This window comes from Granulicella mallensis MP5ACTX8, assembly GCF_000178955.2.
Classification (GTDB): Bacteria; Acidobacteriota; Terriglobia; order Terriglobales; family Acidobacteriaceae; genus Granulicella; species Granulicella mallensis.
Map to the genome: position 1 here is coordinate 5,176,162 of NC_016631.1, position 461,373 is coordinate 5,637,534.

Below are 461,373 nucleotides of genomic sequence, written 5' to 3' on the forward strand. Positions count from 1 at the left end.
TCGTGGGTGCTGACAAAAGTGCTGGTGCATCTACCGTAGCCCTCTACAGAGAGGGATTCGACGCAGACTCCCGAGCACGGCCAGTTTGTGCCGTATCGAGTCTTTACCAAAGATGACGCACAAAAGCCCGCCAAGCGCGGGCTTTTGTGCGTTTAGACATGAACGAAAGCGGCCTGAAGAATCCTCTGTTGGATGCGTTGCGCAGGGTGGCATACTACGTCGTTGGTCCGAATCTTAGTAGTGGTCTGGATATTCCTCTGGATTGAAGCCCCGAATCTTACATGCATAGTTAGTTTCGAAACGTTGCAACTCCCAAAGAGCACGCGGTTGTTTCAGCGCTCCATTCAGTCGCGCAAGCATTTGACACGTCTGCTTATTAGAAAGATGCGCTTGCGATGCCTTCTCAACATAGAGAACGGTAATCTCCAATCCATCACTTGCCGGAGACTTCCATGCAGGCAGGAGTGGCTTTCGCTGTCCGAATTCTTGCCAGGCTAGTTGGAATTGGCCCAAGCCGTGAACTAACGACCTCATTTCGGGCAACGATATGTATACCATTCTCCCAGCGTCAGTCATCGGGGCCTTATTCAGATAAGGATCGCTCTCATCTACAACTTGAAACACCAATGGGGCATGCAGAAAATCGGCATTCAACGGTTGGTAGAAGAGCCTGACTATTACCGAGTGATCTACCTCCAAATTGAATGATCGAGATTCAACCTTTGCATGTTGTGCTCCTTGTATTCTCCCCGACGTGAAGACCAAGACAAGAAGAACAAGGAAGCAATTTTTTGAGCTTCGAGTGATTAAGCAGGTTTTCCAATTCAGGTTTATCATGGACCAATTCTCCAAGTCGGGCTACCAGTTCTAAGAACTCTTAACGACAGATCGAAGGCTTCCCAGGATAGGCCTCTCACTCAAAACGAATCTTCGCCATCATGCCTTTGTCTTCATGCTTGAGAAGATGACAGTGGAAGACTGAGATGCCCCGGATGATCGGGTCCGTGAAATCCATGAGGAGATCGAGAGATTGGCCCGGATCGAGATTGACCGTGTCCATCCACTTCGGATCACGGATGAGGGATCCGTTCTTTCCGTAAACGAGAAAATGCACCTGATGAATGTGGAACGGGTGGATCTCGTGCGTACGGTTTACAACTCGCCAACGGACATAATTGCCCGTCTTCACCGTGACCATCGGATCATCGGAAGGCGTGTATTTCTTGTCATTGATGTAGAAGCCCTTCTTGTCTTCCGTAAAATTCACGACAAAAGCGGCATCATGCTTCTCCAATTCCTGGATGGCGTGCGAGGAAAGAGGTCTGTAAATAGTCTTCTGAGAGTCAGCCACGCTCTGTTTGCTGCGTGTTGATGTATCTTGCCGCCCGGCCGGGTCTAGATCGGCAATCACCATCGCCGGGTTCGGATCTCCGTCCGGACCAGTATTGACACAAAGGCTCCGCAGAGACGCCTTGGCCCCGAAGGCAGGACCGGTCACGATCGCTTCGAGTCGCCCTGCTGGAGCCAGGAGAACATGCCGGACAGACTCCGTCGGATGATCGGGATTGTGATAGCCAAGAGGCATTCCGTCCAGTGCCACCAGGGTCATATCTTCCGAGTCGATCATGAGGTCTGCATAGAGATCGGGGGAGGCGTTGACAATGCGCCAGAACTGTTTCTCCCCAGGTGCGATCGCGATCCTGGGCCGAACTGTCCCATTGACAGTAAAGATTCTTCCGGGCGCGCCGGGCGCCTCCCCACAAATTGTTCGCGGAATATCAACCGAGGCTTCGAGGCGTTTCGTGGCTTCATCCCCCTGGTGAAGCTCAGCGTCGCGCAGGATGAGTATCTGTTCTTTGAGCCCGCGAAGCCTGGGGACATACCGCTCAATGCCTTCGACAACGATGGCCCCCGACATGCCGTCGAGATCCTGCTGGTAGCTCTCACCATGAGGATGAGTGTGGTACCAATAAAGCCCGGACGGCTGATCGAGCGGTATATCTACCGTGTAGTGAAGTGATTCGCCAGGCATCGCCATCATCGACAGGACATCGTCCTGCGGAGATTCGGGGGATACATGCAGGCCGTGAAAATGAAGATTGGTCATGTTTCTGCATGGGCCGTCTACACAAACTTCGCCCGACGAAACCTGCATCCGGTTCAAGTACGTTATACGGAGCTTTTGACCGGGCGATACGCGAATCACTGGAGGGACTTCACGCCCTTCGAAGGAGAACGCACCGCGCCCTGAGGTAGGGTCGTTCACCGCGCGCAGCACAAGCGGTGTTCGCGCCTCAGGAGGCTCCGATAACGGAGTTCCAATGGGAGGCATCGTCGTCTGAGCCGATAGAACCTCGACGCCGAGGGTAGAAACAAATGCGAGTAGCCCTGCTGTTCGCAGGAGGCGGCTGAGCCAATGCGTTTTCATCGTACCCTTTCCGCGATCAAATCGCATTGGCCTGCGAGTTTTTTTGCCTCGCTACTGAAAAAGAAATGCCAATGACTCGCAGAATCAAGTTTAAAACAACGCAAGCGCAATTCCGCATAACTTCAAGGACGCTCAGGCGTCCAATGGAGGTAAGTCTCTGCCTGTGCGTCCGAAGAATTACTTTGAGGAACTCTGCGTGCGACGGATTTTGTGCGGCATCCTTCTTTTCTGCTCCGGTACATTTACTTTGGCTGCGCAGGCTCCTCAACAGGTTGCCGTAGCCAGTCTGGCCGTAAGCTCCAAGACGATGGGAACTCTCTCGGGCACCGTCGCCGATCCGACCGGCGCCGTCATTCCCGGAGCGGCGATCCATGTGGAGCAGCACAGATCCACGAACTCGAAGATTCCAAACGTCGTCTCGGACGCGGTGGGCAACTATAGTATTGCGCTCCCGCCGGGCACCTATGACATTACGGTAGTGGCTGACGGCTTTACACCGTTTCGTTCGGCGGTCACGATCTCCCGTGCGGGCTCGGTCACCCATCTGAATGCCGAGTTGGTGATCGCCACCGAGTCTGAACAGGTCAGCGTGTTCGCTAACCAAAACTCCACCAGCGCCGACGGCAACAAGAGCGCGATGGTATTTGGAGAGGCGGAACTCGCCACGATGTCGGACGACGATGCCACCTTCCAGGAGCAGATCGAAGCGATGGCCGGATCCAATCCATCACTCCCTGGCTCGGTATATGTGGACGGATTCTCCGGCGGCGCGATTCCGCCCAAAGATTCCATTCGTGAGATCCGCATCAACCAAAACCCTTACTCCGCGCAGTACGGCGAGATCGGTTTTGGCCGCGTGGAGGTCTTTACCAAGCCGGGAAGCGACAAAATTCACGGCCAGGTCATGGCCTTTTCGACCGACAATGCGTTCAATACCCGGAACCCCATCACCGGCACCCAGCCACCCTATTACACGTTGACTCTGCGCGGCAACGTGAGTGGCCCTATCGGGAAGAAGACATCGTTTTTCGTCGATGGCGTCTATAACAAGCAGCAGAACAACTCGGTCATTAATGCAGCCGCTACGCCTACCAGCGACTCCCCCTTTGTGACCGCCATCGCCAGCCCTACGGTCAATGGCGACATCACGATCCGTTTGGATCGGCAGGTGACGGCCAACAATATCTTGACCGGCCGTTATGAGGTCAATCATGTGGCGCTGACCAACGGCCTGACGGCTCCGTTTACAAACTTCAACGCCCCGGCGCCGGTTGCCGTGCAGCAGACCCTGCAGACCCAGGCCTTCAATAGTTCGGCCACCACGCAGACCTTACAGCTTTCCGACACGCAGAATATCGGCAAGAACAAGATTCTCGAGACCCGTTTTCAATACATCCGGGCACGCAACGGCCAGACCCCGGTCTCCACCGATCCCACGCTGGTGGTTCAGGGCTACTTCAACGGCGGCGGCAGTGCCGCGCAGTCTTCCCGGGACAGCACAGACCGCACCGAGTTTCAGGAGTACTTCTCCATGCAGCACGGTGCGCACTTCATCCGTCTGGGCGGCCGCTATCGGACCATTCGCGACGCCAACTACAGCAACGCCGGCTATAACGGGCAGTACACCTACACGCCGGGCACCAATAACACGATCACCGCACTGGATAACTTCCATAGCGGGACGCTGAGCCAGTTCAACATCACGACCGGCACTCCCTCCGCCGTGGTCTTTACGGGAGACCTTGGGATCTACGCCGAGGACGAGTGGAAGATACGCAAGAATGTCACGCTCAACTACGGCTTCCGCGCGGAGAGCCAGTCCGCTATTCCGGACCACTTCGATCCAGCGCCGCGCGTGGGCGTGGCCTGGGCTATCGGACAAACCGACAAGAAACCACCGATTGTTACGCTGCGATCGGGGTTTGGGCTGTTTTACGACCGCTTCCAGTACAGCAATATCCTTACGGCCATTCGCCAGCAAACCGGCACCCTGCAGCAATCGTATGTGTTCAACAATCCGCCGTCGGCCTGCATCACGGACCCGGTGCCGTCGTGCGCGGGAGGGGCGGCACAGCAACCGACGCTCTACAGGATCGATCCCCATCTTCGTTCGGAGTACGATGTCATCGACGGGATCAGCGCGGACCGCGATATCGGAAAGATTGGCTCCGTATCCCTCAACTACCTGCACATCCAGAGCGACCGCCAATGGATCTCGCGGAACATCAATGCACCACTTCCAGGCACATTTATCTATGGGCAGCCGGATAGCGGCGTTCGTCCGCTCGGTGGAACACAGAACATCTACCAGTTTTCATCCAATGGTTCTACCGTTAACAATCTAGTGTTCGGCAATGCACAGCTACATCCCACCAAGAAGATCAATATCTTTGCATTTACCGGATACTTCAAAAGGAACAGCGACACGGGTGGGGCGACAAGCTTTCCGACGAACCAGTACCATCTTGCCGCCGATTACGGCCGGGCCGCTTCGCCTACCTTCCAGGTATTCGTCGGCGGGAACTTCAATCTTCCGTTTGGTGTCGACCTCGGTGTGTTGGCAGCCTACTTTAACCGCCAGCCCTTCAATATCACCACCGGCACAGACCTCAACGGGGACAGCCAATTCAACGACCGTCCCAGCTTCGCTACCGCCGCCAGTCCGGCAGCTTCCGTCTACAAAACGGCCTTTGGCACCTTCAATGCCAATCCTCAGCCTGGGGAGACCATCATTCCTATCAACTACGGCAAAGGCCCCCGCTTCGTCTATACCGGATTGCGCCTGGATAAAAGCTTTCACTTCGGCAAGGCACCTGCCGCACCTCCCGCGCCGCCGGCCAAACCTGGACCTGACGGCAAGCTCCCGCCGCCACCACCGCCTCCCCCCAAGCCTTATGCCCTTAAATTCCGCGCCGAAGCGGATAACGTGCTCAATCACACCAACTACGGACCGCCAGTGGGCACCCTGGGGCCGCAGTTCGGCGAAAGCCTCTCCCTGAACAATGCCTTCGGTGGCAGCCCGAATGCCAATCGCCTTATCTACTTCGCTACCATCTTCACTTTCTAACGGCGTAAGCGAAGCTGAATCGCTTTGGAAGGTATCGCCCGGTCCTGATCACCACTAGGGAGTGTCATCAAACTATTTTGGGAGCGAAGTTGAGCTATGCAAGCAGTTTGATGAGACACGAGTCGGAAGGGCAGGGTTTCAACCCTGCCGCACAGGCCGGGGCCAAAGTGTCTTTCCACTCTGCCGAAGGCTGAAGCGGAGGCGCAGCCGGAGCGACTGAATTGCTTTCCTTGATTGCGGCAAAACGGGTGGCGACATCCTCGAATGTGTTCCCGGTGGTTCTTGTGTGGTCTGGGTCGCACGAAGGAAGGCAATTTAGTCGTTGCGCCCTGCGGGCTTCACTTCGGCCTTCGGCAGAATGGAAAGGGCCTCTAAACGCTGCTTTTCGGCACGGTTGAAACCGTGCCCTTCCGATCTGTGTCTCAACAAACTGACTGCACCGTTCGAGCATCCTCCAAGTGCAGTTTGATGACACGCCCCTAGCAGGGCTGGACGACGGCGAAAGTTGTCCCAGAGCCTTCGCAGCTCCTCTCCCTGCCCTTTCTGCCCTTCCCGCTCGAAATCCCAACCTTCGCCTCTTCTACGCGTTAGGCACTTCATTTATGATTCTTTTTGGATAAAAATGATTGTAATTACATCTTTATGTCATAATTTTGCAACTTTGGTTGACATTTGTACTCCCAAATTTCTATCCTCAGCCACTAAGATGGGTTCGGCCAGCTACCTGATAGAGCTCCCCGAAAGAACCCGCTACATCACCTTTTGCTCTCCCCTGCATGGGAAGAGCTCCCCGTTTGCCAGTACCAAGTGAGGATTTTGCATGAAGAAGAAGTTGTTCCAATATTTGGCCGGATGCGTCCTGGCTTTGCTCGTTGGCCTGCCCGCCGCCTTCGCCCAGACTGTGACAGGATCGATCAGCGGCACCGTGTTCGATCCGAGCGGCGCTGCCGTACCCGGAGCCAGTGTGACCGCCATCAACGCTGGCACAGGAGTCCGCACCCCTACCACCAGCAACGCCGACGGAGTGTACGCGATCCGCTTCCTCCCCATCGGCCCCTACACCCTCGAAGTCCAGGCCAAAGGCTTCGCAAAGTTCAGCATTCCGCAGTTCACCCTCGAGATCAATCAGAACGCCAAGTTGGACGCCCATGTAAACCTGGGCACCAGCACCTCGGTTGAAGTGCAGGAGGATGTTGCCCCCATCCTCGATACCACGGATGCGACGCTCGGACTTTCGCTCGACGCAACCGCGATCAATACCATCCCGCTCAACGGACGCAACTTCTCCTCACTCACACTCTTCCAGCCTGGCGCGGTGAGCACCGCACCGACCGGGCTGACCGGCAACAACGCCATCCAGCGCAACGCCTTCAATAGCGGCGTGGTGACGATCAACGGCAATCGCGCCCAGGACAATACCTACACGCTCGACGGCATCAGCATCGACGAGACCCAGAACAACCTGATCGGCTACAACCCCTCGCCCGACGCCCTGCAGGAGGTTCGGGTCATCTCCGCGAACGCCCCTGCCCAGTATGGCAACGTAAACGGCGGCGACATCGTCTCCGTGCTCAAGAGCGGCACCAACCAGTTCCACGGCAGCCTGTATGACTACGTTGAGGACCAGAACTTCACGGCGAACACCTGGAGCAACAACTTCCAGGGCGTCGCGAAGACTGCCTATACGCAGAACCTCTTCGGCGCGACCCTGGGCGGCCCCATTCTCAAGGACAAGCTCTTCTTCTTTATCGACTACACGGGAACCCGGAACCATGGCGGAGGCCCTGGCGCGGCCAGCGTGCTCTCAGCTGCAGAGCGCCAAGGTAACTTCTCGGCGGCCGCACTGAAGTACCAGATTGTAGACCCGCAGAATGGCTACAAGCCCTTTCCGGGAGGTATCGTCCCGATCACCAATCCGGTCGTGCAATATCTGATCAACAACCCACAGTTCTATCCACTGCCGAACCATACTCCAACCGACGGACTGGATCAGAATAACTTTATCGGCCCCATGAGTGACTTCGTTACCAACGATCAGGGCGACGTCAAGATACAGTACAACCTGCGGGCGGCGGACCAGATCACCGCCTTCTACTCACAAGGTGTCGCTACCGGTGGAAGCGTCGCCCCATTGCCTATCACCTTTCCCATTGCTAACTCTTATCCTGACAAAATAGGCGGCGTCACCTGGACGCATACCTTCTCTCCGAACATTGTGAACGAAGCGCGGTTCGGCTTCACTCGTATCCGGTGGGACTCGAATATTCCTACGGACTCGACCGGCGCCTTCGGCCTGCAGGGAGACCATGTGGTCGGCATTCCGACACCGGCCCCGCAGCAGTTTGTCGGGTTTACGTTTCAAAGCACCAGCGAGATTACCAGTGTCGGCGATCCTGCTGCGCCACAGCAGTTGCGTGACAACACCTTCAGCCTCCACGATGACCTGACCATTCAGCGCGGCCGCCACCTCTTCACCGTCGGAGCGCAGCTACTGCGCTACCAACAGAACTTCACGCAGTTCGGCGGCGGCGGCCAGTTGGGAACCTACAACTTCACCGGCCAGAATACCGCTCCGGTGAATGCGGCCCTCCTCTATTCTCCTGCGGACTGGGTCACCGATCGTGCCAATGGCCAGTCCATCAGCCTCTCCAATGGCTTCTTTGGCGAGCGGCAGGTTCGCCTCGCGGGTTATGTCCAGGACGACTGGAAGATTACCGATAAGCTGACCCTGAATCTCGGGATACGGTACGAGTACGACTCCCCCTTCACCGAAGTACACGACCGGATCGCGAACGTGATCCTGAGCGGTCCTCAGCAGGGCCTCGTCGAGTACGCAGGCAGTGTGCCCGCAGGCGCTCCGGCGGGTTCCTTCACCTGCAGCAACGCCGCTTGCTACCAGCCGACGTATACCGAATTTCAGCCACGAATCGGCTTTGCCTATCAGGTGAATCCCCGGATCGTCTTTCGCGGCGGCTATGGCACCACCAGCTTCCTCGAAGGCAGCAGCAGCCTGGCGGCCAATGCTCCCTTCACTACGGCTTTCTCGATCAACTCTACCGCTCCTGTAAGCCAGACCAATCCAGGCAACTTCTTTGCCGAGACCAATGGGTTCCAGGTAGGCGCGCCGGGCCAGATGAACAACGCAAGCTATACGGCCTATAACCAGAACTACCGCCAGGCCTACGTTCAGGAGTTCAACTTTAACAACGAGATTCAACTGAACAACAGCACCTCCATTCAGTTCGGATACGTCGGTGAACTTAGCCAACGGCTGATCGACTATCGCAACGGCAACCAGCTCACCCCGACACAGGCAGCCTCACTGACTGCTCTGGGCCTTAATAGCGGATCGCCCGCCGCCTCTATCCCCGTTGCAGACCGGGCTCCCCTCTTCAACCTCGTTGGAGAGAATGGCACGGTCGAGACGTTCGATACCGAGGGCGTTGCTAGTTACAACGCGTTGCAGATCACGATGCGTCATCGGGTCAGCAAGGGCTTTCAAGCGACCATCAACTACACCTGGGCAAAGTCTCTGACGGACACCAACGGAAACTTCGGCGCGGCAGATTCGTCGGGTCCCAATGCCATCCAAGACGGTTACAACATCCATGGCGATTACGGTCCGTCTGAACTGGATGTCCGGCATAACCTCGCTGCCAACGGCTCCTACAAAATTCCCTTCGGAAGAGGAGAGATTTTCGGCTCCCACACCAACAGGGCGCTCGATTTGGTCGCCGGCGGATGGACTCTCTCGTCGACGGCAATCGCCTTCTCCGGCCTTCCTGTTACGATCACCGCGAACGACAACAGCAATACCGGCAACTACAACAACAACAGCTCTCGAGCGAACCAGTATCGTCCGCTGAAGATCGTCAACCGCAGCGTTGCACATTGGTTCGGCACCGACCCATCCGCAACACCCTGCGAAACCACCGACAACGGCATCTGTGCCTACGGAGCAGCGGCACCTAACACCTTCGGTACAGCTCATGTCGGCACGGAGCGGGCTCCAGGCTTCGAGCAGATCGACAGCTCACTCTTCAAGGACTTCCACATCACCTCGGCCCAGGCGATCAGCTTTCGCGTGGATGCTTTCAACATCTTCAACTTTGTCAGCTACGATAACCCCTCCAACAGTGTGAGCAACGCTAACTTCGGCCAGATCACCAGCAGCAAGAACGGGCCGCGTACGGTACAGTTCGCACTGCACTACGCGTTCTAGCTGTTTCGAATCTTTACAAAGAACGACGCACAAACGCCCGCAAGTCGCGGGCGTTTGTGCGTTTGGGTGGTTCTGCGACAGGGTTTTAGGACTTTGGAGGCCTTGAATCCAGGGCCTTCTAATTTAGTCTCAAAACTTACCCTTTGCGGGATATCACGGTAGACAGATGCACGTGCTAGCTAGCTTGTCCCGCTCGTATCTCGTCTGGGTAATAGAACGCCTGTATCGCCTTAATCTGTCCGTCTACGATGTGAATTCGGTCGCAAACGTGATCCACTCCGTTGACTGTCTCCATATCAAAGACGGTCGCAACATAATCTCCTTCGACGATATGCTGCTTTAACTGAATACCCTTAACCATAGGGAGAATATGGGTGAGAAATCCAAATACCGTTGGCCGCCCCGTCAACTTTGGCATGCGAGGGCCTTCAAATATTACGTCTTCGGCAAAGGGCACCTTTGACAAGTCTTTTGTTAAAAAACAATCCAAATAAGCTTCAACCGCAGCGACCTTCTGTTCTCTCGACATGGATTCTCCCCGTTCACACATGATCTCAGACACGATAACTTAGAACCAATCATCCGGGTTTTCGGACAAGTAATCGTATTGACGCGTGTCCCGAGACTTACCCTTTTCGGGACGTTACAGTTTTGGGTTTGAGCCGCCAGTTTCCATCCTCACCAAGCTCTATGGATCGTTGCGTGTACAACTTTCGACTTGACGACCAGCCTGCAGCCTAGGGATAGGGCACTAGGTAGTGCCTGACGAATCGACGATCTTTTTCAGGTCTGTCCATCCAAGAGCGACCTCACAAAGCGAGGCACCGCCAATCTCAATCTGCTTGCTCTCCAACCGTTGCGCACCGGCCTTCTCGTAGAAGTGAACCGCTGGATTTTGTTCAAGCACCCACACAAGCATGTTGGTGAAGTCTTTCGCCAGCAATGACGCGGCGAGTACGCCGACTAGCTCTCGACCGATCCCCTTTCCCTGCGCCGCCTGGAGCAGGTAGATCGCATACATCTCAGCCTGATAGTCGCCCAACGCCTCACGAAGAGGCCCCCCGCTGGCGAAACCCACGACGACTCCCTCGACCTCGGCGACATAAACAGAGATATCGCGCTGAAGCCATTCCTGCCATAAGGGGATGCGTTCGACCTCGTTCAAAGAGGCGAGGTACTCTGCGGGTACAAGTCCGGCATAGGTTGTAAGCCAGCTTTGTACATGCACGTGCGCTATCGCCGCCGCATCTTTTACTTCGGCATTCCTGACTAAAGCCATACACACCTCTATCTGATATTTCTTGTGTGCGGTAGAGTTTAGCCTAGAATTGGTCATTCCCTATGAGTTGGCTGATGGAAGCTCACGATGATGAACTCACGAAATTCGAGGCGAGCGGCGCCGCTCCGCTTCCGGCGACGGACGAGCTGGGTTCTATCGACAACAACGGCGCCCGGATTTGGTACAGCGCTTACGGTATCGGCTCACCTGTAGTCCTGTTGCATGGCGGCCTGGGACACAGTGGCAATTGGGGATATCAAGTTCCCGCTCTGATCGCGAACGGCTATCGTGTCCTTGTGATCGACAGCCGAGGCCACGGCCGCAGCACTCGCGATGAACAGCCATACTCCTATGAATTAATGGCCTCCGACGTTCTGGCGGTGATGAACGAATTGCATTTGGATCAGGCCGTCCTGGTGGGTTGGAGTGACGGCGCGTGCACTGCGCTAATCCTTGCGGCGAACGATCCTGCACGCGTTGCAGGGGTCTTCTTTTTCGCCTGCAACATGGACCCGACCGGTGTTAAGCAATTTGAACCCACGTCGGCACTGGACCGCTGCTTCGCGCGCCACACCGCAGACTACAAACAGCTTTCAGCGACACCGGAACAGTTCCAACAGTTTGTGGAAGATGTCAGCCTGATGCAGCGGACACAACCGAATTACTCCGCGCAGGATCTTGCGAAGATCCATGTGCCCGTCAGGATCGTGCAAAGCGAGAGCGACGAATTCATCCGACGCGAGCATGCAGAGTACCTGGCCCGCACCATTCCGGATGCGTCCTTCCTCCTTCTCCATGGAGTGAGCCACTTCGCTCCGTTGCAGCGTCCGGAGGAGTTCAATGCGGCGATGCTTGCCTTCATAGACGAAATCTATAGCCGCAAACTGTGAGAACGGTTCTCGATACGAGACCGAGGCAATCGCTTTTGTGATCGCAAGACCATAGGGCTGGAGACTGGCACGGCATCCGCTGACTATCTCCAGCTTTACGTCGCTACGTTCAGAAAGTTTTTCGGATCTCCTTCACTCCGAGATTGAGCCGCCGTCGCAGAAGGAGCCGCAACGTTCCACCGTCCTTGTACCCAACTTCCGCGGCGACATCTTCGACACTTGCGTTGCTGGTCTTCAAGAGATGCACCGCGCGTTCAACGCGCAGACTTTGGAAGTACGACATCGGAGATTTTCCTAAGACACTTTGCAGCCGCCGGGTAAGCGTCCTTTTGCTTGCACCTACGGCTTTCGCAGCACAGTTGAGGGAAAACCCACGTCTGAGCCTGGCACGCGCCCAGAGTTCGAAGAGTTGTACCACCGGGTCGGAGTGCACCAGGTGATCCGTAAGAGCATAAGCAGTCTGAGAAGGTCTGGAATCGACGATGAGATATCTCGCTGTGAGCGAGGCAAGCTCGGGGCTGACACCCCGTATCAGCCATAAGGCCAGATCCATATGGCCAAGAGCAGCTCCGGCGGTTACAACGTTTCCTGACTTGACCACCATGTCCGATTCATCCAGCAATACCTGGGGGTATCGTTCACGAAACATGGGTGCCAGCCACCAGGTGGTAGTTGCGCGCTGCTGGTCGAGCAGACCCGACTCAGCCAGCACAAAGGTTCCAGCACAGGCAGCGCTCAGAGTTACCCCGTCGTTGGCCCACTTTCGAAATGCCTTCGCAGCATCTCGGATGTCAGGCCTGCCTAGAGCTGCCTTCAGAGTATCGGGTGTCTTGCAGGCGATTGCCGGGATGATCACGCATTCAGGCGCTTGTCTTCCAACTGGCTGAATCGGAACCTTCAGTCCGTGTGCGGTTCGAACCGTCTTTCGCATGCCAACGATCTTGACTTCGAACCGTGGAACAACGAGTCCCGTCATCTCAATCAATTCATTCGCGGTTTGTAATCCATCAAGGATGGCCGCCAGCCCCAGATCGAAGACGCCATCGAGTGCAAGCACATAAACACGCATGGCACATATGATACGAAATCTGGCAGTTTTGCCAATGGTTAAATCGCCCATCAGCGCCTAGATTGAGACAGAGCCATTTATGGCTCGAGGAGCGATCAAATGATTACAGTTGGCCTTTTTGTCCGCTTGGAAGCAAAACCGGGCAAAGAAGAGGAGCTCGCTGCGTTCTTGATGCAGGGGCTCAAGCTTGCGAACCGGGAGACAACGACTCCCGTGTGGTTTGCGTTTCGACTCGATGGCGGAAGCTTTGCCATCTTCGATGCTTTCGCAGATGAAACTGGACGGCAAGCTCATCTCAATGGACCTATTGCCAAGGCGCTCATGGAGTACGCGCCTGACCTACTTGCAGAGCCCCCGACAATTCAGCAGTTAGACGTAATGGGTGCCAAGCTCTCCTAGCTATCCGCCCCAACCGGATTCTTACAGCTCTGCGCAAGTCATTAGCTGTGCTCATCAGATCAATTTCAAGTTCGGGAAGAAAGAGAGAAATATGTCAGTAAATGTTCTTTATACGACGCAGGCTACTGCGGTCGGCGGTCGTGACGGTCGCGCTACGACTAAGGACGGAAGTCTTGATGTAAAGCTAACGATTCCTAAAGAGCTGGGTGGTCCCGGTGGCCCAGGCAACAATCCTGAACAGTTGTTCGCAGCCGGATACGCTGCCTGCTTCCTTGGCGCCATGAAGGCTGTTTCCTCGCAAGGAGGGCCGAAGGTTCCTCAGGATACTGCTGTAACAGCTTCTGTCGGTATTGGCCCGAGATCAGAGGGTGGCTTCGGCCTTGTAGTCGGACTCTCTATATCTCTCCCCGGATTGTCCTCCGCCGACGCCCATGCCCTCGTCGAGAAAGCGCATCAGGTTTGCCCCTACTCCAACGCTACCCGGAACAATCTCGACGTAAAGCTTGAAGTGATTTAGTAACAGCAATCGGCTGATGCTTGTTCGTTGGAACAACCTGGTCGCCGGGACAACAAGGAGATGTGAAATTTCATACACCACAAAACAACATTCGCTGGGCAAGAGCCATAACCGCATGATTCCTCTTGCGCTGGTCGCTCTGGTGGCAACCACTTTTGGATTCAACGCGGCGACTCGCGCTCAGGATGCTCCAGCAGCTTCGGGCGCCCAGGGGCAGGTTCAATCGACCGGGAAGAACTCAGCACAGGAGGGTAACTCAATGGAAGCAATCGGATTGTTAGTCCTGCTCGAAGTACGTCCAGGCAAGGAGGCCGATGCAGAAGCATTTCTGAAATCGGCTCAGCCTCTCGCGCTCAATGAAAACGGGACTCTCAAATGGTATGCGATCAAACTTGGACCGGGAAAGTTCGGCATCTTCGACACCTTTGCCAATGAAGCCGGCCGCAATGCTCACCTGACCGGCGAGATCGCAAAGGCGCTCGGCGCGCGGGCTAACGAATTGTTCGCGACTCCTCCGCAGATCGAAAAAGTGGAGATCCTTGCAAGCACACCTTTGAAGAAGTAGGCTTCCGCGTGATTTCGTTCCCCCGAATTCGCACGGGGATGCCGAGAAACTCAACAACATCCAATCACCGGCCAGGATCAACAAATGCTTGATCGCCGGAATAACCAGGAGATATGAAATGAATCAATATTCGCTACGGCGTCTCGTCTATGCCGCTTTGCTGGCCGCACTGGCAACACCACTCACAGTCCAAGCCCAGGCGAAAGCCGCCCCTCCGATTGACGGTATTATCGGAAAGCTTCAGTCATTCGATGGCAAGTCGCTCGATGTTGCAACAAGTGCAGGCGTGGTCCATGTCGTGGTCAAGGGGCACCTCACAACCTATAAACAAATACCCTCCGATTTGAGCCATGTAGCAACGGCTCCTTATATCGGCGTTGCATCGGCTGAGCAGGACGGCAAGCAAGTCGCGAAGCAGATCTTCATCTTTCCCGCGGAGCTGCGTGGAGCTGCGGAAGGTAGCGTCCTGACAGACCCTCCGGGGGCAACCTCTCACAGCAGAATGACCAACGGCACAATCTCTCGCCCTGCGGCATCGCACTCACGCATGACGAACGGAACGGTCCAGAATAGCAACGGTACAACGCTGGTGGTGAACTACCAGGACGGCTCCCAAACGATCTCCATACCGCCTGGTGTCCCGGTCACATTAGTCGCCCCGCAACAGGTTGCTTTCACTCCCGGCGATGTCGTCTACGCCACGACGAAGAAGCTCTCGGACAGAACACTTGTCACGGACAAGATCTTTCAGTTCGTTCCTGCGGCAGCGTCTCACTAAGCCATGCAGTTGAGGCTTCAGAAGGTGAACCCTTCGGCATCCCTTCCTCATGAACCGAGTTCCGCGAGCACGCCTTTGGTACAACCAGGCGTGCTCGTGGTTAAACGGCACCATGTTCTGGTGCGCTGCAGCCACTGGTTGAATATCCCGCTCCTTCTTGGACTTATTCTGAGCGGCATTTCCATTTACTGGTCGTCGCCGATCTATCAACACAAGCCAGACCCGAATACGGGAAACTTCGACGTGGCAGCAGATATCGGAATCTGGATTTGCGCCCACGTCCACGGCCAACACCACTACGCCAGTCCGCCCGATTGGATTTACAACCATATGAGTCTCGGACCGGGCATGTTAGCGCTAGCTCTGCGCATTCATTGGCTGTGTGCTTACCTGTTCATGCTGAACGGCACAGTGTACGTTGCAGGGCTTGCGCTGGGAGGAGGATGGCGTTCCCTGCTGCCTCGCCGGACCGACCTGTTTGATGCGCTCAGGATGCTTCGATACTACCTCGGCGTTCCCTTCGCGAAACTCACACACCGCGAATGGCTGCATCCCCATTTCAGTACAAAGTACAACGCTCTCCAGCGTGCAGCGTACTTTTCTATTCCGGTCGCCGGATTTCTTTCAGTTGCTACTGGCTGGGCGATTCATAAGCCCATGCAACTCCATTGGCTGGCTGCGCTATTTGGAGGCTTTGACGTAGCGCGTGTGTGGCACTTCTGGCTCATGTGGCTCTTTATTTTCTTTGTTGTGCCACATGTAATTTTAGTTCTCGCCGACGGATGGGATACGCTGCGCGCCATGATCGTAGGTTGGTCAACCAAAGTAGATCGTTCGGAGGTGATCGAAAATGAATCATGATGAGGAGAACGGCAATTCATTAGAGCCGGAAGATATTCCCTCGGTGGGTACTGAATCGAAACAGGAGACGACAGAGTTACCAGAAGCTAGCCCTGAAGATGCGAACCCTTCCGTCCCCATGTCCATTGAAAAGCCCGAGATCGTTGAAGCGATCGAACAATCCGTTAATGCAGAAGAATCGCCCTCGTCATCCGTAGAATCTGTGCCGCTCACGGATGAAGTGGTTCCACCTATTGCAGTAGAACCTGTCCTCGTGAAGACGCACCAAAGTTTCCTTGAAGAGCAGCCTCTCCCTGTCATTGTGATGGCTCCCCGAGTTCTGCGCTATCGAACCCGGCGTGAAGTTTTGGGGTTTGGAATCGGCGCGGTGGCTGCGGCGATAGGCGCTGGTCTTCTCCTGCCACAAGCTACGCTCAATCGCATGGGTATACGTCGAGATATGAACTTTCGTGGGAAGGAGTGGCTACTAAACAAAGCATTGCGGATCGACGATGACGTGGCTGAAGCACTCTACTCAGGAAATCGCAGGGTACCGACCTATACAAAATCTCAAACTACCCCGATTAAGAATAACTACAACGGAGGCACTCCTGACCCTGGATATATATCGGGATGGAATCTAACTTTGGAAGGGCTCGCTTCCGGCTTGATCGTCTCTCTCGATATTCGGAATCTCATGAATCGCTTCTCGGTGCATGAGCAAATTACGCGGCTGGTTTGCGTTGAAGGCTGGAGTGCGATCGCGTGGTGGGCGGGTTTGAAGTTCGACGATCTACTTCATGCCTACCCGCCGAAATCGCAGGCAAATTGGGCTCGTGTGGAGTCATCTGTCAATGTCGACGCCGCCGGGAATTCCGATCCCTACTTTGTCTCTATCGACCTGGCGACGGCACGCCATCCGCAGACGTTGCTCGTCACACACCATAATGGTCAGCCCCTTACCCTAGAGCACGGAGCACCGCTCCGTCTCCTGGCACCTGTAAAACTCGGCTTGAAGAACGTGAAGGCCATTACCCGGATTACCTATTCGGCGGAGGAGCCAAGAGACTACTGGACTTCCTATGGATATGCCTCCTACGACGGAATCTAATTTACCGTCCGCTTCCCGTTCGAAGAACGCGTAGGAATTATCACGAAAGAGATTCGTCTCTATACTGGCATGTGGAGGCAGAACGCACATGGATGCAGATGATTTGAGGATTGTGGAAGCCGTGGCAAGAATCGGCAGCATGAACCGGGCGGCTGCCGAACTGAACATGGTGCAATCAAATGTCACCGCCCGAATTCGTCTCCTGGAGGAAGAGCTCGGCGTTCAACTATTCGTCAGGCACAGCCGCGGTGTGGAACCGAGTGCAGCTGGCCTGCGCCTCCTTTCTTACGGGGAGCAAATACATTCTCTGTTCCAGCAAGCCATCACAGCAGTCAAAGAAGATGGAACTCCAAAGGGCAAACTGAGTATCGGAATGATGGAGACCACTGCCGGACTGCGGCTGCCCGCACTCGTAGCCCAATACGCGCAGGAATATCCGAGGGTCGAGTTGGCCATCATGACAGGTACTACGTCGTCTCTGATCCAGCAGGTGGCGGATAACGAATTGGATGGTGCTTTTGTGGCCGGGCCTATTCATCATCAAGAACTGAGCGAGGAACCACTCTTTTTCGAAGACCTTGTCCTCGTAAGTTCTTTATCCATAAGGAACTTCGATGACCTCGCCAAAATTGAAAATCTCAAAGCCATTGTGTTTCGACAGGGTTGTTCTTACCGTCAGAGGCTCAGCTCTATCCTCGATGGGCTGGATATTCGTCATGTGGTGATGGAATTTTCCTCTCTCGATGCAATCATTACCTGCATCACTGCAGGCGTTGGGATAACGCTGCTACCGAAGACGCTGGCGGAGAGACTTTGGATCGATCAGTCCGTCACGATGCATGAGCTCCCAGCGGATCAGACGCGAGTAGAGACTGTATTTGTGAGACGACATGATCGTTATCCGACAAGCGCACTCAACGCCTTCCTGAAGATGACCCGCGAGATCTCGGATGTTGCGATCCTCGATCGACAATTGCACGCTATCGGCTAAAGCGATAGCGGGTATCAGAACAAATCGGGCCTCATAGTAATCTTCTTTCGCATCTATATTGCAGCTTGAACGCAGCAGGTAGCCGTACCAACATGCGGCATCACCAACATCGAGGAAACATCCTGATGTTGCAGCTGCGGCGCTGGCAGCATTGATTTCGATAGGAGCAATTATGGCAAGCAAAGGAACAGTGATCGTAACGGGTGGCTCACAGGGTATCGGAGCTGCCGTGGTCCAATCTTTTTTGGATCGTGGATATTCCGTCGTCGCAACTTCGCGAAAGATTACCCAGGCTGGACTAAACCCATCTCCGAACCTAGCACTGGTAGATGGAGACATCGGCCAGGCTGCTACGGCTCAAAAAGTAGTCGACACCGCGGTTCAGAAGTTTGGCTCGATTGATGCCCTCGTCAACAACGCCGGCATCTTCTTCGCAAAGCCTTTCACCGATTACACCGCCGACGATTTCCATGCTCTCGTCGCGACGAATCTCGAAGGCTACATCTACATCACACAGCTCGCGGTCAAGCAGATGCTCGTCCAGAAGTCAGGTGGAAGCGTCGTGGCCATCACGTCATCGCTGGTTGAAAATCCCAACAGCAGTTTGCCGGTATCCGTGCCGATGATCACGAAGGGCGGTCTCGAGGCCATCACACGCAACCTGGCCTCGGAGTATTCGAAGGAGCACATCCGCTTCAATGCGGTCGCGCCCGGTAGCGTCGACACGCCTCTTCACAAAGACAATCCGAAGGATTTCCTGAAGACCTTGTCGCCGATGGGTACAATCGCCACTTCGGAGGAGATCGCAAACGCAGTGATCTATCTCACCGAATCGCGTCAGATCACTGGGGAGGTGCTGCACGTGGACGGCGGTGCGCACAACGGCAAATGGTAAGCCTAGGCAGTCCGCAACCGGCCAGCGCGGAGCGCCGGTTGCTGGACCTTGGAATTGTGCTCCCGAAGGCTCCCCACCCGCTTGGTGCCTACGTCGAGTCAGTCCAGTCTGGCCGTCTCCTCTTCCTCAGTGGAATGTTGCCGGTCAAGAATGGCAAGCTTCAATTCGTTGGACGGCTTGGTAAAGAGCTCGACGAATCTGCTGGCCGGGATGCATTGCGAACTTCAACCCTGAATGCTCTTTCTGCAGCGAAGGCGCACGTAGGGTCGCTGGACCGTGTGACGAGGGTTGTCAGCGTGAAGGTCTACATCGCAACAGATGGAGACTTTTACAACCAGCCTATCGTTGCGGACGCAGCATCGGAGATTCTCCGCGATGTATTTGGAGAAGACAAGATGTCCGTGCGGTCCGTATTAGGAGTGGCCGCCTTGCCTCTCGGTGCGCCGGTCATGCTTGAGGTAACGTTCGAGGTCGAGTAACGAGAAGGCGGGAGCTAAGCTCCCGCCTTCTTTGATATGCGCGATTGATGCATGCCAGGCTCTTCCGTCCAACGATGCCTTCTCATCGAACAGCACGTAACAACTGCTCCAGTGGCTGAAGAACGATGAAATCCACATAGCCCTCGTCCGGCGTTGCAGCTCGCTGAAGCAGTTGCTCGGCCATCGCGACATCCGGTGCTGACAGGTGTTCGTGGTGCTGACGTGCCTCCAACTCTTCCAGCCCCAGATGACCCAGCGCAATCAATTCGTGGCGACGTTCAGTCACTTTCTTCAGCTCTGGGTTAGACTCCGTGAGCTGATCCAGCGCAGGACCGGTATTCACCCATGATTGGAAGTCCCTGCGAAGCGTACTCGCTGCCTGATTTATTGCAGCATCATCGGTGCTATGCAGGAAAGCGTCCACTGTCCGGTCAAACTCATGCTCGAATGGGGGATCAAACACCACTGCATCCACGAGACCCACCAGTGGTGTATCGCGGGTAGGCTTCTGGCGCTGAAGCCTTACGATGAAGTCTTCCGGCTGCAGCGTCGCAGCGAGAGTCTCCAGCTCGGGTGAAGACAGCGATCGGGAGATGTGCCGCAAGAGCCGTTGTGGGTTGGACAAGTGCTCCAGTCCCATGGCGTCGAGTCGCAGCGATTCGATACGAAGGCGGCGATACATATCCTCCACATCGCTGACCTGTGGTGGTGACCACATCCGTTCGGCAAAGGCGATTGTCCTTGGCCAGACGCGGGAGTCGATCGTCTGCGCATTCACCTCTTCGCCCCACATGCAGGCTTCACCACCGAGCATCCCCTGCCCGGTAGGCAGCTTTGCTGCGTAGATCTCCGCACTGCTGGAGTGGTGATCGAGATAGTAGGGTTGGGAGTAGATCGTCTGCCTGTTCTGCGTGGCCGCCGCTGCGAACGATGTCGCACCACGGCGATTCTGCACAACGAAGCCGGAGAGCAGGTCCGGAGACAGAGCTTCATCCCAACCGATCATCTTCCTTCCGTGCCTGTTCAGAATCCGCTGCACTCGCCGGCTGAACTCCGCCTGCAGTTCGCTGGGCTTTGCATAGCCATGAGCCTTCATGTAGGCAGCGATACGAGGGTTGCTCTTCCATGCGACTCCGTTGGTCTCATCACCTCCGATATGGACGTACTGATCGGGAAAGATGTGCGTCATCTCTTCAAAGAATCTATCGAGAAACTCGTACGTCGACTCACGTGTAGGATCCATCGCAGCAGCGAAGATGTGATAACTGTGTTCGGCGTGAAACGGTCCCGGCGCACTGGCCAGTTGGGGATAGCCTGCCATCCAGCTCATCGAGTGGCCCGGCATATCGAACTCCGGGACGATGCGTATGCCACGCGCAGCGGCGTATGCGACGACGGCTCGCATTTGATCCTGTGTATAGAACTCACCATCGGAACCATCGGCAGTCAATCGCGGAAAGACTCTGCTCTCGATGCGGAAGCCCTGAAAGTCTGTCAGGTGAAGGTGCAGCACGTTCATCTTCACCGCCGCCATTGCGTCGAGAGTACGCAACAGAACGGGGACCGGAAGAAAATGGCGTGATGGGTCCAACAGCAGACCGCGCCAGGGAAAGCGCGGTGTATCCACGATATGAACCGGTGGCAGAAACCAGCCGCTGCCGTTCGATTGCAGCAACTGCAGCAGGGTCTCCATGCCGTGATAGGCACCGAATATTGTGTTCGCTTCAATCGTCGCCCGATGGCTGTCAACGTTGAGGCTGTAGCTCTCATCCATGCCCAGGGTCGGTTGCGAAGCGGAGGCGTCTGCAACATGGATGACGATGGAAGCGGCATCATGATTTGGTACCAACGGTGTCGTCAACTCAATGCCTGTGGTGCTTTGCAGTCTCACGATGAAGCGCGATGTGGCAGCACTAAGCGGACCGCTTGCAGCAGCTTGCAGAAACACCGACGTTGTCTGAGAGAAAGAGAGGCCTGGATCTGCAGACACCTGCAGCTCACGGGGCTGTGGGACAAGGGCGTTCACGAAGGGGGCTTGAGCCGCACTGCTCGAGCATGCAACAACATGACAGAGGAACGCGAGAAGAGCGATGCTACGAAGCATTTCATTTCCTTGTGATTTTGCGGGCCGCGAAGTTTGCCACTACTGATAGTTGGCGTTCCAGACACGAGCCCTGTAGATAGCAGCGCCAGGGCGGGTGCGGACATCGTGCGGAGAGCTAAACTCCACGACGTCGGTGCACCATGTGTCCTGCGTGCAGGAGGAATGGGGGCGAGTCTCGATGAGCTGTCCCGTCGCTGCCTGCTTGCTGATGCTCTTGATGCCTACGGTATTTTGCAGGACGGTCGCGGTGCCAGTCTGCTTGTTGTAGACGTAGACCACATGACCGGCGCTGATGTAGAGATTGTTGATGTCGCCGTAGACCGGCTGCAGATCATGACCGCCTCCGCTGGGTAATAACGTGGTGGCCACAACACTCAGCGCCGGAGCAGCATCCGTTCCACCAACTCTGAGCTGGACGAGTTTGTTGCCGCCCAATGCCCACAGCACATTCCGCGATGGGTCCCACAGCACATTATGAGCGTCTGGCAGATCGTACTGCGCGAACACCTCGGACGATGCACCCTGCGAGGCTGCGTAGACGCGAACCCATCCTCCATTGCTGGCAGCGCCTGCGACGTTGCCGTTCGGCAACAGCTCAATGCCATGAACATTTGAGCTCGTACCGGCGTTGATCGACCACTTGCGAATCTTGCCGGGATAGGACACCACGGCCATCATGCCATCGCTGTCACTGACGGCCATCCACTGGCCACCCCACAACGAGTTGTTGCGTAGCTTAGCCTCTGTCGGCAGCCCCCAGCCGGAGCCGCTGATCCCGCTGTCTGAAGGATCCCAACTCCACAGGACCGCCTTGGGATTGTCTGCTCCCCAATCGACTTGCGCATAGTTCATCAGCAGAATATGCGGGCCGGACTTGGTTTGATCGGTGAGAGCAATGGGATCAGGATGAGACGCAGAGGCGCCTGGGGCGGTGGTCTGCCCCAAGGCTCCTGTAGGTCCGATCAGAACCGCCGCCAGGAATAGGAATGCGATTTGCTTGTTCATGGTTCTCCCTGTGCCGGGCTGCGATTCCAATGGAAGGTTAGAATTGCAACTTCAACTCAAATTGCAGAGAGCGCGGCCCTCCGTGCTGATAGAGCGAAGACAAGCCTCCAAGCGACGCGCTGGAAAGAGTGCCTGTTGCCTGTCCCATAATCGGGTTATTGCATGCCTGTCCGGCGACGGTGGCGCCACAGGTGACATTGAGCGCGCCAAAGTTCGGATGGTTGAAGACGTTGAATGCCTCTGCGCGGAATTGAAGGTGGGACTGCTTATAGATAGGAAACACACGCTGAATCGCCACGTCCGATTCATTCTCCCCAAACCCGCGGAGAAAATTGCGCGGTGAGTTTCCAATTCCAAGCTGGGCCGTTGTCGGTGCTGAGAACACCGCAGGATTGAATTGCTTGCCACCGGGAATTCCGGTCTGATGGATATAGGGATTTTTGCCGTTCCAGTTCAGCCGCGTCGAAAGTACATCGCCGGTAGCAGGATCAAAGAATGTGGTCCCTAGCAATTGAACGGGAAAGGCAGTTCGCGCAACGAACCAGAGGTCCGCGCTCCAATTGCCCAGAACCGCTCTCTCCCAAAGGTTCGAATAGTGAGTAGGAAGGTTGTAGACCAGGGCCGTAGTGAAGTTATGGCGAACATCGTGGTCAGAGTTCCCTCTTTGGATCTCGTCCAGATAGCCAGGGCCAATACCATTTTCTGCCGTGCTGGCGGTATCGATCGCATGTGCCCAGGTGTAGCTCGCCAGGACCTGGAGACCGTGTGCCATCTGACGATTGTATTGAAGCTGAAGTGCGTTGTAGCTTGAGCTCCCTCCATTTTGGTACTGCTCGATGTAGCTGAAGTTAGGATTTGAAGGCGCTAAGTCGTACTCCAGGTACGCCGTAAGATTGCGCCCTTGCGTTCCAACGTATCCAATGCTCAGAGTCTGTGCGGACCCAAACGCCTGTTCGAGCGTGGCGCTCCACTGGATCGTTGAGGGTGGAACAAAATGAGGGTCGATGACCCACGACAAGGTATAAGGCGGAATCGGCTTGATGGTAGGTTGCAGGATTGTGCTTGCTGGAGTCGGAAACTTTGTCTTACTCAACGCCAGGTGGTTGCCGGTTCCCAGGCCTCCGAGTGTGCCATTGAAGACAGACTGGCCGGTATCGTAAAAGAGTCCAACGCCACCACGTAATACGGTCTCATGACCAGGCCGATTAAAGAGCGTTGTAGCTATACCGAATCTGGGTCCAAAATCCGTATAGGTTGTCTTGTATAAAGGCGTGCCCAGAGGAGCCAGTTGCACCGAAGATGGATTCGTGACGTACCCGGTGTACGTATACTGCTGCGCGCCGGAGACCTCGACTGGTGGATTCAGATCCCAGCGAAGTCCCGAAGAAAGACTTATTCTCGGAGTGATACGCCACTCGTCCTGAAAGAAGAGCCCAAGGTTCTTGGCTATCGGATCTTCTCTCGAATAAGTGATAACGGAGACAGAATCCTCGATACCGTTGAGGACATTGGCCGCGCTATCGATGTAGTTGAAGATCTCCGGGCTTGCCGACAGAGCACCGTCCCCAAAATACGTAGTGGTCTGGCGGTAATTCGCGCCGGCCTTGAAGAGATGCTTCCCATGCGCCCATGTGACTGTATCAACAGCATTCGGCTGAAACTGGCGAGTACCATCGTTGGCGTAGTACAAAAGCGGCCTGATCGTAATCGACGTCTCTTTTGGAAAGTACAGTTGAAATTCGGTCAGTCCACCCGCGGGCGGTAGTCCCTGCATGGTCTGGATATTCGGCGATTGTTGCCCTGTTACCGGAACCGATCCTTCGACGGGCTGCCCTGTCGAGGTAAAGGCGTAATACGATGGCGAGTACTGCAACCGCAGCTCATTACTGATGAAGTTGTGAAGGACGCTATCCACACCCAGAAGATACGTTCTGGTGCGCTGGACGGTTACGTCGGTGCTAGTGCCGTAGTTCACTCCTGCGCTGCTGCTCTCCGTGTCGCTATAGCGAGCAAACACTCGCATCCAAGTCCACGGCTGAAAGTCGACGCGCGCGCTAAGAGAATCGATGGTGCTTGGCGTGGTGGTTGTAATAAGAGCCGGCGACAAGCCATCGCCGTAGTCGATGCACTGCGCATCCTGCTGGATCGAGCAGTTCGGCAGAGGAAATCCATTCAAGATGGGCTTGAGTACTTCCGCAGCGTTCGCCCGCAGGTTTTTCCAGCGAGCGTCCGAATAAGTCGCCGTGTTGAAGGTGCCGTTGGTTGGCACGTATTTAATCATGGCGGCCGATGGCTGGTTCAGGCGAAGCCCTTCATAGGAGAAAAAGAAGAACGCCCGATCTTTACCCGAAATCAGGTAAGGAATACTCAATGGCCCACCTACTGTTCCACCGAAATCATTCTGCCGTTCCTGAGGCTTTGGCAGAGGCGTCGCGGCATAGGTATTGAACCAGTTGTTGGCGTCAAAGGCATAGTTCCGCACGTAATCAAAGGCTGTGCCGTGATAGTCGTTCGTGCCGGAGCGTGAGGTGAAGCTGACCTGGGCTCCTGCTCCCCGCCCAAACTCAGCAGAGTAGGTGGAGGTCGAGATACGAAACTCCTGCAACGCATCCACGGAGACAATGGCCTGTGTCGTTCCGAGCGTGGTAGCGCTCGATGTCGACCCGGTGTTGGCTGACGTTGACCCTTGCCCACTGTTCGGCGAGTTCATGGCGCTGGCGCCATCCATATTGAAGCTGTTGGAATCCGTGCGCTGTCCGTTGACGCTGAACTCGCCGCTGGTGTCCGATCCCTGAGGGGTTGCCGTGACTGTGCCGGGTGACAGCAGGATCAGCGACTGAAAGCTCCTGCCGTTCAGCGGTATATTCTCAACGAACTGACGATCGACCACGGTGCTTACCGTGCCATCCGTTGTGTTGATCGCGGCACTGCTTCCGTTGACCGTTACTGTTTCGGACTTGCCTCCAATATGCAGTTCAAAGTCCAGCACCGCATTCTGGTCGACATTCAAAGTAAGGGAACGGCTGACGGCACTGCTGAAGCCGACCGCGTCGACGAAGATCTTATAGAGACTGGGGTTGAGCCCCGTCACGATATATTCGCCCGCATTATTCGTACGAGCTTTGCGCTCGGTATTGGTTCGCAGGTCGATCACACGAACAGCTGCCTTTGGAATGACGGCTCCGGTACTGTCGGAGACCCGCCCCTGAACCTGCGCGCTCTGTCCGTAGGCAAGCGTGGCGAAACTGGCGAAGGCAAAGAAGACAAGAAGGGCATAAATGTTGCGAAACATTTTCATTTGCTCCTGAAATTGTGGCGGCTGTTGTTAGTTGTTATCTTTTCGGAATGCTGTAGATGTATCTGCCAGGTGCAGGCGGATTCGCTCGCCGACATCGAGGATCTCTCTGGCAATCTCCGGCGCAGACCGAGTTAGCCCTGTCTCGTTGCTCACCATTTCAAGACAAAGTTGCCTGTATCGGCGAAGTTGTTCATCGATGCCACGGCCTGAACGATCGGGTTCTGAAATCTCAGGAACGGGACTCGAGCTGGCAAATCCTAACGACAATAGAATTTGCTGATTGGCATAGATACCCGCAGTGATCGTTCCTCTATAGTTGCGGGACAGTGTTTCCAGTTGCGTCTGCTCATTCACCGGAAGCGGATTCACTTCTCGAAAACGAGACTGCAACTCGGAGAGATGAACTCCTGCCTGGACGATGCGGAGACTTCCATCCAGCAAGTTATCCGAAGCAGGCACCAGTTGATCCATCGACAGATTTTTCTTGCGAAGATACTGCTCCAGGGGTGAAGGCTGCTCCTGAATGGGAGATCGTGGCTGCCCATCTCCAGACACGGCACTCGGCAGCGGACGAGGCCCGATCTCTTCCGCGCTCAAGATCGAAGCGTGCACGTTTGGAATAAGCGCTAAGCGGGATAAGAGCTCCCTCTTGCGAGCATTCGTGTCGACGACTCCTTTGACCTCCATGCCTTCAGCCGTGCGCGCGAGGCTGATCGGCTCACCGGCATCTGCCTGCAGTTGATTCAGAACTGTCCGCGCCCCCAACTCCGCCTCATCCAATTCAGAATCGGCGAGCCCACGAGGCAGATGAATCGCAGCGTGCATGGCTGGCAGATCACTTGCCGCAGTCGTTACAACTGGCTCAAACCAGCTCGGATCAGCCGCGCTCCAAGGCATTACGTTGTAATCCAATTCAGCGATCTCTACATTGCCGGTATCTCGGAAGGAGATGGTCCGTTCAACAGGATGAAAATCGGCAGCACGAACGGTAAGCGATTCCTTCGTGACGTCGCCACTGTCAATCGTTGTGGTCAACATAAGCAGAGTGCTGCCTGCCGTCTGCACACTATCCCTAGTAACTCGTGAATGCTTATACCAATCCTGATAGGCAGCTGCAGATAAAGGAGCATCCCAGTTCACACCTGCCTTTGCCAGTCTCGCCTGGAGCATCGTAGTTTGACGGTCAAGTGGCTGCAGCTTTGGTTTCCGGCGACCGCTTGTATCGCGGTGAATGACTCGTTCGATCGTCTGCGAGGCGGTCCGAATACGAACCTTCTGAGCAATGACCTTCGATTCTCCTGTGGAGACGGCGATCTGGTCCGCTGTCTCAGCACGTTGCAGGAATAGATTTGCTGACATCGGTGGTGTGCTCTTGTGCCATAGCCAGAGGCAAACACACGCGCCGAGAGTAAGGAATACGGCACTTGCAAGAAATGGGTTCATATTGCCGATGAAGAGTCTGCGATATTGCCGCTGCAGCCAGACGGAGAAACTGCTTGTCCAGCGTCGAAACTGCCGTTCAGAGTGACGAACAATCGGAATGAATCCCCCATTCGATACGGAGCCTGTTTCAAATAGCGCAGGAGCGTTTGCGCTCTCGAACGCTATATCCGTCTCCGGCATCTCAGCCATCACTGGGTCGAGGTACAGGACGTGGACGATAAGATCGTCCGGGCCAAAGGTGACGGTAAGGATAAGAGAACGTCGGTCACTGAGAGAGATCGTTTCGACCTGCTTCATTCTGTCGGAGCGATCCGGGCTCTCCAAGGGGAGGCAAGCCAGGCAGTACAACTGCTCGCTCTGTACTTCGATAAGCGATGGTTCTTCCTTGTTTGCCAGTCTCAAGCGAAGTTCATTAACCTCCGCGGTAACTCTCTGCGAAGAACGCACCTCACCATCCACGACGATCTCCAGGCTGGAAGGGCGATGCTCGAAGAGTTCGCGGGCTCGACGCTCCATCTTGCGCAGAGTGGGGCTATTTCTCGTCAGCTTCTTGCGTGCACTTGGCCCTCTGGAACCACTTACTCCTCCAGGGCCGGACATACTGTCACGGTCGATGCCATCTTCAGGAGAGCGTTCGGCCAGCGAGGGTAAGTCGAGAATTTTATTCACTCGCTCAAGACAGCTTCTGCAACTTACCAGATGACTTAGTTCCTGAGCAGTTAACTTCGCAGAGCCATTCAGAGCGCCATACCGTCGCTCAAGCACAGCACGCTCCAGGCATCTTCCTTCAACGGCACTGAAGACCGCCTCCTGCAGTTCATGGAACAGGAGATGAGTGCTATCTCCTTTCTTCGAGAAGAAGAGAGGAAGATTGCCAGAGGGCACAATGCAACGAATGGCTTCCGGCCTTTCCAGAGAGAGCCGCGCTTCGTTTCGCGCCGTCTGTAAAAGCATGTCGACCGAGGAGCGTCCGGCCTGGAGTATCCTCATCACCTCGGAGGGGTAGTAGCCGTGGAAAAATCGCAGAATCAGGACACTGGCTGAGCGAACCGTGCTCTTCCGCTCACAGGCATAGCGACAGATCTTTCGGAGATGATCGTGGACAAATAACAGTTCACCGCGATCAGCAACGGCGAGGCCATGTTCTATCGAGTCGTAATCGACGATCGATAAATTGTTGAGCGGATTGCGCCCGCTCTGGCGCACTCGGACGAGATAAAGATTGCGAAGCACACGGAACAGATATCCCTCAGGCTGCTCCATCTCATCAATCGGTCGTGTAATCCGAGTGATGCGCAGATAAAAATCCTGGACCAGGTCCTCTGCCTCGGAGCGATCGTTGTGTGTGATTTGAGCGGCCCACTCCAGCAAACGAGGGTAATAGTCGAAGAACACATCTTCGTTGGTTCTCCGAACCGGGTTGGAGTGAGAGAAGGGCATAGTTTGTCGCTCTATCTAACAAAAGGGTCGTTAGCAGGCGAATCTCAGGATGCGTGCCCTGATATTCGCCTGTTCTTAACAATGGGTCTCTTGGCCCCTCTGTCAGTAAAAGCCCGCAAGTTGGGGCTCTTATGCGCTTCACTATCAGATCTGAGCTTGTGGCGCAGGTTTGGAGATTACCAATATGCCAGAGGCAATGCTCAGCGGCGTTGCTGCCTTGAGCGAGCCTTGAATTCCTGCCTTCAGCTATTACGCTCCAGGCATCGTCAAGCCTTGCTTCACCTCATAGAGCCCGGTCGCATAGCGTTTTGTGTGGTCGACGATCAGCGTGCGTCCGTCTGGAGAGACCGAGAAGCCGGCGATCCCCGACGCTGAGAGTGGAGGAAGATCGCGCAGGTGAGCAACGACATGGGCGCGTCTTGTGGTGGGATCTATCTCAAAGATGTCCGAGACAGCGAGATCGCTCTCTGACACCGCTACGTATACGTGATTGCCCGCGATCGCGATCGTGTCCGTGAAGGTCGCGCGTCCGGCCACCTGAAAGATCTGCTCGGTAGAGCCATCGACAAGGCTTCTGCGCGAGAGCGAGAGCTGCGCCCCCTGCTCGATAAAGTAGAGCCACCGCCCATCGGCCGAGGGAAGAAAGCTGGCCACGGCCTCTACAAACAGAGGCTCGGGACGACCAGTGCCGTCAACCCGCATGCGCCAGATACTGGAAGTGCCGTCCTCATTCGAGGAAAAGAACAGATACGCTCCATCGGCGCTGTAGACGGGATTGAAGTCGCGTTTGCGCGTCGTTGTCAGCGTACGGATCGAGTGCGAGGCGAGGTCGCACACCATCAGGTTCGTAGCGCCATATTTGCGAAAACTGAATGCAATCGAGCGGCCATCAGGGGACCAGGACGGCGGAAAGACCAGGCCCTCACCGTGAAAGTGCGTCAGTTGTACGGGAGCATCCGATCCTGTGCGATACAGCCAAACCTCTCCCCAGCCGCTGCGTGTGCTGACGAAAGCGACGGAGTGGCCATCGGGCGAGTAGACCGGTGAGGAGTCGGTCTTGTCCGACGGGAGCGGCGTATGCGCGCCGCCGCCTGTGGCCAGTGGCTGCTCGATCAGCTCCGTAATCAACTGCCTGTGCTCGAAGACCAGCGTGCCGGTGGGTGAAATCGATGGATTGATCGCGTCGAAGTCCGCCGGTGTCACCGGCTGCGGCGTGCCTCCATCCCTGGTGATTCTCCACAGGCCATAAGGTGTGGTCTCGTTCCGCTGGGTGCCGTAGAGGATCGAGCGGCCATGATCGATCCAGGCGAGGCCGCGCACTCCGTCGGTGTCGAAGGTCAACCGCGTCGCGGGCTTTACCTGCTCGCCCTTGACCGAAACCATGTAGAGATCGCCCAGGCCGCCGCGCCGGAAGGCGATCCATGAACCGTCAGGCGAAAACTTTGCGTCGATGTCTCCACTCGAACCGATCGGCGGAGAGGTGACTGAGGTACGCTCGCCGGTCGCTACCGAGATCAGCACGATGCGCATTGGGTTTCCCGCGACAGGCTGTTCGGTGGTGAGCAGGAATCGACCATCGGACGACCAGTCGAGCGCGGGATGGTCGTCGCCGATCGGCCAGTAGGAGACGAATTTCCCCACGGTGTTCAGGGTCTTTGCCGCGAGATTGAAGCGGACGACCTCGAAGTGCGACATATCGACGCGGCGCGTGAAGGCTATCTCACGACCATCGGGAGACCAGACAGGCCGTGTCTCGGCGAGCGAGCCCTCCGTCAGGCGCACCGGCGAGGCGTCGCCATGCACATCCTGTATATAGATATGCGACTGATCTTCGCCGTGCGGGATCATCGCCACCGCCAGCCACCTGCCGTCAGGAGACCAGGCGGAGTCGGTCGTGTTCCCGGTGAAGAGATCGACGGGACTCAACGCGTTGAAGGAGGCGGCGTTGACGTGCGGCTGTCCCCGCCAGATCCACGCGACCGAGAAGCCCGCCAGCGCCACTACGGCAAGGATGGCTCCAATTAACAGATGCCGGTTGCGTGATGCGGCCGCAGGAGGTGGGACGCCCATTGCGAAGCTTCGCGATTGTTGTGCGACAGCGCGCTCCACCGCAGGCGCGATATGCTCGCCTGCAAATTGCTCCTCCCAACCGGAGAACTCGGTCCTGCGCGTCGGCAGGGTGCGCAGAATCTGCGGCACATAGCCGCCCTTGGGCAGCTCGATCCTGATCGGGTCGCCCGCGCCCTCCGTGCGGTAGTACTGATCCAGCTTCTCGCGTACTCGCCGGGCATGCACGCGTACGATCGGGTCGCTCTTCGGATCGTAGTCGGCGGCGCGCAGAAAGACCTCGACGGCGATCGTGGTCTCCTTGAGATCGGAGACCTCTCCACGCAACGCTCTTCCGACGCAGAACTCAAGGAACTGCCTCGACCGCGCAGCACTGGCAAAGATCGACGACTTCAGGATACGGCCCATCTGAGCGTCAACTTCACCGTTTCGGATCATAACCAGAGGTTAATCATCGGACGTTAACATTCGTTGAAGGGCTTATCCCCGCATGTAACCCCTTCTTACGGGCCGATACGACGCATTTCGCGACGGAAGCTGCCAGATTGAAGGCCATGAGTGCCCACATCTCTCCTTCCATGAAACCGCTGCAGTCCTTCCACCACTCTCGCCCAAGGGTCGCGTCCTTTCTCTTCGGTCTGTGTGTCGCGCTGTGTTGCGTCCTGTCGAGTGGAGTGGCCTTCGCCCAGAGCAGCTCCGTCAACGGCCACATCATGGACAGCTCCGGCGTCCCCGTCGAAGGGGCGACCGTCGCGATCACCAGCACCACCACCAGCGAAACCCGGTCGGTCGCCACCAACCATGATGGCTACTTCCTCTTCCCGCCCCTCGCGCCGGGCAGCTACGTGCTGCACACCTCGGCCCCGAGCTTCGCCAGGTTCACCCTTGAGAACATCAAGCTCGAGGTCGGCGGCTCCCGCTCGGTCGATGTCACACTCCAGCCCGAGAGCCAGTCGCAAACGGTCGAGGTAAACGCCACCGCTCCGGAACTCATCACCGACAATCCCGATCGCGGCAACGTCATCGAGAGCGAGTTCGTGCAGAACACCCCGCTCAATATCCGCAACCCGCTACAACTGGTGAACTTCGCGCAGGGCGTCACCGCCTACAGCTCCGACTCCGGCAACAATGACCAGAGCGAGGCCCTGACCAACACCTTCCGGATTAACGGCGGCAAGATCGCCACCACCGAGAGTCTGCTCGACGGCGCGGCCAACACCACGCTCTACGACTACAACGCCATCGCCGACGTCCCGCAAGTCGACGCCATCCAGGAGTTCAAGGTCCTCACCACCGCCTACGCACCCGAGTGGGGCCGCACCAGCGGAGGCATCGTCACCTTCGCCACCAAGTCCGGCACCAACCAACTCCACGGCAGCGCCTTTGAGTACCTGCGCAACAGCGCACTCGACGCCAACAGCTACAACTCCGACGCCGCAGGGCTAAAGAAACCACACTTCCAGCGCAACCAGTTCGGCTACGCACTCGGTGGCCCGGTCGTGCTGCCGCATCTCTACAACGGCACCAAGCGCACCTTCTTCTTCTCTACCTTCGAAGGCCTGCGCCAAAGCCAGGCAGGCAGCTTCCTGGGCACCGTACCCACCATGCTTGAACGCAAGGGCGACTTCTCCCAGACGCGCGATGCGAACGGCAACCCGATCGTGATCTACGATCCGCGCTCGACGATGCTCGACCCCACCGCGCCTGCCGGCACCACGCGCTACATCCGTACGCCCTTCCAGGGCAACGTCATCCCCACGCAGTATCTCGACTCAACCGGGCTCAACATCCTCGCGAACTACCCCATGCCGAACCAGCCAGGACAGGGGCTCAGCTCGGTCAACAACTACTTTTCGAACGCGACCACGGCGAGCAACCAGAACGTCGTGAACCTGCGCATCGACCACCGCATCAACGATGCGCACTCCTTCTTCGCCCGCTTCGACTGGTTTCAGCGTGACAATATCAATCCCGACCCCTACGGCAATGGCCTCTCTTACGAGCCCGGTAATCAGCGGCTTCCCGGATACAACATCATGGGCGATCACACCTGGGTGTTGAGCCCGAACCTTGTCTTCGAGCACCACTTCGCCTATGCCCACCAGGAGTCAAACCGCGTGCCGGAGTCGCTCGGCTATAACCCGACCAAACTCGGCTTCAACGGCAATGTCGTCGCAGGCCTCACCGCGCTCAGCTTTCCTGAAGTTGCAGCGACCCGTATCAGCAGCATCGGCCCCGAGGGTGGGCTCGAGACAGACTTCGGCACCGTCTACCAGTACGCAGCCTCGCTCGCGCAGTTGAAGGGCAAACACTCGCTCAAGTACGGATTCGACTTCCGCTACTTCCCTACGGGATTGAACATCGCGCAGGAGGTCACGGTGACAGCGAACAGCAACTTCACCGGCGGGCCGAACCCGCAGGCTGTCGGCGGCGATTCAGGCTCGGGTATCGCGGATCTTCTGCTCGGCACAGGCACCGTGAGCAGCGGCTACTCCCCGGGCTTCCACTATAGCCATCCGTACTATGCCTTCTACGCGCAGGACGACTATCACCTCACACCGAAGCTGACCCTCACCTATGGTTTGCGCTACAACCTCGAGCTGCCCGATCAGGAGAGCAAGAATCAGTACGTCTTCCTCGATCTCAACTCCTCGTCACCACTCAACGCAAAGGTCTCCTCGCTGGGCAGCCTCACCGGAGGCCCCGGCTTCGTCGGCACAAACGGCCTGGGCTCGCGCCTGCAGACGACGCAGAAGCTGAACTTCGATCCGCGCCTGGGCTTTGCGTATCGCTGGAACGACCAGACGGTTGTGCGTGGTGGCTTCGGCATCTTCCATGCGCCGCCTGTGGACCTTGCCAACTCCAGCGCGGGCTTTGCCGCCGTCACTACGTCGAATCCCGCACTGGCTAACGGCGTCGCGCCGCAGTTCAACCAGGCCAACCCCTTCCCCAACGGCCTCACCCAGCCGACCGGCAACTCGCTCGGCCTCGACACGCTGCTCGGCCAGAACATCACGGGTGTTCCGCGCCAGCAGAAGATCAGCTACAGCGAGCAGTGGTCGTTCGATATTCAACGGCAGCTTCCCGGCAACTTCGTCGTTACGCTCGGCTACGTTGGTAACAATGGCCTGCACCTGTACTCGCCGGTCAACTACAACCAGCTCCCCGATGCCGACCTCGCACTCGGCTCGCAGCTGCTCACTACCGTGCCGAATCCGTTCTACGGAGTCATCACGGATCCCACCTCGCTGCTCAGCGCGCCGACCGTGCAGTACGGCCAGTTGCTGCGTCCGCATCCGCAGTTTCAGAACATGACGGCAAGCTCGAGCGTTGGCCAGTCGTCCTATCACGCGCTACAGCTCTCGGTGGAACACCGCTTCTCGCAGGGACTCGCGCTGCTGTTCACCTACACCCACAGCAAGATGTTCGACGATGTGGGCGACTATCTCGTCACCGCGCAGGCGCAGGACAACAACTGCATTCCCTGCGAACGCTCGATCTCCCAGCAGGACCTGCCTAACGTTATCCGTCTCAGCGGCCAGTACGAACTTCCCTTCGGACATGGCAAGCCGATGGTCAACCAAGGCTGGGCCAGCCAGGTCGTCGGCGGCTTTACGGTGGGCGCGTTCTTCACCTATGACGACGGCTCGCCGATCACCGTCAGCAGTCCTAACTTCTCCAACTCCTTCGGCGGCGGCACGTCGATGCGGCCCGACGTTACCGGTATATCGACGCATGTACCCGAAGGCCGCACGATGAAGAACGGCAGCCTCTACTTCAACCCCGCCGCCTTTACGGCCACACCCTCGTTCCAGTTCGGCAATGCACCGCGGTACCTTGCCGATGTGCGTGCGCCGGGAACAAAGAACTTCGACATGCTCGCGGCCAAGAAGCTCTACTTCACGAAGCGCTACAGCCTCGACTTCCGCATGGAGTTCTTCAACGCCTTCAATCGCGTCCAGTTTGCGGGACCGAACACAAGCATCGCGTCGTCTAGCTTCGGTCAGATCTTCCTGAGCCAGGCCAACACGCCGCGCGAGATCCAGGCAGGACTTCGCCTGAGCTTCTAGTGAAACGCAGCCGTCCGGCGCCGACACCCTTCGGCCGCCGGACGGCTTACTTCTCTCCCAAAGCACCCGTACGAAAACTGCACCTGCGCGCCGTGGCTGCGAGACTGCAGCTCCAACCGACAATCCCACAACCCCATAGAGGAACCCCATGTTGAAACAAAGTATTCTTGCCCTCTTCTTCGCGGCCGCTACATTCGCGCACGCCGACATCACCCATCTCGATTGCACCCAGACCGGACCCGACGAGTACAAACTTAGCTACACGCTCACCGGCAACACCCATGCGGTCGAGATCTTCGCCAGCACCGACGCCCAGCAACCCACCGGTGCTGCACTCCTCAAGACTAGTGAGTCTACCGTCACACTCCATGCAGGCAAGCCCGGCGAGCGCGTCTTCTTTTTTCTGAAAGCCAATAGCGGCGAGCAGCGCGAGGTCTCCATTCGCCACCTGCCTCTCGAAGGCACGCCGAACTTCCGCGACCTCGGCGGCTACGAGACGACCGACGACCGATTCGTGCGCTGGGGTCTGCTATACCGCTCGGGCGTGCTGACCTATCTCACGCCCGCCGATTATAGCTATCTCGGCCACGCGGGCATCCGCGTCATCTGCGACTTCCGCACACCCGAGGAAAACGCAGCCGCGCCCGAGACCTGGATCCCCAACGACACCGCCAAGCACATGGCCCTGCCTATCGGTACCGATGACAAGAACCACAACACCAATGCCGCGATGCAGCAGATGCTCGCCACCAACCCCACGCCCGCGCAGCTTCGCGATTGGATGACGAAGACCTACGCGAACTTCGCCTTCTCAGCCGCCCCCGAGTATGCCAAAGTCTTCGCTGAGCTCAGGAACGAACGCCTCCCCCTGCTCTACCACTGCACCGCAGGCAAGGATCGCACCGGCGTCTTCAGCGCATTTGTTCTGCTCACCCTCGGCGTTCCCGAGCAGACCGTCCTCGACGACTATGCCCTGACCAATCGCTATCTCAGCGAAGCCAATCCCGCCGCGATCAAGAAGATGACCGCAGCAAGCGGAAGCAGCGCCAGCTTCATGGCGAAGCTGACTCCCGAGCAGCAGAAGGCCATGATGGCAGCCGACCCTGAGTATCTTCGCGCCACGCTTCGCGCTATCGATGCAAAGTATGGCTCCTTCGATAACTATCGCCGCACAGAGCTGCACGTCTCCGATGCGGATGTCCAGACGCTGCGTAAGCGTCTGTTAAGCAACTAGCCGCTGTCCCAATCCCTGTAAAGACAAGCCGATGAATCGCCTTTCCAGAGGCGGTTCATCGGCTTGTCTCTGGCTGTGGCGAGACGAGTAACTTCCACGTGACGCCAAGTGGGAGCCACGAATATAGCGATGAGCAGAAGGAGTACGAAAGTGTTCGACATCGACCTTCTGTTACCTGAGATACTGTGATGCCATGTCTATCGCTTGAACCGCTTGGCTTCGGATGTACGATAAGTTGCACGCATAAGGACCGGAATGCCGATCAAGGCTTACTACAACGAACCCATATCTAGCTTCTTAAAGGATGACGCTAACCGCATCCTCGGTATTCTGACGGCGGAACATCATCATGCCTTGGAGGAACAACAACGTTGGGCTTGGCTGCAACAAATTTCGATCCTCGAAGCTGCCCTCACCGACCAACAGGATGGAAGAATCTTTCTAGAGTTCTACATTCCAAGAATGGGCAAGCGCGCAGATGCTTTGTTGATAGCGAAAAACATCGTTTTCGTGATCGAGTTCAAAGCAGGAGCAAGCGAACATACGTCAACAGCCTTTGATCAAGTGGAAGATTACGCTCTCGATCTAAAAAACTTTCACGAAGGCAGCCATCGTGTTCCAATCGTTCCGGTACTTGTCTCAACCAATGCTGAATCTCGCCCCATATCTGAACTCAAATTTGCCGATGACCTCGTCGCTTCACCTGTCGGGACAAACAAGGCCGATTTAAGTTCTCTCATTCATAAGATTTGTGCTGAGTACATCTTTCCAACGCTTGATATTGACGTGTGGATGGCTAAGGGCTACAGGCCAACACCAACTATCGTTGAGGCAGCAGAGATCCTCTATCGCACCCATAGTGTGACTGACATCTCGCGATCGGATGCTGGCGCGAAGAATCTGCAGGAGACGAGTGCCAGTGTCAGCAAAATTATTGATCAAGCTCGTCAGAACCGTACTAAATCCATTTGTTTCGTGACTGGCGTCCCCGGCTCGGGCAAGACGCTAGCCGGATTGAATATCGCAACACGGCGCTCAGACGAACATCGTGACGAGCACGCCGTTTTTCTGTCTGGCAATGGCCCACTTGTTGATGTTCTTCGAGAGGCACTTATACGTGACAGAGCTACGCGTGAGCATATTCCGAAAAAGACAGCAGAACGCGAGGTACGCAGCTTTATCCAAAATATTCATCACTTTCGAGATGATTACGTTGGCAATAATGATATCCCCGTTGAAAAGGTCGTTGTCTTCGACGAAGCGCAACGAGCGTGGACCCGCAAACAGGCGGCCAGTTTCATGCAGAGAAAGCGAGGACAGGCTGATTTCAATATGTCAGAGCCGGAGTTCCTCATCAGTGTTATGGATCGACATCCAGACTGGTGTGCCGTCGTGTGCCTTGTTGGAGGCGGTCAGGAGATCAATATAGGAGAGGCTGGCATATCAGAGTGGATCAGTGCAATTGAAACCCTATTTCCCACTTGGGAGGTCCATGTCTCGCCGCGTATAGCGCTTCCAGAGTACGGTTCCCCAATAGAGATAGAGAAGTTTCTTGCGTCGCCACGAGTTCGCGTAGACGAACACCTTCATCTTGCCGTTTCGATGCGGTCGTTCCGAGCAGAAGCGCTGTCAGATTTGGTCGGTCACATCATAGATAATGAGCCAGAATCTGCGAGAGCCGCATTCAAACGTATAGAGACGGTCTATCCCATCTACTTGACCAGGAATCTCGATGTCGCAAAAACTTGGTTGCGGAGTCAGGCCCGAGGGACGGAACGCTTCGGACTAGTTGCATCCTCAGGGGCCCAACGTCTCCGGCCCGAAGGGATACACATAAAAACAGAGATTGAGCCGGCAAATTGGTTTTTGAATGGCAGCACAGATGTCCGATCCTCGTATTACCTAGAGGATGTGGCAAGCGAGTTTGCGGTCCAGGGTCTTGAATTAGATTGGGTTGGTGTGTGCTGGGATGGAGACTTCCACCACAAGAATGAAACCTGGGTCTGTCAGAACTTCAAAGGTACAAAATGGCAATCCGTTAATGACGAGTCCAGGCGACTTTACCTAAAGAATGCTTATCGCGTGGTTTTGACGAGAGCTCGGCAGGGGATGATCCTTTTTATTCCAAAAGGCGATATATCTGACCCCACGCGCCCTCCGTCTTTTTACGACGGTACATTTGATTATCTTCGTTCGTGTGGGATTAACACCCTCGATTAAACGACAATTTCCCATAGAACCGTTCTATCTGTAAACAACAATGGATAGATAGTGGCGAAGACAGAGCATTTACACCAAACATCATGCCTTCATTTACTCTTTTGTGAAGGCAGAGCAATATTAGGTTCCTATAGAAACGATGCGCAAAAGCCCGCAACCAGGGGCTTTTGCGCATCTGAGCCAAAGGCCGTAAAGCTAGCCAAACGGTTCGGTTTCTGCTGGACTATCAAATTGCTAAGTGTCGAGTTTATATGCCGATATCACCTAGTAGAAGTGAACAATCGCCGCCTGAGCTGCCGGCAGTGTAAACGTGTATGTACCATTCGTCAGAGTTGCTGGCGAACCGTACCCTCCCGTCCACGTTCCGTCCGAGTTCATCGGTGCGCCACCGAACGTGATACCGCTTAGTGCGGTCACATCGTTGTTCGCCTGCTTCAGCACAATCACCTGGGCATGCGTGAAGCTGCCGCCAGGAGTAATGGTCGCCGTCACGTTGACCGCTCCCGAGCCGAACGTCTTGTTGATGACGTGAACCGTCTCTCCGCCGTTGGTCTCCAGCAGTCCATAGGCAGATACATTGGCATTGCTCGGGTTCGACACCGTCGTACTTACCGGCTGGCCCTGGCTACCGTAGTGAAATGCCCACAGGCCGTATCCCGGAGGCTCCAGCGTATAGGACGACGCCACGCCTACCGGTGAGATCGCGTTATACGATCCAGCATTCGATCCGATCGGCCCTGTGTGCAGGTTCATCCCCGAAAGATTCGTGTTGTAGGCCATGTAGCAGAAGTAGTCCAGCGCCCATAGCGTCGCAGCATAGGAGTTTGTCACGCCATTGTTCGAACCGCCGAACGCACTGTTCGTCTCTTCAATGCGGACCTTGTAGCCGTTATTGCTCGCATTGTCGTTAAACGAGTTGTAGAAGCTCTGATACTGCGAGTCCAGTGAGGCCGCCAGCAGCTTCGCATCGCCGGCGCCGACCGATCCAAAGCTCGCGGCATTGCCCGCTGGATAGTAGTGGGTTGTAACGTCCCCAATCGTGCTCTTCAGCGAGCCCTGGTACGTAGCATCGTTGATAAAGTCCGTGGAGAACGTGCAGCAACCTGCTGTCGAGGGTCCCGTGGAGAGAATGCCGCTGTTGATCTGTCGGAAGGCGCTGCTGAACCCGTCATACCGCGACTGCCATGTCGACTGCGAGATAGAGCTGCCGGAGACATCTTCACTGTTGTCCGGTTCATTGCCTACTTCAATGTTCGTGGGATAGCTGTAGCTATGCGCCACATGCTGGTCGTTATAAAGTCCGGACACATACGACACGCTTGTGCTCTGGTCGTAGAACAGTTTTACCGGCACCGTCCATATCAGGTCCGCTCCGATCAGGTTCACAAACGCATCTACATTCGCACCGTCCTGCGCCGAGGCATAAGGCTGCCGCTCCGAGGAGTTTCCGCCGATGCGAATATTGCCCACGCCGATCTTTTGCACCATCGCGCTGTAAGCCGTCGCGTTTCCGCTCAGCCACGCCGCCCCGTTGTTATTGCCGGCTTCAATCGAGCTCATCTCCAGCGACAGCCCTAAAAAGTCGTTCGGGATCGCACGCCGAAGCTGTGTCGAATCCAGGTTGATCGAGATACTGGCCGAGCTCTGCCCAAACAGCGGCGCGGCAAGCAATATTGCTACTGCGATAAGGCCGCCATAGCATGCGCGGGACATCCTACTTAAAACCCACAAACTCTTCTTCTGCATAAAAGACTCCAGGATGGGCAAATTTGTTCGCAGTTCAGTCAATTGGGTTTACAGAGATATAGACATGACCAAACCTTGAGCGCGAGCATCCTAGCCCTCTAGAAAAGCGGTTGTCTAGATATTTTTCGAAGAATCTCAAATATTCTTTTGTTGAGTCCAGGAGAGTCTTCTCATTTTTGTGACGTCAGTGCCTTCGGTTTGTATCCGATTCAGGTCGCTGCCAGTAGAGACTCAGGAGGTACACAGGTCACAAGCATGAGTCTCACGCTGCAGGAAGGGCCCGTTAAAATCAGAAGGGGCAAGGACAGGAAACCAATCGCTGGCTTCCTGCCCCTGCCCTTCAGATATCTTCGATCCGTTCAGGTTAGAGCTGTGATGTTGTCGTGGCATTGAACTTCATGCCGACGGTTGACTCCAGGTTTCCGATGGCACTGTCGATCACGGCGAAGATTGTTGCACGGTTGCTGGCATTACTGAGGTCGAGCGAGGCGCTGCTTGAAACACCATGTTGCGATAGCGCGGAGTTGAATGCGGTCTGCGCCTGCGCGGCAGTGAAGAACTGTGCCGCGCTGGTGCCATTCGAATGAGCCAGCGTCTGGAACACATCAGAGAAAACACCTTCCAGCGTGCTTACACCAAAGATGATGTGATTGGTGGGTGTGACCACTGTGGATGGGCTCGTGGTCGGAACCGGATTGTCGTACATCTGATCCAGGTAGTAGTGGACCTGGTAAGGATACTGCGCATAGGTGTTCGAATTTCCCCAGACAGAACTATACGAGTTCACCGATGCCACCGTTGACTCCGTCGCGGTTGCGCCTTCGGTACTGTATTGGGGGACCAGGGTACCGTAGTATCCCTGGTTATAGGCGGCGTTGAGGATCACGTCGAGGAAGCTGTTCGGTAAGGTGACGAAGTTGGCCAGCGCTTCGTCGTACTCCGGCTCCCAGGGAGTCGTCCAACCGTACTGGCCTTTGCCGGTCACGTTCAACGCCACCATATCGTTATAGTGGAAGAACGCCGGCAGCATGGGGCCGTAGTACTTATTGTTGAACGATGGCGGCGTTACCTTCGAATACTGAGTCGCGGCATTAGCCATGGCGTAGCCAATATTCTTCTGGACTGCGATGTAATTGATGAGCGAGTGACCAGCAGGAGTGTAGCTGCCTGCGACCAGGTCCACAGCATAGTTATTGATCTGATAAGGACCGCCCTGGCCTTCATCCATCACGGCCTGCTGATCTGACGAGGGGTCGATGAGGCTGCTGCTGGACTCGTAGTCTTCAGTGGCGATGTTCTGCTGCAAAAGCTGCGCCATGATAGATCCATACAGATAGTCCTTATTGAATTGAATGCCTGGAACGGCTGCATATTCCTGAACCAGATGGCCATACATTACGCCTGCGATCATGTTCGACATGATGAGGTCCGTATAGTTCCCTCCGTTCAGGGTTAAAGTCTCTTCCGCGCTGCCATCACCCAGCAGAAGGTGGAAGCCAATCGTGCCGGTAGTGGTTTGCGCTGAAGCTGCGGCGGTCGTGGTGAGGAAAAGGACCACGGTGGAAAGTGACATGGCAAGTTTGCATCTCATCGAAGAATCCTCCTTGCAGATTTTTGGATCAGGGGCAGGTTCTGTACATCCTTTGCGCTTCTCCTCAGTACAAGCATGCATAGCGACTTCGGAGAGAACGAAAGACTTTTACAGCAGGAGTGGTGAGTGAAAGTGATGATGAGGTGGAATCTTAACACGTCAAATGAGCCTTTAGCCGTGTTTCAGAAAACTTTTTTTTGAATCCTAAATAAGAAACATCAAGAGGAGCCACCACCAAAAAGCACAGATCCTTTCGCAAAGGACTGAGGACCAAGGGCAAACGGTTGTAACCCCGGTGTGCCTTTTCGCGTCAGATGTGCAGCTTCAAAGAGGTGATAGGCATGGTACGGCTCATTCTTGGCATCGCAATGGTTCTGTTTTCGAACGTCGTCCTGCTGTCGGCACAGGGAACGGCATCGGCTGACACGGCGTCCCGGCCAAAGGTCATACTCGTAGAACTCTTCACCTCGGAAGGCTGTTCGAGCTGCCCGCCCGCGGACAATCTGCTCCGTGCGATCAACGGAACTCAACCCAGCGCAGGCCAGATCATCGTCGGGATCAGTGAACACGTTACCTACTGGAACTCGCTCGGGTGGTCCGATCCGTTCTCCTCGGACCTCTATACAGACCGGCAGAACAGGTATGGCTCGAGGTTCGGGCTCGATAGTGTGTACACCCCGCAGATGGTCGTAAACGGCACGGAGCAGTTTGTCGGCAGCGACCAAAGCAGCCTCGCAAGCGCCATCCGCAAGGAGCAGAATCGTACAGATCCGGTGGATCTGCGCATTCTTTCTGCAAACCGTTTGGGCGGTGCGCTGATGGTGGACTTCTCCGCAAAGGGCGATGCCTCGCTCCAGGGCTCAGAGATCTTTGCCGTTCTTACCGACGATGCCGATCAATCGATCGTGCCTCGCGGCGAGAACTCCGGCCGTACCTTGTCGCATGTTGCCGTGGCGCGCACGCTTCTGCGTGTGGCCAAGCTACAGGAAGCGCCACAACAGACCGTGCAGATTGCCTTGCCGACCTCGTTCCATGGGATGACGGGGCATCATCTCATCCTGTTTGCCCAGGCACCGGGAAGCGGCAAAGTACTCGGCGCTGATTCTAAGCCACTTTGAGGTGGCAATTGACCTTGTGCCGGCTGTAGTGGAATCCTTGCGACATCCGCCGCTATACGCCGGTAGAGACAGAGGATGTTTGTGACATTCAGGATCTTGCGAACGGCACGAGCTCTCGGTCTTTTGTGGGTCATGGCAATGTCCATTGGCAATTCTGACGCGCTAGGCAATGGCCCTCATCAGCCGGCGATCGCGTTCTCACAGTCTCTGGCTGTCGGCAGCGCAACACTGCAAATTGATTTCTCCGACGGCCCGCTCGACCTGCCGCGGAGTGAAATCGTTCAGCGCATTCAGACCGCAGCCCAGGCAGTAGCCACCTACTATGGCCGCTTCCCTGCCCCACGCACTCGCATCCTTGTCATCCCTGTAGCGGGTCAGCATGGTGTACTGCAGGGAACGACCTGGGGCAACAGGTCAGGCTTTTCAGCCTTTCTGCGTCTTCGCATCGGCCAATCGACAACCCGCGAGGAGCTTGCCTCCGACTGGGTCATTACCCATGAACTCGTTCACACGGCTCTGCCGTCGTTGCCGGACGATCAGCACTGGCTCGAAGAAGGGATCGCCAGCTATGTCGAACCTATCGCCCGCGTGCAGGCCGGCCAACTTTCCGCTACCCGAATCTGGGCCGACATGATGCAGGGTATGCCCAACGGAGAACCCGAGCCGCATGATCGAGGACTCGACGTAACCCATACCTGGGGTCGAACCTACTGGGGCGGAGCTATGTTCTGCCTTATGGCCGATGTTGAGATCCGCAAACAGACCGGCAACCGGCGTGGATTGCAAGATGCTCTACGCGCCATCGTCGCTGCCGGAGGTTCTATCGACAAGGAGTGGCCGCTGCCGCATGTTCTCGACATTGGCGATCAGGCTACAGGCACCCACGTGCTGGAGCAGATGTACGCCCGGTGGAGTGTAACCCCGGTTCCCGTCGATCTTCCCCAGCTTTGGACCCAGCTTGGCGTCCGTTCCACTACCCATGGCGTTACCTTCGATGCCTCAGCTCCGCTGGCTGCCATCCGAGATGCCATCACCACCCATTTGCCACCTAAGTCCTTATAAATGAGAATCATAGGGCGGAACTCCCAGGGGTAGATTTTCCACGCACTCAAGGCTTGCTGAAAAAATAAACCCTGTAACCTATTTCGTATTCCGTACTCCAACGTGCAGTATGGATACGCGACGATTAAGCTTCGACGCTGGCAATCCATTCGGCTCGTCATCGCGTTCTGTCAGTACGGCAGTTTTTTGCGTTTCTTTATTAACGTCCTGTGCACATCGTGCGCGGCCCAACCCATAGAAAGGTTCCTCTCATGAAGAACTCCACAAAGTCGCTTGCTCTGGCCGCTGCAGTTGCCGGCCTCCTCGGTGGCACCTCCGTTCGTATGAATGCGCAGCCGACCTCCGCAACCACCTCCGTTTCGGCCGGCGTTCTCCTCGCGCAGACCACCCCCGACCCCACCAAGCATTCCTGCAAGGGCAAGAATGACTGCAAGGGTCAGGGTGGCGGCAAGCACCCCGGCAAGAACTCCTGCAAGGGTAAGGGTGATTGCGCAACCGACGGTTCCAAGGGACCCAAGGCCTAGTTTTTCTCCTATATCCGGGGGCCTGAAGGATCTCCTTCAGGCCCTGTTCCCTTTCAGGCCTCATAGCACCAGGAGTATGCAATGCCAGCCAATCGGTTTAATGGGTTCACAGATTATGGGGTAGGAATTGGCTTGCGGGTGCCGCACTACGATCACATTTTCTCCGAGAAGCCTGTCGTCGACTGGTTCGAGATCATCTCTGAGAACTACATGGTGGATGGAGGCAGACCTCTCAAGGTGCTCGACCAGATCCTGGAGCAGTATCGCGTCGTTCAGCACGGTGTCTCCATGTATTTCGGCTCCGCCCAGGCACTGGATCGCGAACACCTCAAACGGCTGAAGGAGCTGACCAAGCGCACCAAAACACCGTGGCTCTCCGATCATCTTTGCTGGGGCAGCGTGGATGGCCGCTATACCCACGACCTGCTTCCTCTGCCGTACACGTTCGAAGCCGTACGCAACACCGCGGCGCGCATTCGCGAGGTGCAGGACTTCCTCGAGATCCCCATCGCCGTAGAGAACGTCAGCAGCTACGCCGAGTTCCACGAGTCGCAAATGACCGAGTGGGAGTTTCTGAACGAGGTGGTTCATGCCGCCGACTGCGGCATCCTGCTCGATGTGAATAACATCTACGTGTCGTCGCAGAACCACAACTTCGACCCCATGGAGTACGTGAACGCCGTCGCTGCCGACCGCGTGGCGCAGATCCACATCGCCGGCCACTCGAAGTTCGAGAAGTACACGCTCGATACCCACGACCACCCCGTGCTCGATCCCGTGTGGCGCATGTACGCCCGCGCCATCGAACGCGTTGGAGTAACCGCCACGCTGCTGGAGTGGGACGATAACATTCCTTCGTTCGACGAAGTCCATAACGAAGCCCTGAAGGCAAACCTCTATCTCAACGAGCAGCAGACGCCTCCTGCGGCGCTGCCTGAGATGCAGCGTGACGAGGTCCGTGCATGAACCTGCTCGAACTCCAGCGGCGCATGTCAGAGGATGTTCGGCGGCCTCTGACGGAAGACTTCGAGATGCAGCAGAAGCTCGAAGACGGCCGCTCCATGAGCGAGCTTGCAGCAAGCTACGTCAAGCCGAACGACCGCCTGACCTCATTTGAGCGCCTCGAGATCTACAACCGGCAATACTGGTTCCGCGTCATTGGTGCAGTCTCGGAGGACTTCCCTGCGCTCGCAGCCGTGCTGGGAACCAAGCGCTTCGATGCGATGGTGCTCGCTTATCTCAAAGAGAATCCCTCCACCTCCTTCACGTTGCGGAACCTGGGCGGGCGGCTACCTCTCTGGCTGCAGGAGCATCCGGAGGTCTCGCCGCGACGGCATGTGCTGCTGCTCGATATCGCACGATTGGAGTGGGCGTACGTCGAGAGCTTCGACCGCGCGGCCGTCGCGCCACTGACGCAGGAAGACTTCGCAGGACTCGATGGCGACTCCAAACTCTGGCTCCAGCCACATCTGCAACTCCTCGACCTTCAATATCCGGTCGACGAACTGGTTCTGGCTGTGCACAAGGAGACGCCGGAGTCTGACATCATGAGCAACGCCGTCATGGAGCGAAAGCAGACCTCCAGACTGCGGCTGCCGGGCTTGCGGCGTGCAAGAACGTATCTCGCCGTCCATCGCTTCGATAACTCGGTCTACTATCGCCGCATCGAACGCGAGGCCTACCTTCTTCTCTCAGCGTTGCAAAGACATCAAACGCTTGAAGCGGCCATCGAAACGGCTTTTACGGGCAGCAAGCTGAAGCCTGAAGAGCAGGCGGGGAAGATTCAGCAGTGCTTTGCACACGCAGCAGAGCTTGGCTGGTTCTGCCAACAGCCGCCGGACTATATAGGCCTGCAGTGAAGCTTGGCTGGCGTCTGCCCGTGCTACCGCTGTAACCGTTCAGGAAGGCCGAAGTTCCGGTCCGGCAGGATGCCATTGGCGGACCAGTGGTCCCCCTGGTCCGCTCACCGGATCGGAGGCAGGAAAAGCAACCGTCTTCATCCGCTCGGAGCTTGATGCGTCGGGCGCCTTGCGGCAGATATCCCACACCTCACCAGGAGGGTACGCCCCGATCACGAGGAAGTCGGGACTGGCCTCAAGACGGCAGTGCCCTGTGCCTGCGGGGAGCACCGCGACATCCCCTGCCTTGACGACCAGTTCGTGCCCGCCTTCTCCGCCAAGCACCAATCGGCACCATCCCCCGGCGAAGCCAAGCACCTCATGCGCCGTGGAGTGGTAGTGGTGGAAGTCGTACACTCCGTTCCTCCACTGCGGCGGCCAGCCGTTCCGCAAGAACGCAGCCTCCATCGCGGAAGCCATGTCCACTCCACCTGCCGCGAAGACACCCCGATAGAGCAACACCGGCAGATGCTCGTTGTTAGGCATCCACCCATTCTTTGAGAGGTGCAAGCTCTCTGGAACAGTCTCCGAGGCGAAGGCAGGAGTTCCCATTCCAACGCCAGCCGCCGCCAGCAACGTGTTGAACTGTCGTCTGTCCATGCTGTTCTCCCTTCTTCTCCAGAGAGTACACCGCCTGTCGATCGCCAGGCTTCATTGTCCGGAGACTATCGAGAGAGCTGCTGTTCATACCGTCGAACGGCTCAACTGTCCCTTCTTCATCTCTTTGTCCAGATGCTTAGAGATGCTCTTTGCGATGGCATGCACCACGTTCAAGCTGTCGGAATCCCGGCGATTGCTCTTCTTCAGATTCGTATCAATCACAGTCTCTCCATGCCGATCAACGAGTTTCACCTCAAACGCAATCTTTGTGGTGCCAAGGAACATTCCCAGTGGCCCGGTAGAGGCGCGTAATGCCTGATTTCCCTTTTGGAAGTTCACTACAGCCACTTGCAAGGTGAAGGCCGTGCAACCTGGTCCGGCTGCGATATCGCCAGCGCGGAAGTAGGTCTGCGAGGTTTGTGTACGACGCAATTCCGTGAGGAGGTGCTCGTAGAAGAGCACTCGATACTCAGCGGGTATCTCCATTCCATGGATATCGATAGGCTCAACGAGAATCGTATCCGGTTTTACTCCAGCAACCGAACAGGTTTGCGGCTGAACCGCAGCAAGCGGGGCTGTTTCAGCAAGGATTTTTTTCTGTAGCTCCGCCGCTTGCTTCGTGGGCAATTCAAAGATAGCTCCGTGGTACCCCTCATGCTCATCGCGATACTCCACGGTGAGAAGATCGACTGATTTCTGCGAGAATGCCCCCAGGGCTGCGCCTCCTCCATAGGGAATTACTTTGCGAGCGATCTGACCCGTGGTTCCTCCCTTTTCCGCCCTCTCATCTCCCGTGAAGACCGCCGTGATTCGATTGGTGGCAATGAGCGCACGAACATCGGTGTTGCTGAACATGAGCGCATCGGGCGTCAGGCTCAAATCGCCCTTCGTGTTGGACTTAACGTCCGGCAGCCCCGCCAGATGAATAACGCCAGCCGTGTTCGAGGAAACCACACCAGCCACTTCCGGAGACTGTGCGCTTCCGATAGTCGGTACTGACATGCAGAGGGATAACGACAGCCAAACACCGGCTCTTTTGAAATATTGCAAAAGGAACATCCTTTCAGATCGTTGCTAAAAATATTGGATACCAGGCCAGCTGGCAGAGTCTTCGATGGTGAAGCTTCCAGAGAAGACACCATAGGATCAAGAAAGTTACTGCTCGCGTAGCTCTCTAGCAATCTGACGTTAGCCGCAACGCAATCGATGTCGAGAATTGTCGTGAGCTATCAAAACCTTTTGGCTGAGTTCTGAAGTACAGCCCACCAATCATCGAAAACGACAGTTCTCGACAAAAATATTTCGAGAGCAGGAGAGACAATAGATAGGTGACAGGTCTAACACCACAGATGCCCGTGCAGCCCTCTCGCCTGCTGTTGATCGACGATGACCGATCCCTGGCCGCATTGATCACCGAATACTGCGGGTCGGGAGGGTTCTCGATCACAGCCGCCGACACCGGCGAAGACGGCATACGCCTGGCTCAACAACAGTATTTTCTTCTGATCATCCTCGATGTCATGCTTCCGGGAATCGACGGCTTTGAGGTGCTGCGGCGGATTCGATACTCCTCGAACACGCCTATTCTCATGCTGACGACGCGCGGCGCAGCAAAGGACCGCATCCACGGCCTCGAAAGCGGCGCCGATGACTATCTCCCCAAACCCTTTCAGCCCGAGGAGTTACTGGCCCGGATACAGTCCATCTTGAGACGAGTTCATCCCAGAGAAAATCTCGCTTCCTTTACGTTGGGAGATCTCACGGTAAATAATCTGGAGCGTTCCATCACCCTGGAGGACCGTCCGCTCGATCTCACAGGCGCGGAGTTCCACCTGCTCAAGGTACTTCTTAGCCAGCCAGGCATGGCCTTTTCACGCGAGGAGCTCGTACACCGCATCTTCGGAAGAGAGCCGAGCGGTCTCGACCGCAGCGTCGATAATCTCGTCAACAACCTGCGCAAAAAATTAGGAGCCCACGCCAACGGCAAGGATAGATTCAAGAGCATCCGCAATGTCGGTTACTGCTACATCTGCGGAAACGATGGGGCTACCGCGCCTTGAAGATCTTCATACGTATCTTCGTCATCTTTTGGCTCGTAACCATCGCCATGATCGCGATCTCGCCGTTCCTGCTCTCATCCTCCTCTCTGCCGGATGACAGACTGCGGACGCTTCCGCTGACGGACCTGCAAACCTGCGCTAAAAGCGTTCTCGATCGATATCTGCAGGCCGGGTCCCAGGAACTGCAACAGCAGAAGGCTGCGTGTTACTCCGGAGTATTGCTGGGGCCCCATGGCGTTCCAGTCGCTGGGTTCACAGGGAGAAAGTTGTCTTCCATGGAGATCCACCTGGTAGTGGACGTCGAAGGCAGCAGGAGCGTGATGACGAGATCGCTGTTCTCCAAGACCTATGTCGCGCTGCCCGCCGATCCGGACTCCACAACACCGTATATCTACCTGGCAACGGTCCCCCTGTCCAAGCGTGCTATCGTCGCTTCGCAACTGAATAAACTGGGCCGCCTTCTGGTGGTATCGGGTCTCTTTTCGTGCCTTGTTGCCGCCTATTTTGTGCGGCCCATTGCCCGGCTCAGCCATGTAGCGGAACAGTTTGGCAAGGGCGATCTCAAGACAAGGGCCCATCCCTCGCTATCGGAACGCAAGGATGAGATCGGAGAGCTGGGAAAGACGTTCAATCAAATGGCGGAGAGCATCGAGTCGCTGGTCGAGCGCTACAGGAGCTTTCTCGCTCACGCCTCGCACGAATTAGGCTCACCACTGACGCGCCTCAACATCGCACTGGCCCTGGCCAAGCGAAAGGCCGGCCCGCAACTGGAGCATGAGCTTGGGCGCATCGGCTACGAAGCAGACCGCCTCAACGGCCTGGTACAGGAACTCTTGTTGCTCGCGCGGCTTGAGAGCGGCAACGAACTTACCCGGGACATCGAGCTCTTTGATATCGCTGCGCTGGTAGATGAAGCGTGCGCGGATGTCAGTTATGAGGCGAAGGAGTTCGGCAAGTCCATTCTTATCGTGAGAGGCGAGCCTTTCCAAATGCAGGGCTACCGCGACCTGCTGCGGAGGGCCCTCGATAATGTACTCCGGAACGGATTGCGATTCGCTCAAGCCGAAGGTTGTGTTCAGGTCTCGTACTTCCAAAGTTCAGGATCGGCAACAGGTACGATCCTGATCCAGGACGACGGTCCAGGTATCCCTCCCGGGCAGGAAGAGGCTATCTTCGAGCCTTTCTTTACGCTCCCCAACAAGAACTCTGAAGCGATCGCAGGCGGTTCCGGTCTTGGGCTCGCCATCGCCCGGCAGGCCGTGCTCGCGAACCGGGGAGTGATCTCCGCACAGCAGCTTTCAGGGAAAGGCCTGACCCTCTCGATCGAACTGCCGACGGCAGGGGAGACACCGTCTCCGCCCAGAGCAACAGCTTAACCCGCACTCGACATTTCTCGACACGCAACGACAAAGTTTTGCGGCATGCTTGGAATGAGTATCGTGCAGGGCTGTAAAAAACGTCCTGCAAACCGAACCGTTCGGTTCCGCCATGCGGGAGGTGTGCTTGTATACGATTTCGGGGTTCCTGTACCGTAACAGGATGTCGAAGTCGAAAAAGGCAGTATCAGCACCTCCAAAGGAGAGATCAGAAGCCCTGACCGATCATCTGCTGGATGTTGCAGGGAAGTTTTTTCTTGAAAAGGGTTTCGAGGGCGCCAGTGTCAGCCAGATTGCACGACATGCTCATGCATCGAAAGAGACTTTCTACAGCCGCTTTCCGAATAAAGAAGAGCTCTTCCGCGCAGTCATCCGGCGACGCACAGACATCATGGCAGCCGAACTCGGCACGGTCCTGGTCCCTCATGCGCTCCCTGCAAAGGCGCTCACTTCCTTTGGAGAGTTCATGTTAGATCTCGTGCTCTCGGAGGAGACGATCGCCTTGCGCCGCACCCTTTCCATGCAGTGGCGGCAGTTTCCCGAACTTACCAGGATCTTCTATGAGCTGGGCCCAACACGAACCATTGGCTCGCTTGCCAAATATCTTGAAGAACAGGTGTCTCACGGAAGGTTGCGCAAGTTGAACTCGCAGATAGCCGCCCGCCAGTTTATGGACCTGCTTGCATCTGAGATGGTCATGCGGGCATCGCTTGGAATCTTTCCCAAACCCACAAAAAGCGAAAAGCGCAGGAAAGTGAAGAATACCGTCGAGTTCTTTCTCCGTGGATATGGAGTTTGATATCGGCGTTTCATGGGAAATAAACGGATAGGTTAAGGCCGCTTTCCCTATCCAAATTGGAAATATTTGAATCCGATTCCGCTCCAGTTCAATCCTAGGAGTACCGAACGGTTCGGTTTTGTATTGAAACAAGAGATCAGGGAGACAAGCTGTGGCACAGGGCGAGAACGAATCCATCCACGAAAGCACAGGGGAACGTGCCCCAGCAGGACAAGAGGCTGCGCAGGACACCTCGCTCGCACCGCGCCGCCGGAAGCCATGGTTCCTGCTTGTCGCACTGGTGCTCGTAGCCGCCATCGTGGTCCTGATAGCGCGGAAGCCGAAAGACACCCAGTCATCCGCCACAGCAGGACCGCAGATTGCAACGATCAAAGCGGCTACGGCTCACCTCGGAGACATCGGCTACTACGTCGATGCCCTGGGGACAGTGACGCCGGTCGCCACGGTCAACCTCTACAGCCAGGTCAACGGCACAGTGACCGACGTGCACTACACCGAAGGCCAGATGGTGCATCGTGGCGACCCCTTGATCGATATTGACCCACGTCCCTATGAAGCCCAACTAGAGGAAGCCGAAGGAACCCTGCAGCATGACCGCAGCGTACTGGCACAGGCGGAGATGGACCTGGCCCGCTATGACAAGGCCGCGACACAACAGGCCATTGCCCAACAAACCTATGACGACCAGAAGCTTGCAGTCGAGCAGTATCGCGGTACGGTAAGAAACGATATCGGCCAGGTGCAGGCGGCACAGGTGCAGTTGAGCTATTGCCATCTGACCTCTCCCATCAATGGGAGGATTGGCCTTCGCCTGATCGATCGCGGCAATACTGTGTTTTCGGGGGCGTCTAATCCTCTGGTCATCATCACGCAACTGCAGCCCGTTACGGTCGTCTTCGATGTGGCTGAAGATAATCTCGGCCAGGTTCGCGATCAGATCCTCCATCGCAAGGCGCTCCCTGTTGACGCCTTCGATCGATCGCAGGAGACAAAACTGGCCAGCGGCAAACTGCTGACCCTCGACAACCAGATCGATACCACCACGGGCACCGTACGATTCCGCGCTCAATTCGATAACACCGGCCTCACTCTCTATCCCAACCAGTTCGTGAATGCGCGTCTGCTGGTAAAGACGCTAAAGAACGCGGTGCTTGTTCCCTCCGCGGCAGTGCAGCGAAATGGGACGCAGGCCTTTGTCTATGTCGTCACCGGAAACACGGTGAAGATACAGGCGGTCACAGAGCTGACCACCGAAGGCGACGTCTCTGCTGTGACTGGAATCGATGCGGGCACGGTCGTTCCTGTGACCGGCTTCGACAAGCTCCAAAGTGGTTCGACCGTGACGATCCAAAGCATGCAGGCCTTTGACTCCGGCCAGCAACGGCTGGAGAGGACGCAGGACAAGTCAGGGAGCACGCTGTGAGCCCTTCACGCCTCTTTATTCAGCGGCCCGTAGCCACGGCACTGTTGATGGCAGCGGTTCTAGTGGTGGGACTTGCCGCCTACTCGAGCCTGCCGGTCTCAGCACTGCCACAGGCGGACTATCCCACCATCCAGGTGCAGACCTTCTATCCGGGAGCCAGCCCGGAGGTTATGTCCTCCGCGGTTACCGCGCCGCTTGAGCGCCAGTTCGGACAGGTGGCTGGTCTTACGCAGATGACCTCGACCAGCTCTGACGGCAGCTCCGTCATCGTGCTGCAGTTCGCGCTCACTCTCAATATCGATGTGGCAGAACAAGAGGTGCAGGCGGCCATCAATGCTGCGCAGGGCTATCTGCCAACAGACCTGCCCGTACCGCCTGTCTACAGCAAGTCGAATCCCGCAGACGCACCGGTGCTGACGCTTGCGCTTACCTCCGAGACCATGCCGCTCTCGAAGGTGGAAGACCTCGTCGATACCAGGCTCGCACCCAAGATCTCCCAGTTGAGCGGTGTTGGATTGGTTACGATCAGCGGCGGCCAAAAGCCTGCCGTGCGTATCCAGGCAAACCCGGTCGCTCTCGCTTCGTACGGCATCAACCTCGAAGACCTTCGTACAGCTCTTACCGATACCAGCGTCAACAGCGCAAAGGGCACCTTCGATGGCCCGGCACAGAACTTCCAGATCAACGCAAACGACCAGTTGCTTTCGAGCGATGGCTATCGCGATGTCATCGTCGCCTATAAAGATGGCGCGCCAGTCATGCTGACCGATGTTGCGAAGATCACCGACGGCGTGGAGAACACCAAGCTTGCCGCCTGGATGAACGAGACACCCGCCGTCATCCTGAACATCCAACGACAACCCGGCGCCAACACCATTGCAGTGGTTCAGGAGATAGAGCAGCTATTGCCGAAGCTGCAGGCCAGCCTGCCGGTCTCCATCAAGCTGCATGTGCTTACCGATCGCACCACCACCATCCGTGCATCGGTCAAGGATGTCGAATTCGAGCTGATGCTCACGATCGCGCTGGTCGTGATGGTCATCTTCGTCTTTCTCAGAAACATTGCAGCTACCATCATTCCCGCGGTTGCCGTGCCTCTCTCCCTGGTCGGCACGCTGGCAGCGATGCATCTGCTGGGCTACAGCCTGAACAACCTCACGCTGATGGCCTTTACCATCTCGACCGGCTTCGTCGTCGATGACGCTATCGTGATGATCGAGAACATCTCGCGCTATCTCGAAGACGGCATGGCTCCGATGGAAGCAGCCCTGAAGGGAGCCGAGCAGATCGGCTTCACCATCGTCTCTCTGACGATCTCGCTCATCGCCGTGCTGATTCCCCTGCTCTTCATGGGCGACATCGTTGGACGGCTCTTCCGCGAGTTCGCCGTCACGCTCAGCATTACCATCCTCATCTCTGCCCTCGTCTCGCTCACGCTCACTCCCATGATGAGCTCGCGGATGCTTCACCACACGCCGCCGTCAGAGCAGAACCGCTTCTATCGCTGGACAGAAGATCTCTTCGACCGCATCATCGCTGCCTACGGTCGTAGCCTGCGGTGGGTGTTACGGCACGAGACCCTTGCCCTGCTGGTAGCTGCAGCGATGCTTTTGATCACGGTCTTTCAGTACATCGAGATCCCCAAAGGCTTCTTCCCGACACAGGACACCGGCATCATTCAGGGCATTACGCAAGCGCCGGAGTCTATCTCCTTCACAGCCATGTCGCAGAAGCAGCAGCAGCTAAGCCATGCGATCCTCCAGGACCCGGCGGTTGCAAGCCTGTCTTCCTTCATCGGTGCCGATGGAACGAATACCACACTCAACAGCGGCCGCATCCAGATCAATCTCAAACCTGTCGAGGAAAGACATCTCACCTCAAGCCAGGTGATTGCAAGGCTACAGAAGAGCATTCAGCAGATACCGGGGATTCAGCTCTATATGGAGCCGGTACAGGACCTCACCGTCGACGACCGCGTCAGCCGCACGCAATATCAATACACCCTGGAAGACCCGAACGTTGAGGAACTGAACGCCTGGACCACGAAGCTGGTCACGGAACTGCGGAAGCTACCGCAGATTACCGATGTTGCAACCGACCAGCAGACCAACGGTGTGAGCGCGCAGCTCTCCATCGACCGTGCCACCGCATCGCGTCTGAACATCACACCCGACCAGATCGACTCCACTCTCTACGACGCATTCGGCCAGCGGCAGATCAGCACACTCTACACGCAGTCCAATCAGTATCACGTCATTCTCGAAGCTCTGCCTGACTTCCAAAAGAACCCTTCCAAGCTGAACGATATCTACATCCAGGGCTCCAACAGCTCCAACTCTTCCTCTACGGCACAGAGCACCTCGGGTCGCACTTCGGCTGGCGGCAACGCTACCGTAGCCACTTTGTCTCCTTCTTCCAATCAGGGGCTGTCGGCCTCCGCTCCGAGCACAGTGCTTTCCAACACCAGTGGAACCAGTACGACCCTCTCCAGCACCGGCAATAGCCTCTCTTCCATCGGCTCTACGAATAGCAACACCAGCCTGGCTGCGACCACGCCGACCACCGTACTCTCTTCCTCCGGATCGGGATCGTCATCCTCTACCTCTTCTTCGAGCCAGGGCTCTGGAAGCTCCTCGTCCAGCTCTTCTCCCTCGTCCTCAACGCCTGTTCCACTCTCTGCCGTCAGCCGCTTCGCCACGATCAAAGCACCGCTTACCGTGGCGCATCAGGGACAGTTTCCAGTCGTAACCATCTCCTTCAACGTTGCTCCTGGAGCGGCTCTCGGACAAGCAGTCGATGCCGTCGAGAAGACCCAGAGCGATCTGCACATGCCGGCCAGCGTGCAGACCAGCTTCCAGGGAACGGCCGCAGCCTACAAAGCCATCGGCTCGAATGAAGCCATCCTGATCCTTGCTGCACTGGTGGCCGTTTATATCGTTCTCGGCATCCTGTACGAAAGCTTCATCCATCCGATCACCATTCTCTCCACGCTGCCTTCCGCAGGAGTCGGTGCCCTGCTGGCTTTGCGTCTCTTCCATCAGGACTTCGACATCATCGCGGTCATTGGGATCATTCTTCTTATCGGCATCGTGAAGAAGAACGGCATCATGGTCGTAGACTTCGCGCTCGAAGCAGAACGCACGCGCGGCAAGAGTTCGGTTGAAGCTATCTTTGAGGCCTCGCAGCTTCGCTTCCGCCCCATCCTGATGACCACGCTCTGCGCGCTCTTCGCGGGCATACCGCTGGCCTTCGGCTCCGGGATCGGCTCGGAGCTGCGGCGTCCGCTCGGCATTGCCATGGTCGGCGGCTTGCTGGTCAGCCAGATTCTCACCCTCTACACGACGCCGGTCATCTACGTCTTCTTCGATCGCCTCGCACAACGGTTCGGACACCGGACTCAGACGGCCTTCGATCGTCCGGCCACAGCGGAGCAGCTATGAACATCTCTGCTCCATTTATTCGGCGGCCCGTCGCCACGACTTTGTTCGCCGTTGCCATTACGATTGCCGGTCTCATCGCCTTCCAGGCTTTGCCTGTGTCCTCGCTACCCCAGGTAGACTTCGCGACGATCACGGTGGCTACATCGCTCCCCGGAGCAAGCCCGGAGGTCATGGCCTCGTCGGTCGCGACGCCGCTCGAGCGGCAGTTCGGCCATATCGCGGGCATCACGCAGATGACCTCGTCGAGCACGCTGAGCATCTCGTCCATCACGTTGCAGTTCGATCTCACGCGAGACGTCGATGGCGCCGCACGCGATGTAGAAGCCGCGATCAACGCGGCGCGCACCTATCTGCCGACAAACCTTCCTGCCAATCCGACGTACAGAAAAGTAAACTCGGCAGCGGCTCCGATCATGGTGCTCAGCCTCACCTCGGATACAGCGGATCAGGGCGCGATGTACGATACCGCCTCCTCGATCATCGAGCAGAAGCTCTCACAGCTACAGGGGGTAGGCCAGGTACAGGTGGTCGGAAGCTCGCTTCCCGCTGTGCGAGTGGATCTCGATCCGCAGCAGCTCAACAGCTATGGGATCGGCACGCAGGATGTCGCCCATGCAATCTCTCTACAGAACTCCAATCGTCCGAAGGGGCAGTTCAGCGACGAGTTCACCACTGCCGACATTACGGCAAACGATCAGATCTCCAAGGCGAAGGACTACGCTCCGCTCGTCGTAGGCAGCAACAACGGAAGAGTCGTGCGGCTGCGCGATGTCGCCCGCGTCTTCGATTCCGTACAGACGATTCGCTCCGCGGGCTTCGTCAATGGAAAGCCCTGCGTCATCCTGCTCGTCTTCCGGCTGCCGAATGCGAACGTCATCGACACCGTCGATCGCATCAAGAAAGAGCTGCCGTCAATTCGCGCGTCCATTCCCGCGAGCGACCAGCTTTCCATCAACACCGATCTCACCACAACCATCCGCGCCTCCGTCAACGATGTCGAGCGAACGCTCCTCCTCTCCGTCGTGCTGGTCGTGGCCGTCGTCTTCGTATTTCTGCGCAGTCCCCGCGCCATCCTGATTCCCGGAGTCGCCGTAGCCGTCTCGCTCATCGGCACCTTCGCGGTCATGTATCTCTTCGGCTACACCATCGACAACCTGTCGCTGATGGCGCTCACGATCTCCACCGGCTTCGTTGTCGATGATGCCATCGTCGTCATGGAGAACATCACCCGCTTCATCGAGGAAGGGATGCCACCGATGAAGGCGGCGTTCAAGGGGGCACAGGAGGTCGGCTTCACTGTGCTCTCCATGAGTCTCTCGCTCATGGCGGTCTTCGTCCCCATTCTCTTTATGGGCGGAATCGTAGGCCGACTCTTCCACGAGTTCGCATTTACGCTCGACACCTCTATCGCTGTCTCAATGGTGATCTCGCTGACGGTCACGCCCATGATGTGCGCGTACCTGTTGAAGCCCGCGAAGGGGCAGAAGCATGGGCACCTCTATCGCCTCAGTGAACGCGGCTTCGATCTCTTGCTGGAAGGCTATCGCCGCAGCCTCACCTGGACACTTCAACACCCGGCGCTGGTCGTTCTGACCTTCGTTCTAACTCTGGTCCTCAACGTCGTGCTCGTAGTGCGCGTGCCCAAGGGCTTCTTCCCTCTGCAGGACACAGGCATCCTGCTGGGAGGAATTCAGGGCTCGCAGGATGCGTCGTTCCAGTCGATGCGGTCTTCCCTCCTCGATGTGCAGCGCATCATCTCGAAAGACCCAGCCGTGAGCAGCGTTGCCGGGTTTACCGGTGGACAAGGCGGGCCTGGTGGCGGCGCCAGTAACACTGGCTTCGTCTTTGTGAGCCTCAAACCACTCGCAGACCGCAATAACGTCAGCGCCGCGTCGGTCCTGGATCGTCTGCGTCCAAAGCTCGGCGCACTGCCCGGAGCGTCCACCTTCCTGCAGCCTGGGCAGGATCTCTCCGTCGGCGGCCGCCAGAGCAACGCAGCCTATCAGTATCAACTCTCCGCCGATACTGTCGATGCGTTGTCCACGTGGGCTCCGATTCTCTATTCCGAGATGCGCAAGATGCCGCAGCTGAAAGACGTGACGACCGACCAGCAGAACAACGGTCTTCAGATGCTGTTGAACTACGATCGCCCGACGGCAGCGCGATTCGGCATTACACCGCAGCTTATCGATAACGCCCTCTACTTCGAGTTTGGCGAGTCGCAGGTCTCCACCATCTACACCTCCCTGAATCAGTACTACGTGGTCATGGAGGCCGCGCCGCAGTTCTATCGCAATCCCTCCACGCTCGATTCGACGTACCTGCACGTCTCAGGACCAGGCGCGGTACCGCTTAACGCCTTCACCCACAAGAAGATCTCCACCTCAGCGCTGGCTATCAATCACTCGTCGTTTTTTCCGTCGGTTACGATCTCGTTCAACCTCGCTTCCGGAGTTTCGCTCGGACAAGCGACAGCTCTCATCGCCCAGATGCAGCAACGCGTGGGCGCTCCGGCCACAGTACGCAGTCAGTTTGCAGGCACGGCGGAGACCTTCCAGAAATCGCTCTCGACGGAGCCACTGCTCATCATCACGGCTCTGCTCGCCATCTATATCGTTCTCGGTGTTTTGTATGAGAGCCTCATCCACCCCATCACGATTCTCACTACGCTCCCTTCGGCCAGCGTAGGCGCGATCTTTGCGCTTATCGTCTTTCACAGCGAACTCGACATCATCTCGCTCATCGGAATCTTTCTGCTCATCGGAATCGTGAAGAAGAACGCCATCATGATGATCGACTTCGCGCTGCAGGCCGAGCGCGAGGAGGGCAAGAGCACGCGCGACTCCATCTTTGAAGCCTGCATGCTGCGCTTCCGGCCCATTCTCATGACCACGCTGGCCGCGCTCTTCGGTGCCCTGCCGCTGGCTCTCGGTCACGGAACCGGATCGGAGCTGCGCCGTCCGCTGGGCGTTGCTATCGCCGGCGGCCTGGCCTTCAGCCAACTACTCACGCTGTACACCACACCGGTGATCTATCTCTACTTCGACCGGATGAGCCAGCGTTTCAAACAGCGTCGCAACCATCAGCTCGGCACGACACAGAACCCCGCTGCCATTTAGAGGAAATAAAACCAATGGCTTCCCCTTTTCGTTTCGTATCAACTCCTCGACGCCGCACCATCACCGCAGCTATCGCCGGAACCATACTGCTTCTGCAGGGCTGCAGGGTTGGCCCCAAGTACATTCCACCTGTGGTCCAGGCTCCTCCTGCATTCAAAGAAGTCGCACCGCAGGTAGCTGCGGACGGCAGCACCTGGAAACCTGCCACACCGCAGGACGCAACTCTGCGCGGCAAGTGGTGGGAGATCTATCAGGAGCCTGAACTCAACGCGCTTGAAGACAAGCTGAATATTTCCAACCAGAACATCGCGCAGTCTTTTCAGAACTTCATGGCGGCGCGTGCGCAGGTGCGGCAGGCCCGGGCCAGCTACTCGCCGACGGTTACCACCACGCCTGCCTACACACGGGCCCGCGCCTCAGCGAATGAAGGCAGCCAGGGGCTCAGCAATGTGAATCTCAACAGCAACGACTTCAACCTTCCCTTCGATGTGTCGTGGGAGCCCGACGTCTGGGGACGCATTCGGAACACTGTCCGCGAGTATGCCAACGCGGCCCAGGTCAGCGCCGCCGACCTCGCCAATGAACGGCTCACGGAGCAGGCGAATCTTGCCGTCGACTACTTCGAGATTCGCGGCCAGGACGAACTGATCGCGCTCTATCAGCAATCCATCGAAGCCGAGCGCCAGAGCCTCAAGCTGACACAGGTCCTGCGAACGACCGGTATCGACGACGATCAGGCCATTGCCCAGGCAGAGCTCAACCTCCGGACAGCCGAGGCAACAGCGACCAATCTCGGGGTCGCGCGAGCCCAGTATGAGCACGCCATCGCCCTGTTGCTTGGCGAGCCCGCATCGACGTTCTCCATACCGGTGCGCTCACTTACGACAGAGGTTCCCGCCATTCCGGTAGGCGTGCCTTCGGAGCTTTTGCAGCGTCGTCCTGACATTGCCGCAGCCGAACGCACCATGTCGCAGGCGAACGCTCTCATCGGCGTGGAGACGGCAGCCTTCTACCCTAGCTTCAGCCTCTCCGCGGAAGGCGGCCTGCAGAGTTCCACCATAGGAAACTGGTTTGCGTGGCCCAGCCGTTTCTTCTCCGTTGGCCCGTCTGCATCGCAGACGCTGTTTGATGCAGGCCTGCGCCGCGCCACCATTGCACAGTACCAGGCGCAGTACGACGGCGACGTCGCTGCTTATCGACAGACAGTGCTCACCGCGTTTCAGCAGACCGAGGACTACCTTGCTTCCCTGCGCATCCTCACGCAGCAGAGGCAACAACAACAGCAGGCGATCACCGCAGCACAGCGGTACTACGATCTAGCCGATGTCCGGTATCGCACCGGGGTCGATACCTACCTGAATGTCTTCACCGCGCAGACGACCTTGCTCAGCAATCAGCAGACCGCGGTCACGCTGCACGTACAGCAGGTGACGAGCAGTGTTCAGCTCATAGAAGCCCTTGGCGGAGGCTGGGATGTAAGTCAGCTTCCCTCTGAAAAATCAGTTGCAGCCAAGAAGATGTAAACGCCCTTCAAGCGAGAGGTAGATCGAACCATGGCAAGCGTCTCTTCACGAGCAAGAGCATTCCGCATCGCTTCGTGGATCACAGCCCTGAATGTCCTGATAGCCAGCGGATTTTCTATCGCAGGACTCCTTCGCCCTGAGTCCATTCTGCCCGCCGGTTATGTCCCTACAAATGCGTCGTTGATCTTTGCGCTGTACGCGGCCGCCCGCACGATCCCGCTGGCGTGTGTCGTATTCGTAGCCATCTACAAACGCTGGATATCGGCGCTTGTCGTCCTCGGTAGTCTTGCAGGGGGTGTTCAGTTTCTCGATTCCATCGTCGGTCTCGTGCAGCAAGATCCTGGAAAGACCTATGGGCCCTTTGTCATCGCTCTTTTTCAGTTGTATGCCGTGATCCGGCTGGTGCGTTCGAACTGAGACAAACCTTTATCTGCACTCTTCAGGACAATCCGGCCTCGCTGGACAGTCAAAGCGTGATCGTGCGATCTTGTCTACGCTATTTTCTTGATCCTTCTCATGACGCGAATAGGCCACAGCCAGGTTGACCGGTTTAAAGTGGTGGGCCTCTTGAGGAATTGAGGAAAGTGGCAAAGAAAACCGCTCGACTCCATCTGACAGAGGTCTCATGACACACCAGAGTTGCAAGTTCATGGCGCACATCCATCGCCCCTCCTCCTTTGTGAACGGAATATCGTTCGGAACCGGAAAACGCCGGAGCTTTTCCTCCGCGCTTCTTCTGGGTCTCACGCTCAGCGCACTTCCTCTTTTGACCAGTCGAGGATCGGCGCAGGCCACACCCAACTTCGGCCCGAACGTCTCCATCATCACGCCCGATATGTCGAGCGCGACGATTCAGAGCAAGCTGGATTCTCTTTCGCAGGAGGCCCAGTTCAGCACGAATCGCCATGCGGTGTTGTTCATGCCGGGAACCTATAGCGTCCAGGCGCAGGTAGGCTACTACGAGTCCGTCTCCGGTCTGGGCGAGTCGCCGAATGACGTCACCATCAACGGCTCCATCGAACAGAATGAGGTGGACGAGTTTGGCGCGCTCACCACCATCTTCTGGCGCTCGATTGAGAACATGACGGAAAACTCGCCGACGACGCTGCAATGGGGCGTCTCGCAGGGCATATCCTTCCGGAGGATGCAGGTCAACGGAGCGATGGAGCTGACCAACGCCGCCTGCAACTTTTCGAGCGGCGGCTTCATCTCGGACACCGTAGTTACAGGAAATCTCAACTCCTGCTCGCAGCAGCAGTGGTACACACGCAACAGCCGCATCGGAAGCTGGAGCGGAAGTAACTGGAACATGGTCTTCTCCGGGGTAGAAGGTGCCCCGTTCTCAAACTATCCGAGCAATACGTTCACCGTGCTTCCAACCACTCCGGTAAGCCGTGAGAAGCCCTTCCTGTATGTGGACAAGTGGAACAGGTTCAACGTCTTCGTGCCGACGCTGCAAGAAGGCTCGTCCGGAATCACCTGGTCCCATGGCCTCGAGCATGGATACTCCCTCTCCATTGATGATTTCTTTATTGCGCAACCTTCGACTCCCGTCGCGCAGATCAATAGAGCGTTGGCCGAGGGCAAGAATCTGATCCTGACTCCCGGCATCTATCCGCTTCAAGGATCGATCAACATCACGAGGCCGAACACGGTCGTGCTGGGCCTGGGCTACCCGACACTGGTTCCCCAGACAGGAACCGCAGCCATCACAGTCGCCGACGTCGACGGAGTGCGGCTTGCAGCCCTGCTGATCGATGCAGGGCCCGTCAACTCCCCTGTCTTGATGCAGGTTGGAGCCTCCGAAAGTTGGTTCGGGAATCAGAACGGATGGAGACCCTCGCACCATTTGAACCCGACGTCTCTTAACGACGTCTTCTTCCGCATTGGCGGAGGCACGCCGGGCACTGCGACCACCACGCTCCAGATCGATAGCAACGACGTCATCCTGGACAACATCTGGGCGTGGCGCGCGGACCACGGAAACGGTGTCGGATGGACCGTCAACGTGGCCGAACATGGTGTGATTGTTAACGGAGACAACGTCACCGCGCTGGGCCTCGCCGTCGAACACTACGAGCAGGCCCAGGTGCAGTGGAACGGCGAACGCGGCGAAACGATCTTCTACCAGAGCGAGCTGCCCTACGACCCGCCTAGCCAGAGCGCCTGGATGGATGGCAGCGCGAATGGTTACCCCTCCTATGTGGTTGCTCCGCAGGTCAAGAACCATACGGCGTACGGCATGGGCGTTTATTCGTTCTTCAACCAGGGCGTCGATATCGTCGAAGACAGCGGGATCTCGGTGCCGAATACGCCCGGCGTTACGGTGACGCATGCCGTCTCCGTCTTCCTGCCGGGAAGCGGCTCCATCACCCATGTGGTGGACGAGGCTGGCGGCTCGGTACAGAGCGGCACCCAGACAAGCTTTCTGCCGTTCTATCAGGGCGCGCCCTGCACCTTCGGCTGCCCGATAGCGCCGACTGCTCCGGGAGATCTAAAGGCTGCCGTAGTGTCTTCCAATCAGATCGATCTTTCCTGGAGACCAAGCTTTAGTCCGGGTGTCCGCTACAGCGTATTTCGAGGCATGTCTTCCGGCTTCGCACCCTCGGCGAGCGACCTGGTCTACTCGGGCGTGATTGGAACTTCGTACACGGATAACGCAGTCAACCCTGGGACGACTTACTACTACGTCGTCGAAGCGACGAACGACAGTGGCACGTCGGGCGCCTCCAATGAGGCAACCGCCGCGATCCCCAGCACCGGTGGAATCATCAGCCAGGATGTGATCAACATCAGCGCAGGCGGCCCGGCCAACGGAAGTTGGGTTGCAGACGAAGACTTTACAGGCGGCACGGCTACCAGCACAGGAGCAACGGTCAACACCTCGCTCGTCGCGAATCCCGCACCGCAATCCGTATACCAGCACAACCGCTTCGGTCCTATGACCTATACGATTCCGGGGCTGACACCTAACGCGAAGTATGTCGTGGACCTGCACTTTGCAGAGACCTTCTGGACCTCGCCTGGGCAGCGCGAATTCAACGTGTTGATTAATGGCAAGGAGGTGCTGAGAAACTTCGACATCATCGCCTATGCCGGCAAGATCGACACCGCGGTCGTGCAGTCGCTGTCTGCGATCGCCGACTCCACCGGAACAATCACGATCCAGTTCACGGTGGGCGCAGCGGATAATCCGCAGATCAATGGCATCGAGATCGGACTTCTGTGCAAGACAAACTGCGCGGCTGCTCCAGCCGCTCCGAAGAAGCTGACCGCAACTGAAGCCTCCACGAAGCAGATCAACCTCACATGGTCCGCGAGTGCTACTCCGGGAGTTACCTACAGCGTGTTTCGCAGCCAGGAGCCTGGGTTCGCGACCACGGCTGCAAGTGAACTGGCTTCGGGACTGACGGGAACGACCTACTCGGATACCAGTGCGAATCCAGCGACAACCTACTACTACGCCGTCGCTGCCTTGAACCAGGCGGGACTTTCAGTTGCCACGAATGAAGCCAGCATCACGACTCTGACCGCTGGTGGCGCCATCGCCTCCGACGTTCTGGATATCAATGCCGGTGGAGCGGCAGTGGGCTCCTGGGCAGCCGATAAAGACTTCTCCGGTGGCACGGCGACAAGCACCAGTGCCGCAGTCAATACCTCGAAGATTCCCAACCCCGCCCCTGAAGCGGTCTACCAGACGAATCGCTTTGGTCCGATGACGTATACGATTCCCGGCCTAACACCGGGAGCCAGCTACATCGTGGATCTGCACTTCGCCGAGACGTTCTGGACAGCTCCGGGACAACGACAGTTCAATGTCCTGATCAATGGCAGTCAGGTCCTGACGAACTACGATATCTTTGCGTCGGCGGGCGGGGAGTTTATCGCGACAGTGCAGTCGTTCGCAGTGACGGCGGACAACACCGGAACCCTTACGATTCAGTTCGTCGTCGGGGCTGCGGACAATCCCCAGATCAACGGGATCGAGGTTGGAAAAGCAAAGTAGTACGGATAGAGAAAGCCGTTTGCATCGCGGGGTAGCCACTTGTCATTCTCAAGTGGCTACCCCGCACTTTCTTAGCGTTGACCTTACGGATGGGGCAGGCTTACCGCATACAGATACCAGGCCGCATGCGGCAGCCACTGTTCCGTCCAGCGCCAGTCTTCGTCCTTACCTGTCACGGCAAAGCCTTCGTTGTAGGCGATGCCGTCTTCATCGTTCGTCGCTGACGTGACGCCGTTAATGACCGACCCGGGAGCGCTTGTGTACTTATAGGACTTGAAGAACATATACGCGGTATCGCCGTGACCACTGCCCATCAGCATGCTCACATCAAATGGGTTCCGGCCTTCGATCCAGTGCAGTTGATTCCACGCATAGTCCTGTAACTGCTTTTGAAAGCCAGGATCGTCCGCGAAGAACGGTGCGGCCATGCGTGCGGCAGCGGCGAGTGAAGCGAGCCGTGCGTTCTCGCCCTGCCACCATGGAGCGGCCTCCGTGTCATGCGGGAAGAAGTAGGCGCTGCGCACCTTGCCATCCCCCATGCGCACCAGTTGCCGCGCATAGCCGAACGGATTGTTCTTCTCCGCAGTGATGCTCAGCTCAAAGTGCAGCGACCGCTTTACCGCCGCGTAGACCTTCTGCTGCATCGCGGGAGACGCGGTCTCCGCATACTCCAGAAGGCTCACCACCGGCAGCCCGGCATCGGACGGATGAAAGAACGGACGCGATCCGTCGTCGGCGCGCCATGGGTCCTGATATCCCGCGATCGTTGTCAGACGGCCCATCAGCTGTTCGGCACGGCCATCGGCAGCGGCTTGATACTTCGGCAGCTTCGTCGCGCGATAGAGCTCGGTCGCGGCCATGAGCGCGCAGTAGTCGTCGAGGATGTTCTCTTTGCCATCGTTCAACAGCTCTCGATTGTGCGCGGATAGAAACTCGAACGCACTCTCCGCTGTCTTCAGATACTCGGCGCGGGAGATGTCGCCTTCCTCGGGCATGGTGCTGGCGAGCGCCAAAGCGGCAATCGCCATGCCTCCTCCGGCCCGGAAGCTTGCCTCGTAGGCATGCGGGCCGTTGGCGGTCTGAATCTGCTCGGTAGAGTCCGATGCGTTCTTCTTGATCTGCGTCCTCCAGTTCGGGTTTCCGATCTCCCGGTCCTTCGCCAGCTTCTCTTTGCCCGGCTCAGTAATGCTCTCGTAGAACGAGCCGTCCGGCCGCTTGATCCGCACCAGGTAGTCGGCTCCGAATAGGCCTTCGTCCAACAGACGACGCTCGTATTCACTGAAGTTATCGTCGTGCCGCGCCTGCAGCACAAGGTAGCTCTTCAACAGCGTCCAGGCCACCAGCGGCACCTGCTGCGGATTGAAGTACGACGTCAGATTCTGATGCGAGAGATGGATGCCGTAGTCGCCGGTCGCGTCATACCAGCCGCCATGAAGATCGACGAACCCGGAACCGCCCGGAACCTTCAAGCGCCGATCCGCCTTGTCGAACAGGCCGCTGGAGCGCTGCCCCTTGAAGTAGTACACGACATTCGAAAGCGTCTCGCGCTCCAGCAGGTTGTCCTCGATCGCAAAGGGACACGAGCTCACCTCACCTGCCGCAGTCTTCGTCCGGACCTCGTAGTGCCCGGTCGTATGCCACGCGGAGAAGTCAGCCGTCCAGAACACTCGGCCTCCCCAGTGATCTACTTCCCCGCTGGGCGTAAGGTCCGCCGTCAGCACCGTTTTGCCCGTCGCAGCATCCACCAGTGAGAACTGCCGTGGGTGGTCCTGTTCCGCCCCCAGAATCAACGCCTGCTTGACCGAAGCGGTCTCGTAGCCGACCTGGTCCACCAGTACCCGCGGCTGGACCTGCGTCTGAGCGGCACCCGCCAGAGCGAACGAAAACAGGCAGCAGCCCACGAATAACTTGACGCCATAACGATCCATCTTCATGCGTTCTCTCACAATCAGCAGATTCCTCTCGACATGCGCAGCGATTATCGACAATGATGGTATGACTTTATACTGAACTTGCTTAACGAACATAACTAAGGGAGCAAACGCTTGTCTATGAATGAAAGACGCCGCGATTTCCCAAGCTTCTGGTCTCCCCTACGCCTGACGGTTCTAGGTGCGCTGACCCTGCTTAATGGCTTCCACGCCATCGCCGAACCGAAGGTTCCTCCCCAAAAGGCCATCGTCGCTTATGTCTTTCTCAAGGACCGCACACTGCAGCCGAACGAGATTGCCGTCAACAAGCTCACGCGCATCAACTATGCCTTTGCGAATATCCGGGGCGGCCGTATCGTCAACGGCTTCAAGAACGACGACCAGAACCTGGCGGATCTGGTAGCGCTGAAGCAGCAGAACCCCTCGTTGACGGTGCTCGTCTCCGTAGGCGGTTGGGAATGGTCCGACAGCTTCTCCGACATGGTTCTTACCAAGGCCTCCCGTCGTGAGTTCATCGCCAGCGTGACTGACTATGTCCAGCGCCACCAGCTCGACGGCCTGGACATCGACTGGGAGTATCCCGGCATGGCGGGATCTACGAATCACTTTCGGCCGGAAGATACGCGCAACTTCACACTGCTGCTGAAAGAACTACGCGCGAGTTTCAAGCATCAGGAGCGCAAGCTGCATCGGCAACTCTATCTCACGATCGCCGCTGGAGCCTCATCGGGCTACATCGCGAACACCGAGATGGATAAGGTGCAGCAGTATATCGACACCGTCAACCTTATGGCCTATGACTACTACGGGTCAGAGAAGACGACCGGCAATCATGCGCCGCTCTTCACTGACCCGAACGATCCTCAAAAGATCTCCGCCGATCGCTCCGTCCACGAGTTCGAGCAGGCGGGAGTACCGGCGGAGAAGATCGTCCTCGGCGTTCCCTTCTATGGACATCGGTGGGGCGATGTCGCCGACGTGCAGCATGGTCTCTTTCAGGCCGGGACTCCGCTGCCGCAAGGCTACACACAGTACAGCATCGTCTCGACAACGTTGCTGAACAACGGCTTCGACCGCTACTGGGATAAGGCTGCTTCTGTGCCCTACCTCTACAGCCCAAGCCAGAAGATCTTCGTGTCCTATGAAGACACCGAATCGCTCGCGTTGAAGGCGCGCTACGTGATGGACCAACACCTTGGCGGCATTATGTTCTGGGATTACGATGGCGATCCCTCGGGAACACTGCTCGATACTGTCCACACAGGTTTGACCCAACCTACAGCGGATAAAGCACCATGACCACTGCGCAACCGGTATTTGCAAGCGAAGCTCCGCGCACAACACGCGTGGCCTCGATCGATATCTTCCGCGGCCTCACCATGGCCATCATGATCTTCGTGAACGATCTCGATGGCGTCCAGGGCTTGCCCTGGTGGACGCATCACGCGAAGGCCAATATCGACGTGATGACTTATGTCGACATGGTCTTCCCGTTCTTTCTCTTCATCATTGGGCTCTCCATGCCGCTCGCGATCCGGCAGCGACTAAAGAAGAACCCCTCCATACCCCAGCTCTGGCTGCATGTGCTCATCCGCTCCGTCAGCCTGGTTGCCCTGGGTGTGATCCTCGCCAATGCCGGCAAGGGCAGCGCCGCGCTGATGCATATGTCTCCCTATGCCTGGACGCTTCTTGCGCTTCTCGGAATGGCGCTCTTTCTCAGTGTCTATCCCAGCAATGGCCGCCATGCGAATCTGCACAAATGGCTGCGCCTGGGAGGTCTTGCGCTGGCGCTTGTCATGTTCGCGATCTTCCGCCGCCTCACGCACGACGGCCACGTCGCCTGGCTTAGCTTTTCCTACCTGGAGATTCTCGGCCTCATCGGATGCACCTACTTCGCCGTGTCACTCCTTTACATTCCAACGCGCCGCTGGCCGTGGGCCTCTCTCGCGTGGTTCATCGTACTGGTGGCCTTCAGCAGTCTCTGCAGCGCAAAGATCATCGTCTTTGAGCACGGTTTCCCACTCTACATATGGCCCTTCGGCGACGGCACGATGGCCTTCGTCACGATGGCCGGTATCGTCACATCAGTCGTCTTCATCGGCGAAGAGCGCTGGCAGACGCTGCGCAATAAACTCCTGCTGGGCTCGGCCTTCGGCGTTGCGGCTCTTATCGCGGGGTACTTTCTGACGCCGCTCGGCATCTCCAAGATTCGCGACACGCCGACCTGGGGACTCTACAGCGTGGGAGCGGCTGTGCTGCTGTTCACTGCACTCTTCTGGCTGTGCGACGTGAAGAAGCAAACCTCCTGGGCAGCCCTCGTACACCCCGCCGGAGCGAACACGCTGCTTACCTACCTGCTGCCGGATGTATGGTACTTCCTTACCGCGCTGCTGGGTTTCAAATGGTTTGAGCTGCATCTCAACTCCGGTTTGCCGGGGGCTCTGCGCTCGGCAGTCTTTACGGCGCTTATGCTGGCGATTGCGGGAGTTCTGCTGCGGATGCGGGTTCGGCTGCAACTTTAGATAGTTGTATCTAGTCATGCAAGGCATGATTGGATGATCTGCGGATTATTGAGTTCCATCTCGATCTACTTTTGCTCGTTTCTGGCGGTCGTAGGGGATGAATTTTAGCTCCTTCAGGCGTCGATTTGGCACCAAATAAGTGCAAAACTCCTTCTTTGTTTTTAGCTTGCCGTCACTCGTCCACACCGAGGCGAAACTGTCTGCCAGCATTCGATCAGCAGTGCCGTACCTTCGGAGGGTGATGCCGCAGCTAAACTAAGCAAAGAGGATTGCAACTGAAAGGAAACTACATGACACGTCGTAACTGGATGCTCAGATTTTGTTCCTTGCTTCTGTTTCCCGCAGGCTTGCTCGCCCAGAGCACTGCATCCGCTGCCCCAGCCTCTCCTCAGAACCAGCCAACGCAAAAGGTCCTGATCCACGTTGGCACGAACAACTCTGAGAACTGGCAGGCCGCGCTGAAGAAGGCAAACGACCTGATGGCATCGAGCGCAAAGCCCTACGATACCTATGTCGAGATCCTGGCGACGGGCGATGGCCTGAAGCTGATCGACAAAGACAACCCAATGACGAACGAGATCTCGAAGTCGCTGGATAAGGACGTCAGCTTCGTCGCATGTCACGCGTCGATGAAGACGAATCATATGGAAGATAGTCAGCTTGCAGCTGGAGTAGGTACGGTACCCTCCGGCGGGCGCGAAATAGCCGCACGCAAGGCCCAAGGTTGGACCGTCCTCGAAGATAAGTCCATCAAGTAAAACTCCACGCGCCCTGACACTATTCAATTACTCATGGTGGCTAGAGGCTGTTATGAACTTGGATCAAGTTAGCGACTTCTCGAACGGTTCCTTTGTTTCGAAATCGGAGAGATGGGGGACGAAGCGAGCCGGGTATCCGAGTGAAGCATCTCGCAAAAAGCGCGAGATGCTTCACACTGGACCATGAATTTGTGGGGGCTAAACAGAAAACGCTATGGGTACCAGGTAACCAAGAATGAGACTTCCCAGGTCAAAAATGTACATTCCGATAGAAGATGCAGTAGGTCTCCAGATACCAGGACCCGACGAAGAGAAGAAACATCACGCCTGACGCCCACCAGAACAGCTGCATCGGCAATGTAGCCGCAAGCCGCGCACTGTTTGCCGATGGCTTTTGCGCCGACTCCCCAAAGATCAACCCGCTTGCGAGTGCGATTCCGCCGGACAGTGCCAGCAACTCAAGAGAGTCCCAGATTCTCTCGTGAAGTCCGCTTGGCGGACCAAGAAAAGCCGTATGGAAGACAGCACACAGGGAGAGCAGGCACAACATCAAGGAGATCGGTTTGGCCACCTCTTTCAACACTATGCTGGCCTCCTTGCGCCCTCAGTTTACGCCCCCTGAAACGCTGCGTACAACTTCACATGAAGCGGCAGGGGCACCTTCTCCGAAGTGCGGGGATTTCGGTTTAGGAAGATACTTATGAACGTATCGTTAACATGTATTCCAGTCAACGTAATCTTTACGGACTGCTCATTTCGTTTGCGAGTGCAACCGCCACGACCCCGCTAAAACGCCGAAAACAAGCTGGTATTGCCAACTTCAAGCAGCTCAGGGGCTTGGCAAGGCATAGAGGCTTATTAACGACTATTGACAAAGAATCGGCATCGCGGGATACTCGTCTATATTCAATGGGTGATCCGGAGCCTCTCATGCAGGTCAATCTAGCAGGTGCAGAGGAAGGTCCAGATCGCCAAATGGGGCTCTTCGGAGCCTGCACCTCTAACATGCTCAATATGATAGGGGTGGGGCCGTTCCTGAGCATCCCCCTCGTCCTGATCGCTGTACATGGCTCGAAGGTTCTGCTCGCCTGGGTTCTGGGCGCGGTGATCTCGCTGTGCGATGGCCTTGTATGGGCGGAACTCGGCTCTGCCATGCCCTTTTCCGGAGGGCCTTACTTTTACCTTCGGTATGCCTTCGGAGAGAAAACCTACGGCAAGGCGGCAAGCTTTCTTGTTCTCTGGTCGTCTGTACTTACTGCCCCTCTTCTGATCGCCTCGGGCGCAGTGGGCTTTGCCCAGTACCTTCGATATCTCTGGCCCACCCTCCACGATGGGGGGCTTTCCCTCGTAGCGATGGCGGTCTGCCTCATCAACGTGATCCTGCTCTATCGCAGGATCACGACGATCAGCGCCATCTCCATCGGGCTCTGGTTACTGGTCGTCGGAACGATTATCTGGATCATCGTGAGTGGAGCGACACACGTTCCGTTCGCCCTCAAAGAACAGTTCAGCGGTGGGTATCCAGTCATGGACGGAGCCTTCTGGAAGGGTGTGGGCGCCGCAACCCTGATCGCTGTCTACGATTACGCCGGCTACTATAACGTCTGCCTGATCGGGGGCGAATTGAAGCGTCCCGAACGCACGATCCCCTACTCGATCATCGGTTCTATCTTCCTGGTGGCTATTCTTTACATCGCCATGAACCTTGCCATCATCGGCGTACTGCCGGTTCAACAGAGTATGCACTCCAGTGCGATCGTAGCGGACTACATGCAGGCGGTTTACAACGTCAGGTATGCCAGGATCGCGGATGTGCTCATCCTGGTCGCAGCCTTTGCCTCCGTGTTCGCAATCCTGCTCGGCTTCTCGCGCATTCCCTTTGCGGCTGCAAAGCAAGGAGAGTTCTTCAGCATCTTTGCGAAGGAACACCCGACGAAGAACTTCCCGCATATGTCGTTGCTGATCCTCGGAGTTCTCTCTGCCTGTGCCTGCTTGCTCAGCCTTAGTACGCTCATCAGCCTGGTCATCGTTATCCAGACGATGGTCCAGTTTCTTGCCCAGTGCGTCGCGGTGGTTCTATTGCGCAGGAGCCACGCCGGCAAGAATAATCTTACCTTTCGCATGCCGCTCTATCCGTTGCCGGTAGTCATCGCTTTTATAGGATGGCTCCTTATTCTGGCTTCCAGCGGTGTAAGAAATATCCTTCTCGCCCTCGCCATCACGCTCGCGGGAATAGCTGCTTTTCTCTATAAATCACGCCAGGAACAAAGCTGGCCTTTTGAAACCTTATGACTAAATGCTGGAATATCGCCGTTGTCGGCGAAGTATATGTAGACCATATCTTTACCGATTTTGACCACGTCCCGCTGCCTGGGGAAGAGGTCTTCGCAGAGCAGTATCGCCGCGAGGCCGGAGGCGGCACCGTCAACACAGCCTGCGCCCTGGCTCGCCTTGGCCACAACTCCTCCATCTTCGGAGTGTTTGGGGAAGATGAAGAGGCGTGGCTTCGCTTGAGACTAAGTTCGTTTGGAGTGCATGCTGAGCACGCTGCCTCCTCTGAGCTCCCAAATGCACTCACTGTAAGCATGTCGACGACCTCGGACCGCAGCTTCTTGAGCTATGCCGGGGCCAATCGAATTCTGGAAAAGTATGTAGCTCTGCCTGAAACGATCGCCGCTCTTTCCATGGCTCAGCACGTTCATTTCGCCATGCCGCTCGAAGTTGAACTTGCAAAGGTATTGCTGCCTTCCCTGCGTGCCGCCGGCTGCACCCTATCGATCGATCCGGGCTGGCGTAAGGATTGGTTCCTAAGCTCTGGAAGCCTTGATATATTACGCATGGTCGACCTATTTTTACCGAACGAGAGCGAAGCCCAATTGCTGACCGGACACAAGAAACCAGAACAGATGTTGCGTTCCTGTGCCGCATTGGGACTGCACCACACAGTCATTAAGCTGGGGCCTCGTGGAGCTGTCACTTTTCAGAACGACCGGCTATACACGATGGTGCCGCCAGATGTTCAAGTGATCGATACCACCGGGGCGGGCGATGCTTTTGATGCCGGCTTTATCGATGCCTGGCTATCCGGGGCCGATATCGAAGAGCAGCTGCGGAGGGCCTGCATCTGCGGCTCCCTCTCCACCCGTGCCCGCGGCGCTCTTACCGCTCTGCCTTTCCGTGAGGAGATGCGGGACTTTGTACAGGAAAAATCTATCTTCTAAGCTCGTGGAGAATGAATGTCGAACCTACCGATGGACCCTGCGTTCGCATCGCTTGCCAAGCACCCGAGGGAGGTTCTCCGGGATGCAAACGTTGCGCGTGAAGCACTCTCTGCTGCGCGGCAGGGCTCTAAGTCGTGGGCATCAGAGTTAGATCTTGCGGTAGAAGACCTGGATGTTCCTTCTTCCAACAGCGAAGAGAAGCAGGTCCCGATACGTATCTATCGCCCAAAAGCCGCAGGGGGCGCACTGCCCGTACTGCTCTACCTTCATGGGGGTGGGTTTTATTGCGGAGACCTCTTCTCTGAGGAGCGGCAATGCGCCCATTATGCACACAACGCGCAGTGTGCCGTTGTGTGCGTTGCTTACCGGCTCTCTCCTGAAAACCCCTTCCCCGCCGCGCTTACAGACTGTTACCGCGTACTAGAGTTTCTCTGGAACGAGAGCCAGGACCTGAATCTGGATCGCGACCTTCTTGCTGTAGGAGGCTCCAGTGCGGGAGCGAATCTCGCCGCCGCCATCGCTCTGCTCGCGCGTGATCGCAAGGGGCCCAGGATCTGCTTCCAAATGCTGTTGATTCCTGCGCTGGATGACCGTCTCGAGACGCCGTCCGCACGTCAATTTACCGATGTTCCTGACTTTGCGAGACCCGAAGCAGAGGGCATGTGGCGTTGGTACCTTGGCCAAAACGTGCAGGAGGTTTCGCCTTACGCGGCTCCGGCGCGCGCTGAAGATCTATCTGACCTGCCCGCAGCGTACGTACTCTGCGCCGGTCTTGATCCCCTTCGAGATGAAGGCCTCCATTACGCACGGCGCCTGACAGAGGCCGGAGTAGCTGTGGAACTCCACCTGGTTCCCTCCATTCCTCATGGTTTCGCCAGTATTCCTTCTGCGGAGGTCTCAAAGCGCCTATTAAACGAGCAGGTAGACATCCTGCGTAATGTATTTCTCCCCAAATGAAACAGTTTATGAGACTATGTAGGAATTCCATTCCAGAGTAGGCCTACATGGATGTCCCTGCCCGCATCTTTGGTTAGACAAGATTGCTACTGCCAGGTTCAATCAAGGCAGTTCAAGGTTTGTCATTCGCTTTTGTTTCCTTCAACGGAAATAGATAAGCTAGATTACCCATAAGAGCTGATGGCGGAAGTTTTAGAATTTTTCTAGGATCGTTCGAGGCAGCAGGATGAGTAAGAGTCGGATATTGATAGGCAGTCCAGCATTAATGCGCCAGACAAATGCGCGCACAATTTTGATGTTGTTGAAGAAATTGGACCACTGTTCGCGTGCGGACCTTGTTCGCGAAACGGGCATGAGCGCTCCAACGGTTGCGAATGTCGTCTCCGATCTCAACGACCTCGGATTGATTGAATGGATTGGCGAAGGTACATCCAGCGGAGGCCGCCGGCCGGACAATCTTCGTTTCAAAGCTGACTATGGCTGCCTTGCAGGAGTCGATATCACTGCGGATGCGCTTCGCATTCTGGTTACTGACCTGAACGGCACGCTCATCGAGGAACAGTACGAATCTCTGCCAAAGGACTCCCGCAATCCAATTGCTGTGATCGAGATATTACGTGGGTCGCTAAAAGCAATCATGCAGAGACATAGTCTGGCCTGGAAGAAGTTACTTGCCATGACGGTCGGCGTGGCCGGAATTATCAACGTTCGAGATGGCGTTGTGATCTCCGTTAGCAATTTAAACGCCTGGAGAGATCTTCCTCTCCTGGATATGCTGAAAAAACAATTTTCGTGTGCCCTGTTCGTGGAGAACGATACCAATCTCGCAGCGATTGGGGAGCACTTTCGCGGTGTTGCTCAATCGGAAGAAAGCTTCATCTTCGTCACCGTAGGATCGGGCGTCGGTGCGGGAATATTTGTCAATGGCCAGATCGTGCATGGATCGAGTTGGTCGGCTGGAGAAATTGGCTATCTCCGCATCCCCAATGTCTCGGGCATGCCACCTTCTTTGTATGAATTCGGTGGCCTCGAGCAAGTGGTAGGTGGTCCCGGCATTTTAAGAAGCTGGAATGCGGCCGGAAACAAATCGGGCGCGACGATCAAAGTACGCAAAGCGAGCGATGTGCTGGACCTCGCGCTGGAAGGCAACTCGGCTGCACAGAAACTGGTCTTGCAGCGAGCTCGCCTGCTCAAAGACGTGGTTCTCAATCTCGCTCTCACCTTGAATCCCAGCCTCTTTGTATTCGGAGGCGAACTGGGAGCTCATGCGGCGTTACTGGAGCCGACAGTGGAGATGCTGCGCAAGAGTGAGATTGCGGTAGCCGAGGTATTGCCAAGCAGCCTCGGGAAATCGGCCGTCGTATGGGGCGCCGTGGCTATGGCGATGCGGGATTCCGAGCAGAAACTATATCGCTACTAGATCCATCGCTGGCACAGAGTCAGACTGTAAACCTCTATCTGATTGGTTTTGCGTTGCCTGGTTTCGATAGACGATAAAACGTCCGGCCAGGCAGCGTTGCAACAGGCGTCAATACCCTGCAATCCCTGCAACATCTTGCGATAGCAGGAGATATCTCCGTATCCTTTTTAAAATTTGTTTCGCAAACACAGATGCAGACAATGCTGAACAAGGTATTGTTAAAATACTGTTGACCATCCTTGATTCTAATGATACGTTCCTAAGTATCTTTTGTACCCAATCTTTCGCGTCACATTTCGAGTGAACGTCGTATGCAGAACCTTTGCGGCTCACTCTCTTTCAGGCTCGCATTTCATTCTGTTCTATCGACGTACCGATGGAGGTTTCGAATGTAACGATGTCGAACCGCTTTCCGCCTGTGCTTATTGGCTGGTTTGTTATCCGCACTATAGGTTGCTACATCGATCCTCCCTCCTATCCTGTCCGCTCAAAGCATGATCGCAAGTTCGCTCTCAGGTTTACCCAGACCAATCTGGCACGCCCATCATCGAGTTTCCAAACTCTCAACCACGGGTGGAGAATCTAGCCCCCAAAATTCAAGGAGATTCAAATGAAGCGCACTATCATCTCCCTATTTCTGTTTTGTGGCTTACTCGTTCTATCACTTCCCAGGGCCGCCTCAGCCCAGACCGCATGCGCTGCAGCATGGAGCGCCACGGCGGTCTACACCGCAGGCATGACAGCAAGCCTGAGCGGCGAGAACTACGTCGCCAACTGGTGGACACAAGGCAACAGTCCGGCAACCAACAGCGGCGGAGCCGGTACGGGTCAGCCTTGGACCGCGACAGGAGCCTGTTCGAGCTCGACCTGTTCGACGGTGCCGGCTATACCGACTGGATTAGCATCTTCGGGAACGACTAGTTCCGGCACAAGCCTGAGCTGGGGAGCGGTGACTGCTCCTACAGGCTGCACCGTTAGCTACAAAGTGCTGCAAGGTGGAGCTTCGATTGCGACCCCAAGCACAAACTCCGATGCCGTAACGGGCCTCTCTCCCTCGACAACATACAGCTTCGCCGTGGAAGCCTCGGACGCTGCGGGCACATCAGCCGCGAGTTCGGCAGTGAGTGTGAAGACCCTGGCTAGCTCCTGCGCGACCGCGCCGAGCGCCCCAACAGGATTGACAGCCTCTGGCACGACGGGTTCCACCACCAATTTGACCTGGACCGCAGTTACGCCTCCTACTGGCTGCACTGTCAGTTATTCCATCTCAGGTGGACCTTCGACCTTAACCTCGACCACAGCGTCGGATACCGTAAGCGGCTTGACCCCTTCGACCGCCTATACCTTCACTGTCGTAGCCAAGGACAGCGCCGGTACATCGACTGGAGCCACGGTGCATGTAACGACAACCGCCGTCGTCAGCCAGTCGTTTGTTGGAGGGTGGTTTGAAGAGTGGGGCACCTACTATGCCAACTCGAACGTTGCGGACCTGCAAAACAGTGGAGGAGTCAACGCTCTTACCCATCTCATCTATGCCTTTGCCAAGCCTGCTGCGAACGGCAGCAATGTGACTTGCGCAATTGCCGACTCCTATGCCGATTACCAGAAGGTCGTCCCCCAGGTAACTGGTGCTACTCCCGCCGTGGCTCCGCTGCAGGGCAACTTTGGCGCGCTCGCGCAACTCAAGCAGCTCCATCCCAACCTGAAGGTGCTGATCTCCATCGGTGGATGGAACCCACCCACCTACAATCAGCTCTTCGACCAGGCATCCAGCACGGCTGCTCAGCGCCAGGCCTTTGTCAGCTCGTGCGTCAACATGTTCATCCAGGGCAATATCGCCTCGGGTGTTTCCACCGGCACTCTCTTCGATGGCTTCGACATCGATTGGGAGTTCCCGAACGCAAACGATACGGCCAACTTCACAGCGTTGATGACCGAATTCCGCAACGAGCTGAACACGCTGACGACAACCACCGGCAAGACCTATCAGCTACTCGCCGATCTGCCTGCTGGTCCGTCAACACCGGGCGCGGCTGCGGACTCGGGCAACGACGGCGGTTATGACACGATCAATATCGCGGGTCTGTCCGCGGTGTTGGACTACATCAATGTCGACGGCTATAACTACTCCGGCGACTTTTCAAGCGCCACCAATGACGCGTCTCCGCTGTTCGACGAAGCTGCAAGCCCGCTTTTTGGAACAGGTGAGACGATTCAATCCACCGTACAGTACTATCTTGCTCACGGCGCAGCGCCGGCCAAGTACACCATGGGCTTCCCACTCTATGGTGCTGGCTGGGCGGGGGGTCTGACCTCAGCCAACAGCGGCATGTATCAGAACGCAACCGGAGTGACAGATCCGACCGGCGCTCTGACTACGAACGGAACAGCTCCGGTTCCTAACCTCAACGGAGTAGGAAACTGCTCGACAGGTGATAACCAGGGAAGTCCGGCAGCAGGATGCGACTACATCCTGACCGACGGTCTGGCAACCTATCAGACGATTGAGAACCTGTTGAATCACGGATTCACTTCCAGCTACGACGCTACCCGCTGCGTAGTTCGTATGTATAACCCAACCACCAACACGGCATTCAGCTACGACAATCCTGAGTCGGTGCAGTGCAAGGTGAACTACATCAAAGCCAATGGTTTGGGCGGAGGCTATGTCTGGGCGTTGAAAGACGACGACACCAGCTCATCCCTGACCAAAGCCCTTGGAACAGACCTTAACCCGTAAGAACGTTATGCCGTTCAGGAGAAGTCGTCCTGGCCGGTGAAAATAGCTCCTAATGAGTTCGACCTTCAGATCGCAACAGATCGCGATCTGAAGGTCGGACTAAACCACAGACAAAGCTGAGCAATTCGAAAACCACGCTCCTGCGCCGCGAGCAGCAATATTTATGGAGAGCCTCATGATCAAAGCTAGTTCCGCTTTTTGTACAGAAGTTGCGTTCGTTCCGAACGTTTCGGCGAAGAGAGCGAGTTTCACAAAAAAACGCCCCTATCTGCTTCTTCTGTTAATGACGATTTTGTTTTTGTTCTCTCCGCTGACGCGCGGACAGGAGTTAGCAGGAACTTTTTCGGGCACGGTAACGGACAGCACCGGCGCAGTGATTCAGAACGCCAATATCACCATCACTCAGAACGGAGTGAATGGAGAACCTCGCATAGTCCAGTCCAATAGCTCAGGAAACTACACAGCCAGCAACCTGCCTGCCGGCACCTATACGATTACTGTGACAGATCCAAACTTCGAGACATTTGCGGACCGTAACGTCGTTCTGAATGTGGCGCAAAAGCGCACAATCAATGTGCAACTGAAGCCCGGATCACAAAGTCAGACTGTGACGGTCGAGGATCACCCGGTGTCTGTCGACACCGAAAGCAGCTCTCAGGCTGGAACCATCTCTGGAACCCAGGTACGCGAGCTGGAGCTGGTCAATCGCAACTTTCAACAGTTGGTCACGCTGCAGCCAGGCGTTGTAAACCAACTGCCGGATCAGCCTGGCTTCGGAAGCCTTAACAGTACGTCTACAATCTCCGTCAACGGTGCGCGTACAGGTGCTAATAATTGGTCGGTCGATGGCGCGGATATCAACGACAGCGGCTCGAACACCACGCTGCTTAACACCCCCAGCATCGATGCTATCCAGGAGTTCACGCTGGAACGCAGCTCCTACGATGCCAGCTTCGGACGCAGCGGAGGCGGCCAGGTTCTGGTGTCGACCCGGTCCGGCACCAGTTCATTCCATGGCGATGTCTATGAATTTGTGCGAACGGAAAATACCAATGCAAACTCCTACTTCAACAATCTGACCGGCCTCCCTCGCTCCCCTGATCACTACAACAATTACGGCTTTACTTTGGGCGGGCCGCTCTATATTCCGCATGTCTACAACACAGGCAAGAATAAGACCTTCTTCTTCTGGTCGGAAGAATGGCGCAAGATCTCTACACCTACAACAAACAATGTACCGGGTGCGACCGCGGCTGAATTAAGCGGCACATTTTTCTCACCGACTGCACTGAATGCACCCGCGGGCTGCGTCACCAGCTATACGCCCTACATCGCACCGACCGCGCAGGGCGGTGTCGGTTCGGGTGGTGTCGGCACCATCAATATCAACAACCCCAACTGCATCAGTAAGAATGCCCAGGTATATCTGTCGCAGATCATCAGCAAGTTCCCGGCAAATTTCACTACGGTCAACGCTCAGACTGGATTTGCCGAAGGAAGCAACATCACGTCTTACACCGTTTTGAATAACTTTCGCCAGGACCTGGTTCGTATAGACCATTACTTCAGTGACAGGCTGCATTTCTTTGCGCGCGGCATGGAAGATTCCGCTCCCAGCAATAGTCCTACCGGTCTGTTTGGTGGCGCTAACTACCCAGGCGTCTTGAATGTGCCTATCAATGCTCCAGGCTACAACGTTGTGGGTAACCTGACCTGGACAATCTCTCCAAAGATGGTGAACGAACTGGAGTTTGCGTACTCCCAGGGAGGCATCAAAGGTGGATTGAATGGTGCTGGAAATTCACCCAGCGTCCTTGCCTCGCTGACCAACCAGCAGGCCTATCCCGACCCCTACGGACGTATTCCAGGCGTGACGCTGCTGGATTCCTCGGTTACCGGCGTATCGCAAGGCAATGCTCCATACAACGAGCGCAATCTGGACCGCAACATCTTTGACAACTTTACGGTAACCTTGGGCAATCACACGCTGCATGCCGGTGTTACTGTCCAACAGATGTTGAAGACCGAGAACGGCGGCGGCGGAAATCCAAACTTCCAATTCAATACATGGGGAGATTTTCTGCTGGGCAATGTGGCACTGTACACACAGGGCAGCCGCGATATCGTTCCAGACCTTCAATTCTGGAACACGGAAGCCTATATCCAGGACGACTGGAAAGCGACCCACAACTTGAATGTGAATCTAGGCCTTCGCTGGACACGATTCCCTTCGCCCGGAGATGTAAACGATACACTCACCAACTTTGATCCGACGGTGTACGACCCGAAGAAAGCGCCGCTTCTCGATGGCAATGGAAACTTTGTGGCCGGGCAGGCTTTCACGTCGGCAAATTATGCCAATGGAATGATCTTTCCCACGGGCTCTGCTTGCGCAGCCGCTCAGGCCATCACCTCTCAGGCCTCCTGCTCTCCCTATGGCGGCATCGTGAACCCAAACAATAACTGGAACTTTGCGCCCCGCGTGGGCTTTGCCTACGATCTCTACGGGAACGGGAAGACTGTTTTGCGCGGCGGGTTCGGCATATTCTTCGATCGCACCCTGGACGGCATCTGGGAACAGAACGCGTTCAGCGATCCACCGCTGGTGCAAACGACGACGATCAGCAACACGTCATTTGATAATCCTTTGGGTACTGGTGCTGCGGTGCCTGCTCTTGGACCAAATGCTCTTACGACAACGGGCGATCCCACCTTCAAGGTTCCCTCCTACACCGACTACAACCTTTCACTGCAACAACAACTGGCTCCCACGACCGTGCTTGAAATTGCCTATGTGGGTTCGGTCTCTCGTCACCTGCTGGGAGAGCTGGATTTGAATATGCCCACGCTAGCTACCCGTGAAGAAAATCCGTTAGCTCCTCTCAACAACATCCGTCCCTATCTGGGGTATTCGGATTTCCATACCCGGCTTCCCGTCTTCACCTCCAACTACAACTCGCTACAGGTACAGTTGACTCACAAGTCGCGAGACCTAAACTTAGGTATCGCCTATACCTGGTCTAAAAATCTGTCGGATCAAGCCAATGATCGCGGCACAGCCAATACCTATACCTACGATCCGAAACTGGACTACGGACCTTCTTCCATCAATGAACCGCAGATCTTTATCGCCAACTTCGTCTATAAGGAACCCTTCCTCCGTGAGCAACATGGATTGCTTGGGCACGTATTGGGCGGCTGGGAGATTTCGGGTATTACCAACTTCCAATCCGGACTGTCCACCACACTCTCTCAGAACACCGATCCCTTCGCTTGCACCCCTCCAGGCAATAACAACCCCGCAGGCACTGCCACTCCCCTCTGCGCGGCCACCAATGCAGGAGGACCCTATCCCGGCGGTTTGGGCATGGTAAATCCAAATGCAGATATTCTGCCTCGTCCCGATCAGATAGCTCCAGTCCACTTAACCAAGACAAAGGCTCAATGGTTCACAACGAGTTCTTTCATACCGGCAGAGGGCCATTTCGGCACTGCTCCGGTTGGCGGCTTCCTGAGCCCGGGACTGGAAAAGATTGATCTGGGCTTGCTGAAGAACTTCAAAATCACACAGCGAGCCAATCTTCAAATGCGCGCTGAGACCTTCAACGTCTTCAACCACACCAACTTCTCGACCCTGGACACGGGCATTGCGGATGGAACCTTTGGACAAGCCACAGCCGCTCATTCGCCGCGTATCATGCAGTTCAGCGGAAAGCTCTACTTCTAACCCCTAACCGAAACAGTAAGGACAAGGCCGGAGCGCAAGCTTCGGCCTTCCTTTATCTCCAGGGCCTGTCATCAAACTTTTTTCCGTGCTAATCCAACTGCAAACGCCAAGTGTGCCAATTGACGCAAAGGAAACTCCGAGCAAACTTGGCGTCCTTCGCGCACTTGGCGTTTGCAGTTCGAGGACCCACCCTGGCTCTATACAATTCTCTTTTCCAAGCATTGCCATACGATTCCACAATCAAGAAGGTGCCATGTTCCGTTCAGATATGAGACGTACGAGTTGCGCAGTCTTTATGTTCTCTTTCATGTTGCTCGCCGGCAACTCAGCGAAGGCCCAGACACCACTCCCCCTCATTCCTCTTCCTGCAACGGCAGTGGAGGGAACCGGCAGTCTGTCCGTCGATCATGGATTGCAGGTTGTCTTGGAGGGCTACACGGAACCGCGCCTTGAACGGGCGCGTGCGCGATTCCTAGACACCTTGTCCCGAGAGATCGGAACTTCCGGCGTACCTCCCCAGACTGTTGCAGGCGGAAAGCTCATCATCAAGACGGCTGGACCGAGTGCACCCGTACAACAACTTGGCGAAGATGAGTCGTACCATCTGGAGATCACCACCACAGGAGCACACCTCACTGCTCCGACTCCCCTTGGCGTACTACATGGGTTACAGACATTTCTGCAACTGGTCCACAGCACTCCTGAAGGCTACGCGGTTACAGGCGTAACGATCGACGACAAGCCGCGCTTTCCCTGGCGCGGACTCATGATCGATACAGGGCGTCACTTCATGCCGCTCGATGTCCTCCGGCAGAACCTCGATGGTATGGAGGCCGTGAAGATGAATGTCTTTCACTGGCACCTCTCCGAAGACCAGGGCTTTCGAGTAGAGAGCAAGACCTTTCCCCTGCTCCAGGAGAAAGGTTCAGACGGTCTGTACTATACGCAGGACCAGGTTCGAGGCATCCTCGAGTACGCTCATGACCGCGGCATTCGCGTCGTCCCGGAGTTCGATATGCCAGGCCATGCAACCGCATGGTTCGTCGGCTATCCCAACCTCGCGAGCGGCAGCGGGCCCTACAAGATTGAGCGTCATTGGGGGATCTTCGATCCGGCGATGGACCCTACCCGTGAGAGCACCTACCAGTTTCTTGATCAGCTCCTCGGAGAGATGACGGCCCTCTTCCCCGACGCCTATTTCCATATAGGAGGCGATGAGTGTAACGGCAAGGAGTGGGATGCCAATCCCCGCATCAAGCAGTACATGCAGACCCACCACATCAAGGATGACGCCGGTCTGCAAGCGTATTTCACCAGCAGAGTGCAGCAGCTCGTTACGAAGCGTCACAAGATTACGGTAGGTTGGGATGAGTTGCTGCAACCGGATACGCCTCGCGATGTCGTGATCCAATCATGGCGCGGTCAGGATTCCCTGGCAGAAGCTGCACGGCGCGGCTATCGTGGGCTTTTATCGGCAGGCTACTACATCGATCTGAACCAATCGGCAGCGGACCATTATGCGGTAGATCCTCTCGTGAACGGCAAGGCCAAGTTATCCCCTGCGGAGGAAGCCAATATTCTCGGTGGTGAAGCGACCATGTGGACGGAGTACGCCACTCCTGAAAACATAACCGGCAAAATCTGGCCGCGAACCGCCGCCATCGCAGAGCGACTCTGGTCGGCTCAGAGCGTGAAGGATGCCGACTCCATGTACCGGCGTATCGATACGCTCTCGCAAAATTTCGCTTACTACGGCTTGCCCTATCAGGGTGTCAGAGAGCAGATGTTGAGGAGGTTGAATAGCTATAGCGATCCGAAGGCACTACAGATTCTTGCAAGCGTAGTGCAGCCTCCCAGGGACTATGCTCGAGAAGAGCTGCGAGCCTACGATGCCTTCTATCCCTTGAATCGACTCGTCGACACGGTTCCCCCCGAAAGCAACAAGGCACGGGAGTTCAATGAACTTGCCGCGCGAATCGCCGCAGGAAAGGCCGCCCCAGAAGACTGGCGGAAGGCGCGTCAATGGCTGGCGTTGTGGCGCGACAACGATGCAGCTCTCCAGCCCTCCCTGCCGAAATCTACCTTGACGGCTGAGTTAGCACCGCTGTCTCACAACCTCTCGCAGGCCGCCACCATCGGCTTACTCGCTCTCGATGCCCTGCAAAATAATGCGCCTGTTAGCGCCGAAATGCAAAAACAACAACTGGCTGAACTCAAAGAGCTTGAAAAACCACAGGCTATCCTGCTAAACAGGATCGTCCCAGGCGTGGAGGTGCTGGTAAGCGCAGCCAAGGCCCAATAATCTCTCAGGATGGTGACATGATCTCTCGGCAACGGAAGTGTCTTTGGCCTGCAGTCATCGGACTGCTTATTCTCCAGGCCGTACAGGCGCTCTACATCGTCCATCGCGAATCGCTCACCTTCGACGAAGACAACCACATGTTCGCCGGTTACATGATGTGGAAGGCGGGTGACTACGGTCTCAATCCCGAGCACCCGCCGCTCGTAAAGCTCCTCGCAACTCTTCCCATACTGCATGAGCCCCTTTGGATTCCACCGCAGCAGGGCCGCGATTTCAAAACCGAGGCCTACCTCAGCGGCCGCGACTGGCTGGCTCGCAATGACGGAGCGAGCCAGCGGCTCGTCTTCCGCATGCGAGTCGGCGCGGAACTGCTCGCACTCCTCCTCGCCCTCACTGTTTTCCTTGCGGCACGCGAATGGTTTGGAGATACCGTAGGCCTCGTCGCACTCCTTCTGCTCGTATTCGATCCCAACATCCTGGCGCACTCCGCGCTCGTCACTACAGACGTCGGCGTCTCGCTCTTCTTTCTGGCTTCGATCTTCACCTTCTATCGCTACATCACTCGCCCCACTCTTGTTCGTCTGGGACTCACCGGGATCGCTGTCGGTCTGCTGCTCGCGACCAAGCATTCAGGCATCCTCATCGCACCCATGCTTCTGCTGCTCATCGCATGGGAAATCTTCATTGCGCCGAAGCCTGAGCGTGCCCGCACAGCACTAAGGCTGGCGGGGGCCTTGGCTGCCATCACGGTCATCAGCGTAGTGGTACTGTGGAGCTTCTATGGCTTCCGCTATGCGGCTCGTCCGGCGGGCTTGCAGCTCAGCACGTCGCTGCGCAACTACACAGCGCCGCTCAGCCACTTTCAGGCCGCCGCGGTCCTCACCATCGCGCGCCTTCATCTCCTGCCCGAGTCCTACCTGATAGGTCTCGTCGATGTGAAGCGCATGGCAGAGTTCTATCCCACGTTTATCTTCGGGAAGGTCTACGCGCACGGTCAGTGGTGGTACTTTCCCGCCGTCATCCTCATCAAGACGACGCTTGGGCTTCTCGTATTGCTGGCTCTCGCTACATTCGCCGCACTTACCGGCAAGCTGGAAAAGCGCCGCGAGTTGACCTACATCCTGATTCCCGCGCTGGTCTATCTCGCTATCGCCATCGCCGCCGGCATGAACATCGGAGCACGTCATCTTCTGCCGATGTACGTACTGCTGACGATCTTCGCCGCGGCTGGCGTTGTTACTCTCGCCCGTATCAATCGAGGCTGGGCCGTGGTCTGCACGCTGCTCGTCGCAGCGCACATCGTCTCCTCGCTGATGGTCTTCCCCAACCAGCTGGCCTACGCCAACGAGGCCGTGGGAGGACCGAAGAACCTTCACAACCTGCTAAGTGATGCGAACGTCGACTGGGCGCAGCAGCTCCTGCAGGTCAAACAGTGGCAGGACCGTCATCCTTCAGAAGACTGCTGGTTCGCCTACTTCGCGCGACCGGAGATTGATCCGGCAACCTACGGCATCCACTGCCATGCACTACCCACCATCGATACTTCCTGGCTTGGAGGCTCGGAGATCGTGCCTCCAACGATCAACGGAACCGTACTGATCAGCGCCGGAGACCTTAGCGGCTGCGAGTGGCCCAGCGGCAAACTCAATCCCTATCAGAGCTTCCAATCCCGGCGGCCTGACGAGTCCATCGACGAGGCGGTCTACGTCTATCGCGGAACGTTCGATATGTCCTTTGCCGCAGCCATGAGCCGAGCCCAGCAGAGCCACACTCTCCTCAGGCATCACCAGCCCGAGGAGGCCTTCGCGCTTGCTCACGAAGCAGTAGCCATTCAGCCCACAAATCTCTTCGCTCAGACGGCATTGGGAGATGCAGCCTCCGAGCTCGGCAAGAAGCCCGAAGCGGTGAGCGCCTGGCAGGTGGCAATCGTGGCTGCCCAGGAGCTCGAACAGGATGCTCAAGAGAGCTACATTCCCGATCTGCAGAAGAAGACCAGGCGAGCCGCGCAGTAACTCCGCAACTCTTATTCTTGAAGCTGCCGGAAGCTCGCTTCTAATTTTGCCGTCAACTCCGCCGGTTCTATTCCCTCGGCGGAGAGGGCTTGCCCTACACGGACCACCAAGCGCCCTGAACGGAACCATCCCGTCTTCCCGGCCCGGAGCTCATGCAACCCGATCAAGGCTACCGGCACAATTGGCGCACGCGAGTCTTGGGACAGCAGCCCGATCCCCGGGCGAAAAGGTTGCAGCTTTCCATCCTTGCTCCGGGTTCCCTCCGGAAAGATCAACACTGAATAGCCCCGATCCATCGCCTCTCCCGCATGCGCAAAACTTCTCCGAAACCCTCGCAGGCGAGGCAGCGGAAAGACATTGAACAGTGCCGTGACCAACAGGTACGCCATCGGCGCCAACAGATCGCGTAAGGCACTCCGTTGATTTCGCGCGTAACGAAAATCCATCAGCATCTCGCCTGACATGGCAATCGCCATCCGGCGGCGCAGGCAGCCCGGCAACGCATACAGAACCAACGCCGCGTCGTACGAAGTCACATGATTGGCAATCACCAATACAGGCGTTGGCGGCAATTCATTCGCCACCCTCTCTACTCGCGGCGCAACCAGCAACCAAACCAACGGCCGCATCACCCCTTCAACAAAGGCCACTCGCATCGCCTGCGCCGGCCAACTCCACGGCCATCGAGGATACGCATCTTTCTCCTCCTGTGACGTCGATGCACCTGTCGCAAGCATAGACGGCGCAGCAGGACGATCCTCCGTAACAAAACCGGACCGTACCTGTGATTCCGCAGCAATGCTTCCCTCTACCATCGAGCGCAACTCGCCCAGGGTTTGCACTGCGGCAATCGCATCGTCGGCCGACTCCACACCGAACTCCCGCTCAAGCGTTGATTGCAACTGCACACGTCCGAGGCTGTCCAGATGCAGGTCCTCCGATAGCCGCAGATCATCGGAGCTGGCAGGAGGATGCTCGCCGGTTACTGCAGCAATCAGATTCAGCAGCACATCTTGCGCTGTTGAAGCCGAAGCAGCATCTCCGTTCTGACGCTCCACAATCGTTGCGCGAGCCCACTGCGCCACCTTCCTCCGCAATAGCTTCCCTGTAGAGGTATAAGGAAACTGCGTCTCCGGCCACTTGAGCACGCGTCGAATCTTCTGATAGTCGGCCAGTCCGTGATTCGCCTGACTGGCGGCAACCTGCAACTCCTGATCGTTGCCCCGGAAAAGCGTCACCGCGACCGGCTCCATTCCCACCGCCGTCTGGCATGGCACGACGACACACCCATAGACTCCGGGCTGCTTCGTCATCGCCTCTTCCAGATCGGTGGGATGCACATTCAAGCCCGCACTGGTGACGATCACGTCGCCCTTTCGGCCCGTAAATCTCAACCCGCCGGAGGCTTCCTGCACGGCCAGATCTCCCGTGGCCAACCACTCTCCATCGCGAAGTCGCATCGCTCCGTTCTGCCAGGTTGTCATGGCCAGCATGTCGCCCCGCACCAGGATCTCTCCCTCTTTGCTGAGACGCACCTCACGCCCCGGAAGAGCTTTGCCGATCGTCCCTCGATTCATGTGGAAGGGATGATTCAGCGTGACCAGCGCGGCCGTCTCCGTCATGCCATAGCCCTGGATGAGAGCAAAGCCCAGATCACGCCAGAAGCTCTCCAGCTCCTGCGGCAGAGACGCGCCACCGGAGATTGCCGCCCAGAACTTCCACCCCAGGGTGCTATGCACCTGACGGAATCGCCACCAGCGCTTCCAGATCGATAATCCTTTGGCTTGCTCCAACTCTATGGCTAACCGGGCAAAGCGCCCGAGTAGATGCGCTCGCAGCAACTGCAACACCCGAGGCACCGCCACCAGCACAGAGATGTGTTCCCGCTGGATAAGTCCGATCATGCGTGCGGCATCGAACTGATCGACGAAGTGCACCTCCACCGCCAGAAGCGTGGGTACCCACAAACCCATGAACTCCCCGAAGACATGACTCAGCGGAAGACTATGCAGGAATCGCAGGGGATGCACCCAACGCTCATATCTTCGATACTTCGCAATCTCATCTTCTATCGGCTGCAGGCTCGCCAATACATTGCGATGCGTGTGAACGATGCCCTTAGGCTCCGATGTCGTACCGGAGGTAAAGATGATCTGGAACGGTGCCTGGGCCGTAACGGCTTCGCTCACTGTAAACAAGGGCTCCGGTGGCAGTTGTGCCGCAAGTGCCGAGAGCGGTAGCTGCGGCAAGTCCATGCCCAGCGATTGCAGCAGGCCGGAGTCACCCACGATCAAGCGTGGAGTAACATCCGCCACCACACGCTGGGCGAACTCAACTGACCCCGCCGCATCCAGCGGCACCACGATAACCCCGCGCAGCAAGCAGCCAAAGAAGGCTCCGATCCACTCCGCGGAGTTCTCGCCCCACAACACGACACGCTCACCGGCAACGATCTGGCGGCGTTCCAACTCCGCTGCGAAACAGCCGGCTAATCTTGCCAGTTCGCCATACGTCGTCGCGTAACGCCGGTTGCCGCGATGCCGCACGACCGCGGTCTCCGTGGTGTGCCGGCGAAAGTCTTCAACGAGACTGGCCAGGTTCGGGCGCATGCCTTCATGATAGCGACCCTCAGAGCGGCGCCGCACGCAATCTTCCGCAACTATCCATCGGCATACCTCTCTCTGCGAACAGATAACCTGCCGATACGTTCAAGCTTTTACTTCTGTACTTACTTACAAGAACCTGCCAGTCATGCATCGCAGGCCGGTATTACAACTTATTAATAAAACCATAAAAAGATTAAATTCCGGGCAATTACCAAAATAGACAAACGTTAGTCTTACAAAATTGTATTGACACAAGAATTACTGACTGTTACTGTTTCCGCTTACCAGACACAGAGTGCAAATGTTTGCAACGAAACCTGGAGATCGTTTCGCTCTACGAAACTCTGCAGCACTGAATCTTCTCTGGCTTTACTTGAGGATCTTGCCCCCGCACCTGAAATAACAGTAAAGATGAGGCCGCCCACTTTCGAATAACAACGAAGTGTTGGTAGCCGATCCATAATCCCGCACCATCGGGAGGATGATTTCCGTTCCAGTCCGAACAAATACCAGGCCCCGAAGGCTTTCGAATCGGGCTCTATGAAGCCGCGTCGAAAAAACCGCCCTATCTCCTGGCCAAACAACGCACATCCCAACTAACGATAAGAAGGAGACAACATGTCACGCATCCGCATGGCCGCAGGTTCCTTTGTTGAGTTACTCGGTCAACGCTGCTTCATCTCCCGGTTCTTTCTCTTCCTCGCAATGGCCTTACTGACTCCCCTCTCTTTACTGCACGCGCAAACCGTCTACGAAGGCAACGCCAGTGCCAACGCCCTCGAAGGCACGGCTGTGTCAGAAGCCTGTTCCGGATGTCTGAACGGTACGCGTATAGGCAACATTGGAAACGGCAATGCCAACTATCTCCGGATCAAGAACATCAGCGTTCCTACTACCGGCACCTACACGGTTACGCTGTACTACACAGAAGGCACCGACGGCGGAGCCCGCTCCTTCACCATCCAAATCAATAATGGCGCAGGGCCGACTCTGACCAACCTGACTGGCAGCAGTTGGACAGCTCCTGCGGCACCGGTTACCTTTCAGGCGAACTTCACGGCCGGCAGTGGTAACTCTGTTGGATTTTTCAATGCGACAGGCTCCGCCCCCGATGTCGATCACATCGAAGTAAGTGGCGGTGGTGGTGGTGGCAGCACGACCAAAATCGTCGCACCGTACGTGGATATGGGGAATGGCGCTCCCTTCAACGACGTCCCTTCCATGGCGGCCAGTGCCGGTCTCAAATACATAACACTTGCCTTCATCATTGCGGACGGATCCAGCTGCAAGGCTGCGTGGGACGACGGCACCCCTATCACCTCGGAAAACACCTATGCCGGCTATATCCAGAGCCTGCGGAATGCCGGTGGCGATGGCATCATCTCCTTCGGTGGCGAGGGTGGCGATGAACTCGCGGACGTTTGCACTTCCACCAGCGCCCTCCAGGCGCAATATCAAGCTGTCATTACCAAGTACAACGTCACCAGGATCGACTTTGATATCGAGCAGGACGACGGAGATGCGATCGACAATACAGCAGCCATCGACCGTCGTAACCAGGTGCTGGCTGCCTTGCAGGCTGCGAATCCGAACCTGATCGTCAGCTACACGATCCCGGTCGATCCAGGGGGACTCGAGTCCAATGCGCTGAACGTCCTGCAGAGTGCGCTGAAGTTCGGAGTGAAGGTTTCCATCGTCAACATCATGACAATGGATTACGGGGTACGCGGTGAAGAGGGAACCTTTGCCGTCGACTCTTCGAACGGCACGCTCTCTCAACTGGAGCAGATTGGTATGAATGCTCAGCTGGGCATTACACCCCAGATCGGCTACAACGATCCGACACCCGGACTATCTCCATTGGAAGTCTTCACCCTCGCAGATGCACAAACCGTGGCCACCTATGCCAACGGCAACAGCAAGGTGGGTCTGATCTCCTTCTGGGCGCTGGAACGCGATCAGGCTTGCCCAAACGGAGAAACAGGACTGCAGCAGGGACAAGCACCGAACACCTGTAGTGGCTTGTCACAGAGTCCCTATGAGTTCTCGAATATCTTCGAGCAATTCTGACGGCACAATCCACTTGTTTCACAGCGTTGCCTGCGTGATGTTCTCTTCTTAGGAACATCGCAAAACTACCAGGCCGTTGAAGACTCCTACTCTTCAACGGCCCACAACGGCACAACCGGATCGTCCAGTCCATACAGCGCGAGACAGAGCTGTATTCGCTCATCCTGCTGTGCAGAAGAGGTTACTTAGATGAACAGAATTACAGCAGCACACCGTACATCTCGTTTACTAGTCCGCATGGCCCTTCGCTTGGCGGCCTGTCTTCTCGTCATTCTTGCCTGTTCTCACTCCGCACTGGCGCAGCTCAGCATGCTGCACACCAGCGGCCGCTCAATCGTGAATGCAAACGGAAATATCGTTCAACTGAAGGGCGTCAACCTGGGTGGATTTATGGTGATGGAACCCTGGATGTGCCCCGCCGACAGCGGCGGCCTTCCTGACACCTACAGCATCATCTCCGAACTCGACAGCCGCTTCGGTGTTGCCGAAGAACAGGCCCTCATCAGAGGCTACCAACAGGCCTGGATCACCTCGGCCGATTTTGCCAACATTAAGGCGGCTGGATTTAATGCCGTGCGCGTGCCCGTCTGGTGGGGGAACTTCTATCCCATTGCGAACGTCTCCAACGCCAGTTGGAGAGCGGATGCGTTCACCGAGCTCGATTGGGTCGTCAGTCAGGCCGCAGCACAGGGCATCTATGTGATCATCGACATGCATGGAGTAGTAGGCGGACAAAGCACTTCGGACGATACCGGCCAGCAAAATCAAAACCAGTATTGGACCAACGGCAACGACCAGGGCAATACCGCCTTTATGTGGTGGCAGATTGCCAACCACTACAAAGGAAATCCAACGATCGCAGGCTACGATCTGATCAATGAGCCCATGAACGCGCCCAGCAATAGCGCCGTGATCAGCGCCAATGCCGGCTTATATAACTCCGTCCGCTCCATCGATCCTTCGCACATCATCATCATCGAAGGAACCTGGGGTAACTGGGACTGGAGCATGCTGCCCAACCCTTCGACAGAAGGATGGACCAACGTCGTCTATGAGATGCACGAGTATCAGTGGAACGCTTCTCAGTCTGTCGTAGCGCAGGGATCAGTCAACCAGGTCAATGATTTCAATAACCACTCCAGCTACAACGTGCCGGGCTATATCGGCGAATGGAATGACTTTCAATATAGTTCGTCTGTCTGGCAGGGTTCCGTAAGCGACTATAACAACGGCGGTGAAAGCTGGACCTTCTGGGCCTACAAGGCCACCAGTGGACTCAACCCCAATGGCTGGGGTCTTTACAATCCTACCCACTGGGCCACGACTCCCAACGTCTCCACCGATTCAGCAGCAACGATTCTTGCCGACTGGCAACAGTGGACCACCGCCAATAGCTTTGCGTTTAATAGCTCGCTTGGCTTCAACTAATCACTAGATAGTTTCGCATTCAGCGATCTACTCCCGGCCTGTGGAGGCCAGGAGTAGATCGCTGATACTTGCAAGATCCTATTATTTGATCGAGAGACTCAGTGGATGAATTGGTTGTGGTGATTCTCACCACGTTGAAAAGGATTCTCGCCTCCCTCCTGAGCCCCGACGATCTCTCTTAGTTGCTCCATCGCATTGCGAATGAGAATCGCTGTTTCTACAAAGGCCTCCGGCGAGAGCGTAACCGTGACGGGACCGATGCTCAGGTGGATGGAGTTGCATTCACAGAGCTGGACATGGCCCAGACCTGGATATTTCGCCAAGATTACGTTGATTTCATCCATAACTTTCTCCTTGAACGGCTTGGAACGGGTGATTCGATGCGAGCGCAATTCGAAGACTTCGGCAGAGCGCGCGTCACACGCCGCGTTTTGCGTAATACTCGGCGACCTGTTTTTTATTGAACTCAAACGGAATGTGGCTGGAGTTCGGAATAAATAGAACAATTCCCTTGCTTGGAGTACCAGGGTTTTGAAGCTGCAGGTAGCTGGGCAAAGGCAGGCGGGGTGACTCAAGCGAAGACTGAATAGCCTCCAGTTGCGCTGCCTTCTCCGAGAGCCAGACGACCTCACCAGGACGAAGCACCATGGAGCCGATCGTCTGGCGACGGCCATTCACCAGGATGTGACCATGCGATACCAACTGCCGGGCCGCGGCGATGCTGCGCCCAAACCCAAGCCGAAAGACAACGTTATCGAGTCTGCGTTCCAGTAATCCGATCAGACTTTCGATCCAGTTGGAGGCGCTGAGGCTTCGCGCCTTGCGCACAAAGCGGCGCAACTGCTCCTCGCGCAGCCCATAGTGAAAGAGCAGCTTCTGCTTCTCACGAAGCTGCAACCCAAACTGGGTCATGGTTGGTCTCTGTGCCCTGCCGTGCTGACCGGGCGGATAGTTCCTCTTGGCGAGCGCCCCGGGCTTTCCCAGACCTGGCAACTCGATCCCCAGCGAACGCTGGAGTTTGAACTTCTTTCGTCCACGCATGCAACCGTCTCCTTGTGGATGCAGGCTGCGGGACCGTCCCGAAGAGAGTCACGCCCAGCCTTCATCATCGATCTCCGAAGTTGCCGTGGCGCTTCGCCAAAAGACTCCACGGCAACTCGTTCTTGAATGCAGACTATTTCAGTCCTATATCAAGACCAACCCTCTTTCAGTGAGGTGCGATTTTTGGGATTGAATGGGGAGGAATGCAGGGCAAAGCGTATGGAGCTCACTGAGAGTGAACACTTTTCAGACGCACGAAGGCCCTTGCGGCACTCCTATGGGCGAAGGCATACGCCATAAAGACCTGGCACAAAAGCTAAGCCCCGAAGGGGCGACACTATCACAGCCCAGGGTGAAACCCTGGGTAACTATGCCCAAAAAGAGGTGAGCCCTAAAAGGGCGATCTATCTCGTTGGGCCGATAGAACGCCCTTCCAGGGCTCACCTTCTTTTCGCTGCGGACCCAGGGTTTCACCCTGGGCTGTGATGATGTCGCCCCTTCGGGGCTTAGTTCGATATCAGAGCGTCTGGCTCTCCACGTTCGCGAGGGTCGTATCTTTCGCCGCGCGGCTCCAGAGAATGCGTAGATCCGTAACTTTGCGCAGGTTAAAGTTCGCAGCACCCGGCGCAGTAACCGCAAAGAAGTCCGCACGATGCACGTCTTCCAGCCAGAAGGCCGGACGCGGATCGGGATTCTGAGGAGCGACTTCGACATGCGACATCTCAAGATTTTTGAGGTGGCGGATGAAGAAGCCATTCGACGGCGTAGGTCCGAAGCGCAGCAACTCAGGGTAGGCATCTTCAATCTCAGGAACCTGCAGGCCGTGCCAGTCAGGCATAGGCTTGGAAGTATCGCCCCAACCCGTAAGCGCGTCGGTGGGCAGGCCCTTGTGACCGAAGTAACAGTTCGAGAGCTTCACATCTTCAATGAGATTTTCGGGAATACCGGAGAGAATCGACGCCGTGGACGCCAGCGAGTTATGCGAGACGAGATTGGAGATCGCTACGCGCCGCAGCGTGCCAGGACGCATCGTATCCTTCGGCCCGCGATTGCGGCGGTTGAGGCGAAGGAAGAGCGGCGCATCGACCGTATCGCGCAGCGTGATATTCGAGATCGCAATGTCTTCGAGCAGCGCACCGTCAGAGGTCTCCAACGAAATGCCCTTGGAGCCTTCGCAGACGCAGTTCGAAATGGTGATATTGCGGAAGCCGCCGTTGGACTCCGTACCGCACTTGATGCGGCCGTTGCGCGAGACCTTCATCTCCGCCGCAAACTTCTTCCACGTACCGGCGACGACAGAGCCGAGTTCGTACGTCCCGCTGACAAAACAGTTCGCGATGGTCACGTTGTCCGTAGAGCGGGCGTAGCCGAGCGCGTAGCTGGACTTCGGACAGATCGCGTCGTCCCACGGCGAGTTGACCGTGCAGTTGCTGACTCGCACATTCCTGCAGCAGTCGATGTCGAAGCCGTCGCGATCGGTATCGATCAGCAGGTTGTCGAGCGTGAGGTTATCGACACCCGTAGCGAGCAGAGCGAAGTGGCCACCCTTGAGGACCGAGAAATCGCGCAGGAGAACGTTGTGGCAGTTCTTGAGCGCGATCGCCTTGTTGCCGACACCAGCCTGTTCAGCGTCGAAGAGAAGGCCACGGCCACGCGGCGAGTTCTGGTCGAGCTGGGCCTGGCGTGAGCGCGTGCCGCAAGAGAGACCAGAGCCGTGAATCAACCCTGGGCCCAGGATGGAGAAGTTGTCAATGTTCTCGCCGTAGAAGAGCGAGTTGCGCCAATGGTTGTGGCCATAGTCCTGGAAGTCCTCCCAGGGCTTGTTGGGCTCGGCAGGATCATAGGTGCCGCCGTTATAGCCGGTGGTCTCGCCGGGCTTGGGAGAATCGGCGGCGAGGATAGTGCAGCCGCGCGAGAGATACAGGTCGACCCTGCTACGCAGATGGATCGTGAAGCACATGTAAGTTCCTGCGGGAAAGAGCAGCGTGCCTCCACCGGCCGCGGCCACGGCTTCAATGGCCTTGTTGATCGCCGGGGTGTCGACGGTCTTGCCGTCGCCCGTCGCGCCATAGGTGCGAACGTTGAAGACCGCCTCTGCAGCAGCAGGTGCGGGCGATTCGGCCAAAGCGATATGGCCGATGGTGGAGGCGAGGGCGAGCGGCGAGAGCTTGAGTAAATCGCGACGATCCATGATGCAGAGAATGGTACCGCATTCGAGACACAATCTGTCAGACAGCATGTGTGTGGGGTAATTTGAGCTCAGAGAGTATCTGTGATCGCGAACGCATGGCAGAGGACATGATCATGCGTGAAATGGGCGGCTAACACGACATCGGCAGCATTGCCTGCCCCGTGCAGCTCGACCACAAGAGGGCATCCTGGGACTCGCCAGAAAAAACTGTTTCAGCGCGTACAAGATGACACGCTCCAGGTAGATGCTCGAACTCCGCATTGCACAACACAAGACAACACGATTGAGATAATCCGGTGACAAAGGAATGACAGATAGGGAGACACGAGAACGGTAAGCTAAGCGGTGTCGAAAATGTTGTTCCCTGGAGATACGATGAAATCATTTCGCACGCTCTTCGCCAGAGATCTGGATTCCATCTCTCTCAAGAGTGAAATGGAGACTTACGGATATGTCTTCATCCGAGACCTGATACCGAAAGGTGAGCTGGAGCTTCTACTCAGCGATATGATCAGCATTGCATCGGACGAGGGCTGGATGATCGAGGGGTCCGCTCCATCGGAGCGCATCGCGAATCCCGCCATGGCGTGCTACGATCCGGAGCCGAAATATAAGCAGGCCGCAAATCGCGCGTTCAGCCTGGAGCGGCTCCACGCGTTGATGCATCATCCGGTATTGACCGATGTGATGAAGCGGCTTGTAGGGCCGCGCCTTTTGGTTCATCCCAAGCCGATTGCACGGATGATTTTCCCCAACTACGCAGGTGCCCTTTTGCAGGCGCATCAGGACCACTCGGGAATTGCAGGAAGCTCCGAAAGCTACACAGTGTGGACGCCGATGCACGATTGCCTGCAGGGACAGGGAACGCTCGAGATCATGGAAGGTTCGCACCTTTTTGGGCTTCAACACACCGAGGGATACATCAACCGGGAAACAGCCCAGGGAGACGATTGGGTAGGGGGGCAGATCAATGCAGGAGATGTAGCGATCTTTCACAGCTTGACGGTGCATAGCTCCACGCTGAGTACCTCCAACCAGCTCCGTTTTTCGGTGGATTGCCGATTTCAAAGCTATGACGAAGCTGTCTCACCGCTCGAGATCGTGTTTCGCAACCAGGCTAAAGGCGGACGAAACTGGGAATCCACCTATGCGGACTGGAAGCGTGACGATTTGAGATATTATTGGCGCGATTTGCCTTTGCGTCTAAAGCCTTCGGTGGCCGAGCTAACCGCACAGGCCGAGAAGGCTGACAGTCCTGAAAAGCGACTCCGCTACACGACGTTGGTGGAAATGATTGAGCGAGAGATTCCCATGCTGGTGCACTGAGCGGACCTGGACGAGTGGGAAGTCCGGAAAATCGCCATAACATACAAATACACTCATTCTCAATTGGCGTGACAGGACAACACACTGATTGAGGTGCGAAACCGGAATCTATTTCGGGTTCCGTAACGGGTCGTCGGCCCGACCGTAGAAGTTAAGCGCGGGATCCGCCACACGCCCCTTTGGTTTCATAGCCCGAAGGGCGGAGCAGATGATCGTTCGGCGTCGAACTACCAATAAGTACTGTTGCAGAAGAGATTTCCTCTCAAAGACTCTGATGCAAATCAATTACACAATCGCATGCAAACGCCTATAGCGGCAAAGCCGCCCCCAGGGGAGCGGCCTCGTGAACGTCGATGTTGTTACTTAGTAGCGGCGATAGTCGTGGCGATAACCATAGCGTCCGCGGTAGAAGTCCTCATGGCCGTGCCAGCCGTAGTAACGGGGGCCAACGTAGACGGGGTAACCGTAAGCAGGTCGCGCCACTACATAGCGCGGGCCACCGAACCGCACGCCAACGACGACACGCTGGGCCTGGGCGGCAGGAGCTGCCGCGATGAGAACCGCACCCGCCAGAGCTGTTGCGGCAAGGACTTTGACTGCGCTCGACTTCATGGACGAAAGCTTCGAGGTAACGTTGGATAACTTCATAACCTGCCTCCTGTACTGCGTTTACAACCGCCGTGCATTTAGATAAACGCAGGTCTGTGTGCCGGGTTGCGCGCAACTTTTCGGGATGGCTGGGTTGAGCCTGCCTTTGTTTGTTTTTGTCTTTCTAGTTTTTGCTTTTCTGGTTTGTCATTCCGAGCGCAGCGAGTGAATCTGCTTCCTCCCGTTTTTTGTTCGTAGTGCCCAGAAGGCCTGCCAATCGTTACTGGATAGGATCGTTTGCCACATAGCGTTTGTAGCGACACAACCGAAGAACGGGAGGAAGCAGATTCGCTCGCTGCGCTCGGAATGACAGACAAGAAATGCAAAGGCAAAGACAGTACCGTTGCCGGCTCGACTAACGGCTGAAGTTATAGCGCAACCCAGCCTGCACCAATCGCGGAGCAGCCAACGTCAGGATCGGTGTACGGCCCGCGTCAATGCTGCGGTTCAAAAGATTCTGCGCGCCCGCAAAGATCGACAGACCATGCGAAAGCGAGCGGTCTGCAGAGAGATCGAAACGAGCCTCGGGATGCAGCAGAAACTGGTTCTCCGCGTCGTCGAACTCCTGCCCCGTATAGCTGGCGATGAGGTGGAAATTAGCTATGTGAGGCACGGCATAGTTCGCAGTTGCGGTAACGGATTCGCGTGGGACCTCCGGAATCCATTTGCCGGTGAGGTTGTTCTGTTCAGGGCTGTTGGAATTGAAAGCAGTCACCGTCGCGACTGCGAGCTGATAACCGAAGGTAGCGTCAAAGCCATGCCAGTGCTCAGACTGCGCTTCAAGCATCAGGCCACGGCTGCGAATCTGGCCGAGGTTCTGGCGCTGCAGGGTCTGTGTCGTTGCGGTCTGGCTCAGTTGAACCGCCGAGATCGGCCGATTGACCTCGGTCCAGAAGTACGTGGAGCGCAGGGTCCCGAGGTGTCCCAGCGTGAGATTACCGCCGAACTCAAAACCGGTAGCCCGCTCGGCAAGCAGTGACGAGTTCGCCAGGGTTGTCTGCTGACCGACCTGGCTGGTGCGATAGAGCTCGTTCAGAGTCGGCCCACGAAACGCGCGGAAGGCCGTCGCCGTCAACGCGATGCCATGCGGAAGCTGCCGCACCAGCCCGAGGCGCGGGCTCGCGACCAGCTCGTCGATCTCCGGCAGCGGTGTGGTCACCGGAGAGTTTGAGACTCTCTGCTGTGCGTCGAAGGTACGAAACGAGTCGACGCGCACCGAACCGGAGAGCGACCAGTTGCGAGGCTGCCAGACAGCATCCACATAACCGCCCGTCTCGCGCTGGCGAGCGCTGGTGCTGGTGGTGGTCGTAGGAAGGGAGTTTACTACGCCGGTTTCGTCGTCGGTTCCTCGAATGTCGCGCAGGTCGAGCCCCAGCGCCGCTGTCACTGCACGCGGCAACGCTCGCGAGCCCTGCAAGGCAAAGCCAAACTCGTCGGTAGGAACCCGCTGCAGCTTAGTGAGCTTCTCAGAGTTGCGATCAGCGGCAACGGAGGAGAAGCCCTGGCGATAGCCCTCGCGCGAACCGTACAGGCGCAATACGCCATGCCCCAGGCTGGAGTCGGCATCGGCACCGCCGACATAGCGCCACAGGCGAGCGGCATTGGTCTGCAGGGGTGTTCCGTTGATACGCGCTTCGTTCATCACGTTCCCGCGCAGAAAGGCGCTGACACCATGCAACTCAGCAGGAGTTCGCAGTTCCAGACGGCCACTCTCGCTGATGACATTCGTAGGGGTATCGACAGAGCCGCGTAGCGCAGGAGCGGTCGTAATGTAGCCGCCGTTATCGACCATGCTAAAGGCGGCCAGTGTGTCGAGGAAGTGCGTCGCGCTGGTAAGCAGCGCGTCTCCTACTCCTGTGTTCTCAGTCGCGCCCGAAGCGTCTGCTGAGAAGTTGAAAACATGTCCCGGGAGCGGCTCCACAGGAACAACATCGATCACGCCGCCGATGGCGCTTGAGCCATACAGATCCGCAGAGCCTCCCCGCAACAACTGCACCTGCTGGATAGCCAGGACCGGAGTCTCGTTCCAATGCACCCAGCCACCGAAGGGATCAGTGAGGGGAGTCTGGTCGCTGACGACCAGCGTGCGACTTGCGCCTGTGCTTCCAAGCCCTCTCAAGCTGAGTCCCTGCGAAGTAGGATTTGCAGTCCACGAACTTGTGCGGCGAAAGAGTTGGAAGCCTGCGACCGAATGCAGACTGTCATCGAGCGCGAGACCAGGAGCCTGTTCGAGCTGCTGCTGCGAGAGTAGCGCCGTACTGGTGGCGGAGTCGTTGATGCCCTCAAGCCCACGATCGGCGGTGACCGTGATCGACTGCGTGACCGGAGGTATTGTCTGAGGTGTGGTCGATTGCTGGGCTCCCGCATGGAGAGCGGTAAGGATAGACACAGCAACCAGTAGACGACGCATATTTACAGGCTCCATCACAAATCCACTTTGTTTGATTCACCACAATTTTGTCATCCTGCGTAGCCTGACTCACGATGTAAGTAGGGACACGAGTGACGGCTAGGACACAGGCCCAAGCCCCGAAGGGCCGTCCCATCACAGCCCAGGGTGAAACCCTGGGTTAGAGACCGGTAGAGATGCAAAGCCCTGAAAGGGCGATCTATCGGTGGCTGCACGATGGATCGCCCTTTCAGGGCTCCGCATTCTTTTCTTCCCATAACCCAGGGTTTCACCCTGGGCTATGATGGAGCGCCCCTTCGGGGCTTGGATCCGTGCCGAATCAATACCCCTTCGACTCCACGGCTCTATCGAGGGTGCTTACGCCCTACCGTCCCGACTGCGCCGCTTCCACGGCAGCGCCGACGCGCAGCATGGTTCCCTCATCGAAGTGACGGCCAAGGATCTGCACACCGATCGGCAGTCCAGCCTGTGTCGTCCCACACGGCACACTCATACCGCAGATCCCCGCCAGCGATGCCGCCACCGAGTAGATGTCCTCGAGGTACATCTGGATCGGATCGTCGGTCTTCTCACCTAGCTTGAATGCGGGGGTCGGCGTTACCGGGCAGACAATGGCATCGACCTGCGTGAAAGCGCTGAGGAAGTCACGCGTCAGCAAGGTGCGTACCTGCTGCGCCTTGCGATAGTAGGCATCGTAGTAGCCCGCCGAGAGTGCATAGGTGCCAAGCAGAATGCGCCGTTTGACCTCGGCGCCGAAGCCCTCATCGCGCGACTTGCGGAACATCGCGGCGAGCGTATTGGCATCCTCCGCACGCAGACCGTAGCGAACGCCGTCGAAGCGCGACAGGTTGGAGCTGGCCTCCGCCGTCGCAATCACGTAGTAGGTCGGCACGGCATAGCGCGTGTGCGGCAGCGAGACCTTGTGGATGCTGCAACCGGCAGCGCGCAGATCGTCGAGAGACTTCTCGATGGCGGCACGAATCTCCGGATCGAGACCCTCGCCAAAGTACTCCTCGGGTACACCGATGCGCAGACCCGCGACCGGCTTAGCAGCCTCGGCGGTATAGTTCGCGACAGGCTGGGGGGAGGACGTAGCATCCAGCGGATCGGGGCCTGCCAGTACATCAAGCATCGTCGCAGCGTCCGCAACGGAGCGCGTGAAGGGGCCGACGCGATCGAGCGAGGAGGCAAAAGCAATAAGGCCGTAGCGCGAGACGCGGCCATACGTCGGCAGCACGCCAACGACACCGCAGAAGGCCGCCGGCTGACGAATGGAGCCGCCCGTATCCGTCCCCAGAGAAGCGACACACAGACCTGCGGCAACCGCTGCCGCAGAGCCGCCCGACGATCCGCCGGGAACGCGGTCGAGAGCGCGCGGATTGTGAACCGGCCCATAGGCCGAGTTCTCGTTCGATGAGCCCATCGCGAACTCGTCGCAGTTCAGCTTGCCAAGCAGCACAGCGCCCGCCGCTTCAAGCTTGGCGACGCAGGTGGCGTCGTAGGGGGGATGATAGCCCTTCAGGATGAGTGACCCGGCTGTCGCCGGAGCGCCGCGCATCGTCAGCACATCCTTGATGCCGATGGGAACACCGGCCAGAGGGCCAAGAGCCGTCCCGGCCTTCGCCGCGGCGTCTACGCGCTCGGCCTGGGCCATCGCCCGTTCGCGGCTCAGCGCGAGATAGCTGTTGATCGCTGGGTCGACGGTGGCGATACGCTCATAGTGCTCGGCGGCCAGCGATGCGGCGGAGACGCGGCCCTCGACGACAGCCGTGCGGGCCGCGGAGAGCGAAAGGGTTTCGAGTTGCAGTATTTCAGCCATGTTGTGCGTGGCTCTCCTTGGTGCTTTGGGAACTGTTGATGCGTTGGAAGCTGTCTAATTTTTACTGCAGTTAGCGCTCAATGACCTTCGGAACCTTGAAGAAACGGCCGTCGGTCTCAGGAGCCTCAGCCATGACGAGGGCGCGGTCGATCGAAGGCTTCACCACATCGGGCCGCAACGATTCACCGTTCATCGCCGGGAGCGCGCCGAGCATCTCGGCCACCTGCGCCATCGGCGGAACGTCGTGGGTATCAAGCTCATTCAACTCCGCAATATGCCCAAGGATCGCGTTCAGATCGCGCGCCATGCGCGGAAGCTCCTCGGCGGTGAGTTCTAGATTGGCAAGGTCGGCGACGTGCCGCACTTCGTCCAGTGTTACTCCTGCAACCTCGGGGGTCGCTGCCTGGCTCATCGTTTACTCCTTCGGGGATTTTGGGGGTGCCGTGCGAGGCCATGGCCGCACACTTCCCTCTCTTCGAAGTGTATCCCGTTGAAGCGTACTGCGGCGATGCGGGCCAGGTCGTTGGCCAGCGCCGAGCGCATATGCAGGAACTGCTTCATCCACTCGGAGCCCGCCACCCGCACATGCAGAACGCGCTCCGCGTCGAGATGCAGGACCTCGCCATGACCGGCCAGCGCAGCACCACAGGCCACAGGCCACGCCGCGGCGAGACGGTCTTCATCCGGCAGCTCCCGCAGGCTGCGGCCCAGCGATCCACGCAGGATATCGCGCATATTCTGCATCAGCGAGCCTCCACTGTGACACCGCCGCAACGAGCGGTAAGGGCCTCGCAGGCTGCGGCGACCTGATCCACCGTAATGCGCTCGATGACGTCCGTAGGCTGGCCCTTGAACTCGAAGCCAAGGTGCAGATAGCCACCGCTTCCATCAGCAGGCTGAACGTTGGCGCAGCAGCGTCCTCGTGCTCCCCAGCGATGTTCGGCTGTCGGTCCGTTCAGAGACACCGTCGGCGCACCCGCAATTGCGGCCAGGTGCATGACACCTGTGTTCACGCTCACAACCAGCCGGGAACGGCGCAGCAGACGTGTCAGCGAAAGAAAACCATCGGGGCTGACAAACGGCACAGCGCGCAGACCGGCAGCCTCTAAACGCTCAAGAAGCGGCGTCATGCGCGGTTTGTCGGAGGGAGCTCCGGTTATAACGAACAAGGTTTCCGGCCGCACCAGACGCCGGGCAAGCTCAACCCAGCGGTCCTCCGGCCACTCGCGCAGCGCGGAGTTCTGCCCCGAAGCCCAGGGATGAAACACCACGAGGTCGCGCTCCTCTGCCAACGGCGCAGGACCCACTTCAGGAATCACGACAGCAGGAGCATGCGGATCAAGTACCGGCGGGACGACACCACTCCCCGCTAATAAAGCCCGAAGATTGTCGACCTCATGGCGATCCGCTGTATGGCTGACGACACGGTCATATCCACGGCTGCGATACTGCCCCGGCGAGTGGAAGCCGACTGTAAACTGTGCTCCCGAGAGCATGGTGTAAAACGCCGTCAGGCGCTGCCAGCTAGTGAAGTCCAGCAGCACGTCGAACCGCTGCGCGCGAATGCGGCGGATGGTCTCAGGCGGCTTGGTGAGATCGATGAGGACGCGCTTGTCCGCTCCTGGAATGATCTCAGCGGCAGCAAGGTTCTGCTGCATGCAAAGATGCACGATGTGCGCCTCCGGCAAAGCTGCCCGAAGGTCCTGCAGGGGGCCGGAGAAGAGCAGCGTATCGCCCAGCGCAGGCGAACAAATTACGCCAATACGCTGGGGATTGGCAGGCCGCTGGGTGCGACGGCGGCGAAAGCTGGCCAGGAGATTCAGCAGCGGTGTGCCGACCCAGAGGTCGAGTTGGCGATTTCGCTGGTTGCCACGCTGCATAGCTTGATTCTAGTGGGTGATGCGGAGAGGGGTTCACTCTTGCGGTGAACCCGCTTCTAATAAGCGCCGTCCTGCTTCAGGACCGTGGAGAACGTCTTGAAGAGAATCTTGATATCTCCCAAGAAGGTCCAATCGTGAACATAGCGGCTGTCGAGTTGAAGCCGCTGCTGATAGGTCGTGCTGCTGCGTCCGGACACCTGCCACAGTCCTGTAATGCCGGGTTTAACGAGGCAGTAGTCGACAAAGTGCTTGCCGTATTTTTCGACCTCGGCTGCAACGATGGGACGAGGTCCCACCAGACTCATGCTTCCGGTGAAAACGTTCCACAACTGTGGAATCTCGTCCAGGCTGGTGCGGCGCAGAAAATTGCCGATCTGGGTGACGCGAGGATCGTTCTGGAGCTTGCGGGCCTTGAGCCACTCCTCGCGGGCGTCAGGATTCTCCTGAAGATAGGCTTCCAACACCTCTGCCGAGTCGACGCACATCGTGCGGAACTTCCACATGGAGAAGAAGCCGCCCTGGGCGCGGATACGGCGATGCGAGAAGAAGATCGGTCCTGGCGAGGTAAACCTGACGATGCTGGCAACGATACCGACGATCAGCAGCAGAATAGGCGAGAAAAGCAGCACCAGAAAGATGTCCAACCCACGCTTGAGCACACTATAGCGGAAGGTGCCCTGTGGCCCTTGCTCGAACCTAGAGACCCTGCCGGTCGTGCCGGAGCTGATGTCCGGGAATGAGAATATCCGGCCATTCATGGCGGAGGTTTCGGATTTGTAGGAATACATCTCTAACGCCATACGCTTCTTCTTCTCCCGGGGCCCTGTCCGGCTCTATCGCCGAACTTCAGACCAAATCTTTCAACGGCGGCTGCGATCTTTACGTCGCTCTCGTGCTTGAAGCTCCGTTGGTACGGCTTTGCAAATCTATCGGCCACGTCCACGACGATAATCGCCCGAAGAGGCTTATCCAATTGGACTGCGCTTTGTGTAAATGGTTGCACTTTGACATCTGCTGGCCATAAAGCCGAGCAAAATGCGGTACATCCATTCACAACCTGTAGCTTTTGTATTCAATACGAGGCTACAGCAAAGAAGGTTGCAGGCAACCTCTACGGGCCGCTTTCTTTGGGATAGGATGCGCGTTGGTAAGAGAGGGCTGTATGGAGCCCATGAATGACCGTTTAAAGAGTATCCGCTGTTTGAAGGTTAAAAGCGCTTGAACACCGGTGTGCGACTACGCCTGATCGATTAGCCACTGCTCTACTTCGGCAAGTGATTCCACTACCTGATGCAGCCCATCACACGGTGCATTCTCCGTTCCGCGCAGCAGAAACGCCTGTTTCAGCCCCGCGGCATTCGCCGCCGCGATGTCCGAGCAACGATCGCCGACCAGAACCGACTGCGAAAGATCGACCCACTCTTCACTGGACGCGCGCCGCAACATTCCGGCGCCGGGTTTACGGTCTTCGTGCTCGCGCTTGTACTCCCCGACACCGTGGACCGGGTGATAGGGGCAGTGATATACCGCGTTGAGCGTAATGCCGTCGCGGGCAAGTTCTGCGCGCATCCACGTCATCAGGTCTTCGAACTGAAGAGGCGTATAGTAGCCGCGCGCAATGCCCGACTGGTTCGTCACCACAATCAACTTGTAGCCCAGCGTCTGCGCCGTGCGGCAGAGCGGGACGATGCCCTCGACCCAGCGAACATCCTCAGGACGATACAGGTAGCCGACCTCATGGTTGATCACGCCATCGCGGTCGAGAAACAGCGCACGCACTTTGGCAGGTGAGGTCATGGGCGCGCTCCTTCAAGTTGAACCAGGGCTGGCACGGGCGTGTGTTTGGGAGTGCGAACGCGCGGTAGCAACTCGCGGCCTTCGCGTCTGGCAACGAGCAGCGCCTCCACCTCTCCGAGCGCCATCGCAGGCGTGATCTGGCGGACGCAACCGTTGTGCTCGCAGGGAGCATAGTCGCGGCCGTCATAGCAGGGCCGGCAGGCAAAGCCTTCTCCACCCCACAGCGCGACACAGTTGGTACGCTGCGGCAGGCGTCCGCGCGGGTCGGTGGGACCGAAGATAGCAACCACCGCCGTGCTCGTGATGCCCGCAAGATGCAGCGGCCCTGTATCGTGCGTCACGGTGACATCAATCTCGTTGAAGGCCCCGATCTGCTGCACCAGAGACATCGTCGCAATGCAGTTGGTAACCTCAAGAGAGGTGAAGGCATCCGACACCCAGCGATCATCCATGCCACCGCAGAGAACGACCTCGCATCCCTTTGCCAGCAGAAGCTTCGCGAGTTCGACGTAGCTTTCAAGCGGCCAGCGACGCAGGGCGTCATCGCGCATCATGTTGCGGGCTCCCCCGGGAACAAGCGCGATCCTGGGCTTGTCTCCCTTCGGTGGGAGAACGTTCTGCGCCGGACCGGAAACAACAATCGGAGCCAGTTGACTTGGTGTCTCCCCGTCTTTGCGGCCCAGCAGAATGCGGGCGTACTCATCCGTATGATGGCGCCCTGGAAGAAGCTGTGTAGCGCGTTCGGTTCTCGAGAGCATCACCTTGCGCGGCGCACGCACCGGGAGTGTCAGCAACTTGTAGCGAGCGTCGTAATACAGCGTCGCGCAGACGTCATACTTGCGTCCTGCAAGCAGCCGCCATACCGTCATCATCACCCGCAGCCCTTTGGTTTTGCCGCTGTGCAGCAGCGCCTTTTCATCAACGGGAATCACATGGATCCACGGATAGAGCTGCAGAATGGGAGCGACTACCGTGTTGCAAACCCAATCGACGGCATAGCCCTCCCGGTGCATGGCATACGCACCCGGAATCGCCATGACGACATCGCCAATCGCGCCGAGCTTAACGATCAGAAGGCGCGGCATCGGTTACTTCCCCGTCTCATCGGCCGGCCATTGCGGGTCGCGCAAAAAGACCGACTGGTTGCGCAACACCGTGATGTACGCGAGATAGCGCATGAACAGCTCATACTTATGCGGGCCGAGCACGCGCAAGGCAACCTTCAGCAGCTTGTGTACAGCTTCAACGCGGCGATCGTGCGGATTGAACTCTTTCCACGTCGACTTCGCCTGAGCGACAGTGCCCTGCACCAGCTTCTGCTCTTTCGCAAACCCTGCAAACTTCGACTTCGCGTCAAAGGGATTTTCCGCAGGAAAACGTGCCTGGTGCTTCGCATACATGCGCCGCGCCAGCAGCGTAACCGTCGTCCCATCCGAGAAAGAGTCGAAGCCATAGGGGAGCGACTCCGCGGCACCATTTTTATTGGCGATCACCGCAGCCTTGTAGTCGGCAAAGAGCCGATGCAGATCGGGGCGCGAGGCCAGCGTAAAGCGGTCGGTATGTTTCGACAGCACCTCGGGGTCGCTCACCACGATGCCGCTGAAGTGGAAGAAGCGCAGAGGAACGCGTCCACTGACGGAACTCGTGACGTGATACCCCTCCGGGCTCTCGTCCAACGTGCGTTCATGCAGGTTCCAGTAGGCCATGTTGCATCCGGAATCGCGCAGGATGCAGACGCCGCCGAACAGGCTGGGAGCGAGGTTCATCCACTTCTGGTCGACGAACAGACCTGTTCGGCCCTCGCTGTATCCAAGCTCCAGGCAGCGCTCTTCCCACCACGTCAGCAGGTTCCAGCTCTCCTCGCAACGGCGCACGGCGATAAAGCCCAGGTTGTACGAACCATTGAAGAGCAGGTCCTGCTCGCTGGGTGAGCGTCCGTCGAAGACCGGCGTCGTAATATGCGGCGTCAGCACTGCGGACGCTCCGTTGGAGAGCGCGTCGAAGACCGGATCGAGGGCGGTATAGCAGAAGATATCCGGGTCAATGTAAGCCAGCGCGTCCAGGTCATAGCGCTCGATCAGGTGCTTCATAAACGTCGGCTTGACGTTCGTATTCAGCTCGAGAATCCCATACTTCATGGCCTCGGCGTGGACATCCCGCAGACCGATCTCGTGGAGCATGACCGTGGTAAAGGCATCGCCCTGAAAGGGTGAAGGATCGTGGAGGTTCGCAACGATCAACACGAAAAAACGCTGGCCCGGATGCTGCGCGAGGTACGACGCTGTAAGAGTTCGCGCATAGGCAAGATAATTCGGAGAGACAATCGTGCAGGCAGCACGAGACGGCAGCATCATGCGGTCAGTCTATCAAGCGTAACGGTTAGGAGAATGGGCGTGTTTATCTGCATGTGCTCATTGAGATGGTCTCGTAAGGGCACGGGTTACCCGTGCCCTTAACGAGCCCCCTCCATGAGGGGCTCAGCACGTGAAACAACTTACGTGATCGCTTCCCACGCACGGCTCGCCTCATTCCATCGTCGGACAGGCCGCGCTGGCGTTCCGACAACCACCGTCCCTGCAGGAACCATGCCGGTTACTACTGAATTCGCACCAATGATCGCGCCATCGCCGATCGTTGCTCCCGCAAGCACGGCTACCCCATCGCCGATCCAGACATTGCGGCCAATCGATACAACACCCGTCGAATGCAACCTGCGCTTTGACGGGACCGTATCCGGCCCAGACTGGCCTTCGCCCCTATAAACTCCATGCGAATGGTCCGTAACGATCACGCGGCTGCCGATCAGTGTTCCAGAGCCTATCGTGATGCTGTTGATGCAGGTAATGTGCACGTTGTCCGAAAAGCTCACCTCATCACCAAGAGTCAGCACCGGTGAAAGCCGTTCCCCCGCATACTCCACCACGGCCTCCAACCAGAGACCGTCCCCCGCATTGAAGTTCCGGCCGATGCGCATATGCGAGAGGCCGGACAGATGAGGATGGCGTCCATTGCGAAAACCCGGAGCCCGCAACTTGCGCGCGGTAAAGCTGTCGCGGAAACGATGGGCAGCCGCCCGCGCCAGACGGGGGAGAAGCTGCGCCCAGCCGTCCTCACGCGCAAGCTCGAACACGCGGCTCAAAGAGAGGGCTCCTCGAATCTGTGGCGATGACCTGGCTTTTCGATGAGCTCAATCACAAAGCGCAGAGGAGACATCCAGAACTGGACCCTTCGGCCTTCATAAGCCAGCGCCGGCTGCGGGTCGCCGGCCGGATAACAGCCCTGCTCGCGCAGATGTGCCGCCGAGGCTTCAAGATCGGGAGTCAGATAGGCCAGGTGATTCAGAATGTGTTTGCCTGTGCGCAACGCGTTAGCAATCGGCGTGCTCTCTCCCAGCGGGGCAATGAGTTCATAGGTGAGTTGCCCCCGCGGTGCCGTGCCAAACTGCACCGAGACGCAAAGGCCGGGATCGTCGACGACCGGCGTCCAGCGGGTAATGCCCAGTGTCTGCTGCAGAAAGTTACGTCCCACCGGGATGTCCTGCACGATGAGACCGAGGTGATCGAGTTCGAGCACACTGCCGTTCACAACAGACTGTTCCCCCTCCGCGGCTTGCAGAGGGCTCTCGACGATGGAGGTCAACAGGGTCATCAGTAAACCGTCTCTGCGAGGATACGCTGCAGGTAGGTGGCATAGGTACTCTTGCCCAGCTTCGCCGCCAGCGATTCAAGCTCCGCAGCCGTAATATACCCGAGACGGTAAGCGATCTCCTCGGGACATGCAATTTTGAGCCCCTGGCGACGCTCGATGGTCTGAATAAAGTTAGCGGCATCCAGCAGTGAGTTGTGTGTCCCTGTATCGAGCCATGCCATGCCGCGTCCCAGAAGCTCGGTACGAAGCTGTCCGTTGCGGAGATACCACAGGTTCACGTCGGTAATCTCAAGCTCGCCACGAGGCGAGGGCTGCAGCGACTCCGCTACGCTGACTACCTGTGCATCGTAGAAGTAGATTCCCGTAACCGCATAACGCGACTTCGGCTTCAGGGGCTTTTCTTCCAGAGAGATTGCCTTGCCCTCCTTATCGAACTCCACCACGCCATAGCGTTCGGGATCGCCCACAGCATAGGCGAACACCGTCGCACCGGAGGTCTGTGCAGCGGCCTTGCGCAGGCTCCGTGCAAAGTCGTGGCCGTAGAAGAGGTTATCTCCCAGAACCAGGCAGCAGCCTTCGCCGGCAAGAAACTCCTTGCCGATCAGAAACGCCTGCGCCAGGCCGTCAGGCGAGGGTTGCACGGCATATTGCAGGTGAATCCCCCACTGTTCCCCCGTGCCCAGCAGCTGCTCGAAGCGCGGCGTGTCCTCGGGTGTCGAGATTATGAGAATGTCGCGAATCCCCGCCAGCAACAGCACTGAGAGAGGGTAGTAGATCATTGGCTTGTCATAAACAGGAAGCAGTTGCTTACTGATGGCCTGTGTCACCGGATACAACCGCGTACCGGATCCACCGGCGAGAATCATTCCCTTCATCCATCTGCCTCCACTGCAGAACACTCCCCCGTTAGACGCGCGGACGGCACAGTTATGCTGTACCCAGCAGCAATCTATCTGGCAGAAAAGAGAGATTAATTAAGGCAGAAACTCAGAGGTCAGCGCGAGCGAAAGCGCACGTAAAGCGCGGCTCCCGCAGCACCAACAAGGCCCAGCACCGCAGTCGGGCACTCCGGCGAATCCACACAGCCACCTACACCCGAAGCATGCGCAAACGCTGGAAGGAGAAACAACAGACCGAAAGAGGCGAACCGTAGAGCTATCTTCATAAGAATGGGACACCGATCAGAGACAGATTTGCAAACGTTCTGCTCTGGCACAAAAGCATACGTGCCTTGGCGAGAGAGCACAAGCAAGGTGATTTTACCGAATCCCTCTCGCCTTCCCGATCAAACCGCTATGAAAACAGAGAATGACCGCACAGCAACCGGCAAGGCCCCTGCTCCTAATAAGATAAGTCGATGAAGCGCATTGCAATCGTCGGCGGAGGAATCGCCGGCCTCACCGCCGCCTATGAGCTCGAACTCGCCCGCAAACGTGGGGCGGAGATCGACTGGCATCTCTATGAAGCCGGCGACCGTCTCGGCGGAATCGTCGAAACCACGCAGTCTCAGGGCTTCGTCCTTGAAGGCGGCCCCGATGGCTGGGTCTCGGAAAAGCCCTGGGCTCGCGAACTGGCCCTCGAACTCGGCCTCGGCTCAGAGCTGATCTCCAGCAACGACGCCACTCGCAAGACCTACATCCTGATCGACGGCAAGCTCCAACCGATGCCCGATGGCATGCGCATGATGGTTCCCGAAGACCTCAGCACGCTCGAAGGCTCGCCTCTCTTCTCGGATACGGCCCGCAAAGCCTATGCTGCCGAGTTGGAACGAGCTTCGGAACTCCGCGCCAAGACTCCGGAACAGGACGAGTCCGTTGCCAGCTTCATCCTCCGCCACTTCGGCGAGGAGGTCCTCACCAAAATCGGCGCTCCCCTGCTCAGCGGAGTCTTTGGCGGTGACGTAAAGACCCTGAGCGTCCGCGCCGTGATGCCCAACTTCGTCAGCATGGAACGCGAATACGGCTCCCTCATCGCAGCCCTGCAGGCCAAAGCAAAGACACGTGGCAGCCGTCCGGTGCCATCGCTCTTTACAACCCTCCGCAACGGCCTCGGCACTCTCATCGACGCCCTCGTCGCCCAGCTGCCGCCCGAACGGCTGAACCTTAGCCGCTCAGCTCTATCGATCAAGCGACAGGGCAAACGCTGGCTGCTCCGCACCTCCGCCTTCGCCACCGAGGGGCGCACCAGCAAGAAGCACTTTCATCACGTTCTCTTCGCCACCCCCATCGACGCAACCCGCGCCCTGCTCGCGCCGCTCGATGCTGAAGCCGCGGCACTCATCCCCACCGATGCCAGCTCCGCCGTGCTCGCCGCGCTGTGTTGGCCTGCTGCCGCCGCGAGCACCTTCTCGATTCTGCAGGGCTTCGGCTTCCTCGTGCCCCAGGCACACTCCACCGGCGAGCCACAACTCCTCGCCGGCACCTTCGTCGATCAGAAGTTCCCGGACCGTGCGCCAGCCGGAGCCCGCGTCATCCGCGTCTTCTTTGGAGGGCCGAGCGCCGATACGCTCTCCCCCCAATCCGACGAAACGATCGCCGCCGCAGCCTTCGCCCAGCTCGCCAAAATCCTCGGCCCACTCCCCGCATCGGATGCGGCACTCACCACCGTGCGCCGCTGGCCGCGCAGCCTGCCGCAGTATGAGGTCGGCCACCTCGAACGCATGGTTCAACTCGACCAGCACATCGCGAAACTCGGCGACCTGACACTGCTGGGCAACGGCTACCGGGGCGTAGGCCTGCCCGATCTCATCCGCGACGCCCGCGCTGCAGCTCGTGAGCTGATCCCAACAGCGTGAGGGACCTCTATCAGCAGAGAGCGACGAGGGTTTAGCTACGAATACCTCTTAGCTAAACCCTCGTGGCTCTCTGCTGAACCAACCCCGAACCACCATAACTGCGAGGAAACACGCGACAGGCGTAAACTAACCCTATGGGCATTACCCGCCAGCAAGCTCTCGACTGTTTCGCCTCCGACGATCTCATTGGCATCGGCATGGAGGCCGATGCGGTCCGCCGCCGCCTCCATCCGGAGGGCGTGGTCAGCTACATCATCGACCGCAACATCAACTACACCAACTTCTGCACCGAGTACTGCACTTTCTGCGCCTTCTATCGGCCCCTGAAGGGCAAGCTCGCGGCTGAAGGCTACATCCTCGACTTCGACACGATCTATGACAAAATCCGCGAGACAGTCGAGATGGGCGGCACCGGGGTCTTGATGCAGGGGGGCATCCATCCCGACCTCAAGATCGACTGGTTCGAATCGCTCTTCACGGGCATCAAGCAGCGCTTCCCTTCCATCTGGCTGCACTGCCTCTCGGCCTCCGAGATCCTGGCGATCGCCGAGTACTCTGAGATCTCGCTGCGCGACACCATTGCGCGTCTTCGCGACGCCGGGCTCGACAGCATTCCCGGTGGGGGCGCAGAGATTCTTGACGATGAGGTCCGCAAACGCATCGCGCGGCTGAAGTGCAGAACGGAAGATTGGGTTGCCGTTCACCGCACCGCACACTCGCTCGGCATGAGGACTACAGCAACCATGATGTTCGGCGTCGGCGAGACGATGGAGCATCGTGTCAATCACTTCGAAGTGGTTCGCCAGCTTCAGGAAGAGACCGGTGGCTTCACCGCATTCATCCCCTGGAGCTTTCAGCCCAACAACACCGCTCTCGGCGGCCGCGGCTGGGATGAGGCTACCTCGGTCGAATACCTCAAGACCCTCGCCATCAGCCGCATGTATCTCGACAACATCGAAAACGTGCAAAGCTCATGGGTCACCCAGGGCCTGAAGGTTCTGCAGATGGGTCTTCGCTTCGGCGGCAACGATGTCGGCTCCGTAATGCTTGAAGAGAACGTGGTTCGCGCTGCGGGCACCTCGAATTGCACGACGGAAGAGGAGCTTCGCCGCATCATTCGCGACGCAGGCTTCAAGCCCGTGCAGCGCGATACGCTCTATCGGACGATGTTTCTGAACTAGGAACATCGTCCTAAGCTGTCTTCAACCCCGCTTCAATAATCGCGGCTGAAATCTTCTCGTCCGCCACTCCTTGCTTTCGCAGACTCTCTGTCAGCGCCTGCACCTGCGATCCCTCAAGCCGTTCCAAGTCTTCTCGCAGTCCCTGCGAGATATACGCCTTGATCAATCCCTGATATCCAGAGAATCCGAGACTCGGCGCAATCTCTTTCAGCGATTCGATCACGCTCTCCGGAATCCGGAGACTAATCGAAGTCATGACTCTCGGTGTCCGCATCCTTTCGTGCATACGCTCTTTAGCCGTCTTCATAAGCCTTCGTCTCCTGTTTGGTCGCTAAACGCGCCGACACAATCCGCACTTGATCTTCATCACGCTCAACGTGGACAACGTAGAGCAACTTCTTTGATTTGCTCAGGCCGATCACAGCAGTACGTCTTTCGTCATCGACCGTGGCATCAACATACATGGAGTAATCGTCAAAGAATGCTTCACACGCCGTCTCGAAACGGATTCCATGTTTCGCGCGATTCTCGACCGCCTTCAGTCCATCCCAAATGAACGTCTGATCGCGATATAGGAAGAGAACGTCCATCGAGAAATGTATATCAAATGTATATACTTAAATTCAAGCACACGTCCCAATAGCGGTTATGCGGTGCCCTTAGGAAAGACCTCATGAAGATAGAGCGGCTGGACCACCTCGTCCTCACGGTTGCCAGCATCCCCGCGACTACCGCCTTCTACACTCGCGTCCTCGGATTTGAAGCCGTCGAAGCTAACGGTCGTTGGAGCCTCAAGTTCGGCCAACAAAAGATCAACCTCCACCAGGTAGAGCATACCTTCGACCCCAAGGCGGCGAACCCCACACCCGGCTCCGGAGATCTCTGCTTCATCACTGGCGATCAGCCAGAACAGACCCTCCACCACCTGAAATCGCTTGGCGTGACCATCGAGGAAGGCCCCATAGAGCGTCATGGAGCCCTCGGCAGGATGATCTCCCTCTACTTCCGTGATCCCGACGGCAACCTCCTCGAGATTGCGAGGTATCTCTAAGCCTCCTCGCGTAAAATCAATGCGATACCCTGACGCAGAGCGCGATGCAAAGATCCATGACTCGCTTAGCGTCTGTACCTCGCTCGGCCCGGAGTTCCTTTCTGATCAGTCATCTCAAAGCGTTTGCGTTTTTCCTCGCCAGTCCCCATGGCCTGGGCTATTACTGGCGTTCCCACTACACGAGCCAGATCTATAACTTCCATGGGGAGTACCGCTGGAACGTCTTCGACGTCGCCCTGCTCATCCCGTACTTCATCGTGATGATCATCCTGGCGTTCTATGGCATCCATCGCTATCAGCTCGTCTGGCTCTATTACCGCAACCGCCGCAATGCCTCTCACTCCACCGAGCCGGTCGCCCGCTTCGAGGAGTCCGAGCTGCCCTTTGTCACCATTCAGCTCCCGATCTATAACGAGCAGTTCGTCATCGACCGCCTGATCGACGCCTGCTGCCGCCTCGACTATCCGCGCGACCGCTTCGAGATCCAGCTCCTCGACGACTCCACCGACGAGACCACCGGCGTCGCACGAGGCATCGTCGCCCGCTATGCCGCCGGGACGGAAGGCCTCGAACCACAGCCAGTCCATTACCTCCACCGCACCAATCGCTACGGCTATAAGGCCGGGGCCCTGGAAGAAGGTCTGAAGGTAGCCAAAGGCGAGCTGATCGCCATCTTCGACGCCGACTTCGTGCCGCCGCCTCAATGGTTGATGCAGGTGATCCATCACTTCGCCGAACCCGGCATCGGCATGGTGCAGACGCGCTGGACGCACCTCAATCGCAACTACTCGTTCCTCACCCAGGTCGAGGCCATCCTGCTCGACGGCCATTTTGTGCTCGAACATGGCGGCCGCTCCCGCGCAGGAGTCTTCTTCAATTTCAACGGCACGGCCGGAATGTGGCGTCGCGGGGCCATTGAAGAAGCCGGTGGCTGGCAGCACGATACGCTCACCGAGGACACGGATCTCAGCTATCGGGCACAGCTCAAAGGCTGGAAGTTCAAGTACTTGCAGGACGTCGAATGCCCCGCCGAACTGCCCATCGAGATGACCGCCTTCAAGACCCAGCAGGCACGCTGGGCCAAGGGCCTCATCCAGACCAGCAAGAAGATTCTGCCTACGATCTTCCGCTCGGACGCTCCGTTCCACACCAAGCTCGAGGCCTTCTACCATCTCACCGCCAACATCAGCTATCCGTTGATGATCGTGCTTTCCACCCTGCTGATGCCTGCCATGATCATTCGTTCCTGGCAGGGTCCCTTGCAGATGATCCTGATCGACCTGCCGCTGTTCATGGCCTCGACGATGTCGGTTTCGAGCTTCTACCTGGTTAGCCAGAAAGAACTCTTTCCGCGCACCTGGTACAAGACGTTTCTCTACCTTCCCTTCCTGATGTCTCTGGGAGTCGGTCTCACGATCACCAACACCAAGGCCGTACTCGAAGCGCTCTTCGGCATCAAGAGCGCGTTCGCGCGTACCCCGAAGTATCGCGTTGAGAAAAAAGGCGAGAAGTCACAGGCGAGGAAGTATCGGAAGCGGCTGGGCATCATCCCCTGGATCGAGCTGGCGATCGGCTGCTACTTCGCCGGGACGGTCTGGTATGCCTTCAGCACGGAAAACTACTTCACGGTGCCGTTTCTTCTGCTCTTCGTTCTGGGCTACTGGTACACCGGCCTGCTGAGCCTCTTCCAGGGACTCTTTGAACGCAGGGGCACACAGGGCAGCGAGATCCACGAGAAACCCTATCCCGTGGGGATTTAGACCATAAGCACGGACTATGATTCGGACTAGAGCGGCTACAAGTTCAGGTAGTGTTTAACGAACCGGCGACACGGCTAATCACCTATTTTGTTCCCCACGGAATCGTCATCCTGAGCGGAGCGCCTCGCGTTTTTTGCGAGGTGCGAAGTCGAAGGACCCCGAGGGACTTGGTCTCACCCGAGATGCTAAGACCTTTTCCAGCACAAAAGTCCAGGCTCGAGCGCTCGAAGTAGAAAGGGGCAAAGGACATAGACAAGATGGTAAGCCTCGGGGTCCTTCGACTCCGCGTCCCAAAGGCAGGCACGCTCCGTTCAGGATGACGATTCTGTGGGAGTTCAGGTGATCTCTCTAACCTTCTACAAAGGACCACTTAGGTAGTGGCCACACGCAAGCAAAAGGCCCGCTTTCGAGGGCCTTTCTAGCTCATCAACTCAGTATCCGTTAGAAGCGGACGCCGAACTTGATCGGGAAATAGCTCGTGTGGTTGCTGTTCGCCGGATAATCGTTCGCTACATCGACATTGGCTGCGGAGACGGTATTGACCGTCACACCAGCACGCTGCGAGTTATCAACGAACACATACCGAACCTCGCCGTAGAACCGTTCATTCGAAAAACGCGAGAACTTGTAAGTTACTCCCAGGCCAGCATTGAAGCCGGGTGCGTTCGAGGTGTAGTGGTCGATGGTCTGGTTCGCGGAGTAGGCATAGCAACCATAGAACGGATCGCAGTACTCGCCGATCGCCGGGATCGTGAAGTCGGCGGTCTTATGGTAGAAACCAACACCGGCAACGGCATAAGCGCCTAAGCCCTCACCCGAGTAGAACGTATAGGTGGGATCGATCGAGAAAGACCACACATGGCTGCTGCCATCCAGGTTGGTAAGAGGTGCAATGGGGCCAACCGAGGGGTCCGGGTTCTGGTTGTAGAGATTGATATAGGTGTTATAGATCGTCGTCTGATTGGCGAGCGTACGACCCTGGAAGCCGAAGTTATCCCAATCGAACTCGATCGGAAGCGCAAAATGCTTGCTGAACTGGGGACCGCCGCCGACCTGGAAGCTGTAGCTCGGGGTCAGGTAGGTATGAGTATTGCCAGTCGGCACAGTAAGACCGGCGCCGCCGTAGAAAGTGAACTTATTCGAGCCATCCGCGTTCGTATTGCCGCCACGATAGCGAGGACGGCCATAGCGCTGGTGTCCGCCACCATATTGGGGATCGACAAAGTTGAAGGGAGCAGTGGAGTTATCCGCCACTTCATTGATCTCCGCGCTGCTGCTCGAAAACAGCGCGTCACTGCTGGTTCCGGCTACCGGAACGTCCAGATTTAATGTTGGCTTCGCCTGAAGATTGTTTTGCACAGGGGCCACGTTGGACTGGGTGGCAGTCCGGGCGACTGAAGAATCGCTGGACTGGCTGGTCTGCGCGCTCATCACGGCAACACTTGCGCCGAGAATCGCCGACAGCGCCACAGTGCGGCGCACAAAACCTGAGGGTCTAGTAAAGGTAAACAACATCTTTTGAACTCCTTGCCGTAAAACGGGAACCGAATGCTGGATCAAACCCAAGCCTTCGCGAATTGTTGCGAACGCCGCATCCCTTTCGATTCCATTTCCACGTAGGACGATCATAATGCCGAATAGGATGCAGGATATTTAGGAATCAATCCGTATGTGCCTGCCTCGATAAGGGGACAAATCATGGGCATTCCTTCAAATTTGCGCAACTCTATGCGAAAAATGCCGTCTAATACAGTAAGTCTTCGTGTGTCCAAATTCCGCTGCTCAGTAAGCGCGAGTAACTTCGTCAGGATGGTGTCTGCTTGTCTTTTTCCCCGCATGTCTGGTCTATGCCACGGGCTTTTTGCGCCTGTGCTTTTGGTTTAGCCGGACTCGCCCTCCTACCCCTGACTTCCTCCGCCCAGCAAACTCCCTCCAATGTGCTGATTGCGACCCTTACGCCAGTGACTCATCCTGCGCTTCCGAATGCGCCCTCCGCGTTGCTGTTTTCGCCCACCGCAACAGGCATCTCTCCGGATACATTGGATACCGACGACTCCTCTTCCAACAACGATCCAGATTCCGCGGACAATCAGGATCTGAAAGATCCGCACCAACGGACACAGGACAACTCGCCCGACACCAAGAAAAAACCTGTTCCCCCAGTCGAACTCGACGCCAATGGCAATCCGATCCCGCTCAATCTCCGCCAACCGCAGCGCATTCTCGGGTTCATGCCGAACTTTCGTTCTGTTTCAGGCGGCGCCGTAGCCCATCCTCCCGGTTGGAAGTACAACTTCCAGGTGGCCACCCATCAGTCGTTCGATTACTCCTCCTTTATCTTCCTCGGCATCACATCCCTTTCAGCCGAAGGCCTGAACTCTCATCCTGTCCTGGGCAAAGGTGTCGATGGCTTCTATGCCTACACCTGGCGCGGCTTGCTAGACAAGACGGACGGCACCTATCTCTCCGCCTGGTTTCTTCCCAGCCTGCTGCATGAGGACACGCGCTACTATGCGATGGGCCGTGGCCACAGTATTCCCATCCGTGCCCTCTACGTCATCAGCCGGCAGGCCGTAGCCCAGACATACGGAGGCAAGCAGACCCCCAATATCGCCGGCCTCGGCGGCAAGGTGCTCACCCAGGTCATCTCGCGCGAGTACTATCCTGCGGGAGCTACCAGCTTCGGCGTTCTCGCCACGAAGTTCGCCTACGCCTCCATGCGTGACATCGCCTTCACCTCCATCCGCGAGTTCTATCCCGACATCGCCGCCCACTACGTTCGCACGCACAATGAAAAGGTCGCACGCCAGGCCGCGCGCGATGCCCAGGCAGCAGGCGTCCATGGAAATCCGTAATCATGCGTCTGGCTAGTAAGAATCCTTGCCACAAGCCGCGCGTCTAAACTGGACACAATATGTCCATAGCCTCAAACATCGAACGGCTCCGTAACGAAGTAGCGGACGCCTGCGCCCGTGCGAATCGTCGTGCAGAAGACGTCGCCCTGATGGCCGTCAGCAAGATGCACCCCGCCGAGGCCATCCTCGAAGCCCACGCCGCAGGTCAGCGCCTGTTTGGCGAAAACCGCGTGCAGGAAGCCCAAGCCAAGTCTGCGCAAATTGCGCAGCTCGAAGGTCTCGACCTACACCTCATCGGTCCCCTGCAGAACAACAAGACAGCTAAGGCCGCCGAGATCTTCCACGCTATCGACGCGGTCGACTCGCTGAAGACCGCGGAGCGCCTCAACTCCGCCGCGCAGGCCCTCGGCAAGACCTTGCCGCTGCTCATCGAGGTCAAGCTCTCCCACGAAGAGACCAAACATGGTCTCGCTCCTGAAGAACTCCCAGCGTTTCTGGACGGGCTGCAACCATTCAGCTTTCTAAAACCCCAGGGATTGATGACCGTTCCCCCGTGGAGCGACGATCCCGAAACGGCACGCCCCTATTTCCAGCATCTGCGCAGGCTGCGCGACGAGAACGTTGCCCAGCATCCAAACCTCACACAGCTCTCCATGGGGATGTCCCACGATTTTCGCGTAGCTATTGAAGAGGGTTCCACCACAGTGCGCATCGGCACCGCGATCTTCGGCAAACGGAGCTACGTGTGATTCTCGCGCTGCGGGATACGCCCGGTGGCTGTTCCCTGCCGGTACGAGTTCATCCGGGGGCCAAACAGAATGCCGTTACCGGCACACACGACGGCTCCCTCAAGATCTCGCTGACCACACCGCCCACCGACGGACGCGCCAACACCGCACTGATCGCCTTCTTGAGCGACCGCCTCAACATCCCGCGAGCCCATATCGAACTCCTCACCGGCGCAACCAGCCGGAGCAAGACGCTACGCATAGCGGGACTAACTTCCGCAGAGGTCGAAGCTCGTTTACTCACCGATCTCGCTTAGCTTTTGCTCCGCTTCCAGAGCAGTGCAATCAGGACCAGGGTCGCTGCGATTCCCCCCGCAAAAAGTCCCGCCATCGCGCTGCCAAGCCGGACCTGCAGAGCATAGATTCCACCCGGCGCTGAGTGGGCGATGACGGTCTTCGCCGTCAGCAATCCCACGCCAACGAAGACCGCCACCACGACCGATGCCTTCCATACATACTGCATAAGGCGAGTCTACCGCCTCCGCCTCTTACTTCCCGACGACCGTCGCCGTCGGTGCCACGGTCAGGTTCTCACCCTCGTCCGCTTTGACCTTCACGTTGTCGAACGCAACCTTCGCATAGGCGATCTTCAGCCCAGTCTTCGCTTGCAGATCGACATTCTTCAACGACAGCCCTTCCACAGGCGACTCCGGCAAACCTACGATCGTTCCCGCAGACCCGCTCCCGGTCGCATGCACATTCTCGATCGCGATATCGTGAAAGCGCGGCGTCAGGCGTCCCATCGGCATAGACGGAACCTCACCGTCCGGTGCTGCCTTCGGGTAATACTCCGTGATCAGGATCGCTGTCTTCACGTCGACCATGTCGATGTCCTTGAATGAGATATTGCTCACATCGTTGCCCCGGTCGCGATTGGCCTTGATACGAATTCCCTGGTCCGTGCCCTTGAAATGGATCCGCTCGGCGTGAACGTTCTGCACGCCGCCTGCGATCTCACTGCCGATAGAGAGCCCGTGGCCGTTCTCGAACGTGCAGTCGGTGATCGTAATGTTCTTCGATGGGGCATCCGGTCCGGGCGAGTTGATAGCACCAGACTTGATCGCGACGTTGTCATCGCCAACCGAGGAGAACACATGATCGATCACAATATTGCTCGAGCTGAAGGGATCAATCGCGTCGGTGTTTGGCGAATGCGGAGCGAGGATCTTGAGGTTGCGGAAGACAAGATCGTCCGCGTAGTACGGCACGATCTGCCAGAAGCCCGCATTCTGCACGGTGATTCCCTCGACTCGGATGTGCTTCGAGTGGTCGAAGACCAGGCCCATCGGCCGCGGATGATCGTTGCCCAGCACGCCGGCTTCCTTCACAGCATGCACATACTCCCACCAGATATGTCCGTTGCCGTCGATCGTTCCGCCGCCGGTGATGGTGATGTTCTCCGCGTTCACCGAGCCCACCAGGGGCTGCACCGTCGGTTGCCGCGCAAACGTCACCTTGGGATAGTCTTCACGGTCGGGCGAGCCAAGCAGTGTCGCACCCTCAGCGATGTCCAGCGTAATATTCGACTTCAGTGAGATGGGTCCGCTCAAAAAAATACCGCCGCTGAGCTTCACCACGCCACCCTTTTTATAGCCTGCACAGGTATCGATAGCCTTTTGGATGGCCACCGTATCCTTAGTCGTGCCATCGCCCTTAGCACCAAACGCACGTACATCGCAGGTCTTCGCCACGCCCCATGCCTGCGGCACAACCGCCAGTGCCACCACTCCCATCAATGCTGCAAAACGCATTGCGCATTCCTCCGCAGAAACCTGTCAGACAGCCACGGAAGCCATCTTACACGTAGTCTCTGAACTTGGCTATTAGGAATCGTCACCTCAGCGTGAAACCATTTCGTTTAGATAGGACCTGCATGACGTACAATTGCGCCACGAATAGAGGACGCATGCCCTACGAAATAGAAACAGAAGAACTCCCCCTGGAGTTTGAGGACGAGTCAGGCGACGAAGATGTCCCGATGTCGTACGACATAGCGACCTATCCATCGGACTTCACACTGTCTGGCATATCGCAGATGTGGAAAGACGGAGATATTTCGATTCCAGATTTTCAACGAGAGTTCGTATGGAATATAAAACAGGCTTCACTTCTAATTGACTCTTTTTTACGAGGACTTCCAGTACCCCCTGTTTTCTTCTATATCGGCGACGACAACAAAAATCTGGTGATCGATGGACAGCAGAGAATTCTGAGTGTTGTCTACTTCATTGAAGGTTATTTCGGTCCCGAAGGGATTCAAGGAAAGCGTCAGGTTTTCCGCTTAAAAGGCCTCGGGGAGAAGAGCCCTTTTTGGAATAGGAGGTTTGTCGACCTCGGTAGTACCGACCAGCGCAAGCTAAAACAAGCAGTTTTGCGTGCGGTAAACATCAAACAGCTCTCACCGGTAGGTAATAGCACTAGCGCTTATCACATATTCGAACGATTGAACACTGGCGGGACGCCGCTTACATCGCAAGAGATTAGAAATTGCGTGTTCATGGGATTCTTTAGCAATCAATTAAAAGCTGCCAATAAGGATAAGAACTGGCGGCTTATCTTGGGTAAGGCTCAAATTGATCGTCACCAAAAGGACACCGAAATACTACTTCGAGTTTTCGCTTTGGTCGGAAATGTGGACTCCTATGAGAAGCCAATGAAGGAATTTCTCAACAAGGCGATGAAGGAAAACCAATCAGGGGATTCTGCCAGAGTTAAACGGTTCATGAATCGCCTACCAGATGTTCTCGAAATGATAATAAAAGCACATGGCCCTAAGCCTTTCCACATTAGAGGTCCCCTAAATGCTTCAGCCCTTGATTCCGTTTTGTGTGTCTTATTTGAAAACTACGGAAAGATCACCCAAAACCATTTCAAGACAGGCTACTTGCAGTTATTAAAGGACAAGACCTTTCAACGCTACACGCAGAAGGGCACAACCGACGCGAAGACCGTCCAAGACCGAGTCGCACTTGTGCGCAAATACCTAATGCCATAATGCCGATTATCATTCGATTTGATCATGCAGATGAGATTATCGCGCATTTTGCTGCGCTAGTAACACCCACACTTGATCCGTTACTCAGCATAAAATACGCTGGTTTTGTCGCAGTAGCAGCCGTTACAGTTTATGAAATGGCGATTAAAGATATCTTTATGGATTTCGCCACCAAAAAGCATCCCGTTTTAGGATCTATTACCCGCGAAACATTTGATAGGATCAATGGCCGCGTGAAGTACAAGGTGATTAAAGAGGAGTATGTACCCTTATTTGGAAATAAATATTCGACCAAGTTTGCAAAGAAAATTCAACAACGCTCAAGTGAGTTTTTAAGATTGAACAGGCGAGATATTATCTCGTCGTATAACAATATCGTAGTGTGGCGGAATGAATTTGCACATGCAGGACGAGTCCCGGTTACTGCCACTTTCCAAGAAGTGGTTAGATCGTATGAAGATGGCAAAGAAGTCATCAAGTGTTTGAATTCAACGATGGTTCGATGACTACTATTCCAAACCGAGTTCCAAAAGAAAACAAATTCAATGCCGCTTACAGATATAAAAGAGCAACTTCCTCGTTATGGTCGAAAAGAAATCAGAAAAGCACACATCGTCTTAGGAAGGTCCAACTTTATCCCTACTTAATCGTCCCTGGCGGCTTGGACGTGATGTCTTAGACCACTCGATTGATTCCCCGCACCTCACTCACGATGCGGCGGGAGATAGCTCGTAGCACCTCATACGGCAGCGCAGCCCAGTCGGCGGTCATGCCGTCTTCGCTTTCCACCGCGCGGATCGCGCAGGTGTAAGCATTGGTACGCTGATCGCCCATGACGCCAACCAACTTCACCGGCAGAAGCACTGCGAAGCTCTGCCATACCTTGCGGTAGAGTTCCGCTCGTTTGATCTCTTAGACACAGATTGCGTCTGCTTCCTGCAGGATGGCCACTCGCTTCGGCGCGATCTCGCCCAAAATACGCACCGCGAGGCGAGGGCCGGAAAGGGCTGGCGTTCGAGGATCTCCTCCGGCATATCCAGATCACGGTCGTGGCGAAATCGCCCACCTTAGCCACAAACACATCACTGGCAAGCCCTGCACAGTTTTGGCAGCACCGAAAAAGCAATTCAGTCGCTCCGGCTACGCCTTCGCTCCAGCCTTCGGCAGACTGGAAAGAACCTGCACCCTGCTTTTACGGCCTGGCTGAAGCCAGGCCCTTCAGGTTCTTGCCACGAGAAGCTATTTACACAGCCCAAGCTTCTACCCGAAATAACGATTAGATGACACGCCCCAGCTATCTCAGGCACATGTAGTTCGGGAAGTGCGACGACACGACTCTTATGCTGATGCAGAAATGGACACTTTTAATTATACTATTTTGTATTTTCAAGTATCACGCGAGGTTGCATGCGAAAGTTCGCTACTCCGATATTCTTTCTCTGCTCTTTTCTGCAAGCGTTTCCATTGGCTCATGCTGCGGCTGCTCCGCAAAAGGTTCAGCTCAAGGCTGTCCCTCTGCCATTCAGTAGTGTGCGGCTGACAGGCGGCCCACTGAAGAGGGCGCAAGACCTCGACGCCCAGTACCTCCTCGATCTTCAGCCCGAGCGCATGCTTGCCCGTCTGCGCCAGCGCGCCAATCTCGCCCCGAAGGCGGAAGGGTACGGTGGCTGGGACGGTGACGGCCGGCAGCTCACCGGACATATCGCAGGGCACTATCTCTCCGCTATCAGCATGATGTATGCGACCACAGGGGATGTGCGCTTCAAGAACCGCGCTGACGATTTCGTTACGGAGTTGCAGAACATCCAGAACGCGCAGGGAGACGGCTACATCGGCGCGCTGCTGGATGCAAAGGGTGTAGATGGCAAGGTTCGGTTTCAGGATCTGAGCAAGGGTGAGATCCACTCCGGAGGCTTCGATCTGAATGGCTTGTGGTCCCCCTGGTACGTCGAGCACAAACTCTTTGCCGGATTGCGCGATGCGTACCACCTCACGGGGAACCGCAAAGCGCTCGATGTCGAAATCAAGTTCGCCGGATGGGCAGAGACCATCGTGGGCCACCTCAGCGACGAGCAGCTTCAGCGCATGCTGGCAACCGAGTTCGGCGGCATGAACGAGGTGCTCGCGGATCTTTACGCCGACACCAACGATCCGCGCTGGCTTAAGCTTTCCGACAAGTTCGAACATCACGCCATCGTCGATCCTCTGTCGAGAGGGCAGGACATCCTTGCCGGCAAGCACGCCAACACGCAGATCCCGAAGATGATCGGAGAACTCGCGCGCTACGTCTACACAGGGGATGAAACCGACGGGAAGGCAGCGATGTTCTTCTTCGACGAGGTGTCCGAGCACCACAGCTTCGCCACCGGCGGAGATGGCAAGAATGAATATTTCGGACAGCCCGACAAGATGAATGACATGATCGACGGGCGCACCGCCGAGAGCTGCGCCGCCTACAACATGATCAAGATGGCGCGGGATCTTTTCTCGCTTGATCCTCAGGCCCGTTATGCAGACTTTATCGAACGCGCGGATCTCAACGCGATTCTCGGCGGACAGGATCCCGAAGACGGACGCGTCAGTTACATGGTTCCGGTCGGACGCGGCGTGCAGCACGAATATCAGGACAAGTTCGAAAGCTTTACCTGCTGTGTCGGATCGCAGATGGAGACCCACGCCTTTCATGCCTACGGGATTTACAGCGAATCCGGCAACAAGCTCTGGGTCAGCCAGTATGATCCGACCACGGTCGATTGGGCATCGCAAGGCATGAAGCTCGAGATGGTGACAAACCTGCCGATGGGCGATTCGGCGGCCTTGAAGATTACCTCCGGTAAGACAAAGGTGTTCACGATTGCGCTGCGGCGTCCGTACTGGGTCGGTGCCGGCTTTTCGGTGAAGGTGAACGGTGAGACATTGCAGAACACCTCCACGCCCGATACGTACATCGAGATCAACCGCAAATGGAAAGTGGGCGATACGGTCGAAATTGTGCTGCCCAAAACTCTGCGGAAAGAAGCTCTGCCAGACAATCCGAACCGTATGGCGATCATGTGGGGACCGCTGGTGCTGGCAGGCGACCTTGGGCCGGAGGTGAGCCGCAGACATTCCGGCGGCCAGGGCGGAGTTGCTCCCGAGCCTGCTCCCGCGCTCATCACAGCGGAGCAAAATGTCGATGGCTGGTTGAAGCCGGTTGCCGGCAAGGATGGAGTCTTCCGCACCGCCAACGTCGGGCTGAAGCAGAATATCGAATTTGCCCCGTTCTACGAGATGCCGCGCCGCCGGTACGCGATCTATTGGGACGTGTTTACACCTACCGATTGGGCCAATAAATCCGCCGCCTATCAAGCCGAAGAGGCGAGTGAGAAAAAGTTGACGGCGGCAACCATCGGCTTTGCTCAGCCTGGGCAAATGCAGTCAGAACGCGATTTTGCGGAAAAAGACGAAGAGAGCTCACCGGTACAGTTGCAGGGCCGTTACGGACGTCAAGGGAACAACTGGTTCTCGTACGACTTGCCGGTCGATCCCGCTTCTCCTGCGACCCTGGTCGTAACCTACAGCAACGATGCGCGAGGGCGCAAAGGCGGCTTCGACGTCCTGGTGGATGGCACGAAGGTCGGTGAGCAGTCGATGGAAAGACGAACCCCGGAGCAGGATATTCGCTTTTTTGACGTAAAGTATCCACTTCCGCTGAACATCGTGAAGGGCAAGCAGAAGATCACAGTGCGCTTCCAGGCGAAAGAAGGAGAGGCGATTCCCGGCGTCTTCGGCATCCGCACCGTGCGCGTTGAGGGTGCGCAATAGGGCGGTCTCCCCATAGGTATAGAGGGGGCAAAGTTACCCATACCTTGTCATCTCGACCGAAGTGCGGGGTCCCAGAGAACGTTCTTTGTTCTCTGGGGTGCAAGCATGATGGCTTTATGTCATGCGCAGTGGAGAGACCTGCAGTTTGCTCGCGCAGGCAATATCGTTCGTACGAGCAAACTGCAGGTCTCTCCACTCCGGCGGCAAAGAACGCCGCCTCCGGTCGAGATGACAATTTTGCAGGAAATCCGAAAAATAAACCCTCTACACCTATGGGGGAACGGCTCTAACCGATTACTCCCACTCAATCGTCCCTGGCGGCTTCGACGTAATGTCATAGACCACGCGGTTAATCCCCCGCACCTCGCTCACGATGCGGCTGGAGATGGCACGCAGCACCTCATACGGCAGAGCGGCCCAATCGGCGGTCATGCCGTCCTCGCTCTCCACCGCGCGGATCGCGCAGGTGGAGGCGTAGGTGCGTTGGTCGCCCATAACGCCAACCGATTTCACCGGCAGCAGCACCGCAAAGCTCTGCCATACCTTACGGTAGAGTCCCGCTCGCTTGATCTCCTCAACACAGATTGCGTCTGCTTCCTGCAGGATGGCCACACGCTCCGGCGTGACCTCGCCAAGAATGCGCACCGCGAGGCCGGGGCCCGGGAAGGGTTGGCGCTCGAGGATCTCCTCCGGCATATCAAGATCGCGGCCGATGCGGCGGACCTCATCCTTGAAGAGATCGCGCAGCGGCTCGATCAGCTTGAGCTTCATGTCTTCCGGCAGGCCACCAACGTTGTGGTGGCTCTTGATCACGTGCGAAGGCCCATGAACACTGGCCGATTCGATCACGTCAGGATAGAGCGTCCCCTGCACCAACCAGGCAATCTCCTCGCCCGAGGACTTCTCCGCTTCAAATATCTTCTTGGCTTCATCGTCGAACACCGAGATGAACTCGTTGCCGATGATCTTGCGCTTCTTCTCGGGGTCAGTCACACCCGCCAACTTGCCAAGGAACCGCTCGCTCGCATCGACCGCAACGACGTTCAGCTTCAGCTCCTCGCGCATGGTCTTCTGTACCTTCGCAAACTCGTCCTTGCGCAGCACGCCGTTGTTCACAAAGATGCATGTCAGTCTGTCGCCAATCGCGCGCGCCACCAGAACCGCCGCAACGCTCGAATCCACACCGCCGCTGAGACCGCAGATAGCATGCCCTGTCTCGCCGACCTGCTCGCGAATCTTCGCGACAGTGGTGGCGATGAAGTGCTCGGGGGTCCAGTCCTGCTTCGCGCCGCAGATGTCTACGGCGAAGTTCTTCAGCAGAGCCATGCCCTGTTTGGTGTGTGCGACCTCGGGATGGAACTGTACCGCCCACATCTTGCGCGACTCATCGGCGATGCTCGCTACGGCGTTGGCTGTACGCGCTGTCACGCGAAAGCCCGGCGCAAGCGTCTCGGCGTGATCGCCATGCGACATCCAGACTTCCAGCTTCTCCGGCAGGCCATGAAATAACGCCGTGGGATCGACAAGTTCGACCTCGGCGTGGCCATACTCGCGGGCCGCAGCAGGAACGACCTTGCCGCCGAGATGATGGGTCATGAACTGGAGTCCGTAGCAGATGCCCAGCACCGGCAGGCCGGTTTCGAGCACCTTGGGATCGGCCTTGGGGGCGGTGTCGTCGTACACGCTCGACGGGCCACCGGAGAGCACGATGCCCTTCGGCTGGAGAGCCAGCACCTTGTCGAGAGGCGTTGTGCAGGGCAGCACGACGGAGAAGACGTTGAACTCGCGGATGCGACGCGCGATCAGTTGGGTGTATTGCGATCCAAAATCGAGGATGACGATGGTTGAAGTTTGAGGAGTGTCCACAGATCTAGTCTAAATCTATGGGTCTGCCCCCTTAGAGCACTTCATACACCCGGCAAAGCGAAATATAAGCCGCCGTACGCACCACATGGAAGTAGTCTGACGCCAGCAGATAGAGCACGCCGACGCCCATGCTCCAGTGCACCAGGAAATCCTGTGTCGCCACGCTCTCAAACGGCAGCGGACATGCCGAAAAGACCAGCGCCAGCACCAGCAGCGCGATCCTGATGATCCCCATCACCAGGTTGATCTCGACCAGCTTGCCCCGCAGAGGCCCCAGCTTCCATGCCTGCCGCAGGCTCTCCATCGCACCGATACCACGAATCATCGCAAGCACCGGCGCAATATCGAGCAGCCATCCGGTAGCGGCCCAGGCGACAAACAGCGCCAGGCTCCCGCAGATCAACATCGCAGCGTAGAGCACCAGGTTCGGCTCGCCTCCGTGGGTTACCGGCCCCGTGACCGCCGTCTGTCCCGCAAACTGAACGCCCCAGTACCAGACTCCATACACCGCCAGCAGCACAACGATGCGCAGGCTGCCCAGGATCAGCAGCGTTCCCGGCTTCGGCACCAGTTGCGGATCAAGGCGACGCAGCACATGCGTTCTTCCGAACGCAGCCACCACCGCCCAGGCTATCAACGCGAGCGGCACGAGCCAGAGTGCGACATGCAGAATAGCCGGCAGCAGAGCGCTCGCTACCAGGCTCAGGGTCTGCGCCGCGTCCACCGGCTTGAAGACCGTCATCGCCTCAAGTGCGCGGGTATCCACCGGCACAACGCGCTCGATGCGCATAGCCTCCCAGGCCACCAGCGCAACGACCGGAATCCCGACAAGCCAGCGCCAAAGCACTTCAAAGCCCGTGAGCGATGGCCGCTTCCACACTGCGGCCATCACGCCAACGAACGACTGCGTTCCCCGTACCGGTACGTGATGACCTGCAGTTTCCCGCACTACTTCACCACCAGGTTCACCATGCGGCCCTTGACCACAATGGTCTTGACCACCGTCTTACCCACGAGACGCGCGGCAACCTTTTCGTCCGCCAGGGCAGCCGCTTTGATCGTCTCTTCGTCGCTCTCCGCGGCGACCTTCACCACGTTCGCGAGCTTGCCGTTGATCTGCACGGGAATCTCAATCTCGCTCTCGCGTGCGAGTTCCGCGTCAGCCTCCGGCCAGGGCTGCCGGAACAGCACGCCTTCGCCGCCCATCTGCTCCCACAGCTCCGCCGCCATGAAGGGCGCGAACGGGGCGAGCATCAACACCAGCTTATGGAAGACCTCCGCAATCGTACCCACAGAGATATCGCCCGCATCCATCGCCGCTTCAGCGGTGGAGATCTCGTTGACCAGGATCATGATCGCGGCGATGCAGGTGTTGAAGTGCCAGCGCCCACTGAAGTCCTCGGTGATCTTGGCGATCGTCTGATGCAGCGTGCGCAGCAGCGCAGCGCCGGCAGGCGTCTGGGCCGCGAGCGCCGAAGGGGCAATCTCATCGCCGTGGGCGTTCTTCTCCAGCTCGCGCACCACAGGCGCGAACTTAGAAGTCAGCCTGTAGACACGCGCCAGAAAGCGGCTGATGCCTGCAACGCCCTCTTCCTGCCACTCCAGATCGCGGTCCGGCGGCGCGGCGAAGAGCGCGTACATGCGCGTCGCATCGGCGCCATAGCGCGAAATCATCTCGTCGGGCGAAACCACGTTGCCCTTCGACTTGGACATCTTCGCGCCGTCCTTGATCACCATGCCCTGCGTAAACAGGCGCTCCGCTGGCTCGGCATTCTTGATCAGTCCGAGATCGCGCATCACCTTCGTCCAGAAGCGCGAGTAGATCAGGTGCAGAATGGCGTGCTCCACACCGCCAATGTATTGGTCGATCGGAAACCAGTAGTTCGCCTTGTCGGAGTCGAAGGGCGCGTTCGAGTTCCGTGCATCGGTGTAGCGATAGAAGTACCAGCTCGAATCGACGAAGGTATCCATCGTGTCGGTCTCACGCCGCGCAGGACCACCGCACACCGGGCAGGTGGTGTTGACGAACTCCGGCACCTTCGCGAGCGGCGAGCCGCCCTCCTGCGTGATCTCGATCTTCTCCGGCAGCAGCACCGGCAACGCGCTCTCCGGCAGAGCAACGACACCCTGGGGCTTCACGCCCTCATGTCCGTTGATGCAATACACCATCGGGATCGGCGTGCCCCAGTAGCGCTGACGGCTGACACCCCAATCCTTCAGGCGGAACGTCGTGGTCTTCTGGCCGAAACCATGCTCCTCGGCGTAGCGAGCCATCTTGTCCTGAGCCTCGAGCGAAGCCTCACCGGTCCACTCGCCGGAGTCGACCAGCACGGCCTCTTCCTTACCGGTATAGGGCAACGCAATCTCTTCGGTGCCGGAAACACTCGGCGCGACGACACGCTTGATCGGCAGGCCGTACTTCTGCGCGAACTCAAAGTCGCGCTCGTCGTGGCCCGGAACGCTCATGATCGCGCCCGTGCCGTAGTCCGCAAGAATATAGTTCGCCACCCAGATCGGCAGCGTCTCGCCGTTGAACGGATTGATCGCATGCCTGCCCGTAGAGACGCCGTGCTTCTCGATGTTGCCGATATCACCGGTCTCGCGCGCGATCTTCTGCTGCGCAATCATCTCCTCGACAGACTGCTGCAATGCAGCATCATTCAGCGCCCATTGCTTGACCAGCGGGTGCTCCGGCGCAAGCTGGATCGATGTCGCGCCGAAAATGGTATCCACACGGGTCGTAAACACTCGAATCTTTCCTGCTGACTCGCTGACCGCAAAGTCGACGTGCGTGCCTTCGCTCCGCCCGATCCAGTTGCGCTGCATGGTGCGCACCTTCTCGGGCCAGCCGGGCAGCTTGTCCAGGCCGTCCAGCAGCTCATCGGCATACTTCGTGATCCGCAGAAACCACTGCTCCAGCTCGCGCTGTTCCACGAGCGTGTCCTCGTGACGCCAGCAGCAACCGCCGATAACCTGCTCGTTCGCCAGCACGGTCGCGCACTTAGGGCACCAGTTCACCTTGCTCGACTTTCGGTAGGCGAGGTCGTTTTCGACCATCTTCAGGAAGATCCACTGATTCCAGCGATAGTACTCGGGCAGGCAGGTGGCGACCTCGGTACCGGCCCAGTCGTAGCTGAGGCCGATGCGGCGCATCTGCACCTTCATCTGCTCGATGTTCTTGAGGGTCCACTCGCGCGGCGGCGTGTTGTTCTTGAGCGCAGCGTTCTCTGCCGGCAGGCCGAAGGCGTCCCAGCCCATTGGGTGCAGCACGTTGTAGCCGCGCATCCACATAAAGCGCGCGAGCGCATCGCCGATGGAGTAGTTGCGCACATGCCCCATGTGCAGTTGGCCGCTGGGGTAGGGCAGCATCTCGAGGCAATAAAACTTGGGCTTGCCGCTGGAGTGCGGCTCCGCTGCGTAAAGCGAAGGATCGGCGTCCCACCGCGCCTGCCACCTGGGTTCGATCTCTGCGGGATTGTACCGGTTCTGGTTCTCGTTCTTCTCAATCTCTGGCATACACCTTTGATTGTAAAGAACCGGAGCACTACTGAGCTGTAGAAGCAGTTATAACGTCAGCCGGGTGGTCTTCTATCTTGTATCCCTCGGGAGGAGCGAATACAGCAGGGTTCGGCTCGTTCTGGTCCAGTTCTTCTATCTCGTAAGTCGTCTTTCCGTGTCTTGGATCGTCACTGACAGTCATCATCACAAGTCCGAGCTTGTTCGACCGCCAGATTTCGTTTGTCGTCACCAGTTGAAGCTGATTGCCTTCCTCTCCTGGAGGAATCGTCCGCGTCGTCCGCGATCCATGTACTTCCACACCTGCAATGATTTTGGAGCCCAAATCCTCCGTTTTGTACTCGTTTCTTGGAGGTTGCTGCCTCTCAGCAGCTTTACGTTGAGCGGCAAGCTCTTCCGGTGTTAACGGCTTGCGTGGCGTTGTTGACGCATGGAATACCTTAACAACCTTAGGCATATCATCTGTTCCAACGTTCCAGTTCATCGTGGTCTTCATCGCAGGATCGAAAACGCTCACATAAAGCTGAGCACGCGGCTCTCCATTCTCATCCCGCACGCAGCGTTGTCCCATTTCGGACATCCATTTCCCTGCCCCATCACGCGCCAAGTGGGTCCGCATGAAACCACCAACGATGTTGCCATCTGGAAGTCGCTGTTCAAATGTCGTCTTTGCAGTTGCGGTGTAGGCAACTCTACCCCAAGGGCCGTAGCCGCTCGCACTGCCAACACCCATAGAGCATGCAGGTTCCGAACTCTGCGCTTTCGCCGCCACGCCCAGAGCCATCCCAACAGCCGCTGCGGCCATCGTCCAACGACAAAGCTTCATGCGCATCGTCATTCCCTCTCGGCTGGATCCTTAGCTAATTCCTCAACGGTCAAGCGCAATCAAGGTAATCAATCCGATACGAGAGAATCAATCAATCTTCTGAAGTCTTTTAAATTTCCATGCGGCAGGGCCTAGTTCTTCATCAAACGACGTCCCCTTACCCCGCCGACAATGCCCGTAATGCCATCACATTGCGCGTCTCATCACCGGGTTCGTCCACGGGTGTCTCCGCGATAAACGCCGCATGTGCGAAACGCTCATCATGCAATAGCCGCCGAAACGCCGCTGCCCCAATCGTGCCTTCGCCAATATGCTCATGCCGGTCGAGCTTTGAGCCCATCGCCGCCTTCGCGTCGTTGCAGTGCCAGACCCGCACTGCGTCGAAGCCGACGGTCTCGCCGATCTGCTGCATCGTTGCGTCGTAGCCCTCGGGAGACACAATGTCATAGCCAGCGACGTGCACGTGGCATGTATCAAGGCACACCGCGACCGGAGCACACGCCTTGAGCCGCTCCACCAACTCGGCGACCTGCTCCAGGCTGCCGCCCAGCGAAAACTCCGCGCCGGCCGTGTTCTCGATCAGGATGCGGAAGTTCTTGTCCTGCCAGGCCAGCCCCTCGATAGCCTGCTCGATCGACTGCGCGGCCAGCCGCAAGCCCTCGTCGCGAGTCAGCCCCTTCCAGCTTCCCGGATGCAGCACCAGGAACTCCGCTCCCAGCGCCAGCGCACGCTCCACTTCGCCGCGAAAACCACCGATGGAGTTCGTCCGCACGCTTTCGGTCTGCGAGCACAGGTTGATCAGGTAGCTGGCGTGGATCGCCACCGGGTTTACGTCGAGCTTTGCACGCAGCTCCTGCATCTTCAGCGCGTCTTCAGGCTTTACAGGCGCGGACTTCCACTGCCTGGGACTCGCGCTGAAGATCTGAAATGTGTTCGCGCCCGCCGCAGCCGCGCGCTCTACCGCCGTCCATACCCCGCCCGAGGTCCCTACATGCACACCAATTCGCTTCTTTGCCATGTAAGAAAGCCTAGAGCAAATCTCCTGTTAGTGGGTAGTTGAATCGGGCTTGCGGTTTCCATCCGGAAAGCCTGCTCCATCCCCTGACCTATGGGTTTCTGGCCGTTTACAATAAAAGGAACATGAGTGAACATGCTTCGAAGTACACACGCAACCAGCCTTACACCTCTAAAGTCCTGGTAAACGATCGGCTGACCGGCCCCGAGTCGGAAAAAGAGACCATCCACATTGAACTGGCCCTCGAAGAGGGCATGACCTACACGCCGGGCGACGCCGTCGGAATTATCCCGACGAACCGCGAACAGGCTGTAGAAGGCGTCCTGAAGGCGCTTGGCTTCGACGGCACGGAGCGCGTACTGGACCACTACAAGGTCGAGATTTCACTGCATGACGCGCTGACAACGCGCCTCGGCATCGGCAAACTGGGCCGCGGAAACCTGAACCAGTACGCCAAGCTGTGTGGCGAGAATGTTCCTGCCGGCCTGAAGGCCCTGATGGGCCAGGAAAACAAGGCCATCGCCGAGGAGTACGTCTGGGGACGCGAGTTCATCGACCTCGCAACCGAGTTTCCGGGCATCGTAAAGCAGCCCCAGGAGCTGTTCAATGTTCTGCAGCGCCTGACGCCGCGCATGTATTCGATTGCCTCCAGCCAGGCAGCGCATCCCGACCAGGTGCACACGACCGTGCGCGTCGTCCGCTACAACGCCCACCATGCCGACCGGCAGGGCGTGTGCTCGGGCCACCTGGGCGAGCGCGCTCCCGTAAACAGCACCATGCCGATCTTCCTGCACGAGAACAACGCCTTCCGCCTGCCCGAAGACACCAACGCTCCGGTCATCATGATCGGTCCGGGCACAGGCATCGCGCCGTTCCGCGCGTTCCTGGAGCATCGCCAGGCCCTCGGCGAAAAGGGCGATATGTGGCTCTTCTTCGGCGAGCAGCGGTCGGTATCGGACTACCTGTATAAGGAGCAGTTCCTCGGCATGCAGAAGGACGGCCTGCTGACGCGGCTCGACACGGCCTTCTCGCGCGATCAGGGCAAGAAAGTCTACGTGCAGGACCGCATGCAGGAGAAGGCTGCGGAACTCTACGCCTGGCTGGAACGCGGCGCCTACTTCTATGTCTGCGGCGATGCGAGCCGCATGGCCAAGGATGTCGAGAACGCACTGCTGGATGTAATCGCGAAGGGCTCGAACGGAACCCTGGAGCACGCGACGGAGTATCTCGGGGAGATGAAGAAGGCGAAGCGGTATCAGCGCGACGTCTACTAAATCGTTCTTTGCACAAAGTAAACAAAGGCCGCCAGGAGATTCTGGCGGCCTTTGTGTCGTGGATGATGTTCGAAAACTAGCCCCGCCTGCTCATCGAAGTCCGTTTGCGAGTGCCCTTCTCCTGCTCCGGCTCCTGCTGGTCCGCACCCGGAATCGGCGGTGCAGGCAGATGAGTCGCAGAGTACCGGGCCTTCGTCAGATCGTCCTTCGTATCGGGCAGCACAGGAGACTTTGCGCTGGCCTGGTCGAAACGGAAGGCTGAGGTCATATCGCCAAAGGTCTCCCTGCGCCAGTCGGAGATGTTCGGCTCTCTTACGCCGGTGAACTTCTCCAGGAACTGAACGACCGAGGTGTGATCGAAGTTCTGGCTGCACACCCAGCCTCCGGTCGTCCACGGCGAAACGATGATGCAGGGAACGCGGAAGCCGCCGCCGATGGGCAGGCCGTTTACGAACTCGTTCGCAGTGCCCTTGGGTGGGATCGGGGGCTGCACATGATCGAACTGGCCGTCGTTCTCGTCGTAATTCAGAATGAAGGCCGTCTTCGCCCACACATCAGGATTAGCAGCGATGGCATCGATGATGCTGGCAACAAATGCCGCACCCTCTGCAGGCAGATGGTCCGGGTGCTCCGACGCGATATGCGGCGGGCAGACCCAGGAGACCGCAGGCAGTTGGTCGTGCAGGCAGTCATACTCGAACTCGCCCGGCGTAACAGCCACCAATCCCTTGGTGTAGAGCGGCGAATCCTTGTGCGCGTCCTGGAACTTTCTGAAGTTGTGCAGCATGTTGAAGCCGACACCGTGGGTCGCATCTTCATTCGCATACTGATAGACCTTCCAGCTCACGCCGGCCTCTTCCAACCGCTCGGCATAGGTCGTCCAGGTAAAGCCGCCCTCGGGAGCCTTGTTCATGATGATCGGTCCGCCATGACGGCCATCGGGATCGATTGTGCCCGTATACCAGTACATCCGGTTCGGCCACGTGGGGCCCATCACGGAGCAGTGATAGGAGTCGCAGATCGTGAAGGCTTCCGCCAGCGCGTATTGGAACGGAATGTCTTCCCGCTTGTAGTACCCCATGCAGTACGGGCCATGCGCTCCATCGGCAGCGCGATGAGCGGGCAGCCATTGGTTCATTCTTCCGCCGTTCCAGGCCTGGTGCTGCACAACCCAGCCGTGATTGGTCGAAGGAACCTTCTGCGCATTGGTCGACTGCGTGTCGAGATGGAAGGGCAGCATATAACCCTTGGGATTGACGGTGTCCGGCTGATAGAACACAGACTTCCCGGTAGACAACTGGAGCGCATGGGGATCGTTGAATCCGCGAACACCGGCCAGCATGCCGAAGTAATGGTCGAAGGAGCGGTTCTCCTGCATCAGCACAACAACGTGCTTGATGTCCTTCATCGATCCGTTCTTCGGAGGCCCCTGGGCGAGCAACTTCTGCACATTGGGCGGCATGAGAGACGAAGCAGCAGCCACAGACGCAAGCTGGGCTGCGCCTTTCAGCAAGCGGCGCCGGGTTACTTTCGAGGGTACGGAGTTGGACGGAAGATTTGTATCCATAACGATGTGCTCTTGGAGCTCCTTTTTGAACGCTAAAAAACGTTGACGTCGTTGGCCCGGGACAACAGGAAACCAATCTTTTTACGCCGTTTGTGGAAGGTTTTTATCAGGCCATGCTTCTCTCATAGTTGAGCAAGAGCCTGTATTTTTCTCAGATTGCCAGGTCAGCACCCTGGCGATGTCGCCTATGAAGAGACGACGCTGAGGGATTATTTTTCCCTTGAACGTCAGCTTGTTTACTGAAAATTCATGCGCTTTGAAGTTCCAGAGAACGGCGCAAACTATTGCGGCACTTCTCGCCATAGTTTGTTTTGAAGGGGAGGGGCTTCAGCCCCTCCGTTAGAAGTCTCTGTGTGCAGTGGCTTTAGCCACTGAGGGAACGATGCGAGAGCAAGCCTGTGCTCTTCCGCGTGCACGAGTCTTGCCTAACACCTGCGAGGATCTCCCTGTGTTGGAAGAGGGCAAGCTTCGATTTGCAGGCCTAAGGGATTCCAGTGGAGGGATTGCTAGCTGGATAGGCAGCATTCCCTCTGCGGCTAAAGCCGCTTTAGATGTGTTCCTAACGGCGGGGCTGAAGCCCGCCCCTTCAAAGCAAGAAGCTGGCTAGACCTGGAACAAGGTTGGATAACAGCCCCTGACATCACCACGTATACGTCGCGGCCGCGTTCGCTCCGAGGCTGGTACTAACGGCTTTGCCCTCAAAACGGATATTGAAGGTTTTGGCCTCCGCTCCCGGATTGGCAACGATCAACACATGCTTCCCCGCCGGAGTACGAAAGGCAACATGCGGAGGAACCTCGGCAGAAGCAGGACTGGAAGCGATCCGAGTAGAACCCACCGGAATAAACTTCGACGCCTGCCCGACCGTATAGAAAGCCAGATTTCTCGTCACCTTGTCGCCATCGAGGGTGATAGCGCCTTCGCAGACCGGGCAACCGCCATTGCTGGTGTGTGGACCAAACTGCGGATCGGCCGCTAGGTTCCAGAGCAGGACATTGCGGCTCCAGTTTTCAGTCGCGCCGATCACAACACGTGACACAGGCTTGGCAATCTGGAGAGTTGGGTCAGACTTCTGATCGATGATCATCTGCTCTGTAAAGTAGAGGTTCTTTTGCGGAGCCGCGTCGTGGACCGTCGTCATCGCATCGATGGTGCCGCCATAAAGATGAAAGCCCGAACCATCGACGTACTGGCTGGCCTCCGGGTCCTTGAGGATCGAGGTGGCGTACTCCGGCTTGTCGCAGTTGTGGTCATAGAGCACGATCTTCGTGGCTAGGTTGCTTTTGCGAAGCTGCGGACCGAAGGCCTGCCGGATGAACTGCGCCTGCTCTTCAGACGACATGTACATACTCGGCGTGTTCTTTGGATTCAACGGTTCATTCTGGATCGTGATCGCAGCGATCGTAATTCCCTGGGAGCGCATCGCCTCGATGTACTTCACCAGGTAGCGGCTATAAACCTCATAGTACTCCGGCTTGAGAGAGCCGCCTTTCGGATCGTCATTCGTCTTCATCCAGGAAGGAGCGCTCCAGGGCGAAGCAAGGATAGAGATCCTGGGGTTGATCGCGAGAATCTCCTTCAGAACGGGGATGACGTCCTTCAAGTCGGGCCCCAGATTGAAGTGCTCCAGGGACAGATCCTTCTCCCCCTGCGGCAGATCGTCATACGTAAAGACGTGGTCGTTCATGTCGGAGGATCCGATGCTCACCCGGAGATAACTCACTCCAATCGCATTCCCCTTCACGCCAAAGAGTTCATGGAGAAGGCTGGTGCGCGCCTTCGGGGTCATGCGCATGATCAACTCGGCGCTTCCTCCCGTCAGAGCGAAACCAAAACCATCCATCGTCTGAAAGGTCTTTGCATCGTCCACCTCAATGGTGGGTCCCGCTCCGGAGGCATCTTTGAAACGGAGTTGCCCTGGCTGTTTCGCCAGCAGAGAGGTGCGATCCGGCGTCGTCAGCCATTGCGTGACCTTTGGATTGGAGGCATAAGCAGGCAGAGCAAGCGCTCCCAACAAAAGGACCGAACTGGCCGCAATCCGGGGAAAAGAGGGGGAAATAGCTTGAAAGATGCGCATGATGAATTGCTCCTGATTTCGCCGAACACTTTCGATTATTGAAGATAAACGCTTGTCTAAACGAGATCCATCGCTGGTCGCGTTGCCGGAGAAGAATAACGAGTTGCAGGAAGGATGCGCAAGTCGCCCTGAAGGAGAAGGGCCCCCGCAAAAGAACCACGCTAAGAACCTGTCCGAACCCGCTACAACCGCCCTGACAGGGTTTAGACTGGGCGGTAATGCCACGTTCAACCAAATCACCAAGCATCCCGGCTCGTGTAAGCCTCAAGACGCTTGCCGATTTCCTGGATCTAAGCCCCGCAACCATCTCCTTCGTCCTGAACAATGTTCCGGGGCGTTCCATTCCGCAGATCACGCGCAATCGCGTTCACGCCGCCGCCAAGAAGTTCGGATACCAGCCGAGTTTTGTGGCCCGGTCCCTGCAGGGAATGAAGAGCCAGACCATCGGCGTGCTGCTGCCGGTCTTCGGCGAGGGTTATCACACGCAGGTGCTGGCAGGCGCTGGAGACTCCCTGATCGACAAGGGCTACTTCTTCTTCACGGCGCATCATCGCCATCGGGAAGACCTGGTGCTGGAGTATCCCAACCTGATGGCGGCGCGAGGCATCGAAGGCATCCTGGCCATCGATACCCATCTCAAGAAATCACCGCAATGCCCGACCGTGGCCATTGCGAGCCATCATGCCCTGCCCGGTGTCACGAATGTCGTCCTGAACCACCAGCGTGCGGCGGAGCTGGCGCTGCAACACCTTTATCAACTCGGTCACCGCAAGATCGCCTTCATGCGTGGTCAAAACGTCAGCTCAGACTCGGATGCCCGCTGGAAGGCAACGGTCAAAGTAGCACGCAGCATGGGACTGACCGTCTCGTCCGACCTGACCGTCAAACTGGATCAGGACCTCGACACACCGGAGCTGGGTTATCCGGGCATTCGGAACCTGTTGCGCCACACCAGCAACTTCACCGCCATGCTCTGCTTCAACGACGTCGCCGCCATTGGAACACTGCGAGCCCTCTTCGATACGGGTTTGCGCGTTCCGCACGATGTCTCCATCCTGGGCTTCGACGATATCCCCGCCGCGGCATTCAACGTACCCAGCATCTCGACGATTCGGCAACCGCTACAGGAGTTCGGCCGCACAGCCGCGCAGTTGCTCTTGAGAAAGATCGCCGGCGAACGGGTTCCTTCCATTGTCACGATTGAGCCTGAACTGATCGTTCGTGAGTCGACAGGACCGGCTCCAAAGAAATCAGCTGCGGCGCGATCTCATCCCGGGAAGAAATGAACTCGTCTCCTGAGCCGAAGCTCCTTAGCTGGCTTTCGATCCGCAAGCGGTTGCCTCTGTACCTTGCCTTCGCGGCAACAGGGTTTTCCTGCGCCCTTCCCGGCGCGCTCATGCCGTGGCTGCTTGCCCGCTGGTCGCTTCAAGACTCTCAAGTGGGACTACTGCTGGGCCTTTTCTTCGTAGGAGGAACCAGCGGTGCCCTGCTCTCACGCGGGTCGCTGCGCTGGTCGATCTTTCGCGGAACCCTCTGCACCTCGATCGGAGCAGCCCTTCTGCCCTTTGCCTCCGGCAGGACTGCCAATGGAGCGATCCTGCTCTTCGGCCTGGGCCTGGGAATCACCATGACCTCCATCAGCCTCCTTCAGGCGAGGCGATGGACCGAGACGCTCCCGGCTGAGATGACCCGGCTGAACCTGCTGTGGGCTATCGGAGCCTGCACCGCCCCTTGGATCATCCTGCACGAGGGCATTCGCAATACAGCCAATGCAAAAAACGTCTTGCTGCTTCTGGCCGCCGCGTTCGCCGCCTTCGGGGTCTGGGTAGCCGCCTTCGAACGAGATGAGCCTCGTCCCACGCCATCGCAGGCCGCGGCTGGATCTCTAAAACTGGCAGGGTTTGCAGCACCTCTGTCCCTGCTGGTGCTCGTGCTCTGCGCAACAGGCGTGGAGGCTTCGTCGGCTGGCTGGCTGGCGACCTACTCGCAACGCAGCGGGGACAGCCTTCGCGTCACGATAGGCGCACCTACCTGCTTTTGGATCGGCCTGCTGACAAGCCGGCTGGTCCATTCGAGCGCCGCTATTGGACGGGCCACAAAACGGTTTCTGCTGACATGGAACCTGCTGGCGATGGCCACGGCCCTCGCAGCCTTGATTCTCTTCCGCAACGGTCCGGTACTGTTGTCGGCAGCTTTCGCGATCGGCTTCGCCGCCGGCCCCATCTATCCTCTGCTGCTCGCCCTGGTGTTTGAGCACGACAGTGGCAATACCGTCTACGTCATCGGAGGCATCGGTTCCGCTTTACTGCCATTGTTGACGGGGGCAGTCTCCAGCAGAACGGGATCGTTGCGCCTGGGAATTGCAGTGCCCTGCGTTGCTGCCGTGATCATGGCGACGACAGGTTGGAGTATTGTCCAAAGAACTTACGGCGCAACACAGAGAGATTGACCTACCTACGTGTCCCACACGACTCCTCCCTTAAGCTTCTTCATCGACCGTTTAAGCAAATCTAATATCATCACCAATAGCAATAAAAGCCGTAGTCTGCGCCTCCTTAAGAAATGACAAAACCCACCGAAGAGACAAGTGCAACATCCTTGCTGCGCAATCACTATCCTGCACTCGATGGGTTCCGCGGGCTTGCGGTACTGATGGTATTCCTCATCCACTTTGGATCCATGGTGCTTCCTTATAGCTGGCTTTCATTCGGCTGGGTAGGCGTGGATTTTTTCTTTGTACTCTCTGGCTTTCTCATCACTGGAGGTCTCGTCGATACGCTTGGAAGTCCAGGAGCTCTGAAGCGTTTCTACATCAAGCGCGTGCTGCGTATCTTTCCTCTGTACTATGCGCTATGGATCGTTGTCTTCCTACTCCACTGGCCGCTGAATCTCATCCAGTTCCAGCCTCGGCTATGGCACTGGCCCATCTACCTGGGCAACCTCGTCTCACCTCGCCATGCAGCCTCTCTCTGGTCCATATCTACTCTGACGCTTACCCGCTTGCCCCATTGGCAATTCGAGATCCTCCACTTCTGGTCACTTTGCGTGGAAGAGCAGTTCTATATGGTATGGCCTCTTACTTTACTTATTCTGCGCGACAAAAATTTACGGATGGCCGCCTGTGTATTAGGGGTAACAGCATCGCTGGCAAGCCGCATATTTTTCTGGCATTTCGACCCTGTCGGTATCGCACAAAACGAGTGGGCTTACCATCAGACCGCCACACATATTGATGGCCTTTTGATCGGCTCTTTCATCGCCATGTTAATCCGCAACGCAGAGATCTCTCGTATTGCGATTCTGCGATTGAATGCCGCACTGCTCATCGGGCCAGGTCTGATCATCACTTGGTATACCGTGCGTTGCTGGCGCATTGCCACAATCAATCATGAACAGCTTTCAGCTAATCTAGGCTCGCATTGGACCGCCGTCCCAGCTTTGACGATTATTCCCTTATTTGCAACCGGCATCCTGCTCTCGTGCCTGAGGGATAATCATCCCATCAGCCGCATCCTGATGTTTCGCCCTCTCCAAGCTCTCGGCGAGATCAGCTATGGGTTTTACATCATTCACGATCTGCCGCAGTTGATCCTCGCCAGGGCATATCCAAGGCTGCGCACTTGGCATGTAGCTAATCTCGCCGTCATTGCATGGTTCTTCATTGCATACGGACTGGCATGGCTCAGCTTTCGCTATTTCGAAACTCCATTCCTTCGACTCAAGAATAGATTTGGCCTGCATACCGTCCCGTTTCCCAGAGATCAAAGCTCAGCGGCAATATCTGACTCGACGAGGCGGCTCCCCGGGGAGAAGCTATCGCAGTCGACATACGACGCCGAATGCACTCCTCCGGCTGCTAAATGATGGTGCAGACGGCACCATCGACTCAATCATTGAGCTAGAAATTTGGTATCTCACGATAGCGGTTCGCCTCCCGCTGCTCATACTTCTTCTCAGCACGAGCAGCGAGTCGAGAACCAAGGCGCATCATCGGGTGCTCGATTACATGATAGGCAATGAACGGTAGCACCACTAACGGAACAAGCTCGCCCAGTAAACGCACTGGCAGACTGCATCCACGCAATAGATATAACCCTATGACAATCGCGAATGGGTGCGTTATGTAGATGCCATAGGAGTATCGTGCAATGATCCGGCTTGGCGCTAACACAACCTCTGACTTCATTTGCTTAAAGAGAGGCAAAGCTAACGCAATCACAAGACAGAAGTACCATCCTTTATGAAAGTTGCAATGGTATAGAAACAACAGCCATATCGTCAGCAGGAAAAACGGCAAAAGCCAACCTGGCGCACTCGGCTTCCAACGCCCAAACGCAACATAGGACATGATGCCTGGAAGGAAGTATCCAATCGCAACGGCAAAGTTATTCTGGTCAGCCGGCACATAGCGACACTGCAGCAGCACCAGGCCCCAGATCAATAGCAGCGGCCATAAAGAGAAGTTGCGTCTTACAAAAAAATAGAGCGGTGGAAGAAGGAGATACATCTGCACTTCATAGGGCAGGGTCCACAGTACAGAGAGCACAGAAGGGGCATGAATAACATTCTGCAGCAGTGCCATCTGCACCAGAATGCCGATAGCTCCTCCCGGATGTGTATACAGAAAAAAGTTGGCTGGCGTACCGCCGACAGGCGCATGTAAAAGCACCGTCACCAAGATAGCTGCTATCGCTAAAGGGTAGATGCGAAACCAACGACGTATGTAGAAATCCAACGTGTGCGGCTTTCGTTCCAAAGACCACATCAACACCAGCGCAGTCAGCACGAAGAAGACAAAAACACCAAGCACCCCCATGTACGCTACCGGAAACGGACCAATCTGTTTGATCCCAAGCGCGAGCAAGGTGTGCTCTACAACCACTGAAATCACCGCGACAGATCGGACAAAATCCAGGTTGGGCAGGTCTCGCATTTTTTCAATTATAGGGGCTGTAACCTCCTACATCATCGATCTCCTTCAATCACAACACCGCTATACTACGGACGAGCTATCGCTAGACATTCGTCCACTCCCACTACGCAAGAGGAACCTCTGAGCGCTGATTCGATGATCGTAACCGGCAACCCCACTCACACACGACTGGAGAACCGCGCTTACTGTTCTTGTCCTTGCTTCACTTGGCATCAATGCCATGTTGCTCGGCATCATCGGAGAGTATCTGGGTCGGATGTATCTCCAGATGAAGAATCGATCGCTGAGCATTGTGGAGCGGGAACTACACAATGAGATCTGAAGCCGGAGAGGCCTTGCATTCGATGGATGAGGCCGGAGTGAAACGGCAGAGCGCGTGGCAGGGTATACCGCCGATAGTGCTTCGCTGCCTGTTACTGATGGTTGTTGCAGTGGCGGTCTGCGTGGCTACGGAGGCCGTGTGCCGATACGTGCTGCATCTTGGAGATCCTGTCTATAGGTGGCCATTACGCAGAGAGAACGTGCGCTTTCCAGACTTGGTGAACTTTTACCCGCGTTTTAAGTATCTACATACGGAGGCTTTTTTTACATGGACGGGAGCGACCCCCTTCATGTATCCGGCTACGGCGACAATACCGTACGAATGCTTCTATGCCTTCGCTCCACACATTGTCGCGGCATACCTAAGCTTTGCGTTTGGATCACTAACAGTAGCAGCAGCATTATTCACGCGGGCGCTCTTTCGACGCGGTGTGCGGTTGTCCGCTGCAGCAGCATTGGTCCTCTTGGGTTTGCTGTGTTGTTATCCTGTATGGTTTGCGCTGGGCCAGGCTAACCTTGAAATCGTCGTATGGGCATTAATTGCAGGCGGCATCGCATTCTTTTTAACTGGCAAAGGCTATGGGGCTGCGGTGTGTTTTGGGCTCACAGCATCCTTGAAGATTTACCCGGTGCTGTTTCTTGTCCTGCTTCTGGTTCGGCGGCAATATCGGCAAGCGATTGCCGGTGTAGTGGCTGCCGCTGTTTTTTCAGCAGGCGCGCTGATATTTGTAGGCCCTACCTTCGCAGCAGCTTCAAAGGGCATTCAACACGGCCTGGATCTATTTCGACAGCTTTACATGCTAACCGTGCGAAACGAGACAGGCGTCGATCACTCCTTATTCGCGCTATTTAAGCGGATATTCTGGCGGCATGCCATCGATCTACACTGGGCAAGCGGAACTCTGACGCTCTATCTTGGCCTGATGGCGCTGCTAACGCTGGGACTGCTGGTTGGCAGAGTATGGCGGCAACCAGTACTCAATCAGATCGTATTCTGCACGGTGGTCTGCGTTCTGTTTCCGCCAACCTCCTTTGAATACACCCTGTTGCATGTATTGACAGTGTTCGGAGCTTTGATTCTGCTGGCAGTCGACACGTATCGGACTGGGCAGCGGATTCCGGGATTAACGGCGATGTTACTTTGCTGTGCCGCGACTCTGGTATTTCTTCCTGAGGTCATCCACCACGGAAAACAGTGGGACGGACAGTTGAAGTGCCTGCTGCTCGTCGCCCTGCTGGTGCTGACATTGCGTTACCCGTTGCAGGCGAGGCCGACCGCTGAGCCCTCCGGCATGGTTACAAGAGGGTAAGAGACAAAGAGCTAAGAGAAAGAGTTTCAGTACGATGGCTAGGGCCTGTCATCAAATTGTTATTTCGGGTTGAAAATTGAGCTGTGCAAATTGCATCATGAGGCAAGAGCCGGAAGGGCCCGGCTTCAGCCGGGCCGAACAAGTAAGTGGTCAGATCCCTTCCACTCTGCCGAAGGCTGGAGCGAAGGCGTAGCCGGAGCGACTAAATTGCTTTCCTTGATGTTGCCAAGACTGTACAGGGCTCACCGGGGATGCCTTCGTGGCGTGGTCGGCCTGTTTCGCCACGACCAAAGAAAGCAATTCAGTCGTTGCGGCTACGCCTTCACTCCGGCCTTCGGCAGAGCGGTAGGCTCCTTCGGAGCGACTTTTACGGCATAGCTGAAGCTATGCCCTTCCGATTCAGTGCCTCAACAAGCTGGTTACACAGTTCGATTTCGTACCAGAAGCAATTTGATGACACGCCCTAGGCGTATGGCAAAACCAGAGGAAACGGCAGGAACCCATCCGAGGAAAGGAATCGAATTCGTCCCCTCCAGATTGCCGGGTTGCTCTGTCGTGCAATTTCCAGTAGTGCATGACCATCGAGGCATACATGTCACATAAAACTTAAGAGAGCAGGCGAACGGGGACCAGGTAGTGTCTGATGAATCGGGGACAACAACGCATCACCTATTTTGTTCCCCCACAGAGACGTCATCCTGAGCGTAGCGCCTCGCGTTTTTTGCGAGGCGCGTCCGTTCGACTACGCTCAGGACCGAAGGACCCCGAAGAACTTGATCTCGCTTAGGATGTCGGACCCTTTTCCAGCACGAGAGTCAGGCTCGAGCGCTCGGGGTAGAAAAGCTCCAAAGGGCATAGGCAAGAGGTCAACCCTCGGGGTCCTTCGACTCCGCGTCCCCAAAAGCTGGGACGCTCCGCTCAGCGACTGTCTTGTTTTGTCAAGAGCTGAGTATTTTATGCGGTGATGGATTGTTGGGAAGAGGGGTTCCGTTGAGAGTGGAGGAACTGGGATCGAACTTCGCGGGCTTTTGCGTTGAGTCGAACGAGCAGTTTATGAGCTAAGGCGATGCGTATGACTTTGGGAGGCTTTCCCGCGTTGGCGAGCCGTTCTCGGAAGGCGATGAAGTCGGGTTCGTAGCGGCCAACGACGCTGGCAACGATGAACAGGATCTCGCGGATAGAGGAACGACCTCCGCGCACCCTGCGTTTGCCCTGGTGCTTACCGCTGTCGTTGGCCAGCGGGGCAACACCGGCCAGCTTGGAGATGGTTTTGTTAGACAGGGTTCCGATCTCGGGCATCTCGGCCATGAGGCGCGCTACGGTGCGGTCGGCCACGCCCTTGATGGTGCGGAAGGCCTGATCGAGTTGGCTCCAGAGCGGGTCGGCAGCTAGTAACGCCGCGATGGCTGCGGCCAGTTCACGGATCTGGCGGTTGATTACGGCCAGCAGTTCGGTGAACGAGGCCTGCACGGCAGGGTCGGTGATCAGGCGCTGCTGGTTGCGCTGAGCGGTGTGAACCTCGGTGAGCTGGCGCAGGCGTGTCACCAGCGCGCGCAGGTGATGCTGGCTGGCCGGCGACAGGCACATCGGCTGGGAGTTCTTCACTTCCGCGAACCAGGCGATCATACCTGCGTCGATCGCATCGGTCTTCTCGGCTCTCCCCATGCTGAGCGCGAACTGACGGACCGCGCGCGGGTTGAGGATGGTCACAGCCAGCCCCTGTTCTGAGAGCAACGCGAAGCTCTGCTTTTCGTAGCCCCCGGTGGCCTCCATCGCCACCAGATCTACCTGGTGCAACCGGCAGAACGCAACCAACTCACTGATGCCTTCCACCGTATTGGCAAAACTGGCTGCTGCACCCTCTCGGCCTATCCGTACCGCCAAAGAGGCTGAGGATATATCCACTCCACAAATCATGCGTGTCACGGTAACCTGCCTTGTATGTGCGACTGAAATCATGCGACTGTTCGGTCGTGCGCGACTTGGGCAGCGGTCCCGGGGCTGAGCGTCGGTCAATAGACCACAGGATGAACGGGTGCCGTCCGCCCGTGGGGGAACCAATACATCGGTTCCCCCCTCTACGACAGTCTCCTACAAACACTGTCGCTCACTTATAGATACAAGGATGACGCTTCTGTGGAGAGACATAAAACAAAAACTATGAATGCAGCGATCTTGGTTTCGCTCGAAACCACGATCTCCTATTCTCCGATTCGTCAGACACTACCTAGTACGATGACTGGCAAACTAACAGTTTGCTAATAGGCACAGCAGTAGAGACAATAAGCCAATGCCTAACATTGAAGATTTGGCTGCCTTAAAACCTGATTCCACGGCAGTCATTCCGTTACAGGACGTCGGCAATGAGGGATTGTCCCCTATAGTGAATCGGAGCCCTGTAACAGGCAATACCGTGCACACCAGGCCAGAGAATCGCGCTTACTTCCCAGCGCTTGACGGCATACGCGCGCTTGCCTTTGTCATGGTTCTCGGCCAGCATTATGCCGCCACCCCCTGGGGCTGGACCGGTGTCGATATCTTTTTCGTGCTCTCCGGATTTTTGATCACCGGCATCCTCTTCGACTCGCGTGACGATCCCCATCGCGTGCGGAACTTCTATATTCGACGCACACTCCGCATCTTTCCCCTCTACTATGGCATCTTCCTTGTGCTGCTTCTTTCAACACCACTCATCCACTGGAGCTGGTCGCGAAGCTGGATCGCCTGGCCGCTCTATCTTGGAAACTATCTGCGCTTCCTGCATCCCTATATCCTCGGAACACCCTGGCAGCGCATCGCCGATGCCCAGATCTCCGGAACAAATGCGCACGGTATCACCGTATACATGGGGCACTTCTGGTCTTTGTGCGTGGAAGAACAGTTTTATCTCTTCTGGCCGTGGGTGATCTTTTTCGTCCGTAGCCGACGCACCCTGCTCTGGATCTGCGGCTGCAGTGTCCTGCTGATGCCGCTTGTGCGCATCTGGGCAAATACGGTACTACCTCAGAACATGCTCGATGTAGAGATCCTTTATCGGGCCACTCCGTTTCGCATCGACGCCCTGCTGCTTGGCGGACTCGTCGCCCTCTGGTATCGCGGCACGCAGCGCGATGCCATGCTAAAGATCTCTCACTGGCTCTTCTGGCTATGCGCGGCAATCTCCGCAGTATATTTAGCACTCACCCTTCACCGTCACGGGGACTACATTTACCCGGCGTGGAAGTTCACCTGGGGCCTCAGCTTTATCGACCTCTTCGCCGCGTCCGCTCTTGTCGTCGCATTGCAACCAGGTTCTGTGCTCTATCGCCTGTTCAAGTTGCGTCCTTTGCGTTGGCTGGGCCGCATCAGTTATGGCGCTTATGTGTTTCACGATCTATTCCATGGAGCACTCCTGGAATTACTCAACCGCATCCATCTCTTCCAGTACCTATACGGCGCACAGGAGCATCCGAGATCCGCTACCGCGCTCATCGCCCTCGCTCTTACCTGCGTACTCGCATGGCTCAGCTTCCGGTTCTTTGAAACGCCCTTCCTGAATCTCAAGGAACGCTGGACGATACGAACATCCTGACTACCGTGCCATACCCAGGTCTTCTGTTCGGCATCTATCTATTTCATGCCGTCCTCTTCTCCGCAAAACGAACATTTTAAAGAACCAATCGAGGACATCGTCCTCGTGCATGCCGAATGCCATATTCTCTACTTTCTGCGGAACAGCTCACTATCCCACAGGAGGTCGCAAACATTTAGATGAGCCGAACCTATTCGCTATCTTTGCCTGCTCTGGGGCTTGTCCTGTTTTCCGCCTTCACCCTTCACGCTCAAACTCCCGCAACAGGAGAAGGCTGGCCCACCTATGGCGGCGATCCGGGCGGTCAGCGCTACTCCAGTGCGGCCCAGATCACGCGGAAGAATGTCGCAAAGCTGCATCCCGTCTGGACGTATCACACCCACGCGCTCGAGACCTCCAATCTTTCGGGAAGCAAAAGCAACTTTGAAGCCACACCGATCCTCTTCAACGAGACCCTGTACCTCACCACGGCCTTCGATCGCATCATCGCGCTCGACCCGGCAACAGGCGCGGAACGCTGGACCTACGATCCTCATATTCCTGACGATCTCGTCACAGGCAACTACACCTCGCGCGGCGTTGCTGCCTGGCAGAGTCCCGTAAGCAACGACTCTTCCTGCGCCGGTCGAATCTTCGTGGCCACACTCGACGCACGCCTGATCGCCGTCGATGCTGCCACCGGCAAACCTTGCGCCGATTTCGGCGACAACGGCGTGGTCAATCTCAAGACCAACATCCCCACCCTGACGAATTACAGGTCCTTCGGGAATACCTCGCCACCCACCGTCATCGGCGATGTCGTGGTCGTGGGCTCAGCCGTTCCTGATAACCAGGCGGTTGAGGTCGAGCCCGGTGTCGTTCGCGGCTACGATGTGCGCACGGGCCGCCTGCTCTGGGGCTGGGACCCGCTTCCCTGGGCGACGCAGCAGCATCCACGCACAGGCGCCGGCAATGCCTGGGCCGTCATCGCTGCCGATCCGGCGCACAATCTCGTCTTCGTCCCCACCGGCGCTCCCTCGCCCGACTTCTACGGAGGTCTGCGCCCCGGCGACAATAAAGACGCCAACTCCATCGTCGCGCTCGACGCCCGCACCGGCAAAAAGGTCTGGGCCTTCCAGTTGGTGCATCACGATATCTGGGACTACGACGTCGCCGCCGAACCTCTGCTCTTCGACTTCCAGGGCCACATCCCCGCCCTCGCCGTCTCGGCCAAGATCGGCAGCGTCTTCGTTCTCAACCGCCTCACCGGCGAGCCGCTCTACCCTGTCGAAGAACGCCCTGTTCCCGCCAGCGATATTCCCGACGAACGGATCTCCCCGACCCAGCCTTTCTCTTCGCTGCCCCCGATGAACCCGCTCACCATCGACCCTAAAAAGCTCAAAGGCCATAATGCGCAGAGCAAAGCAGTCTGTTCCGCCAAACTTCGTAGCCTGCGTTATGACGGCATCTTTACGCCACCTAGCATAGGCGGCACTTTGCAGTATCCCGGCAGCCTCGGCGGCATCAACTGGGCTTCCATGTCCTTCGATCCGGAGACGGGGATACTCTACGCCAACACCAATGGGTCGGCCTACGAGATTCGGCTCATCGACCGCCTGCACTATCCTCCCGATAGCCATGCCAATCCGGCACAGTCCGCTGAGGCCAATCCCAAGGGATCTACGAATTACAGCTATCAGCGCAGCCATAATATGGTGAACAGTCCCGACGCTGTTGGCGAAATCTCAGCCAATGCCGGGGCTCCCTATCTCATCTACCGCCGGGTGCTGCAGGACAACGACGGCCGCCCCTGCACACCGACTCCCTGGGGCGCCACCAGCGCGCTAAATCTCAATACTGGTAAGTTCCTCTGGCGCAAACCGCTCGGCACGCTCGATCCTGGCCGGCATACCGGCACCGTCAACTTCGGAGCCCCCATCGTTACCGCCGGAGGGCTGCTCTTCACCGCAGGCACATCCGAGCCGCTTCTCCGCGCAATCGATAAAGCCACGGGCAAAGAGGTCTGGACCGGCAAGCTGCCGGTTCCTGCGCAATCCACGCCGATGACCTACATGTTCCACGGACGCCAGTATGTCGTGATCTCAGCCGGAGGGCATGGGGGACTGGGAACTCCGCTGGGCGATTCGGTGGTCGCTTTCGCTCTGCAATAAGTGAGCTAAGGAATCGCAATCACTCGGCGCTCAGGCGAGCACGGCGAACGGTCTTGATCGGCGCCTTGGCTGTGGCAGGGATCGCCAGGCGCTCGCGGAACTCGGGCCGTGAAAATCCGAGTCCTGCCAATGCTCCCGAGACCTCAAAGGCACTTTGAAAGCGATCCTCTCGCTTGGTTGCCAGCAGTTTTTCGAGCAGGTGCTTGATGGCTTTGTCCTGTGTCACGGCAGGAGGGAGCTTCCAGTCTCCCTTAAGATGCTTTCGATCAATCTCATCCAGCGTTTCCGCATGGAACAGTGGTAGCCCCGTGAGCATCTCCGCCAGGATGGCTCCGAGCGAGTAGAGGTCGCTGCGAAAGTCCGGGGTTTCGCCGCGCAATTGTTCGGGGCTGGTGTACAGCGGAGTGCCACCGCGAAAAGAGCGCTCGCGGCCACAGGCCTCCGAGTGCGAGATTCCGAAATCGAGCAGGCGGTAGAGTCCGAAGATATCGAGCCGGATATTGGCAGGAGTCAGGTCGCAGTGGACGATGCCCTCGGTCTCCGCAAAGCTGAGCAAACTACTGATTTGTGCGGCAAAATCGAGAGTCTCTGCACGCGACAGAGGACCGTTTCGCTGCAGCAGCTTATCGACGTCCTCGCCTTCGATATAAGGCATGGTCATGAAGAACAGACCGTCCAGTTCCCCGAAATCAAAGACCGGCACAGCGTTCGGATGGCCTCCGAGCCGCGCGGCATGAGCGGCCTCCGCACGAAAGCTGCGGATGATGCCCGGCTTGCCGGCAAGGCGCGGATGCAGCACCTTCGCGACGAACAGGCCTTTATGCAAACGATGGCGCAGCTGGAAGATCGTTGCCATTCCGCCGATGGCGAGGGGGCGCAGCACCTCGAAGCGGCCGCCAAAGATGATCTGCAGCCGAGACGCAATATCGGTAAGGTCAGCGCCGTTATCCACGTTCAATGGCGCAGCCTTTGCCTGGCTTATCCCTAAGGCGATCACGACAGCCGGTGTCTCCTATTCTGCGTTTCTGGATTCAGCGCAAAGGTATCATGCGTGACTCCGAGAAGCGGCTTTACCTGGATCGGTGCGAATCCTTCGCTGTGCTGCTGCTCGATCCAGCCCAAGGCCTCCGGCTGCATGATGTGCAGGGCTTCGCGGTTGTACAAACGTCCATCCATCATCGCAACGATCTTGTGCAGGGCATGCTCCACCGTGTTCTCGGCCCGATGCCGCTCCCAGAGACAAACAAAACCCGTTTCCGGATGAACATTAGGATGCTGAAAGGCAGTGTCCACGTAGAGCTCCAGCGGTACTGCGGGAAAGTATGACGGATAAAGCACCCGCAGGCGGTGCACGGTCGCCGGAGCCTCGTGTACGGCGCGAGCCAGACGGGCGGGAGTTTCGCGCAGCGTCACACGAAACAGTTTGTCCTCCGCCGAGATATCGGTAAGCCTGCCGGGGTTCAACTGCGCGAGCCCCTGCAGCAGATCCCACTCCGCCTGCAGTCTTCGCTCGGAACCGGTCACAGCTTACCCATTGGTGGCTGCGGTCGAGACGCGCAGCACGTCGTTGGGACGCACTCCCTGCTGAGAAAGAGGCGCAGCAAAGTCGAGGCTCGATCCGTTCCAGATCACCTCGGGCTCACCATCGCCCTTCAGCACATTGCCGCGTTCGCGCAGGTCGAAGAGGATCTCCTCCAGCACCATGTTGAGGGTCTCTCCCTCGTCGATATCGACGTTGTACTTCGTCTCGCCGCTGATTGTTTCGAAGTAGATCTGATACTTGGGCATGGCCGACTTATTCACCTTCAAGGGATTAGGCGCAGCAGACTTATACGCCGTGGGTTTTAGCAGCTTGTGTCACCGTCATGGTAAGCGATTCCGGTAAATCGGGGAGTGCTTTTCCGCAACGCTGGCACTCTCCGTTATTGAAGTCCCAGCACTCCCGGCACTGCGGACGCCGGCAGTGAGGGCAGATCCGCAGATCCACCTGCTCGGCGGAGCCGAGACACATCTGGCAGCGGCCATACGTAATACGAGGCCCCGCAGCCTTCGTCCACCACTTTTCACCCGTGGGCAGAACCGGGACGCGCTGTTCCAGGCACAAGGTGCAACGCCTGTGCTCGAAGCTCCAGCAGGTCTCCTCGCAGACCTTCAGGTGGCAGCGGGGGCACTGAAAGCTCAAGGCCTGCACGCCCATTCTGCGATTGCACAGCGCACAGCGTATCCGGGTGCGCAGCAGCACGAACATTGTCACGCCACTGCCTGCGCCGGCGAGCAGAAAGCTGAACCACTCGGCGAAGTCGCTGCGAAACGTGAACTCCGCCAGCAAAACACTGAGCAGTACAACGCCCGCGCACACCAGCGGAGGCAGCCAGGGACGGCCCGAAGGAAGATCGAAGTGCATCCACAGCAGCGTGATACCGGCGCTCAGAAGCAGTGCAGCTGGCAGCGCAACGGCGCCACCACCAAGGCAAGCGCCAAACTGGACCGAGCCAAGCAAAATCATCACACCGGCAAGCAGCGCAAAACGTTCAAGCGACCGGTTCATCAACGTCCTTCCTTCTCATCATGGGAGCAAAAACACGGCGGAACAGGTATAGATGCTGTTTCGTTAATCCTAGCTGCCGCGGCGTAAAATCCGCCGCAAAATCTTCATCTCCCACACTATCGATGATCCTGGTGGGTTCATAGCTGCCGATGGTGCCGCACTGCGCGCAGACCGCTTTACGGCGAAGCCGGGCGACGCGCAGATTCGGCGTGCTCTGGTGGCCGCACACACGGCAGCGTGCCTCCAGGCAATGCGGCCAAAGTAACTGTACCCGCATATTGTTTCTATGGAGCGAATCCCGAATAGGTTGATCGTAACCCAGTGGAAGCCACTCGCCCTCAGGCAGATCGTGCCAGGGACAGGCCACACTTCGGGGCAGCTTCAAATCCTTCTGTATCCATGATTGTGCCGTAAGATCCCACTCGATACGCGAAGAGAAGGAAGTTTTTAAACAATGTTTATCTGCGGAGAAAGACTGAATTAACTCAAGCATGGCGGCGGCGGTCTCTCGCACGGCATCGGGCGCGCCAGTCATGGCAGGAGCTTCCGCAGGAAGGCCGCATCCCAAAGAGGTTGAGAGGGCATAGGATAGCAGCTCGGCGCGCCTGATTTCGGAGATTCCACAAAGATAACAGGCAGCATCGTGCGAGGGAGAAAACCAGGACACCCGTCCGGCAGGAATCCCCTCTCCCCTCACGCCGCCATCCAGCATCGGCAGGTTCAGCACACGGGCGGCAAGGGCAGTCTCGACTCGAGCCAAAGTACTGTCAGTACAGGAGATAACGAGATCGCACAAAGCCAATCGGCCTAGACCGGTATCCGCAATCTCTGCCGCAAAACTCTCCCAGGTCAGGCTATACTTTTGCCGGGCCCAATCGACAAGTAACTCTGTTTTGTAGTGGGTGAAGGCTTCATGCTCCTCTTCGGCAACGATGTCTCGATACAACGAACTAAGAGCCACATTGTGCGGCTCAAGCCGGTCTGGATCGATGAGCAAAACGTTGGAGAAGGAGTTTTCAGCCAGCAGCCTGCTCAGCTCGGAGCCAAGTGTCCCTGCACCGACCACAGCAAGACGCAGGTCTTTCAAGCGTTCTCCGATAGAAGTGCAGTAACGATGCTGCGGAAACTTTCCCCATTAATATTAATTGACATTTCTTGCATACAACTTCATGCCTTCTTGATTACTCCAATACACTTTACACACAACTCAGAACGGTACCGGCCAGGAGCCGTCTCGTATCTGCTGTTGAATTAATGCTATTTTCCGATTGGCAAGATGAGTATTTATCGTGGGCTTTATTTCTCGACGTTGATCGGTACGCTGGGTGGGCTTCTGGCATCACTATGCGCTGTTCTGCTTTCGATCCCGATGGCAGATACAGGACTGCGCTGGTTGCCGGACACTGTGAGCCTCATGGCCTTCGGGCCTGTGGTTGGCGTGCTCCTCTATCTTCATTTTGACCGCGTTCTGCTGGGCAGGATTCGCGGCTCCTCTATCGGATTCGGACTACTCCTCGGCGTGCTCTCCGGCGCTGCCGCCTCGGCGCTTGCCTTTGAGCTGCGGAACGGCATCTCCTCTACCTCTCCCACGCTCTATCGTGTGACGGTCTGGGCCTTCTGCTTCTCTCTCATCGGTCTGGGCCTCGGCCTTCGCTGGATGCAGACGAATCGCGGACGCATCCTTCACACCTATGCGGGCAGCCTTGCCGGCGGCCTGCTGGGCGGGCTGGCCTTCATCCTCTTCACACCTCACCTGTCGGCCGGAATCTCCATGTGCAGCCTGATCCTCGCAGGTGCGGGAACGGGCTTCGGAAGCGGAATCGCCCCGGTCCTGGTGCGCGAAGGCATCATGCGCTTCATCAGCTCCGGCGACGCGCGGGCACAGAACAAGCTCGGCAAGAACAAGACCCTGTGGGATCTCGCCATGGGTGAGTCCTACGTTCTCGGCAGTGCTCCAACAGCACAGAGCGGAAGCCGTTTTCAGCAGGGTGCCGATATCTGCATTCCCGATTCTTCCGTCGCTCCGCGCCATGCCGTTGTCTTTCATAAGGATGGCCGCTACTTCATCGCACGGCATCCAGATGCGTCCGGTCCCGAAGGCATAGCGAAGTACGTTCTGCGCATCAAAGGAAAGACGGTGGTCAGCTCACAGGAGCTGCATCCCACTGATGATCTTCTGATTGGCCGCACCGCTCTACGCTTCGAAAGCAGAAAGCAAGGGGAATAGCGTGAAGATCATTCAACATCTTGCCGTTCTCACCTGCGCTGCCGCGGCCATCGCCTCTGCCCAGCAACCTGTGAAGCCGTCCCGGCTGCTGCTGACCTCCCAACCCAAGTTGGTGGACTGCGCTCCCGTCATGCAGTCTCCGTGCATGTCGGCCGCTGTTACACCGGGCGATGCCGAGGGCAAGCCCGCTCCGGTCACCCTGCCTGCGGCGTCACAACTTGCGGGGGCTTTCACCATGCAAAGCGCCTCCGGTGAGGCTAAGCCGTTCTATGCCAGCGCTGGAAGCGGCCCCGATGCCGGCCAGCACACCAACGTCGTCCTGATGATCGTCGATATCAGCGGCAGCATGAACCAGCCGATGGCCGGTGGCAGCACTCGATTCCAATCGCTTAAAAGCGCTATTGCGCAGTTCCTCGCAGGAATGCAGGAAGGCTCGGACCGCGTCGCCATCGTCCCCTTCGAGAGCCACAACGTCGTTTCAACGATTCGATCCGCAGTCTTCACAACGCATCGGGCCGATGCCCTGGCGCAGTTGAATGCGCTTCCCGCCCCCGGCCCCAAGAACAACACCGCGCTCTACCAGGCCGTCTTCTCCGGCGTTGATTCCATGAAGGGCGAGCTCGCTTCCCTGCAGCACGAGGGCGCTACCCTCGCGGAACTGCAGCCCCACCTGATCGTCATGACCGACGGCAAGAACGAAGTGGCCCCCGGCGACGATCCTCAACTCTTGAACGGCGACCTTGGCCTACAGCAGGCCGTGGCCCAGGTCCAGACTTCGAACCTGGACACCATCGGCATCGGTTTCGGCGATAAGAACGACATCGATGCAGGCGCCCTGCAGAAGCTCACCAAACGGTTCTTCTATGCCTCGGACGCCAATCAACTGCTCGCGGCGCTGCATGTCAGCCGTTCGGCGGTCAGCCATTCGATTCAGATCACCTGGCCGCTGTCCGAGGCCAATCGCGTTGCCCTGATGGGCCGCGACCAGATCTGGACGCCGAGCATGCAGCTGGAAGACGGCTCGGTCCTGACCGGCGACCCGCTTCGCCTCATCGTCCCGGCTACCAACGCCCCCGCGTACGACCGTGCAGCCTCACCCCAGGAGCTGGAAGCGCTGATCGCCACCCATCCGCCAGCGAATTCCGGATGGTCGAGCGTTCTCGTCCACCTATTGCTCTATCTGGGTGCGTCAGCTATCTTGCTCATACTGTGGTTTTGGGTGCCGCGATTGATCTGGGGAGAACAATATTCTAGTTCTGTCCCTGACCGCTCACGGCGCTGGAGCAGCGATCGTTCAGGTGTCACCTCCGCCTCCGGCGTGCAGGTACGTTCGACCTCGAACCTTCCCGCAGGTTTCACCCCGGAGCTCGAATCTGCCAGCCCGCTACAACGTTCTGCTGCCCAGACGACGCAGGTTTTACCGCGTAGCGAAGCTTCCCGCACACGTCTTACTTTCGATCAGAATTAGCTGAAATAGGAGCCCTCTATGCCTCTGGTAAAAGTTGTTCGTAAAGGAGTTACCCCCGCGGTTCGAAAGGTTCCCACCTCGACGGCCGCCGCGATGCTGCCGATGACGCTGAATCGCGTTGGTGGCGAAGCCGTCTCCGAGACGGAAGACCTGGTGAAGGTAGAGGACCTCGGCGATGCGTTCCGGAAGTTCGAGCCCAAGCTCAGCTTTCGTGGCTACGCCGGCCCCGAGGAGACAGAGTTCCGCTCCGAGTTAGAGTTCCGCTCCATCAAGGACTTCGATCCCGAGAACCTGCAGAAGCGGCAGGAGGTCAAGGATGCAGAGGGTAATTCTCACTTCCTGCGCAACGACCTGGCCGATCTGAAGCAGAACATCGACCTGCTCTACCGGTTGAAAGACCGCTGGAAGCTGCCGGCAGTACGCCGCGCCTGGAGCAATGCCGCCCAGCGCGAGGAGATCGTCAATGCTCTCGGCAAGCTGCGCTCCGAACTCGAACGTGTTGCGGAAGGGGAGAAGTAAACCATGGCTGAGACCACGACATTGAACCGCACCACCGAGCAGATCCTGGGCAACAGCCCCGCACGTGAGTTGCTTCAGGACATCTTCGCCGATCTTCATCCCGGCCTGACCAACGAAAAGCGCGACCTGGCCAGCATCTTCTCCGCCCAGTCGGCCAAGGAGTTCCTCGGCCAGCTCACGAACTTCGAGCAACTGATCAGCGCCGACGACAGCTACGAGCAGACCGTCAAGAAGCTGCAGGGCCAGATCGACAGCGCCGAAGGCATCCGCGATCAACTCCTGTCGCAGATCTTCGACCAGATCCGCACGCTGGAACTCTCGTACCGCCAGATCCAGCTCTTCTTTGAGAACTCCAAGGTGGGCGACGGCAAGATTCGCAAGCCCGTCGAGCTCTTCATCCTCAACGCCGACCCGAAGGCGATGCAGGATATCTTCTCCATGAATATCGCCGCGCTGGAGCACTTCATCGTGCAGCGCAACGATAACTTCAACTTCCGCGACGACATCTGCAACCTGGTGATTCCGGGTTATTATCCGCAGCCTATCCGCGAGAAGTTCGAACAGATCGCCAATGCCTGGGGCATGCTCCTGATCGGCGACCTGGACGATGAGACCTCCTTCAAGAACGTCGAGCGTAACTTCCTGCCCGGCGGCAAGTATGAGTTCCTGAAGCGGCCCGAAGACCAGGCTGCCTCGGACGTCTGTCTGATGGGTTATCTGCAGTTGCGCGCCCCTCACTGGTTCGAAAAGGACAGTGACGCCAGCGAAGGGCTCTACAGCCCTCCGTCGATGGTCTTTGCAGGTGCGGTTGCACGCGCGGACGATGCGCAGGGCATGGCGCAGGGTCCGGTCGGCTCCCGCTTCGGCCGGGTCCATGGCGCGGCCAAAGCTCGCATCGAGCCGCTCATCGGCCAGATGGAGCACCTCTCCATGGAACGCCAGCTGATCCCGATCATTCGCGATGCGGACAACCACCTCTGCTTCTACGGTTGCCGTACGCAGGCCGACGATCCGTACGGCGTGCTCAAGTTCTTTACCTCCTACCGCATCCTGCGGTACCTGGAACGCTGCTGCCGCCACTACCTGCTGCAGGTCGCGGGCCAAGTGCTGACGCGCGACTTCATGGACCAGCAGATCGAGACTCCTCTGAAGCGTCTGCTGGACGAGCAGGTAGAGCAGGGCACGATTCTGGGCTATGACCTGTTCGTCGACAAGGATTCCAACAAACGCATGCAGGGCATCTGCGACATCACGCTGAACGTGATGCCTACCGGACCTGCTGAAACCTTCGTGCTCAAGATCGATGTACCGGAGTTCAGCCGCCCGGAACCCGCAAAGAACTAGACCCCCCGCTGAGGTGTATTGGGATGAATCAGGTTCGATTTCAAATTGGTGTGCCGCGCGCTGGATCGGCCGCACATCAGGCAGAACAGGAAGACCATGGGACCAACCCCGGACGGATCGTTCGTCCGGTGGCTGGCTCCGCCGCCCGGGCAGCAGAAGAAGAAAAAGCTGCCGGCGGCCGCACGACGCAAACCAGCGCCGGATTTTCATTGCGTGGTCAGAATGGAACGGTAGTTCGTAATGCGGCCGTCACCCCGGCTGCATTGAACCACCGGGCCGGGGCGCAGACGCCCCCGGCCGAAGCGCTTGCGCAGCCCGCACGACCGGCATCGCAACAGGCGTCCGAAACGCTGCCCTCCAACCCTAGAAGCAGCAACGCCGAACCCCCTCTCGCTGGTCCGCTGCAGCTTGCCGCGAGCCGGTTTCAAACGCTGGTGCAATCGCTCTTTTCTCCGGGCGATAAGACCGGTAAGCCCTAAACTGCCCAACGCCATAACCCAACCCTCACCCTAAGGAGCTTCCCCTATGGCAAATCCATACCGCACAACCGTCACCATCGATGGCCAGAAGTTTCAGGCAGTGACAACCAGCGTAAAGTTCAACACCGCAAAAGATCGTTCGGGCACGGCCCAGATGGGCTCGCTCTCCACGAAGATTCGCGTGTGGGCCGATCTTCACGACGACACCAACCTCCCCTTCTCCACGGTGAAGCACTTGTTCGATCTCTCGAACGTGGTGACCCGCGACAAGATCAAGCCCATCAAGATCGAGTTCTGGAAGGACGATTCGCAGCAGGACGCCCTGCTCTCCTACAGCTTCAATGGCTGGATCCGCCGCTTCGAAACTTCGAACCCGCTCGACTTCCTTCCGAAGGCACAGTCCGTCAACACGGAAGATGCCCTGGCCGAGGGAGCAGCACCCAGCCTGAACCACATGCTGGTGCTCGACATCGAGCCTGCGCTGAATCAGCAGAACTTCCAGGCTGTTCAGATGAGCAACTAGCCAGGCGCTGCTCTCGCATTGTTCTGATCACGCCCGACGTCGGGCCCACCGAAAGGACTGATTTTTTATGGCAAATCCCTCACGCAGCACCTGCACGATCGATGGACAGAAGTTCGACTGCCTCTCCATCTCGGTCGCGTTCAGCACCGATAAAGACCGCTCCGGCATGCCCCAGATGGGCTCGCTGGCAACCGACATTCGTGTGTACGTCGACTTCCATGACGACACGAACATCCCCTTCTCCACGATGAGCAATCTCTTCAACCTGTCCAACGTCGTCACCAAGGACAAGGTCAAGGCGATCAAGCTCGAGTTCTGGAAGGACGATGCCCATCAGGACTCGCTGGCCGCCTACAGCTTCAATGGCTGGATCAGCGGCTTCCACACGCTCAATCCTTACCAGAGCGATGACCAGCTCGCGGACGAGAGCCATGCCGGTGTAAACCACATCCTGGTGCTCGACCTGGAAGCGCAGATGAACCAGCAGAACTTCCAGAACATCTCGCTGAGCAACTAACGTTTTGCCTTCGGGGCCCGGGACGATACGTCCCGGGCTTTGAAGTTCTTTTCGAGTACACGGAGCTACCGAGTGCAATCCATCGCCTTTCCGATGCGGCTTCAGGAAAACGGACTGTTGCTCCGCGACGACAAGATAGCTTCCCTCATCGCGCTGCTCCAGATGATGGCACGCACCCCTGCCGGCTCATGGACCGCATGTCCGACGTTTGGCCTGCGCGACCTCTTCGAGAACAGCCGGCAACGTGCCGATGTGGCACGGCTTGCCGCCTTACGCATTAACGAGACCTTTGAAGACCTTGGAATCGATGGCTATACGGTGACCGAAATCGTGCGTGAGATCAGTCCGGGCCGTGAGACCGATACGTACTCCATCACACTTGAAAACACCGCGAACACAGAGACATTCACCACGTATGTGGCACACGAGCAGTAGCGCAAAACCGCGCGGGAAGGAGGAAGACGATGAGCAGCCATACCCCAAACGTTCTTGAGATCGACCGCAAGCTCCGCGACGACTTCCGTCGCCGCGTAAAGGACTTCGGCGTCAGCACCGAGACGACCGATCCCCTGCTCGCCGTACTCTTCCGCACCGTGGCTCAGCAGATCGATCAGGTCTACAGCGACACCGCGCAGCTTCGCCAATCGCTGCTGCATGAGCTGATGAGCGGCCTGCAGGTGCAGCAATATCTTGCGACGCCCGCACAGGCGGCGGTCCGGCTGATCAACGATCTCAGCGAGCCGCGCGTGCTGCGCGCAGGCACGGAGCTGAACGCTGTCGCCTCCACCGGCGAACGGCTCTCCTTCGGCCTCGACGCGACCTTTGAAGTCTCGCAGGCGCGCATCGCGCTTGCCCTCAGCTATCAGGACCAGTCCCTGCGCCTGCTGACCGGCGTGGAGATGAGCGATACCATCCAGGCGATGCGGCCTTCGTCCGATCCGGTCCCCGTGGGTCTGGGGCCGCAGCCGGCGCTGTATATCGCCGTTGAAAACCTGCCGCCCGGACTACTCAACCGTCACAGTCTTTTCTTTGAGCTGAGCCCCGGCACCTACCCCGTGCAGCATGCGCTCTGCCATGAGCCATGGTGGATCTTCGGCGAGGACGGCGATCTCTCCGGCGAAGGCCTGATGCGCCCCAAGCGCATCAACGGCGGTGTCTACCGGCTCGAGTTTCAGTTGGGCCAGAATGAGCCGGTCGGCATGTTCGATGCGCCGCTGCCTTCGATCCCCAATGGCTTCTACACAGGCCGGCAGTACCTGTTTCCGCCCATGCACGCAGGCCAACCCCTGCTGTGCCGGGTGCCGCGTCTGCTGGAACCGGCGCTTACCCGCATCCTCAATCGCGACGCGGCCCAGCTGCTCTCCGAGCCTCGGCTCTGGATCAAGATTCCGATGCCGCCCGGTGTACCGGCGCTGCACCACGCGATCAACGGCATCCTGCTGCACACCATGACAGCTTCGAACGTCTTTGCGCGCAACCAGACGATCCACTTCGAGCGCGACGGCATCTCGATCCCCGTCGTCCGCGAAGGCGGCACGCCGGAGCACCTGGTGGCTCCGCTGACCGTGATGAGCGTCGATAACGATGCCTATGAGGCAGCCACTCGCCCTGGCGCGGATGCCTCCGCCGGACGCTTTGAGCTGCACAACAATCGCCTGACGCTCTACCCCGGCACGCACAGCGACGGCACGCCACACGCAGCCGCGAACATCCGCCTGTGGCTAACCAACGGCGCACTCGGCAATCGGGTTGGCCCCGGCGACATCACCAGCTTTGCCAATGCTGCCTCGCTGACCGGGATCAGGCTCACGCCTTTTACCGCAGCCTCGGGCGGCTCCGACGGAGAGCACATCGCCAGCGAAGAGCGGCGCTTTGCCGACGCCCTGCTGACGCGCGGCCGCATCGTGACGCGGCAGGACCTGGAGACTGCCGCACTCGCTGTAGATCGCCGCATCCTCAATGCGGTGACGGACTCCGGCATGGTGCGCAAAGAAGAAGGAATTCGGCGCGTGGAACGGCTGCACCTCACGCTCGACTCGCACGCCTTCTCGAAGCCGGAGATCGAGCTGCCCGCGCTGAAGTCACAGATTGAAACCTCGCTCGGCGCGCGCCTGGTGCAGGGGCTGGAACTGGAGGTAGCGTTCACATGGAACTAGCCTCCGCTATTCCCACTCCCATTCCTGCCTCGACGGCACGGATGCGCCGCATGCCTGCCCTGGCCGAAGGCACCCACGCGCACAGCCACTCCATCCACTCGGCTCTGGCTTCGCTAACGGCGCTCGGAATCAGCCAGCATCGCATCGTGGTGCGCTGCACAGGGCGAGAGTCCGTCGCGGCGGGCACCGTGGTACGCCAGGAACCGGCGGCAGGCATGCCGATCTTTCCCGATACCTCCGTGCATCTCGACATCGCCGGACTGGGCTTCTCGCACTCGCTTCCCGTCGGCATGTGGGACTCCGGCGGCGAGACCCATGCAGGCACGCGCGAGATCCTCGAACCCTTCGACGATCCGCTCGAGAAGCTGAGGCACTGGTTCCATGAGGGTGCGCCGCTCTTCCGCATCTCGCCGGACGACCCCGCGGCCTGCGCCCGCTGGTTGAAGCTCTTTGGCATTAACGCCGCCGAGTGGCCGCGTCCGCTCTGGTACCGATTGGCCTCGCTGATCGCCAGCGTCTCGCAGCTTAGCTGCTCGCAGGATGGCTGTGCTTTTGTACTGCGTACGCTGCTCGATCTTCCCGTGGAGAGCTTCTCATATCATTCGTCAGTCTCTGCCCTGCCCTCGACCGCACTCTCCTCGCTGAGCACGCACGCCTCGCGGCTGGGCGTCGATCTGCTGATGGGAGACTCCGTTGAAGATCTCGCCACCTTGCAGGTAGAGATCGGGCCGGTCTCGCTCGAAACTTACGAACGTTACACCGAAAGCGAAGAGGGTGCGGCTCTGCTGCGCCGCTCGCTCGAGATGATCATGCCCGTCTCCACCCGCTATGACGTGCGCTGGTCCGTGCTGGACCGCAACCAGGCCCCACGTCTTGGGATGAAAGAACACAACGCCCGTCTCGGCATCAACACGCACATGGGAAGACAGCTCTCCTCCGCACCACAAAACAATCAGCCGCAAGAATCTACCAGTTGGAGCAACGCATGAACGAATCGCGGCCAGAAACGCGCAATCTGTTGAACCTGCGGTCGGTGAACTGGGAGCATGGCATGCTTCTGACGCCCGATCATTTTCTGCGACAGGAGCAGTATCTCGAGTCGCTTTCGGCGTGGGGCCTGCGCTATCTCGCCGCGGCCAACGGCCTGGTGGGCGGCGGCGTGCGGATTCCCGAGAGCGATCTCGGCACCGTCCGCTTCGATCCCGAAGTGACGCTCAATGAGTCGGCGGAGCACCTCGACATCTCCGTGTCGCGTGCGCGCGGCATTACGCCCTCCGGCGCCATCGTCGACATCGAAACCGCGGGCAGCATTTCGAACCGCTTCTCGAAGGACCACCTCGCGGGCGTCGCCGAGTCCGTGGTCTACGTCGTCCTCGATCCGCTGGTTCGCATCAAGAGCAACGGCGTCATCGACTCTTTCAATCCGCAGATGCGCACCGAGCGCATCCCCAGCTACCGCATCGCGCTCAATGTCACGGCAGCGGAACGAGCTAACGGCCTAGCCGTAGGCCGCATTCGCCGTCCTGCCACAGGCATGTACTTCGAGGCAGACCCAGGCTTTATTCCCGCGTGCATCTCGGTCGCCGGACACTCCGAGTTGATGACGGGCAGCCGCCGCATCCTGGACGCCATCAATCGCCTCGCCTCGGGCTATGCGGAGCTGCATCGCGCCATGCGCGAGTTCATGGTCATCTTCACCGAGCGCGGTCTCGAGACGGAAGTCGACCGCGACTCGATGGCGTTTGCCGAACGCATGGTGCTCGAACTGCAGGACACCGCGTACGCGCTGCTCGATCGCACTCAAACCCCTGAGAACTTCTTCGGTCGCGTGCGCCGGATGCTGCACTCCGCCGCCATCTTCTTCGATCTCGCGACCGGCATGCAGCAGTACTACGACATGCTGCGCGAGACGGGCGAAAGCGAACTGCTCGGCCTGATCGAGCTTCAGAAGCATACGTTGCAACTGGGCCGCAGCCTGCGGCTCGACGAGGACCTCGGGCTGGAGGTGCGCAAGATGCTTCAGTCGCTCGCCGGGCTGGAGAAGCTCGAGCGCGCGCTCGAAGGCAAGTACATCGACTTCCGCAAGAGCGCCTCGCTCGAGAGCACCAACTTCATCTTCGACCGCGGCGGCAAGGCGCTGTACAAGCTGGCGGCGCGACCGTCCCGCGTGCAGGGCGTTGCGGACGAGATGACCATCATCTTCTCGAACCTGCGGCTCGAAGGCCGCGACCGCTACCGGCTCATCCTGGTCGGCGACCGCGCCACACCGTGGCTTCGCGGCACGTCGATCGGCGCGGAGATCCGGCTGAATGAGGGCTCGGGCTTCCGCCGCGAGAGCCTCATCCTCACCGGCGACGTAAAGTTCGACGAGCAGAACAACATCGAGCTCGACTTCGAAGCGCCCGACGTTCCCACAATCACCGACCTGCGCGTCACGGTGCCCGCGTATCACACCGTGCACACCGCGCTGCTCTTCCTGCGCCACCGCTTCTATGCCAGCCGCCAGGACAACCTGGAGGCGCGTACCGTCGAGCGCGAATCGGAACGCACCGGCATCCTGCCGCGCCCGGAGAACGTCTCCACGTACGCCGCAAAGAGCACGCGTACCGAGATTCCCGCGCCAGTAGCGCAACGGCCTATGACGCAGCCGATCGAGCGCATGGAGAGCACGACACCAGCCACGCCGGCACCCGTCATCCAGCCGCCGTGGATGCCTCGCGATAACCCTGCGAATGGAGCTGAGGAAGACGCCTCCAACCGCCCACGACGCCGCCGTCTGGAATAAACCGCGCTAACCGCAGAAAGGAGTCGTACATGGCTTTGGATCTCAGCAAACTCTCTGACGAAATGGAATCGGCTCTCTCGGGGGCACGATTGCTGGCCGAGCAGCGCCGCCAGGCGTTGATTCAGCCCGAGCATCTGCTGCTCCTGCTGATCGACAACGAAGGCTCGAGCCTGCGTGCGATCCTCGAGCGCAAGAACGTGGCGCTGCTTCCCCTGCTCGATGCCCTCTCGCGCCGCGCGGACACGCTCTCTGCGCAGCGGCTGGAGGAACTGCGTAGGCCTCTCGCATCGCAAGCCCTGCGCGCGCTGCTGGCGGATGCGTTCAAGCTCTCCGAAAGGCACGGACGCCCTGCTGCCGAGGCCATCGACGTACTTGAAGCTGCACTCACGACCGGTACGAACGATCTGCGCAACGACTTCCGCAAGGCCGGTTTTACGATCGAAGATATCGAGCAGCCTGTTGCCTCTGCGCCTCAGACGCGTAGGCCCCAGACAACCGCTGCCGCCCAGGCTCCGCAGAGCGCCAATGAGACGGAGCTTGCGGGCGGAGCCAAGATGCTGGAGCGCTTCGGCCGCGACCTGACCGCCGCTGCAGCCGCCGGGGAGTTGATGCCGGTGGTCGGACGCGACGAAGAGGTGCGGCAGCTCATCCAGACGCTGCTACGCAAGACCAAATCCAATCCCGTGCTGGTCGGCGACCCCGGCACCGGCAAGACCGCCATCGTCGAAGGCCTCGCGCTGCGCATCGCCGCACAGGATGTGCCGGAGAGCATGAAGCGCTGCCGTGTGATCGCGCTCGACCTGATGGGCCTTGTTGCGGGGGCCAAATACCGGGGTGAATTCGAAGAACGGCTCAAGGCCGTGGTCGACGAAGTTCGTCTGCGCAAGGGCGAGATCATTCTCTTCCTGGACGAGATTCATCAGCTCGTAGGCGCGGGTGGCACCGAAGGCGGCATGGACGCCGCCAACATTCTGAAGCCGGCCCTCGCACGTGGCGAACTGCGCTGCGTAGGTGCGACTACCTTTGACGAGTATCGCGAACGCATCGAGAAGGACGGCGCTCTGGCGCGGCGGTTCGAGCGCGTGCAGGTGGGCGAGCCCAGCGATGAGGCGATGCTCTACATCCTGCGCGGTATTCGCGAACGCTACGCCACCTTTCACGGCGTCGACCTCACCGATGAGGCACTGCACGCTGCCATCAAGCTTTCGCGCCGCTACATGCGCGACCGCTTCCTGCCGGACAAGGCCATCGATGTCATCGACGCCGCAACAGCACGGCTGCGCATGCAGCTCGAGTCGCGCCCCACGGCGCTCGATCAGCAGGAGCGTCTGTTGACACGGCATCGTGCCGAACTGGAGACGCTGCGGTCATTGCCGAAGCTCAGCGCCGCGCAGACCAAACAGATCACCACACTCGAAGAAGAGATTGCCACGCTCGAACCGCGCGTCGCCGCCGACTCCGAGGCCTGGGAGCTCCAGCGCAACGCGCGGATCGACCTCGGCAAGACCGTACAGGCTATTGAAGAGAACACCCGCCTGCTCGCAGCCGCCGAAGGTGCGGGAGATGTGACGAAGGCCGCGGAGATTCGCTACGGCGCGTTGAAGCATCTCGAAGCGCAGCGTGCAGATCTTGAGGCTCGCATCGCCGCACAGCGCGAGAGCGGCAACATCACCATCGCAGACAAGGTTCTGCCTGAACACATCGCCGAAGTCGTCGCGGAGCGCTGCGGCGTGCCTGCCTCGCGCATGCTGGAGAGCGAGCGCGACCGCCTGCTGCATCTCGAAGATCGCCTGGGCGAGCGCGTCTACGGACAGCCCGAAGCGATCCGCGCGGTGTCTGAAGCGGCACGCCGCATGCGTACCGACCTGCAACTGAAGCGCTCGCCTGCCTCTTTCCTCTTCGTCGGCCCCACCGGCGTCGGCAAGACGGAGCTGGCCAAAGCGTTAGCCGAAGCACTCTTCGACGACGAGAGCGCGCTCATCCGTATCGATATGGGAGAGTACAAGGACAGTGCCTCCGCGGCGGGCCTCATCGGCTCGCGCCCAGGCCTCATCGGCTCTGACGAAGGCGGCTTCCTCACCGAACAGGTGCGCCGCTCTCCCTACTCCATCGTGCTCTTCGACGAGGTAGAGAAGGGCCATCCCGAGATCCTCGATCTTCTGCTCGGCGTGCTCGACGAAGGCCGCCTCACCGATGCCAAGGGACGCTTCTGCGACTTCACCAACACCGTGGTGCTCTTTACCTCCAACCTCGGCGTGCGCGAGTCCATGGCAGCGGGCGAGGACAACGCTCTCCGCGAGCAGATCATCCTCGACGCAGTCCGCGCCAACCTGCGGCCGGAGCTCTACAACCGCATCGGACAGGTCATTCCCTTCCACCCACTCGGCATGCCGGAGCTGGAGCGCATCGTCACCGGCCACCTGCGCGCGCTGAAGCGCAAGCTGGAGGACGATCGCGAGTTGCACCTCGAGACCACGCCCACCGCCATCGATCTTCTGGCGCGGCTCTCCTACGATCCGGAGTACGGCGCACGTCCGGCGGGCCGCGTGATGCAGCGCGAAGTGCTGTCGCCGCTTGCCGAGATTCTGCTCGGCGGAGACGCCATCCCCGGCTCCACGATTACCGTAGACGCCACGCCTCTTGAAACAGCCACCGAGGGAAATGAAGAACAGCCTCCGCAGGAGATGATCTTCTCGCTCATGCAACCTCACGAGTCTGACTCATTGAACGCCGATGTAACACCTGATTCCATGCCCGAGGAGGTCGCTCTATGAGCCTGTCCCCGTTGCCTCAGTACTATCGAAAATCTGCCGCTCTCTTTGGCGCCTTCGCGCTTGCCACCAGCCTGTCTGCCGCGCCCGTTCCCGATCCTTCGCTCTCGCTCTTCAACGGGACTTCGATGGCGGGTTGGAATGCTCACGGAACCTGGGGCGCAAGCAACGGAAATCTCACCAGCAATGGCACGGGCAACCGCAATGTGCTCACCGCGGTTCCGTTCGCCGACTTCAATCTGCAGTTTGAGTACTTCGAGAGCGCTCCCACCGGAGCCAAGCTGCGCCTGTGGGCCTCGCGCGAGAATAACGGCGGCTTCACCATCGATCTCGATAACAGCGATGCTCCTTCGGGTATCGGCGGCATTGAGACCATCTCGGTCTCCTCGATCAAGAATCTTCCGTCGGCCTGGCATCGCGTCCAGGTAGACGCCTCCCACGGCCAGATCACGGTTCGTGTCGATGGCCTGCCTTCGGGCACGGCCTCCGGGCTCGGTTCACGCGCGGGTTATATCGGCTTCGAGGCCACCGGCGGCGCAGTGCTGCAAGTGCGCAATATCAGGCTCACCCCACTCGATCCCGGCAGCACCTTCAACAATACGGACCTCAGCGGCTGGAAGAGCATCGCGCGCAATCCCAATGCCAAGGGTGGGCTGGGTCACTCTGTCGAGAAGACCTTCACCATGGGCATCGGCGGCGGCAGCACCAAACCGCATGAGGCCAAGTGGTCAGTCCATAACGGCGCGATCCACGGAGAAAGCGGCCCCGGCGGTCTGGAGAACGGCAATACCGCCGAGGACGCCATCATTCAACTGGTGGCGTCGGTCAAAGGCGAGATTAAAAAAGAGAACTTCACGGCTCTCCTATTGCGCAACACCGCAGGACAGCTTGAAGGGGGCTATGAGGTCGGTATCGGCCCCTACGCGGGCGGTATCGAACACCTCGAAAGCCATGCATTCGGCAGCGCCGAGACCCCGGTCAACGAGACCATCGTCATCGGTGGGCGCACCATCGCCATCTGGATCAACGGCGTCCTGACGACCGTACACACCGACTCCCGCCCGGACAGCAACAACAGCGCGCAGGGAGCCCGCACCACCGCCGGCGCCATGACCCTGCTCCTGCCGAACGGCGGCGAACAGCTGGACGTGCAGAAGTTCATCACGACGGTCCTGCCGAAGACCTACGGCGCACCGGCACACACTCCACCGCCACCGCCGCCTACACCCCAGCCGACACCCCAAACCGCCGCAGCCGCTGCGCCGGCGGCCCCCTCAGTAGCAGAGACGGCATTGATCCAGCAACAGCAGAGTGCCGCGAAGAAGGATGCCACCGATCAACAGAACAAGCAGAAGGTGGCGTCGCTCATGGGGCAGGCTCTGGCGACATCCGACCCGCAACAACAGATGAGCGCGTACGGCCAGGTCGTCCAGATCGATCCGTCGAACGCCGCAGCCGTGCAAGGTTATAAGGAAGCGCAGCAGAAGGTCCAGGCCCAGCAGGAAGAACAGGCCAAGGCTTCTACCACTGCCGTGGTGCAGCAGCACGACGAGCAGACGCGCGAACAGCAGACCAGCGAATCGTTGTCGAAGGCGCAGAGTGCCTTCCTCGCGGGACATCTGGCGGCTGCCAGCGGTGCCCTTGCCATTGCGGAGCGCCTGTCGCCCAGCAATCCCCTGGCCCACGATCTGCGGACTCGCATCAGCGCCGCGCAGATGCTTCGTTCGCGACTTGTCATGCTGGGCAGTGGCGCAGGCCTGCTGGCCCTCGTGGGAATGATTGCGATGTGGATGCGGCGCAGGAAGATGCAGCGCTTCCCTGTGCTTGAGATCACGCGCGGGCTCGACTCTGGCCGCACGCACCCGATCGACAAAGACATCGTCCGCATCGGCGCGGTCGCGCAGGACGGCGGCCAGAAGAACGACATCGTGATCCGCGACGTAGAGCATGCCATCTCGCGCTTCCACTGCGAGATCGTCAAGCGTGATGGCCAGCTTTACGTCAACGATCTCAACAGCTCGAACGGCACCCGCTTGAACGGCGCACAGATCAAGCCGGGCAGTCCGGAACCTCTACGCAGAGGCAGCAATATTCTGCTGGCTAATGCCGTGGAACTGCGCTTCGATTATGACCGTGGCGCGAAGACAAAAAACTGAAATCCAGGCAACAGGAAAGAGTAATAGGGCTAGATGGAAATTCGGATTCGGGCAGCGGCATCGAGCGATGTAGGGCGGCAGCGCCGCACCAATGAGGACGCGTTCGGTTTCGATTTGGATCGCGGACTTTTTGTTGTGTGCGATGGGGTCGGAGGGGCTAACGCGGGCGAGGTCGCCAGCCGGGCCGCCGTCGACTGCGTGCTCAGTCGCTTCCCCTATACCGTCCACGATCCCAATGCAGGAGGGCCGGAGCTGCAGCGCGCCATCCAGGCCGCGAACCGCGCGGTGTACAAGGCTGCCGCCCACGAACCGCTCTACCAGGGCATGTGCACGACCATCGTAGCCGCACACTTCGACGGCGCACGCATGTGGATCGCCCACGTGGGAGACAGCCGCGCCTATCTCCTGCGCAGCCAGTCGCTGCATCGCCTGACCGACGACCACTCCCAACTGGCGCGTGTCCTGCGCGAGGGAGATCGCCACATCACGCCGGACCAGATGGCCCGCTGGGACAGCGTTTTGACCCAGGCCATCGGCGCTTCGGAGTTTGTCATGCCTGCCGTCACCATGGTGCAGGTCCACCTCGGAGACTGCTTTCTCTTCGCCACGGACGGCATCTGCAAATCTCTGTCCAACGGCGAGATGCTCTCGCTGTTGCTCACCACTTCAACGCCGGAGCAGGCGTGCCAGCAGCTGGTCGATGCCGCCAATCGCTCCAGCGGGTACGACAACGCGACCTGCATCGTAGTAGAGATCGACTAATGCCAACCACACGCTATCGATCAGCCTTCAATCCGTCGACCAGAGAAATACCACGACCGGCAACGCAGGCATTAAGCAACGACTCGTAAGAACACCGACTCACCAGGAGATATCCATGGCCCTGCCTCAGATTCAAATTGGCGACAACCTCATCGGCGATGCCCAACTTTCCTCCGTCGAGATTGTGCAGGAGTTGAATCAACACTGGTGGTGCACCGTCGTCTGTAAGCAGACAGAAGATCAACGCATCCCAGTAGAAGACTTCCTCGGCAAAGCGGTATCGATCAAGATCACGGACGAGGATGGCATAGAACATGTGCCCTTCTCCGGCTTCGTACTCAAGGTCGATCTGGAGTACGAGATATGGGGTAGCTACACGGCCCAACTGTTGGCTGTCAGTTCCAGTTACCTCATGGACGTAGCCCCACAGAAACAGTACTACGCCGCCCAGACGCTCTCCTCCATCGGTAACGCCGCCGCAGGGCGGGCAGGCATCTCCTTCTCGCAAAGCGGCAGCAGCTCCAAGGCGCTGAACTATGTGCAGTACGGCGAAACGGATTTCTCCTTCCTGAACCGTATCGTCGACGACTACGGCTGCTGGATGCGCCCGAAAGAAGGGGGAGTGGAGGTTTTCAACAGCTTCCAAACCGGTGTCAGCGTGCAGTGGCGCGGCGAGGGCGGCCTTCTCGATCTACGTCTCAGCGGCAGGCTCTCGCCCGCATCCATGAGTGGCGTGCACTACGATCATCACGCCATGCAGTCCAACAGCTTTGAGAAGGTCAGCACACCGCCGGACTACTACGACTCAGCCCAACGAATGACCAGCGCCGTACAATCCGCCTCCGTCGCGCTGCCCGCCGGCTTTGAGCCACAGCGCGCCCGGGCCATGACGCTCGACGATTTTCAGGACCAGTTGCACGCGGAAAGCCAGCGCTCCCTTGGCAGCGCCGTTACCGGCAGCGGCCACTCGCGCAATCAGCAACTCATGGCTGGCAATACGATCCAGATCGAAGGTACGCTGGATGCTCAGGGCATCTATGGACTCACCCGCGTCGTCCATCACTGGACGCCGCAGGGCTACACCAACGCGTTTGACTGCACACCCTGGAAGAACTATCGCAACGCACAACCACCTGCTACGCACACCTGGAACGGTATCGTCTCCGCTCGCGTTGTCGACCATAACGACCCGAAGAAGATGGGCCGCATCAAGGTGCAATACATCTGGCAGAGCGATAGCTCCACCCACTGGGCACGCGTGACCTCGCCCCATGCGGGCCCGGATCGAGGCTTTATGTTCATGCCGGAGATCGGCGACGAAGTCGCTGTCGCCTTTGAGGACGGTGATCCTGAAAGACCGGTAGTTCTCGGTGCGGTGTGGAATGGCGTTCATACCCAACCGCGCGACGAACTACGTGGCGGCGATGTCGAAACCAACGACGTCAAACGCCTCGTGACAAAGAGCGGCAATCGCCTGCAATTCTCCGACAAGGAAGGTGTAGAGACAGTAGTATTGGCGACACCGAACAATAACCTGATTAAGATGACCGAAAGATCCGATCAGACCGGAAGAACCAATATCACCATTGAATCGAAGACGGGCGATATCATTCTCCACGCGCCCAATGGGCGAGTACATATCGAATCGAAGTTCTACTCCAAAGATGTCGGTTAGGCTGTGACAGTCGTAAGCGGTAGGGTTGCCGGCAAACACAGAGGAGGATCGAAACGAGATATGTTACATACCTGGGAAGACAAGAAGGCCGTTTATATGAGTCCCACCATTGTTGGGCTGTGCGTCGTGGCTTTCCTTCTGCTTGTCGGATGGATGAACCGTGATTTTGTGCACGGATGGTTTTCGCACATCACCCCAGCTTCCAAAAACGAGCTTCGGGGCGAATGGGTAGGACATCTCGACATTGATGGCATGCTGGAGCCAGACCAGAAAGACGTGAAGAAGAAAGCTGTGATCCGCTTCAATCTGAAGATCACAGACTCCTTTTTGGAGAAGTATGGCGGTCGCGGTGAACTGACGATTGAAGGAGAGAAGCCTCAATCCATTGAGGTACGCGATCTCTGGCCGCAATCGAATCCAAAGGATGGCACCTTTCAAACAGGCATCTGGCTGGACACATATACGCCTGAGACCAAAAACGATTCGTTTTCAGGTGGCTTCAAGGGCATATTCAAACCGGGTTCTTTGTCTCTTGAAAGAGACGACCAGGGTGGCTATTCGATGAAGGGCGTCCTGCAAAAAGGGAGCGATGCGGACTACGACGCTCTCGTGAAACAGATGCAACAAACCGTTGAAAAATAAATCCAGGGAGGATGAAATGGCTGACGGAAAAGAACAGACAAGCTCCGAACAGGGCGAAGGCGGCGGAGAGAAGAAAGAAGAAGGTGTCTTCGGCAAGATCGTCAAAACCATCACCTACAGCAATGGTTATAAGAATGACGGTAAGGATACCGGCTTCAAGGCGTTGAACACAGCAGCAATGAACTCAACGGCGGCGATTGCTGGAATGAAAACAGGAACCAAGCAGACGAAGATCAAAGGCGACACCGTCTATCACTACCTGAACAACCATTACGTCGTCGTGGATGGCAACGACACTTTATATGTAAATAAAAAGCAGTCCCAAACGGTTCACGGAGATGCACAATTTCTGTACTCCTCCAACTATTTGCAGGCTGTAAAGGGCAACCAGAATACTCGCGTCAACCAGAATCGCACCCTCATTGTGCTCGGCGAAAGTGAAGAAAACTACGTCGGCAAGCATGAGGTCACCGCTCCGGAGGAGTTCGAATGGAAGTCATTCGAACGCGGTTTCAGCTTCAACAAGCTGGACCTGATGGGCGCTGGGGTGGATATTCATGGCGTCGAGATCACAGCTCACGGAGCGGATGTAGACGTAGGCATCGAAAATGCCGAAGGCTCGGTCTTTCATCATGAGATCAAACTAAATCACGATGAAGGTACCGGGGTGATCACGCGGGTAGGCGTAGAAGCCGATGTTCTGTTACGCGGCGATATCCTGGTCGATATTGGACTGGGAACACCCTTCCGCTAGAACCCAAGGAGAGCGTTTGTGGCAAAGCTCGAAATTTCTATTCCTCCCCTCAAGGGGCGAAAGCGCCTGCTCAACAAGCAGGACTACGCCCCTTGGGTTCGCGCCGGAGATGGCTTGAACGATTGCATGTTGTTCTGGATGCCGGTCTCCGGATTTCCCCTCAGGGCTCAGGAAAAGGTTTGGGTTACAGAGTTTCTTCGGCGCCTGTCATCGCGATTGAAGGACGACTTCGAGCTGCGTTGTGAGATATTTTTTCGGTATAAACAGATCACCGAGGAGTTAGGAGACGCCTACCGCGCGTACTCTCTCCAGTGCATGAAGCTGATGGGAATGGGCCGATATACCGATGCCGATATCCCACCCACCCCGACCCACGCCCAAATCAAGGAACAGGTGGAGAGCGGAAAAGAGATTGATTTTCGTGAATGGATTGCCGACTTTCTGATCTGGTTCATGACCAAACAACCGGAGCGGCAACGGGAGCTATTCCTTGGACACGGCGGCATGCTGACATTGTTTCTCCCCGCCGATCCAAAGACTGCTCCTCCCAAAACACCCTTCACTCCTGCCCTCCGCGCCTCTATGCCCGTCTTTCAAAAGATGGATGTAGATGGAATTATCGCGGGAGCTTTTGCATCCCAAGATGCCTTTCTGGAAAAGAGCAAGGCCCTGTTCGGTACCAATCTCGAGACAAGACCGGAGTACCCGGGAATTCCTTTTGTCTTACCGATGCTGGAGAGCGGCCACTTCTTCATCGCGACGGAGGAGTTACGCACGAAGTGGTTCAGCCTGTTCGACCTCTACATTAACGAGAGCATCAAGGATAAGGGCATTCTTCTCGCCTTTCAGAAGGAACAGTATGAGGATGTGTTGCTGGATGTACTGGAGTCCATGCGCGACGATGGGTTTGTCTATCGTGTCGAGTGACTTTGAACCTGTGCGAGGCGACCAATGCAAATAAAACTGGATCCCATTGAGATGGCGTCCCCGTGGCAGGCTGCCCTGCTGCGCGTGTCGGCATTCCCAGTCCCCACGGGAGAACTCAATCCCATTCGCTTTTTGCTGCAAAATCTCAGCGAGGTGCTGATGCAGAAGTACGGTCTGCGTCACGAAATCCTCCTGCAGCTCTGGAACCTCTCTCCGCAAACAGGCAGTAATGTGCTGAGTGCACATATGAAGGCATGGTCGCCGGAGTTTGGCCTTGGCGTATGGCCGGATCGAGGAACCCCTCAGGGATGGACAGAAGAAGCTATGGTCGACGCCGCTGCTGCCGTCTTTCGCGGAGACGAGCCAGCGCGGCCCTCCCATCGTCTGCTCCGCCTGACAACACCGGAAAACCAACGGATCGATGCTGCTGCAAAGATGCGCGGCTTTGGAGTGCAGATCGAACTGTTTTCGAAGGACCCTGTCGAACGCATCGAAGAGCGCGGCAGAGAGCTCTTTCTCCCTTCCATCACGGAGGAGCGATTTCAGGGAGAGCCCTTCTATCTGCCGGTGCTGGATCGTGCGAGCCTCGCCGCGGCAGGTTCAGCCGAACAGCTTGACTCGTGGCTCTGTGGCGTAGAGGTCTATATCCGGGAAAGCGCGGAAGACAAGGGTGTATTGATTCTGTCTCGCTTCCCGCTGGAATCAGTCCTGGAGGAGGTCGCCAGGTTGTTCGCCAGCAAACAGGCCTTACAGAGCCTTTAACTACAGCACTACAAAACGAGATTGAGTGAAGGGTTGTCGATGAAACGCTTGACCACAGGCTCTACCGTGTCTCTTTTCGCAATCCTTTTTCTTGTGTTTGCACTGATGAATCGCGATTTGATCAGTGGCTGGTTTTCCCATGTCACTCCAGCACCCGCTGACTCCATTCGCGGCGAATGGGTAGGAAAGATGCAAATCTCCGGCATCTACGATCCAAATCTGCGAGATATCCAGAAGGATGCCGTTATACGCTTCAATCTGAATGTCACGGATTCCTTCTTGAAGAAGTACGGCGGCAGCGGAGAACTAACGATTGCCGGCGAGACGCCGCAAACCATCGAGATCCGGGATTTATGGCCCGAAACCTCCCCCGGCGACAATACGCTTCGGGCAGGGATCTGGCTTGACGGCCCCACACGGGACAATGACCCGATCTCTGGCGAGTTCAAAGGAACCTTTGAACCAGGTATCTTATCGCTCAAACGAACGATCAACGTAAGCCTGGGCTACGTCATGCAAGGGGTGCTGCATAAAGGCACCGACGCCGAGTATGAAGCGCTCCTCAAGCAGATGACACAACAGAGCAACGCAGAAAAATAAGCAGACCAGGGTGCGCCAGCACACTATTTCAGGAGCGAAGTTGATCCATGCAAGCGGTTTGTTAACACACTCTAGAAATCAAATTGCATCCACTCCTACTAGTAGGTAGTCTAAAGAAACATGAGCAGCAATACGGCGGATAAAATTCGTGAGGCAGCGCATGATCTGATCGCCGCAAGGGGCTACTTCGGCTTTAGCTATGCGGATGTTGCCGAGGTAGTCGGAATCCGCAAAGCGAGTATTCATCACCATTTCCCCTCCAAGGTCGATCTGGTCGTAGCGGCTTTAGTTCAATATCGCGCGGACATGGTCGCTGCCGCCAAAGGTCTTGATAGCAAGGTCGTCGATCCCCTGCAACGCCTGAAGCTCTATGTACAGCATTGGGAGGAGTGCATTCGGAACAGCAATCGCCCGATTTGTATTGCGGCTTTGCTCAGTGCGGAACTCCCGGCACTTCCCGATCCGATCAAGGCTGAAGTTCAGTTGCACTTCAGGTATCTTGCCGGCTGGGTTAAATCGACGCTCAGAGATGGGGTCAAGTATGGCTCTATTCACCTGGAGCATAGCGCGGAGGTAGAGGCTCAGAGCTTTGTCGCTGTGGTGCACGGTGCCATGCTCTCGGCACGAGCCTTAGGCACTCCTGACGTCTTCACTTCGATTTCAAAAGCTGCCCTGGACCGCCTGCGCCCTTCGAACTAAATGTGGCTGGCGTAGTTCGCCTCTGCTAGTATCAGGATTATCCCTTACGGTAAGGTTACCGGTATCGGTGGTCTACCCTTAAACCTACCTACTAGTAGGTAGTATTAGACCTAAAAGTACCTCGAACGATTTGCAGAGTCACCTCTCTAAGGAGAACCTCGAATGTCCCTTTCGATCTCAGCCTGCCTCGTTGCGATCGCGTTTCCTTCACAGTCTCTGAGGAAAGGTTAGGTTTCGCGCCATGGAGACGCCCATCGAAGTTCCTACGATCTGGAATCAAATCGCCGAGACGATGTATCTCAGGGATTCCCCTACGGCGGAGATCAAGCTATCCGAGCTTTCGTCCTTCTCGTTTGCAAGACTGAAGATCACCCAAGGGATCCCGGACATGACACGTCCCATCCTTGGCGAGAGTGGCTACATCATTGCGTTGCAGCTCAAAGCTATCCCCCATGTAGAGCTCTTTCTGGGCAAGAAAAGGGTGTCGAGTGGCTATTATCCTGTGGGGGCTGTCGGCGCCATCCAGTTACAAGAGGAGCCCGCATGTTTCCTGCCAGATCCTTTCGACGCCTTGGCGGTGCATGTCACGCAAGCCGCTCTGGATGAGATCGCTTATGCTCACCAGGTACCGTATGTAGACCGATTGATCTGGCCGTATGGAACAATCGATCCTATCGTGCATCACCTCGGCCAGACGCTCCTCTCTTCACTGGAGCATCCTCAGCAAACTTCAAAGATTTTCATGGACCACGTTCTGCAAGCCCTGAACTGTCATCTTGTCAGCTCCTATGGAAATGTGACGCTGTCGGATCGAAGATTTCGCGGGGGCCTCTCTCCTCGACAGGCGCGAAGGGCGACAGAGTTACTGGAGGCTCATCTGGACGGGGACATTCCTCTCCAGCAGGTTGCCGAAGCGTGCGAATTGTCCGTGAGCCACTTTGCGCGATCCTTCAAAAAGACCTTTCGCAAGCCCCCTCATGCCTGGTTGCTGGAGCGCCGTGTAGACAAGGCCAAAGGTCTCATGCTGAACTCACGCCTGCCCCTGGCCGATATCGCCGCGCAGTGTGGGTTTGCGGATCAATCTTCGCTAAACCGTTCCTTCAGACGAATTCATGGAATCGCTCCGGGGATGTGGCGGCGGAACTCCAAGCGCGGCAGCAGTAGCTACGCCGTTTAGCTGCCCAAAGCTCCAGGTAGTGCCTGACGAATCGGGGACAACAACGAATCACATATCTTGTTCCCCCACAGAGACGTCATCCTGAACGTAGCGCCTCGCGCTTTTTTGCGAGGTGCGGAGTCGAAGGACTTGATCTCACCCAGGAGGTCGGGATCTTTTCCAGCACAAGAGTCCAGGCTCAAGCGCTCGAGGTAGAAAAGCTCCAAGAGGCATAGGCAAGATGGCAATCCTCGGGGTCCTTCGACTCCGCGTCCCCAAAAGCCGGGACGCTGCGCTCAGGATGACGCTTCTGTGGGGAAACACAAAACAAAAGCTATGCGTGTAGAGATAGTGGTTTCTCTCTAAACCACTATCTCCGATTCGTCAGACACTACCTGATCCAGACCAAGCATCGCAAGATTCCCTCTTTGTCTGCCAGAGAGGGCTTCGTGCAGGTGCAAAGACTTTTCCCTCCGTTACCCATAACTTGTCATCTCGACCGGAAGCGGCAAAGAACGCCGCCTCCGGTCGAGATGACAGTTTTTGGGGTGAATTTAAAAAGAACCCTCTACACCTATACGGAAACGGCTCTAAGAAGCTGGCTGCCCCGTGAACTGCTGTCCTGGCGGTCTTTTTTTGTCATGCCCCAAATCTATTGAGCAGAAATATCCAGCTTTTGATTCTTTTCGCCAAGATTATTTCGCGCGCTGTAGATACCTTCGGGTTGAACAGGATAGCGAATGTGAGAATGGCGGTAAATCCTGCCTGTTTCGCGCTTCAGCTCGGTTCGTATAGGTCCAGAGACGAGCACTCCCAGACCAGCGGCCTTCCGTTCATCAAAAGGAGAAATACCATGCAAGCATTGAAATTTGTTCGGAATGGATTGGTGGCATGCGCTGCACTACTCGCGACCCTCAGCCCTGCCACCAAGGCAACGGCACAGACACAGCCCCCTTCAGGGGTAAAAACAGTTCTCCTCGTTCATGGAGCATGGGCAGACGGGTCGAGCTGGTCCAAGGTAATTCCGTTGCTGGAGGCGAAGGGGCTGCATGTTGTTGCCGTACAAATCCCATTGACCTCCTTCGCGGATGACGTTGCAGCAACAGAGCGCGCCATTGCTCTCGAGGATGGTCCGGTATTGCTCGTCGGCCACTCTTACGGCGGAGCTGTGATCACCGAAGCCGGAAACGACCCGAAGGTAGCAGGACTTGTCTTTGTTTCGGCAGTCGCGCCGGATAAGGGAGAATCCACTTTAGGTCTCATCTCAAGTGTTGCAACTCCTATCGGCTCAGAGCTGCGTCCTGACAAGAATGGTTTTCTCAAACTGACTCCCAAGGGAGTCGCTGAAGACTTCGCACAGGATCTTTCCGCCAAAGAGATTGCGGTCCTGGCAGCGACGCAGGTTCCTGTAAACGTTACCGCCATGAAGGGCGAAGTCACGATCCCAGCCTGGAAGACCAAGCCGTCATGGTACATCGTTGCCGGAAATGACCGGGCAATTTCACCTGATCTCGAAGCCGCTCAGGCAAAGAGAATCGGCGCAACGACCACCACTGTCTCCTCCAGCCACGTCATTATGCTCTCGCAGCCAGCGAAGGTTGCCACTGTGATTCTCGACGCAGCCTCGAAGGCCGTTTCGAAGTAGCAAACATGCACTTGTTCCTCTCTGGCTCAAGAAGTGAGCGGACGCGATTTGACGCACCTTGCGAAACAGGGTGCGTCAGATCCTCTCTTCCTCTAGAAGGACAGCAACAAGAGTGTCCTCCGGGCCCACTCTTCACTCTTGTTGGAAACATTCAGGTTTGACCCTATGGCTATGCCGGAGATGCAAGTAATGGACTGCCTCGTCTTCCTTGCGCTGATTGCTCTCCTGGTCCACTTTATTTTGGGAAACTTCGGTCTCCAACGGCCTAAGGACGGGCCCCTATTTACCTGGCGATTCGCTGAATCGTACTTTTCCAAGGAGAACATCGAATGTCTTTCTTAATCATCGCCTTCGTAGTAGGTATCGCGTGCGGCCTGCGCGCTCTTATGGGTCTCGCGGCCGTTAGCTGGGCAGCCAGCAGCGGAAAGCTGCCCCTCCAGGGAACCTGGCTTGCATTCCTAGGTTTCAGGGCAACGCCGTTTATTACCACCCTGCTTGCAGTGGGTGAACTGGTCACCGACAAGCTGCCCAAAACCCCCAGCCGGCTTGTGCCTCCGCAGTTCGGTGCTCGTGTGTCGATGGGTGCACTGACTGGCGCGGCCATCGGTGCTGCCAACGGACATCTTCTGATGGGAGCCCTGGCAGGCATCGTCGGCAGCGTCCTCGGAACTCTGGGAGGTTCCAAAGCGAGAGCTGCTGCTGCGAAATTGTTTGGGCGCGATCTGCCCGCGGCCCTGCTTGAGGATGTTGTGGCCATTGCTCTCGTCTTCCTGGCGCTGCGCTAAGACAAGCTCCACGACTTTGCTTCGCCCTGCCGCTTTCGTACGCATACCCGGAGCTCGTTGACGGGCAGCCTATCGAATCACCCACGATCCATCTTCGTTAGAAGACCAAATGAAAGGGACTACCAGATGTTCGCTTCCCTATTGTCCAAGAGTTCTAAACCACTCATCCTGGCCTCACTCGTGCTCACGCTGAGCGGTTGTAATAACGCACTAAAGTCGCCTGTCGTTCAGGCCTCGGCACCTACAGGCATCAAGAATGTGATGCTCGTGCATGGGGCGTGGGCTGACGGCTCTAGCTGGACCAGCGTCATTGCGATGCTGACTGCCGACGGTTACAACGTGACGGCAGTACAACTCCCGCTGACATCGCTGGCAGATGATGTGGCAGTCGTGCAGCGCGCCCTGGCACGCGAAACCGGCAAGACCTTGCTCGTAGGCCATTCCTACGGTGGAGTGGTCATCACACAGGCCGGGATCGACCCTAAGGTGGCAGGTCTGGTCTATGTGTCCGCCTATGCGCCTGCTTCGGGAGAGTCCGCGTTCACACTGAACGGCACCGTCCCAACTACTCCGATCATGAGTGATTTGTCTATGGATGCCTCTGGCTTTTTAACGATCTCCAATGCGGGAGTCGCCGCTGATTTCGCGCAGGATTTGTCACCTGCCGATCAGGTAACAGTCGCAACAACGCAGGGACCCATCTCAGCTTCAAACGCACTCTTTGCATCTGTGACACAAGTAGCCTGGAAAAATGGCATCCCTAGCTGGTATATCGTCGCGAGCAACGATAGAGTCATTTCTCCGGCGCTTGAGGCGACCATGGCAAAGCGGATGAACGCCACGACCATCACTCTTGCATCGGGGCATCTGTCCATGATTAGCCACCCTTCGGATGTATCGGCTTTCATCGAGAAGGCAGCCAGTTCGCTGCAACCATAAATCTCCGACGAGCGCCCAAAACTGAAGAGATGCTCCACGGAAGATCATTGTTCAGACAGGCTGCCTTACTGGTAGCCTGTCTGAATTTCAACTCCCTATAGGCAAACATCGATGCAACTGGGCTACTTCTTCGCCTGGTCGATCTCGATGGTTGTATGCACTGGAGAGGCTTCCTGTTTCCCCTTCAAATTGGCGAGCGCCGTTGCGTTGACGAGAGCAACATCCGTCTTTCCGGGTGCGAGCGCGGTAAACTCAAGCGTCAACCGTGCGCCGTCGTGCTTCGGAGTTTTGACCGATGAGGACGCGGACACGTGAATGCCGACGAGTCCAGGCGCGAGCACACTGCGGGTAAAGGTGAGGGGCGCACCGTCACTCGCCGTGGCCTGATCGGCATCCACATTCGATAACGACAGATCATGAGGATCGAATTGTAAAAGCATCGGCAGCGACTGAGACTCTACAGCGCCATGGAAGTCGATGGACACCTTGAACGTTTCGCCTACGACACGATGATGTTCGTTGCTCGCGAAACTGACGGTCGTTGAATCCAGTTTTCCTGAGTCTGGCTTTCTTGTGTTGGACAAGATCTGGCCATCGCCCGCTAAGAGCTTCGAACTCCCTTTGCCGGGAAGAGTTTCATCCGCCAGGTCTTTGATCATCGCAGCCGCAGCTGTCGCCGCGGTCGTCTTCGGCCCCACGTCTCTATCTGCCGGCTTCCGTACAGCGGGAGCGAAGGCTGAAGAATCTTCGCCAGTGGAAAGGCGCCTCAATTCGACGACGTTCGCAGTACCTGTATCGATCGCGCGCAGGTTGAGCTTCTGCAACAGGGTCTCGCGAATGATGTGCGGGACCAGCAGGAAGACGATCTCATCGTTCTGCAATGTCTTCGTCTGGGTTCCGAACAGGTATTTGAGAACCGGCAACTCTCCCAGGCCCGGTGTGCCGGAGCCAGCAACACTATCCTGTTTCGTGACAAGCCCCGCAAGAATCGATGGCTCGCCATCCCTAAGCTTGATCGTTTGCTCGAGAACCTTCTGCCCGATCACAGGCTCCTGCACTCCGCTGATCGTGTCGTAAGTGTCGACCTGCGAGACCTCTACCTTCATCTTCAGAGAGACACTTCCATCGGAATGAACGGCAGGCGTGATGTCCATGTTGGTGCCAACATCGACATACGTGAACTGGGTCTGCACTCCAAGTGAACTCACCCCGCCTACAGGCGAGCTTAAGGATCCCGATGCAATCGGCACCCTCTGCCCTATCTTCAAAGTGGCCTTCTGGCCGTCTGTCGCCCGTAGACGAGGGTTCTGCAGGATCCTGGTATTGGTGTCCTGCAGAAGGGCATTTACTGTTCCACCAGTCACCGTGACGGCAAAGTTGGTCGCATTCGTATTAGCGAGCGTGTTGAGAGTAAAGCTGGAGGAGCTTTGACTTCCTGAATTCGAATTATTATTGGCTGCGTTGTTGTTATTGCTACTGCTGGCCTGTGGAGTGAGGCTGAAAGACTGGGGAAGAGTGATGCCCAGCGTGCGGGTCTTGTCCTTATCTACCTCCATCACAGCCACATCGATTACGACCTCTGGCTTCTCGCGGTCGAGGTCATTAATCAGCTTGCCCGCAAGCATCAACTCATCCGGCGTACCTCGCAAAACGATGGCATCCTGGGTTGAGACAAGGTAGATCTTGATTGCAGGATCGAGCATGTTGCGAAGAGCGATGAGTATCTCGTTAGCATCATTCTGCTGGTCCGGGCTCGTCAGATAGAAGATCTGACAGGCCAACTGGTCCAGATCGGTTCTCTTCGTCCGGCTGTTCTGCGCTACAAGAATCGTGTTGGGAGTCAGCGGCTTATAAAACGTTCCTGACAGTGTCTCGACCACTCTCAAAGCCTCTTCAACGTTGACGTCCTGGAGATCAACCGAGATACGCTTCGATTGATATTCAGGATCGAAAGCAATATTAAGCCCGGCAAGCTTTCCGAGACTTGTATAGATGCTCTTTACGTCCTCGGTCGCGTGGTATGTGACCATACTGTCCGATAAATGCTTGAGACTGACGGGAGCAGCAACGCTAGCATACTCATGCAGAAATTCATCTTCTTCGTTCTTCTGCTCTACGTGAGCAGGGTCTGACGTCGGCGTGAGCGCTGCCTGCTCGTGTTGAGCGATTCTTATCTCCTGAAGAGCGGTTTCATTGGATGGATCGATCTCTGCGGCGCGCATAAAACTGAGAATTGCGCCCGTGTAGTCGCCGTTCTGTCGGAGAACACGACCGCGATCTATGTGCTGAGTTGCAGCCATGAAACGCATATTTTGAAGATGCGTTTCATAGCGGATATCTTTTGGATTTTTATCGTGAGCCTGTTTGTATGCCTCGTAAGCGGCATCGTAGTCCTTCCTCGCCTCAGCCGTCTGCCCTTTCTTATCGAGAGCCTTCGCGCTTTCGCCCTGTGCGTTCTGCACAAATAGAAAGAGCGCGGCGAAGAACAAGGATAGGCACAGCAACTTCTTTTTCGTAATCATCGAGTGAAATCTACTTTCATAAAAGTACGTGGCCTCGTCCGGCACTCTTTGCCTGTAGATCCGGTGGAGAGAGAAAAGGGTTTGTCTAGGCCGATTTCTGCGGGCCCTTCGCTGCATTGCTGGCTCTCCACTCCCGCGGACTTACCCCAACATGCCGTACAAAGGCTCGGTAGAATGCCACCCGATGCGAGAAACCGCACTCAACGGCGATTCGAGACACCCGCTGCGCTGGATCGAGAAGAAGCTGCTTTGCGTGCGCGAGCCTGCTCTCGATCTGCCACGTGTACGGTGTTTTGCCCGTCGATCTCTTGAATGCCCGGGCAAAGTGTCCTACGGATAGATGACAAGCCAGCGCCAGCCCACGAACCGACACTCGGTCGTGAAGCGATGCCGCCATCAGATCTTTCGCCATCTGCACCTGCCATGGGTTAAGACGGGGACCTTGTGTGGCGTGACCTGCGGCATCCTCCGTGTCCGCCTTGCGAGATCCGTATTCCGGCTTTTGAGCGCAGGAAGACAGGGGATACTCGACACCGTATTGAGTGATGGAATCCTTCATTGTGTCCGATCAATGCAATAGACCGGGCCTCACTTGAGGATGTCACCCTGGCAAGGTAACCAAAACTGCGCAATCGTCATGAGGCGACGTGGGGTGTGCGTGAACAAATAGCAATCGTTGCATCTTCTCGATCGGTCCAAACGATAACTGAGTACTTTAGGGAGGCTCGCCAGAAAGACCTTGTTGGCCGGTTCAAAGTCGCGAGCCCATCCCCTTTCCGGGTAAGCTATACAAAAACACGGGCACCACCCGCTCCTGCATTGGCTGTGCTTCACGAGCCTTCACGGCATTTGTGGCCGATTTCCGCTCTTTTCGAGGATGACGCTTAAGAAGCAACGGATATCGGCCCCAATGGGTCGACAATAGTGATGACGGCAAGGGCTGGTGAACGAATTTCGTCAGCGGTCTGGCATTCTATTGAGGTAAGAGGGAAATAAAGAACTCACATGAACGAAGAATTCCCAAGAATCAAGCGGCTCCCTGCCTATGTCTTCAACATCACCGGAGAGTTGAAGTCGGCTGCGCGTAAGCGTGGAGAAGACATTATCGACTTCGGCATGGGCAATCCTGACGGGGCAACCCCTTCGCACATCGTCGAGAAGATGATCGAGGCTGCCCGCAAGCAGCAGACGCACCGCTACTCGCTTTCAAAGGGCATCCCACGGCTTCGCAAGGCGATCTGCAACTGGTACGCACAGAGATACGGTGTTGACCTGGACCCAGCGACTGAAGCCATCATGACCATCGGCTCCAAGGAAGGGATCGCGCACCTGTGCCTGGCCGTGCTCGACAAGGGCGACACGGTGCTCGTACCCAATCCGAGCTATCCCATCCACATCTACGGTCCGGTCATCGCCGGGGCCGACGTGTTGAGTGTTCCGATTACGAACTCAACCGACGACTTCCTGACTCACATTCAGGATGTGATTCCGCGCATGACACCGCGGCCGAAGGTTCTGATCGTAAACTTCCCAGCGAACCCCACCGCACAGTGCGTCGACCTGCCTTTCTTTGAGAAGCTGGTTGCCATCTGCAGGGAATATGGCATCTGGCTGGTGCATGACCTGGCGTACGCAGATATCGCGTTCGATGGCTATAAGCCTCCCAGTGTCATGCAGGTCCCCGGCGCAAAAGATATTGCCGTTGAGTTTTTCACTCTGTCGAAGAGTTACAACATGCCCGGATGGCGTGTCGGCTTTATGGTTGGTAACCAGAAACTCGTCGGTGCGCTCTCTCGCATTAAGAGTTACTTCGACTATGGAACCTTCACGCCGATTCAGGTCGCCTCTATCCTGGCGCTCGAAGGGCCTCAGGAGTGCGTCCAGCAGATCTGTGACACCTACCGCTCCCGGCGCGATGTACTAGTCCACGGCCTCAATAAGCTCGGCTGGGCGGTCGATATGCCTAAGGCGACCATGTTCGCCTGGGCTAAAATTCCTGAACAGTACCAGCACCTGAAATCTCTTGAATTTTCAAAACTTGTTCTGGAAGAGGCGAAGGTGGCAGTAAGTCCGGGCATCGGCTTTGGAGAATATGGCGACGAATTCGTCCGCTTTTCGTTGATTGAAAACGAAGCGCGCATTCGCCAGGCATTGCGCGGATTCAAGGAGATGTTCGGACGGCGATAGCACTGTCACTTCTGGGGATGGAATGAGGACAGGAGGATTGCCTCCCGTCGACGCAGAGCTCCGTGACTGCCGAGCCCCTGCGTCATTAGAATGAACGCGAACATGGCGCGTCTCATTAAGGAGAATCTAATGGCCGACAACACCATCCTCGTCCCCGCAGTAGAACTCGCCGCAAAGAACAAAGCACACTTCCCCAGCGAGAGCCCCGAATACCGGCAGGCGCGCAACGCACTCCTCGCCGAGGAGATCGAACTGCGGCGCCACATCGAACGCGTTGCTGCCCTGCGGCGCACCCTTCCCCCCGGCGGGGTAATCCCCGAAGACTATACCTTCGAAGGCCAAAACGGCAGAGTCCGTCTCTCTCAACTCTTCGGCGACAAGGACACCCTCGTTCTCTACAGCATGATGTTCGGCCCGCAACGCGAACGAGCCTGTCCTATGTGCACCGCCATGCTCACGTCATGGGAGGGAACGGCCAGAAACCTGCGCGAACGTGTCGCGCTGGCCATCACCGCTCGCTCGCCGATCGAACGCCTCCTCGACTTCAAGAAAGAACGGGGTTGGAATAACCTTCAGCTCTACTCCGACACCAAAGGCGACTACACCCGCGCCTATGTCAGCGCCGAGGATGCCGACGTTCCGGCTCTCGCAATCTTCACTCGCAGGGACGGCACAATCTACCACTTCTGGAGCGGAGAGATGAGTGGCGAGATGGCCGACCCCGGCCAGGACCCACGCGGAGCCCCGGACCTCGACCCCTTGTGGACGATCTTCGACCTCACACCCGCAGGCCGCGACGCCACCTGGTACCCAAAGCTCGAATACCCCAGCCTGACGACGATCAAGTGACAACTTCGGGCCTCTTCATCGCCCGCCTATTGTTCTCGACAGGTGCCTTCAGTTCCATTCAGTAGATAATGGATTGAATAAATAGAAAGATTGGAAGGCGTTAGGTCGGCGATTTTCTGAGATTGAAATCAAGATATTTGCCGTCCGCATTGCGATATATGGAATTACGATTTGCAAAAGTGTTTGACCTCCCTTCAATTGTCCAACTGATCAATGAAGCCTTTTCTGTCGAAGCGGCCTTTAAGGTTGGTGATCGCATAGACATTGAAGAAGTTAAAGGATTGTTCGACAAAGGATACTTTTTAGTACTGGAAGAAGACGGAATTCTTCAAGCGAATGTGTATTTGGAATTGCGTGTCGAGCGAGCTTATCTGGGTCTACTGTCAATAAGGCAAGATCGCCAAGGTTCTGGTTTCGGCGCGCGTTTGATGGCCGCTGCGGAGAAGCTTGCACGCGAGTCGAATTGCCGTTTTATAGATCTTCGGATTGTAAATTTGCGCAAAGAGCTCTCACTCTTTTACGAGAAGCTGGGTTATCGCGTTGTCGGAGAAGAGCAAATAGACGCAGAGATACAAGCTAAGTTCACGCAATCCGCACATTTCATCAATATGTCGAAAGACCTGGCTCACAACTGAGACTGTCAATTCTGATCTCAAGTTCATCCGACTTCCCCATTGAAATTGGGAATCTATCTGTGAACAGATCACCGCAGAATTGGCTTTTCTCTTCCGCCAAATGCCACTAAGTTATTGATTCTATGGTGGCACAGCAGGATTCAAACCTACGACTTCCACCGCGTGAAGGTAGCGTTGAGCCAGCCGGTTGCACATTCTATTAGCCGGTACAGTCGGGGAAAACCGGTATTTTTGGGCTAGTAACGATCATTTCTTCTCCTCCCGAACCCTCTCCCGTGAAAATAGCCTCTCGTCGCTGTCAAGAGCGGCATCACCTGCGATGATGATGTGCAAGCTGAAACATCGCCGATGATGGATACGGATGCAACAACCCGGCCAAAAGCAATTACCAGGCTCCAGGTTCAGGTGCGTGGCATTGTGCAAGGTGTCGGCTTCCGCCCGTTCGTGTACAAACTAGCTCACAGGCTGGGCCTCTCGGGCCACGTCTTCAACTCCACCTCCGGCGTCACTATCGAAATTGAAGGCAGTAAACCCGCCCTCGATTCCTTTCTAAAGACGCTAAGAACGGAGCCACCTCAACTCGCAGATATACAAGAAATAACCGTCTCGCACATCGTTCCGTTTGGGGTCGCGGGCTTCTCCATCCTCCACAGCCGCGAGGAGGGAGGCGCAATGGCTCTCGTTCCAGCAGACGCAGGCACCTGCGACGCGTGCTGGCAGGACTTTAGTGATCCCAATAACCGCCGCTTTGGCTATCCCTTCACCAACTGTATCCATTGTGGTCCGCGCTACACCATCACCGAGGGCATCCCGTATGACCGCCCCAGCACCACTATGTCAAACTTCACGATGTGCAGCGCCTGTGCGGCTGAATACGCTGACCCCAATGATCGCCGCTTCCATGCGCAGCCCAATGCCTGCAGCCTCTGTGGACCTTCACTCGCGCTTCTTCCGCGCGGTGCCGCCTTGCCGGAATCATTTACAGACACAGATGCACTCCCCATTCTTCATCACGCGCGTGGCCTTCTTCGCGAAGGAAAAATTCTCGCTGTCAAAGGCCTGGGCGGCTTCCTGTTCGCGTGTGATGCCACTAACGAAACTGCGGTCGCCGAACTTCGCCGCCGCAAACACCGTCCGCATAAACCATTCGCTTTAATGGTCCGCGACATCGACGCTGCTCGTGCGTTGTGCGGAATCACCACCGAAGATGAAGCCGCTCTTCGTCACCTGCGCCGCCCCGTCGTCATCCTTCCACGGCGTCTCGATACGAATCAGGTGCCTGGCATCGGGCTTAGTGTCGCTCCAGGCAACAACACTTTGGGGATTATGCTTCCCTACACCCCTCTGCATTACCTGCTCTTCAGCGATTCACCTCAGAAAGACTCGGCATTCTCTGCATTGGTAATGACCAGCGGCAATATCAGCGAAGAGCCTATTGTGATCTCGAACATTGACGCACTTCTACAGCTCGACGGAGTCGCCGACTGGTTCCTTCTGCATAACCGCGAGATTGCCACGCGCGTTGACGACTCCGTCGTCCGCACCTTCGAAGGCCGTGAGCGCGTCCTCCGCCGGTCCCGAGGCTTTACTCCCCAGGCCCTATCTCTGGCATCCGCGAATGAATCGGTCCATCCATCGGTACTGGCCTTTGGCGCCGAACTGAAGAACACCTTCTGCCTCACCCGAGATGGCCATGCCATTCTTAGTCAGCACATCGGAGACCTGCAGAATTACGAGACCTTGCAGTTCTTCGAGGAAACGCTTGCGAAGATGAAGCGTCTCTTCCGGGTCACGCCGCAGGCCGTCGCTTACGATTTGCATCCGCACTATATGAGTACCCGCATGGCGCTGGCCTCCAGTATTGAGCGCAAGATCGCCGTGCAGCATCACCACGCCCACATCGCCAGCTGTATGGCGGAAAATCACTTGAGCGGCGAGGTCATTGGTGTAGCGCTTGATGGTACCGGTTACGGCACCGACGGCAAGATCTGGGGCGGAGAATTTTTTACCGCCAACCTCGGCAGCTTCAGCCGTCGTGCGCACCTTCGCTACGTCCCGCTCCCCGGCGGCGATGCCGCTGTCCGTCAGCCCTGGCGCATGGCGCTCAGCTACCTGCGCGATGCCTTCGGCCCCGAGGTCCCCGATCTTGCCTGCCTCCGAGCTATCCCTCTAAAGCAGCGCGATATCGTCAACGCGATGATCGCTAACCAGATCCAGACCGTCGAGACGTCCTCCTGCGGCCGGCTCTTCGACGCCGTCGCTGCACTTCTCAACCTTTTCTCGGAAGTCACCTTCGAAGGCCAGGCCGCCATCGCGCTTGAAAGCATTGCGCTCGCCGGTGTCACCGGAGGCTATGAATTCGACCTGCACGATGGCGAACCCATCACGATAGACCTCCGTACCACGATCCTCGCCATCGTCAACGACCTGGCCGCCGGCAAACCCGCCGGTGAGATATCCGCCCGCTTTCACAACACCTTGAGCACAGTGATTGCTGCAACCTGCTGCCGGATCCGGGACCTCAGTGGACTGGATCGAGTCTGTCTTAGCGGAGGAAGCTTCCAAAACATGGTGCTTTTACGTCCGACAGTGGTACAGTTACGCCGCCACGGCTTTCAGGTTTTTCTGCACTCTATGGTTCCGGCAAACGATGGTGGCATCTCGCTGGGACAGGCAGCCATAGCCTGCGAACGAATCCGAACAGGAGCGTGAAGCATGTGTCTCGCCATTCCAGGGAAAGTCGTTGAGACCTTCGACAAGGGCGGCATGCTGATGGCGCGCGTGCAGTTTGGCGGCATCACCCGCGAGGCTTGTCTCGAATACGTTCCCGAGACCATCGTCGGCGATTATGTGCTGGTCCACGTCGGCTTCGCCATCAGCCGCATCGATGAGGCGGAAGCCGAACGTACCTATCAGGCTCTTAAGGAGTTGGATCAGCTCACGGAGCTCGAGTCTCCTATCGTCGAAGAGGTGGAAGAGCCGCCGCCGGTTGACGAGCCTATCGACGAACCCGTGGTTGCCGGGGGTAAAACCCAATGAAATACCTCGATGAATATCGTGACAGCGAAGTGGCCGCAAAGATCCTGGCCGAGATGCGCCGCATCCAGACGCGTCCCTGGGTGCTCATGGAAGTCTGTGGCGGCCAGACGCACTCGATCGTCAAGCACGGCATCGATCATCTGCTGCCGCCGGGCATGGAGCTCGTCCACGGCCCCGGTTGCCCCGTCTGCGTCACGCCGCTTGAGATGATTGATAAAGCCCACGCCATCGCGCGCTGCCAGAATGTCATCTTCTGCTCCTTCGGCGATATGCTTCGGGTCCCTGGCTCGGACGGCGATCTCTTCACCATCAAATCTCTCGGCGGCGATGTCCGCATCGTCTACTCGCCGCTCGACTGTCTCAAGATCGCCCGCGCCAATCCCGACAAGCAGGTCGTCTTCTTTGCCATCGGCTTCGAGACCACCGCTCCCGCCAATGCGATGCTCGCCTGGCGCGCACGCGAGGACAAGGTGAACAACCTCTCCCTGCTTGTCTCGCATGTGCTCGTCCCGCCTGCGCTTGAAGCGATCCTCAGCGCGCCGGACAATCGAGTGAACGGTTTCCTGGGTCCCGGTCACGTCTGCGCTGTCATGGGTTACAGCGAGTACGAGCCCATCAGCGCCCGCTTCCATGTGCCTATCGTGATCACCGGTTTTGAGCCCATCGATATCCTTCACGGCGTACTCATGACGCTGCAGCAACTTGAAGAAGGCCGCGCCACCGTTGAGAATCAGTACTCCCGCATCCTCGACCGCACCGGCAATCTGCCCGCACAAAATCTCATCGGCAAGGTCTTCGAAGTCGGCGACCGCAAGTGGCGCGGTATCGGCTCCATTCCGCGGAGCGGCTATCGACTGCGCCCGGAGTTTGCCTCTCACGACGCCGAAAAGATCTTCGACGTCGCGGAGATCGCCACGCTCGAGCCTGCTATCTGTATCAGCGGCGAGATTCTGCGAGGCATCAAGAAACCTCACGATTGCCCCGCCTTCGGCACGCAGTGCTCTCCGCAGCGTCCGCTCGGGGCAACGATGGTTTCGGCGGAGGGCGCTTGCGCCGCCTACTACGCCTATGGCCGGCATCTCAATCCGCAGGGCCTGAATGCGCCGCTGCATCAGATCGAGTCCGCGCCCGTCCCCGTAGTCCTTGGATAAGAAAGCGAGACCGTATGCCCATGGCGATCGCACCGGAGACCGTGAAGGTAAAGGAAGAAGAAAGAGTCTCGCCCGTCTTCGGCTCGTGTCCGCTGCCCATCTTCGATCACAAGCAGATCGTGCTCGGTCATGGCAGCGGTGGCAAGCTCACTTCCGAGCTCATCGAGAAGATCTTTCTTCCCGCCTTCAGCAATCCCATCCTCGACAAGCTGGACGACCAGGCGTTACTCAACATCGGAGACACGCGTCTTGCGTTCACCACCGACTCCTTCGTCGTCACCCCCATCTTCTTCCCCGGAGGCGACATCGGCCGTCTCGCCGTGCACGGTACCGTCAACGATCTGGCCATGAGCGGTGCCCGCCCCCTCTACCTCTCAGCCGCGTTCATCCTGGAGGAAGGCCTGCGGGTTGAGGATCTCTGCCGCGTCGTCGAATCCATGCGGGCCGCCGCTGCCGATTCCGGGGTGCACTTCGTCACGGGGGACACCAAGGTCGTCAACCGGGGCAAGGGCGACCAGATCTTCATTACCACTACCGGCATCGGCGTCGTGGAGGCGAACGTCAACATCTCCGCCAGCCGCGCCCAGCCTGGCGATTGCATCCTCCTGAGCGGAACCATCGGCGATCATGGCATGGCCATCATGTCGCAGCGTGAGGGCTTGGAGTTCGAGAGCGAGATCGCCAGCGACTGTGCCTCTCTCCACGATCTCGTCGCACAGATGCTAGCCACACCCTCAGAGACGACAGACTTCCTTCACTGCCTGCGAGACCCGACGCGCGGCGGCGTTGCAACCACGCTCAATGAAATCGCTAAAGCCAGCCACTCCGGCATGCTTCTGCACGAGCAGTCCATCCCCGTGCGGGAGTCCGTCCGCGGCGCCTGCGAGATCCTCGGGCTAGACCCGCTTTACGTCGCCAACGAGGGCAAGCTGCTAGCCGTTGTGGCGCCCGAGATGGGCGAAGCTGTCCTCGCCCGTATGCGCCAGCATCCCCTTGGGCGGGACGCTGCGATCATTGGCGAAGTCGTCGCCACCCATCCGGGCATGGTGTTGATGAAGACCGGTATCGGCGGTACCCGTGTGCTTGACGTCATGTTCGGCGAGCAGCTGCCGCGCATCTGTTGAGGAGTTTATTGTCAGATCGCATGGATGCAATCAACAAAAACTGCATGCAACAAGAAATAATTTGAAATGCTTTGACATACCGAATGGCAAGGCGTAGGTTAGAGCCCGCTTGAAATTTGCCGTTCTTGCTCCTTTGAAGTTCCAGTCGGAATGTACCTTCTGCTGATGTACCTTTTCTCAGGAAGCTTGCATCGTAACTCTTACGGCCTGTAGCCCGGCAAGCCACGATCCCGGACATTCGTATGCTGTAAAGCCCCGCCCAATGGGGTGCACTCCCGCACGCATTTAGTACCGCGAAGGAGGATGCAATGGCTGAACAAGCAAGCACGATCACTAAGGCTCCAGCTGTCTCCGATATACACATTGTCTGGATCACTGCCGGTCTGGGTTGCGACGGGGACAGCGTCTCCATTACCGCAGCCGAGCAGCCCAGCATCGAAGACGTTCTCCTGGGAGCTATTCCCGGCCTGCCCAAGGTCCACCTGCACAACCCCGTTCTTGCTTACGAGAACGGCGATGATTTTATGAAGTTCTACTACGACGCCGAAAAGGGTTTGCTCGATCCTTTTGTGTTGGTCGTCGAAGGCTCCATCCCTAACGAGAAGATCAAAGAAGAGGGCTACTGGGCCGCCGTCGGCACTAACCCCGAGACAGGCCAGCCGATCACTACCTGCGAATGGATCGATCGCCTCGCGCCGAAGGCTCTCGCGGTAATCGGTGCAGGAACTTGCGCAACCTATGGCGGAATTCACGCCATGGCGGGCAATCCTACTGGCTGCATGGGCCTCGCCGATTATCTCGGCTGGGACTGGCGCTCCAAGGCCGGTTTGCCCATCGTCAACGTGCCTGGCTGTCCGGTGCAGCCCGACAACTTCATGGAGACCGTACTCTATCTGCTCTATCAAGTCGCTGGCCTCGCGCCTATGATTCCTCTGGACAAACAGCTCCGTCCGACATGGCTCTTCGGCAAGACGGTGCATGAAGGCTGCGACCGAGGTTCCTATTATGAGCAGGGCGACTTTGCTCACAACTATGGCTCCTCCAAATGCCTCGTCAAACTTGGCTGCTGGGGCCCGGTGGTCGATTGCAATGTGACCAAGCGCGGCTGGATGCGCGGTATCGGCGGCTGTCCGAATGTTGGCGGTATCTGCATCGGCTGCACCATGCCCGGATTCCCCGACAAGTTCATGCCGTTCATGGATGAGCCGCCGGGCGGCACGCTCTCTTCCACCATCATCGGTACCTATGGGCGCATGATCCGCACCCTTCGCGGCATCACCAACACGACGCTCAACAAAGAGCCGAAGTGGCGCCATTCAAGGCCAGAGCTCACCACCGGCTATCACCCCACGACCTACTAATTAAAACGGAACGCAAGGATAATTCCATGGCGACGATTCCTGAAACTCTGGCCCACGAAGCACAGAAAAAGCGCACTCTTGTCGAGATGAACTGGGATCCGATCACCCGCATCGTCGGGAGCCTCGGTATCTTCACCAAGATCGACTTCCAGAACCGTGAAGTCGCCGAGTGCTACAGCACCTCGTCCATCTTTCGCGGGTACTCTGTTTTCATGAAGGGGAAGGATCCGCGCGATGCCCACTTCATCACCAGCCGCATCTGCGGCATCTGCGGAGACAACCACGCGACCTGCGCTGTTTACGCGCAGAACATGGCCTTCGGCGTGCGCCCGCCCGCGTTAGCCGAGTGGATCATCAACCTCGGCGAAGCGGCCGAGTACATGTTTGACCACAACATCTTTCAGGACAATCTCGTCGGCGTCGACTTCTGCGAGCAGATGGTGAAGGAGACCAATCCCGGCGTCTGGGACAAAGCCCAGTCCACTCCTTCGCCCAACGCGGACAAGCATGGCTATAAAACCATCGCCGACATCATGACGGCGCTCAACCCCTTCACCGGCACCTTCTATCGTGAGACGCTCGCGATGAGCCGCCTCACCCGCGAGATGTTCTGCCTCATGGAAGGTCGCCACGTTCATCCGTCTACCCTCTATCCGGGCGGCGTCGGCACCGTGGCCACCATTCAGCTCTTCACCGACTACCTGGTTCGCCTGATGAAGTATGTCGAGTTCATGAAGAAGGTTGTGCCGCTACACGATGACCTCTTCGACTTCTTCTACGAAGCTCTTCCCGGCTATGAGAAGGTCGGCCTGCGCCGCACGCTGCTGGCCTGTTGGGGCTCCTACAACGATCCCGATTATTGCGACTATCAGTACAAGAACATGGACGCGTGGGGCAAGAAGATGTTCGTCACCCCCGGCGTCGTCGTGGACGGCAAGCTCGTTACGAATAACCTGGTCGACATCAACCGCAACATCCGCATCCTGCTTGGCAGCTCCTACTACGAGGACTGGCAGGGCAAAGAGACCTTCGTCAAGAAGGACCCGCTTGGCAATCCGATCGACCAGAACCATCCCTGGAACCAGACGACTACGCCGCGTCCGCAGAAGCGCGACTTCAACGGCAACTACACCTGGGTTATGTCGCCGCGCTGGTATGACGAACGTACCGGCGATCATCTCGCGCTCGACACTGGCGGCGGCCCCATCGCGCGCCTCTGGTCCACTGCGCTCTCCGGCCTGGTCGATATCAACTACGTGAAGGCCACCGGTCACAGCGTCAAGATCAATCTTCCCAAAACCGCGCTTCTTCCCGAGGTTGAATTCGAGTGGAAGATCCCGCAGTGGAGCAATACCATCGAGCGCGATCGCGCTCGCACCTACTTCCAGGCCTACGCCGCTGCCACCGCCCTGCACTTCGTTGAGAAGGCCCTCGCCGAACTGCACGCTGGCCGCACCGCCACCTGGTCTGAGTTCAAAGTTCCCGATGACGCTATCGGTTGCGGATTCCACGAGGCGGTACGCGGCGTGCTTTCGCATCATGTTGTCATTCGCGACGGCAAGATCGCCAATTATCACCCCTATCCGCCTACTCCGTGGAATGCAAATCCGCGCGATATCTATGGCACGCCCGGCCCCTATGAAGATGCGGTGCAGAACACGCCGCTCTTCGAAGAGAACGGTCCCGACAAGTTCAAGGGAATCGATATCATGCGAACAGTTCGCAGCTTCGATCCCTGTCTCCCCTGCGGCGTGCATATGTATGTCGGCGACGGCCGCACCATTGAGGTCCAACACTCGCCCATGTTTGGGGCTGCGGGGAACAAATAATGGCCGCCTCTGCTGTTGTCATTGAAAGCATCGGAGAGAACCAGTCTGCTTCGGCTGCGTCGCCGCAACCTCGCAAACCCAGTGAGTTCAAGGTTCAAACCGATCGCGTCGAAAAGCTCGCAGCCCGTCTCGAACAGGCCAACGATCCCGAGACCCGCGCCACGGCGCTTGAACTCGTGCAGTCCGTCATCGAATTGCATGGTGCCGCATTGCAGGCTCTCATCGACCGCTGCATCGCTACCGAAGAAGGCGAACGCATCCTCAATGAGGCCCTGCAGGACGATCTCGTCTCCAGCATGTTCCTTCTGCACAACCTGCATCCCGACGATCTCGAAACCCGCGTTCTGCGCGGCATTGAATCCGTACGCCCGTATCTGCAGGAGCATGGTGGCGACTGCGAGCTTGCCGGACTGGACAACGGCATTGTGCGCCTGCGTCTTCACGGTAACTGCGGCAGTTGTCCTTCGTCCTCGCTCACTCTCAAAAACGCCGTCGAAGAGGCACTCTTTCAGGCCGCGCCGGATATCAAAGAGATTATTGCGGAAAACTCGGCAGCCAAACCTGCCACCTCAAACCTTGTGATGATCCAGTAAAGGAGACCTATGGCACACGACGACGTAAAGCCGGACGCCCCTTCGCATACGCCTGGCACACCTCGAGGCGAGAACCGCGCCGCGCCTCTCAAGACTCGGATGACGCGCACGGCAAAGGATGCCACAGGGATCAATGTTGCCGATCGCAAGCCGATTCATCCGCTGATGCCGAATCTTCCTCCAGCGTAACGAGCAAAGCCAGGGCATGCCATGAGTGAAGCCTTCAATGAGACACCGGAACGCGACGCGGCGTCTTCGTTCCTGCGCCAGTTTGCCCGCCGGCGCACGTCCGCGGAACCGGAAGAGCGCTGCGAACTCTGTAGCACCGCGCTTAATCCTCTGCATCAGCACCTTCTCGATCCAAAGAAACGGCAGATCCTTTGCGCCTGCGACGGGTGCGCCATTCTCTTCTGCGGTCAGGCGGGAGCGCACTATCTTCGCGTGCCGCGCCGTCTCCGCAGCCTCATCGACTTCCAGATCAGCGATCTGCAGTGGGAGGCGTTGATGGTTCCCATCAACCTCGCCTTCTTCTATCGCGACACCGCCGCCGACAAGGTCTTCGCAATGTATCCCAGCCCGGCTGGCGCCACCGAATCTCTTCTCACACTCGATTCCTGGCAGGAGATCGTTGCGCAGAATCCGGATCTCCAGACCATGGAGGCTGATGTCGAAGCACTTCTCGTCAACCGGGTCGGCAACAGTTCGGAGTACTATCTCGTGCCGATCGATGAATGTTATCGCCTGGTTGGAATCATCCGCATGCATTGGCGCGGACTATCCGGCGGCACCGACGTGTGGAAAGAGATTCAGCGGTTTTTTGACGACCTGCGCGCACGCAGTACAGAGAGCCGGAGGCCCGTGCATGCCTGAGCTTCAGTTCCAGATCGAGGGCGCAGAGGCGGTGAAGCACGCGGCTACGCCCTTGCTTGCACTCAAGCTGCGCATCACGAATCTTCCCGCGAGCGAGCCCATCCATACCCTCACGCTCAAGTGCCAAGTCCAGATCGAGCCGGCAAAGCGTCGCTATCTTCCGCCCGAGCAGGAAAAACTCGCCGACCTCTTCGGCGAACCTTCGCGCTGGAGCCGTACCGTCAAGCCGCTGCACTGGATGAACACCAGCGTCGCCGTGCAGGGATTTACCGGCAGCGTTCTCGTTGACCTCGAACTTCCGTGCACCTTCGACTTCAACGTCGCTTCCACCAAGTACTTCCACGCGCTCGAAGCGGGTGATATCCCCCTCTGCGTCATGTTCAGCGGAACGGTCTTCTATCAGTCACAACAAGAGACGCTGCAAGTGGCGCAGATACCGTGGGATCGTGAGGCTTATTTCAAACTTCCTGTCTCCATTTGGAAGGAGATGATGGACGCACACTTTCCTAACAGCGCCTGGCTCAGTCTGCGCCGCGACACTTTCGAACAGCTCTACGACTACAAGGTTCGTAATGGTCTGCCCACATGGGAGCAGGCCATCGAGCGTCTGATCTCCTCGAACGAGGTCGTCGCTGAGAGACCTGACGAGGTGACGGCATGAACTTCGAGAACGCTGAAAAGATCGCCGCCGCCATCCTCTACGAGGGATACATCCTCTACCCCTATCGCCCTACCGCGATTAAAAATCGCCAGCGCTGGAACTTCGGCACGCTCTATCCGCGCGTCTACGCCGCAGCTCAAAGGCCGAAGGAGCCCTTTCGCCTGCAAGCCGAGTGCATCGTCCTCGCGGAGGAAGGCGCGACTCTCGACATCAAGATCAGCTTTCTCCAACTCATTCGCCAGGGCCGCGCCCTCGACGGTACGGAGGATGCAGCCGCCCTCGCCGATCCCTCCCTCGCATGGGAAGAAGCGGTCGAGCGCACCTCCGAGCATCCACAGCTTCTCCTTGGCGATCTTCTCGCCCAACCTCAGCAGCTCACGCTTCATCTCGGAGCAGCCACACTCCCGGGAGATCAGGTCGTCGCACCTCAGACAGATCTCCAGGCACTCTTTACCGTGCGTGTCGAGGCTCTCGAGTCCGGTGCCATGAAGCTTCACATTGAACTGGATAACATCACGCCACTGCGCAGCGAAGCCGCCGCCAAACGTGACGAAGCGCTTCCGCACTCACTCGTCTCCGCGCACATGCTTCTCGGTCTCACCGGTGGCGAGTTCGTCTCCCTGCTCGATCCGCAGGAGAGCTATAGCGGGGCCGTCGCCACCTGTAGCAATATCGGCGTCTTTCCTGTTCTTGTCGGCACCGAGCCGAAGCGCACCATGATGTTGTGTTCGCCGATCATCCTCTACGATTATCCGCAGATTGCGCCTGAAAGCGGCGGTGATTTCTTCGATGGCACCGAGATGGACGAGATGCTCACCCTCCGCGTCCTCACCCTGACCGATGCGGAGAAAGAGGAGATGCGCAATGGCGATCCACGCGCTCGCCAGATCCTTGAGCGCACGGAAAATATGACACCCGAAGCAATGCTCAAAGCGCATGGTGTTGTTCGCTCCTTGCGCCAGATTCGCGAGATCCCTGCCAACGAACCCTTCGGAGAATGGAATCCCTTTGCGGAAGCCAAGGCGCCGCCGGAGAGCGTTACCGTCTTCGGAGTGGCACTTCGCGTCGGCGACCGTGTGCGCATCTGGCCGCAGAAGAACGCCGACATCATGGACATGGCACTCGAGGGCAAGGTCGCCGTCATCGAAGCGATCGAGCAGGACTTCGAAGACCAGGTACAGTTCGCCGTTGTACTCGATGACGATCCCGGCCGCGAGTTCGGCATGATGCGTCAGCCTGGGCATCGCTTCTTCTATTCGCCCGAAGAGGTTGAACCGGTCAGCGAAGCGTTTGCTACGGAGAGAGAACTCAAATGACGGGCACAACTTTAGTTGCGGGCGTTGGCAACATCTTCCTCGGCGATGACGCCTTCGGTGTCGAGGTAGCGCGCTCTCTCGCTCGCCGCACTCTTGCGCCCGACATCCTCGTGAAGGACTTCGGCATTCGCGGCTTCGATCTCGCATACGCACTGCTCGAGCCCTGGGACGCCGTCATCCTCGTCGATGCACTTCCGCGCAACGATGCTCCGGGCACGCTCTACATCGTTGAACCCGACCTTTCGCAGATGGGCGATCCCTCCACTCCGGGGATGGAGATGAATCCACACAGCATGGATCCGGTGCGCGTTCTCAATCTTGCGCTCACGATGGGACCGATCACAGCCCCCGTCTTTGTCGTCGGCTGCGAGCCCCACGACTTCGGTGATGAATTGGAGGGCCGTATGGGCCTCTCCGCGCCGGTGCAAGCCGTAGTAGAAGAAGCGTCCAACATGGTGGAAGGACTTGTCGCAAGGATCAGGGCAGACGCAACCACCATACAACCGCCGGTATTGGCGGCAATGTAGTAACAAGAGAGGTAATGGAGGAAGTCCATGACAGAGAAAATTTTCTTAGGCGTGGTCGGATTAGTCATTGTCGTCATCGCGGTAGCAACGGCTCCGGATCTGATTCGCTACATGAAGATCCGCTCTATGTAAAAACCGGAAGGCCGGCAGATGCACGAACTTTCGATTGCCATCAGCATGATCGATCAGATCGCCGAGGAGTCCGCAAGCCGCGGAGGCCTGGACGTGGAGGCTGTCCATCTGCGTCTCGGTGTCTTCGCCGGCGTGGACAAGAATGCTCTACTCTTTGCCTATGAACTTGCCTGTGAAGGAACTCCTTTACAGGGTTCACGCCTGATCATCGAAACGGTTCCCCTGCTGGTCTACTGCCCTGTCTGTCGGCAGGAGCGCACGCCGCCCTCCGTGTACCAGATCTGCTGTCCGGAGTGTCTTGCGCCGACACCGGAGATTCTTACCGGCCGCGAGATGGAAGTCGCATCCCTGGAGGTTGCCGCATGAGTACGCGCATGGTCGAGGTCCGGGCAAAGGTGATGAAGCAGAACGATCTGCTCGCACGCGCACTTCGCGAACGCTTTCAGCAGCAGAGCACCTGCGTCATCGGTCTCGTCTCCAGTCCCGGCTCGGGTAAGACGGCCTTTCTCGAAAAGGTCTTAGCCGGACTCGCTGGCGATCATGGTGTTGCCGCCCTCGTTGGCGATCTCGCTACCGAAAACGATGCAGCCCGCCTGCAACGGGCCACACCGAACGTCAAACAGATCACCACCGGCACGATCTGTCACCTCGACGCTTCGATGATCGAGAGGGCGTTGGAGGACTGGCATCTCGACAACGTCGATTTCCTGTTCATTGAAAACGTGGGTAACCTCGTCTGCCCCTCCAGCTACGACCTCGGCGAGGAACTGCGCTTCGTTCTGCTCTCCGCCACCGAGGGCGAAGACAAACCGCTGAAGTATCCCACCATCTTCAACAGCTCTGACGTCGCCATCATCACAAAGATGGATATGGCAGACGCCGCCGAGTTCGATCTCGCCACCGCACGACGCAATATTGAAAGCGTTCGCCCCGGCATGAAGATCTTCGAGGTCTCCTCGAAGACCGGTCAGGGCATGGGAGAGGTCTTCAACTTTCTCCGCGCACAGCTTGCGCGCCCGCGTACGACCGCACCCCTGCTTGAGGAGGCCGCGCTATGACCTCGCCCTTGCAGATTACGCTTATCTCCTGCGCCATTCTTGGCTTTCGCCATGGCTTCGATTACGACCACATCGCCGCCATCTCAGACATCACAAGTGTGCAGACCAAGACCTCCACGGCCATGCGCCTCGGCCTACTCTATGCGCTCGGTCATGCCACAATGATCGCTCTGCTTGGCAGCATCGTCATTCTTTTTCAGCTCTCTCTGCCGCAGCGCATGGACTCATGGGCTGAGCGACTTGTAGGTGTCACACTCATCATCCTCGCCGTCTACGTCATGGGCAGTCTTGTCTGGGGAAACGCGCGCGCCGTGCCGCCTTCGCGGGCTGCCATTATCATCCGCTGCTACCGCAAACTCCGCCGTAAGATCTGGCCCTCCGGCGCCGCCAGCGATTCGCGCACCGACGATGACGTCAACTACACCGGTCCCGTCGCCTTCGGCATCGGCCTCATCCACGGACTTGGAGCAGAAACACCTAGCCAGCTCGCACTATTTCTCCTCGCGGCAAATCTAGGCGGCATCGCTAAAGGCGCCGGCGGCATGGCCATGTTCCTTGCCGGGCTGCTCATCATGAACACCCTGATGACCGCTTCTGCCACTGGTCTTTTTCATGGGGCTGTCCCACATCCTCGAGTCATGCGACTCTTCGTCGGCCTCACTGCGGTCTACAGCTTCGTTGTCGGCTGCATCTTTCTGCTTGGTTCCTCCGGCCACCTTCCTCAACTAAGCTAAAAAGCAAAGCAGATGGTTGGGACGGTCTACGCGATGCTCACATCAGCGGCGACACAGCAGCAGGCAGGGTAGGTTTGAGCCGGTAAAAACCGGCGCATTTGATGCCAGCCGGTAAAAGTTTGGCAAATGGCATTAAATCTCTCTCTTGCCAATGCCGCTAAGCTGTTGATTTGATGGTGGGCACAGCAGGATTCGAACCTACGACTTCCACCGTGTGAAGGTGGCACTCTACCGCTGAGTTATGCGCCCATCGTCCGCTGAGCTTCAAATTGAAGCCTCACAGAACTGTTTTGACGGAACCCCACGCCCACCGCAGTGGTTCCAGAGATTCAGTTTAGCATCGCAACCCTGGCCCGCCAACCGTGTTCCTGTCTATGGCATCCAATTTGCCGCTTCAAAAGATACAATTACACCCTGATGAAGTCTTCGCGAACACCCGTGACACCCCCCTCAGAGCCCCGCGCCGAGGTCGACGATCCGCAGTTCCCTGCGGAATCCGACGACCTGCCGCAACCTGAGGCCGAAGATGGGGTTTCAGAAGATATGGGTACGCTGGCCATCCATCCCGGGCTCCTGAATACGCCGCAGGACGTGCATCTTCCGGCCGACCGGCCCCTGGGTGCCGAAGCGCTGACACCTGAACAGGCTCGTATCCGGGCCGAGGCCATCGCGCGTGGCGACTTCTCGCAGCTCTCCGATGCCGAAGTCATGCTGGAACTGCGTTCCGGGAACCTGGCTGCCTTCGATATCCTGCTTGCAAAGTACCGTAAGCCGATCATTCACTTCATGTTCCGCATGGTGCATAATCAGGCCGTGGCCGAAGAGCTTGCACAGGAAGTCTTTCTTCGCATCTACCGTTCGCGCGAGACCTATCGTGCCGAGGCCCGCTTCAGCACCTGGCTGTACCGCATCGCGACGAACCTGGGCGTCAACCACGCCCGCGACACGCGCCACGAGCGCTCTGCCTCGACGATCTATCTGGATGAGACGGACGCCGAGACCGGCACGACGCCCGATGTCGCAGACTCTACGCCCTCCGCCGAAGCCAACATGCTCCGGCGCGAGCGCATGAACGCCATTCGCCAGCACGTACTGGCGCTTCCGGAACGGCAGCAGCACGCCGTTCTTATGCACAAGTACGAAGGCATGGACTACAAGCAGATCGGTGAGGTACTGAAGCTCTCCGAGTCTGCAACCAAGTCTCTTCTCTTCCGCGCGTACCAGACCCTGCGCGAGAAACTTAAGGATTTCGTTTAGGCCGTTATCAACCGAATTACTGGATAGTTATGGAACAAAATGGCCCAGCAGATCGTCGAACCGTAGAGAGCCGCTGCAGCATTCCGGCGTACCCGGTATCGACATGATAGCAACACCACCCTGATAGGGGGTATTAAATGATTACCGAGATGAATCACAAGATCGATTGCAAAGACTGCCGCTCGCACCTCCCCGATCTCCTCTTTGAAGAGGGCTTCGCGGCGGCGCACCCTGAGCTGGCGGCGCACATCGAGTCCTGCACCGAGTGCCGCACCGAACTGAACGAACTGCGCTCCACGCTGGCCCTGCTCGATGAGTACACCGCGCCGGAGCCCTCGCCCTACTTCGACTCAAAGCTGTATGCACGCCTGCGCGAGGCCCAGGCTGCCGCTCCCGAAGGCATCGTTGAACGAATACGCTCCTTCTTCCTGTTCAGCACGGGGCGGAGCTTCCGTCCGGCCCTTACGGCAGCGCTCGCCGCAGTCCTCCTGGTTGGCGGAGGCGGCACCTTTATCGGACTTCATGGCACCTCCGGGACAGCACCCGCGACCCCAGCTACATCCGCTGCGGTCGATGATCTCAAGGTGCTCGATAACAATGTTCAGGCCGAGCAGCAGATGGGGCAGCTCCTCGACCTGTCCGGCTCCGAGGACGAAGACACACCGCCTGAGAGTTAACCGCCGCTGATTCCCTCCCTCACCCTTCGCAGCGATTGCTTTCGGTATGATGGAAAACGTTCAGCACCCTCAAGACCCGGCAGTTAAAGTGGACAGACGGCTTTTCTCCCGAGTCTTCGTTGATTTCGATCGAAGAGGATTCAGAGATGCCGTCTGTCTCATAACAAAATGACCAGTTTGCTTCCAACTCGCGCTGTCGCAACACTTGCAGGCTTCGTTCTCTGCCTGTTGGTGGCTATTTCAACGCCGGAACAGCAAGCCACCGCAGCAGCTCCTCCACAAAACAACGCAGCAGCTCCGCACTCCGGCAGCGTCCCTGGGGAACATCGAACGAATACGATTCCCACCTCCAATACGATCGCCGCTAAAAATGAGCATCTGCTGCAGTGGATCGATCGTCACAGCAATCTGACACCGGAACAGCAGCTGCAGGCCTTTGGACAAGAGCACCCTGGCTTCCGCAGCCTGCCGCCGGAGAAGCAACAACAGCTGCGGACTCGCCTAGCAGAACTCAACGCGATGCCCCCGGCCAAACGCAAGCACCTGCTGGAGTGGAATGAAACGATGGCGCGGCTGAACCCTGCCCAACGCAGCCAGGTGAACAATGCGATGAAACAGCTTGCGGCCCTTCCCCAGGACCAGCACCTCTACGTTGCCCGCACCTTCCGCGGGCTTCGCGAACTTCCTCCCGAGCAGCGCAAGGCAGTCTTGAGCTCCGATCGCTTCGACCATCTCAACGCCGCCGAACGGGCCACGCTGAACAGCCTGATGGCGGTGGAATCCCTACTTCCACCACCCTACGACCCGGACCAGCCAGGCCACTAAAGCAAATCTCCTGTAGGTTTATAGCGAAACCACGACACTTATGGCCGTTTTTCCCCAGAAAAACGGTACTGAAAGCCCGATTCAACTGCCCAGTAACAGGAGATTTGCTCTAATTCCGGAAGAAGTTCTTCGCTAGGAACAATACATTCGCCGGCCGCTCAGCCAGGCGCCGCATAAAGTACGGATACCACTCCGTCCCGAACGGCACATAGACCCGTACGCCGAATCCCTCCGCCGCAAGCTTCCGCTGCAGATCGCGCCGCACGCCGTAGAGCATCTGGAACTCAAAGGCCCGCTTGTCCAGACCGGTTTGGGCGACAAACTGACGCATCGTCTCGATGATCGCCTCATCGTGCGTGGCGATCCCACAGAAGACGCCGCTGGAAGCCACCCGCTTCATCAGCTTGACGTAGTTCGCATCCACATCAGCCTTGAGGGGAAAGGCAATCTCCGCCGGCTCTTTGTAGGCTCCCTTGCACAGCCGCATCCGAATCCCCTGGGCGATCAGCCGCTCCACGTCGTCCGCGGTGCGGAAGAGATAGGCCTGCAGCACTGTACCTACGGCACCGGGCCAGCGGGCGTTCAGCCGTTCGGTCATGGCAATTGTCGCCTCGGTGTAATCCGAGCCTTCCATGTCGATGCGCACAAAGTTAGCCGTCATCGCCGCGTGCTCCACCATCTCGCCGACGATGCGCTCGGCCAGCTCCGGCCCCGCTCCGTGGCCGCCGATGTCCATGCCCACTTGGGTCAGCTTTACGCTGACGTTCGCCCTCAGCTTGCGGGCGGCGATCTCATCCAGCAACTGGTGATAGATCGCGGCGCTCTCCTCGGCCTGCGATACCTGCATCACGCTTTCGCCCAGTGAGTCGAGCGTCGCCTCGATCCCTTCGGCATTCAGATGCTCGGCGGCTGCAATCGCCTCCTCGACACTCATACCTGCGACAAAGCGCCGCGACACACGCCGGCCCATCGTCGACCGCTCGGAAAATGCACGAAATGCCTTGTTCGTGGACAAAGCAATAAAGAAAGACCTTAACAACCCTCACCTCACACAAACTGGATGCAACCGCTTATTTTCGCACGCCGCCGGGGTGCTGCGTTTCCTGCATGATCGCTCACCAGTGAGAAATGAAGGTAAGAGAGGTCAGGAGTCTTCACCTCAAGAGACAACCCACCAGAGCGTGCCTGGCCTCTTAAAGTCCTTTGAAACTTATAAAAGCCCTCTTCCGTTCTCCCTGACAGAATAGGGACGAAGGCAAGCTGTCGCGGAGGATCGAGTGGAGAGTCTGATGAGTTTTTTGTTTCCGGTGCTGATGATCGGCATCTTCGTCGCCGTCTTTGGAGGGATCTATCTTCGTCGCCGTCGCAACCAAAGAATCCTGACGGAGGGCGACCTGACGGTGGCCCTGGTGCTCGACATTCATCAGACAGGCACCGTGATCAATCAATCTCCGGTGATGGCCTTGCAGCTGCGGCTGGAGCAGACCGGACAGGCCACGCGAGAGCTCAATCTGCGCCAGGTGATCGACCTCGGCAACATCCCTCGGGTCGGGGAGCAGGTTTATATCTCGGTCGACAAGAAGAATCCCAATGCGGCGGTCTATATGGGATTGGTGACCGCACTCAATAGCCAGGCGGGAATAGCTGCAAGCCAGACGCAGATGGTCGCCGACGCCGCTTCCATCTCCCCCAGATTGCGCGAGAGCAAAACCTTTGGCGTGGCGACCATTCAGGGAATGGCCGCCGGAACAGCGCCAGGAGCGACAGTCTTCACCCTGGAGATCGACTCCTGCGTAGAGCCGAAGCGCGTGGTGACGATCGAGCAGGTAATGCAGAACAATCCCTTCCGTGTGGGAGACCGCGCGTACCTCTTCGTCAGCAAAGAAGATAAAAACGCTGTGGCCGTAGTCCCGCTCTCCCTGGTCGGCGGCCAGAAGATCGATCCGAATAATAACCGCCTGGACGCTCTCGTGCTGGGCCCGCAGATCCTGCACGAAGGCAAGAAGGCGATGGCGACCGTCACCGAAGCGGACGAGGTCAAGGTGAACAACGGCTTCCTGGAGAAGCGCGGCGTACAGCGCTGGCATATGCAGTTTCTCGTGAAGCCGGAAGACGGCAGCATGGCCTATGCGGCGGAACAGACCCTCTCATTCACCAAGCCGGAGAGGGTACAGCGCGTCTGCAGAATCGGCGCGGAGGTTCCGATACGCATCGACTGGAACGATCCCCACACCATCGTCACAGACCCGCTGGCCATGGGATATCCAGACCCCTATGTAACTGTCATGGATATGTACAAAGATGCTTTGGCGGCAGGTGAGATTGAACAGCCGAAGTAACTAAGTGCAATTCAAATTGTTAGTGGTTAGGTGCCTTGAAGCCAAGAACTACGAGGAGCCTTTTGGGGTGCATTCTGCATTTTTCTGGGGGAAGATGGATTCGAGCCTCAGTTCGTGCGAATATCGATCACAGCTTCGTAAGGAACTGAAATGCATTGGCACTTCTCTAGTTACGTGAGGCGAGAGAAACTAGGTAGCTATTTGGGCAGATGGAAGTGAAGGCCGCTTGCAACGATATCGTCCGGCCATAACTGTTTGCCTTCGCGGTTCGCTGTCTATAGGCAAAGATGTGATCGCATCATGGGCCTTTGCCAAGATCGCCCGTTTGGGTTCGCTGATCAACAGATGCACATGCTCTGGCATCACAACATAGGCATTGATATAGAAGTCGTACTTTATACGCATCTTTTCTAAAGACTCTTCGAAGAGCTCGCGCATCGCAGGAGTACCGAGATACGGAAGCCCCGATAACAAGAGAAGGTCAAAAAATAGAGGTTTCCCGTCTATTGATAGCGAACTAGATCCTTCGCGTGTCACTCATCCTACAGCCCATATATCAAAAGTGAGATGTCGGGCACCCTCTTTGCTTTCGATTCAGACCTTGGCCATCCGCCCCTATACGTTGGCTCACCCGCCCCCTCACCACCCCACGCATCACGATGGCACTATCGTGAATAAGTCCCTCAATATTTTCAAGTACATGTGAGCGACCCGTTTTTGTAGCATGGCGGACTTTTACCTGATGCTGCTTGGAATGTTATGGCGATCGAGATTTTCAGGCGAAAACCGGTATGACATTCGCCCTGGGCTCAGCTCATCCTGGGGTTCTAAATCTTCAATAGGTTTAAGTTCAAGCCCGGTGAGTCCAGAGTCCTTCAGGATCTGGGCAGTGTCAAACTTAGTAAAGATGTAGCTGGGAAGAGGCCAGACCATGAAAATATCCGATCCATCCCACTGACTCCAATCAACTAATTTTGTCCAGTCCTTAACGCCGCTGTACTTTAACATGCCACAGGCCGAGCACTCGTAAGTTAAATGCACACCAGATTCCGGAGCTGCGATTCCACCCCAACCGGTCGCGAAAAACTCCACATATTCATCTGTATAAATCTGCTTTCCGCTTGTCACTACAGCAGGACGCGTGGAAAGTCCAGTTAGCCCCATCGAATTCAGCGCGGCAGCCACATCCTTGCGTACAAGGCATTCCGAGTACCAACTCCAAATAAAATCGTTCTTGAGTGCCGCCTTGGCGAAATTGACGTTCAGCTCAGTTAATCGAGCGCCCGCTCTTTGGTGGCCTGGATCAACTGGACAAATAACCGACGCAAGGTCTGTGGACTTGTTCCAAGTACCACGTAAGTCCCACGAGTCGGCTTGTAAACGAAAAACTTCTCTTTTCACTGTTTCCATCAGATCCCGAAAGCCTTTCGCATTCTTGCTAGCTGTGCAAGGATTTGTTGTTTCGACGCGTTACCATTGTTCTCGATCCATCTGGCCCATGTCTGGTTCCAACCATCAGACCCCTGTGCATGCACACCATTTGGCTTGAGCCTATGTTGAGTTCTGCCCAACGGAATTGTATGATCTTCCACGTCTAGGCCCGCCCGCTCAAAGAACGAAGCGAACTGTCGAGGAAGCAGATGGTGGATTTCGATTGCGTCGGTGGCTTCTCCAGCATCTGGAATGGCAAGCATTCCCGCAAAAATAATACCAGCACCAATCCGCTGTGAATCATTGTTTAGGGGGATCGGAGGCTGTCCCTGCCCTTGATGTCCTCGCAGCGAGCCATATGCATCTTGGCTCTCATTGCGTAGCTCGGTCACCATTCCTGAAGCAACCCCGCCTACGTTAACCGAGACAGGACCTACAGAAACAAAGCCGGTCTGAGAAGTCGTGACCGACGAATTATCGTTGCTCGCCGCAAAAAGGTTGTGAAAGAAACCGCCAATGCACGACCAAATGGAGCTTTGCGACTGCCCGTAACAGTGGCCGTCGTCATCCGTCTGTGAAAGAGGGTTATTGCCAACATATCCGTATAAATTCAGACTCTGGGGATCGCTCAGATCAGCATATGGAACAGGGTCAGGATCATGACTGTAATCGGGGGACATCCAGCGGCCCATGTTTGAACCGTAGTATCTGGCCCCGAAGTAGTCCAGCCCTGATTCTGTGTCGCGTTCTTTGCCGGTAAAGAACGTTGGAGACGGAAAGCAGGTCCCGCTGCTTTGTTGGTTATCCCCGAAAGGTTGACTGGTAGTAGTCTCGCAGAGCGTTCCAGCGCTATTGGCTCTGGCACGTTCCGTGCCAAGCCAATCCGACAACACGTAGGTCAGATTGCCATTCTGGTCATAGGTTCCCAGATGTCGCGATCCAGCATAGACCTCCCGGCGGATGACATTGAAGGAACCATCCAGTTCGGTGATCACGTGGCCCGCTTGGTCATACAGGTAAACGTTGGTGAGCGTGTTGCCACTGTACTTGGCCACACGCTGTCCCTCGGCATCGTAGACATAGCGGGTACCGTTGGCGTTGATCAGCCTACTCTCGGCGTCGTATTGCAGTGGAACTACACCAGTGCCCAGAGCATTCCCGGCCGCATCGAAGGCCACATCGTTCGGCTGGTTTTTCGCATTGAACGTTTCGTAACTGCTGGTTCCCGAACCAGCAGTTACCACCTGCGAGGTCCGGTTTCCGAACGAGTCATAGCTCCACTGCAACCCTGTGGTACTCGATCCCGCGGCTACAAGACGGTTGAGGTTGTCGTATAGATAGGCATAGTTGCCATTCACCGAGTCGAACGCGTATCCCACATTGCTGTTCGGCTCATACCCCAGCGACCAGGCGTATTGCGATGGCAGAGGATTCGTTACCGATGCGGGGGACAGTTGCGCATTGATCTGCATCGTCATCGGCCCGACGCTTGTGACTATCGTCGATCCACCGGTTTCATCGTATGCCCTTGCCGTAAAGGTATGGACTCCAGGGTCGATATTGCTCACCTGGCCAGTGAATTGCCAACCGCTGTTTAGACAACTCTGATTTTGCAAATTGGCCGCCACATCTGTCCGAGTGATGCCGGTCTGCGCCTGTCCCACGTAGTTGCCATCCACCAGGATATCGACCCGGCTAATATTCGCCGCACAGGAGGTCTCGTTCTGGAATTCACCAACCCACCCTTTAGCAACGATGGTCCCGTTGAGCGGCATCACGGAAGTCTGGTTCGACGCGTTCTGCAACACATCGAAATTACTGCGCACAGCTGCCGTGTCTGCAACTACGCTGATGGGAACTGCCGCCGGTGAAAAACTCTGTCCTCCACTGTCGTAGACGATAACCGAGGCAGTGTGTTGCCCCACAGAGAGGTTTCCAATACTTCCGGTAAAATTCCAACCGCTATTGGCATACCGCTGATCCCCGAAGAAAATCGCGACATCGGGACGAGCCCCGCCTAGTGTGGCATATCCGATGGGCACACCATCGATTAGAACTTTTACAGCCCCGACAGGGGCATGCATCTGACTGTCGATTGCCCATCCACCAAGGGTCATCAGTCCCCCCGAGGTGATTTGGCCTGGGAGCGTGCCGTCTATGGTCCCGTTAGGAGCGGCATCGGCGCTGACGGTGATCGTGTTGTTGCCAGGCCCATCCACCAGGATTTGGCGATTTCCAGAGGCATCCAGGGCATAGGCATTTACCGTATGCGGCCCTACGGAAACGCCCCCGATGCTTCCGGTGAAGTTGTACCCGCAGTTCGCATGCTGCCCGTCGTTGCCATATATGATCTGTTGCACGTCGGGCCGGGATACTCCCAGAGAAGCATAACCAATGGGCGTCTGGTCGATGTCGATCTCAACGGCAGCCACTGGGCAGCTTTGCGCGTCACCTGCCCATCCACCAACCGTGAGCAAGCCGTTCTGGGGCAGTGCACTTCCGTTGATAGACAAATTGGGGAAGCGGACAACATCGTTATTGTAAAAAGTGTCCATGTTCCCAATCAAAGACGATGGGGAAGATGTCGGGGCCGCATTGAGGGCGTTATAGCTCGTCTGCCGCATTCGATTGTCGTACGAGCGGGTCTCATTCAGACCATTCCCCAGGCTCGACTCCAATAGACCCACCGGTCCATAAGAGGTAGCCTTGAAGAGATTAGACGGGCTCGCTGGCTGCTGGTATCCAGTGACAAGACTCAACCGGCCAGCGCTGTCATAACTCAATCCATGACCGCCATAATAGGCATTTCGTCCCACATCAGTGCCATGATCGTAACTGGTAGGGTTTCCTGCCAGGTCGTAAGTAAAGAATTGATCGATCCCGTCAGAGCCACACAGGCTGGCCACACAGGTAGACTTCATCGTCATCCGGCCCATCGCATCATAACTGTATATAGATTGGGTCACGTTAGGCACGGTAGCCGACGATAGCCGGCCAATCGTGTTGCACTGCACAAAACCAGTTCCCCCACAGCCGGCGGCTCCCCAATCGCCGGTTTCGTCGTAGCCAAAGGAAGCGCTAGCGGTCCCGTCCGAATACGTCTTCGATATCAACCGATTCAACGCATCGTAGTTGTAATTCGTCGTGATGCCGCGTGCATCCGTCTTGCTCTTTAGATTATTGTTGACGTCGTAAATGTAACTGATTGTTCCTGTTTCTGGATTTTGCGTTGCGAGCAGGCGGGAAAGTGAGTCGTAGGAGAAGGTGCGTGCGAGGTTAGGCCCAAAATGGACCGAGCATACCTTCGCGCCACCACCTTCGTTAATGCATTGCGTGGGCGCATATTGAGATATGCTTGCTAGATTATTAAGTGCATCGTAGGTGTACGCGGCGGAAGAACCTGCCGGCTCAACCACATTCGTCAGTCGACCAAATGCGTCTGATGTTCTCTGCCATGAATTACTTGCTTCATCAGTCTCTGTCACAGTGTTCTGAGAAAACTTCCACTGATGAGATGCGCCATCGGGCCACGTTGCTGAAACCTTTCTTTCGAGACCATCATAGGCAGATATTGCCAATCCATAGGTTGGGTCGGTGGCGCTTAGATATGGATTAGATTGCTTCCATATCTGCCCCATGCCATCGTATGTCGTATCTACAATGGCACCGCTGCTGACATTCTTTACTTCAACTGTTCGACCAAAACCATCCAGTTGGGTTGTTGTAACAACTCCGATCGGATTTGTGTCTTGCCAGGATGGATTTATGCCATCCGTATAAGCTCTTTGCGTATGTGCCCGCTGGCCATTGGTAGTTGGCCCATAGATATCCGTCAGGCGTCCCATTGTATCGTTGTAGTAAAAGTCGGTAGGCTGCAGATTTTCATCTACGCTCTCAGACATTTGGCCGTCTGAGAGACGATACGTATACGTCGTGACATGCGACACCCCATTCGTAGGGGGTGAAGTGACTGATGCTACGTAAGCATTCGTGTTTCCACTCGCGCTTGTATCGAAGAATTTTGATCCGGTATATGTATACTTTGTTGTTTCCGAAGCTGCATTTACATCGGAACAAGTCACGTTTCCACAAGGCGCTGTATGCGAAAGGATCTGACCAGTCTCGTCGTATGAATATGTATCTTCAGGCGATTGGCCTCCGGCAAGAACCTGAACTTGTTCCGTTAAATTGCCCCGAGCAACACTTACCCCTGTTCCATAGAGAGTTTCATCATGAGTGCCGGAGACTAATGATGAAACTGAGGCAAGTGATTGCCCCGTTCCCTGAGTGCATAACGAACTCCCGCCATCGTAGTAGAAGTCGGTCTCCGATACTGGAGTGGTGGAGCCGGAGCCATCGAATACTTGTTTCTTACAAGGACTATAAAACGTCCCGCCGAGCCCGCCTGTGAACGCTTGATATGTTGTTTGCGTCGAGCGATATTTAGCTGATTGACCGAAGTCGTACTCGTCTACTTCAGTGGGATAATTGAGAAAAGACGCACCTGGACCTGTCCATGTTGTAACGACGCTGGAAGAGGGTCCGCTGTTGAAACTTGTTGTTTTATTTAGAAGATGAAAGAGTTCGTCCCAGGTCTCGGTAACGGATTCCAGTGGAGTGGTGGGGCTCGCCCAATCAAAATATTGGATGGAACTTTCTACCGGCACTTGGCTAGGCCTGACACCCGCGACCTGGAAAGAAGGGTTTCCTCCAAACTGCGCAGGGACTTCAACACCTGTCATTGTGAATGCATTTTGTGGAGTATAGGTATATTGGGCCGTTTTTGTCGTCTGCCGCAGAACGTCCTGGGTAGTTACGGCTGTCGATTTGGTCTTCCACAAAATAGAATTAGCAGGATCCCATTGCGTGGAATACGTAAAAGTCTGTACCTGTGTCGTCGTCGTTCCTGACCCTACAGTTCGAGTACCAATGACGGCATTTTGATACTTGAAAACGCATGCATTTTCAAAGTAATGCCATCCCTCATTGGTTGGCCCGGCAGACTCATACCCATTGTCAAGAATGCTCGTGACCGACTGAATCCCAGTACCTCCCCCGCCGGGTGGAATCTGTTCGATTCCATCGAAGGTAACCACATCTGAAGGCTGATCGCTTTGCTTCCACTCATATTTGACCCACTCTCCTGATGGATAATCTATTTCAGATAAGAGGCCCCAATTGTTGTAATGAAACTGAAACGTATCCCCGTTTGGTAGAGCAATAGAGGAAATAGCTATATTTCCGCTGCCAAGTGTGGGCACTGTCGAGCAGTGAATAATGTCTACAAATGCACTCGACGAATACGAGGATGCTCCCAGTTGGCCGAAATCCTGCACGGGATTTGTGTTGAAGCCTGCAGTGCTACTCAAGAGGGATGCCCAGGTCAGCTTATAGTTATAATTTCCCACCTGAAGATTGGAGATCAGGGACGTTGGTACCTGCTTGGGAAATGATAATGCCGTCCGGCCAAGCGTGTCTGTAAAGCTATATGAGCCACTGGTACTACTCGATTTAATAATGTTGCCGTTACGATCCTCGATGCTATCCGGGAAGGATAACCACGATGATTGGGAGGCCGTGCTTTGATCCCCCAACAAAATGCCAGCAGGAGTACCGCCAGGCTGGGTAAATGAATAGGTCGTGCCATTAGAGTCATAGACCTTCAACGGAGGGACAACATTCTCTTGAGCTGGCACCCCTAAGGTTGCATAGACATAGGTATCCCCATTTGTGGAGTAATCTGTTGGGGGAGGGCAACCTCTCGTCGGTATCACCGAGGCAACTCGCAGGGGGTGCTGCTCACCACTTCCATCCTCGAAGATATAGTCGTCTGTACCTTGGTACGAATAGCCATTGTTATACGGACACCATGTCTGATACTCCTCCAGACTCACAGAAGGATAGCCGTATGACCAACCAGCCGTGTCATTAATGCCAAGGACGTCTTTCTGGAACCACTGAACAGCAGGTACATTTCCTTGGTCCGGGTCCGGCACGTAAGGGTCTGCACGCAATTCCCCTCTGGCATTCGAGTCATAGCGCATCATGAAGGGCTCCGTTAAACCCCTCCCAGCCGGTACAGGAAGCTGAATGCGTACGCTAACCGAGCCGTTAGCGGGATTCACAGTTTCAGCAAGATCCTGGATATAAGAGTGCCCGGCACCGAAAGTCGGCGTCATCGTTTCATTGCTGATGTTGATTGTCTGCGCTTGTATTTTGAATGAAGCACCGAAAATAACTACGACGAGCGCGAGTAACTTAAAATTCACAACATTGGAAGCCAAAAAACACCTCACCTGCATATTTGTGGGCATAAGGGCAAACGCCACCGTTAGCGCTCAGAACGCACAGTAGCAAAAATATAGATACGAATTCAATGGAGCTATCGTATTTGTCTGTCAAGATGACTTTGGTAGTCTACGACAGATATACGAATACTATGTTGCAACATCGGCGATTTGAGCTCGTACGTCTGTCATATCTGACCCTCTGAGGTTGGTGCAGGATACAGATTGCAAGATCAAAGCTGGCCACAATATTCCACGACGGGCCGTCGAGTGGAATTCAATTCCGACTGCGCCCACGGAGACTTTTTCTTATCTAGAGCAGGGTACCTATACGTTGGCTAACTCACTCCCTCACCACCCCACTCAGATGGTTCCCGATACGCATGGTCAACCGCCGATAGATCGCCCTTTCAGGGCTCGCCTTCTCGCTGGGTATTGTTACCCAGGGTTTCACCCTGGGCTATGATGGCGTCGCCCCTGCGGGGCTTAGTTTTGAGGCAGGTCTACAGGTCTGCAGGTCTGCAGGTCTACAGAAGGTCTGCAGGTCTGCAGAGCACCAGAGCACCGGAACATCGAAACCAGAACACCGAAACCCCAAAGCGACAGAGCACTAGAGCATCGGAGCGCTGGGGCACATGTGATTCACATGCAGGCTTCGCGTGACTCGATGACACGCCTACAGAAACAGGCTCGGATTAAGGTGCACCGGGCTTCGACAGGCTCTGCGGTTTTACCGGGCTTCGACGTGCTCTGCGTTTTCGACGCGTCCTACCTGCGGGGTCACCATGTTGCTGGTGTCCTTCATCGCGGCGATCGCCTCGTCGTAGCGTCCGCGCAGGGAGTTGGCGCGGATCTCTGCCATCTCTTCCAGCATCTTCATGCCGTCCTTGAGATAGCTGATGCGGCTGCGCTCGTCGTGGCCCCAGGTTACAGGGACCTCCGAGATTCTGTACTTCAGCCTTTGGGCAATAAATAAGATCTCTGGGTCGAAGCCCCAGCGCTCGATCGTCTGCAGACGGAAGATCGTCTGCGCGGCCTCGCGCTTGAAGGCTTTGAAGCCGCACTGCGTGTCCTTGAATGGCAGCCCGATCGCCAGCCGCGTCACCCTGTTGAAGCAGCGCCCAAAGAACCGGCGATACAGCGGTTGATGCACTGTTTGTTTTTGCTTGTCGAGCCAGCGCGAGCCGATCGCAACATCCGCACCGGCTTCGAGAGCCGCAAATAGCCGCTCCGCCTCTTCTATAGGTGAAGAGAGATCGGCATCGGTAAACATCACGATGTCGCCCGCGGCCTGGAGCAATCCATTGCGCACCGAATAGCCCTTGCCGCGATTGCCCGGATTCTTTACCAGGTGCAACCGCGAGTGCGTCTCCATCCAGTGCTGAACGATCGCGACCGTCTCGTCAGTCGAGCCATCGTCGACGACCAATACTTCGGCATCCCATCCACGCTGCTGCACGCAACTCATCACGCGCTCGAGTGTGCCCTCGATGCGCGCGTGCTCGTTAAAAGCCGGGATGATGATGCTCAAAGCTGGATGCGCCACGTTGTCTCTCTGTCCTTCTTCGCCTGTCGGCTCCATTCGTGCTCTTTCCCAAGCCAGCAGCGGCGGAGACGCCGGAAATACGCGCCCAATCATACGCTATCCATTTGACGCTTTGATATCTCTATCGCTCCAAAATTATCGCAGCCATCAGGCCTTTTGTGCACTTCGGCCCGGTTATTCCCTATCTCCCTACTTTCGCGCCCTGCTACACTCCACCTCATGCCGGAAGATTTTCCTCAACAGCCGCCGCCCTCCGCTCCCTACACCCCTGGAAGCTATGCCGCGCCAGCAGGCCAGCCGGGCGATCCCAATTTATATGGGCGCGCGGCCTATGGAGCTCCTCCACCGTATGGACGTCCTCCGGCTCCGCGCCGGTCCGGCTGGTTCTGGGTGGCCCTGATCGGGGGCATCGCCGCAGTCGTCATCATCGCGATCTGCATTACTGTCGCGTCCCTGGCGAAATCTCTCGGCAGCGATGCCGACGGCACTTCGAGCCTCGATTCCGACTCGATTGCGGTCATTGATGTCTCCGGCGTGATCCTCGACGCCGATAAGGTCGACAAGCAGCTCCAGAAGTTTGGAGATGACGATAACGTAAAGGCCATCATCCTGCACATCGACTCTCCCGGCGGCGGAGCGGCCGCCTCGCAGGAGATCTACCATGAGGTCTTGCGCATCCGGCAGGAGAAGCACAAGAAGATCGTCGCCTCCATTGAGAGCGTCGGAGCCTCCGGCGCGTACTATATTGCTTCGGCCTGCGACAAGATTTATGCCAACCCGGCTTCGGTCGTGGGCTCGGTCGGCGTCATTATGGAGTGGACCAACTACGGCGATCTGCTGCGCTGGGCCAAGATGAAGAATGTCGTCATCCATGCCGGAGAGCTCAAGGATGCAGGCGACCCCACCCGCGACCTTACCCCCAAGGAAGAGGCCTACTTCCAATCGCTGGTCGACAATATGTATGTCCAGTTCATCCATGACGTCGCCACCGGTCGCCATGTAGGCGATGACAAGATCAAGCCGCTCGCCACCGGACAGGTCTGGACCGGCGAACAGGCGCTTCCGCTCGGACTTATCGACGCCCAGGGCGGATTCCGGATTGCCCTCATCGATACCGCGCGTTCGGTGGGTATTAAGGATGAACCGCATATCGTTCGCCCCGCGAAAGAGAAGCACGGGCTGGCAGCTCTACTGAGCGACGGCACGGACGAGATCTTCCCAAATCCGTCGAAACTGCTCGATCGCGCTCCCGGTTTTTACTTTCTTTGGAAGTGATGGCATAAACTGAAACCGTCGGCAGGTTCTACCCGCCGGCACTTTGCATTCCCGGAGTCCTTGCCATGACCAAAGCCGAACTCGTCGACCACGTCATAGCCCTCGGCGATCTGACCCGCCGCGATGGCGAGGTTATCGTCGATACACTCTTCGACTCGATTATTGGAGCCGTCAAATCGGGCGACAAGGTTGAAGTCCGCGGATTTGGAAGCTTCCGTACGCGCCAGCGCAAGCCGCGCACCGGACGCAATCCGAAGACCGGGGCCTCTGTCTCGGTCCCGGCCAAGCGCGTCCCTTACTTCAAGCCAAGCAAGGACCTGCGCGACCTGATCAATCCAGGAGAGTCGAAGCCTGTCAGGGCTGCAAAGACTCAGGAACCTCATCAGCCCATCGATCCCCACCATCCGCCCGCAATGTAGTTGCGTTGCGCGGCCAGGATCATGAGCGTGCGGCGGAAGTACGCGGAGCCGCGCGCTGAAAGTAAGCGGTAACGTTTAAATTTCCCGGTAGCCCCATCACTCCTCATCACACCAAGGCAATCCCTTTGCTATTCTGACAGCCCCATGCAAATGAGACTGCTTGCTGCTATTCCACTCTTCGCGTTCCTCGCCCTGACCGGGTGCACCAGCAGCAGTATCAGCCCTCATGGAACATCCACGCCTCCACCGGTAGTAACTCAACCGCCGCCTCCCCCGCCTCCGCCACCTCCGCCACCTCCGCCACCTCCGCCTCCTCCGCCTCCACCGCCACCACCACCACCGCCGCCTCCGCCACCGCCACCGCCACCGCCACCACCACCACCTCCATCAGGATCCGGAGTCGGTTTTAGCGGCAAGGTACAAGGGCGTCAGCAGGCGATCGTCGGGGCTTCGGTGCAACTTTATGCAGCGGGCACTTCGGGAAATGGTTCTGCCCCACAGGCCTTGCTGTCCAGCGCGGTCACGACCGACGCAACCGGCAGCTTTACCGTGCCGTCCGGGTACACCTGCCCTTCCGCAACTGCTATCACTTATTTACTGGCAGAAGGCGGCCAGGCCGCAGGTGCGTCTTCGGCAAATGCCGATCTGTGGCTGATGGCTCCGATCGGCGCGTGTGGAGACATCACAGCATCGACCACAGCCGTTCTGAACGAGGTGACGACCGTGGCCTCGGCCTGGGCGCTGTCGCAATTTCTCGCGCCTGAAGGCAATCTGGGTGCGACCTCCACCAATGCCCTGGGCCTTGCCAATGCCGTTATCGTTGCGAATAACCTGGTCAATATCGCCACGGGAACCTCCCCGGGAGCGGCGGTGCCTGCCAACGTTACGGTTTCCACCGCGAAGCTGAATACGCTGGCTGATGCACTCTCATCGTGCATGGCTCCGGCGGGAGAGACAGCCTGCGCGGCGCTGCTCTCCGCTGCGACGACAAGCGGAACGACTCCCGGCAATACGCTGGATGCGGCGCTCAATATCGCACGTCATCCAGCCAACAACGTGAGCAGCATCTATACGCTGGCACAGGCGAATGCTATCTTTCCATCCTTGACCGCCGCTCCGCCGGACTGGCTGCTCTACAGGACGATTACGGGCGGCGGCCTGGAGCAGACGCCAAGGGCCATCGCCATCGATTCTGCCGGTAACGTCTGGGTAGCGACTGACTATGGTGCGGTCGCGAAGTTCTCTACGAACGGCACTCCTGTCGCCCCAGAAGGGTTCACAGGTACCGGTGTTAACGAATCTAGAAGCATGGCACTGGATGTCCATGACAACGTATGGATCGCAAACCGGGAGACCACGCAAAACAGCGGCCTTGGCGATGTTATAGAACTGTCCCCAACAGGTCAGTTACTCTCCGGCACAGGCGGCTTTACGGACGGAGGCATCAATTTCCCCCAGGGCATTGCTACCGATCCGAACGGAAATGTATGGGTAGCGAACGCCAATCTCTCTACGGTCACCCTGCTCAATGACAGCGGCACGGTGCTTGCTGCCTCAATTGGTGCAGGGGGAGGATTGATCGCGGTACCTGACGCTATCGCTGTGGATGCCAACGATAATGCATGGGTCGGCAACACTGGCGCTGGCTCGACGATCACTCGAATCTCTTCCGACGGCTCGCAGGTGACGAACCTCACGTGCTGCGACCACCCGGCAGGTATCGCTGTCGATCAGGAAGACAACGTCTGGACTGCAAACTTTCTCGATGACAGCATTACCATGATTACGAATACCTCCGCAGCAAGCCCCAACATCGACAACTTCTCGGGCGCACATAGCGGGCTCTTCTCACCCAATGGCATCGCCGTGGATGGCGCAGGGAATGTATGGGTGACCAACTACTATCAGAATCCCGCTGGTTCCCTCACTGAAGTTGCAGGTGCCGACGCCTCCGTACCAGGGGCGTTTCTATCGCCACCGGACGCTGGTTTCGGCAGCGATGCTTCCATGCTGGATCCCTATGGTATTGCAATCGATGCCAGCGGAAACCTGTGGGTCTCCAATACCGGGAACCTTTCGGTGACCCAATTTGTCGGCGCAGCGGTTCCGGTTAAGACGCCCCTGGTGGGACCGCCGCAGCTTCCCTAATAAGCCCTTCTCCTGACGTTTGGGGTGGCACTAGAAGCAGATTCCCTTCGGGAATGACAACAAGAAAAGCAAGAGCAAAGGCAAGGGCTTTGCCGTACACTCGAAGACCTATGCCCCCCGCGATCGCAGCCCACTCTCTCACTCGCAGCTTCGACGGAGGATTTACCGCCGTCGACCGCATCGATCTGGCCGTTGAGCCAGGACAGTTCTTTGGCTTCCTCGGACCGAATGGCGCGGGCAAGTCGACCACCATCAAGATGCTTACGGGACTGCTGGCGCCGACCTCTGGCAGCATTCAGATCCTGGGCGAAGATATGCTGAACAATCCGGTCGAGGTCAAACGCCACATCGGCGTCGTGCCCGAAGGCATGGCGCTCTTCGGCAAGCTCACCGCGACCGAGTACCTGCACTTCGTCGGCCGCATGTACGGGCTCGATAAGCAGGTAACGCAACAGCGGACCGCCGAGTTGCTGGAGTTCATGGGACTGGCCAACGAGCAGAAGAAGCTTCTCGCCGACTACTCGCACGGCATGGGTAAGAAGCTCGCCCTGGCGGCCGCCGTGATTCATGGACCCAAGGTGCTGTTCCTGGACGAACCCTTCGAGGGCGTCGACGCCATCGCCGCGGGGACGCTGAAGAGCATGCTGCAGGGCATGATCGCCCGGGGCGCTACGATCTTTCTTACCTCGCATGTGCTGGAGATCGTCGAGCGGCTCTGCTCGCACATCGCCATCATCGATAAAGGCCATATCGTCGCCAAGGGTTCGCTGGATGAGTTGCGCGCCGGCGTTCAGGCCCGGCTGGCGCATGGTGAAGCCGCCGATCCCAATGCCAAGCTCACGCTCGAACAGATCTTCATCAATGTAGTCGGCGGCGAATCGGGTGCCACGCATCCCGAACAGGAGCTGCAATGGCTGGGGTAGGCCTCACGCCCAACGACGGACGCTGGACTGCCGCGCAGACTCGCGCCCAGTTCGCCGCGATCGCGCAGTTGCGCTGGCGCATCACCGTGAATGCCTTCCGGCGCAAGGGCGGAGCGGGCGAGATGATCGCCCGCATCATCACCTATCCCCTCTTCGCCGGGTTCGCCTTCGGGCCCACCATTCTTGTGGGCATCGGCGCGTATTACTTCGCGCTCAATGGGCACCTCGACCACATCTCCTGGCTGTTGTGGGGGACTTTTGTCCTCTGCCAGTTGCTCAACATCAATCTTGGGCAGCCCGGAACGACCTTCGACCCGACGCAGCTCATTCGCTTCCCACTGAGCCTGAGCAACTACGTCGCTGTCCGCCTGTTCTTCGGCCTGTTGACCCCGGCTAACGTCATCGGTTCGCTGATGGCCCTGGCGGTTGCCGTCGGCGCCACCGTCGCCCTGCCCGCGCTCTGGTTCTATTCGCTGCTCTCTCTGGCGATCTTTGCGGCAGCCAACGCGCTCTTCTCGCGGATGGTCTTCGCCTGGGTCGACCGCTGGCTTTCGACGCGGCGCGCTCGTGAGATCTTTACCGGTCTGATCTTTTTCTTTTCGCTGGGCTTTCAGTATCTAAACTTCACGTTTAATCCCGCCTATAACCACCATCATCAGGCCAACGCAGTCTCCGCGGCCCGCCTGAATGCCGGGATCAACTTCTACCACCATGCCCTGCCGTTCCTGGCCGCACTTCCGCCTGGACTGACCAGTTCCTCGCTCGTCGCCGCCCATCGCGGACAGCCGCTCGCTGCTCTCGGGTTCATGCTTGGATGCGCTGCCTTCGCCGCAGCCTTCTTCGCGGTCTTCGCGTTACGAATGCGCACGGAGTTCCGTGGCGAAGACCTCAGCGACCAAGCCAATGCCGTCTCGCGCAAAGCCAAGTCGCCGGCAAAGTCAATCGCCGCTGCGCCTGCTTCTTCTGCAGCACAACCTGAGATCCGTTTTCTGGGGCTCTCTTCGGTGACCACAGCCGTACTCGGCAAAGAGCTGCTCTACGTTCGCCGCAATACCGGCATCTTCTATAGCCTGGTGGCGCCGGTCGTCATGGTCTTCCTCTTCGCCGGCAGGCTGGCGACGCATAGCAATGCCACCTGGCTCTTTCCCGCGGCCATGGCCTACACCCTGCTGGGTGTTGCCCCGCTGGCGTATAACTCGTTCGGCCTCGAAGCCGAAGGTTCGCAGTTTTATTTCATGGCTCCTGTGCGTTTGCGCGATGTGTTCTTCGCCAAGAACCTGGTGAACTTCCTGCTTGCCTTTGTCGAGATTGCCGCTGTTTTTATCATTATTACGATGATCGCCAGGATGCCCTCGCTGCTGAATGCCGCCAGCGGGCTGTTGTGGGCTGCGACCACTCTGCTGTTCAGCACGACGCTGGGTAATCGCCGCTCGATCACAGCTCCCAAAAAGATCACGGTCGCCAAGATGGGGTCCGGGAAGCAGGCGTCCCCTCTGAGCGCGCTCATCAGCATGGGTCTTTTGATGGGGTCGGCAGGTATCGGGGCCGGGTTGCTGTTCCTGGGGATCTTCTTCGGAATGCCCTGGTTGCCCTTGCCGATCTTTGCGGTACTCGCGGGCGTCGCGGTGTTCGTCTATGTGCGCAGCCTGGATTCCATCGATAGGTTTGCCCTGGCTCATCGGGATGAATTGTTTGAAGAGCTCTGCAAGAAGTAGGGCTTTGGGGTCGTTGCTTTTCTTGTTGTCATTCCCGGAGGGAATCTGCTGTTTGGTGGTGGGGCCATGATATTTGTGGCGGGCAGAAAGCAGATTCCCTGCGGGAATGACAACAAGAAAGGCAAAAGCAACAGCAAAAACAACGGCAAAAGCAACAGCAGCTTAGCGAAGTTCGGTTACCCCGATGACGTTCAACATGCGGCCCGTAAATCCGTGTTCGCTGCGGTGAGAGAAGTATTTCCGACGGCCATCGCTCAGCCGCGTGCAAGCCGTGCATTCCCCAACGACACTGATCTTCTCGGCTGCAACGCCCGCATCGAGCAACTGCCTTCGATTGGCCTCAAATAGATCGAGATGAATCTGCGAGCCAACTTCGGAAAAGAGCTCCGGCGCATAGGCAAACTCACTCTCAAACTTCGACCGAACCTCTGGACCCACCTCAAAACAGCAGGGACCGATCGCTGGACCGATGGCAGCGATAAGGTCGCTGGAACGCGAGCCATACCGGAGCTTCATTGCCGCAATGCCCTGTTCAACGATCTGTGCCCGTGTTCCGCGCCAGCCGGCGTGGAACGCCGCAACTACCCGCGCCTGCGTGTCCGCCACCAGTACCGGCGTGCAGTCCGCGGTCTGTATTCCGAGCAGTAACTCTTTGAGATCGGTCATCAGGCCGTCGCCCTGCAGGACCGCCTTACCCTCTTCCGTTGCCAGCGGGCCATGATCGGCCTCTACCGCGCAGACCACGTTGCCGTGGATCTGGCGAATCGTAACCAGCTCCAGGGAATGCTCGCCCGTGACGGTACCCGCAAACCTTCTGCGGTTCTCCGCTACCGTCTCCGCCTGATCCTCAGGCGTCCAGCCAAGATTCAACTCCCCTTCGCCGTAGACGCTGGAACTGCCGCCCTGCCGAGTGCTGAATCCCGCATGTAGCCATGGATACTCCGCCCACTTTTCGATCCTGACGATACCGGGGGTTTGCTCTAAGCCTGCCATCTGGCCATTCTAAGGCGGTTTCGGCCTTAAAGAATCTGGGCCCGCTTTCCGGCGGGCCCGAGAGAGGCATAGGGGGAGGGAGAAACTGAGGAATCGTTGGAAGAGCCCAAAAACGGGCGAATGTGGAATCAACTTCGGTGGGACAGAATGGAATTGCCTCTCAGTTACTGGATTAGACGTGTAGCTTTCAAAATGGACGCACAGTTTAGTAAATAAAATTACAAATCTTTTCATGAAGACTTTCACCCATTCCAACAGCCTTCTTTTCAAGCAATTCCGAGATAGTAAAGAAACGTTCGCGCCGTTCCCGCGTCTAATCTGTCGATTGGCCAATAGCCGGCAGCACTTTTCCACCACAGACCGGCCAAAGTCACATTAAACCCCTTGCATTTGAAAGGTTTCCGGGTTACGATACCGCGATTGCCTGCATGACAACTGCCAACCAAATCGCCTCCCATCTCCTCCGCTCCCGCATCGGCAAGATCTGTGTTGCCGTTACCGGAGCGACGCCGGACGAACTCATAGAAAAGGCTACAAACGTCCTAAAAGAGACGACCTTTCTGGAGTTTCGCCTCGATTACCTGCCAAAACCCATGGCCGCACTTCCGCTTCTCAAAGAGTTTCTTGCGGAAAATGGCGCCGCCACGGTGATCGCCACCTGCCGATGTAAAGAGAATGGCGGACGCTTCGAAGGTTCGAATACCGGTGCACTCGACGTTTTATTGAAGGCCGCTGAAAGCGGATTTCAACTCGTCGACATCGAACTCGAAGCCATCGAGAAGCTTCCCAAGACAACGATGGATCGCCTGCGCGAAGCCGGCGCCGCCGTCATCATCAGCCACCATGACTTTCACGGGACCAAAGATCTCGATGCCGTTTACAACCGCATCGAACCTTTTGCTCCCGACTTCATCAAGGTCGTTCCGACCGCCAAGTCCCTCTCTGACAATCTGACGCTGATGCGCTTCCTGGAGCGCATGGAAGACCGTTCGAAGTCCAGCATCGTCGGCATCTGTATGGGAGAAGCGGGCATCATCTCGCGTGTTCTCGGACTTCGGGCTGGTTCGGCCTTTACCTTTGCCGCGGCTAACGCGGGCGAAGAGACGGCTCCCGGCCAGATCGCTGCGCGTACCCTGATCGAGGACTACCGCATCGACCAGGTAGACGCCGCGACCAAGGTCTACGGTGTTGCCGGAAACCCAATCCGCTCCTCGCTCTCTCCCTTGATGATGAACACGGCCTTCCGTCGCGAGACGGTGAATGCGGTCTATCTTGCCCTGCAAGCGACCAAGGTCGACGACCTCTTCAAGCTTGTGCGGGAGATTCCGATCCAGGGCCTCAGCGTCACCATGCCGCTGAAGGAAGCCATCATGCCCTTGCTTGAGCGCACGGATCCTCTTTCGGCCAAGATCGGCGCCGTCAACACGGTTCTTCGAGCACAGGACGGCAAGTTCTACGGCTTCAATACCGACGTTGCTGGAATCGTCGGTCCCCTGGAGCGGCGCTTGAGCCTCAAGGGCGCAAAAGTGCTCGTTCTGGGCGCAGGCGGTGCGGCACGGGCTGCCGTCTTCGGTTGCCGCGACAAGGGCGCCGAGGTCTGGATCCTGAATCGCACCCCCGAGACGGCACAGAAGCTCGCCCGTCAGGCCGGAGCCAAGACCATCAAACGCGACGCCGTCGCCAAGATGGGTTTTGACGTCATCATCAATGCGACGCCGGTGGGCATGACCGGGCAAAAAGCGGCTCCGCTGCTCCAGCCTGAAGATCTTGTCGCTCGGATCGTCTTCGACCTGGTTTACAACCCCATCGAGACCCCGCTGCTGCGCCTGGCGCGGCAGAAGGGCCTGACTGCGATCTCCGGAGTGGAGATGTTCGTGCAGCAGGGAGCACGCCAGTTCGAGATCTGGACCGGCAAGCCCGCACCCGAGGAAGAGATGCTGCGTGTCGTTCTGCACGCCCTGCGCCAATCCGCAGAGGCTGCAGGGGAGACCGCCGCACCGCAGACCACCGCAACTCCTGAACCGGAAGCGAAGGCAACGCCCAAGGCTCCCGCAAAGGTTGCGGAGGCACCAGCGAAAGCCGTCGCGAGCACTCCGGCAAAGACTGCCGTCAAAGCACCGGTAAAAGCACCCGCAAAGACCGTGGCCAAGCCAGCCGCAAAACCGGCAGCGAAAACAGCAACCAAGGCCAAGCCGAAGGGTAAGTAACGCCCCTTCGGCCTGGCAGCCGCTCGCAGATCTAAAGCGCTTTCGTCACAAATGACATCTATCGCAGAATCATTGCGATAGCCGTCATCTTTTCTTCCCTATCACTCGTCCAAGCAGTTGTTGAGCCTTGGCTCCTGATGCTTGCGCCTGAAGCAGGCCAGACCTCGCCTGCATGCAAACTGTAGCTACTACATAACATTTCATCGCCCTGCGTTACACTAACCCTCCGCTGGTGCAACGATCCGGCAAGCCACACGTCTCTCCCCAGGTCTTACTGCCCCTTGCTGGCAAGCGATCGCGAGAGGAAAAATGGAAAGGAACAAGTCTGAGGATGCGATCGGCCAATGCGGTACGTTGCCCTATAGCCTGCACATCTGCGCTCCTGCTGCTCTTTGGGCTGGCCGGCTGCAAACATAACGAACCGGACCACACGGCCCAGGAAGCTCCTGCCGCCCAACCCCAGGTGGTCGATGTAGGAAGCAACGATGTTGTCCGGGTAGAGAATCCCGGCCGGTTTCCTCTTCAGTCGTCGGTAGCGCGGTCGGTTGTCAGCACGCTCGAAGTCACAGGCTCCGTCAGCCCGGACGTCTCACGTGAGATTCCTGTGCTCTCCCTGGCCAATGGACGCGTAGCCGCCCTGCATGTGGGTCTCGGCGACACCGTCCACAAGGGCCAACTGGTGATGGACGTCCAAAGCCCGGATGTGGCAACGGCCTTCAACGCCTATCTCAAGGCCGTCAACGACGAGCATCTGACCGTGATTACCCTGGAGCGCGACAAGCTCCTGTACGACAAGGGAGCGATTCCCCAGACCCAGCTTGAGGGTGCCCAGAACGGCGAGGACGACGCCAAGGCCAACCTCACCGCGGCAGAACAGCAGTTGAAGATCCTCGGAGTCGACAAGGATCATCCCGGCGATATGGTGAAGGTCTATGCGCCCGCGACGGGAGTGATCATCGCGCAGAACGTCACCGCAGCCGGTGCGGCGGGCATCACCTTCGCCGGAGCGGCAGGCTCGTTGACCATCGCCGACCTCTCGCACGTCTGGGTGATCTGCGATGTCTATGAGAATGACCTGGCCAATGTGCACCTTGGCCAGCACGCCGATATCCGGCTGAACGCGTTCCCCGGCAAGGTATTCTCCGGCACCATCAGCGATATTGGAGCGCAACTCGACCCGAGCCTGCGCACGGCAAAGGTGAGAATCCAGGTGCCGAACCCCGGCAATCAATTGCGCCTTGGCATGTTCGCCACGGCGTCGATTCTGGGCTTGCGGCCCGTCGACATGACAGCAGTCCCTGCGGAAGCGATCCTGCAACTGCACGACCGCTCGTATGTCTTCGAGCCTGAAGCAAATGGCACCTTCAAGCGGGTGCAGGTAAAAATTGGACGGACGCTCGAGGGCAATCTGATCGAGGTGCAGTCGGGTCTGAACGTCGGACAGCAGGTAGTGCTGCATGCGCTTGACCTGCAGAATACGGCAGACCAGCAATGATCAAGCGTGTGGTTGATTTTGCGCTGAACAATCGCTTCATCATCCTCATCGCCGCCGTGCTGCTTTTTGGCTGGGGAGCGATCTCATTCCATAACCTCCCCGTCGAGGCCTATCCCGACGTCGCCAACAACTACGTCAGCATCATTACGCAATGGCCCGGCCGCTCCGCTGAAGACGTGGAGCAGCAGGTCACCGTGCCGCTGGAGATCGGCATGGCGGGCATTCCGCACATGGCCCACCTGCGCTCGACCACCCTGGCCGGGATCTCCAGCATCATGATGATCTTCGACGATGAGAGCGCGGACGACTGGAACCGCGAGAAGGTTCTGGAAAGGCTCTCCCAGGTCACGCTGCCGGCTGGTCTTCAGCCGCAGATCGGAACCGACTGGAGCCCCGTCGGGCAGATCTACTGGTACACCCTGAAGAGCACGAACCCCGAATACGACGACATGGCCCTGAAGGGCCTGGAAGACTGGCAGCTCGAAAAGCAGTTCCGCAGCGTACCCGGTGTCGTCGATGTCTCAAGCTTTGGCGGGATCACCCGCGAGTACCAGGTAACCGTCGATCCGGAAAAGCTGATCGCCTACGGCTTGACCATCGCGCAGGTGCAGCAGCAGCTCGCGGCCAACAACGTCAATACCGGCGGCAGCTTCATCGAACAGGGCCAGCAGCAGATTAACGTGCAGGAGGTTGGTCTCTTTACCAACGTGCACGATATTGAGCAGACGGTGCTCAAGGCGTCCAACGGCACCGCGCTGCGTGTCAGCGATGTGGCGACCGTCGCGCAAGGGCCGAAGATTCGCCTCGGCCAGATCGGCAAGACCTATCGCAGCGTCGATGGCAAGCTCATCAACGACGGCGACGCGGTAGAGGGCGTTCTTCTACTCCAGAAGGGTGAAAACTCCGACGCTACGCTCGCGCGTATCCACGAGAAGGTGAAGGAGCTCAACGAGCGCATCCTGCCGAAGGGTGTGACGATCGTTCCCTTCCTGGACAGAAGCACGCTGCTCAAGCTGACGACCACCACGGTTCTGGACAATCTGACCAAGGGCATCCTCCTGGTCGTGATCATCCTGTTCTTCTTCCTGGGCAACCTGCGCGGTGCGCTGATCGTTGCCATTACCATTCCGTTCGCACTGCTGTTCGCTTCGATCTGCCTCGACCTCAACCACATTCCAGCTAACCTGCTGAGCCTGGGCGCGCTGGACTTCGGCATGGTCGTGGATGGCGCGGTGGTGATGATCGAAAACATCGTCCGCCACCTGAGCCATAAGCGCCAGCCGGACAAGACTCCGATCCAGATCATTCGCGAGGCTGCCCACGAAGTACAGCGCCCTGTCTTCTACGCCATCGCGATCATCATCACGACGTACCTGCCGATCTTCACCCTGCAATCCGTCGAGGGCCGCCTGTTCAAGCCGATGGCCTGGACGGTTGCCTTCGCGCTGCTGGGCGCACTGATCTTCTCGATGATTCTCGCGCCGGTGCTCGCGAGCTTCCTGTTCCCCAAGGGCACGACCGAATGGGAAAACCCGGTGATGCACTGGCTTACCAAGCGGTATCGCCACGATGCCACCTGGGCCATCGAGCATAAGACTGTTCCCATCATTGCTGGACTCGCACTGCTGGGCCTGGGGGCATTTCTTATGTTCAGCGGAGCCATCGGTTCAGAGTTCCTGCCACATCTCGACGAAGGCGCGATCTGGGTGCGCGGATCGTTAGCGCCCAGCACGGGCCCCACGGAGAGCCGCACCATCGCCGATAGAGCCAGGGTTGAGCTGGCGGCCTTCCCGGAGGTCACCCAGGTGGTCAGCCAGATCGGCAGGCCGGATGACGGCTCCGATACCACCGGCTTCTTCAACACGGAGTACTTCGTCGACCTGAAACCCAAGGACGAGTGGCGCCCGGTCTTCCATAAGAACAAGGAAGAGCTGATTGCGGCGATGGACCGCGAACTGGAGAAGATGCCCGGCGTCATCTGGAACTTCTCGCAGCCCATCTCGGACAACGTGGAAGAGGCTGTCAGCGGCGTCAAGGGCGAGCTCGCTGTGAAGCTCTACGGCACCGACCTGAAGACGCTGGAGCACAAGGGCGATGAGATCGTCCAGGTAATGAGCACGGTTCCCGGCGTCGCCGATCTCGGACTCTTCCGGGTCATCGGCCAACCGAACCTGAACTATGTCATCGATAGACAGGCTGCGGCACGCTACGGCATCAATGTGGCCGACATCCAGAATGCGATCGAAGGCGCCGTGGGAGGCACCCTCGGGGGAGCGCCTGTAACGCAGGTGCTGGATGGCGAGGCGCGCTACGATGTGATGGTTCGCTACAATCCGAAGTTCCGCTCGACCCCTGAAGCGATCGGCGACATTCGCCTGCTCTCTCCCTCCGGGGAACGGGTTTCGCTCTCGCAGCTCACGCGGCCTGCAGTGACCGATGGCGCGGAGGAGATCTATCGCGAGGAAGGCAGCCGCTATGTGGCCATCAAGTACAGCGTTCGCCATCGCGACCTCGGCAGCACGGTAGAAGAGGCTATTGCGAAGGTCAACAAGCAGGTCTCCCTGCCGCCCGGCTACAAGCTGGACTGGGCCGGAGAGTATGAGAGCCAGAAGCGCAGCTCGCGGCGCCTGATGCTCGTGCTGCCCATCACCGTCCTGGTCATCTTCATGATCCTGTATGCCATGTTCGGCTCGTTCAAGTGGGCCATGCTGGTGATCTGCAACGTCATGATCGCCCCAGTGGGCGGCATGGTCGCGCTGTACCTTACGCATACGCACTTCAGCGTGTCGTCGGGAGTCGGCTTCCTCGCCCTGTTCGGCGTCTCGGTGCAGACCGGCATCATCATGCTGGAGTACATCAACCAGATGCGCGTCAATGGGCACCCGGTCGAAGAGGCCGCGGTGGAAGGTGCGGTGTTGAGGCTTCGCCCGATCGTAATGACGATGCTGGTCGCCATGCTGGGCCTGCTCCCGGCGGCGCTCTCGCACGGCATTGGATCGGACTCGCAGCGGCCCTTCGCTATCGTCATCGTCGGCGGCCTGATGGGCGCGCTGCTGTTCGGCATCTTCATCCTGCCCTGCCTGTATGTCTGGCTGGCGCGCAGCACGGATATTCTTCCCAGACCAGACTACGAGTTCGAGAATTGAGGACCTTCGTCATGTTTAAAACTCAATCCGTCCTCCCGATTCTCGCTGGCGTTCTTGCACTCCAGGTGACACAGAGGCCTGCACTGTTTGCGCAGACGCCTCAGAGCCCTGCCGCCGCTTACGCAGCGGGAACCGCTCCTACCCCTGACCCGCGCAGACCGCCGGTCTCACGTCCGGGGGCCTATACCCTGGCCCAGATACTCGATCTGGCTCGCTCCAAGAACCCCACGCTGCTGGCCGCCGAACAGAACCTGCGCGCGGTTCGCGCCCAGGAGTTGCAGGCCGGCGTACGCGTGAATCCCTCGCTGACAGCAAATGGAACTGACGTCACCGAAGGGGCGAACGCCGTTACCCCCTACAACTACACGGTGCAGGTCTCGCGCCTCTTCGAGCGTGGCGACAAACGCCGCTGGCGTCTCGACGATGCCCGCGCCACCACGGCCCAGACGCAGGCACAACTGAACGACACGATCCGCCAGACGAATCTGGCCGTCAAGCAGGCCTTTACCCATATGCTGATCGCGAAGGAAGCCCTGGAACTGGCGAGCGCCAGCCTCAAGGACTTTCGCCACGAGGTAGACATCGCCTCCGACCGCTATAAAGCAGGCGACCTGGGCAAGCTCGATTTTGAGCGTCTCGATCTGCAGCTGGGCAGCCTCGAGAGCGATGAGTCGAACGACATCGTCAATCTGCGCCAGGCCAGCGACCAGTTGCAAACGCTGATCGGCATAGCCACCCCGGGAGCGGACTTCGACGTGACCGGAGACATTATTCCGCCTCTCGTTACGCAGACGCAGGGGGCACTCGTACAAGCAGGCCTGGACAATCGCCCGGACTATGCAGCGGCTAAATTTGCGGTGACGGCAGCGGAAGCGAATGCCCGGCTGGCGGTAGCGAACGGCACCACCGACCCGACGCTGGAGGCGGAGTACGACCGCAGCGGAACGGAAAACTCTGCCGGCTTCTCCGTCAATATTCCGTTGCGCATCTTCGATCGCAATCAAGGCAACAAGGAGACGGCGCGCTTTCAGGCGACAGGTTCGCAGTTCGCGCAGACCGCGGCTCGCAACCAGGTGGTCTCCGATATCGACCAGGCCTGGATCGGCTATACCCAGGCCAAGCGCCTCTCCGACCGCTTCGGAGAGCACTACCTCGACGAGTCGCATGACGTGCTCAGCATCGCACAGTACGCGTTTGAACACGGAGGCATCGCCCTGATCGACTATCTCGACGCGCTGCGCGATGCGAGGTCGTCCACGAACGACGCTCTCAATGCGTATCAGCAGACCTGGCTGGCGATTCATCAGTTGAGTGCGGCGAGCGCTACGGAAGTGGTGCCGTAGGCTAGTCCTTCCTTATAGTCTTAGTGCCGCAACAGCGCGAACGCGCACTCCAACTTACGTGATCGGCCTGTTGTACCGCCGAAGCATCTCCATGCCGCTCTGCGCGAGACGAGAGGGATTTCCAGCCGAGGTTACTTTCTTCCATACGCCCTCGTCGACAATCACACCGTGGTCCTTTAGCACTCTGCGCATACGGTCCAGGCGAGCAGGTCCTGGCGTCTTCCTCCAGCTTTCGGATAAAAATTGCTCGTTGCCAGTCCACACCCCATAGATGCACATCAACTTATCGGCAATCCCCTCGAAGCTGTGACGGTCCTGAAACTCTGCGTTCACGCCGTCTCTGGGTCGAGTCAGAAACACTTCAACGTCCCGGGTCATATCCACTGGAACGCCAAGCCGGTTACGGAGTACATCGGCATATGTTACTTGTCCTCCGTAAGCAGGGCTGATAAAAGACAGGTCGTCAGCATAACTGATCAATGATCCCGGTATTGCCTTCTCTTTCATCATCGCCAGACTGGGACCACGCACACCCCACTGGTCCGATGCCGCATGAACATCTACATTAATCGAGCTATCTTTATTAGCCGGACCGTTGTCTTCAGGCTCGGCGGCGGCGGAAATCTGCTGGTAAATATTGGCTGGAAGCTGGAACGAGCGGATAATCGGGCGCGCGGCTTTCTTTGTGTTCGGATCAACAGAATATTTGTATTTTTCCATCCATTTAAGTGCGCGAAGAGGCTGCCCACCACCTACCCACAAGACACCACCACTATCTTGAATAATGATTTTTTTTGTCGCTGGCTCTTGATATACATCCTTAAACTGATTACTGCCGATAGCTTCCATGAAGACGGCCGTGTACATACGCACCACGGCCTCCCCATTCACAAGTTCCTGTTCAGTAATGTTTCGATTGATGTACTTCTCGACGTAACCGTCTTTAGGATTAGCGAGGGGCTTAAACGCGGGACCAAGATAAGAGTACGCAGTGCCCCCAATCTGGGACTGGCCCGGACTGCGGGGCGTGAAGGTCTTAGCCGTAGCAGTGCGTAAGTTGTTACGCAGCGTCGACTCCATTCTGTCGTATTCGTCATAGTCTTCTGCGATGATCTGCGAGATGCGCGCCTGGGTTGCCCAGGGTCCAATGACCTTCTCTATGAAGTTGTGAAGCCTTACGAACTCCTGAAGCTCGTCCAGATATTCCTTGGTTGGCTGATTTGGATTGGGGTTTTTAAACCCGAATTTCGGATCAAATGGGGGCATGGCCGTATCTTCCTTGATCTGGCTTCTAAACCTTGAATGTCTTGCGATGCCTTCATCACGATCGAGACACCACCAGACCAGCCTCTTTTGGCCGGCCTGATGAATGAACACCGCAAGGATGGCTTTATTCCATGAAGCCGCCGGACAGGCCATAAATTCAGAAGGCCAGGCTGTTATCCAGACCGGAGCATGATGGTTTTATACCCGCTCCCACCGTCTTTCCATGGAGTGGAATGGCCTATACCTCCATTCTGCTCCATGCTCACCCCTTCTGAATCCAGCCTCGCAGGGCCTCCATACTTACCTCGCGGCCAAGGAACGCCTGTACCAGCTCGCGCGCAGGCTTTGATCCGCCGGGTTCCAGCACCTGCCGCCGATAACGCATAGCCGTATCGCCAGCCAGCACATCGCCCTTGCCGTCCTTCGCGAATTCGGCGAAGAACTCCAGCGCCATCACCTTGTCGTAGAGATAGGTGTAGTAGTTCGAGGTGTAGCCGACAAGGTGCGTGAACGCCGCGTACATGCGGTTGCCGTCGACGAACTCGTAACGGCTGAAGCGGTCGTAGCCTTCGCGCAGAAGTCTATCGAGATCAACTTCCGCGGCGCGGCGATCATGGGTCTCCATCGAGTAGGTCGCGTACATCACCTGCGTCAGCGTGCTCAAAGCCCGGCCATGCGCGCTGGCCTTGGTCATGCGGGTGACGGTTTCGTAGGGAATAGGCTCGCCGGTTTCGTAGTGCTTCGCAAACGTGCGCAGCAGATCGGCGTCCTCGAAGAACTCTTCGAGCATCTGCGAGGGCACTTCGACGAAGTCTCCCTCGGTCGCGATGCCGCTCTGCCCCGCCCAGCGCTGCCGTCCGCCAAGGACCTCGTGCATCAGGTGGCCGAACTCGTGGAAGTACGTCACGACGTCGGAGTACTGCAACAGACCGGGGTCGTTGTCCTTCGGTTGAGGGAAGTTGCACACCAGCGAGGCTTCGGGAACCTGCGCGCCGAGTACGCCGCCGACCAGCGAGCACTCGCTGAACCACTTGCTCTTGCCTTCGCGCGGGTGCATATCGAGGTAGATGCGTCCGACGGTCTCACCCTTGTGCGCCGAGGAGTTGTCATCGTCGAGCACGTCGAATGCTTTGACGGCGGCGTCCCACACCGGGGCATTCGAGACCCGCTCGAAGCGCACGCGGAAGAGCTTGCCGGCCGTGGCAAGAATGCCGGCCTCGACCTGCTCATAGGGGAAGTAGGGACGTACGCTCTGCGAGTCGAAGTCGTAGTTCGCGCGGCGGAACTGCTCCTCCCAGAAGCGCGCATCGCTCAACGTAAGCGGCAAGGCTTTAGGATCGCGCGCACGGACGAAAGCCTCTAGTTCGACGAACTCGCTCTCCGCTGTCGCTCGCGCAGCTTCTTCTACCTCGCCGAGAAACTTCCGCATGTTCGCCGCCGAGCCCATCATCTGGTCGACCGTCGCAATGTCCGCCCAACTGCGGAAACCGAGCACTTCGGCCATCTCCTCGCGTGCCGCGAGGAGATCCAGCAGAACTTGTTTGTTGGCCGGATAGCCCCGATCGGTGTAGGCAAGGTACATTTTGCGCCGCAGCTCAGGAGCGATCGCATAGCTCATCACCGGCGACATCTCCGGCGGATCGGTCGTGAGCACTACGGGAGCATCGGCCTTCAGCTCAGCGCCATTCTCGTGGATGCCGTGCCGTGCGAGGTAGTCGGCGGGCAGACCGCGCAGCTGGTTCGGGTCGTCGACGGAGATCTTGCGGACGTCGTCCTGCACTGTGCGGCTGAAGCTCATGCTCAACTCGGTCATGCGTTCGGAGAGAGCACGGACCTTCTCACGGGTCGCCTCGTCGCGGTCCACGCCGGCGAGCCGATAGCCGAGCAGCGTGCGCTCCAGATAATAGCGGGTTGCTTCGTCCTCAGCGCTGGCATCGATGGCCTCAAGCGCACGGTAGACCGCCTGGTTCAGGCTGAGCTCGACCCCTGCGGCGCTCACCGTCTGCGACAACTCCTGCGCGGCGTCCCGCACGGCGGCGGCAGGATGCACCATGAACATCACCCCGGTCTGGCTTCCGGCCATGCGCAAGTGCCACTGCGCCTTATCGTAGAGCGCTAGCGTATTTTCGACAGTGCGTGCTCCTTCGACGGCCAGCAGCTCGGCTACTTTCTCCCGCGAGGCCGCCAGATGCGTCTCCGTCCATTGCTTTGCGGTATCCGCCGTTCCGCCGCCATTCCATAGATGTAATGTGTCCATGTTGCTTCGTTCCTTCCAGCCGCCGGTGAGAGCGGCATCTCTGCATGATCGCATTTCCTGCGATCTGGTTCAGATGCAGCGGAGCCAACCAACGGACCATACCCGTAAAATAAGACAGCCATGCGCTACCTTATCGTTCTGCTCGCCATCGCCGGAATCATCGACTCCTCCCTAGCGCTTCGCATCCACTACCAGGATCCCAGCCAGGCGCCTCCGTGTGCAGTCACAGAACGGTTCGACTGCGGTGCCGTCAATCATTCGCGATTCGCGGTCTTTCCGCCGAGCAGCTTCGATGAGGACCCTGCTTCGAAGAAGGTCCATGTCCCGGTGGCGCTCTTCGGCATTATCGGCTATGCGTTGATTGCCGTTCTGGCGCTCGCCAACCGCCCCTGGCTCACCCTGCAGGCCGCCGAGATCGGCTTCGCCTTTGCCGCCTTCCTCAGCTTCATGGAGGCCTACATTATCGAGAAGTGGTGTATCTACTGCCTATGGTCTCAGGGCATCATCACGGCGATTCTGCTCTGTGCGATCGTTGCGCTCATCCTGCAGCGCAGGAACAAACAGCAATTTGGCAACATAGCTACGCAATAGGCACGGGATCACGGCTACAATCCGTAGCATGTGGCCCAAAGCTTTTGCACAACTGATCGAACTCGCTCCACACATCTCCCGGCTGATTCCCGTGGCCGACCGCTTCTTCCAGAGCAAATCGGCCAGTGAGGAGACTCACCGGCGCGCCATGGAAGCGCTGGCCGATGGCCTGAGCAGCGACATCGGCCAGGCGACGGCGGCTCATGAAAGTCTGTACCGCCAGTTCAACGATCAGAACGAGAAGCTGGCGGGCATCGCTGCGGAAGTGCGCGCCGCAAAGGCTGCCATCGTGGCTTCAGAGGCACGCATCATCCAGCTGGAGAGGTCCTTGAAGAGCAACACCGAGATGCTGATCGGCGTGTTGGCCATCAATGTGGCGCTTCTGGTGATCTCCCTGTACTTCATACTGCACCACTAAGGACGATGCCCTTCCGCATGCCGACATCTGCACCACCCCCTCAAACTGCTACTCGATTGCCACGCAGAACTCTGATCGCGGTCCTTGGATTACTCGTTATCGTGATCCCAGCTTGCGCCTGGTCTGCGGTCAAGGCCCATCTACAGGCAGTCGCGGTCCTGGACCTCGTGGCCAGCCAGCCGGTGCCTGCACCGCTGCAGGCCCTGGCGACTGAGCCCATCACCACCAGCGAGATAAAAATCAACACGAGCCAGGGCACCGTGCGCGCTCGGCTCTATACGCCGCTGCATCATCCGAAGGCGCCCGCGCTGGTCGTGCTGCATGGAGTGCACCATCTCGGCATGGATGAGCCACGATTGATTGCCTTCGCCTCGGCCATGGCCTCCTGCGGTCTGCGTGTACTCACACCGGAGCTGCCGGACATCAAGGACTACCACATCGGCGCGAACTCTATTGCAACCATCGGCGACACAGCCACATGGCTGGCACAACAAGATGGTGGACAACCTGTAGGGGTTATGGGCCTGAGCTTCTCAGGCGGGCTGTCGCTCCTCGCCGCCTCTGATCCAAAGTTCCAGCCGAGCATCAAGTTTGTCGTCGCCGTTGGTTCGCAGGACGAGATGTCGCGTGTAGCCGAGTACTATCGCACCGGCAAAGACCTGCGCCCCAATGGGACCGTAGAGTTGCTGGCCCCGCATGAATACGGTGCGCTGGTGCTGGAGTATGAGAACCTCGAAGACTACGTTCCGGCTCCCGATCTCGAGCCTCTGCGCGCCGTGCTGCGTGCGCATCTGTACGAAGACCTCGCCGCCGAGAAATCTGCCCTGTCCAGGCTGACGCCCTCCCAGCTTGCTGAAGTAAAGCAATTGATGGATACCACCTCCACGGCAACCCATGATCGACTGGCGGCTGCGGAGACAAAGCACATCGCGGAGATGGCCGGCGTCAGCCCGCATGGACACCTGCGGCAACTCACGACACCGGTCTACCTGCTGCATGGGGAAGGCGATAACATCATTCCTTCCGCGGAGACTCTATGGATGGCTGATGAGTTACCGAGCGAGACGCTGAAGGCTTCACTGGTCTCGCCTGTACTCACTCATATCGATATTGATAACCATGGTCCGACAGCGATGGATCGCTGGCAGTTGGTGCATTTCTTTGGGTTAATTCTAGATGCGGCAGCCCACTGACAACTGTTGCTTTTGTTTTTCTGGTTTGTCATTCCGAGCGCAGCGAGCGAATCTGCTTCCTCCCGTTTTTTGTTCGTATTCCCTATAACGTATAGGTCGGCACAGAAGGGGCATCGTCGTATTGCACATAGCGCTTGTGGCAGCATAAGCGAAGAACGGGAGGAAGCAGATTCGCTCGCTGCGCTCGGAATGACAAGCAAGAAAGGCAACAGCAAGAGCAGAAGCAGATTCCCTTCGGGAATGACAACAAGAAAAGCAAAGACCAAAGCTGTGGCGAACTACAATCGAAGTCAACGCTATGCCAGACCTCATCACCCTCGCCGACATCCACGCCGCCCAGGCACGCATCGCAGGCACCGCCGTGCGCACGCCTCTTGTACGTCTTAGCCGCGCGCGATTGCGCATGGCCGGCTTCGCCGAGTTCGCAGAGAACACACCGGATATCTATCTGAAGGACGAAGCCGCGCAGCCCATCGGCAGCTTCAAACTACGCGGCGCGTACAACAAGATCGCCCAGCTTTCCGCGGAACAGCTGCAGCGCGGCGTTATCACCTACTCTTCGGGCAATCATGCGCAGGGTGTGGCGTTCGCGGCACGGGCGCGGGGAGCGAAGGCTGTCATCGTGATGCCCTCGAACGCACCGCAGTTGAAGGTGGAGGCCACCAAGGCGCTCGGAGCGGAGATCGTCACCGTTGGCCCGGCGAGCCTGGAGCGTAAACAAAAGGCTGAAGAGCTCGAAACGCTGCACGGTTACACGATGGTGCCACCCTACGACGACGAGGCCGTCATCACCGGACAGGCCACCTGCGGCCTGGAGATTTTCGAACAACTGCCGAACGCAGGGCTCGTGCTGGCACCCGTCTCCGGCGGAGGCTTGCTCTCTGGCGTGGCTAGTGGGATCAAGCTCGCAGCGCAGGCGGCAGGCCATGTCGCACCGAAGATTTGGGGCTGCGAGCCCGAGCTTGCTGCCGACGCCAAGGAGTCCTTCGACACGCGCACACTCGTCGAGTGGCCCGCCGCCAAGACCACCCGCACCCTGGCCGATGGCCTGCGCACGCAGTCACTCGGCGAACGCAACTTCCGGCATATCCTGCAGTTTGTCGATGGCATTGTGACCGTCACAGAAGACGAGATTCGTACCGCCCTGCGCCTTATCCTGGGCGCAACCGCACTGGTTGCGGAACCCTCCGGCGCAGTCACCCTGGCAACGATCCTCTTTCATGCGCACGAGCTTCCCAAGGCTGACAAGGTTGTCGCCGTACTCTCCGGGGGGAACCTCGATCCGGCGCTACGTGCTGAACTTGAGGCTGAAACAAAAGCTATTAACAGCTAAAATCTCAGCCATGCGCTTCCCTTCTGTCACCGCAGCGGTCCTGCTTCTGCCCGGACTGCTGTTTGCGCAAAAACAGAAGAGGGACAACCGCAGCGGCTACGAGCGATCGGCGCGTTCGACAGTGCTGCATACGGCCAACGTCTACGCCACTCCCGACAGCAGCGCCCCGCCGATCGTCACGGTCACTCCCGGCCATGAGATCGTCGTGACGGCGCACAACGGCCCGTGGGTGAACGTCTTTGCCAACACCGACACCAAGGAAGACGTAGACCCCGACTCCAAGCCCGAGTTCGAAGATCCCGAGGCCAATCCCGATCCAAGCTCCGGCTGGATTCGCGACAAGGGCATCGTCGGCCCAACCACACCAAACGGCGATGTACTGATCTATGGCGCGGCTGCCGAGTATGAAGCGCAGGCGATGCGACCGCACGCGCCTAAAGGAGCCGACCAGGCCGCGCATCTGCTCTATCATCGCGTCGCCAACTACTTCCCCGACTCACCGCTCGCACCCGAGGCCGAGTTTCGCGCCGCCGACATTCGCTGGCAGCTCGACAAGCTCGACATCTCCACGCTGCCCAGCGCGCATGAGCAGGAAGCCTTTCTGCGTCCTCAGATATATGAAGGCGAGTTCAAGCATCTGATGAAGCTCTATCCGAACTCTCCGTTTACAGCACGCGCGGCGTTCGAACTGCTCGACAACAAACTCTGCGGCGACTGGCAGGGCCTTCCGAAGTGTCCAGAGATGGAGACGCAGCTTTATTTGAAATACGCAGACCGCTATCCCGATGGTCCGAAGTCTGCCGAAGCGCTCTATAACGCGGCCTATCGCCAAGGTGCGCTGGTGACGATGTACGCGCTCGATGAGAATAAAAAGAATTCAGAGGCAGCAGCGAAGAACTGCCAGTCGATTGCCGATGAGCTGCGGCAGAAGTATCCGCAGTCGGACTTCGCGGCTCGCGCCGCGACCGTTGCTTTTCGTGTGAAGCAAGGTATTCCGGTCTATGGGAATGATCGAGATTAAACGATCCTGGGATGAGCCTTTCCTACGCATCGAAAGCCAATATTCGAGGCCGAACTATCAGGAGTATTGGAGGTCCGCGCCGCCACCCTGTAGCGATTGCAGTAGGAGGCGTGGCACAGAAACGATCCGCCCTTCATCACCTTGGCTTCGCCGACCGGCGGACCCACAGGATCTTGTGAGGTAGAAAACGTCGTGCCGAACCAGTCTGCACACCACTCCCACACGTTGCCGGTAACGGAGTACAGGCCATAGCCGTTCGGTGGAAAGCTATCGACCGGACAGCTTCCGGCATAACCATCTTCGGCTGTATCTTCTCGGGGAAACTGGCCCTGCCAGATATTGCACAGATGCCTTCCCTTGGGAGTCAGTTCATCGCCCCAGGGATAGAGCTTCTGCTCAAGACCACCGCGAGCGGCATACTCCCACTGGGCTTCGGTGGGCAGTGCCCTCCCTGCCCACGCGGCATAGGCTGCGGCATCGTTCCAGGAGACGTGTACTACCGGATGGTTCTGCCTGTCCTTCACGTCGGAGCCAGGGCCTTCCGGGTGATTCCACGTAGCACCGGGGACCTTGCACCACCAGGGCGTCATCGCGACGGTGTCTTCTACCACTTCTTCGAAACGCTCCTCGGGAATGTGTGACCAGAAGACGAACGACCAACCAAAGACTTCAGCCTCGGTGCGATAGTTTGTCGCTGCGATAAAGGCAGCGAAGTCGGCATTCGTAACCGGGTAGGTGTCGATGTCGAAGGCCGAGAGCGAGACAGGACGAACCGGGCCTTCGCCATCGGCGGGAAAGCCTCGTTCGTAGTTGGTGCCCATGAGAAAGGTGCCGCCGGGGAGCGGGATCGTCGCACGGTTTGGAGCTAGACCGGGGGTATAGACCAGTGGGGCTTCAACAGGAGTTGAAGCTTCGCGGACGGCTGTCGGCGTGCAGCAGGATTTGGGGTTGTTGTCAGTACTCATCGCACGTCCATCACTTTAGATTGTAGGTCGTGAGCAGAGCCCTGTTACATGAAGATCCTCTTAGGTACCAGAGAAGAACTCTTACCTCTGGAAGAGGTTGGGTTTGCCTCGACATCATTCCCTCAGTGGCTAAAGCCACTATATGCAGCGGCCTCTGACGGCGGGGCTGAAGCCCCGCCCTTTCAAAGCAAAACCGGAACGCTGCCCCCACCACCAGAACATTGACCTCACCTCAGAGACCTGTCCTACGGATAGAGCTTCGCTTCCACGATCTCAGGCTCAGGCTCTCCAGCCGCCACAATCAACTTCTTCAACTGCTCGCGTAACTCATTGGCCTTCTCGCGATATTCCTTGCGGCCCGCGAGATTAACCAGCTCGTTGGGATCAGCGCGCTGGTCGTACATCTGGTACTCGGTATAGGTCTTGGCTGCCAACTCTTTGCCGCCCGACATATCGGCGACGCAGTAAGTCCAATCCGGCGTACGGATCGCGCGCCCGGTCATCGACTCGCTGATCTGGATGAGCTGCTGATTTGGCCAATGCTGACGCGCCTCAGGATCGTTGAGCAACGGCAGCACGCTGTGTCCCTTCCAAGTGGAAGGCACAGGAACACCTGCTGCTTCGAGCAGAGTAGGCGCAAGATCGATAAGCCCAATCAGTTCGGGAACCTGTTGTGTTCCGCGGAAACCGGGACCGTCGATCACCAACGGCACACGGATCGAGCTGTTGTGCGTGCTGCGCTTGTACTCCTGGTTGCGCGTCATGAAGTGGCAGCCGTGATCGCTGATGAAGACGAAGATCGTGTTCTCGGCTAGATGCTCTTCTTCAAGGATGCGACGCACACGTCCCACTGAAGTATCGATGGACTCTATGCAGCCGTAGTAGTCCGGAAGCTGCGCCTGCCAGGTGCCGGGCAGCGCGCGAAGGTCGTCAGGCACCACCGAGTTGACGTAGCGCGCAGCCGCGCCCTTGGGGGCGATGGGCTGGTGCATGTCGTTCTGCTGGTGAGGCTCTAACTGCGAGATGAAGAGGAAGAACGGCTTGTCGTGCTTCTGGCGAAGAAACTTCTCTGCACGGTCGGTGAGAAAGTCGACGCGATACTCGTCCTTGTAGGTGATCTCTTTCCCATCGCGGTCCCAGATCGTTCCTTCATAAGGGTGCGAGGTGTTTTCAATTGCGTTAGCCCCTTCCCAGAGGTCGAGAAAACCACCGCGGTCTTCGGCCTTGACCGCTCCCGGGCTGCCGCCCTGTGCCGGGTTCTCCAGGGCGAGATGCCACTTGCCGATGAGGTTCGCCGAGTAGCCTGCCTTGCGCAGCTCTCCTGCAAGTGTCGGCAGTGATTTATCCAACTCCAGGCCGTTGTGCCAGACTCCGGTCTCCGTGGCATAGCGGCTGGTAAAGATTACCGAGCGCGCCGGAGCGCATACAGGTTGATTGGTAACCGCATGGGTGAAGTTCTTGCCCCGTGCTGCAATGGCGTCGATGTTCGGCGTGTGCGTAGAACTATTGCGACCGTTGGCGCCAACAAAGTCCGACCGGAACTGATCGGCGAGATACAACACGATGTTGGGACGTGAGGCAGGCTTTGCCGCGGCGCCCTTGGACTGTTCCGCCTCAGCGGCACCTGACACAGCAGCAGCTACCGCGGTTGCCACGGTGCCCTTCAAAAATGATCGGCGGCTCTCTATCGTTTCCGGCATCTTCAACTCCTACCAATAAATCTTTGCAGCGAACTGCAGTTGTCTTGAATTATCACGCGTGCTGGTGATCGACGCGAACGTAGAGGGCGTTGTAAAGGTAAGGCTTCCGGGGGCGGAGAAGTTCGGCGTATTAGTGATGTTGAAAGCCTCGGCACGAACTTCCAACCGCGTTCCTGCGACAAGGGGAATCTGCCGGAAGAGCGAAGCGTCGAGCTTATGGTAAGCCGGCCCGCTAACCTGAGTAGGAGAGCCTCCCAGGGCTGCCAGCCCGGTAGCTGTCGTAGCAGGGTTGGCAAAGGCTGCCGGGTTCAGGAACTGCTTCGCATTGTGAGGACCTGCATAAGGGTTCTGCCCTGCCACTTTTAGAGCATTGCATCCCAAACCAGCCGCGGTGGTAACCGAGCAGGCCACGGTGAGAGGCTGACCATCCTGCACGGTTGCGATTGCCTGCAACGACCATCCGCCTGCCACATAAGCCGCAGGCCCATGCGTGAGCAGCGCGCGCCCGTGACCGAACGGCAGAGCATAGGTTCCATTCGCGTGGAAGATATTGCGGACATCGGTATCGCAGAGAGCGTAGTCAAGCCCGATGCCGGCACCCGGAACATAAGGCGCGCGATAACTGCCGATATTGTTATCGAGCTGGTCGCGCGCATCGCCCATGCACTTCGACCATGTGTAGTTGGCATCGAGCGTCAGGCCATTCGACCAGCGGCGGGTGACATCGAGTTGCAGGCCGTTATAGTTTGTTACGCCTGACGGAGTGATGAAAGTACCGCCACGGGCAAAGTCAGGAAAGAAACTATTCGTCTGCGCATTCGCAGTTGAGGGAAGAACCGTATCGAGTGTGTTGGTATTGATCGGGGTCTGCAGGTGTCTCGAGACTGACCCCGCGTAGCCTACCTTCAGGACAGTCGTCGCAGTAAGTTGATATTGCACCTGCAGGTTGTAGCCTTCGGTATAGGCACTCTGCCAGTTGTACTGCCTGCCAAGAAGAGTAATGCTCGAGAGGTTCGCGTTGGCTGCATTGAGTGGAACGTTCGTCAACCCATTGGCCAACGTGCCGATGGAGTTATCCGGCGTTAGCGGGGTAACAGGATTGCCTGCGGTATAGCTTGTCGCGATATTGAACGGGAAGTTCGCGCCCGGCTGTGCGCTCAAACCGTAATTCTCATAGCCGCCATAAAACAGGCCAAAGCCTGCATGGATCACTGTACGTTGATTCACCTGATAAGCCACTCCAAAACGTGGAGCGAAGTTTTCTTTCTGTGCCGTCCCCAGACCCCTGTTGTCGGTTGGCACAAAAGCAATGTGGTCTTTATTCAACAGCGCAATAAAGGCCTGCGGCACTGCAGCTACCTGTGATCGTGGAACGAGGAATTGAGCGCCGACTGCCGGGTTGCTCAAAGGCCCAGGGAGGAAGTTAGCCTGCCGATCGTCACGTTCGGTAGGAACACCGTAGTGCTCCCAACGCAGGCCGAGGTTCAAAGTCAGGCGCGAGGTGGCACGCCAGTCGTCCTGAACATAAGCACCGACGTAGCTCCGGTGAAGGTTGCTGATAGGAGGAAAGCTGGAGGCGCTGACGGTGTTCGCGCCGCCTATATTGTCGTAAGCGGTCGTGGTAGCGTGTTCAATCGAATTGACCGTCGGGTTCAGAAGGAACTGTGCGCGGTCAGTGGAGCCGTCCGTCTGGCTCACGATGGAGGTATAGATGCCGCTATAGCCAAACGAACCGCGCGACGCGGAGGGCGTCGACGTGGGATACAGGAGGCTCTGGTAGAGCAGCCCGGTGCGCAGTACATGGTGGCCGCGCGAGATCGTCACGTTGTCGGAGAACTGCGTAATGTCACTCGCCTTGTTACTCGGCAGAGAACCCGATTGCCCCAGGTTCGCCAACCCTCCGAAGGTCAGGGTAGGCAAGCCACCATTTCCTGGGAACTGCGGAATACCACCGATTCCATACTGCGCCGGAAGGCCTAGCTGATTGGCAAAGGGCTGCTGGCGAATGTCGACCACGCGGCTATAGCCGACGCGCGCTTCGTTCACGATCTGGGGAGTGAAGATGTGGGTCTCACTTACGGCAACATTCTGCGCCTGCGTCCATCCATTGCCGGGACGGCTCGCCTGACCGTCCGCAATACCCTGGAACGGCCCGGGATTCAACTGGTCGGTATCGAGATAGCTGTAACGTACAAACGCCGAATCGCGATCGCTGAAGTGCTGGTCGACACGCAGGTCGATGCCATCGCTGTTATTCGTCACCGTGGGAAACGAGGTGAAGTTATTCGTCACTCCCCCGGCGGTCGGCGACGGAAATAGATTCAACAAAGCGATCGCGCTGGAACTCAATCGAGCGCTGGGCAATCTATTGAGCAACGCCACTTGTCCGGCGTTGGTAAAGTTTGTCTGCCCTGCAATGGACCCTGAGTAAAAAGGATCGCGCACATAGCCGGTGCTGGTCGCCTTCAGTCCGGTGGTTGCATCGATCTGCCCGCCTGTGATGGGGCGGCTGGTCGCCGGATCGAAGATCGTGCCCACGGGAAAGACTCTGCCCAGCAAATCGGTCTTGGTTCCGCTTTGCCCTGTAATCAAGTCGGCGAAGTTCGTAAATCCAGATTGATTTTCGGCAGCAGTAGGCACAGTTACAACCTTGCTGCTGTCCTGCGCGCTGCGCATGCCTTGATAGTCGAAGAAGAAGAAGGTCTTGCCTCGGCCGTTGTACAGCTTGGGAATGATTACCGGTCCACCGAGGGCGAAGCCGAACTGATTCTGGCGAAAAGCCGGCTTGGCCGCTGCCGTCGCAAAGTAGTTGCGCGCATCCAGGACATCATTGCGGAAGAACTCCCAGGCATCGCCGTGGAAACTATCGCCGCCTGACTTCGTCGACACATTCAGCACCGCACCTGCAGAGTGGCCGAACTCCGCCGTGTAGTTGTCCGTCTGCACGACAAACTCCTGCAGCGCATCCGGCGGAGGCATGATGACGTACTGCGTCTGATTTACGTAGTCCGCAATCGCGGCGTTGTTATCGATGCCGTCGAGCAAGTAATCGTTCTGCCCGCGGCGCGCGCCATTCGCGCTGAAGGAGCCGCTGGCTGCCAGGCCGCGCGAGTCTGCCTGCGCAATCGTGACACCGGGAGCGGTCTGGGCCAGGAACGTTACATTGCGGCCGTTCAACGGCAGATCATTGATGCGGCGCGCATCCACCAGTTGCTGCAGCGCAGAGGTCTGCGTCTCCAATAGCGGCTGGGTGGAAGCGACTTCTACCGTTTGCGTTACCTCGCCTACGTGCAGGGCTACGTCTTCGCGCAAGGTTGACTGGGCCGTGATCGATAGGCCCTTCTGCACATAGCGCTCAAAACCTTCCTGTTCCACGGTGAGCGAATAAGTCCCAATAGCAAGTGGCGAGAAGGTAAAGCTGCCATCGCTGCCTGACTTCGCGGTGCGCTCGACACCGGTCTCCTCACTGCGCAACTTGATCGCGGCACCGGATACTCGCTGCTGTTGTGCGTCGGCCACCGTGCCGACGATAGCGCCGGTATCTACCTGGGCCCAGGCGGCGACGTGAAGAGATGCAATCAATACAAATAAGAGTGAGATGTTCCTGCGCAGGGACACAGAGCCTCCGGTGAGATAAGGAAGACACGCTTATTCCGGCGGGGAGAAAGTACGCACGCAGAGATAGCTCGTCGTTCGAAAAATAAATTAGAAAAGGGGAGTTAGCTAGCTAGTAACTTAGCGGCAACAGGTACAACAACAACCGGTGCGGGGAGCAACCGGGGAGAGGCCGGTGGAGGCCATCATCGCGAATTGTTGGTTACTGCATGACATCTTTGCCTGCCTGTCTGCAAAGCATAGGAGGAATATATTCGTATGTCAACTTCTGAGCTTATAAGAAGGCCCGTTTTGCGATAAGTTCGCGGGCGTAGTTGCTGTTGTTTTTTCTGGTTGTCATTCCCGGAGGGAATCTGCTGTCTGGTGGTGGCAAACATGCTTTCCTGCCAAGGAGGGAAGCAGATTCCCTCCGGGAATGACAACCAGAAAAGCAAAGGCAACAGCAAAACAAAGGTAGAGCAGACAATAGCAATTGCTGACTTCCCTCAGTTCTTCGCGCGTTTTTTCGCCGGCGGAGGACAGGTAGATTCCCGCACCACTAACTCCGGATCGACTATCAATTGTTTCGAGGGAGGATGGTCCGGGTGCGCGGTGATCTGGCGCACCAGCGCTTCAGCGGCAAGCATCCCCATCGTACGCAGAGGCTGCCGCACTGTCGTCAGGCTGGGATTCTGGAAGGCTGCCGACTGCACATCGTCGAAGCCAACAACGGAAACATCCTGCGGCACGCGCAACCCCGCCTCACGCAGAGCACGGATGGCTCCAATTGCCGAGACGTCATTGAAGGTGAACAACGCGGTAAAGGGGGTATCCGATGCGAGCAGCCGTTGGGCCGCGAAATAACCGGGCTCATGCGAGGGAGCATCCCCTTCAAGCTGGGCTACGAGCTTGGGGTTGAGCTTGATCTGCGCCCGCGAGGCCGCATGGCGGATCGCCTGCCAGCGCGGTTCCGTATCCGAGCTGAAGCTCTGCCCCTTGATGATGGCGATCTCACGATGCCCCAACCCCACCAGGTGATCGAGCGCCAGTTCCACAGCACGGCGCTGGTTCAGCATAATGTTCGTCACACCCTCCTGCTCGTCGGGGCAGGAGACGGTGATCGTCGGCAGCCGCGAGTGCAGCGGCATGATGGTGTCGATGGCGATGATGCCATCGACGGAGCGCTCCATCAACAGTGCCTGCGCCCGCTCAATCAGTTCGCTGCGGTGGTGATGGCTGATGAGGAAGTAGATGTAGCCGGACTGCAGCAATCCCTGTTCGATCCCGGCGAGCACCAGCGTCGCATAGCCCTCGGAGACCTCCGGAACCAGTACGCCAACCATCATCGACCGGCCATGCCGCAGCGATCGCGCCAGCGCATTCGGACGGTAGTTGAACTCCTTGGCGGCGGCAAAGATGCGGTCCTGCGTGGTCTTTGGAATCGACTTCGCTGCGGGAACGCCGTTCAGCACGCGCGAGATGGCCGCTACCGAAAGCCCCAGATGCGCCGAAAGAGTCGCCAGCGAAGCGGGTGCGCCATGCCGGGAAGTTGCATCTGATAGATCAGTCTTATCGGATTTGTTTACTTTTTTCGACGAAGGTGCCACCCCGTGAGTCTTTCACAAGTGGGCACCCGCGCGAAAATCGATTGCCGAGGCTTGACAGTCGTTATCGAGACGGAGCATAGTGCCTATTTGCTCAAACGTTTGCCTAATTTGGGCAAACGTTTGCTCAGGCGCTATCGCAAACGCCAAATATTTACGTTGTCGGACTTTCCTGGAGGCAGTATGAAGTTGATCTCTACCATCTTTTCCCCTCAGCGCAGGGCCTTTCGGTGGCTTGCGCTCGTGGCAATTCTTTGCGTCGCTTCCCTGGCCGCGCATGCCCAGTACCGAACGTCGGTCCAGGGTGTTGTTACCGATCCCGAGGGAGCGGCCATTCCGGGCGCAACCCTGACGCTCAAGAACACCACCACGAACGGAACGATCGTTCACACGAGCGACGCCAATGGCGTCTTCAACTTCAACGCTCTGCCAGCCGATCCCTTCGTCCTGACGGTCGCACGTAAAGGTTTTGCGACCAAAGTTCTCAGCGATCTCCAGTTCGTTCCTGAAGAGGCCAACGCCTTGAACGTGCAGTTGGCGGTTGGCGGAGATACGCAGACGATTACCGTCGATGCCTCGACGCAACCGGCCCTCAATACACAGAACTCAAACCTGGGCGTCACCATTAGCAGCAACGATATCGCGCACATGCCGTCCTCCGGCCGCGACGTATTCACGCTGAGCCAATTGGCGCCGGGCGCGATCAACGATGGAGCCCAGGCTACAGGTGGAGGTGTTTATAGCGCCCCCGGCAATCAGGGTGTTGGAGGCTCAGGATCGGGCGGACAGGAGCCCACCGAAAACAAAGCTCAAACCTTCGCCAATGGCAACCAGAATTCGGCCAATGGCATTGCGATTGACGGCATCAGCACCACCAGTGCGGTCTGGGGCGGAGCCAGCGTTATCACCCCTGATCCGGATTCCATCGGCAATGTGCGAATCGTTACCAATCAGTACGATGCAGAAAATGGACGCTTCAGTGGTGCCCTTACGGAGATCACCTCCAAGAGCGGTACGAACCAATTTCATGGAAGCCTCTTTATCGACATTCACCGTCCTGGTTTGAATGCCTATCCGCATTTTTCTGGAACCGGTTCTGATCCTAAAACCGGTAGAGACAACTCTCGTTTCAACCAATATGGCGGTAGCGTTGGCGGCCCGATCTGGAAGAACAAGGTCTTCGCCTTCTTTTCCTATGAGACCTCCCCACAAGGGAATGCCCCCACGACAGGAACCGGCTGGTACGACACTGCCGCCTTCGACGCTCTAGGACGACAAGGAAGCATTGCAGCCACCTATCTGACCTTTCCAGGTGCGGGCGTCAACGCTACCGGCCTTGTCCCGGGCGTGACCTGCGCAACTGCCGGTCTGGTTCAAGGTGTCAATTGCAATGCCGTCGCGGGAGGCTTGAATATTGGCTCTCCGCTGACCTCTGCCTTAGGTACTCAAGACCCTACGGCCACTGGAACCACGGCCAATCCAGGAGTTGGCAGTGGACTGGGAAATGTGGCGGATATTGCAGAGTTCGCGACAATCTCGCCCTTTAGCTCGTTCTACAAATCCTATAACGGTCGTCTCGATGCCGATGTCACCAAGAGCGATCACCTCAGCTTTGCCATCTATTGGGTGCCTCAAGGGACTACAAACGAACGGGGCGGGTCCCGCAACTATGACATCTTCATTCACAACCAGATCAACGATGCTTTCTCAGTGATCTGGAACCATACATTCTCGCCAACATTCCTCAACGAGGCTCGTGCCAACGCTGCAGGCTGGCGTTATAACGAACTCGCCTCCAACCCGCAGTCGCCCATCGGCCTGCCACTAGACAATATTGACCAGATCGGCTCTATTACGCTCAATCAATTCGGCCCCTCCGTTGGCAGCGATCTGAACCAGTGGACCTATGGCTACAAGGATGTTGCGACCAAGGTCTGGGGACAACAGACCATTAAATTTGGCGGCGATTATACGAATCTTCACTACCTCAATAATCCGACTTTCACCTTTGCACCGACCTATAATTTTTACAATGTCTGGGACTTCCTGAACGACGCGCCACACCGGGAGCAAGGACAATTCAACCCGGCAACAGGTTTCCCCGGTGGTGCCCGCCAGGACGATCGTGAAAATCTCTTTGGTTTTTTTGTGCAGGATGATTGGAAAATTCGCAAGAACCTGACCATTAATCTGGGCCTGCGCTATTCCTATTTCGGTTCACTTTACGACAAACAAAACAATATCGGTGTGGCTACTTACGGTCCGGGTGCTGCTACTTATACAGGTCTTAGCGTTAAGACAGGCGGCAATGTCTGGACACCGCAGAAGGGCAACTTCGGGCCTCAGTTTGGATTCAATTGGAGCCCCGAGACCTTCCACGACAAGCTTGTCGTTCGTGGCGGTTACGGCCTGAGCTACAACCAGGAAGAGATCGCCATTACCGCGAGTGGCAGCAGTAATCCGCCGCTGACGTTCAACGCTAACTTCGCCTTCGATAGCCCCACCAACCCAGGCGCTACAGGAGGGGCCATTCTTTATGGGATATCCAGCAGCCCGACGAACTTGTTCGGCTATGCTGCCAATCCCAACACTCGCGTTTCGATTGAAAATGCGGCCGGGATACCTAGCTCGGGTCTGGCTAACCTCACCATCTTCCCTTCTCATCTACCTACCACCTATGTTCACCATTACTCGCTGGACTTGCAGTACGACTTAGGGCACCAGCTTGTAGCGACATTGGGATATCAAGGCAGCTCGTCCCATCACGTCATCGAAAACTCCAACTCCAACGCCTTCGCACTGGCGAATGGTTTGGCGCTGAACCCACTGGTTACAAGCGGAAACTACTGGTGGAATGGCGGTTCAGCCAACAACAATGCCCTGCTCGCTGGCTTGAAGCACCAATTTGCTCATCACTTCTCTGCCGAAGGCCAGTTCTCCTGGGCAAAGAGCCTGGATAACACCTCTGGGCCTTACGAAGAGCAGCCTTATACCCCCGTCAATTCAAGCTATGACTATGGCCGTTCCGATTTCAACATCGGAAAATCCTTCAAGGCTTTTGGCCTCTGGCAACCGGTTCTCTTCCACGGCAGCAATCGCTGGATGGAGAAGATTGCCGGCGGCTGGTCGCTGAGCGGCATCTACACGGTTCATACCGGCTTCGGCTGGACACCTAACTACGGAATCCCGCAGTCACTCTACTGCTCCAACTGCGGCTACCAAAATCTGCGTCCCTTCTACCTCGGGGGCTCTCCACGTTCAACGAAGAATAGTGCTTTCGAGCCCAATGCCGCAGGTGTTTCTTCAAATTACCCAGGCAATCTAACCGGAGTCACCCAGACGGCGACAGTCAACGGAGCTACTGGGACACCTGTTCAGTTCTCCAATCAATACTTCAGCGTGCCTAACTTCGCTGCGGCAATGACAGCGGCTAGCGGCACCGGATTCCCAGCAGTTAACGCGGCTCTACCACCGCCGCCGGGAATTGCACGTAACTCGTTCAACGGCCCTGGATACAAGGACGTTGATGCCTCTTTGGCAAAGGCGTTCGGTCTCCCCAAGATGCCTGTTCTAGGCGATCAGGCGAATATTGAAATCAGCATTAGCGCCCTCAACCTGTTCAACAACCTGAACCTCAACCCATCCAACATCGCAACCAATATCAACTCTTCGAACTTTGGAACGGATAATGCTCCTCTCGGTGCACGGTCCGTTACCTTCCACGCGCGGTTCAGCTTCTAACTCGCGTTTGTAGTCCTTTGCAAACAAGAGGGTGCTCCTCAAGGGGCACCCTCTCTTTTCACTCAATCTTTGGATCTTGATCCCGCGTAGTGTGAGCAGCCGGGGGCTCCCATGGAAGACATGCTGCATCGATGGAAATATGGCACGTTTCAGTTAGGACTCGTAGCTGTAATGGCTACAAGCGTATTCACAGGTTTTAAAGTTCAAGCCCAGGAACAGATACAGATCGACGCTACGGCGCCAACAACACCCTTCCCTCACTTCTGGGAACAGATGTTCGGCTCAGGACGAGCCATTCTTTCGCTGCGCGAGAGTTATCGCGACGATCTGGTCGCAGTAAAGCAAGTTACTGATTTTCGTTATGTGCGCTTTCATGCCATCCTGCACGATGAGGTCGGTGTCTATAACGAGGATGAGCATGGCAACCCGGTCTATAACTTCACCTATGTCAATCAGATCTATGACGGCCTACTAAAGAATGGCGTGAAGCCTGTAGTCGAGATCAGCTTTATGCCGAAGAAGCTGGCCTTCAATCCAGATGCGTTGCATCCCTTCTGGTACAAGCAGAATGTCTCGCCACCAAAGAGCATGGAGCGCTGGGACGACCTGATGAAGGCGTTCGCGCAGAACCTGGTGGACCGCTACGGCATCGATGAAGTTTCAACCTGGTACTTCGAAGTATGGAATGAACCGAACATCGATTTCTGGGGCGGTATCCCGCGGCAGGAATCGTACTTCGATCTGTACGCCCACACCGCACGTGCGTTGAAAGCTGTAGATCCTCGTCTTCGCGTAGGCGGCCCGGCAACGGCGGCTGCGGCCTGGATTCCAGACTTCCTGAAGTACACGGCGGAGAACCATGTACCGGTAGACTTCGTCTCCTCGCATGGTTACGACGATGAGCCCGTCGAACGCCTCCTCGGTAAGGACCAACCGCTGCGTGACAAGGACGTTCGTGAAGAAGACCGTACCTGCGCCGCAGCAACAAAGGTGCGCCACCAGATCGATGCTTCAGCGATGCCACATCTGCCCCTGCTCTGGACGGAGTGGAACGTTCCCGGCCAAGATCAACTGCGCGACACAGCCTACGTTGGACCGGCGCTGGCCGAGGCTGTTCGCACCTGCGATGGCGTGACCGACTATCTCTCCTTCTGGACTTTTTCCGATGTGTTTGAAGAAGGCGGCCCCGCAACGAAGCCGTTCGAAGGCCAGTTTGGACTGCGAGCCGCCGGCGGTATCAATAAGCCGAGCTTCTACGACTTCGCACTCTTACACAAACTAGGGACGCAGCGCATCGCTAATCCATCGCAGGATGTGATTGTCACGAAGCTGGCAAATGGCTCCCTGGAGATTGCCGTCTGGAATCTGCCTGACCCAGGAAAGGCTCCTCAACCCAGGCAGATAACGCTAGCCATTCAAGGGGTAAAGAAGAACGCGCAGGTTTCGATTGCGCAAGTCGATGACGAGCACAGCAACACACTCAACTCCTATGCGAAGCTAGGCAGCCCTCGCTATCCCAAGCCCGCGCAGGTAGAGCAGATGAATCGCGAGACCGCGCTCACTCCCCCTGAACACCGTTCTCTTACCAATGGGAGCCTCTCGCTCGAACTTGGGAAGAATGCGCTCGTACTGATCGAAGTCCGGCCATAAGTGCTTTACATGCGTTCAGCACGAACCTATCAATCATCCGTCCGGAAAAATCTATCCGGCAGCAATGAAAGGAATACCATGCGGAAACAATTGAAACTTCGCTCTGTTGCCCTGGCGGCGGGAGTGTTTCTTTTTTCGAGCTCCATGCTTTGCCTCCAGGCACAGGAGCAGGAACACATCGCCATCGATGCCAAGGCAGCGACCACACCCTTCCCTCATTTCTGGGAGCAGACGTTCGGCTCAGGCCGGGCCATTCTTTCGTTGCGCGAGAGCTATCGCAATGATCTCCGCACGGTGAAGCAGGCGACGAACTTTCAATCCGTGCGCTTCCACGGCATCTTCCTCGATGAGGTTGGACTCTACGACCCGGATCGTCAGACCAAAAACCCTGGCCTCGCCGCACAGGCTGCTAATGATGCTTCCATCTATAACTTCTCCTATATCGATCAAATCTATGATGGCCTGCTGGCGAATGGTGTGAAGCCCTTCATCGAGCTGAGCTTCATGCCGAAGAAGATGGCCTCCGATCCCAATGCGCTGCACGCGTTCTGGTATCACCCGAATGTGTCCCCACCGAAGGACTATGCCACCTGGGATGCCATGATCCATGCGTTTGCCGAACATCTCATCAAGCGCTATGGCGTTGAAGAAGTGGCCACATGGAAGTTTGAAGTATGGAACGAGCCCAACCTGGACTTCTGGATGGGGAATCCGAAGCAGGCCACCTACTTTGAACTCTACGACCACACAGCGCGCACCCTGAAGGCTGTCTCTCCGCGCCTGATCGTCGGAGGACCGTCTTCCGCGCAGGCCGCGTGGGTTGCACCTTTTCTCGCGCACGTGAAGGAGAAGAACGTTCCGATCGACTTTGTCTCGACCCACGTCTATGCCAACGATACGGCGGACAACGTGTTCGGTACGACTGAAGATATTCCGAGAGACAAGATGGTGTGGCGTGCTGTCAAAAACATCCACGAAGAGATCCTGAACTCGGCCTTTCCGAAGCTGCCGCTCATCTTCTCCGAGTACGGGGCCAGCTATTCCAATGAGCCGAATGTTACCGACTCCACCTATATGGGCCCGTGGATGGCGAACAATATTCGCCTGTGCGACGGCATGACCGAGAGCATGGACTACTGGACTTTCTCCGACGTCTTTGAGGAACAAGGTGTCGTGCGATCGCCCTTCTATGGCGGCTTTGGCCTGCTGTCTGCCGACAGCATTCCCAAGCCTTCGCTCAATGTCTTTCGCACGCTGCACAAGTTGGGTGACCAGCGCATCTCCGTGGCTTCAGAGTCAGTACTGGCGACGACTACAGCGAATGGTGGACTCACAGTTGCTCTATGGGACTACGCTCCTCCCACAGGAATAGGCGCTACCTATACGATGCCCACTGGACCCGCAGGACCGGCGAAGACGTTCGATCTTGAACTGAAGAACGTGCCAGCAAATGCCTCCGTTCAACTGTGGCGCGTGGACGATGATCACGGCAACGTGCTGAAGGCGTTTGACGCTATGGGACGTCCCTCTGGCGATCTCACCCAGGAACAGGTTATAAAGCTCCGTGCAGCCGGAGAGATGGCTCCTGCGGAACACGTACGCCTCAAACAAGGCAAACTACAGGTCACAGTTCCAGCGCATGGCCTGGCACTCGTGGTGATAGAAAGGTAACTCGATGGAACGGCGCACATTACTAAAGTTACTTGCCGGATCGGCACTGTTACCGCAGATTCCAGCATTCGCACGCACGAAGAAGCCGAACAATACTCTTACCCAAGAGGATGACGCCTTCCTCGACGAGATGCAGCGGCGTGGCTGCCTGTATTTCGTCGAGCAGGCCGGAGCGAAGACCGGACAGGTGCTCGACCGGGCCGCGTCGGCTAATACCGACGGGAAACGAGACCCTCGCCTGATGGCCAGTATTGCGGCTACAGGCTTCGGTCTTTCGGCGTTATGCATCGCGGAAAAACGCGGCTATCAGCCTCGGCAGAAAGTCATAGAACAGATTCGCAGGACGCTGCACTTCCACTATGAGCAGATGCCCCACGAACATGGGTTTCTCTATCACTTCAACGATGTCGAATATGGCGCAGCTTACATCGGCAGTGAGGTCTCGTCGATCGACACCGCGCTCCTGCTGTGCGGCGTTCTGACGGCCCGGGCCCACTTCCATGAAGACGCCGAGATCAAACGGCTCGCAACAGCCCTTTATGAGCGCGTCGATTGGCCCTGGATGCTCAACGGAGGAACAACCTTCTCCATGGGCTTCTCTCGCGGCAAGTTCATCCAATCTCGTTGGGCCCATTACAGCGAACTGATGATGATCTATCTGCTCGCCATGGGTTCTCCGACACACCCTGTCGAAGCTTCAGCCTGGGACGCCTTTGATCGTCCGAAGATCACCTACAAGGACTACACCTACATCGGGGCGGGCGATCCGCTCTTCGTGCATCAGTACAGCCATGCGTGGTTCGACTTTCGCGGCAAGCGCGATAAGTATGCGAACTACTTCGATAACTCCGTCATCGCGACCAAAGCCCATGAGGCCTTCTGTCTTAGCCTGGGCAAGCCCTATTCGCCTGACTATTGGGGCATCAGTGCTTCGGACTCCGAGCACGGCTACACAGCATGGGGAGGGCCTCCGGGTGAGGGCCACATCGACGGCTCCGTCGTTCCCAATGCACCGGCAGGATCGCTTCCCTTCCTGCCAGCGGACTGTCTCCGCGTGCTGCGATCGCTGAAAGAGAAGTATGGGGAAAAGGCGTGGGGACGGTATGGGTTCTGCGATGCCTTTCATCCGGAGGCAAAATGGTATGACCCGGATGTGCTCGGCATCGACCTGGGGATCGGTGTGCTTATGTCCGAAAACCTGCGCACCGGTTTTGTCTGGGAGACCTTTGCGCGTAACCCGGAGGTTGGGGTGGCGATGAAGAAGGCGGGCTTTCGGGCTGTATAAAGCTGTAAGCCTGTGGTTCGAGAACTATAAGACTGTGATTTCGGGGTAATTCTCTCACCAGTGGTGAGAGAATTACCCCATTCCGGTGCATCTCAAATGTTGCCATCTCGACCGAAAAACGGGAGGAAGCAGATTCCTCGCTGCGCTCGGAATGACAACCAGAAAAGCAAAGACAAAAACAAAGGAGAAGGCGAAGGAAAAAAACAGAGGCTTGCTAACTGCCGCCGCTACTCTGAATCCGCTTGCGGTTTTCACGCAGCAGTGTGAGGAAGTCGCGCAAGGCTACCCCTTGGTTCTTCGGGTTCCACGATACCGATAGCCCCAGTGACAGCGTCTCCGGTAGCAGGGGGCTGAAGCTAATTCCCTTGGCGCGCAGGTGGCGCATGCCTGCCGGAACCAGCGCGATGCCTTCTCCCGACTCGACCAGCGTCAGCACTCCAGGCCACGACGACGAGGTGTTCGCGATGTTCGGAGAAAAACCCTCCGCCGCGCACAGCGAGACAATGCCGTCGAACAGAAATGGATTGGAGTTGCGATCGACCAACACCAGTGGTTGATTCTGCAACAGGCTTACCGGAACATCCCGTCCGGCAAATGGGTGGTCGAGGCGCATGGCCACCACGATGGGGTCGCGGTACAGAAGCTCGGAGCGCAGCGTGCGGTCGAACGGCGGCTCGAGCGGCCGCGTCAGCCCCACGTCGATGCGGCCTTCCTCCAGTGCGGCGACCTGCTCTACGGCGCGCATCTCGATCAGCGAAAGCCGAATCCCCGGGCGGGTTCGCCGGTACTCGCGGATGATGCGCGGAAAGAACCCTCCGGCACCCCACAGAAAGAAGCCTATCGACAGCGTTCCCACTTCGCCGTGCAGCGATTGCCGCGTCAGGTCAACGGCACGCTGCGCCGCTCGCAGCGTCTTGCGGGCTTCCTCCAGGAACACGTGGCCCTCTGCAGTAAGTTGCACCCGGCGGCTGGAGCGGTCGAGCAAAGCACCGCCGATTTCGGCTTCGAGGTCAGCCATCTGCTCGCTTACAGACGACTGCGAGACATTCAACCGCTGGGCCGCCGCCGAGAGGCTTCCGAAATCAGCGACCGCCGTGAAGTAACGCAGATGACGTAATTCCATGAGGTCAATCTACCGATCTTTCGGTGTCAAAAATACCGATCTTCCGATCTCATTCTATCGGTTTTACCGATAGAACATGGAGGAAAGAACTGCGAATCGGAATGGGAGGAGTTAGAGTCCTTATTACAGGATCTTTTTTGTCCGTGGAGTCCCTTTCATGTGGATTGTTCGACTTGCGCTGACTCGGCCCTACACGTTCATCGTGCTGGCTCTGCTCATCCTGATCGCGGCCCCGGTCGTGATTTTGCGTACCCCGACCGACATCTTTCCCAACATCAACATCCCGGTCATCTCCATTGCCTGGCAGTACACGGGACTGAATCCGGAAGAGATGGAAGGGCGCCTGACCTCGCCGTACGAAAAGGTGCTCACCACGCTGGTGGACAACATCGAGCACATCGAGTCGACCACCATCAACGGCCAGGCGATCATCAAGGTTTACCTGCAGCCGGGTGCTTCGCTGGACACGGCGAACGCCCAGGTCTCGGCGGCCTCTGAGTTCCAGCTCCGCTCGCTGCCACCGGGAATTCTGCCTCCACAGATCATCAACTTCTCCGCATCGAGCGTTCCGATCCTTCAGCTTGGCCTCTCCGGCAAGGATCTATCCGAGCAACAGTTAAACGACTTCGGCCTCAACTTCATCCGGCCGCAGTTAGTAACGGTTCCCGGCGCCGTCGTTCCGAGCGTCTACGGCGGCAAACAAAGATCGATCATGGTCAACCTCGATCCCAGACGGCTGCAGGCCGAAGGGGTCTCGCCTGTCGACGTGCTCAACGCGATGAACCAGCAGAACGTCGTTCAACCCGGAGGCACCGCCAAGATCGGCTCCGCGGAGTACGACGTCCGGCTCAATGGCTCTCCTCTCACCGTCGAGGGCCTGGAGAACCTTCCGCTTAAACAAGTGAATGGAACGACGGTCTACGTGCATGACGTCGCCAGCGTCGTTGACGGAAGCATTCCGCAGACCAATATCGTTCGCCAGGACGGGCATCGCGGCGTACTCGTCTCCATCCTCAAGTCCGGCTCTGCTTCTACGCTGGACGTCGTCAAAGGCGAATTCGCTCTTCTGCCTCGTATCAAGTCTGGCCTGCCCTCGACCCTCAAGATCACTCCCATCGGCGACCAATCGATCTTCGTGCGCTCCTCGGTGAATGGCGTTATCCGCGAAGCGGTCATCGCGGCGACGCTCACCGGACTGATGATCCTGCTGTTCCTCGGCTCGTGGCGTTCCACGATCATCATTGCAGTCTCCATTCCTCTTTCGATCCTGACCTCGATCATCGTCCTTGGCCTGGTGGGACAGACGATCAACATCATGACGCTTGGCGGCCTGGCGCTTGCCGTGGGTATCCTCGTCGACGATGCCACTGTGACGATCGAAAACATCGAGCGCTACCTGGAAGAGGGCCACCCACTGAACGAGGCCATCCTCGAAGGCGCAGCGCAGATCTCGGTGCCCGCATTGGTGTCCACGCTCTGTATCTGCATTGTGTTTCTGCCGATGTTCTTTCTCGCGGGCGTGGCGCGCTACCTGTTCGTTCCGCTGGCCGAGGCCGTCGTCTTCGCGATGCTCGCGTCCTACATGCTCTCGCGAACCCTGGTGCCGACGCTGGCGATGTATCTGCTGAAGGCCCACGATCACCACGCGCCCCTCTCGCGCAATCCTCTTGCGCGCTTTCAGCGGGCCTTCGAACGTGTCTTTGAGCGCGTGCGCTCCACCTATGAGTCTCTGCTGGAACGGCTCGTCACAGCCCGCAGACTGTTCATCCCGATCTTCCTCGGCTGCTGCGTGCTTGCCCTGCTGCTGGTTCCTACCCTCGGCCAGAACTTCTTTCCCGCAACCGATAACGGCTCGTTCATTCTGCATGTTCGCGGCAAGACCGGCATGCGTATTGAAGAGACAGCCAAGCTCTGCGATCTCGTCGAGCAGTCCATCCGCACCACCGTGCCCGCAGGCGAGATGGATAACATCCTCGACAACATCGGCCTGCCCTACTCGACCCTGAACACGCAGCACGCCACCAGTGGTCTGTTCGGAGCATCTGACGGCGACATCCTCGTCTCGCTGAAGGAAGATCACCACCCCACCGCCGATTACATTCGTACGCTACGCGAAAAACTTCCCCGGGAGTTCCCCGGAACGGTCTTCTACTTCCTGCCCTCCGATATCGTCACGCAGATTCTGAACTTCGGCCTGCCTGCTCCCATCGATGTGCAGATCGACGGGCCCGATGACGTGGGCAATCGTAAGGTAGCCGATACCATCCTGCAGCAGTTGCGGCAGGTACCGGGCCTTGTCGACCTGCGTCTGCAACAGCCCGATGACTACCCCGTGCTCAACATCAACGTGGACCGTACCAAGGCGGCACAGGGCGGCTATACGCAGCGCGATGTGGGCACTTCGGTGCTCAACATCCTCTCGGGCTCCACGCAGCTCACGCCAATGTTCTTCCTCAACTATCGCAACGGTGTGGTCTACAACATCGTGGCCCAGACGCCGCAGTACCAGGTGCAGTCGCTGCAGGATCTGCAGAACATTCCCGTCTCCGCGCCAGGCGCGAAGCAGCCGGAGATTCTGGCGGACGTCGCTGACTTTGGACGCTCCACAGAGTTGCCCGTCATCAGCCACTACAACATTCGCCGCACGCTGGACATCTACGGCAACGTGCAGGACCGCGACCTGGGCGCGTCGGCACGGCAGGTGGAGCGCATCATGGATGCCAATCGCGGCTCGCTCGCGAAGGGCAACTTCATTCGTATGCGCGGCCAGGTGGAGACGATGCGGAGCTCCTACACCGGCCTGATCTTCGGCCTGCTGTTCTCGATCGTTCTCGTCTACCTGCTGATCGTGGTGAACTTCCAGTCGTGGCTCGATCCCTTCATCATCATCACGGCGCTGCCTGCTGCAATCGCCGGCATCGTACTGTTTCTCTTCCTCACGCACACCACGCTGTCGGTGCCCGCGCTGATGGGAGCCATCATGTGCATGGGTGTGGCGACGGCCAACTCGATTCTCGTGGTCTCGTTCGCGAAGGAGAGACTCAATGACACCGGCGACGCCATCCGCTCGGCTATCGAAGCCGGCGCGACGCGCTTCCGCCCTGTTGCCATGACGGCGCTCGCAATGATCATCGGCATGATTCCGATGGCACTCGGCGCAGGCGATGGCGGAGAGCAGAATGCGCCACTTGGCCGCGCCGTCATTGGCGGTCTGGGCCTTGCGACTGTCGCCACGCTGATCTTCGTTCCCGCCGTCTTCGCGTTGCTGCATGGACGCGACGGCGCTAAAGCAAAGCCTGAAACCGCACAGGAACAAGCCACCGCCTAGCCCGCGAACTTGTGCCGAAGCTGGTTGCGAAAACTGATGCCCGTACTGGAGACCGAAATATGTCGACCGACATCAACACCGAAATGACGACTCCCTCAACGACTCAGCCCGGGGGATCGACACCGCACTATCCCCCACATCCCGAGCCGCAGCGTGGCCTGCCGGAGCCAAAGGGTATTCCAACAGGCGTGTGGCTGGCCGTTGCCATCCTCTCTATCTTCCTGCTGGCGGCTATCGTCTATGGCCTGCTTTCGCGCGCTGCCGCGGCACGCCACCTGGAGCAGACGACAAAAGCCAGCTCCGTTCCGACGATCAGCATCACGCATCCGGCGGTACTGGGTATGAGCTCTGAGATCGCGCTCCCCGGCAACACGCAGGCCTACAACGACACGCCCATCTACGCGCGCACCAATGGCTATCTCAAGCAGTGGTTCGTCGATATCGGCCAGCACGTCAAGCAGGGCCAGCTCATGGCCATCATCGAGACGCCTGAGGTCGACGAGCAATTGCAAGTAGCGCAGGCGGATTTGAAGAGCGTACAGGCAGACCTCGCACTGGCGAATACGACCTCCGAACGCTACCAGAACCTGCTCAAGAGCGACTCGGTCTCCAAGCAGGAGACCGATGTCGCCGTCAGCGGCGCACTCGCTAAACAGGCCGCCGTAGACGCGGCTGAAGCCAACGTGCGGCGTCTGCAGCAACTGCAATCCTTTGAACGCGTCTATGCGCCCTTTGCCGGCATCGTTACGGTTCGCAATACGGATATCGGAGCCCTGATCGACTCAGGCTCGGCAACCACCAGCAGCACGGCCAAGGAGCTCTTCCGCATCGCCGCTATCGGCAAGCTCCGTGTCTACGTCGCAGTGCCGGAGACCTACGCTCCCGCCATTCACGACGGCGGTACCGCCGCGCTGACGCTCGACGAGTATCCCGGCCAGGAGTTCACCGGCACCGTTGTTCGTAATTCAAGCGCTATCGATCAGTCCTCCCGCACGCTGAACGTCGAGGTCGATGTCGAAAACCCCGATGGCAAGCTGCTGCCTGGCGCCTATGTCTTCGCGCACTTCAAGATCCCGCAGCAGGTGCGCCGACTCTCGGTGCCGGCCAACGCATTGCTGTTCCGCGCGGAAGGCCTGCAGGTTGGCATCGTGCGCAATGGCCGTGTTCATCTTCAGCGCGTCACGATCGGCAAGGACAACGGCAGCACCCTGGAGATTGCCACCGGCCTTACGGCTGAAGACGAGATCGTGCTCGACCCTTCGGACTCACTCACTGAAGGCCAGCAGGTGCAGATCGCGAATACCGGGACGGTGACGCCATGAACGTCCGCTCTACCTCACTCGTTACGCTGAGTGGAAGCATGTTGTTGAGCGTGTTTTCACTCACCGGCTGCATGGTCGGACCGAAGTACAAGGTCCCCTCTGCGCCTGCGCCTCCTGCCTATAAGGAAGCCTCTCCCGATGCATATAAGGAGACCGCCGACTGGCACGTCGCCTCACCGAATGATGCCGCCCTACGCGGCGCATGGTGGACGGTCTTCAACGATGCCGAGCTGAACACGCTGGAACCGCAGGTAGAGACCGCCAACCAGACGCTCAAGGCCGCTGATGCCAATCTGCGCGCGGCACGCGCCAACATCCGCGTGCAGAACGCCAATCGCTATCCGACCATCGGAGTCTCTCCGTCGGTGCAGGGCGAGCGCGAGTCCGCCAATCAGCCCTACTTCAACTCGACCATTGCCAACAACGGAGAAGCCAACCTTGTGGTGCCGCTCCAGGTGAACTACGAGGTCGATCTCTGGGGCCGCATTCGCCGGAACATCGCTGCGGCGAAGGAAGAGTCGCAGGCCACCGCCGCCGACCGCCAGAATGTACTGCTTTCGCTACAGACGGAACTCGCCCTGGACTACTTCGAGTTACGCTCCTCCGATGCGGAACAGAAGCTGCTCGACGATACGGTCGTGCAATACCAGGAGGCTCTCCGTGTCACGAGCAACCGCTTCAGCGGAGGCATCGCGCCGAAGTCTGATGTGACGCAGGCACAGACACAACTGCAGGCCGCGAAGGTGCAGGCAGCCGACGTCGCCGTTCAACGTGCGCAGTTTGAACATGCCATCGCGATCCTCATCGGCCAGCCGCCGGCTTCGCTGACGATTCCTGCCGCACCGATATCCGTCGAACTGATGCCACCGGTCATTCCGCCAGGACTGCCGTCACAACTGCTGGAGCGCCGTCCCGACATCGCCGCTGCGGAGCGCCGCATCGCTGCTGCCAATGAGCAGATCGGCATTGCACGCGCTGCATACTTTCCTACTCTTTCTCTCAGCGGGCTGGCGGGTTACCAGAGCACATCGATCACCTCGCTCTTCACGCCTTCCAGCTTCGTCTATGGGCTGGGGCCGACGCTGGGCGAGACCTTCTTCGATGGAGGCCGTCGCCGCGGCGTCTCGGAAGAGGCTGTTGCGGGCTATGAGCAGAACGCCGCAAACTATCGCCAGAGCGTGCTAACGGCGTACCAGCAGGTCGAAGACAATCTCGTCGCGCTGCGGGTTCTCTCTGACGAAGCCCAGCAACAGCGCCAGGCTACGGCCTCGGCGGTAGAGTCGGAGCGGATCTTCAACAATCGCTATGTCGGCGGCGTTGATACTTATCTCCAGGTCATCACCGCGCAGACGACGGCACTCAATAATGAACGCAACGATATCGACATCCTGCGCCGGCGCATGGATGCGACGGTATTGCTGATCAAGGTTCTTGGTGGTGGATGGGATCGTACGCAATTGCCGCCGCAGTAGGGTGGCTCATAGCGGGTGATATCTGTTGATGCCTCCGAGCGAGATATCACCCCGCCCATGTCATCTCGCTCGAAGGACGCTTTGCCTTTCTGGTTGTCATTCCACAGTGGAATAGTGAAATAGCTCTACCCAGCAATCAACGCCAGCAACCCTGCCTCATCCAACACCGCAACCCCAAGCTGCTGTGCCTTCTCCAACTTCGATCCCGCATCTTCACCCGCGACCACATAGCTCGTCTTCTTGCTCACGGAACCCGAAACCTTGCCGCCAGCATCTTCAATGCGCTGCTTCGCTTCATCGCGAGTCAAGGTGGGCAACGTCCCCGTGAGCACAAAGGTCAGCCCTGCAAACGTTGTGCCGACAACACGCTTCTCCGCTGTGAAGGTAAGCCCCACAGTGCGTAACTTCTCCACCAGCTCGCGGTTTTTCTCCTCCGCAAAGAACTCGACGATAGCCTGCGCTACACGTGGTCCTACTTCGTTCACAGCTTCCAGATCCTCGGCAGAGGCCTTCATCAGGTCGTCGAGGCTACCGAAGTGCTCCGCCAACAGACTCGCCGTACGCTCGCCGACAAAGCGAATCCCCAGGCCAAAGAGCACACGCGCCAGGGGTGCCTGCTTTGAACGCTCAATCTCCGCCAGCAGTGCATCCGCGGTCTTTTCACCAACACGCTCAAGCGTGAGCAACTGTTCGCGCGTAAGCGAGTAGAGATCGGCAATACTGCGAATCAGCGGCTCGTGCGATGTCTTTATCGGCTCAGCAAGCCCGGTCTGAAGCCCCTCATCACTCACTGACTCGCTAAGTCCGGGCTGAAGCCCGGACCTACCCTCTGCTGACTCGCTGTCTTCCTCCGCCTGGCCAAGCAACTGCGCCACCATCGACTCGCCGAGGCCTTCGATGTTCATCACGCCGCGCGCCGCCCAGTGCAGCAACTCCTCGCGTACCCGTGCCGGGCACACCGCATTGATGCAGCGCCAATCCACCTCGCCCTCAGCTCGCACCAGTTCGCTGCCGCAGACCGGGCAATGGCTCGGGAAGATAATCTCGCTTGTGCCGCGCGGATGCTTCGCGTCTTCTACCACCTCGGTGATCTTGGGAATCACGTCGCCGCCACGCTCGACCGAGACGAAGTCGCCGACCCGAACGCCAAGCCGCGCGATCTCGTCAGCGTTGTGCAGCGTGGCACGCGTCACCGTCGTTCCCCCGATGAACACAGGGGCAAGTGCGGCTACCGGCGTCACCTTGCCCGTGCGGCCTACCTGAAACAGCACATCATCGAGCCGGGTTACAGCAGCGCGCGCGGGAAACTTGTAGGCGATGGCCCAGCGAGGAGCCTTGCCCGTAAAGCCAAGGCGGCGCTGCTGGGCGATAGCGTCAACCTTGATCACCACTCCGTCGATCTCATACGGCAGACCATCGCGCAGGGGTTCGGCTTCGTTGATGAACGCCAGAACCTCGTCGATCGAACCAACCGTCCGTGCATGTTTGTTGACGAGGAAGCCGGCTTCACGAAGGGCCTGCAGGGCCGAGCTCTGCTCCGCGAGCAGGGGCTCTCCCTCTCGCAGCAGGAAATACGCGAAGAACTCCAACCGCCGCTGTGCAACGATATTGGGCTCGAGCGTACGGATCGTTCCTGCCGCTGCGTTGCGGGGGTTCGCTGCGGGCGCAAGCCCGGCGGCCTCACGCTCTGCGTTCATCTTCTCGAAGGCCTTCTGCGGCAGCACAACCTCACCGCGCACCTCGAACTGTTGTGGCAGACCGGCCTTCGCCAGCTTTGCAGCCTGAATATGCAGCGGCACACTGCGAATGGTGCGGACGTTCGTCGTAACGTCTTCGCCGATGGTTCCGTTGCCCCGCGTGACACCCGTCTTCAACACCGCTTCATGCTTCGCTCCGGCGTCATACTGGAGAGCCAGCGAAAGACCGTCCAGCTTGAGCTCGCAGACGAAGCGCACGACTTCGCCACTGGGAAGACCGGACACCACGCGCTCCGCCCAGGCGCGCAGTTCAGCCTCGTTATAGGCATTGTCGAGCGAGAGCATGGGACGCGAGTGCGCGACCTTTGCAAAGCCCTCTTTTGGCTTGCCACCCACGCGTTGTGTCGGCGAATCCGGGGTCACCAGCTCCGGGTGCTCGGTCTCCAGCCGCCGCAGCTCATTCATGCGCGCGTCGTACTGCGCATCGGTCAGTTCCGGCGCATCGAGCACGTAATAGAGGTGCTCGTGGTGGCGCAGATCTTCGCGCAGGGCTTCGATCTGCTGGTCGGGTGAAAGGGCGTTGGAGGGTGTGTGGGCCATCGCCCTGATTATAGAAAGGCGGGGGCTGCAAAAGGAGGATTCTTGTGGGCACACCGGCGTCGGGTAAACTGGAGATCGTAACTGAGATCAAGGAGCATTCGACAAATGGCACACATGGTTTTCTGCACAAAATACAAAGCCGAAATGGAAGGCCTGGACGAACCACCCTTCGACTCCGACTTCGGGCAGAAGATCTACAAGAATGTCTCGCAAAAGGCCTGGGGCGAGTGGGTCGAGCGGCAGAAGATGCTGCTCAACGAGTACCGCCTGCAGCCCTGGACGCGTGAGGCACAGGAGTTCCTCGTCGAGCAGATGAACGAGTTCTTCTTCGGCTCCGGCGGCGAACTGCCCAAAGAATACGTAGCTCCTACCCACTAAAGCGGGAAGCAGGAGTAGGAAACAGCAAACAGCGCAGGTGCCCTCAATCCTGGTTTTCCTGTTTCCTGTTCGCCAATTCCTGTTTCCTGGCCGTACTGGTGTAGACTAGAGGTACCCCAGCCGCTGGCCCGCAAGGCGCGAGCGGCTTCCGTAACAAGTCGGGACGTGGCTCAGCCTGGTAGAGCGCACCCTTGGGGTGGGTGAGGTCGCTAGTTCGAATCTAGTCGTCCCGACCATTTACTTTCAACAACTTCCAAGCAAGGCAACGAGAAACGTGTCCAACACTCTGTTCCTCTTGGCCCAAAGGTTCAAATAGCATAGAGCGCCTGCTTGCTTGACGCTTGTTGCAGATCGCCGGTGAGTATCCGTCTGTCGCATAGAGTTCCATCAGACGAATCGCCATGGGTGAATAAACCGGATCGATCTCGATGGTGCGGTCTGCTTTGTTGTTGCGGTATCCGAATGGGACGTGACCGGGATACACGCCTTGCGAGGCTTTCTCGTGCTTACCTGTCTTACTTCATCACGAAGGCTCTCTGAATAGGTTCGCCGACATACGATTGATGCCAGGAATGAGCTTCGCCGGGGACCAGGTTCATTCTCAGTCTCGACGAACTGATTGGGCTGCTGATGCTCTCTTCCAAAGAGATGTCCTCCCCGGAGGATCTCAAAAGACGTCGATCCTAAACCCTCTGGTTGGTACAGCATTTCGGGCTCTCTAAGAAAAGCCGATGCCCCTGAAGATGCTGACAATCCAATGACAAATCAAAGACAAAGGGCTGATATAGCCAGACCGCTGGGGTGATATGTTTGGAATCGTTATAGGCTTCTAAGCTCTGTCATCAAGTTAGAGGCGAGAGCCAGATCGTTCGATCAATGCCTCATCATCGATCCTGTAGCTCTTCAAACCAGATTGATCGAATATCAACTGGTAGCTTTCGTGAAGGCGTTGTTCGAAGCTGTATTGCCCTTCGGAGAAGAGGTTAGCGTTGGGGACTTCGAGTCGAGTGCGCGAGGTGATCAAGAAGGTTGTGTTCGGGGAAACCCTTGTCCCCCAAGAGTTTACTCTTAAGCTCCCTGATCCCCAGACGGAGATCAGCGTATGGCTGGACTGCGCAGGCGTTGTTTATCAGAATCTTTGACGTATTCCTTTCCCGATAAATGTCGTAAAGGCGAACCAGTACCTCCTGTCATGTCTGTTACGGTCCTCGGTTGGAATTTGAATCGCACGTATCTGCACGAAATTTGCCGTGGACACTGCACGGCGAAGGTATGCCGCCGCATGTGACATCGAGTGCTTCCATATCACGCCTGCTGCACTATCTCTTGCTCGCCGAACCCCAAGCGCAAAACCACTTGATATCACAGCGCTTACAACATTCGTTATGAGTGCCATACCGTCCGGAGAAACCTGTCACATGCGGATGCCCAAGATGTTGAAACGTGCAGTGCTCGACACCTTTCGAGAAAAAACGATTGATGAACTCTCCGCATGCCTGTCTGTGTTTGGACGCCGCGAATGGGTTAGTAGCTATCGTTGGTTGGACTCGAGTGGTCTTGCTCTCTATTTTTTAGATCGACTCAAGGCTCTCGGGATTGCGCATGTTCTTCCCCCGTTCGTATTGGAACATCTGGAAAACAATCAGACTGCAAACAAGCAAAGGATAGCTAATCTATTTGCTGGATTTGTCGCCATAAATCACAGTTTTCAACGCGCCAACATAACCTACTTCAATGTAAAAGGCTTCACTTTGGTGCCGGTATCATGTCCCGATCCAGTGCTGCGTACCCAGATGAATCTCGATTTTGTCATGTCGGGTAAGGATGCGGCTTTGTGTTGTAAGGCCTTGGCAGAGCTTGGCTATTCTTTGGTTACCTACAGTGAGCACATGTTGGAATTTGCGGAAGACGCGTTAAAGACGCCGCATCTACCAAATATTTATGAAACCACTGCCCCCCGTGCCGTGAAGGTCTACGTTGTATCGCCGACGGAAGGGCCACACGCAGCAGCTTATCAGCAGTTACTGCAGCGACGGTCCCGAACTTGGAATGGAGTTACATTTCCTGTCGCCTCTGACAGCGACGCTTTTATCAACCAGTCCTTGCATATATTTGGACGGATCTCTAGCGAGTGGACTCGCCTATCCTGGCTGCTAGAATACAAAGCCTTTGTCGATTTTCGACGGGACGACACCGCTTTCCTAAAAGAAGTGCAGAAGGATGCACAACATGATCCCATTAGGATAATCGCCATCGGCATCGCTCTATCCCTTATCAAGGTAATCTTGGGAGCTACCATTCCACCCACATTGGAGGAATGGACAATCCAAAAGTTGGATATCTCCGTTCATCTTTGGATTCAGCGCTATGGGGAAGAAGCGCTGCTGGCAGACTATCCAGGCACAAAACTGTATCTCTATTTACGGAATCTGCTTTCAGCGAGCCAAGGGGTCAAAAGTAACGATGGTATTCGCACCCTATCTCAACCTCCTTTGTTCAAGCCCAGTGATATTTCCAAACCACAAAGCTTGAGGCACCAGTATTACAGGGCGCTTGCAACGACTAATCGGAAGATCTTCAGAATGAAATTCCATATTAGGGAAAATGTTCGTATTGCTCTGAACGATCGCCATTGGAAAAAGTTGTTATCTGAGGCGCAAATGAAAGAGGTGCGCGATGAAAACGACCTTCATCTAGTGACGCCGTCTATTGCACGTTTACACGGGCCGCAAAACAATTCAAATGGAGAGACTCTCATCGCTCATCAAACGCAAAACAGACTTCGCGTGGCATTTAGACAGATCAACTCGCGTCAAATGTGGGAGCTAGGTGCGATTGCGGCAGTGAAGATCATGCTTGGAGCGCTGGATCTGTTTTTGGCAATCTTTCTATATCGCTTTGTTTTATTACTGCAAGGAAACGCGCAAGCTTTGCAAATTTCCATTCTCAGAGCTCACCTGAGCTTTTTAGATATGGCTCTTATAGTGTTAGTTGGCTTTATCGTACGCATGTCCGGAGAAGTCACAACAATTCGCTGGACGAATACTTACAGGCAGAATCTTTATGCGCATTTTTTGACAAGCCTAACCGAGGGCTATATGGCCGTCAACTGGACCACTTATGTTGCCTACAATCGCAATGACCTGGTTAGACACTGTCTTATTACAGCTCAGGATGGAGCTTATGCTTATCAACTCATTACTGAACAGGTCACAGCAGCCGTTATCGTTGGAATTCTCGGAGCAGGTTGCTTCATCATGGGAGTGGTCCCGGCGACATTCTGGCTAGCATTTTTAGGTAGTTTGCTGTTACTCCACCGGATCGTCTTTCGCAAAAAACTTCAGGGAGCTTCCCGGATTCGAGAAGAGGCTCTAAGCAAACTGCAAATTGGCTTTGCAGAGATGTTCGAGTCCGCAAAGGAAATCAGGGTATACAAGAACTTCGGATATTTTCGGCGTAGGTTGGCGGCGCAAATAGGAGATTTGGGCAGAAGCAACGCAATACTCAGTAGCCTGCCTCAGGTCTCTCGTTCCTATATCGAGTACGGGGCGATGGTAGTTTTTACTTTGGTCACGATCGTCGCCTATCTGAATAAGGTAGCCGCGCAAGGTTTGATTTCAATGCTGGTGTTTTACTTTATTGTAGCGAGACGAATGTTGCCTACCGTGAGTCAACTACTCATGTCGATGGGCCAGGTAGATGGCGCTTTTGACAATATCAGCATTGTCGCTCGGGAGTTGGCAGACACTCGTCGAAGAAGAGAAACAACCAGTGCAGACGTGAAGCCTTCAGTTGGTAATGTATTGGAAATGAATAAAGTCAGGTTTAGCTACGAAGCTGGGAAAAATATAGTCGAGGATTTGACGGTTCGTATTGGCTACGGTGAAATTGTCATATTGAGAGGAGCGTCCGGAGCGGGAAAATCGACCGTGTTGAATCTCATTACCGGCCTCCTGCAGCCGGACGCCGGTGACATTTATGTCGACAGGTCTCGCGTAGCTTATGTTCCACAGGACGTCATTCTGTTGGACGACACGGTAAGGGCAAACATACTGTTCGGGTTTCATGATGTTTCTGAGGATCAAATAAGTGCAGCTCTGGACGTAGCTCAGTTACTGGATTTCGTCAAAGGATTGCCCCTGGGCTTGGACACCAGAGTTGGCGATAATGGCATTCTGTTCTCTGGAGGGCAACGTCAGCGGCTAGTAATTGCAAGAGCAGTTTTACGGAGGCCTCAATTGCTCTTGCTGGACGAAGCGACCTCTTCCTTGGATCTAGAGAACGAACAACAGGTTCTCACGAGACTTCGCCATGTAATGGTTGAGGGTGCAATTGTATTCGTGACCCATCGCGCTCATGCAGTATTTCAAGGTGCACGAATTGTTAACGTTCGTGAGTGGATGAATGATACGGGGGGCGAGACTGACAGTCTGAGCCTGCACATTGATTCCGATGCTGTACCTGCGAGATGACTGTACGCGGGCAGCCGGGGAGCTGGGCACGGAGTCCCCGTATTCTGGCCTGGTCATGAATCAAACGTGCGGAAATTGGGGCACATCAATGTCTTGTTTCCACAGACCTGGGGTCTTACAAGTTAGGAGTCTTTCAGCAGATGACCGCCGGCCCGGCTCAAGATTCAACGGTAAGTAGATGATTGTTGTTTATCAGAATCTTTGACGTATTCCTTTCCCGATCAATGTCGTAAAGGCGAACCGGCACCACCTGTCATGGAAAGAGACCGCAACGCACCTGAATCGGTTCAGCCGAGATCGTATTCCGACAAGAGCCCCGAAAGAAGCGCCTTTTCGACAATGTTGGAAGCAGCAAAGACCAACTCAACGGCTTCAAAGACCAGACAATGCTAGCGATGCCATCCTTCAGTTCGGCTGCCAGTAATTGGTCAGGCAGCTGGCGGCAGGCAGTGCCGAAGTATTGAAGACGGTATCCGGTTCATGTCCGCAGACAGTGATAGCGGAGGGCCGATCCAGCGGTGGCTGCTCCGAGGCCGGATAGTAGCTGAGGCTCGCATTGAACCAGGCAGAGACGACAGACGCTCCGTTACCGATGTTTTGACCGAAGGGCTGATTGATCGCTCCGTTGTCGAACAACATCTCCGTGCGTGAACCCATCACCGCATGCAGCCCCTGAAAGACTTTGAACCACGGCGTCCACCACTCTGCATTGTCTTCCGCGGAAGGAACGACATCGCAGGAATGAATAATCCAGTAGTCCAGTTTGCCGTGGTTCGCGGCTCCGTAGCCCTCGGTCGCGGGGATGTTATTGATGTGGACTACGTCACAGCAGTTCGACTCCGTCGTAAACTCCCACGGAGAGCCATGTGCCTCCGTCAAAGCCACATTTACATTGTTGACGAAAGACTGCTCGTCCGTGGTGTAAACGAAAGGCTCTGCCCAGTAGTACTGAGAGTTGGTGAACTGGCTGGCATTATGCGAGCTCTGCAACCCGCTCCAGAATCCATTGGCCTCGGAGACGAAGCCTGACTGTGCGTCGCGGACAACATACCTGCCAACCGTCGGATCACCCGCAGGAATAACAGCCTGCCTCAGAGCGGAACGATTCGCAGGCGCGGCAGATGGCGCAGGTCCGGAGCCAGGAACAAGCTCGGCCGGAAGCTGCCCGTCGCCATAGGACATGTACGTTGCAACATAGTCGGTGGTTTGGAGCAGTTGTGCATCGGCGCCTGCGGATGGAAGCGGATGCAGACGCGACACTACACGATAGACGGGAGTCATGGAGTCTAGATTGCCATCGTAATAGGCGATTTCAACGGAGATTACCTCGACATTCGAGTTACTCGTCAAAGGGTTCAGCGTCTCCAGAAGTGCTGCCTGAATCTGGGCTTTACTGCGACGCTCCGCCACGGCGGCTGCAAAGCTTCCGGCCTTCCAACGATTGACTAGTCCGTAGACATTGCCATCGGTACCAATGGCAACCGCTGCGTGGGATCCGGTGCCATACACCTTGTAACCACTCACCGTGCGAGAGACTGCCACGTAGGTGAGATAGAGTTTCACGGCAGAGACCGTAGGTTTCCCCCCGCTGGAAGCAAGCTGTGCTGTGCTTCCAACAATAGGACGAGGAACGCCCAGCGTGTACTGCGTTACATCCCTGGGAAGGATCTCTGAGCTGGCAAAGATCTGCCGAGCTAACGTTGAAGCCTGCGTCAGGTGTTCGTCCTTGGCACCGGCGTAAATGACCGTAGGAAGCTTATCGAGCTGCGGAAGAATCTGGGACTCTCCTGTCTGCGTATCCCAGGAGGCAATCAGATGATCTTCCTGCACTAGGCCTACAGCAGTCTCTGGCGCAGCCTTCAACTCGGGAAGTGCGCTGTGAGCGAGTGGCTGAATATCCTCTGTCTTAGCCCCTACCTTGACCAGGCTTGAGCGCAGGAACGTATCCGGTGGCGCCTGCAAAGTAAGCCTTACTATCCGTAGCGAAGATGGCACCGCTGGAATCAGCGTTGAGGGGAAGGTGATCTTACCGCCTGTAGCTCTTATGGCTACGGGCAGTGTCGGCACTCTGCGTGTGGGCATCTGACTCACGGCATAGCCTAAGAGTACGGGTCCCAACAAAACCAGGCCCACGAATATCTTTGCGCTGAGGAGTACAAAGTCAGGGCGCGTCCTACGCGATGCGTTATATGAATGCATGGTGATTCTCCTTTGCAGGGACGTCCCATAAAAATTGCGCCGCAGCACGGCACGCAGTTTGTAATCCCCGTTATCTGGATAGTGCTGATAAGTCAGACATCGTTACATTTAGAAAATTTCTTTTTGCGATGCTTGCTCTATGGCGTGTCACCAAACTGCATTTGGGGGATGCTCGAACTGTGTAGTCAGTTTGTTGAGGCAGGGACCGGAAGGGCACGGTTTCAACCGTGCCGCAAAGGCAGCGTTTAAAGGTTCCTTCCACTCTGCCGAAGGCCGAAGTGAAGCCCGCAGGGCGCAACGACTGAATTGCCTTTCTTCGTGCGGCCCAAGCTGCACAAGGACCACCGGGGACACTTTTGTGGATATGACCACCCCTTTTGCCGCAATCAAAGAAAGCAATTCAGTCGCTCCGGCTACGCCTCCGCTTCAGCCTTCGGCAGAGTGGAAAAGGCGTTGAATGCTACCTTTAGCGGCCTGGCTGAAGCCAGGCCCTTCCGATCCCTGCCTCAACAAACTGGCTGCATACTTCGACCACACTCCAAGTGCAATTTGATGACACGCACTATGGCTCACTGCAAATCGCTTGACTCAGTGGGCCTACCCGCCGGAACGGTTAAGGATGCCATCTGCTCATCCCGAACAAACTCATCCGTGACGATCTGATCGCACCGCATACAGGCGGCTCTACCACGCTGGCTGAACCACCGGCAGTTTGCACGGATGGCACAAAAAGGCAGTGCGGAATCAGTTGCAGGCATGATCTGAACGATGCGGTCCACAAGGGTGCAGTCCGCTCCATTGAAGTGGCCACAGGCTCCTCCCTGACAAGGTGCAGAGATACGAAGCACCTGGGTAGGCAGCAGCGGAGCTGTCATAGCGAGCAGTTCCGGAGTTACCGGCTCGGGTGTGGAGAGATGCTGGATCTTGCCGGATGCAGCATCCACAACACCGTGGATAACCGCACCCAGCATGGCGGGTTGAGCACTTGGACACTGAACTACGTTCGGCCCCTTCACGGCTAGATCTCCTTAAGCGTTGAAGGATTGCGAAGGGCTTCGAGGTCGTGCGCAGCATAGCCAAGTGGTTTTAACTTCACAACTTCGGCGGGCTCTGCCAGTCCCAGTGCGGGCTCCGGATAGATACCGATCGTGAAGGGTTTGTGAAGCAAAGTCTGCAACGTCTCGTCTGTAATCTGCTTGGTGGCGATTGCGTGTTTAACGGCTGCCGCAATCAGATCGGGCAATTCACTGGTTTTAATCGACATCACTCTCTCCTTGTCCAGGGCTTTCCATCTGGCCGAAGCCAAGCCCCGGTTCCCTGTTGCTTGAATGGTGTAGCGGAGAGGAGGAGCGTTACAGATCAACTGAAAAATAAGAACTGGTGTGGTGAGTGTTTAGTTCGTTGAAGAATCAGTGCGACCACCTATAGCGCGAAGCGCAAACCGTGACGCTTTAGCGTCGCGGGACGGAGGGAGCCGTAGCCTTTAGCTACGGGATTAGAGCTAGGCAAGAATTGGGCTTTAGCCCCGGGCTTTTTGTTCGCAGCCGAAAGAGAGCCCGGGCCTAAAGGCCACATCTTCGCCAGCCCCCCTAATTCCGTAGCCTAAAGGCTACGGCTCCCTCCGTCTCCCTGATGCTGAAGCATCAGGGAACGCGCTTTGCGCTGTACTGAACTGACCATCATTCTTCAAGGACTAATGACTCACCACTCTGGCTACTTCAATCCCTTTGCATCGCTTCACCAAGTCGATGTGTTTGCGAATATTTCTCGCTAATACTGAAACGCTTTGCGATGACTCATCACTATGAAGACATCGCCTGCAAAGGTAGATCTATCTGGAGAGACTCAATGCCAACCACAACACAACTCGCCACCGGCCTCGGCGGCGCAATTGGATGCGATTTTCGCAACGCGCAACAACAACTTGTTTTCGTGGAGTACTCGGGAAAGCTGTCTGCAGTCAATCTGTTCCCTGCCGCGACCACCGTAGACAGTGGCACGAATACAGTGTTGAAGGGCACCTTTACCTTTGACTTCGATACCGGCGTCCAGGGCGGACCTGCAGCGAGTGCCGATGTCCAGTGGGTACAGGACACTACCGTCATACGCCAGATGGCGCCACTCAACAGTGCCAAGATCATCAACCTTGGAGCCGTGAACTTCAACGGTATTACCGCGGCCAATCTGCAGGACCTGCCTTACGCAACGACTCCCATCACAGGCAACAACAACCCCTCCAATGTTCTTACCGTGAACGACGTGTTCGCTGTGCTGACCACGAACGGCAACTACACGAAGGTGCAGGTAGTTGCCTACGGCTACGACCTGACCATCAATTGGGTTACCTACCGTATCGCCTCAGGCTACAGTGTGCTCGGGACCGGCTATAACCAGCCAGAAGATGTAAAACTGAGCACCGACGGCGTACACGCCTATGTGACGGAGCGTAGCGGTGATCTGGTCAAGGTTGCGCTCACGAATGCAAATCGCAGTGCCGCGACGGTGATCGCCACAGGGCTGACTGCACCACAACAGATGTTCCTCGATGAAGCGCATCATGCGGCGTACATAGTCGAATACGCTGCTCCTGGCTCGATCGTTAAGGTCAACCTGGCCAACGGACAGAAGACGACGGTTGCAACCGGACTCGTCAACCCCGTTGGAATCGTGCTCAGCTCCGACCTGCAGTACGCCTATGTCAGCGAACAGATGACCGCGCCCACCGCCGGACGAATCAGTTCCATTCAGTTGAGTAACGCTGCGCGAACCACGGTCGCCTCAGGCTTAACCGAGCCATTCTTTCTGACCTGGGCTGATGTGGGGCAAGATGCGCTGCTGGTTCCACAGCGAGATCCTGCGAACTCCATCGTGAGTGTAAACGTCACGAGCGGGGCCACGAATGTCGTAGCCAGCGGTGTGCCGGTGCGGCCATCCAGCGTAGCTCTGCCGAATCCGGGAGAGATGCTGATCTGCTCCAACACGGAGGTTGAAGAGATCGCCTTCACCACCTTTGCCGCGACCGGTGATCTATTGATTGGCATCGGTCTGATTCCCTTTGACAGAATCAACCAGGCTGCCGGCCCACTCCAGGGGATGGCGAACACTTCCGTCGATGTCGACCCACCCTATTGGGTCAAGAATGTTCCCTTCGGCGGAACGCTGCCGGTCTTAGTCAACCACCAGGCCGCGGCGGATGCCGGCGCCTCCTACTACCAGGTCAAAGTAGACAGCGTCCCGCACACCGATAGCTGGACGAACTACTTCTGGAATGGAACGGGGAATGTGTTGGAGACCATCACTGCCACCAAGATTGGGTCGTCGACAGGATGCTATCCCGTGCATCCCGTCAGCGAGCTCTTCCTGTGGGAGTCGCCGGCGCTCGGGGACATGCTCGACACCACCGTGCTGAGCAATGGACTGCATACGCTGCAACTGGTCTTCCTCGACAATGCCGGCAATCCGATCTCGGGCCTGGTGAGCGCACCACTCACCCTCCTGGTGAACAACCAGCGCTGCATCGCCTCGATCTCAGCGCCGGTGCTCCAGGTGGCTCCGCCCGTAACCGCGGACACCTGCGGAGTGCTGCACTATGGAAGCAACACAACGGCTAATGTTTCCATCGGCTTTACGGCAAGCCAGCCAGCGGGGTTTGGCGACTACTCCACTGAGATTGTCCGGGGCGGAACACAACTCTCGTTCACGCCTGCTTTGCCAAGCGGCCAGGTCGGCTCACTGACGTCAACCTTCAACGCTCAAGTCGGCCAATTGCTCGGAACCTGCCCCACTGCGGGCTTTGCGGCGGCGCTTTATGTTGCCGCCACCATGACCAACGGACAAGGCAGACAAAGCCAGTACGATGCCTCGGCCCTGACTGCGTTTGTACTCACCACGTAGTCGGAACAGTTTCATAAGATGTACAGACCAACCACCTCAGAATTGTCATCTCGACCGAAGGCGGCGCTTTTGCCGTCGTAGTGGAGAGACCTGCAGTTTGCTTGTACCGGCATGATCGCCTGTGCGAACAAGCTGCAGGTCTCTCCACTGCGCATGACATAAAACCGTCATGCTCCGGTCGAGATGACAATTCATCAGGTGGTTGAAAAGAACAACACTACAGCTATGAACCCTTCCATCGCTGAATGGAATCTCTCTATGACCCCGTATAGAGCTGGAAGGCCGCCCAATACAGCGGTTTCCGAAACACTCCCTGCGAATGCAGCATCGATAATTTAGCAGCGTGCAGGGCTTGATCCGGCTGCTCGCCTTCTGCGAGACCGTGGTACATCTGCTCCATCAGTTGCGGTGTGGAACTGTCATTGACCTCCCACACGGCTCCGATCACCTGATGCGCTCCCGCACGCAGAAATGCCCAGGAGAGGCCCACCAGGCCTTCGCCATCATAGTTGCGCAATCCTGATCCATAGCAGGCCGAGATAGTTACCAGGCGAGCGTGGAGCGGCCGATGGATAACGTCCCTCGCATATAGCTTGAAGTTGTCCGGATCAGCATGCGGAGGAGAGAGCACGATCGCGGAATCCAAAGGACGCAGGCTGCTGGCTGTTCCATGCGCGACAAAGTGTATGTAAGAGTATTGCTCCGGATGGGAGTCCACATACGCCACCGGAACCGCAGCCGACTGGGTCAGTATGGTTCGATCCCCAGGCGGGAAATATCGCTCGACACTCTCCACCTCAGAGGCCGCATTCGAAAGTGGAGGATAGCCTTCCCCTGTAGCCACAGGGTCTCCGATGAGTAGCAGCTTGTTCGCAGTCCTCTCTTTATCCGGTGCAAGCCGAGAGAGTAGTTGAATGGAACTTGCCATACTCAGGCTGACGTCTTCAATCCAGTAGTGTGCTCCTTCTTGAGATCCAGACTGTCCAGGCTTGAGGAGCATCTCCATGTTGAAATCATTGAGGCTGCCGCTCGTAACGACGAAGACGCGAGACTCCTTCGGGATGAGAGCCTGGGCAGGTGCGACCAGTGTTGCGTAAAGCCACTGGGCCTCCGAATTACCCTCACGCAATGGATCATGCGACTTCAGAACATCGGCTTGATAACTCTTTACCCGCGCGGTGATCTCTGCTTCGGGGGGCAGCACAAACAGATGCGTGCCGTTCCGATCGATAGCCCAGAGATAGGATTTCTGCGGCCCCAACGAATAGAACAGGATGACAGCGTTCAATCGGCGAGCAGTATGGGATGGTGTCTCGGGTTGCACCTGCGTGGCTTGTACCGACTCACCCAGACCTTCCTTCAGCGTTCGAGCACGGGCCCCATCGAGGAACTGTAGTGCCTCGTCGGAGCGATGAGATGCAATCAGGAAGTCTGCATAGTCGCGATACAGTTCATCGCCATTGGCAAAGAACGGAAGCCTGAGTTCTTCATCCTGCACGGAAGACCGCTGCGTCTCAAAGGTCTTGATCGCCCTGCGATACCACAGGCCTGCCTGCCGCACATCGTGCCTGCTCGCATAGAGATCGGCAAAGGCATTCTCGGTCTCCCACTTGAGAGAGGGCGTCCCGGCAGCATCGCGATAGACCTGCGAAAAGATCCGCTCTGTATCAGCCCCATTCGAGGTACGCGCTGCAATTTGACCCTGCAAAAATAAAGCATCCAGCTCGCTGGCTTTGTCCCCTATCTGTTGAGCTGTCTTCAACGCCTCATCGACACGAGCCTTTGCCGCATCCAGTTGACCAAGCTGAAGCAAGAGCTGTCCCAGCGATGTGTCGGTTACTGCTTTTCTGGCTGCGTCGTGGCTTGCGTCGGCAGCACGTAGCGCCTCTTCGTAGTAAGACTGAGCTTGCTTCAGATCTCCAAGACGATAGAGCGACAGTCCGGCACTTTGCAGCCAGAGAATTTCATTGTCCGTAGCGCCCAAATTCTTGGCTTGTATCTCGGCTTGCTGAAAACTGACAAGAGCCTTCTCATAGTCTCCAAGGCTGTAGTAGGCCCAGCCTGCATTCCCAAGAACCCCCTGCAGAATTACATTGGCATGAATGGAACCTGCAATCGCCGATGATGCATTAAACCTATCCAAAGCCTCATCCAGACGCTCTTGATGCAAAGCCTCCGTTCCTAGATTAGATAGATCGGTTGCTTCTATAAAAAGGTCCTTCTGTCTCCGTGCAAGCTCCAAACTCTTGCGGAACGAACTCGCAGCAGTAGATTGTTGTCCGTTTCGATCTGCGAGCAGCCCCTCAGCACGAACGACCTCGCTCTGCAGAGGAGAGAGAGTTGAGTCGGCTAGCCGTTGCGCTTGTTGTAGTTCCTCACTTGCCAGTTGGGACTGTCCCAGGCGGGCATGAGCAAGACTGAGTAATATCTCCTGTTTGATGGCCGCGTCTCCACGAGGAGAGAATGATCGAGTTCCGTCCGCCAGCGTGTCTACGACATCCCGACTACGCCCCTCATAGGACAGAATTTCCGCTTCAAGCAAACAGAACTTGAAACTCCATGCTGGATCACGGCTGAAAAGAGCCCGCCGCTCAATGGACGCCGCCCGCTGAGCGAGGCCGAGATGTCCTCCAAGAAAATCAGCATGAATCTGTTCAAACCTAGCAGCAGGATCCACCTGTCGCGGAGGTCGGCATCCGATGATGAAGACAAGCCCTAGTAGCCCGGCAATGAGACATTTGGAGGAATCATTGTGCCATTGCTTGCCGCCGACGCCACACTCGCCTGTCCCGTAAGAGCGCAACCCAACTCGGCACGCAGCATCGTGAGAGTTACGGCCTGGGGAAAGATCGTCACCTCTCCCAGAAAGATTCTTCCGAGGTCGGGCACGTCGATAGAGTGGCCAGAACTCCGGTCCGAAGTGAGGCCATCGAGCTTGTCCACCAGAGAGCACAGCGTGTATCCCTCAAGGCTACCTTCACCAGAATTTTCCTTCGCCGCAATCCAGCCGTAGCGAGCGCGAACCCACTCGGGGATGGACCTGTTCTCCAACAGATCGACGCCCTGACGGTGCGCTGCCTGCCAAAGCGTGGGCCAGGCCAGTTCAGGATTGACGGATGCGTCCCGATTATAAACGTCCTCAGAACGATGCTGTTCCGGCAGTAGCGTGGCGTTCAGGACGGGGGTTACCGGCCTGCCGTCGACGCGAAGATTATGGATATGCGAACCGGCAAATGAGATCTTCCGAGGGCCGCGGCCGGCCTCAGGATGCTCAATAAATACCTGCGCTGCGAGGCTGTCCGCAGTAACCCGCCCCAGCAGATTGAAGCCTTCTACCACGCTGGAGACGCGCTGCGTCCATGGCCCATTCCTTTTTGTAGGCCTTCCTGAGACATGGGTGTAAGAGGCTTTTGCGTGGATGCGATCTTCGAAGTGGAAGGGCTCCGCCTTTTGCGTGACGCTGCCTCCGGTAGAGGACAGGGCAACCGAACAGGGGGTCGGTATATAGCGGAACGGCTCCTCAAGGAACCCGCCCAACGAGTTGGCGTCTGCATGAAAGTAGAAGACCTGTTTTACGTCCGTTTGCATGGCATTGACTCCTGGTGAGATGGCATTGATTAATGACCGGACCCGGTGTTCAACGAAAAGCTGTACGTCGCAAGCTCGGCACCACTGCTGGAGGCGGCTCCGTCCTGATTTCCTTTGACAGCCAGGGAGTAGATACCCTCCCTCCTGTTCGCGAAAGGAACGCGGATCGAGACCGTGTCCTTCGCCTCCTGGGCCGACACCTTAACCGTCCAAAGAAGTTGGTGATCTGGTGAATACAGCAGACAGGTGTAATCAGAAAAGCGGTCCTGCGCTGGAATATCTACCAGCAGCAGGAGAGCCTGCGCGTCGCCGGCCTGCGCGGAAACAATGTTTCCTCCGCGGCTGTTCCCGTTGACCAGGGAGACTGTAGCTAAGACCTCAGGCTTCTCCAGGCTTGCGACTTCATTTCGCAGCCGAGGATAGACAACCGTGTTTTGATACACAACCACCAGCAGGCACGTCGCGAACGCTGCGACCGCGAACCACTCCCTCCACAGGAACAGCCAGCTCTGCTTAATCTTTGGCGGCCTGGCATCACTCAGACTTGGGCTGCTCGTCGGTGCTGTCTTCTTGAACTCGCTCCGTGCCGCGTCCATGAATGCGGAGGTTGCGCGAACTTCGGCAGCACACTCCGGACATCCGAAGTAGTGGTCCTCAAACTCCTCGCGCAACTCTGGCGACATCTCATTCAGCAGATATTGTTCAACCAGATGTTGATCGACGATGCGGTGATGATCCATCCGAATTCATTCCTCGAGTTAATAGTGCGTTGGGGGACTAAAACGTTTCACGCCTGGGGACAGGTTCTTCTGGAACAGGCGGCCGATCATAGGTCGACCGGAAGGACTGCTTGGCCCGGTGAAGCAGAACTCGCAGGTACTCGCGGCTTACTCCCATCTCTGCACAGACAGCATCTTTGTCGCGGTCTTCCATCAGGATGGCCCGCAGCAGGTCCCGGTCGCGGCCGGGCAGCTCCGCCAAGGCCTGCTGCACAAGACGTGCCCTGTCCTTGCTCTCTAACAGATTGAGCGGGCTTGGGTTACGGTCGACATAGACCGTCTCGGGCTCTTCCTCCAGCGAAGATCCAACCTTCTTCTGTGCCCGATAGTGCTCCTGCAGTACATGATTGCAAACGGAGTTTACGAACGATCCCAGCCGATTCGCATCGCGCAACCCATCGCTCTTCCTCAACATCAGGAAGACGCGTGTAAAGGTCTCCTGCCTCACATCTTCGACAGCCTCGCGGGAGGCCAGGCGCGAGCGCAATTTCAGGTGGATCAACTCACTAAAGTAAGCAACGAAATGCTTTTCGGCAGACGGGTCCCCTAGCTGGAGCTTTTCCAGATACTCGGCATCGAACGTGAAGAATTCCACTCGCCTGCTCCTCTGTTATGGGTTGCTCTGGGAAGTCTACTCGATTCAGGACAATTGCTGACCATATGCCGGAGCATAAAAATCCAAAGCTGCCCATTCGCAAAACGGCGGTGATCTTCCGCAGCCCGTCGAACGGGATCTTCCACACTTGGCCAACTCTGGAGTAGCCTCTACCTGAGGTGAAACATGCGCATTTCCAAATTTCTCAGTTTGCTTATTCTTGCTGCTGGATTTTTGTTCGTCAGCAGCGCTAAAACGCCGGCTCAGGTTTCAGTGGATATCGGGGTAGCCCCGGTCTGCCCCTACGGATATTTCGACTATGCTCCCTATGATTGCGCTCCCTACGGGTACTATGGCCCGGATTGGTTCACTGGCGGCATCTTCATAGGAGCCGGGCCCTGGTTCCACGGTCATCGTGGCTTCTATGGCCATGTCGATAACCGCTTCGATCCTCGTAATGGCTATCATGGCCCGCTGCCAGGCCGCGGCGAGTCGGCGTTCAACCACTTCCACGCGAACGAGGCACGGGACGGACAGGGCCACGTCGGCAATGCCGGTCATGATGCAGGCGGCGAACGTGCTGGTGGATTCCAGCGTGGCGGTGGTGGCCATGCTGGCGGCGGTCACCGCTAGAAATTATTCCATGCTGTCGCGACAGCATGCGTACAGAACCAAGCCACACCGTTTACAGAAAGATTCAGGGCAGAGCCATTCCGGCTCTGCCCTGAATCTTTTGAGGGATGTTTCATTTGAGCAACGTGTCTAATGGCACGCCGCAATCAGGACATCATTGCTGCCCATTTGGAGTTTCAACTGCTGCCCGGTAATTTCTGCTACCGAACTGCTTATCCCCAACTCCGTTGGCCCAACTCGACAACCCGCTGCCCAGGTGCTCGTCAGGTCAACCGTCAAAGCCTCGGACGCCTGGCCACGATGTATGGCTACGAGCACCTTTTGATCGTCCGATGCCGCAGTACAGCCGGATGCTGGCGCATGGGAGCTATCGCGCAGAAAGACCAGCCAGTTCTCGCCACTGTTAAGCATTTGCAGTCCTCCACACGTCAGAGCAGTGTCCTTATGGCGAATGGCTGTAAGCCGCGACACCCAGTCAAACATCGCAGCCTGTTCCGGCGAGCGTCCTGCCGCAGTAAAGGCGTTCTTTGTAGCTTCTGGAAACCCTCCGGGGAAGTCTCTACGATTGTCGGGATCTTCGCCGCCCTTCATCGCAAGCTCGTCGCCTGAATAAATCTGCGGCATGCCACGAGTTGTTAGCAAATAAGCGAAAGCCAATCGCAATGCGGCGTCCGTTGTAGCTCCTTGGCTGAAACGCGCCGTATCATGGTTGCCAAGAAATGGAACAAGCCGTTCCGGATGAGGATAGAGAGAATCTGATTCCAGCACATCGGAGAGCTTCTTCAAGGATTCACCCTTTAGAAAGACATCACGCAAGGCGAAGTAAGTCGGAAAATCGAAAGGTGTAAAAAGCCCTGTATCGACGCCCGCCCGTGTAACTCCTCCGGCAAAAGAAGAAGTAATCACCGGATCTCCATTAAAGACCTCTCCTACCTCGGTCAGCCTTGGATATAACTTTGCCAGTTCACCATGGAACTCATGCCAGAACTCTCGGTCCACGTAGGGAAAGGTGTCGATGCGCAGGGCATCGGCGCCGGTCTGCTCGATCCACCACACGGCATCCTGACGCAGATATTGCGCTACCGCGGGGCTCTCCGTATTCATATCCGGCAACACATTCGCAAACCATCCATGCAAGGTACCAACGCGGTCGCGGTCGGAGGCATGAGGATCGATCAACGCATGGAAGTTCGTCTCAGCCTTGAGGTGGCTCTCCGCAGTGCCATGAAACCAGTCCGGCGCGGGCTCATCATGAACCCACGGATTGCCCGGACCCACATGGTTGGGAACGGTATCGAGCACCAGCTTCATGCCGCGGGCATGCAGTGCCGAGGCCAATACTTTCAGATCATCGAGAGAGCCATAGTGATCGTCCACCCGATACAGATCGGTCGCGCCGTAGCCGTGATAACTTTCCTTTTCGTGGTTCTCGTAAACGGGCGTCGTCCATACCGCCGTCACTCCTAGTTGCTGTAGATAGTCCAGATGCTGCGTCACCCCACGCAGATCTCCGCCATGCCAGCCGCGCGGCTTGTCGCGTTCCGCACGAGCCTCTGCACTGTCCGCGGCGCTGTGTGCTTCGAGACCGTCGTTCGTCAGGTCGCCATCGGCAAAACGATCGGTCATGATGAGGTACATCACATCGCGCGAAGAAAAACCCGCGAAGCCATCGCTCACCGGCCGGCGTGCGGCAAAAGTATACTTCGTCTCCGCAGTCTGGCCATTCCGTCTGGCACGAAGGGTTATGGTCTCAGGTTTAACCGGCGATGCCTCAAGCCACACCTGCGCCCAGTGACCGTTCGCGGAAACAACCGTCTTCTCAACATGCAGTGACGCATCACTCAGCGAAAATTTTGCACCGCTAAAACCTTCGCCGCGCACTAGCAACATGGGCTTCGGCATGGCAGCCCACCAATTGGGAGGATCGACCTTCTCGATCTTCAGCGCGCTTGAAGATATTTGAGCCTGGGTTGGATGGGTTACACATACCCCGGCTAAGAGTGCTGCTGAAATTACGGTCAGACTCGTCCATCTCTCACATTTGCACCAAAACATTTCGTGAATACTCCTGCCGTAAAACCTGCTCTAGAAAAATGCGGCACTGCAAGCATCTTGCAGTGCCGCTGGAGGATGACTGCCCTTAGTTAGAAATTGACGCGGGCAGCGAACTCCATCTGCCGCTCCGACTGCGAACGAACGCTACTGATTGAACCAAAGCTATTGCTGGGCCCAGTCGTAACCGTTCCAGTCGTGAAATCCTTCACGCCATTGTTGATGTCTCCATCAGGATTGCGGAATGCCGGAGTATTGAACAGGTTGTAAGCCTGGGCACGCAGCTGGAACTTCACCCGTTTGGTGATTGTGAAGTCTTTGAAGACCCCAATATCCTCGGCGGTAAAGCCCGGGCCGAAGAACTGGTTGCGTTCTACGTTTCCTGGACGCGTATAGGCTGTGTTTCCGTCTACGACCTGCGTTGTCGGGACGCCGAAGGTACCCGTGAAGTAGGTTCGATTATTAGCCGAGCTGCTACCACCAACCGGGTTCTTTGAAACGTGCTTATAGCTGATCAGATCAGCTCGGTTATCGAGATTCGTTCCCAGTGAATAGCTGGCTGTATTGTTAGCGTTTGTAAATGTAATGAAGTTGGCGCCAGTATTGATATCGAAGGGTGTGCCGCCCTGGACCGTTGTAATGGAATTCAACTGCCATCCACCCAACACTTCATCGACAAGACGAGGAGCGTCCGCGCCGAAGCGCTGACCATGCCCATAAGGGAGGTTATAGACGACCGAACCTACGAACACATTGCGTTGATCCTGGTCTGAGTTTCCGTAATTCAGGCGGAACTGTGGAACTCCATTCGCCATGAAGAAACGGGCACCTGAGCTATTGGTTCCCGTCGCAAAGGCACCGTTGGAATTATCCAGCGTATGCGACCAGGTATACGCACCGGTTACAAGCATGTTATTGCCTACATTACGATTGAGTGCGATCTGCAGGCCGTTATAGTGCCCTGTGCCCTCGGCCAGATTCTCCGTGATGTTCTGGCGATTGGGATAGAACTTTAGATCGTTCCCCAGTTGAAGCGCATTGGCATTGAAGTAAGTTGCGAGATGGTCGCTCTTATTTCCGACATAAGCGATCGTCACGGACGTAAAACGATCCAATTGCTGCTGTAGTTGAAGATCATATTGCTGAACAGAGCTGTTCTGATTCGTCGGATTTTGCGCAATCAGGTTCGAATTCGCAAGAACTGACGGAGTTACCGAGCTTGCTCCGAAGACAGGCAGCGGCAGAGCGGCGGTCGCCAACGTACTATCGTTATTGTTAGTAGGACCTTGCCCCATGAAGGTGATCCGATATCCATTGGCCGCCGTATAAGCCTGGGAACCATTAAAGCCAGGGTTATTGGAGAGCTGGTTGGTAACGCCACCGCGGTCGAGGAAGTAGTAGATGCCATAGCCTCCACGCAACGAGGTTTTACCGTTTCCGAACACGTCATAAGCGAAGCCAATGCGTGGAGCGAAGTTATTCTTGCCCGTATTTACAAGCGAACGTGAGTTCCCACCTACACCGGCAAAAAGGAGCTGGCCTGAGGGAATATCATAGTTCGCCTGATTGTTGTTCTGTTCGTAGGGGAAGGTATAGAGATCGTAGCGAATGCCAAGATTGAGCGTCAGGCGTTGGCTGACCTTCCAATCGTCCTGGACGAAATAACCTGTCTCATAGTTGAAGGTCTTGAAGAAACTGCTGGATACACCAATTTGATAATCCGAGAATCCAGCGAGAATCTCCGAGGTCTCATACCCCGTAAAGCGTCCCGTACCCGGGTAATTAACTCCTCCGAGAACAAAATCGCCCTTCGCATTGTTGCCTTGGAAGAAGTCGACCTCACGATGGATGATGTTCGCGCCAGCTTTAAAGGTGTGGTGTCCATGCGTATAGGTCACCGAGTCTGCAAACTGGAACGACTTCTGCGGCACGGAATAAGGGCCGCCATCGCCGGTATAGGCAATCTCTGTATTCCCGCCGCCGATCAGAGCACCACCGCCCAGAAGCGAGCTGCGATTTGCATTCACAATGCCGAGGTTGGCCGAAACAGCCTCACCCTCCTGTGGATTGATATAGGCATATTCAGGGCGGGTATAACCAAAGCGAAACTCATTGACAATATTCGGAGTGAAGATGCGGGTGTATCCAGCAGCTACGGCGCGTGGGTGATTGACATTGTCACCCGAGGCAAAGCCTGCAGGGAGTTTCGTAAACAGGCTGGTGATGGTGTTATTGTCCTGGCCATAGCTGTACCGGACAAAGAGTGTGTCCTTGCCGGACAGGTGATAGTCCAGGCGAACATTGAAGTCGTTGTAGTTGGTGATGTTCTTCCGAACGACAAAGTAATTATTGATCACGCCAGGATTATTAGGCAGATCAAAAGCATTCAGATAGTTCAGCCCGGCAGCGCTAAGACGATCTTTCGGGATAATATTTGCCTGCGAAGTGCCGGCTCCAAACTGCTGGCAGGTTGTCGGATCGTAGATCGCGCCAGCCACCACAACCGTTCCTTTACAACCTGTCTCGCTCGTATAGTTGCTGGGGTTGCCGGTACTGACGGTGGCGTTATTCAACAACTCCGTGAAGTTACCCTGGCGCATCAGAAGCGTCGGAACGGTCTGAAAACCCGCATCCTGGGGCTGCTTCTGGCGCAGTGCCTGGTAGTCACCAAAGAGGAAAAGCCTGTTTTTCAGGATCGGTCCACCGGCAGCAAAACCAAACTGCTTGCGCTGAAAGGCAGGGGCCGGACCGCCCGGCTGAAAATAAAGCGGGTTCGCGTCAAACACCTGATCGCGGAAGTACGCGAAGGCTGTTCCATGGATTTGATTGGTACCGGACTTGATCGAAGTGTTGACGATGGCACCGCCAGCGCGACCGAACTCAGCCGGAGCAACGGCCGTCGTAACGCGGAACTCCTGGATGGCATCAGGCGAAGGAAAGATGATGATGCTGTTGACCAGCGACTCGTTGTTGTCGGTTCCGTCCAGAAGATAGTTATTGGATTGCGGACGAAGTCCGTTCACCGTTAGCGCTCCACCGCCGCTGTCGGAATAGCGCAGTGTCTCGACGTTTCCGTTTGAACCCGAGGCATCCGAACCGTAGGCGCCGCGCGTGACGCCCGGCGTCAGCGTAGCCAGCTGAAGGAAGTTGCGCTGCCCCAGAGGCAGGTCGACAACCTGGCGTCCCTCGATCACCTCACCGGTCGATGAGGTTGCGAGATCCACCAAGGGAGCGGCATCCGTCACTTCGATGGTGGTGCTCGTCGAACCAGTCGTCATTTTGAAGTCGAGGGTCAGAACCTGCTGCACCTGCAACTCGAAGTTTTGCGACTCCTTGGCAAAACCGTTCATCGTCGACTCAATGCGGTAGTGCCCACGCGTCAGCGCCGGGAAGTTGAAGGCACCATCGGGACCCGAGGGCCTGGACTGGACAACATTTGTGTCCGTGTTGGTCAGGGTCACGGTCGCGCCGGGGATCAAGGCTCCCGTGCTGTCGGCCACAGTTCCGGTAATACGGCCTGTATCCGACTGCGCCCAAAGCCCGGACTGTCCTGCCAACAGGCCAATAACGAGGAGTACGCGGAATATGATTTTCCCCGTCGAACTCAAACTCAAATTTCGTTGCATGGTAATGCCTCCAAAAGGGTGCTCTTGAACCTGGGGTGTCGCAACCTCTCGGCGCGTACTCTTAGGCTGTTAAGCTACGTCGCACACCTTGGAAGATTCCTTCGCATCAGTGCAATCTTCTCGCGTCCCTTTGTCTCTCAATTTTTCATCCACAACTAAACTATCTGCAATCAATTATTTAAACCCGGTTAATCATCCAGCAACAAGGGTGGGCCCGGGATGATAAAGTCTATGACGCACCTGTTTCATATCCCAATGCAAACCCCGATTGCCAATTCGAGACTTACCTTCGGGCTCTACGAAGTCGATCTTCAGGCGGGGGAACTTTGGAAAGCGGGCTTTCGCATCAAGCTGCAGGGACAGCCCTTTAAAGTCCTGACAGCACTTCTTGAACGGCCGGGTCAGGTCGTTACCCGTGAGGAACTCCAACTTCGGCTTTGGGGAAAAGATACGGTCGTCGATTTCGACCACTCACTGGGCACAGCTATTAATAAGATCCGCGAAGCCCTGGGCGACTCCGCCGAAAATCCCCGCTTCATTGAAACCCTCGCGAGGCGGGGCTACCGGTTCATCGCGCCTGTCGGCTATGTGCCCGCAGAGGGGACGCCCCAACCTGTCTCCGAACCGGATAAAGAAGCTGCCTCTACAGAAAGCGCGGCCCCGGCCTTAGCCGCCATCGGAGTTCAGGCGGATTCCCGCTCTTCGGTTGTTCCGGTGATTCAAACCTCAACTGCGCGGCCCCTCTGGTGGGCGATCGCCTCTGTGGCTCTCGTTTCGGTGGCAGTCGCCGGATACCTCGCAGGCACCTCCCGAGCTACGACGGCGCCACCCCACATTACGCAGATCACCCACGACGGCCACCTGGCTCCCAGCGTCAACACCATAGAAAATCACATGGCAAGCGCGACGGACGGCGTTCGTCTGTTTGCCCCGACCTTAGAAAACGGCCATGCGGGGCTGGCTGCCGTGTCTCTCTCGGGAGGTTCAGTCACCCCCATGAGCATTCCGCCCGAGGTAGCGAGTCCGGCGCTGGGGAACATCTCTCCCGATGGCTCTCAGCTGTTACTGCGCGACCATCTCTCGCCGGAGTCCGAGCAACCGCTCTGGATCGTTCCAACGCTTGGCGGTTCGGCCCTACGCGTGGGGAATATTCTGGCCCACGACGCTACCTGGATGCCCGACGGCAAAGAGATTCTCTACGCCATCGGCAACGATCTCTACCTGACCCACCTGACCGGCAACAAGCCCGAACTCTATGCCTCGCTTCCAGGCCGCGCCTTTTGGCTGCGCTGGGAGCCGAACGGCAAGCTGCTTCGGTTCAGCATGATCGACCCCATCTCGCACACGCTCTCGCTCTGGCAACTGGCCGCGTCCGATCGCAGGCCGGAGCCCGTGCTCGCGGGATTCAGCAACCCCTCGTCCGAGTGCTGCGGGGTCTGGGCCAATGGTGGCCGCACCTTCGTCTTTCAGTCCTCGCACGGCGGAAATACCGATCTCTGGAAGCTCTCGGGCGAATCGACAAAGAACCCGGTGCGCCTGACCGATGGGCCGCTCGAGTTCCAGTCTCCAGTGGCCGCTCCCAACGGCAGCCGCGTCTTCTTCCTGGGAGTCGATGCGCGCTCGGAGCTTGAACGAGTGACTCCGAATGGCGAACTCGTTCCCGAAAAAGGCTTCCTCTCCTCAGCGGTTCGGGTCGACTACACCCGCGACGGCAAATGGGTCGCCTGGACCGACAGCGCAGGTCAACTCTGGCGAGCCAACGCAAGCGGTGAAGAGAAGCTGCTGCTTACGCCCGACACCTTCGATGTCTTCCTGGCCCACTGGTCGCCGGACGGCTCACGACTCGCCCTGATGGCGCGCGAGCCCGGCAAGGCATGGCAGATCTACCTGGTCGGCGCGAACGGCAACGATCTCGCGCCGCTCCTGCAGGAGTCGCGCAACGCCGCCGATCCCTCCTGGTCGCCCGACGGGCAGTCGCTTGTCTTTGGCCGTATCAACGATGCGATGGGCAAAGAAAACGCCTCGCGCACGCTTCATATCTTCCACCTGAAGACGAACCAGATGGAGCAGGTCCCAGCCTCGGATGGCCTCTTCAGTCCGCGCTGGTCCCCGGACGGTCACTACATCGCCGCGCTCACGCTCGATCAGCGGCAGGTCAAGCTTTACGACGTTGCGGATCATACCTGGAAGGCGCTCTCCGTTCCCTCCGGCGCCGACCCGGTCTGGGCATCCGACAGCCGCTCGCTCTACGTGCATGGCTCGCTCGTTCCGGCACAGCCTATCTACCGCGTCAGCATCCCCGATGGCCACGTGCAGGAGATCGTCCGCCTAGCCGACTCGCGAGAAAACGATGCGGTTGATTACGTCTTCGGCGGCCTAACTCAGGACAACACCCCCCTGATCCGCGCTCGCATCTTTGCCGGAAACTTCTACTCGCTCGATCTGAAGTAATCCTGCCAGCCCGACCTGCTTAATCCATCCCGTCAAACCACTGATCCTACATCGCTTACCTGTTGACTCAAAAATGAGTAACTGAGGGAGAACCTTGCATTGCAGTGATCCGCGACGAATGCCGACTCTATGCCCATGTCCGCATTCCTACAGAGGAAGACCACGCTCTGCTTCGCTCTCTCCGTTCTTGCGCTGGCGAGCTTAAGCGCCGCCGCTCAATCCGCTCCCGCTACCCTTAGCGGATTCCAAGCCACGGCATCGCTTACCGGACTCACCCATACCGCGAGCGGCATCGAGCTCTCGAATGCGGTCTCAACGTTGAAGATCGACGCCATGCGTCCGGATGTTCTGCGGGTGCGGATCTATCCTAACGGACATCCCGCCGAAGACGCCTCCTGGGCGGTGCTACCGGAGGCCCGCACATCACGGATTGCCGTGACAGCAGAAGACGCAGGCTTCAGCACCTCAGCACTCCGGATAGCGGTGGACGCTGAGCTGCGCATCGTTGTGTCCGACCTTGCCGGCAACGTGCTGCAAAGAGACGCCGCACCGGCCGCGTGGGATGGAACGGGATTCAAAGTCAGCAAGCAGAAGACCGGCGACGACCACTTCTTCGGCCTGGGCGATAAGCCCGGTCCGCTCGACCGCGCCGGGGAGTCCTTCGTCATGTGGAACACCGACAGCTTCGGCTGGCAGGAGTCCACCGACCCCATCTACAAGTCGATTCCCTTCTTCCTGGAGATGCACGGCGGTCGGAGCATCGGTGTTCTCTTCGACAACACCTTCCGCACCTACTTCGACTTCGGCCACGAACGCGCCGACCGCTATACGTTCAGCGCTCCGGACGGCCCGCTCGACTACTACCTGCTCTACGGACCGGAGCCGAAACGCGTCATCGAGACCTATGCCTGGCTCACCGGCCCGACACCGCTGCCGCCGCTCTGGGCGCTTGGCTTTCAGCAGTCGCGCTATACCTATATCCCGCGCACCAAAGTGGAAGAGATCGCCTCCCGCCTGCGCGCCGACAAGATTCCTTCGGACGCTATCTATCTCGACATCGACTATCAGGATCACAACCGCCCCTTTACCGTCGACCAAGGGAGTTACCCCGACTTTCCCGGCCTCATCCACGAGCTTGCCGCAGAGCACCTCCACACGGTACTCATCACCGATCCGCATATCGCCAACCTGCCCCATCAGGGATATAAAGCCTACGACACCGGCGAGGCGGGCGACCACTTCGTGAAACGCAACGGAGAGAACTATGTCGGCCCCGTTTGGCCCGGGCCCTCCGTCTTTCCCGACTTCACTCGCCAGCAGACGCGCGCCTGGTGGGGCACCCTCTACAAGGACTTCGTCGCCGATGGCGTCGCAGGCTTCTGGAACGATATGAACGAGCCCGCGGTCTTCACCTATCCCACCAAGACCATGCCCGACGACGTGAAATACCGCATCGACGAGCCTGGCTTCTCACCGCGCACAACAACGCATCTCGAGATTCACAACATCTACGGCCTGGAGAACTCACGCGGCACACGGGAGGGCCTGCTCGCACTGCAGCCGAATGTGCGACCCTTTGTGCTGACCCGCGCTAGCTATGCCGGAGGCCAGCGCTACGCCGCGACGTGGACCGGCGATAACTCCTCGACCTGGAACCACCTTCGCCAGACCACGCCACAGCTTCTCAACCTCGGCCTCAGCGGCTTCTCTATGTCCGGTGCGGACGTTGGCGGCTTTGCGGGTTCTCCTTCGCCCGAGCTGCTGACGCGCTGGCTGGTGCTGGCGGCGTTTCAGCCCATCGACCGCAGCCACGCCGCGAAAGGCACACGCGACCACGAGCCCTGGGTCGACGGCCCGGAGCAGGAGAACATTCGCCGCCGTTACATCGAAGAGCGCTACCGGCTGATGCCCTATCTCTACACCACGGCCGAAGAAACCTCGCACGACGGTGTGCCGATCCTCCGCCCCCTCTTCCTGGAGTTCCCGCACGCAGCAAGCGATAGCCATCCGCTCGATCAGGACGCGCCGGGCGAGTTCTTCTTCGGCCCGTCGATTCTGGTTGCCGCCTCGCCTTCGCCGGAAGAGGTCGCACCTTACACGGTCGTCCTGCCGTCAGGGCTTTGGTACAACTACTGGACCGGAGAGAAGCTCGATCGTCGTGCGCCGCTCGGCTCACGCGATCTCGAAATCCGCGACCCGACCGTGACCGATACTCCTGCGTTGCAGCCCATCATGGTGCAGCCCAGCCTGGGAGAACTGCCCCTCTACGTTCGCGCAGGCTCGATCATCCCCATGCAGCCGCTGGTTCAGTCCACCGAAGAAAAGCCCAGCGGGCCGCTCACACTGCGCGTCTTTCCCGGCGACAACTGCCATGGCGATCTCTACCAGGATGACGGCAAGAGCTTTGACTATCGCAAGGGTGCTTACCTGCGGCTGCACTTCACATGCAATGTCGAGGCAGATGGTTCGTTGACCGTCACGATTCCCAAACGCGAAGGCAGCTTCACGCCCTGGTGGACAGCGTTTCGGATCGAGGCTGTGGGCTGGACGCCTTCGGCGACGCAAGCCGTTGTTGGAGGGCATCGTTCTACGCTCGAGCATACGACGTTGGGGTGGGCTGTGACGATTGGCGATAACGGCAAGCCGCAGACGGTTGTGTTGCGGTAGCGTCCTGAGTTGTTTGTTGAATTTTGTCCCCCCACAGAGACGTCATCCTGAGCATAGCGCCTCGCGTTTTTTGCGAGGTGCGGAGTCGAAGGACCCCGAAAGACTTGATCTCACCCAGGAGGTTGGGACCTTTTCCCGCACGAGAGTTCAGGCTCGAGCGCTCGAGGTAGAGAAACTCCAAAGGGCATAGGCAAGAGGTCAACCCTCGGGGTCCTTCGACTACGCGTCCCCAAAGGCCGGGACGCTCCGCTCAGGATGACGATTCGGCGAGGAGACGTAAAGCAAAGCTATGGGAGCCGTAGCCTGATGCTGAAGCATCAGGGAACGCGCTTCGCGCCGAATCAAACTCAATATCCGGACAGGGTGACACGTCTTGGCCAGCGACAACACACCCTAAGGCTTGTCCGCAGGCGGCGTTGTAACCGTCGTATCGCCATCCACCCAATAACTACTTCTCGCCTGAACGACAAGATCGGAATAGTTCTTGAGCTGCAGCGTGACGGAATGCAGCCCCGGATGCGGCGACTGCGGATGGAAGCTCAGAACGTAGCGATTCGGGATGTGGTTGGAGATCGTAAAGAGGTCACGCTGCAGGGTCTTGGCGTCCTTGTACTTGAAGTGCTCGCCGCCTGTAAATTTGGCGACGTTCTCGGACGCATTCGAGCGCATCGCGTTGGTCGCGGCAATCACGGCCATCTTGATCAGCCGCAGGGGAGGAGCCAGTTCCGCGAAGCAGTCAAAGTTCTGCGTTGCGCGGCCTTCATAGGTAGCGGGGTCCTGGTTCGGGTCTTTGCTGAAGCATCCATGCGGAGGCCCAGGCTCATTAGAGCTAAACTTGGAAGCCTCGTGCTTGATCTCGGCCTTGGTGCTCGCGAAGCCCACGCTGTAGATGGCGGTGTTGGTATCGCTGATCGCCTTTAGCGCGTCTTCGAGCTTCGTGTGGCTGCCGTGATCGATCGTCTCGCTCAACAGAAGAATGGCGCGCCGGTAGGTCGTCGGCTGCTTGCGCAGCATGTCGACCGCGTAAGAGAGCGCGTCGAAGATAGCCCCCTTCTGGTCGCCCGGATCGAGGTCGGCGAGCACGCCGGCCGCGCCATCGATATTGCGGGTGAAGTTCTGAAGCAGCTGCGGTTCGCTATCGAAACCGACAACGGCCACCCGATGCTCGATACCGCCCAGCATGTTGTCGAGCATCGGTGCGAGGTCGCGATAGTCCTGGAGGTGCTGGGCGCCATCGCTGCCCGTCTCGACGAGAACGACCAGAGCCAGGGGTTGACTGCCGGAGTCTTCCTCCAGCGAAAGCTTCTGCTCGACCCCGTCGTCCGTGAGCACAAAGTCATCGGCTTTGAGCGTATAGACGAGCTGCCCTGATTTCGTTCTAACGAGCGCCGGAACAAGCACCAGCGTCGAGTGCACAGTAAGGGTCGCAGTCTGCGAGTCCGGCTGCTGCTCGGGTTGCGGAGTGGGGGGCGCAGGGGTCTGTGCCAGCAGGGCTGGCATTCCCAGAAGCGCGACGGCGGCAAGGAGCTTCATGAACACGCTGGAGTCAGTGTAAACGGAGATACCTTCTGTCCCTTAAATCCACGGCAGGCAAAATAGTCATCTATCGCTAAACGGTTTTCAATCTTGCATCTCCCCACTGGCATCGTGCCAGAAAGGGGGTACCATAGAATGTTTGCCGCTCGCCCCGCTATTTGAGTCAATCGAGGAGTAACAAAGAACATCATGATTCCGAAGACCATGCAGGCCCTTGTAAAAGCAACCGCCGCACCAGGAATGGAGATGCGCGAGATGCCGGTTCCAGCCCTTGGAGCCAGCGATGTACTCGTTGCCGTAGAGACAGCCTCCGTCTGTGGCACCGACCTGCACATCTATCACTGGGACGAGTGGGCCCAGGCCCGCATCAAGCCTCCCTACATTCCGGGCCATGAGTTCTGCGGCACCGTGGCGGCTATCGGCGAACTGGTACAGGACGTCCAAGTGGGCGACTTCGTCTCCGCCGAGATGCACGTTGCCTGCGGCCACTGCCTGCAATGCCGCAGCGGACAGGCGCATGTCTGCCAGTTCGTGAAGATCCTCGGCGTCGATGCCGATGGAGCCTTCGCCGATTACGTCCGCATTCCAGCAACGAACATCTGGAAGCTCAGCCCGGCGATTCCGCGCGACTTCGGCTCGCTCTTCGATCCGTTTGGGAACGCGGTACATACGGTCCTGTCAGGACCCATCGCCGGACAGACGGTCGCAGTCACCGGGTGCGGCCCCATTGGGCTGTTCTCGATCGCCGTGGCCAAGGCCTGCGGCGCGGCGCATATCTTTGCCATCGAACCGAATGCGCAACGCCGGGAACTCGCTCGGCGCATGGGAGCCCGCACCCTGCTGGATCCCGCAAGCGGAGATATCGAGCAGCAGGTAAAGACCGCGACCGGCGGCAACGGTGTCGATGTGCTGCTGGAGATGTCAGGCCATCCCTCTGCGATCGCTCAGGGTTTCCGTCTGCTGCGCATGGGCGGACGCGCGTCGCTGCTGGGCATTCCGTCGCGTCCCGTGGAGATCGATCTTGCCAACGCCGTCATCTTCAAGGGGGCGACAGTGCACGGCATCAACGGACGCAAGATGTATGAGACCTGGTTCCAGGCCGAGGCGCTGCTGCGCGAGAGCGCCATCGATCTCGCGCCGGTCATCACACATCGGCTCCCTCTGGCGCGGTTCGACGAGGCCATGCACCTGCTCGAATCGGGCGAGGCGAGCAAGATTCTGTTGACGGTAAAGCGGTAGAGCAATTTCAGGCAGTGCGTGCTCTAAGGTCGGATCACCCTAACATTGTCATCTCGACCGAAGCATGATGGCTTTATCGTCATGCGAAGTGGAGAGACCTGCAGTTTGTCTGTACGGGCTATGGTGCCTGCACGGGCAAGCTGCAGGTCTCTCCGCTACGGCGGCAAAAAGCGCCGCCTCCGGTCGAGATGACAATGCAGAGGATAATCGAAAAGAACCGCAGCATTACAAATGTCTCATTCAAGCGCGTGACAAGAGCATAAGAAAATGAATAAGCTGCTCTGCATGAGATTCATTGCTTGCGTCATTCTCTTCGCCCTGGGTGTGCCGGCTCTTGTTGCACAGGCACCCAAACCGCGCGTCTTTCTTATCAACGCCTCTGCTCTAATTCATGAAAAACAGCATCCCAACACAGACCTCCTGAAGCTGGTGCGGAAGGACGCAGATGCGGCGCTGCAGACTCCGCCCTTGACCATCACAGTCAAAACGAAGACTCCACCCAGCGGCGACAAGCACGACTACATGAGCATGGCTCGCTACTGGTGGCCTAATCCGAATACCAAGGATCACCTGCCGTACGTGCGGCACGATGGCCTATCGAACCCCGAGATCAAAGGCATCACCGACCACGAGCTTCTGGACCGTGTAGCCGCAAGTTCGCGAGCACTGGCTCTGGGCTGGTACCTGACCGGCGATGAGCGCTATGCCGCCCACGCGACCCTGCTGCTGCGCACGTTCTTTCTCGACAAGGCGACAGCAATGAATCCGAACCTGGAGTTTGCACAATACGTCGCGGGCGTGAACACGGGCCGAGGCACTGGCGTCCTCGATGCACGAGGCCTCTCGATCGCAGTCGATGCAGTAGGCATGCTCGCTGGATCGAAGAGCTGGACGCCCGAAGATCAGGCCGCGCTACAACACTGGTTCGGCGAGTACTACACCTGGCTCACGACTTCGAAGAATGGCAAAGAAGAAGCTGCTGCCGCGAATAATCATGGCTCCTGGTATGCGGTGCAAGCCGCATCGATTGCCATGTTCCTGAGCAAGACCGATGACGCGCAGAAGATTGCGGAGCGGGTGCGCGATCAGCGGATTCCCTCGCAGTTCGATGCGCAGGGCATGCAGAAGTATGAGCTCGCGCGGACCAACTCGTTCTCTTACAGCGCCTTCAATCTGGATGCCCTGACGAACCTCGCAGCAATTGTTGCTCCTACCGGCATCGACCTCTACAAGCCGGTGAAACCGGGCGCGCCGGGCATTCTGACAGGAGTCGATGCCCTGCTGCCCTACGACGCACAACATCCGTGGCCGCACGATCAAATCAGCAAGGGCAAGGAAGATTCTCTCTGCCCCGCTCTGATTCGTACCGCAGCGCATACACAGGATGCAAAGTACGCCGAGGCTGAGAGACGGTTCGACTGCAAGCAGACAGCAGTAACACTGCTTGAATCGCCCACCCGCTCAAACTAACTGAAGGTGCAAACGCAACGAGGCCGCCTGTGCAGGCGGCCTCGTTGCGTTTTGTACCTTCAGTTTTGCGTTATGGATTTTGTACAACGAGTTGGTCCGCAAGCCGGAAGCGCACGATGGACTCGGCAGGAATCACGATGTCGCGATTGCCGGTGGTACCGGCGATCAACGTGCCTGCGCCGGCGCCCGCTGCGCCACCGATCGCCAGTCCGACACCGCCGGTAGCGATGCCGCCGATCAACATGCCCGCACCGGTCATGCCACCGATAAAGCCTGAAGAACGCCGGCCCTTCCCACGCTTCGTACGCACGTTGTCATGCGTATCGATCCCATATTGATTGCCATTCAGCGTCATCGATGTGAGGCGTAGTTCGAGGATTGAACTGCCCTTGAAGTGACCGCGGCGATGCGAAGCATCCACCCGGCCGGAGACCGGTGTGCCACGCGGGATCACGACCGTACCGCCCTGCACCACGGGTTCGACAACCTCGCCGGAGAAGCGATCGCCAGTGCGGCTGGTCTTGACACTGATGCGCTGATTGACCCGAATAGCCAGATCCGTACCGGCAGGAACAGTGAGTTGCAGAGGAGCCGCCGGGGGAGCCGACGAGGGCTGGGCAGGCTGACTGGCCGCCGCTGCCGATTGCACCGATTCATTCTGCTGAGACGTATTACCCTGCGGAGACATCGTGCCCTGGGGAGACATGGCACCGTTGCTGCCATCGTTGGGAACCGGAGCAGCCCCGACAGCGGTGATTACCGGATCCGTTTGACGCGGTTTGGTCCCGGCCAGCGGCGGCGTGGTGGAGGTCTGAACGACAGGCCCCTGTCCTGCCACCGGAGCCTGTACCGTAGTGGTGACAGAGTTGCCGTTTGCATCGACGTAGTTGATCTGCTGAGGCGTATTCGTAGAGGCAGCCTGGGCCTTCGCCTGGTCAAGTGCCTGCTGCTCTTTGTTTTTGCAGCCTGCAAGCATGGCCAGGGTGATAAGCCCCGCGCCTGCCATAAAACGAATCTGTCTGCTGAATGCCATTGATCTTCTCCTCGCCGCATTGAGCCCATGCGGCCTTTCGGGGAGTTGCTGGCTCGAGTAGGTTTACTTTGAGTGAGATGCCCTATTTCCGGCCACTGTCGCCTAGCCCAAAGCGAAAGATAGAGAGAAAGAGTTAAGATCGTGAACAGCCATGAGCCCGACATCGACACCCAGCACGCGTCCGCAACTCGCCCACCTCTCCGCACAACTCGACGATCTGCGAGCCCGCGGCACCTACTTCCGCCTGCGTGTTCTGGAGGACGAGCAGGCTTCCGTATGCCACTATGACGGTCGCGAGGTCATCAACCTTGCCTCGAACAACTACCTCGGGTTGTGCAATCACCCGAAGCTGCGTGAGGCGGCAATTGCCGCTACCGAAAAGTACGGCGTAGGCTCCGGTGCGGTGCGTACCATCGCCGGAACCATGCGCATTCACATGGAACTCGAAGAGAAGATCGCGGCGTTCAAGGGTGTAGAGGCCTGCGTGGTCTTCCAATCCGGCTTCGCAGCCAATGCAGGCACGGTGTCGAGCATCCTCGGCAAAGAAGACTTCATCCTCTCCGACGAACTGAATCACGCGAGCATCATCGATGGCGCCCGGCTCTCACGCGCGAAGATCAAGGTCTTCCGCCACAAGGACGTCGCACACGCCGAGGAGTTGTTGAAGGAGATTCAGAACGAACCCGGCCGCAAGCTCGTCATCACCGACGGCGTATTTTCGATGGACGGTGACATCGGCCCGGTCGCGCAGCTTTGCGATCTCTGCGATAAGTACGGCGCGATCATGATGGTCGACGACGCGCATGCCTCCGGCGTGCTGGGCCGCAATGGCCGGGGCAGCGTCGACCACTTCGGCTGCACGCAGCGCGTGGACGTACAGGTAGGCACGCTGTCGAAGGCCATCGGCGCGCTGGGTGGCTATGTCTGTGGCTCCAGGGATCTGATCGACTATCTCTATCACCGTGCACGGCCCTTCCTGTTTTCAACGTCGCATCCGCCATCCGTGGCTGCCACCTGCATCGCCGCATTCGACCTATTGGAGAGTGAGCCCGAGCGCATTGAACGGCTATGGTCGAACACGCGCTACTTCCAGGAGCAGCTGAAGATAGCCGGGTTCGACATCGGCGGCAAGACCACGCCCGCCAGTGAGACACCGATTACTCCTATCCTCATCGGCGACGGCCGCAAGACCATGGACTTCAGCCGCGCGCTCTTCGAGCAGGGACTGATGGCTACCGGCATCGCCTTCCCCACGGTCCCGGAGGGCAAGGCACGCATCCGCTGCATCATGACCAGCGAGCATACCCGCCAACAGATCGATCAGGCTCTGGAGATCCTGACAACCACGGCAAAACGGCTGGAGATTTTGTAGTGAATTTTCATCTTTCCGGGAAGCTCCACAGCATCTCAGTCTGGTAGAAAGTCACTAACAAGGAGATTTTGCAATGGCTGATTTGGATGCTCTGAAGCAGAAGTATGCCCCTGTAATTGAGACGATTGAGAGCTTTTCCGAGTATGGCGCGAAGCTGGACTCCGTCGATCTCGATGGCGAAAAGCTGCACCTCAAGGGCGAGGTTCCGTCGACCGTGATCGCGAACCGCGTCTGGGACGTCATCAAGGAAGTCGACCCGACCTACAGCGACCTCGAGCACGAGATTGCCACCACCGGCGGCGAGACGCAGCCCTACACCATCAAGGCCGGCGACAACCTCAGCAAGGTGAGCAAGCTGTTCTATGGCCATGCGAACAAGTACCAGGAGATCGCATCCGCCAACGGCATCGACAACCCTGATCACATCCAGGTGGGCCAGGAGATCAACATTCCTGTGCAGTCGTAGGTATTCAGGCTATGAAAGAAAGGCCGCTTCGGCGGCCTTTTTCTATTGAAACCATCAACAATCGGCCTCAATTCAAGCCATCCACCGCAAGCAGGTGTCATTCCCCTCGTTATCGTGGCAGAATGTTGCTCGTCTAAGGTGCAGCAACCTTCGATAACCACAGTTCCGCAACCTTCAGCAATCCACCATCGGAACGAAACTTCACATCTCGGCAATCGAATAAAACAGCCGTTTTTCTCTGAGCTCTAACGAGGCTAAAAGCGTGCTTGAGGCTCCGGCTGTTGTCGAACATCAGAGTCATATCAGCAACCTCCGACGCTATTCGAATTGCTTGCTGCGTGCGAGGATACCGGCTCTTCAATTTAGCGTCGGGTACCGAATGGCCACCGTGCATTTTTCTTGTGGCCACACGCAAAATGGAGAGTTCTGCACTGGCAAGTCCAACAAACAACAAGATCACGAAATACCCGTGTTCCTGCAAGGTCGTGATGGTGTCTGTTTTGGATTTGAAACTACCATCCGGCTGCTGCTCAAGATAGGAAAAGACTGTTTCGAAGGCAAAGGACATGCCTTGATCCATAATCAACCCCATAAAAAGTTGGACGCCGTCCTGAGAGAGCTTCTGCCAACGCTCGTCTCCATCTCGCAATCTCTCCGCCCATTGCTTCAACTTCTGATCTTCGTCGACTGGAGGAAGAAGTGAGAGTGTGAGACGATCCGCGTTCACCAAAGGAATCTGGAGCCCGTCAGCAAGTCTGTCATACCAGAGCGTCGACTTCCCCGATCCATTATGGCCAGCTAGAACAAGTGCGATAGGTTTTCCTTCTGCGGCTGCAATCTTCAGAAGGCTGTCGAGCGTCGGAGGCTTCCGAACCATTAGCCGGCTTTCGCTATTACGCGGAATTTGCCGTTCACAACTCGACCGACAATCTTCCGTCCGGCGGCATCTTCACGCACAATTTTGGAAGTGTCTTTGGGGTCAATGGAGTAGGCGTACACAGGCTTGTCCGAAATACTCCTGAACACCCGACTGCGATCTACTCCAGGCTTGCTCATAACCTTACCGAGCCGAGCGAGTACGGCAGAAGCTTTCTCTTTCGGTGAAACGGTTTCTTTTCGATACCGCTCACCAATTTTGATAACCAAGAGATCGGCGCGAGGAGTGACGACTCTCCGTTCACTCGCTGCAGCAACCATACCTCTTGCGGCAGCAACCTTGCGACCTTTAGCAGGTAAAGTTGAAGATGCATTTTGTGGAGTGCTCATGTTTCCTTCTCTCTCACACGCGCTCGGAACCGACAATGCAAATAGCAATTGTCGAAAACCAGTATAGCCTTCCGCCTGAGGATAGAAAATGCAGATTTCGGCGCCTTAGCAATTCTGTCCTGTATCCCTAAGCTAGATCTTCTGCACGCGCATCACTTCGCGAACACCGGGCACTTTGCGCAGATTCTGTGTCAGCCGCGTGAGATGGCGAAGGTCGACCGTCTCAATGACAAAATCGACATGGACCACGCCATCCTGCGAAGGTTTGGTGTCCAGCGAGCGGATGTTCGTGCCGTCCTCGGAGATGATGGCCGTGAACTCTTTCAGCAGACCGGCGCGGTCGTCGCACACCACCGTCAGCTTTACCGGATAGGTCGTAGGCTTCGGCCCCTGCTTCGTACCAGCTACAGCAGGTGCCAATGCGGCCCAATCGACATCGATGCGGCGATCGGCTTCGTAGAGCAGGTTCTGCACGTTCGGACAGCTGCGCGCATGAACGGCCACGCCCTTGCCACGCGTGACATAGCCGATGATCTCTTCGCCGCGAATCGGGTTGCAACATCGCGCGCGGTACACCAGCAGGTCGTCCTGCCCTTCCACCTGCAGCGAGTCCGACCCCTTGCCGAAGAAGACGCGCTTCACGGCATCGGACATGTGCGCGAGAGTATTGCCCACCGCTCCCGGCTCCGTATGCGCGGCTTCGGCGGCCATCGTGCTGCCGGGCTCCAACTTGTTCAGCACCTGCCGGGCTGAATATTTTCCGAAGCCGATGCCCGCCAGCAGATCCTGCTCGCCGCCCAGGCCATAGTCATTCGCAATGCGGTCGAAGTCGGCGGTCTTGAACTTGTCGAGCGACAGCTTGTACTTGCGCGCCTCGCGGTCCAGCAGCTTGCGGCCGATCTCAAGGGCACGAGCCCGTTGGTTCTCGTTGAGCCAGTGCTTAATCTTATTGCGGGCGCGCGAGCTCTTGGTAAAACTCAACCAGTCGCGCGAAGGAGCGTGGCCGGCCTGCGTGCTGATCTCGACGATATCGCCGTTGCGTAGCTTGTGCCGCAGCGGAACAATGCGACCGTTCACCTTGGCGCCCGTCGTCGTATGGCCGACATCGGTGTGAATGGCATAGGCAAAATCGACCGGCGTGCCGTCCTTGGGCAGCACGATGACCTTGCCCTTGGGCGTAAAGGTGTAGACCTCCGCGGGGTACAGGTCGATGCGCAGCGTCGACATGAACTCATTGGGATCGGTCATCTCGCGCTGCCATTCCATCAACTGCCGGACCCACGCCAGCCGCTGTTCATCCGCGGCGCTGACGTTGTCGCTGGCCTTGTACTTCCAGTGCGCGGCGATGCCCTCTTCCGCCACCTGGTGCATGTCTTCGGTGCGAATCTGCACCTCGAACTGGTGTGCGCCTTCGGCGATCAGCGTCGTGTGCAGCGACTGATACATGTTCGGCCGCGGCATTGCGATGAAATCTTTAAAGCGCCCGGGCACAGGACGCCAGGTGCTGTGCAACAGGCCGAGCGCGGCGTAGCAATCCTGCTCCGTCTGTGTAATCACGCGGATGGCAAAGAGGTCATAGACCTGGTCGACCGGAATCTGGTGGGCCGTAAGCTTCTGCTGGATCGAGTAGAGCCGCTTGATGCGCGATTCCACGCGGGCATTGATATTCGCCTCGCGCAGCTTGGCTTCCAGCGTGCTCACGATGCGATGCAGAAAGGCTTCGCCCTCACCGCGCAGCGAGTCGACTTCGGTCGTAAGCTGCGTGTACTGGAAGGGATCGGTGTAGCGGAAAGCGAGGTCTTCGAGCTCGCCGCGCAGTTTGCCCATGCCCAGCCGATGCGCTAATGGAGCGTAGATTTCGAGGGTCTCGCGCGCGATGCGCTGTTGCTTCTCGGGCTTCAGGTGCTCGAGCGTGCGCATGTTGTGCAGGCGGTCGGCGAGCTTGATGATGACCACGCGAACGTCCGTGACCATGGCCAGCAGCATCTTGCGAATGTTCTCGGCCTGGTGGTCTTCGCGATTGGCAAACTTGATCTTGTCGAGCTTGGTAACGCCCTCGACGATATGCGCCACCTGCTCGCCGAAGCGCTTCGCGATCTCCTCAGGGGTAACGTCGGTGTCTTCCACCGCATCGTGCAGCAGTCCAGCAGCGATCGCGGTCGAGTCCATCTTCAACTCCGCAAGCACCTGCGCAACCTCAAGCGGATGGATGACGTACGGCTCGCCCGAGGCGCGCTTTTGCGTCGCATGCTGCTGCATGCAGAAGATCCATGCTGAGCGAATAATCGCAAGATCGTCTGCGGGCCGGTTAGCACGTACAGTTGCGAGCATGCGCTCAAAGCGCGCGTCCAGTGCCACATCGCCGGAGAGTACACGGGTGCTGGGCTCGACCGGAGGCGGTGCCGGGGCAGGCGAAAGGAAGACGCCGGAGGGCTCATCGAGATCTGTGGTCTTTAGATCGGCGATAGCACTTGCAGACGGAGGATGGCCAAGCGAGGTGGGGGGGAGCGTTGCTTCGAGCTCCACGCCAGTTTCGCTGATTGGTGGCGCGAACGATCTCTCTGAGCCGGCCGCCGGGAAGCGGCCTTCCCCTGATTCAGGACCGGGTACAACCGGCCGCGCTATAGCCATAGGCCATTATACGTGGGCGGTGGTTCGTAGAGATAAGGGAGGAGTGGCAAGTGGTAAGTACAGGGGCACTGGGGCCGGAGCGACAAGATTACAGCGCCAACGGCGCGGCACATGGCAACCCGGGCCGAAGCAGATTCCCTGCGGGAATGACAACCAGAAAAGCAAGTACAAAGACAAAAGTAAGTGCAAAGGCAACTACCGGCCAGACCGCTCTACCCACTTATCACTTGTCACTTGCCACTGTCTTACCGCAGCAATCCGGGCGTCGGCCTGGGCCCTTGATGCGTCCATCGCACCAGTTCGTCGAACGCCCGCCCAATCTCTTCCGGGGCAATGACGCAGTGGCCCTCGCGATGCACGTATTTCTGCACGAGGTTTTGCTCGAAGCCCGCGGCCATCACCAGGTGGTCATAGGCAGAGAGCGTCGTTGCAGGGACCAGGGGATCGTAGATCGTATGGAGCGCGAGCATGGGCTTCGCCAGGTGGCCATTCGGAGTGTAGTGGCGGAAGAGATACTCCTTGGCCTTCGGGTCGGCGGCATAGCGGCGAACGCCATCGTTCAAGGCATAATCACCGGCGGACGAAGCAGGATTCGTCCCGGTATAGATGTAGTTGCGATTGTCGAAGGGGTTTCCCCCGGCCCGGCGCTGCATGTCGCCAATCACGAAGGTGAAGTAGGAGATACTACTGGCCAGCCCGGCATCGGTATGCAATCCCGTGAGGGCCCGCATCTCTTCGGCGGCCTCGGGATTGGCACGCAAAGCGGCCATGATCTTCTCGTGCATGGCGATCGAGTTGATGTAGTCGGCGGGCGTAGGAACCAACGGCGGCATCAGGCCGGGAAAGTAGAAGTCGAAGGCTGCACGCCAGGCGAAGCGCCGCTCAAAAGACTCGGACGTCGCCCCCACAGCGCCGCAAAGATCCAGTCCCCCGAGATAGGGCTTCGGATTCAACTCCAGCGTAATCATGGTGAGCGCACCGCCCATCGACTCGCCGGCAACGTACGTTTCGTGCGGCTGGCCATAGGTCTTCGTAAAGTAGCGGCGCAACTGCTCCGTCTCCGGATAAGCCTGCGGCAGGGCCCAGCCGGGCTGCGAGTAGGCGCTCTGCGCGATGGCATAGTGGCGGTCGAAGAGCGGTATCTGCCGTGGCTCCAGACGCTCGGCGAGGTGGAACGTCACTCCCTGCGTGGCATAGCCGTGGTAGTAGACGATCAGCGAGTGGTTCCAGTCGTTGGGAATGTCGATGCGGTACGCCGCGCCTGACAGTACACCGATCTCGGTAGTTCCAAAGGGCGTCTTCAGCACCGCAGGCCGGGACTCCGGCTTCTGAGCATGAAGGAGCGATGCGCCGGCCAGCGCAAAAACGATCACTGATTTCAGCGCAGACAGGCCTGTCTTGTGCGTTGAAAGACGATCTCGCGAAGTAAGAAGCATGTAGGGTTCCCACCGATTCTATCGCACACGGTTCTTACCCTTTGCCGTCGCCCAGCTTCGGCTTTCTGCTCTTGTTTTTGCTTTTCTGGTTGTCATTCCGACCCTGAGCTTAGTCGAAGGGGAGGAACCTGCTTCCCGAATCACCACAAACGCCTGTGCTTCATCCAAACGACTTCCGAGCCAGCGCAAGCGCCTCCGCCTGCATACCAGCCTCGTCCCCACATCCCGCCAACCAGTGCATCTCCGTCTCACGGCGAAACCACGTCATCTGCCGCTTGGCATAGTTGCGATGCCCCTGCTGCGCCGCTGCAACGGCAGCCTCCGACGTCAGCTCCCCACGCAGAACCGTCATCGCCTGCGCATAGCCAAGCGAGGTCAAGGCACGGCAATCCTCCCCGAAGCGAGAACGCAACATCTCCGTCTCGGCAACGAGACCGCGCTCGAACATCGCTGCCGCGCGCTGGTTGATGCGTGCATAAAGAACCTCGCGCGGAGGTCCGAGCGCAAACTGCAGCACGCGATAGCCCTGCAGGGCATCCCGCCCGGCCTGCCACTGTTCCGTCTGGGGCTGCTTGGCGGCAAGAGTGACCTCGATACTGCGGATCAGCTTCGGCGTATCGTTCGCGTGGATGGCCCGTGCTGCCTGGGCATCGAGCCGCTGCAGCATGCGGTGCAGATATGTCGACCCGCGCTTCGCCGCAACCTCTCGCAGCCTCTCGCGCAATGCCTCATCGCGAGGAGGAGCAGGTGCGAGTCCCTGCAGCAGCGCGCGCAGATAGAGCCCCGTTCCCCCGGCGACGATGGGCACAAGTCCCCGGTCGCGAATATCGGCGATGGCCGCACGCGCATGCCTGGCGTAGTCGCCTGCGGTACAGGCCTCATCCGGCCAGTAGAGATCGAGGCAGTGGTGCGGCACTCGCGCGCGCTCTTCGTCCGTCGGTTTGGCCGAGCCAATATCCATCAACCGATAGACCGCCACCGAATCGCAGCTCACGATCTCGCCACCCAGTTGCGCAGCAAGTGCCATCGCCAGGGCCGTCTTCCCGCTTGCCGTGGGCCCCGCGACAACGAGCAGCGGAGTCTCCCCCTGCCCGCTCATGGTCTCCACCATCCAGGAACGAAGACACGTCCCAGACCAGCCCGCGCCATGCTTACAACCAGCACCAGCACCGCCAGCCAGAGCAAGCCACGCACCAGGCTGCGATGCTCCAGTTGCTCACGCTCGCGGAAGTAGGCTTTACGCTCCTGCTCCGCACGATCCAGCGTGCGTGTAGACGCAGGAATGCGGGGAGGTTCAGCACGGTGTTCAGACTGCTGTGGCATCTGTTTAGCGAAGAGGCTCGTTGACCAGGTACAGGAACCTCAGCTCAAGGTTAGGCCCATGGAACTTCGAGGGCAACGGCGGAAACTGGCCTTCGCTGGTAATGGAACCCCACGCAGCCTTATTGATCGCATCGTCGTGCGTCGAGCCCTCAAGATGCATAGCGCCGATACGGCCATCGGGGAGAATCGTAAAGCGAATGTACGTCTCGCCCGCCTTCGACAAAGGCGGCTGAGTCTCCTCCGGCAACAGGGGAATCCAGTTGCGGTAGATATCGGCCTTGAGACGGCGCAGGTACTCGCTGAAGTCGACGCCCTGCGTATCGGAGAGGACCTCGACACCACCCAGGTTGTCGGCCTTGGACGGGCTGCGGGCAAAGCCTCCCCCACCGCCACCACTAGCCGCTGCACGTTCTGCGTTCCGAATGTTGTCGCCCGCTGTCCCGGAGTTCGTATTGAAGTCCGGCTTAGAGGAAGGCTGCGGAGTCGGAGCGTCGGCGAGCGCAGGAGCCGGAGTGCGCGGCTGTGGCTGCGGCGTTGCCGGGATCGGCGTTGTTGGAGGTGGATTGATCGGAGTAGGCGCGGTCGGCATGGGAGCCGGAGCAGGTGTCGGCGGCTTCGGCGGGGCCTCCCGTGCCATCGTACGCAGATGCTCCAGCGTACGGTTGTCCACAGACCGCGGCTTTGGCGCCGGCCTGGGCGAAGGCGCACGGGACGTCAGCACCGGCAAATTCAACTGCGTAAGTTCCCGATTCTTCAGGACATCCGTTGGGCTGACCAGGACCGGGGCATGCCACAGATAGCGCGGACCGTAGAAGAGAACCCAGGCCACCACCAGCCAGATAAAGACCGAGATGTAGATCGATTCGCGAAACCGTCCCCGCGCGCGCTCATCCTCCATGGTGTCGAGCAGACGAACCAGCTCGTGCTCTTCGAGTTCGCCATAGCGGTTGGTGCGAATGCGGATTGGCTTTACCGGAACCTGACCGGTCGGATCGTGCGGCACAAAGGAGAGCGGCGCACTGGAATCGGGCGTGGGAACAGGGGTCTGAGACTCAGGCGAGTCCTGCTCCGGCGTCGGCTGTCCGGGTTCGATCGGGCTTTGGGTAGGAGGCATCAACTGTCTAGAAGTCTGTGACGGTTTCGCGAGCACAAAGTTTCGCCCACGTAACCGGCCGCCAGACCTGATTGGATGCTGGCTGATTTTATTTTCGCATCTTTCTCCCTAAGTGAGCATCGGGGAAAGAGTTCCCCTTCAAACTCTCTCCTTAACGCCACGCGTCGTCTATGCTGCCAACATGGCTCTCCCCGCTGACCTCACCGGACGTACCGCCGTCGTTCTTACCGCCAGTGACCGCTGCTTTGCCGGAACACAGACCGATCTCTCCGGGCCGGTGATCGCACAACTGCTGACAGAGGCTGGTGCCAAGGTACTGGCGATGCAGGTCGTCCCCGATGAGTTGTCAGATATCACCGCAGCCCTGCGCCAGGCAGCCGGACAGGCCGCTCTAATCGTCACCACTGGCGGAACGGGCCTCGCTGCCCGCGATGTGACACCAGAGGCCACGCTGGCCGTCTGCGACCGCCTGGTCCCAGGTCTGGCGGAGCTGATCCGCCAGGATGGCGCCCGGCACACGCCGTTCGCGGCGCTGAGCCGCGGGGTCTGCGGCGTTGCGCGTAAAGCCTTGATTCTCAACCTGCCCGGAAGCCCTTCCGGGGCAGAGAGTTCGCTGCGCGCGGTGCTTCCGGTCTTGCCGCACGCCCTCGATCTATTGGCCGGAAACACGGCACATGAAGGCTGAAAACCGGCGCTACACGCCCGATTCAACTTCACCGTAACAGGAGATTTGTGCTCAGGCGGTAGAATAAAGGTTCGTGATCATTGGACCTCTTGCACTTCTGCACAAAGTCTCGACCACCTTGCTGGCCGTAATGAAACCCCTCGGCATCTGGGGTGTCGGCGGGCTTGCGTTTATCGACTCCGCCCTGATTCCGATCCCGGTCTCGATGGACGGCGTGATCATCGGCTACGTCGCCACCAACCACAGCCTCTTCTTCGTCTACTGCCTGATTGCGGCAGTGGCTTCGGCGATCGGGTCGCTGGTTCCCTTCTACATCGGGCGCGCGGGCGGCGAGCTGGTATTGCTCAAGCGCATCAACCGCGAACGCTACGAGAAGATTCGCGACCGCTTCGAGCGCCAGGAGTTCTTCGCCATCATGATCCCGGCGATGCTCCCACCCCCGACCCCGCTGAAGCTGTTCGAGTTCGCCGCAGGCGTCTTCGAGATGAAGCCCATCACCTTCGTGCTGGCCATCTTCACCGGCAAGTTCGTGCAATTCCTCATCTGCTCTCTGCTGACAATCTGGTTCGGCCCCAAGCTGGTGCATACCATGCACGGTATGTTGCATCGCCATCTGAGCGTGATGATCGGCATAGCCATCGGCGCGCTGTTGATCCTGCTGTTCTACATCACCCGCAAGATCTTCGATCGTCGCAAGGGTGAGAATCTGCCGTCGGAAGACGCTGGCGAATAGACAGTTCTTGTCTTAGCCCTTTGCTTTTCCAGTTGTCATTCCTCCCCTGAGCGAAGCCGAAGGGATGGAACCTGCTTTCTGAAATGAATGGGCCTGAATTTTCACGCGCACTTGTAGACACGGCCCAGCCCTCGACGCTACCATGGCGAAGAAAAGGCGACAATCCAAAACAAATTTAAAGAGGCTAGGAATGCAACTTTCACGCAGCATTTTGCCCGCTCTCGTTGTGTGCGGACTTCTCTCGTTAAGCCAGGCGGCTCATGCCGGCAATAAAAAAGTATTCGTTGACTCAACCCCTGAAGGCGCCCAGGTTGAATTGAATGGAAGCATTACCTGTACTACCCCCTGCACAATCAATTTCCCCAGCGCTTTCTTCGGGAAAAAGCATACAGCCTTTGGCAAGTATTTGGACGAGCCCGTCATCATACGACTGACTAAAGAAGGCTTCGTCCCGAAGGACGCACACCTGGTTACGGGCCCCCATCACTGGTCGAGTCTGAACGGCCAAAATCACTTCAACTACTACTACTTCTCCGACGACCATTTCAATGTTTCGCTAACTCCTGTTCAAACGTTTGTAGAACAGGGAGCACCAGTCGCCGCCGCCGAAGAACTGCCTATCGAACAGATCGTCTATGACTCGCTGCCGGCAATCGTGCAAATTCATGCCGGACAATTCAGTGGAAGCGGCTTCTTCATCACTTCCGCGGGGTTGGTAGCCACGAATGCACATGTTGTCGAAGGCCAACCGTCCGTAACGGTGATCACACCCGACGGGAAGCCCCTTTCGAGTAACAGCATCTATGTCGACCATGACCGTGATTTAGCTTTAATCAAAGTGGACGCCCATGATGTTCCCTTCCTCGCTCTGTCCCCCGCGCTGCCCATGCAGGGAGCCGAGGTCATCGCCATAGGAACTCCGGGGATCAACGACGTAGCAGGAGTGGGTCTGCTGCCGAACTCCGTCAGCAAAGGAATTGTAAGCGGGATTCGAACCTTCTCCGAGGACACGATCGCCAACGCTCCAGGCCGCGCCGGGACATGGATCCAGATGGATACGACGATCAACCACGGCAACTCCGGCGGCCCACTCATCAATCGAGCAGGCCTCGTAGTAGGCATCAACACTTTGGGCTTTGCGGGCACAGGCACACCGGGAATCAACTTCGCCCTCTCCGCGAAGGAGTTAGCGGGCATCGTTCATGAACGGCTGGGAATCACGCTCGGACCAAAGGCGGATTCCACCCGGCACTCCGATCAGGCGGCAACAGGAAAGATCTCCATCCTCTCCACACCGGACGGAGCCGATATCGAAATCGACGGCGTATTCCTAGGCAATACTCCTTCGGATCTATCGGTTGAAGCTGGGAAGAGAGTCATCAGGATTACCAAGAAGGGGTATCAACCGTACGAACGCACCCTTCAAGTACAACCCAATGGTTCGCAGAGAATCTCGGCAGAGCTTGATCCGGTTACTACTCCATGAATTTGTATAACTCACTTTAAATAAAAAGGCCGACGCCATAGCGTCGGCCTTTTTATTGAATGCGGTTAGAAGTGGAACTTGCCTGAGAACTGAGCGACCCGGGCATCCGGCGATTCCGCTGCGATTCCCGATCCACCAAAGCGTGTGCTGGATATTTGTCCGAAGCCGGATCCTACCGTTGTATTTGGCGGACCGTACGTTGGAGTATTGAGCGCGTTGTACAAATCTGCGCGGAAGTCCAGTGAGGTTTGATGCCACAGCAGGAAGGTCTTGGAAAGAGACAGGTCGACGCGGTTGTAGCCCGGCCCATAAACAACCTGGCGCAGAGGCGGGCCATAGGCTGCGATTCCACCGTTGTCAGCAATCGATACCTGATTGGGACCGAGCGGAACTCCTGGCGCAGGAGGTGCAACAGCGACAGGCGGATTGGTATAGGCACAAGGATTGAACCAGGTCTTCACCGTACGAGTCTTCGTAGCGCAGACTACGCTGGGATCAGGATTGGAGCCACCCGTCGCGAAAGGATCACCGATCCTTACAGCGTCTGCGTTACCCACCCCGTTGGTAGGATTATTGCCTGCGGTCACCAGATTTGGCTGACCCGTCTCAACCCGGAAGAGGAGACTCAGATTGAAACCACCCACAAGCGCATCCAACACCCTCGACTGATTCAGGTATTTGCGCCCACTCCCAACAGGCAATTGATACTGCGTGTTCAGGACGAAGCGGTGACGAGTGTCTGTTGCGGTTGGGCCATAATCAAAGCCATAGCCCAACTGTCTCCAATTGCGATAATTCGAGCTGTTTGTTCCACCGAGTGGCTGGGTGGTGTCATCCAGGCTCTTTGACCAGGTGTAGTTGGCCATGAAATACAGACCGCCCTTGGAGCGATGCTCGCCGGTAACCTGAAGGCTGTTGAAGTTGGAGCTGCCTTCGTTGTCTTCCAATCCCCCTCCAGAGAATTGATTGAACGGCCGGGCATTCTGCACGGAAGCTCCGGGAGGAAGCAGATTAGGGATCTGATTGGCGCTAGGGTTCGAAGTGATGTGAACGCCCAAGGCTCCCACATAAGCAACAGTTACCGTTGAGTTGCCGGCAAGCTGCTGCTGCACCGCAAGATTGAATCCCTGAGTATAGGCAGTCTTCAACGTCTTGGGATACATATTGATGCCCGGAGTCGTTATGAAATTGGATAGCCCCGCCGACAGAGCTGCGCTGAATCCATTCTCAAGCGTGAGGCCATTCGTAGCACAGTTACCCGGCGTGCAGATACCACTGTTGAAGTTCGAGGTAAAAAGAAACGGAGCATTCAGCGCAAGATTCGGGCTGAAACCCACATTCTCAAAGCCGCCGAAGAAGATCCCGTACCCGCCACGAACCACCAGCTTGTCCGTTGCAGAGTAAGCAAAACCGATACGTGGCCCAAAATTCGCTTTTTGTGCGTTCGTCAACGCAGGATTACTGTCGTAGACGACGGGCACATTGTTAGCTGCGAGTTCGTTGAGAAACGCCTGCGGCAAGGGGTATTGCTTTGCCGCATTGGGAAGCAGATAGGTCGCAGTGTTGTTGGAGTAATCAATCAAGAAGTTAGCTTGACGGCCATCCAACTCTACAAAGGGCTGGAAGTAGTCATAGCGAACGCCCATGTTCAGGGTCAGGTTTGCGCTTACACGCCAGTCGTCCTGAAAATACGCACTGCGATACCAGCGTTGATCGTGTACCAACGAGAAGTTTGAAACCGAAGCCGTATCCATCTGGTCGAGCAGGAAGTCAGCCCCGCCAAAGCCGGAGTGGGCTTGATTGGCTTGATCTTCCGTGTATTTGCCGTCGAACTTGTAGTACCCACGTGCCTGCGGTATCTGCAGAGTCTGAATACGAATCCTCTGTAGATTGAATCCGACCTTCAGGCTGTGCTTGCCAATCGTCTTGGAGACGTTGTCCAGAAGTTGAGCCACGTTTTCGAATTCGTTGGTAGGAAGATACTGGGCTGAGCCGAAAGAGGTAGGATTCGGATTGGTGCTGGTTCCGAGGTTTTGACCACCGCCAAAATCGAAGAAGGGCAAACCGCCATTTCCTGCCTCGAAGGGAATACCCCCGAGCCCAAACTGGGGTGAAAGATCCGTATTCGAGTTTGGCTGTGCATACTGCGCGTTGATCCAGTTATAGCCAACACGAAACTCGTTGGCCAAAGTCGACGTGAAGAAGTGCGTCTCCGAGAGAGTGAACTGGCGTGCCTTGTCGGTGACGTTGCCACTCGTGCCGAAGCCTGAACCATCGAGTATGCCGAAGGGGCTTGGATAGGTTTGCTGTTCATTGACTACGCTGTATTTAGTAAAGATCTGATCTTTCTGGCTTAGGTTCCAGTCCAGGCGTCCATCGTACTGGACGGTGTTGTCCTTCGCTCCGCCCAGAAACTGATAGTTGCTGTATGTCTGGCCGGGAGCACCAAAGTTCGGGGCGGGGAGAAGGTTGAAAAGTCCCTGCGCGACGGTGTCGATTTGGGCTGGGCAAATGACATTGATCTGACCGTTGCACTGTAGCGGTACAGGGTGGGGATTGATGCTGCTGTCTGTACCCGCTGCGTAGAGGGTCTTCGGGCTGCCGCCTGTATCCGTAGCACTCAGCAGTTCGCTGAAGTCACCCGTTCTCATCTTGAGGGTGGGAACTGTATTGATGGAACTCTGACCGAAGATAACGCGATTCCCTTCCACATCGCCGAAGACAAAGAGTTTGTCCTTGAGGATCGGTCCGCCGATGGCTGCGCCAAACTGGTTCTGGCGATACTTCGGTTTGGTGGCTTCAAAATAGTCACGGGCATTAAGAATGTCGTTCCGCCAGTACTCCCACAGAGTGCCGTGAATCTGGTTGGACCCGGATTTCATACTCGCGATCACCACGGCACCGGCTGCCCGGCCAAGCTCCGCGTTGTAGCTGGACGTCTGAACTTTGAATTCAGCAAGCGATTCAGGAATCGGCTTGATGACGTACATGGCGCCGCTTGGTTCATCGACCAACATGGCATTGTTGTCGACGCCATCAAAGATGTAGTTATTTTGCCCGGTCCGTTGGCCGTTGGCTGAAAAATCACCACCGTTCGTGCCGCGGGTTCCTTGTGCGGCTGGAGCCACTCCAGGAGTAAGTTGTGCGATGAAGATAGGATTGCGGTTCACCAAAGGCGTCTGGACGATTGCCGCCGCTGAGATAGTGGCTCCCGTGGAAGAGTTATCTGTCTGCAAGGCTGCAGGATCGGTGGTGACCTCAACGGTCTCGGTAACAGAACCGGCCGCAAGCGTTATCGGCACCTCAATACGTGCGGAAGCATTGACGACAAGTCCCTTTTGTTCGGCCTTGGAGAAGCCCTGCGCGGAGACAGTGACCTTATAGCTGCCGATTTTGATCGGGGTAAAGGTAAAGATTCCCTCGTTATCGGACTTGCGGACCAGGGAGAGCCCTGTCGCTTCATCGACCAGGGTGACAGTGGCGTTGGGGATGGAAGCGCCGGTGCTATCGTGCACCGTTCCAGCAAGCGTGCCCTGATCCAACTGGGCATAGGCTGCAGTTCCGCTCAGCAGGGCGGAGACGATCGCAAAGAGGAATATAAAAAGGCTCAACTTAAAAGAGCTTTTTTGAAGATGCTGAGTTGGATTGGAGAGAGATTGATTCCACAACTGACGAAACTGCAAGCTTGTTTTAGAGAGCGTGGTCGATCGCGTTGAGCAAGCGATATAAGAAGTTTGCGCGGTCTTTAGATCCCTCATCGATGTTGGGACTCCTGAAATTTTGAAGAAATCTATTGGCCGGGAGCTTATAGGCCCCGTCAAGTTCTTGTCAATTGCGTAACCGTTTACCCATGTGCAAAACCCCATATCGTAACCGCTTACGTGACCTCTCGGCATCCACCGAATACCCGCAATCGATGAGTCAGAACTTCCGCCCTTAGATGTCATGGCGGCGTTCATGGCTGTCTAACGTTTTGCTAATTTTTAGGTGTCTTATAGGTCGATAACATGTCCGGCATAGCAGCGCATTTCACGACGCATAGAGAGGCGCGAATCGGAAGAGCATGGTTCAGTCGGCCACGCTGTATCGTGAGGCACGGATTGGAAGGACATGTTCCCCTATCGCCACAATGTATGGGGGAGCACGAACCGGAAAGGCACGGTTTCGACCGTGCCCTTCCGGTTCGTGTTGGGCCTAGGGGATAAGCAGAAACAGTTGCACTTTACGCTAGGAGTAGCTCTTGGAAGCGAAGTGCGGGTACGGCGCACCAGACCTAGATTAGAGATACGGTTCTACATCTAAAGGGAAAATGGCTGTGAGCGCATTGAGCGTCACAGCCACTGTCAACTTGGTCCTATTTCGGGTCTGTACATATCTTCGACTCGTAATAAGAAGCTAAACTTCGAGTCTGAATTGTAATGTCTGCGCTTTCGCGCTTAGCTGGTGACCAGTTCTGTACGGTGGTAGCAGCCTCTTCCATGCTCTCTCGCAGAGCTTGGATACGGTCTACGACTGGCATCGCGACGCTCATATCATTCTCCCTCAGCTATCATTCTTTCCTTCATTGTTCGATTCTGCTAGATCTAGAGGAAGTTGCTCAAACGATCTCTTTAAACGAGCGATCGCTCTTGTTTCTCTCTCTACATACGAAATTGACACCATCGAAGAACGAAGTTGCGTTCTGGACCTCTGCCAATTGATCGCGTGGCCATTATGCAGCTTCCGGTCCACTTCTTGACTGTATACCGGTTTGGTCGTGAACAACGCAGAATATTTACTCGGACTGATGCCAACAAAAGGCACGAAGGGAACGGCATACGGATTGCTACGACTTCTAGCGGACTCACCAAGCTGAATCGCATCAGCATGCAGCTCTTTCGCTTTGCTTTTCGGATACGGTTCAATATAAACAACCTTTGAGATACCCGCTCCGATGATGTGACGAGCACAGTTATGGCAAGGGAAAGTTGTCGTGTAAAGGGTTCTTCCAACAGTCGAAATGCCCTTTCGGGCACAAGACAAAATAGCCTCCATCTCTGCATGGACCGCGCGTCCGAACTCCGTAATAGAGAAGAGCGATGTTTTCTTTACCGCTCCTCGGATTCTTGGATCCTTCCCAACATCATCAGGAAGAGCTCGCATGATTTCATCGAGAATGAGATTTTTCCGTTCATCGTTCGAGTCGAGGCCCTTGAGGTGATCTCTCTCGTCTCCCTCATCTCTTTCCCAGTATTGGCCCCCGCCAGCCTTCGGGACCTCGTTACACCCAACCGATAAAATATCTCCATCTTGAGAGGTGATCGCCGCGCCAACTTGTCGCCCGAATTGTGCAGAGCGAAGTGAGGCAGAATACGCCATGAACATAGCCTGCTCATCGCGGGTCGGGGTCTTGTATGGATGAGAAAAAAGAACATCAAGAAATCGACCAAGTTGACGTTTCCAATCATCGCCGTTTCCACCAACGTCGAGAAACACGTCTGACAAGTGGAAGGCTTCCCGTGTACGCTGTCCACCATCTTGATGATCATGGGCGTCCGTATGGACGAGTTCTTTCGCTTCATCAACTGTCATATTTTTATGGCGATGAAGATGCTTTACTCTCTCTTCTTCTGGAGCGAACACCCCGATCAAATGGAATCCGTGTCCATACACTGAACGGAGATATGCTACTTCTTCAGATCTCTTCAGGGTAACTAGGATATGCGCTTCGTTAAGAAGCGCTTCCCCAGGAGCCTTTTTCTTCCGCGCAGACGCAATTTGGTTAACCGCCGCCAATGCCAGCATCGCGTTCTTCTCTTCATCTGTCGCTCTACTGTTGAATTTTCTGTATACCTCATTGGCTGCGTCGATTCGAGTTAGTATCCGCTGGTGTTCGGGCGAATCGACAAGATTGCAAACTACGTTGAGCATCTTACTAAAGGGCTCGATAAAATCGCTCAATCGAACGATAGTGGGTTTATATCCAAACTCCCGAAGCTGCGAAGTAAGATTCTCCGCAACCATGTAGGCATCTGTGCCAATGGGCGCGACCAAACCAAAAACTAGTTCTGCGTTTTTCAGGCGTTCATTGCTTTCAGGCATTGACGTTGAACCTATCTAACCTTTAATTATCCCGGCATCAACCACTCGCTTGAAATGCTTCGCAGCCTCATGACAAGCCTTTCGGGTTCTTGCCTTTGATCTTGGCCGTGAAATAGAATGACCAGTCTTCAACCCCATACACCAGAGATCAGCGGCATCTGCCCCAAATTCTGATTCGATAATGATTGTTAGAAGTTCCATGTAGGCATCTAGTTCATGGTCTTTCCAACTTGAGGGATATAAGTAAACATACCGCTGCTTACCTTCTTTATCAGTAACAACCATATGAGGCAGACCTTTCAAAATGATGCCATTGAAAAATGTGCCGTCCATCTGAGTCGCCCTGAGCAGACTACCTTTAAACTCACCAATCTTTGGAAGGAAATCCTTTTCAAAACACTCGAAGCATTTTTGATTATCTTTTACCGGATACTGGGAAGGAGAGTGCACAACTTCTGATGCACGATGCGACATCTCTTCGTAGATCTCATTCCGTCTTGCGCCTCTATTTGAAGCTAGCTGTACAACTGCCTCCCTCACTGGCTGATAGTAACGGTATACAATTCGCTGTTTTGCTTCCAAATCAGCGATTAGTTTTTCCCACCGCCCGGCAGGTGCATTTACAAGCCGACTAAACGGATAAATGTGTATGCTAGGCGCCTGAACAGTAAGCGTAGCCATCCTAGACTCTTGAACCACAAGCTCAACCTTCGGTGCCATATTTGAGACCATGCCTCCATTTGATTGTTGCGAGGTTGTTATTGGGCCCAAATACCAGAGCCCGCCGTAAGGTTAACGGCGGGCTCTCGCACTACCAGTTCTCTAGCTGCAACCACTCGTGCTTCCGCACTCCATGCAGCGATAGCAAGACCCATTCCTCGTCATAATGCTGCCGCAGGTTCCGCACGAAGGAGCATCGCCCATGTCGTACAGATCCTTCATCGCTTCGGCAGCGTGGTAGACGCCACGATCCGCCGTCGCGAGGATGCCTGGACCTGCACCCTCAGCCGTGAGGCCGGAGTTTGCCGTCAGGTCGGGAGCGATTCCCTGCTGCGGCGGTGTGCGGTCGTTGCGCTCGAAGGCTTCGCCGAGCATGGTGTGCTGGGCGGGTTCGGCGCTCTCAGAAGCGTGGGCAGAAGCAAATACAGGAGTCTGCGGCGCTCCGGTCGAGAGGACAGCGTCAGAGGCAGGCTTGAGGCCCGCGAAGAGATCCAACTGCGTTCCGCTGAGGAAGCGCAGCTGCATCCAGCGGAACAGGTAGTCCATGATCGACTTCGCGTAGCCGATCTGCTCGTTGCCCGTCCAGCCCGAGGGCTCGAAGCGGGTGTGTGCGAACTTCTCGCAGAGCAGCTTGAGCGGCACGCCGTGCTGCAGGCACATCGAGATCGCCGTCGCGAACGAGTCCATCAGACCGGAGATCGTCGAGCCCTCCTTTGCCATGCGGATGAAGATCTCACCCGGTACGCCGTTGGGGTAGAGGCCGACCGTCACATAACCCTCGTGACCGGAGAGCGAGAACTTGTGCGTGATCGAAGCCCGCTCCGCCGGCAGGCGGTGGCGCATCGCACGGGGCGGAGCCTGTGCGTCGAGCGCATCGGCGTTCTGCGTCGAGGAGAGCAGCAGCGCCGTGAGCTTGGCTTCGAGCGCGGCAACCTGCTGCTTCACCGTAGCAGTCTCAGCCTGCGAGGCAGCGAGAGCGGCGGCGGAGATCGTCACCTCTTCGTTCACCTTAGTCGAGTCAACAGAGGTGCCCTTCTTATCGGCATCCGTCTGCGCCGCGACGTTCAGCGGCTGGGTGCCCTTGGAGTTGTCGCGGTAGATCGCGACCGCCTTCAGGCCGAGACGCCAGGCCTCGGTGTAGGCCTCGGCGATGTCGTCCACCGAGCAGTCGTTGGGCAGGTTTACCGTCTTCGAGATCGCGCCCGAGAGGAACGGCTGCGTCGCCGACATCATCTTGACGTGGCCAGTCCAGGCGATCGTGCGGGTTCCCTTCGCGGGCTTGAAGGAGCAGTCGAACACCGCGAGGTGCTCCGGCTTGAGGGACGGTGCGCCTTCGATGGTGCCGGTCGCGTCGATGTAGTTGACGATGCCTTCGACCTCGGACTCCTTATAACCAAGCTTGAAGAGCGCGCCGGGGACCGTGTTGTTCACGATCTTGATCATGCCGCCGCCGACCAGCTTCTTGTACTTGACCAGCGCGAGGTCGGGCTCGATGCCGGTGGTGTCGCAGTCCATCATGAAGCCGATGGTGCCGGTGGGCGCGAGCACGGTGACCTGCGAGTTGCGGTAGCCGTGCTTTTCGCCGAGCGCGAGCGCCGTGTCCCAGGCGTTCTGGCTGGCGGCCTTGAGCTCTTCGAGCTGCGGCGCAACAAACGGTTCCTTGGACGACTTCAAGCTCTTGTCGATGTTGTTGACCTCCGCGCGATGCATGCGGATGACGTCAAGGAAGGGCTCGCGATTGACGTAGAAGCCAGGGCAAGCGCCGCCCTGCACGCCGGTCTGCTGCGTGAGCGGGGTCGCTGCGCCGAGCGGCGGGCAGTCGCCGGCGATACGCGCCGACTGGGCATAGGCGTCGCCGCAGAGGATTGCGGTCAACGTCGCGGCATAGGCACGGCCGGCGTCGGAATCGTAAGGCAGGCCGCGATCCATCAGCAGCGCGCCGAGGTTCGCATAACCGAGACCGAGCGGGCGGTAGTCATGCGAGTTCTTTGCGATCTGCTCCGTCGGGTAGCCGGCCGCGTCCACGATGATCTCCATCGCGGTGGTAAGGACAGCCACCGCATGGCGATAGCTGGGAATATCGAACTGGCCGCCGGGCGTCAGGAACTTCAGCAGGTTAAAGCTGGCCAGGTTGCAGGCGGAGTCATCGAGGAACATGTACTCCGAGCAGGGATTGCTGGCGTTGATGCGCGCGGTGTTCTTGCTGGTGTGCCAGCGGTTGATGGTGGTGTCGTACTGCATGCCCGGATCGCCGCACTGCCAGGTGGCCTCGGCGATCTGGTGCATCAGGTCACGAGCGCGGATCTCCTTGACCGGCTGCTTGTCCTTGACGGTGCGCGTGGTGAACATGCCGTCGTTCTCGACCGCCTGCATGAACTCGTCGGTAACGCGGACGGAGTTGTTGGCATTCTGGAAGAAGATCGAGGTGAAGGCCTCGGAGTCGGGGCCGGAGCCGTCGTAGCCAGCCTGCATCAGGCTCCAGGCCTTGCGCTCTTCCTTGACCTTGCACTGGATGAAGTCTTCGACATCGGGATGGTCGACGTTGAGGATGACCATCTTGGCCGCACGGCGGGTCTTGCCGCCGCTCTTGATGACGCCGGCGAAGGCGTCGAAGCCGCGCATGAAGCTGAGCGGGCCGGAGGCCGTGCCGCCGCCCGAGAGAGTCTCCATGGAGCCACGGATCGCCGAGAGGTTCGAGCCTGCGCCCGAGCCCCACTTGAAGAGCATGCCCTCGGTCTTGGCCAGGGTCAGGATGCTATCGAGGGAGTCGTTCACCGAGTTGATGAAGCACGCCGAGCACTGCGGGCGCGTGTAGCCGGTGACGGAGAAGGCAACCTCGCCCTGCGTCGCGTCCCAGTGCCAGTTCTGCGCGTCGGAGTTCGGCTCGAGGCGGTCGCAGCCGACGTTGAACCAGACGGGCGAGTTAAATGCCGCCTTCTGGTTGAGCAGCAGGTGAGCGAGTTCGTCGAAGAAGATGCTGGCATCTTCCTCAGAGGCAAAGTAGCCATCGCGCAGACCCCAGTCGCGGATGCTCTCGGAGACACGGGTGATCAGGGCGCGGACGCCGGTCTCGCGCTCCGGCGTGCCGATCCGGCCGTGCAGGTACTTGCTGGCGACGATGTTGGTCGCGGTCATCGACCAGTCGCTGGGCACGTCGACGTTCTTCTGCTCGAAGATGAGCTTGCCCTTGTAGTCCTGAATGACGGCGTCGCGAAGCTCCCAGGTGAGCTCATCGAAGGGCGAGATCCCGGGTTTGGTGAAATGGCGACTAAATTCCAGACCGCGTGCGCTGGACGTGCGTGTAGATGCCATCGCGGCTTGTTTGCCATTCTGGACGGGGGTGGCGGCGGTGATTGTTTTGGCCATGTTCGATCAAACCTTTCGGGTAAAACTGAAGCTGATTCCTGCAAAATAACGAACACCGATAAACCCAGGTAGCGGGACTTATCGGGTTTAGAAAAAGACTTGGCGGACGAAATCCGGAAGAAAACTTGTCGGGTCGTGATCCGAGAAGAAGACTTGGCGGTCTTTCCAGTGCCTCCAGTGGCGATGCTTTGCCAACACGTTCCTGGCTGCTAAATAAAACGCGCTACGATAACTGGCTGGCAGAGCCAACCAAGGGTCGAAGGTTCCTTTTAAGCGGTGTGGCCGTGGCTACGGGCGCTTCACCAGGAACTGCGGGTGAGCTTGAAAGTACCGCCCCATCTGGTACGAGTCAAGTATAAAACAACAAGATCTAGTGGTGTCGAAGTAGATACTCCCGGGACGCGACGATTCACAGGGTCAACCTCGGTTTTTCTGGGGTTTTCTTGTGGAAAGCTCCGGATAGGTGCGCCGTTTGCGGGTTTTTGTAACCACTCATTCACACGGCTTTCACAGACTATCGCCGTACACAGTCGAGAGCAAGACGCAAGAACAGTGCAATCGTGATTTTTCGGGGTGGAAATGTGGGAAAGGGGGCCGGGATTGGAAACAGGAAGTAGGCAACAGATCAGGGCAAAGCCCGAATGGAAGCTTCAAGCCCTGAGCTTCCTGTTTCCGCGGGCCAAAGCCTTAGATCCGTGGAGGCAGGTGCTTCGTCAGGAGTTTTGGATTTCGACCTTGCGCAGCAGGCGCCAGCAGCCGAAGACGATGGCGGCGGCGAAGACGAAGTGGAGCGCAATCGAAAGATTTGAGGGGGCGTAGTTGAGAGGCCCATTATGACCGGACACCATGAAAATAGCATTGGAGATTCTCTTGGCTGGTCCCCTAACGAGCGACAGAACGCCGATCAAGTTCGGCAGTATACCGAGAGCTCGTAGCTTGTGATTCGGGCTGGTCATGAGCCATCGTTGCGAGGCGGTGAGCGTGTAGCCACAGAGACCGAGAGCGATAGAGGCGAGGTATCGGCGTGGGAATTCGATAGCGGAAAGAAGGTCAAAGAGCCTGGGGTGGGGGCCAAGGGCTGCCGCTGCCGGAAGTCGTTGCAGGATGGCGAGAAGGTGCAGCAAAGAGGGCGCATGGACCAGACGGAGCCAGCCCAAAAGAAGCAGCCAGCCAAGTAACGGAAAGACAGCAACAGCGGCCGTCGCTACAGCAAGAGGAGCCAGGAGCACCGAGGCTCGCGAGACAGGACGAGTAAGCAGAAACAAAGTGTTGGAGCTAGAAGATAATGCGTTCGATCCTTTGAGGCTAAGGCCCATGAAGAAGCCGACAAGGCCGGCGGTAACAGGAAAGTTGAGAAGAACCTGGAAGTCAGTGGGATCGACAGGGCAACCGCAGAAGTGGTGCCAGAAGATACCCATGTCCGTAAGGCTCTCCCCGCTGACCCAAACATGCATGAAAAGCGCAAAGAAAAACGAGACCACAAAGGCGGCGATGAGACGGCGGCGGGCGAGAAGGAGCCAGGGTCGGATCATAGGGTTCCAGGTCCAGTTCAGCGAAGAGCTACGAGGGTTAAGAGCTTAGGGTTCTTGGTGATTGACGAAGTGGAAGTTAGAGTTCCTTGCGTGCGAAGAAGATCTGCGCAAGCCAGAGAAATACAGCCGAAAGAAAAATGGGAATAAATGCATAGAACCAGGGCGGCGGCGGACCGAGGCTGAAGTAAAGAAACAGTACTTCTTTGCAGTGCGCAATAGACAGCCCGAGAGCGCGATGTGCGGCGAGAGAACTCGTTAGACGCTGGACCTCGATCACTCCAAAGTAGATGGCGAGCGAGAAGGCTAAGAGGTACGCATTGCGCACCGTCGACTTCGACAAGGTATTGAGAACGGCGAAGAAGCTGAAGATCAGAGCTGCTGTCGTAAGCAGCGAGAGCATGAGGCGAGGCATCGAGGTTAGAACAAGCTGAATGACGTGGTAAAGGTGGTGAGTCTGCTGCGAGTTTCCGAAAGCAGCAGTACCTCGCCATGTGCTATCGGCAAGTGACGTCCAGACCGGTCCATACACGATCAGCATCAGCAAGAGGGAACCGAGGGCCCCGGAGAGAATGGCAGCCAGCAGTGTAGCGAGAGCTGAACCGATTCGCGCCCAGAATAAGAACTTCCGCGTGAGAGGACGTGTACGGATATAGGTGCCTAGCCGAGGTTCCTGCAGATAGTTGGTCGTAATGATCGACGTCATGAGGCTAAAAAACGCAACCATGATGATCATGAGCCCTAAGCCACGGAGATAACTGAACCAGACCCTCTGCGAATGACTGAATTCCGCATCGAACCGCTCGATCTCCCGGGGCAAAAGACTTGAACTGAGAAAGACGAACATCACCCAGGCACAGATGGTGTAGTACATGCGCGCGGCGCTACGTTGTTCGCGAAGATAGGTGCGCTGCGGAAAGGTAAAGCGGCGGAGAAAAAATCTGGGGGCAGGTTCATCCTTCGGTTCAAAGAGTACCGGCAGTTCCCTGCCGGATTCTTCCAGGGCTCTGTTTGCGCGGCGCTTGTAGACCAGGCGGATGCGTTGATAGATAACGAGCAGGACAAACGGCCCGAGGGTTGCGATCGGAATGAAGAGGAAACCGGGGAAATTCATGCCTCCTCCCTCCCCTCAGCAGTACGGCAGAGCTCCAGGAAGATCTCGTTGAGCGAGAGGGGGCTGGAGTCGAGGATCTCAGCGCCGTTGCGAGTCAGTTCAGCGGCAAAGGCTTCCGGATTGCGCTGCACGACGTAGAACGTAGCGTGAGCTTCTTTCCGCGTACTAAGGATCGACTCGCTGCGAGCTGGAAGCGCGGCTCCGGTCACGGTGAAGCGGCGGAAGCTGGCACGAATGTCGTCGAGCGGGCCTTCGAGGAGAACCTTGCCGCGATCCATGATGCCGATGTGGTCGGCGATCTGTTCGATCTCGGGAAGCTGATGGGTGGAGAGAAAGATCGTGCGGCCTTCAGCGGTGCAGTCTTCCACGAGGAGACGCAGTAGAGAGTCCAGGACAACAGGGTCGAGGCCCGTCGTAGGCTCGTCAAGAATCAGCAGTCGTGAGCGCTGGGCGATGGCAGCAGCCAGCGCCGCTTTGGTCTTGTTGCCGAGCGAAGCACGAGCCAGGACGGTATTGAATGGAAGCTCGAGACGGTCGCAGACTTTGCGAGCGAGGGCGTCGGACCAGGTATCGGGATAAAAGGCCCGGTTAAGCTCAAGCAGCTTGTGAACGGTAAGCGAGCTGGTAAGGGCTTTGTCTTCGGGGACGTAACCGACCTGCTGGAGCACTTTGACGCGTTCGGGGTCTTGGGCCGGGTTGAGGCCGAAGACCTCGATGGAGCCGGAGGTGGGTCGGGCGAGGCCCATTGCCATGCGAAGGGTCGTGGTCTTGCCGGCGCTGTTGCGGCCGAGCAGCCCGTAGATGGAGCCTTCAGGAACATTGAGCGAGAGGCCGTCAACCGCGCGAATCTGCTTGCGGCCGGTGCCGTAGGTCTTGACGAGGGAGTGAGTCTGGAGGGCGAAGGTCGTCATGGATTTCCTGCTGGGTCTTCAGAAGAGGGGGAGGCGTGGGTGCGGCGGGACTGCTCGAGCTCCTGCAGCTCGGAGTCGAGCAGCTTGTGGAGGTCGGCAGAGGAGAGGCGGAGCTGCGAAGCTTCGACGGCCAACTGAGCCACGTGAGGACGCAGGCGGCGAAGCTTTTCGGCCTTCAACAGGCCGGGCCCGAGAGCAGTAAGGCTGGCAACGAAGGTTCCGCCGCCTGGCACGGTACGAATGATGCCTTCGCGTTCGAGGTTCTGGAAAGCACGAGCAACGGTGTTGGGATTGATCCGGAGATCGGCGGCGGTGCGGCGCGTGGAAGGCAGCGGGTCGCCGGCGTGCAGGACTCCGGAGGCGATCGCCTGCTTGATCTGCTGCTCCAGCTGCAGATAGACAGGAACACCGGAGCTCGCGGAGATGCGCAGCGACAGCATGACCGTACTAATACAATAATACGGTCAAGGAATGCAACCCTGTTTTTGCGCAGTTAGAGGACGTATGTCCTATAGAGCGAGCACGGAACCGAGCCCTGCAGGGGCGCGCCATCATAGCTTTTTGTCTATTCCCGCCACAGAACCGTCATCCTGAGCGAAAGCGTCCCGGCCTTTGGGCGCGGAGTCGAAGGACCCCGAGGATTGCAGTCTTGCCCATGCCGTCGGACCTTTTCCACTTCAAGCGCTCGAGCCTGCGCCTTCGTGCTGGAGAAGGTCCCAACATCATAGGCAAGATCAAATCCCTCGGGGTCCTTCGACTCCGCACCTCGCAAAAGCGCGAGGCGCTTCGCTCAGCGACTGTCTGTGCTGTCAAGAGAGGGTTATGGGAAAGCGGAAAACGATGAAGCCGTTTCCCTCTTTCCCACAACCTCTGCGGTTGTTGGGATTGAGTTAGACGGGGAGCGGTGGTGTTTGGAACTGTTGGCGAACTTGTCTGGCTTTGGCGTTGAGTCGTACGAGGAGTTTGTGAGCCAAGGCGATACGAACGACCTTAGGGGGTTTGCCAGCGTCGCGGAGCCGTTGCTGAAAGGCGATGAAGTCGGGTTCGTGACGGCCTACGACGCTGGCGACGATGAAGAGGATTTCGCGGATGGAGGGGCGTCCGCCACGCACCACACGCCTGCCTTCGCGTTTTCCGCTGTCGCGGGCCAGGGGAGCGAGCCCGGCCAACTTGGAGATGGTCTTGTTGGACAGGGTGCCGATCTCGGGCATCTCGGCCATGAGCCGGGCCACGGTGCGGTCAGCCACGCCTTTGATGGTGCGGAAGGCCTGATCCAATTGCTTCCATAGTGGATCGGCGGCGATGAGGGCGGCGATGGCGGCGGCCAACTGGTCCATCTGCCCCTTCAGGAACGCCAGCAACTGGTCGATGGCGGCCAGCACTTCGGTATCGGTGACCAGACGGCGCTGGTTCCGTTGCGCTGTGCGCACCTCGGTGAGCTGGCGCAGACGCGTGACCTGGGCCCGCAACTGGCGTTGCCGCTGCGTCCCCAGCACGCTTGGCACGGGCTTGCGGACCTCCGCTACCAGGCAATCAGCCCCGCATCGATGGCATCGGTCTTCTCCGTTACCCCCATGCCTTCGGCGAACTGCCGCACAGACCGCGGGTTCAGAATCGCTACGGCCAGCCCCTCGCTCGCCAGCAAGGCGAACGGCTGTTGCTCGTAGCCCCCGGTGGCTTCCATCGCCACCAGCTGCACCTGATGGGCACGGCAGAATCCGGCCAGCTCTCCGATCCCTGCCACGCTGTTGTCAAACGTCGCTGCCGCTCCCTCTCTGCCGATACGAACCGACAAGCTGAGGGAAGATACATCTACTCCACAAATCATGCGCGTCACGGTGTAACCTGCCTTGTATGTGCGATTGCATAGTCTTCTGACTGTTCGGTCGTACCCTGACTTGGGCAGCGGTCCCTGGGCTGAGCGTCGGTGGTTGATCACCTCAGGATGAACGGGTGCCGTCCGCCCGTGGGGGAACCGATGCCTCGGTTCCCCCCTCTACAACAGACTCTAACGAATGACTGTTGATCTCCTATAGATACAAGGATGACGGTTCGGTGGGAGATGAACAAAGCCCATCGCTCTATCTGCAACATCCTCATTCTTCGATGAAACTGGCACTCATCGTTCCGACGCAGGAGCGTAACAAATCGCCAAAAATTGACGGAACCTTGTAGTCTGTCTGCGCATCCAATCGGAAGAAATACAACACCTGTTGCGTAAAATGCATGTGTTGCTTATATTTCAAGTGTTGTCCAAGTTTCGAGGAGAGATGATGAAGAATTTTGCAATGGCAGGTTTGGCCGCAGCAATCGTGCTGGCGGTAGGTGCGGGTTCGATGAGCGCACAGGTGACGACGTGGAAGATCGACCCGATGCACTCGGAGAGCGATTTTGCAATCAAGCATATGGCAATCAACACGGTGCATGGCTCGTTCCGTGGAGTTTCGGGAGTCATCACTCTGGATGAGAAAAACCTGTCGAAGTCGGGCGTGGAAGCCACGATCGACGTGACCACCGTGGATACCGGCATAGCGCAACGCGACGGCCATCTGAAGAGCCCGGACTTCTTCGATGTGGCGAAGTTCCCGACCATGACCTTCAAGAGCACCGGCGTGACCAAGGCCGGCGATCACTTTGACGTCGCCGGATTGCTGACGATCCACGGCGTGACCAAGCCGGTCGTGCTGTCGCTCGAAGCACTGGCCAAGCCGCAGACGATGGACGGCAAGAGCCTGCATCGTGGATTTACCGCTACGACCGTCATCAACCGGCAGGACTTCGGCCTGATCTGGAATGGCCCGCTCCAGAGCGGCGACAAGGTCCTTGGAGACCAGGTCAAGATCGAGCTGGATATCGAAGCGGTACAGCAGTAAGAGCAGGAACAGGAAACAGTTGGGAGGGCGGACACTTCGGTGTCCGCCCTTTTTGTTTGTGGGCGCAGATCCAAGAGGCTGTTGAGTCAGAGCGTGTGTTGTTGCTTGTTTTTCGTCGTCATCCTGAAGCGTAGCTGAAGGCCCCGCGTTGGTCCGCTGGGGGGGCGCCAGACCAATGGGTAGGGCTGTGGCTGGCAGCGTTCGCTCCAGTGGCATCGTGCAGAATGTGGGGGGCCTTCGCCGATCCACCCCAGCAAGCGCAAAGTGCGCGCTCGCCGGGGACCCCGGTATGGCTCAGGATGACGACGAAAAACAAACAACGACGAAGAACAGGCAACGGCATCCGTAGCTTATGGACAGACTCTTGGGAAGGCCTTTCAGGCGGCGCGTAAGACAGCCTTGGCATCGTATGAGCAGGTTTGCCGGGAGGATTTGGATATGGCTACTTCTGCTGAAACGAAGGAACAACTCGGAGGAAAGACAATGCAAGGAGATCGAGGGGACGCCAAGGCACAGCCCTCAGGGCCTCGTGGAGACAATCCTGCTACCGCCGGGCAGGGAGAGACTCAAGTGAAGTCGAAGACCTCTGAAAATGCCGAGGAGAAGATCAATCCCTCCGCTCCGGGAGAGACGGGAACGACTCCGGGGACGAACGGGAAGGCAATCTCACATTAGAGGGGATGCGGGAACGATAGGCGTGAAGGCCTCCTTGCTTTCAGCATCCGACATCGCTCCCTCCTTCACCTCTCACCCTCCTAAGTAATTGAGTTCGGATAGCACGTTAGAGTTTGTTCTCGCTGAAATAGCGATATTCCATGACCCGCGCAGCGGAATAGGCAGCTTCTCGGCCATAGGTCGCCTCAATCTCCGCGAGCGTTTTATCCAACACCAACACGGAGGGTCCGGCGTTCAAGGACGGCAGGACACGATCAGGTCTTGGATCGCGTCCCACGATGTTCTCCGGTATTACGAGCAATCCGTGAAGGGTCAAAACCGGTTCTGTTTTTTCTGCCATCGCTACAGCATGGGCGCGATGGGAGTGGGTGTAAGCCTCAGCCGTCAATGCCAGAGCCACTTCGTCGATGCCAGGAGCGACAGGGATGCCGATGAGTTCTCCTGCATCGTGATTGTCACGCATAGAGCCCGCTTTTGCTTTCTCTCCTGAACGCCACTGAAACGAATCGCTGTTATGCCTGGAACTCCATTGAGCGACTCCGACTTCCCTGGCGACAGCCGCAGCCCGTTCGTGTCCGGCAATCGCCTCGACAAGTGCGAGGGAGATCATGATCGACGCACTAATACCGGAGCTGGAAACGATCTTTCCATCTGCTACATACCGGATGTTCTTCTCCCAGCGCACGTCCGGGTAGTTGGCGAGCCTCAGGCTCTCAGTGCCCCAATGCGCTGTGGCACGATGCCCATTCATCAAACCGGTATTTGCCACGACAATTGCCCCATTGCAGATGCTGACGATCGTACTTCCCTTCGCAGCCTGGGCTTTGATCCATGCAAGGAGAGAAGGATCCGTCTCGTTCATCATGGCAGGGACGATTACGTAGTCAGCTCCCTCGCGATAGCCCGCATCGAACTGTGCTGTTGTCTGCTGCATCTCCAGCCGAAGCGCCGGGCGCATAGGAACCGTGCCGGGCAGGAGTGAAACCGCTATGACTTTTGCAGACTTCGAGCGGGACAGAATCCCAAAAGGAACAACAAAGTCGGAGAGCTCCGTTCCACTGTTGTCCGCCAGGACAGCTACTACCGGTTGAGCCCGGCCAAATCTTCTCTGATAAGGATTAATCATTTCGTCGTGTCTCTCCAGGGCCCCATCAAGGCCTGAGGTGCGTATGGCCGCTGCGAAAAGGTCAGGGCGAGGCGTCAAGGCGACGGCAGACGCTGCAGTTGCCAGGCTCAGCATTGCCTTTCTACGAGTGAGAATCATTTTGTCTCCAATGGGTTGAGAGTTGAGAACCCTTCATGATTCTGAGTGGGGTTGGACATGGCGTAAAGGACGTAATACCCTCGTTTCACGCCATGCCTCATCGACTTACATTTTTCGTCTATCCCGGCTTTCAACTCCTCGATCTCTCCGGACCGCTCAGCGCCTTCCAGATGGCAGCAGACAGTTCCAGGAAAGGCCGTTATCAAATCGAAGTGGTTTCGACAAAGGGAGGTGCTGTCAGCAGTGCAGGAGGGCTCACGATATCGACGAAGCGGTTGTCTCCTGGACCGATCGATACCTTGATCGTCGTGGGTGGGCGTGGGGCATGGGCGATCGCAGATTTCGAGAAGACAGTGAAGGCCATTCAACGTCTGGCTGGCCGCTCTACTCGCATTGCAAGTGTCTGTACCGGCGCGTTTTTGCTCGCGTGTGCGGGGCTTCTCGATGGCCGGCGGGCGACCACTCACTGGAGATACGCCCGGAGACTTCAACGCGACTATCCGCGGGTCAAGGTAGATATGGACAAGATCTTCATCAAGGATGGAGCGATCTGGACGTCCGCAGGTATCACGGCAGGCATTGATCTGGCCCTCGCGATGATAGAGGAAGACATGGGAATCGATGTCGCGCGTGGCTTAGCGCAGGAGCTGGTCGTCTATCTTCGGCGCCCCGGAGGCCAATCGCAATTTTCAGCGATGCTCGATCTGGAACCTGAGTCGGATCGGATTAAACGCACGCTACTGTACATCCAAAAGAACCTTGCGGCTCCTCTGGATCTTGAAACGCTGGCCGAGGTAGCACGTATCAGCACGCGTCATTTCGGACGGTCCTTTCGGACCGAGACCGGAGAGACTCCCGCCAAAGCAGTTGAGCGGTTACGCATTGAAGCGGCACGTCCACGCGTGGAAGAGGGCGCGGAATCAATAGAGCTGATCGCTTCATCGGTTGGATTTTCTGATCCCGAAAGAATGCGCCGTGCCTTTATCCGCCACTATGGACATCCTCCACAAGCACTACGACGCGTGAAGAAGCTATAGAAGCACGGGCGGTTTGCCAAACCAGTTAGAACAGTGCAGCCAGGCGATCAACGTTTTATCAACCCCAGGATAGCGAGATGAAGCGATGAAAGACAGTTCCCTGACATTACGCGATTGCGACGACTTACACGACCCTACGGCTCAGGGATATTCGCACTTAGCCATTGTGGCGAAAGGGGCAAGCGTCGTTTATATATCCGGACAGTATGCTTCGGGCACAACGGCTGCCGTCGTCTCACCATTGTTTGAAATTCAAATCAGTCAGGCCTTCCAGAACCTACGAACAGCTATTCATGCGGCAGGGGCGACGCCACATAACGTAGCCAAGCTGACGGTTTTTATTGTGGATCACTCAGAAGCGAAACTACCTCTGCTCGGCATGGAATTATCCAAGCTCTTTGGAATACATAGACCGGCACTGACACTGATTCCTGTTCCAAGACTTGCCATGGATAGCATTCTTTTTGAAGTGGAAACAGTTCTTGTCCTGGACTAGCCGTGAAACGAGGTTCGACTCAAAAAAATACAGAACCCGCGCAAATAAAATGTCCCTCCTTTGCTGTGAAGCTACAAAGGAGGGACGGTTTTCTTTCAGTTGAGTTTTAGCGGTTGTGCTTCGGCGAGAAGCCAAACGTTACCGAAAGCATGATGCTGCGGCCGGGGAGGATGCCGACGTTATCGCCGCCGTTGATTGGCGTCGGGCCCATGGTGTTGAACGGGTCTGTGTAGGTTGTGCCATTGGCAGAGATTGTCTGAGTGAGAGCCTTGCCTACGATCTTGTCGCTCGTAATGCTGTGCTCGTCCAGGAGGTTGTTGACGCTCAACCGGATCTTGGTCTGGTCGAAGCGGCCGCCGGTGCGAATGGTGTAGTTGATGAAGGCGTTGGTGACGCTGAAAGGATCGATCGTCGCCTGGTTATGGTATGCGCCGTTGTCCTGGTACATGGTGCCGACACGCTTATTGAACAGCGCCACATCCCAGGCTTTCTTCTGGTAGGTAACGCCTTCCGCCTCGGTATCGGAGGGCGTGTTCTGCACCCACAGTCCCGAAGGCGCCGCGACAGTAATGGGAGCTCCAGTGCACTTACTGGGAGCGCAGGTAACGCTCAATGTTCCGAGGTAGGTAGCGCGTCCCACAGTCGCGTTCACATAGGCGCTGAAGCCATAGCCAAGATAGAGATTGCTCTCCGCTTCAAAGCCCTTGGTGATGGAGCTGGGCTGGAGGAAGCTGATAGGCTCGCCGTCCGAACCCAATACGGTCGAATAGCTGTTCTGAAAACGGATGTGGTAGAAGTCTGCGTCCAGAGTCAGGCGCTTCAGCTTGAGAACCGTGCCGGTCTGATAGGTTGTGGATCGCTGCTGTTTCGGCAGGGTCTGCACGGGGATGAAGGCAGCGCCGGGAAGCGTCGACTGGGCATAGTCGAAGGTGCTGCTGGGCGGAACGATGCTGCCGGTGGAGAGCTGGCCATAGGCCGACCAGTTATTCATGATGCGATAGTTTCCATCGATCGAAGGCAGCGTTGCATAAAAGGCTCCGCCGTTCGTGATGAAGGCATTCGGATTACCGGTTCCGGCAACGCTGGGGGTGGGGCCGGTGCCGAGATTGCCGATGGTCTTGCCATCGTCGGCGAACTGCTTGGTCGAGATAGTCTCGTAGGAGAATTTGGTGCCGGCTGTAATATTCAACTTCTTCGTGATGTGAAAATCATATTCGATGAAGGGCTGGTAGGCCGCGCTGATGTACTTCTCGTTGAAGTTGGAGAGCGCCTGATCGGCCCAGTTATTGAGCGGGTCGGAAGGAAACTGGTGGCGGTTGGTGTTAGCCCAGTCATACCAGGCTCCGAGGTGCAGGGTACCGAACTTCGAGTACTGGCTCAGCTCCGACGTCTCGCCGTACTTGCGATAGCTGTTGTACTTGTCGATGCCGCAGGGCAGCTTGCCTTTTACCGGCACATTGCAAGGCTGAATGGGGAGTCCGAGATAGCTCGTAGATCCGTTGATCGTGGTGGCTTCGGTGATCGGCGTGGCGTTGGTGTACTTCTCGGAGTTGTCGTAGTTGTAGGTGTAGGGCTTGATGTCGAAGACAAAGTTGTGGCCGAACTCCGAGTGCAGGCCGACGTACTCGAAGTCGGTAGGCACGTGGTACCAGTTGTACTGAAAGTCGAGGTAGTTGGCCGGGTCGGAGTTATCGGTGTTGAGGAAGTTGATACCCGCGCCCGCAAAGGGCGCCAGCGTTGCGGTGCAGGTATAGCCTGCCGTAGCTCCGAACATCTGGCAACGGGTAGCGCTGAAGTTCGGCGTATTCGCATCCAGCCAGATCACGCCGGAGTAGCCGGTGAGCACGGTCTTATCGGTGATTCTGTACTCGACCTTGATGTCGCCCGCGTTGCGGGTCTGGAAATTGAAGGTCTGATAGCCGTCGGACTGCAGGTGGTGGACGTCGACGGTGAAGTTGAACCGGTGCCCAGGACCGAAGTTACCCGAGTCATACTCGCCGTCGTAGAGATAGGTGTGGAACGATCCGCCGGAGAAGGTCCCGCGGATATTTTCCAGCGGAGACAGGTCCTGGGAGAGCAGGTGGATGGACCCGCCGAAGGGCGTGGGCCCGATGGTGGAGGCGGTACCGGGGCTGCGGTCGAAGTCGATGCTGCCGATGAACTGCGAGGGGAAGAACGCCCAGGAGTGGTGGCTCGGCGTGTTGGTGTCGAAGAAGGGGATGCCGTCGAAGTCGATGTCATAGTCGCCATCGGGGAAGCCGCGGAAGAAAGTTGAGGACTGGCCCAGGCCGACGCCGTTGCCGTTGGTGGTAAAGGTTCCGGGAGCCATCTCGACCGCCTCACCAAAGTCGGAGACCGGCGAGGTGAAGTTGTGAATGAAGGAAGACGTAATCTCGGTGCGGGCGGAGCGTTCGTCGAGCAGAGCGTCCATGGGCGCGAGCGCCGCGGCGATGGAGCCGGTCGTGTCGGCATCGACCGTAACCTCGGTAGTGGTGGAACCGATCTCGAGGGTGAGGGAGACTTCACTCGGCTGTCCGTCGGCAACCTGCACCGACTTGCGGGTTACACCCTGAAAGCCGGGGGCGACGGCTACGACGGTGTACGATCCTGCACGCAGGCCGGAGACGGAGAAGTGTCCCTGGCCATCGGCGGTCGTAGTCGAAGCATGGCTGGTGGCGTCGTTGCGAACCGTGATGCTGGCGTTGGCGATCATGCCGCCCTTGGAGTCGGCGACGGTTCCCTGCAGCGTGTCGTCGGCAGTTTGGGCCGCGGCCTGCGAAAGTATTCCCACAGCGGAGAACAGGAACAGGCAAACGGTAACGGCGATCCGGAGAGCTCGACGATAGGGCTTGTTCGATTGAACTTCAAAAACTTTCACGTGTATTTCCTTCCACGGTTTGTCGTACGTTGGTCGGGCCCGGCGGCGTTACTTTGGGTGAGAGCAGAGAAACTCAAAGGGCTCTTGTTCGCTACGCGTAGACGCAGAAAGTCAGGGCATGGCCCATGCGCCTGCCTTCCAATCCGAGAGATACAAACCTCTCCTGAACCGATATTGCGTTTTAACAAGAGTGCGTGCGCCCTATGAATAAAGCGTTAAAAAGAGGTGAATCTGTGTTAAATACGAAAGGTAAGTTATTCAAAACAGAGGACTTATATTTAAGGAAAACTTAAGGTTTGGGTGCTTTCTTAAGAAACGTTGAAGGCGCGTTCAGGCGTTCTTCAGCAGTGAAGGAATGGGTGCATAGGGCACTGAGGCCTGCAGGAGACGGGGATGCAGGATGGAGGCTTCAGGAGATAAGTTCTTCTTTTCCAGAGGCATCCATGTGGCATTGGTCACGATAGAACGCTGCTGATCGGCATGCTCTTCAGGGCCTGCCTGTGCGCATTGTTGGTTGCAGCGGGTGCTTCTTTGGCCTGTTCAGCATGGTCTTTCAGGGACTGTTTGCTGATAGCAGGCTTTTTCGCTTCGATCAACACGGTAGTGTGGGGGCGTGTTACAACAGGGGCGAGGAGTTTGCTTTCCGGCGGCGCAAGCGTGACGGTAAACGCTGGTGTGGTCTGCCAGTCTGTAATCCTTAGCGATGGCCGCCGGAGACCGCCAGCCGATATATGCGCTCTCGATCTCTCCACACTGTGCGACCAAATCAGATGAGAACATCTACTGGCATTGAGCCTAATCATCGAAGCGTGCAGCCTATGCGTACACAGCCGATGAATCACATCGTTGTAGACTTGTTCGCGAGCCAGATTAGCCGTCGTCTTATACTTCACCCCTTTTGAGGTTGTTTCTTTGCGTCACTTCCAGTCTGCTTTGAAAAGTCTGCCCGCCACGTCGTCAGCGTTGCCCACGATCTTCGCTCTCGCTATCACGCTACTCATCTCCGGCTGCGGAGGCAGTGGAAGTGGCAGTGGCAGTGGAGGCACCTCCTCCGGAACACCCGCGATTTCATCCGTTACGGTGAAATGTTCGCCAACCTCGATCTCTACGAATCAGACCTCGGCCTGCACACCGACGGTGAGCGGCACTGGGAGTTTCAGCAGTGCCGTGACGTGGTCCCTCAGCCCATCAAGCATTGGCTCGGTGAGCAGCACGGGTGTCTTTACGCCAACAACGACAGGAGCCGCAACCATAACCGCCGCATCCACACAGGACGCAACCAAGTCGGGTTCTATGGCCGTCACCGTCACCGCATCCGGTCAAACCACGACGGGTTACATAGTCGGACTTGCATCCCTTGCAACCGGAGGCACGACCGCCGCGGAATGGCAGCTTACCTCCGGCAGCTCAACAGCCGTCGCTTCGGCGTTGCCCTTGCCCAGCGGCGTGACAGGTGGTTCTGTAGCCACCGGCATAGCGGTCTCCGGCAGCGATGTGTATGTGGCAGGAGACGCGGTCTCGAATGGCTATTTGATCGCCGCATACTGGGTGAATGGCACGGCCACGACGTTGCCCTTGCCCAGCGGCATATTAAACTCAGTGGGCACGGGCATCGCGGTCTCCGGCAGCGACGTGTATGTGGCGGGCGACGCGTATAACGGTGACGCGGAGGAGACTGGGACCGCTGCATACTGGGTGAACGGCACACTGAAAACCTTGCCTTTGCCCAGCGGCACGACAGGCGCTGTAGCTAATGGAATCGCGGTTTCTGGCAGCAATGTGTACGTGGCGGGCGACCTGGGTCTCACGGCGGGCACCGAGATCGCCGGGTACTGGGCGAACGGCACTCCCAAAATTTTGCCTTTGCCCAGCAGCACGTTGCAATCATCGGCCACCAGCATCGCTGTCTCCGGCAGCAACGTGTATGTGGCGGGGTATGCGGTTGACAACGCGGTGTCCAATACGACCGCCGCATACTGGGTGAATGGCACGCTCGAAACTTTGTCCTTGCCCAGCGGCACGGTAGGTGCTGTAGCCAATGGAATCGCGGTTTCTGGCAGCGATGTGTATGTGGCGGGGTATGGGTATGAGAACGACGCGCCGGAGACCGAGATCGCCGCATACTGGGTGAATGGCAAGGCCACGACGTTACCCCTGCCCAGCGGCACGACAAGTGCTCAAGCCACCGGGATTGCGGTCTCCGGCAGCAACGTGTATGTGGTGGGCTCGGGGTATAACAGCGCGACTCAGACCTATACCCCCGCATACTGGGTGAACGGCACACTGGAAACCTTGCCTTTGTCCAGCGGCACGATAGGGGCTCAAGCCACCGGAATCGCGCTCTTGCCTCAGTAGGCTCTGGCCAAGGGCCGGGTGATTCCGCTCACAGATCGGGCATCTACTTATTCTGAAAGATTGTCTCGAATGGCAGTCCGGCGGGTATGTTTTTGCCAATCGGGACGGAAAGCCTTACCTCGGAACGTCGATAAATCGCCCGCACCGGAAGGCTGTCACACCGAAGGTGACAGGTAAGCGCCGCCCGCTCTTCCCTGCGGATTTTGTACTGCACTCCCTACGCCATACAATGCTAACTAGGCTCGGTAGGTCGGGAGTGGATGCGTTCACCATGATGCGGATTGCTGGTCACAGCAGCATCGTGGTGTCACAGCGGTACATCCACCCCACCCCGGAGGCAGTGGAACGCGCTTTCGAGCGGCTTCAACTGTCTGGCGACTTCGCCGTTATCGAGCCAAAAAGACAGCCACCCGCTACAGCATCCGCAACATTGGAACTAGCGTAGCGCGTAAGTTGTTGCAGGGCCTGTAGCTCAACGGTTAGAGCAGGGGACTCATAATCCCTTGGTTGGGGGTTCAAATCCCTCCGGGCCCACCATCTCCAAGACTCAGTAAATCCATATAAACAAAACAAAAATAGACATTTATATTGTTGGGCTGCCTGACAAAGGTGCCGAGTTAGCTTGAGTCAAGGTCGCTCGATTCGCGTTTCGGTACAATTGCGGTACAGTACTGGGTGAAGCGGCCTGTCCAGGAGATACCGTGGCGACTATCGTCAAGACTCCATCTGCTACTTGGAAGGCCGTCATCCGCAAGACCGGCTGGCCCACGACCGCGAAGACCTTTCGCACCAAACGGGACGCAGAAGACTGGTCGCGCCGCACTGAAGACGAGATGGTGCGCGGCGCGTACATTCAGCGGGCAGGTGCTGATCGTCTTACCGTAGCGGATGCTCTGACGCGATACCTAGCGGAGATAACGCCGAGCAAGCGGCCAAGCTCTCAAGTATCAGATCGGCAGAGATCGGCAATCCTCACGAAACACTTGGGCAAATACTCCCTGGCCGCAGTCACTCCCGAAGTTGCCGCAAAGTTTCGAGACGTACGACTTGCCGGCGAAGATCGGAAGGATGACATAGGCGGGCCCGTTCCACGTTCAAATGACACTGTTCGGCTCGACCTGGCATTACTGGGACACCTCTTCACAATTGCAATAAAAGAGTGGGGTATCGGGCTACCCGCGAATCCAGTCATGAACATCCGTAGACCAACGCCAGCTCCTGGTCGCAACCGTCGCCTCTCTGCTGGCGAGGAAGCTAAGCTTCTCAAGGCTGTTGCCCTGCACAGTAATCCGATGCTCCGCTGGATCGTGAGCATCGCTCTTGAGACGGGGATGCGCTCCTCCGAGATCACCGGGCTTCGCCGAATGCAAGTGGACTTGGATCGTCGAATTGTGCGGTTGTTGGAGACAAAGAACACGACGCCACGCACCGTTCCTTTGAGTAAAGATGCCGTCGAGATTTTCCGTGAGGCGATAACGCATCCGGTACGGCCCATAGATACCGATTTGATCTTCTTCGGAGAGCCCGGTCGAGATGGCAAGCGTCGTCCCTACAACTTCAACCCTGTATGGCTGAACATCAAGCGCGAACAGGGGCTCGCCGATGTCCGCTTCCACGATATGCGACATGAGGCGGTAAGCCGATTCGTCGAAGCAGGCTTCTCGGACCAGGAGGTCTCCGCAATCAGTGGTCACAAGTCGATGCAAATGTTGAAGCGTTACACACATCTGCGAGCTGAAGACTTAGTGGCTCGGATGGACGAGGCCGCGTTACGGCATAGAGGTCAAGTGCGTGAAGCGTAGCCGCCAATTGATCTCTGAACATGCGGAAGCCCGACAACTGGGCGGTACACCGGGGTTCATGCGCGAGCAGGGCAGTCAGCGCTGGTTTCTGCGCATGACGATCACGCCCGACGATGGCAGCGCGGCGTGGGAGCACAGCGATACGCTGACGTACTCATCTCCCGAGCGGGCAGCGCGTGTGTGTGCCGTTGGGCTGACGGTGCCGGTGCGGTACAGCCCCATCGATCATTCGGTGATGATGACCGACCTGATAGCCATGGGCCTCGAAGACTCTTTCCTGCTGCAGTGCAAGCAGTGGAACGCGGCGGTCGCGAACGGAACGACGAACGACCTTTGAAGGGATCTGATGCGACAGCGACGTACATTGATGAGCATGATCCCTATCACCATCGTTGTTCAGGGTACAAAATCGTCGTAGTGGGTAGCGTCTGGAACGCTCGAGTCTCTTGGACTCTGGGAATACATTTCACCACCGACGGTCTTCATCACCTGGCAGCAGATGAACTAGCGCCTTTGAACCCGCGTTATTCTTTCGACCCTGAAGAATAAGACTTTCGCCAACTCTCCCATTTACAATGCCAATGGAACCCTACACAGCCGGGTGAGGTGAGCAGTGGTAAGTAGGACAGGAACACTTGCGCGTATGCGTTTGGGGCAAGCGTTCATCGTCCTGCTATCGGTAGGTTTACTCGCCGGTTGCTGGCAGGCCGTTCAAGTGCACAACTACCAATCATTGCTGATCGCGGTTCCGGTGAACGTGGTTTTGCAGTTCAGGTTGATCGCTTTCATTCGCAAACAGAAACAGATTATGGCGCGCAGGTTCGCAAGGTAAGAGAGAACACCCACCAAACCGAGGGCATCCCGAGCGGCGGTTTTTGACGGTCAAGACTCCACGCGGCAGCAATGGCAAAATGAAGACTGAGGTTTACGCCTCCGGGCCGATTCCTTCGGTGCTGATGAAGGATTAGGGTAATGCCGATCCGGAATCTTGCGACGTGGAATCAGCAGAAAACGCTGGAACGCTTCTGGGACGGGCGGGCGATAATTGAGCGTCTAGCTATGATGCCTAACGATGCGCTTATCTATGGCTTCAACCACGACCTGTTCTTTCAGACAATACGTTCCTTGGTCGATAGCAGCTTGACAAAGCAGAGAAAAGACAAGTTTTGAGAAATTGAGCACCGTCACCCGCAACGGCCAGAGCGCCCGTTATTTTTGAGTGCAAGGTAGTGGCAACACAAAATTTCAAACCCATGTCAAAGATGGAAAATGGTGCCTGATATTTGGGGAGATCGTTTACCTGCCCGATCCATATCCAGTTTTTTAAGAGCTGAAATCCAATCGCTAAAAGTCGCAGAGGAACATAAAGAAAACACCCACTTTCTGGCTTCATAGCGTCTTATTTCATTTGCACTTGCGGCATTGGGGAGCAACTCATAATCCCTTGGTTGGGGGTTCAAATCCCTCCGGGCCCACCATTTCTATCTTCATCCCTGATCGCTAGTGCGTGTCATCAAACTGCTTCTGGAGCGAATCGAACTGTGCAAACAGCTTGTTGAGGCACGGTGAGGATGGGGATTCGGTCAGATATCGCGCCTATCAGAAAATTCAATACGGCGCATAACGAAAAAGTGCGAAGTCGTGCGAAATTCTATCTCGCCTCATCGTGAAATCCCCTCGTCCCCTCTGGGCTTGAGAGTTCTCGAAGCGATGCCGAAGACCTTCGCACATGGCTTTTGGTGATGTGTCGCATAAAAATAAGCTCTTTGCGCAAACAGTGCTTGCTGTTCCGTGCGGCACTGGGTACGGTACAGCTACTGCAACACAATTCTCAGCCTCTTTAAATTGCCGCCCGGGAGCCTGCAAGCCAGCTCCAAAAGGGCCTGCCCTACGTGTTTTTATTGGGGACCTTTACCCCTTTTGCCTACTTAACCCGATCAAGGAGTCTTGCCATGCCCTCCGCCCGAACCCAGGAAGCACGTCCCTCCTTCTCGCAGAAACTCATGCGCCTCAGCACACGGCTGCGCGATGCAGAGTGGCGCCGCTACGGCGCTACGCTCCTTGCCGGTAAAGTCCTCGGCGTCACCGCCGTGATGGCGGTGGCCGCTGTGGTGACCGAACTTTGTTTCGCGAAGGTGTTCGCCGCGGATACTCCGGCGATCAAAGTAGCCGACGTGATCAGCCCGATCAACACCATGTGGACGCTGGTCGCGGCCTTCCTCGTCTTCGGCATGCAGGTCGGGTTCACCATGCTGGAGGCGGGCTTCTGCCGCTCACGCGAGACCGTCAATGTGCTGATGGAGTGCATCGTCGACACCTGTCTTTGCGGCCTGCTCTTCTATGCCATCGGCTTCGCCTTCATGTTCTCCCATGGCAATGGCTTTATCGGCTACCACTGGTTCTTCCTGAAGGACATTCCCACGACCTACGAATCGAGCGGCGTCAGCTTTCTCGCCTTCTGGATCTTCCAGTTCGCGTTCGCCGATACCTGTTCCACTATTACTTCGGGCGCTATGATCGGCCGCACCGGCTTTGTGGGCGATCTGCTCTACAGCCTTGCAGTTTCGGGATTCATCTACCCCATCATCGGCCACTGGGCATGGGGGCCGGACGGCTTCCTGGCTACGATGGGCACTGCGGGATACTTTCTTCCGCACCTGGGACAGAGCTTCCATGACTTCGCCGGTTCGACGGTGGTCCACACCATCGGCGGCATGGTGGCACTGGCCGGATCGATCGTCCTGGGACCTCGGCTGGGACGCACCTTCAAGCGCGACGGCGGCGGGCCCATGCTGCCGCACGATCTGACCATCGCCGCCTCGGGAGCGCTGCTGCTCTGGTTCGGCTGGTATGGCTTCAATCCCGGCTCGACGCTTTCCGCCATGGACTTCGAAGGCATCGGGCGCGTCTCTGCGAACACCACGCTCGCGGCGTGCGCTGCCGGTCTCAGCGCGATGTTTATGTCTTACCCGATGAGCAAGAAGTGGGACATCAGCTTCACGGTCAACGGCTTCCTGGCGGGCCTGGTTGCGATTACCTGTCCCTGCTACTGGGTCAGCCCGACAGGCTCGATTCTTATCGGAGCGGTGGCGGGCGTCGTCGTGGTCCTCGGCGTGGAGCTGCTCGAGTACCTGCGCATCGACGATCCGATCGGCGCGGTTCCCGTGCACGGCCTCTGCGGGATCTGGGGAACGCTGTCGCTGGGTCTCTTCGCGATCGGCAAGTATGGAGTGAGCGGCCCCACGGCGCCGGATAACAGCGCGCCGCTGACAGGGCTCTTCTACGGCGGCGGTCTTACGTTGATGAAGGCGCAGTTGATCGGCAGCGCCATCATTACGCTTTCCACCTTTGCCGTGGCCCTGCTGGTGATGTGGCTGGTGAATCTGACCGGAACGCTGCGCGTCTCGCACGAAGGCGAACTGTACGGGCTCGACCTCCACGAGCACGGCATCACGGCCTATCCCGAGTACGTCATCACGAGCCTCGGCTCTCCCTCCGGCCTCTCGGTACCCAGCGAGAAGTAGACCCTATCTACTCGAACGACACGATAAGCGAGGAACGACAATGACGAAAGTGGAAGCTATCATTCGCCCCAGCCAATTCGATAAGGTCCAGGAAGCGCTTGCCCAGCTCGGGATTGAAGGTATGACCGTGTCCGAAGTTCGCGGACACGGTCGCCAGAAAGGCCATACCGAGAGCTATCGGGGAAGGGAGTATGCCATCAGCCTGATTCCCAAGGTGCGCATCGAAATTGTTGTTACCGATGAGCGCGTGGAACCTGTGATCGATGCCATCCTTGTGAACGCCGCTACCGGGGAGATCGGGGATGGAAAGATCTTCCTCTACAAGGCTGAGGATGCCATCCGTATTCGCAACCAGGACCGGGGTGAGATTGCGCTGTAGCTTGCGGTTGGTTTCCTAGTCAATTCCCGGTTCAGGCCGAGAGCCCCTGCGGGAACCTTAGTTGTACTGAAGCTCGTGCGGCGCGGGCCAGGTCATCGTGCCGTCGGCGCGATTCACATACATGAAGACCTTGTGGTCGCCGTTCACGCGGACGGCGACGATAATGCCCGTGCCAAACGTCCCCGTGCCGTCGGTCTTCGAGATATCGACGTGATGCGAGAGGACGGGCCCCTTGACCGGACTGTCGATCGTCCAGTCTTCGGTGAAGCGATTGAGCGAATAGCCGGAGTACTTATCGGGATGCTGCTGCCAGTTGGGATCGTTGTTATAGATGCCGTAGGCCTTGCTGTAGTCCTTCGCCTCGAGCGCGTCGAAGAAGGTGTTCACCTTGTGCTCGGTGCTGAGATTGGAGAAGAGCCATCCGTGGCCCAGCATGAAGCCGGCAAGCGTCAGCACGACGAAGAGCAGAATAAGCACACCGCCGGCGATCAGCAGGTTGCGGTTCAGGTTTTCGCGGCGGGCATTGTAGGCAGGGGCGTCCAGCAGGCTCATGATTCGGTTTCCTCTTCTGGAATATTAGACACCGGAGTGGCGTAATTCGGCATGGGCGGAGAAAGCATCGCGAAAGTGTTCGAACGCCGCCCCCTCGGGCAGCAGGTAGACCGAGAGCACATCGAAGCGGATCGGGATGCGATCACGATGGGGTTCGGGGATCTGGCGAAGGTACGCCGCGGCCATGCGGCGGAGGACGCGCTGCTTGTAGAGGTCGACCTGGCTCTCGGCGGTGGCGAGGTCCCGGGCCGTGCGGGTCTTGATCTCGAAGATCACGAGCGTGTCTCCGTCCCAGGCAACGAGGTCGAGGTCTCCCTTGATGCGGTCGGCCTTCCAGCGGCGCGCGACGATCGTATATCCCAGCGAGCGGAGGTGGAAGCAGGCTGCATCTTCGCCTTGTTCTCCGGTAAGAAGATGCTGAGGCCTGGGACTGCCGTTGGAGTTGCGCGCAGCCAGACGCTGCAGCGCAAGGTAGGCACGGCGTTCCAGGCCGAGCGTGAACGTGGCAAGGCTCATGCGGAGAGAATAACGCGAGAATGGGGCGTTTGTGACGGGACTCTTCGCAAAAAGGCCCAAAATATCGCACGAATCGCCGGATAGAGCCCAATATAATCCCGCGCGGGCGAGTCTTGCACAGGTTCAGCGATATACTTGGATGTGCACACCAAGCACAACCCAAACCACCATTTGAATGAGGTCGCGGCTATGTCAGCAAAGTACATCTTTGTGACGGGCGGTGTTGTGTCATCGCTGGGTAAGGGGCTCGCAGCAGCCTCGATCGGTTGTTTACTCGAAGCGCGTGGACTACGCATCAATCTGATGAAATTTGACCCGTATCTGAACGTCGATCCGGGCACCATGTCACCGTTCCAGCACGGCGAGGTCTTCGTCACCGACGATGGCGCGGAGACCGATCTGGATCTCGGCCACTACGAACGGTTCACGCACGCGAAGCTGTCGCGCGATAACAACCTGACGACGGGCCGCATCTACGAGCAGATCATCACCAAGGAACGTCGTGGCGACTACCTCGGCAAGACGGTGCAGGTGATTCCGCACGTGACGAATGAGATTAAGAACGCGGCCAAGAAGATCGGCGCGGACTGCGATGTCGCCATTGTCGAGATCGGCGGAACGGTGGGCGATATCGAGTCGCTTCCCTTCCTCGAGGCCATTCGCCAGATGCGGCAGGAGCTGGGCCGGGACAATACCTGCTTCGTGCACGTCACGCTGATTCCGTGGATCGCCGCCGCGCAGGAGCTGAAGACCAAGCCGACGCAGCACTCCGTGAAGGAGATGCTCAGCATCGGCATCCAGCCGGACATCCTGCTCTGCCGCGCCGACCGCGCAGTGCCGCAGGAGATGCGGTCGAAGATCGCGGCCTTCTGCAACGTCGAAGAAGCTGCCGTTGTCGTCGCGCGGGATGTGCCTTCGATCTATGAGGTTCCTCTGAACCTTGCGGCCGAAAACGTCGACACGCTGGCGATGAAGTATCTGCGGCTGGAGACGAAGACTCCGGATATGTCGCAGTGGGTCGATATCGTGCACCGGGCCTATAACCCGAAGGACGAGGTGTCGATCGGCATCGTCGGAAAGTATGTCGAGTATGAAGACAGCTATAAGTCGCTGAAGGAAGCGCTGGTACACGGAGCGCTGGCCGAAAACCTGAAGCTGAAGGTGACGTGGCTGGAGGCCGAGGGCCTCGAAGTGGAGAACTACTCTTCTCAGCTTGAGGGCCTGGACGGCATCCTTGTCCCGGGTGGCTTCGGCAAGCGCGGCATCGAAGGCATGCTGAACGCGATTCGCTATGCGCGCGAGAACAAGGTGCCCTACTTTGGTATCTGCCTCGGCATGCAGACGGCGTGTATTGAGTATGCGCGCAACGTGTGCGGTCTGACGGACGCCAACTCGGGTGAGTTCGACCCGGCCACTCCGCATCGCATCATCTATAAGCTGCGCGAGCTGATCGGCGTGGAGGAGATGGGCGGGACGATGCGTCTGGGCGCGTGGACCTGCGTGATGGAGCCGGACTCGCTCGCCGCCAAGGCTTACGGAACGACAGAGATCTCAGAGCGGCATCGGCATCGCTACGAGTTCAACCGCGAGTACGAACCGGCCCTAACGGCTGCGGGCCTGCGGCTGACGGGAACGACTCCCGATGCGACTTATGTCGAGATCGTGGAAATTCCGGACCATCCGTTCTTCCTCGGCTGCCAGTTCCATCCGGAGTTCAAGTCGAAGCCGCTGGAGCCGCATCCGCTGTTTCATTCGTTTGTGAAGGCGAGCTATGCGAATCGGGGATTGTTGAAGGCGCAGAGTTTGGTGGAAGCTGAGGTTAAGGCGTAGCAGGATAAAAGCCCCGAAGGGGCGATTCATACCAGCCCAGGGCGTAGCCCAAGACGCGTAACCAGAAGCGGCGTGAGAGCAGATCTCACGCCGCTTCTGGTTATTGGGGAAAGAGAATGACTGGACGTGGAGAGACGCTTTTGCTTTTCTGGTTGTCATTCCGAGCGTAGCGAGCGAACCTGCTGTCTCCCGTTCTTCGTTCGTATCACCCAGAAGCGCACGAGCTAAAACGGGCAGTTTTGAACGGACGCATAACATTTGCGGTGATACTGGCGAAAAGCGGGAGACAGCAGGTTCGCTCGCTACGCTCGGAATGACAACCAGAAAAGCAAGTGCAAAGACGAAACAAGGGCACGCAGAGGACTGAAAGATCAACCATCGTGGCGCAACCGATGAGTCGGGCCTTCAGCCCTCTGCTTTACTTACCCAATTACCCAGGGCTACGCCCTGGGCTGGTATAGAACGCCCCTTTGGGGCTTTGCACTCGGTCTAACTCAGCGTCGCACTTCCAAGCCTTGCGACCTGGGTGAGGATAATGTCGTCCCTGTCGGCTTGGAGCTTTACAACCAATAATCGATCAAACCAACACCTGTTTTATTAGCGAATAATCGACGCGTCTATATAGAAAGAGACGTGGGCTTCTCTAAAAGGGATGACATCGGCGCCTCAAGAATAATTCTCTCCGCTACCGCGTCTTCTGCCGCGCATTTCCGTCTCTATCGATAAGGGTTACCCAAAGGCTGGAGGGACGGACGATGCGGCAAGGATTAGCCGGGGCGGCAGTGTTGACGATATTGGCAAGCGCGATGCTCTTCCCTGCCTTTTCGGCGCGGGCGCAGGAGCCGGCGGAGCAAGGCTCGCAAAGAGGGCAGTTTGCCGGTATGCAGCGCGTCAGTGGTGAGATCACGGCGGTTTCAGGCACGAACGTGACCGTCAAGACCACCGAGGGGGAGACCGTCCAGATCACGACCACTCCCAATACGCGGGTGATGAAGGGCCGCGGCGTCACCGTCAAAATCACCGACCTGAAGGCGGGCGATGGCGTGCTGGCGATGGGCAATCTCGATGCGCCGAACAAGACCTTGCACGCGGCGATGGTGATGGCCACCGATGCCGCGCAGCTGAAGACCATGAAAGAGAACCTCGGCAAGACCTACATCCTGGGCAAGGTGACGGCCATCGATGCGGACAACGCGAAGATGACGGTGCAACGGCTGGATGGCGTCTCGCAGACGATTGGCTTCGATGAGACGACCTCTTTCAAACGCGGTCGCATCGGGCGCGGCATGGGCATGGGAGATGCCGGTACTGGCAACGCAGCGGCCAACGCCCCCGCAGCTACAGGTGAGAGCATCACCCTGGCCGATATAAAAGTTGGCGACACGGTGAGCGGAACCGGGTCTGTAAAGAGTGGCGTCTTCGTACCGGCTCAACTGACAGTGGGCGCACCCGGACAGGGACGGCGTCGCGAAGGCCAGCCCCAGAGCACACCTGCAGAGACACCAGGGCCAGGAGCCAAATAGCGCAGACCAGCTAACCTGCGCGAATCATCATCCACACAGGATGGGGCCAGTTCGATTGTGATCCGCCGAAGAGTTCGGCGACAGAGGGAGTGTACGTGGCTGTTTGGATAACGAAACGACGGGCGGCGATGGGACTCGCAGCGCTGACTCTGGTTGTAACCGCCGAGGCGCAGAACCCGGCTTCGCCGGATGCAAACAGCACTACTCCTCAGACCTCCTCTACACCTGCTCCCGCACAGAACACTGCCAGCGCGCCTTCCGCCCAGGGTGGCACAATTCACGGCACCGTCGTAGCCGGAACAGCGGGCAAGGCGGGCGGGGTTCCCCTGCCGGGAGTCGCCATCACAGCGACCAATACCTTGACGGGCAAGAAGTACACGACCTCGACGGACATCGACGGGGCCTATGCGATGAAGATTCCTCGCAACGGACGTTATGTAGTGCGCGCAGAGCTGGCTGGATTTGCCACGACAACCCAGGAGACGGTCTTGACCGGCGTAGAGGCGGAGGCAGCGGAAAAAGCCATCACCATCGTGGCAAAGCCGACCGACTTCGGTATGCAGTTGGCCAGCCGCGCCGAGGCTGCCGCAGCCAAGCAGGAGGCGGCCACAACGTCCTTGCAGGGAACAGGCGCAAGAGGAGCGAACCTGGCGCGTGGCGTACAAAGCCTGAGCCTGAGCGCAGGAGAACAGGACACCGTCGATGCCAGCGCGACGACCGGCAATGCAGGAGGCGGTGCGGGTGAAGCTCCCCCTTCCCTTGGGGGGCTTGGGGATAGCGGCGGGGCTGATTCCATTGCGGTGAGCGGCCAGCAGGGCCAGACGAATCCGCTGGCGAACTACAGCGAAGATGAGATTCGGCAACGCGTACAGGATGCCGTCGATCAAGCCAAAGCCAATGGACAACTTCCTTCCGGTTCCGATCCGACCAATGTCATCGTAGGCATGTTCGGCGGCATGATGGGTGGCGGAGCAGGTGGTGGCGGTGGCCGAGGGAGTGGAGGCGGCGGTGGTCGCGGCGGACGTGGCGGAGGCGGTGGTGGCGGCGGTGGATTTGGAAGCGGAGGATTCCGCAACTTCAATCCCGCACAGCCTCATGGCAGCATCTTCTACCAGGGCAGCAACTCGTCGCTGAACTCGGCACCGTGGTCTCCCTCGCTGCAACCCCTGACCAATCCTTCCGCGTATTCCAATCGGTTTGGCCTGAGTATCGCCGGGTCTCCCTATATTCCAGGGCTGACGAAGCCAAGCACCAAACAGTTTGTCTTCATCAATCTGACTGGGCAGAAGAACCTGAATGCGTTTCTCGCCACAGGCCGGGTACCGACAGCGCTGGAGCGTGAGGGAGACTTTTCGCAGTCGACGCTGGGCTCGGGCAACAATGCCACCCCAGTAGAGCTCTTTGATCCAACGACCGGAAACCCCATATCGGGAAACAACCTGGCCAATACTAGTCTTCCCATCTCTCCCGTGGCCCAGCAGTTGTTGAACTACTATCCTGCGCCGAACATTCCGGAAAACTCCCAGGCCTACAACTACCAGACGATCTCGAATGCAGGCAGCAACAACGTCGCGATCAACACGCGTTACATTCGGACGATTGGCAACGCCCCAAGCTTTGGACGAGGCAGCGGTGGTGGTGGAAGGCGCGGCGGCAACACGAATGCCCCGCCCGCCCTGCGGCAGAACGTCAATATCGGCTACAACTACTCGCACTCCGCGCAGGATAACCGGAACATCTTCCTGGCGCTGGGCGGCGCGAGTGAGACCGACGGCAATGGGCTGAATGCGGGCTACACGATCGGCTATGGAAGGCTCTCCAACAATGCCAGCCTGAACTGGAACCGGCTGGACTCGAAGACACGCAACTACTTCACGGACACGGCGAACAATCCGTCGGCGACCGTAGGCCTGAACGTTCCGAACCAGGCCGGAGGCTTTGCCGATCCGCGTTTCTATAACGGCCTGCCAAGCTTCAGCATCAGCAATTTCCAGACGCTCTCAAACCAGACGCCCAGCCAGACCATCAACCAGACCATCAGCTTCTCGGACTTTGTGGCCTGGCGGCATAAGAAGCACAACATGCGCTATGGGTTCGACATTCGCCGAGTTCACGCGGATTCTATTGGCGGCAATAATCCCCTGGGCTCGTACACCTTTACCGGCTTTGCGACGGCAAGCCCCGCGGATCAACGCGCCGGAACCGCGGGACAGGCGAACGCCAGCGGCGATGGCTTCGCCGACTTCCTGCTTGGCCTGCCCGGAAGCACCAGCCTGCAGGCCGGGCTGTACAAGATCTATCTGCGCGAGAACGCATATGACGGCTATGCCCAGGATGACTACCGCGTATCGGCCGATGTAACAATCAACGCCGGCCTGCGCTACGAGTACTTCGCGCCCTACACCGAGAAGAACAACCGGCTTGTGAACCTGGATCACGACGCAACCTTCTCCGCGGCTTCGATTCACCCTGTACAGCCGGGGGCTCCGGGATTTCCCACCAGCCTCGTCAATCCTGACCGCACGATGTTCTCTCCGCGCTTCGGCATCGCCTGGAAGCCTAAGTTCGTCAAGGAGACCGTGGTGCGCGGCGGCTACGGCATCAACTACAACACCGGGCAGTTTGCGACCTTCGCGAGATCGCTCTCTCACCAGGTCCCCTTTGCAAACACGCAGACCAACGATGTGCCGACGCCCACCGAAACCAATCCGAATCCAACGCCTACAGGCTGCACCACGCTTACACCTTCAACGCCCAACCCAACCCTTACCCTGGCGAACGGATTCGGCTGCTCGACGTCGGAGACGATCCAGAACAACTGGGCCGTGGACAAGAACTACCGGCTGGGCATGGTGCAGGTCTACAACCTGAATATTCAGCGGACCTTCCCGCTGGGCATCGTGTTCAACATCGGCTACAACGGCTCCAAGGGAAGCAAGCTGGACGTAGTGGGCTCGCCAAATGGAACGCCTTCCGGCACTACCACGCCGGGGATTGCGCCGTTCGACTTTGAACAGGCCGCGGCGGAGTCGCGCTCCAGCCAACTGGTCGTCAGCGCGCAGAAGCGGCAGCAGAAGGGCATTGCGCTGGGCTTTACCTATACGTATTCGCACACCATCGACAACGCCTCGGGCGTCGGCGGAGCTGTTGGCACTCCGATCCAGAACTTCTATCGCCTCGACCTCGAAGAGGGCAACTCGAGTTTCGATCAGCGGCACAACCTGACGGGCAACTGGGTGCTTGAGCTTCCATTCGGACCGAACCGTGCGTTCTTCAACAAGGGCGGCATGTCCTCCAAGCTGCTGGATGGCTTCTCGCTGAGCGGTACATTCACCTTCGCGACCGGAACCTATTACACACCGACATACTCCGGCAACCAGGCGGAAGCCGCGTCGGGCAATACCTTCATACAGCGCCCGGACCGCAACTTCAATCAACCGTTGAAGGGCCCTGGAGCAGTCCAGGAGTTCTTCAACAAAGCCGCATTCACAGCACCTGCCTCAGGCCAGTACGGAACCGCCTCCCAAGGTTCGATCGAAGGCCCTGGAACGGTGTCGGTCAACGCCTCTCTATCACGCACCGTGCAGCTCGGCGGCACCAACTCATTCGAGGCCCGCGTGACGGCAAGCAATGTGTTCAACACCGTGCAGTACAACGGCATCAACACGACGGAGAACAGCGCGAACTTTGGCGAGGTCACCAGCGCCGCGACCATGCGCTCATTGCTGGTGCAGGCGAGATATCGGTTCTAGTTTTTGCTCTCGTGTTTCAGGGTGGCGGCTAATAATGAGTTTTAGTCAGCTACGAGCGATGAGGGATTTAGCGATGAGGTTTTTGAGTTGGTCAGGAGTTTAGTATGCGGCGTCTTGTAGCGGCTTTGACGGTGGTAGGACTTGGGTTGGGAAACCCGATGGGCATTGCTGCGCAGAATGCTCCGCAGCAAAACTCCCAGGGTCAGTACACGATGACGGTGAACGCCAATATCGTACTGACCAACGTGGTGGTCCGCGACAAGAAGACCGGCGAACTGGTGAAGGGGCTGAAGGCCAGCGACTTCCATATCGTCGAAGACAAGAAGGCACAGACCATCGCCAGCTTCGACTACCAGAACGTCGATCAGGCCGCGGTGCTCGCGGAGAAGACGACAGCTACGGGCAAAGCCTCGATCGCCGACCTGCTGGAAAACAACTTTGCGGCCAGCCCCAAGCAGTTGCACGACCATCGCCTGATCGTAATGTTCTTCGACCTGAGCTCCATGCAGGATGAAGATATCGACCGCGCGGTGGATGCGGCGAACGACTATGTGAACAAGAAGATGGAGCCTGCGGATCTTGTCGCGCTGGTCAGCATGTCGACCGGCCTGACCATGGACCAGGATTTCACCAACGACAAAGCCGCCCTGCTGAAGGGACTCGCCAAGTACAACGGCAGCGACGAGACGGGCTTTGCCAATGGCGGCACAGGATCGACCGACGGCACCAGCGACGACACCACGGCCTTCGCCGCGGACGACACGGAGTACAACAGCCTGAACACGGATCGCGAGCTGCTGGCCATTCGCGCCATCTCCAAGAGCCTGGAGCGCGTCGATCAACGCAAGTCCATGCTGTATTTCTCGGGCGGACTGACACGCAACGGCATCGAGAATCAGGCCAGCCTGCGTGCCGCCACCAACGAAGCCGCCAAGGCGAATCTTGCGATCTACAGCGTCGACACGCGCGGCCTGCAGGCACTGCCGCCGGTCGGCGATGCCAGCAAGGGCAGTCTTCGCGGCAACTCGGCTTATAGCGGCGCAGCCGTGACGGCACAGTTCAGCGCCAACTACGGCTCCCAGGAGACGCTGTCTACCCTGAGCGCGGATACGGGCGGCAAGGCCTTCTTCGACTCGAACGATTTTGGTCCGGCGTTTCAGCAGGTGCAGCACGACACCGAGGCTTACTACATCCTGGGCTTCCACTCTACCAACCAGGCGCACGATGGAACGTTCCGCCATCTCACCATCACGGTCAACCGCAAAGACGTGAAGATCGATTTCCGTCCGGGGTACTTCGCTCCAGCCGACTTCCAGCACCAGAAGACCGAGGACCGCGAACTCGCACTGACCGAACAGATGCGCAGCGACCTTCCGGCGACCGATGTTGCGGTCTATCTCCAGGCGCTCTACTTCCGGCAGAGCGAGAATCTTTTCTACGTCCCCGTCAGCCTGCTCGTTCCGGGCTCGCAGATTCCGTTTGAGAAGAATGGCGAGCGCGATAAGGCGAGCCTCGACATTCTCGGCCAGGTACGGAATGGCCAGGGCATTGCCGTGGGCAATGTGCGCGACACGGTCAAGCTGGCGCTCGATCAGTCGCAACAGGTACAGCGGAAGAACATTCAGTACTCGACCGGCTTCTCGCTCGCTCCGGGCAAGTATCACCTGAAGTTCGTGGTGCGCGAAAACCAGACCGGCAATCTGGGCAGCTTTGAGACGGACATCAACGTACCCGACCTGAAGAAGGTTCCGCTGAAGCTGAGTTCGGTGGTGCTGGCCAGCCAGCGCACTCCCAACACGGTCAAGAACTCGAAGAACCTGCTGGTGCGCGATGGCCTGGAGTGGGTGCCGAATGTAGCCCATGTCTTCCGGCAGGACCAGCACCTGTACTTCCTCTACGAGGTCTACGATCCTTCGAGGCAGAAGGGCGCAGCAGAGCCTGCGGCCTCTCCTGGGCTGGGGCGCCGCGAGGGAGGCCCGGTGCATGTACTGACCAGCATCGAGTTCCTGAGCGGCGGCACCAAGGTCTACGAGACGCCCCTGGTAACGGCGAATATCGTCAATACTCCGGACCGTGGAGCCGTGGCGTTCCAGTTCGACGTTCCACTCGCGCAGTTGAAGGCCGGAACGTACATCTGCCAAGTAAACGTGATCGACGACGCGGACGGTAGCTTCAGCTTCCCACGTATAGCGCTGCGGGTTACGCCCGCGGCGGTAACGGCAACTCCAGTAGACGCGCCTAAGACGCCTGCTCAGTAGATTCGCAGGGTCCCATCCTGCTTGGCGAAGAGGGGCCCTGCAGTGACAAGATGAAGAGACAACAGTGACAAGATGGAGAGACTTGCTGGCCGCCGTTAGCGTCTAATCCTTCCAGACCTCGTATCTTTCCTGCGACGGGGCTATGCGACGGAGATAACTTGCATCTCCGATCGAACAAAGGAACTTATGTTCATGCGGTCACGTCTCGGTCTTCTTCTTTTTGCCCCGCTTCTATCCCTGGCAACAGTCTCCGCACAACAACTCCTGCCAGTCCACCCGCCTGCCAAGATCGACAACGGCACGATCCACCTCGATGTCGTTACTACGGTCAAGGGTGGCGGTCCTCCCTTTGGAGGGCTGCAGGAGAAGGACTTCACGCTGCTCGATAACAAGAATCCGCAGCCGATCACTTCTTTCCGGGCAATCGGCAGCGATGAGGTTCCGGTAGAGACCATCATTCTCGTCGATTCGGTCAATACGAACTATACAAATGTTGCCTACATTCGCGACCAGATCGACAAGGTCCTGCATGCCAACGGCGGTAAGCTCGACCATCCCACCGCGCTCGCCTTCCTGTCGGACGAAGGGGTGAAGCTGCAGAATGGATTTTCGAAGGATGGGAATGCGCTCAGCGCCAGTCTCGATAGCTACTCCATCGGGCTGCGGACGCTTCGCCGCTCTTCAGGCTTCTACGGAGCCGACGACCGTTTTCAGATCTCGCTCACGGCGCTCCATCAGATTGCGGCGCATGAGGCCACCGTTCCCGGACGCAAGCTCATCCTGTGGGTCTCGCCGGGCTGGCCGATCCTCTCCGGCCCCGGCATTGAACTCGATAGCAAGCAGGAGCAGGGGATCTTCAACGACATCGTAAGCCTGTCGACCCAGCTTCGCGAGAATCGCATCACGCTCTATGCCGTTAATCCGCTCGGTACCGCCGAGGGTGTTGGCCGTTCCAGCTATTACGAAGAATTTCTCAAGGGAGTCAGTAAACCCAGCCAGGTCAACATCGGGAACCTCAGCCTGCAGGTGCTTGCGGCACAAAGCGGCGGCCTTGTCGCCGACGCCAGCAACGACATCTCCGCGCTGCTGAAGCGGTGTCTGGAGGACACAACGGCCTACTACGAGATCACCTTCAAGGCGGCTCCGGCGGAGCGTCCCAACGAGTATCACCATATTGAAATCAAGCTGTCCAGGCCGGAACTCGTCGCACGCACCCGCGATGGCTACTACTCCCAGCCCTGATTTCCGGTGTGAAGGGGGTCCATCTGGGGCCCCTTCGCACCCTGGGCGTATCTTTTTCTGCACCTTCTGGACTCGGCCACTTGACGATGGCACCTTGCAGGTGCATTATGGATGCCGCTCAAAGGAGGGGCTTTGTGATGCGCCTGCACACTATAGCTCTAGCTTCGCTTTTGGCCGTAACACTCCCATCGGCCGCACTCTTCGCTCAACAAACTATCTCAGCCAAAGATGCACCCATGACCTCTCCGGCGACCCGTGCGTTGCAGCACAGTAGTCCGGTGTGGGCCATGATTGCGCCGCATCTTCCCAACCCCGAAACAGCCAGCGCCAAGGACCTCGAAACAGCAGGCGATGTGCTGCGTGCTCGCCGCTTTCCCGAAGACGCCCTGGACTACTACGGTTATGCCATGGCTCGCGGTGGAGACGTGAGCGTGCTACTCAACAAGATGGGCGTCACCAGACTGGAGCTGCGCCAAAACGCCCTGGCCCACGAGATGTTCCTGCGCACCGTGCGGCTGCACAAGAAGGACTCCATTGCCTGGAACAACCTCGGCGTGACGGAGTACGCCACAGGCAACTACCGAGCGGCAATCTCGGATTACAAACGCGCGTCGAAGCTGGACTCGAAGTCGGCGGTATACCACTCGAACCTGGGGATGGCGTACTTCGGCGGCAAGGATATGGAAAGCGCACGCAAGCAGTTTGCGCTGGCTATCCAGTTAGACCCGGAAGTGCTGCAGCATCGCGATAATAGCGGGACCACAGCACAACTCATCGGCACCGAGAACTACAGCCAGCTCTGCTTCGAGATCGCCAGGCTGTACGCAAAAGAGCATAACGAGGCTGAGACACGGCTGTGGCTGGCCAAGGCCAGCGAAAGCGGCTTCGATGTGCGCAATGGCCTGCGCAACGATGCCGTCCTGCAGGCCTATGAGAAAGACCCACAGTTAAAGTTGATGCTGGACAATGCGGCACAACTTAGAGCTAAAGGAATGGAACCCTCAGCGCCAGGCCTCGGAGAGGCCCCGCAGAGCGGCAGCCAAAACGGACGGTAGTCCCCTATCCACCTACTACCCCACCCTCGGCGCGTAATTTTCGCGCTGCAGGGTGGGGCTTTTTTTGTGCCCCAGATTACTTGTAAGGGCAATGACGGCAGCTGGAGTTGCAGCAGTAACCGCGGCGCAGATGATAGGCCGCGGTAAAGACCATGTATGGTCCTTCCATGTAAAAGTCTTCGGGACGCAGAGGACCGTTCTCTGCCTCGGCGGAAGCAATTTGGATCTGCTCCGCTTCCCTGTTGGATTCCGGTGTGTCGCTCATGGGAAGAGTCCTGGCGAAACCACCGACTGTGCCGCACGCGGGGAAACCGCCGCGGCGCGAAGGATGTCGGAGATGGAACGCTTACGTTTTGGCGCAGTGGGAACAACGACAGCGCCCTCCTCTTCCACCACCACTCCATTGCGGAAGGAGACTTCGCGGCCGGGAACCGCAGACACGCGCTCGCCGGGGACGATGATGCCTGCAAGATTGAGTGGGTCGGCAGCGGCAACGACCAGCGGCGCTTCCTCGGCGCGTGCAGTGGCCTCACGGCGCGCCGTGCGAAGCGACTCGACGGCTTCAGGAAGAGCATACTGCTCACCGAAGGGACCGCTCACAAAGCGGCCTCCGCGTATTTCGCCCCGGGCTTCGAGGCGGCGCAACACGGGTAAGAGGTCGCGCCATTTAGGGGCGTTTGATTCGCGGGCCAGCAGGTCGCGGAAGAGCACACCGTAGCGGCAGAGCAGGATGCGGGCATGGGCATCGAGCGCCACGGCAGCCTGTTTGGCGCGGGCGATCGCGCCTTGCGGTCCCAGCTCTGTCGATGCGTTGACGGGCTCACAGAGCAGCGACCATCGCCCTGCGGTGGTGCGGGCAGCGGTGCGTTTGCGCAGGCTGGTGGCAGCGGTTTGCGCAACGGCAGCGGACTTGCGGCGCGGGTCCATCATGGCGCGGAGTTGATCGAAGCCGTCGGCGGAGGCCAGGCCGGCAGTCGCGAGCTCCCAGAGCGCGGTTGTGGTCTGCAGCTTGGTGAGGCCGCTGAGACGCTGCAGATCGGCGGTGAAGGCCGCACCGCGTTCGCTAAGCAGGGCGCGAAGCTGCTGGGCTTCCGGAGAGAGGGATTGTGTGAGGACCTGCTCCTCGACACACTTCGCTGCGAGGGCATGATGAAGCCACTCGGCAGACTCGCGCAGGAAGAACGTAATCGGCGCGGCTGTCGTGGGAATGACGCGGCGTGGTGCGGTGGCATCTGTCGTGGAGAGCCACGCAGGATGCGGCGAGATGCGTCCCCAGCCAACGACGCCCGCGAGGCACAGGTTGTCGAGCCAGCGAGGATCGTAGTTCGCGACGCGCGCGGGCAGCAGCGTGCGTTCCCACTCGACAGCCGGAGCCTCGAAGCCTTCCAGTTGTTCGAGCGCTGCGAGCACGCCCTCTTCCCCTGTGAGTTGTGTCTGCGGCGCTACGTGGTGCCAGTCCAGCAGCCAGCGCATGAAGACATTCGGAGCAACAGGCTCGACCTGCTTGCGCAGCGTGCCGAGCGTGAGGCGATGAATGCGCTGCAGGATGCGGCGCTCGCACCACTCGATCTCGTGCGGCGCGTCGTCTGCGGGCTTTGCGTGTTCGAAGACGCCGCGCATCGTCAGGCCCTGCATCTCCATCGCGAGCAGTGACTGATGCAGCGAGCGCGGATGCAGATGCGTAATCGTCGCGAGGCGCGCTGCAGTGGTTGGACCGAGGATTTGCAGCCAGCCTTGTGTGAGTTGGGTCGTCGCGGCGTCCCGTGGGGCGACTGAGGATGACGGGGTTTCGGGGGTTTTAAGAGCTACGAGCTGCGAGGTTGCGAGCGACGAGTGCGGCACAGAATCTTCAGGCCAGAGAAGGGCGGCATCGGCGAGGCGCTCAGAGGCGATCCATGCGGGAGAGCCGTCGAGTTCGGCGACGTGTACGCGCCCCTTTGCGGCGAGACGCTCGAAGTACAGCGGCCAGTGCTGCAACGGCTGTGCCTTCCCTGCTGCTTCGACAAACGCGACGGGCAGTGCGACGAGTTGCAGCAACAGATCGTGGAGCTCGTGTTCGTCACGAATGTCCGGCCAGAGCTGTTGGCGCACCGTGTCGATCGCCGCTTGATCCAGGCGTCCCGCACCGTCAGAGACCGCATCCGGCAAGGAACGGCGCAGCATGACGGATCGCGCGCGGCGCTCTTCAGTTCCTGCCTCGTCGAGGAACGCATACGGCATCGCGTTGATAAGTTCATGCGCGAACAGCGACGGCACCGGCGTATCGACAGCGATGCACTGGATCGTACCCGACTCGATGCTGCGCAGAATTTCCAGCAGGCCTTCGAGGTCCATCGCCTCGCCGAGTGTGTCTTTCATCACCTCGCGGACGAGCGGATGATCGGGGATTTCGATATCGCCGACCATCGTCTCAGGACAGGCTGAGGCGTGCGGGAAGACACTCGCGAGGAGATCGTCCGAGCGGGTGCGCTGGATCTGCGGCGCGACGCGCTTGCCCTTCTGCATGCGCAGCAGTTGCAGGGAGCGACCCGCGGCCCAGCGCCAACGATTCTTGAAGAGCGGCGAAGGAATCGAGGCCTGCTCCAATAGTTCTTTGGCCGTGTGCTCGGTGAGGAACTGGAAGACATCTGCGAGCGGAAAGCTGTGTTGCTCCGCGAGTGAGATGTTGATACCGTTGTCGGTCGCTGCAGCCTGCAACTCGAAGTTGAAGCCTCGGCAGAAGCGCTTGCGCAGCGCGAGCCCCCAGGCCTTGTTGATGCGGCCGCCGAAGGGAGCGTGCAGGATGAGCTGCTGGCCGCCTCCCTCGTCGAAGAAGCGCTCAGCGATGATGGTGGTCTTGGTCGGCACGGCTCCCAGCGCAGCGCGGCCCGAGACAATGTAGGTGATGAGCTGCAGCGCGGCGGATTCACTGACGAAGCAGTTCTGCTGCAGCCAGAAGATGCACTCCGCGACCTCCGGATGCATGGCGCTGATGGCGCTCGGTACAACGCCGCGCGTGCGCGCGTCGATCTCTCCGCGCAGATCGCCTACGCCATCGCAGAGGACAGACGTGCGCTGCGGCGCTTCGCCTTCCCAGAACGGAATGCTTGGTGGTGCGCCGTGCGCGTCTTCGACCAGCACCTTGCCGGCGGGGTCCACGCGCTGGATGCGCCAGCTCGTATTGCCCAGCAGGACGACATCGCCGGGAGAAGAGTCTACCGCGAAGTGCTCGTCGAGCGTGGCGATCTGCACGTTCTCAGGTTGCAGCATCACGCTGTAAAGAGCGGTGTCAGGAATGGCGCCGCCGTTGGAGATGGCGATCATGCGCGCGCCACGGCGGGCATGGAGCTGGCCCTGCACGCGGTCGCGCAGCAGGTACGCGCCGTAGCGTCCGCGTGAGCTCTCGATGCCGTTATGCAGCAGGCCGAGGAGTTCGTCGTAGTGCTCGCGCGTGAGATTGCGATACGGCCACGCGCGGCGCAGTACCTCGTAGAGCGCGGTCTCGTCCCAGGACTCCGCACCGCAGGCCGCGACGATCTGCTGCATCAGCACATCGATGGGAAGCTCAGGGACTTCGAGAAGATCGAGCTCGCCGGCCACCATCTTGCGCAACAGCGCGGCCTGCTCGAGTAGATCGTCACGAGTCGTAGCGAAGAAGCGGCCCTTGGGGATGGCTCCGCGCCAGTGGCCCGCGCGGCCTACGCGCTGCATCGCAACAGCAATGGCGCGAGTGGTTGCAATCTGGCAGACGAGGTCGACGCTGCCGATATCGATGCCGAGTTCAAGCGAGGCGGTGGCAATGAGAATCTTGATCTCGCCGTTCTTCAGGCGCTGCTCGGCGTCCAGACGCAGAGCGCGGGAGAGGCTGCCGTGATGGGCCGCGACAACGTCTTCGCCCAGGCGCTGGGCGAGTTCAAAGCTGATCTTTTCGACGAGCTTGCGCGTGTTGACGAAGACCAGCGTCGAGCGATGTTGATTTGCCAGGCCTGCGAGCTTGTCGAAGATCTCGCTCCACATCGCAGTGCTCGTAACAGCGCTGAGTTCATCGGAGGGAACTTCGAGAGCGAGGTCGAGTGTGCGGCGTTGGCCTACCTGGATGATCGTCGCAGGCTGGCGCATTCCCTCCGGGGCTAAAGCCCCTTGTCTTTCAGGCGATGCAGCACCCGAGTTCACGCCAACCAGGAAGTTCGCGACGAGTTCGATGGGGTTCTGCGTAGCGGAAAGGCCGATGCGTTGCGGAGGTTGCGAGAGACCGGTTACAAACGTGCCTGGCGACAGGCGATTCTCGCCGCAGACCAGCGCGTCCAGTCTCTCCAGAGAGAGCGCGAGATGCGCGCCGCGCTTGTCGTCGGCGATGGCGTGGATCTCGTCGACGATGACCGTTCGCACGCGCGTGAGATTCTCACGTGGTTTGCCTGCCGTGAGCAGAATGTAGAGCGACTCCGGCGTGGTGACGAGAATGTGCGGCGGATGCTTGAGCATCGCCGTGCGGTCCTTCGCGAGAGTGTCACCGGTGCGCACGCCGGTGCGGATCTCGGGACAAAGATAGCCGCGCTCGAGGGCCAGTTGCTGAATCTCCGCCAGCGGCCCGTCGAGGTTCTTCTGCACATCGTTTGAGAGTGCCTTGAGCGGAGAGACGTACACCACCTCCGTCTGCTGCGAGAGACGGCCTTCGATGGCCTTGCGTAGCAGCGTGTCGATGCAGACGAGAAACGCGGTGAGCGTCTTACCAGAGCCGGTGGGCGCGGAGATCAGCGTCGCTTCGCCACGGAGGATCGCGGGCCAGCCGGCGATCTGCGGCTCAGTGGGGGAACCGAACTTCGCAAGGAACCACTCCTGCACGACCGGGTGCGCCCAGGCGAGAGCCTCATGCGTGGCGGTATCCGTACTAGGAGGCCCGAGGTGCATGGGGATATTGTAGCTGTTCGCAGTTTGTTCGCCTTGAGGGTAGCGATTTAAACAGAAATTTCAGGCGATCTTCGAGGGCTTAAGAAAATGCTGAAGGAGGAGCGTTTCGTTAAAGGCATGGCTTCAGGCCTCCTATCGTGTCACTCGGGAATTGCTGTAGTTTGAATCCATGAAGATTTTCAAGGAAGAAACACGCAGCACGAAACAAGGTCCCGCCGATTGGTTCAGCGGAACGGTATGGCTCGACCCCGTGGTTGCGGGAGAAGCGCCCTCGCGTTTGAAGGCTACGCGTGTCTCGTTCGGGCCCGGCGCGCGGACGGCGTGGCACACGCATCCCCGCGGTCAGGCCCTGCATGTACTCAGCGGAGTCTGCCACGTGCAACTGCGCGGCGAGCCCGTGCAGGAGATCGCATCCGGAGACTCCGTCTGGATCGAGGCCGGCGAAGTTCACTGGCATGGCGCCGCGCCTGGACGCACGATGGTGCACCTGGCGATGCAGGAGACCGATGACAACGGCGTCGACGTGGTGTGGATGGAACACGTAACGGAATAGCGAGAAACTACATATTGCCGACGCCGATATCGGCGCGTTGCGACTCGGGATTTTCGGCATCGAGATATTGCTCGATCATCTCATCGAGAATGCCGCGTGCATTGAGGATGAAGTCGATGGCATCGCGGCCCGCACCGAAGCCGCCGGACATCGGCGTCGTGTAGTGCGCGGCAGCCTTGACCTGGGGACGCGCATTGGCCGTCGCAATCGCAAAGCCTACACGACGCATGACAGGAAGGTCGATGATGTCGTCGCCCACATAGGCCAGATCGTCGAGCGTGCAGCCTTCAGTGACGAGGATCTTCGCGATGGCTTCCATCTTGTGCGCCTGTCCCTGGTACACGTGGTCGATCTTGAGGTCTCGTGCGCGGATAGCCACAACCTGCGAGTTACGCTTAGTGACGAAGCCGATCTTCAGCCCAGCCAGCCGTGCCAGGGAGATCCCCAGGCCATCATGCGCGGAGAAGCTCTTGACCTCGACACCCTTGAGTTCGGTATTGGGCGCAATGTTAGGAATGATCGTGATTTCGCCGTTGGTGAGAACACCATCGACATCGAAGAGCAGAACTTTGACGCGACGGGCACGATCTTCAGGAGACAGCATCACAGCAGACATGAGGCGATGATACAAGGGATGAGGGCACAGGGATTAGGGATTAGGAACTGCCACATACCCAACCTAATCCCTAATCCCTGTGCCCTCATCCCTGTTTCTTACCGGTGCCAGTGTCCTTCGACCCAGACATAGCCGCCGCCGCGATTGGCCCAGTGACCGGGGACCCAATGCGCGTGCTCATAGGGAGGCTCAGCATAATGGCCCGGAACCCAGATATAACCATGACCGTCCCAGCGGTGATAGCCCTCCTGCCAAACCCAGCCGCGATGCTCGAAGGGTGGAGGCGGAACACGCTCAACAGGGCGCGGAGGCGGTGGGCCGATGCGTACAACCACCTGTGCTCCGGCGGAAAGGGTTGCGGCCAGCATAAGACCGCCGACGATCGTAAATAAGTACTTCCTGGTACTGTTCATGCTCGAACTCCCAACGAGGGATGCCTCGTTCTTTTCTCAATCAGACGTATATACGCCGGGGAAGTTGCGGAGAAAATGGAGCGTTTATAAGCGAATTACCAAGCCGGTTATTCGTGCTGATGCTGATTACGAAGAGACGACTATTGGTATCTAGGCCAACGGCTGATTGCGATGTTGGGTGGCGTGCAGTATCTCTACTGTGCGCGCGGCGAGAACAGGGAGACCGAACAGAGCGGCGGAGACCAGGCCCGTCGAAGCAAGATCGTTGGCATAGAACGGGACAGCCGACGCATAGCAGGCGCTCAGACCTGTGAGGCTGTGCGCGTACATGTCGGAGCTGACCCACACCACAAAGTTGCTCAGCAGGAAGAAGCTGGTCGCCGAAGCGAAGACACTCGCAACGACACGCAATGCTGTTACTTTGCGCAGAAGGCTGCTGCCGATGAGGCAGACCGCCGCATACCACGCCCATGTCACCAGGTAGGCGCTCACGTGGAACGGGAGGCCGTAGACAGCCTTTGTCAGGTAGATATCGGTAAGTGCCATGACGGCAGCGGCTACAACAGCCTGCCAGCGCGGACGGCGCGAACCGAAGAAGAGCAGACCCGCACCCACAGCCGTAAAGTTCAACCCCACGGCGTGCATCGCGTGCGGAAGAAGTCGGCTAAGCGCGGCAAGCAGAAGAACGAGAATGGCTAGCATGGGGACCTCCCAAAGGAGAAGTTGGCGCGAAAACAGCCTGTCCGATGATTGTAGTCCAGCAGCCAGAGACGCATTCCTGGCATTTTGCTTATTTCCCCACAAAATCGTCATCCTGAGCGTAGCGTCCCGTCATTTGGGGACGCGTCCGTTCGACTACGCTCAGGACCGAAGGACCCCGAGGGTTGCAATCTTGCCCATGCCCTTCGCCCCTTTTCTACCTCGAGCGCTCGAGCCCAGGTTTTCGTGCTGGAAAAGGTCTCAATATCCTGGGTGAGATAAAGGCCCTCGGGGTCCTTCGACTGCGCGCCTCGCAAAAAAACGCGAGGCGCTTCGCTCAGGATGACGCTTCTGTGTGGGGTGTGAAAATGTCTGATTAAAGTCGTTGCCCAGCTATCGTCACTGCGACGCCTCTACTTCTGCTCTCGTCCATCCATGATCTGCCCGACGACGTGGTTGTGTGAGTCCACTTCGACCACCGCCGTAAGCGGTGTGTGCGCTTCCGAGCGCAGCATGGGGACATCGCCCATAAAGCGCGGGTCGCGGAAGATCACCCGCGTCGGAGCGAAGGGCTCGGGCTGGCTGGTATCGACCAACGGCAACGGCGACCAGTCGATGAAGGCGCGGCCTAGCGGGCTGGCCTCGGCGGCCAGCACAGCGGCGCTGCGATCCGGCTTGGGCAGTGTATGGTCGGCAGGATTGACCACCCCGTTGCGCGTGTTGATCTCCGCAAGCTGATAGAACGGCCCATAGTCGAGCACCGCCGACCAGTGGAACGGGCTGAGAGGATCGGGATTGGCAAGTACATGCTGCGGAGCGAGATAGGTCTGAGGGGGCGCAGGTGGGGCCAGGGGGCCGTCTGCGGATGCGGACGTGTCTACGACTGGCGCTGACGGAGCCACCGTGCTCTGCGCCAATGCCAACTGGATCGCACGGGTATGCTCCACCTCACGCAACGTCCACAGGGACACAATGCCCAGCAAGGCAGCAATGGCGAGGCCTCGTCCCGGAAACGGCTGACGTCGTGCGCCGACCTCTGATCCGACCAGGCGGAAGAGAGCAGGAAGCACCAGAGCCCCCAGCAGCAAAGCAAAGATCAGCGGGTCGAAGATGAAGACGATGGAAGCCGCATACCAGTGGGAGTTGAACGGGAAGAACGGCCGGAGGCCGTAGTTGTTGGTGTAGTCCAGTAACAGGTGGCTGAGCAGCGCGAGCAGCGTGAAGAGATAGAGCAGGCCCCAGCGGACCGGGGCGGCGGTCAGGGGCTTTCGGGGAGATGAGCTCTCCCCGGTGATGCGCTGGCTTCTGGCCAGGCGCCAGCGATGCAGGCCGTAGATCGCCGCCACGACCAGCGCGGCCTCAAAGGGGAGGCCGAGAAACGTATGCGTGATACCGCGATGGTGCTGGAAGCCCTCGACCGGGCCGCGCAAGCTCCAGAGCGTGTCGATGTCGGGTAGTTCTGCCGCGACGGCCATGGCCAGCGTCGTATAGGCGGCTCGGCGGTTGAAGCCGGTGCGCGCCAGGCAGGCTCCGGTAAGGATGTGGGTGACCGGTTCCATTCGCGCAGTCTATCTTGAGCGCGCTCGCGAGGGAAGAGGCGGAGCATGACCGGCTCCGCGTATGCTCATGGAAGACGATGTCCCGTACTCCTCATCCCCGCAGTGACCGCGATCTACTCGCCAGGATCACCCGCTCACCCGGCGGCAAAGCCGGCTACAAACAACTCATCCGCGAGCTTGGACTCGGCGGCGGACACGAACGCCGCCTGCTGGTAGAGCAGTTGACCGCCATGGTGGCACGCGGCGAACTGGTAGCGCTGCGCGAGGGCCTGTGGGCCATCCCCAAGCCGGAGAGCACGATCACCTCCACACCCCAGAGTCGAGACACGGGACGCCCGAAGTGGGATGGGATGGAGGCTGCCGCGCGTTCGGGACGGGACCGCCTGTTGAGCGGGCGGCTCGATCTGCATCGCGATGGCTTTGGATTCGTGCGGCCTGAAGCCGGTTCGGCAAGCGCCCAGAAGCTCGAAGATATCTTCATCCCGCCGAACGAGATCAACGGCGCCATGCAGGGCGACCTGGTGCTCGTGGACGAAGCTCCTCCGGGACGCGACGGGCGGCGCTCGGGCCGGATTGCACGGGTGCTGACGCGGCGTAATCCGACTGTGGTCGGAATTTTTCACTATGCGCGGCCCCAGGGGCGGCGTGGTGGCCGCGATCACGACTTCAGCGACGCGGGCATGAGCGAGAACTACGTGACGCCGCTCGACGAGCGCATTAGCGGAATGATTGCGATTCCTGAAGGCGCGGAGGTTGTGGCTTCGACGGTCGACTCGCCGCACCGGATGCTTGGCGATGAAGCGCGGAAGCAGGCCCTGGAGTGGAGTGGGGGCGAGAAGCAGATTCCCTTCGGGAATGACAACAAGAAAAACAAAGGTGACAGCAAAAACGATATTGATTCGCAGTGGCCGCTCGAAGGTTTGGCGGTCGATGTCGAGATTACGAGTTTCCCCTCTGCCGGCAGGCCCGCGCGCGGGCGCTTGATCGAGGTGCTAGGCCCTCCCGATGCCTTCGGCGTCGATGTCGAGATCATCATTCGCAAGCACCATCTGCCGCATGCGTTTCCAGCGGCGGTGCTCGCTGAAGCCACTGAGCAGGCGCAGGAGACCGTCGCTTCCCTGCCCGCTGAAGACCTCGATCTACGTGAAGATTTTCGCGGCCTGCCCATCGTCACCATCGATGGCGAGACTGCGCGCGACTTCGACGATGCCGTGCTGGTGCGCGAACTCACGAACGGCAACACCGAGCTTCAGGTCCACATCGCCGATGTGAGTTGGTATGTGCGGCCCGGCTCCGCGCTCGACACCGAAGCCCGGCTGCGCGGGACCAGCGTCTACTTCCCCGACCGCGCCGTGCCGATGCTGCCGCATGCGCTCTCGAGCGGCATGTGCAGCCTGCTGCCGAACGAAGACCGCCTCGTCCTGAGCTGCGTAATGGAGATCGATCCGCGCGGCGAGATCGCCGGCTATCGCGTGGCGGAGGGTGTGATTCGCAGCGTGCGACGCATGACCTACACGAGCGTTCAGAACTGCCTCAACGCTTCGCCGAATGCGAAGACCTGGAACCAGGACAAACAGATTACCGCTGCCGCCAGCGCCGAAGATATCGCCGAGCGAGAGCGCATTGCCGCCGAGCAACCGGAGCTTCCGGCGGCGTTCGACGCGATGCTGGAGCTCGCTCTCCGGCTGAATGCGAAGCGCGTACGACGTGGCTCGATCGACTTCGACCTGCCGGAGCCGGTCGTCGAGTTCGATCCCGACGGCAACATGAAGGCCATCGTACGCTCGGAGCGCGGATGGTCGCACCGGCTGATCGAAGAGTTCATGCTCTCGGCCAACGAGTGCGTCGCGACTTGGCTGGAGCGGCAGGGGATTCCGTCGATCTATCGCATCCACGAGATGCCCGACCCGAAGCGCATCGTCGAATTTGAAGAGACGGCGTCGGGCTTTGGGCACTCGCTGGGATTGGGAAACCTGCCGGTGCGCAAGCTCACGATGAAGACCGATCGCCGCGATGCGCAGCGCAAGAGTGCGCGCGGCCGCGACTCACGCCCGCCGCAGCAGCACGAGATTCCAGACAGCATTCCGGTGACGCCACAGATGTATCAGAAGCTGGTGCGGCGCATCTCCGGCACGCCGACCGAGCGCATCCTCGCGTACCTGATGCTGCGTTCGCTGAAGCAGGCTCGCTACGCCGAGAAGAATGAAGGCCACTTTGCGCTGGCGTCGCCTTCGTATACGCACTTCACCTCGCCGATTCGGAGATATCCGGATTTGATCGTGCATCGATTGGTGCGCGCGATGCTGCGGCGCGGCGCGGATGAGCGCGGTGGTGCGATTCTATCGACCGATCTGCAGCCGTGGCAGGGTGAGTTCGATCGTTCGCGGGGAGCGAAAAGCAGATTCCCTACGGGAATGACAGAAAGAAAAACAAGCGCCGAAGGCCCGATTGCAGCAGAGGAGCTGAACGACATCGCCTCTGAGAGCTCGCAGGCCGAGCGCCGTGCGGCTGACGCCGAACGCGAACTCATCGAGTGGAAGAAGATGAAGTTCATGGCCGACAAGGTCGGCGAAGACTTCCATGCGGTGATCCTGTCCGCGACGAAGTATGGGTTCTTCGTCGAGCTCGACGACATGTTCATCGAAGGGCTGGTGCCGCTGGCCTCGCTCGTCGGCGACTTCTACAGCTTCCGCGACACCGACCGCACCATCGTCGGGGCACGCACCGGGCATGTGTTTGGTATTGGGCAAAAGGTAGAGGTGATTCTCGACCGCATTGATCGCCAGCAACGGAGGCTGCAGTTCGCCTTGCTGCCCGGCACGGAGCCGAAAGCTACTTCGCTGCGTACGCGTACAAAGGCTGAACCGAAGGCGGAGAGGCCCCTGTCTCCAAAGCGTAGTGGGAAGACGAAGACACGAGCACGGAACAAGAAGAACAAGGGACGGCGGTAGGTTGGATGATTCGGCCAGAAGGGTCTGATACCCAACACTCGCGGCGGAGTTCTTCATTACGGTGAAGACGGATGCCCCGCTGAACACAGCGCAAAGTGCGTTCCCTGACGCTTTAGCGTCAGGGAGACGGAGGGAGCCGTAGCCTTTAGGCTACGGAATTGGAGGCCTAACGAGAATTGGCCTTTAGGCCCGGGCCTTCTTTCGGCGGCGAACAAAAGGCCCGGGGCTAAAGCCCAATTCTTACCTGCCCTTGATTCCGTAGCCTAAAAGCCACGGCTCCCTCCGTCTCCCTGACGCTAAAGCGTCGCGGTTTGCGCTTCGCGCCGCGCTCAACACCCCATACTTCTTCGCCAATGAAGAACCCCGCCGCAAGCGGCGGGGTATCACACCCTTCGCATTAATTAAATGAACGACTCATCGTACTAACGGTGACAATGACCTACAGTTTTTGCGGCGCCGATTCAGCGTTTGATCCATTCAATATGAAGTTCACCATAATGTTTGTTTCCACTTCGGTCGGTTCACCATTGAGGAGATAGGGTTTATACGTCCACTGCTTGACAGCAGCCCACGCTGCTTTCTTGAGTTCCTCCGGCCCGGAAACGATCTGTAGCGCCCGGAACTCACCATCCTTTCCGATGACCGCGCGTAGCACAACCGTGCCCTGAATTCCTGCGTCCTTTGCCTCTTGCGGATAGACCGGCTGCACCTTGGTCAAGATGTTGCCTGCCATCACGTTGCCAGAGACCCGAACGGTCTTACCGGAGGCCGAGGGCGTTTCACTCTGTGTCACCGGTGCCGATACATTCATCCGCAGAGCCAGCGCGGACGCACAGGTTCCAAGTCCCAACACCACACACGCCACCACCGTTGCCAGCCGACGCACGCCCCTCAGTTCCACATACTTCTCAGTCAAGTTCATAACTCTCCTCTCAAAGATGTTGGCATCGAAGATTCCGATGGCGTGAAGGGTCCTGGCCGGCGTCCCGTGCACCAGCAGGGAGGCCAACCGCAGCAGCGATCGTGCATAGTTCTCTCTTCCCGCGACAGTCTCCGCGGCCATAGCGTCGCATACCATCTCTCGACTCCCCACCATCCGTGTGCGCGTCAGCCACAGCAGCGGATGGTAGGCCACCGGCAAGGCCAGCGCCTCGTACAGCAGGTTCTTCGCGAAGTCCCGCCGGTGCATGTGCGCGAACTCGTGCGCGATTACGGCGTCGAAGTCCTCGTCCAACAGATGCCCCTGCAAGTCGACCGGCAGCAGAATTGCTCGGCGGAAGATACCCATCGTCATGGGTCCGGCAATATCTCGGGACACCCTGATCTCCGCATTCTTGACTCTGAAGACGCGGCAGGAGCGCTCCCAACTCTCGGCCTCCTCTCCTGTCAGAACCAGAGGCTCTGACAGGTCGTGGATCGCGTCCGTCCGCCACCAGCCCCAGAGCAATCGCCCGGCGAAGTAGACCACGCTGCCGGCATACACCAGCGCAACTCCCGCCAGCATGGCTACCGGCAGCCTGAGGGCTCCGTGTTCAGCACCCTCGCCAAACGCCACCGTAACCCTTACCCCGGCCTTCGCCGTGTCCGTTCCCCAGATTCCGGGCAGGAATTGCCATACCTCGCGCAGCAGTTGAGCAGGCTGCACGGAACACGCCGGTAGAAGAGCTTCGAGAGCCAGCGCTACTGCCCAGATACGATGTTCCATCCGGGGGCCGTTGCGCCGGACGGCTCGCGCCGTGACCCAGGCCACGAGGAAGACAAGAGGAATCTGCCACAGCGAGTTCAGCAGATAGGCCAGCAACCAGGTCTCGAAGGCTCTCATACGTCACCGCCCTTCTCCTCCAACCGCTTGCTCAACTCCGCGATCTTTTTCGCGTCGATCTGCCGGCTCTTGATCAGGCTCATTACGAGGTCTTCGCTCGATCCGCCGAACATCCGATCCACCAGGTCTTTTACGGCATGGCCCAGGGCCTTGGCTTCGGTGACGGTCGCGCTGTACTCAAAGGCTCGTCCTCGCAGCTCACGCTTCAGCTTGCCCTTTCGCTGCAGGATGTTCAGCATCGTCTGCACCGTCGTATAGGCCAACTCCTGCTCCAGGCCCTCCTGGACTGCGCTTACGTTGCTGGGCCCGCGCTTCCAGATCACCTGCATGATCTGCAGTTCGAGCTTGGTTAATGCGTTTTTCTCTTGTTCTCCCACGGCCACCTCCTATTGAGTTAGGACATTACGCCGCACCTTCTGGACTTGTCAACTAAGTTCTTAGGAGTTGTGGGTAATGGAAGCGGCAATCATACGAACGGCCCCGTTTATTGGGAACATCAATCAATTTGCACGAAGTGCATTCCGTGACGCTTCAGCGTTGCGAAAACGGAGGGAGCAGGGATCTTTCACAGGGTGAATCTAAGCCCCGAAGGGGCGGCACCATCACAGCCCAGGGTGAAACCCTGGGTTATAGAACGAGGAAAAGGTATAGCCCTGAAAGGGCGAGCTATCAGGGCCAACCAAGATGGATCGCCCTTACAGGGCTCGTCTCTCGTTGGGCACCCTAACCCAGGGTTTCACCCTGGGCTGTGATAGCGTCGCCCCTTCGGGGCTTAGTTCGGTGCCGGTCTCATCCAAGTGCGATTCCCTAGATGCCAAGGCTCGTACTGGGACGACACTCCTTCAAGGTAAGTCGATAAATCAAGCTTTGCCCACCACCAGCAGCTGCTCGATCTTGCCGTCCGGCTTCAGGTACACATCGACCAACAGGGTCGTGCCCCCGGAAAAAGCCACGCGGTACAGGCCGAAGGTCATACCGCCGCGAAGGGCGGTACGGGTACGCGTAATGTCCGTGATCGTGCCGAGCGGGCTGAGCGTCGACTGGAAGTCGCTCAGCGCATCCTGGTTGAAGTAGTCGTTGGTGTCGGACGTAAAGAGTGAGCGGTCGATCTGGCTATGCTGCAGGCCGGTCAGGATGGTCTTCAACTGCGCTACAAAAGGATCGGCGGAGGCTTCCTCCACTGGCGCGGCGGCGGGCAGCAGCAGCGGGGTGATGGCGTTGACGACCTCGCTGGCAGCACTCGAGGCGACTTCGTTCGTAAGAGCGACGATGGCCAGTCCGTCGTCGGGATAGACGACGTTCTCGGCGACATACCCGCCGACCTCGCCGCTATGCTCCAGCTCGCGATGGCCGTTCTTCTCATGAACGAACGTGCCCAGCCCATAGCCGGAGCTTGCACCGCTCTGGAGCTTGTAGGCGGTCTCGAACTCGGCGTAGCTTGCGGGAGAGAGCAGCGACTTGTTCATGATGCCGAGATCCCACGCCAGCAGAGTGGCCGCGGGCATGGCCAGATCGCCGTCGCCAAAGTACCAGCCGGGAGCCTCCAGAGGCTGCACGCGGGGCGTGGCCATTGCGTAGGAGACGTAGCCTAGGACCTGCAGCTTCTCGCGCTGCGTATAGGTGTTGAAGACTCCCTGGAGGTGCAGCGGGTCGAGCACGCGCTCCCGGATAAATTTGCCCAGGGGCTCTCCGCTGACCTTCTCGACGACCAGGCCGAGCAGAACGTAGTTCGTGTTGGAGTACTGCCACTGTGTGCCAGGCTCGAAGTCGAGCGGCTTCTCCGCCCACTCGTGCACGTTATCGATCGGCGCTATCGGCTTGCGCCAGGCGGGGATGATGTAGTCCTGCGGGGCGAAGTCCTCGTAGCCGGAGGTCATGGTCATCAGGTTGCGCAGCTTGACGTCGTTGGCGCGCGTGAGCTCGGGGAAGTATTTGCCAACGGGATCGTCGATGGAGAGCTTGCCCTCCTGCTGGAGGAGCAGGATCGCCGTCGCGGTGAACTGCTTGCTGATCGAGCCGATGGGGTAGGCCATCGTCGCGGTGGCAGGTGTCGCCGGCTGAAGCTGCGCCAGGCCGAAGGCGTGGGTGTAGACGATCTTGCCGTGCTGCACGATGCCGATCGAGACAGAGGGAACACCCGTGTCATGGAGGGTCTTTTCGGCGGCGGCGGCGATCTTGGCTTCGGTTTCGGCGGGGAGCTGGGCGTGGGCGGCGGTGGCTGCTAGCAGAGCAGCGGCGAGAAGAGTGCGCATGGCTGGATGGAGGATAGCAGGCCTGTGGAGGCGGGGGAAGAAGGAGCAATGCCTCTCACTTGATCTAACCCAAAAATCGTCATCCTGAGCGAAGTGTCTCGCGCTTTTGCGAGACACGCAGTCGAAGGACCCCGAAGAAGTTCGTCTTGCCCCTACCGTACGGCCGTTCCAACCGAAGCGCTGTCGCACGGGAGTTCGAGGTGGAAAAGGTGCAGAAGATTATGGCAACGTATAGAGCTTCGGGGTTCTTCGACTGCGTAGCTCGCAAAGTACGCGAGCTACTCCGCTCAGAATGACGCTTCTGAGATAAGTCAGAAAAGCATCGAGCCACGAGAAAGGCCGCCCAAATGGGCGGCCTTTCTCGTGGCTCGATGATATGAGCTAGTTGTTGTCTTCGTTCTCGGACTGCTTCCACTTGAGGAGGTCGCCGAGGGTGGTGGAGGACGACGAGCTCGAGCTGCTGCTCTGGCCGTGGTTTCCCTTGCCCTTGTTCGATTCCTTGTAGCTCTCGACCTCGGCGCGGCTGGCTTCTTCGCCAACGGCCTTGATCGACAGTCCGACCTTCTTCTCTTCCTGGTTCATCTTGACGATCTTGAACTCGTGCTCGTCGCCGACTTCCAGGGTGATCTGCTTGCCGGTCTCGTCCACCGCTTCGGAGACGTGGCACAGGCCCTCGACTCCTTCGGCGATCTCGACAAAGGCTCCAAACTGCGCGGTACGCAGAGTCTTGCCCTTGATGACGTCGCCAACACGGTGCTGCGCGAAGAAGGTATCCCAGACATCAGGCTGAAGCTGCTTGACGCCGAGCGACAGGCGGCGGTTCTCGGGCTCAACGCCCAGAACGATCGCCTTGACCTTCTCACCCTTCTTCAGAACTTCAGAGGGATGCTTGATGCGCTTGGTCCAGCTCAGGTTCGAGACGTGGACAAGGCCGTCGATGCCGTCTTCGATCTCGATGAAGGCGCCGAAGTCGGTCAGGTTGCGGACGCGGCCTTCGATGACAGCACCGATCGGGTACTTGTCCTCGAGAGCTTCCCACGGATTATCCTGAAGCTGCTTCATGCCGAGCGAGATGCGGCGATCGTTCGGATTCACACTCAGGATGATGGTGTCCACGATGTCGCCGGGCTTGACCATCTTCGAGGGGTGCTTCATCCGCTTGGACCAGGTCATTTCGCTGACGTGGACCAGGCCTTCGATGCCCTGCTCCAGCTCGACGAATGCGCCGTAGTCGGTGACCGAGAGAACGCGGCCACGAACCTGCGCACCGATCGGGTAGCGCTCGGTCGCGTCAAGCCATGGGTCAGGCGTCAACTGCTTGAAGCCCAGCGAGACGCGCTGCTTTTCCTTGTCGAACTTGAGGACCTTGACCTGGATCTCGTCGCCAACGTTGACGAGGTCGCGGGGGTGGGTCAGACGGCCCCAGCTCATGTCGGTGATGTGGAGCAGGCCGTCGAGGCCGCCCATGTCGACGAATGCGCCGTAGTCGGTCAGGTTCTTGACGACGCCGGTGAAGACCGAGCCCTCTTCGAGAGTCGAAAGGGTGACAGCCTTCTTGGCGTTCTGATCTTCCTCGAGCAGCTCCTTGCGGGAGATGACGACGTTGCCGCGCTTCTTGTTGAGCTTGATGACGCGAACTTCGATCTCGGTGCCGATATAGCCGTCGAGATTGCGCACGGGGCGAACCTCAACCTGCGAACCGGGCAGGAACGCCTTGATGCCGATATCGACAGTCAAACCGCCCTTGACGCGCGAGAGCACCATGCCCTTGACGGGCGTCTTGGTGTTCGCGGCTTCTTCGAGCTTGTCCCAGACCTTGTGACGGAGGGCCTTCTCGTAGCTGACGAGATAGCCGCCTTCCTGCTCTTCGCGCTCGACAACGACCTCAACCTGATCGCCGATATTGAACTTCGGCGTTCCGGCGTGATCCAGAACCTGCTCCAGAGGAATGAGACCCTCGGACTTGAGCCCGATATCGACGACAACATGCTTATCCGTGATCTTGACGACGGTGCCGGTAACAACGGCTTCCTCGGCGGTCAGGGATTGAGCGGCGTCTTTCTCGGCTGCCTGTTCGCGGTCGAAGCTCTCGAGCGCACGGGCAAAGTCTTCAGCGTCGTACTCGGGCTCGTCTGCTTCAGCGGAGACAGCAGCGATGGCCGTAGCCTCAGACACGGTCTGCTCGCTTTGTGCACTGGCTGCGGCAGTCTCGTGAGGCTGGACTTCAGGGTTGGAGGTGTGGTCGGTGGGGGCCGTCAACTGCTCGGCCGACGTTTCGGGCGCGGTGGGTTCCAATGTGGTGTTCAGGGCTGTACTCTCGGGGTTCGAAGGATTGTGGTCGGACATGGGAATGCGTGTGCTCCGGGATCCAGTGATTCACTTGGCCGGCTTCGGCTGGAAAGGCTACAGGGGCGGCAAGTCGCCGTCTGCTGTGGACGTATTCCTAGTCGATGATGTCGGATGGAGTGAGGTAAAGCATCTTTCAGAAGCCGCCGTGACTGGTTCCCGCACACAGTAGCTCAATTAGAAGTGTAGCAGTGGTACAAGTAAGGGTCAATGAATCACAACGATGATCGGACAAGACTACGTTGGTTTTGCCGTCCGATTGCATAAAACTTCGATGAATGGACGAGCAAAAAGTAACAAAGAGTTTCAGCCCCCGTGTTCTTTCGGAAGGAAACGGGCAAATCGACCCACAACGCTGTCCCCTATACTTTCGGGATGGACAGGCTATGGACGCCGTGGCGCTACTCTTACGTTACCGGCCAGGACAAAGGGACATCGAAACGCGGCGTTCCGGCTGCCCTGTCGGCGTGGCCGGGCGAGACCCATTGCGTCTTCTGCAATATGCTCGCGGCAACAGAGTACGCCGTGGCCCATGGCATGGCACAGGACGAAGCCGATGCCGCCGTCTATATCCTGGAGCGCGGCCGGACCTGCTTCCTGGTGCTCAACGCCTTTCCCTACAACGCCGGACATCTCATGGTGCTTCCCTACCAGCACGAGGCCAGCCTCGCCGCGCTGCCGGCGGAGACAGCCGCCGAGCTGATGACGCTGGCACGGCGGGCGGAGCGGGTTCTGCGCAAGGTCTATCGGCCCGATGGATTGAATCTGGGTCTGAACCTGGGCGAGTCGGCGGGCGCAGGTGTGGCTGAGCATCTGCATCTTCACGCGGTCCCTCGTTGGTCAGGAGACAACAACTTCATGAGTGTGCTCGGAGAGACTCGCATCCTTCCGGAGATGCTCACGGAGAGCTATCAGCGATTGCGCCTAGCACTCCTGGCCGAACCTGCGGAGTGATTCGAAGAAGCGGAATCTTTTTGTGCAACTCTCTTTCTGTAACAGCCATCTCACCAACAGGTGCTACTTCTCCTGTGAGGTCATTGCGATGAGACGGACGATTTCCAGCCTGAAAAACGTTGAGATTCCCTGGAGCCGCTTCGCTTCTGCGTTTCGGCGGAATGGGCACGGCGGGACCCCCTGGGCCAGGACCTCGGAGATGTCCCAGCCTCAGGACGGAGCTCTCGGAACCCAGGCCCGCATTACGGAGATCAACACACGCCTAAACACCGGAACCATGGAAGTGATCAGCTTCCTGGATGAACCCGAAGACGCACAGATTACGGGGGGAACACGCTCCCTGAGCCGTCGGCTTACCGGGTTGAACATCATGCCCCGGAGAGCTTTGACTGCAAAACCCGTTCAGAGTGTACTCCCGGTTGCCAGCCAGTCCCAGGTCGCGTAGCCGCGTAAGCGATTGGGATGAATTCAAAACAAAGGGCCTTCGGGCCCTTTTGCTTGCGCCAAAGATCCCCAAGAGATTGTCATCTCGACCGGAGCATGACGGCTTTATGTCATGCGGAGTGGAGAGACCTGCAGGCTCGCCCATGGAGGCAATATTGCACGCACAGGCAACCTGCAGGTCTCTCCACTGCGGCGGCAAAAAACGCCGCCTTCGGTCGAGATGACAAATTTGGGGTTGGATTCAAGGTTGAAGACAAGACCTTGGTGAACGCTACTTCGAACCGGGCGACTCAGCCTTATCCGTTGCTGCGGGTATCTCCTGAGCCTTCTTCCCCCCAAGAATGCGCGTAGCCTCAAAACTCGTAATCTTCCACATCCCGCCGGGCAGGTGTTGGTAGACGCGCGTGTAACGATAGCTGCCGTCCATGGAATGGCCGTCGACCGACCCTTCGAGCTTCGCCAGAGAGTTGACGATGGCGATGTGGCCAATCACCTTGACCTTGATATCGGAGAGATCGAGCGAGGTGATGACGATCTGACGTAATCGCATGTGATCGAGCTGCTGGGCCTTGGTCAGGACCTCGCCGGTTCCGGTGATGCCCAGGTAGTCGTCGGAGAGCAGCTTATCCATCGCCGGAACATCGTTGCCCAGCTCAGCCTGACGCCACTGCTGCTCCAGGGCGACCACCTGTTCGCGGGTTTCGCGCTTGTGTTGGGGCGCAGCAGCCAGCCGCAGGGGCACCGCCGTTGCAAGGAGAAGGACGAGGGCGACAGATCTTGTATGCACGACGCAACGACGCATGGACGTACCGGATAGTAGACCGGAAGTCGGGCGCGAGTCAAAGGCAGCGATATGCGAAGGCCTCATGGGAGGTTGGATGCAAGGCCGGGGCAACAAGAATGGGTTCGTCTTGTCTGAATTGCATGAACACTGTCCCGGGAGATTAGGCAATAAAGGTCAGGTTCTCGACCTCGCGCTCGAGCATCTTCTGGTAAAGACCCCCGATAGCGAACTGGGCGAAGTGCGGCGTCGCGCGATGATGCTCGACCGCGGCTTCGTCGCGATACTGCTCGTAGATGACGACGGTATTGGCGTCTCCATCCACAAAATGAGGAACATAGGTGACGCAGCCGGGCTCGAGACGCGACTCGCGCGTGAGCTCGCGCAGGATGTTCTCGATGGAATCGTGGTCTTCCGGAGAGAAACGCAGACGGACAATAAAGCTGATCATAAGGGCCTATGGGTACAACGTAAAAATCATGGGTAAAGCCGGTAGAGGGTAGACGGAGAGCTTTGCGGCGCTGCCTACCCTCTACTGGTGGTCTGTTTAGCCGAGCGCTTCGTCGAAGCCGGGCTGTGTCATGGTCTGTACACGGTCGGGGCCGGTGGAGATCATGCCGATCTTCGCTCCGCTCTCGCGCGAGACGAACTCCAGGTACTCCTGTGCCAGCTTCGGCAGCTTGTCGTACTCGGTGATGCCCTCGGTCGGAGCCATCCAGCCCTTCAGCGTGGTGTAGATGGGCTCGATCTTCTCGAAGCCCCGGATGTCGGCCGGGATGATGTCCGTGACCTTGCCGTCGATCTTGTAGCTGGTGCAGACCGGAATCTCCGGGCACTCGTCCATGACGTCCATCTTGGTGACGACGAGCCACTCGGTCGCGTTGATCATGTTGGAGTAGCGCAGCAACGGGATATCCAGCCAGCCGCAGCGGCGCGGACGGCCCGTTACGGCTCCGTACTCCTGTCCGCGAGCGCGAAGCAGTTCGCCGGAGGCGTCCGAGATCTCGGTCGGGAACGGCCCTTCGCCGACGCGCGTGACGTAGGCCTTGGTGACGCCGATGACCGTGCCGATCTTCGTCGGGCCGACGCCGGTGCCGGTAACGGCTCCGCCGGCGGTCGAGGAGGAGCTGGTAACGAACGGATAGGTCCCGTGGTCGATGTCGAGCAGCGCACCCTGCGCGCCCTCAAACATCACGTTCTGGCCCTGGTCGATGGCGTTGTTGAGCAGGTAGGCGGTATCGGTGACGAACGGAGCAATCTGCTCGGCGAGGCGGGCGTACTCCTCGTACATCTGCCGGGGGTCGAGCGGCTCGGTGCCGAAGAGTGCATGAGCGATGGTGTTCTTCTCGTGGCAGGCGTTGTTGATGTGCGTGCGCAGCAGCGAGTTGTTCAGCAGGTCGATGACCCGAAGCCCGTTGCGGTGGATCTTGTCTTCATACGCCGGACCGATGCCGCGGCGCGTGGTGCCGATGGTCTGGCGGCCGGGAGCGGTCTCCGCCGCCAGCTCGATCATGCGGTGGTACGGCAGGATGACCTGGGCGCGGTTCGAGACGAAGAGCTGCTCGTCGACAGGGAGACCGGCCTCGCGAAGCTTCTTGACCTCGTTGAGGAAGGCCTGCGGGTCGAGCACGACGCCGTTGCCGATGACGCCCTTGCAGCCGGGACGCAGTACGCCGCACGGGATGAGCTGCAGGACAAACTTCTTGCCGTGGATGATGACGGTGTGACCGGCGTTGTGGCCTCCGGCATAACGGGCGACGATGTCGAACTTTTCGCTGAGAACATCGACGATCTTGCCCTTACCTTCATCGCCCCATTGGGCTCCAAGGATGACGGCGGACGGACGCTGGCTCTTGTTCTGGGATTGACTCACGGGGTGGTTGCTCCGGATGTACTGCTGGTGGGAGTGCGCGTGCGGGTTTCCACTCGCGCCCATGAGTCATTTTATACTGTTCGCCACCGCGCGCAGCGCGCTCCCTGACGCTTCAGCGTCAGAGACGGAGGGAGCCGTAGCCTTTAGGCTACGGAATACGGATCAGGCAAGAATTGGGCTTTAGCCCCGGGCCTTTTTGTTCGCAGCGAAAGAAGGCCCGGGCCTAAAGGCCAAATCCTTCCGAACCTTGATTCCGTAGCCTAAAGGCTACGGCTCCCTCCGCCCGTGACGCTAAAGCGTCACGATTTGCGCTTCGCGCTATCTGCAAGTTCCTATTCCTCGGCCATTACCAACTCATCGCATTAGCAAGTGAGCACATGCCCAATCGCCCCCCACTCCCTCTACCGTTTGCGCGGCATGGAGAGATCGAGGTCATCGGCCACAAGCTGCTTAGTCAGCAGGATGATCTGGCCGGTATGCAGCTGAATATGCCCGGCGACCAGAGAGATCGCCTCCAGGATGGTCGGATTACGCCACATGCTGTTGGGTTGCGGATCGATGACCGTAAGCAGCCGCTCTGGAGAGCCACCGGAGAGCGCAGCGATGACCGTGCAGGCCTCTTCGAGCGTCGCCGAGAATCGGGCACGGACCTCTCGGACCGCAGCGGTGGGCTGCAGGGCGAACTCGTCGTCCCGCTGCCGCACATCGGGCTGGCCGTCGATTCCGTGCAGGATCCACTGACGCGTATTGCCTTCGAGATGCAGCAACAGGTTGGCGATGGAGTTTTCGTAGTCCCCGCCACGCTGCCAAATCTGCGCTGGAGTCAGCCTGTCGAGACAGCGATCGATATCCTGTACCGAAAGGCGCAGACGCTTGACCGCAAAGGCGAGAAAGTTTTCGGCTACAGCGTTGTTTGGCATGTTCTCCATCCTATTCCTGGCTCCCTCCAGCAAAGCTAAAGAGTCTCCGAGGAGAGACCTCAGGCAAAACGCTTCGTCAGGCGTCCCATCATGCTGGAGAAGACCTCCCGGACATGGAAGACCTGCCAACCGAGCCCCCCGATCAACACAGCCGATAGGACCGCGATCAGGGTTTGAGTCACCAGCGGAAGGGTCGAAGTCCGGGTCAAAGCGGCAAACGCCGCGAAGAGGCAGGCGATGCAAATCATTAGCAGCCGGGTGATGTAGACGGTGTCGATCTTCTCGATGTGGGCAAAGAGCTTTTCGTTCAGCCGGATGAGGCGCACCGTCTGCAGGGTCTCGACCGCGAGCCACGTCCAGAGGAAGCCGGTGACTCCGCCATAGTAGATGGTCCCGACGGAGACGACCACCATCCCGAGATAGCTGAAGAACATCACCTTGGCCAGTTCAACGTGGGTGTTCGTGGAGAACTGGAACTGGAACTTGTGCTCCTTGAGGCTGATCACGATGGAAAGCGCCGAAGACAGCACATAAGGGTAGACCGCGAAGAGTTCGCTGACGTTATGGTGCGGCGCTCCCGCAATGGCCTTCTTATGCACCCAGAGCGTAATAATGACCGGCGAAAGCATCAGGACGCTGAGATTCACCAGCGAGATGAGGAAGAAGATCAGCCGCTCGGAGTAGTCATAGAGACGCGTGAGAGCGGGCCAGTCGCGGCGGCCGAAGAGGTTGGTAATCTCTGGCCCCATGGACTGCGTAAACATCGCCAGCACCTGCCGGCACATGGAGAAGATGATTCGCATCAGGCCGAAGCCCGCCACGGCCACCGGGCCGGCCATGCGCTGCAGCAGGAGCAGCGGAGCCGAGTAGGTGAGGAACGTGCTCATCTCGATGAGGCCGAAGTAGCCGCTGCCCTTGAGGATGTCCTTGACCGCGGGGCCGTCCCAGAAGCGGAGGCTGGGAAAGAGCTCAGGCGCGGTGCGGCGAAGGTCGATGAGGACGCCCACGGAACAGATGAGGAGGCAGGAGAGCTGGATCCCTGCCAACACCGGAAACGGCGCGTGGAGCACAACGCCGACCAGCAATCCCAACGAACTGGCCAGGGCCTGCGCGTTGTTCCAGTGGGCTCCCCGGTGGGCCATGGCCACTCCCATGAAGATGCCGCTCAGGTATCCGAAGAGGATCATGAACAGCACCTGCAGGGCGAGGAGGTAGAGCGCCCACTGTGCGGCGGAGCGTGAGATGTGGAGCTTGAGGAGCGTGTCGAACGGAATCGCGAAGAAAGCGAGCAGCAGGACGGCAGCCGTGAAGACGACGCCGATGAGCAGCCGCAGCGCGGTCGACTGGCGAATATGGTAGCCCTGGGTCTCGCCGCGCTGGAAGCGGACGGCAAGGTCCTGGTTCATGTAGGTCTGGACGCCGAAGTTGAGCATCCCGAGCGCGGAGACCGCTCCGGAGAGAGCGAGCCATTCGCCGAATCCGGCAGTGCTGTAGCGGTAGATGAAGATCGGCGGGATCACCACCTGTTGAATGATGGAGATGATCTTGCCCGCGAACATGGCACCCAGGTTTTTGAGGATTCGCTGAAATGGGCCCATCGAGGCTGAGGTCTCCGTCACTTCCGGCAGGGGTCTATCTATCCGGCTTTGGGGTTAGTCTATCGCGGACGGGCCCAGCCCCTTTACTCTGATAGCTATGCCGGAGTTACCTGAGGTCGAAACCGTTGCCAATGGGGTCGATGCCCGCGTCCGTGGACAGCGAATCGTAAGTGTGTGGACGAGTGGGAAGCCCCAGACGTTCAAGTCGCCAGAGACGGAGATCGTCGAGACGCTGACTGGAACAAAGATTGAGAAAGTACGGCGGGTCGGCAAGACGATTGTGATGGACCTGGTGCGTGGTGGCGCTGCCGGAAAGCAGATTCCCTCCGGGAATGACAACAAGAAAAGCAAGGACAAAGACAAAGACGCGGGCACGAAGGATACGGCGCAGTTTCTAGTTCATCTTGGGATGACCGGACGGCTGCTGGTGTCGCAGGCGGAGGTTCCGCTGCCGCCGCATACCCATGCAGTGCTTGCGCTCGCCGATGGCCGCGAGGTGCGGTTTGTCGATCCGCGGCGGTTCGGGCGGCTCTCGGTGGTGACTACAGAAGAGGGTTACACCGGGCCGGGTGTCGAACCTACGACCGTTAGCGAAGAGGAGTTTGCCGGGCTGTTCAAGGGGCGCAAGCTGGCGATCAAAGCCGCGCTCCTGAACCAGTCGATCCTGCATGGGGTGGGGAATATCTATGCGGATGAGAGCCTGTTTCGCGCAGGCATCCGGCCACGGAAACAGGCCGGCAAGCTGACGCGGGCAGAGCTCGGACGTCTGCATGAGGCTTTGCAGCAGGTACTGGCGCATGCCATCAAGCTGGGCGGATCGTCGGTGTCGGATTACGTAGACGCGGATGGGGTGCGCGGGTTCTTTCAGCTCGAGCACAAGGTCTACAGCCGTGCGGGCGAGGATTGCAAAGATTGCGGGGCGGGGCTTAAGAAGATTGTCGTCGGTGGGCGAACAACGGTGTATTGCCCGACGTGCCAGCGGTAAGTGAGAACCAGTTTAAAGATGATGATCTTATCTTTAGGATGTCTCACCCAATAGTGCGGAGCACGTTCCCCGATGCTTCAGCATCACGGAACGCGCTTCGCGCAATGGCACGCTATAGAGCTAAGGGCAAGCTCGTGGATATATTCAACCTTGTTGAGGTGTGTTCATGACCGCCCACAGGTCTGCACGCAGCTGTGTATTCAACCAGAAATCCGGAGCATTGCCAAAAACCTTCGCCAGAATGAGTGCTGTATCGGCGGTAATGGCTCGGCAATCGCGGCAGAGTTCATTCACCTGCCTGCGCGGCAGACCAGAGAGCTCAACCAGTTCGGTCTGGGTGAGGCCCAGAGGCTCAAGAAACTCCTCGACAAGCAAGGTCCCTGCAGATACCGGCTTTTTCTTTGTCAGTAGCATTACAAGTTATAGGGCCTACCGCCCGTGAGCCTGCTCCGCCGCCACCGCCGCACCAATCACCCGGCTAAGCTGCTCGTCATCGACAACCTCGATGGAATACCCCTGGATCGGGCTCATCTTCACCATCTGGTGCAAATAGTCTTTCAACATCTTCAGGTCCAGGAACCGCACGTTATAGCCCGTGATGAAGAACTTGCCCGAGCCAGCCATATGGATCGAACTGGCGGTCGCCGCGGCCAGGGCCTTGTGCCACAGGTGCTTGAACTCAACGCAGCGTGGGTCGGGATTTACGCGGCGATTGGCGGCCTCGAAGACCTCTTCAGGTTCCATGTCCAGGAACCTGAGCCGCATCGACCGGTGGCCCATGATGCCTTCCATGTGCCCACGGCCCCCGCAGCCGCAGTAATTTTCCTTCTCGTCGAGCGTCACCACCGAGTGCCCGCCCTCCCAGACGCCCTCGGCAAACGGGTAGCGGCCGTAGCCGATGCCTGTGCCCAGCGTCCAGACGCGGATAAAGTGGTCGAGCTTGTCATGCTGCGAGGCCAGGCCCGCAGCCATGGCGTCCGCGTCGTTCAGAACAGAGACCGATGCCGAGATACCGTACGCAGCCAGCCCGGTCGAAACCAGCTCCTGAATACGCGCGCCCTTGAGCTGCGGAAGATTGGGAGCCTCTTCGACGACGCCGTTGCGAATCAGTCCGGGCAGGGCGATTCCGACCGCCGAGATCGACTTCTCGTTCCCCTTCGCCACCTCGGAGACCACACGGCAGATCGCCTTGACGATGGACTCCGTGGGCAACTCTATCAGGGTGCCCTCATCCTCAGAATCGGCGGAGACAGCTGAAGCATCGCCCGCCGGATAGCTCATCAGCTCACCGGTAAGCTTGTGGCCCACGATCAGACCTGCATAAACGCGTTCGGAAAGGATGACGCCTACGGTCTGCAATGAATCATCCTGGGATTTCGCCATCGTTTGCTGCCTTTCGCTGAGGGGAGTTCACGTCCCACCATCAAACCCTTAAGTTCTGAGACATTAGCTGGACGAAGGCTCGTCCGTCAAACGCGTCAGACGTTGGCGACACGATTGAGACCGTTAAAGGCCGCTACCTTGTAGCACTCGGCCAGCGTCGGGTAGTTGAAGACAGTCTCGACAAAGTAGTCGAGTTTGCCTCCAAGAGCCATCACGGCCTGCCCGATGTGCAGCAGTTCGCTGGCTCCCTCCCCTATGATGTGAACGCCAAGCAGTGCGTGGCTTTCGCGATGGAAGATGATCTTCAGGCGTCCGGTCGTATCTCCCCGGATCTGGCCGCGGGCGATCTCACGGTAGTACGCGACGCCCACCTCGTACGGCACGTCTTCCTCGGTGAGTTGCTCCTCGGTCTTGCCGATGAAGCTGATCTCGGGGATGGTGTAGATGCCGTAGGGGTAAAAGCTTGGGTTGGAGACGATGCTCTCGTCGCCGAAGGCGCGGGCAGCGGCGATACGGCCCTGCTCCATGCTTACAGACGCCAGCGAGGGGAAACCGATCACGTCGCCCACCGCGAAGACCGTCGGCTGCTTGGTGCGGAAGTCCTTGTCGACCGGGATGCGGCCGCGAGAGTCGGAGTCCACGCCCACCATCGCCAGGTTCAGTTCGTCGACGTTGCCCTGTCGACCGACAGCGTACAGCAGCGCATCGGCCTGGACCTTCTTCTTCGACTCGAGGTTGGCGACCACGGTGCCGTCGGCCATCTCTTCTACCGACTCCACCTCTTCGTTGAGCCGCATGGTCACGCGGGCATCGCGAAGGTGGTAGCTGAGGGCTTCGATGATCTCCTGGTCGGCAAACTCCAGTAGCCGGGGGCGGCGCTCAATCAGCGTGACCCGAACGCCGAGTGCGGCAAACATGCAACAGTACTCGACGCCGATCACGCCGCCGCCAACGATAATCATCGTCTTGGGTAGGGTCGTAAGGTTGAGCACCAGGTCGGAGTTGATGATGGTCGTCCCGTTGATGGGGACCTTCGCGGAGGTGGCGGGCTTGGTCCCGGTGGCGATCAGGATGTTCTTCGCCTCGTAGATCGTCGAGCCCTTGGTATTGGTGACCTTGACGTGCGTGGCGTCTTCAAAGCTGGCGACGCCGACCAGCATCTCGATGTTGTTGCGCGAGAGCTGCGCTTCGGTCACATCGATCTCGGTCTTGATGACGTGCTGCACCCGGAAGGCCAGATCGGCCATCGTGATGCGCTCCTTCACCCGGTAGTTCATGCCGTAGATCGACTTGTAGTTGTACCCGGAGAGATGAAGAACCGCCTCGCGCATCGTCTTCGAGGGAATGGTGCCGGTGTTGATGCAAGCGCCGCCGACCACCTCGCGCATCTCGACGAGGGCGATCCTTTTGCCCAATTTGGCGCCGTAAATGGCGGCACGCTGCCCTGCAGGGCCGGAGCCGATGACGATGAGGTCGTAAACAGTGCCCATAGGCGTCTTGAATATCTCCAAAAATTATTGTTAAGCGCTGAACTGCGGGCAAACCTTTGCCACCGGTGTCTATCATATGCCTTCGTGCGAGGAGACTTTGTGAATACACTGTGCGAAGTGCTCCGCTACGCCATTACCGACGGTTCGCGTTTCGAAGATGCCGTGACCCGGCATGACGAGTTGATCGCCGATGCACGGCGATGGGCCAGCCAAGAGATTGATTTCGTGCAACTTCGCGAGAAGACGATCGAAGCCGGAGAACTTCTGGCGTTGGCGGAGGCGATGGTGGCGATCTTCCGCGAAGAGGGCGGTCACACAAAACTGCTGATCAACAGCCGCGTGGATGTGGCCATCGCCGCAAGGGCTGACGGCGTTCATCTGACGGGACAGCACGAGGGCCTGACACCCTCACAGGTGCGACAGATTTATGCGCGCGCGGCGATCGTCAGTATGTCGTGCCACAGCCTTGTTGAGGTCGAGCAGGCTTGTGCCCTGGGTGCCAGCCTGATCCTGTTCGGACCGGTGTTCGAGAAGCGTGTCGGTAAGGTTGTCGTGACGGAAGGCCGTGGAATCGATAGTTTGCGGCAGGCGTGTGCAGTGGCCAGGAACATCCCAGTGCTTGCGCTGGGGGGAGTGACCCCTGAGAATGCCGGGGCTTGTGTTGAGGCTGGAGCGGCGGGAATCGCGGGGATTCGGCTGTTTGGTTGAAGTTCGGCAACGACTAAAAACCAAATCGTGATGAAACCGTCCATTACGTAAGCCACTGCGATACAAACCACGACAAAGACATGACAATAAGCACAAATCTTTCTCCAGAAAGCGGGTTTACACTTTTGAGCATTGTGCCAGCGAGCACAAAGGAGAAAGTCATGCCGTCGACCCAGCGCTTTTCGCTACCCCTCCCTAAAAGTCGCCGGGTATGGCCACTCGCCTTTGCACTTTTTCTGGCCCCGATGACCGTTCAGGCGCAGGAGGCACAGATTGCGCCCCTTCCCCAGGACACGGTCGATGCCGCGCAGCCCGATCCACCGTCGGTCGTGGCTCGGATTAGCGTGCTCAACGGAAATGTCTCGCTGCAACCAGCGAGCGTTACCGACTTCACCCCCGCCGGCCTCAACTATCCGCTGACGACCGGGGACCGCCTCTATACCGACAACGGCGCCGATGCCGAACTCGAAACCGGACAGGTTTCCGTCCGGCTGGGCTCGCAGACCGATCTCACCGTCACCGCCATGACCGATCAGCTCGAGCAGTTCGGGCTGGCACAGGGCAGCGTGCATCTGCGCACCTTTACGCTCGACCAGGGAACGACGCTCGAACTCGACACCCCCAACGCCGCTGTAACGGTACTCGGGGCAGGCGATGTGCGGGTCGACGTCAACCCCGATACCGACACCGCCGTCTTCACCCTGCTCACCGGACAGGCCCAGGTCGAAGCCCAGGGCTTCCGGCAGACACTGCAGCCGGGCGAGTCGTTGCAGCTTACCGGAGCTAACCCGGTGACCCCGCAAGAGGTAGAGCGCACGCAGCCGGATGACCTCGACAGCTTCTCCGCCGAACGCGACGACAGCTACCAGGACGCTGCCTCCAGCGAAGAGGCCTATGTCGATCCGAACACCATCGGGGCGGAAGACCTCAACGGCTACGGAGACTGGGACAACTCCGCTGCCGACGGCGGACCTGTGTGGTATCCGACCGGAGTCGCCGTGGATTGGCAGCCCTATCGCAACGGGCGCTGGGCCTGGATCGCGCCCTGGGGATGGACCTGGGTCGAGGCTGAGCCCTGGGGATTCGCTCCCTTTCACTATGGCCGCTGGGCACGCTTCGGCAATCGCTGGGGATGGACGCCGGGGCCGCGGGTGAGACGTCCTGTCTATGCTCCTGCCCTGGTGATGTTCGTGGGCGGCGCGGGTGTTACCGCGTGGTTCCCCCTGGGGCCGCACGAGCACTATGAGCCGTGGTATCACGCCAGCGTGCGGTATCAGAATCGCGTCAACGAAAACCTTGCCGGCAATGGGGGGACGACCTTCTTCAATCCACACGGCACTGGACAGCCCGCTGCCGCCAATCATGTCTACGTCAATCGGCAGATTGCGACGGTGGCCATGCCTCAGCAGTCCTTTGCGAGCGGTCAACCGGTAGCCCGCAACGCACTACGGACGCTGCCACCGCAACTGGCGTCGGCTCCGCTGCTGTCTCATCCGCAGGTCACGCCGACACGGGAGATCGTAGCTTCAACTCCTGCGCGTGCAGTGCCACGTCAGATTGCGCGGCCTGCGCTCGAAACGCGCGCTCCGCAGAGTCAACCGACCTCCTCTCCGGCTGCATCTTCGGCGAGTGAGTTGTATACAACGGGAGGCAGGCAGCCTGCTGCACCTTCGAACAACTCCGAACTGCATGCCGTGCCTGCGGCCCGCCCGCTGGTCAATCGCGCAGTTCCTCCGCCGCCCAGCCCGAGCTTCGAGCAGCAGCGGCAGGCTATGGAAACCACCGAGCCGGGACGTCCTCTGAGTCCTCGGCAGATGGAGAATGTTCGCGAGAATCGGCCAGTCGGGTTACCGCAGCAGCAGGCGCCGCACTTCGCGCCTCCTCCGCCCCATCCCATGCCTCAGCCGGTCGTTCACCCTGCGCCTGCGCCGAGTGGAGGCAAGCATTAGGGCCTGATATCTAAACGGTATTGGAACAGGAAGGCCCCAGAAGTATCATCTCGGCCGAAGGGCGTGGAAACGCCCTAAATTCGATTTCAGAGCCCCGCGCCGCCGACGCCTCGACGGCGCGGGGCTCTGAAATCATCGGCCGTTACGGCTTCTGAGCGGGCTGCTTCGTGCCAGTGCTGAGGTTCGCGGCAAGTGGGGTAACAACCGGGGTTGCGGCCCCGATCAACTCGGTCAGGCTGTTGCCAGCTCCGTTTCCAGTCCAGACATTCCCCGAGCCATCGATTGCGACGTGGGTGGGCTCGTTGAGACCTCCGCCGGTGTAGCCGCCCGGAGGAGAGATGGGCGTCCCCGTGGAGTTGAACTCGCTTAGGGTGGCGCCAAGGCGGTTTGCGGCCCAGACATTCCCGGAGCCGTCGATCGCCACGTCATCCGGTCCGTTGAGACCACCGCCGCCGTAGCCTCCAGAGAGAGCAACCCCCGAAGAATTAAATTCGCTGAAGCTGTTACCGAAGTTTGCGATCCAGGCATTCCCGGAATCATCGATCGCCACGGCTTCCGGCTCGTTGAGACCGCCGACGCCCGAAGGACTGGCGATGGGTTGCCCAGAGGCGTTGAACTCGCTTGCGCTGCTGCCAAAGATGTTTGTGACCCAAATATTCCCGGAGCCGTCGATCGCCAGCGCTTCAGGATCGTTGAGACCGCCACCGGTGATCTGGGAGATGGGCGTCCGCGTAGAAGGGTTGAACTCGGTCAGGCTGTTGCCACCAGTCTCCGCAACCCAGATATTGCCAAAGCCGTCGATCGCGATACCTTGCGGGTCGTTGATACCGCCACCGCTAATGCCTGCGGGACCGGTGATCGCGGTCCCGGAGGAGCTGAACTCGCTCAGGCTCGTGTTCAAGGGATTGCTGACCCAGACATTCCCGGAAGTCTCGATCGCCAGAAAGCCATCGCCACTGAGGCCGCCGCCGGTATAGCCCGTGGGGCCGGAGAGAACCGCTCCCAAAGAGCTGAACTCGCTCAGGCTGGCGGCATTGCCGTTTGCAATCCAGACATTCCCGGCGCCGTCGATCGCCACAGGGCCCGGGAATTGTAGACCGCCGCCTACGAATGCGACGCCGAGAGTGAAGTTGTTAGTGGAAGTAAGGAAGGGCTGGAAAGGGCTTCCGTTATTTGCCAGACCGAGCAGGTTGGTAATCTGGACGGTCGGATTGTGCGCGATATTGATCGCCGCCATGGCCGTATCGGTGGGCGTCGCACCTGTCGTGCCGCCACTCAGAGCATTACTGAAGAGCGGGGTGCAGGCGCTGCCGCCGGTGGAGTTGATGCAGGACGCGAGGATATCCGCCAGGGTGTTGATCTCGCTCACCGGAACGGTACCGTTCCCCGCTGGGGTCGTCGTCAGCGGCTGACCTGTCGTCTGCCCGACGATGTTCAACGCAGTGTTGAAGGCATTGGTGATGCCGGTCCCCGCCAGGGCATGTCCTGTTACGGCACTGGGTGCTCCAATATGAGTCGGATCGACCGCAAAACCCGCCAGGGCATAGGCTGCGGCGACGGTTGTGACCTCGTTCATAAACACGAACGGGATGTTGGCGATCGTGCTGCACGCACCGACCACAGCCATCAGACCCACTGAGGTGTTGGGGACTGGGGTGGGGTCCGGTTGCGGGTCGCCCTCCGTGGAATACAGATACAGCAACTGGTCGTTGCCTGCGGTTGCCGTGCAGTTGATCGTCCCGGCAAGACTGAAGTTCCCGCTAGCGTCCGTAGTCACATAGTGGCCGAACGAATCGGACGGCAAGCTGCCCGAGGTCAGCACATCCGTCGCAGCCGAAGCGTAACCGCTGGTTCCGGCTGCAAGCAGATGGACATGAGACCCAAAGAGAGGCTGCTGGCCTCCATGCGTGACGCCTTTGATACTGAAGGAAGTCGCGGTAGAAGAGTCAGCGGAACCGCCGAAGTTAGCAGAGCATCCGCTCAAGGACAGCACCACGCCAACCAGGGCCGGAACAGCCAACCTGGGAAAGAGACCCGATCTTGCAGGGAACATGATTGATGCCGATACAGAGGCGCTATTTTTCACTTTTCAATTCCTTGGGTGTGAAATATCGTCAAGATCCATGCAGGGAGCCGTAGTGAGTCCAAAAGGGGCAGGAGCCCCGACGACTAACATAAAGATTCCCTGATGCTCTATCTTGTACGCGAAAGAGATTGCCGAATTCAAGGCAGGCCGCTGGTGTTTGAGAGCGCCGCGCCGCCGAAGTTCCGCGGCGCGGCTCTACCCTCATCAGCCGTTACGGCTTCTGAGCGGGTTGCTTCGTGCCAGTGGTGAGATTCGCCTGCATCGGAGTCACAACCGGCGCTGCAGCTCCGATGAACTCGGTCAGAGCGTTGTTACGTGTGTTTGTGACCCACACATTCCCGGCACCATCGATCGCAAGGCTTTGCGGCGATTTGAGACCTCCGGTATAGCCCGTGGAGCCGGAGAGAGCCACACCGGAAGGGTTGAACTCGCTCAGAACGTCGTTACCTATGTTTGAAACCCACACATTCCCGGCACCATCGATCGCGATGGCTTCCGGCTCGTTGAGGCCTCCACCGGTATAGCCCGCGCTACCGGAGAGGGCCACACCGGAGGAGTTGAACTCGCTCACGCTGCCGGTCCCGTTTGCGACCCAGACCTCATTGGAGCCATCGACTGCAATCGCGATCGGATCGACGAGACCACCACCGCTGTAATTGGATACGGCCATGCCTGCGGAGTTGAACTCGCTCACGGTGCCGCTACCCATGTTTGCGGCCCACACGTTATTAGAGCCATCGATCGCGACGCCGTCGGGGAGATTGACATTGTTGCCGGCGTGCGGGATGCCGACCGTTTCGGAGAAATCGAGCTCGGTCAGGGTGCTGTTAGAAAGGTTTGCCGTCCAATGATTGCCGAGCCCATCGATTGCAATGCTGGTCGGGCCGGCTATACCTGCGCCAGTGATCTCAGAGATGACCGCCCCCGAAGACGTAAACTTGGCCAGGTCGTTGCCAATGTTGCTTGTGACCCAGACAGTCCCGGAGTTATCGATCGCAATGCTGGTCGGGAGATTGAGAACGCCAGCACCGCTGTAGCCCGCGGAGCCGGAGATCGCCGCCCCCAAAGGACTGAGTTTGCTCAAGCTATTGACCAGATTGGCTGCCCAGACATTTCCGGAGCCATCGATCGCGACACAAAAGGGTTGGTTGAGACCGCCGCCGGTGTAGGAGACCGTCAGGGTGAAGTCATTGGCTGTAGTCAGGAACGGCTGGAAGGGACTGCCATTATTTGCCAGGCCCAGCAGGCTGGAGACCTGGACTGCCGGATTGTGCGCAATATTCATCGCCGCCGCCACCGTATCGCTCGATGCCGAAGTATTGGTATCCGTGAAGAGCGTAGCGCAGCCACTGGAACCAGGACCGGTTGAGTTGACGCAGCCTGCCAGGATGTCCGCCAGCGTGTTGATCTCGGTCACCGGAACGGTGCCGTTGCCCGCCGGGGTGGTCGCCAACGGCTGCCCTGTCGTCTGCCCCACGATGTTGAGCGCGGTGTTGAAGGCGTTGGTGATGCCGGTTCCCGCCAGAGCGTGTCCCGCTACAGCACTAGGGGCACCGATATGAGCGCCATCGATAGCAAAGCCCGAGAGAGCGTAGGCGGCAGCGACGGTTGTCACTTCGTTCATGTAGACGAACGGAATGTTGCCGATAGTGCTGCACGCGCCGACTACAGCCAACAGGCTCGCCGACGGATTGGGGACGGGAGTGGGATCCGTTCCTTCACCACCCGGCTGCGGATCGCCCTCCGTGGAGTAAAGATAAAGCAACTGATCATTGCCTGCGGTTGCCGTGCAGTTGACCGCCCCGGCAAGGCTGAAGTTGCCACCGGCGTCCGTAGTAACGTAGTGGCCAAACAAATCGGTCGGCAAGCTGCCCAGGGTCAGCACGTCCGTTGCAGCGGAGGCGTAACCACTGGTTCCAGCCGCCAGTAAATGGACGTGGCTGCCAAAGAGCGGCTGCTGCCCTCCGTGGGCGATGCCTTTGATACTGAACGAGGTCGCGGTAGAAGTGGCAGCGGAACCGCCGAAGTTCGCAGAGCATCCGCTCAAGGAGAGCACCATGCACGCCAAGGCCGGAGCAGCCAACCTGGGGGAGAGACCGGATCTTGCAGGGAACATGACTGATGCCGATACAGAGGCGCTATTTTTCACTTTTCATTCCTTGGGTGAAATATCGTCAAGATCCATGCAGGCAACGGTCTTAAGTCCACCGTAGTGGAAGCCCGGACAAACAGCATAAATTTCCTGATCTTGTACCTTGTACCCGAAAGAGGTTGGCGAATTCAAGGAAAACCTGCGGGATTTCTTCATAAATTACCCGGGAAATCCGTTGGAGTTACAGCGCGTAGGAACACTGCTCCCCTCTGTCCTGCAACGATCCGGTTCGATTATTCGCCAAACGGGTGGGGCCCGGTGATCTTCCAGGATTTGCCGGCCATGAGTATCCAGGCATAGCGCATTCCAACGATAGCGAACAAGAGTTGCAGCGCCGCAAGGCTGAAATGCCCGACAAAGAGTTGGATCAGCGGCGCAAACAAGAACAGCGGATAGAACCAAAGAGGCACTTCATGCGATCCGACGAGAACCATGGTCGAAGCCAGAACGACCGCCATATAGGTCAACAACGCGGCCATCACCTGGTAACGGCGTCCACCGAAGCCATAGGAGCCAACGCGCATCGCCTTGCCAATGGCATAGCCGACACCGATCGCGGCGAAGACCATCCACGAGCCGCCGGTAAGCCGGTAGAGCGAGAAATAGACGAGACCTGACATCGCGGCGGCAAGGACTCCGGTAGCGATGGACCGCAGGAACACGCCCGAGGTATTCGCAGCCTGCATGGCACCCACGCGCGCAGCACACGGACCACAGACACGGTGCTGGTCCACGCTGAAGTACTCACCAGCCAGCCCGCGGGTGCAGAACTCGCAGTTCTCTGCGAGGGGAGCGGCGCTACCGTACTCGGCGCGATGGAAGTTAAGGGAATCGAGGGGCATCAGTTGATGTTACCGGGCAAACGGATGCCGCACGGCTCCCGGCTCGCCAGAGGTCATGCGCCAGGCCGCGCGGAGTCCGATAAAGAGGATGAACAGGCCGAGGATCGCGCCACCGGGGGAATGCTGGAACTCGAGAAACGGTTTCATCAAGCCAAAGCGCCCAAGGAAGTACAGGACGCGCGGCGACAGGAGAATCCCTTGGTCTTTGATCTCCCACCACAGCAGAAGCGAGTTGCCAAAGGCTACTGCAAGACAGGTCAGGATGAGCGCTGCCACCTGGTAAGGACGCCCGCCGCGGCCATTGGAGCCCATCGTCATCGCCTTGGCGACGAGGTAAGCCACGCCAATGGAGAGATATCCGATCTGGATATGCGTAATCCCGATAAACGCAGCGTAGACGATTGCCCCCGCAATGGCGCCGGCGATGCCAAAAGCAATCGCGCGAAGAAAAATCGCCGAATCGAAGGCCGGAGGAACAGCGGGCGGACCGAGGTACTCTGCTTGATCGAAGGTCGGAGGAGTGAGGGACATGGCGGTTGCAGCGAAGAATACCAGAGTTGAGATCGCGGCTTCGTCAATTTCCTGAGATAACTGGGGAGTTTCAGGTCTCAGCCCTGTCTATCCCACAGTCGCCATGAGAAAATATAGTTGATGATTTCCGTCTCTAATGTGACCATGCGCTACGGCGCAAAGCTGCTCTTCGAGGACGTCTCCGTGACGTTCACCACCGGCCGTCGCTACGGCCTGACCGGCCCCAACGGCGCTGGTAAATCCACCTTCATGAAGGTTCTGACCGGCGAGATCGATGCCCAGAAGGGCACCGTCGTCCGCCCCAAGAAGCTCGGCGTGCTGAAGCAGAACCAGTACGAGTTCGACGCCTATCGCGTCGTCGACACCGTCATTATGGGCAACAAGTCCCTATGGGCGGCGATGGAAGAGCGCGAGATCATCTACAACAAGCCTGAGATGACCGATGAAGACGGCTCGCGGCTGGGTGAGCTCGAAGGCATCGTCGGCGATGAGGACGGCTATGAGGCCGAGGCCAACGCCGCCGTCCTGCTCCAGGGTCTGGACATCCCCGATGAGCTCCATGACCGCAAGATGAGCGAACTGCAGGGCGGCCAGAAGGTGCGCGTGCTGCTGGCGCAGGCGTTGTTCGGCAATCCTCAGGCCTTGCTGCTGGACGAGCCTACGAACTATCTCGATCTCGAATCCATCCACTGGCTCGAGGAGTTTCTCAATCGCTACGACGGCACCGTCATCACCATCTCGCATGATCGGCACTTCCTCAATAATGTCTGCACACACATCGCCGACATCGACTACGAGACGATCATCACCTACAACGGCGGCTACGACGACATGGTGCTGCAGAAGACCAGCGTCCGCACCCGCATCGAGAGCCAGAACGAGCAGCGCGAAAAGAAGATCGCTCAACTCAACGACTTCATCGCCCGCTTCTCGGCCGGTACGCGCTCCTCGCAGGTGAACTCGCGTAAGAAGGAAGTCGAGCGCCTGGCTACCAGCGAACTGGCTCGCTCCAACATCGCGCGCCCCTTCATTGCCTTCAAGATGGAGCGGCCCTCCGGCAAGAACGTTCTCGAGTTCGAGAAGGTCAACAAGTCCTACTCGCAGCCGGACGGCAAGACCGAGCACGTCATTAACAACTTCACGGCGTCTGTAAACCGTGGCGACAAGGTGGTTCTCATCGGCCGTAACGGCCAGGGCAAGACCACGCTGCTAAAGGCCCTGCTGGCCAACGGTCCGGGTGTTGAGGAGAAGGACGTCTCGATCGACTCGGGCACCGTGAAGTGGGGCCACGAGGTACAGATCGGCTACTTCGCGCAGGACCACAAGGGTTCCATCCAGCTCGGCATGACGGCCAGCGACTGGCTGCACCAGTACGATCCGAAGGCCACGAAGGAAGACATTCGCGGCATCCTCGGCCAGATGCTCTTCCGCGGCGAGGAAGGCCTGAAGAAGACCGACGCCCTCTCCGGCGGCGAGGCCGCGCGCCTGCTCTTCTGCAAGATCATGCTGCAGAAGCCGAACGTGCTGGTGCTCGACGAACCGACGAACCATCTTGACCTAGAGAGCATCAACGCGCTCAACCAGGCGATCCAGAAGTACGAAGGCACGGTCTTCCTCGTCACGCACGATCAAGACCTGATCGAAGAGGCGGGTACGCGCATCTGGCACTTCGAAGGCGGCCCCACCGACTTCCGCATCACCGATCACAAGGGACCGTACGAGGAGTATCAAGAGCAGCTCAAGATGACTGCGAAATAACTCCTACCCCTTCTGCAAGAACAGGTCTGCGCAGTAGACCTGTTCTTGTTGTTGTTTTTCTGGTTGTCATTCCCGCAGGGAATCTGCTGTCTGTCGGCACAACACCGATATTTTGTGAAAACGTTGGCCAGGGCAAGGCTCGCACCATGCCCTGGTCCTCTATGCATGCAGGAAGAATTGTCAGGGTACGAACAAACAGCAGATTCCCTCCGGGAATGACAACCAGAAAAGCAACAACTAGAAAAGCAACAGCAAAGACATCGCCACCTGATTCTTCGCCCCTCCCCGCACAACCGTTGCCGCGTTCCAGCAGTCTGATAGCTTGGAACCTGTATGAAGAAGAGCAGCGTATACCGCCTCTTGATGACGGGCGCGATCCTTGTTGTAGCGCTGAATACGTGGATGGTCGGACGGGCGCTGAATAAGCTGTTCACGACGCAGGGCTGGCTGTCGCAGACCCTGGACGTTTTGTCGCACACCGAGAACCTGGCCCTGAATATGCGCTCGGCCGATAGCGCTGTCCGAGGATATATCCTCACGGGCTCACCCACCTTCGAGAGGCAGTATCATGCCTCGTCCCAGGGCGTGTTCGCGGAGCTCGACCAGGTCCAACGCCTCACGGCCGACAGCGTTACACAGCAGCAGCGCATCGCGTTCCTGCGCACCCGTGTGGCTGCCAAGATGGGAACGCTCGACGCGGCCAATGCAATGCGCACCGGCAACGCTCGAGCCCCAATCGAACCGGCACTGCTCGAGCCCCTGCTCACCGACTTTCCCGGCGGTGGCCAGAGCGTCTCCTACGCTATCAGCCAGATCGAATCCGAAGAGCATCGCCTGCTCATCGACCGCACGCGTGAGACGAAGAATGCCAGCCAGGAGGTGTGGATCAGCTTTATCGCTATCTCCCTGCTCGACATCCTTCTGATCGCAGCCGCCTTCGAACAACTGGTCCGCGCCCACCGCAGCCATCTCCAGATCGCCGAAGGAGCGGCCTCCATCGAGGCTCTCAACAATGAACTGACGCGGGTCAACACCGAACTCGAAGCCCGCGTGGAGGAGAGGACCCAGGAGTTGGCCCAGTCCAACCAGGAGCTTGAGGCCTTCAGCTATTCCGTCTCGCACGACCTGCGCGCTCCCCTGCGCACCATCGATGGATTTTCCCTGGCGCTGATGGAGGACTTTGCTGAGAACCTGAACGATGAAGGCCGTGACTACATCGCGCGCATCCGCAATGGAGTACAGCGCATGGGCATGCTGATCGATTCCCTGCTGCAGCTCTCGCGCGTGACCCGTTCCGAGGTCCATCGCGAGCGCATCGATCTCTCCCAGCTTGCCACCCTGGTGTTCGATGAGCTGGCCGCCGGCGATCCCGACCGAAAGATTCAGTTCATCCCCCAGCCGGGAGTCCTGGCACAAGCCGATCCGCGCTTGGTGCGTATTGCGCTGGAAAACCTGATCGGCAACGCCTGGAAATTTACCTCACGGACCACAGACGCACGCATCGAGTTCGGCAGTGACGTGCGGGAGGACGTCACCGTATACTTCATTCGGGACAACGGTGCGGGCTTCGACATGCAATACGTCGACCGTCTGTTCACAGCCTTCCAGCGCCTGCACGGGGATCGCGATTTTAAAGGCTCCGGTATCGGCCTGGCGACCGTCTCACGTATTATCCGCCGGCATCAGGGTTCGATCTGGGCTGAGAGCGAACTTGGCCACGGCGCAACCTTTTTCTTCAGCCTCGCCGCGTGATGCCCTCTGGGCCCCGCGGCGCGCACCGTTATAGGAAGGGATTTGATTGGCTATGATTCTCCTGGTAGAAGACGATCCGGACCACGAAGCACTGGCCATGAGAGCGCTTCGCAAAGCCAACGTGGCCAATGAGATTCGCGTTGCGCGCGATGGCACCGAAGCCATCGAATATCTCAACGGCATCGCCACCGGAAACCCCATACCCCAGCTTGTGCTGCTCGACCTCAAGCTGCCCAAGGTCGATGGCCTCGAGGTGCTGCGCACCATTCGCGCGTCCGATAAGACAGCCATTTTGCCCGTGGTCGTGCTGACCTCGTCGGACGAAGAGCGCGACATCGTCGCCAGCTATCGCCTTGGCGTGAACAGCTATATCCGCAAGCCCGTAAACTTTACCGACTTCGCCGAGGCAACGAAACAGCTCGGCATGTATTGGTTGTTGCTGAATCAATGCCCACCGTCGCAATAAACCCCGAAGCGCTGCTACGTGTCCTCATCATCGAGGACTACGAAGAGGACGCGCTGTTGCTCCAACGCCATCTCGCACGCGCGGGATATAAGGTCGACGCGCGCCGCATCGAGACGGCTGCGGAGCTGAAGGCCGCCCTGGAAGAGCCCGCGGCCTGGGATCTCGTTATCGCCGACTACACGCTGCCGACCTTCGGCGCGCGCGATGCCCTGAAGCTGATTCAGAAGAGCGGCATAGACCTTCCCTTCATCATCGTGTCGGGCACGATCGACGAGGTCTCGGCCGTCAATGCCATGCGCGCCGGGGCACACGACTATGTGCTGAAGGGCCACCTCGAACGCCTGCTCCCGGCCATCGAACGCGAACTGGCGGATTCGGCCCTGCGCCAGGAGCGGCTGCGCACCGAGGCGGAGTTGCGCCTCGCCCAGCAGCGCTTCTCGGCGACCTTCAATCAGGCTGCGGTCGGCATGGCCCACACCTCCATCGAAGGACGCTTCCTGCTGGTCAATCAGCGTTTAGCCGGCATGCTGGGAGAGCCCATCGACAAGCTGCTGGCACTGCAGTTGCGTGACTTCCTGCTGGCATCCGAACGCGAGCTGGACCGCACCATCCATGCCGAACTGATCTCGGGAGGAAGAAGCGGCTATCGCGTGGAGCGCACCCTCATCCGCCACGATGGCTCGACCTTTCCCGCGCAACTGACCGCTTCCCTGCTCAAACCGGACGGCCATCTTCACCCCACGGTGCTGTGGGTCGTGGAAGATATCTCCGCGCGTAAGGCCGCGGAGAAAGAGACCACCGAGCTGATGACGAGGCTCATCAACTCCGAGCGATTGGCTGCCGCCGGGCGCATGGCCAACACGCTCGCGCACGAGATCAACAATCCTCTCGAAGCGCTGACCAACCTCTTCTACCTGCTGCAGACGCATGAAGACCTGCCCTCACAATCACGCGAGCTGGTCGAGATCGCCGCGAGAGAGATCGAACGCGTGGGTCATATTACGCGCTCGACGCTGAGCTTCTATCGCAAGCTACCCGGTCGCACCATCGATCTGCGCACCATGCTCGAAGAGGTCGTCCAGCTCTTCCAGTCGCGCGCGCGCCAGCACAATGTAAAGATCAACACTCGCTATGCGGACGACACGAGTTCCGTGCACTACGATCCGGCGCTGCGACAGGTCTTCGCTAACCTGGTCGGCAACGCCCTGGAGGCCATGGAAGGACGCAGCGGCAGCATTACCGTGCGCGCCCGCCTGGCAGGCGGCTTCGCCGCGGTGACCGTCTCCGATACTGGACATGGCATCGACCAGGCTAATCTGCAAGCGATCTTCGAACCGTTCTTTACCACCAAGGGCGAACGCGGCACCGGACTTGGGCTCTGGGTGACGCGTGGCATCGTCGAAGAACAGGGCGGAACGTTGCGGCTGCGTTCCTGCATCTCGGGCAAACGAGGTACAACGATCCGCATTCGACTACCGATCAATGCACCGGCCAAAATCATTCCAGCGCTATTGTGATTTGAGATCGGTCGAGCCTGGGATGTGTCGCCGATTGCACCTGGAGTCCGGTCGAACCGTGCAGTCAGCCTGTTGAGGTCGGAAACGGAAGGTCATGGCTGATCTTCGTACCCTTTTCTCGCCCTGCCTTTGGCGATGATGTTTGCATTGTGCCCTTATGGTCCATGTACTTCATGAATCCGAACACAACAGGCAGTAGAATCGTGCCATGGCACAAAGCTACCAGCTCTCGCCCCAAAAGAATGTTCTCGGCCAGCCGATAGAAGCCTGCGGCCTTGATCCTCTGACCGGCTTCTATCGCGACGGCTGCTGCAATACCGGACCGAACGATCTTGGCGTACACACGGTGTGCTGCATCGTAACGGAGACCTTCCTCGCGGCCTCCGCGCGGCTGGGCAACGACCTCTCGACACCGATGCCGCACTACGGCTTTCCGGGATTAAAGCCGGGCGACCGCTGGTGCGTCTGCGCGGCAAGATGGCTGCAGGTACAACAAGCCGGAGCTGCCTGCCCGGTTGTTCTGGAAGCCACGCACGAGGCCACGCTCGAGATCGTACCTTTCGATATTCTGCTGCAGTTCGCCGTCATCCCCGAGACCCTGCACTAAGCTTCGGAGTGTAGATCGAACGGATAAATCCTCAAACAAAACGAACGGCCCGGATCGCTCCGGGCCGTTCGTTTTGCTGCGCTGAGGGTTAGAAGTTGAGATGCAATGACATTTCGACAGCACGCGAGCCGCCGATCGTATTGCGAACGGCGCCGAACGTGGACGTAGTGGAGCCATCCGAGTTCTTGGTCGGCAGCTTGTAGAGACTGGCCAATGCGCCTGTACCAATTCCAGTAGGTCCACCCGTAAGGCTTCCCTCTGAACCCTTCGCGGTCGCAACCTGACCAAACACTTCCTGTCCACCGACAAACCCCTGAGCGATATTGGCCTGATTTTGGGGAACGTCGAAGCTCGGTGTGTTGGTAACGTTGTAAACGTTGAAGGAGTACATCGCGGAGTAACGCCCTGCGACACGGATGCTCTTCGACAAGGACAGATCGGCGCGCTTCTGGAAGGACTGACGGAAGATATTGCGTTGACCCGGAGTAAAGTCGGTCTCAAAGTCATCGCATGGTTCCGTTGCCGTACAGGCAGGAATGCCCTTCTGGCCTGGCTGCAGCAGCGGGACCTGAACCTGTGAGACATCGATTGCGCCGATGTACCCACCACCCGCTGTCTGGAAGGCACCCACATGGCCGGTGAAAGCCGATTTCGGATTGCCTCCGTTCTTGATGCCGAGGACGGGGTTGGCCAGGGTGGGAAAGTTGCCAAAGTACAAGCTACCCACAGCGCCATCGAACTCATACAGGCTGTAGGGTTGGCCGCTCTCCGCCACTACGATGCCGCTCAACTGCCAGTCGTTGACGAACATACCAAGAATGCTGGACTTCGGTGCAAAATCCGGCGAGGTAACGACGAACTGGGCAGTCAGGGTGTGGGTGCGGTCGAAGTCAGCAGACGCATACGAGTCACGCAGCTTGTTCGGGTTGTCGCCCGTAAAGAACAGACCGACATCGCTCTGTTCATCGAGGGCATGGCTCCAGGTGTAAGCCACAGTCGCCTGTACGTGGCGTGACATGCGCTTTTCGATCTGCGTCTGAAGGGAGTTATAGGCCGAAACGCCCGCAGCCTTGAAGAGCGCTGCGTTATCACTGTAGCCGATGTAAGGAACACGCAGATCGATGTTGCCGCCGTCGAACGTGTTGTAAGGTTCGGTTGAGATGGCGTTGAGATATTTCGTGCCTGCAATGGGAGACTGGGTATTGAGCACCTGGTAACCGTAGCTCGAAGTCTCGCCATGGATGGGGTTATTCGGGGTGGCAATGCCGGGCTCGTTGAACGGGACCGGAATCACGCCGTGGCGGCCGACATTGCCAACATAACCGATAGTGATAGCCATATCGTTGGTCGGCTGCCACTGAACATTGAAGGAGTAGTTGATGGAGTAAGGCAGCTTGTTGGTGCGGTCATAGGCACCGAAGTTGAAAGGCGAAATATCGCACTCGAAGTTTTGCTGGTTTGCAACGGCAGTGCAAGCCTGACGAATTGCGGCTGCGGTCGTCAACTGCGAGGTAAAGAACGCCGGATTTGAAGAGGGTACGGGAATCGATTCGGTACCCAGCGGCTTCTCCAGTGACCTGGTACCGGTGCCGGTGAGGTAGTCTACGAGCGGCGGAGCTTCGGTCGCGCCGAAGGGACCACCGATACTGCCACCCGCAGGCTGCGAGAGATAGCTGAAGAGTTCTCCGCGGTCATAGTAGAAGCCAGTGCCGCCGCGGAAGACCACCTTGCCGCTGTCCTTTTTGGGGGAGAAAGCAAAGCCGAAACGCGGTCCGATACCCCATTGACGGCCGGTAAGAGTCGAGTTGCTGACACCCGCCGTTGGGAAGAACTTGTTGTTGCCTGCCACCACGAATCCGCTATTGGTTACAGACGTATCGGTTGCACTGTAGAGTGATGGATCGAAGTTGAACATATCGCCGTTCTTCTCCGAGAACGGTCCGTTGTAGTCGTAGCGAATACCTGCGGTGATTGAAAGATTGGACAGTAGCTGCCACTTATCCTGGACGTAAGAGCCAAGCTCGTTAGTGCGATAGTAGCGGTTCGCATCGCCCACCAGAAAGGTGCTCTTGCTTACCTGACCGGCCAGCAAACTTGTAAAGTTCGTCGTGGTCAACGTACCCTGGCCGCCGCGCTCGTTACGGATGTTGAGCTGCGTATAGGCGTAGGACGCTCCGATAGCCAGGCTGTGCTTACCTGCCGTATAGAAGAGGTTGGTGGAGGGATTCCAGCGGCTCTGGAAGTAGCCGGCATCCACAAAGGCGCTTTGCGGTCCGGTCGTGACCGTGCCGCCATTGGAGTAGCCGAACTTGCTGAGCGTCAGACCCGGAAGGCTGTTGGTGGGAAAGCCGATGCCCAGGTTGCTGTTGATCTGCGGATTGAAGGCGGCATAGGATTTCTGGCGCGAGAAGCCGAAGAGCTGTTCCCAGTTGATGCGCGAGCCGATGGTGATGGTATTGCTCAATGCCGCCACCTGCGCTCCGTTGTCTGTCGACTCAGGAAAACCACCAGTGTTGGCGATCGTGAAGGGTGAGGTAACCGGCGCGTGCTGATAGAAGTACTTCGCCGAGAGACGATCGCGCTGGGTCACGTTATAGTCCAGATCGCCGACAACCATGTGAGTGTCAAAGATCGAGGAGCCCGGCAGGAAGACGTTGCCGCCGCCGCCGTAGAGAGCGCTGGCGCTTGTATTCTGCACCGACGGAATCAGGTACTGTCCGTTTGGCAGCTTGGCGTTGAAGAGGTTGGCGGCTATCGGATCGACGATGCCATTGAATGGAGTGAAGGTAGACGAGCCGTTTCCATAGCAGCTTGCCCGTGCACTGGTTGTTCCGTTCGCGGTATAGCAGGCAGATGCGAGCAGATAAGAGTTGGCAGCTGATGTCAGACCTGCCGTGCTGCGATCGTCGGTCAGACCGATGGGCACCGTAAGGGTTGAAAAGCCCTTGAACTGATCGCTATCGTGCATGAACTGATAGCCGGCAAAGAAGAAGAGCTTATTCCGAATAATAGGGCCACTTGCCGAGCCGCCAATCAACTCCTTATGGAGCTGCGGGTTGACCTCAGAGAGTGGGATATTGGCATTGGGACCAAGAGAATCCTGTTTGAAGAAGAACGGAGCGGCATTGGCGAAGTTGGTCGCGCGAGTGCCATAGAGCTGGCCGTGGTACTGGTTGGTTCCCGCAGAGGTGCTGACTTCTACGTGTGCGCCACTGTTGGTTCCGCTCTGCGCGTCGTACATGGAAGTCTGGACGCTGATCTCCTGAATGAACTCGGGAGGAGGAGTCGCGAGGCTGTTGCCGTTCGATCCGGCTACGGAGTTGTTCGTCTGCGCCTGGCCGCCGAGGCTGGCTCCCTGGCCGATGTTGAAGGCGTAGCGCTGTGAGGCGTCCTGGCTGGAGCTCTTGCCGTTGAAGAGGTTCGTCACGTCTACGCCATCGACGCGGAAGGAGTTGCTGGTGTCACGCTGGCCGTTGGCCCAGATCGCCTGGTTGCCCAAGCCCGCGTTGGTTCCGATGCCGGGGAGAAGTTCTGCGCTTACACCCGGCGCAAGCACTGCTGCCTGGGTGAAGCTGCCCGTAGCCAGCGGGAGGTTCTGAATCTGCTGATGGTCGAGCGTATATCCATTGGTCGCGTCGGTCGCATTGAGCAGCGGGTTTTCCGTCACGGTCACGTTAGTCGTTACCTCGCCGACTTTGAGCGCGGCGGAGACGGTGGAAGCACGAGTCTCCACGACGTTGATGTGAGGCAGGAGAAGGGTTTCGAAGCCATCCCGTGTAACGCGCACGGTATAGGTGCCGATCGGAAGGTTCAGCATCTGAAAGTAGCCATCCTTCGCACTGGTGGCCGAACGCTTGAGCGAGGTGTGCTCTTCTGTCGCGGTCACCGCTGCGTCCGGCACTGCTGCGCCGGAGGTGTCCGTGACCGTTCCATTAATGGAACTCAATGTCTGCTGGGCGCTTAAAGGCAGCGCAAATAGACATAGAGCACAAAATAACAAAAGAAATTTCTGCATGACTGAACTCTCCTAAAAATATTGCAAGGGAATAAAAGGCACTACTTATTGCAATCGTGAACGCGGATGCGTTAATGACTACCAAGCCAATGTGAATCGCAGGTTAGAAAATTGTCTTTAATGTGGGGTTTTACTGAGGTACGGACATGTACAACAGGGGCTTCAGCCGCAAAGAAACTCTTTGCTAAGCAAGCATTCCCTCTGTGGCTAAAGCCACACCAGCAACAGGGTTGGGACGGCGGGACTAAAGTCCCGCCCTTTCAAAGCAAAGGCTGTAACTAAGAACAAAAACCAAATGACAACAAAAACACTGACAAAAACAAAAAACAGGTAGTTCCGATTCCTCGGATACTACCTGTTTTTGCAGATGAGCTTTGATCGTGGTTTTACCAACTTACAGGAAGAGGTCCGTACAAGCTCTCTATACCGACTGCCCGCTTGCAGCTTCCTTGGCATCCGAGAGCGTAACTTTCACACTCATCTTCTGATGTCCCCGAAAGATGGCCAACGAGATCGTATCGCCCGCATGATGCGCATTGAGCACGTTCGACAGGTCCTGGGGCGTCGTGATGGTTTGGCCGTCGGCTTCGACGATCAGATCGCCACCCAGCATGACCGGCGTATTGCCCTCCCAGGCCTTCTGCGTACCGCCATGCAGTCCAGCTCGTTCCGCTGCGCCGCCGGGAAGCACGCGCTCAATCAGAATGCCGTATTCCGCAGGCAGACCGATCTGATCCGCGATATCCGGGCCGATGGGCAGCGTAACGATATCGAGCGAAGGACGGCGAACGTGGCCATACTTCGCGAAGTCGTCCAGCACCGCCTTGGCTGTATCAATGGGGATCGCAAAGCCGATGCCGGCAGATTGATCCGCACCGCCATTGGGGTTCGAGGCGATCAGTGTCGTGATCCCGATGACCTCGCCGCGCGAGTTCAATAGAGGCCCCCCAGAGTTGCCGGGGTTCACAGCGGCGTCGGTCTGGATGGCGTCCTCAATGGGATTGCCCTCCTGCCCGCGGATGGAACGAATCGCCGAGATGATGCCGCGCGTCATCGTTCCAGAGAGACCAAAGGGATTGCCGATGGCGTAGACACGCTGGCCTACCGTAAGCCCCTGCGAACCAGCCAGGGTGGCCGGGACAAGATTGGGTGCATTTTCGATCTTGATGAGGGCAAGATCGTGGGCCTTGTCGGTCGTCAGCACCTTCGCCTTGTACTGGTGCTTGTCAGAGAGAGTCACCTCGACGCGCTGGGCGTTGTCGATGACGTGGTTGTTGGTCAGGATGAGGCCTTCCTTGTTCAGGATGAAGCCGGACCCCTGTCCCTGCTGCGGAACTGGCCCGTAGAAGAAGTCGAACGCGACCGCAGTGCTGGTGATGTTGACCACTGAAGGAAGCGCACGCTTATAGACAGCGATGTTCTGCTGCTCCTCGGCGTCGAAGGCCGGAGCTGCATTCGCTTCGGTCAGAGAGAGGCTACCTGCCGGGCCGCTAAGAGTGGAGGTTGTCGTGCCATCGAGGGGCAGGGAGTGATGCAGCAGGCCAGCAAGCGCTCCCACCGGCATCATGCGGGTGGTGAGGTAGTAAAAGCCGCAGACAATCAGAATTACGAGCAGAACAGGACGCAGTTTCATCGGCATTAACCTTGGCTGCGCCCTGGGAAGAGCGCGCTACTAGAATTTTAGCGTTTTCGGCGGTTGCGAGTAGAGTTACGGTTCAAATCGAGCCACCTGACACAACTCCCGCCAAACGGCGCCAACCCGCTGCAGCAACGTTACGAGATCCCCGTCGTTCTGAATCACAAGGCACTCCGCGGCATGCGCCTCGTTCGCCGTCTGCATCGCGAGGCGCGCACGCGCATCGGCTTCGAGCGCTGCCCGCTCTTGAGGGTCGAGCAGGCGGCCTGCGGCAGCACGCTCCACAAACCGCGCAATCTTCTGCTCCTCCGGCGCGGTCACCAGCACCATGCGGTCGAAGCGATCACGCCAGGGGTGGCTGGAGTTGCCGTACTTTGTCGTGAACAGCAGAGCGGACTCGACGATGACCATAGCATCCGGATGTTTGCGAGCAAGCCCTTTTATCAGGCGGGCCTGCTCGGCAATCACCGCCGGATGCACAATTGCGTTCAATTCTTCTACTCGGCCTTCGGTAAAGGCCAGCCGCGCCAGAACGCGGCGATCGAGAGAGCCGTCCTCCGCGACGACGGCCCCTCCGAAATGCTCGACGATGGCGGTGTAGACAGGTTGACCGGGCTGCATCAACCTGCGCCCCATCTCGTCGGACGAAAACACCACGGCGCCGCGCTCGGCGAACATCCGCGCGACGGTCGACTTGCCGCTGCCAAGATCGCCCGTCAGACCGACGCGCAGCATCGTGCTACTTTCCGCTGCGCCGCATCTTCGCGGCCTTCACGGTATTGCTCATCAACATGGCGATGGTCAGGGCTCCAACTCCACCCGGTACGGGAGTGTAAGCCCCCGATAGCGCAAACGCCGCCGGATCGATGTCGCCGATGACCGTGGAGCCGCGCTTCAAAAAGCCTTCGCGGCGCGCTTCATTGTTCGGGAAGAACTTCTCCACCTCGGCCGCATCGGTCAGGCGATTGATGCCGACATCGATCAACGTCGCGCCGGGCTTCACCATCTCCGGAGTCACGAATCCCGCGCGCCCGATAGCCGCTACCAGGATGTCGGCCTCACGCGCGATCTCCGCAAGCCCCTGGGTGCGCGAGTGGCAGACCGTCACCGTCGCCGAGGCATTGATCAGCATCGCGGCAATAGGCTTACCCACAATATTCGAGCGCCCGATCACGACTGCTCTCTTCCCCGAAACAGGAATATCGCTGCGGCGAAGGACTTCCATGATGCCCGCAGGCGTGCACGGTGCAAGCACCTGCGCGTCCGGAGCGCCGCTCAGCAGCCGCCCCGCGTTGATCGGATGAAAGCCGTCTACGTCCTTCTCCGGCACGACGGCTTCCAACAGGCGCTCGGTGTCGACGTGCTTCGGCAGCGGCAACTGAATGAGGATGCCATCGATCTCGTCGCGCGCATTCAGCGAGGCGATCAGCTCCAGCAGCTCTTCCGTGGTGACGCTGGCGTCGGGGGTGTGCATCTCGGAGTAGATACCGAGCTCCCCGCAGGTCTTGACCTTGCTGCGCACATAGATTTGCGACGCGGGCACATCGCCCACCAGTACGACCGCGAGACCCGGCGTATACCCGGCCTCACGAGCTGCCACTACCTCGCGCGCGACTTCGGCTTTAATCTCGCCGGCAATCGCTACGCCATCCAGAACACGCGTTTTCATATCCAAATCGGGCATTCAACCATTTCCCCTAACAGGTGTAGAGCCAGCCACTCATCTCGCACCATTTCCACGGGAAACGGCGCTTCTTGCCCCCTTCGCTTCCTGGAAGCGGGGAAACTGCTCTCACTCCATCGTACCGCGCCTGCTTATGGCACTCTTCAACGAATGGAATAGATTTTTCAATAGGGAATATTCGACAGAGCAATTCATCATTGATGCATCTCCTGCCGCGCAAATCAATCTAACTAATCAGGCGCAGAGATCAAGAGATAAGCGTCTAAGATGAGGTGCTCTGAATGAGTGAAAGTTTCAACCAGCAGGACATCACCTACGGAATTGAAAAGTTTAGCGCCAACGATCTCACCATGCTCCGCAACGAGCTTCTCCGGTCGGGCGTGGATTCCTTCCAGTCTGCGGAGATCGTGGCCAGCTTCCTGACCGGACGCGGCTACGGGTGCTCAACGCACGAAGCCCGCAACGCCGCCTCAAAGATTGAAGTCTACGGCTGCACCGCGGAGCGTATTCAGGCGGCCCTGGAGCTTGCAGCACGGGTGATGTAACGAATTACTGCAAAATCTCGCCTTCGGCATCATCGGTCGGCGACTCAATCTCTGCGTGGAACCCCTCAAGCATTCGCTCAAGAAACGCGTCTGCGTCGAACTCCTTGCGATGCATCGACTCCGCATTCACAATGTGGCGTGCAAGATCCGCAAGCACAATGCCCCAGGCAAAAGGATCGTCCCACGTACCGGAGCGCAGACTTACATGCTGCCCCTGCTCGGCGACCCACACGCGCAACAACTCAAACGATGCCTTGTCCCGCACCGCCGCTGGCGGCGGATCCAAATATTTATTGCTCATACAACCCTCCCGGTCAGGTGCCGCTCGCAACGGTGCGCTGACAGCCCGTATTCATGACTGCCGATAGTATCATTTGGCTTTTAATCTGCGCTGAGCGCGTGGCTTTAGCGTGCACTGAGCGCGGTTTCGATTCCCTGGTTGACCTCGGCCTGCGCAAACTCCGCAGCCACCCGGATGCCGTTCATGATGGCGCGCTCGTTCGACGATCCGTGGCCGACGATGCTGACGCCGCGTACGCCCAACAGGATCGCTCCACCGTACTCCGAATAGTCGAGCCGCTTCTTGAAGTCCGCAAAGGCCTTGCGCGAGAGCAGCGCGCCTACCTGTGACGTAACCGTCGACTTCAGGCTCTCCTTCAGGGAGACGGTCAACAGCTTCGCCGTGCCTTCGCAGGTCTTCAGGGCGACGTTCCCCACAAATCCGTCGCACACGATGACATCGGCATGTCCGTTGAAGAGATCGCGGCCTTCGACGTTGCCGATGAAGTTGATTCCCTTCAGCTCGCGCAACAGCGGCAGCGTGTCGCGTGTGAGCGAGTTGCCCTTGCCGTCCTCTTCTCCGATGGAGAGCAGGCCCAGGCGGGGATTCGGGATGCGCAGCACGTTCTTCGCGTACACATGGCCCATCACGGCGAACTGCACCAGATTTTCAGGATCGGAGTCGACGTTGGCGCCGACATCGAGCAGCAGCGAGGGCCGCCCGGTCGTCGTAGGCACAATGGTCGCCAGCGCGGGTCGGTCGACGCCCGAGAGCGAGCCCAGAACCATCTTCGCGGTGGCCATGGCGGCGCCGGTGTTGCCGGCGGTCACAAAGCCCGCGGCACGGCCTTCGCGCACCATCTTGAGGCCCACGCGCATGGAGGAATCACGCTTGGAACGGACCGCCTGCGCGGCCTTGTCGTCCATGTTGATCCACTCACTGGCCTGGGAGATGAAAACGGGCAGACGCTCGCCCCTGGCGTAGGCCTTGAGGGCCTCGCGTAGTTTGGGACGCAACAAATCTTCTGGCCCGGTCAGGTGAACGCGAACGTCCAATTGACGGCAGGCCAGAATGGCCCCGCGAATTTCAGGCTCGGGGGCCTTGTCGGATCCCATGGCATCGAGAACGATGTCGATCGGCATAAACGCGCGCGGGCTACGACGCTTTCTTCAGAATTTGTAAGGTTACTCGGCGGTCTTGACAGCCAACACAGCGCGTCCCTTGTACTCGCCGCACTTCTTGCAAGCGCGGTGAGGCAGCTTGCGCTCGTGGCAGGTCGGGCACTCGGAAACACCGGTGGGGGTCAGGAAGTCGTGGCTGCGGCGCTTGGCGGTGCGCTGCTTGGAGTGGCGCCGTTTCGGATTAGGCATGGTATTCCTCTCAACATCGTTGGCCGGGAAGCGCTATTGCGTCTTCCAGTGGCCGAAGCTTGTTCAAAATATTCAAAAACTCACGGGCTCAGGCTTTCGGAGCGGCGATTCCGGCAAGCGCGTGCCAGCGGAGATCTACCGGCCGTTCCTCGCAGCCGCACGGGGCGGTATTGCGATTGGCGCCGCATTGCGGGCAGAGGCCTTTGCAGTCCTCCCGGCAGAGCGTCCGACCGGGCAGAGCCAGAAGTACCTGCTCACGCACGGCGTCCTCCAGCAGCAGGCCGCTCTCTTCATAATAACCGATTTCGGTCTCGTCTTCCGTAATTGCGTGCTCGCCGGGCTGATTATCCACGCCGCCGGGCCGGAAGATGAGATCGAAGTCCCCGCTGAGGAACTGTTCGACGGGTTCGACGCACCGGGCGCAGAGCAGTTCAAACGTTCCGGCAAAGTGCGCACGCAGACGGATATCGTCGACAAAGTCCTTGGGACCGCGATGTTCAACGATCAGTTCGGCCTGGCCCTGAAGCTTCAAGGGACCAATCTGGCGGACATCCTGGGCATAGTCGATCGCCCCCGCTGCGAGGCTTTCGTCCAGCTTGAGAGGCTCTTCGACGAGTTGTACGGGAGTGATGAGCATGGATTAAGGGTAGGACTTGCGGAGGGGGGAGTCAATGAGCCGGAATATGGGGTGGTGCATGCCGAGGGCAAACCCTCGTCAAGTTGAGCTATGCAAGCAACTTGTTGAGGCAGGAACTCGGAAGGGCAGGGTTTCAACCCTGCCGAAAAGCGCGGTCAAAGCCCTCTTTCCACTCTGCTGAAGGCTGAAGCGAAGGCGTAGCCGGAGCGACTGAATTGCTTTCTTTGATTGCGGCGAAATGGGTGGCCACATCCCCAAATGTGTCCCCGGTGGTCCTTGTGCAGCCTGGGCTGAACGAAGGAAGGCAATTCAGTCGTTGCGCCCTGAGGGCTTCACTCCAGCCTTCGGCAGAGAGGTACGAATATTCAGTTCGGCTTTCTGCGGCATGGCTGAAGCCATGCCCTTCCGATCCCTGCCTCAACAAACTGGCTGCACAGTTCGACCGGACTCCAAGTGCAGTTTGATGACACGCCCTAAGGGAAGTCTGCTTTAGACATACCTATAAAATTAGGCTCGTCTAAAATTTCACTTTGCGTCAAACTAGAGGAGGGGGCGCATCAGAGATGGCGAGAAGCCGGGAGCAGCTTGCGAACACGGAGTCCGTGGATAACTATCTGAAGGCGATCTTCCATCTGGGAGGCGGCCAGAAGGAGCGCGTCAGCAGTGGAGAGCTGGCGGAGCGGCTTGGAGTCGCACCTGCCTCTGTGACGAGCATGATCCAGAAGCTCGCAGCTTCCACTCCACCGCTTGTCGACTACGAGAGGCACTATGGGGTCAGCCTCTCACGTGCCGGGAAGAGACGTGCACTGGAGATCGTTCGTCATCATCGGCTCATCGAGACCTTTCTTTACGAGGTCCTCAACTACCCCATCGACGAGATTCACGATGAAGCCGAGCGCCTGGAGCACTTCATCTCCGAGACCTTCGAGAAGCGCATCGCCGATAAACTCGGGAACCCCCAGCTTGACCCGCATGGGCACTGCATCCCATCTCTCGATGGGACGATGCCTGCGATCCATCGAGTCACCTGCAACTGCGAATGAGCCCTGCCGCAAGCGGGCTGCGGTGGTGCGTATACTCCATATAATTCTCGAACGTCACCTCTGGAGTTCCTGCTTGCGCTCACTTCCCCTTGCCGCCCTCCTGCTCCTTGCCTCCCCGGTCTTCGCCCAACAAGGAGTTGTCCATGCCACGGGACCGGCCTACGTGCCTCAGCCTGCCTGGATCGCGCGTTCCAACGCCTTTACCCAGCAGATCCTCGACATCCAGATCAAGTATTCGCCCGAACAGGCTTCCTCAGAAGGCCTGGCGAAGTACGACACTGAGATCGGCGATGTGTCGCTGGCCGCGGAAGAGGCGCAGCGCAAGGAAGAGGAAGCAGCAGTCGGCAAGCTTGAAGCTGCGCTCAGGACCGAGCAGGACCAGAACGTCGCCGAAGACCTCGAGATCATCATCCACAACGAGCGCCTCGGCTTTCGCGTGCAGGATTTCTCGCACAAGCGCCGCGTGCCCTTCATCAACGCCACCAGCTTCTTCTACTCCGGCCTGCAGCCACTGCTCGACGACCAGCTTCCGCAGTCCCGCCGCGAGTCCGCTGTCGCGCGTTTGAAGAAGTATGCCGGACAGGCGCCGGGCTACCGGCCCGTCACGCTGCAGCTCATCGAGCGCATGAAACAGCAGATGGCAAAGCCGGGCATGATCTATCCCTCCAGATCCGAGGTGGAGACGCAGCTATCGCGCAACGCCGCCATCGTGGACGGGATCGCCTCCCTGTTCCAGAAGTACAAGCTGACCGGATGGGAACCGGCGTATGCCGCGCTGAAGACCCAGCTCGCCGACTATGACTCCTGGGTGAAGACCAACCTCTTGCCCAAGACCCGCACCGACTTCCGGCTTCTTCCCGAGGAGTACGCGCTCGCCTTCGAGGGCTACGGCATCGACATTCCACCCGCGCAGATCGCCGAGATGGCGCACAAGGCGTTCCTCGACTATCAGGCCCAGATGCAACCCCTGGCAGCAGAGATCGCCAAGGAGCATGGCTTCGCTTCGAGCGACTATCGCGACGTGATCCGCGAGCTCAAGAAGCAGCAGATCACCGGCGATGCGATTCTGCCGTTCTACGAAAAACGTCTGCACGAGATCGAGAAGATCATCGTCACCGACAAGCTCGTCACCCTGCCCAACCGCCCGGCCATCATTCGCCTGGGCACACCGGCCGAGAGCTCGCAGCAGCCCGCGCCGCACATGGTGCCTCCGCCGTTCCTGCACAACACCGGACAGCGCGGCGTGTTCGTGCTGCCGCTCAACATGCCCGCGGGCCCTGGCGAAGCGAAGGCTGCCAAGGTCGACGACTATACCTTCGACGCCGCCTCGTGGACCCTGATCGCGCACGAGGCCCGTCCGGGACATGAGCTGCAGTTCGACTCGATGGTGGAGCACGGCGTCTCGTTGGCGCGCGCGCTGTTTGCGTTCAACTCCACCAACGCCGAAGGCTGGGGCCTCTACTCGGAGTACATCACGCTGCCCTACATGCCGAAGGAAGGCCAGCTCATCAGCCTTCAGTTCCGGCTGCTGCGCGCGGCACGGGCGTTCCTGGACCCAGAACTGCAGGCCGGCAAGATTCAGCCCGCAGACGCGATGAAGGTGCTCACGCAGGACGTGTGTTTCTCCGTGCCGTTTGCCAATCAGGAGGTCGAACGCTACACCCTTCGCTCTCCGGGACAGGCGAACAGCTACTTCTACGGCTTTACGCGGCTGCTGGAGCTGCGCAAGGAGACCGAAACCGCGCTAGGACCGAAGTTCAACGCCCTGCGCTTCCACGACTTCATCCTCGCGCAGGGACTACTGCCGCCAGGCCTCATGAAAAAGGCTGTAGAGGAGCACTTCATTCCGCAGGAGAAGGCTCGCCAGCAGTAGGCGTGCCGGCTTTTCTTTAGGACACCACTTCTAGGGCACTAGGTGAATGCCAGCCCCAAAGGGGCGGTATATCCCAGCCCAGGGTGGAGGCATCCGCAGCGAGCGTTTTTTGCTCGCTGCGGTGCCGGAACCCTGGGTCAAGTCGTAAATTAATTTGAGCCCTGAAGGGGCGACCTATTGTGGCTGCACGATAGGTCGCCCCTTCAGGGCTCTAGCTTTTGAGGGTTCCGTAACCCCAGGGTTCCGGCGACAGGGCGAGCAAAAGCGCTCGCCAGCCGCCTTCACCCTGGGCTGGGATATATCGCCCCTTTGGGGCTGGCATTCACGCTGTGTCTTAGAAGCAGTTGGATGACGCACACCATAAGATTCCCATCTTTGTAACAAGTTCATTACAATGTTGGAACCAACAAGCCACAACGCGCGTATCCTGTCTGCGTAGAACTACGTCTCCACCCAGCAGCGCGGGAGATGCACGAAACTTTCTCGATCGAGGTTGATTTCCAATGCACCTTCTCCGTTCGCTTGTGATCCCTGCTTCGTTAGCCACCCTGTTGCTCGCCGGCTGCCACGTCTCCACCCATAAAGACGGCAAGAACGAGAATGTCGACATTGGAACTCCATTCGGCTCGATGCAGGTCAAAACCAACGGTAAGGGCGATACCACCGCGATCGGCATCGCAGCCTATCCCGGCGCCACACTGGTCAGCAATAACGGCAAAGATTCGGACGAAGGCTCCGCCGACATCAACATGAACTTCGGCAGCTTCCATCTCGGCGTAAAGGCCGCAAGCTACCAGACCGGCGATCCCCAGAGCCGGGTAGAGGCCTTCTACCGCAAAGAGCTTGCCCATTACGGAGACGTGATCGAGTGCCGCCACGGCAGCGCGGTCGGCCAGCCCACGCGAACCTCCCAGGGCCTGACCTGCGACACGAAACATGGCAATCACATCAGCACGGACGACTCCGATTCCGACCTGGATCTACGCACCGGCTCCGAGCAGCACCAGCACATCGTCGGCCTCACAGCGAAGGACGGCGGCACCAGGATCGGACTCGTCGCTCTGGACCTGCCCACCGGTCACGATCACAAAGATAGCGAGTAGCGCCCCAGAGAGTTGCCGCAAAGCTCCCGCTCCGGTAGCCTTCGAGAGGTGATTCAACGCCATTGTCCCCGCTGCCGGTCTGTCCTCCACTTTGAGGACCACGGCACCCTCGTCTTCTGTTGGAACTGCGGAGCCCCGCAAATCACCCTCTCCGAAGAGTTGCTGGATCAGGTTGAGCAGCAGATGCAGGACGCAGCCGCCGGCGCACAAGGTAGTAGTACGGTCCAGATTCAGGACCCCTCCGCCGTGAACTGGAAGGCCGCCATCCACATCGCCCTGATCGTCGCCGGTGCGCTGTCGGCCATCGCCGTGCTGGTGCCTCCCGCCGAGATGCTGGCCTGGCTGGCGCCGTCCATTGTGCTCGCCCTCTACGCCTCCCGGAACCGCCAGACACGCATCACCACGGGGCTGGGAGCGCGTATCGGACTGCTCTGCGGGGTGCTCTGTTCCCTGGGCCTGATGCTCATCACCGCCCTGCAAATGCTCGTCCTGCGCTTTGGAATTCATGGAATGGCCGAGATGGAAGCCAACATGAACTCCGTGATGCTGGAGGCAAAGACCCGGGCCGTGGCGCAATCAGGGCAGGCAGCGGCCAGTATCTTCGATCTCTTCCTGACCGCTCCCGAGTTTCGCGCGGGATTCTTTCTGGCTGGACTGGCGATGGTGGCGGCGATTCTCATGGTGCTGTCCACCGCCGGCGGCGCATTTGCGGGCTTTGTCCGGTCGCGGCAAACCAAGACCATTCTTTAGAACAGTTTGGCCCGTGTGATAGCAGTGTGAAATCACACGGCTATCTTTGCCGTGTTCCACTTTATGGTGCCCCTGCCCTGACGCAACCGCTCGCTCCGCTGCTATCATCAACACCTATCATGAGCGACAATCACCCATCCTCTCCGGCCACCGAAACGAGCGAATCCACCCAGTCCATACGGTCGCCACGCCTGCGCGAAAAAGGCCGCCTCATGTCCGGCTCCGAGATCGAGCGCACCCTGGTGCGGCTTGCGCACGAGATCGTGGAGCGCAACCACGGCTGCGACAACCTCGGCCTGGTCGGCATCAAGCGCCGCGGCGTGCCACTGGCGCAGCGCATCGCGGCGCTGGTCGAAAAGATTGAGAAGCAGCCGGTCGATACCGGCATGCTCGACATCAGCTTCTATCGTGACGACCTCTCGACGCGCGATATCCGGCCCGTCGTCGAAAAAACCGATATCGGCTTCGACGTCACCGGCCGCGACATCATCCTGATGGACGACGTGCTCTACACCGGCCGCACCATCCGCGCCGCGATGGACGCGCTCTTCGACCATGGCCGCCCCAAGAGCGTGCAGTTGTTGGTATTGATCGACCGCGGCCACCGCGAACTGCCGATCGAAGCCCGGTTTATCGGCCGCACCGTACCCACCTCACGCCGCGAGATCATCGAGGTCAAGCTGCGAGAGATCGACGACGACGAACAGGTAACCCTGGTCGAGTTGCTGGACTAATCCCACACGAAACCGAGCCAATCCTCATGAGCGAACAGGTCCTCACAGAGCCAACAGAGGGTCTTCCTCTGCCTGCGCCCAACGAACCGGAGCCCATGAGCATGGGCGCGGTGCTGCGCGTCGTCACGATGCGGCGGCTCTGGTATGCGCAGATCGTCTCGGTCTTCGGCGACTTCCTCGCGCTGTTCGCGGTCATCACCGTCATGACCTTCAAGCTGCATGCGACGGCGCAGCAGGTAACCGCCGGACAAATCGCCTACCTGCTGCCAATTGCGCTGCTGGGCATCGTCAGCGGCGTGTTCGTCGACCGCTGGCCGGTAAAGATCACGCTGGTCTCGAGCGACTTCCTCCGCGCGGGCCTCTGCCTGCTCCTGCTGCTCGTGCACTCGGTCTACGGCTTCTACATCGTCCTGGCGGCGATCAGCGTCGTATCGAGCTTCTTCACGCCCGCGCAGGGCATTGCTCTGCGCAGCGCGGTCCCCAAGCACGGCCTGCGTTCAGCCAACTCTCTGATGCAGCAGGTCATGTTCATCATGCGCATCATCGGCGGCCCGATTGCAATCTTCGTCGTCTCGCGCTTCCACGAGCAGACCTGCTACATCCTGGACTCCCTCAGCTTCATCGCCTCCGGCTCGCTCATCGCCTCGCTTGCGCTCAATGTTCCGAAGAAGAGCGCGGTCGTGGTCACCCCGGAGCAAGAGCAAGCGACCGCCAAAGACGGCAAGACCGGCATCGCCCGCATCCTTGAAGACATGAAGGAGGGCGCAGGCTTCGTCCTGCATCATGCGGCCCTGCTCTTCGTGATCGTCGCCCTGGCTGCCGGCCTGTTTGTGATGGCCTGCTTCGGCCCCCTGATCGCCATCTTCGTGCGCGACACGCTGCACGCCTCCACCAACGTCTTCGGCATCTCGAGCGCGATGATCGGGCTCGGCCTGCTCGTGGGTATCTCGATCCTCAACGCAGTGGCCAAGAACGTGAAGAACACCACCCTCGTCTACTCAGGCCTGGGAGGCATCGCCCTCTCCACGCTGTTGATGGCGACGGCCCCGCACATCGTCTTCCAGCTCGGAAGCCACGCCATCGGGGTCGATAGCCTGCTCACCATCGTCGGCTGCTTCATGATCGGCTGCTCGGCGGGCGGCATCATCGTTCCCTCGCAGACGATGATCCAGCAGGAGACCCCGCCGGAGATGCTGGGCCGCGTTGGGTCGACAGTCATGTCGTTCATCTTCAGCGCGCAGATCGCGGGGCTGGTCCTGAGCGGCATCCTGGCCAATCACACCAGCGTGCGGCGGGTCTTCCTGCTCTGCACGGGGATGCTGGCGGTGCTGATCGTCGCGGGCAAGCTATGGATGGAGCCGAAAGAGCACACGACGACGGCATAAACAGCACTCGGGTCATTGAAACGTGGCGCTGTTTCCGCCCTACTTAGGCTGCCTCACGCAAAATAGGCTGTATCTTCGTGCGCTTTGCGCGGCGAGCCTGTGCCAGATCGTAGTTCGTCTGCATGTTAAGCCAGAACTCAGGATTGGAGTTCGGAAAAGCCTCCGATAGCTTGAGGGCCACGGCAGCAGAGATACCAAGACGCCCATTCAGAATCATCGAAAGATTGGCCCGGGTCATCCCAAGATGCTTCGCAAGAGCACTGACGGTAACGGCATCTCCCATGTACTCGCGAAGAATCTCGCCGGGGTGGCAGGGGTTGAACATCGGCATACGAGCCCTCCTTCTAGTGATAATCCTGACAACCGTATCAAAAACTGATACAGCATTCAAAGCCCAGAATGACGACCAAGTAAACACCGGCTCAATTCACCCTTCCCCGGTGTCTAAGCCCTTAGCAGCCGAATCAGACTTCGGCCCCGGCTCTCGCCAGCCGCTACCACCCCGCAGGTCCGAGCGCTCGCCCACCACTTCTGATCGAGGTGCTCCTCATGGCGTTCTCCGCAAACTCTACCGCCGAAATCAATGTCACGCCGCTGATCGACGTGCTGCTTGTGCTCCTCATCATCTTCATGGTTCTCGTCCCTGTGCGGCCTCGCGGGCTCGACAGCTCCATCCCGCAAGGCGCTCCGGCGTCTGCGGCGTCCCAGTCTCCTCTGGTCGTGCGCGTCTCAGCAGGCTCCGCCGGCAGCAGCCCAACCTATCGCATCGGCCAGCAGGACGTGGCGCTCGCGGACATACGCCCTGCCCTGCAGCAGCTCTTCGCTACACGGCAGAATCTCACTCTCTTTGTCGAAGCCGATCCCACGCTCAACGTCCAGCAGGTAGCCGAGGTCGTCGCGGAAGCACGAGCGGCAGGCGCGGGCCAGATCGCCCTGGGCTCGCTGGCGAAACTCTGACCGCAAAGAGCAAGGCCTCCCGAGCGGGAGGCCTTGCGGTACAGCAGGAAGCGCAGCTTACTTCGTCATATCGACGCCGCCGCCCAGCTTCTTCTCCTTGGCCGCTTCATTGGCCTTGCGAGCACCGGCAGCTTTCTGCACCCACTCATCGGCCTTTGCGAGGTCGTCCTTGCGGGCAGCATCGTTGCCGCACTCCAGGTCGGCCTTACGGCGATAGGTAAGGTTCAGGTACGACATAGCGTCGTCATAGTTGGGATTGATCTCGACAGCCTTCGTCAGGTACTGCAGGGCCTCATTCACGAGATCGGTGTTGGCTGCCACGATCTTCGCGCAGACGTCCTTGGACTTCTTCACGTTGCCTTCGCCATCATCCGTCATGCCGGCGGCAGCGAGGATCGTTGTCGCATTCTTATAAGCCTTATTCCAATCGATCCAGGCGATCGTGTAGTTCGCCTCGGAGTCCTTCGGATCAAGAGCGATGACCTTCTGCTCCGTGACCTTGGCTTGATCCAACTGCTTGATGTTGCGCTGGATCGAGGCGATCTGCTTGAGGGCGCCAATATCGTTCGGGTCCTTGGCAAGCACCTCGTTGAAGCCGTCCATAGCCTTCTGGGCGATCTTCAGGTTGCCTGGGGTGTCGTCGTTCGGCACCACCTGGTAGCTATACGAGGTCGCGAGGTACAGTCGCGCCGTGGCGTAATCAGGATCGAGAGCGATGGACTCCTGGAACTTGTCGACGGCCTGCTCGTAGTGGCCGGCCTTAAATTCCTGCACACCCTTCACGAGCCTATCGCGCGCGCGCAATTTGGTGCATCCAACGGTGCTCGCCAGCACTACCAACAACGTGGCGCTGACAGAAATTCGTGCGCTAAGCTTCATGAGAACCTTTCCCCTTCAAACAATGTCGCCGCAGGCCCCTCTCAGGAGGCAAAAGTTCCGTAGCCGAGAGTGATCGCCTTGCCGTTCGATTGTAAAGGCAGAAGGCGAAGGTTTACCAGAGGGAGCCCCGGTCTGACAACACTTTACGCATCATTTCGTATTTTGCGCTCCTAGGCAAGCGAATCTCCGATCTATTGTTCACGGCATAGAAAGAGGCTATTGGTAGCATCAAACCCAGAGAAAGAGCGGACCGGCGCAATCGATCCAAATCCATTCAGGATGGCCAACCGCACGGGGAAACAAGATGTCGGCAACAAAATGGACGGCAGAGCAAATTCCTTCACAAACGGGCAAAACAGCCCTGATTACAGGCGCAAACAGCGGTATCGGCTACCAGGCGGCGGTGGAACTGGCACGCCACGGAGCCCACGTTCTTCTGGGTGTCCGGAGCCTCGAAAAGGGCCAGGCGGCCCTCGACCGGCTGCTCCGCGAGGTTCCGGGAGCCCAGGCTGAGCTTGCCGTGCTGGATATGGCCTCGCTCGCCTCCATCCGTGATTTTTCTCAAAAATTTACAGCCGCCGGGCGCGGGCTGGATTTGCTGCTAAATAACGCCGGGGTCATGGCTTTGCCTACCCGCGAACTCACCCCCGATGGGTTCGAACGCCAGTTCGGCACCAATCACCTCGGCCATTTTGCACTCACAGGCCTGTTGTTGCCTCGTTTCTTGGCTTCGACTGCACCGCGCGTCGTGACCGTGGCTTCCCTGGCACACCGCAACGGCAAGATCGAGTTCGACAATCTCCAGAGCGAGCGCAGCTACGCGCCCTGGGATGCGTACAACAACTCGAAACTGGCAAATATTCTGTTTGCACGGGAACTCGACCGGCGGGCAAAGGCCGCTGGCAGCAGGCTGATCAGCCTGCCGGTGCATCCAGGCATCTCCCGAACAGCCATTGTCAGCAACGGCCCAGGGACCGGCAGCAAGGACTTCAAGATCATGTTGCTGGGCCTGCTGGCGCCGATCATCACGCAGGACGACAAAATGGGCGCGCTGCCGACGCTCTACGCGGCTACCGCACCCGAGGCTAAAGGCGGCGAGTACATTGGCCCCGATGGATTCAAGGAGTTCAAAGGCTATCCGAAGGTGGTGCAGCCACTCCCACGGGCTCTCGATGAGGCGGTAGCGAAGAAGCTGTGGTCGGTAAGCGAGGAGCTTACCGGGGTGAAGTACCCGCTGTTGTCCTAAGCAGCCCACGAATGAGAAGAGAACAGCGGACGCGGTGCCCTTGCGGTCGTTGCTGTTGTTGCCTTTGCCTTTCTGGTTGTCATTCCCGCAGGGAATCTGCTTCCCGCTCGCAGGACCTATAAGGTCAAGGGCGCAGGCACAAATGAAGGGGACACGGTTAAACCGTGCCCCCCTTCATTTGTGCCTGCGGGTAGCATTCGAGCCACTACAAGCAAACAGCAGATTCCCTGCGGGAATGACAACCAGAAAAGCAAAAGCAACGGCAAAGACTACGCTACCGCTTAGCTTTTTTCGCGACAGTCTTCTTGGCTACGGCCTTCTTCTTCGCCACAACAGTCTTTTTGACCGCAGCCTTCTTCTTCACCGCGACCTTCTTCACCGGCAACGTCCTTGACGCAGGCCGCTTGGCGGCAGACGTCTTCACCGCCTTCTTCGCGACGGCTTTCTTAGCGGGAGCAGCTTTCTTCGCCACTGCCTTTTTCGCTGGAGCCGCCTTCTTTGCAGCCTTAGGCTTCGCAGCCGTCACCGGCTTAGGAGAGCTCGCCAATTTGGCCGTGTGATTCTCCATCAGCCTCTCAAGCTGCCCGATCAGGGCGCCTGTCTGCATGGGCTTCACCAGCATCTTGTCGGCGCCCATCTCCTGCCAGTCTTCCTCGCTGAAGGGGAGTGCGGTAAGCAGCGCCACTGCGGGCTGGTATGGCGCGGACCGGGCAGCCAGAATGACCTCACGCCCGGAGGCATCGTGCTCCATGCGCATGTCGGTAATCACCATGTGGTATTCGTTCAGCTTGAGCTTCGACTTCCCCTCCCGCGCGCTCGCGGCAGTGTCCACATCGAAGCCGCTGATCTCCAGCACAGCCTTCACGGTAAGCAAAATAGAGACTTCATCATCGACCAATAAAACGCGGCGCTTCGCCATAAGTGGGGTTCTCCTCAAAGGGTATAAAGACTATTCGGCAACTTGTGCGTAGCCTTGTGTCCGCGTGCTGCTCTGCCGGGGACATCCGACACATCCTCGCAGTTTCCCCGCAAGGGTGCAAGTAGTCATCCCAGGCGAAAAAACGGAAGAGGCCTCCAGTAGATGGAGGCCTCTAGACTACTCTGTCTGCTACCCGACACTTCTAAGCGTCTTCGCCGGGCCACTTCCACCCGTTGATCTCCGGGCTATCAATGCCGTTCTCATGCGCGTAGCTCACACTCTCGATGATCTGGTCCTTCAGCCATTCCTTGACGTGCGCGGCGCTCGCCTGCAGCGTTGGCACGCGGTCGATCACATCGATCGCCAGATCGAAGCGGTCGATCTGGTTCAGAATTGCCAGCTCCAGCGGCGTATTGATATTGCCCTTCTCCTTGTAGCCGCGCACGTGGAAGTTGTCGTGATTCTTCCTGCGGTACGTGAACTTATGGATCAGCGAAGCATAGGCATGGAAGTTGAAGATGACCGGCTTGTCCGTCGTAAACAGGCTGTCAAACTCGCGCTCTGACAGGCCATGCGGATGTTCTGTCTCCGGCATCAGACGGAACAGATCGACCACGTTGACGAAGCGGATCTTTACCTCAGGGCAGCGTTCCCGGAGAATCGCAACCGCCGCCAGCGACTCTGAGGTGGGAATATCTCCCGCGCACGCCATCACAACATCGGGCTCCTGGCCCGCGTCGTTGCTGGCGAAGTCCCAGATGCCGATACCCTTGGTGCAATGGTTCACCGCCGCATCCATGTCCAGGTACTGCAGATGCGCCGCCTTATCCGCGACGATGACATTGATGTAATCCACGCTGCGCAGGCAGTGGTCGGCCACGCTCAGCAGGCAGTTCGCATCGGGCGGAAGATAGATGCGCGTGACCTCGGGACTCTTGTTTGTCACCAGGTCGAGGAAGCCGGGGTCCTGGTGCGTGAACCCGTTGTGGTCCTGCCGCCATACCAATGAGGTAATCAGCAGATTGATGGAGGAGATCGGAGCGCGCCAGCGCAGCTCCAGCTTGCTCTTCTCCAGCCACTTCGCATGCTGGTTGAACATTGAGTCGATGATGTGGACGAACGCCTCATAGCTCGAAAAGAAGCCGTGACGCCCTGTGAGCACGTAGCCTTCGAACCAGCCTTCGAGCGTGTGCTCGCTGAGCATCTCCATCACGCGCCCGTCGGTGGCGAGAAAACCGCCATCGGCGTCCTCCGGCTTCATCTCCGCCATCCAGGCCTTGCCGCTCGCTTCGTACATCGCGTCGAGCTTGTTGGAGGCGGTCTCATCCGGCCCGAAGACACGGAAGCTCGTCATGTTCTGACGGATGACATCGCGCAGAAACTTCCCGAGTGTACCCGTCGATGAAACCTCGATCTGTCCGGGCTTCTCGACCTTTACGCCATACTTGCGGAAGTCCGGCAGCTCCAGCGGCTTGCGCAGTTCGCCGCCGTTCGCGTGCGGATTGCCGCTGATACGCCGCTGTCCTACCGGAGCCGTCTCTCTGAACTCGGCATGGAGCTTGCCGCTCTCGTCGAACAGCTCCTCCGGCTTGTAGCTGCGCAGCCACGCCTCTACCTGCTTCAGGTGCGCGGGGTTGGTGACCGGATCGAGAATGGGCATCTGGTGGGCGCGCCACGAGCCTTCCAGCTTGTGTCCGTCGACCTCCTTGGGGCACGTCCAGCCCTTCGGCGTACGCAGGATGATCATCGGCCAGCGCGGCCGCTCCGGCGCCGTGCCGGCGGGAGCGCTGCGCGCCTTCTCTTGGATCGCACGAATCTCGAGCACACACTGCTCCATCACGCTGGCCATCTGCTGGTGCATCAGAGCCGGATCGTCGCCTTCGACCACATAGGGCGTCCAGCCATAGCCGCGGAAGAGGCTGTCCAGCTCTTCGCGCGAGATTCTGGCGAGGATCGTGGGGTTGGCGATCTTGTAGCCGTTCAGGTGCAGCACGGGCAACACAGCGCCATCGTGGATCGGGTTCAGGAACTTATTTGAGTGCCACGAGGTCGCAAGTGGCCCCGTCTCGGATTCGCCATCGCCCACCACCACCGTCACGATGAGGTCGGGATTGTCGAAGGCCGCACCAAACCCATGCGAGAGGCTGTAGCCCAACTCGCCGCCCTCGTGAATCGAACCCGGAGTCTCCGGGGTGCAGTGGCTTCCGATACCGCCCGGAAACGAAAACTGCTTGAAGAACTTCTGCAGGCCGGTGATGTCTTCGCTCATCGCCGGGTAGACCTCGGAGTACACGCCTTCGAGGTAGCTGTTCGAAAGCGTCGCAGGCGCTCCGTGGCCTGGCCCCGAGATGTAGATCAGGTCGAGGTCATACTTCTTGATCAGCCGGTTCAGATGCACCCAGGTGAACGTCTGTCCGGGATCGGAGCCCCAGTGGCCCAGCAGCCGGTTCTTGATGTGCTCAGGCTTCAGCGGCTCGCGCAGCAAGGGATTGTGGCGGAGGTACAGCATGCCCGCGCAGAGATAGTTGCAGGCCCGCCAGTAACCGTCGATCAGGCGTAGCTCTTCAGCCCCCAGAGGGTTGTTCGCAGTTTGAGAAGAGTTTGGCGAAGAAGAAAGAGTGGAGGTGCTATTCATAGATGCCCTCGTTCGATGGCTGCCTGCGCAGGTGTTTGGGTCGTGTGGATTACGGTTTCGATCGAGCCATGCGGTCGACGTGCACGGCGATCATGAGATCTTCCTGGGCGGGTACGACAAAAATCTCCGTCTTAGACTGTGATGCGCTAATTCGTTGCAGACCCGTTGCCTTCCCGGCATTTAACGGAAAATTGATGAGGATCCCCATAGCGTCCAGACCGCCGAGGACCTCCGCACGCGTCAGGGCATCGTGCTGGCCGATGCCGCCGGCAAACACAATGGCATCGAGACCACCCAGCAGCCAGCAGAATCCGCCGATGGCCTTCGTCACGCTGCGCGTAAAGATCTTCAGCGCCAGCGCGGCTTGCGCATTGCCGTCCGCCGCCGCCTTCCGCACGGCTTTCATGTCGTTCGCCATTCCGGTCAGAGCCACCATCCCCGACTCATGGTTGAACATCGTCTCGACCGCTGAGGCAGCCTCTTTCCCCTCACCCATCTGCCGGAGCAGGTACAGCATCAGGCCTGGATCGAGGTCGCCGGGGCGCGTGCCCATCACTACTCCCCCCGTCGGCGTAAGGCCCATCGTGGTATCCACAGAGCGGCCCTCCAACAGGGCCGTCACGCTGCACCCACTGCCCAGGTGCGCAATGACCATGCGCTTCGGCAGTTCTCCGGCGGCCTGCATCTGCCGCACAATCGACTCGCAGCTCAGCCCATGAAAGCCGTACCGGCGAGCACCCTGCTCGCGATAGACCGCAGGTACCGGATAGGTCGTAGCCTCCTCCGGCATCGTCTGGTGAAACATCGTGTCGAAGCAGGCGTAATGGGCGACCTCCGGAAATCGCTCCCTGCCTGCGCGAATCATCTCGATGACCTCAGGATCGTGCAGTGGCGCAAAGGCCACGGCCTCCTCCAGATCGCGCAGTACCTCAGGCGTAATCTGCTGATGATCCTTGAGCTTCGCCCCGGGATGCACGACGCGATAGCCGACAGCCTCGACCTCCGGCATCTGCTTCCCGGACACGGTATCCAGAACGAGTTGGATCGCCTCCTGCAGCGTCTGGGCCTTCACGCCGGAAGGCTCGCGGCTCAGACCAGATGTATCCGTCGCATGGATCTCCAGCGTAGCCTCCGTCCCCCCCACACCGCTTAGTTCTCCGTCGTACAGCAGACATGGGTCGGCTTGCTCCTGGACGTCGAACATCGAAAACTTGATCGAGGAAGAACCGCTGTTGAGTACGAGTATGAGCATGCCCACCATTCCGAAGGTCCGCTAGACCGACGTTACACCACTGCCACTGCCGCTGCTGTTTCTGTTCTTGCTTTGGCTTCTGCTTTTCTGGCTTGTCATTCCGAGCGTAGCGAGCGAACCTGCTGTCTCCCGTTCTTTGCTTGTGCTGTTACAGATGTTATGCGGCAACGTAAACCACGACCTCTCACCTTGGACTGGACACCTTATGGGAAATACGAACGAAAACGGGAGACAGCAGGTTCGCTCGCTACGCTCGGAATGACAAGCCAGAAAAACAAAAGCAAAAACAACGACTCATTGTCCTTGCAACAAAGTTAGATGCGTTTGCCCTGCACACCCGTAGAGACGTAGTCTGAAAGAGGCAATGCGTCTTCTTCGCCAATTCGGTGTGCTGGTTCTGCTGCTGGTGACCTGCCTGGCTCCGGCCATGGCCTGCATGGTTCCCGATGCGCAGATGAGCACGCAAGAGCGTGCCTGCTGCCGCGCGATGAAGAATCAGTGCGGGCAGATGGAGATGCCGGCATCCCAGAATTGCTGCCAGACGACTCCGCCGAGCGTCCACGATAACGCGTTGGGCACAAAGGCAGTGACATACCACCCGGTCATGCTTCCGGTGATCTGGCTGGCAGCTGTCGATCTGCTAAGGCCGACCTCTGCCCTCCCCGGATGGGTTGAACGTCCCGACTACTCGCCTCCGCAGTCCCCGCCCACCACCATTTCCATTCTAAGAATCTAGACCTCTCCTCTCTCGCACTTCGTTCGAGCTGCGTGCGCGCACTCGTGTCTGAACTGTTATCGAGACAGGAGATTTCCCTATGAAGGTGGCCTTGTACTGGACCGCCGCATGGGTGCTGGCCAGCGGTGTCCTCGCATCCGCGCAGGATATGCCCGCCAAGCCAACACCCGTTGCCCAATTGATCGCTGAAGCAGAGGCGAACAACTCACAGATTTCCGCCGCGGACCATTCGTGGAAGGCGGCAACCCACGTCGCCCAACAAGTAACGACGCTACCCGACCCGCAGTTCACGGTGCAGCAGTTCAGCGTGGGCAGCCCGAAGCCCTTCGCGGGCTTCAGCAACAGCGACTTTGCCTATATCGGTCTGGGCGCCTCGCAGGATCTCCCCTATCCCGGAAAGCTCCGGCTCAAAGGAGAGGTGGCCAACCGGGAGGCAGACACGCAACACGCACAAGTAGATGTCCTGCGCTCCTCCATTGCAGAGCAGATCAAGCTCGTCTATCTGCGCCTGGCCTATCTCGACGCGACGCTGGCCATTCTGAATCAGAATGACGCCGTTCTGCAGCCGCTGATTCAAAGCGGGCTCGCACATTACAGCGTGGGGCAAGGCAGCCAGGCCGATGTGCTCAAAGCTCAGATTGAACACACAAAGATTCTGCGCGAAGTCACGATGCACCATCAGGAGATGGGCCAGCTCCAGGCCGATCTCAAGCAGCTGCTGCATCGTTCGCAGGACTCTGCCGACATCCTCACGGAGCCACTTGCAGCTACACCGTTGCGCTCTACCTCTGAGGAGTTGCAGGCAATGGTCCAGGAACACAACCCCGCAGTCCACAAGGATGCAAACGCCGTTCAAACGCAGAATGCGCAGCTCAAATCCGCCCAACGAGATGGCAAGCCGGACTTCAATGTCGGCTATATGTTCCAGCAAACAGGCAGTGGCTATCGGGACTATTACATGCTGAGCCTCAACATGAGGCTGCCCCGGCATAAGCGAGTGGAAGCAGAGGTCGCAGAGGCGACCGAGCGGCTAAACCAGTCCAGGCAGGCACTCGACTCTCAAACGCAGCAGCAGCTTGCTGAAGTTCAGAAGCAATACATCGCGGTCACCAGCACGGAAGAGCTGTTGAAGGAGTACCAGGAAGGCCTGATTCCGCAAGCGGATGCCGCCTTCCGATCAGAGGAAGCGGCCTACCAATCGAACAAGCAGCAGTTCGCTCCCGTTCTCTCTTCGCTGCTCGATGTCCTGTCGTTTGAGCACGACTATCAACAGGCGCTCTTCGATCACGAGACAGCCCTGGCTCACCTTGAAACGCTGACTGGAGCGACACTCCGATGAACAAGTACGTCCTGCGCACCTCTCTTATCTGGCTCTTGATCTTCGCCATCGTCCTCAGCGTCATGGCCTATCGCTCCCATCTACGGACACAACCCACAACCTCCTCTGAGGGCATTCAGCCGATCGCATCCGGCCCGTCGCCGCAGCCTGCGATGGCACAGACAGAGAACGGCATGGCCATGTCTTCGCAGAAGATGGAAGCACCGCTGGCCCCCGTGCAGCTCAGCACCGAACAACTGCAAAGCATCGGCGTGAGGACCGGCACCGTCGAGTACAAACAACTCAGCGACGACATCCGGGCAACCGGCACCGTGGATATCGACGAGCGGCTTCTCTCCTATGTGCAGGTGCGCTTTCCGGGCTACATCCGCAGGGTCTTTGCCGATGCCACCTACCAATACGTGAGAAAGGGCGAGCCGCTCTTCACCATCTACAGTCCCGACCTTGTCGCCACACAGCAGGAGTATCTGCTGGCCCGCCAGAACCAGAAGGCCATGAGTGCCAGCAGCGTTGAGGGCGTGGCTTCTGGAGCGGCCTCTCTCTCCTCTGCCGCGGAACAACGGTTGCAACAATGGGATATTCCGCAAAGCGAGATCGCGAAGCTGAAAGAGACCGGCAAGGCCATCTCCGATCTGACGATCGACGCGCCGGCGTCCGGGTACATCACGGAGCGCAACGCCTTACCCAACATGTACGTCGAGCCAAGCACACGCCTGTACACCGTGGCCGATCTGTCGCGCGTCTGGGTAAACGCGCAGGTGTTTCAAAACGATATCGGCAGGCTGAAGCCCGGGGATCGTGCCGCAATCACAGTCGATGCTTACCCTGACCGAACCTTTTCGGGGCGCATTGAAGACATCCTTCCCCAGGTCGACATGACGACGCGCACCGTGCGGGTGCGGCTTGCGATCAGCAATCCAGGTGTCAAGCTCAAGCCGGGGATGTTCGTGAATGTGGATTTGAAATCGGCACTAGGACGGCAGCTTACGGTTCCCGCCTCCGCCGTCTTTCAGACCGGCACACGACAGGTCGTCTTTCTCGATCACGGGAATGGAAGCCTGGAACCGAAGGATGTCGTTCTCGGGCCGCGCGTAGGGGATGACATTGCTGTCCTCAAAGGACTGGAAGCGCATCAGCAGATCGTCACCTCGGACAACTTCCTCCTTGATTCTGAGAGTCAGCTACAGGCGGCTGCAGGAACCTACACTCCACCGCCATCGAACATGGGCAATACAACGCAGCAGGCTTCAACGGTGAACGTCGACTTCACCACTGATCCGAACCCAGCACACAGAGGGTCCAACACGTTTCGCGTGAAACTCACGGATGCCCATAACCACCCGCTCACCGGAGCGGATGTCAGCGTGACCTTCTTCATGCCTTCGATGCCTGCCATGGGCATGGCGGCGATGAATGCGACCACCAGGCTTCTGCCAAAGGGCGCTGGACTGTATGAAGGCCAGGGCAGTCTTGACACCGGCGGAACATGGCAGGTCACGGTCACCGTGCAGCAGAACGGACAAACCATCGCCACAAAACAACTGCATGTAAACGCAGAAGGAGGGATGTAACGTGCTCTCCAAAATTATCGATCTTTGCGCGCGCAATCGCTTTCTCGTCTTTGCCTGTGTTCTGTTGCTCACGTTCGCAGGCATCTGGTCGCTTCGACACGTTCCGCTCGATGCGCTGCCCGACATCTCGGACGTGCAGGTGATCGTTCATACCAGCTGGGAGGGCGAGCCACCGGATGTCATCGAAGACCAGGTGACCTATCCGATTGTGACGAGCCTGCTGGCTGCGCCTCACGTCAAAGCAGTCCGTGCGCAGACCATGTTCGGCGACTCCTACGTCTATGTCGTCTTTGAAGATGGCACCGACTTATATTGGGCGCGTTCCCGCGTCGTCGAATATCTCCAGCAGATCAGCGGCCGCTTGCCCGCTGACGTCCATCCGGCTATCGGTCCCGATGCAACCGGCGCAGGTTGGGTCTTCGAGTATGCCATCGTGGACAAGAGCGGAACGCACAGTCTTGCCGATCTGCGCAGCCTGCAGGACTGGCATCTGCGTTACGCGCTGGAGACAGTGCCTGGCGTCTCTGAAGTAGCCAGCATCGGCGGCTATGTGCGCCAGTACCAGGTCCGTCTCGACCCCAATAAGCTGCTGGCCTACAACATCCCGCTCTCTACCGTGATCGACCGTGTAAAGGCCAGCACCAGCGAGGTGGGCGGCAGGGCGCTGGATCTGAGCGGAGCACAGTACATGATCCGCGGCCTCGGCTACCTGCGTTCGCTGAACGACCTTGAAACAGTAGCAGTCGGCAGCAAGAACGGCACCCCCGTATTGCTGCGCGATCTCGGCAGCGTGGCCTTCGGTCCGGATATCCGAGAGGGTGTCGCGGAGTGGAACGGGGATGGCGAGACCGTCGGCGGCATTGTGGTCATGCGTCAGGGGATGAACGCGCTCAATGTCATCCAAGGAGTGAAACAGAAGCTCCGCGAGATCGCCCCTTCGCTTCCGGCGGGTGTCCAGATTGTCGCGGGGTACGACCGTGCGGGATTGATTCAGGATTCGATTGCCACGCTTCAACGCGACCTGCTGGAAGAAGCAGTTATCGTAAGCCTGGTCATCATCGTCTTCCTGTTCCACTTCCGTTCAGCGTTGATCGCAATTATCGCCTTGCCCATTGCGGTCCTGGTCTCTTTCATCCCGATCTACTTCCTCGGTGTCAGCGCCAACATCATGTCTCTCGGAGGCCTGGCACTCGCGATCGGAGTGCTGGTCGATGCGGCGATCGTCATGGTCGAGAATGGCTATCGTCACTTGTCGGAGCGGCAGCAGTCGGACAGCACACCGATCTCCGAGCCGGAGCGCCGCGAAATTCTCATCAACTCCGCCAAGCAGGTGGGCCCGGCGCTCTTCTTCTCGCTGCTCATCATCGTGGTCTCCTTCCTTCCTGTCTTTCTGCTTGAAGCCCAGGAGGGGCGCATGTTTCGCCCTCTTGCCTGGACGAAGACCCTGGCCGTAGGTTCCTCTTCCATTCTTGCCATCACCCTGGTCCCGGTATTGATGGTGCTGCTCATTCGCGGAAAACTGCGGCCGGAAAATGCCAATCCCATCTCGCGCGTTACGCAGGCCCTCTATCTGCCGATCCTTCGCTTCTGCTTGAAGTATCGCAAACTGACCATCGGACTCAACCTCATCTTTCTGGTTGCGACTTTGCCTGTCGCGTTCAAGCTGGGCAGCCAGTTCATGCCTCCACTCTTTGAGGGCTCCGCGCTCTACATGCCGACAGCACTTCCCGGCATCGCTATCGAGCAGGCGAAGACATTGCTGCAAAAACAGGATGCAATCCTACGCACCTTCCCGGAGGTAGCCAGCGTCTTCGGCGCAGTCGGACGTTCGGACAGCGCGACAGATAACGCGCCGCTCGACATGTACGACACCACCATCATGCTCAAGCCGCGCGAGCAGTGGCGTCCCGGCATGACCTACGAAAAGCTCATTCAAGAGATGGATGCGAAGGTGCAGTTTCCCGGCCTCGCAAACACCTGGACAAGCCCTGTCGAGAACCGACTGGATATGGAACTGACAGGCATCAAGACTCCCCTGGGGCTCAAGGTCCAGGGCCCAAACGTCGACGGCATAGAACAACTCGCCGCACGGATGCAGAGCGTTCTCTCGGCGATGCCGCAGGTACGGTCGGTCTTCGCGGAACGGATCTCGCAAGGCTTTTACGTCAACGTGGAAGCGAACCGTGAAGAGGCCGCGCGCTATGGCCTCAGTGTCGCCGATATTCAAACAGCCGTAGCCTCCGGGATCGGCGGACAAAACATTGCAGAGAACATCGAAGGGCGTGAGCGCTACCCCATCAACGTCCGTTATTCACAGGACTTCCGGGACAGCGTAGACCGTATGCGCAGTGTCTTGATCGCGACTCCTTCAGGGGCGCAGATTCCACTCGGCCAGGTAGCGCGCATCTCGTTCTCGCACGGCCCGGCCATGATCCGTGACGAAGACGGCCAGCTCACCGGGTATGTGTACATCGACCTCAAAGACAGCAACTACGGTGGTTTCGTCGAAGCTGCGACGCGGAAGCTGCACAGCCAGATTGCACTGCCGGCGAGTTATGGCTTCAAGTGGTCGGGAGAGTATGAGTTCGAGCTGCGCGCGAAACAACGGCTCAAGCTCATCCTGCCCATCGTCTTCTTCCTCATCTTCCTGCTGCTCTACATGGTCTTTCATTCCGTCGCCGAGGCAGTGGTGCTGATCGTTCCGACGATCTACGCGATGACCGGAGGTCTGCTGCTGCAATGGCTGCTCGGCTACAACTTCAGCGTCGCGGTATGGGTCGGGTATATCGCGCTGTTTGGCATCGCGGTTGAAACAGGGGTCGTCATGGTGGTCTATCTCCACGAGGCCCTGGAACATCGTTTGCTGCAAGGCACGACGCTGACAAACGCCGACATAGAGGCTGCGGCGATCGAAGGGGCCGTCCACCGGCTGCGTCCCAAGTTGATGACGGTCATAGCCGTGCTCGCCAGCCTCGTTCCCATCCTTTGGGAGTCCGGCATCGGCTCTGACGTCATGAAGCCCATCGCCGCACCTATCGTGGGGGGCATGATTACTTCCACCATTCACGTCCTGATCCTTGTGCCCGTCTTCTTTGTGATGATGAAGGAGCGAGCCTTGCGCAAAGGACATCTCCATGCAGAGAAGGAAACCGGGCATCCAGTTCAACCCTCCATTCAAGGAGACCTCTAAGAATCTGTTTAGAGAAATTACCCGATGGTATAGGGCTTGTTTCGCCTACGCTCTAAGCGCTAAAGGCGCGCTCTATCAAAGCCCAGGGTGCAACCCTGGGTTAGGGAGCTATTGGAATGCAGAGCGCTGTAAGCGCGACCTATCGTGCCACTATCGATAGATCGCGCTTACAGCGCTCGCAAATTCTATCTTGCCTCTGACCCAGGGTTTCACCCTGGGCTTTGATAGAGCGCGCCCTCAGCGCTTAGAGATTCGGCAATACTAGCTCCATATCATGGGTAATTTTTCTCTAATAACTTGGGTCGTCATGGAACGAAGCATTACAGATACACTTTTCCCAATCTGTTTTCAGGACGTGTCATGCGCCGAATCGTATTCGCTCCGCTTCTATGCCTTCTCGCCTTGTTCGCGCTTCCGCAGGTACACGCGCAAGCGCCTCACCTTCTGCGTGCGCCTTCGATCTCCGAGACGCAGATTGCCTTTCGCTACGCCGATGACATCTGGCTGGTCTCTCGCGACGGAGGCGCCGCGCGGCGGCTGACCTCGACGTCCAACATCACCGACGGCCCGTTCTTTTCGCCCGACGGCAACACCATCGCCTACTCCGCCACCGCCGCAGGCAACACAGACATCTACACGATCCCGGCAACCGGCGGCGCGCCGAAGCGCATCACCTATCGCCCCGGCGGTAACTACGTCACGGGCTGGACGCCCGACGGCCATGACCTGCTTATGCAGAGCATGCAGAACGCCGTTCGCGTCTACTTCCAGCTCTATCGCGTACACGCCGATGGCAGCGGCCTGCCCGAGCGCCTGCCGCTGCCCTCCGCCTGGTACGGCACGCTGTCTCCCGATGGCTCGCACCTCGCCTACAACCCCTGGCTGCAGTGGCAGGAGGAGTCGTGGAAGCGCTATCGCGGTGGGCAGACACAGCCCGTCTGGATCGTCGACCTGAAGACGCTCGACCGGATCAAGATTCCGCGTGAGAACTCCAACGACCGTTATCCCCTGTGGCTCGGCGACTCGGTCTACTTCCTCTCCGATCGCAACGGCCCCACCTCGCTCTTCCGTTACGACGTAAAGAGCAAAGAGGTGAAGCAACTCGTCGAGAACCACGGCTTCGAACTCAAGACTCTCGCTGGCCGCGGCAACACACTCGTCTACGAGCAGTTCGGCACGATCCACCTTTACGATCTGACCGGCGGCGCGGATCACCTCGTCAACATCTCGCTCGACGGCGATCTGCCCTCGCTCGTGCCGCACCTGGCCAAGATCAGCAGTGGCGAAATCCAGAACGCGGACATCTCGCCTACCGGCGTACGCGCCGTGTTTGAAGCCCACGGCGACATCTTCACCGTGCCTGCTGAGAAGGGCGACGTGCGCAACCTCACCAACAGCTCAGGCTCCGCTGAGCGCGCTCCCGCGTGGTCGCCCGACGGCAAACGCATCGCCTACTTCTCCGATGCCACCGGCGAGTACAAGCTCTACCTGCGCGACCAGGACGGGCTCTCCGCACCGAAGGTCATCGACCTCGGTCCGGACCCCACGTACTACTACTCGCCAACATGGTCACCCGACTCCAAACGCATCGTCTTCTCCGACAAGCGGCTGAACCTCTGGTACGTCAACGTCGATCCCGCACTAGGTCCCGCGAAACCCATCAAGGTCGACACCGACCTGCGCGAAGGCTTTGGCCCTGCCGGTTTCAGTGCGAGCTTTTCACCCGACAGCCAGTGGATTCTGTACGCGCGCTCTCTGCCAAGCCTGGAGGACGCGGCGTTTCTCTACTCCATCGCAACGGGTAAGACCACGCAGATCACCGATGGCATGAGCCACGTCACCAACCCGGTCTTCGACAAGAGCGGAAAGTATCTCTACTTCACCGCGAGTACCGATATCGGCCCGGCAATCGATGGCTTTGGCCTGGGCAGCCTCAACCGCACGGCAACAGCCAGCGTCTACATCGCGGTGCTGTCGAAGGATGAGAAATCGCCCATCCCACCGGAGAGCGACGACGAGAAGAGCAAGGCCGATGATGACAAGAAGCCGGCCCCGGATCAAGCCGGTAAATCCGACGAAAAGAAGGACGCGGCAAAGGACAGCGACAAGAAGGACGACAAGGACAAAGACAAAGACAAGAAAGACAAACCCACACCACCGACGAAGATCGACCTAGACGGCATTCAGCAGCGCATTCTCGCGCTGCCGATACCGGCTCGCAACTACGTCACGCTAGTCACCGGCAAAGAAGGCGTCATCCTTCTCGGCGAGGGCAACGCCGCGGCGAACCCTTCGGCAGGAAATGGCATAATGCGTTCGGTATGGCGCTTCACACTGGAGACGCGTAAGACCGAGGACGTGCTGCACGACTCCACGGCCATCGCAACTTCCTTCGACGGCGAGAAGGCGCTCTACATGAAGGGGTCCGGCTGGTTCATCGCCAAGGTGAGCGACCTGAATCCCGGTGCAGCCGATGGAACGCCTGGCAAGGGACTCAACCTGGACGGCATGACCGCGAAGATCGACCCGCGTGCGGAGTGGCGCCAGATGTATGCGGAAACCTGGAGGATCGAGCGGGAGTTCTTCTACGACCCCGGCTTCCACGGTCTCAACCTGAAGAAGATCAGCGACAGGTATGCGCCGTATCTCGACGGGCTTAGCTGCCGCAACGATCTCACCTACCTGCAAAAGGAGATGCTCGGCGAGATCACCGTCGGCCACATGTTCATCGGCGGCCCACACACCGACAACGACGCGCCGAAGTCCGGCCTGCTCGGCGCGGACTATGCCGTAGATCACGACCGCTACAAGTTTGCGCACATCGTCAACGGCGGCAACTGGAACCCGAAGATGTACTCACCGCTCACCCAGCCGGGCGTCAACGTGCATGAGGGCGACTACCTGCTCGCGGTCAACGGCACGCCGCTGCACGCGACGGACAACCTGTACGCGGCCTTCGAAGGTCTGGCCGGCAAGCAGACCACCATCACGGTCGGCTCCAATCCCGAGGGCGCCGGTTCGCGCGACGTGCTGGTCGTGCCCGTCGCCAGCGAAGGCGAGATGCGTTTCCATGCCTGGATCGAAGAGAACATCCGCCGCACCAATGAGCTCTCCAACGGACAGATCGCGTATGTCTATCTGCCCAACACGGCGGGCGAGGGCTTCGACAGCTTCAACCGCTACTTCTTCGCGCAGACCGAAAAAAAAGCTGTCATCGTCGACGAGCGCTACAACCAGGGCGGCGATATTGCTGACTACGTCATCGACGTGTTGAAGCGGACGCCGATGCTCAACTACGAGTCTCGCCAGGGCCTGCACACAACCGAGCCCACCGGCGCGATCTACGGGCCCAAGGCGATGCTGATCAACCAGAACGCCGGCTCCGGCGGTGACGCGATGCCCTGGCTCTTCCGCCAGGCCAAGCTCGGTCCGCTGGTAGGCACGCGGACCTGGGGCGGACTGGTAGGCATCGGCGGCTATCCTCCGCTGCTGGATGGAGGCAGCATTACAGCGCCGCGCACCGCGCTCTACGGCCTGCACGGCGTGTTCGAGATCGAGAACCACGGCGTCGCCCCCGACGTGGAAGTGGAAGACGATCCGAAGCTCGTGGCTGCCGGTCATGATCCGCAACTGGAGAAGGCTGTTTCTATTCTTCTCGACGAGTTGAAGCAGAATCCTCCACCGCAGTTTGTGACTCCTCCGTATCCCGACTATCACCAGAACGATGGTCTGGGCGGGAAGTAGCAGGGTAGCGATCCATTCACATACCAGAAACCCAGCCCCCACACGATGTCTCGTGTGGGGGCTGAGTTTTTGAGAGAGTCCTGACCTTTAGCTGGGGTAGTTGTCTTTGCTTTTCTGGTTGTCATTCCGAGCGTAGCGAGTGAACCTGCTGTCTCCCGTTTTTCGTTCATGCTCCCAGAAAGTATGGGCAACGCCAAAAGAGAATTGTGGTGTCACACAAACATCTGTGATGGGGCGAGCAAAGAACGGGAGAGAGCAGATTCACTCGCTGCGCTCGGAATGACAACAAGAAAAACAAAGACAAAAGCAACGGCAACTGACTTCTCTACACAACATCGGGACAGCACTCCCCCCCTAGCGCAGAAAGTGCTGCCCTTCCAGCCACTGCTGGAATAACCCCGGCCACGCCGATTCCTCCGGAATATCCGTCGCCAGACCCGCTCCATGCACTCCATGCTGAAAGAACTTCGCCTCTACCTGCACATTGGCCGCATGCAGCGCCTGCGCGAAGAGCACGCTGTTCATGGGGCTAATTCGCGCATCGTCCATGCTCTCAAACAGGAACACCGGAGGCGTGTGCGGTGTCACGTTGTCCTGCCCGGAGAGATAGCGCTGCAGGTGGTCGAGCTCCTTGCCCCGATAGCCGTACAACAGGTGATCGTGAGAACTCTTCGCCGCATATTGCTGCGGGTCCATCGAGATCACCGGATACCCCAATCCCAGCAGATCGGGCCGGGCATTCGTGCTGTCTACCGCATCGTGTACGGGCAGGTCGAAATCCGAAGCGCTGTGCAGAGCCAGCGTGCTCGCCAAGTGCCCACCCGCGGAGAAGCCAAAGATCATCACCCGGTTCGGGTCTACGCCCCACTGCCGTGCGCGATACCGCACCAGCTTCAACGCGCGCTGCCCATCCCACATCGGCACAGGGTAGCGATACGTGCCGTCCGTCTGCACCAAGCGGTAGTACAGCACGAAGGTGACCGCGTGCAGCTGGCGGGAGAAGTACTCGCCTACCGGTGTCTGCTCCTTCGCATCGGAGAGCCGGTCATAGCCGCCGCCCGGCATCACGATAATGGCTGGGCTGGCTGCAGATTGCCCTCCGGCCGCAGGAAACATCCGTAGAAAAGGGATGTCTCGGCAAGGGTCGCTGCCTGTCGCACCGGGCGCCGTGCCGTCCCACAAGCGAATGTCGTTACGGTCGCCCGGATCAAAGCAGGGTGCGGCCGCCGGGGCCTCGGAACGCTCGTGATGAGGTCTCTGGGCCGGGGTCGTTCCATGGAGCAGGACGACAAAGATCAATAAAGCAAGGGCCTTGCGCATTTCGTTCTCCATAAGTACTGCGGATCGTTGAAGATGCCTGATCGTCAGGACAGGCCTTCGCCATGGTTATGGAAACCCGCATTTCTTCCGCCTGTCGTGACCGACCAGGGACTAAATGCAAATCTGGCCGCTAAACGGTATGATTTGTTACATCCAGCACAGATCAAAGCAAACTGCTTGCGCACCTGTTATACTCGCGAGTGCTTAGGTTCCGGCGAAATTAGCCGAGAGCAAACTATTTCCCCCAAAATCATGGCCGTCCAAATGACGCGCCGTGGAGGCATCCTATCCCACCGCTCGACAAACGCTCCGCTAAGTCCTTTATCCGCACCAATGAACGTATCCGTGCCCGCGAAGTCCGCGTGATCGACGAGAACGGCGAACAGCTTGGCGTCATGGCCCCCTTTGAGGCCCTGAAGATGGCTCGCGAGAAGTCTCTCGATCTCGTCGAGATCTCGCCGAACGCCGTCCCTCCCGTCTGCAAGATCCAGGACTACGGCAAGTACCTGTACGAGAAGGACAAGAGCGACCGTGCTGCGCGCAAGAAGCAGAAGGTCATCGTCATTAAGGAAGTCAAGTTCTCGGTCACCGTCGACGAGCACGACTACCAGACCAAGAAGAACCAGGCTGTGCGCTTCCTCGGCGACGGCGACAAGGTCAAGGCCAGTCTGCGCTTCAAGGGCCGCCAGATGGCACATCGCGACCTCGGCTACAAGATCATCAATCGCCTCATCATGGATATCGGTGAGGCCGGCACGGTAGAGTTCATGCCCCGCATGGAAGGCACCACGTTGCACGCCATCCTCGCGCCCAGCAAGAAGGCCGAGCCGAAGGCGGAAGCTGCCCCTGCACCACCCCGGCCGCCCAAGCCGGAAGCCCCTGCGGCTACGGCTCCCACTCCTGTGGCTTCGTAAAGCTATCTTTAACGCTGAACCCCTCTCCAGATGAGAGGGGTTTTGCGTTGCTTGCCAGTCTTTCTGGAAGCACTACTCTTCGGCGCTCACATCCTTAGAGCTTTTTCATGAATAGCGGGATGGGCCTCTTTCGATTCCTACCCATACCTTGTCATCTCGACCGTAGCATGACGATAAAAACCATCATGCTACGGTCGAGATGACAGTTCTGTAGTGACTCATTCCGACATCACACTAGGAGTGGAAATGCTCTAGGCGCTGACCGTAGGAGCGCATATCCATTCCATGATCTGATCGAGTGCTTCTTTTTGCAGCATGAAATTATCGATGCCCTTCCCAGGTATTTGATTAAGAACAGGAGCCATCGCAGACTTCACGCCCGGATCCACGGGAGACGAGTTCTCCGGAGGATTGAGACGAGCGGTCTCAGGCTGAACCGTCGGCCAGTTCTTGTTTTGCGGGTTCGACGCAACCGGACTCGGAGTCCACCCTGCCTGCAAGCCGTTCAGAGCGGTACGTACTGCCTGGCCGCGGACTTGCGCTGGATCGCTATCGGGTCCCCTGGCACCCCTCTGTTTCCAATACAGCCCCTGTGCGATGCCTGGCGGCACATCTACGACGTTTCTATCGAATCCAGGAACAACGCCGCCAAGCCACTTCTCCATACGCGCTGCCTGCGCATTGAATGCTTCTTCCAGAAACAATGTACGGATGCCCACCAGCGCCGGCACTTCAATCATGCCACTGCGCATTCCAATGATCGACACATTGGGGTAAAGCATGGCGAAATAGCACCATAAACCGAGTTGCGCGCTCCTCGCGTCGATCCCGATGCCATTCAACATATCCTTCCATTCCGGATCATTCCAGAACTCTGCCAGATCCGGATCCGTCCGTAGACCAATACGATCACCCGCCGCCACTGGAATGATCCGGTAGTTGTTGCTCTTATCCTGATAGTGCTGGTCGAGTCTGTCTTTCAGGAGGTTCCAGGTGAGAATGGAGGTAAAGTGATGCGCCTTCTCCGCCGACCGGTCCCCCTGCTTCGCGAAGAGAAAGACGTATCGGTTATTAGGATTGAACCTCTTTTTCTCCCTCAGCCAGGTGCCGACTTCCGCCTCTAGTGCGGCTGATGTGCTGCCAAGGCGCCATAGGTTCTGCAACTGGGCACGCGCGGCAAGGGCATTCGCAGAGTTCGGAACAATCGTTCGATTCGGACCAGCCTCACCAAAAGCATTGGCAATCACCTTCGTGCCGAAGGTCGCCGACTGTAACGCCCTGACCTTACGTGGGCCAACCACCTTCTGCAGCCAGGCAGGGCTTTTAGTAGAGGCTTTGTATGCTTCGGTAAGAGCCCCCCTCGCATCTTTACCCGACACCGAAGGAACCGCCACCGATGTCACGCGGTCCACCCCAGCAACCGAAGCGTAGAAGTTCTTCAGCACATCTCCTGATTGGAGCGCGCCAGGCTCCGTCAGGATGACTACGCCGAGCGTCGGATCCAGACGAAGTGCGGAGGCGATGCCATTGCGATCTCCGCTCATGTATGTAGCTTGAACCAGCACATTTTTGACCGCCGGGTTCCAATTCATGTCTCGCTCCAGGCAAAGTTCAGGCTCTCGCAGTGCCACTTTGCTGCCGGAGTAACACACACGATGCAGATTTATTCCGGCGGAATAGCAATTCCGAGGCGCGAACGTGCTGAGGCTAACCCTCCATAGCGGAGGCCGCCTTGTATTTGCACCGTAGAGTGCCTATGTGTAATGGGGAGGCTAGCGTATTAAGTTGTAATGGGGAGGCTAGCGTATTAAGTTAAGCTGCGCCCTTCCCTTTGCCCGCTTCTCCGACTCCTGCCAGCGGCTGCCTGCGCTCCACCTTGCCCAGCGCTGCACGCTCATACTGCTTCGGCCAGATCGCAGGACGCTGCAGCGCATCCGCCGCGTGGATCGGCCAGTACGGATCGCGTAGCAACTCTCGTGCCAACAGCACAAGATCGGCCTGCCCGGTACGAATGATCTGGTCCGCCTGGGCGGGATCGGTAATCATTCCAACCGCGCCGGTGGCGATGCCCACCTCGCGGCGGACGCGCTCCGCAAAGGCCACCTGGTAGCCAGGTCCCACAGGAATCTGCTGGCGTGGGTCGTTGCCGCCCGACGAGACATCGATCAGGTCGATGCCCTCAGACTTTACCAGCTTTGCGAATTCGATCGCATCCTCTACAGTCAAACCGCCTTCGACCCAGTCGGTGACGGAGAGCCGTACCCAGACCGGCAGTTCCTCCGGAAAGTTCGCCCGCACGGCACGAATGATCTCCAGCGGAAAGCGCGCGCGGTTGGCGAGGCTGCCGCCGTACTCGTCGGTGCGCTTATTGGAGAGCGGCGAAAGAAACTCATGCCCCAGGTAGCCATGCGCCGCGTGGACCTCTGCAATCAGAAAACCCGCCGCAACCGAACGCTTCGTTGCGGAGGCGAAGTCGGCGACGATCTTGTCCATCCCGGCACGATCCAACGCTTGCGGAAGAGGATAGACGTCTGAATAGCGCTCTGCCGAAGGCCCGACGACATTCTCCCATCCGCCTTCGGCCAACGAAGCCGCCCGATGCCCCTCCCAGGGCACCAGAGTGCTGGCCTTGCGCCCGGCGTGTGCGAGTTGAATACCCGGAACGCTTCCCTGCTCCCGCAGGAAGTCAGTGATGCGGCGGAGTTCCACGATGTGTTTGTCGTCCCAAATACCGAGGTCCTGGGCGGTGATGCGGCCCTCGGGGCTCACCGCTGCGGCCTCCGTAAGGATCACGCCTGCCCCACCCACTGCACGGCTGCCGAGATGAACGAGATGCCACTCTGAGGCGAAGCCGTCGATCGAACTGTACTCGCACATCGGCGAGCAGGCGATGCGGTTAGGCAGCGTAATACTGCGCTGCTGCAGAGGCGCAAAGAGATGATCAGGAGCGGGAATCGCGGTCGACATATATGGAAGCTTAGATGAGCGCCGTGAAGATAAGAAGCAGCTGCGTGCCTTCTCCGTATCAACAGATCCGCCCCTTAGCCTCCGCGTCCCATAGAATTGTTCCTAGAGAACCTCACGAATGCCCGCCACAGTTCTACCGCCGGAACCGGCACCACCCAACGTCATCCACAACTGTCCCAACTGCAGCCACTGGCTGCCCGACGGCACGCTTGTCTGCCCCGACTGCCACACCCTGACCTACGGCCAGTACCTGAGTGAACTGGCCAGCTCCGCACAGCAACTGGAACTGGAGAAGCAGTGGCCGCAAGCGCGCGACCGCTGGCGCTCCGCGCTGCAGTGGCTCCCAGCGGACACGCAGCAGGCCGCCAGCATTCAGCGGCACATTGCCCAGATCGATGGCCGCCTCAAGGCCGAAGAAGATCAGAAAGCCCGCTGGACCAAGCGTCTTGGACCGTTCGCACCCATCGTTCTGTTCCTGCTCAAGATCAAATCAGGACTCTTTCTTCTCTTCAAACTCAAGTTCCTGTTCGGCATCCTCGGCTTCTTCGGGCTGTACTGGGCGATCTTCGGCTGGAAGTTTGCGCTGGGCTTCACCGCCTGCATCTTTATTCATGAGATGGGCCACTTCGTCGCCGTAAAGCGGCGCGGCCTCAAGGCCGATCTGCCCATCTTCTTCCCCGGCCTCGGCGCTTACGTGCGCTGGTACAGCATGGGAGTCTCGCGCGAAGACCTTGCGGCGATTGCGCTGGCAGGCCCACTGTTCGGCCTCGCGGCAGCGCTGATCTGCTTCGGCATCTTCTGGAAGACGCACGCCGAGATCTGGCTGGTGCTGGCCAACGTCGGCGCGTGGATCAATCTCTTCAACCTAGTGCCGGTCTTCGGACTCGATGGCGCACAGGCCACCTATGCGCTCTCACGTACTCAGCGCGCGCTCATTACCGCGACCTGCGCCTTGTTCTTTGGCCTTACGGTCAATGCCTCCGGAGGCGATCCCTTCGGCCCGCACACCCAGTGGGTGTTCCTGTTCGTGGCCGCCGGTATGGGATGGCGCTGTTTCACCAACGACACGCCGGAGAAGCCCGACACCAACACGTTCATCTACTTCCTGGCGCTGATCCTCGCGCTCGGATTCCTGCTCTTCCTCACGCCCGTCCGGAATCTGCACTAAGGCTTGAGACAGAAACTACGCAGTGAGCTGCGGGCAAGAAAAAAATGCTCCAACCCATGCGCGGGGTTGGAGCATTTTCTTATTCAACTAGTGCGGGATTAGCGATGTCCGCCGCCACCGTGGCCGCCACCACCGTGGAAACCACCACCGCCACCGCCATGGAAGCCGCCGCCATATCCACCACGGTAACCACCACCGTAGCCGCCGCGATAACCGCCGTAGCCACCACGGCCGTAGCCATAACCGCCACGATAGTAGCCGCCGCGGTAGTAGCCGCCGTAACCAAAGCCTAGGCGTACCCCGCCGTAAACGTAGGGATAACCATAGGGATAGTACGGATAGCCGTAGCCATAGGCGTAATACGGATAAGGTGCGGGGGCATAGGCAGGAGGATACGCCTGCGCTTCTTGAGTTTGGGCAGCATCAGGGCCCTGGTCGTTCGGATTGCCGTTGTTGGCAACCTGGCCGTTGTAGCCGTTGTCCTGGTTGTATTGCTGGGGCGCGTTGTTGGAGTACGACTGCTGGATGGGGGCTGGTTGAGCCTGAGTGTAATTTCCTGGGCCGGCTGGGTACGTGTTCTGCGCTAGCGCAGTCGCGGACAGAGTCGCCAGGGCGAGCAGAAGAACCGTGGGCCTGGTCATAATAAAAACCTCTGTATTTGTAGATGCGATTCCGGGAAAAATGTTGCGGTGGGATGAATTAAGCGACGGGGCTGGTCAGGACATAAGTTCCTCTTTACGATGCTCCCAGACACTCAACTCACAGCAACCAAAGCCCTTGCAGCTAGAGCATCAGATTCAATACCCGCCACATCTTCATGACGTGGCGAGCCTGCCTAGGACGTGTCATCAAAATTGCGCGAAGCGCAAACCGTGACGCTTTAGCGTCACGGTTTGCGCTTCGCGCTAGGGGCCACACTAAATTTTCTTCAGCAAACTAAGAACCCATGAACTAGCAGTAAACCACTTTGCGCTGTTGCCCACGCACAATGCGTCCCAGCACAATCGACCGTTCATTCATGCGACTCAGCACCAACCGCGCTTTCTTCAGCAGTGCCGCCGGCACCACCGCTACCAGCCCGATGCCCATATTGAACGCTCGCAGCATCTCCTCGTTCTCGATGCTGCCAAGCGTCTGCAGATGCGCGAAGAGCGGTGGCGGCTCCCAGCTCGCCATCTCTACCTGTGCCGCAAACCCCTTGGGCAGAATGCGCGGCAGATTCTCCGTAAGCCCGCCTCCGGTGATGTGCGCAAAGGCATGCGCCACCTCGGCCTGCAGCAGCTTGCGGATGGGCGCAAGATAGCTGCGATGCGAACGCATCAGCGCCGCGCCAACCTTGTCGCCAAGCTCGTTGACGTACTGGTCCGCGCGGTAGCCGGCAGTCTCGAACAACAGCTTGCGCGCGAGCGTGTAGCCGTTGGTGTGCAAGCCATTCGACGGCAACCCCAACAGGATGTCTCCCTCAGCAATGTTCTCGCCTGAGAGCATCTTCGCGTGGCTGACGGCACCGACCAGAAAGCCCGCGAGGTCGTACTCTTTGCCGCGATAGAGAGTCGGCATCTCCGCCGTCTCGCCGCCCAGCAGGGCGCAGCCGTTGGCCTTGCAGGCCTCTACGATGCCGCCGATCACCTGCTCGACGACGTTCGCGTCGAGCTCTCCTGCCGCGAAGTAGTCGAGAAAAAACAGCGGCGTCGCTCCCTGCACCGCGACGTCATTCACGCAATGATTCACCAGGTCGGAGCCGATGCTTCCGTGCAGTCCGAGCTGCGCAGCGAGCTGCAGCTTGCTCCCGACGCCGTCCGTGCTCGCCACCAGTACAGGCTCGGGAAAGCGTTCAGCATCGAGTGCGAACAGCCCGGCAAAGCCGCCAATTTCGCTCAGCACATTCTTGTTGAAGCTGCGCCGCGCCGTCAGCTTGATGCGCTCGTTCGCGATCGCCGCGCGATCCCGGTCGACACCTGCTTCGGCATACGTAGCGCGCGTACGCGTAACCCGCTTCGCCGGAGGCACTGCCGCTGAATCGTCCACGCTCATCTTTCCCACCTCATCTTTTCCACGCCGGCCACCCTGACGCAGCGATCACCACGGTCCCCGGCAAGCACGAGTTCCGCGCTCGCTGGCTGGTTCCTACCAAGGGATGACGTCTTTCACTGGATTACAGGGGCTGGCTTTATTAGGCCACAAGGGCCGTCTATCTACACCGCGAATTCGCAGTCTACCAGCCGACTTTTATACTGAGGTTATGGCACTCCCTCTCACCCGCTCCAAAGCCCTGCAACGACGCGCCGAAACCCTGCTTCCGGGGGGTGTGGATTCTCCTGTTCGAGCGTTTCGCGCTGTCGGTGGAGACCCACCGTTTCTCGTCAGCGCCAAGGGCGCCTATCTCTCCGATGCCGACGGCAACCGCTATATCGATCTCTTCGGCTCCTGGGGGCCCATGCTGCTCGGCCATGCGTTTCCGCCCGCGGTAGAGGCCATCCGCGAGGCCGCTGGGCACAGCGCCTCGTTTGGCGCGAGCACAGCGGCCGAAGCGGATCTCGCGGAGCTCGTTCAGCTCTGCTTCCCCTCCATCCAAAAGCTGCGCTTTGTCAGCTCCGGCACCGAGGCCTGCATGTCGGCCATTCGACTGGCGCGCGGCTTTACAGGACGCCCCTTTGTCATCAAGTTTGAGGGTTGCTATCACGGCCACGCTGATGCCCTCCTCGTAAAAGCCGGCAGCGGCGTCGCGACCTTCGGCATCCCCGGCTCCGCGGGCGTTCCCAACGAGACGGTCATGCACACGCTGGCCCTTCCCTACAACGATCTCTCTGCGGTCGAGGCAGCGTTTGCCGCGCATCCTGAGCTAGTCGCCTGCGTCATTCTCGAGCCCGTCGTCGGCAACGCGGGAACCATCGCGCCGCTCCCCGGGTATCTGAAGGGTCTGCGCGAGATCACCCGCAAGCATGGTGCGCTACTGATCTTCGATGAGGTCATGACCGGCTTCCGTCTCGCTCCGGGCGGCGCGCAAGAACTGTTTGCGGACGAACTGGGAGGAGCGCCCGACCTCACCACCCTGGGCAAGATCATCGGCGGAGGCCTGCCTGTGGGAGCCTTCGGTGGACGCGCCGAGATCATGGACTACCTCGCACCGCTGGGCCCCGTGTATCAAGCAGGAACACTCTCCGGCAATCCCCTCGCCATGGCTGCGGGCATTGCGACCCTTCGATCTCTTCTGGAGCAACGTGAAACGATCTATACCAGGCTCGAAGCGACTACAGCAGCCATCGTCGAAGGTATCGCCCGTCTCGCCGTAGAACGAGGCATTGCGCTCACCACAAACCGTGTTGGCAGTATGTTCACCTGTTTCTTCACACCCTCTGCCGTTACAGACTTCACAACGGCAAGCCACTCAGATACGGCAGCCTTCGCGCGCTTTCATCGTGCCATGCTGGAGCGTGGCGTATGGCTTCCGCCCAGCCAGTTCGAAGCGGCTTTCGTCTCTACAGAACATGGCCCGGCTGAAGTCGATGCCATTCTGGCAGCAGCCGCAGAAGCGCTGCATGAGGTTCAGAAGTAGAGGCGATTGAAGATCGCTTCTGCCGATTCATCCGCTCTGTTCTGATTTTGCTTTGGATTCGGGCTTCTGAGGCTGTGGCCTTTGCTGTTGCCGTTGTCATTCCGACCCTCGGGCGAAGCGAAGGGAGGAACCTGTTGTCGCCTGGACAAACAAGGTTCCCTCGCGCAGGCCAGAACCGGGAGGGTATGGCCTACGCAATGACCATCGCGATGCAGCAAAGCCGCGGCCACGAAAGCCACACAAATGACAAGCGCCCCATCTCACGACAAACTGTCGTGAGATGGGGCGCTTGGTGATACAAGAACTGCAGCAGGAAGTTTTGATCCCTGCGTTATCCCAGCTTAGTGTCCGGCTTCAACCTGCGGCGTGATGATGCCGATGTTGGTTACGTCAGCGGAGTGTCCGAATCCGATAGCCTCAGCAACGCTGCTGAAATCGAGATCCTGATCGCCCTTGACGAACATTACCTTCTCCTGACGGGTAGCGAAGATCTCCGTCAGCTTGGGGGTAATATCCTGCTTGGCAAAATCCTGATCGTTGATCTTCCAACCCGGAGCGCCACCACCGGGCCGTGAGGTGACCTGCAAAACGATCGTGCGGTCGTTCTCTGGCGGCGGCGGTTGGTTCTGCTTCGGCGGCTGGGGTACCAGTGCCTCAAGCCCTCTCGGCGTCGTCGGAACGATGACCATGAAGATAATGAGCAGTACCAGTAGCACGTCGATCAGCGGTGTAACGTTGATCTCCGAGACCGATCCGCCCGATGATCCAGTACCCATTCCCATATCGATACTCCTTATGTCTTACAGAACTAGTTCCATCGAACTGTGAGCGAGTTTCTTCGCCCAAATTCTGCTAATTGCTCTGCTGGTTGATGTCGGTCAGCAAGTTGAGCTGGCTCACGCCGGCGACACGAATCGCGTCGATGGTGTCCATGACCTTGCCATACTTTGCACGCGAGTCCGAACGCATATATACCGATTTGTCAGCGCCGGGATCTGTCTTCTTCGAAAGAAGGTCGGCGACTCTCGTGCCGAGGTCTGAAAGCGATACCTGGTCGCCGCCAAGGAAGGTTTTACCGTCGCGAGTAACAGCAACCGTAATCGCGTCTTCCTTATTCGCGTTTTCCATGATCGTCGATGCGGTAACCGTCGGCAGATCTACGTTAACTTTGTTGTTCAACATGGGGGTGACGACCATGAAGATGATCAGGAGCACCAGCATGACGTCCACCATCGGGGTCACGTTGATGTTCGAGTTGACCTTCTTGCCCTCGTCCCGCTTTGCCATTGCCATAAGAGTGTGCTCCGTCCGGGCGTCCTAGCCCGTGCTCTGACTGAGTCCCCGGGAACCTCTGATGAAGGCCTCCGGACGCCGTTGCATTGGCGTCCGGAGTATTCCAAGAGTGATTCCCGCAGGATGTATTACTCGACTGTTACGCTACCTGGTCTTGCAACCAGAACGGCGCACAGTTTAGCGGTGCGACTGCTTGATGAAGTAGTCGACCAGCTCCGACGAGCTGTTATCCATCTCAACGTCAAAGGCTTCTACCTTGCTGGTGAAGTAGTTGAAGCACATAACGGCAGGGATGGCGACGAGCAGACCGAAAGCGGTCGTAACCAGAGCTTCCGAGATACCGCCGGCAACCTGACCGATGCCCGAGCTCTTCGACGAAGCGATCGAACGGAAGGCGTTGAGAATACCGATAACGGTGCCGAACAGGCCGATGAACGGCGCGGTGGAACCGATCGTGGCCAGACCGCTGAGGCCCTTCTTCAGCTTCGCGTGGGTGATCGACTCTGCACGCTCGAGAGCGCGCTTGGAGCTCTCAACCTGCTCTGGGGTGATCGCGCCGCCCGAACCGAAGCTGCGGAACTCGCTGAGACCAGCGGTAACCACTTCAGCAAGGTGAGACTTCTTCGAACGATCGGCAACCTTGATCGCCTCGTCCAGACGGCCTTCCTTGAGAGCGCCGGCAACCTTGGGAGCAAACTCACGAGACTGCTTGCGGGCAGCCGAGAAGTAGAGAGCGCGATCGATGATCACAGCCAACGACCAGATCGACATGATGAAGAGGATGATGACGACGCACTTCGCAGGCCAGCCCATTTGCGCCCAGAGCTGGGGAATGCTGAAACCTACTTCAGAACCGGAATCCTGAAGGAACATGGCGAGCGAGGTGGTGTGGGCGTGAGCAACGTTGATGAGATGAGCGAGAATCACTGAATTCTTTCCTCCTGGTTAACTTGAACGAACTTGGACTTGATCGAGCCGGACAGGCGCGAAGTTGAAGCTGTTGAACCTGATCTGAAGAGTACGGCAACCACAACAACCTGCCGCGTTAGACGAGAATATTGTAGTTGCGCTTCGCTTCAACTGGCCGAAGAGAGTCGGGGCCAGTTGAAGCTGCCGGCTTGATATCAGCCACCGCCGTTGAGGTTGAAGTTCACCATGATGGTCGTGTCGACCTCGGTAGGCTCACCGTTCAAGAGATACGGCTTGTACTTCCATGTCTTGACGGCATCGAGTGCGGCGCCCTGCAACATCGCCGGACCGCTGATGACCGTCAGGCTTATGATGCCGCCGGTCTTCGAGATGATGGCATGCAGTACAACAGTTCCACCCTGGTGCGCGGCGCGAGCGATCGGAGGATAGACCGGCTGCGTCTTGACGAGAATGTTACCCGCGATCACACCACCCGAGATACGGGCCGGACCCTGCGGCTTAGGCTTGGCGACGACGATAGCCGGACCAGCACCCGTGCTACCAGCCATGCCGCCCATGATGCCACCGGCAGAGCCACCAGCCATACCCGCCATACCGGCCACGCCCGCAGACGAAGGCGGTGGGGGTGCAGCATCTTCCTTCAACATCTTGATGTCTTTAGGAATCTTGGTGGGCGCGTGAAGACCCTGGTCGATCTCCGACACCATATGCACCGGCTTCACCACAGCCGCCGGAGGCGGTGGGGGAGGCGGGGGCGGTGGAGGAGGCGGTGGGGCGGAGATTGAAGCTGCCAGGGAGTTCTTTGGCAGCGCTTCTGGATCGATCAGCGGAATCAGGATCATGATCGCCAAGAGCGTGCCCCAGAAAAATGCTGAGGCGATCATCCAGTACCTGGATGCGGTCTTGATCTTTCCGCCGGATTCCATCATTGAATCTTCAAACATATGCAACCTCGGTCCCGCGAGGGATAGCTATTTGCCTTAGACACCACAGAGACTTAAATTGTTCCCAACTCGCTATTGACTTGTTTGGGAGACTACCTGGTTTGCTGCTTGTTGCTCATCCTATCCCAAGTTGACGGGTACCGAGTGACGGTAAAGCGAAACCCCATGGTCGGAATAGGCAACGCCTATTTAGCGTCTGATATTTCTACCTCAATCATGCAAGAGTTGTCATCTCCTCTCGACGCAGTGAATTCTTCTTGGGCTTTCGTTAGCGATTCAGCGCCCAATAAGCCAGGGAGAAAGGCAAGCCAACAGCAAAGGCCCTCGCGTGGGCGAGGGCCTTGTCTCCGGAGAAATAAGCAGCTTACCGCCGGGTGCCCCGTGCTGCGGGCAGGGTGGCCTTCTTGCCGCTCCTGGTGCGCCAGTCCTGATAGGCAACCAGCATGGGAGCCGCCACTGCGATCGATGAGTACGTTCCGATCAGGATGCCGACCACCAGGGCGAAGGAGAAGCCGTGTAGCACTTCGCCGCCGAACAGGTACAGGCTGAGAACGGTGAGGAACGTCAGACCCGAGGCGATGACCGTCCGGCTCAGCGTCTGGTTGATGCTGCGGTTGACCACATCGGAGAGCGACTCGCGCCGGCTGGAGGCGAGGTTTTCACGGATACGGTCGAAGACCACGATCGTGTCGTTCATCGAATAACCGATCAGCGTCAGGATCGCCGCGATGACCGTGAGAGAGATTTCCTGATTCGTCAGGCTGAAGAAGCCAACCGTAATAAGCGTGTCATGGAAGACCGCGACGACAGCCGCGACGCCATAGATCAGCTCGAACCGGAACCAGAGATAGACGAGCATTCCGATCAGCGAGTAGATCGTCGCCAGCCAAGCCTGATGCTGGAGCTGCTTACCGGCGGTTGGGCCGACGATGTCGACCTGCTGCACCGAGAAACCAGAGTCATGATAGTTCGCGTTCAAGGCGTTCTCAATCGTGGAGCGGCCCTGATCGTGGGCGCTATCGCTTGCCGTCGATTCTGGCAGGGAGATGATGACGTTGTTGACCGCCGCACCGTTCGCACCCGAGATGCGCTGGATGGTCGGGTCCTTGATCCCTGCGGCGTCGATAGCACGACGGATATGATCTTCATTCGGCGCCTGGTCGAAGTGAACCGTAATCTGCGTGCCGCCACGGAAATCGACACCTAGCGGAATATGGTGCCAGAATGCCATGCTGAGAATGCCGGCGACCGAAAAGATCAGAGAGAAACCGAGGAAGTACCACTTCTTCCCCAGCCAGTCGATATTTGAGCTACGAAACAGTTCCACGTTTCAATCCTTGAGCTGCCAGTGAGCAGCCACTGGCTTCTAGCTTTTTCTTTACCGTTGCCGCAGCGAAAACTGGCGGCGAACGGTTAATCGCTGTAACTAAATCGACAGTGCTGCGCCGCGTTCCTTCTTGCTGAGCAGATAGTCGAAGATGACGCGCGAGACAAACACCGCAGTAAAGATGTTGGCCAACAGACCGAAGGTCAGCGTGACCGCGAAACCCTTGACTGGACCGGTCCCAAAGAGGAACAGGATGCCCGCCGAAACGATCGTCGTGACGTGCGTATCGACGATGGTAATCCAGGCATGGGCGAAGCCCTCCTGCACCGCTGCGGCGGTCGTCTTACCCAGCCGCAACTCTTCGCGGATGCGCTCGAAGATCAGCACGTTCGAATCGACGCCCATACCGATCGTCAGGATGACGCCGGCGATACCCGGCAGCGTCAGCACGGCGTGCGTGAAGCCCATGAAACCGAGCAGGATCACAAGATTGAGAAACAGCGCCAGATCGGCATTGATGCCCGCGCCGCGATAGTAGATCAGCATGAAGACCATCACAGCCAACATGCCGGCAACTGCAGCAACGACCCCCTGATGGATACTTGCCGCGCCAAGCGACGGTCCGACAGAGCGAGTCTCAAGGTAAGAGATAGAAGCCGGCAGAGAACCCGTGCGCAGCATCATGCTGAGATCCTGGGCCTGCTGCTGCGTAAATCCACCGGTGATACGGCCGGAGTCGCGAATCGCCTGCTGAATGGTCGCGACCTCTTTGACACGGTTCTCGAGGACAATCGCCATCGACCCTGTGCCCTTGTTGGCATCGGTGTACTTATAGAAACGCTCGCCAGCTTCGGTCGTCAGGGTGAAGCCAATGTCCGGCCTGCCATTTTCATCGGTCTGCGGCGTGGCGTCGCGGAAGTCGGTGCCCTCAACGATCGATGCGCGCTGCAGAAGGTAGACTTGATCGGGGCCGCCTATGCCGCTGGAGCCCTTGACCAACTCCTGATCGGGAGGAAGGACGCCATTCAAAGCAGTCATCGCCTGTTGTTCGTCGGGATAGGAACCCACAACAGCATGAATCTCAAGCTTGGCTGTGGACTGGATAATGCTTTCCACGTGACCTGGATCGTCGACGCCGGGGAGCTGCACGAGAATCTCGTTGTCGCCCAGACCGTACTGCTCGATGACCGGCTCGGAAACGCCCAGCGAGTCAACGCGCTGACGAATGGTCTCAATGGATTGATCCAGCGTGCGCTTTTCGAGATCGGCGATAGCCGACTGCTTCATCGTGAGCACGTACCCGCCCGTAGAGGCAGTCGTCACGTCATACGCGGCATAGTCGTTGCTAGTGAGCGTGTCGTGAACGCTGCTCTGCTGCGCGGGCTGAAAGCCACTGATTGTAATGACCTCAGGATGCGCAGGATCAAGCTTGGCTGCCGTCACACCGGGAATCGCGCTGTCCAGCCGCTGCACATCGCGATCGGTGGCGCTATTAAGCGCCTCCGCCACGTTCACCTTCAATACAAGGTGCGTGCCGCCGCGGAGATCGAGCCCGAGGTGGATACGGTCAGTGATCGACTGCTTGAGGCTGCCGTGCGGAATGCCGAAGATCCCGTACACGAAAATCACCAGGACCGCGATAATAAAGCCTGTTTTGCCGGCCAGATTCTTGCCCATCTTATTGTTGTTCCTTCAAGATTCCGCGACCTAAACGTCGCCGCGGCCCTTACATTTTTCCTTGCGAATCTCTGTGGCCCTTGGAAATCCCTGCATCAGCTTTCGCCGTAGTAACAACATCTCCGGCCCGCCTACGACTTGGATTCTTCCTCGGCGGTGACGGCTGCGATGGCGCTGCGGACGATCTCGAACTTGACCCCGTCAGGCTGAGTGCGAATGACCAGCACATCGTCCTTGACGTTGACGACCGTGCCGCGCATGCCACCGTTGGTTGTTACCTTGTCGCCGGGCTTCAACTGAGCCAGCATCGATTGCCACTGCTTCTGCTTGCGCTGGTTCGGCACAATGAGCAAAAGGTACATGGCTACAAACATGATCACGAGCAGTGGCAAACTACCCAACGACCCAAAGCCGCCAAAACCGGCAAACGCTAACGCGAGAAAGCTCAAGCTGCACGTCCTGCTGCCGTGACCGGACTCTCAAGCGAAAGCTCTCGTCTGATCACGTCTTCCATAAAGTTTTCGGGGATACTGCTGCCCGGATAGGCAGACACCGGAACCGGCCGTGCTCCAGACAGATCGTCCAGACACACCTCTACCGTTCCCAGTCAATCACACCTGAGGATTAAGCATCGCGTAGCCGGGCGGTGATGTCAAGGAAATCACGCGATTGGCCGTGTATTGCACGCGGCAGTGATCGGAAAACTCTGACCACCGGGCAGAAACACCGCATGCCCCAGTACAAGCTGACTTAAACGAAGATCGGCGGCACGGTTGAACCCGTGCCGCCGATCTTCTGCAAGCGATACCTCACACCCTTTGACTAGGGGCGCGAAGCAGGATTGCCGTAGGGAGCGATGAGGTTTCCTGCCAGCGGGGTGACGACCGGCGCTGCAAGACCGATGATCTCCGTGACAGAGGTGCCGTTAGGGGCGCTGTTGGGGATCCAGATATCGCCCGAGCTATCGAGAGCAATGCTGAAGGATCCGGCGGTGCTGGGAATGCTAAAGCCATTGCTGGCTGCGAGCGAACCATCATTATTGAGCTCGACGAGAGCGTTCGTGCTATTGTTGACGGCCCAGGCATGGCCTGCACTGTCGAGAGCAATGCCCGTCGGTGTCGTGAGCAGGGGTCCCTGGTAAGGAGCAACAGAGGTGACCGTACCGCTGGTGGTGACCTTGTTGATTCCACCCAGCAGGCCGACCAATCCCGTGCTAGCCACCCAGACATTGCCACCATTATCGATAGCAAGACCTGTGCCGCCCAGAATTCCGCCGGAGAGGAGATGAACCGTGAACGAACCTGTGTTCGCGGTGCTGGCTCCATTCATCTGGAGGACATTGGCAACCGTAGAAGAAGCCATCCAAAGGTTGCCGGAAGCATCGATGGCGCTACCGACGGGTTGATTGACGAGGCCAACAGTGTAACCAGCTGCTCCCGAAGGAATGGTTCCAGCGCGCGTGATCTCGGTGACACCGGCGATGATGGCGCCGCCAACACCGCCGGTGTTGGGAATCCAGGCATTACCCAGACCATCGACAGAGACGGTATCAGGCAGATTGATGGAGCTACCCGAGAAATCGCCGGACAGAGCACCTGAGGAGTTCAACGTCCTGACGTGGTTCGGCTGGAGGAGGCCAGGAGTACTCAGGTTAGTGACCCAGGCAGTACCCGTTGTAGCGTCGATCGCGAGGCCGGACGGAGAGAAGAGTCCGCCTTTACCGAAGCCGGTCGTACCGGAGAGAACCTTACCCGTGCTGGAGAGCTCCGTAACGACATTGGAGGTGGCATTCGTGATCCAGGCATTGCCCACAGCATCGATAGCGATGGTGCGCGGGGCCTGGATCGTGGGATCGGTGTAGACAATGCCAACTGAAAAATCAGTGGCGCTGGTCTCGAAGGGCTGGAACGGACCTGCATTGGTAGCCAGATTCAGAAGCGCACTCACATGCGCGCCCGGATGCTGAGCGATGTTGATCGCAGCCTGTGCCGTATTTGTCGGAAGGACGCCGGCCGTATTCGGCGCGTTGGCAAAGAGCGTTGCGCAGCCGCTGGAGGTCGGACCAGTCGAGTTGATGCAACCCGCGAGGATGTCCGCCAGCGTGTTGAGCTCGACCTGAGGCACGGTACCGTTGCCGGCAGTCGTCTTCGCCGGAACAGCTCCAGTGGCCTGAACCACCAGGTTGACGGCGTTATTGAAGGCGTTGGTGACACCAGTCTGCGCCTGTGTGGAATGCGCCGTGGGAGCAGAGATATGCGTGGGGTCGGTGGTGTAACCCGCCAGCGCATAAGCCGCAGCGATCGTGCTGGCCTCATTCATGTAGATATTGGTAACCGTGCTGGGGAAGGTATTGCCGGCTCCGCATTCGCCGACAACAGCCAGCAAGCCTGCACCCGAGTTATCGCCGGTGCCTACACCAGGATCTCCGCCGGTCGCGTAAAGATAGACATTCGTATTGGCAGTGCAGGCGAACTCTCCGCCGATATTGAAGTTGCCGCCGCCATCCGTGGTGGTAAAGAAGTTCGTTCCGTCGGAAGAGGTCGTGGGTCCTGCAGTCAGCAGCGAGGTTGAAGCCTCGCCATAGGTATCTACGCCTGCGGCAAACATGTAGACATGCGCACCGACCAGACCCTGCTGGCCACCGTGCACGATGCCTTTAATGCTCATGGCGGTTTGACTGGCAACGTTCGCCGAGTCTCCAAAATTTGACGAGCAACCGCTAAGGCCCAGGACTCCTATAAGTCCAACGAGGCTAACGGTGACGGGAAGCGATAAACGATGGATTTTCATAGGAATCTCCTTAATACAACCTTCAAGTTCGAATAAACAGTAAACCTGAATAGATGTTTGAGGCCCAACAAGACGAGGGCCCGGAAACACAGTCGAAACAGCTCGACTGTGGCTTATAAAGTAGCCCGGTGGAAGTTTTAGAGACAGTGGCCCGATTACGGTTAGAGTTTGCAGTGCAGTTAGGAGTTGGTTTGTTTGGTTACTAGCGTGCAGCGACCTGACAGAAACCCACTGACTAGACTGGTTGAGATCGAAGTCGATGTCAAGAAGTAAAGTTAGTGATCCAAAAAAATTCTTAAACTTGGGCTTAGTTTACATCAGCAAGTAGTTGTATGCGTAAAGATCCAACCCTGATTGTGATTCATGAAGGTAACAGACTTGGTCCGGAAGAGAATGCGCCTGCGCAACGGCTCATTGCAGATACCGGGTCTGTACCGCATAAGCAACACACAAACACCAGACGTGGTTTCAGGACAAGCGCCCAGAGGGCAGACACACTTCCTGATGAGACTTGGCAAAGTTCTTCCAGCCCCCGGACAGTATCCCCTCTCCCTCCCGGCCTCACCTCTATATAGTTAGTGCGCTGCCGGCGCCTTGCCCCCAACCTTGAAGTTCTTCGAGAGCAGAACAAGCGGCGCCGCGACCAGCGTGATGACGCCGATCACGAAGAAGCAGTCCATAAAAGCCAGCAGACGAGTCTGTGACCCCAACTGATCGTAGTAGCGGAGATAGGCGGCCTTGACGGCATCCGCATGGGAGAAGCCATGCGATTGCAGATAGGCCGTAGTCTGCTGCACCGCCTGTTGCAGGAACGGAGACGACGAGGGCAGGTTCGAGCCCACCCTCACCTGATGGAAGTTCTGGCGGCGCTCGGACATGGTCGTCACAAAGGCGATACCGAAGCTTCCACCCCAGTTGCGGAAGAAGTTCGTCAGCGATGACGCCTTATTGTTCTGGTCGGGCCGCAACTGCGAGTACGAGAGCACTGAGAGCGGAACGAAGAAGAACGCATAGCCCAACCCCTGAAGCCCGCGAGCCAGAGCGTAATGGCCATAGTCCGTCTGGAGATTGAAGTGGCTGTAGTGAATGAACGATATTCCCACCACCATGACCGCGCCAAAGAGCAAGATGCGCGGATGAATGATGCCCCGCTGGACGAGTTGGGCTCCGACCGGCGCGAGCAGCGTGATGACGAGAGCCCCCGGCCCGAGCACCAGGCCGGCATCAATGGCGCGGTAGCCGTAGAGCGATTGCAGCATCTGCGGGATCATCGTTGTTGAAGCGAAGAGACCGAAGCCGAAGACGAAGTAGAAGATGTTCGAGATGGCGAAGTTGCGCACCTTCAACAGGCGCAGCTCGATAACGGGATCGGGGTGGTGCAGCTCCCAGAAGATGGCAATCCCGATGCAGGTGACGCCAATGCCAAACATCCAGCAGATAAAGGGTGAACCAAACCAGTCATCGATCTGTCCACGGTCGAGCAACACCTCAAGCGCTGCCGAGCCCAGGCCGATCAGCGCGATGCCGACACCATCGACGCGGAGCTTTCCGTTAGCCGAACGGGCGGACTTGCGCTCCTCCGCGAAAGACGGCGGATCGTGCACGAAGCGATTAGTAAGGAAGAGCGAAAGAATACCGATGGGAATGTTGATCAGGAAGACCCAGCGCCAGTTGTAGTTGTCGGTGATCCAGCCGCCGAGCACCGGGCCGATGGCGGGAGCCGTAACGATCGCGACGGTATAGAGAGCAAACGCGGTAGCCCGTTTGGCAGGAGGAAAGGTGTCGACCAGGATGGCCTGTTCGACCGGAGCCAAGCCGCCGCCGCCGATTCCCTGAAGAACGCGGGCCATGAGCATGAAGCCGAGCGTAGGTGCGATACCGCAGAAGAAGGATGTGACGGTAAACAGAGCGACACAGGCCATGTAGTAGTTCTTGCGGCCAAAGACCCGGGACAGCCAGGCCGACATCGGCAGAACGACCGCGTTTGCCACGAGATAGGTCGTGAGAATCCAGGTCACTTCATCGAACGAGCGGCCCAGGCCACCGGCAATATAAGGCAGCGACACGTTGGCGATGGAGGTATCGAGCAGCTCCATGAAGGTTGCGAGCGTAACCGTCAGCGCCACGATCCAGGGATTGATCGTGGGGAACCCCGAAGCGGCGCGTTGTGTAGCTTTCTGGGGTAACGGGGCAACAGCGGTAGCCACGGACAAGTCCTCACAAGCTGAAATTTTTTAGAGACTAGTCGGTCTCTTTTACATCTGATTCAGAGAGAGAGGAAACTGATGCGACTTTTTTCATATTCTTCTCCCACGGAGGTTTCGCAGTGGCCAAGGGAGAGCTGACCAGGCAGAGGATTATCGCTGCTGCCGCACCGATCTTCAATCAGCGTGGGTTTACCGGGTGTTCCATGCAGGACATCATGGAGGCTACCGGGCTGGAGAAGGGTGGACTGTATCGCCACTTTGCCAACAAGGAAGAGCTGGCTGCGGAGGCGTTCCGGTTTGCGCTTGCCCAGTGCGTCAAGACGCGGACGGAAGACCTGGAGCTCATCGAAGGCTCGGTGGCGAAGCTGCGTTCTGTTGTACAGCGGTTCGTCGCAACCCCTTCCCCCATGCCGGGCGGCTGTCCGCTGCTGAATACCGCCATCGATGCCGACGATGGCAACCCCGTACTGCGAGAACTCGTCCGCGACGGCATCCAGGCGTGGAAGGCTCGGATCAGCAATATCGTGAAGACCGGCATCGAGCACGGGGAGATTCGCCAGACGATAGAGCCGCAGAGTATTGCCAACACTATGATCTCCATGCTCGAAGGCTCCCTGATGATGAGCCGCATCGAAGGCACGAAAAAGCCGTTGCAGGATGCCTGCGCCATGCTCGAATGCGTGCTGGATGGGATCGCCACGAAGTGTTCGTAGAGATCGCCTCTGACTTGTCATCTCGACCGGAGGCGGCGGCAAAGAACGCCGCCTCCGGTCGAGATGACAGTTTTTAGTGACAAGAACGATCTACTTCGCCTCGCTGCTCGTCGGTCTGGCGACTGCGGGGTCCAGACGGTTCGCGTTCTGGAACGGCAGCATCCAGCCGGGATACTCCGGCGATAGAGCGCTTACCTCATCGAGCTGCTTGATCTCGTCCGCAGTCAGCTTAACCTCGACGGCGGCGATGTTGTCCTGCAACTGGTCGAGTCGCTTGGCTCCGATGATGATCGACGTCACCACAGGCTTTGACAGCAGCCACGCGAGCGAGATGCGAGCCGCACTGCAACCGTGGGCCTTCGCGATGGGAGCGATCGCATCGAGGATCTTCCACGTACGTTCCTTGTCGACGATGGGGAAATCGAACTCGGAGCGGCGCGTGCCTTCAGGCTTCTGGTTTTCACGGCTGAACTTGCCGGAGAGCAGCCCACCCGCGAGCGGGCTCCAGACGAGCAGCCCCGTCTTCTCCGCTTCGAGCAGCGGCACAATCTCGCGCTCGAGGTCGCGTCCGGCTATGGAGTAGTAGGCCTGCAGCGTGTCGAAGCGCGCGAGGTTCTTGAACTCGGAGATGCCGAGAGCCTTGGAGAGCTTCCAGGCCTGCCAGTTCGAGGCTCCGATGTAGCGGACCTTGCCCTGCTGCACGAGAGTGTCGAGCGCACGCAGCGTCTCTTCAACCGGAGTGATCGAGTCGCTGGCGTGAATTTGATAGAGGTCGATGTGGTCGGTCTGCAGGCGGCGCAGGCTGGCTTCGACGCCGTCCATGATATGTCCGCGCGAAGCTCCGACATCGTTGCGGCCCGGGCCGACGCGGCCGAAGACCTTGGTTGCGATCACCATATCCTTGCGCGCGATGTTGAGGTTCTTGAGCGACTGGCCGAGCGTCTTTTCGCTCTCGCCGTCAGAGTAGACATCGGCCGTATCGAAGAAGTTGATGCCGGCTTCAATGCTGGCTTTGACGAGATCGTCGGCTCCCGCTTGATCGACGGTGCCGATAAGCTTCCAGATGCCCGAGCCGCCGCTGAAGGTCATGGTGCCGAAACAAAGGCTGGAGACGAGTAAACCGGTGTTGCCGAGTGTCTTGTATTGCATGACTGTCCTTTGGTGTGGGGTACGTGACTGTCTCCTTGCGCAGGAGAGGAGCGAGCTCTGGTCAATTGGACGCAGGAGGGGGCTTGTGCGACTCAGGAGTCGTGCGATAACTGTACGTACGACAAATGTTGTAAGAACTGAAACAGGGCTTGTTGGATTTGTCTTTCCCCTCCCCCAAAATCGTCATCCTGAGCGAAGTCACTCGCGTACTTTGCGAGTGACGCAGTCGAAGGACCCCGAAGCATCCCTTCTTACCAATACAGTTCAATCCTTTTCCACCGCAGGGCCCGGGTGCGAACTCTCTTGTGGCAAGCATCTTGAACGCTACGGGTTCATCTCCTCGTGCACGGTGATCATCTTCCATCCCCAGGTCTCCGCAAGATCTTTGAACTCCGGATTGACCGTGCTGATCAGATTTAACTTCTTCTCGCGCCGCCAGCCTTTGAGTTGCTTTTCCCGCGCGATGGAGATTCGGATGTCTTCGTGGCCCTCGAAGTAAAGCAGGCGATTGCAGTCGTGGGTCGCAGCAAAACCTTCGAATCTGCCGTCTTTATGTTCCATCACGCGCAGATATAGATTGCTAGTGACTCCTATGTAGAGCGTGCCTGTAACGCTGCCGAGGATGTAGGTATAGCCGCCGGACATGGCAGGATGCTAGCAGTTTTGTGGTCGCGGCTGGAAGATGATTGCCGCTACCAGAGCACGAATATTTGCGGTTGAAAAGGTGTGAGGTGCATGGGTAACGTGGACGGCTTCGGGGTCCTTCGACTGCGTCACTCGCAAAGTGCGCGAGTGACTTCGCTCAGGATGACGGTTTTGGGGTGATCCGCAGAGAGAACAAAAACAACAGCAACAGCAAACCGTTCGCCAGTGCAATAAAAGCGATCGCTCAAAAGCTCCCTCTCTGTGATGTAACCCCATCGCAACGGAATACTCACGCGACGTACGATACCCTAGCTCATGCGCTCCGCCGACATCCGCCGCGAACTGCCGTTGCTGCTCAAGCTGGCTCTGCCCCTGATCGTGGGCGAGCTGGGTTGGGTGGCGATGTCGCTCGTCGATACGATCATGGTGGGAAGGCTGCCGCACTCGGCCATTGCAATGTCCGCCGGAGCGCTCGCACAGGTGCTCTTCAACACGCTGGTGTTCGGCATCGGCGGCATTCTGTTGGCGCTGGACACGCTGATCTCGCAGGCCTTCGGGGCCAAGGAGATGCAGCAGGCCAATCGCTGGCTGCTGCACGGTCTTGTGATGGCTGTCATCCTCAGCGGTGTGCTGATGACGCTGTTCGCCGCAGGCCCAACGCTGCTGATGTATATGCCGGTCGATCGCGCCGTGCTGGCGCAGGCTGTCCCGGCGATGTGGGGATTGAACTACGGCACTCTGCCGCTGCTGCTCTACTTCACGCTGCGGCGTTACCTGCAGGCCACGCATCACGGCCGCCCGATTGCCTTCGCGCTCATCTCCGCGAACCTCGTGAATATTGCCGGAGACTGGCTGATGATGTTTGGACATCGCTGGCAGATTCTCGGACACACGATTGCGATTCCAGCCTTCGGTGTCGAGGGCTCGGCATGGTCCACCAGCTTCGCGCGGCTGTATCTCATGGCGGTGCTGCTCTTCGCGGTGCTGTGGGCCGACCAGCAGGGCGACTATGGCCTCCGCACGGTCTCGCGGCGGATCGAGGTTCAGCATCTGCGCAAGCTGTTTGTGCTGGGCGCTCCGGCGGGCGCTTCCCTGCTGATCGAGATTGCGATCTTTGCACTCGTCACCTCGCTGGTCGCGACGATGGGGGCGTTGACGCTGGCCGGGCATGAGGTCGCGCTGCAGTGTGCGAGCACCACGTTCATGGTTCCCCTGGCGATCTCTTCGGCCACCGCGGTGCGCGTCGGCCATGCGGTGGGACGCATCCGCACCGGAGCCGCCACGATCGCGCAGGCTGCACTCGCCGGCTGGTGCGGCATCGGGCTGGGCTCTGCCTTCATGCTGGTCGCGGCCGTGGTGTTTCTCACGATCCCGGCGACGGTTGCTCGTCTCTTTACGCCTGATCAGGATGTCATCCGTGCTGCTGTGCCGTTGTTGTTCGTAGCCGCAGGATTTCAATTCTTCGATGGTGTACAGATCACCGCTACGGGCGCGCTGCGCGGCGCAGGCAACACGACCGCGCCGCTCTATACGCAGGTTCTCTGCTACTGGGCGATTGGTATGCCGCTCGGGGTGCTGCTGGCCTTTCGCGCGCATCTGGGTGCGGCCGGACTGTGGTGGGGATTACTCATTGCGTTGACCGCCGCCGCGCTGATGTTGCTGGCGCTGTGGCATAGGACGACGAAGTCGCTGGCGCAGACGATGAGGCGGGCGCAACAGGCTTCGAGTATTTGAGGGAGCTTTTCAGCCCAAATTCGCACGATAAAAATCAGCGTTGAAGGGCGTTCTAGACCAGTCCCATTGCGGTATTTCATCTAATTGCGCAAAGCGCAATTGCTCCAGAGATGGCCTTGAATAAAGTCGCAATCTCTTACTCTGCTAAAGCTGCGAACCGTCTTTCAATCAGGGCCGTTGCCTCTTCGAGCTTCGATTGCCGCACTTCGATGGCTACGGTTTCTTCGTCCGGAAGCTCTGCGGTCTCATCGCGTCCATCACGCCAGAGATAGGAGATCCCCGCTTCGCCAAGGACCTGCGCCGCAATCAGCGCCTCATGCAAATCGAACATCGCCAGAAATGTAAGGCCCTCAACAGGATTGAGCGGGCTGCGATGCTCACCATCGCCCTCAGGCAAGGGGAATAGGCCCATCGTTTCATGCAGCAAATTTGCTGCACGCGATGCGTCTGCCATCTTTACAACCATGAGGAGCCCAACAAGGTTGCGACTTTTTAGCCCGTTCCAGGTTGTCTCACTCTTATCCAGCATTCGAAAGGCAATCCCAGATTCTGTCATGTGCTGGATGGCCTGACTGGCCTGAATCGCATCACTAAAGACCCAAAGAGCGGTTTCATCTTCAAGAAGAAATCCGTCTTCAATCAAAGCCGATTGGGATATTGGCGTGTCTTGCACAATCTCCGCGGTCTGCGGTGTAAGCCCGCGGTCCTTCATCACCTGGGCCAGTGCGTCCTGCGCAACCTGCGTGAGGTCTTCCCGCTCCTGATGCAGCTCCAGCAGGTCTTCATCACTCTGTTCCGCGTAGATTTCGCGGAGCCGTTTTCCTTCGTTATCCATTCCCATTTGAGCAAAAGCGTATCACGCAGCGAAGAGACCTGCAGGCTGCCTGTGCGGGCGATATTTCCGGCGCAGGCAAACTGCAGGTCTCTCCACTACGGCGGCAAAGAACGCCGCCTTCGGTCGAGATGACAATTTCGTGGCGGGTTTATGGCCGGTTTGTGGTGAGTCTGTGATGGCCGCAGCTTTCGCAGCTTACTCTTCCGGCACGTTCTGCTGGAAGATTCCTGCGAAGGCTGAACGCACGCTCCACGCCGTTACCAGCCAGAGCACGGTCACCACCAGCGGCAGCGGAAGTCCTGCCGGGTTCATGCTGATATGGAACAGGAGAATGTTGACGATCACCGGGCCCAGCAGGGTAAGAGCCAGCGGCACGAAGCGATTGATCAACAGCAGCACTCCAGGGATCAGTTGCAACAGGAAGACGGCGACCAGGTAGTGAGAGACAAACATCGCTCCCAGAAACTGCGCGGCGGTCCCCGTCGGAGGAGGCATTGGAATAAAGTGCAGAAACCCGTTGAGCCCAAAGACCACGAAGACCAGGCCGAGCAGAAGACGTACGATTAAATTGACGATTTTCATCACGAACCCTCTCAAATGGAATTGGTCGTAAAAGCAGTTCTGAAGCTATTTGGGGTCTATTTATACGCCGAAAACCGGGACTCCCGCGCCGATTTCTTTGGGAAAAGCGACGCGGGTACCGGAATAGAAAAACAGTGGAACAGGCTTAGTTGACCGCGAACTTGGCGCGGATCGCCTCAACGTGGGGCAGCAGGAACGCCTCGCGGTCGGCTCCGTAGTTCAGGGAAGCAGCGCCACCGGCGGTCTGGAAGTTCGTGTCGGTAACACCGACGAAACCGAAGATCGTGCGCAGATAAGGTTCTACGAAGTTGAAGGACTCCATCGCCGAACCCGCGCCGTAGACGCCGCCGGTCGCGAGGAGGAAGTGAGCCTTCTTGCCCTTGAGCAGGCCCTGGGGAGCGCCGTCGATGTAAGCAAAGGTCTCACCGGCGCGAACGACCAGATCAATCCACTGCTTGAGAACGCTGGGAACACCAAAGTTGTGCATCGGAGCGCCAATGGCGTACTCGTCAGCTTCTTTGATTTCGGCAACCAGGCTGTCGGAGAGGGCGAGCAACTGGTTCTGCTCCGGGGTGCGTGACTCTTTCGGCGTAAAGAACGCGCCGATCAAAGGGGCAGTAAGAGAGGTGAGGCCGCTGGTCGTGAGGTCGCGGGTGATGACCTTGCCTTCCGGGTTTGCCTTCTTCCAGTTCTTGACGAACTCGCTGGTGAGGTGGCGGGAGACGGAGGCTTCGCCAAGTGGGCTGGCGTCGAGATGGAGTAAAGTAGGCATTCGGGGTAAATCTCCTTTGCAACAATAGATGCTTAAACAACATCTGTTGATTTATAAATACACAACAGATGTTGTTTTGGCAACAAGAACTGTAAACTGGAAACAGACTTATGGCAGAATCTGCTTGCGAAGCTATTGATCCTCGCGTCAAACGGACCCGCGATCTGCTGCAGCAGGCGTTAGGAAAGCTATTGGAGTCTACGGAGTTCGAAAAGATCTCCGTGCAGGACATCACCGACGAGGCCACGGTAAACCGGGCGACCTTCTATGCGCACTACCCCGATAAGTTTGCACTCTTCGAGTGCATGGTTGCCAGCAAATTCAACCAACTTTTAGAAGACCGCGGCGTTACGTTCAACGGAACCTGCGCGTCCGCCCTGCACCACATTGCCCTGGGCGTCTGCGACTACCTGGCCCAGATGCCGGGTGTGGAGTGCGAACGCCAGCGGCAGATGGAGCCGCATCTGGAGTCCGCCGTGATTACCGTTG

At 58.0% G+C, this 461,373-nt stretch carries 346 protein-coding genes, 3 tRNA genes and 4 pseudogenes (2 of these 353 cut by a window edge); 195 read left to right on the forward strand and 158 right to left on the reverse strand.

What is annotated here, in order from left to right:
* Window positions 1-39 carry the 3' end of an alpha/beta fold hydrolase gene (locus tag ACIX8_RS24850; protein ID WP_014267214.1) on the forward strand. The gene continues 966 nt to the left of window position 1, outside the view, so 39 of the gene's 1,005 nt are visible here — the last part of the coding sequence; its start codon lies beyond the left edge, outside the window; the stop codon is at window positions 37-39.
* A gap of 874 nt (window positions 40-913) precedes the next feature.
* Here ACIX8_RS24850 and ACIX8_RS20070 read toward each other — a convergent pair.
* Entirely contained in the window at window positions 914-2,455 is a 1,542-nt protein-coding gene (locus ACIX8_RS20070) for a multicopper oxidase family protein (RefSeq protein WP_083836731.1), read from the reverse strand.
* 169 nt (window positions 2,456-2,624) lie between these two features.
* Here ACIX8_RS20070 and ACIX8_RS20075 point away from each other — a divergent pair, with 169 nt between their 5' ends.
* Both ACIX8_RS20075 and ACIX8_RS20080 read left to right on the forward strand, forming a co-directional pair.
* Window positions 2,625-5,495 carry a TonB-dependent receptor gene (locus ACIX8_RS20075; RefSeq protein ID WP_014267217.1) on the forward strand — a complete coding sequence of 957 codons (2,871 nt, stop codon included), beginning with the start codon at window positions 2,625-2,627 and terminating at the stop codon, window positions 5,493-5,495.
* A gap of 820 nt (window positions 5,496-6,315) precedes the next feature.
* Window positions 6,316-9,717, forward strand: a complete 3,402-nt coding sequence (locus ACIX8_RS20080) for a TonB-dependent receptor (RefSeq protein WP_014267219.1) — start codon at window positions 6,316-6,318, stop codon at window positions 9,715-9,717.
* A 175-nt stretch (window positions 9,718-9,892) separates the two neighbouring features.
* Here ACIX8_RS20080 and ACIX8_RS20085 read toward each other — a convergent pair whose 3' ends face one another.
* Together ACIX8_RS20085 and ACIX8_RS20090 are read right to left on the reverse strand one after the other, a co-directional pair.
* The gene (locus ACIX8_RS20085; protein WP_014267220.1) at window positions 9,893-10,246 is read right to left on the reverse strand and encodes a nuclear transport factor 2 family protein; all 354 of its coding nucleotides are present in this window, start codon (window positions 10,244-10,246) and stop codon (window positions 9,893-9,895) included.
* A gap of 222 nt (window positions 10,247-10,468) precedes the next feature.
* A complete protein-coding gene (locus ACIX8_RS20090) occupies window positions 10,469-10,996 on the reverse strand; it encodes a GNAT family N-acetyltransferase (RefSeq protein WP_014267221.1) in 528 nt (175 codons plus the stop codon).
* 74 nt (window positions 10,997-11,070) lie between these two features.
* Between ACIX8_RS20090 and ACIX8_RS20095 the strand changes: the two genes are divergently transcribed.
* A complete protein-coding gene (locus ACIX8_RS20095) occupies window positions 11,071-11,886 on the forward strand; it encodes an alpha/beta fold hydrolase (protein WP_014267222.1) in 816 nt (271 codons plus the stop codon).
* Between the two features lie 109 nt (window positions 11,887-11,995).
* Here the strand turns inward: ACIX8_RS20095 and ACIX8_RS20100 are convergent, their stop codons facing one another.
* The gene (locus ACIX8_RS20100; RefSeq protein WP_190273707.1) at window positions 11,996-12,955 is read right to left on the reverse strand and encodes a GlxA family transcriptional regulator; all 960 of its coding nucleotides are present in this window, start codon (window positions 12,953-12,955) and stop codon (window positions 11,996-11,998) included.
* Window positions 12,956-13,054: 99 nt separating this feature from the next.
* On the opposite strand from ACIX8_RS20100, the gene ACIX8_RS20105 reads away from it, so the two are divergent.
* From ACIX8_RS20105 to ACIX8_RS20145, 9 genes are all read left to right on the forward strand, one after another.
* The gene (locus tag ACIX8_RS20105; protein ID WP_014267224.1) at window positions 13,055-13,354 is read left to right on the forward strand and encodes a putative quinol monooxygenase; all 300 of its coding nucleotides are present in this window, start codon (window positions 13,055-13,057) and stop codon (window positions 13,352-13,354) included.
* Between the two features lie 91 nt (window positions 13,355-13,445).
* Complete coding sequence (locus ACIX8_RS20110; protein WP_014267225.1) at window positions 13,446-13,871, forward strand: organic hydroperoxide resistance protein; 426 nt, start codon at window positions 13,446-13,448, stop codon at window positions 13,869-13,871.
* 115 nt (window positions 13,872-13,986) lie between these two features.
* On the forward strand, window positions 13,987-14,436 hold the full coding sequence (locus ACIX8_RS20115; protein ID WP_014267226.1) for a putative quinol monooxygenase: 450 nt from the start codon (window positions 13,987-13,989) through the stop codon (window positions 14,434-14,436).
* Between the two features lie 118 nt (window positions 14,437-14,554).
* Entirely contained in the window at window positions 14,555-15,214 is a 660-nt protein-coding gene (locus ACIX8_RS20120; RefSeq protein WP_014267227.1) for a hypothetical protein, read from the forward strand.
* 24 nt (window positions 15,215-15,238) lie between these two features.
* Window positions 15,239-16,075: a cytochrome b/b6 domain-containing protein gene (locus ACIX8_RS20125; protein WP_190273708.1), complete on the forward strand. Its 837-nt coding sequence runs from the start codon at window positions 15,239-15,241 to the stop codon at window positions 16,073-16,075.
* Entirely contained in the window at window positions 16,065-17,165 is a 1,101-nt protein-coding gene (locus ACIX8_RS24855) for a molybdopterin-dependent oxidoreductase (protein ID WP_014267229.1), read from the forward strand. The genes ACIX8_RS20125 and ACIX8_RS24855 overlap by 11 nt, the downstream gene beginning before the upstream one ends.
* Window positions 17,166-17,253: 88 nt before the next feature.
* The gene (locus ACIX8_RS20135; RefSeq protein WP_014267230.1) at window positions 17,254-18,156 is read left to right on the forward strand and encodes a LysR family transcriptional regulator; all 903 of its coding nucleotides are present in this window, start codon (window positions 17,254-17,256) and stop codon (window positions 18,154-18,156) included.
* Window positions 18,157-18,328: 172 nt separating this feature from the next.
* The gene (locus ACIX8_RS20140; protein WP_014267231.1) at window positions 18,329-19,051 is read left to right on the forward strand and encodes an SDR family NAD(P)-dependent oxidoreductase; all 723 of its coding nucleotides are present in this window, start codon (window positions 18,329-18,331) and stop codon (window positions 19,049-19,051) included.
* Window positions 19,045-19,530: a RidA family protein gene (locus ACIX8_RS20145; protein WP_014267232.1), complete on the forward strand. Its 486-nt coding sequence runs from the start codon at window positions 19,045-19,047 to the stop codon at window positions 19,528-19,530. Before ACIX8_RS20140 ends, ACIX8_RS20145 begins: the two co-directional genes overlap by 7 nt.
* Before the next feature lie 82 nt (window positions 19,531-19,612).
* On the opposite strand, the gene ACIX8_RS20150 is transcribed toward ACIX8_RS20145, so the two are convergent.
* The 5 genes from ACIX8_RS20150 to ACIX8_RS20170 form a co-directional block, all read right to left on the reverse strand.
* Complete coding sequence (locus tag ACIX8_RS20150; protein ID WP_014267233.1) at window positions 19,613-21,634, reverse strand: beta-N-acetylhexosaminidase; 2,022 nt, start codon at window positions 21,632-21,634, stop codon at window positions 19,613-19,615.
* Between the two features lie 39 nt (window positions 21,635-21,673).
* The gene (locus ACIX8_RS20155; protein WP_014267234.1) at window positions 21,674-22,639 is read right to left on the reverse strand and encodes a DUF6528 family protein; all 966 of its coding nucleotides are present in this window, start codon (window positions 22,637-22,639) and stop codon (window positions 21,674-21,676) included.
* A gap of 37 nt (window positions 22,640-22,676) precedes the next feature.
* Complete coding sequence (locus ACIX8_RS20160; RefSeq protein WP_014267235.1) at window positions 22,677-25,931, reverse strand: TonB-dependent receptor; 3,255 nt, start codon at window positions 25,929-25,931, stop codon at window positions 22,677-22,679.
* A 33-nt stretch (window positions 25,932-25,964) separates the two neighbouring features.
* Window positions 25,965-28,820, reverse strand: a complete 2,856-nt coding sequence (locus ACIX8_RS24860; RefSeq protein WP_014267236.1) for an RNA polymerase sigma factor — start codon at window positions 28,818-28,820, stop codon at window positions 25,965-25,967.
* Between the two features lie 249 nt (window positions 28,821-29,069).
* The gene (locus ACIX8_RS20170) at window positions 29,070-31,325 is read right to left on the reverse strand and encodes a PD40 domain-containing protein (protein ID WP_014267237.1); all 2,256 of its coding nucleotides are present in this window, start codon (window positions 31,323-31,325) and stop codon (window positions 29,070-29,072) included.
* A gap of 116 nt (window positions 31,326-31,441) precedes the next feature.
* Here ACIX8_RS20170 and ACIX8_RS20180 point away from each other — a divergent pair, with 116 nt between their 5' ends.
* The 3 genes from ACIX8_RS20180 (at window position 31,442) to ACIX8_RS20195 (ending at window position 38,411) form a co-directional block, all read left to right on the forward strand.
* Window positions 31,442-34,957, forward strand: a complete 3,516-nt coding sequence (locus ACIX8_RS20180; protein WP_014267238.1) for a TonB-dependent receptor — start codon at window positions 31,442-31,444, stop codon at window positions 34,955-34,957.
* A 148-nt stretch (window positions 34,958-35,105) separates the two neighbouring features.
* Window positions 35,106-36,191, forward strand: coding sequence for a tyrosine-protein phosphatase (locus ACIX8_RS20190; protein ID WP_014267239.1), 1,086 nt, complete (start codon window positions 35,106-35,108; stop codon window positions 36,189-36,191).
* A 255-nt stretch (window positions 36,192-36,446) separates the two neighbouring features.
* Entirely contained in the window at window positions 36,447-38,411 is a 1,965-nt protein-coding gene (locus ACIX8_RS20195) for a DUF2075 domain-containing protein (RefSeq protein WP_014267240.1), read from the forward strand.
* Window positions 38,412-38,675: 264 nt separating this feature from the next.
* Here the strand turns inward: ACIX8_RS20195 and ACIX8_RS20200 are convergent, their stop codons facing one another.
* Both ACIX8_RS20200 and ACIX8_RS20205 read right to left on the reverse strand, forming a co-directional pair.
* Complete coding sequence (locus ACIX8_RS20200; protein WP_044177170.1) at window positions 38,676-40,124, reverse strand: glycosyl hydrolase family 79 C-terminal domain-containing protein; 1,449 nt, start codon at window positions 40,122-40,124, stop codon at window positions 38,676-38,678.
* Between the two features lie 397 nt (window positions 40,125-40,521).
* Window positions 40,522-41,748, reverse strand: a complete 1,227-nt coding sequence (locus tag ACIX8_RS20205; protein WP_014267242.1) for a hypothetical protein — start codon at window positions 41,746-41,748, stop codon at window positions 40,522-40,524.
* A 341-nt stretch (window positions 41,749-42,089) separates the two neighbouring features.
* On the opposite strand from ACIX8_RS20205, the gene ACIX8_RS20210 reads away from it, so the two are divergent.
* From ACIX8_RS20210 to ACIX8_RS20230, 5 genes are all read left to right on the forward strand, one after another.
* Window positions 42,090-42,866: a DUF1223 domain-containing protein gene (locus tag ACIX8_RS20210; RefSeq protein ID WP_014267243.1), complete on the forward strand. Its 777-nt coding sequence runs from the start codon at window positions 42,090-42,092 to the stop codon at window positions 42,864-42,866.
* Between the two features lie 132 nt (window positions 42,867-42,998).
* Window positions 42,999-43,928, forward strand: coding sequence for a hypothetical protein (locus ACIX8_RS20215; RefSeq protein ID WP_044179237.1), 930 nt, complete (start codon window positions 42,999-43,001; stop codon window positions 43,926-43,928).
* A gap of 251 nt (window positions 43,929-44,179) precedes the next feature.
* A complete protein-coding gene (locus tag ACIX8_RS20220; RefSeq protein WP_014267245.1) occupies window positions 44,180-44,452 on the forward strand; it encodes a hypothetical protein in 273 nt (90 codons plus the stop codon).
* Window positions 44,453-44,533: 81 nt separating this feature from the next.
* Window positions 44,534-45,418, forward strand: coding sequence for an MNIO family bufferin maturase (gene bufB / locus ACIX8_RS20225; protein WP_014267246.1), 885 nt, complete (start codon window positions 44,534-44,536; stop codon window positions 45,416-45,418).
* The gene (locus tag ACIX8_RS20230; RefSeq protein WP_014267247.1) at window positions 45,415-46,311 is read left to right on the forward strand and encodes an HvfC/BufC N-terminal domain-containing protein; all 897 of its coding nucleotides are present in this window, start codon (window positions 45,415-45,417) and stop codon (window positions 46,309-46,311) included. The genes bufB and ACIX8_RS20230 overlap by 4 nt, the downstream gene beginning before the upstream one ends.
* A 39-nt stretch (window positions 46,312-46,350) precedes the next feature.
* Here the strand turns inward: ACIX8_RS20230 and ACIX8_RS20235 are convergent, their stop codons facing one another.
* Together ACIX8_RS20235 and ACIX8_RS20240 are read right to left on the reverse strand one after the other, a co-directional pair.
* Entirely contained in the window at window positions 46,351-46,950 is a 600-nt protein-coding gene (locus tag ACIX8_RS20235; RefSeq protein ID WP_014267248.1) for a cupin, read from the reverse strand.
* Window positions 46,951-47,034: 84 nt separating this feature from the next.
* Window positions 47,035-47,952 (reverse strand): hypothetical protein, encoded by a 918-nt coding sequence (locus tag ACIX8_RS20240; RefSeq protein ID WP_044177172.1) that lies wholly within the window; start codon window positions 47,950-47,952, stop codon window positions 47,035-47,037.
* A 326-nt stretch (window positions 47,953-48,278) separates the two neighbouring features.
* On the opposite strand from ACIX8_RS20240, the gene ACIX8_RS20245 reads away from it, so the two are divergent.
* The 10 genes and pseudogenes from ACIX8_RS20245 to ACIX8_RS24870 all read left to right on the forward strand — a co-directional run bounded on the left by ACIX8_RS20245 (window position 48,279) and on the right by ACIX8_RS24870 (window position 64,696).
* Window positions 48,279-49,010, forward strand: coding sequence for a response regulator transcription factor (locus tag ACIX8_RS20245; protein ID WP_223295399.1), 732 nt, complete (start codon window positions 48,279-48,281; stop codon window positions 49,008-49,010).
* On the forward strand, window positions 49,007-50,386 hold the full coding sequence (locus ACIX8_RS20250; RefSeq protein WP_014267251.1) for an ATP-binding protein: 1,380 nt from the start codon (window positions 49,007-49,009) through the stop codon (window positions 50,384-50,386). Before ACIX8_RS20245 ends, ACIX8_RS20250 begins: the two co-directional genes overlap by 4 nt.
* A 163-nt stretch (window positions 50,387-50,549) precedes the next feature.
* Window positions 50,550-50,744, forward strand: a pseudogene (locus tag ACIX8_RS26635) (TetR/AcrR family transcriptional regulator); the annotation flags it as partial.
* Between the two features lie 33 nt (window positions 50,745-50,777).
* Window positions 50,778-51,185 carry a TetR/AcrR family transcriptional regulator C-terminal domain-containing protein gene (locus tag ACIX8_RS26275; RefSeq protein WP_223295576.1) on the forward strand — a complete coding sequence of 136 codons (408 nt, stop codon included), beginning with the start codon at window positions 50,778-50,780 and terminating at the stop codon, window positions 51,183-51,185.
* 151 nt (window positions 51,186-51,336) lie between these two features.
* Window positions 51,337-52,608, forward strand: a complete 1,272-nt coding sequence (locus ACIX8_RS20260; RefSeq protein ID WP_014267253.1) for an efflux RND transporter periplasmic adaptor subunit — start codon at window positions 51,337-51,339, stop codon at window positions 52,606-52,608.
* On the forward strand, window positions 52,605-56,048 hold the full coding sequence (locus tag ACIX8_RS20265) for an efflux RND transporter permease subunit (RefSeq protein ID WP_014267254.1): 3,444 nt from the start codon (window positions 52,605-52,607) through the stop codon (window positions 56,046-56,048). The genes ACIX8_RS20260 and ACIX8_RS20265 overlap by 4 nt, the downstream gene beginning before the upstream one ends.
* Window positions 56,045-59,167 (forward strand): efflux RND transporter permease subunit, encoded by a 3,123-nt coding sequence (locus ACIX8_RS20270; RefSeq protein ID WP_014267255.1) that lies wholly within the window; start codon window positions 56,045-56,047, stop codon window positions 59,165-59,167. Before ACIX8_RS20265 ends, ACIX8_RS20270 begins: the two co-directional genes overlap by 4 nt.
* A gap of 14 nt (window positions 59,168-59,181) precedes the next feature.
* The gene (locus tag ACIX8_RS20275) at window positions 59,182-60,690 is read left to right on the forward strand and encodes an efflux transporter outer membrane subunit (protein WP_014267256.1); all 1,509 of its coding nucleotides are present in this window, start codon (window positions 59,182-59,184) and stop codon (window positions 60,688-60,690) included.
* A gap of 30 nt (window positions 60,691-60,720) precedes the next feature.
* A complete protein-coding gene (locus ACIX8_RS20280; protein WP_014267257.1) occupies window positions 60,721-61,107 on the forward strand; it encodes a hypothetical protein in 387 nt (128 codons plus the stop codon).
* 208 nt (window positions 61,108-61,315) lie between these two features.
* Window positions 61,316-64,696 (forward strand): malectin domain-containing carbohydrate-binding protein, encoded by a 3,381-nt coding sequence (locus ACIX8_RS24870; protein ID WP_014267258.1) that lies wholly within the window; start codon window positions 61,316-61,318, stop codon window positions 64,694-64,696.
* Between the two features lie 83 nt (window positions 64,697-64,779).
* On the opposite strand, the gene ACIX8_RS20290 is transcribed toward ACIX8_RS24870, so the two are convergent.
* On the reverse strand, window positions 64,780-66,630 hold the full coding sequence (locus ACIX8_RS20290; protein ID WP_014267259.1) for a glycoside hydrolase family 9 protein: 1,851 nt from the start codon (window positions 66,628-66,630) through the stop codon (window positions 64,780-64,782).
* 117 nt (window positions 66,631-66,747) lie between these two features.
* Here ACIX8_RS20290 and ACIX8_RS20295 point away from each other — a divergent pair, with 117 nt between their 5' ends.
* The 3 genes from ACIX8_RS20295 (at window position 66,748) to ACIX8_RS20305 (ending at window position 69,907) form a co-directional block, all read left to right on the forward strand.
* Window positions 66,748-67,926 carry a glycoside hydrolase family 18 protein gene (locus tag ACIX8_RS20295; protein WP_014267260.1) on the forward strand — a complete coding sequence of 393 codons (1,179 nt, stop codon included), beginning with the start codon at window positions 66,748-66,750 and terminating at the stop codon, window positions 67,924-67,926.
* The gene (locus ACIX8_RS20300; RefSeq protein WP_014267261.1) at window positions 67,923-69,149 is read left to right on the forward strand and encodes a DUF5009 domain-containing protein; all 1,227 of its coding nucleotides are present in this window, start codon (window positions 67,923-67,925) and stop codon (window positions 69,147-69,149) included. The genes ACIX8_RS20295 and ACIX8_RS20300 overlap by 4 nt, the downstream gene beginning before the upstream one ends.
* A gap of 290 nt (window positions 69,150-69,439) precedes the next feature.
* Window positions 69,440-69,907, forward strand: coding sequence for a DsrE family protein (locus ACIX8_RS20305; protein WP_014267262.1), 468 nt, complete (start codon window positions 69,440-69,442; stop codon window positions 69,905-69,907).
* Window positions 69,908-70,157: 250 nt separating this feature from the next.
* On the opposite strand, the gene ACIX8_RS20310 is transcribed toward ACIX8_RS20305, so the two are convergent.
* The gene (locus tag ACIX8_RS20310) at window positions 70,158-70,490 is read right to left on the reverse strand and encodes a hypothetical protein (RefSeq protein WP_014267263.1); all 333 of its coding nucleotides are present in this window, start codon (window positions 70,488-70,490) and stop codon (window positions 70,158-70,160) included.
* Between the two features lie 347 nt (window positions 70,491-70,837).
* Between ACIX8_RS20310 and ACIX8_RS20315 the strand changes: the two genes are divergently transcribed.
* The 8 genes from ACIX8_RS20315 to ACIX8_RS20350 all read left to right on the forward strand — a co-directional run bounded on the left by ACIX8_RS20315 (window position 70,838) and on the right by ACIX8_RS20350 (window position 86,286).
* Window positions 70,838-72,199 carry an APC family permease gene (locus ACIX8_RS20315; protein ID WP_014267264.1) on the forward strand — a complete coding sequence of 454 codons (1,362 nt, stop codon included), beginning with the start codon at window positions 70,838-70,840 and terminating at the stop codon, window positions 72,197-72,199.
* Window positions 72,196-73,128 (forward strand): carbohydrate kinase family protein, encoded by a 933-nt coding sequence (locus ACIX8_RS20320; RefSeq protein ID WP_014267265.1) that lies wholly within the window; start codon window positions 72,196-72,198, stop codon window positions 73,126-73,128. The genes ACIX8_RS20315 and ACIX8_RS20320 overlap by 4 nt, the downstream gene beginning before the upstream one ends.
* 15 nt (window positions 73,129-73,143) lie before the next feature.
* Window positions 73,144-74,085, forward strand: a complete 942-nt coding sequence (locus tag ACIX8_RS20325) for an alpha/beta hydrolase (RefSeq protein ID WP_014267266.1) — start codon at window positions 73,144-73,146, stop codon at window positions 74,083-74,085.
* A 352-nt stretch (window positions 74,086-74,437) separates the two neighbouring features.
* Window positions 74,438-75,505, forward strand: coding sequence for an ROK family protein (locus ACIX8_RS20330; protein WP_190273710.1), 1,068 nt, complete (start codon window positions 74,438-74,440; stop codon window positions 75,503-75,505).
* A gap of 610 nt (window positions 75,506-76,115) precedes the next feature.
* Window positions 76,116-78,245: a glycosyl hydrolase family 18 protein gene (locus tag ACIX8_RS20335; protein ID WP_014267268.1), complete on the forward strand. Its 2,130-nt coding sequence runs from the start codon at window positions 76,116-76,118 to the stop codon at window positions 78,243-78,245.
* A 298-nt stretch (window positions 78,246-78,543) separates the two neighbouring features.
* A complete protein-coding gene (locus ACIX8_RS20340; protein ID WP_223295400.1) occupies window positions 78,544-81,972 on the forward strand; it encodes a TonB-dependent receptor in 3,429 nt (1,142 codons plus the stop codon).
* A gap of 295 nt (window positions 81,973-82,267) precedes the next feature.
* Window positions 82,268-84,274 (forward strand): family 20 glycosylhydrolase, encoded by a 2,007-nt coding sequence (locus ACIX8_RS20345; RefSeq protein ID WP_190273712.1) that lies wholly within the window; start codon window positions 82,268-82,270, stop codon window positions 84,272-84,274.
* A 17-nt stretch (window positions 84,275-84,291) separates the two neighbouring features.
* Window positions 84,292-86,286, forward strand: coding sequence for a glycosyltransferase family 39 protein (locus tag ACIX8_RS20350; RefSeq protein WP_014267271.1), 1,995 nt, complete (start codon window positions 84,292-84,294; stop codon window positions 86,284-86,286).
* Between the two features lie 11 nt (window positions 86,287-86,297).
* On the opposite strand, the gene ACIX8_RS20355 is transcribed toward ACIX8_RS20350, so the two are convergent.
* A complete protein-coding gene (locus ACIX8_RS20355) occupies window positions 86,298-88,931 on the reverse strand; it encodes an AMP-binding protein (RefSeq protein WP_014267272.1) in 2,634 nt (877 codons plus the stop codon).
* A 579-nt stretch (window positions 88,932-89,510) separates the two neighbouring features.
* Between ACIX8_RS20355 and ACIX8_RS24875 the strand changes: the two genes are divergently transcribed.
* On the forward strand, window positions 89,511-90,962 hold the full coding sequence (locus ACIX8_RS24875) for a glycosyl hydrolase family 18 protein (protein ID WP_014267273.1): 1,452 nt from the start codon (window positions 89,511-89,513) through the stop codon (window positions 90,960-90,962).
* A 237-nt stretch (window positions 90,963-91,199) separates the two neighbouring features.
* Window positions 91,200-92,390: a glycoside hydrolase family 5 protein gene (locus tag ACIX8_RS20365; RefSeq protein ID WP_223295401.1), complete on the forward strand. Its 1,191-nt coding sequence runs from the start codon at window positions 91,200-91,202 to the stop codon at window positions 92,388-92,390.
* 98 nt (window positions 92,391-92,488) lie between these two features.
* On the opposite strand, the gene ACIX8_RS20370 is transcribed toward ACIX8_RS20365, so the two are convergent.
* From ACIX8_RS20370 to ACIX8_RS20380, 3 genes are all read right to left on the reverse strand, one after another.
* Window positions 92,489-92,734 carry a hypothetical protein gene (locus ACIX8_RS20370; RefSeq protein WP_014267275.1) on the reverse strand — a complete coding sequence of 82 codons (246 nt, stop codon included), beginning with the start codon at window positions 92,732-92,734 and terminating at the stop codon, window positions 92,489-92,491.
* Window positions 92,735-92,807: 73 nt separating this feature from the next.
* Window positions 92,808-93,431 (reverse strand): 30S ribosomal protein S4, encoded by a 624-nt coding sequence (gene rpsD, locus ACIX8_RS20375; RefSeq protein WP_014267276.1) that lies wholly within the window; start codon window positions 93,429-93,431, stop codon window positions 92,808-92,810.
* Window positions 93,432-93,948: 517 nt separating this feature from the next.
* Window positions 93,949-95,622 carry a rhamnogalacturonidase gene (locus ACIX8_RS20380; protein WP_150110688.1) on the reverse strand — a complete coding sequence of 558 codons (1,674 nt, stop codon included), beginning with the start codon at window positions 95,620-95,622 and terminating at the stop codon, window positions 93,949-93,951.
* A 375-nt stretch (window positions 95,623-95,997) separates the two neighbouring features.
* Between ACIX8_RS20380 and ACIX8_RS20385 the strand changes: the two genes are divergently transcribed.
* Window positions 95,998-96,948: a phytanoyl-CoA dioxygenase family protein gene (locus ACIX8_RS20385; RefSeq protein ID WP_014267278.1), complete on the forward strand. Its 951-nt coding sequence runs from the start codon at window positions 95,998-96,000 to the stop codon at window positions 96,946-96,948.
* Between the two features lie 363 nt (window positions 96,949-97,311).
* Here the strand turns inward: ACIX8_RS20385 and ACIX8_RS20390 are convergent, their stop codons facing one another.
* The 14 genes from ACIX8_RS20390 to ACIX8_RS26040 form a co-directional block, all read right to left on the reverse strand.
* Complete coding sequence (locus ACIX8_RS20390) at window positions 97,312-97,596, reverse strand: hypothetical protein (RefSeq protein ID WP_014267279.1); 285 nt, start codon at window positions 97,594-97,596, stop codon at window positions 97,312-97,314.
* 355 nt (window positions 97,597-97,951) lie between these two features.
* Entirely contained in the window at window positions 97,952-100,006 is a 2,055-nt protein-coding gene (locus ACIX8_RS20395; protein WP_014267280.1) for a TonB-dependent receptor, read from the reverse strand.
* A gap of 364 nt (window positions 100,007-100,370) precedes the next feature.
* On the reverse strand, window positions 100,371-101,825 hold the full coding sequence (gatA, locus tag ACIX8_RS20400; protein WP_014267281.1) for an Asp-tRNA(Asn)/Glu-tRNA(Gln) amidotransferase subunit GatA: 1,455 nt from the start codon (window positions 101,823-101,825) through the stop codon (window positions 100,371-100,373).
* 70 nt (window positions 101,826-101,895) lie between these two features.
* On the reverse strand, window positions 101,896-102,237 hold the full coding sequence (gene gatC / locus ACIX8_RS20405; RefSeq protein ID WP_014267282.1) for an Asp-tRNA(Asn)/Glu-tRNA(Gln) amidotransferase subunit GatC: 342 nt from the start codon (window positions 102,235-102,237) through the stop codon (window positions 101,896-101,898).
* Complete coding sequence (locus ACIX8_RS20410) at window positions 102,234-102,569, reverse strand: DciA family protein (protein ID WP_014267283.1); 336 nt, start codon at window positions 102,567-102,569, stop codon at window positions 102,234-102,236. The genes gatC and ACIX8_RS20410 overlap by 4 nt, the downstream gene beginning before the upstream one ends.
* On the reverse strand, window positions 102,569-103,705 hold the full coding sequence (locus tag ACIX8_RS20415) for a glycosyltransferase family 9 protein (RefSeq protein ID WP_014267284.1): 1,137 nt from the start codon (window positions 103,703-103,705) through the stop codon (window positions 102,569-102,571). The genes ACIX8_RS20410 and ACIX8_RS20415 overlap by 1 nt, the downstream gene beginning before the upstream one ends.
* A gap of 56 nt (window positions 103,706-103,761) precedes the next feature.
* On the reverse strand, window positions 103,762-104,505 hold the full coding sequence (locus tag ACIX8_RS20420) for a sugar transferase (RefSeq protein ID WP_014267285.1): 744 nt from the start codon (window positions 104,503-104,505) through the stop codon (window positions 103,762-103,764).
* Window positions 104,506-104,941: 436 nt separating this feature from the next.
* On the reverse strand, window positions 104,942-105,502 hold the full coding sequence (locus ACIX8_RS20430; protein ID WP_014267286.1) for a D-glycero-alpha-D-manno-heptose-1,7-bisphosphate 7-phosphatase: 561 nt from the start codon (window positions 105,500-105,502) through the stop codon (window positions 104,942-104,944).
* Window positions 105,499-106,587, reverse strand: coding sequence for a glycosyltransferase family 9 protein (locus tag ACIX8_RS20435; protein WP_014267287.1), 1,089 nt, complete (start codon window positions 106,585-106,587; stop codon window positions 105,499-105,501). The genes ACIX8_RS20430 and ACIX8_RS20435 overlap by 4 nt, the downstream gene beginning before the upstream one ends.
* A gap of 3 nt (window positions 106,588-106,590) precedes the next feature.
* The gene (locus tag ACIX8_RS20440) at window positions 106,591-107,856 is read right to left on the reverse strand and encodes a hypothetical protein (RefSeq protein ID WP_014267288.1); all 1,266 of its coding nucleotides are present in this window, start codon (window positions 107,854-107,856) and stop codon (window positions 106,591-106,593) included.
* Between the two features lie 140 nt (window positions 107,857-107,996).
* Window positions 107,997-108,632 (reverse strand): LbetaH domain-containing protein, encoded by a 636-nt coding sequence (locus tag ACIX8_RS20445; RefSeq protein ID WP_223295578.1) that lies wholly within the window; start codon window positions 108,630-108,632, stop codon window positions 107,997-107,999.
* A gap of 5 nt (window positions 108,633-108,637) precedes the next feature.
* Complete coding sequence (locus tag ACIX8_RS20450) at window positions 108,638-109,150, reverse strand: VOC family protein (protein ID WP_014267290.1); 513 nt, start codon at window positions 109,148-109,150, stop codon at window positions 108,638-108,640.
* The gene (gene rfbA, locus ACIX8_RS20455) at window positions 109,150-110,025 is read right to left on the reverse strand and encodes a glucose-1-phosphate thymidylyltransferase RfbA (RefSeq protein WP_014267291.1); all 876 of its coding nucleotides are present in this window, start codon (window positions 110,023-110,025) and stop codon (window positions 109,150-109,152) included. Before rfbA ends, ACIX8_RS20450 begins: the two co-directional genes overlap by 1 nt.
* 119 nt (window positions 110,026-110,144) lie before the next feature.
* On the reverse strand, window positions 110,145-110,315 hold the full coding sequence (locus tag ACIX8_RS26040; protein ID WP_190273713.1) for a PExPT-CTERM protein: 171 nt from the start codon (window positions 110,313-110,315) through the stop codon (window positions 110,145-110,147).
* Between the two features lie 192 nt (window positions 110,316-110,507).
* Between ACIX8_RS26040 and hemG the strand changes: the two genes are divergently transcribed.
* Together hemG and mqnC are read left to right on the forward strand one after the other, a co-directional pair.
* Entirely contained in the window at window positions 110,508-111,944 is a 1,437-nt protein-coding gene (gene hemG / locus ACIX8_RS20460) for a protoporphyrinogen oxidase (RefSeq protein WP_014267292.1), read from the forward strand.
* A gap of 134 nt (window positions 111,945-112,078) precedes the next feature.
* Window positions 112,079-113,125: a cyclic dehypoxanthinyl futalosine synthase gene (gene mqnC / locus ACIX8_RS20465; protein WP_014267293.1), complete on the forward strand. Its 1,047-nt coding sequence runs from the start codon at window positions 112,079-112,081 to the stop codon at window positions 113,123-113,125.
* A gap of 10 nt (window positions 113,126-113,135) precedes the next feature.
* Here mqnC and ACIX8_RS20470 read toward each other — a convergent pair whose 3' ends face one another.
* Window positions 113,136-113,432 (reverse strand): hypothetical protein, encoded by a 297-nt coding sequence (locus ACIX8_RS20470; RefSeq protein WP_014267294.1) that lies wholly within the window; start codon window positions 113,430-113,432, stop codon window positions 113,136-113,138.
* The gene (locus tag ACIX8_RS20475) at window positions 113,419-113,715 is read right to left on the reverse strand and encodes a BrnT family toxin (protein WP_014267295.1); all 297 of its coding nucleotides are present in this window, start codon (window positions 113,713-113,715) and stop codon (window positions 113,419-113,421) included. Before ACIX8_RS20475 ends, ACIX8_RS20470 begins: the two co-directional genes overlap by 14 nt.
* An 83-nt stretch (window positions 113,716-113,798) precedes the next feature.
* Between ACIX8_RS20475 and ACIX8_RS20480 the strand changes: the two genes are divergently transcribed.
* Together ACIX8_RS20480 and ACIX8_RS20485 are read left to right on the forward strand one after the other, a co-directional pair.
* A complete protein-coding gene (locus ACIX8_RS20480; protein ID WP_014267296.1) occupies window positions 113,799-114,176 on the forward strand; it encodes a VOC family protein in 378 nt (125 codons plus the stop codon).
* A 56-nt stretch (window positions 114,177-114,232) separates the two neighbouring features.
* Complete coding sequence (locus tag ACIX8_RS20485) at window positions 114,233-115,936, forward strand: cellulose synthase family protein (RefSeq protein ID WP_014267297.1); 1,704 nt, start codon at window positions 114,233-114,235, stop codon at window positions 115,934-115,936.
* Between the two features lie 441 nt (window positions 115,937-116,377).
* Here ACIX8_RS20485 and ACIX8_RS20490 read toward each other — a convergent pair whose 3' ends face one another.
* Window positions 116,378-117,451, reverse strand: a complete 1,074-nt coding sequence (locus ACIX8_RS20490) for a hypothetical protein (protein ID WP_014267298.1) — start codon at window positions 117,449-117,451, stop codon at window positions 116,378-116,380.
* Between the two features lie 422 nt (window positions 117,452-117,873).
* On the opposite strand from ACIX8_RS20490, the gene ACIX8_RS20495 reads away from it, so the two are divergent.
* The 3 genes from ACIX8_RS20495 to ACIX8_RS20505 are packed head-to-tail and all read left to right on the forward strand — an operon-like array spanning window position 117,874 to window position 119,836.
* Entirely contained in the window at window positions 117,874-118,791 is a 918-nt protein-coding gene (locus ACIX8_RS20495; protein ID WP_223295402.1) for a hypothetical protein, read from the forward strand.
* Between the two features lie 59 nt (window positions 118,792-118,850).
* Window positions 118,851-119,540, forward strand: coding sequence for a YggS family pyridoxal phosphate-dependent enzyme (locus ACIX8_RS20500; protein ID WP_014267300.1), 690 nt, complete (start codon window positions 118,851-118,853; stop codon window positions 119,538-119,540).
* The gene (locus ACIX8_RS20505) at window positions 119,537-119,836 is read left to right on the forward strand and encodes a DUF167 domain-containing protein (RefSeq protein WP_014267301.1); all 300 of its coding nucleotides are present in this window, start codon (window positions 119,537-119,539) and stop codon (window positions 119,834-119,836) included. Before ACIX8_RS20500 ends, ACIX8_RS20505 begins: the two co-directional genes overlap by 4 nt.
* On the opposite strand, the gene ACIX8_RS20510 is transcribed toward ACIX8_RS20505, so the two are convergent.
* Together ACIX8_RS20510 and ACIX8_RS20515 are read right to left on the reverse strand one after the other, a co-directional pair.
* A complete protein-coding gene (locus tag ACIX8_RS20510) occupies window positions 119,833-120,042 on the reverse strand; it encodes a hypothetical protein (protein WP_014267302.1) in 210 nt (69 codons plus the stop codon). The genes ACIX8_RS20505 and ACIX8_RS20510 overlap by 4 nt on opposite strands.
* A 25-nt stretch (window positions 120,043-120,067) precedes the next feature.
* The gene (locus ACIX8_RS20515) at window positions 120,068-121,330 is read right to left on the reverse strand and encodes a glycoside hydrolase family 28 protein (protein WP_014267303.1); all 1,263 of its coding nucleotides are present in this window, start codon (window positions 121,328-121,330) and stop codon (window positions 120,068-120,070) included.
* A 155-nt stretch (window positions 121,331-121,485) separates the two neighbouring features.
* Between ACIX8_RS20515 and ACIX8_RS20520 the strand changes: the two genes are divergently transcribed.
* Both ACIX8_RS20520 and ACIX8_RS20525 read left to right on the forward strand, forming a co-directional pair.
* Window positions 121,486-122,574, forward strand: coding sequence for a DUF262 domain-containing protein (locus ACIX8_RS20520; protein WP_044177184.1), 1,089 nt, complete (start codon window positions 121,486-121,488; stop codon window positions 122,572-122,574).
* On the forward strand, window positions 122,574-123,080 hold the full coding sequence (locus tag ACIX8_RS20525; RefSeq protein ID WP_014267305.1) for a HEPN domain-containing protein: 507 nt from the start codon (window positions 122,574-122,576) through the stop codon (window positions 123,078-123,080). Before ACIX8_RS20520 ends, ACIX8_RS20525 begins: the two co-directional genes overlap by 1 nt.
* 169 nt (window positions 123,081-123,249) lie before the next feature.
* Here the strand turns inward: ACIX8_RS20525 and ACIX8_RS25370 are convergent.
* A pseudogene (locus ACIX8_RS25370) lies at window positions 123,250-123,629 on the reverse strand (GMP synthase (glutamine-hydrolyzing)); the annotation flags it as partial.
* Between the two features lie 352 nt (window positions 123,630-123,981).
* On the opposite strand from ACIX8_RS25370, the gene ACIX8_RS20535 reads away from it, so the two are divergent.
* Entirely contained in the window at window positions 123,982-126,378 is a 2,397-nt protein-coding gene (locus tag ACIX8_RS20535) for a glycoside hydrolase family 127 protein (protein ID WP_014267306.1), read from the forward strand.
* A 294-nt stretch (window positions 126,379-126,672) separates the two neighbouring features.
* Here ACIX8_RS20535 and guaA read toward each other — a convergent pair whose 3' ends face one another.
* From guaA to ACIX8_RS20560, 5 genes are all read right to left on the reverse strand, one after another.
* The gene (guaA, locus tag ACIX8_RS20540; protein WP_014267307.1) at window positions 126,673-128,244 is read right to left on the reverse strand and encodes a glutamine-hydrolyzing GMP synthase; all 1,572 of its coding nucleotides are present in this window, start codon (window positions 128,242-128,244) and stop codon (window positions 126,673-126,675) included.
* Window positions 128,245-128,275: 31 nt separating this feature from the next.
* On the reverse strand, window positions 128,276-129,193 hold the full coding sequence (locus ACIX8_RS20545; RefSeq protein ID WP_052310673.1) for a hypothetical protein: 918 nt from the start codon (window positions 129,191-129,193) through the stop codon (window positions 128,276-128,278).
* Window positions 129,193-131,760 carry a leucine--tRNA ligase gene (gene leuS, locus ACIX8_RS20550; RefSeq protein WP_014267309.1) on the reverse strand — a complete coding sequence of 856 codons (2,568 nt, stop codon included), beginning with the start codon at window positions 131,758-131,760 and terminating at the stop codon, window positions 129,193-129,195. The genes ACIX8_RS20545 and leuS overlap by 1 nt, the downstream gene beginning before the upstream one ends.
* Before the next feature lie 28 nt (window positions 131,761-131,788).
* Entirely contained in the window at window positions 131,789-132,598 is an 810-nt protein-coding gene (locus ACIX8_RS20555; RefSeq protein ID WP_044177194.1) for a hypothetical protein, read from the reverse strand.
* Between the two features lie 145 nt (window positions 132,599-132,743).
* Complete coding sequence (locus ACIX8_RS20560) at window positions 132,744-133,604, reverse strand: deoxyribonuclease IV (RefSeq protein WP_014267311.1); 861 nt, start codon at window positions 133,602-133,604, stop codon at window positions 132,744-132,746.
* 122 nt (window positions 133,605-133,726) lie between these two features.
* Here ACIX8_RS20560 and ACIX8_RS20565 point away from each other — a divergent pair, with 122 nt between their 5' ends.
* Window positions 133,727-134,875 carry a diflavin oxidoreductase gene (locus ACIX8_RS20565; RefSeq protein WP_014267312.1) on the forward strand — a complete coding sequence of 383 codons (1,149 nt, stop codon included), beginning with the start codon at window positions 133,727-133,729 and terminating at the stop codon, window positions 134,873-134,875.
* Between the two features lie 76 nt (window positions 134,876-134,951).
* Here the strand turns inward: ACIX8_RS20565 and ACIX8_RS20570 are convergent, their stop codons facing one another.
* Together ACIX8_RS20570 and ACIX8_RS20575 are read right to left on the reverse strand one after the other, a co-directional pair.
* A complete protein-coding gene (locus ACIX8_RS20570; protein ID WP_014267313.1) occupies window positions 134,952-136,442 on the reverse strand; it encodes an alkaline phosphatase family protein in 1,491 nt (496 codons plus the stop codon).
* A 640-nt stretch (window positions 136,443-137,082) separates the two neighbouring features.
* Window positions 137,083-138,519 (reverse strand): glycoside hydrolase family 30 protein, encoded by a 1,437-nt coding sequence (locus ACIX8_RS20575; protein WP_014267314.1) that lies wholly within the window; start codon window positions 138,517-138,519, stop codon window positions 137,083-137,085.
* A gap of 218 nt (window positions 138,520-138,737) precedes the next feature.
* On the opposite strand from ACIX8_RS20575, the gene ACIX8_RS20580 reads away from it, so the two are divergent.
* From ACIX8_RS20580 to ACIX8_RS20590, 3 genes are all read left to right on the forward strand, one after another.
* Window positions 138,738-139,805: a LacI family DNA-binding transcriptional regulator gene (locus tag ACIX8_RS20580; protein ID WP_014267315.1), complete on the forward strand. Its 1,068-nt coding sequence runs from the start codon at window positions 138,738-138,740 to the stop codon at window positions 139,803-139,805.
* Window positions 139,802-140,968 carry an MFS transporter gene (locus tag ACIX8_RS20585; RefSeq protein WP_014267316.1) on the forward strand — a complete coding sequence of 389 codons (1,167 nt, stop codon included), beginning with the start codon at window positions 139,802-139,804 and terminating at the stop codon, window positions 140,966-140,968. The genes ACIX8_RS20580 and ACIX8_RS20585 overlap by 4 nt, the downstream gene beginning before the upstream one ends.
* A gap of 113 nt (window positions 140,969-141,081) precedes the next feature.
* The gene (locus ACIX8_RS20590) at window positions 141,082-142,383 is read left to right on the forward strand and encodes an acyltransferase family protein (RefSeq protein ID WP_014267317.1); all 1,302 of its coding nucleotides are present in this window, start codon (window positions 141,082-141,084) and stop codon (window positions 142,381-142,383) included.
* 34 nt (window positions 142,384-142,417) lie between these two features.
* Here ACIX8_RS20590 and ACIX8_RS20595 read toward each other — a convergent pair whose 3' ends face one another.
* Window positions 142,418-143,452: an acyltransferase family protein gene (locus tag ACIX8_RS20595; protein WP_014267318.1), complete on the reverse strand. Its 1,035-nt coding sequence runs from the start codon at window positions 143,450-143,452 to the stop codon at window positions 142,418-142,420.
* 344 nt (window positions 143,453-143,796) lie between these two features.
* Here ACIX8_RS20595 and ACIX8_RS20600 point away from each other — a divergent pair, with 344 nt between their 5' ends.
* The gene (locus ACIX8_RS20600) at window positions 143,797-145,083 is read left to right on the forward strand and encodes a glycosyltransferase 87 family protein (protein ID WP_014267319.1); all 1,287 of its coding nucleotides are present in this window, start codon (window positions 143,797-143,799) and stop codon (window positions 145,081-145,083) included.
* A gap of 954 nt (window positions 145,084-146,037) precedes the next feature.
* Here the strand turns inward: ACIX8_RS20600 and ACIX8_RS20605 are convergent.
* Window positions 146,038-147,009: an IS110 family RNA-guided transposase gene (locus tag ACIX8_RS20605; protein ID WP_085942750.1), complete on the reverse strand. Its 972-nt coding sequence runs from the start codon at window positions 147,007-147,009 to the stop codon at window positions 146,038-146,040.
* Between the two features lie 364 nt (window positions 147,010-147,373).
* Between ACIX8_RS20605 and ACIX8_RS20610 the strand changes: the two genes are divergently transcribed.
* Together ACIX8_RS20610 and ACIX8_RS20615 are read left to right on the forward strand one after the other, a co-directional pair.
* Complete coding sequence (locus ACIX8_RS20610; protein ID WP_014267321.1) at window positions 147,374-148,654, forward strand: acyltransferase family protein; 1,281 nt, start codon at window positions 147,374-147,376, stop codon at window positions 148,652-148,654.
* A gap of 179 nt (window positions 148,655-148,833) precedes the next feature.
* Window positions 148,834-150,804 (forward strand): pyrroloquinoline quinone-dependent dehydrogenase, encoded by a 1,971-nt coding sequence (locus tag ACIX8_RS20615; protein ID WP_014267322.1) that lies wholly within the window; start codon window positions 148,834-148,836, stop codon window positions 150,802-150,804.
* A 19-nt stretch (window positions 150,805-150,823) separates the two neighbouring features.
* Here the strand turns inward: ACIX8_RS20615 and ACIX8_RS20620 are convergent, their stop codons facing one another.
* From ACIX8_RS20620 to ACIX8_RS20640, 5 genes are read right to left on the reverse strand one after another with little or no spacing between them, the layout of a single operon-like run.
* The gene (locus ACIX8_RS20620) at window positions 150,824-151,801 is read right to left on the reverse strand and encodes a serine/threonine-protein kinase (RefSeq protein ID WP_014267323.1); all 978 of its coding nucleotides are present in this window, start codon (window positions 151,799-151,801) and stop codon (window positions 150,824-150,826) included.
* A complete protein-coding gene (locus ACIX8_RS20625) occupies window positions 151,798-152,328 on the reverse strand; it encodes a ubiquitin-conjugating enzyme E2 variant (protein ID WP_014267324.1) in 531 nt (176 codons plus the stop codon). Before ACIX8_RS20625 ends, ACIX8_RS20620 begins: the two co-directional genes overlap by 4 nt.
* A gap of 3 nt (window positions 152,329-152,331) precedes the next feature.
* The gene (locus tag ACIX8_RS20630) at window positions 152,332-152,592 is read right to left on the reverse strand and encodes a hypothetical protein (RefSeq protein ID WP_014267325.1); all 261 of its coding nucleotides are present in this window, start codon (window positions 152,590-152,592) and stop codon (window positions 152,332-152,334) included.
* Between the two features lie 40 nt (window positions 152,593-152,632).
* Entirely contained in the window at window positions 152,633-153,352 is a 720-nt protein-coding gene (locus ACIX8_RS20635; protein WP_014267326.1) for a hypothetical protein, read from the reverse strand.
* Window positions 153,336-154,439 (reverse strand): ThiF family adenylyltransferase, encoded by a 1,104-nt coding sequence (locus ACIX8_RS20640; protein WP_014267327.1) that lies wholly within the window; start codon window positions 154,437-154,439, stop codon window positions 153,336-153,338. Before ACIX8_RS20640 ends, ACIX8_RS20635 begins: the two co-directional genes overlap by 17 nt.
* 189 nt (window positions 154,440-154,628) lie before the next feature.
* Here ACIX8_RS20640 and ACIX8_RS20645 point away from each other — a divergent pair, with 189 nt between their 5' ends.
* The 25 genes from ACIX8_RS20645 (at window position 154,629) to ACIX8_RS20765 (ending at window position 181,643) form a co-directional block, all read left to right on the forward strand.
* Window positions 154,629-155,579 (forward strand): FHA domain-containing protein, encoded by a 951-nt coding sequence (locus ACIX8_RS20645; protein WP_014267328.1) that lies wholly within the window; start codon window positions 154,629-154,631, stop codon window positions 155,577-155,579.
* 1 nt (window position 155,580) lies between these two features.
* Window positions 155,581-157,047, forward strand: a complete 1,467-nt coding sequence (locus ACIX8_RS20650) for a vWA domain-containing protein (RefSeq protein ID WP_014267329.1) — start codon at window positions 155,581-155,583, stop codon at window positions 157,045-157,047.
* An 18-nt stretch (window positions 157,048-157,065) separates the two neighbouring features.
* Window positions 157,066-157,566, forward strand: coding sequence for a hypothetical protein (locus ACIX8_RS20655; RefSeq protein ID WP_014267330.1), 501 nt, complete (start codon window positions 157,066-157,068; stop codon window positions 157,564-157,566).
* A gap of 3 nt (window positions 157,567-157,569) precedes the next feature.
* Window positions 157,570-158,910, forward strand: coding sequence for a hypothetical protein (locus tag ACIX8_RS20660; protein ID WP_014267331.1), 1,341 nt, complete (start codon window positions 157,570-157,572; stop codon window positions 158,908-158,910).
* Between the two features lie 23 nt (window positions 158,911-158,933).
* On the forward strand, window positions 158,934-159,389 hold the full coding sequence (locus ACIX8_RS20665; protein ID WP_014267332.1) for a hypothetical protein: 456 nt from the start codon (window positions 158,934-158,936) through the stop codon (window positions 159,387-159,389).
* Between the two features lie 46 nt (window positions 159,390-159,435).
* Window positions 159,436-159,912 (forward strand): hypothetical protein, encoded by a 477-nt coding sequence (locus ACIX8_RS20670; protein WP_014267333.1) that lies wholly within the window; start codon window positions 159,436-159,438, stop codon window positions 159,910-159,912.
* 67 nt (window positions 159,913-159,979) lie between these two features.
* Window positions 159,980-160,429, forward strand: coding sequence for a hypothetical protein (locus tag ACIX8_RS20675; RefSeq protein ID WP_014267334.1), 450 nt, complete (start codon window positions 159,980-159,982; stop codon window positions 160,427-160,429).
* A gap of 72 nt (window positions 160,430-160,501) precedes the next feature.
* Window positions 160,502-160,864, forward strand: coding sequence for a hypothetical protein (locus ACIX8_RS20680; RefSeq protein ID WP_014267335.1), 363 nt, complete (start codon window positions 160,502-160,504; stop codon window positions 160,862-160,864).
* A gap of 29 nt (window positions 160,865-160,893) precedes the next feature.
* The gene (locus tag ACIX8_RS20685; RefSeq protein WP_014267336.1) at window positions 160,894-162,585 is read left to right on the forward strand and encodes a hypothetical protein; all 1,692 of its coding nucleotides are present in this window, start codon (window positions 160,894-160,896) and stop codon (window positions 162,583-162,585) included.
* Window positions 162,576-163,574, forward strand: coding sequence for a type VI secretion system baseplate subunit TssG (locus tag ACIX8_RS20690; protein ID WP_014267337.1), 999 nt, complete (start codon window positions 162,576-162,578; stop codon window positions 163,572-163,574). The genes ACIX8_RS20685 and ACIX8_RS20690 overlap by 10 nt, the downstream gene beginning before the upstream one ends.
* A complete protein-coding gene (locus ACIX8_RS20695) occupies window positions 163,571-165,370 on the forward strand; it encodes a hypothetical protein (RefSeq protein ID WP_014267338.1) in 1,800 nt (599 codons plus the stop codon). Before ACIX8_RS20690 ends, ACIX8_RS20695 begins: the two co-directional genes overlap by 4 nt.
* Before the next feature lie 29 nt (window positions 165,371-165,399).
* Window positions 165,400-168,144 carry an ATP-dependent Clp protease ATP-binding subunit gene (locus ACIX8_RS20700; protein WP_014267339.1) on the forward strand — a complete coding sequence of 915 codons (2,745 nt, stop codon included), beginning with the start codon at window positions 165,400-165,402 and terminating at the stop codon, window positions 168,142-168,144.
* On the forward strand, window positions 168,141-170,297 hold the full coding sequence (locus ACIX8_RS20705; protein ID WP_014267340.1) for a family 16 glycoside hydrolase: 2,157 nt from the start codon (window positions 168,141-168,143) through the stop codon (window positions 170,295-170,297). Before ACIX8_RS20700 ends, ACIX8_RS20705 begins: the two co-directional genes overlap by 4 nt.
* A gap of 33 nt (window positions 170,298-170,330) precedes the next feature.
* Window positions 170,331-171,059, forward strand: coding sequence for a PP2C family protein-serine/threonine phosphatase (locus tag ACIX8_RS20710; RefSeq protein WP_014267341.1), 729 nt, complete (start codon window positions 170,331-170,333; stop codon window positions 171,057-171,059).
* A gap of 115 nt (window positions 171,060-171,174) precedes the next feature.
* On the forward strand, window positions 171,175-172,734 hold the full coding sequence (locus tag ACIX8_RS20715) for a type VI secretion system Vgr family protein (protein ID WP_014267342.1): 1,560 nt from the start codon (window positions 171,175-171,177) through the stop codon (window positions 172,732-172,734).
* Between the two features lie 3 nt (window positions 172,735-172,737).
* Entirely contained in the window at window positions 172,738-173,376 is a 639-nt protein-coding gene (locus ACIX8_RS20720) for a hypothetical protein (protein WP_150110689.1), read from the forward strand.
* A gap of 16 nt (window positions 173,377-173,392) precedes the next feature.
* Window positions 173,393-174,130: a hypothetical protein gene (locus ACIX8_RS20725; RefSeq protein WP_014267344.1), complete on the forward strand. Its 738-nt coding sequence runs from the start codon at window positions 173,393-173,395 to the stop codon at window positions 174,128-174,130.
* 18 nt (window positions 174,131-174,148) lie between these two features.
* Window positions 174,149-175,057: a hypothetical protein gene (locus ACIX8_RS20730; RefSeq protein WP_014267345.1), complete on the forward strand. Its 909-nt coding sequence runs from the start codon at window positions 174,149-174,151 to the stop codon at window positions 175,055-175,057.
* 24 nt (window positions 175,058-175,081) lie between these two features.
* Window positions 175,082-175,819 (forward strand): hypothetical protein, encoded by a 738-nt coding sequence (locus ACIX8_RS20735; RefSeq protein WP_014267346.1) that lies wholly within the window; start codon window positions 175,082-175,084, stop codon window positions 175,817-175,819.
* A gap of 39 nt (window positions 175,820-175,858) precedes the next feature.
* Window positions 175,859-176,419, forward strand: a complete 561-nt coding sequence (locus ACIX8_RS20740) for a hypothetical protein (RefSeq protein ID WP_014267347.1) — start codon at window positions 175,859-175,861, stop codon at window positions 176,417-176,419.
* Window positions 176,420-176,539: 120 nt separating this feature from the next.
* On the forward strand, window positions 176,540-177,118 hold the full coding sequence (locus tag ACIX8_RS20745; RefSeq protein WP_014267348.1) for a TetR/AcrR family transcriptional regulator: 579 nt from the start codon (window positions 176,540-176,542) through the stop codon (window positions 177,116-177,118).
* Between the two features lie 241 nt (window positions 177,119-177,359).
* Window positions 177,360-178,295: a helix-turn-helix domain-containing protein gene (locus tag ACIX8_RS20750; protein ID WP_014267349.1), complete on the forward strand. Its 936-nt coding sequence runs from the start codon at window positions 177,360-177,362 to the stop codon at window positions 178,293-178,295.
* 832 nt (window positions 178,296-179,127) lie between these two features.
* The gene (locus ACIX8_RS20755) at window positions 179,128-179,919 is read left to right on the forward strand and encodes an alpha/beta fold hydrolase (protein ID WP_014267350.1); all 792 of its coding nucleotides are present in this window, start codon (window positions 179,128-179,130) and stop codon (window positions 179,917-179,919) included.
* Between the two features lie 329 nt (window positions 179,920-180,248).
* Window positions 180,249-180,704 (forward strand): DUF4126 family protein, encoded by a 456-nt coding sequence (locus ACIX8_RS20760; protein WP_014267352.1) that lies wholly within the window; start codon window positions 180,249-180,251, stop codon window positions 180,702-180,704.
* 126 nt (window positions 180,705-180,830) lie between these two features.
* Window positions 180,831-181,643, forward strand: a complete 813-nt coding sequence (locus ACIX8_RS20765; RefSeq protein ID WP_014267353.1) for an alpha/beta fold hydrolase — start codon at window positions 180,831-180,833, stop codon at window positions 181,641-181,643.
* Between the two features lie 122 nt (window positions 181,644-181,765).
* Here ACIX8_RS20765 and ACIX8_RS20770 read toward each other — a convergent pair whose 3' ends face one another.
* Together ACIX8_RS20770 and ACIX8_RS20775 are read right to left on the reverse strand one after the other, a co-directional pair.
* Complete coding sequence (locus tag ACIX8_RS20770; protein ID WP_044177204.1) at window positions 181,766-184,165, reverse strand: tetratricopeptide repeat protein; 2,400 nt, start codon at window positions 184,163-184,165, stop codon at window positions 181,766-181,768.
* Between the two features lie 85 nt (window positions 184,166-184,250).
* On the reverse strand, window positions 184,251-184,724 hold the full coding sequence (locus tag ACIX8_RS20775) for a helix-turn-helix domain-containing protein (RefSeq protein ID WP_052310674.1): 474 nt from the start codon (window positions 184,722-184,724) through the stop codon (window positions 184,251-184,253).
* A 446-nt stretch (window positions 184,725-185,170) separates the two neighbouring features.
* On the opposite strand from ACIX8_RS20775, the gene alaC reads away from it, so the two are divergent.
* The 19 genes from alaC (at window position 185,171) to ACIX8_RS24880 (ending at window position 202,231) form a co-directional block, all read left to right on the forward strand.
* On the forward strand, window positions 185,171-186,352 hold the full coding sequence (alaC, locus tag ACIX8_RS20780; protein ID WP_014267355.1) for an alanine transaminase: 1,182 nt from the start codon (window positions 185,171-185,173) through the stop codon (window positions 186,350-186,352).
* Window positions 186,353-186,454: 102 nt separating this feature from the next.
* On the forward strand, window positions 186,455-187,201 hold the full coding sequence (locus tag ACIX8_RS20785; RefSeq protein ID WP_223295403.1) for a DUF899 family protein: 747 nt from the start codon (window positions 186,455-186,457) through the stop codon (window positions 187,199-187,201).
* 158 nt (window positions 187,202-187,359) lie between these two features.
* Window positions 187,360-187,836, forward strand: coding sequence for a GNAT family N-acetyltransferase (locus ACIX8_RS20790; RefSeq protein WP_014267357.1), 477 nt, complete (start codon window positions 187,360-187,362; stop codon window positions 187,834-187,836).
* 327 nt (window positions 187,837-188,163) lie between these two features.
* Window positions 188,164-190,548, forward strand: a complete 2,385-nt coding sequence (gene hypF, locus ACIX8_RS20795; RefSeq protein ID WP_223295404.1) for a carbamoyltransferase HypF — start codon at window positions 188,164-188,166, stop codon at window positions 190,546-190,548.
* A 3-nt stretch (window positions 190,549-190,551) separates the two neighbouring features.
* Window positions 190,552-190,875, forward strand: coding sequence for a HypC/HybG/HupF family hydrogenase formation chaperone (locus ACIX8_RS20800; RefSeq protein ID WP_014267359.1), 324 nt, complete (start codon window positions 190,552-190,554; stop codon window positions 190,873-190,875).
* The gene (hypD, locus tag ACIX8_RS20805) at window positions 190,872-192,026 is read left to right on the forward strand and encodes a hydrogenase formation protein HypD (protein WP_014267360.1); all 1,155 of its coding nucleotides are present in this window, start codon (window positions 190,872-190,874) and stop codon (window positions 192,024-192,026) included. Before ACIX8_RS20800 ends, hypD begins: the two co-directional genes overlap by 4 nt.
* Window positions 192,027-192,040: 14 nt before the next feature.
* Window positions 192,041-193,150, forward strand: coding sequence for a hydrogenase expression/formation protein HypE (gene hypE, locus ACIX8_RS20810; RefSeq protein WP_014267361.1), 1,110 nt, complete (start codon window positions 192,041-192,043; stop codon window positions 193,148-193,150).
* Window positions 193,151-193,458: 308 nt separating this feature from the next.
* Window positions 193,459-194,511, forward strand: a complete 1,053-nt coding sequence (locus ACIX8_RS20815; protein ID WP_014267362.1) for an NADH-quinone oxidoreductase subunit B family protein — start codon at window positions 193,459-193,461, stop codon at window positions 194,509-194,511.
* A 26-nt stretch (window positions 194,512-194,537) separates the two neighbouring features.
* The gene (locus ACIX8_RS20820) at window positions 194,538-196,340 is read left to right on the forward strand and encodes a nickel-dependent hydrogenase large subunit (RefSeq protein WP_014267363.1); all 1,803 of its coding nucleotides are present in this window, start codon (window positions 194,538-194,540) and stop codon (window positions 196,338-196,340) included.
* The gene (locus ACIX8_RS26435; protein ID WP_014267364.1) at window positions 196,340-196,933 is read left to right on the forward strand and encodes a NifU family protein; all 594 of its coding nucleotides are present in this window, start codon (window positions 196,340-196,342) and stop codon (window positions 196,931-196,933) included. Before ACIX8_RS20820 ends, ACIX8_RS26435 begins: the two co-directional genes overlap by 1 nt.
* A 9-nt stretch (window positions 196,934-196,942) precedes the next feature.
* Window positions 196,943-197,122, forward strand: a complete 180-nt coding sequence (locus ACIX8_RS20830) for a hypothetical protein (RefSeq protein ID WP_014267365.1) — start codon at window positions 196,943-196,945, stop codon at window positions 197,120-197,122.
* A gap of 21 nt (window positions 197,123-197,143) precedes the next feature.
* Window positions 197,144-197,803 (forward strand): DUF5947 family protein, encoded by a 660-nt coding sequence (locus ACIX8_RS20835; protein WP_014267366.1) that lies wholly within the window; start codon window positions 197,144-197,146, stop codon window positions 197,801-197,803.
* On the forward strand, window positions 197,796-198,464 hold the full coding sequence (locus ACIX8_RS20840) for a DUF6084 family protein (RefSeq protein ID WP_014267367.1): 669 nt from the start codon (window positions 197,796-197,798) through the stop codon (window positions 198,462-198,464). Before ACIX8_RS20835 ends, ACIX8_RS20840 begins: the two co-directional genes overlap by 8 nt.
* A complete protein-coding gene (locus ACIX8_RS20845) occupies window positions 198,461-199,780 on the forward strand; it encodes a hypothetical protein (RefSeq protein WP_014267368.1) in 1,320 nt (439 codons plus the stop codon). Before ACIX8_RS20840 ends, ACIX8_RS20845 begins: the two co-directional genes overlap by 4 nt.
* On the forward strand, window positions 199,777-200,307 hold the full coding sequence (locus ACIX8_RS20850; RefSeq protein ID WP_014267369.1) for a hydrogenase maturation protease: 531 nt from the start codon (window positions 199,777-199,779) through the stop codon (window positions 200,305-200,307). The genes ACIX8_RS20845 and ACIX8_RS20850 overlap by 4 nt, the downstream gene beginning before the upstream one ends.
* 27 nt (window positions 200,308-200,334) lie before the next feature.
* The gene (locus ACIX8_RS26640; RefSeq protein WP_014267370.1) at window positions 200,335-200,439 is read left to right on the forward strand and encodes a DUF6893 family small protein; all 105 of its coding nucleotides are present in this window, start codon (window positions 200,335-200,337) and stop codon (window positions 200,437-200,439) included.
* An 18-nt stretch (window positions 200,440-200,457) separates the two neighbouring features.
* Window positions 200,458-200,805, forward strand: coding sequence for a hydrogenase maturation nickel metallochaperone HypA/HybF (locus ACIX8_RS20855; RefSeq protein ID WP_014267371.1), 348 nt, complete (start codon window positions 200,458-200,460; stop codon window positions 200,803-200,805).
* On the forward strand, window positions 200,802-201,497 hold the full coding sequence (gene hypB, locus ACIX8_RS20860) for a hydrogenase nickel incorporation protein HypB (protein ID WP_014267372.1): 696 nt from the start codon (window positions 200,802-200,804) through the stop codon (window positions 201,495-201,497). The genes ACIX8_RS20855 and hypB overlap by 4 nt, the downstream gene beginning before the upstream one ends.
* Entirely contained in the window at window positions 201,494-202,231 is a 738-nt protein-coding gene (locus ACIX8_RS24880) for a high-affinity nickel-transporter (protein WP_014267373.1), read from the forward strand. The genes hypB and ACIX8_RS24880 overlap by 4 nt, the downstream gene beginning before the upstream one ends.
* A gap of 174 nt (window positions 202,232-202,405) precedes the next feature.
* On the opposite strand, the gene ACIX8_RS20870 is transcribed toward ACIX8_RS24880, so the two are convergent.
* Window positions 202,406-202,480: transfer RNA gene (locus tag ACIX8_RS20870), tRNA-Val, on the reverse strand.
* A 168-nt stretch (window positions 202,481-202,648) separates the two neighbouring features.
* On the opposite strand from ACIX8_RS20870, the gene ACIX8_RS20875 reads away from it, so the two are divergent.
* The 3 genes from ACIX8_RS20875 (at window position 202,649) to ACIX8_RS20885 (ending at window position 204,990) form a co-directional block, all read left to right on the forward strand.
* A complete protein-coding gene (locus tag ACIX8_RS20875) occupies window positions 202,649-203,488 on the forward strand; it encodes an RNA polymerase sigma factor (RefSeq protein ID WP_014267374.1) in 840 nt (279 codons plus the stop codon).
* Between the two features lie 137 nt (window positions 203,489-203,625).
* Window positions 203,626-204,165 (forward strand): anti-sigma factor family protein, encoded by a 540-nt coding sequence (locus tag ACIX8_RS20880; RefSeq protein WP_014267375.1) that lies wholly within the window; start codon window positions 203,626-203,628, stop codon window positions 204,163-204,165.
* Window positions 204,166-204,342: 177 nt separating this feature from the next.
* On the forward strand, window positions 204,343-204,990 hold the full coding sequence (locus ACIX8_RS20885) for a DUF3106 domain-containing protein (RefSeq protein WP_190273714.1): 648 nt from the start codon (window positions 204,343-204,345) through the stop codon (window positions 204,988-204,990).
* A 109-nt stretch (window positions 204,991-205,099) separates the two neighbouring features.
* Here ACIX8_RS20885 and ACIX8_RS20890 read toward each other — a convergent pair whose 3' ends face one another.
* Complete coding sequence (locus ACIX8_RS20890; protein WP_014267377.1) at window positions 205,100-206,029, reverse strand: proline dehydrogenase family protein; 930 nt, start codon at window positions 206,027-206,029, stop codon at window positions 205,100-205,102.
* Window positions 206,030-206,279: 250 nt separating this feature from the next.
* Here ACIX8_RS20890 and ACIX8_RS24885 point away from each other — a divergent pair, with 250 nt between their 5' ends.
* Complete coding sequence (locus ACIX8_RS24885) at window positions 206,280-207,329, forward strand: hypothetical protein (RefSeq protein ID WP_014267378.1); 1,050 nt, start codon at window positions 206,280-206,282, stop codon at window positions 207,327-207,329.
* A 189-nt stretch (window positions 207,330-207,518) separates the two neighbouring features.
* On the opposite strand, the gene ACIX8_RS26645 is transcribed toward ACIX8_RS24885, so the two are convergent.
* From ACIX8_RS26645 to ACIX8_RS20915, 4 genes are all read right to left on the reverse strand, one after another.
* Window positions 207,519-207,767, reverse strand: a complete 249-nt coding sequence (locus tag ACIX8_RS26645; protein ID WP_223295580.1) for a transposase — start codon at window positions 207,765-207,767, stop codon at window positions 207,519-207,521.
* A 297-nt stretch (window positions 207,768-208,064) separates the two neighbouring features.
* A complete protein-coding gene (locus ACIX8_RS20900) occupies window positions 208,065-208,739 on the reverse strand; it encodes a hypothetical protein (protein WP_014267379.1) in 675 nt (224 codons plus the stop codon).
* Window positions 208,739-215,044, reverse strand: coding sequence for an RHS repeat-associated core domain-containing protein (locus ACIX8_RS25375; RefSeq protein WP_190273715.1), 6,306 nt, complete (start codon window positions 215,042-215,044; stop codon window positions 208,739-208,741). Before ACIX8_RS25375 ends, ACIX8_RS20900 begins: the two co-directional genes overlap by 1 nt.
* A gap of 733 nt (window positions 215,045-215,777) precedes the next feature.
* Window positions 215,778-216,629 (reverse strand): dolichyl-phosphate beta-glucosyltransferase, encoded by an 852-nt coding sequence (locus tag ACIX8_RS20915; RefSeq protein WP_396247866.1) that lies wholly within the window; start codon window positions 216,627-216,629, stop codon window positions 215,778-215,780.
* 183 nt (window positions 216,630-216,812) lie between these two features.
* Between ACIX8_RS20915 and sppA the strand changes: the two genes are divergently transcribed.
* Entirely contained in the window at window positions 216,813-217,868 is a 1,056-nt protein-coding gene (gene sppA / locus ACIX8_RS20920; protein ID WP_014267382.1) for a signal peptide peptidase SppA, read from the forward strand.
* 65 nt (window positions 217,869-217,933) lie between these two features.
* Window positions 217,934-218,287: an HU family DNA-binding protein gene (locus tag ACIX8_RS20925; RefSeq protein ID WP_014267383.1), complete on the forward strand. Its 354-nt coding sequence runs from the start codon at window positions 217,934-217,936 to the stop codon at window positions 218,285-218,287.
* 217 nt (window positions 218,288-218,504) lie between these two features.
* Here the strand turns inward: ACIX8_RS20925 and ACIX8_RS26045 are convergent, their stop codons facing one another.
* Window positions 218,505-218,675: a hypothetical protein gene (locus tag ACIX8_RS26045; RefSeq protein ID WP_014267384.1), complete on the reverse strand. Its 171-nt coding sequence runs from the start codon at window positions 218,673-218,675 to the stop codon at window positions 218,505-218,507.
* A 65-nt stretch (window positions 218,676-218,740) separates the two neighbouring features.
* On the opposite strand from ACIX8_RS26045, the gene ACIX8_RS20930 reads away from it, so the two are divergent.
* The 3 genes from ACIX8_RS20930 to ACIX8_RS20940 all read left to right on the forward strand — a co-directional run bounded on the left by ACIX8_RS20930 (window position 218,741) and on the right by ACIX8_RS20940 (window position 223,073).
* Window positions 218,741-220,435, forward strand: coding sequence for an NHL repeat-containing protein (locus ACIX8_RS20930; RefSeq protein ID WP_014267385.1), 1,695 nt, complete (start codon window positions 218,741-218,743; stop codon window positions 220,433-220,435).
* 110 nt (window positions 220,436-220,545) lie between these two features.
* The gene (locus ACIX8_RS20935) at window positions 220,546-221,358 is read left to right on the forward strand and encodes an ABC transporter ATP-binding protein (protein ID WP_014267386.1); all 813 of its coding nucleotides are present in this window, start codon (window positions 220,546-220,548) and stop codon (window positions 221,356-221,358) included.
* Window positions 221,346-223,073: a hypothetical protein gene (locus tag ACIX8_RS20940; protein WP_014267387.1), complete on the forward strand. Its 1,728-nt coding sequence runs from the start codon at window positions 221,346-221,348 to the stop codon at window positions 223,071-223,073. The genes ACIX8_RS20935 and ACIX8_RS20940 overlap by 13 nt, the downstream gene beginning before the upstream one ends.
* Before the next feature lie 162 nt (window positions 223,074-223,235).
* Here ACIX8_RS20940 and pgeF read toward each other — a convergent pair whose 3' ends face one another.
* Window positions 223,236-224,066: a peptidoglycan editing factor PgeF gene (pgeF, locus tag ACIX8_RS20945; RefSeq protein ID WP_014267388.1), complete on the reverse strand. Its 831-nt coding sequence runs from the start codon at window positions 224,064-224,066 to the stop codon at window positions 223,236-223,238.
* A 428-nt stretch (window positions 224,067-224,494) separates the two neighbouring features.
* On the opposite strand from pgeF, the gene aroE reads away from it, so the two are divergent.
* The 4 genes from aroE (at window position 224,495) to ACIX8_RS20965 (ending at window position 232,257) form a co-directional block, all read left to right on the forward strand.
* Window positions 224,495-226,273, forward strand: a complete 1,779-nt coding sequence (gene aroE / locus ACIX8_RS20950) for a shikimate dehydrogenase (RefSeq protein WP_014267389.1) — start codon at window positions 224,495-224,497, stop codon at window positions 226,271-226,273.
* A 331-nt stretch (window positions 226,274-226,604) separates the two neighbouring features.
* Window positions 226,605-227,768 carry an efflux RND transporter periplasmic adaptor subunit gene (locus tag ACIX8_RS20955; RefSeq protein WP_014267390.1) on the forward strand — a complete coding sequence of 388 codons (1,164 nt, stop codon included), beginning with the start codon at window positions 226,605-226,607 and terminating at the stop codon, window positions 227,766-227,768.
* Window positions 227,765-230,914 (forward strand): efflux RND transporter permease subunit, encoded by a 3,150-nt coding sequence (locus tag ACIX8_RS20960; protein ID WP_014267391.1) that lies wholly within the window; start codon window positions 227,765-227,767, stop codon window positions 230,912-230,914. Before ACIX8_RS20955 ends, ACIX8_RS20960 begins: the two co-directional genes overlap by 4 nt.
* Window positions 230,915-230,925: 11 nt before the next feature.
* Entirely contained in the window at window positions 230,926-232,257 is a 1,332-nt protein-coding gene (locus ACIX8_RS20965) for a TolC family protein (protein WP_014267392.1), read from the forward strand.
* Between the two features lie 54 nt (window positions 232,258-232,311).
* Here the strand turns inward: ACIX8_RS20965 and ACIX8_RS20970 are convergent, their stop codons facing one another.
* Together ACIX8_RS20970 and ACIX8_RS20975 are read right to left on the reverse strand one after the other, a co-directional pair.
* Window positions 232,312-233,676, reverse strand: a complete 1,365-nt coding sequence (locus ACIX8_RS20970) for a hypothetical protein (RefSeq protein ID WP_044177214.1) — start codon at window positions 233,674-233,676, stop codon at window positions 232,312-232,314.
* Between the two features lie 109 nt (window positions 233,677-233,785).
* The gene (locus tag ACIX8_RS20975) at window positions 233,786-235,780 is read right to left on the reverse strand and encodes a M3 family metallopeptidase (protein ID WP_014267394.1); all 1,995 of its coding nucleotides are present in this window, start codon (window positions 235,778-235,780) and stop codon (window positions 233,786-233,788) included.
* Between the two features lie 120 nt (window positions 235,781-235,900).
* On the opposite strand from ACIX8_RS20975, the gene ACIX8_RS20980 reads away from it, so the two are divergent.
* The 5 genes from ACIX8_RS20980 to ACIX8_RS21000 all read left to right on the forward strand — a co-directional run bounded on the left by ACIX8_RS20980 (window position 235,901) and on the right by ACIX8_RS21000 (window position 240,336).
* Entirely contained in the window at window positions 235,901-236,371 is a 471-nt protein-coding gene (locus ACIX8_RS20980) for a vitamin K epoxide reductase family protein (RefSeq protein WP_014267395.1), read from the forward strand.
* Between the two features lie 28 nt (window positions 236,372-236,399).
* Window positions 236,400-236,789 (forward strand): hypothetical protein, encoded by a 390-nt coding sequence (locus ACIX8_RS20985; RefSeq protein WP_014267396.1) that lies wholly within the window; start codon window positions 236,400-236,402, stop codon window positions 236,787-236,789.
* A gap of 101 nt (window positions 236,790-236,890) precedes the next feature.
* Window positions 236,891-237,982: a dienelactone hydrolase family protein gene (locus ACIX8_RS20990; RefSeq protein WP_223295406.1), complete on the forward strand. Its 1,092-nt coding sequence runs from the start codon at window positions 236,891-236,893 to the stop codon at window positions 237,980-237,982.
* A gap of 298 nt (window positions 237,983-238,280) precedes the next feature.
* Complete coding sequence (locus tag ACIX8_RS20995; protein WP_014267398.1) at window positions 238,281-239,315, forward strand: threonine ammonia-lyase; 1,035 nt, start codon at window positions 238,281-238,283, stop codon at window positions 239,313-239,315.
* A gap of 10 nt (window positions 239,316-239,325) precedes the next feature.
* Entirely contained in the window at window positions 239,326-240,336 is a 1,011-nt protein-coding gene (locus ACIX8_RS21000; RefSeq protein WP_014267399.1) for an SH3 domain-containing protein, read from the forward strand.
* Here the strand turns inward: ACIX8_RS21000 and ACIX8_RS21005 are convergent.
* From ACIX8_RS21005 to ACIX8_RS21020, 4 genes are all read right to left on the reverse strand, one after another.
* On the reverse strand, window positions 240,333-241,301 hold the full coding sequence (locus ACIX8_RS21005; RefSeq protein ID WP_014267400.1) for a formylglycine-generating enzyme family protein: 969 nt from the start codon (window positions 241,299-241,301) through the stop codon (window positions 240,333-240,335). The two genes, ACIX8_RS21000 and ACIX8_RS21005, sit on opposite strands and share 4 nt — an antisense overlap.
* A 245-nt stretch (window positions 241,302-241,546) precedes the next feature.
* Window positions 241,547-243,001 carry a sulfatase-like hydrolase/transferase gene (locus tag ACIX8_RS21010; RefSeq protein WP_014267401.1) on the reverse strand — a complete coding sequence of 485 codons (1,455 nt, stop codon included), beginning with the start codon at window positions 242,999-243,001 and terminating at the stop codon, window positions 241,547-241,549.
* 9 nt (window positions 243,002-243,010) lie between these two features.
* The gene (locus ACIX8_RS21015; RefSeq protein ID WP_014267402.1) at window positions 243,011-246,619 is read right to left on the reverse strand and encodes a TonB-dependent receptor domain-containing protein; all 3,609 of its coding nucleotides are present in this window, start codon (window positions 246,617-246,619) and stop codon (window positions 243,011-243,013) included.
* Window positions 246,620-247,101: 482 nt separating this feature from the next.
* Entirely contained in the window at window positions 247,102-248,202 is a 1,101-nt protein-coding gene (locus tag ACIX8_RS21020; protein ID WP_014267403.1) for a LacI family DNA-binding transcriptional regulator, read from the reverse strand.
* 180 nt (window positions 248,203-248,382) lie between these two features.
* On the opposite strand from ACIX8_RS21020, the gene ACIX8_RS21025 reads away from it, so the two are divergent.
* The 4 genes from ACIX8_RS21025 (at window position 248,383) to ACIX8_RS21040 (ending at window position 256,546) form a co-directional block, all read left to right on the forward strand.
* A complete protein-coding gene (locus tag ACIX8_RS21025; protein WP_014267404.1) occupies window positions 248,383-251,940 on the forward strand; it encodes a TonB-dependent receptor in 3,558 nt (1,185 codons plus the stop codon).
* Window positions 251,941-252,111: 171 nt separating this feature from the next.
* Window positions 252,112-253,590: a GH39 family glycosyl hydrolase gene (locus ACIX8_RS21030; protein ID WP_044177218.1), complete on the forward strand. Its 1,479-nt coding sequence runs from the start codon at window positions 252,112-252,114 to the stop codon at window positions 253,588-253,590.
* A 90-nt stretch (window positions 253,591-253,680) separates the two neighbouring features.
* Window positions 253,681-255,261 (forward strand): GH39 family glycosyl hydrolase, encoded by a 1,581-nt coding sequence (locus tag ACIX8_RS21035; RefSeq protein WP_223295407.1) that lies wholly within the window; start codon window positions 253,681-253,683, stop codon window positions 255,259-255,261.
* Window positions 255,262-255,265: 4 nt separating this feature from the next.
* Window positions 255,266-256,546: a glucoamylase family protein gene (locus ACIX8_RS21040; protein ID WP_014267407.1), complete on the forward strand. Its 1,281-nt coding sequence runs from the start codon at window positions 255,266-255,268 to the stop codon at window positions 256,544-256,546.
* 214 nt (window positions 256,547-256,760) lie between these two features.
* Here ACIX8_RS21040 and ACIX8_RS21045 read toward each other — a convergent pair whose 3' ends face one another.
* Entirely contained in the window at window positions 256,761-257,669 is a 909-nt protein-coding gene (locus ACIX8_RS21045) for a LysR family transcriptional regulator (RefSeq protein WP_014267408.1), read from the reverse strand.
* 157 nt (window positions 257,670-257,826) lie between these two features.
* Between ACIX8_RS21045 and ACIX8_RS21050 the strand changes: the two genes are divergently transcribed.
* Genes ACIX8_RS21050 through ACIX8_RS21060 form a run of 3 tightly spaced genes read left to right on the forward strand, consistent with a single transcriptional unit; the run spans window position 257,827 to window position 263,791 of the window.
* A complete protein-coding gene (locus ACIX8_RS21050) occupies window positions 257,827-260,997 on the forward strand; it encodes an efflux RND transporter permease subunit (RefSeq protein WP_014267409.1) in 3,171 nt (1,056 codons plus the stop codon).
* A gap of 59 nt (window positions 260,998-261,056) precedes the next feature.
* Complete coding sequence (locus ACIX8_RS21055; protein WP_014267410.1) at window positions 261,057-262,319, forward strand: efflux RND transporter periplasmic adaptor subunit; 1,263 nt, start codon at window positions 261,057-261,059, stop codon at window positions 262,317-262,319.
* Window positions 262,316-263,791, forward strand: a complete 1,476-nt coding sequence (locus ACIX8_RS21060) for an efflux transporter outer membrane subunit (RefSeq protein WP_014267411.1) — start codon at window positions 262,316-262,318, stop codon at window positions 263,789-263,791. The genes ACIX8_RS21055 and ACIX8_RS21060 overlap by 4 nt, the downstream gene beginning before the upstream one ends.
* 125 nt (window positions 263,792-263,916) lie before the next feature.
* Here ACIX8_RS21060 and ligA read toward each other — a convergent pair whose 3' ends face one another.
* Window positions 263,917-266,088 (reverse strand): NAD-dependent DNA ligase LigA, encoded by a 2,172-nt coding sequence (gene ligA, locus ACIX8_RS21065; protein WP_014267412.1) that lies wholly within the window; start codon window positions 266,086-266,088, stop codon window positions 263,917-263,919.
* A gap of 105 nt (window positions 266,089-266,193) precedes the next feature.
* On the opposite strand from ligA, the gene ACIX8_RS21070 reads away from it, so the two are divergent.
* The 3 genes from ACIX8_RS21070 (at window position 266,194) to ACIX8_RS21080 (ending at window position 270,938) form a co-directional block, all read left to right on the forward strand.
* On the forward strand, window positions 266,194-266,466 hold the full coding sequence (locus ACIX8_RS21070; RefSeq protein WP_014267413.1) for an oxidative damage protection protein: 273 nt from the start codon (window positions 266,194-266,196) through the stop codon (window positions 266,464-266,466).
* Between the two features lie 159 nt (window positions 266,467-266,625).
* A tRNA-Pro gene (locus ACIX8_RS21075) sits at window positions 266,626-266,702 on the forward strand.
* 1,182 nt (window positions 266,703-267,884) lie between these two features.
* Window positions 267,885-270,938 carry an ATP-binding cassette domain-containing protein gene (locus ACIX8_RS21080; protein WP_014267414.1) on the forward strand — a complete coding sequence of 1,018 codons (3,054 nt, stop codon included), beginning with the start codon at window positions 267,885-267,887 and terminating at the stop codon, window positions 270,936-270,938.
* Window positions 270,939-271,343: 405 nt separating this feature from the next.
* Here ACIX8_RS21080 and ACIX8_RS21085 read toward each other — a convergent pair whose 3' ends face one another.
* The 3 genes from ACIX8_RS21085 to ACIX8_RS21095 form a co-directional block, all read right to left on the reverse strand.
* Window positions 271,344-273,020: a DUF6345 domain-containing protein gene (locus tag ACIX8_RS21085; RefSeq protein WP_150110696.1), complete on the reverse strand. Its 1,677-nt coding sequence runs from the start codon at window positions 273,018-273,020 to the stop codon at window positions 271,344-271,346.
* 686 nt (window positions 273,021-273,706) lie between these two features.
* Complete coding sequence (locus tag ACIX8_RS21090; RefSeq protein WP_014267416.1) at window positions 273,707-274,153, reverse strand: hypothetical protein; 447 nt, start codon at window positions 274,151-274,153, stop codon at window positions 273,707-273,709.
* Window positions 274,154-274,155: 2 nt separating this feature from the next.
* Entirely contained in the window at window positions 274,156-274,401 is a 246-nt protein-coding gene (locus tag ACIX8_RS21095) for a hypothetical protein (protein ID WP_014267417.1), read from the reverse strand.
* 584 nt (window positions 274,402-274,985) lie between these two features.
* Between ACIX8_RS21095 and ACIX8_RS24890 the strand changes: the two genes are divergently transcribed.
* Entirely contained in the window at window positions 274,986-277,031 is a 2,046-nt protein-coding gene (locus ACIX8_RS24890; RefSeq protein WP_014267418.1) for a YncE family protein, read from the forward strand.
* A gap of 256 nt (window positions 277,032-277,287) precedes the next feature.
* Here the strand turns inward: ACIX8_RS24890 and ACIX8_RS21105 are convergent, their stop codons facing one another.
* From ACIX8_RS21105 to ACIX8_RS21120, 4 genes are all read right to left on the reverse strand, one after another.
* Window positions 277,288-279,174: a CHAT domain-containing protein gene (locus tag ACIX8_RS21105; RefSeq protein ID WP_150110697.1), complete on the reverse strand. Its 1,887-nt coding sequence runs from the start codon at window positions 279,172-279,174 to the stop codon at window positions 277,288-277,290.
* A gap of 572 nt (window positions 279,175-279,746) precedes the next feature.
* Window positions 279,747-280,619 (reverse strand): hypothetical protein, encoded by an 873-nt coding sequence (locus ACIX8_RS25745; RefSeq protein ID WP_014267420.1) that lies wholly within the window; start codon window positions 280,617-280,619, stop codon window positions 279,747-279,749.
* A gap of 29 nt (window positions 280,620-280,648) precedes the next feature.
* Window positions 280,649-281,359 carry a zf-HC2 domain-containing protein gene (locus tag ACIX8_RS21115; protein WP_014267421.1) on the reverse strand — a complete coding sequence of 237 codons (711 nt, stop codon included), beginning with the start codon at window positions 281,357-281,359 and terminating at the stop codon, window positions 280,649-280,651.
* A 37-nt stretch (window positions 281,360-281,396) separates the two neighbouring features.
* Window positions 281,397-281,993 (reverse strand): RNA polymerase sigma factor, encoded by a 597-nt coding sequence (locus ACIX8_RS21120; protein ID WP_014267422.1) that lies wholly within the window; start codon window positions 281,991-281,993, stop codon window positions 281,397-281,399.
* Window positions 281,994-282,179: 186 nt separating this feature from the next.
* On the opposite strand from ACIX8_RS21120, the gene ACIX8_RS21125 reads away from it, so the two are divergent.
* Window positions 282,180-282,626 (forward strand): hypothetical protein, encoded by a 447-nt coding sequence (locus tag ACIX8_RS21125; RefSeq protein ID WP_014267423.1) that lies wholly within the window; start codon window positions 282,180-282,182, stop codon window positions 282,624-282,626.
* A 129-nt stretch (window positions 282,627-282,755) separates the two neighbouring features.
* Here ACIX8_RS21125 and ACIX8_RS21130 read toward each other — a convergent pair whose 3' ends face one another.
* Window positions 282,756-284,528, reverse strand: a complete 1,773-nt coding sequence (locus ACIX8_RS21130; RefSeq protein ID WP_396247876.1) for an alpha-amylase family glycosyl hydrolase — start codon at window positions 284,526-284,528, stop codon at window positions 282,756-282,758.
* A gap of 242 nt (window positions 284,529-284,770) precedes the next feature.
* Window positions 284,771-288,304, reverse strand: a complete 3,534-nt coding sequence (locus ACIX8_RS21135) for a TonB-dependent receptor (protein WP_014267425.1) — start codon at window positions 288,302-288,304, stop codon at window positions 284,771-284,773.
* Between the two features lie 255 nt (window positions 288,305-288,559).
* On the opposite strand from ACIX8_RS21135, the gene ACIX8_RS21140 reads away from it, so the two are divergent.
* Together ACIX8_RS21140 and ACIX8_RS21145 are read left to right on the forward strand one after the other, a co-directional pair.
* Entirely contained in the window at window positions 288,560-290,755 is a 2,196-nt protein-coding gene (locus tag ACIX8_RS21140; RefSeq protein ID WP_150110698.1) for a winged helix-turn-helix domain-containing protein, read from the forward strand.
* 129 nt (window positions 290,756-290,884) lie between these two features.
* Entirely contained in the window at window positions 290,885-293,422 is a 2,538-nt protein-coding gene (locus tag ACIX8_RS21145) for a glycoside hydrolase family 31 protein (RefSeq protein WP_223295408.1), read from the forward strand.
* 393 nt (window positions 293,423-293,815) lie between these two features.
* On the opposite strand, the gene ACIX8_RS21150 is transcribed toward ACIX8_RS21145, so the two are convergent.
* Window positions 293,816-294,955 carry a VWA domain-containing protein gene (locus tag ACIX8_RS21150; protein WP_014267428.1) on the reverse strand — a complete coding sequence of 380 codons (1,140 nt, stop codon included), beginning with the start codon at window positions 294,953-294,955 and terminating at the stop codon, window positions 293,816-293,818.
* 192 nt (window positions 294,956-295,147) lie between these two features.
* On the opposite strand from ACIX8_RS21150, the gene tdh reads away from it, so the two are divergent.
* Both tdh and ACIX8_RS21160 read left to right on the forward strand, forming a co-directional pair.
* Entirely contained in the window at window positions 295,148-296,197 is a 1,050-nt protein-coding gene (tdh, locus tag ACIX8_RS21155; protein WP_014267429.1) for an L-threonine 3-dehydrogenase, read from the forward strand.
* Window positions 296,198-296,482: 285 nt separating this feature from the next.
* A complete protein-coding gene (locus ACIX8_RS21160; RefSeq protein ID WP_190273716.1) occupies window positions 296,483-297,667 on the forward strand; it encodes an alginate lyase family protein in 1,185 nt (394 codons plus the stop codon).
* Window positions 297,668-297,737: 70 nt separating this feature from the next.
* Here the strand turns inward: ACIX8_RS21160 and ACIX8_RS21165 are convergent, their stop codons facing one another.
* A complete protein-coding gene (locus tag ACIX8_RS21165; RefSeq protein WP_014267431.1) occupies window positions 297,738-298,700 on the reverse strand; it encodes a hypothetical protein in 963 nt (320 codons plus the stop codon).
* A 151-nt stretch (window positions 298,701-298,851) separates the two neighbouring features.
* On the opposite strand from ACIX8_RS21165, the gene ACIX8_RS21170 reads away from it, so the two are divergent.
* Both ACIX8_RS21170 and ACIX8_RS21175 read left to right on the forward strand, forming a co-directional pair.
* Window positions 298,852-300,072 (forward strand): glycine C-acetyltransferase, encoded by a 1,221-nt coding sequence (locus ACIX8_RS21170; protein WP_014267432.1) that lies wholly within the window; start codon window positions 298,852-298,854, stop codon window positions 300,070-300,072.
* A 73-nt stretch (window positions 300,073-300,145) separates the two neighbouring features.
* Window positions 300,146-300,538 carry a LysM peptidoglycan-binding domain-containing protein gene (locus ACIX8_RS21175; protein WP_014267433.1) on the forward strand — a complete coding sequence of 131 codons (393 nt, stop codon included), beginning with the start codon at window positions 300,146-300,148 and terminating at the stop codon, window positions 300,536-300,538.
* A gap of 133 nt (window positions 300,539-300,671) precedes the next feature.
* Here ACIX8_RS21175 and ACIX8_RS21180 read toward each other — a convergent pair whose 3' ends face one another.
* From ACIX8_RS21180 to ACIX8_RS21210, 7 genes are all read right to left on the reverse strand, one after another.
* A complete protein-coding gene (locus tag ACIX8_RS21180; RefSeq protein ID WP_014267434.1) occupies window positions 300,672-301,415 on the reverse strand; it encodes a zeta toxin family protein in 744 nt (247 codons plus the stop codon).
* Complete coding sequence (locus ACIX8_RS21185) at window positions 301,415-301,804, reverse strand: hypothetical protein (protein ID WP_150110699.1); 390 nt, start codon at window positions 301,802-301,804, stop codon at window positions 301,415-301,417. Before ACIX8_RS21185 ends, ACIX8_RS21180 begins: the two co-directional genes overlap by 1 nt.
* A 132-nt stretch (window positions 301,805-301,936) precedes the next feature.
* Window positions 301,937-304,435: a RelA/SpoT family protein gene (locus tag ACIX8_RS21190; protein WP_014267435.1), complete on the reverse strand. Its 2,499-nt coding sequence runs from the start codon at window positions 304,433-304,435 to the stop codon at window positions 301,937-301,939.
* A 245-nt stretch (window positions 304,436-304,680) separates the two neighbouring features.
* On the reverse strand, window positions 304,681-305,871 hold the full coding sequence (locus tag ACIX8_RS21195; RefSeq protein WP_014267436.1) for a hypothetical protein: 1,191 nt from the start codon (window positions 305,869-305,871) through the stop codon (window positions 304,681-304,683).
* A gap of 160 nt (window positions 305,872-306,031) precedes the next feature.
* Window positions 306,032-306,970 (reverse strand): tRNA (adenosine(37)-N6)-dimethylallyltransferase MiaA, encoded by a 939-nt coding sequence (gene miaA, locus ACIX8_RS21200; protein ID WP_014267437.1) that lies wholly within the window; start codon window positions 306,968-306,970, stop codon window positions 306,032-306,034.
* Window positions 306,967-307,194 (reverse strand): hypothetical protein, encoded by a 228-nt coding sequence (locus ACIX8_RS21205; RefSeq protein ID WP_014267438.1) that lies wholly within the window; start codon window positions 307,192-307,194, stop codon window positions 306,967-306,969. Before ACIX8_RS21205 ends, miaA begins: the two co-directional genes overlap by 4 nt.
* A 4-nt stretch (window positions 307,195-307,198) precedes the next feature.
* On the reverse strand, window positions 307,199-308,308 hold the full coding sequence (locus ACIX8_RS21210; protein WP_014267439.1) for a TonB C-terminal domain-containing protein: 1,110 nt from the start codon (window positions 308,306-308,308) through the stop codon (window positions 307,199-307,201).
* A gap of 181 nt (window positions 308,309-308,489) precedes the next feature.
* On the opposite strand from ACIX8_RS21210, the gene ACIX8_RS21215 reads away from it, so the two are divergent.
* The 3 genes from ACIX8_RS21215 (at window position 308,490) to ACIX8_RS24895 (ending at window position 311,212) form a co-directional block, all read left to right on the forward strand.
* Complete coding sequence (locus ACIX8_RS21215) at window positions 308,490-308,993, forward strand: MogA/MoaB family molybdenum cofactor biosynthesis protein (protein WP_014267440.1); 504 nt, start codon at window positions 308,490-308,492, stop codon at window positions 308,991-308,993.
* 73 nt (window positions 308,994-309,066) lie between these two features.
* Entirely contained in the window at window positions 309,067-309,726 is a 660-nt protein-coding gene (locus ACIX8_RS21220; RefSeq protein WP_014267441.1) for a YqaA family protein, read from the forward strand.
* A gap of 190 nt (window positions 309,727-309,916) precedes the next feature.
* Window positions 309,917-311,212 (forward strand): trypsin-like peptidase domain-containing protein, encoded by a 1,296-nt coding sequence (locus ACIX8_RS24895; RefSeq protein ID WP_014267442.1) that lies wholly within the window; start codon window positions 309,917-309,919, stop codon window positions 311,210-311,212.
* Window positions 311,213-311,277: 65 nt separating this feature from the next.
* Here ACIX8_RS24895 and ACIX8_RS21230 read toward each other — a convergent pair whose 3' ends face one another.
* From ACIX8_RS21230 to ACIX8_RS21270, 9 genes and pseudogenes are all read right to left on the reverse strand, one after another.
* A complete protein-coding gene (locus ACIX8_RS21230; RefSeq protein ID WP_223295409.1) occupies window positions 311,278-314,823 on the reverse strand; it encodes a carboxypeptidase regulatory-like domain-containing protein in 3,546 nt (1,181 codons plus the stop codon).
* 931 nt (window positions 314,824-315,754) lie between these two features.
* Window positions 315,755-317,293, reverse strand: coding sequence for an anti-phage dCTP deaminase (locus tag ACIX8_RS21235; protein ID WP_014267446.1), 1,539 nt, complete (start codon window positions 317,291-317,293; stop codon window positions 315,755-315,757).
* Between the two features lie 15 nt (window positions 317,294-317,308).
* Complete coding sequence (locus tag ACIX8_RS21240; protein ID WP_150110700.1) at window positions 317,309-317,974, reverse strand: hypothetical protein; 666 nt, start codon at window positions 317,972-317,974, stop codon at window positions 317,309-317,311.
* A gap of 141 nt (window positions 317,975-318,115) precedes the next feature.
* Entirely contained in the window at window positions 318,116-321,379 is a 3,264-nt protein-coding gene (locus ACIX8_RS21245; protein ID WP_014267448.1) for a vitamin B12-dependent ribonucleotide reductase, read from the reverse strand.
* A 713-nt stretch (window positions 321,380-322,092) separates the two neighbouring features.
* Window positions 322,093-322,911 carry a hypothetical protein gene (locus ACIX8_RS21250; RefSeq protein WP_014267449.1) on the reverse strand — a complete coding sequence of 273 codons (819 nt, stop codon included), beginning with the start codon at window positions 322,909-322,911 and terminating at the stop codon, window positions 322,093-322,095.
* 76 nt (window positions 322,912-322,987) lie between these two features.
* On the reverse strand, window positions 322,988-324,022 hold the full coding sequence (locus tag ACIX8_RS21255; protein WP_014267450.1) for a hypothetical protein: 1,035 nt from the start codon (window positions 324,020-324,022) through the stop codon (window positions 322,988-322,990).
* Window positions 324,019-324,933 carry an ABC transporter ATP-binding protein gene (locus ACIX8_RS21260; protein WP_014267451.1) on the reverse strand — a complete coding sequence of 305 codons (915 nt, stop codon included), beginning with the start codon at window positions 324,931-324,933 and terminating at the stop codon, window positions 324,019-324,021. The genes ACIX8_RS21255 and ACIX8_RS21260 overlap by 4 nt, the downstream gene beginning before the upstream one ends.
* Entirely contained in the window at window positions 324,930-325,373 is a 444-nt protein-coding gene (locus tag ACIX8_RS21265; protein ID WP_014267452.1) for a GntR family transcriptional regulator, read from the reverse strand. Before ACIX8_RS21265 ends, ACIX8_RS21260 begins: the two co-directional genes overlap by 4 nt.
* Window positions 325,374-325,823: 450 nt before the next feature.
* Window positions 325,824-326,770, reverse strand: a pseudogene (locus ACIX8_RS21270) (IS110 family transposase).
* A gap of 433 nt (window positions 326,771-327,203) precedes the next feature.
* Here ACIX8_RS21270 and ACIX8_RS21275 point away from each other — a divergent pair.
* On the forward strand, window positions 327,204-327,806 hold the full coding sequence (locus ACIX8_RS21275; RefSeq protein ID WP_223295410.1) for a YceI family protein: 603 nt from the start codon (window positions 327,204-327,206) through the stop codon (window positions 327,804-327,806).
* A 483-nt stretch (window positions 327,807-328,289) separates the two neighbouring features.
* Window positions 328,290-328,481, forward strand: coding sequence for a hypothetical protein (locus ACIX8_RS21280; RefSeq protein ID WP_014267454.1), 192 nt, complete (start codon window positions 328,290-328,292; stop codon window positions 328,479-328,481).
* A gap of 106 nt (window positions 328,482-328,587) precedes the next feature.
* On the opposite strand, the gene ACIX8_RS21285 is transcribed toward ACIX8_RS21280, so the two are convergent.
* A complete protein-coding gene (locus tag ACIX8_RS21285; RefSeq protein ID WP_190273717.1) occupies window positions 328,588-329,607 on the reverse strand; it encodes a DJ-1/PfpI family protein in 1,020 nt (339 codons plus the stop codon).
* Between the two features lie 173 nt (window positions 329,608-329,780).
* Here ACIX8_RS21285 and ACIX8_RS21290 point away from each other — a divergent pair, with 173 nt between their 5' ends.
* Both ACIX8_RS21290 and ACIX8_RS21295 read left to right on the forward strand, forming a co-directional pair.
* Window positions 329,781-330,782, forward strand: a complete 1,002-nt coding sequence (locus ACIX8_RS21290; protein ID WP_223295411.1) for a GlxA family transcriptional regulator — start codon at window positions 329,781-329,783, stop codon at window positions 330,780-330,782.
* An 85-nt stretch (window positions 330,783-330,867) separates the two neighbouring features.
* On the forward strand, window positions 330,868-331,278 hold the full coding sequence (locus tag ACIX8_RS21295) for a RidA family protein (RefSeq protein ID WP_014267457.1): 411 nt from the start codon (window positions 330,868-330,870) through the stop codon (window positions 331,276-331,278).
* 106 nt (window positions 331,279-331,384) lie between these two features.
* Here ACIX8_RS21295 and ACIX8_RS21300 read toward each other — a convergent pair whose 3' ends face one another.
* Entirely contained in the window at window positions 331,385-334,156 is a 2,772-nt protein-coding gene (locus tag ACIX8_RS21300) for a TonB-dependent receptor (RefSeq protein WP_014267458.1), read from the reverse strand.
* Window positions 334,157-334,611: 455 nt separating this feature from the next.
* Window positions 334,612-334,908 (reverse strand): hypothetical protein, encoded by a 297-nt coding sequence (locus tag ACIX8_RS21305; RefSeq protein ID WP_150110701.1) that lies wholly within the window; start codon window positions 334,906-334,908, stop codon window positions 334,612-334,614.
* A 181-nt stretch (window positions 334,909-335,089) separates the two neighbouring features.
* Between ACIX8_RS21305 and ACIX8_RS24900 the strand changes: the two genes are divergently transcribed.
* From ACIX8_RS24900 to ACIX8_RS21325, 5 genes are all read left to right on the forward strand, one after another.
* Entirely contained in the window at window positions 335,090-336,511 is a 1,422-nt protein-coding gene (locus ACIX8_RS24900) for a hypothetical protein (protein WP_150110702.1), read from the forward strand.
* A 52-nt stretch (window positions 336,512-336,563) separates the two neighbouring features.
* Window positions 336,564-336,956, forward strand: a complete 393-nt coding sequence (locus tag ACIX8_RS26650; RefSeq protein WP_223295582.1) for a tyrosine-type recombinase/integrase — start codon at window positions 336,564-336,566, stop codon at window positions 336,954-336,956.
* 16 nt (window positions 336,957-336,972) lie between these two features.
* Window positions 336,973-337,048: transfer RNA gene (locus tag ACIX8_RS21315), tRNA-Ile, on the forward strand.
* A gap of 164 nt (window positions 337,049-337,212) precedes the next feature.
* The gene (locus ACIX8_RS21320) at window positions 337,213-338,313 is read left to right on the forward strand and encodes an integrase (RefSeq protein ID WP_014267460.1); all 1,101 of its coding nucleotides are present in this window, start codon (window positions 337,213-337,215) and stop codon (window positions 338,311-338,313) included.
* Window positions 338,303-338,650: a hypothetical protein gene (locus ACIX8_RS21325; RefSeq protein WP_014267461.1), complete on the forward strand. Its 348-nt coding sequence runs from the start codon at window positions 338,303-338,305 to the stop codon at window positions 338,648-338,650. Before ACIX8_RS21320 ends, ACIX8_RS21325 begins: the two co-directional genes overlap by 11 nt.
* A 753-nt stretch (window positions 338,651-339,403) precedes the next feature.
* Here the strand turns inward: ACIX8_RS21325 and ACIX8_RS25750 are convergent.
* Window positions 339,404-339,706 (reverse strand): hypothetical protein, encoded by a 303-nt coding sequence (locus tag ACIX8_RS25750; RefSeq protein ID WP_150110703.1) that lies wholly within the window; start codon window positions 339,704-339,706, stop codon window positions 339,404-339,406.
* A 559-nt stretch (window positions 339,707-340,265) separates the two neighbouring features.
* Between ACIX8_RS25750 and ACIX8_RS21340 the strand changes: the two genes are divergently transcribed.
* Entirely contained in the window at window positions 340,266-341,837 is a 1,572-nt protein-coding gene (locus ACIX8_RS21340; RefSeq protein ID WP_014267464.1) for an ammonium transporter, read from the forward strand.
* A gap of 40 nt (window positions 341,838-341,877) precedes the next feature.
* Window positions 341,878-342,216, forward strand: a complete 339-nt coding sequence (locus ACIX8_RS21345) for a P-II family nitrogen regulator (protein WP_014267465.1) — start codon at window positions 341,878-341,880, stop codon at window positions 342,214-342,216.
* Window positions 342,217-342,273: 57 nt separating this feature from the next.
* Here the strand turns inward: ACIX8_RS21345 and ACIX8_RS21350 are convergent, their stop codons facing one another.
* Complete coding sequence (locus ACIX8_RS21350) at window positions 342,274-342,768, reverse strand: hypothetical protein (protein WP_014267466.1); 495 nt, start codon at window positions 342,766-342,768, stop codon at window positions 342,274-342,276.
* 24 nt (window positions 342,769-342,792) lie between these two features.
* Entirely contained in the window at window positions 342,793-343,284 is a 492-nt protein-coding gene (locus ACIX8_RS21355; RefSeq protein ID WP_014267467.1) for a YraN family protein, read from the reverse strand.
* A gap of 189 nt (window positions 343,285-343,473) precedes the next feature.
* Here ACIX8_RS21355 and ACIX8_RS21360 point away from each other — a divergent pair, with 189 nt between their 5' ends.
* The 6 genes from ACIX8_RS21360 to ACIX8_RS21385 all read left to right on the forward strand — a co-directional run bounded on the left by ACIX8_RS21360 (window position 343,474) and on the right by ACIX8_RS21385 (window position 354,944).
* A complete protein-coding gene (locus tag ACIX8_RS21360; protein WP_014267468.1) occupies window positions 343,474-345,114 on the forward strand; it encodes a CTP synthase in 1,641 nt (546 codons plus the stop codon).
* A gap of 755 nt (window positions 345,115-345,869) precedes the next feature.
* On the forward strand, window positions 345,870-346,637 hold the full coding sequence (locus ACIX8_RS21365; protein ID WP_014267469.1) for a hypothetical protein: 768 nt from the start codon (window positions 345,870-345,872) through the stop codon (window positions 346,635-346,637).
* 95 nt (window positions 346,638-346,732) lie between these two features.
* Window positions 346,733-350,389: a TonB-dependent receptor gene (locus ACIX8_RS26375; protein ID WP_263053377.1), complete on the forward strand. Its 3,657-nt coding sequence runs from the start codon at window positions 346,733-346,735 to the stop codon at window positions 350,387-350,389.
* A 104-nt stretch (window positions 350,390-350,493) separates the two neighbouring features.
* Window positions 350,494-352,647 (forward strand): VWA domain-containing protein, encoded by a 2,154-nt coding sequence (locus ACIX8_RS21375; protein ID WP_014267471.1) that lies wholly within the window; start codon window positions 350,494-350,496, stop codon window positions 352,645-352,647.
* Window positions 352,648-352,839: 192 nt separating this feature from the next.
* Complete coding sequence (locus ACIX8_RS21380) at window positions 352,840-353,889, forward strand: VWA domain-containing protein (protein WP_014267472.1); 1,050 nt, start codon at window positions 352,840-352,842, stop codon at window positions 353,887-353,889.
* A gap of 137 nt (window positions 353,890-354,026) precedes the next feature.
* Window positions 354,027-354,944, forward strand: coding sequence for a tetratricopeptide repeat protein (locus ACIX8_RS21385; protein WP_014267473.1), 918 nt, complete (start codon window positions 354,027-354,029; stop codon window positions 354,942-354,944).
* Between the two features lie 76 nt (window positions 354,945-355,020).
* Here ACIX8_RS21385 and ACIX8_RS26290 read toward each other — a convergent pair whose 3' ends face one another.
* Both ACIX8_RS26290 and ACIX8_RS21390 read right to left on the reverse strand, forming a co-directional pair.
* Entirely contained in the window at window positions 355,021-355,209 is a 189-nt protein-coding gene (locus ACIX8_RS26290; protein WP_014267474.1) for a DUF5522 domain-containing protein, read from the reverse strand.
* Window positions 355,206-359,831 carry a DEAD/DEAH box helicase gene (locus ACIX8_RS21390; RefSeq protein WP_014267475.1) on the reverse strand — a complete coding sequence of 1,542 codons (4,626 nt, stop codon included), beginning with the start codon at window positions 359,829-359,831 and terminating at the stop codon, window positions 355,206-355,208. Before ACIX8_RS21390 ends, ACIX8_RS26290 begins: the two co-directional genes overlap by 4 nt.
* Before the next feature lie 169 nt (window positions 359,832-360,000).
* Here ACIX8_RS21390 and ACIX8_RS21395 point away from each other — a divergent pair, with 169 nt between their 5' ends.
* On the forward strand, window positions 360,001-360,384 hold the full coding sequence (locus tag ACIX8_RS21395) for a (R)-mandelonitrile lyase (protein ID WP_014267476.1): 384 nt from the start codon (window positions 360,001-360,003) through the stop codon (window positions 360,382-360,384).
* 7 nt (window positions 360,385-360,391) lie between these two features.
* Here the strand turns inward: ACIX8_RS21395 and ACIX8_RS21400 are convergent, their stop codons facing one another.
* The 4 genes from ACIX8_RS21400 to ACIX8_RS21415 all read right to left on the reverse strand — a co-directional run bounded on the left by ACIX8_RS21400 (window position 360,392) and on the right by ACIX8_RS21415 (window position 363,671).
* The gene (locus ACIX8_RS21400; protein WP_014267477.1) at window positions 360,392-361,000 is read right to left on the reverse strand and encodes a KdsC family phosphatase; all 609 of its coding nucleotides are present in this window, start codon (window positions 360,998-361,000) and stop codon (window positions 360,392-360,394) included.
* Window positions 361,001-361,098: 98 nt separating this feature from the next.
* Window positions 361,099-361,413: a YXWGXW repeat-containing protein gene (locus tag ACIX8_RS21405; protein ID WP_014267478.1), complete on the reverse strand. Its 315-nt coding sequence runs from the start codon at window positions 361,411-361,413 to the stop codon at window positions 361,099-361,101.
* A gap of 150 nt (window positions 361,414-361,563) precedes the next feature.
* Window positions 361,564-362,115, reverse strand: coding sequence for a DUF6580 family putative transport protein (locus ACIX8_RS21410; protein WP_014267479.1), 552 nt, complete (start codon window positions 362,113-362,115; stop codon window positions 361,564-361,566).
* Between the two features lie 410 nt (window positions 362,116-362,525).
* A complete protein-coding gene (locus ACIX8_RS21415; protein WP_014267480.1) occupies window positions 362,526-363,671 on the reverse strand; it encodes a metal-dependent hydrolase in 1,146 nt (381 codons plus the stop codon).
* 77 nt (window positions 363,672-363,748) lie between these two features.
* On the opposite strand from ACIX8_RS21415, the gene ACIX8_RS21420 reads away from it, so the two are divergent.
* Window positions 363,749-366,622: a ribonuclease R family protein gene (locus ACIX8_RS21420; protein ID WP_014267481.1), complete on the forward strand. Its 2,874-nt coding sequence runs from the start codon at window positions 363,749-363,751 to the stop codon at window positions 366,620-366,622.
* A gap of 439 nt (window positions 366,623-367,061) precedes the next feature.
* Here ACIX8_RS21420 and ACIX8_RS26295 read toward each other — a convergent pair whose 3' ends face one another.
* From ACIX8_RS26295 to ACIX8_RS21440, 4 genes are all read right to left on the reverse strand, one after another.
* Window positions 367,062-368,444, reverse strand: a complete 1,383-nt coding sequence (locus ACIX8_RS26295) for a M56 family metallopeptidase (RefSeq protein WP_014267482.1) — start codon at window positions 368,442-368,444, stop codon at window positions 367,062-367,064.
* Window positions 368,441-368,821, reverse strand: coding sequence for a BlaI/MecI/CopY family transcriptional regulator (locus ACIX8_RS21430; RefSeq protein ID WP_014267483.1), 381 nt, complete (start codon window positions 368,819-368,821; stop codon window positions 368,441-368,443). Before ACIX8_RS21430 ends, ACIX8_RS26295 begins: the two co-directional genes overlap by 4 nt.
* 483 nt (window positions 368,822-369,304) lie before the next feature.
* Window positions 369,305-370,696, reverse strand: a complete 1,392-nt coding sequence (locus ACIX8_RS21435; RefSeq protein WP_014267484.1) for a serine hydrolase domain-containing protein — start codon at window positions 370,694-370,696, stop codon at window positions 369,305-369,307.
* Between the two features lie 381 nt (window positions 370,697-371,077).
* Complete coding sequence (locus tag ACIX8_RS21440) at window positions 371,078-373,042, reverse strand: 30S ribosomal protein S1 (RefSeq protein ID WP_014267485.1); 1,965 nt, start codon at window positions 373,040-373,042, stop codon at window positions 371,078-371,080.
* Between the two features lie 315 nt (window positions 373,043-373,357).
* On the opposite strand from ACIX8_RS21440, the gene ACIX8_RS21445 reads away from it, so the two are divergent.
* Window positions 373,358-373,996, forward strand: a complete 639-nt coding sequence (locus ACIX8_RS21445; protein WP_014267486.1) for an HIT family protein — start codon at window positions 373,358-373,360, stop codon at window positions 373,994-373,996.
* 88 nt (window positions 373,997-374,084) lie between these two features.
* Window positions 374,085-374,441, forward strand: a complete 357-nt coding sequence (locus ACIX8_RS21450; protein ID WP_014267487.1) for a hypothetical protein — start codon at window positions 374,085-374,087, stop codon at window positions 374,439-374,441.
* Window positions 374,442-374,711: 270 nt separating this feature from the next.
* Here ACIX8_RS21450 and ACIX8_RS21455 read toward each other — a convergent pair whose 3' ends face one another.
* The 5 genes from ACIX8_RS21455 to ACIX8_RS21475 form a co-directional block, all read right to left on the reverse strand.
* Window positions 374,712-375,227 carry a nuclear transport factor 2 family protein gene (locus tag ACIX8_RS21455; RefSeq protein ID WP_223295412.1) on the reverse strand — a complete coding sequence of 172 codons (516 nt, stop codon included), beginning with the start codon at window positions 375,225-375,227 and terminating at the stop codon, window positions 374,712-374,714.
* Window positions 375,228-375,384: 157 nt separating this feature from the next.
* Window positions 375,385-375,672, reverse strand: a complete 288-nt coding sequence (locus tag ACIX8_RS21460; RefSeq protein WP_014267489.1) for a putative quinol monooxygenase — start codon at window positions 375,670-375,672, stop codon at window positions 375,385-375,387.
* 96 nt (window positions 375,673-375,768) lie between these two features.
* A complete protein-coding gene (locus ACIX8_RS21465; RefSeq protein ID WP_044179326.1) occupies window positions 375,769-377,094 on the reverse strand; it encodes an adenylosuccinate synthase in 1,326 nt (441 codons plus the stop codon).
* A gap of 401 nt (window positions 377,095-377,495) precedes the next feature.
* The gene (locus tag ACIX8_RS24910; protein ID WP_190273718.1) at window positions 377,496-378,014 is read right to left on the reverse strand and encodes a DUF1572 family protein; all 519 of its coding nucleotides are present in this window, start codon (window positions 378,012-378,014) and stop codon (window positions 377,496-377,498) included.
* A 59-nt stretch (window positions 378,015-378,073) separates the two neighbouring features.
* Entirely contained in the window at window positions 378,074-379,612 is a 1,539-nt protein-coding gene (locus ACIX8_RS21475) for an MATE family efflux transporter (protein ID WP_014267492.1), read from the reverse strand.
* Window positions 379,613-379,709: 97 nt separating this feature from the next.
* Here ACIX8_RS21475 and mutM point away from each other — a divergent pair, with 97 nt between their 5' ends.
* Window positions 379,710-380,597 (forward strand): bifunctional DNA-formamidopyrimidine glycosylase/DNA-(apurinic or apyrimidinic site) lyase, encoded by an 888-nt coding sequence (mutM, locus tag ACIX8_RS21480; RefSeq protein ID WP_014267493.1) that lies wholly within the window; start codon window positions 379,710-379,712, stop codon window positions 380,595-380,597.
* A 144-nt stretch (window positions 380,598-380,741) separates the two neighbouring features.
* Here the strand turns inward: mutM and ACIX8_RS21485 are convergent, their stop codons facing one another.
* The 3 genes from ACIX8_RS21485 to sthA form a co-directional block, all read right to left on the reverse strand.
* On the reverse strand, window positions 380,742-381,011 hold the full coding sequence (locus tag ACIX8_RS21485) for a HigA family addiction module antitoxin (protein ID WP_014267494.1): 270 nt from the start codon (window positions 381,009-381,011) through the stop codon (window positions 380,742-380,744).
* A 15-nt stretch (window positions 381,012-381,026) separates the two neighbouring features.
* Window positions 381,027-381,980 carry an ROK family protein gene (locus ACIX8_RS21490; protein WP_044177246.1) on the reverse strand — a complete coding sequence of 318 codons (954 nt, stop codon included), beginning with the start codon at window positions 381,978-381,980 and terminating at the stop codon, window positions 381,027-381,029.
* 95 nt (window positions 381,981-382,075) lie between these two features.
* Window positions 382,076-383,470, reverse strand: coding sequence for a Si-specific NAD(P)(+) transhydrogenase (gene sthA, locus ACIX8_RS21495; RefSeq protein ID WP_014267496.1), 1,395 nt, complete (start codon window positions 383,468-383,470; stop codon window positions 382,076-382,078).
* Between the two features lie 99 nt (window positions 383,471-383,569).
* Between sthA and ACIX8_RS21500 the strand changes: the two genes are divergently transcribed.
* A complete protein-coding gene (locus ACIX8_RS21500) occupies window positions 383,570-384,178 on the forward strand; it encodes a thiamine phosphate synthase (RefSeq protein ID WP_014267497.1) in 609 nt (202 codons plus the stop codon).
* 161 nt (window positions 384,179-384,339) lie between these two features.
* The gene (locus ACIX8_RS21505; RefSeq protein ID WP_014267498.1) at window positions 384,340-386,127 is read left to right on the forward strand and encodes a DUF6600 domain-containing protein; all 1,788 of its coding nucleotides are present in this window, start codon (window positions 384,340-384,342) and stop codon (window positions 386,125-386,127) included.
* Between the two features lie 142 nt (window positions 386,128-386,269).
* Here the strand turns inward: ACIX8_RS21505 and ACIX8_RS21510 are convergent, their stop codons facing one another.
* The 4 genes from ACIX8_RS21510 to ACIX8_RS21525 form a co-directional block, all read right to left on the reverse strand.
* Complete coding sequence (locus tag ACIX8_RS21510; RefSeq protein ID WP_044177248.1) at window positions 386,270-388,180, reverse strand: NHL repeat-containing protein; 1,911 nt, start codon at window positions 388,178-388,180, stop codon at window positions 386,270-386,272.
* 244 nt (window positions 388,181-388,424) lie between these two features.
* Complete coding sequence (locus ACIX8_RS21515) at window positions 388,425-390,329, reverse strand: NHL repeat-containing protein (protein WP_223295413.1); 1,905 nt, start codon at window positions 390,327-390,329, stop codon at window positions 388,425-388,427.
* Between the two features lie 269 nt (window positions 390,330-390,598).
* Window positions 390,599-391,207 (reverse strand): hypothetical protein, encoded by a 609-nt coding sequence (locus ACIX8_RS21520; RefSeq protein WP_014267501.1) that lies wholly within the window; start codon window positions 391,205-391,207, stop codon window positions 390,599-390,601.
* Between the two features lie 9 nt (window positions 391,208-391,216).
* Entirely contained in the window at window positions 391,217-391,738 is a 522-nt protein-coding gene (locus ACIX8_RS21525; RefSeq protein ID WP_014267502.1) for a hypothetical protein, read from the reverse strand.
* A 120-nt stretch (window positions 391,739-391,858) separates the two neighbouring features.
* Here ACIX8_RS21525 and ACIX8_RS21530 point away from each other — a divergent pair, with 120 nt between their 5' ends.
* The 6 genes and pseudogenes from ACIX8_RS21530 to ACIX8_RS21550 all read left to right on the forward strand — a co-directional run bounded on the left by ACIX8_RS21530 (window position 391,859) and on the right by ACIX8_RS21550 (window position 397,838).
* On the forward strand, window positions 391,859-393,496 hold the full coding sequence (locus ACIX8_RS21530) for an ABC-F family ATP-binding cassette domain-containing protein (protein WP_014267503.1): 1,638 nt from the start codon (window positions 391,859-391,861) through the stop codon (window positions 393,494-393,496).
* Window positions 393,497-393,898: 402 nt separating this feature from the next.
* Window positions 393,899-394,222, forward strand: a pseudogene (locus tag ACIX8_RS26655) (CHASE3 domain-containing protein); the annotation flags it as partial.
* A complete protein-coding gene (locus tag ACIX8_RS21535; RefSeq protein ID WP_396248624.1) occupies window positions 394,205-395,248 on the forward strand; it encodes a sensor histidine kinase in 1,044 nt (347 codons plus the stop codon). The pseudogene ACIX8_RS26655 and the gene ACIX8_RS21535, both read left to right, overlap by 18 nt.
* A 52-nt stretch (window positions 395,249-395,300) precedes the next feature.
* On the forward strand, window positions 395,301-395,714 hold the full coding sequence (locus ACIX8_RS21540) for a response regulator (protein WP_014267505.1): 414 nt from the start codon (window positions 395,301-395,303) through the stop codon (window positions 395,712-395,714).
* Window positions 395,696-397,231 (forward strand): hybrid sensor histidine kinase/response regulator, encoded by a 1,536-nt coding sequence (locus ACIX8_RS21545; protein WP_014267506.1) that lies wholly within the window; start codon window positions 395,696-395,698, stop codon window positions 397,229-397,231. The genes ACIX8_RS21540 and ACIX8_RS21545 overlap by 19 nt, the downstream gene beginning before the upstream one ends.
* Before the next feature lie 208 nt (window positions 397,232-397,439).
* Window positions 397,440-397,838 (forward strand): DUF2237 family protein, encoded by a 399-nt coding sequence (locus ACIX8_RS21550; RefSeq protein WP_014267507.1) that lies wholly within the window; start codon window positions 397,440-397,442, stop codon window positions 397,836-397,838.
* Between the two features lie 88 nt (window positions 397,839-397,926).
* Here ACIX8_RS21550 and ACIX8_RS21555 read toward each other — a convergent pair whose 3' ends face one another.
* The 4 genes from ACIX8_RS21555 to ACIX8_RS21570 form a co-directional block, all read right to left on the reverse strand.
* Window positions 397,927-401,853, reverse strand: coding sequence for a carboxypeptidase regulatory-like domain-containing protein (locus ACIX8_RS21555; RefSeq protein WP_014267508.1), 3,927 nt, complete (start codon window positions 401,851-401,853; stop codon window positions 397,927-397,929).
* A 421-nt stretch (window positions 401,854-402,274) separates the two neighbouring features.
* Complete coding sequence (locus tag ACIX8_RS21560) at window positions 402,275-403,486, reverse strand: S1C family serine protease (RefSeq protein ID WP_014267509.1); 1,212 nt, start codon at window positions 403,484-403,486, stop codon at window positions 402,275-402,277.
* Between the two features lie 75 nt (window positions 403,487-403,561).
* Window positions 403,562-404,224: a dephospho-CoA kinase gene (gene coaE, locus ACIX8_RS21565; RefSeq protein WP_014267510.1), complete on the reverse strand. Its 663-nt coding sequence runs from the start codon at window positions 404,222-404,224 to the stop codon at window positions 403,562-403,564.
* Between the two features lie 4 nt (window positions 404,225-404,228).
* Window positions 404,229-405,158: a bifunctional 5,10-methylenetetrahydrofolate dehydrogenase/5,10-methenyltetrahydrofolate cyclohydrolase gene (locus tag ACIX8_RS21570; RefSeq protein WP_044179333.1), complete on the reverse strand. Its 930-nt coding sequence runs from the start codon at window positions 405,156-405,158 to the stop codon at window positions 404,229-404,231.
* 296 nt (window positions 405,159-405,454) lie between these two features.
* Here ACIX8_RS21570 and ACIX8_RS21575 point away from each other — a divergent pair, with 296 nt between their 5' ends.
* Window positions 405,455-405,718: a hypothetical protein gene (locus ACIX8_RS21575; protein WP_014267512.1), complete on the forward strand. Its 264-nt coding sequence runs from the start codon at window positions 405,455-405,457 to the stop codon at window positions 405,716-405,718.
* Between the two features lie 4 nt (window positions 405,719-405,722).
* Here the strand turns inward: ACIX8_RS21575 and ACIX8_RS21580 are convergent, their stop codons facing one another.
* The 4 genes from ACIX8_RS21580 to ACIX8_RS25400 form a co-directional block, all read right to left on the reverse strand.
* Window positions 405,723-406,019, reverse strand: a complete 297-nt coding sequence (locus ACIX8_RS21580) for a DUF5076 domain-containing protein (protein ID WP_014267513.1) — start codon at window positions 406,017-406,019, stop codon at window positions 405,723-405,725.
* A 104-nt stretch (window positions 406,020-406,123) separates the two neighbouring features.
* A complete protein-coding gene (gene plsX, locus ACIX8_RS21585) occupies window positions 406,124-407,140 on the reverse strand; it encodes a phosphate acyltransferase PlsX (protein WP_014267514.1) in 1,017 nt (338 codons plus the stop codon).
* 42 nt (window positions 407,141-407,182) lie between these two features.
* Window positions 407,183-407,368 carry a 50S ribosomal protein L32 gene (rpmF, locus tag ACIX8_RS21590; protein ID WP_014267515.1) on the reverse strand — a complete coding sequence of 62 codons (186 nt, stop codon included), beginning with the start codon at window positions 407,366-407,368 and terminating at the stop codon, window positions 407,183-407,185.
* An 88-nt stretch (window positions 407,369-407,456) separates the two neighbouring features.
* Window positions 407,457-408,005, reverse strand: coding sequence for a YceD family protein (locus ACIX8_RS25400; protein WP_014267516.1), 549 nt, complete (start codon window positions 408,003-408,005; stop codon window positions 407,457-407,459).
* A gap of 563 nt (window positions 408,006-408,568) precedes the next feature.
* On the opposite strand from ACIX8_RS25400, the gene ACIX8_RS21600 reads away from it, so the two are divergent.
* The 6 genes from ACIX8_RS21600 to ACIX8_RS21625 all read left to right on the forward strand — a co-directional run bounded on the left by ACIX8_RS21600 (window position 408,569) and on the right by ACIX8_RS21625 (window position 414,893).
* The gene (locus tag ACIX8_RS21600; protein ID WP_014267517.1) at window positions 408,569-409,048 is read left to right on the forward strand and encodes a metal-dependent transcriptional regulator; all 480 of its coding nucleotides are present in this window, start codon (window positions 408,569-408,571) and stop codon (window positions 409,046-409,048) included.
* A 73-nt stretch (window positions 409,049-409,121) separates the two neighbouring features.
* Window positions 409,122-410,921: a DUF885 domain-containing protein gene (locus ACIX8_RS21605; protein WP_014267518.1), complete on the forward strand. Its 1,800-nt coding sequence runs from the start codon at window positions 409,122-409,124 to the stop codon at window positions 410,919-410,921.
* A 503-nt stretch (window positions 410,922-411,424) separates the two neighbouring features.
* Window positions 411,425-412,024 carry a hypothetical protein gene (locus tag ACIX8_RS21610; protein ID WP_014267519.1) on the forward strand — a complete coding sequence of 200 codons (600 nt, stop codon included), beginning with the start codon at window positions 411,425-411,427 and terminating at the stop codon, window positions 412,022-412,024.
* A gap of 48 nt (window positions 412,025-412,072) precedes the next feature.
* A complete protein-coding gene (locus tag ACIX8_RS21615; RefSeq protein WP_014267520.1) occupies window positions 412,073-412,774 on the forward strand; it encodes a hypothetical protein in 702 nt (233 codons plus the stop codon).
* A 119-nt stretch (window positions 412,775-412,893) separates the two neighbouring features.
* Complete coding sequence (gene pyrR, locus ACIX8_RS21620) at window positions 412,894-413,508, forward strand: bifunctional pyr operon transcriptional regulator/uracil phosphoribosyltransferase PyrR (RefSeq protein WP_014267521.1); 615 nt, start codon at window positions 412,894-412,896, stop codon at window positions 413,506-413,508.
* 26 nt (window positions 413,509-413,534) lie between these two features.
* Window positions 413,535-414,893, forward strand: a complete 1,359-nt coding sequence (locus ACIX8_RS21625; RefSeq protein ID WP_014267522.1) for an MFS transporter — start codon at window positions 413,535-413,537, stop codon at window positions 414,891-414,893.
* Between the two features lie 43 nt (window positions 414,894-414,936).
* Here ACIX8_RS21625 and ACIX8_RS21630 read toward each other — a convergent pair whose 3' ends face one another.
* The gene (locus ACIX8_RS21630; protein ID WP_014267523.1) at window positions 414,937-415,224 is read right to left on the reverse strand and encodes a HigA family addiction module antitoxin; all 288 of its coding nucleotides are present in this window, start codon (window positions 415,222-415,224) and stop codon (window positions 414,937-414,939) included.
* A gap of 218 nt (window positions 415,225-415,442) precedes the next feature.
* On the opposite strand from ACIX8_RS21630, the gene ACIX8_RS21635 reads away from it, so the two are divergent.
* Entirely contained in the window at window positions 415,443-415,850 is a 408-nt protein-coding gene (locus ACIX8_RS21635) for an ExbD/TolR family protein (protein ID WP_014267524.1), read from the forward strand.
* A gap of 57 nt (window positions 415,851-415,907) precedes the next feature.
* Here ACIX8_RS21635 and ACIX8_RS21640 read toward each other — a convergent pair whose 3' ends face one another.
* Complete coding sequence (locus tag ACIX8_RS21640; protein WP_014267525.1) at window positions 415,908-416,729, reverse strand: tetratricopeptide repeat protein; 822 nt, start codon at window positions 416,727-416,729, stop codon at window positions 415,908-415,910.
* Window positions 416,730-417,033: 304 nt separating this feature from the next.
* On the opposite strand from ACIX8_RS21640, the gene ACIX8_RS21645 reads away from it, so the two are divergent.
* Window positions 417,034-417,975 (forward strand): oxidoreductase, encoded by a 942-nt coding sequence (locus ACIX8_RS21645; protein ID WP_014267526.1) that lies wholly within the window; start codon window positions 417,034-417,036, stop codon window positions 417,973-417,975.
* A 274-nt stretch (window positions 417,976-418,249) separates the two neighbouring features.
* Here the strand turns inward: ACIX8_RS21645 and ACIX8_RS21650 are convergent, their stop codons facing one another.
* The 3 genes from ACIX8_RS21650 to ACIX8_RS21660 all read right to left on the reverse strand — a co-directional run bounded on the left by ACIX8_RS21650 (window position 418,250) and on the right by ACIX8_RS21660 (window position 422,781).
* A complete protein-coding gene (locus tag ACIX8_RS21650; RefSeq protein ID WP_014267527.1) occupies window positions 418,250-418,894 on the reverse strand; it encodes a response regulator in 645 nt (214 codons plus the stop codon).
* 202 nt (window positions 418,895-419,096) lie between these two features.
* Window positions 419,097-421,529, reverse strand: coding sequence for a phosphoketolase family protein (locus ACIX8_RS21655; protein ID WP_014267528.1), 2,433 nt, complete (start codon window positions 421,527-421,529; stop codon window positions 419,097-419,099).
* A 49-nt stretch (window positions 421,530-421,578) separates the two neighbouring features.
* Window positions 421,579-422,781, reverse strand: a complete 1,203-nt coding sequence (locus tag ACIX8_RS21660) for an acetate/propionate family kinase (protein WP_044177263.1) — start codon at window positions 422,779-422,781, stop codon at window positions 421,579-421,581.
* Window positions 422,782-423,145: 364 nt separating this feature from the next.
* On the opposite strand from ACIX8_RS21660, the gene ACIX8_RS21665 reads away from it, so the two are divergent.
* The 5 genes from ACIX8_RS21665 to ACIX8_RS21685 all read left to right on the forward strand — a co-directional run bounded on the left by ACIX8_RS21665 (window position 423,146) and on the right by ACIX8_RS21685 (window position 433,361).
* Complete coding sequence (locus ACIX8_RS21665) at window positions 423,146-423,517, forward strand: hypothetical protein (protein ID WP_014267530.1); 372 nt, start codon at window positions 423,146-423,148, stop codon at window positions 423,515-423,517.
* A gap of 79 nt (window positions 423,518-423,596) precedes the next feature.
* Window positions 423,597-424,856: a TolC family protein gene (locus ACIX8_RS21670; protein WP_014267531.1), complete on the forward strand. Its 1,260-nt coding sequence runs from the start codon at window positions 423,597-423,599 to the stop codon at window positions 424,854-424,856.
* The gene (locus ACIX8_RS21675) at window positions 424,853-426,427 is read left to right on the forward strand and encodes a FixH family protein (RefSeq protein WP_014267532.1); all 1,575 of its coding nucleotides are present in this window, start codon (window positions 424,853-424,855) and stop codon (window positions 426,425-426,427) included. The genes ACIX8_RS21670 and ACIX8_RS21675 overlap by 4 nt, the downstream gene beginning before the upstream one ends.
* A gap of 1 nt (window position 426,428) precedes the next feature.
* Window positions 426,429-429,617, forward strand: a complete 3,189-nt coding sequence (locus ACIX8_RS21680) for an efflux RND transporter permease subunit (RefSeq protein WP_014267533.1) — start codon at window positions 426,429-426,431, stop codon at window positions 429,615-429,617.
* Window positions 429,618-429,977: 360 nt separating this feature from the next.
* Window positions 429,978-433,361 carry a S41 family peptidase gene (locus ACIX8_RS21685; protein WP_014267535.1) on the forward strand — a complete coding sequence of 1,128 codons (3,384 nt, stop codon included), beginning with the start codon at window positions 429,978-429,980 and terminating at the stop codon, window positions 433,359-433,361.
* A gap of 354 nt (window positions 433,362-433,715) precedes the next feature.
* Here the strand turns inward: ACIX8_RS21685 and ACIX8_RS21690 are convergent, their stop codons facing one another.
* Window positions 433,716-434,681, reverse strand: a complete 966-nt coding sequence (locus tag ACIX8_RS21690; protein ID WP_014267536.1) for an alpha/beta hydrolase — start codon at window positions 434,679-434,681, stop codon at window positions 433,716-433,718.
* A 323-nt stretch (window positions 434,682-435,004) separates the two neighbouring features.
* Here ACIX8_RS21690 and infC point away from each other — a divergent pair, with 323 nt between their 5' ends.
* Window positions 435,005-435,595: a translation initiation factor IF-3 gene (infC, locus tag ACIX8_RS21695; RefSeq protein ID WP_150110709.1), complete on the forward strand. Its 591-nt coding sequence runs from the start codon at window positions 435,005-435,007 to the stop codon at window positions 435,593-435,595.
* A 251-nt stretch (window positions 435,596-435,846) separates the two neighbouring features.
* On the opposite strand, the gene ACIX8_RS21700 is transcribed toward infC, so the two are convergent.
* Both ACIX8_RS21700 and ACIX8_RS21705 read right to left on the reverse strand, forming a co-directional pair.
* Window positions 435,847-437,187 (reverse strand): hypothetical protein, encoded by a 1,341-nt coding sequence (locus ACIX8_RS21700; RefSeq protein ID WP_014267538.1) that lies wholly within the window; start codon window positions 437,185-437,187, stop codon window positions 435,847-435,849.
* A 220-nt stretch (window positions 437,188-437,407) separates the two neighbouring features.
* Window positions 437,408-438,562: an NADH:flavin oxidoreductase/NADH oxidase gene (locus ACIX8_RS21705; protein ID WP_014267539.1), complete on the reverse strand. Its 1,155-nt coding sequence runs from the start codon at window positions 438,560-438,562 to the stop codon at window positions 437,408-437,410.
* Between the two features lie 118 nt (window positions 438,563-438,680).
* On the opposite strand from ACIX8_RS21705, the gene ACIX8_RS24915 reads away from it, so the two are divergent.
* Window positions 438,681-439,730 carry a site-2 protease family protein gene (locus tag ACIX8_RS24915; protein ID WP_014267540.1) on the forward strand — a complete coding sequence of 350 codons (1,050 nt, stop codon included), beginning with the start codon at window positions 438,681-438,683 and terminating at the stop codon, window positions 439,728-439,730.
* 98 nt (window positions 439,731-439,828) lie between these two features.
* On the opposite strand, the gene ACIX8_RS25755 is transcribed toward ACIX8_RS24915, so the two are convergent.
* A complete protein-coding gene (locus ACIX8_RS25755) occupies window positions 439,829-440,371 on the reverse strand; it encodes a hypothetical protein (protein ID WP_014267541.1) in 543 nt (180 codons plus the stop codon).
* 310 nt (window positions 440,372-440,681) lie between these two features.
* Window positions 440,682-441,764 carry a phosphoribosylformylglycinamidine cyclo-ligase gene (gene purM, locus ACIX8_RS21720; protein ID WP_014267542.1) on the reverse strand — a complete coding sequence of 361 codons (1,083 nt, stop codon included), beginning with the start codon at window positions 441,762-441,764 and terminating at the stop codon, window positions 440,682-440,684.
* A gap of 208 nt (window positions 441,765-441,972) precedes the next feature.
* Here purM and hemL point away from each other — a divergent pair, with 208 nt between their 5' ends.
* Complete coding sequence (gene hemL, locus ACIX8_RS21725; RefSeq protein WP_014267543.1) at window positions 441,973-443,286, forward strand: glutamate-1-semialdehyde 2,1-aminomutase; 1,314 nt, start codon at window positions 441,973-441,975, stop codon at window positions 443,284-443,286.
* A gap of 341 nt (window positions 443,287-443,627) precedes the next feature.
* Here the strand turns inward: hemL and ACIX8_RS21730 are convergent, their stop codons facing one another.
* The 9 genes from ACIX8_RS21730 to ACIX8_RS21770 all read right to left on the reverse strand — a co-directional run bounded on the left by ACIX8_RS21730 (window position 443,628) and on the right by ACIX8_RS21770 (window position 454,454).
* Window positions 443,628-444,068 (reverse strand): biopolymer transporter ExbD, encoded by a 441-nt coding sequence (locus ACIX8_RS21730; protein WP_014267544.1) that lies wholly within the window; start codon window positions 444,066-444,068, stop codon window positions 443,628-443,630.
* Window positions 444,069-444,138: 70 nt separating this feature from the next.
* The gene (locus ACIX8_RS21735; RefSeq protein WP_014267545.1) at window positions 444,139-444,579 is read right to left on the reverse strand and encodes a biopolymer transporter ExbD; all 441 of its coding nucleotides are present in this window, start codon (window positions 444,577-444,579) and stop codon (window positions 444,139-444,141) included.
* A gap of 177 nt (window positions 444,580-444,756) precedes the next feature.
* Window positions 444,757-445,506, reverse strand: a complete 750-nt coding sequence (locus ACIX8_RS21740; protein ID WP_014267546.1) for a MotA/TolQ/ExbB proton channel family protein — start codon at window positions 445,504-445,506, stop codon at window positions 444,757-444,759.
* A gap of 197 nt (window positions 445,507-445,703) precedes the next feature.
* Entirely contained in the window at window positions 445,704-446,453 is a 750-nt protein-coding gene (locus ACIX8_RS21745; protein WP_014267547.1) for an energy transducer TonB, read from the reverse strand.
* Between the two features lie 364 nt (window positions 446,454-446,817).
* A complete protein-coding gene (gene secF, locus ACIX8_RS21750) occupies window positions 446,818-447,780 on the reverse strand; it encodes a protein translocase subunit SecF (RefSeq protein WP_014267548.1) in 963 nt (320 codons plus the stop codon).
* A 99-nt stretch (window positions 447,781-447,879) separates the two neighbouring features.
* On the reverse strand, window positions 447,880-449,457 hold the full coding sequence (gene secD, locus ACIX8_RS21755) for a protein translocase subunit SecD (protein WP_014267549.1): 1,578 nt from the start codon (window positions 449,455-449,457) through the stop codon (window positions 447,880-447,882).
* Between the two features lie 131 nt (window positions 449,458-449,588).
* On the reverse strand, window positions 449,589-449,906 hold the full coding sequence (gene yajC, locus ACIX8_RS21760) for a preprotein translocase subunit YajC (RefSeq protein ID WP_014267550.1): 318 nt from the start codon (window positions 449,904-449,906) through the stop codon (window positions 449,589-449,591).
* Between the two features lie 373 nt (window positions 449,907-450,279).
* Window positions 450,280-452,247, reverse strand: coding sequence for an NHL repeat-containing protein (locus ACIX8_RS21765; RefSeq protein ID WP_014267551.1), 1,968 nt, complete (start codon window positions 452,245-452,247; stop codon window positions 450,280-450,282).
* Window positions 452,248-452,822: 575 nt separating this feature from the next.
* Window positions 452,823-454,454 (reverse strand): DHA2 family efflux MFS transporter permease subunit, encoded by a 1,632-nt coding sequence (locus ACIX8_RS21770; RefSeq protein ID WP_014267552.1) that lies wholly within the window; start codon window positions 454,452-454,454, stop codon window positions 452,823-452,825.
* A gap of 119 nt (window positions 454,455-454,573) precedes the next feature.
* Between ACIX8_RS21770 and ACIX8_RS21775 the strand changes: the two genes are divergently transcribed.
* A complete protein-coding gene (locus ACIX8_RS21775; protein WP_014267553.1) occupies window positions 454,574-455,167 on the forward strand; it encodes a TetR/AcrR family transcriptional regulator in 594 nt (197 codons plus the stop codon).
* A gap of 90 nt (window positions 455,168-455,257) precedes the next feature.
* On the opposite strand, the gene ACIX8_RS21780 is transcribed toward ACIX8_RS21775, so the two are convergent.
* Window positions 455,258-456,316, reverse strand: coding sequence for an aldo/keto reductase (locus ACIX8_RS21780; protein WP_014267554.1), 1,059 nt, complete (start codon window positions 456,314-456,316; stop codon window positions 455,258-455,260).
* Window positions 456,317-456,640: 324 nt separating this feature from the next.
* A complete protein-coding gene (locus ACIX8_RS21785; RefSeq protein WP_014267556.1) occupies window positions 456,641-456,961 on the reverse strand; it encodes a GIY-YIG nuclease family protein in 321 nt (106 codons plus the stop codon).
* Window positions 456,962-457,276: 315 nt separating this feature from the next.
* Between ACIX8_RS21785 and ACIX8_RS21790 the strand changes: the two genes are divergently transcribed.
* A complete protein-coding gene (locus ACIX8_RS21790) occupies window positions 457,277-458,695 on the forward strand; it encodes an MATE family efflux transporter (protein ID WP_014267557.1) in 1,419 nt (472 codons plus the stop codon).
* A 136-nt stretch (window positions 458,696-458,831) separates the two neighbouring features.
* Here ACIX8_RS21790 and ACIX8_RS21795 read toward each other — a convergent pair whose 3' ends face one another.
* The 3 genes from ACIX8_RS21795 to ACIX8_RS21805 all read right to left on the reverse strand — a co-directional run bounded on the left by ACIX8_RS21795 (window position 458,832) and on the right by ACIX8_RS21805 (window position 460,884).
* Window positions 458,832-459,530 carry a hypothetical protein gene (locus ACIX8_RS21795; RefSeq protein WP_044177273.1) on the reverse strand — a complete coding sequence of 233 codons (699 nt, stop codon included), beginning with the start codon at window positions 459,528-459,530 and terminating at the stop codon, window positions 458,832-458,834.
* Between the two features lie 195 nt (window positions 459,531-459,725).
* Window positions 459,726-460,112: a hypothetical protein gene (locus ACIX8_RS21800; protein WP_014267559.1), complete on the reverse strand. Its 387-nt coding sequence runs from the start codon at window positions 460,110-460,112 to the stop codon at window positions 459,726-459,728.
* Window positions 460,113-460,257: 145 nt separating this feature from the next.
* Entirely contained in the window at window positions 460,258-460,884 is a 627-nt protein-coding gene (locus tag ACIX8_RS21805; protein WP_014267560.1) for an FMN-dependent NADH-azoreductase, read from the reverse strand.
* A 110-nt stretch (window positions 460,885-460,994) separates the two neighbouring features.
* Between ACIX8_RS21805 and ACIX8_RS21810 the strand changes: the two genes are divergently transcribed.
* On the forward strand, window positions 460,995-461,373 hold the 5' portion of the coding sequence (locus ACIX8_RS21810) for a TetR/AcrR family transcriptional regulator (protein ID WP_014267561.1). 194 nt of this gene lie beyond the right edge of the window; the window shows 379 of its 573 coding nt (coding positions 1-379); it begins with the start codon at window positions 460,995-460,997; its stop codon lies off the right edge, out of view.

Excerpts from the sequence above, each read along its gene's own strand:
- ACIX8_RS20580 (WP_014267315.1), top strand. The coding sequence starts at position 138,738 with ATGCCACGTTCAACCAAATCACCAAGCATCCCGGCTCGTGTAAGCCTC.
- ACIX8_RS20800 (WP_014267359.1), top strand. The coding sequence starts at position 190,552 with ATGTGTCTCGCCATTCCAGGGAAAGTCGTTGAGACCTTCGACAAGGGC.
- ACIX8_RS21735 (WP_014267545.1), bottom strand. The coding sequence starts at position 444,579 with ATGGCAATGGCAAAGCGGGACGAGGGCAAGAAGGTCAACTCGAACATC.
- ACIX8_RS20430 (WP_014267286.1), bottom strand. The coding sequence starts at position 105,502 with ATGACCTCACCTGCCAAAGTGCGTGCGCTGTTTCTCGACCGCGATGGC.
- ACIX8_RS21390 (WP_014267475.1), bottom strand. The coding sequence starts at position 359,831 with ATGCACCTCGGGCCTCCTAGTACGGATACCGCCACGCATGAGGCTCTC.
- ACIX8_RS20600 (WP_014267319.1), top strand. The coding sequence starts at position 143,797 with ATGGATGAGGCCGGAGTGAAACGGCAGAGCGCGTGGCAGGGTATACCG.
- ACIX8_RS21165 (WP_014267431.1), bottom strand. The coding sequence starts at position 298,700 with ATGGCATTCAGCAGACAGATTCGTTTTATGGCAGGCGCGGGGCTTATC.
- ACIX8_RS20210 (WP_014267243.1), top strand. The coding sequence starts at position 42,090 with ATGGTACGGCTCATTCTTGGCATCGCAATGGTTCTGTTTTCGAACGTC.
- ACIX8_RS20420 (WP_014267285.1), bottom strand. The coding sequence starts at position 104,505 with ATGGCGTTAGAGATGTATTCCTACAAATCCGAAACCTCCGCCATGAAT.
- ACIX8_RS20110 (WP_014267225.1), top strand. The coding sequence starts at position 13,446 with ATGTCAGTAAATGTTCTTTATACGACGCAGGCTACTGCGGTCGGCGGT.
- plsX (WP_014267514.1), bottom strand. The coding sequence starts at position 407,140 with ATGCCGATCGACATCGTTCTCGATGCCATGGGATCCGACAAGGCCCCC.
- ACIX8_RS20665 (WP_014267332.1), top strand. The coding sequence starts at position 158,934 with ATGAATCAGGTTCGATTTCAAATTGGTGTGCCGCGCGCTGGATCGGCC.
- ACIX8_RS25755 (WP_014267541.1), bottom strand. The coding sequence starts at position 440,371 with ATGACCAGGCCCACGGTTCTTCTGCTCGCCCTGGCGACTCTGTCCGCG.
- ACIX8_RS21405 (WP_014267478.1), bottom strand. The coding sequence starts at position 361,413 with ATGAACAGTACCAGGAAGTACTTATTTACGATCGTCGGCGGTCTTATG.
- ACIX8_RS21285 (WP_190273717.1), bottom strand. The coding sequence starts at position 329,607 with ATGATTAATCCTTATCAGAGAAGATTTGGCCGGGCTCAACCGGTAGTA.
- ACIX8_RS20170 (WP_014267237.1), bottom strand. The coding sequence starts at position 31,325 with ATGATCCGAAACGGTGAAGTTGACGCTCAGATGGGCCGTATCCTGAAG.
- ACIX8_RS20975 (WP_014267394.1), bottom strand. The coding sequence starts at position 235,780 with ATGGACACATTACATCTATGGAATGGCGGCGGAACGGCGGATACCGCA.
- ACIX8_RS21400 (WP_014267477.1), bottom strand. The coding sequence starts at position 361,000 with ATGTCTGCTGTGATGCTGTCTCCTGAAGATCGTGCCCGTCGCGTCAAA.
- ACIX8_RS20520 (WP_044177184.1), top strand. The coding sequence starts at position 121,486 with ATGCCCTACGAAATAGAAACAGAAGAACTCCCCCTGGAGTTTGAGGAC.
- ACIX8_RS20350 (WP_014267271.1), top strand. The coding sequence starts at position 84,292 with ATGATCTCTCGGCAACGGAAGTGTCTTTGGCCTGCAGTCATCGGACTG.
- ACIX8_RS21635 (WP_014267524.1), top strand. The coding sequence starts at position 415,443 with ATGGCGTTCTCCGCAAACTCTACCGCCGAAATCAATGTCACGCCGCTG.
- ACIX8_RS26640 (WP_014267370.1), top strand. The coding sequence starts at position 200,335 with ATGACAGAGAAAATTTTCTTAGGCGTGGTCGGATTAGTCATTGTCGTC.
- ACIX8_RS20280 (WP_014267257.1), top strand. The coding sequence starts at position 60,721 with ATGGCAAGCGTCTCTTCACGAGCAAGAGCATTCCGCATCGCTTCGTGG.
- ACIX8_RS20070 (WP_083836731.1), bottom strand. The coding sequence starts at position 2,455 with ATGCGATTTGATCGCGGAAAGGGTACGATGAAAACGCATTGGCTCAGC.
- ACIX8_RS20645 (WP_014267328.1), top strand. The coding sequence starts at position 154,629 with ATGAGTATTTATCGTGGGCTTTATTTCTCGACGTTGATCGGTACGCTG.
- ACIX8_RS21095 (WP_014267417.1), bottom strand. The coding sequence starts at position 274,401 with ATGTCGATTAAAACCAGTGAATTGCCCGATCTGATTGCGGCAGCCGTT.
- ACIX8_RS20080 (WP_014267219.1), top strand. The coding sequence starts at position 6,316 with ATGAAGAAGAAGTTGTTCCAATATTTGGCCGGATGCGTCCTGGCTTTG.
- mqnC (WP_014267293.1), top strand. The coding sequence starts at position 112,079 with ATGGGCATTACCCGCCAGCAAGCTCTCGACTGTTTCGCCTCCGACGAT.
- ACIX8_RS20710 (WP_014267341.1), top strand. The coding sequence starts at position 170,331 with ATGGAAATTCGGATTCGGGCAGCGGCATCGAGCGATGTAGGGCGGCAG.
- ACIX8_RS21805 (WP_014267560.1), bottom strand. The coding sequence starts at position 460,884 with ATGCCTACTTTACTCCATCTCGACGCCAGCCCACTTGGCGAAGCCTCC.
- ACIX8_RS21010 (WP_014267401.1), bottom strand. The coding sequence starts at position 243,001 with ATGCCGGAAACGATAGAGAGCCGCCGATCATTTTTGAAGGGCACCGTG.
- ACIX8_RS21345 (WP_014267465.1), top strand. The coding sequence starts at position 341,878 with ATGACGAAAGTGGAAGCTATCATTCGCCCCAGCCAATTCGATAAGGTC.
- ACIX8_RS20370 (WP_014267275.1), bottom strand. The coding sequence starts at position 92,734 with ATGGATGAAATCAACGTAATCTTGGCGAAATATCCAGGTCTGGGCCAT.
- ACIX8_RS21145 (WP_223295408.1), top strand. The coding sequence starts at position 290,885 with ATGCCCATGTCCGCATTCCTACAGAGGAAGACCACGCTCTGCTTCGCT.
- ACIX8_RS20515 (WP_014267303.1), bottom strand. The coding sequence starts at position 121,330 with ATGCGTTTTGCAGCATTGATGGGAGTGGTGGCACTGGCGGTTGTGCCG.
- ACIX8_RS20480 (WP_014267296.1), top strand. The coding sequence starts at position 113,799 with ATGAAGATAGAGCGGCTGGACCACCTCGTCCTCACGGTTGCCAGCATC.
- ACIX8_RS21685 (WP_014267535.1), top strand. The coding sequence starts at position 429,978 with ATGCGCCGAATCGTATTCGCTCCGCTTCTATGCCTTCTCGCCTTGTTC.
- ACIX8_RS21625 (WP_014267522.1), top strand. The coding sequence starts at position 413,535 with ATGAGCGAACAGGTCCTCACAGAGCCAACAGAGGGTCTTCCTCTGCCT.
- ACIX8_RS20085 (WP_014267220.1), bottom strand. The coding sequence starts at position 10,246 with ATGTCGAGAGAACAGAAGGTCGCTGCGGTTGAAGCTTATTTGGATTGT.
- ACIX8_RS20490 (WP_014267298.1), bottom strand. The coding sequence starts at position 117,451 with ATGTTGTTTACCTTTACTAGACCCTCAGGTTTTGTGCGCCGCACTGTG.
- ACIX8_RS21250 (WP_014267449.1), bottom strand. The coding sequence starts at position 322,911 with ATGATCCGACCCTGGCTCCTTCTCGCCCGCCGCCGTCTCATCGCCGCC.
- ACIX8_RS21690 (WP_014267536.1), bottom strand. The coding sequence starts at position 434,681 with ATGCGCAAGGCCCTTGCTTTATTGATCTTTGTCGTCCTGCTCCATGGA.
- ACIX8_RS21440 (WP_014267485.1), bottom strand. The coding sequence starts at position 373,042 with ATGTCCGACCACAATCCTTCGAACCCCGAGAGTACAGCCCTGAACACC.
- ACIX8_RS21395 (WP_014267476.1), top strand. The coding sequence starts at position 360,001 with ATGAAGATTTTCAAGGAAGAAACACGCAGCACGAAACAAGGTCCCGCC.
- leuS (WP_014267309.1), bottom strand. The coding sequence starts at position 131,760 with ATGCCAGAGATTGAGAAGAACGAGAACCAGAACCGGTACAATCCCGCA.
- ACIX8_RS20395 (WP_014267280.1), bottom strand. The coding sequence starts at position 100,006 with ATGCGTCGTCTACTGGTTGCTGTGTCTATCCTTACCGCTCTCCATGCG.
- ACIX8_RS20940 (WP_014267387.1), top strand. The coding sequence starts at position 221,346 with ATGGCTGGGGTAGGCCTCACGCCCAACGACGGACGCTGGACTGCCGCG.
- ACIX8_RS21375 (WP_014267471.1), top strand. The coding sequence starts at position 350,494 with ATGCGGCGTCTTGTAGCGGCTTTGACGGTGGTAGGACTTGGGTTGGGA.
- ACIX8_RS20345 (WP_190273712.1), top strand. The coding sequence starts at position 82,268 with ATGTTCTCTTTCATGTTGCTCGCCGGCAACTCAGCGAAGGCCCAGACA.
- ACIX8_RS20385 (WP_014267278.1), top strand. The coding sequence starts at position 95,998 with ATGAAATCATTTCGCACGCTCTTCGCCAGAGATCTGGATTCCATCTCT.
- sthA (WP_014267496.1), bottom strand. The coding sequence starts at position 383,470 with ATGGGCACTGTTTACGACCTCATCGTCATCGGCTCCGGCCCTGCAGGG.
- ACIX8_RS21040 (WP_014267407.1), top strand. The coding sequence starts at position 255,266 with ATGGAACGGCGCACATTACTAAAGTTACTTGCCGGATCGGCACTGTTA.
- ACIX8_RS21295 (WP_014267457.1), top strand. The coding sequence starts at position 330,868 with ATGAAAGACAGTTCCCTGACATTACGCGATTGCGACGACTTACACGAC.
- ACIX8_RS20195 (WP_014267240.1), top strand. The coding sequence starts at position 36,447 with ATGCCGATCAAGGCTTACTACAACGAACCCATATCTAGCTTCTTAAAG.
- ACIX8_RS24915 (WP_014267540.1), top strand. The coding sequence starts at position 438,681 with ATGCCCGCCACAGTTCTACCGCCGGAACCGGCACCACCCAACGTCATC.
- ACIX8_RS20320 (WP_014267265.1), top strand. The coding sequence starts at position 72,196 with ATGACTAAATGCTGGAATATCGCCGTTGTCGGCGAAGTATATGTAGAC.
- ACIX8_RS21645 (WP_014267526.1), top strand. The coding sequence starts at position 417,034 with ATGTCGGCAACAAAATGGACGGCAGAGCAAATTCCTTCACAAACGGGC.
- ACIX8_RS21560 (WP_014267509.1), bottom strand. The coding sequence starts at position 403,486 with ATGAAACTGCGTCCTGTTCTGCTCGTAATTCTGATTGTCTGCGGCTTT.
- sppA (WP_014267382.1), top strand. The coding sequence starts at position 216,813 with ATGCCGGAAGATTTTCCTCAACAGCCGCCGCCCTCCGCTCCCTACACC.
- ACIX8_RS21180 (WP_014267434.1), bottom strand. The coding sequence starts at position 301,415 with ATGGTTCGGAAGCCTCCGACGCTCGACAGCCTTCTGAAGATTGCAGCC.
- ACIX8_RS25750 (WP_150110703.1), bottom strand. The coding sequence starts at position 339,706 with ATGAAGCCAGAAAGTGGGTGTTTTCTTTATGTTCCTCTGCGACTTTTA.
- ACIX8_RS20815 (WP_014267362.1), top strand. The coding sequence starts at position 193,459 with ATGGCTGAACAAGCAAGCACGATCACTAAGGCTCCAGCTGTCTCCGAT.
- ACIX8_RS20095 (WP_014267222.1), top strand. The coding sequence starts at position 11,071 with ATGGAAGCTCACGATGATGAACTCACGAAATTCGAGGCGAGCGGCGCC.
- ACIX8_RS21745 (WP_014267547.1), bottom strand. The coding sequence starts at position 446,453 with ATGTTTGAAGATTCAATGATGGAATCCGGCGGAAAGATCAAGACCGCA.
- pyrR (WP_014267521.1), top strand. The coding sequence starts at position 412,894 with ATGAGCGACAATCACCCATCCTCTCCGGCCACCGAAACGAGCGAATCC.
- ACIX8_RS21085 (WP_150110696.1), bottom strand. The coding sequence starts at position 273,020 with ATGCCCACACGCAGAGTGCCGACACTGCCCGTAGCCATAAGAGCTACA.
- ACIX8_RS20775 (WP_052310674.1), bottom strand. The coding sequence starts at position 184,724 with ATGAAGGATTCCATCACTCAATACGGTGTCGAGTATCCCCTGTCTTCC.
- ACIX8_RS24870 (WP_014267258.1), top strand. The coding sequence starts at position 61,316 with ATGACACACCAGAGTTGCAAGTTCATGGCGCACATCCATCGCCCCTCC.
- ACIX8_RS21675 (WP_014267532.1), top strand. The coding sequence starts at position 424,853 with ATGAACAAGTACGTCCTGCGCACCTCTCTTATCTGGCTCTTGATCTTC.
- ACIX8_RS21580 (WP_014267513.1), bottom strand. The coding sequence starts at position 406,019 with ATGAGCAATAAATATTTGGATCCGCCGCCAGCGGCGGTGCGGGACAAG.
- ACIX8_RS20435 (WP_014267287.1), bottom strand. The coding sequence starts at position 106,587 with ATGCCGCGCCTTCTGATCGTTAAGCTCGGCGCGATTGGCGATGTCGTC.
- ACIX8_RS20755 (WP_014267350.1), top strand. The coding sequence starts at position 179,128 with ATGCAAGCATTGAAATTTGTTCGGAATGGATTGGTGGCATGCGCTGCA.
- ACIX8_RS24885 (WP_014267378.1), top strand. The coding sequence starts at position 206,280 with ATGAGTTTTTTGTTTCCGGTGCTGATGATCGGCATCTTCGTCGCCGTC.
- hypE (WP_014267361.1), top strand. The coding sequence starts at position 192,041 with ATGCCCATGGCGATCGCACCGGAGACCGTGAAGGTAAAGGAAGAAGAA.
- hemL (WP_014267543.1), top strand. The coding sequence starts at position 441,973 with ATGGCACTCCCTCTCACCCGCTCCAAAGCCCTGCAACGACGCGCCGAA.
- ACIX8_RS21175 (WP_014267433.1), top strand. The coding sequence starts at position 300,146 with ATGGCTGATTTGGATGCTCTGAAGCAGAAGTATGCCCCTGTAATTGAG.
- ACIX8_RS21555 (WP_014267508.1), bottom strand. The coding sequence starts at position 401,853 with ATGCAGAAATTTCTTTTGTTATTTTGTGCTCTATGTCTATTTGCGCTG.
- ACIX8_RS21485 (WP_014267494.1), bottom strand. The coding sequence starts at position 381,011 with ATGCTACTGACAAAGAAAAAGCCGGTATCTGCAGGGACCTTGCTTGTC.
- ACIX8_RS24880 (WP_014267373.1), top strand. The coding sequence starts at position 201,494 with ATGACCTCGCCCTTGCAGATTACGCTTATCTCCTGCGCCATTCTTGGC.
- ACIX8_RS20670 (WP_014267333.1), top strand. The coding sequence starts at position 159,436 with ATGGCAAATCCATACCGCACAACCGTCACCATCGATGGCCAGAAGTTT.
- ACIX8_RS20900 (WP_014267379.1), bottom strand. The coding sequence starts at position 208,739 with ATGGAAACAGTGAAAAGAGAAGTTTTTCGTTTACAAGCCGACTCGTGG.
- ACIX8_RS21640 (WP_014267525.1), bottom strand. The coding sequence starts at position 416,729 with ATGAAGCTTAGCGCACGAATTTCTGTCAGCGCCACGTTGTTGGTAGTG.
- ACIX8_RS20120 (WP_014267227.1), top strand. The coding sequence starts at position 14,555 with ATGAATCAATATTCGCTACGGCGTCTCGTCTATGCCGCTTTGCTGGCC.
- ACIX8_RS20585 (WP_014267316.1), top strand. The coding sequence starts at position 139,802 with ATGAACTCGTCTCCTGAGCCGAAGCTCCTTAGCTGGCTTTCGATCCGC.
- ACIX8_RS21670 (WP_014267531.1), top strand. The coding sequence starts at position 423,597 with ATGAAGGTGGCCTTGTACTGGACCGCCGCATGGGTGCTGGCCAGCGGT.
- mutM (WP_014267493.1), top strand. The coding sequence starts at position 379,710 with ATGCCGGAGTTACCTGAGGTCGAAACCGTTGCCAATGGGGTCGATGCC.
- ACIX8_RS26275 (WP_223295576.1), top strand. The coding sequence starts at position 50,778 with ATGGCAGCCGAACTCGGCACGGTCCTGGTCCCTCATGCGCTCCCTGCA.
- rpmF (WP_014267515.1), bottom strand. The coding sequence starts at position 407,368 with ATGCCTAATCCGAAACGGCGCCACTCCAAGCAGCGCACCGCCAAGCGC.
- ACIX8_RS20205 (WP_014267242.1), bottom strand. The coding sequence starts at position 41,748 with ATGAGATGCAAACTTGCCATGTCACTTTCCACCGTGGTCCTTTTCCTC.
- rfbA (WP_014267291.1), bottom strand. The coding sequence starts at position 110,025 with ATGAAGGGAATGATTCTCGCCGGTGGATCCGGTACGCGGTTGTATCCG.
- ACIX8_RS20700 (WP_014267339.1), top strand. The coding sequence starts at position 165,400 with ATGGCTTTGGATCTCAGCAAACTCTCTGACGAAATGGAATCGGCTCTC.
- ACIX8_RS20845 (WP_014267368.1), top strand. The coding sequence starts at position 198,461 with ATGAACTTCGAGAACGCTGAAAAGATCGCCGCCGCCATCCTCTACGAG.
- ACIX8_RS20715 (WP_014267342.1), top strand. The coding sequence starts at position 171,175 with ATGGCCCTGCCTCAGATTCAAATTGGCGACAACCTCATCGGCGATGCC.
- ACIX8_RS20790 (WP_014267357.1), top strand. The coding sequence starts at position 187,360 with ATGGAATTACGATTTGCAAAAGTGTTTGACCTCCCTTCAATTGTCCAA.
- pgeF (WP_014267388.1), bottom strand. The coding sequence starts at position 224,066 with ATGGCAGGCTTAGAGCAAACCCCCGGTATCGTCAGGATCGAAAAGTGG.
- ACIX8_RS21800 (WP_014267559.1), bottom strand. The coding sequence starts at position 460,112 with ATGAAAATCGTCAATTTAATCGTACGTCTTCTGCTCGGCCTGGTCTTC.
- ACIX8_RS26435 (WP_014267364.1), top strand. The coding sequence starts at position 196,340 with ATGGCCGCCTCTGCTGTTGTCATTGAAAGCATCGGAGAGAACCAGTCT.
- hemG (WP_014267292.1), top strand. The coding sequence starts at position 110,508 with ATGAAGCGCATTGCAATCGTCGGCGGAGGAATCGCCGGCCTCACCGCC.
- ACIX8_RS21000 (WP_014267399.1), top strand. The coding sequence starts at position 239,326 with ATGCGCTTCCCTTCTGTCACCGCAGCGGTCCTGCTTCTGCCCGGACTG.
- ACIX8_RS20335 (WP_014267268.1), top strand. The coding sequence starts at position 76,116 with ATGAAGCGCACTATCATCTCCCTATTTCTGTTTTGTGGCTTACTCGTT.
- ACIX8_RS24855 (WP_014267229.1), top strand. The coding sequence starts at position 16,065 with ATGAATCATGATGAGGAGAACGGCAATTCATTAGAGCCGGAAGATATT.
- ACIX8_RS20115 (WP_014267226.1), top strand. The coding sequence starts at position 13,987 with ATGATTCCTCTTGCGCTGGTCGCTCTGGTGGCAACCACTTTTGGATTC.
- ACIX8_RS20735 (WP_014267346.1), top strand. The coding sequence starts at position 175,082 with ATGCAAATAAAACTGGATCCCATTGAGATGGCGTCCCCGTGGCAGGCT.
- ACIX8_RS21535 (WP_396248624.1), top strand. The coding sequence starts at position 394,205 with ATGCGCACCGGCAACGCTCGAGCCCCAATCGAACCGGCACTGCTCGAG.
- ACIX8_RS21290 (WP_223295411.1), top strand. The coding sequence starts at position 329,781 with ATGATTCTGAGTGGGGTTGGACATGGCGTAAAGGACGTAATACCCTCG.
- ACIX8_RS21510 (WP_044177248.1), bottom strand. The coding sequence starts at position 388,180 with ATGTTCCCTGCAAGATCGGGTCTCTTTCCCAGGTTGGCTGTTCCGGCC.
- ACIX8_RS21190 (WP_014267435.1), bottom strand. The coding sequence starts at position 304,435 with ATGGCTATAGCGCGGCCGGTTGTACCCGGTCCTGAATCAGGGGAAGGC.
- ACIX8_RS20330 (WP_190273710.1), top strand. The coding sequence starts at position 74,438 with ATGAGCGCTCCAACGGTTGCGAATGTCGTCTCCGATCTCAACGACCTC.
- ACIX8_RS24895 (WP_014267442.1), top strand. The coding sequence starts at position 309,917 with ATGCAACTTTCACGCAGCATTTTGCCCGCTCTCGTTGTGTGCGGACTT.
- ACIX8_RS20675 (WP_014267334.1), top strand. The coding sequence starts at position 159,980 with ATGGCAAATCCCTCACGCAGCACCTGCACGATCGATGGACAGAAGTTC.
- ACIX8_RS21360 (WP_014267468.1), top strand. The coding sequence starts at position 343,474 with ATGTCAGCAAAGTACATCTTTGTGACGGGCGGTGTTGTGTCATCGCTG.
- ACIX8_RS25400 (WP_014267516.1), bottom strand. The coding sequence starts at position 408,005 with ATGCTCATCACTCCCGTACAACTCGTCGAAGAGCCTCTCAAGCTGGAC.
- ACIX8_RS20525 (WP_014267305.1), top strand. The coding sequence starts at position 122,574 with ATGCCGATTATCATTCGATTTGATCATGCAGATGAGATTATCGCGCAT.
- ACIX8_RS20740 (WP_014267347.1), top strand. The coding sequence starts at position 175,859 with ATGAAACGCTTGACCACAGGCTCTACCGTGTCTCTTTTCGCAATCCTT.
- ACIX8_RS21125 (WP_014267423.1), top strand. The coding sequence starts at position 282,180 with ATGCGCATTTCCAAATTTCTCAGTTTGCTTATTCTTGCTGCTGGATTT.
- ACIX8_RS21045 (WP_014267408.1), bottom strand. The coding sequence starts at position 257,669 with ATGGAATTACGTCATCTGCGTTACTTCACGGCGGTCGCTGATTTCGGA.
- coaE (WP_014267510.1), bottom strand. The coding sequence starts at position 404,224 with ATGCTGCGCGTCGGTCTGACGGGCGATCTTGGCAGCGGCAAGTCGACC.
- ACIX8_RS21365 (WP_014267469.1), top strand. The coding sequence starts at position 345,870 with ATGCGGCAAGGATTAGCCGGGGCGGCAGTGTTGACGATATTGGCAAGC.
- ACIX8_RS20240 (WP_044177172.1), bottom strand. The coding sequence starts at position 47,952 with ATGTCAGTACCGACTATCGGAAGCGCACAGTCTCCGGAAGTGGCTGGT.
- ACIX8_RS20565 (WP_014267312.1), top strand. The coding sequence starts at position 133,727 with ATGAGTGAACATGCTTCGAAGTACACACGCAACCAGCCTTACACCTCT.
- ACIX8_RS21240 (WP_150110700.1), bottom strand. The coding sequence starts at position 317,974 with ATGGCTACGCTTACTGTTCAGGCGCCTAGCATACACATTTATCCGTTT.
- ACIX8_RS21050 (WP_014267409.1), top strand. The coding sequence starts at position 257,827 with ATGTGGATTGTTCGACTTGCGCTGACTCGGCCCTACACGTTCATCGTG.
- ACIX8_RS21195 (WP_014267436.1), bottom strand. The coding sequence starts at position 305,871 with ATGCTTCTTACTTCGCGAGATCGTCTTTCAACGCACAAGACAGGCCTG.
- ACIX8_RS24890 (WP_014267418.1), top strand. The coding sequence starts at position 274,986 with ATGCCAACCACAACACAACTCGCCACCGGCCTCGGCGGCGCAATTGGA.
- ACIX8_RS21630 (WP_014267523.1), bottom strand. The coding sequence starts at position 415,224 with ATGCCGATGTTCAACCCCTGCCACCCCGGCGAGATTCTTCGCGAGTAC.
- ACIX8_RS20555 (WP_044177194.1), bottom strand. The coding sequence starts at position 132,598 with ATGACGATGCGCATGAAGCTTTGTCGTTGGACGATGGCCGCAGCGGCT.
- ACIX8_RS21650 (WP_014267527.1), bottom strand. The coding sequence starts at position 418,894 with ATGGCGAAGCGCCGCGTTTTATTGGTCGATGATGAAGTCTCTATTTTG.
- ACIX8_RS20590 (WP_014267317.1), top strand. The coding sequence starts at position 141,082 with ATGACAAAACCCACCGAAGAGACAAGTGCAACATCCTTGCTGCGCAAT.
- ACIX8_RS21140 (WP_150110698.1), top strand. The coding sequence starts at position 288,560 with ATGCAAACCCCGATTGCCAATTCGAGACTTACCTTCGGGCTCTACGAA.
- ACIX8_RS20820 (WP_014267363.1), top strand. The coding sequence starts at position 194,538 with ATGGCGACGATTCCTGAAACTCTGGCCCACGAAGCACAGAAAAAGCGC.
- ACIX8_RS21530 (WP_014267503.1), top strand. The coding sequence starts at position 391,859 with ATGATTTCCGTCTCTAATGTGACCATGCGCTACGGCGCAAAGCTGCTC.
- ACIX8_RS21575 (WP_014267512.1), top strand. The coding sequence starts at position 405,455 with ATGAGTGAAAGTTTCAACCAGCAGGACATCACCTACGGAATTGAAAAG.
- gatC (WP_014267282.1), bottom strand. The coding sequence starts at position 102,237 with ATGAGCCAGGCAGCGACCCCCGAGGTTGCAGGAGTAACACTGGACGAA.
- ACIX8_RS20440 (WP_014267288.1), bottom strand. The coding sequence starts at position 107,856 with ATGATGCTGCCGTCTCGTGCTGCCTGCACGATTGTCTCTCCGAATTAT.
- ACIX8_RS20840 (WP_014267367.1), top strand. The coding sequence starts at position 197,796 with ATGCCTGAGCTTCAGTTCCAGATCGAGGGCGCAGAGGCGGTGAAGCAC.
- ACIX8_RS20635 (WP_014267326.1), bottom strand. The coding sequence starts at position 153,352 with ATGAACCGGTCGCTTGAACGTTTTGCGCTGCTTGCCGGTGTGATGATT.
- ACIX8_RS21780 (WP_014267554.1), bottom strand. The coding sequence starts at position 456,316 with ATGCAATACAAGACACTCGGCAACACCGGTTTACTCGTCTCCAGCCTT.
- ACIX8_RS20570 (WP_014267313.1), bottom strand. The coding sequence starts at position 136,442 with ATGGATACAAATCTTCCGTCCAACTCCGTACCCTCGAAAGTAACCCGG.
- ACIX8_RS21235 (WP_014267446.1), bottom strand. The coding sequence starts at position 317,293 with ATGCCTGAAAGCAATGAACGCCTGAAAAACGCAGAACTAGTTTTTGGT.
- ACIX8_RS21210 (WP_014267439.1), bottom strand. The coding sequence starts at position 308,308 with ATGCCTCCTACCCAAAGCCCGATCGAACCCGGACAGCCGACGCCGGAG.
- ACIX8_RS20960 (WP_014267391.1), top strand. The coding sequence starts at position 227,765 with ATGATCAAGCGTGTGGTTGATTTTGCGCTGAACAATCGCTTCATCATC.
- ACIX8_RS20235 (WP_014267248.1), bottom strand. The coding sequence starts at position 46,950 with ATGGACAGACGACAGTTCAACACGTTGCTGGCGGCGGCTGGCGTTGGA.
- ACIX8_RS20725 (WP_014267344.1), top strand. The coding sequence starts at position 173,393 with ATGGCTGACGGAAAAGAACAGACAAGCTCCGAACAGGGCGAAGGCGGC.
- ACIX8_RS20090 (WP_014267221.1), bottom strand. The coding sequence starts at position 10,996 with ATGGCTTTAGTCAGGAATGCCGAAGTAAAAGATGCGGCGGCGATAGCG.
- ACIX8_RS21025 (WP_014267404.1), top strand. The coding sequence starts at position 248,383 with ATGAAGTTGATCTCTACCATCTTTTCCCCTCAGCGCAGGGCCTTTCGG.
- ACIX8_RS20155 (WP_014267234.1), bottom strand. The coding sequence starts at position 22,639 with ATGAACAAGCAAATCGCATTCCTATTCCTGGCGGCGGTTCTGATCGGA.
- ACIX8_RS21275 (WP_223295410.1), top strand. The coding sequence starts at position 327,204 with ATGATGAAGAATTTTGCAATGGCAGGTTTGGCCGCAGCAATCGTGCTG.
- ACIX8_RS20985 (WP_014267396.1), top strand. The coding sequence starts at position 236,400 with ATGTGGCCCAAAGCTTTTGCACAACTGATCGAACTCGCTCCACACATC.
- ACIX8_RS21795 (WP_044177273.1), bottom strand. The coding sequence starts at position 459,530 with ATGGATAACGAAGGAAAACGGCTCCGCGAAATCTACGCGGAACAGAGT.
- ACIX8_RS20745 (WP_014267348.1), top strand. The coding sequence starts at position 176,540 with ATGAGCAGCAATACGGCGGATAAAATTCGTGAGGCAGCGCATGATCTG.
- ACIX8_RS21475 (WP_014267492.1), bottom strand. The coding sequence starts at position 379,612 with ATGGGCCCATTTCAGCGAATCCTCAAAAACCTGGGTGCCATGTTCGCG.
- ACIX8_RS20575 (WP_014267314.1), bottom strand. The coding sequence starts at position 138,519 with ATGCGCATCTTTCAAGCTATTTCCCCCTCTTTTCCCCGGATTGCGGCC.
- ACIX8_RS20615 (WP_014267322.1), top strand. The coding sequence starts at position 148,834 with ATGAGCCGAACCTATTCGCTATCTTTGCCTGCTCTGGGGCTTGTCCTG.
- ACIX8_RS20935 (WP_014267386.1), top strand. The coding sequence starts at position 220,546 with ATGCCCCCCGCGATCGCAGCCCACTCTCTCACTCGCAGCTTCGACGGA.
- ACIX8_RS20105 (WP_014267224.1), top strand. The coding sequence starts at position 13,055 with ATGATTACAGTTGGCCTTTTTGTCCGCTTGGAAGCAAAACCGGGCAAA.
- ACIX8_RS20560 (WP_014267311.1), bottom strand. The coding sequence starts at position 133,604 with ATGGCAAAGAAGCGAATTGGTGTGCATGTAGGGACCTCGGGCGGGGTA.
- ACIX8_RS21355 (WP_014267467.1), bottom strand. The coding sequence starts at position 343,284 with ATGAGCCTTGCCACGTTCACGCTCGGCCTGGAACGCCGTGCCTACCTT.
- ACIX8_RS20150 (WP_014267233.1), bottom strand. The coding sequence starts at position 21,634 with ATGCTTCGTAGCATCGCTCTTCTCGCGTTCCTCTGTCATGTTGTTGCA.
- ACIX8_RS20770 (WP_044177204.1), bottom strand. The coding sequence starts at position 184,165 with ATGATTACGAAAAAGAAGTTGCTGTGCCTATCCTTGTTCTTCGCCGCG.
- ACIX8_RS20380 (WP_150110688.1), bottom strand. The coding sequence starts at position 95,622 with ATGGATCGTCGCGATTTACTCAAGCTCTCGCCGCTCGCCCTCGCCTCC.
- ACIX8_RS21700 (WP_014267538.1), bottom strand. The coding sequence starts at position 437,187 with ATGAATTGGAACCCGGCGGTCAAAAATGTGCTGGTTCAAGCTACATAC.
- rpsD (WP_014267276.1), bottom strand. The coding sequence starts at position 93,431 with ATGCGTGGACGAAAGAAGTTCAAACTCCAGCGTTCGCTGGGGATCGAG.
- ACIX8_RS20200 (WP_044177170.1), bottom strand. The coding sequence starts at position 40,124 with ATGTCCCGCGCATGCTATGGCGGCCTTATCGCAGTAGCAATATTGCTT.
- ACIX8_RS21520 (WP_014267501.1), bottom strand. The coding sequence starts at position 391,207 with ATGCCCCTCGATTCCCTTAACTTCCATCGCGCCGAGTACGGTAGCGCC.
- ACIX8_RS20660 (WP_014267331.1), top strand. The coding sequence starts at position 157,570 with ATGGCTGAGACCACGACATTGAACCGCACCACCGAGCAGATCCTGGGC.
- ACIX8_RS20365 (WP_223295401.1), top strand. The coding sequence starts at position 91,200 with ATGGCCCTTCGCTTGGCGGCCTGTCTTCTCGTCATTCTTGCCTGTTCT.
- ACIX8_RS21660 (WP_044177263.1), bottom strand. The coding sequence starts at position 422,781 with ATGCTCATACTCGTACTCAACAGCGGTTCTTCCTCGATCAAGTTTTCG.
- ACIX8_RS21525 (WP_014267502.1), bottom strand. The coding sequence starts at position 391,738 with ATGTCCCTCACTCCTCCGACCTTCGATCAAGCAGAGTACCTCGGTCCG.
- ACIX8_RS20955 (WP_014267390.1), top strand. The coding sequence starts at position 226,605 with ATGCGATCGGCCAATGCGGTACGTTGCCCTATAGCCTGCACATCTGCG.
- ACIX8_RS21350 (WP_014267466.1), bottom strand. The coding sequence starts at position 342,768 with ATGAGCCTGCTGGACGCCCCTGCCTACAATGCCCGCCGCGAAAACCTG.
- ACIX8_RS20315 (WP_014267264.1), top strand. The coding sequence starts at position 70,838 with ATGCAGGTCAATCTAGCAGGTGCAGAGGAAGGTCCAGATCGCCAAATG.
- ACIX8_RS21170 (WP_014267432.1), top strand. The coding sequence starts at position 298,852 with ATGAGCCCGACATCGACACCCAGCACGCGTCCGCAACTCGCCCACCTC.
- ACIX8_RS21115 (WP_014267421.1), bottom strand. The coding sequence starts at position 281,359 with ATGGATCATCACCGCATCGTCGATCAACATCTGGTTGAACAATATCTG.
- secD (WP_014267549.1), bottom strand. The coding sequence starts at position 449,457 with ATGGGCAAGAATCTGGCCGGCAAAACAGGCTTTATTATCGCGGTCCTG.
- ACIX8_RS20275 (WP_014267256.1), top strand. The coding sequence starts at position 59,182 with ATGGCTTCCCCTTTTCGTTTCGTATCAACTCCTCGACGCCGCACCATC.
- ACIX8_RS21540 (WP_014267505.1), top strand. The coding sequence starts at position 395,301 with ATGATTCTCCTGGTAGAAGACGATCCGGACCACGAAGCACTGGCCATG.
- ACIX8_RS20300 (WP_014267261.1), top strand. The coding sequence starts at position 67,923 with ATGACCACTGCGCAACCGGTATTTGCAAGCGAAGCTCCGCGCACAACA.
- ACIX8_RS21460 (WP_014267489.1), bottom strand. The coding sequence starts at position 375,672 with ATGATCAGCTTTATTGTCCGTCTGCGTTTCTCTCCGGAAGACCACGAT.
- ACIX8_RS20875 (WP_014267374.1), top strand. The coding sequence starts at position 202,649 with ATGAAGTCTTCGCGAACACCCGTGACACCCCCCTCAGAGCCCCGCGCC.
- ACIX8_RS24910 (WP_190273718.1), bottom strand. The coding sequence starts at position 378,014 with ATGCCAAACAACGCTGTAGCCGAAAACTTTCTCGCCTTTGCGGTCAAG.
- ACIX8_RS21410 (WP_014267479.1), bottom strand. The coding sequence starts at position 362,115 with ATGCTAGCCATTCTCGTTCTTCTGCTTGCCGCGCTTAGCCGACTTCTT.
- ACIX8_RS21205 (WP_014267438.1), bottom strand. The coding sequence starts at position 307,194 with ATGCCACAGCAGTCTGAACACCGTGCTGAACCTCCCCGCATTCCTGCG.
- bufB (WP_014267246.1), top strand. The coding sequence starts at position 44,534 with ATGCCAGCCAATCGGTTTAATGGGTTCACAGATTATGGGGTAGGAATT.
- ACIX8_RS26045 (WP_014267384.1), bottom strand. The coding sequence starts at position 218,675 with ATGGAGGTGGTGGTGGTGGCGGTGGCGGTGGCGGTGGCGGAGGCGGCG.
- alaC (WP_014267355.1), top strand. The coding sequence starts at position 185,171 with ATGAACGAAGAATTCCCAAGAATCAAGCGGCTCCCTGCCTATGTCTTC.
- ACIX8_RS20180 (WP_014267238.1), top strand. The coding sequence starts at position 31,442 with ATGAGTGCCCACATCTCTCCTTCCATGAAACCGCTGCAGTCCTTCCAC.
- ACIX8_RS25745 (WP_014267420.1), bottom strand. The coding sequence starts at position 280,619 with ATGCAAACGGACGTAAAACAGGTCTTCTACTTTCATGCAGACGCCAAC.
- ACIX8_RS20535 (WP_014267306.1), top strand. The coding sequence starts at position 123,982 with ATGCGAAAGTTCGCTACTCCGATATTCTTTCTCTGCTCTTTTCTGCAA.
- ACIX8_RS20470 (WP_014267294.1), bottom strand. The coding sequence starts at position 113,432 with ATGAAGACGGCTAAAGAGCGTATGCACGAAAGGATGCGGACACCGAGA.
- ACIX8_RS21030 (WP_044177218.1), top strand. The coding sequence starts at position 252,112 with ATGGCTACAAGCGTATTCACAGGTTTTAAAGTTCAAGCCCAGGAACAG.
- ACIX8_RS21005 (WP_014267400.1), bottom strand. The coding sequence starts at position 241,301 with ATGAGTACTGACAACAACCCCAAATCCTGCTGCACGCCGACAGCCGTC.
- ACIX8_RS20145 (WP_014267232.1), top strand. The coding sequence starts at position 19,045 with ATGGTAAGCCTAGGCAGTCCGCAACCGGCCAGCGCGGAGCGCCGGTTG.
- ACIX8_RS24875 (WP_014267273.1), top strand. The coding sequence starts at position 89,511 with ATGTCACGCATCCGCATGGCCGCAGGTTCCTTTGTTGAGTTACTCGGT.
- ACIX8_RS20160 (WP_014267235.1), bottom strand. The coding sequence starts at position 25,931 with ATGTTTCGCAACATTTATGCCCTTCTTGTCTTCTTTGCCTTCGCCAGT.
- ACIX8_RS26645 (WP_223295580.1), bottom strand. The coding sequence starts at position 207,767 with ATGCGCGAGCTCTTCGAAGAGTCTTTAGAAAAGATGCGTATAAAGTAC.
- ACIX8_RS20785 (WP_223295403.1), top strand. The coding sequence starts at position 186,455 with ATGGCGCGTCTCATTAAGGAGAATCTAATGGCCGACAACACCATCCTC.
- ACIX8_RS20925 (WP_014267383.1), top strand. The coding sequence starts at position 217,934 with ATGACCAAAGCCGAACTCGTCGACCACGTCATAGCCCTCGGCGATCTG.
- ACIX8_RS20295 (WP_014267260.1), top strand. The coding sequence starts at position 66,748 with ATGAATGAAAGACGCCGCGATTTCCCAAGCTTCTGGTCTCCCCTACGC.
- ACIX8_RS20850 (WP_014267369.1), top strand. The coding sequence starts at position 199,777 with ATGACGGGCACAACTTTAGTTGCGGGCGTTGGCAACATCTTCCTCGGC.
- ACIX8_RS21415 (WP_014267480.1), bottom strand. The coding sequence starts at position 363,671 with ATGGAACCGGTCACCCACATCCTTACCGGAGCCTGCCTGGCGCGCACC.
- ACIX8_RS21730 (WP_014267544.1), bottom strand. The coding sequence starts at position 444,068 with ATGGGAATGGGTACTGGATCATCGGGCGGATCGGTCTCGGAGATCAAC.
- ACIX8_RS21570 (WP_044179333.1), bottom strand. The coding sequence starts at position 405,158 with ATGAAAACGCGTGTTCTGGATGGCGTAGCGATTGCCGGCGAGATTAAA.
- ACIX8_RS21135 (WP_014267425.1), bottom strand. The coding sequence starts at position 288,304 with ATGCAACGAAATTTGAGTTTGAGTTCGACGGGGAAAATCATATTCCGC.
- ACIX8_RS20765 (WP_014267353.1), top strand. The coding sequence starts at position 180,831 with ATGTTCGCTTCCCTATTGTCCAAGAGTTCTAAACCACTCATCCTGGCC.
- ACIX8_RS20410 (WP_014267283.1), bottom strand. The coding sequence starts at position 102,569 with ATGCAGAATATGCGCGATATCCTGCGTGGATCGCTGGGCCGCAGCCTG.
- ACIX8_RS20970 (WP_044177214.1), bottom strand. The coding sequence starts at position 233,676 with ATGGCCTGTCCGGCGGCTTCATGGAATAAAGCCATCCTTGCGGTGTTC.
- ACIX8_RS21435 (WP_014267484.1), bottom strand. The coding sequence starts at position 370,696 with ATGCGCACTCTTCTCGCCGCTGCTCTGCTAGCAGCCACCGCCGCCCAC.
- ACIX8_RS20610 (WP_014267321.1), top strand. The coding sequence starts at position 147,374 with ATGCCTAACATTGAAGATTTGGCTGCCTTAAAACCTGATTCCACGGCA.
- ACIX8_RS21340 (WP_014267464.1), top strand. The coding sequence starts at position 340,266 with ATGCCCTCCGCCCGAACCCAGGAAGCACGTCCCTCCTTCTCGCAGAAA.
- ACIX8_RS21545 (WP_014267506.1), top strand. The coding sequence starts at position 395,696 with ATGCCCACCGTCGCAATAAACCCCGAAGCGCTGCTACGTGTCCTCATC.
- ACIX8_RS20705 (WP_014267340.1), top strand. The coding sequence starts at position 168,141 with ATGAGCCTGTCCCCGTTGCCTCAGTACTATCGAAAATCTGCCGCTCTC.
- ACIX8_RS20880 (WP_014267375.1), top strand. The coding sequence starts at position 203,626 with ATGATTACCGAGATGAATCACAAGATCGATTGCAAAGACTGCCGCTCG.
- purM (WP_014267542.1), bottom strand. The coding sequence starts at position 441,764 with ATGAGCGTGGACGATTCAGCGGCAGTGCCTCCGGCGAAGCGGGTTACG.
- ACIX8_RS21515 (WP_223295413.1), bottom strand. The coding sequence starts at position 390,329 with ATGTTCCCTGCAAGATCCGGTCTCTCCCCCAGGTTGGCTGCTCCGGCC.
- ACIX8_RS21265 (WP_014267452.1), bottom strand. The coding sequence starts at position 325,373 with ATGCTGTCGCTGCGCATCTCCGCGAGCTCCGGTGTTCCTGTCTATCTG.
- ACIX8_RS20390 (WP_014267279.1), bottom strand. The coding sequence starts at position 97,596 with ATGAAGTTATCCAACGTTACCTCGAAGCTTTCGTCCATGAAGTCGAGC.
- ACIX8_RS21785 (WP_014267556.1), bottom strand. The coding sequence starts at position 456,961 with ATGTCCGGCGGCTATACCTACATCCTCGGCAGCGTTACAGGCACGCTC.
- ACIX8_RS20140 (WP_014267231.1), top strand. The coding sequence starts at position 18,329 with ATGGCAAGCAAAGGAACAGTGATCGTAACGGGTGGCTCACAGGGTATC.
- ACIX8_RS21160 (WP_190273716.1), top strand. The coding sequence starts at position 296,483 with ATGAGATTCATTGCTTGCGTCATTCTCTTCGCCCTGGGTGTGCCGGCT.
- ACIX8_RS20415 (WP_014267284.1), bottom strand. The coding sequence starts at position 103,705 with ATGCAGCGTGGCAACCAGCGAAATCGCCAACTCGACCTCTGGGTCGGC.
- ACIX8_RS20510 (WP_014267302.1), bottom strand. The coding sequence starts at position 120,042 with ATGCAGTATGTATGGAAGGCATCGGTCGTGGTGGCGGTCTTCGTTGGC.
- ACIX8_RS20100 (WP_190273707.1), bottom strand. The coding sequence starts at position 12,955 with ATGCGTGTTTATGTGCTTGCACTCGATGGCGTCTTCGATCTGGGGCTG.
- ACIX8_RS20485 (WP_014267297.1), top strand. The coding sequence starts at position 114,233 with ATGACTCGCTTAGCGTCTGTACCTCGCTCGGCCCGGAGTTCCTTTCTG.
- ACIX8_RS20595 (WP_014267318.1), bottom strand. The coding sequence starts at position 143,452 with ATGCGAGACCTGCCCAACCTGGATTTTGTCCGATCTGTCGCGGTGATT.
- ACIX8_RS20835 (WP_014267366.1), top strand. The coding sequence starts at position 197,144 with ATGAGTGAAGCCTTCAATGAGACACCGGAACGCGACGCGGCGTCTTCG.
- ACIX8_RS20750 (WP_014267349.1), top strand. The coding sequence starts at position 177,360 with ATGGAGACGCCCATCGAAGTTCCTACGATCTGGAATCAAATCGCCGAG.
- ACIX8_RS20655 (WP_014267330.1), top strand. The coding sequence starts at position 157,066 with ATGCCTCTGGTAAAAGTTGTTCGTAAAGGAGTTACCCCCGCGGTTCGA.
- ACIX8_RS21060 (WP_014267411.1), top strand. The coding sequence starts at position 262,316 with ATGAACGTCCGCTCTACCTCACTCGTTACGCTGAGTGGAAGCATGTTG.
- ACIX8_RS20915 (WP_396247866.1), bottom strand. The coding sequence starts at position 216,629 with ATGGAGCCGACAGGCGAAGAAGGACAGAGAGACAACGTGGCGCATCCA.
- ACIX8_RS24860 (WP_014267236.1), bottom strand. The coding sequence starts at position 28,820 with ATGCCCTTCTCTCACTCCAACCCGGTTCGGAGAACCAACGAAGATGTG.
- ACIX8_RS21655 (WP_014267528.1), bottom strand. The coding sequence starts at position 421,529 with ATGAATAGCACCTCCACTCTTTCTTCTTCGCCAAACTCTTCTCAAACT.
- ACIX8_RS21610 (WP_014267519.1), top strand. The coding sequence starts at position 411,425 with ATGCACCTTCTCCGTTCGCTTGTGATCCCTGCTTCGTTAGCCACCCTG.
- ACIX8_RS21490 (WP_044177246.1), bottom strand. The coding sequence starts at position 381,980 with ATGGCGAAATCCCAGGATGATTCATTGCAGACCGTAGGCGTCATCCTT.
- ACIX8_RS20135 (WP_014267230.1), top strand. The coding sequence starts at position 17,254 with ATGGATGCAGATGATTTGAGGATTGTGGAAGCCGTGGCAAGAATCGGC.
- ACIX8_RS21385 (WP_014267473.1), top strand. The coding sequence starts at position 354,027 with ATGCGCCTGCACACTATAGCTCTAGCTTCGCTTTTGGCCGTAACACTC.
- ACIX8_RS21280 (WP_014267454.1), top strand. The coding sequence starts at position 328,290 with ATGCAAGGAGATCGAGGGGACGCCAAGGCACAGCCCTCAGGGCCTCGT.
- ACIX8_RS21130 (WP_396247876.1), bottom strand. The coding sequence starts at position 284,528 with ATGCCGAAGCCCATGTTGCTAGTGCGCGGCGAAGGTTTTAGCGGTGCA.
- ACIX8_RS21055 (WP_014267410.1), top strand. The coding sequence starts at position 261,057 with ATGTCGACCGACATCAACACCGAAATGACGACTCCCTCAACGACTCAG.
- ACIX8_RS21765 (WP_014267551.1), bottom strand. The coding sequence starts at position 452,247 with ATGAAAATCCATCGTTTATCGCTTCCCGTCACCGTTAGCCTCGTTGGA.
- ACIX8_RS20450 (WP_014267290.1), bottom strand. The coding sequence starts at position 109,150 with ATGACCCTGTTGACCTCCATCGTCGAGAGCCCTCTGCAAGCCGCGGAG.
- ACIX8_RS20475 (WP_014267295.1), bottom strand. The coding sequence starts at position 113,715 with ATGGACGTTCTCTTCCTATATCGCGATCAGACGTTCATTTGGGATGGA.
- ACIX8_RS21080 (WP_014267414.1), top strand. The coding sequence starts at position 267,885 with ATGCGGATGCCCAAGATGTTGAAACGTGCAGTGCTCGACACCTTTCGA.
- ACIX8_RS21260 (WP_014267451.1), bottom strand. The coding sequence starts at position 324,933 with ATGACGACCTTCGCCCTCCAGACTCACTCCCTCGTCAAGACCTACGGC.
- ACIX8_RS21245 (WP_014267448.1), bottom strand. The coding sequence starts at position 321,379 with ATGGCCAAAACAATCACCGCCGCCACCCCCGTCCAGAATGGCAAACAA.
- ACIX8_RS20190 (WP_014267239.1), top strand. The coding sequence starts at position 35,106 with ATGTTGAAACAAAGTATTCTTGCCCTCTTCTTCGCGGCCGCTACATTC.
- ACIX8_RS21070 (WP_014267413.1), top strand. The coding sequence starts at position 266,194 with ATGGCACACATGGTTTTCTGCACAAAATACAAAGCCGAAATGGAAGGC.
- ACIX8_RS21665 (WP_014267530.1), top strand. The coding sequence starts at position 423,146 with ATGCGTCTTCTTCGCCAATTCGGTGTGCTGGTTCTGCTGCTGGTGACC.
- ACIX8_RS21600 (WP_014267517.1), top strand. The coding sequence starts at position 408,569 with ATGGCGAGAAGCCGGGAGCAGCTTGCGAACACGGAGTCCGTGGATAAC.
- ACIX8_RS20500 (WP_014267300.1), top strand. The coding sequence starts at position 118,851 with ATGTCCATAGCCTCAAACATCGAACGGCTCCGTAACGAAGTAGCGGAC.
- ACIX8_RS21705 (WP_014267539.1), bottom strand. The coding sequence starts at position 438,562 with ATGTCGACCGCGATTCCCGCTCCTGATCATCTCTTTGCGCCTCTGCAG.
- tdh (WP_014267429.1), top strand. The coding sequence starts at position 295,148 with ATGATTCCGAAGACCATGCAGGCCCTTGTAAAAGCAACCGCCGCACCA.
- hypB (WP_014267372.1), top strand. The coding sequence starts at position 200,802 with ATGAGTACGCGCATGGTCGAGGTCCGGGCAAAGGTGATGAAGCAGAAC.
- ACIX8_RS20830 (WP_014267365.1), top strand. The coding sequence starts at position 196,943 with ATGGCACACGACGACGTAAAGCCGGACGCCCCTTCGCATACGCCTGGC.
- gatA (WP_014267281.1), bottom strand. The coding sequence starts at position 101,825 with ATGGCTGAAATACTGCAACTCGAAACCCTTTCGCTCTCCGCGGCCCGC.
- ligA (WP_014267412.1), bottom strand. The coding sequence starts at position 266,088 with ATGGCCCACACACCCTCCAACGCCCTTTCACCCGACCAGCAGATCGAA.
- ACIX8_RS20270 (WP_014267255.1), top strand. The coding sequence starts at position 56,045 with ATGAACATCTCTGCTCCATTTATTCGGCGGCCCGTCGCCACGACTTTG.
- ACIX8_RS20215 (WP_044179237.1), top strand. The coding sequence starts at position 42,999 with ATGGCAATGTCCATTGGCAATTCTGACGCGCTAGGCAATGGCCCTCAT.
- ACIX8_RS20855 (WP_014267371.1), top strand. The coding sequence starts at position 200,458 with ATGCACGAACTTTCGATTGCCATCAGCATGATCGATCAGATCGCCGAG.
- ACIX8_RS20690 (WP_014267337.1), top strand. The coding sequence starts at position 162,576 with ATGGAACTAGCCTCCGCTATTCCCACTCCCATTCCTGCCTCGACGGCA.
- ACIX8_RS21550 (WP_014267507.1), top strand. The coding sequence starts at position 397,440 with ATGGCACAAAGCTACCAGCTCTCGCCCCAAAAGAATGTTCTCGGCCAG.
- ACIX8_RS20760 (WP_014267352.1), top strand. The coding sequence starts at position 180,249 with ATGTCTTTCTTAATCATCGCCTTCGTAGTAGGTATCGCGTGCGGCCTG.
- ACIX8_RS21150 (WP_014267428.1), bottom strand. The coding sequence starts at position 294,955 with ATGAAGCTCCTTGCCGCCGTCGCGCTTCTGGGAATGCCAGCCCTGCTG.
- ACIX8_RS20980 (WP_014267395.1), top strand. The coding sequence starts at position 235,901 with ATGCGCTACCTTATCGTTCTGCTCGCCATCGCCGGAATCATCGACTCC.
- ACIX8_RS20995 (WP_014267398.1), top strand. The coding sequence starts at position 238,281 with ATGCCAGACCTCATCACCCTCGCCGACATCCACGCCGCCCAGGCACGC.
- ACIX8_RS26295 (WP_014267482.1), bottom strand. The coding sequence starts at position 368,444 with ATGAGAGCCTTCGAGACCTGGTTGCTGGCCTATCTGCTGAACTCGCTG.
- ACIX8_RS26040 (WP_190273713.1), bottom strand. The coding sequence starts at position 110,315 with ATGAAGATAGCTCTACGGTTCGCCTCTTTCGGTCTGTTGTTTCTCCTT.
- ACIX8_RS21185 (WP_150110699.1), bottom strand. The coding sequence starts at position 301,804 with ATGAGCACTCCACAAAATGCATCTTCAACTTTACCTGCTAAAGGTCGC.
- ACIX8_RS20630 (WP_014267325.1), bottom strand. The coding sequence starts at position 152,592 with ATGCCCAAGTATCAGATCTACTTCGAAACAATCAGCGGCGAGACGAAG.
- ACIX8_RS21255 (WP_014267450.1), bottom strand. The coding sequence starts at position 324,022 with ATGAATTTCCCCGGTTTCCTCTTCATTCCGATCGCAACCCTCGGGCCG.
- ACIX8_RS21505 (WP_014267498.1), top strand. The coding sequence starts at position 384,340 with ATGCCGTCGACCCAGCGCTTTTCGCTACCCCTCCCTAAAAGTCGCCGG.
- ACIX8_RS20695 (WP_014267338.1), top strand. The coding sequence starts at position 163,571 with ATGAACGAATCGCGGCCAGAAACGCGCAATCTGTTGAACCTGCGGTCG.
- ACIX8_RS26290 (WP_014267474.1), bottom strand. The coding sequence starts at position 355,209 with ATGAGCGACACACCGGAATCCAACAGGGAAGCGGAGCAGATCCAAATT.
- ACIX8_RS21380 (WP_014267472.1), top strand. The coding sequence starts at position 352,840 with ATGCGGTCACGTCTCGGTCTTCTTCTTTTTGCCCCGCTTCTATCCCTG.
- hypD (WP_014267360.1), top strand. The coding sequence starts at position 190,872 with ATGAAATACCTCGATGAATATCGTGACAGCGAAGTGGCCGCAAAGATC.
- ACIX8_RS21215 (WP_014267440.1), top strand. The coding sequence starts at position 308,490 with ATGGCTCTCCCCGCTGACCTCACCGGACGTACCGCCGTCGTTCTTACC.
- miaA (WP_014267437.1), bottom strand. The coding sequence starts at position 306,970 with ATGAGCGGGCAGGGGGAGACTCCGCTGCTCGTTGTCGCGGGGCCCACG.
- ACIX8_RS20220 (WP_014267245.1), top strand. The coding sequence starts at position 44,180 with ATGAAGAACTCCACAAAGTCGCTTGCTCTGGCCGCTGCAGTTGCCGGC.
- ACIX8_RS20325 (WP_014267266.1), top strand. The coding sequence starts at position 73,144 with ATGTCGAACCTACCGATGGACCCTGCGTTCGCATCGCTTGCCAAGCAC.
- ACIX8_RS21790 (WP_014267557.1), top strand. The coding sequence starts at position 457,277 with ATGCGCTCCGCCGACATCCGCCGCGAACTGCCGTTGCTGCTCAAGCTG.
- ACIX8_RS20305 (WP_014267262.1), top strand. The coding sequence starts at position 69,440 with ATGACACGTCGTAACTGGATGCTCAGATTTTGTTCCTTGCTTCTGTTT.
- ACIX8_RS20290 (WP_014267259.1), bottom strand. The coding sequence starts at position 66,630 with ATGAAGATGGATCGTTATGGCGTCAAGTTATTCGTGGGCTGCTGCCTG.
- ACIX8_RS20965 (WP_014267392.1), top strand. The coding sequence starts at position 230,926 with ATGTTTAAAACTCAATCCGTCCTCCCGATTCTCGCTGGCGTTCTTGCA.
- aroE (WP_014267389.1), top strand. The coding sequence starts at position 224,495 with ATGACAACTGCCAACCAAATCGCCTCCCATCTCCTCCGCTCCCGCATC.
- ACIX8_RS21420 (WP_014267481.1), top strand. The coding sequence starts at position 363,749 with ATGTCCCGTACTCCTCATCCCCGCAGTGACCGCGATCTACTCGCCAGG.
- ACIX8_RS20685 (WP_014267336.1), top strand. The coding sequence starts at position 160,894 with ATGAGCAGCCATACCCCAAACGTTCTTGAGATCGACCGCAAGCTCCGC.
- ACIX8_RS21450 (WP_014267487.1), top strand. The coding sequence starts at position 374,085 with ATGAGACGGACGATTTCCAGCCTGAAAAACGTTGAGATTCCCTGGAGC.
- ACIX8_RS20230 (WP_014267247.1), top strand. The coding sequence starts at position 45,415 with ATGAACCTGCTCGAACTCCAGCGGCGCATGTCAGAGGATGTTCGGCGG.